Source organism: Pseudoalteromonas marina (assembly GCF_000238335.3).
Lineage (GTDB): Bacteria > Pseudomonadota > Gammaproteobacteria > Enterobacterales > Alteromonadaceae > Pseudoalteromonas > Pseudoalteromonas marina.
Genome location: NZ_AHCB03000005.1, coordinates 173,015 through 634,387 on the forward strand (window position 1 = coordinate 173,015; position 461,373 = coordinate 634,387).

The window sequence follows — 461,373 nt, forward strand, 5'->3', positions numbered from 1 at the left end:
ACACATACCTGGTTATTACTAGCCACATTACTGCCACTGAGTTTATTTAGTTTTGTAAAACTAGGATTATACCGAGCTGTTTTACGTTATTTGAATACACAAGCTATGTGGGCCATAGCAGCTGGTGTAGTGTTATCTACATTATATTTAACTGTTTTATCTTTCTTTTTAAGTGCCGCTGTTCCGCGTACTGTGCCGTTTATATATGCTAGTTTTTGTATTTTATTTGTAGGTGGATCAAGGTTAACGGTGCGCGCCATTGTCGGGCAAATCACTATGCGCCGCAAAGAAGGTGTAATTATATACGGAGCGGGCTCAGCAGGAAGGCAGTTAGCAACTGCACTGGCTAGCGGGCCTGAATATTCACCTGTTGCATTTATAGATGACGACGCTAAAAAACATTTATCTGTAATACAGGGGTTGTGTGTTTACTCGCCTTCACAAATAGCCGAAGTTGCACAGCAAAAATCAGCTAATAAAATTTTACTTGCGTTGCCAAGTACATCAAGAAGCCGCCGAAAAGAAGTACTAAACGCAATTGAAAAGTACAAACTTCAAGTAATGACCATACCAGGAATGGCCGATATTGTATCGGGCACTACAAGCGTTGATGCAATTAAGGATGTAGAAATTGATGACCTACTTGGCAGAGAGTCAGTTAAACCAAGACAAGATTTAATGTCATCAAACATTACCAATAAAGCCGTTATGGTTACTGGTGCAGGTGGTTCAATAGGGTCAGAGCTGTGTAGGCAAATAATAAAAAATAACCCAACAAAAATTGTGTTGTTTGAGCTTTCTGAGTTTGCTTTATACGCTATTGAAAAAGAGCTTTCAGAATATTGCTCTGCAAATAATCTAAATATTGAAGTGTTACCTATACTTGGCTCTATACAAAATAAAAAACTAGTTGAATCTACATTTTCAACTTTTAGTATTCAAACTGTTTACCATGCCGCGGCTTACAAGCATGTTCCACTGGTAGAACATAACGTAGTTGAAGGTGTTCGCAACAATGTTTACGGAACCTATAATGTAGCAACTGCAGCCATTTTTACCAATGTAGAAACATTTGTTTTAGTGTCTACCGATAAGGCTGTTCGCCCAACAAATATAATGGGAACAACTAAGCGTATGGCCGAACTTGTTTTGCAAGGCCTTTCAGAGGTGCAAAGCACTACGCGCTTTACCATGGTTAGATTTGGTAATGTTTTAGGATCATCGGGTTCGGTTGTGCCGCTTTTCAGAAAACAAATAAAAGCGGGTGGCCCAATAACATTAACCCATCAAGACATAACGCGATACTTTATGACCATACCAGAGGCCGCTCAGCTTGTTATCCAAGCCGGTGCAATGGGGGTCGGTGGCGATGTGTTTGTGCTTGATATGGGAGAGCCTGTAAAAATTAAAGACCTTGCAACAAAAATGGTGCACTTGTCAGGGCTTGAAGTTAAACATGAAAAACGACCTAATGGCGATATAGAAATTAAATGTACTGGCTTGCGCCCAGGTGAAAAGTTATACGAAGAGCTGTTGATTGGCGATAACGTTACTGGTACAGATCACCCAAGAATATTAAGTGCTCACGAAATAAAAATGCCATGGGCTGAATTAGATACCTTTTTAGCTAACCTAAAAATTGCATGTGACGAATCTGACCATCCTCAAATTCGTAAGCTACTTTTACAAGCACCCACAGCGTTTTCTCCTACAGATGGTATTTGCGATCTTAACTGGAAAGAAAAACAAACTAGCCAATCAAATGTAACCGTTTTACCTAATGTAAGCAGCTCTTAAGTCGTTTATTTATAATAAACGATTGTTGGTGTTTTAAATTTAACCTTTTGCGTGAGCAAGCTTCACGCCTATATAGGTATCTCAAACCACTAATACTAAGGTTTAACACCATGTAGGCGCCTTGCTTGCTGGCGCGTTAAAGCTAACTTCCTATTTCAATTTTAACCTCTCTTCCCAACACCTCTTTATACTTATTTGCCAATGCAGCTTTTGCATCTTCATCGCCATGCACAATTTTTATATGGCTTGGCTTTTTATGCATACCCGTTACAAACTTAATTAACCCGTTTTGATCGGCATGCGCACTGTAGCCGCTAATGGTGTGTACTTTGGCATTAATGGAAAGGCGTGTATTGTTTATAAATACATAACCATTAAGTGGGCCGTATTGTTGAATATCGCGGCCTAGCGTGCCTCTCCCTTGGTAGCCCACAAATAAAACATCGGTGGTTTCATCACTCAAAAATCGTTCTAGGTAATTAACTATTCGGCCTCCGGTACACATACCGCTGGCGGCTAAAATAATAGCAGGCGTTTGGCGCGTACTTAAGTAATTAATAATGGTCATATGCTCTTTGTGCGAATCAACAGTGGTTAGGTTTTTAAAATCAAGAGGGTGACGGCCTTTGGCTACTTTTTGTTTTGCTTCGTTATCCCACAAGTGTTTAAACTTTCTATATTGAGCAGTAAAGTTTGCTGCCATGGGGGAGTCGAGTATTACGTGAATATCTCGCCATTTAGAATGCTTACCAGAGCTATGTATAAGTTGTTCTAGTTCATAAAGGAGCTCTTGGGTTCGTCCAATACTAAATGCAGGCACTAGCACCACGCCATTATCTGCAACTGCGCGCTCTATTACTGTTTTAAGTGTTTGGGTACGCTGTTTACGCCCTTGATGGTTTTTATCACCATAGGTAGATTCAATCACTAAAGTGTCGGCTTTATAAGGTGCTTTGGGTGAGGGAAGTAAGGGCGTGTAGGGGGCACCTAAATCACCCGAAAACACAACGCGGTGGGTGCTATTTGGTTTAGTACTTTGCTTATGAGTTTTAACATCAATTTCAACATAGGCTGAACCTAAAATGTGCCCTGCTCGCTGAAATCGAGCTTTCGCTTTTTGTTGTCCATTGCATGGCAAGTCAAACCACGTTTTAAAATCTACAGGTACAATACGGCGCTTTAGTAAGTTTAAGCAGGCACTTATAATTTTGGGGTCGCGTGTAACGCCCACTTTTAATGCGTCTTCTATTACTAATGGCAATAAACTGGCTGAGGCTTGCGAGGTAAATATAGGCCCTTTAAAGCCCGCGGCAAATAAATAGGGAATTCGGCCCACATGATCTATATGGCAATGCGTAACAATGAGCGCGGTAACGTGGCTAATATCAAACTCTATTGATAAGTCTTCTTTTGAGTCCTCCCCTTGAAACAACCCGCAATCAATAAGCACACTTGTTTGCTCGTCAATTAAAAGCTCATGGCATGAGCCTGTAACACCGTTTACAGCCCCGTGGTGAAGTATATCCATATACATTTACTCGTAAAAACTTGTTAATTACCAAAGGTAGATAACATTTTTGTAATTTGCAAAATATAAAATCAATACATTGTTCGAATAAAAAGTGAGCGGTGACGATGTGAGAGTTATAAATTTCACTTTGGTTAAGTAATTGTTACGTAAACAATAACAATGAATGTGGGTTATGTAAGTAACCAATAACTTATCAGGCTTATTTACATAGGCATTATACGCTGGCTATAATGGCGCTCGATTTAGTTTAATCTTGTGTTTATTGCAATTTAGTAGGTAGTAAGGTTGCCATGGAAAGTTGGTATTTAGTAACGTGTAAGCCGCGCCAAGAAGAGCGGGCAAAAGCCAACTTGACTAATCAAGGAATTGAAGCTTTTTACCCTATATTAACCACTGAAAAGCTGGTTAAAGGTCGTCGTACCGTCAAACAAGTCGCCTTGTTTCCAAATTACTTATTTGTTTGCCTAAATCCAAAAAATGGGCCTTTTGCGGCTGTAAAAAATACTCGCGGTATAGGTGGCTTTGTAACATATGGCGCTAATTACCAGGTTGTACCACTAGCAATAATTGAGCATTTAAATAATCACAATTCGCATACTGTTGAATCGCAATTACCTAAACAGGGCGATGCAGTAAGTGTAAATAATAATTCGTTTAAAAATATAGACGCAATATACAAAGAGCCCGACGGTGACCTGCGCAGCATTTTGTTAATTAACTTGCTTAATAAGCAGGTAGAAATGAGCGTAGATAACACAGATATTGAATTTGGTTAAAGGTTTTAAGGCACTTAACCCACTGGCTCGGTAATTATTAAAAAATAGTTAAATCATCAGTAAGTAGGAACTGCAACCTAGGGGCGGAAGCGTGCCCGAAGGGCTAGACAAGCAAATAGTTTTGCTTTCAAGCTGGAGCGAGAGGAGCTCTGCGACGAACTGGAACGTGAAGCGTGCCCGAAGGGCTAGACAAGCAAAAAGTTTTGCTTTCAAGTTGTAGCGAGAGGAGCTCAGCGACGAACTGGAACGTGAAGCGTGCCAGAAGGGCTATTCGTAGACGCGCAGCTTGCTGGCGTTTAAAAGCAACGCTTTTACATTGTTAATTGCTTTATAAAATCATAAGAAGCTGTACTCCTAATTGAGTAAGTTTTGTAACGAACTGGAACGTGAAGCGTGCCCGAAGGGCTAAACAGGAAAATCGTTCTGCTTTCAAACTGGAGCTAGAGGACGTAGCGTCTTAGAGTTCTCCAAAATAACGATTTAATTACTTGGCAGTTACTCATGCAGTTCTCATTTACTCCACTATGTGCATTTATTAGTGAGTTATTCACAAAGAGGTTAAGAGAGCGCTGCGCTTTAGAGTCCTCCATAGTAACGATTTAATTTAATAAAAATTGTATTCACCTTATTTAATCGCTTTGCAGTTACTCATTTAGTTCTCATTTGCTCCTCTTTGTGCAATTTACAGGTAAGTTATTTTTTCAAATAACCATGCAGTTGCTAATCAGGTATTACTTAGCTTTTTGCTATTAAATTTTTGGTGTGATTGTTCATATTGGTTAATAAATCGAAAAATATAGTCAGCCCTGTTTGCTACCTTTATTTTATAAAACATTGAGTAAGCTTAAATACTTATTTAAAAGAAAGCAGTAATTCAAAAGCGCGTTTCGGCTTGCGCGAAAAGCCCTCTCATGCTTTAATTACCGCACAAAAATACAAGTACTCACCAAGGTCGGTGAGGAACAAAATATTTAAAATAATTTTGGGATTCTACAATGGCGTTAAGCTGTAAATCACTCATCACCTCACTCGCATTACTATCAGTTACCGGTTGTACCATAATACCAGGCAGCCATTTTGAAGGCATAGAAACTGGCGAGCAAACACAAAACCTTGAGCAAGATCTCGAAAAAGTAAATATTCAAATTATCGACTCGTCGCTAATTAAGCAACAAAAACAAGCACGTGCATCTGCCAAGCCAATATCGAACACCGCGGGCGTAAACGTAAGTAATTACGAATACAAACTAGGTGTAGGTGACGTACTAACCATAGGCGTATGGGATCATCCCGAGCTAACAATACCCGCAGCAGTGCAACGTACCGCAGAATTTGACGGCTTTCGCGTACAAAAAGACGGCACCATTACCTATGCTTACGCTCCAGATATTCCTGCCGCAGGGCGTACCATTAGTGAAGTACGCGAAGACCTAGTTAAACGCCTAAGCCGCGTAATAGAAGACCCACAAGTAGATATAAAAGTCGTGGGTTTTAGAAGCCAAAAAGCCTACGTAACCGGTGAGGTAAACAAACCAGGCGTATACCCAGTTACCGAAATACCACTCACCCTAATTGACGCGTTAAACCAAGCGGGTGGATTAACAGAAGCCGCCGATTGGCGCACAGTAACATTTACCCGTGGTAACAAAACAGAAACCATACAACTCGACAGTTTTTATTCACATGGTGACATTTCGCAAAACCGTTTACTGCAACACGGCGACATAATTCATGTAACGCGTAACGACGCACAAAAAGTATTTGTACTGGGTGACGTAAAGCGTGCAGGGTCTATTGTATTAAACCGATACGGCTTAAACCTAGCCGAAGCACTTAGCGACACCGGCGGCCTAAACGAAACCACAGCCGACGCCAACGGCGTGTTTGTACTGCGTAAAAGCAACGTAGAACAAACAGGTGTTATTGCAAACGTATACCAGCTGCACGCTAAAAATATTACAGCAATGGTATTAGCCGAGCAGTTTGAACTGCAACCGCACGACATTGTATACGTAACATCTGCACCATTGGCCCGTTGGAACCGCGTAATAAGCTTATTACTACCGTCGGTATCAACTGTTGATAACCTAAACGACATAAATAACTAAGGCGCATAACAATGTTCGATTCTGTATTAGTTGTATGTGCCGGTAATATTTGCCGCAGCCCTACTGGTGAATATGTATTAAAGCAAAAGCTTAAAGGTAAAAATATTAAAGTGTCATCGGCAGGGCTAACAGCGCTTGAAGGTAAACCGGCCGATGCAAAAGCAAAACAAATTGCCCAAGCACATGGTGTAAATATGGATGAGCACCAAGGCCGGCAGTTGTCGTCTGCGCTAGTTGCGCAAAATAGCGTAATACTGGTTATGGAAGAGCGCCATTTAAACGATGTACACGCACGCTACCCAGAGGCACGCGGTAAAACCTTTTTGCTAGGTAAATGGATTAACAACGCCGAAATACCCGACCCCTACCGCCAAAGCACCGAAGCATTTGAGCACGTTTACACATTAATCGATAGCGCATGCAGCGCTTGGCAAAAGTATTTATAAGGAATGGCTAATTTAATGAATACCCAGCCTGAAAGTAAAAATAAAAACACCGCACAACCCACGCAAGAAATCGATTTAATGGCACTACTAGGTGCATTACTCGACCGCAAATACTTTATAGCAGGCATAACAGCACTATTTATGTTTATAGGTGTGATTTATGCAGTATTAAGTACGCCAGTTTACCAAGCTACCGCCATGATACAAGTTGAAGACGGCAGTGCATCGGTCCCCGGGTTTGACGACATGGCAGGCATGTTCGAAAGTACATCTGCCGCCGTAACCGAAATAGAATTACTTAAATCACGCAGTGTCATTGGCGAAGCGGTAGATTCACTTAAACTAGACATTGTGGCCGAGCCTAAGCTCTTCCCATTTATTGGTAACCGTGCCTACCGTAAATTTACCCCAATGGAAGAGGGCGACCTAGCCGAACCAAGTTTTGGTGCAAGCAGCTATGCATGGGGCGGCGAAAGTATAAATATATTTAGGTTTGACGTACCACGCACAGCTATTAATAGAGGTTTCACACTTTTGGCGCTGGCTGATAAAAGAGTTGCTTTACTCAATGGTGATGGGGAGCAAATACTGGCGGGTAAAGTAGGCGAGGAGCTTACTAATGGTAAATTTAACCTAACAGTTCGCGGGCTTAATGCGCGCCCAGGTACCGAGTTTATAATTACCCGTAAAGACCGCCTTAATACAATACTTGATTTACAAGCAGCCATTGGCGCAAGCGAAAAAGGTAAAGACTCTGGCATAATTAATTTAAGCCTACAAAGTACCAAACCAAGTTATGCCGAAAAAGTACTTGATAAAGTAGCCGCTATTTATGTACGCCGTAATGTAGAACGCAATAGCGCTGAGGCACAAAAGTCACTTGAATTTTTAGAAGTACAATTACCTGAAATTAAAAAACAGCTTGAATATGCCGAGCAGCGCTTTAACGACTACCAAATAAAACGCCAGTCAATAAACATAACGCTTGAGACCCAAGGCGTGCTTGAGCAAGTAGTAAAGCTTGAAACAAAACTACAAGAGCTAAACCTAAAACGTTTAGAGCTTGGCCGTAAATTCAAAAAAGACCACCCAGCATACCAAGGTATTATTGAGCAAATTCAAGCAGTAGAAAGCCAAAAAAATGAGCTAATTGGCGAGGTAGGTAACCTACCCGAAACCCAACAAGAGTTATTGCGCTTAAAGCGCGATGTTGAGGTAAGCAACCAAATTTATACGTTGCTACTGAGCAAAACCCAAGAGCTAGACATAGTACGCGCCGGTACAGTAGGTAACGTACGCGTAATAGACTACGCTGAGGTAAATACCAGTAAACCGGTAAAACCTAAAAAAGCGCTAATAGTAGTTATGGCAACCATGCTAGGTGGCATGCTTGCAGTGGCTATTGTGCTTATACAAAAAGCCATGCATAAAGGGGTAGAAGACCCAAGCGAAATTGAAGGCCTAGGCATACCGGTATACGCAAGCGTACCCCACTCAGACTATCAAGATAAACTAGCCGGTTTTACAGGGCGCAAAAACAAAGCCGGTAAAGCAAAAAGCTTACTAGCGCTTGATAACCCAGCCGACCTTTCAATTGAGGCGCTACGTAGCTTACGCACCAGCTTACACTTTGCGATGATGGAAGCTAAAAACAACATTATTGCTATATCGGGCCCAAGCCCGGGTGTAGGTAAATCGTTTATATCGGTTAACTTAGCGGCAGTACTAGCACAGAGTGGTAAAAAGGTACTAATTATTGATGCCGATATGCGTAAAGGCTACCTACAAACTCAATTTGGCTTAAAGTGGGACGATGGCCTGAGTGATTACCTTTCAGGCCGTTTAAACCTGGAGCAAGTTACTAAACCGACCAAGGTAGAAGGCTTAAATGTAATTACCCGCGGGCAAATACCACCAAACCCCTCAGAGCTATTAATGCACAGTAACTTTAGCAAACTGGTTGAAGAAGTAAGCAACGCTTACGACATAGTAATTATAGATACCCCACCAATACTGGCAGTAACCGACCCGGCTATAGTGAGTGCACATACCGGCACTACTTTATTAGTAGCGCGTTTTGGCCAAAACCACCTACGTGAAATAGACCTAACCCGTAATCGTTTTGAACAAAATGGCATAGACGTAAAAGGGCTAGTATTTAACGGTGTAGTTAAAAAAGCCAGCAATGCTTATGGCTATTACGGCTACTACAACTACGAATATAAATCAGATAAATAAAAAGAGCAGTACATGAACCTGAAAGTAGGTACACCAGATATGAATGAAGAGCCTATTATTAATAATAAAGAACAGCTAGAATCGATATTCATAACTGAAAGCTTTAAATCAAAATCAGAAGCACTAAAGCAAAGTGTAATTTATGTATTTTGCCCAGAAGAGTGCGCCAGTAATATAGGTGAAATTATTGATGATTATTCATTCGATATAATAATTAACGATTACACTATTACTGACTTTACTAAAAAAGTAGTATGTCATTACCAAAGTGCGCATTTAAGTAAACAACAGCGTAAGTTTTTAGTTAATGCCACAGAGTGTGGTGCATGGGTTGAGCCATTAGTTAGCTATTTAGATGATAGATTAAAATATACTGAGGTGCGTTTACTACATAGCAGTTATTTTTTACACCAAAAAGCATTTTCTATTTTATCAAATAAACGTACTCAAGTAGCAAAGCGCTGTGTAGATATAGTGAGTGCTATTTTACTCCTTATAATCACCATTCCATTTTCAATATTTGCTGCTTTGTTAATTAAATTAGAAAGCCCAGGGCCCATATTATTCAAGCAAAAGCGTACCGGCCAATATAACAAACAGTTTGAAGTGTATAAATTTAGATCTATGAGAAACGATGCTGAAAAAAATGGGGCTCAGTGGGCTTCAAAAAACGATGCACGCGTTACAAAAGTAGGTAAATTTATTCGTAAAACACGTATAGATGAAATACCTCAACTAATAAATGTTATACAAGGAACCATGTCGATAGTTGGTCCAAGGCCTGAGCGTGAAGTATTTATAAAAGATCTCGAAAAAGAAATACCATATTACCGCTTTAGGCATGCAGTTAAACCAGGAGTAACGGGGTTAGCCCAAGTAAGTTACCCGTATGGCGCATCGGTTGAAGACGCTATATGGAAGCACAAGTATGATATTCATTATATAAAGCATCACTCAGCTCTTCTAGACATAAAAATATTAGTTATGACTATAAAAACTGTTTTATTTGGAATGGGTCGATAAGATGAACAGAAAAGAAATGTTTAATAATTTCTTAAAAGATACGGAAGGTAAATTTATACCAGCAGAATTTACAGAATCAAGACTTGATAGTGTAAATAAATTGCTCAATATGAGTAAAAGTAAGGTAAATAGCATAGCTGATATTGATCAATTCATATTATCCAAAATACAAAGACAATTAGATAAAAAAAAATATACGAAGATAAATGTACTTTGCGGTGGTGGAGTTGATAGTAATTACTTACTAATCCTCTTGGCGAAAAATTATCAATCGATTGAAGTTGGGGCTGTTTGTGGATTAACAAAGTCTAATTCTACGGATTTAAAATCAACAAGAGCTATTTGTGATAAATACAATTTAAATTACAAAGAGCATTCCATTTCTAAATTTGAACTAGAACAAAGCCTTATTGATTTCTATGAAGTAAACAAGAGACTCCCTAATGATGTAGCTGCACCTATCATAAACGTACTGATAAAAAAGGCTAAATCTGTAGATGAAGATGTGTTAATAGTTGATGGTCAATACGCAGATACAGTTTTATTTGCAAACCCTCAAAATACTTTCTTTAGACTTACTGAGAAAATCAGTTTAATAGAACTTAATACGCAAAGTAATTATTTTAAAAATAAGTTTCATAAATTAAAATTTTATTTAAAGCTTATGCTTTCAAATAAAGAGTCTAAGATACGTAGTTTATGTAGGTTAAATAACTCTCCTGAGATAAATGAGTATTTATTAAAAAGCTTGAGTCAGTTTAATGCCGAGCTAGTTTTACAAGCTGTATTTTTTAAAATTTTAATTGAATACAGAGAAAAAGATAAATACTTGTTGTCTGATAATGTTTTTTCACCATTTTATAGTGATGAATTACTTTTGCATTCATATAAGGTTAATACCTCTTTGTTCAGTTTGTACAATAAAAAGAAACATCTAAGGGAGTTTGTAAAAACGAACTGTCCTGAGGCATACAAATATATGAAATCAAGGACATTTGAAAGTGAATAAGTTAACTCAAAGAAGTAGTTCTTTGAAGCTAAGCTATATACACTTTTTTTGGTTTTCAATAATATTAGTCCCAATATTAAACCCTTTATCCGAGGGGATAAGTACTTATTTTCCAATCAAACTTTTTTTTCTGATTATTTCGTTGATACTATGCTTGTCTTGTAATAGTAGGGTGAGAATAACGAAGGCTGATATAGCTATTTATGTTTACTTCTTATATTCGTTTTTGAGCTTTTACTGGGGGGATGCATCTTTCGCTACTTCTGTTATGTATTTTGGCTTTTGGCTTAGTTACCTTTTAACATTCGTTATTATAAGAACAGGAGCGATAGTTTACGAAAGTAAGTTGCACTATGTGTTTTTAGCTTTTTTCTTTGAGCTTATTTTGTACTTTACCATTTATAATGCAAATAAATCTGTGAACGGTGGGTATGTAGTTGGCCATTTGACATCAGTTGTATTGTTAATGAATTTCAGATCTAGCTTTTTTCTTAAAAGCTTTTTTCTTGTCTCATTCACATATTTCACAGGGATAAGGTTTGTTGGGGTAATTCTTATTAGTTATTTTAAAAAGCCCGCTTTTATACTTTTATCGGGTGTTGTTGGTATATTTATACTTTATTATCTTACAAATCTATTCATAGGCACCCCAATTTACTCATATTTACTTGGTTATAGAGTAGCGGAACCATCGTTTGTTTTTAATAGCATATCTAACTCAGTTTTAGAGCTGTTTTTTGGGCACGGGTTCGGTAGTGATTCATTTACAGTTAAAATGGGATCTAAAGGTGTCATAGAACATTCCGGTATCTTCCACAACTTTTATTTAACGGTAATATATAATACTGGTTTGGTGGGTATTACTTTATTATTTATATCACTAATAAGCGGCTTGATGTCATCAAGAAACTGTTTTTATGCTATCGGTTTTACTGCTTTTATTTTAATGAGCTCCATAGATTCTCACAGAGACGGTGTATGGGCCATTTTTTTGTTTTTAGCTTTGTTACTAAATGAAAGAGATAGAGAAATTAATAATGGATAAAGAACTTATTTTAGTAGATCCAAATTATCAAAATGGTTTTGAAGGATTCCTAAGAGCCTGTGATGAAGACGGCCTTGTTGTTGTTATAGGCGAAAATAAATTTGATTTTGGTTTAAATATCAGTTCATCAAGCGAGTTTTTGCGTAAATTACTGGGGCGGAGTGCGCTATGGTTGCCATCATATAAAAAGTTAAAGAAAATAATTATTGAAAATGAGATAGATAGAATACATGTTGTTGGTGAACCAACATATTTTTCGGTTTTAATTTGTTGCTTAATTAAATACTTTTCAAGAAAAGAGATGCGTATTACTTGCAGGGCAGCTCAAAACTTAGAGTTTAGGCTCCCTTTCATTTTTAAGTTTGTTCTATGGTTTTCCAGATTAAATAATGTAGAAACTTTTCCAGTTAGTAATTTATCAAAATCATTTTCTGAAAATTTTTATAAGTTGAAAACACTGAATGTGTTACCAAATGGCGTGCCAGAGCTATTTTATAATAAAGAATTTAAAGAAACTAATCGTAATACTGTTTTGTTCATAGGGCACTTTATTGAGAGAAAAGGCTTTTCAGATTTTTTAAAAGCAGCTGAGTATTTGGCAGAAAAACATTCAGGTATAAATTTTCTAGCTGTCGGGGGGAGGGCTGATTTAGTAGATATGTCATCCTTCGAAAGGCAGTATCCTACAATTAAATTTTTGAGTTGGATGGACAGAGAAAGCTTAATTGATCATTTAGACAGCTCGGTTTGTCTAGTTATGCCGTCGAAAAAAAGCGACGGTAAGGATGTGCCTTTGATTAAAAGATTAGTTTCAGTACCTTGGTCGGAGCAATTTGGAAGAGTAATTATTGAAGCTTATTCACGTTCAACCCCTGTGATAGCATATGATTCAGGGGCAATCAGTGAGGTTGTGATATCATCTGAAAACCTTGTTCCTGAAGGTGACATTAAATGTCTTACTGACAAAATTGAGGAGGCAATCAACCTTAATAAGTTCGACCCTAAATTAAGAGAGTACTCAGAGGGGTATCGATGGCAATCAGTCTATCAAAACTACTTCAAGGGCAAGTAGTATTTATAATTAACAGATTTCTTAGGTTAATATATTCCGTTCTTGTAGCTGCATTTTTTTATTCAGACGAGCTTTTTTTATCATTTTTTGTGTTAGAAGGGGCTTTACCAATAATCACTTTGCTTTTTGCGTATGTGTATAATAAGACCAATATATATGTTTCTATAATGTGCTTACTATCGCTTATACCAATGGGTTATGCTTTTTCTTTTTTTATAATCACTTTAATATTTTTAGGCGAAATTATTAGCTCTTTTTATGCTTTTAATTTTGAGAGAAGGGTAAATCAAAAATACGAGCTAGCATTTAACTGTATTTCGTTGTTAGGCTTATCATTAACGTTTGAATTAAGCTTTAAATATTTGTTATATTTTTTGCTTTTCGCAACCTATAGTAGGCTTGTTATTTATATTTATAATTCAAAGTTGGAACTGCCAAAAGTCCCTAGTTACTTTTTTTCAAGCCTTTTTAGGCAGCTAACATCTTTAAATATAAGGTACTTTTTAACCATTTTTAGTGTCGGGCCTCTATTTTTTATTGCTTTTAGGGTTTTAAATCAAATGATTTTATTTGTTTGGTCATACTTAAAAAGCAAAACTGCTTTTGAATGGAGCAAATATTTCAAATGTAGCCCCCCAACTTCTGTAATAGTATCTTCTTTTATTGTTTTTAATGTTGGGTTGCTTGCGCAAGTGTTTGGTTTTATTTTTTTCGATAGCTCAATATTTTTCGGTGTTTATTTGGTTATTGTATTAATTTATTTATCTTATGAGTTAAATAAGGCTAATGAGGTTAATGAAAATGTTTAATAGTTTAAATATGATAATTTCTAGGGTTTGTGGTTTTTTTTTTAAAAACCTATGTTATTTATCAAGTAAGATAAATGTCTCTAGTAGTGCTCAGTTCAGAGGTGTACCTTTGCTGGAGTTGCATAGCGGCGCCAAGTTGTCATTAGGGGGTAATGTATTAATAAATTCTTCTAATTACGGGTATCATATAAATATGCACTCAAGGACAAAAATAGTACTACACAAGGGAGCTAATCTAACAATTGGTGAAAACTCAAGGTTGCACGGTGTTAGTTTTCATTCAAGGAGTGAGATTATTGTGGGTTCTAGAGTTCTGATGGCTGCTGGAACTATAGTGATTGATAATAATGGCCATTCATCAGTTGCTGAAAATAGATTGAGTGAAGTTGATAAGGCAAGGCCTATTTATATTGGTGATGATGTTTGGTTGGCAGCAAACGTTGTTGTCACTCCTGGTAGTTATATAGGTAATAATGTAATTGTTTCGGCTAATTCAGTGGTCAAAGGTCATTTAGAAAGTAACTTCATATATGCAGGAAATCCTGCTGTAGCTGTTAAAAAATTAAGGTGAATTCGTTGTATATTTTAAATGACAAAGAAAAATTTAATTTAAGATATCGTTCTGAGTTATTAAAACTTTTTAAATTAAGGGGTATACACTTTGAGTCGTTAGGTTTTTTTGATGGTACTTTAAATTTTATTAAATTATTATTTATCCTATTTTTTACTAACAGAATGATTATTAGTTCTAATTTAAAATCTAACACTTTAATAATGTTATTTTTTTGGAAGAGAGCTGGTATTATTGTCAATGGTCTCGGGCGTTACAAAAAAAATAAGTTGTTCAGACTTTTCTGGTTGCTTTTATTGAATAAAAATAAAAATAAAATATTTACTTTTCAAAATTATCTAGATTATAGGTATTTCAAGTCTCTTTCTTGTCAGGGTAATATTCATTGGGTTCCAGGTTCTGGTGGGAAGAAAAAAAATATAGGTAATGACAAGAATAAGTTGGTAGTTATATCAAGAGATGAAAAAATAAAAAATATCCAAGGTAGTATCTGTAATTTCCTCTCTAAGTGCTCATTTGATTTAGTCATTGTAGGTTGTTCCCACAGTGCTATTAATGAAACGGCATTAAAATCTTTCAATCCGTTAGTCACGGGTTACGTAAATCAATCTGATATAATGTCCTTTGGCGGCGCTTTCCTTCAGCCTGCGGGTTATGGGGAAGGTATCCCTCACACATTAGTTGATGCTATTTCTTCAGGCGTTACTGTTTATATTACAAAACAGCAACTCTTAGAGTTTGGGTTAAATAAGCTGGGTTTCCGTTATACGTATTACTTAGACTCATGGGTGAAACTAGAGCCCAATAAAGAAAGCATCTATTTACTCAGTACAGAGAAAGTTTCAGCAATTTACTATGATTATTTTATAAATAATAGTATATGAGCCAATTTGAATGATAAAAATTAAGGATGAAATATGAAAATCGCAGTTGTTGGAACTGGCTACGTAGGCCTTTCAAACGCTATGCTGTTATCGCAATATAACGAAGTAGTAGCACTTGATATTGACGAGCAAAAAATAGCACTATTAAATAACAAGCAGTCGCCAATTGTTGACACTGAAATTAGTGAATTTTTATTACGTAGTGACTTAAACTTTACAGCCACTACCGATAAAGTAGCTGCTTATAAAAATGCTGATTATGTAATTATAGCCACGCCAACCGACTACGATGTTGAAAACAATTACTTTAATACCAGCTCGGTTGAAGCCGTGATTAAAGATGCTATGGCGCATAACCCAAATGCGGTAATGGTTATTAAGTCGACCATTCCGGTTGGGTTTACTGCCGATATTAAAAAGCAATTAGGTGCTGAAAACTTAATTTTTTCGCCAGAGTTTTTACGTGAAGGCAAAGCGCTTTACGATAACTTGCACCCTTCACGCATTGTTGTAGGCGAGCAAAGCGAACGCGCCACTATTTTTGCTAACTTACTTAAGCAAGGTGCTATTAAGCAAGATGTTGAAGTATTATTTACTGACTCAACAGAAGCTGAAGCTATTAAGTTATTTTCTAACACTTACTTAGCTATGCGCGTAGCGTACTTTAATGAGCTTGATAGCTACGCAGAGGCACACGGTTTAAACAGCAAGCAAATTATACAAGGTGTGGGGTTAGACCCTCGAATTGGCAGCCATTATAACAACCCATCGTTCGGGTATGGTGGCTACTGTTTACCAAAAGATACCAAGCAACTGCGTGCTAACTACCAAGACGTACCAAATAATATTATTGGCGCAATTGTAGATGCAAACACGACACGTAAAGACTTTATTGCCGATTCAATTATTAAGCGAAACCCTAAAGTGGTAGGCGTTTACCGTTTAGTAATGAAAACAGGCTCAGATAATTTTAGAGCCTCTGCTATTCAAGGTATTATGAAGCGTATTAAAGCTAAGGGTATTGAGGTGGTTGTTTATGAGCCAGTTCTTGAAGAAAACGAATTTTACCATTCACGCGTAATAAAAGACTTAAACGAGTTTAAGCAGATATCTGACGTTGTGGTTTCTAACCGTATGGTTGAAGAGCTAAGCGATATTGCAGATAAAGTATATACACGTGATTTATTTGGTAGTGATTGATTGGATAATAGGTTAAAGGCTTGAGATTAAAGACCGAAGGTTAAAGACTTAAGGTTAATTTATAGTAGGGGGCGTTGTGCAATTTGAAGATTTAAACGTTTAGCAACGCTCTGCTGACTTAGCTTGTGAAGTTTTTATTTATTTTAAGACTAGTAAGCAATTTGGGCTAAAAGATCAAATTACACGATCTGCATTATCAATTTCATCAAATATTGCTGACAAAATTGCAGGAGCAAATTTTGAACGCACTTGTGCTGCCTCGTAGAGGTGAGATGATGGGATTCATCGAATAACGTTATGAAAGGAAAATTGCTAAAGACTATTGTCGTTTTCTCTCTTACTCTAAAGGTAGCTGTGGAGAGCTTCGTTCACAGTTATATATTGCTTTAAAAATTGGTGAGGTTGATACAAAAACAGCAGAAATTTGGATAGAAGCGACTAGGCAGTTATCAAAAATGATATCTTCCTTAATGAAAACGATTGAAACTTAGGGTTAGGCTTTTAGTCTTCAACTTTCAACTTTCAACTTTCAACTTTCAACTTTCAACTTTCAACTTTATCAGTTTAAAGATTAGGAAATTATGAAATATTTAGTTACAGGTGCTGCAGGTTTTATTGGTGCAGCAACGTGTCAAAAATTATTGGCTGCTGGCCATGTTGTTATAGGTATAGACAACCTAAACGATTATTACGATGTAAGTTTAAAGCTTGCACGCTTAGCGCAGTTTGAAAACCACGAAAACTTTACGTTTATTAAGCTTGATATAAGCGAACGTGAAACAATGAGTGAGTTATTTGCAGCTCAGCAGTTTGATAAAGTAATACATTTAGCTGCGCAAGCGGGTGTGCGATATTCAATAGAAAACCCAGACGCCTATGCCGACTCGAACTTAGTAGGGCACTTAAATGTGCTTGAAGGGTGTAGACATAACAAAGTTAAGCACCTTGTTTATGCATCATCTAGCTCTGTTTATGGCCTAAACGAAAAAACACCATTTGAAACAACCGACAGTGTTGACCACCCGGTATCGTTTTATGCGGCAACTAAAAAAGCAAATGAGCTAATGGCACATAGCTATTCGCATTTATATAGTTTACCTACCACAGGCTTACGCTTTTTTACGGTTTATGGACCATGGGGTCGCCCAGATATGGCACCGTATATTTTTACTAAAAAAATACTCGACGGCGATACCATTGATATAAACAACAATGGTGATATGTGGCGTGACTTTACTTATATTGACGACATTGTTGAAGGTGTTGTACGCGCTGCCGATGTTATACCTACAGTTAACCCAAGCTGGCGAGTAGAAAACGGCTCGCCTGCTACAAGCTCAGCTCCTTATGCGGTTTATAATATAGGCCACGGTAGCCCAATAAACCTAATGAAGTTTATTGAAGCCATTGAAGCTGAGCTTGGTACTGAGGCAAATAAAAATTTCCGCGAAATGCAGGCGGGTGATGTTTATAAAACCTACGCTGATACGCAAGACCTGTTTAATGCGACGAACTATAAAGCTCAAGTTGGTGTTGAGCAAGGCGTTAGCGAGTTAATTAAATGGTATAAAGACTTTTATAAATAAGCTTTATTAAAAGCACAGCCTTTAAAAAAACTGTGCTTTAATTACCTGACAACTGACAACTGACAACTGACAACTGACAACTGACAACTGACAACTGACAACTGGCAACTGACAACTGACAACTGACAATGTGTTTTTTATTCATCTTCTATCTACATTTAATCTGTTAGTTTAAAAATAATTAATTTAAAAAATAAAGGACTACCCATGAAAGCTGTAATTCCTGTTGCTGGCCTTGGCACGCGTATGCTACCAATGACTAAAGCAATCCCTAAAGAAATGCTCCCTATAGTTGATAAGCCACTTATTCAGTACATTGTTAACGAGTGTGTTGCTGCAGGCATTAAAGAAATTGTGTTAGTTACCCATAGCTCTAAAAATGCGATAGAAAACCACTTTGATACCAGCTACGAGCTTGAAGCAACGCTTGAAAAACGCGTTAAACGCACACTACTTGAAGAAGTGCGCTCTATTTGCCCAAGTGACGTAACCATTATGCACGTTCGCCAAGGTGAGGCTAAAGGGTTAGGCCACGCTATTTTATGTGCAAAGCCTATTGTAGGGAATGACGATTTTGTAGTTGTATTGCCAGACGTAATACTTGATGCGTACACGGCTAACCAAAAAACAGAAAACCTAGCCGCTATGATCGCACGTTTTAATGAGACGGCAGCAAGCCAAATAATGCTTGAGCCTGTCGCTATGGATGACGTAAGTAAATACGGTATTGCCGATATTAATGGTGTGCAATTAGTTGCTGGTGAGAGCGCTAAAATTAAAACTATGGTTGAAAAGCCAGAGGTTGATGCTGCGCCGTCAAACCTTGCTGTAGTTGGCCGTTATGTATTGAGTAAAAATATTTGGCCATTACTTGCTAAAACTCCAGTAGGGGCGGGTGGCGAAATACAATTAACCGACTCTATTGATGCGTTAATGGCGCAAGAAACGGTTGAGGCATTTCATATGAGTGGCCGCGCACATGATTGTGGTGATAAGCTTGGTTATTTAAAGGCGATTGTTGAATACGGTATGCGCGATGAAAAGCTGGGTAAAGAATTTGCACAGCATTTAAACACATTGGTTAATGGTGAAAATGCACCAACATTAAACAATGTGGTTAATTTGTAATAAACAATTTGGCTAATTTTAAAATTATGAAACCGTGTTTAGTTTAAACACGGTTTTTTGTTTTTTAGGCAAGCTTAGTATTTGGCTGATAAAGTGAATAAGACATTGTTTTCACTGCAGAGAAGACAAAGAGCAGTGCAGGAGAAGATACTAAAAAATAGTATGTTTCCTCAGTGTAGCGCGCAGCGCCGCGGTGCCCTCGGTGGTAATTATTTTAGAGTTATTTCCACGTAGGCGTGAAGCTTGCTCACGCAAAAGGTTGTTAATGTGACTATGTATAAATTAAACGCGCCAGCAAGCAAGGCGCCTACAAAAACTGGTCGTGGTGTTCTAGGTGGTAGAAATTGTCTTGCGGTTAAATTTTTACCTAAATGATAAAGTGAATAAAACATTATTATCACCACAGAGAAGATAAGGAGCAGTGCAGGAGAAGTCATTTAAAAACCAATGCATTGTATTACGCTCTTCTCTATTTAGCGCGTAGCACCACAGTGCGCTCGGTGGTAGAAATTGTTTTATGGTTAAGCTTTGTTCTTGATTTATAAAGTAAATAAAACATTATTATCACCACAGAGAAGACAAGGAGCAGTGCAGGAGAAGGTACTAGAAGATAGTATGTTTCCTCAGTGTAGCGCGAAGCGCCTCAGTGCCCTCGGTGGTAGAAATTGTTTTATGGTTAAGCTTTATACTTGATTTATAAAGTAAATAAAACATTATTATCACCACAGAGAAGACAAGGAGCAGTGCAGGAGAAGATAGTATATTTCTTCTGTGTAGCGCGCAGCGCCTCGGAGCACTCGGTGGTAGAAATTGTTTTATGGTTAAGCTTTGTACTTGATTTATAAAGTAAATAAAACATTATTATCACCACAGAGAAGACAAGGAGCAGTGCAGGAGAAGATAGTATATTTCCTCTGTGTAGCGCGCAGCGCCTCGGTGCCCTCGGTGGTAGAAATTGTTTTTTAGGCAAGCTTTGTATTTGGCTGATAAAGTGAATAAACACTATTATCACCACTGAGAAGTAAAGGAGAAGATACTAAAAAATAGTATATTTCCTCAGTGTAGCGCGCAGTACTTCGGTGTGCTCAGCGGTAATTACATCCTTAAATGTAGGCGTGAAGCTTGCTCACGCGAAAATTGCTAAACGCGTTAGCAAGCAAAGCGCCTACAAAAACAAGCTTGAATACTCTGGTGGTATTTAGTGACGTTTAGTTTTGGATAGGTATTATATCGCCTTTGAAAGCGCGAAATAAATTCGCGCTTTCAAATTTAAAAGCTAGCTGAGAGGGCGATTCTCGAAAATGCTTCGCCATACACATCTTTACCTAGGTAAAGCTCAGCGCCTACGCTTTTAGCACCCCAAACAGGTTTGTTTAATTTACGCGTATAGGCTGTTTGGAGTTCATAACTGGTTTCGTAACCATCACGTTTGTTTGTAAGGCTACGTAACGTTGTATTTAAGCCTTCTTTAACGCTAAGTTGCCAATGCCAGTTAATACTCATCGATTTAGCTGGGGTATAGTCTGTATAGTCGTGCTCATCACCTCCCCAGTGGCCAATAACATTACCGGAATTACGATTTCCATCTGAGTAAAGACTGTTTTTATACCAGCCGCCTTGCCAGTTACTATGTTCAAAACGTAAGCTGTGGTTACTTGCAACAAAAGGTAAATATATTCCAAAACTATATGCGTTATTACGTGAGCCGCCACCAAGTGTATCTTCAAGGGCTATTTCACCATAAAATTCGTAGGGTAAATCAAATAGGCTATTGTTATATTCAAAAGTGATTGAGCCTAACTGATCACCTAATTCATACTGGTCATCTAAGTTTTTTGCCTCAGTACTGGAAACATTATCTTTGGTACCAGGTGTAAAAAAACCTTCGGCAAAGTCTTTAAATGTAACCTTGCGCGGCCCACCACCAAATTGCATTAAACGGCTTAGCCCAATAGTTAAATTATCTGTTGCCGCAAAGCTAATATGCAAGCCGTATAAATAAGGTTTACCAGGTTCAAATACCTTTTCAATTGCTGCATTCTTATTCGTTTTTAAAATTCCACGCTGCTCGGTCATTTTACTAATAAACATATCGTATCGAATATTAAAGCTGGTTATTGGTTCAACATTACTTATGGTAATTGACGGTGTTGTTTTAGCGTGTGTACTTAATAGCATGGCGCTGTCGTTAAAAGGTGAATACCAGTGTTCACGGTAGCCTATATCGAGTTGGGCGTATTTATAACCTAGGTAAATAAAGCTTTGTGTTGGAAGTATTTCGTCTTCGTTTGCAATGCCTGCCACACTTACACCAAAGTAACGGCCAAAGTTAGCGTAAGCGCCACCTTCAACAATTAAGTTGGTTTTAGTAGTTTGCCCACGTTGGTTTGGCAGTGTTTTGTTTTTTGTACCGGCAGCAAGGGTTGCTTTAGCAAATGTGCCTGCATCGCTTTGAATGTACGGGCTTATTTGGTACGACAGGGTTTGGTAAAGCTCTGGGTAACTATGCCTTATGGTTTGTAGTACGTTATATATGTCGTGCGCTTTATAAGGCTTGCTCATAATGTGCGTATTTTTACTTACTGCTAAAAGGCGCGCTACATTATGCTCTAACTCTGGTGCTTGGTTTAAAGGTAAATAGGGCGATACGCCTCCTTTAGCTAAAGCGTTTGTACTTAATGCTAATGCGATAAGTAACGATATTTTTTTGAGCATAATTATTCCGTTAGCCAATTTTTATAGTAAGTAAATACGTTAATGCGAGGTTAGCAATAAATACGTTAGTAAGAAAGAAAAAAGCGTTTATAGGCAGTGGTTTTAAGTTGCTAGTTATAAGGTTGAAGTTTCTAGGTATTAGATGGCAGTTACAGATGTTAGTTTTCCGTTTGAGTTGGCGGCAGTTATCAGAATAGCCATTAAGGTTTGTAATGATGAGCGTTATTTACAAAAGTGACTTATTCACCACAGAGAAGACAAGGAGCAGTGCAGGAGAAGTGATTTTAAAACCAATTCATTGTATTAAGCTCTTCTCTGTGTAGCGAGCAGCGCCTCGGTGCTCTCGGTGGTCAAACTTGTTATGTAACTTGGGCGCCGTACCTAGTTGATAAAGTAAATAAAACATTATTATCACCACAGAGAAGACAAGGAGTAGTACAGGAGAAGTAATTCTAAAACATATATATTGTATTACGCTCTTCTCTGTGAAGTGCGCAGCGCCTCAGTGTTCTCGGTGGTAATTAATTTTTAGAGTTATTTCAACGAAGGTGTGAAGCTTGCTCACGTAAAAGGTTGTTTATTTAACTATCTATAAACAAAGTACGTTAGCAAGCAAAGCGCATACATTAAATTCGCTGTGCTACTGTAAGTTTGCATTAGTAGATGAGCATTCCAACTTGTACCTTAACGTATATTGTGTGAAAAATTTGTATTTATGCTTATTGATAATAAAGCTGCGCCTATTAGCAAAGTCCACTATGCTATGGGCTATTCGTTATTTATATTTTTAAGGATTTATCATGATTGAACAAGGCCAAAACGTACCAGAGGTTACACTTACGCAGTTAACAAGCGAAGGTATGCAAACACTGACTAACAAAGAATTATTTGATGGTAAAAAAGTGGTGTTATTTGCTGTGCCGGGGGCGTTTACGCCAACGTGTTCAAATGCGCATTTACCTGAATTTATTACGCTTGCTGATAAAATTAAAGCAAAAGGTGTTGATGCTATTTATTGTGTTTCGGTAAACGATGCCTTTGTAATGAAAGCATGGGGCGACTCGCAAAACTCTGAAGAAGTATTAATGCTAGCCGATGGTGATGCAAGCTTTACTAAAGCACTCGGGCTTGAAAAAGACACCGCTGGCTTTGGTGGTATTCGTTCATCTCGCTACGCGATGATTGTAAATAACGCGGTCGTTACTGGGTTATTTGTAGAAGAGGGCAAAGAGTTCGCAGTAAGCCGCGCAGAGCATGTCTTAGAAAAGCTTTAAGGCCTCATTTAGTTTGTCAGTGGTTAGTACTTAGTTATCAGATAGAAGCTTTTAGACATTAGTGATTAGACTGAAGATTTTAGTTATTAATGAATATTGTATTTTTTGGCTAGTTTAGTTAGCTAGTTGTTATTTGTATATTTAAAACTAAGCTAGTAAAAATGATATAAATAAAAGTAACACTAATGAATTTTGAAAATTTAGATGTATGGAAACGATCTGCACGTCTTAGCGTAGATATTTACAGGTCTACAGCAGATATAAAAGATTATGGGTTCAGAGATCAGTTAACACGCTCAGGCCTTTCAGTGCCGAGCAACATTGCAGAAGGTGTGTGTAGAGAAAGCTATAAAGAGAAAAGTAGATTTATAGATATAGCTAGGGCTTCTCTTGCAGAAGCTAGAACACAGATATACATAGGCACAGAAATAGGTTACTTAAATAAGTCAACAAGCCAACAATGGATAATAGAAACAAAAGAATTAGCTGCTATGTTAACAAGCCTTAAAAATAAGTTTGATAACAGCTAACTTTAGAGTGTTTAGCTATTCATTCTCCGCGCTGAAAACTGAAAACTGAAAACTGAAAACTGAAAACTGAAAACTGAAAACTGAAAACTGAAAACTGAAAACTTTTTCAAAGCTCAAACGGTGCTACGCCGACTGCTTTCATTTTGTAACCTACCTGCGCTAATTCACCTGACCAGGTTTCTGTTGTAATAATACCTGTGACTACAATTGCATCGTATAGGCTTTCGATTGGTACGCCGCCTTTTATAGTAACGTGTACAAGCTGGTTAGGTGGCGGTGGTGGTACGTGTATGCAGGCGCCAAAATACGGTACTAATAGAAATTCTGTGATTACTTCGCTATCGCCCTCTAGCGGTACAACAAAGCCGGGTAAGCTGACAGATTGCCCGTTTAGTTCTTTTACTACAGGGGCGTCTAAGTCGGGCTGTACCCAGTTTTGATCGCTGCCTTCGTGGTTCGCTTGTGCTTGGGTGTCAATTTGCACATGGCCTTTTGGAATTAAGTCTTCCCAAAAAATTTCTTTAGGTGGATTAGCATTACTTGTAAAGGTGATAATGGCTAAGCTTAATATGCAAAAAGCATTAAAAGCTGTTTTAAAAAGTGTCATAAAATTCCTAAACATTATGTTTTTATACTCATGCCGTCGCTGAGTGAGTAAAAATAAGCACGAGTGGCTGGTATTAAACCAATAATAAAACCCGCCGCCATAATAACGCCTATGAGGGTGAGTTCATAGCGTGAAAGCATAGCTATATTTACACTAATACCCGCATGGCTTTGTAGGTAGTCGGCTCCTAAAAATAATGTGGCGTAAAATAACACACACCCAAACACACAGCCTAAAAATGTTGTAAGCAAGGATTCCATACTTATAAGTGTAAATAGCTGCCATGGCCTTGCACCAACTGAGCGCAATATAGCAAGTTCACGGCGGCGTTGATTAAGATTTGCAAGCAACGTGGTTAGCATACCAAGCAGGCTTACTAGTACAACAACAAAGGAGAAAAGTAGCAGTATTTTTTCAACAATGGCGAGCATTTCCCATAAGTCTTTTAGTGTAACGGTTGGCATAATGGCTAATAGAGCCTCGGGCTTGTACTGATTTATATTGCGCCTAATTTGTAGTGTATACAAAGGCGAATCAAACCCCATTAAAAATGCAGTGATTTGTTTAGGGTGGCCAGTTAGGTTGTTATACTCATCATACTCATCATGCTCATCATGCTCATCATGCTCATCGTTTGTGTTACCGCCATGAATTAAATCAACAGCGGCAAGCGGTATATGCAGTGTTTTATCGACCGGGGTACCCGTCGGGTTTAAAATACCGACTACTTCAAACGGGTTGTCGTTGTGATGATGAAAACTAGTATTACCCATACCATGAGATATTACAATGCTATCGCCCAGCTTGTAGCCTAGTTTTGTAGCTACCTCACTGCCCAATACCACGCCGTGAATAGTGCTAAAAGGATTCCCTGCACTAAAACTCAAATGTTGTTTTTTAGCAAAGCGGTAATGGATAAAGTAATCGGGTGTTGTACCTAACACGGCTTGGCCTTTATGGCTGTCGCCAAGGCTAATGGGAATGCTCCATTTTACGCCGCGTTGGCTTGTTATGTATTTGTAGCTTTGCCAGCTCACGCCATTATTGGTGTGGCCAATTCTAAAGACCGATGAAAGCAGTAATTGAATATCGCCGGTGCGGGCTCCTACAATTAAATCGGTACCTGAAATAGTATTGCTAAAGCTGCTTTTAGCATCAACTCTAACACGCTCAATACTTAGCAATAGCATAACGCTAACGGCAATGGTAAACAGTGTTAAAACAACACTTGCACGTCTATTTAATAGGCTTTTAAAAGCAAGCTTTGTAAGGATCATAATGTCTCCTGCAAACTTACTAAGTCGATTGAGCGATTAAACAGCGGCTTTAAGTTTTCGTCATGGCTTACAAATATCAGTGTGCTGTTTGTATTACTCGCTTGTTCAAACAATAAGTTAATAAAGCTTTCGCGGTTTTGTGTATCAAGGGCTGAGGTTGGCTCGTCGGCAATTATAATTTCTGGGTTACCAATAAATGCGCGTGCGGCGGCCACGCGTTGTTGTTGGCCAATACTTAACTCTGCCACACTCTTATTATGATATTGCTCTGTTAAACCCAGCGCGTTTAATAGCCGTGTAGCCTCATTATTTAACGTGGCAGAGTGGCTTAATGCTTTTTGTTGGCGCTTTTTTGAAAACTGGCAGCCCAGCATAACGTTTTCAATAGGCGATAGATAAGGAAGTAAGTTGAAGTTTTGAAAAATAATACCAATGTGGTCAGCTCTAAATACATCTCGTTGAGTGTTACTTAGGGTATTTAAGGTGCGGTTTAATAACGTGACATTGCCGCTGGTGGCTGTATTTATACCGGCAAGTAAGGCAAGTAACGTTGATTTACCCGAACCACTTGGGCCATGTAAAAAAACATGTTGGCCTTTTTCAATATTTAGTTTGCTAATAGTTAGCGTGGGCGTTTTATCGTTTTTATGCCATTTAAAAATAACGTTATTTAGGCTTATCATTGTTTGGTTTACCACTTCCAATAATTAAGGTCTTTACGCGTTTTAAACTGCCTAATAATATTAAATGGTTTAGGTTTTAGCTTTTCGTCACTAAGTAAAAACTCATTGGTTGCAGCCACTACTCGCTCACTTGATTTACCGTCTGTGTATGGGTGCAGCTGTTGGCAGTAGCTTTCTATATTTTGCATCAATGTTTTAGGGTAGGTGAATGCAAGGTCTATCGCGTCTTCTAGCTTATTTGGTTCTGTTACGTTTAGTAAGTGCTTGTCTGGGGCATTATTACAAAAGGTCACCACAGGCTTGCGTTGCACTATAAACATTAAAAGCACCGACGAGGTATCACACAGCATTACATCGGCCGACTTTAATAAGGGGACTACGTCGTCGGTTTCAATAAACGTTAAGTTTTGATTACTTAACGCCTTGTATTTATTAACAAGCTCAATAGGCATTTTAGGATGAAACTGCATTAATATGCGCCACTTTCCTGTTTCGCTAAAGTGCTTTATTTGCTCGTAAAGTTTAGGTGCAAGTGATAAACGTTTTGAAAAAGTAGAACAAATTAAAAGTGTAGGGCGAGAGTCGCTTTTACTGGTATATGGGGTTTGTAATTCGCCAGTAAACAAGCGGTCGAGCGTTGGCCAACCCGTTTCAGTTACTTTAAAATAACCAAGCTTTTTTTGTAAGGCTTTAAATGGCACTGTGGTATTAGGGCCTTGTGTACAGTAAAGATCAAAGCAGCCCCTTGCTTTTAGGTGGTCGTTGTTCCCTTTTTTATCAAGTTTCCCGGCATCAAAACCATGAAATACACCCACTTTAATACCCGGAAAAAACGTAGGAATTAAATTGGCCGGTGCAAACGTAGCATCGGGTTTCCAGTTGTGAATATCGTTTATTGAATTAAGGCGTATTTCATCGGGTGTTAAAAAGTCAGGGTTTACAGAGCTACCTTGTAAAAACCAGCGTACCTGACCACCATTCGCTAATATGGCCGCCTGAATAGGCCTCAAAATTGCGTATGAATAATTTTGAGATATATACATTAAGTATTTTTTATTTTTGGTGGTGGTTAAGTAGTTCAAGCTAGCTCCTCGACTCAATAGCACAGCCAGTTTACCCGATTGTGACAACCATATAAATATTCTTGCTAAATCTCTTAACCAAAGTTCAGGTTATTTAGTTTTAAGCCCAAGATTGAGCTTTGAAGTTGGCTGGATTATCATACCGCACATAACCCCATACCATACTTTGCTCATAGAGCATCCCTAACCCCGGAGATAGCATGACTAGCTATAAAGTTTTAGACGTAAACGATGATTTACCCATCCGCACCAAAGGTGAAGTACACAGTGGTAAAGTGCGTTCAGTTTATTGGCTAACAGACGAAGACAGTGCACGATTAATTAAAGATAAAGGCTACAAAGTACCCGCAGGTACTGAGCTGGCTATTATGGTGATTTCGGACCGCATTTCAGCGTTTGATTGTATTTGGCAAGGCGAAAATGGCTTAAATGGAGTGCCGGGTAAGGGGATAGCACTTAACACTGTTGCATCCTACTGGTTTAAATTATTTGACGAAGCAGGCTTAGCTGGCAATCATATTGTGGATATTCCGCACCCATATGTATGGATAGTTCGTAAAGCAAGCACAGTTAAGGTAGAGGCGATAGCGCGCCAATATATTACGGGTAGCATGTGGCGTGATTACGCTAAAGGGACACGTAACTTTTGCGGTATAGATTTACCTGAAGGGTTAAACGCGAATCAAAAACTCGATAATGTACTTATTACGCCATCAACCAAGGGGATTATTGAAGGCGTTGCCGACATACCGCCAGTAGACGATGTAAACATTACCCGCGAGAACATAACAAATAACCTAGGTATATTTAATTTTAAGTCGGCAGACGACGTTGCAAAATACGAAAAGCTGTTAGTAGAAGGCTTTGGCTTAATTAGTAAAGAGCTTGCCAAGCTTGACCAAATTTTTGTAGATACCAAATTTGAATTTGGGTACGTAGAAGATCTAAATGGTGCACAACAGCTTATTTACATCGACGAAGTGGGCACACCAGATTCATCGCGTATATGGGATGGCGCTGCGTATCGAGATGGTAAAATTGTTGAAAACTCTAAAGAAGGCTTTCGCCAATTGTTAATTGATAACGTGCCAGAAAGCGACGTATTACTAAACAAAGATCGTATGGCTGAGCGCGAAAAATTAGCAAAAGAGTATATTTTACCCGAATCAGTCATGCTTGAAGTGTCTAATACTTATGTGGGTATTGCCAGCAAAATAGTTGGTGAAGCAATTACCATTCCTGAGGATCCGCGCCAAGAAGTCATTTCTATTTTAGACGCTGATTATGGCTTAATTGTAAAATAGCCATACTAAAGAACTAAAAAACCCAGTGGCTAACTTTTTATTTTTAGTTACTGGGCTATATTCCTTGCAATTAACCCCTGTAATTAATTACCTTAACCTAACGTTAATAGTTAGGTGTTGTTATGTTTGAACGTGGTTTGCAAAAAATAACTAAAAGTTGCCGTTTTTTAACCATGGGTTTGTTTTTTGGTTACTTTTCTGACGCCGCTGCACTGGAGTTGGTAGTAGAAGATCAACACGGTAGTAAGCTAGCAAATGCTGTTATTGAGCTACATTTTAACGCCGAGCAATTAGCCAAGCCAAATCTTCCAGTAGCCACTATGGACCAAGTTCATAAACAGTTTTTGCCAGAGCTATTAGTTGTGCAAAAAGGGCAGCAAGTTGACTTTCCTAACAGCGATAATATTCGCCATCATGTGTATTCTTTTTCGCAAGCTAAGCCTTTTCAGCTAAAGTTATATTCAGGGCAACCAAAAGCCCCTATTACTTTTGATAATCCAGGGGTCGTTGTTTTGGGGTGTAATATTCACGACTCTATGGTTGGCTATATATATGTGGCAGGTAGTAAACATGTTTATAAAACAAATAAGCAAGGCAAAGTAACCTTGCCAAATAACCTATTACCGATTGAATTAAGTGTATGGCACGCTTTGCAAGCAGCACCTTTGGAGAATAAAAAAATTATAACAGTAAGCGCTAAAAGCAAACACACCATCACGGTAAACACATCTACACCAGCACCAAGAAACACCTTCGGTAGCAAATTTAAGGCTGGTAATGACTCATAGTTTAAAAAACCGAATTACCTCACTCTGTGTAGGGCTGGTGTTATTAACAACGCTGGTGAGTGTTGCTAGTTTTTGGTGGTCAACAAGTCAGTTTCAAGAACAAAAAGTAGACCAAGACATAAGTGTTGCGCAAAACGTTTATAAGCAATATTTAAGCTCAAAAGAAAGCTTATTGTTAACTGCGGCTAAAGTATTGACTGCCGATTTTGGCTTTAAACAAGCGGTTGCTACACGCGATGCCGGCACCATAAGCAGTGTTTTGTATAATCACAGCCAACGGATAGACGCGCAATTAATGTTGCTTATAGATTTATCGGGTCAGCTAATTTCGTCAAACATAGAGCAAGATGCCTTTGAAGACGACTTGCGCCCTTTACTCGCAGAGCTATTTAACGCACAAGAGCAATCCACATTTGTAGTATTAAACAATGAGCTTTACCAAGTCATTTTATTACCTGTGAAAGCCCCAAGAACCATAGCTTACAGTTTAGTAGGCTTTAAAATAGACGACAGTGTTGCAAGCGAGCTTAAAAACTTAACAGGCATGGACGTAAGTTTTGTAGGCAGTGCCGACAACTTAGTTATTAGCTCGCTAGATGAGCGCCCAACGCCTTTTGAACCGGTGGGTTATTTTAACTCGGCCACCACCTCACGAATATTTGGCGAGTACCCAGTTTACCGAAACCGAGATATTAATTTAGCCTCTTTGGCAACACACCCAATTATTATTTTATTAAGTGCCGATTTAACACAAAGCTATAGCGATTTTGAAAAGCTATTTTTTACCCTTATCATTCTGTCTATCTTAACGATGTTTGTAGGTGTAATAACAAGTAGCTTATTGGCTAACAACTTAACAACGCCGCTTTCTCAGTTGGTTGTAATTGCTAAGCAGTTTGCACAAGGTAATTATAATTTTGAGTTTAAAGGTAAAAAACAAAGTACAGAAATAACGACCTTAGTGAATGCGTTCGACAACATGGGTAATGACATCAATAAGCGCGAACAACAAATTAGTTTTCAGGCGCGTCACGATACTTTAACCGGCTTTTATAATCGCTCTGCAATGTTAGAAGTGCTAGACAACGAATTAAGCGAATCCACCCAATATACGCTTGTAGCAATAGACATAAAGGGTTTACGACATATAAACGATAAGCTGGGCCCGCGCATTGGCGATGAATGTATAAAAACCGTGGCATGCAGAATTAGTGAGTTTTCGGATGAGTTTGGTGGGATTCATGCGCGTATTGGAGGAGATGAGTTTTTAACGGTATTTCCAAGCAGTGCGGTTAGCGAGAAAAAGTGCGGCATAGAGGGATTAATTGCTAGGCTTCAAGAGTGTTATACCATTCAAAAGCTGAAAATTAATTTACAGTTTAGTACCGGGATATTGCAATACCCATCGCAAGGCACTGCCAGTGACGACTTAGTAAGGCGAGTGCTTATTGCCGTAGAAAATGCGGCCAATAACCAAAACCATATACATTACTACCAAGATGGCGAGGACGAGGCCCACTTAGATCGTTTAATTATGCTTGATGAATTAAAGCAAGCTATTAGCGATGACGATGGTCAGTTGTTTATGACCTACCAGCCCAAGTTGCATATGCAAACTCAAAAAATAGATAAAGTTGAGTCACTTATTCGTTGGCAGCGTAAAGATGGCAGCTGGGTTAACCCCGAGTTATTTATTGATTTAGCTGAGCGCTCAGGGCTAATTGTTGAACTAACTGCATGGGTAATAAATACCGTTGTTGCGCAAGTTGCCGATTGGAAGTCGAAGGGCATTGAGCTGCAAGCCGCCATTAATGTATCGGCACAAGATATTGCGTTTCCGGGTTTTCATGCCGCGTTAGTCGCTACGCTTAAAAAGCATAATGTGGATGCAAGGTTAATCACTATTGAATTGACTGAGCGTGACATGATAGAAAACGAAGAAAAGGGCATAAAAGCCCTCAAAGATTTAAAGCAAATTGGCGTTAAAATATCGCTTGACGATTATGGGGTTGGGCAAACATCGCTGGGGCGTTTAAAAATGTTGCCTATTGATGAGCTTAAGCTCGATAAGTGTTTTATTTTAAAGCTAGATGCGTCGCAAAAAGATCAATTTATAGTGCAATCGTCAATTACGCTTGGGCATCAGTTAGGTTTTTCGGTGGTGGCTGAAGGAGTAGAAACCGAAGAGTCGTTAGCTTTACTCAAAACAATGCAATGCGACCATGCGCAAGGTTACTACTTGAGTCGCCCTTTAAAAGCAGAGTTACTAGAACAATGGCTAGAAGAATACTATGTTAAAAATTAGGTTTTTATTTGCTTGTGTTTTATTGCTGATAAGTTTGCCTATTTTTGCAAGCAGCGGGAAATTATTAGCAACACCTGGCGTATCACAAATTGAAGGTAGTGGCGGCGGCGGCATTGTGCCTTGGGCTCAGCTTGCCGGGTATGCGAGCGAAGATGAATTTTCGGTAAATGGTTTTTGTAGCCGAGCCGATGTAAGCGACTACGCATTAAATGTATGTGGTGCGCAATTAAACTTATTTAATCGGGTAGAGCTAAGTTACGCAATTCAGCAGTTTGACGTGCCTGCGCTTAACACAGAAATAGAGCAATCGATTACCAGTGCAAAAATACGTTTATATGGTGATATTGTTTACAGCCAATGGCCGCAATTAAGTTTAGGTATACAGCATAAATCGCTAGATGACGGCACCGTAGCCAAACTTGTTGGCGCAGAGGATACCAGCGGTACAGATTATTACTTGGCTGCCAGTAAGCTTCACTTAGGTGCATTTGCAGGTTATAACTGGTTTTGGAATGTAACAACACGCTATAGTGCAGCCAATGAATTGGGACTACTCGGTTATGGTGGTCAAAATGCTGACAGCGCGTTTTTATTTGAAGGTAGCACCGCTGTATTTTTAAGTCGTGAATTGGCAATCGGTATTGAGTATCGTCAAAAAGCAAATAATTTAAACCTGGGCGAGCAGGATTGGAAAGACGTTTTTGTTGCCTGGATGCCTAATAAAAATGTGAGTGTAACTGCCGCATATTTAGATTTAGGGCGTATTGCAGGGGCAGACGATCAAACCGGTTGGTACTTATCGGTAACAGGGTATTGGTAATGAAGTTAATTGCAGTTGGTTTTTTATGTGTTGGTATTTTAATGGGCTGTGCGAATAAAGCACCGCCTACTTTATATTACCAAATTGGCGGCAACGCCGGCATAGAAAAACTAATTGATAGCTTTATTAATCAAATTGGCAATGACGAGCAGGTATTTCACTATTTTGAGCACACAAACATAGCGCATTTTCGTCAAGGTTTTATTTTGCATATGTGCATGCTTACCGATGGTCCGTGTAAATACAGCTACGCAGGTGATTCAATGGTAGACATACACACCGGCATGAATATAACAGAAAAAGATTTTAATCATGTTGTTGATTTGTTAGTAAATGCCATGAATGAGCAAAATATACCTCATCCTATTCAAAATAAAATTTTGTCAAAAATGGCGCCATTAAGAGGCGACATTATTAACATATAGTGGATAAACATTATTTTCTGTTTACCTACAATACAAGCCATTAGTTATGTACAATGAACAATATTGTTACTTTATTGTATATTTTTCATGTTTGTATATTTCGACGTCCAGCATATTTATTATTTACCTCAATATATACCTGTAATTGAAAAATTATCACATAGAGGCCATCAGTGCGCATTAGTATTTTATAGATCTCAAGAAAAACAATTTATAGATATTTGCGAGACCTTCGCCGTTGAACATTCAATAAAAGCAATTTGGTTGGAAGATAAATCAAATACATTAGATTTTTATCGGGGTGTTGAATGTGATTGGGTTGTGTTTGGCAATGCGTTTTTAGACGTTGATAAGCTCAATAATAAAAGTGTATTAATGCAGCATGGCATAGGTCCAAAAAGCTGCTATTACGATGTATCAAACACAACGACTACCGTTCGCTTTGTTGAAGGTGAGCATCGTTTAAAACGATTAAAAAACTTATATCCAAACGGTAATTTTGTTGATAGCGGCTATGCGAAATTAGATCCAATTATTAACAACTCAGTCGAAAAAGTTGACTTGGCTAGCTTGGGTTTAGATAAGAATAAGCCAACACTTTTATATGCCCCCACTTTTTATCCTAGCTCTATTGAGTGTATGAGCGATGATTTTCCAGCGTGTTTTCCTGATTATAATATTATTATAAAACCGCATTTTTTTAGTTTGTCTAAACCTCGTTATAAAAAACAAAAAAATAAAATTATGCGTTGGCAAAAATATAATAATGTTTATTTAACAAGCGAAAGTGAATTTAACTTAACGCCTTTTTTAGCCATTGCGGACATAATGTTATCAGACGCGTCGTCTGCTATATTTGAGTTTGCAGCTCTGGATAAGCCTGTTGTATGGTGTGACTTTTACAAGTTACGATGGAATTATAGAGGTATATTTTCTTATCGTTTTAAGGCACGGCTTGATGAGGACATAAATTATTTTCACAAAATTTGTCAAAGGGCTGAACAGTTCAGGGATGTTGTATCTGCAGTTCAGTTGTGTGGCTCGGAGTCTGAAGAATTTAGATTTAACCGTAAAAAAATTATTGAGCAGCTTGCAGGAAAAATAGATGGAAATTGCGCTGACCGTATAGTTAATTACTTAGAGAGTTATGAATGAAACGAGTTATTACATTTGGTACCTTTGATATTGTGCATGTCGGTCATATTAACATTCTAGAACGCGCTAAATCTTTGGGTGATTATTTAATTGTTGGCATATCATCAGATGCACTCAACATGCAAAAAAAGGGTAGAGCTCCTGTCTACAGTGAAAGCGATAGGGTTAAAATAATTAGTTCTCTACGCTGTGTTGATGAAATTTTTATAGAGCACTCTTTAGAACTCAAAGGGGACTATATAAAAGAACATGATGCAGATTTATTAGTAATGGGGGACGATTGGGCTGGTAAATTCGATAACTTTAAAACGTTATGTGACGTACAATACTTAACCAGAACACCTTCCATTTCAACCACTGAAATAATTGAAGTAGTTCGTAATCCTTCATAAAAACTTAGAAGAGCGATAATTCAGTAATATTTTAATTAATGTTAAAACCCCATAAGCCTCATTATTAAAAGGGTATCAAATCAAAAATCTAATAACCTGCCAACAATTACAAAAAAGGCTCAACGACCCTGCTCTAGTTTTGTTTGATGCGGGTATGCTTCGCCCTGGTGTTTTAGGATCTTATAAGCCTGAAGCTATGCTGCCAAACGCAAAGCGGTTTGATATAAAAAATGATCTGGCAGATAAATTAAACCCGCTACCAAGTACAATGTGTAATGCACAGCAGTTTACACAGGTTATGCAGCAGGCGGGCGTAAACCACGATTCGTTTATTGTTGTTTATGAAGATGAAGGCTTATTTAGTGCTGCAAGGGCCTGGTGGATGCTAAAAGCTATGGGCCACCACAATGTAAAAGTATTAAGTGGCGGCTTTAAAAAGTGGTTAGCGTGTGGCTATGCAGTGCAGCAAGGTTATAGTGAGGCTTTAATGTGTGGTAATTTTGAAGCAAGTTATAACCCAAGCTATTTTATTGGCAGCCAGCAGGTATTAGCCGCAATAGATAATACCAATACGGTATTATTAGATGCGCGTGCCTATAAGCGCTTTACTGGCGAAGAGAGTGAACCTCGAAAAGGCATGCGAGGTGGGCATATACCACAAAGCCGTTCATTGCCTTTTTTAGATTTATTAACTGATGGTGAGGCTAAAGCTTTTGAAGAAATAAAGATAAAATTTGAGAACGCTGTAGGCAATGCACAGTATCTTCAATTTAGTTGTGGATCTGGTATTACAGCGTGTATTTTAGCTTTATTTGCTGATGAATGTGGTTATAAAAACTTAAGTGTTTATGACGGTTCTTGGAGTGAGTGGGGCGCAAGTAACTCGTTGCCTATCACCAAAGATGTATAAGTGAAAATACCATAACAAGCAATTTTTGTAGGCGCCTTGCTTGCTGGCACGTTTAATTTATACATAGTCACATTAACAACCTTTGCGTGAGCAAGCTTCACGCCTACGTGTGGGTAACTTTAAATGTTAATTACCACCGAGCGCACCGAGGCGCTGCGCGCTACACTGAGTAGAGCGTAACGGTTGATTGGTTTTAAAATTACTTCTCCTGCACTGCTCCTTGTCTTCTCTGTGGTGAATAAGTCACTTTTTGTTGTATTACTTAATAGCATTTAATTACCACCGAGCGCACCGAGGCGCTGCGCGCTACACTGAGTAGAGCGTAACGGTTGATTGGTTTTAAAATTACTTCTCCTGCACTACTCCTTGTTTTCTCTGTGGTGAATAAGTCACTTTTTGTTGTATTACTTAATAGCATTTAATTACCACCGAGCGCACCGAGGCGCTGCGCGCTACACTGAGTAGAGCGTAACGGTTGATTGGTTTTAAAATTACTTCTCCTGCACTACTCCTTGTTTTCTCTGTGGTGAATAAGTCACTTTTTGTTGTATTACTTAATAGCATTTAATTACCACCGAGCGCACCGAGGCGCTGCGCGCTACACTGAGTAGAGCGTAACGGTTGATTGGTTTTAAAATTACTTCTCCTGCACTACTCCTTGTTTTCTCTGTGGTGAATAAGTCACTTTTTGTTGTATTACTTAATAGCATTTAATTACCACCGAGCGCACCGAGGCGCTGCGCGCTACACTGAGTAGAGCGTAACGTTTGATTGGTTTTAAAATTACTTCTCCTGCACTGCTCCTTGTCTTCTCTGTGGTGATAATAATGTTTTATTCACTTTGAAACTTTTTACAGCTTGTATCCATAAGGGCAGTTTTTACAGCCATTTTTACAGCAGGTTCCTCGCTTTAAAAAAAACCACTTACTAAATACCATGTTGCCATTTTGCATGGTGTAGTCGAGTTCTTCAATTAAGTTATCGTTTCCTTTAAATGCTTTTGCAAACGCAATTTGATCTTTAATTGGTTGGGTATATAGCTCTTCAAGGTAGTGATTAATTTTATTGAGTGTACAGGTTTGGCACAAACAGCTTGTTGCAGCTGCGTCTAGGGGTAAAATAGCAGGTAACTGGTTACACCAACATGCGGTTATATTATTTACATTACAGTTAAGTACTGTATTACATTGGCTGCAGTTTGTTTGAGTCATTTTAGTTCTTATCAACAGAAGAGCGCCAAGAATAACAAATATTATGAATATACAAAAAGCCTTAGCAGAATTTATTACGTTTTCCGCACAAAGAGACGATGCAATATCGGTTATTGTGTCAACGCCTGCATATAGTCAAGCGCCCTTATACACATTAAAAACTGACGTATTAGTTGGTGTAATTAAACGCTGTTTGAGTGGTGAAATAGATTTAGATGACTTAGAGCTTTGGGCTAACGTTATTGAGTCACGAGAAGACGTTGATTGCGCTGAACACGAGGGCGTTATTTATGCGCTTAGTAATAGCGAGCAAATGGGCGAGCTTGATCACCAAAAGCTTGAAAAAATACTGGCATTGTTAAAGGATTAAAGTTTAGGTTAACTTAAAACCGCATTTAAATTAAATGCGGTTTTAGTATTTTTTGACAACTGACAACTGACAACTGACAACTGACAACTGACAACGTGGTTACTTGTGATATCCCAAGCAGGTTTCTACTTCGTTTTTAGATCCTAAAATAACCGCTACACGCTGGTGGATAGCGTCTGGCTGAATATCCATAATACGTTCAGACCCTGTTGAGGCAATACCACCGGCTTGTTCTACTAGCATAGCCATTGGGTTTGCTTCGTAAAGCAGGCGCAATTTATTAGGTTTATTAGGATCTTTAGTATCAGTTGGGTAAGTAAATACACCGCCTCGGCTTAGTACGCGATGAACATCGCCTACCATGGCAGCAATCCAGCGCATATTAAAGTTTTTAGCGCGCGGGCCGGCCTCGCCTTGTAGTAAATCATTTATGTAGTTTTGCATTGCGGGTTGCCAATGACGCTGGTTAGACGCATTAATTGCAAACTCGTTAGTATCAGCAGGTATAGTGGCAAAGTCCTCTGTTAGTAAAAAGCTCCCTTGGGTTTTATCAAGGGTGAACATACGTGTGCCTTTACCTGTACTAAGCGCCAACATCGTTGATGGGCCATAGAGTACATAACCTGCCGCAACTTGCTTGTGGCCAGGTTGCATAAAAATAATTTCGTCTGCTGCATCTGAGCCTTCAGGCGCTTCCATAATTGAAAATATAGTCCCTACCAGCGAGTTAATATCGGTGTTTGACGAACCATCAAGTGGGTCAAATGCCACAATATATTTAGCGTCAGGGTTTCCTGCAACGGTGTAGTCTTCTTCTTCAGAGGCAATGGCTTTAACGGTGCCCGACTCCAGTAAAATATCTTTTAGTAGCTGATTAGATAATACATCGAGCTTTTTTTGAGTTTCACCTTGAATGTTTTCATCAAGTGTTGAGCCCAATACGCCAGAAAGCGCACCTTGGCCAACACGAAACGATATTTCTTTACATGCCGCTAAAATAGTTCGGATTAACGATAAAAGTTCTCTTGGGCAACCATCTTCAAGTAATACTGGAGGGAGTCTACGCATTCTATTTTCCTGATAACGTGTTAAAACCAATCATAATGTGAGAGAGATTAGTTTAGAGCGCTGAATTTCGTCTTAAATACCTGTATTGTTTAAATACCGCCCTATAATGGGGGCACCTAATCGTACCTAAAACGCCAATAACAAAGATAAGATTATGAAAAAAATACCACTACTAAGTTACATATTCTTTACTGTGCTGTGCTCTATCATAACTCAAGCGCACGCAGCAATTAAGTCCATTGATGAATTTACTACACAAATGAACCACTTTCCGGGCTACTACTCGTTTTTTTACGATACCCAAAACGGTAAGGTATATTTAAAAGTAGATAAGTTTGAGCAGCAGTTTTTACTGCAACAAAGCTTGCCATACGGGATTGGCTCAAACGACATTGGACTTGATAGAGGTCAGCTTGGCAACACGCATTTGGTACAGTTTGAGCGCTTTGGCGATAAAGTCATGCTGCGTGCTGTAAATACTTACTACCGTGCTAACACTAATAACAAAGCCGAGCAGCAAAGTATTAAAGAGGCATTTGCGTCAAGTATATTGGCGGGCTTTAAAGTGGTTGCAGAGGATAAAAGTACTGCACTTATTGATTACACGCCTTATTTATTGAGCGATGTACATGGGGTAAGCCGTACATTAGCTGCCAGCAAGCAGGGTAATTTTAACCTTGATGAATCACGAAGTGCGGTTTACATGGCGCGCTCAAAAGCTTTTTTAAAAAACACCGAACTTGAAGCCGTGCTTACATTTAAAGGCGCAAAGCCGGGTGAGTTTGTGCGCCAAGTTAGCGCCGACCCATACACTGTTACCGTGCATATGCACCATTCACTTATTGAATTACCTGATGATAATTACATACCACGTAAATTTAACCCGCAATCGGGATTTTGGAGCATTGAACACAAAGATTACGCAGCGCCTTTAGGCGAGTCGATGTATGTTCGTTATATACCGCGTCACCGTTTAGCAAAAAAAGATCCGAGCTTACCTATTAGCGAGCCGGTTGAACCTATTGTTTATTATTTAGATCCCGGTGTACCCGAGCCAGTTAAAAGCGCCTTACTAGAAGGCGGTAAGTGGTGGAATGATGCATTTAGCGCTGCAGGTTATAAAAACGCGTTTATTGTTAAAGTATTACCAACCAATGTTGACCCGATGGATATTCGTTACAACGTGATTCAGTGGGTGCATAGGGCAACACGTGGCTGGTCATACGGAAGCTCAGTTATTGATCCGCGTACCGGTGAAATATTAAAAGGCCATGTGACGCTGGGATCGCTTCGCGTTCGCCAAGATATTTTAATTGCAGAAGCGCTGGCTGCTCCTTATTTTAAAGGCGATGAAGTTGCTAAAAACTTACACGCTATGGCGCTTGATCGTATTCGCCAGTTAAGTGCCCATGAAATTGGCCATACATTAGGTATTGCCCATAACTTTGCGGCATCAGTAAGTGATAGAGCCTCAGTAATGGATTACCCGCACCCATTATTGAGCTTTAATGAACAAGGCAAGCTTGATGTAACACGAGGCTATGCAACAGGTATGGGCGTGTGGGATACCCAGGTAATTAAATACGGTTATAGCGACTTTACTAATCAAGATGAAAACGCAGAGCTGGCAGCAATTTTAAAAGAGAATAAAGCCAAAGGGCTAGCGTTTATTTCAGACTCTGACGCGCGAGCTAAAGGGGGCGCTCATCCAACTGCTCACTTATGGGATAACGGCGCTAATCCATCAGAAGAGCTTTTACGCGTTTTAGATGTTCGTAAAAAGGCACTCTCGCAGTTTGGTATTAATAATATTAAGTTGGGTGTTGCGCTATCTCAGTTAGAAGAAAAGCTTGTACCACTTTATTTATTTCATCGTTTTCAAGTTGAGTCTGTGGTTAAGTTAATTGCAGGTGTAAATTACGAATATGAAACACGCGGTGATGAGCCAGTCCAAGGCGCTCAGGTTGTTGATAAGCAAGTGCAACAAGATGCAGTTAATGCCATTTTAGCAACGCTTACTGCCAAAAATTTAGTTATACCTGAATCGGTATTATCGTTGATTCCGCCAAAAGCATATGGTGAGTCTAAATCGCGCGAAAGCGTAGTGGGGCGTACAGGGTTAACACTTGATGCAATGGCTTTACCAGAGGTGGCAGTGCAGCATAGTTTATCGTTGTTGCTTAATCCACAGCGCTTAAATCGTTTAGCGCAACAACAAGCCCGTAATAACCAGTTTTACAGTTTAGATGCGTTATTAAAGCAGTTGTATAGCCATGTTTATAATGTATCGTCGCCCGACACAATGAAAGGCAAAATAACCCAGCGTATACAGTTTTTAACAGCAAAAACGTTTGCTGACTTAGTGGCAAATAATAATGTAAGCCCAGAGGTACAAGCGCAACTTCGTTTTTACTTAGTTAAGTTAAGTGATGACTTTAATCAAAACACGATGCTGAGTAATACAAGCACCGGTGAAAGCGCATTTAAGCAATACCTAGCGGTGCAGGTAAAACACTTTTTAGCTAATGGAGAGTGGCCTAATAACTTTAAGGTTCTACCTATACCGCCAGGTTCACCCATTTAATTTTATAAGGGCGCAGGTTAACACGCCCTGAGCTTTAAACGCCTTTATAAGCAGCGCTTCGATAGTATCGATCGCTGTTTTTTCTTGCATAAAATTGGTTTTTTGTTAACCTACTTGCCTTCCATTTTTTGTCTTTTTGAGGTGTATATGGCGTTTTTATCTCGTGCGATTTTATCGCTGCCCATTGCACTTTCAAGTATCGCTGCCTTTGCTCAAAAACCGTGTGATGTTGAACTCAGACATGGTCTAATTATTACCGATGACGTAATACGTATTGTTGATAAAGGCCAAACACGAGTACAAATTAACAACAATAACCAGCTGTTTATTCGTGGGTACTGGGTTGATTTAGGTGAAGATGAAAGCAAAGTGCTCGAGCAATTTAGCCAAGGTATTCGCCAAACAGTACCCGAGCTTGTAAATTTAGCCACCGACGGTGTTAATTTAGGGCTGAGTGCTATTGAGCAGGTGGTTGAAGGCATGTCGGATAAAGAGCCTGAAGTACTTAAAACCCAACTGCAATACGTAGAACGCGCGTTGATGGATAAGTTTAAGCGAGGCGACGACTTTTTTTTTATAGCTCCGCAATCACTTTCTCAAATTGATGACTTTTTTACAAAAGAAATAAGCCAAAAAATCCACTCGGCGGTTCATGGCTCGTTAGGTGCTATTTTAGTGTCTTTAGGGGATGCGTTTAAATCGCGTGAAGGCAATATTGAGGATCGCATTAACGATATGGGTCAACGCATGGATATCATCACGAAAGAGATTGATAAGTCATTGCAAAAAAAAGCAGACCAATTAGAGCTAAAAGCGTCAGAATATTGCGAATACCTTAACACGTTAGATGTCACTGAATCTCGCTTACAAGCGATTGTACCGGGCATGGCAGACTTTGATTTAGTGCAAATTAAATCGTAAGGGAAAGTGGTTCTTTATCAGACCGCCCTATAGTTTTATCTCATCCTCGGTTAACAAGCGGTATTCGCCTGGCGCTAAGTTTTCATCTAACGTAATACCCGCAATTTGCTCACGGTGTAATTCAACCACTTTGTTATCCACGGCATAAAGCATGCGCTTTACCTGATGGTACTTTCCTTCACTAATTGATAAGCGTAAACCGTAATTAGCTAAGCGCTCAGCAATAGCGGGGCGTGTGGCATCTTTTTCATTATGTAGCATAACGCCTTCGCGTAATTGCTCAAGCGCTTCGTCGGTAATTGGTTCTTGGGTTTCAACTAGGTATGTTTTAAATTTATTACTGCGTGGTGAGGTAATTTTATGTGACCAGTCGCCATCGTTAGTGATAATGACTAAGCCTGTTGTGTCAATATCTAATCGGCCAGCCACATGAAAGTCACTCATATTTGGCTCATCAAGCAGATCAAACACGGTTTTGTGTAAGTCGTCACTATTTGCGCACACATAGCCAACAGGCTTATTTAGCATAAAATAACGTTTACCTAAAAATACTAATGGCTCACCGTTATGTAATACGGCATCGTCTTTTGCTAACTGAAAGTTATGTGCTGTGATCAACTCACCATTTACGCTTACTTCTTTACGCTTAATACTGGCGCGAGCTTGCGTGCGCGGTACTTCTGCTAAGTGGCTAATAAATTTATCTAAGCGGCAAGGGAATTTCATTTTGGTTCACATTTTTAGTCGGCTACAATGGCCGCGATTATAGCCGATAGTGAAATACCATGACAGTGCACTATGCGGTAAAACTACGTTCCACCCAATAAAAAAGCACGTTGAGTTAAACGTACTTTTTATAATATTAATGAGCGTTTTACTACTTGGTCGTCGCTTTACTTACTGTAGCCGTTTGGGTTATTTGACTGCCAACGCCACGTGTCTTGCATCATTTCATCGATTCCGCGTTTAGCTTCCCAGCCCAGCTCATTAAGGGCTTTTTCTGGTGCGGCGTAACAGGCAGCAATATCGCCAGGGCGACGAGGCGATACTTGATAAGGCACGGCTTGGTTACTCGCTTTAATAAATGCATTAACCATTTGCAGAACAGAATAGCCATTACCCGTACCAAGGTTATATACAAGTGCACCCGTATTTGTAGCTATTTTATCAAGCGCTTTTAAGTGGCCAATAGCTAAATCTACAACGTGAATGTAGTCGCGCACGCCTGTGCCATCAATGGTGTCGTAATCATCACCAAATACGGCTAACTGCTTGAGTTTACCCACTGCTACTTGAGCAATGAAGGGTAATAAATTATTAGGAATGCCATTAGGATCTTCACCAATTAGGCCCGATTCGTGAGCACCTACTGGATTAAAGTAACGCAAAATAGCAAACGCAAAGCGCTCGTCAGATTTAGCTATATCTTGCAGCATCATTTCAACCATTAACTTTGACGTACCGTATGGGTTAGTTGTGCCACCCACTGGGAAGTCTTCTTTAATCGGTAAACTGGCTGGGTCACCGTAAACGGTGGCAGATGAGCTAAACACTAACTTAAATACGCCCGCATCTCGCATAGCATCAACCAAAGTTAATGTGCCCTGCACATTATTTTGATAATACTCTATTGGTTTAGCAACCGATTCGCCAACTGACTTTAAGCCTGCAAAATGAATAACACTGTTAACGGTATGCTTTGCAAATACTGAATCTAAAAAAGCTTTATCGAGGATGTCACCTTGATAAAAAGTTACTTCTTTACCCGTAATTTGTTTAACGCGAGCCAGAGACTCTTGCGATGAATTTGCTAAATTATCTATAACAACAACATTACTTCCTTGTTGCAAAAGTTCTAAAACAGTATGCGAGCCAATATAGCCTGCGCCACCGGTTACTAAAATAGTCATGAAAGCTCCGTAGGGTTCTTTATTCAATTGTTTTAATTTCAACATAAAATGGCATAGTTTACATGCTTTATATTTAATTTTTAGTTTGCAAAGAAGATGATTTAAAGTAGTTTTAAAAGGTACATCAGATTACATTTTGTTCGTTTATAATTACATTTAACAACTATGATTAAGTTATAGTTAATATATATCTGTTAGAGTTATTTAATTAAGGTAAGCAACAAAGTCAAACCATATACATTGTGTTATGGATTACTGTTTGGAGATAGCTATGAACTCAGTTACTAAAATTTCGATGGCACTGTGTGTTGTATTGCCACTATTCACAAATGCTGGCGAGTCTGCAGTTAAGTGGCATGACTTTAAAGACTATCGCGATGTGCGTGCATCAAACCAAACTAAAGCGTCTTACCATAAGCAAATTACTAAGCAGTTTGAAAAACATTTTTCCAAGCTTGCTGAGCAACTACCAAAAGATTATAAGCTGAATGTCGAAATTACAGATATCGATTTAGCTGGTGATGTACGTTTTAGTGGCACAAGTGAAATTCGCGTTGTTGAACCTATTTTTTTCCCACGTATTAATCTGAACTATTCGTTAGTTAATCAAGAAGGCGATGTAATAAGTGAAGCAAACGATGTTGAACTTAAAGACATGGGCTTTATGGATAGGATAAGAAGAGGCCGAGAGGAGTCATTTGACCACGAAAAAAGATTACTCACAGAGTGGTTTGGCGAACAAGTATTAACAAGTATTGATTGAGTTAACTTGCCGCTTAAGAGCGGCAAGTGATTAACTTTGGTTATTTAAACGTGGCAAGTAAAGTGAGTAACTGTTGTAATTTAATGACGGTCGTTTTTAACTTTTCTTCGTTAAAGCCATCGTTTGATAAACTTTCTACGTCGGCTGCAACGTCTAGTACATAGGGTTTGAAACGCTTTGCTTCAAAGTCGAAACCAGCGTCTTTTCCAAATAAGGCTTTAAATTTACCATGGCCTTGTTGTTGTAATTCGTCTAGTTTTTTGTCGGCATCAAGTGCCTGACGATAAACAATTTTTAAGTTAGCGTTGAGTTGTTCAATTATAGAATCCATGGTTTTCCTAAAGCTTTGTACTGCATGGCCGATATAATACGTGGATTACATTTAAAAGTCAGGTTAGTAATATGAATATATCAGGTTCAAGTTTACCCGTTATGTCAGGGGCTAGCGAAAGCGGTGAAGTTTACAGCGCTTCTTTGGCTAAAAAACAGCAACAGGCTGACGGCGCAGCTGCGCTTGCACTAATTGAAGGTGCTGCGCAATCATCAAGTGCGCAAACACCGGCTAAATCGGTGACTGCTACACTTGGTAATAACATAAACGTATACGTTTAAATGTCGTTCTAAATGAGTTTGAGATCGATAGGGGTTTTACTTTTTTGACCGCCTATTTCTCTTACTAATTTAGGCACTAAAAATCCGGGCAGAGCTTTTAAAAGCTCTGCCATTATTTTTATCGCTTGCTCCTCGTCAATATCAAAGTGACTTGCGCCTTCAACTTTATCTAGCAAATACAAATAATATGGCAGCACGTCGGCATCAAATAACGCTTCACTTAAATTTATTTGTGCGTCAACCGTATCGTTCACGTCTTTTAAAATAACCGCTTGGTTTAATAGCATAACGCCTGCATGCTTAAGCTTTTGCATTGCGGCTTTAAACTCATCATCTATTTCGTTGGCGTGATTTATATGGTTTATAAATACAATTTTTAGCGGTGATTTTTGTAAGCGGGCACATAGCTCGTCGGTAATTCTCGCAGGTATTACGACAGGCAAACGGCTGTGTATTCGCATACGTTTTATTTGTGGTAATTTTTCAAGCTCATCTAAAAACCAGCTAATGGCATCGTCTTTTGCCATTAGCGGGTCGCCACCACTTAAGATCACTTCGTTTATATTGATATCTGACTTTATGTAGCTCAGCGCATCTAGTAGGCTTTTTTTATTAAGTTGGTTTTCTTGATACGGAAAATGACGTCTAAAACAATATCGACAATTTACCGCGCAACCGGTTTTAAACATAACTAAAACACGCGATTTATACTTATGTAAAATCCCAGGTTGATCGTTGTCTTGCTCAAGCAAAGGATCTTTATTAAACCCCGATTTTTTTAAAAACTCTTGATGACGAGGCATAACTTGCAGTAAAAGAGGATCGTTTGCATCACCTTTGCGCATTTTTTTTATAAAGGGCACTGGCACCCGTACTGGAAATAAACTGCGAGCTTTTAGGTCGTTTTCATGGACTTGGCTCGATAAACCAACCATTTCAAGCAAGGTTTTTGGACAGGTAACTACATTTGCTAATTCTTTTTGCCAGTTTTTATGCAAATTTGCTTCATTTCTTTGTATCATTGGCACGTAGATTACTCGAAAAAATTAAAATAGAGGAAACGATGGCGAATTATAGCACCAACGAGTTCAAGGGCGGCCTAAAAATTATGATGGACGGCGAGCCTTGCAGTATCTTAGAAAATGAAATGGTAAAACCTGGTAAAGGCCAAGCGTTTAACCGTGTTCGTATCCGTAAGCTTATTTCTGGCAAGGTACTTGAAAAAACCTTTAAATCAGGTGAATCGGTTGAGGGTGCTGATGTAATGGATACGGACTTAGCGTACCTATACACAGACGGTGAATTTTGGCATTTCATGAATAACGAAACATTTGAGCAAATTGCTGCTGACGAGAAAGCATTAGGCGATGCTGGCAAGTGGTTAGTTGAAAACGATGTATGTACTATCACACTATGGAATGGCAGCCCAATTGCAGTTACTCCACCAAACTTTGTAGAGCTTGAGATCACTGAAACAGATCCTGGCCTAAAAGGTGATACAGCGGGCACGGGTGGTAAACCAGCAACGCTTAGCACGGGTGCGGTAGTACGCGTTCCATTATTCGTTCAAATTGGCGAAGTAATTAAAGTAGACACCCGCAGTGGTGAATACGTAGGCCGTGTTAAGTAATATTTAACGCAGCTTAATAATACCAACCCACTTAAGTAAGGGGGGAGGTATAAATCCCAGCCTAAGCTGGGATTTTTTTTGGAGAAAATATGTCATCAACACTTTGGGCGCCCAGCGCAGATATAAAAACATTAAAACAACGCGCAGATATTTTACGCACGATTCGTGAATTTTTTTACGCGCGAGATGTAATGGAAGTAGAAACACCGAGCTTAAGTGCAGCGAGTGTTACTGACGTTCACTTAGCAAGTTTTAATACTTCATTTATGGGCCCTGGGCATGCTGATGGTTTGCCGCTTTATTTACAAACATCCCCCGAGTTTGCAATGAAGCGCTTGTTAGCGGCGGGCTCAGGTTCTATTTTTCAGCTTTGCAAAGCATTTAGAAATGAAGAGGCGGGCAGCCATCATAATCCTGAGTTCACTATGCTTGAGTGGTATCGTCCTGGGTTTGACGAATTTGCATTGATGGATGAAATGGATGAGCTAATGCAGTGTGTACTTAATGTTGAGCCAGCAACGCGTATTACTTATCAGGATGCATTTAAACAAGTATTAGGCCTAGATCCATTGACAGCATCTTTAGAGCAACTTAAGGCGCGTGCTTGTGAGCATGGCTTTGCTGACATAGCTAAAAACGAAACTCACAAAGATACCTTGCTACAGCTGTTATTTTGTATGAAAGTAGAGCCAAGCATTGGCCAAATTAAACCCTGTTTTGTTTATCACTTTCCAGCATCCCAAGCGGCATTAGCGCAAATCTGTGAGCACGATGAGCGAGTCGCTGGTCGTTTTGAATTCTATTATAAAAATATGGAGCTTGCGAATGGCTTTAATGAGCTAACCAACGCAACAGAACAAGCAAAACGCTTTGATGAAGATAACCAGTATCGTGAAGCGCACGGTTTAAATCAAGTTCCGATGGATACCCGTTTAATTGCAGCATTGGAGCACGGTTTACCGCAATGTTCAGGCGTAGCATTGGGGATTGATAGGCTGGTAATGCTCGCAACTAACAAAGACAGAATTAAAGATGTAATTGCCTTTGATGTAGATAGAGCCTGATACTAGCCCTATAAGCGCACAGCTTGCTGGCGCGTTAAAGCGAAGCTTTGAAAGGTTGTTTGATTATATCGGTCATACTTAGCTTAAATTAATTAGAAGCGTTGTTTCACATGTGAGCAAGCTCGACGTCTTAAATAAAAACACCGCGCTTTAATTAAGCGCGGTGTTTTCTAATCTTTAACTGACAACTGACAACTGACAACTGACAACTGACAACTGAGAACTTACAGCTCTAACGTAAACGTTATACCCGCTACTCTTGGCTCACCTAATTGTGTGTAGGTATGCGTTTCGTAGCCATCAAGTGGGTCGTTACCGAACTCAAAACCACGCGTCGGCACAGCTTCATCAAACACATTGCGTGCCCATGCACGAACTGACCACATGTCAGCGTCGTAACCAAAGCTTAAGTTAACTAAGTTGCTGTTAGGCGCTTTTGAGTTATGGCTGTCTGAGAAGTAGTAATCGTCTTTCCCTTCAATACCAACCATGGCATAGAAAGCATTGGTAAAATTATAGCGTGCAGTAAATGCATATTGGTACTTAGGCGATTGGGCTTGTTCACGGCCATCTTGGTTTAAACCAGATTGCGTTACAAAGTTATCTATTTCTGTGTCTAAGTAACCAGCGCTACCGGTTAATAATAGGTTGTCGGTGAGTCGGTAGTTACCTTCAATTTCAAGGCCGTAGTTACTACCAGAGCTTGCGTTATCAACGTAGCCTGTAAACTGCTGGCCTTCAACTTGCCATGCTTTTAACTGTATGTCGTCGCGGTGCATATAAAATGCCGCAAGGCGAAGTGTTAAAGCATCATCGAGTGATGATCCTTTAACTCCAAACTCACCGCTCCATAAGTATTCAGGGTCGAAGCTGGTGTGCTGTTGAAAAAAGTTAGCGTCTAGGTTTAGGCCTTCATCTTTTGCTTTTGCAAGCGCTTCAGAGTTAATACCACCGGCTTTGTAACCACGCGTAATACTTGCGTAGATCATAGTGCGATCTATTACTTGATACTCAAGCGCAACTTTACCACCGAGCATAACATCGTCGGTTTCTTGTATAAAACCGTTACTGTCGGTGTAATCACCTTGGTATTGCTCAACACGTAGGCCTGTTATTAAGGTGGTTTTTGGGCCAATAGGGGTTGCTACTTGGCCATACAATGCAATATTGCTGGTTTCATAAGTAGAGGCAAATGGGCTTGCAAGCCACGTGTATTGGCGCTCTAAATCAACATCGCGGTTTTGATAATAAAGACCCGCAACCCAGTTACCAGTTTTATCGTTAAACTGTAAGTTAGCTGATTGATCATCGCGATCGCGATTGTAAATATCAGTAGAGCTATAACCCCAAGGGTGTAAGCCTGCAGCACAAAGTTGCGGCTCGTTAATATCATTACAAACCCAGTCTTCATCGTAGCTATAGAGTAACTCGCTATCGATTGCTGAAACATTAAGGCTTACATCAAATTTATCGAAACCCGTGTAAGTGTTAGCAATACCTACCGCGTAACTTTTTTGGTTATCTTGACCTGGTTCATCCGCAACGCTGTCGCGGCTATTGTCGAGCGTAAAGGCATCGTAACCATTGTTTATATCAATATAATGAAAATTTAACTCAGTGTTTAGGTTTTCAGTAAGCTGAGAGTTTAATTTGAAGCGTGCAACTTGCTCGTCTTGATTTTGTGTTGACTCGTTCAGGTATAAGTTGTCTACGTAGCCGTCAGATTTTCTGCGAAAGTAACTAACACGAGCCGTTGTATCGTCGGTCAAACCAGTACTTGCTGCAAGGCCTGCTTCATGGCTGTTGTATGTGCCAGCACCAAAGTGCAGTTTTAAACTCGGATCGCTAGTTGCTTTAGCTGATTGCATTTGGATCATACCGGCCATGCCGTCTGCACCAAAGCGTGTTCCTTGAGGTCCACGGTAAATTTCTACTTGGTTAATATCAAATAATAATGAACTGCCACCAAGGCCAGAGTAGTTAATGCCATCAATAACTAAACCAACCGAAGGGTTAATAGGATCAACAAATTGTGAGCGTAAACCCACGCCACGAATTTGTATAAAACGCCCACGAGACGCACCCGCAGTGAAGTTTACGTTAGCGGCACTGCCTAATATTTCGTCTAAGTAACTTGCACCACGTAGGCTTATTTCTTCTTCACTGAGTAAACTTGCACTGGCACTTAAAGTTTGAATAGTTTCTCGTTGAAAGTCACCGGTGACCACTATTTTTTCTATGTCGCTATCATCAGCATTAGCTGAAAAAGGGGCACTCATTAGCGGCAAAAGTGCGGCAGTGATTAAAGACAAACGTAAGTTCATTTTGTTACTTAACTCCATTTTAGGGGCTTATGCTGGGGTCTGTTGACCTTTTAGTATTAATCTTAAAAGACAAACTGACCCTAGTAATTATTTTTATACCTGTGTTATAACGCAGCGATTATACGTAAAAAAACTAGGATTACTAATATGACTTTTAAAGTTGATTTTAAAGTACGTCATTACGAATGCGATTTACAAGGGATCGTTAATAACAGTGTTTATTTTAATTATTTAGAACATGCTCGCCATGAATTCCTATTTGCAAACGGGGTTGACTTTGCATTACTTGCTAAGCAAAAGGTTAATTTAGTTGTGATTCGTAGTGAAGTTGATTACAAGCACTCATTGGTGCCAGAAGATGAGTTTTATGTGTCTGTAAAGCCCGTTCGTCTAAGTCGTTTAAAGTTTGCGTTTGAGCAAACTATTGTACGTAAACACGACCAGCAAGTGATGCTTAAAGCAAAAGTAATAGGTACTGCCGTTAACGAAAAAGGGCGTCCTTTTTTACCACCCGAAATGCAAACCCTATTCAACAATAATGATTTAAGCTAACTCATATTCTATAAATAACGTTTTATGAACAAAAAATTACATTTAAAACATGCAAATTTAACGGATAAATCGCATAAATATTGTTATTATGACATTAATTAGACAATGAGTTAGTAGCAGTATGAAATTAGCAGCAATACCGATGCTTGTAATCGGTTTATGTGTTGGTTGCGCATCAACAGGGACCGTTACCAGTGAGCAGCTAAAGTACACACAATGGCAATTATCTACAATTGATGATTTAGCCTTAGAGGAGCAATATACGGCCTCCGTTAGCTTTATAGAAGCGCTTCAAGTAAATGGATTTGCAGGATGTAACCGATTTTTTGGTGAGGGTGAACTTAACGAAAGTAGCCTTAGTGTGCAAAAAGTTGGAATGACCCGAAAATCTTGCGGCGAAAAAACAGATAAGTTTGAACAGCAGTTTTTAAAAACGTTAAAGCAAGGTGCAACGCTTAGCATGCAAGGTCAAAAATTAGTTATGCAAGGCGAGCAAAAGTTTGTATTTGTTGCTAAATAAATTTTAGAGTTTTAAAAAATGACCCCTTGCGGGTCTTTTTTAACTGGCGTACACTCAACGCAGATTTAATAAGATTGTTTATTAAATCAACGAACAATTTATATACTTGTCGGAGTGCCTAAGTATGTTGCTTAGGCTGAGATCGCGAAAGCGGGATCCGTGAACCTGATCAGGTTAATACCTGCGTAGGGAACAAGCTGCCTAAAACGGGACGCTTGTGCGTCTTTTTTTATGCGTGCAATAAAGCGATACCCATTTTTATAGGCTGCAAAGTGGCATGAAGCTACTTTACGATCTTTCTCTATTCCTTTTGGAATATCTGACAAGACAACCCTTTAGTTATGAGGTAAGTCATGTCAAACACTACAAATAAATCATCGCGTCGCGAAACGCGCGCAGCTGCATCTGAATATATTTATAATTTAACAGGGCAGCCATTTCCAAATTCTCAAAAAGTGTACGTTGAAGGTAGCCAGCCAGGCGTGCGTGTGGGTATGCGCGAAATAACACTCAGTGATACGTTTATTGGTGGCACCGACGAAAATCCGGTGTATGAATCTAATGAGCCCCTTCGTGTTTACGATACATCGGGCCCTTACACTGACCCAAATTTTGAATTAGATGTACGTAAAGGGTTACCAAAATTTCGTGAGCAATGGATTGCAGGGCGCAACGATACAGAAGTACTCGATTCGGTCACCTCGCAGTTTGCACAGCAGCGTATGGCTGATGATGGACTGGATCATATTCGATTTGATCACCTACCAAAAATTCGCCGTGGTAAAGCGGGCAAAAATGTCACACAAATGCATTACGCCCGCCAAGGTATTGTAACGCCAGAGATGGAATACGTAGCAGTACGAGAAAATATGGGGCGTGCAAAGATTCGCGAAGAGTTATTAGCTGCGCAGCATAAGGGCGAGTCATTTGGCGCGAGTATTCCCGATTTTATAACCCCTGAATTTGTACGTGAGGAAATAGCGCGTGGCCGCGCAATTTTACCTAACAATATCAATCATCCAGAAACCGAACCAATGATTGTTGGCCGTAACTTTTTGGTTAAAGTGAACGCTAATATAGGTAATTCATCGGTCACTTCATCTATTGAAGAAGAAGTAGAAAAAATGGTGTGGTCGACTCGTTGGGGCGCCGATACCGTAATGGATTTATCAACAGGGCGCTATATTCATGAAACACGTGAGTGGGTAGTACGTAACTCGCCTGTCCCCATTGGTACTGTGCCTATTTATCAGGCCCTTGAAAAAGTAAACGGTGTAGCTGAAGACTTAACGTGGGAAATATTCCGCGATACCTTAATTGAACAAGCAGAGCAGGGCGTTGACTACTTTACTATTCATGCCGGTGTGCTTTTGCGCTACGTACCTATGACGGCAAAACGTGTTACAGGTATTGTATCGCGCGGTGGCTCTATTATGGCCAAATGGTGTTTAGCGCACCATAAAGAGAACTTTTTATACACGCACTTTGAAGATATTTGTGAAATTTTAAAACAATACGATGTGTGTTTTTCATTAGGCGATGGCCTTCGCCCAGGCTCTATTGCTGATGCAAACGATGAAGCACAATTTAGTGAGTTACGTACATTAGGCGAGCTAACACAAATAGCATGGAAGCATGACGTACAAGTATTTATTGAAGGGCCAGGGCATGTGCCAATGCACATGATCAAAGCCAACATGGATGAGCAACTAGAACATTGTGGCGAAGCGCCATTTTATACTCTAGGCCCACTAACAACCGATATTGCACCAGGGTACGACCACATTACATCGGGCATTGGAGCGGCGCAAATAGCGTGGTATGGCTGTGCTATGTTGTGTTATGTAACGCCAAAAGAGCATTTAGGCTTACCAAATAAAGAAGACGTCAAAGAAGGTTTAATTACCTACAAAATTGCAGCGCATGCCGCCGATTTAGCTAAAGGACACCCAGGCGCGCAAGAGCGCGATAATGCCTTGTCAAAAGCGCGTTTTGAGTTTAGATGGCATGACCAATTTAATATTGGTTTAGACCCTGAACGTGCCCGCGAATATCACGACGAAACACTGCCACAAGAGTCGGGCAAAGTAGCTCATTTTTGCTCTATGTGTGGCCCTAAATTTTGCTCTATGAAAATCAGCCAAGAAGTACGCGATTACGCTAACGATTTAGAGGAGCGTGGTATTGATCCCAATAACGCGGGTGAGGCTATTGAAATTAAAATGATTGATGTAGAAGCACAAATGAAAGCTAAATCAGAGGAGTTTAAGCAAACGGGCTCTGAAATTTATCATAAAGCGATATAACTCGACCTTAGGCTGCGGATATCTATCTACGTGCAATGAGGTGGCTACCTTAGCACAAGATTGCATGTAGTTTGTGACTCGCGGCCAGCCAATGAAGGATTTTTTATGCAGTACCATATTGCCATTGTTGGATTTGGTTTAGCAGGAAGGCTTGCTGCACTTGAGCTAAGTAAGCAGCACAATGTGAGTGTGTTTGAGGCCGATGATGAACATACTCTCAATAGCGCAGGCAAAGTTGCAGCAGCTATGCTTGCGCCATTGGCTGAGTCGGTATTGTGTGAAGCCGATTTAGCGCAAATGGGGTTGGATTCGATTAATCGCTGGCCACAAATAATAGAAGAGCTTGAACACGATGTGTTTTTTCAGCAGCAAGGCACATTAGTGGTTGCACATCAGCAAGATAAAGGCGACCTGCAAAGCTTTACCCAGCGAATAAAACCACTAGCTGGGCACAATGCTGAGGCTTTAAATGCTCAGAAAATAGCGCAGTTAGAGCCAGAACTTGCGAATCGTTTTAGCCAAGGTGTGTTTTTACCCTGTGAAGGGCAAATAGATAACCAGGCCTTTTATAAGGCAAGCTACAGCATGCTTAACAGGCGAAAAGTAAAGTTTGTGTTTAATCAGCGGGTAACTATTAAAAATGGTGAAATTAATAATCGCCCGTTTGATTTTATTATTGATTGCAGAGGGCTGGGCGCAAAAAAGGAGCAACTGCTTCGTGGTGTAAGAGGTGAAGTTGCGCGACTTTATGCACCAGAAGTTAATTTAACGCGCCCAGTGCGATTAATGCATCCGCGGTATCCTATTTATATTGCACCAAAACCTAATAATGAATATGTCATTGGTGCAACTGAAATTGAATCGCAAGACAGCGGCCCAGCCACTGTACGTTCAACACTAGAGTTATTGTCGGCAGCTTACACTGTGCATAGTGGGTTTGCAGAAGGGCGTTTATTAGGGGTTCAAACAGGGCTTCGCCCTGCGTTTAGTGACAACAGACCGCAAGTAAAAAAATCAGGAAATGTTATTAGCATTAATGGCTTATATCGTCATGGCTATATGTTAGCCCCTGTTCTTGTTGCACAAGCGCTATCGTACATAGGTGAGTATTAAATGAAGATTACGTTAAACGGTGAGCTTTTAGATTTAACCTCTCATGCGTTACTTGAGATATTAAAAGAGTATGGAGCAATTGCCCCTTATGCGGTGGCTGTTAATGGCGTATTTATACCAAAAAGTCAGCATAACGGTTTTATTATAAATGAAGGGGATAGCATTGAATTGTTATCGCCCATTCAAGGTGGGTAGCGCATGCAAGTAAAAGACACGCTAAATATTTATGGTGAAGCAATTAATAGCCGATTATTAATTGGCACCGCTTTGTATCCATCGCCAGATATTATGACGCAATCAATTGAAGCGTCCGGTGCGGGGGTTGTCACGGTATCACTAAGGCGCCAGCAAAGTGCAGAAGCAGGTGATGACTTTTGGCAATTGATAAAAAATACGGGTTTAAAAATATTACCCAATACGGCTGGGTGTCACAGCGTAAAAGAAGCGGTAACCCTTGCTCAAATGTGTCGTGAAGTATTTGCTACCGATTGGATTAAGCTTGAGCTGATAGGTGATGACTATAACTTGCAACCGGATCCATTTGCTTTGCTTGAAGCCACAGAAATACTAATTAACGATGGGTTTAAAGTACTGCCTTATTGCACCGATGATTTAGTGCTTTGTCAGCGTTTAAATGACCTAGGATGCGAAGTGCTTATGCCATGGGGGGCACCAATAGGTACAGGAAAAGGCTTGTTAAATAGTTACAATTTAAAAACGATTCGTGAGCGCTTACCAAATACAACACTTATTGTGGATGCAGGGTTAGGTCTACCGTCGCATGCCTGCCAAGCGCTTGAATTAGGGTATGATGCTGTATTATTAAATTCAGCCATTGCTGGGGCGGGTTGCCCAATAACTATGAGCCGTGCATTTAAGGCGGCGGTTGAGGCAGGGCGTTTTGCGTATAGCGCTAAAGCAATGCCTGAAAAAGACCTCGCAGCACCCTCAACACCTACAATGGGCATGCCGTTTTGGCATCAGCAGTAAGGAAATAAAATATATGAATAACGTAGTGTGGACAATTGCCGGATCTGATTCTGGCGGTGGCGCAGGTATTCAAGCCGATATAAAGGCGATGCAAAGTTTTGGTGTACATGGCTGTACCGCAATTACCGCGCTCACGGCGCAAAATAGTTTAGGTGTAGAAGCTATTAATGCGGTGTCTACCGATATTATTGAATCACAGCTTTTGGCACTTGAAAAAGACATGAAGGCCAAAGTAATTAAAATTGGCATGTTAGCAAATGTGCAGCAAATTCAATTAATCAGTGAACACATAAGCCACTACAAAGCTAAATGGCCAGTTCCACCAGTGATTGTTTACGACCCCGTTGCTATTGCCTCAAGCGGTGATGTATTAACCGAAGAAGATACCGTAAGCGCTATTAAAGAGTGCTTATTGCCGCTGGTGGATGTGATAACACCTAACACGCACGAGACTCAATTATTAACCGGCGTATATTTAATTGGCCCAAGCGCCGTTAAAGACGCTGCAAATAAACTGCTAAGTTGGGGAGCAAAGTCAGTGGTTATTAAAGGTGGGCATTGGGATTTCCCTAGTGGTTACTGTATTGATTACTGCATACAAAATAATGAAGAATATTGGCTAGGTAATAAAAAAATTCAAACCCCACACAACCATGGTACGGGGTGCAGTATGGCGTCGGTTATTGCAGCGTGTTTAGCAAAAGATTACCCACTAAAAGATGCCTTTATTTTAGCCAAAGCTTATATAAACCAAGGTTTAAAGCAGTCGGTTAGATACGGTGAAGGAATAGGGCCTGTAGCGCAAACATCATTTCCTACACATTTAGATGACTATCCTCAAGTTATAGAGCCAGGTAGCTGGCTTGGTGATGAACTTGATTTTGATGTTCCGCTTGAGTTTAATATGGCCGCTGATTTTGCACCCTGTGAAAGTAAACAATTAGGCTTGTACGCGGTTGTTGATAGTATTGACTGGCTAGAAAAGTGCTTACAGCAAGGGATCAAAACAGCGCAATTACGTGTTAAAAATAAAACGGATACTGAGCTTGATGAACTCATAAAACAGGCTGTTGAATTGGGTAATAAGTACCGCGCGCATGTATTTATAAATGACTACTGGCAGTTAGCAATAAAGCACGGTGCTTATGGCGTGCATTTAGGCCAAGAAGACTTAGACATTGCTAATTTAGCCGCCATTAAAGAGGCGGGTTTAAGGCTTGGGCTTTCGACTCATGGCTTTTACGAAATGCTGCGTGCGCATAACTACCGACCAAGTTATATGGCATTTGGCGCTATTTATCCTACCACGACCAAAGATATGATAGGGCAAATACAAGGGCTCGATAAACTTAAAAAGTGTGTGCCATTAATGCAAAGTTACCCAACGGTTGCCATTGGCGGAATTGATTTAACCCGCGCAAATGAAGTTGCTAATACGGGCGTCGGTAGTGTTGCGGTAGTAAGGGCCATTAGTGAAGCGGATGACTATATTGCAGCTATTAGCTCGCTACAAAGCGCTATAAACCAGCCAAATGGATAAGCTCAGCGATAAAGAAACCCTGCGTTATAGCCGCCACTTATTATTAAAAGAAGTGGGGCTAGAAGGGCAGTTAGCACTAAAGTCTGCCACTGTTGCTGTAGTCGGTGCAGGCGGTTTAGGCAGTCCAGCACTTTTGTATTTAGCGGCGGCAGGTATTGGAACGCTTATTTTAATAGACGATGATGCCGTTGAGCTTTCAAACCTACAGCGCCAAGTGCTTTATAAAGTTAATCATTTAGGACAAAGTAAGGTAGCGGCCGCTGGTAAAGTATTAACGAGCCTCAATAATCAAATAAATATAGTAACGCAGAGCAAAAAGCTTGATGACGAGAATTGCGCTGAGCTTTTAAGCAATGCCGATGTAGTACTTGATTGCTCAGATAATTTTACCACGCGCTATGCAGTTAACCGGTATTGCTTAGCGAATAAAACGCGTTTAATAGCTGGCGCTGCTATCGCGACAAGCGGGCAGTTAATGGGCTTTGATTTTACACAGACTCAAAGCCCTTGCTACGGCTGTATTTTTCCAAAAACGAGTGAAGCACCCGCTATTAATTGTAGTAATGCGGGGGTAATAAGCCCTTTATTAGGGATTGTTGGTTCTATGCAGGCACAACTTACGCTTAATTTTTTACTCGGGCATGTTGAGGGGAGTGCATTTATTACCTTTGATGCGCTGAGTTTAAAGCAGCAACATTTTAAAGTAGTTAAAGATTTAAACTGTAAAGAGTGTGGTGGATAAAATAAGAGGTAATTCGCGGGGCTAAACTTGGGATTAAGTCATGAGAAGCTGCGCTTCTAACATGAGCAAGCTCTACGTCTACTAATAAAAAAGCACCGCATTTGTAATAAACGCGGTGCCTTCTAATCTTTAACTAAAAACTAAAAACTAAAAACTAAAAACTAAAAACTAAAAACTAAAAACTTATAGCTCTTCACTTTCTTTAATTTTTGCAAACGCAGTACCTAAGCGAGTAACCACTTCTGGTAGTTGATCGTCTAGTATGTTTGCTTTATTAGCACCCCATGCAAGCACTACCGTTGAGCCTAATTTAAAGCGACCCATTTCCTCGCCTTTCTTAAGTGTGATTGCGTTTTCACCGCTGGTCGGGTAATTCCAACTAAATACATCACTACCTGCTGGTGGAGTAACAGTACCGGCCCAAACAGTTTCTATGCTAGCGACAATAGTTGCGCCTACCAATACCATAGCGAGTGGACCTATTTCCGTTTCAAAAATAGCCACTACACGCTCGTTACGCGCAAATAAGTTGGGAACATTCTGCGCTGTAAGCGGGTTTACCGAAAATAAATCACCCGGTACGTAAATCATTTTGCTTAATGTGCCATCAATAGGCATATGAATACGGTGGTAATCTTTCGGTGCTAAATAAATAGTTGCAAATTTACCACCTAAAAATGGCGTGGTGTCGTCCTCAGAGCCGCCTAATAGCGCTTGTAAACTGTAGTCGTGGCCTTTGGCTTGAATAAGCTGCCCATCAACTATGTCGCCTAGCTGGCTAATTGCACCATCTACTGGATGAATTATTGTATCAGCGTCTTCAACCATTGGACGAACGCCGTCTTTGAGTGGACGAGTAAAAAACTCGTTAAATGTTTTGTAATGAGACGGGTCTGAATATTTAGCCTCACTCATATCTATTTTATATTGCTTGATAAACAGTTTAATAAGCGTTGTTGTTAACGCACCGGCTTTTGCAGCTGCTAATTTACCCACAACGCGCGAAATAAAGTGTTTTGGCATTGCGTACTGCATTGCGATTTTAAATTTGTCTAAGCTCACGGTATTTTTCCTTAATTATACACGCGGCGCACGAGCGCCGGCACGGCCATCGGCCATTGATTCTAAAATTCGGTGGTAGCTGTCAAAGCGTAGTTGCGAAATGTCGCCATTGGCTACGGCTTCTTTAATTATACAGCCCGGGTCATTTAAGTGTTTGCAGTCTCTAAAGCGGCATCCACCTATAAATTCTCTAAATTCTTTAAAGCACCAAGTCACACGTTCGACGTCTAAATGCCACAATCCAAATTCACGAATACCCGGCGAGTCAATTAAGTTACCGCCACTGGGTAAGTGATGAAGGCGAGATACCGTTGTGGTGTGTTGGCCTAAGCCACTGTTTTCGGATACCTCTTTCGTTAATATTTCGGCATTTGGCAGTACAGTATTTACTAGGGTTGATTTACCCACGCCACTTTGACCTACAAAAATATTATTTTTACCAACAAGCATGTCTTTAAGCTCATCAATTCCTTCACCGGTTATATTGCTGACAAGCAGTACGCGATAATTTAATGTGCGATAAATATCGAGCACGTTTTGAATGTTTTTTAGGCCTGCTTCGTCGATTAAATCGATTTTGTTGAGGATTAAAATAGGCTCAATACCCATGTCTTCACAGGCAATTAAATAGCGATCAATAATACTTGGGGTAAACTCAGGTAATACAGCAGAAACCATAAGTATTTGGTCAATATTTGCAGCAATTACTTTTACCCCATCGTAAAAATCGGGGCGAGTAAGTTGCGAGCGACGCTCTTGTGTTGCTTCGATAACTCCGGCTAAATCGCCTTCACTTACTTTAGCGCGACGAAATAACACTTCGTCGCCACATACTAAATTAGATACCGTTCGGCGTATATTACAGCGAAGCACGTCTCCATTTTGCGTTTCAACATCAGCGTGCTGGCCAAATCGACTGATCACAATGGCGCTTTCAACCTGACCTAAATTATCTGCCTGCCACTCTTGGGCACCTTTTTTAGCTGGTTTTGAACCTGCACTATTAATACGCTTTTGATGATTGGCCTTGATCTGACGCGATTGGCCTTTACTTAATTTTTTCTGTTTTGCCACGTTTGGCCTATAACCTTGTTTAAATGTCGGCTTTGAGCATAATACCAATTCGCAATAATACTTAACCGAGTTGGTATAAAAAAAGCTTTAGCTCGACGGTTGATGCTAATATGATATATCGAAATGCGTTGGATCTAAAGAAAAGCACCGTTTAAGGTAATTATGACTATTAATAAATCAAACTTAATTTGGCTCGATCTGGAAATGACCGGACTTGAACCTGCAACCGATAAAATACTTGAAATTGCAACTGTTGTCACTGATGCAGACCTTAATATATTAGCCGAGGGGCCAACTATTGCTATTCATCAAAGCGATGAATTACTTAATGGTATGGATGAGTGGTGTACTACTCAGCACGGTAAATCAGGCTTAACTGCGCGTTGTAAAGCAAGTACGTTTGATGAAGAGTATGCGGTAGCGCAAACATTAGAGTTTTTAAAGCAATGGGTGCCAGCCGGTGCATCCCCAATGTGCGGTAACTCAATTGGGCAAGACAGACGCTTTATGAATAAATATATGCGTGAACTCGAAGATTTTTTCCATTACCGCAACCTTGATGTAAGTACGATTAAAGAACTTGCTAGACGCTGGAAACCAGAAGTGCTCGCTCAAGTAAATAAAAAAGGCTCTCACCTTGCCTTAGACGACATTAAAGATTCGATTATGGAATTGAAGGTATACAGAGAAAAATTCTTTAATTTGTAAAAAACACTTGCAAACACATCGTATTATTGTAGAATCCTGCCCCGCTCAAGACGATAACCCCCGCGGGGTTAGTGTGCTTGAGCAAGCGATTATGCGGCACTAGCTCAGTTGCCGGAATGTTGAACGCGACGTGTCGCGCACCAACGTACAAATTACTGACTAACCATAATGCGGCACTAGCTCAGTTGGTAGAGCGCGACCTTGCCAAGGTCGAGGTCACGAGTTCGAGCCTCGTGTGCCGCTCCAATTTCTCACCAAAGAAATTGGAGTTAAAATTTAGAAATGCGGTACTAGCTCAGTTGGTAGAGCGCGACCTTGCCAAGGTCGAGGTCACGAGTTCGAGCCTCGTGTACCGCTCCAATATTTTTATCCCTTCAAAATATCTACATTAAAAAGCATAATTCAAACCTTTATTACCTAATTTTTCCTATTTGTAATATTCAGCATTCAGGCTTTGATTATTTGACGTTATCACTTTTGCGCAGAGCCAGCTTTTCATTAATAAAGCGATATTTTATCCTGAGGTCGTATAGTTGAAGCAAGAGGGGGGGATACTTTTTGACTGAGAAGTTTTGAAATTTCAGTTAAAGCAGCTCACCTTGAATAGTTGCTATAATGCGCCTTGCGCCACCAACATCTCGGTGTTCGCCTAAATAAATACCCTGCCAAGTTCCTAAAGCTAAGTATCCATTTGAAATTGGAATACTTAACTCACAACCAAGTGTGCTGGTTTTTATGTGGGCAGGCATATCGTCGTCGCCTTCATAATCATGACGATAATAAGGCTGTCGCTCAGGTACAAATTTATTGAAGTGACTTTCCATATCCATACGCACAGTAGGATCGGCATTTTCGTTAATCGTTAGACTTGCTGATGTGTGTTGAATAAATAAATGCAGTAAGCCTACTTTGTAGTGGGCAATTTCGGGGAGTTGGTTTAAAACGTCATCATCAATTAAGTGAAAACCCCGAGAACGAGGTTTTAGTGAAATTGTTTTTTGTTGCCAACTCATAGTGTATCGAAACTAACTTCTATATTGGCTGTGCCAGCGTCGCTACTAAATGGCATTATGATTTTTTTGCCTTGGCTTTTATGTGTTATTGTATGGCCCGCACCTGAAACAACAATAGGTGTAGCCATATCAAAATCAAACCCTTTTTCGCCTAACAGGTTTTTTGCACCACCGGTTACCATATTAGTGATTTCACCCACCATGTCTGTGACTTCTTCATTAATAGTGTCTGGGCGCTCGCCAAGCATACGTTCCATAATTGTAAGAGCTAGACTTTCGTCAAATGTGATTGAGAACGACCCACGCGTTTGCGGGCCAACCATACCAATTAAACCAGATACATCGCCACAGGCGACTTCATCAGTTTTAATGCGCGGTTTACCAGGTTTCAACTGTGTTTGTGCCATGGTGCTTAACACGTTGATTAATGATGATAAAAAAGGATTGATAAACTCTACATTCATACTGAATACTCTTAAATTTGTGCTATTGAATGGCTACAACTTACTAGTATAGCCATAAAGAATTATTTTGTTTTTATAAAGCTCTGCAAGACTCACATTTACCATGAGCTTCAATTGTTTGCCCTGATACTACAAACCCACTTTCTGCCGCTAAGTTGTTTAGCTCATGAGAGATAACGGTAGAGTGAAGTTCTTTAACATATCCGCAGTTATCGCAAATTAGCAATTGTACAGGATGAATATGATCAAAATGATGACACAACATAAATGCGTTGGTGCTTTCAATTTTATGAATAAATCCTAGTTCGGCTAAAAAGTCTAATGCACGATAAATAGTGGCTGGCTTGGCACCAGACTCAGTAATTTTGAGTTGTTCTAGTAGATCATAGGCACCTACACCGCCTTGTGCACTGGCTAATAAGCGAAATACTTTTTCACGGATAGGCGTAAAACGAGCGCCACGGTTGTCACATACTTGCTTAGCTTTACTAACTAGTGATTCTATATTCATCATTCTCTTATCCTTACGCTACCATGATATACTAACATACTGTGTTGTAGTTGCAGTGTTTTTATTAGGCGCTTTTTATTTAGGAAACCCCGAAATGAACGAATTATTAGCCATTTTTATCTTCTTTTTTGCGGTGATAGACCCAATAGGAACTGTACCTGTATTTATTGCAGTGACCCGAGGTGAAGATGATAAATTTAAGCGCAAAGTCATCTTTAAGGCCGTTGGGGTATCGGCTGTTGTGCTGCTATTTTTTGTTGTAGCTGGTGAGCTTTTATTAAATGCGATTGAAATTCCATTGTCGGCTTTCCAGATAGCGGGCGGCATAGTACTACTGCTTTTTGCACTGTCGATGATTTTTGGTGAAAGCAAACCCGAAACAGAAATAAAAAGCGTACGTGACAGCACTGAAACAGCCATCTTTCCATTGGCTATTCCTTCAATCGCGAGCCCAGGCGCTATGTTAGGTGCTGTGCTTATGACGCGTAATGAAGAGTTTACTTGGATTGAGCAACTCATGACGTCTTCGATGATGCTTGCTGTTTTGGCTTTGGTACTCATATTACTTTTACTTGCAACACATGTGCATAAAGTTATTGGCGATAGTGGCGCGAGTATTATTAGTAGAATAATGGGACTTATTTTAAGCTCTGTTGCAGTAACTAATATTTTAAATGGTATAGCGCATTACTTTGGTTTGCAGGTATATAGCTAATATTGCTGCTAGTCGGGGTTTTGTGTAAAATGCGCCTCCTTTAAACGCCTTGCTTTTATACCCACTTGGGTTTTACATTTGGATGAATATATTTTGGATAAACCAACTTTAAACAGACGCTTTTCTGTCGCCCCAATGCTTGATTGGACTGACCGTCATTGTCGTACTTTTCATCGTAAAATGACAAAGCACACCGTGCTATACACAGAAATGATTACCACGGGCGCTATTTTGTTTGGCCGAGGCGACTACTTGCATTTTAACCAGCATGAGGGACCTGTTGCATTGCAATTGGGTGGTTCTGATCCTGAGGCATTGGCAAAATGTGCAAAGCTTGCCGGTGAGCGTGGTTATGATGAAATTAATTTAAACGTAGGTTGCCCGTCAGATCGGGTTCAAAATGGTCGCTTTGGTGCGTGTTTAATGGCCGAACCCGAATTGGTTGCTCAGTGCGTTGCGGCAATGAAAAATGAAGTTAGTATTCCGGTGACTGTCAAAACGCGCATTGGCATAGACGAGCAAGATTCGTATGAGTTTTTATGTGCGTTAATTGAAGCAAGTCATAAAGTAGGCTGTGATGACTTTATTATCCATGCGCGCAAAGCATGGCTAAATGGTTTAAGCCCTAAAGAAAACCGTGAAGTCCCGCCACTTGATTACCCGCGTGTATATCAACTTAAGAAAGATTATCAGCAACTCGATTTAAGTATTAATGGCGGCGTGAAAACGATTGAGCAAAGCCTTGAGCATCTTCAATACATTGACGGGGTTATGGTTGGGCGCGAGGCCTACAGTAATCCGTTTATGCTTAACGAGGTTGATGAAAAAATTTACGGCGATACAGCTAACACGCAAACCCGTCATGATGTTGTACGCTCAATGTATGATTATATTGAAGAAGAAATGCGATTAGGCGCTAATTTTTGGCATGTTGCACGTCATATGCTAGGTATTTTTCAGGGACAACCTGGTGCGCGTGGCTTTAGACGTCACCTTTCAGAGAATGGCCATGGTAAGCAGGCTGATTTATCTGTAATGGATAAAGCACTTAGCTTTGTCCCCGAGTAATTTTTTTCAAACGTAACATATAAAGCCACTTATACAGTGGCTTTTTTTGATCCTAAAAATTAGTCAAAAACATAATTTATTGGCCAATTATACTTAGCGCTATTCAGTGTGTGGTCATTTTAATCTTATCTTTTTTATTTCAACTCTTTGATAATAAGATTCTTTTATTAATATAAAGTGACTTGGCATAACTCTTGGAATCTACTTGTTGTAATCAATTAAAAATCAACAGGAGAATACAATGGGAATAGTTAATCGCGTAAACGATGTTATTCAATCAAATATAGTGGCAATGCTTGATAAAGCTGAAGATCCTCAAAAGCTTGTTAACTTAATGCTTAACGATATGCAGGATGCATTAAACGAATGCCGAAGCACAGCCGCTGCGCTTTTATGTGAAGAAAAAGCAATTAACCGCCACCTTGATACTAAAAAAGCAGAGCTTGCGACATGGCAATCTAAAGCTGAGTTAGCAATTGAAAAAGGTCGCGATGACCTTGCAAAGTCAGCACTCATTTCTAAACAAGCTGTAAGCGAAAGCATTGAAAAGAAGCAAGCTCAACGTGAGACTTTACAAGAGTCTTTATTAAAAACCAGATCTGACTGTGAACGCCTTCAACAAAAAATAGCAGAGGCAAAAACAAAGCAAGCTCAACTAGCGCAGCGCCATGATGTAGCCGTTGCCAGGTCGCATATAAATACTCAGTTAAATAGCGATAAAGTAGCTCATGCACTCTCTCGTTTTGAGCAAATAGAGCAACGTGTTGAGGGTATTGAAGCACAAGTTGAGGCGTATGAGTTAACTGATAAAACTAATTCGACGGCAACTCAAATCGAGTCACTTGTTAAAAACGAAAAAATTGATACAGAGCTGGCTAGTTTAAAAGCACGCTTAAATGTTAGTTCTAAACAAAGCGCCTAGGAGGAATTATGAGTCGATTTAATCATCACCGTGGTTGGTTTAAAGACACGCTAAATAAAAAGATATCTGGCGTATGTAGTGGCTTAGCTTACCGATTAGATTTTCCGGTGTGGGCAACACGTTTGGTTACTATTTTACTGTTTTTAAGTTTTCCGTTTGTAGTTGCGCTTAGTTATTTTATTGCGCATTGCTGTTTAGAAGAAAAGCATATTAAGGAATTTTAAAATGAAAGCTATAGCTGTTTGTATACTCATTTATTTGGTGTTTTTTACTAACTCATTCTCATTTTTAAACTTTGACACGTGGCAGTTTCCATTGTGGATTGCAGATATGAGCTGGGTTGGTGTTGAATTAGTGAGTGTACTTATAGCCATTGTAGCCGTTGCCGCAATTGCTGCGTTAGTGACTTTAGGTTTGATTGGTGCAGCAGCAGTGGCTGTTATTGGTACTGTTTTGGCTTTGCTATTTGGCTCAGTGATGATTGCATGGCCATTATTATTTATTGCCGTATTGTGCTGGTTAGTGGCTGATAACAAAAAAGTGGTTTCTTAATCCTTAATTTAACTCACTATTCCCCGTTAACTATGTTAAATTTAACGTGTGATAATACGTTTTTACAAGGATTAAAATGATGACAAAATTGTGTTTACCTTTTGTGTCTGCATTGGCTTTTAGTTTTTTTTCGTCATCTTTGGCTGCGCACTCTGGCCATAACCATTCAGCCGATACCGCACAACTTGAAGTAAGTAACGCGCAAGTTAGAGAGTTCTTACCTGGCGGTAAGGCAAGTGCCGCCTACTTAACCATTTCTAATCATAGTGGTACAAATGCCATATTAACAAAGGCCAGTATTGACGGACTAGCACGTGTTGAAATACATGAGCATGCACATGTTGATGGTATGATGAAAATGCAAAAGGTCGAATCGGTCATTGTGAAAGCGCATGAAAGTGTCGATTTTCAGCCTGGAGGCTATCATTTAATGGTATTTGAGCCACAAGAGCCTTTAAAAGCAGGGCAAGAACGCAAACTAACGCTATATTTTAGTGATGGTAATCGCTTATTTACAAATATTGAGGTGGTTACGCTAGAGTCGCAAATAAATAAAGCTAAGTCGTCAGCACAACATTCTCATCATTAGGAGTTTACATGTCGCAACACAAAGGAAAAATAGCAGGCATTATAGTTATACTGCTTATTATATTTTACGCCATTGCCGTTTACTGGAGTACTGAGCCTTCACGTTTTGATGTGGTTGAAAGTGCAAAAGAGCAAGCACAACTTCGAAATGAAACGATGGTGACGGGTTACATTACTACATCAACACTTATCACTGTTGCAAATACGCTGCTTGATAAGCCAGGCGGATATTTATCAAACGACGTTATACCACCTAGCATTATTATGGATGATATGCCTGCTTGGGAATATGGCGCACTTGAAATGGTTCGTGATTTATCACTTTCTATGAGAAAAGATTTTAGCCGCTCTCAATCGCAATCAACTGAACACGAAGCGCTTAAAAAAGCACAACCTCAATTTAATATAAGTTCTGAAGCTTGGGCGTGGCCAAGTGCTGAGGGCGAGTACCAAAAAGGGATTGATTACTTAATTGTTTACCGTACGCAAATGGCTCATCAGCATGAGCGCGATAGTCAGTTTTATGCCCGCGCTGATAACTTACGTAGTTGGTTAAAAGAAGCTGAAAAACGTTTAGGCAGTCTAAGTCAGCGTTTAAGTGCAAGTGTTGGGCAAGATAAAGTTAATACTGACTTAGCTGGTAATTCTTCAAATAAGCAAGCAACGCTTGCTCCATTGCAGCAGCAAGTAAGAACACCATGGCTTGATATAGATGATGTGTTTTATGAATCTCGTGGTGCAACGTGGGCGTTACTGCATTTTTTACAAGCTGTAGAGTATGACTTTAACGATGTACTTGAAAAGAAAAACGCACGCGTTAGCTTACAGCAAATCATCCGTGAACTTGAAGCCACGCAAGAAACCGTGTGGAGCCCACTAATTTTAAACGGAAATGGTTTTGGCTATGTTGCTAATCATTCTCTTGTTATGGCAAATTATATTTCTAGAGCCAACGCGGCTTTAATCGAACTTAGCGAACTATTAGCGCAAGGATAAAAAATGAAAAAGTATTGTTTAGCAGCTGCCTTATCTATGGCATGTTTAGCACCTGTAGCTCAGGCTGATACCCTATTAGGTTTGTATTTAGGTGTTGATGGTTGGCAGTCGGATAATGAAGGTCAGCTTTCTTACAAAGCAAATGCACCTCAAGATTTTAACTTTGAAGATGAAACATACATAAGCTATTACGCCGCGCTCGAACATCCGGTGCCATTAGTACCTAATCTCAAATTAAAGTATACAGAACTTGAGCTAAATGGCTCTACAGTGCTAAATGATACATTTAGCTTTAATGGTTCAGACTACGTAGTGGGTACAACCGTTAATTCTGTAAGCGATTTAACGCATGTAGATTACATTTTGTATTACGAAATATTTGATAATGATTTGATTTCTATTGATTTAGGCCTAAACGCGAAGCAGTTTGACGGTGACATCATTGTTAATGGTACTACGCAAGATGGTGGCGCAAACTTTACTGAAACGGTTGAGTTTTCTGGTTTTGTGCCACTTGCATACGCGCGTGCAGAAGCAGGCTTACCACTTACAGGTTTAAGTGTGTTTTTTGAAGGCAGCCTTTTGGCAATTGACGATAGTAAAGTGCAAGATTATCAAGTAGGTGTTGCTTGGGAACTTGTAGATAACTTAGCTGTAGATATTGCTGTTAAAGCGGGTTACCGATCAATGGTATTAGAGCTTGACGATATTGATGATATTACTACTGATATTGACGCATCGGGTCCGTTTGCAGGTATTCAGGTTCATTTTTAATTAGTGCCTTCTAATTGAACAAAGCGTGGCGTCCTATTTTGTAGTATGCCACGCTAAATCAAACTCTCCCTCTAGTGCCGTGTTTACCAGCTGCTTATATACTTTATTTACAGGGAATCGTATGAGTTTAGATAGCTCATCACCGGTTTGTGTGAATTTGTAATAGCTTAACACCAAATCACTATTCTTTGCTTTAAGCGTCACCTTTTGAGATAAAAACGACAACGTGAGTTCTTGGCCAGCTTTAAGCACCGCAGATTCGATTTCTTTTCTGTAAAGCAAATTCAAATCCATTAAAGTTAAAATATCAGGAAAGCCTATTCCTGTTTTACCTAAATTTAATGACACTTTATTTCCCTTACGAAGTAGGTCAAATAAAGACGGTTTTTTATAAAAGCCAAGTAAAATAAAGTGGCTATCGTCTTTTTCATTATAACCTGACAAAGACACGCATTTTTGCAAAGAGTCGGCTTCGCGCTGAGTCATGTGTTTTAGTGTTTGTAAGCTTTTAATTGAAAAAGTCCCCGGGCTTAATGTTTCACCGGTTAAAATTTTTGCCCACAATGCTTGCATAGAGCTATTTGAGGTGTCCTCACATAAAGCAATAAAGTGTTCAACCCAATCTGCATCAGGGTGTTTATTGCTAGCTACATCGGGGCAAAACTCCATTGCTTTGGTTAAGATAGCTTCTATATTTTGTTGGCGCTTAATAGCCAGTAAATCTTGTCTTTGCTTTGCGCGAGTCAGCAAAGGGTGTTCGCTATTTATATTGTACTGCGGTTTTACTTGCCCTTTTGTATTGTAACTTTGTTCTGATGATGGCGAAGTGTCGTTGTTGGGTACCTTAGTCACAGGGTAGCCAAGTAACGATTCTATTATATTAGCTAGATTAATCCGTGCTTGTGCTGTTTTTACTGTCATGGCTATTTGCTACGCTTTGTATATCGCTTAATTGTGCTACGGTTTTTAAATTATTTAACCCAAGCTCTAGAGTGTTATTTAAAATATACTCATATACGAGTGCCATATAGCCTGAAATGAGAAGAGTCGTTGATTGTCCCTCAATATAACAGGTCACGATATTGGCATTCGCCTGCGGTGAAAATGTGAGTGTGCCTTCAATAATATGTTCATTATTTAGCAATATGTTGAACGACATTTCATCATCACTTAGGGAGGTTATAGTCATTTCACCATATCCCCATTTTCCTATCCATGATTGATGAGCGCCTACACCAGCACCAGGTTCATTAACAATAAACTCAATGGTGGGGTCTACTTGCTGCCAAGGTGACCATGTGTGCCATTGGTTAAAGTCTGCAACAAGTGTTTTTATTGTACTGGTATTGGCATTAATTTCTACGTGTTTACTTACACGATAATCTTGAGGCAGCAGTAATCCGACTACGACTACTATAAGTAGTAAAACTAATACGTATTTGAACAGTACTTTTAATAATTTAATAACCATACCTTTGGTAGTTTTTTTAACTATATATATAACAACTTTTTGTTAATCGACTATAGTATGAATTAGATCATAAGCCAAAAACTAAATTTATAGCTTTTTAAACATTACGTTAGAATATTTAAGCATTAAGCATTAAGCATTAAGCATTAAGCATTAAGCATTAAGCATTAAGCAGTACCAGAAAAAGGGTAAATATGTCGTCTGAACAAAATGATTTTCTATTTTTAGACCCACAGCAAGACGACGAAATAGTTGTTGAGCCATCTCGTTATTGGGATATTTTAATTGTAGACGACGACGAAGAAATTCATACGGTTACAAAGCTCGCATTATCTGGGTTAGAATATGGTGGTGCTAGGCTTAGGTTTCATCACGCATATTCTGGCGCTGAGGCCAAAAATATACTTACTCAGCCCAATGATATATCTGTTATTTTTTTAGACGTTATTATGGAAACTGACGATGCCGGCTTTCAGGTGGTTAAACATGTCAGAGACACTCTTAATAACAAACGCGTTCGCATTATTTTACGTACGGGCCAAGCCGCTAATATCCCCGAAGAAAAAGTTATTCGTGAATACGATATAAACGATTACAAAACTAAAACAGAGCTGACACGCTCAAAACTTGTGACAACGCTTATTGCTGCTATTCGTTCTTACGAACAGATATGCCTACTTGAGTATCAAGCGCAAGCGATGAATACTATTTTATCTGCCTCTAAATACATTTTGGGGCAAACAGATATAAAAGTATTGTGCAATAAAGCACTTGAATTTATGGGGGTTATTTTAGGTTGTAAATCTAACGGATTAATTTGTACCAAGCTTGATGGTGAAAATTTTATTCAGGTTCTGGGCGGGTGTGAAAAGTACGAAGAATATTTTGGTGAAAAATTAGTTAATGTTAACCAAACTGCGTTATCTCAGGTTGAGGCCTGTTTTGGACAACTCACTCATCAATATACAGATAACAGCATCACCTTTATTTTAAAAAGTAAGCACCGCAAAGCTGCTTTATATATTGAGAGTGGTGGAGCACCGACAGATATTCAACTGCAGTTTGCTGAAATATTTTTAACTAATATTAGTATTGCGCTCGATAATATACGGTTGTTTGTAAAGCTAAGAGATGCAGCTTATAAAGACCTACTCACTGGTATTTCAAATAGAACTGATTTTATTGAGCGCATAGATGATTTTAAAAACGTCAGTGAAAACAAATATGTGTTTGTTTTGTTAGACGTTATTAACTTCTCAGATATAAATGATGGCTTAGGGCAAGATGTAGGTAATAAGCTACTTATTGCTATTGTTGAGCGTTTGAGAGCAATTGTCCCCACAGCTCAATTACTCTCTCGTGTAGGTGCTGATGTATTTGGTTTTTTAATCCCAAAAAGTGAATTTGTTTTAACTGATTTTAATGAAAAGTTAAGTCCGTCGTTTTCTGCTGCGGAACATGTGTTACCCATCGATTTTAGAATTGGCTTATGCCAACAGCAAGACTTTCAAGGCTCTGGTTTAGAAACATTAAAAGTGGCTTATATTGCTTTAAATCATGCTAAAAAAATAAAGCACAAGGAAGGTGTTTATTACAGTATTGATATGCAAGAAAAAATGGAGTGGCGATTAGGTTTAATTAGACAGCTGCGCCATGATTTCGCCAGAGGGAAGCTCGAAGTATGGTACCAACCGCAGTTATCGTTTGATGATTTGTCATTAATTGGTTGCGAAGCTCTTTTACGCTGGCCGTTGGAAAATGGCACCTACATTTCACCCGCAGTGTTCATACCTTTAGCTGAAGACGCTGGACTCATCGTTGATATAGGGCAGTGGGTGTTAGAGCAAGCGTGCCAACAGCAAAAGCGATTAGAAAACGAAGGAACTGAAATTTGTATTGCTGTTAACGTGTCGGTTCCGCAATTTAAAGTTAAAGGGTATGCGCAAACAGTAAAAAATACCTTACTAAAATACGGTGTGGACCCAAAAAACATTGAGCTTGAAGTCACTGAAAGCGTAGTAATGGATGAATTAGACACGGTTATTAATACTCTGAGGGAGCTTAAGGCGTTGGGTATTGAAGTTGCTATTGATGACTTTGGCACAGGGTTTTCTTCATTAAGTTATATACAAAGCCTTCCTATCGATAGACTAAAGATTGATAGGTCGTTTATTAAAGATCTTAATAATGGTGATACCGGTGCCGTTGCTGGATTAGTAATATCGTTAGGTGCAAAGTTAGGTTTAAAAACAATAGCTGAGGGTGTTGAAACGCAGGAACAAGCTAAGTTTTTAAAAGACTTAGGATGCGATGAAGTACAAGGGTTTATGTATGCTAAACCTATGCCTGAAAACAAGTTATTAGAGTTCATTAGTAAACGAAAAACATAGATAGTTATAGGCTTAGTGTTAAAGGTATTTCATACGTTGTAATGTTGTATATATAAACAAGTCTATGATGTATAATTTGCGCCTTTTGTTATTCTACGGTCACATTTATGAGCACACTCAAAGCTAAGCGCGCCTTATTCTCTTACCCCAAGTATTGGGCTGAGTGTTACGGCACTGCACCATTTTTACCTACATCACGCGAAGAAATGGATGCACTTGGCTGGGATAGCTGCGACATAATAATAATTAGTGGTGATGCGTATGTTGACCACCCAAGCTTTGGGATGGCAGTAATCGGACGTGTGCTCGAAGCGCAAGGTTTTAGAGTAGGTATTATTGCTCAGCCCAAATGGGATACAAAAGACGCATTTATGGAGCTTGGCAGGCCAAACCTATTTTTTGGTGTAACTGCTGGTAACATGGACTCAATGATTAACCGTTACACAGCTGAAAAGCGTATGCGCCACGATGATGCTTATACACCAGACAACGTAGGTGGTAAACGCCCGGATCGAGCGGTGATGATTTACTCTCAGAAGTGTCGTGAAGCATACAAAGGTATTCCTATTGTTATTGGCGGTATTGAGGCCAGCCTTCGCAGGATAGCCCATTATGATTATTGGCAAGAAAAAGTGCGCCGTAGCATTTTGTTTGACTCAAAAGCCGATATATTGATTTACGGAAATGCTGAGCGCCCATTAGTAGAAGTTGCCCACCGTATTGCCGGTGGTGAAACGATGGATACGATTCAAGACATTCGTGGTACTGCTGTTATTCGTAAAGAACCTTTGCCAGGCTGGCGGGGCAGTGATTCAACAGCTATTGATAAAATAGGTAAAATAGACCCCATTCCAAATCCTTACGGAGCCGATGATGTTGGCTGCAGTAAGTCTGAATTTAAACAAGCTGGTATTGATTTAAAAGCAGAAGCTGCAAAGCCTATTACCGTGCAGCCAGCGCGTCCTAAGCCATGGGAGAAAACGTATGTTAAACTTCCAGCGTATGAGCAAGTAAGTGTTAACAAACCTTTATACGCGCATGCCTCAAGAATATTACACCAAGAAACTAACCCTGGTTGTGCAAGAGCTTTGTTCCAGCGTCATGGCGATCGCTCTATTTGGGTGAATCCACCGGCTTATCCTTTAGAAACACATGAAATGGATGCGGTATTTGGATTACCTTATCAACGAATTCCTCATCCACGTTATGGCGACGCTAAAATACCTGCTTACGACATGATAAAAACGTCGGTGAATATTATGCGCGGCTGTTTTGGTGGGTGTTCATTCTGTTCGATTACAGAGCACGAAGGGCGTATTATTCAAAGCCGATCGCAAGAGTCCATTATTGAAGAAATTGAACAGATCAGGGATAAAGTGCCCGGTTTTACTGGCGTTATTTCCGATTTAGGTGGGCCAACGGCCAACATGTACAAATTACGTTGTACAAGCAAAAAAGCAGAAAGTACCTGCCGACGCTTATCGTGCGTATACCCTGATATTTGTAAGCATATGGACACGGATCACACGCCTACAATCGACTTATACAAAAAAGCACGTGATGTAAAAGGCATTAAAAAAGTTCTTATCGCTTCGGGCGTTCGCTATGACCTTGCTGTACGCGATCCTCGCTATGTTAAAGAGCTGGTGACACATCATGTGGGCGGGTATCTAAAAATAGCGCCAGAGCATACTGAAGACGGTCCATTATCAAAAATGATGAAGCCAGGCATGGGTGCTTACGATCAATTTAAAGAATTATTTGATAAGTACTCGAAAGAAGCGGGTAAAAAGCAGTATTTAATTCCGTATTTTATTTCTGCACACCCAGGAACTAAAGACGAAGATATGGTAAACATGGCTTTATGGCTTAAGTCTAACGACTTTAAGTTGGATCAAGTGCAAAACTTTTACCCATCTCCAATGGCCAATGCGACCACTATTTACCATACAGAGATGAACTCACTGCGTAATATCAAGAATAATAGTGAAGTAGTGCCAGTGCCAAAAGGAGCACGCCAGCGCAGATTACACAAAGCTATTTTGCGCTACCATGATGCATCGGGCTGGCCAATGATACGTGAAGCACTTCGCAAAATGGGTAAAGCTAACCTAATTGGCAAAGGGCCAAACTGTTTAGTGCCAGAAGAAGGCCGCGATGAAAAAGCGGGTAAAACCGTTAATAAAGGCCGTAAAGGGGCTCGCCCAGCGCTTACACGTCATACGGGATTTAGCCAATTTAAAAAGGCTAATACAAAACCTAAAGTGGGTGGAAATAGGCAAAAAGCCAGATAGTTATTACCGAGACAATAAAAACGCGCAGCTATAAATTAACTGCGCGTTTTTTTATAACAGCTTTTAAATTTATATTAACAGCCAAGTAGCGGTGCCTAAAAAGGCAAAAATACCCACAATATCTGTCACTGTTGTTAGCACTACACTGCCTGCAAGTGCAGGGTCTATATTCATTTTTTTAAGTAAAATTGGAATACTTGCACCAGCGACCCCTGCCACAACTAAGTTCATAAACATGGCAAAAGCGAGTACGCCGCCGAGCATAAAGTCCCACTGCCAAAGTGCAATAACACCCGCTATCAACAATGACCACAAAATGCCATTGAGTGCTCCAATAGCGAGTTCTTTCATCATTAAAAAGCGTTGGTTGGTTTGATTTATATGACCAACAGCTATACCACGAATAACAAGTGTTAGTGATTGACTGCCAGCAACACCGCCCATAGAAGGAACAATGCCATTAAGCACTGCTAATATGGGTAAAATATCGAGTGTGCTTTCAAAAAAACTGGCTACAAAGGCGGCCGCAAGCGCAGTTAATAAGTTAACTCCTAACCATACTGAGCGTTTTTTAGAGCTTTTTAAGACAGGGGCAAAGGTATCTTCTTCATCATCAAGGCCCGCCAAACTCAGTAAACTATGTTCGGCGTCTTCACGAATTACGTCAACAATATCATCGATCGTGACACGACCAAGTAGCTGATCGTTGTCATCAACAACTGGGGCCGAGATCCAATTATGGCGCTCAAACAGTTGTGCGACTTCACTTTCATCCATTGAAATTGGAATTGACTCACATTCTTCATCCATTAAATCGCGAACAATTTTTTCTGGTGGATTAGTTAGCAATGTACTCAGCGATAAAGCACCAATAAAGCAGTTATGTTTATCAACCACATACAGGTCATCAGTGCCTTCAGGTAACTCTCCGCGAAGTCGAATATAACGTAGGACGACATCAATGGTCACATCTGGGCGAATAGTTACCGTATCGGTGTTCATGAGTGCACCAGCAGAACGCTCTTGATAAGATAGCGCTTGTGTTGCGCGCTCTCTATCTTGGGTGTCCATGGCGCTAACAACGTCTTGGTAAACGGTGTCAGGCAAACTACGTAATACTTCACCTAGGTCATCGTGACCCATGTCTTCAGTGGCAGCAGCAATATGCTCAGGCTCCATTTGGGCAATAATACCCAGGCGCACGTCTTCTGATAATTCTTCGAGTACATCACCTTGAACATCAGGATCAACTAACTGCCATAGCAAGCGACGAATTTTGTGTGGAGATGATTCTAATAATAACGCAGTATCACATGGCGCTGTTTTTGCGAGCATGCGCCTAACTTGAACAAACTGACCACTATTAAGTGACTTGGTCACTTGTTTTAGTTGTTGTAGTGGGTAGTCTTGTTCAAAAGCTTCGGGCATTGGCGTCCTTTATTTATACTGTAACTGTTACCTAATGGGTGGGGGAGTACGACCTAGCAGCCAGTTATTTTGATTATAGTTATTTTATTTAAATGTTAAAAATTAACGTTACTCTTGTTCGTTAAATCGTTGCGAAATAAGTTCTCCAATTGCATTTAAAGCTTGCTCTGCATCAGGCCCTTCACATACCACTTTAACTTCTTTACCTTGGCTACTTTCAAGTAGCATTAGTGCTAATACACTGTCACCAGCAGCTTCTTTATCATCTTGAAATAAGGTGATTGAAGCATCAAATTTTACAGCGAGTTGGGCTAATACAGTTGCGGCTCTGGCATGCAGTCCTAATTTATTTTGTATTAAAAAAGTGTCTTCTATACGCATACATTACTCTATCAAAGCTGAACAGGTTATTAGTTTTGTAAAATTACTTTTCTTGTTCTCTGTGACGTATTTTTACATTGGGATGCGTAACTGCAAAGCTTTCGCCAATTGTTTGCGCTAAATATACAGAGCGATGTTGCCCGCCAGTACAGCCAATCGCAATAGTTAAATAGCTTCTGTTATTTCGCTCTAGGTGTGGTAGCCATGTTTGTACAAAGGTTTGTATTTGCCATGTAAATTTTTGAACTATGCTGTGGCTAGCCAAATAATCTTTTACTGGTTGGTCTAGGCCATTAAGTGGTTTTAGTTCAGGCTCCCAATGCGGGTTAGGTAAAAAACGCGCATCAAATACGTAATCTGCTTCTTTAGGAATGCCATGTTTAAAACCAAAAGATTCAAATGTAACAATCAGCTGCTTATCTTTTTTACCTAATATTTTTTCGCGAATTGATTCAGCAAGTTGATGAACGCTTAGCTCACTGGTATCGATCATGTAATCGGCGCGCGTAATTAGCACATCGAGAAGTTCTTTTTCTTTTTTTATGGCTAAATCAAGCGGAAGTGAATCTATTGATAAAGGGTGTAAGCGTCTGGTTTCAGAAAATCGTTTAATAAGGGTTTGATCTTCACTGTCTAAGTAGAACAGCGTTGGTTTTGTAAAACCCGGTAAGTATTCGATGATGTGATTAAATTCATCTTGCTCTTTTGGTAAATTTCGCACATCTATACTAACGGCAATTTTATCGTAGTTATCAGAAACGCTTCTTACCAAAGAAGGTAATAAATTTACTGGAATGTTATCTACGCAATAATAACCTAGATCTTCAACAACGCGTAAAGCAACCGACTTACCAGAACCAGAACGGCCACTTATGATAATCAACTCCATTAATCACCCTTTAAATTTGTTACGATTGGTCAACAATAATTTGATACAACTCAGCATCCGATTTAGCACAGCGAAGCTGCTTACAAAATTCTTTATTTTTTAGTTTATCAGCTATCGTTGCTAGCGTCTTTAAATGCTGTTGGTTATCGCCTTCAGGTACGATGAGTGCAACAAAAATATCAACAGGGCGGTTGTCTATAGCATCAAAATTAATCGGTGTTTCACTTACTAACACCAATGCTAAAGGTTCTTGTGCGCCGCTCATTCGGCCATGTGGAATAGCAATACCTCTTCCTATCCCTGTGCTGCCTAGCTTTTCGCGGGTTAATAAAGCGCCCAAAATATCCTGTTGAGATAAATACGGTAATTTATCGTGAGCCAGCTCGCTAATAAACTCTAAAATTCTTTTTTTACTATTAAAAAGGACCGCAGCTTTACTGCAGTCCTGGCATATAAGTGAACTTAATTTCATCATATTAGTGTCGAGCAAGCTTCTCTTTGTGTTTAATTACTTGACGGTCAAGCTTGTCAATCAATGAATCAATAGCTGCATACATATCTTGATGTTCAGTGGATGCGAATAATTCAGCACCACTTACATGAATAGTTGCTTCTGCTTTTTGATTTAATTTTTCTATATCAAGAATGACATGAACATTATTAATATGATCAGAGTGCCTTTCTAGCTTCGCAAATTTGGTATTTATATAGTCTCTTAATGAATCAGTTAGTTCTACATGACGACCAGTTAAATTTAGTTGCATAAGCATTACCCTCTTTGTTTAGCGTCTTAAATCAGGCTCTTTCGCTGATTTGACGGTGGAATAGCCAGAGATTCGCGATATTTTGCGATTGTACGTCTCGCTACTTTAATTCCTTGCTCAGCCAATATATCCGCAATTTTGCTATCACTCAATGGTTTTGCTGAGTTTTCTGCTGCGATTAATTTTTTAATAAGTGCACGTATTGCAGTAGATGAACACTCTCCACCATTTTCGGTACTTACGTGGCTTGAGAAAAAGTATTTAAGCTCAAATATTCCACGCGGTGTGTGCATATACTTTTGCGTGGTTACGCGCGAAATTGTTGATTCGTGCATTTCTACCATTTCAGCAACATCATTTAAAACCATCGGTTTCATGGCTTCTGGCCCGTGTTCAAAAAAGCCCTGTTGTTGTTTAACAATACAGTTAGTTACTTTTAAAAGTGTATCATTTCTACTTTCTAAGCTTTTTATAAACCATTTAGCTTCTTGTAAATGTGAGCGAATAAATTGACTGTCGCCGCTTGATTTAACTGTACGCGACATCGCTGCATATTGGCTGTTTACACGAATTTTTGGCATGCTGTCTGGGTTTAACTCTACAATCCAGCGGCCTTTAATTTTTTTAACTGACACATCAGGTATTACATACTCAGACTCTTCTCGTACTATTGTGTCTGCAGGCTTAGGGTTGAGCGTATGAATAAGTGTCATTACTTCTTTAAGCTCATCTTCTTTGAGCTTCGTTTTTTTCATTAATGTACGGTAGTCACGAGCAGCTAACAAATCAATGTGCTCGGTTAAAATCATTTTTGTTTCATCAATAAAAGGCGTGCCTTTATCAAATTGATTTAACTGAATACACAAACACTCTTGTAAGCTACGTGCCGCAATACCCACTGGGTCAAATAGCTGAATGCGCTTTAATACAGCTTCTATTTCGTCAAGTTCAACCTCAACGTCATCGTCATTATCTTGATTAAAGCTCTCTAAAATCTCTTCGCAACTGAGTGTCAGTATGCCTGAATCATCCACCGCTTCTACAATAGCAATAGCAATGGCTTCATCTGTAGGGCTAAATGGCGTTAATTGTAATTGCCACATTAAATATTCGTGAAGCGTTTCAGTTGATGCGCCCTGATATATAGACTCATCTTCAGGCATTGGGCCTGAAGATGATGCAGGGGCTGCACTCATGTACTCATCCCAGCTAACGTCCATTGCCATGTCGTCACTTACGGTATCTTTAGCAAGCGCTTCACCACTGTCTTGTTCATACTCGCTAGGGGCTTCATCTACAGATACGGTTACTGTAACTTCATCGTTATCTGCTTTTTGCTCATTTTTGCCCGCAAGATCATCGGCATAGTCTTGCTCCTCAACCTCAAGTAATGGGTTGCTGTCGAGCGCTTCTTGTATTTCTTGCTGAAGATCCAATGTGCTTAATTGCAGCAAGCGAATAGCTTGTTGCAACTGAGGTGTCATTGTAAGTTGCTGGCCCATGCGCAGCTGTAGTGATTGCCTCATGTATCTCTAACAATCCTTTTAAGTTGTTATAGTTAATACTAGCAGATGCTTATAAATAAGGCGTAAATGTTACAGCCTAAATTGCTCGCCTAAATATACATCGCGTACAGTTTTATCATTTAATACGTGTTCAGGGGTACCAGAAGCAATCAGTTCCCCATGAGAAACAATGTAGGCTTTTTCGCAAACATCAAGGGTTTCTCTTACATTGTGGTCTGTTATTAATACGCCAATCCCACGGTTTTTCAGGTGTTCAATAATTTTTTTAATATCTAATACTGAGATAGGGTCAACACCGGCAAATGGTTCGTCTAGCAAAATAAACTTTGGATCTGCGGCTAAAGCACGTGCAATCTCTACTCGGCGACGTTCTCCGCCCGATAATGCCATACCTTTGCTATCCCGAATGTGTTGAATGCTAAATTCATCTAATAGATTATTCAATGTATCTTCTCTGGCTTGCTTAGTGAGCTCCTTTCGAGTTTCTAAAATAGCCATTAAGTTTTGATACACTGTTAATTTTCTAAATATAGACGACTCTTGTGGTAAGTAGCCAATGCCTAATCTAGCACGACTGTGCATAGGTAAAAGCGTAATATCGTTCTCGTCGATAGATATTTTGCCTTTATCGCTAGGGACTAAACCTACAATCATGTAAAAGGTTGTTGTTTTACCTGCGCCGTTTGGCCCAAGCAAGCCTACAATACTGCCAGCTTGAACTTCTAAGCCCACATTTTTTACAACTTCACGGCCTTTGTAGCTTTTGGCTAGTAGCTCTGCTTTTAATGTGCTCATGGTTGGCCTTTGTCAATTTTTTTAGGCTCCACAGGCACTAAGATAGTGTGTACACGGTCAGTTGAGCTTTCATCTTTTTCGGCGCTAATAAGCTGCTGTTCTATATCGTAGGTAATGCTTTTAGCATTCATTTTTTGCCCAGCTTGAGATATCTCTGCATCTCCAATTAATGTTAAAAAACGCGTTGAAACATCGTATCTAACTTCATTAGCGCTGGCGCTCATTATTGTGCCGTCGGCTTGTTTTTCTTCAAAATATGCAGGCGTACCTGTGGCAATTAACAATTGCTTGTTGTCGCCTAGCTCATCACGCTTGTGAACCTCAAGGCGGTCTGCGGTAATTTTTCTGTCGCCATGAATAATTTCAACATTTTTTTCGAAGATACCTACGTTTTCTTTTAGTTGACCCTCTTGTTTATCCGCACTAATCGAAATTTGATTTGCAGAAATTGGCGCTGTTGGTTCAGCGGCATTAGTACCTAATGCAAGTAAAAATGTTGGAATAATAAAGAGTGTTGATAGTTTATTGGTCATAATAAATAGTTCGCGTATGGTTAATTAATTTTATCACTTCGGTTTTTAAATCGGCTTCTAAGCCTTTACCGGTGATTTTTAAATTGGGCCCTGTAACAATGACAGGCTGCTCTGATTGCATCGTTAGTAATTTTATATCTACCTGAATGTTATCAGCATTAATTTTATCTATCATTGCGTTATCAGTTAAATTACTAGCAACAACGTTACCTTCTAATATTAATTGTCTGCCTTCGTATAATGTTGCTTCATTAGCGTTAATTCGCCATGTTTGCTTGTTGTTGTATAGCGTAAAAATAGGTTTATCAAAAAAGGTAAACCCTAATTCTTGATATAGCTCCATTCGTGCTGCCGTTACTTTATGGCTGATTTTCCCATTTTCGTCATACGCTGTTTGTTTTAGCTCTATGGCTGTGTAATCGGGCTTTGCAATTATGTCTGCTTCGGTTTGTTGTGGTAAATTTACTTGTGTGAAATAAGGGTACCAAAGCCAAACCATACAGCTGATGAATAAAACGCTTAATATTATGCGCGCTGCATTCATGAACTGGTCCCTTTTGTGGTCAAAGGTTTGTTATTTTCAAGCATTAGCAGGTCGGTTAGTTCTCTCACTGCACCAAAGCCACCTAGCATTTGTGTTGTATAATGCGCTAAACGTTTTATTAGCGGATGGGCGTCATTTACTGCAACAGCAAACCCTACTAACTCCATCACTGGCATGTCTGGGCCATCATCGCCAATGTAGGCAATTTGCTCATCATTTAAATTGAGCTTTGTTTTTAGTTCTTCGTAAGCGAGTAATTTATTTTCTTGGCCTTGATATATATGTTGTACTGTTAGGCTTGTCATACGCTGTTGTACTATTTTTGAGTGGCGTCCTGTAATTACCGCAACTTCAAAGCCGCTATTAATTAGCGCTTTAATGCCAAAGCCATCTTTTGTATTAAATGCTTTGAGCTCTTCGCCTTGGTTACCCAAATAAATGCGACCATCAGAAAACACACCATCAATATCACAAATAAGTAGCTTTACTTTTTTTGCACGTGCTTTTGCGTCTTCACTCAATGGTTGATAGAGCTCTTCAAATTGCATTTATAATACTCCTGCTTTTAGTAAGTCTTGCATATTTAATGCACCAATAGGGTGGTTTTGCTCATTAACGATGATTAAACCATTAATACGCTTTTGCTCCATAATATTAAGTGCTTCAGCGGCCAAAATATCTTGTGTTGCCGTTGTGCAGGACTTGGTCATTACAACATCTATTTGTGTTGTATGTATATCAATTCGTTGTTCTAAAATACGACGTAAATCACCGTCGGTAAAGAGCCCTACAAGTTGTTGCTGAGAATCAACTATGGCTGTCATGCCTAAGCCTTTTGCCGACATTTCTATCAGTGCATCTTTTATAGTTTGCGTAACGTTAATAATAGGTGTGTTTTTACCGCTATGCATGACATCTTTTAGGGTCAGCAGTAAACGTTTACCTAAACTGCCGCCGGGGTGAGATAGCGCAAAGTCATCAGCTGTAAAGCCGCGGGCTTCTAAGAGTGCAACTGCCATGGCATCGCCCATTGCAAGTGTTGCTGTTGTGCTTGCTGTAGGGGCTAAGCCTAACGAACAGGCTTCTTTTTGTACTTTTATGCAAATATGTACGTTTGCAAGCGTTGCCATTGTTGAACTAGCGTTGCCTGTCATGGCTATCATTTTTGCGCCGAGGCGTTTCAAAACGGGAATTATATTGAGGACTTCGCTTGTTTCACCAGAATTAGAAATTAGCATAACCACATCATTTTTAGTGATCATACCTAAGTCGCCATGACTTGCCTCACCGGGGTGTACAAAAAATGCAGGGCTGCCAGTACTTGCTAATGTAGCCGCTATTTTATTGCCAATATGACCCGATTTTCCCATGCCTATAACAATAGTTCGGCCTTGGCAGTCGTATATTAACTGACATGCTTGATGAAAATTTTCATCCACATATTGTGCAATATCACTCAATGCTTGGCGCTCTATGTCTAATACACGTAGGCCTTGTTCAATAAAATTTAGCGTTGCCATTACTTACCCTACTTGACTGAAAATATACCCTTGGTAGCCTAAAAAAGCGATTAATAATAAGCCGCCCTCTACTCTATTGATGCGCTGAGCACCTTTAAAGTTCAATGACATGATAATAAGCGCAACCGTGGCACCAATCATAATAAGTATGTCGCGGTTAGCAACAGACGGGTCAATAACAGAAGGGTTAATAATGCCTGCGAAAGGCAGCACGGCAAGAATATTAAAAATATTAGAGCCAACAATATTACCCAGTGCTAAGTCATCTTCATTCTTAAGAACCCCTGCAATTGAAGCTGCAAGCTCGGGCAAGCTTGTACCTATTGCAATAATTGTTAAGCCAATGACTAAATCGCTTAGGCCAAAATATTTTGCAATATCGACCGCTGAATCTATTAAAAAATGTGCACTGACAGGGAGTAATACCATACCAATAACTAACCAAATGACTGCTTTTTTTGTTGGTACGTCATTGGGTACTTCATCACACGCTTCTGATACAAATGGGTCTGTTTGATTTTTAGCACGTAGCGAAACAATAATCAGCCCGCTAATAAAGACGACAAAACCAATTAATAACGCAACGCCTTCAGTAAGCGAAAAGTAGTTATCTGAAAAAATATACCAAGTCGCTAGAGATACGATAAGCACTAACGGGATTTCACGTTTTAAAGTACTTGAAGAAACGCTAAGAGGCCTAAATAAAGCGGTAATACCTAATACCAGTAAAATATTTGTGATATTTGAGCCAATTGCGTTACCTACCGCTGTGTCTGTTTTTCCAGCCAATGCTGCAGAGGCTGATACCATCATTTCAGGTGCTGATGAGCCCATGGCAACAACAGTCAAACCAACAATTAAGGTTGGTACGCCAAAGTTTTTAGCCAGTGCGGCCGCACCATAAACAAACCTGTCAGCACTCCAAACTAGGGCTGCAAAACCAAGAATCAAAATAACAAACGAGGTAACCATTGTATTAAGCCAGTTATTCAAAATAGGAATGGCGCGAATAGTAACAAATGCCACGATGAAAGTATAAATAAAAGAGTAAGGTCAACTACGTAGACTAATTCATTTTACTAAATTAATTAGTCGGGGCTGTTAGGCTTTCAGTATTAAAGTTTTGCTGATGTATGGGAAATAACTTCACCATCAGGTATTGGTTTGCCTAAATTCTAAATAGGTTGCTGAAAATTTAACCTTGATAGGTAACAGACCCTACTTTAAGTGTTGGTTAAGTGAAGATGGGTGAGTCTTAATGTGTGTTTTAAACGTACATTACAAAATCTTACGAATTGTTTTTTCCATATTGGATCAAAAAGATTTAAAATAGGGGCACTAGTGAACATTTTTATGGAGAGCGACTTGTCGCAATCAATAGTAGAAGTCAAGGATGTTAGCTTTTCCAGGGGCGATAGGGTCATATATAAAAATATGAGCTTTAGTGTGCCTAAAGGCAAAATCACTGCGATTATGGGGCCAAGCGGTATCGGTAAAACCACGATGTTGCGTTTAATTGGTGGCCAATTAAAACCTGATTCGGGTGATATTTTATTTGAAGGTGGCAGTATTCCTTCCATGACGCGTTCAGAATTATACGAAGCGCGTACAAAAATGAGCATGCTATTTCAAAGTGGTGCCTTGTTTACCGACATGTCTGTGTTTGACAATATTGCTTTTCCGATTCGTGAGCACACAAAACTAAGTGAAGATCTTATTCGTTTAGTGGTGTTAATGAAGCTGCAGGCTGTGGGTTTACGCGGAGCTAAAGATTTAATGCCCTCAGAGTTATCAGGTGGGATGGCAAGGCGTGCTGCTCTTGCTCGCGCAATAGCGCTCGATCCAGAGCTCATCATGTATGACGAACCGTTTGCTGGCCAAGATCCTATCTCAATGGGCGTGCTTGTAAAGTTAATTAAATCGCTCAATCAAGTATTAGGTTTATCGTCTTTAATTGTGACCCATGATGTAACTGAAGTAATGAGTATTGCCGATCACGTTATTATTATTGCCGATCAGGGCGTAATAGGCTCAGGTACGCCAGATGAAATGCGCAATCATGAATCTGAGCTAGTTCAGCAATTTTTAAAAGGTTTGTCTGATGGTCCTGTGCCATTTCATTTCCCCGCGCAAGCCTATGCAGATGAGTTGCTTGGAGAAAAAGCCTAATGTTGGATTTGTTTCAAAAGTTAGGGCATAAAACTCTGGGTCGCTTTGCTGCCCTTGGTCGCTCAGCTTACATGTTGTTCAGCGCACTCGCGCATGTTCCTAATTTTAAAAAAGGCACTCCGCTGCTTATTCGCCAGCTTTATATGGTGGGTTCGCAGTCGCTGCTTATTATAATGGTATCAGGCTTGTTTATCGGTATGGTACTCGCATTGCAAGGCTACACCGTATTAGTAGGGTATGGTGCTGAAGATAGCTTAGGGCCACTTGTAGCATTGAGTTTACTGCGTGAGCTAGGGCCTGTCGTTACCGCGCTATTATTTGCTGGGCGTGCAGGTAGTGCACTTACCGCAGAAATAGGCCTAATGAAAGCCACCGAACAATTATCATCATTAGAGATGATGGCAATTGATCCACTTAAACGTATTATTGCACCTCGCTTTTGGGCCGGTTTTATTAGCATGCCTTTACTTGCAATTATATTCTCTGCCGTTGCAATTATAGGGGCTCATTTAGTCGGGGTTGATTGGTTAGGTGTAGATACCGGTAGCTTTTGGTCAATTATGCAATCGCAAGTGTCGTTTCAGGCTGATGTACTAAACGGCATAATTAAAAGCTTTGTATTTGCAATAGTGGTTACTTGGATTGCACTTTACAAAGGCTATGACTGTGTTCCAACGTCGGAAGGGATCAGCAAAGCAACTACCGAGACAGTTGTACACTCGTCATTGGCCGTTTTAGGTTTCGACTTTATTTTGACAGCGGTAATGTTTACCAGCTAATTAGGGTATAAATAATGAATTCACGGAAATTAGAAATTTTAGTTGGCTTTTTTGTAGCGCTTGGCATTTTAGCTTTTGCTATGTTAGCGCTTAAAGTAGCGAATGCAGGTATTAGTGGCTCAGGCGAAACCTATTCACTGAATGCAAAGTTTGAAAATATTGGCTCATTAAAAGCACGAGCCCCCATCAAAGTAGGTGGTGTGGTAATTGGTCGCGTTGAGTCAATTTATGTTCATCCAAAAGAGTTTTTACCTGTGGTTGATATGACTATTGATGCGCAATACTTATGTCGTTTTTCAGATACAAGCTCTATATCCATACTTACATCGGGTATTTTAGGCGAGCAATACTTAGGTATAAATCCTGTTATTGCCTCCAGTTCAGCTGAACAGCGCTGTTTAGGTGAAACAGTAACCAACAATGAACAAGATACAGCAATTGATGATTTATTTGGCGTAGAAAGTAAGGCGTTAGGTAATGGGGATTCAATTATTGATACTAAGTCTGCCATTGTGTTAGAAGAATTAATTGGGCAGTTTTTATTCAACCAAGGTAGTGAGTAATTATTATGTTGAAAAAGTATTTAGCTATTATAACGCTTAGCGCATTAAGCCTAATGCAAACGGTGAGTGCTGCAGAAGTAAAGTTAGACGATCCAAATAAAATGGTGCGCAAGGTATCAGAGCATACATTTGACCGAATCAAAAAAGATCAACCATTGATTGTTAAAGATCAAGAGTATCTTCGCGTTATCGTTGAAGAAGAGTTGATGCCCTATATTGATTATAAATACGCAGCACTGCGTGTATTAGGAAGTGAAGTATCTAAAGTGCGCGCAATCACAGATGATGCTGAAAAAGCACAAGCAATTAAAGATATTCAGCGCTTTATTGGCGTGTTTAGAGAGTATTTAGTTGCTACGTATGCAGGTGTATTTACCCAATATACTAACCAACACGTTGAATTTGGTGCACCGCAACCATTTAAAGGTCAGGATGTGGTTGTAGTTAAAACAAAAATTATTGAGGATGGTAAGCCAGATATTCGCATTGATTTTAAAGTTCGTGAAGATCGCAGTGGGCAATGGCGTGCATACGACATGATTGCTGAAGGGATAAGCTTGTTAGATGCTAAGCAAAGTGAACTACAAGGCATTTTACGTCAGCAAGGTATTGATAAAGTAAGTGACCTTTTAGAGCAAAAAAGTAAGCTTCCAGTTCAATTTAGAGGCAGCAGCTCGAATGACTAAATTGGCGATAAGCCAAATTGATGATCAACAGTTTCGAGCGAGCGGCGAGCTCTCTCGAAATTCAATTGGCGATGAACAACTTCTGAACAAGCAGCTACAAACTAAGCATAAAACCATCTATTTTGACCTAAGTGGGGTGTCAAGGGTTGACACAGCCGGCTTAGCTTGGTTAATTCACTCTTTTGCAGAATTAAAGCAGCAAGGTATTCGCCTTGAATTGCAAAATCCACCTGAGCAATTGCAAAATTTAATGCAATTGGGTCAAGTTACAACCCTATTTGAGTGAGAGTTATGGAAACTAGCCAAGTCGAAACATTATTACGCGAAGAACTTCAATTAGCAGAAGTTCATGTAAAAGCCAATGGAAGCCATTATGAAGTTGTTGCCGTGGGTGAGTGCTTCGACGGTTTAAGCCGAGTTAAAAAGCAACAGCTAGTATATGGTCCACTAATGAATACTATTTCAGACGGTACTATTCATGCAGTTTCTATTCGTGCTTTTACACCGACTGAGTGGAAACGCGAACAAAAATTTATTTTACCGCAATAAATAGGGCCTCCTGATGGATCAATTTGTAATTCAAGGTGGCACTTCACTTGCTGGTGAGGTGACTATTTCTGGTGCTAAAAACGCAGCACTGCCTATTTTATTTGCCTCACTTTTGGCCGACGGTAAAAGCACATTTACCAATGTGCCACGCTTACGCGATATTGTAACTACTGAAGCTTTGCTAAAAACATTAGGTGCAGATGTAAATTGGCAGGGTGATACCCTCGTCATAGATGGTGCAACTGTTGATAAAACGTTGGCCCCATACGATTTAGTAAAGCAAATGCGCGCGTCTGTATTAGCATTAGGGCCTTTAGTTGCTCGCTTTGGTGAGGCACAAGTTTCATTGCCAGGCGGCTGTGCTATTGGTGCTCGCCCTGTTGATATTCACATTCAAGGCATGGAACGTTTAGGTGCGCAAATTAGTGTTGAAAATGGCTATATCAATGCAAAAGTGGATGGTCGCCTTAAAGGCGCTGAGATCTTTATGGAGATGGTCAGTGTAGGCGCAACCGAGAACTTGTTGATGGCAGCAGCGCTGGCCGATGGTAAAACAGTACTTGAAAACGCAGCCCGTGAACCTGAAATTACCGATTTAGCAAATTGCTTGATTGCAATGGGTGCTAAAATTACAGGCGCTGGAACGAGCCGTATTGAAATTGAAGGCGTAGAGTGCTTATCCGGTTGTGAACATAAAATTTTACCGGATCGTATTGAAACAGGTACGTTCTTAGTTGCTGCAGCAATGGCTGGTGGTGAAGTATTGTGTAAAAACACAGACTTTCATTCACTTGAACCGGTTATTGAAAAACTGCGCGCGACAAATGCCTTACTTGAAGTGAAAGACGATTCCATTTACCTAGATATGCGTGGTCGTGAGCTTAAAGCCGTGAATGTTAAAACCGCGCCGCATCCTGGGTTCCCAACCGATATGCAAGCTCAGTTTACTGCACTTAATGTAGTGGCTAACGGCAGTGCGACAATTACAGAAACCATTTTTGAGAATCGCTTTATGCATGTGCCTGAGTTACAGCGCATGGGCGCAAACATCCGCTTAGAAGGCAACACAGCAATATGTGGTGAGACTAAAAGTCTTTCTGGCGCTCAAGTTATGGCTACGGATTTACGAGCATCAGCAAGCTTAATCCTTACAGGGATTGTAGCGCAAGGTGAAACAGTTGTTGATCGTATTTATCACGTTGATAGAGGGTATCAGCGTATTGAGGATAAACTCAGCGCGCTAGGCGCTAACATAAAGCGTAAAGCAAGCTAACACGTTTAAATGCTGGTCGGTGTGATTACACCGACCTTTCTTTATTTAGAGTTTGGTTTCAAGCTCAGCCACAGTAACCATTATTTTTTCGATTTTCCCATCTCTATACAACTCAAACTCTATTTCTTTACCCGGTTCAGTATTGCCAATTTTTTCGAGTACCTTTTGTGGATTAGCCACTGAAAGCCCCGCAATTTTTATTACAATATCTTGTTCTTCAATGCCTGCTTGCCACGCAGGCCCTAATGGATCTAAATTTGTAATACGCATGCCGCTCACAGGGGTTAAGTTGTCATTAACCTCTTTGCCTGTACTGTCTACAGCTGTGCCTTCAAACCCTAAGTAACCACGCACTACACGACCATGGCGAATTAGCTTAGCCATGACTTCCTTAGCTAGGGTGTAGGGGACAGCAAAAAAGATGCCTTGAATGTTTAAGTTTTCGCGGGTTTTAAATTGCGCTGAAGTAATACCTACTAAATCACCATTTGAATTAACGAGTGCACCACCGGAATTTCCTACATTAATTGCTGCATCCATTTGCAGTAGGTTATTAAACGGGCTATCGGTGATTTTTTGTTTACCTGTGGCACTAATAATCCCTTGTGTAATGGTTTGCCCTAAGTTGAGTGGGTTACCAATCGCTAATACAACATCTCCCACGCTAGTCGTATAGTCATCGTTTACGGGAATAACAGGAAGGTGTTCTGCATTTATTTTAAGTAGTGCTAGATCTGTAATTGTATCAAAGCCTATAAGCTGCACATCAAAAAAACGTCGGCCGTCAGTTAAAATCACCATAATGACATCAGCATTATTAACAACATGATAATTAGTAAGTATATAGCCATCTGGCGACATAATAACGCCAGAGCCTAACTCCTGAACGGTGTTTTTTCTTTTGTAGCGGGGCTCCTTTGAAATACTTTCAGAAAAAATAGTAACGACAGACGGGGCTGCGCGCTTTACTGCATCAGAAAAGCTTAAGTGGCTTGCACTCATTGCACTGGGGATAGGAACATTAGGCAGCAGTGCTGCTCTCATATTTGGGCTGAAAAAAACCACTAAAAAAGCAATACTGAGACCTGCAAATAGAGGAGGGAGGACAAATTTAATGAATTTCAGCACAAGTTTCTTATTATTAAAGGAGCAATCCCTTTATGATGGCACAAAAAAAATAACAGCGGCAAGTGCCGCTGTTATTTTTATTACACATATACTGCGATTAATTACTGAATTAGGATAAATATAGACTCACGTCCACGTTTAACGCCTAGTACAATATTACCTTTAGTATTTTCGATGATTTTATTCATATCGCGAATAGTCTCAACACGTTGGCGGTTCACTTGAACTATCATGTCACCTTCTTCTAGGCCTACCCGTGCAGAAGGAGAGCGAGGATCGACAGAGGTAATTTCAATCCCCTTTGCGTTATTTTTCTGAACATTTTCTAATTCAGCCCCTTGAAATGCGGGGTGCAGTTCTTCGCCAACCGCTTTGACACCAGATGCACCGTCGAGTGTGACTTTGAGCGTTTTTATTTTTCCATCTCGGTAAATACTGAGCTTTATTTCTCTGCCTTCACCTAATGTAGCAATTTTACTGCGCAGTTCATGGAAGCCGCTTATATCGCTGCCATTAATGCTTACAATAACATCCCCGGCTTTTATGCCTGCTTTACTAGCAGCAGTATCATCCATTACCTGCATTACATAAGCACCTTGTTTAACATCAAGCTGTTGTGCTTTGGCTAAGCCCGCATCAAGTGGACGACCCGATATGCCTAGCGAGCCACGGCGTACTTCACCATGCTCAATAATCTGATCAACCAAGTTTTTCATCATGTTAGAAGGAATAGCAAAACCAATTCCAACGTTACCACCAGATGCACCTAAAATAGCGGTGTTAATGCCAATTAGTTCTCCATTTAAATTCACTAAAGCACCGCCGGAATTACCTTGGTTAATAGCGGCGTCTGTTTGAATGAAATCTTCGTAACCTTCAATGTTTAAACCACTGCGTCCAAGGGCACTAACAATGCCTGAGGTGACGGTGTGGCTTAAGCCAAAAGGGTTGCCTATAGCAACTGCAAAATCACCGACTCGTAATTGGTCTGAGTTAGCAAGTTTGATTTCTGTCAGGTCATCAGCGTCTATTTGTAGTAGTGCAATGTCAGACTCTTTATCTGTACCAATTTTAGTAGCTTCAAATTCACGTCCATCTTCGAGTGTAACGATCATTTTTTCAGCATCTTGGATCACGTGATTATTAGTAACCACATAACCTTCATCTGCATCGATAATCACACCTGAACCCAAACCACTAAATTGGCGCTTTTGGCTGCGAGGTTGTTGCTGGCCAAAAAAGAACTCAAGTGGATCGGCGCGGCGGCGAACCTCTTTAGAGCCCGAAACCTGAATACTCACAACACCAGGAGAGATTTGTTCAAGCATAGGTGCAAGAGTCGGTAGCTGTTGCCCATTAACTGCTATTGGTAACTTTGCATAAGACGCTACCGGGCTCATTAATAAGCTTGTAGATAAAATAGCAGCACTGATAAGTGATAATTTCATTTTCATAGTCAAGGTTTACTCCACTTAGGAAAAACAAAAATTAAAAAAGGCTGCATAAGCAGCCTTTTTTTAGTTTGTTAGTAAGATAAAACAACAAAGCTGTTATATCTAAAGACTATGGGGTCAAAAAAAAGTTCATCAAGATGCTTTAGAGCGGTCCTGTACTTTATTTTCACCAGCAAATAAACCAGACTCACCTGACACAAAGTCTGCCGGTTGCGCCTCTGCTGAAGAGCGATCAGAACGACGCTCTTTTAAAGATGCTTGTAATTGCTCTGTTGTTTCTTTTGAAAAGTAAGGGGCTGCTGGTTCTTTATTTCTATCTTCTAACAGTAATTGATTAGTTTCTTCTACATGACTCAAGAGCTGGTTGTAGTTATCTTTCATTTTATTTACAAGCTTGCTGGTGCTTGCTAAATGGTCAGCTACGTCTTGGCGATATTGCTCAAGTTCGCTTTGCGCTTGTTCCGCTTGCTCTTTTAACTCATCTTGTTTGAACTGTTTTTTAGTAACAAATGCACCAATAAAAAATGCTATAACCGCAACAATAACGATTAAACCTACCCATATAACTGTGCCCATAAACTACCCCTTTGGGAAAATAACGAAAGAATGCTGATTCATTTATAAATCATATTAAGTGTAATATACCCCGAGTTATGATGCGTGTTAATATGCTTTACAAATTAAACTGCGTTTTGACTGAAAATACATATGACTCCTTGGCAAACATATCAACAAGATTTAAAACGAGATGACTTTGTACACGACGCAGCACAAGAAAATGCTGTGCGCCACTTGCAACGTTTATACGATGACCTCACGCAAGCAAAACCAAAATCAACAGGTTTTTTCGCTAATTTATTTGGTAAAAACGAACCAGAACCTATAAAAGGCTTGTATTTTTGGGGCGGAGTTGGGCGTGGAAAAACGTATTTAGTTGATACTTTTTATGAGGCATTACCAAGTGATCGAAAAATGCGCGTGCATTTTCACCGTTTCATGCACCGTGTGCATGATGAATTAAAAAAACTAAATAACACGACCAATCCGTTGGAAAAAGTAGCGGATATATTTAAATCAGAAACAGACATCATTTGTTTTGATGAATTCTTTGTGCAAGACATAACGGATGCCATGTTACTGGGTGGTTTAATGGAAGCGCTTTTTGCTCGTGGAATTGTTTTAGTCGCTACCTCTAATATTGTGCCTGACGATTTATATAGAAATGGCCTACAGCGGGCTCGTTTTATGCCTGCCATTGAACTGGTAAAACTTAATACTGAAATAGTGAATGTAGATTCGGGTATTGACTATCGACTGAGAACCTTAGAACAAGCTGAGATTTTTCACAGCCCGCTTGATGAACAAGCGGATAAAAATCTATTTGAATATTTTGATAAGTTGTCAGCTGAACCGGGTCAACTCGATCAATCTATAGAAATAGAAGGGCGCTTAATAAAAACGCGCAAAGTAGCTCAAAGTGTCGTGCTATTCGAATTTAGTGAATTGTGTGAGACTGCACGTAGCCAAGTTGATTATATGGAAATTAGCCGTTTATATAACACGGTAATTATTTCTAATGTAAAACAGCTTGGCCAAAGTAATGATGATGCAGCAAGGCGCTTCATTGCTCTAGTAGATGAATTTTACGAACGCCACGTGACGCTAATTATTTCAGCAGAAAAACCGATTACCGAACTTTACACCCAAGGTAACTTAAATTTTGAATTTAAACGCTGCATAAGCCGTTTACAAGAAATGCAGTCGTTAGAGTATTTAGCAAGAGAACATTTAGCTTAATAAAAATTAGAATGCCGGTCGTTGCGCGCTTCCAACTCTTATTTGTAAATAGCGATAATTTTCTTGTGGGAAAAACAACCGATCGGTAGCAATGTGATTTAAGTGCTGGTATACTCCCGCGTCTGCCACGTTGCGTTCTATGCCTTCATATAGTTTAGCCACTAATGAGCGGCGCAAAAGTCTAAAACTCGAAGGGGTTATAGCAAACTTAGAGCAGTAGTTAATATTAACTACTTGTGGTTTTAATTGAAAAACATTGGATTTTTATAAATGAAAACGTTTGTTGCTAAACCAGAAACAGTAAAACGTGACTGGTACGTAGTTGACGCTGAAGGTAAAACTTTAGGTCGCATCGCTACTGAAATCGCTCATCGCCTACGCGGTAAGCACAAAGCTGAATACACTCCACACGTAGATACTGGTGATTACATCATCGTTATCAACGCTGAGAAAGTTACTGTAACTGGTAACAAATTCAAAGATAAAGTGTACTACGCTCACTCTGGTTTTCCAGGTGGCCTTAAGTCTACTACTTTTGATAAACTTCAAGCTGCAAAGCCTGAAATGATCATCGAAAAAGCAGTTAAAGGCATGTTGCCACGTGGTCCTTTAGGCCGCGCTATGTACCGTAAACTTAAAGTTTACGCAGGTACTGAGCATAACCATGCTGCACAACAGCCTCAGGTTCTAGACATTTAAGGAGCACTATCATGGCAAATCAATACTACGGTACAGGTCGTCGTAAAAGTTCAAGTGCTCGCGTATTCTTACGCCCAGGCACTGGTAACATCGTAATCAACAAGCGCTCTTTAGAAGAGTACTTTGGTCGCGAAACAGCACGCATGGTTGTTCATCAAGCTCTTGAGCTTGTTGATATGACTGAAAAATTTGACCTTTTCATCACCGTTTCTGGTGGTGGTACAACTGGTCAAGCTGGTGCTATCCGTCACGGTATCACTCGTGCACTTATGGAGTTTGACGAGTCACTACGTCCACAACTTCGTAAAGCAGGTTTCGTTACTCGTGATGCACGTAAAGTTGAACGTAAGAAAGTGGGTCTTAAGAAAGCGCGTAAGCGTCCACAGTTCTCAAAACGTTAATCTATACGTTATCAAGAATTCAAAAACCCAGCTTATGCTGGGTTTTTTGTTATTGGCGATAAATTTCTTCTGATTCATTTGAGCTTTAAAAAATTGTTAGCCTAAGCTGTAATTGCAAATTACTGTTTATGATGATCACACAGTGCAATAACGGCGTATTAATTGAACGAAAGGAAGTAAATAGCCAGATAGGTGCAAAAAAGTTAAATAATTATCGTAATTAGTTTAAATCCATCAGTTAATTGATGGAATTTTTTGCTACAATTGGCGTGGAAGTAAAACGATCAAGTTTTATAACACTATGTGTAGTCTTAAAACTTCCGCTTAGTGGAGTTGATCTTGGTCACTACATCGTTTTTACAGAAGTGATATTATTACTTTTCGGCTCGTGCTCGAACTAGCTTAATCAAACCATTGGTGAAATTAATATTTTTCAAGACCTGAGTTGTTAATAACCTTGTTTTAAACAAGGGTTTTAATTATGATCATTTCTATTTTAAAAATTTCGAATAATTAACCTGCTGTAACTGATGTTCTCAATATAGCAAGTGTTGAGAATCGTAAGTGGAGATAAGTGGATGAGCAATGCGCCTGTAGACAATGGCCGACGTCGCTTTTTAACCATAGCTACCTCTGTTGTTGGTGGTGTTGGTGCGGCTGGGGCTGCTGTTCCTTTTATTGCGTCTTGGAATCCAAGTGAGCGAGCTAAATCTGCGGGTGCGCCTGTAGAAGTAGATATAAGCAAACTTGAGCCAGGACAATTAATACGTGTCGAGTGGCGTGGTAAACCTGTATGGGTTGTATCACGAACCCCAAAAATGCTTGAGCAAATGAAAGAACACGAAGGTCAACTTCGTGATCCGCAATCGCAAGAGCCACAACAATTAGAATCATCAACAAATGACTACCGTTCATTACGTCCAGAGATTTTTGTCGCTGTAGGTATTTGTACGCATTTAGGATGTTCACCTAGCTTTTTACAAGGTGGCTTTGGTGAAAAAGTGGAAGGGACTGATGATGGTTTTTATTGTCCATGTCACGGTTCTAAATTTGATATGGCTGGCCGTGTTTTTCAATCGGTTCCAGCACCATTAAACTTAGAAATTCCACCATATACTTTTCTTGATGAAACCACTATTTTAGTGGGCGAAGAACAAGGGGTGGCCTAATGTTTGGTAAGATTATTGGTTGGATTGACGACAGAATCCCAATGACACGTGTTTGGAACATGCATATTGCACAGTATCCAGCACCTAAAAACTTTAACTTTTGGTACTTCTTTGGCTCATTAGCAATGTTAGTACTAGTTAACCAAATACTGACCGGTATTTGGCTAACAATGAACTACGTACCGTCTGCTGAAGGTGCATTTGCATCAATAGAATATATCATGCGTGATGTAGATTATGGCTGGTTACTGCGCTATCTGCATTCAACCGGTGCATCAGCATTCTTCATTGTTGTATACCTGCATATGTTCCGTGGCATGATCTACGGTTCTTACCAAAAACCACGTGAGTTACTGTGGTTGTTTGGTATGTTTATTTTCTTAGCCCTAATGGCTGAAGCATTCATGGGTTACTTATTACCATGGGGCCAAATGTCGTTCTGGGGTGCACAGGTAATCATTTCATTATTCGGGGCTATTCCTGTTATTGGTGATGACCTTACACTTTGGATCCGTGGTGACTACGTAATTTCTGGTGCAACGCTTAACCGCTTCTTTGCATTACACGTAATTGCACTGCCATTGGTTATTGTTATCTTAGTATTTTTACACATTGTTGCACTACACGAAGTGGGTTCTAATAACCCAGATGGTATTGATAACAAACGTAAAAAAGGCACGGTTCCTGAAGAAGATAAGCCTAAATTTAAGTTCCATGAATACTACACTGATAAAAAAGACATTATTGATGCGATTCCGTTCCACCCTTATTACACAGTAAAAGATATTGTGGGCGTGGTAGGTTTCTTAATCTTGTTCTGCTGGGTTGTGTTCTTTATGCCTGCTATGGGTGGTTTCTTTTTAGAGGCGCCAAACTTTGAAGCGGCAAACCCACTTAAGACACCGGAACATATATTCCCTGTTTGGTACTTCACGCCATTCTACGCAATCTTGCGCGCAATCCCTGATAAATTAATGGGTGTTGCAGCAATGGGTGCGTCAATTGTAGTACTTGCGTTATTACCTTGGATTGACCGTGGTTCAGTTCGCTCTGTTCGTTACCGTTGTGGTTTCCACAAATGGAACATTGCAGGCTTTGTTGTTACTTTTGTTCTTTTAGGTTGGGTTGGTGCTACACCGCAAACTGACTTTAAAACAATTGTTTCGCAAGTTTGTACTGTGACTTACTTTATGTTCTTCGTACTGTTATTTGTTTACAGTAAGAATGAAAAAACTAAGCCATTGCCTGAGAGGTTAACGAAATGATGAAAAAACTAATAATTGGTTTATTCGCTTTATCAGTAAATATGTTACCTGCAATGGCGGCAGGCCCGTCAGTTCCACTAATGGACGCGGGTAACGATATATCTGATCAGCCATCTTTGCAGCGCGGCGCTAAGTTGTTCATGAACTACTGTCTTGGTTGTCACCAAATGCAGTATCAGCGTTATGAACGTACTTTCCGTGATATTGGTATTCCAACGGAAGTTGGCCAAGAGCAGCTTATTTTTGATGGTTCAAAAGTAGGTAGCCATATTAAGAACTCAATGGCTAAAGATGATGCAGCAAAATGGTTTGGTGCGGCTCCGCCGGATTTAACTAATGTTGCACGTGTACGTGGAAGTGACTGGATTTACACGTACTTGAAATCATTTTATAAAGATGAGTCTCGTCCGTTTGGTGTAAATAATACGTTATTTCCATCAGTAGGTATGCCACATGTTCTACAAGAACTTCAGGGTGTTCCTACTCCTATAACTGAAGAAGTAACTGTTGACGGTGTAACAACTGTACATATCACAGGTACTGAAACAGATGGCTCAGGCGAGATGAGTGTAGATGAGTATGACCAAGCTGTTCGTGATTTAACGAATTTCCTAGAGTACGTAGGTGAACCTACTCGACTTGAATCGGAAGCGCTAGGTATTAAGGTAATTGGGTTCTTAGTTATCCTGTTTATCTTGGCATTTATGCTTAAGAAAGAATACTGGAGAGATGTTCATTAATCTTGAACATATTTAAAGGTAATTTTGCAATAGGGGCTTAAGCCCCTATTGCTGTTTTAGTTATTTAATGGAGGTAGGCATGGCCGTAGCTGCCAATAAGCGCCCTGTAATGACCCTTTTCTCTGGGGCTAACTGTATGTATAGCCATCAAGTACGTATTGTACTTGCAGAAAAAGGTGTAAGTGTAGATATTCATTTGGCTGAAAAGGATAATCTGCCAGAAGCACTTCACGAAATTAACCCTTACGGTACAGTGCCAACACTGATTGACCGTGAGCTTGGTTTATATCAGGCAAATATCATCATGGAATACCTTGATGAACGTTTCCCTCATCCTCCACTAATGCCTGTTTACCCGGTAATGCGTGGTCGTAGCCGTTTAATGATGCACCGCATTGATACTGATTGGTACAGCTTAGCTGCTAAAATCAGCAATAACACATCAGATGCAGCACAAGCTCGTAAAGAGTTAACCGAGGCATTACTTGCAGTAGCTCCTATCTTTAGCGAAGCTCCTTACTTTATGAGTGAAGAGTTTAGCTTAGTAGATTGTTACTTAGCACCACTACTATGGCGTTTACCTGAGTTTGGTATTGAGCTTAATGGTGCAGGCTCTAAAGAGATGAAAGAGTACATGATCCGTTTATTCGAACGTGAATCATTCCAAGCCTCTTTAACTGAAGCTGAGCGTGAGATCCGTTTATAATGACGCCTAATCGTCCTTATTTATTACGTGCTTTTTTTGATTGGATAGTCGATAACGAATGTACGCCACATATTGTGGTGGACGCTGGTTTTGCGAATGTGCAAGTGCCTACACAATTTGTGCAAGATGGACAAATAGTGCTTAACATTAGCCCATCAGCAGTAACACAGTTTTCGTTAGACCTAACCCAACTTAGTTTTAACGCGCGTTTTGGCGGTCAGCCAATGCAAGTTTATGTACCTTTAGGTGCTGTGCTTGCAATTTACGCCCGTGAGAATGGCGAAGGTACAGTCTTTACTGCAGACGAGTTTGTAGAGGACGAAGACGAGTTTGATACAGGGCTAGAAAGTGTTGATTCATCTGAGTATATAGATGAAACACCGCCAGAAAAACCTGAAAAGAAAAAAGGCTCACATTTACGTGTTATAAAATAATATGTAGATTACAAAAAAACCGCTTAAAAGCGGTTTTTTTATCGCTGTAATTTAGTGGCTTTTAATTAATATATTCAAATACCTTTACTACTCGCTCAACGCCCGACACATTACGTGCAATATCAACTGCACGATTAGCTTCATCTTGAGACACCAAGCCCATCAAATACACCTCAGCGTTTTCTGTAACCACTTTAATGTTATTGCTACTAATATCTTTAGCTGCTAGTAACTGTGCTTTTACCTTTGAGGTAAGCCACGAATCATGAGTTTGAGTTGTTATACCAATATTTGAACCAATACGAAGTTGGTTATGAATTTTACGAATGCCGGCAATCGCTTCTACGGTTATTTGTGCTTCGTTTTTCATTTCCTGATTAGCAACTTGACCAACAAGCAAAACAATACCATTGACACTTATAGCGTTAACTCGAGCAGACTTTTCTAGGCGTTCAACTTCACTAATAGCAATGCTAGCTTTAATTTCTATATTGTTATCATCGATTTGAGAGCCTATAGTGCGACGATCGTTTGCAGCGGTTACTGCACTGGCAGTGCCGGCTACAACAGCTGCAGCACAGCCTTGTAATAATACAACGGTACCTAAAATAATAAGGGAGCGTTTAAACATAATTTTCATCCTGCGGGAAAAGCGTTAAATCTATAAGTTCACTTAAACAATGTAAGTTAGTTAAATGCGACTCTATAATACGGCTTGGACGTTTAGACGGTGTTCTTATTTCAACATCATTAGGGCCAAGTAAACCTACTAATTCACCGCCATCGTCACCGACCATAACAATGACCTTCATATCGCGTGTAAGTGCAGCTTCAACGGCTGAAATTACCTGCTTTTCATTGCCATTAATTGCTAATACCAATAGTAAGTCACCTTGTTGAGCGAATGCACGGATTTGACGGGCAAATGTATCGTGATCATCACTGTGATTGTTCTGCCCAAGATTTATATTTTCTTGTGACAAAGCAATAGCAGGCAAGCAAGGACGCTCTGTTTCGTAGTGATTGACCAATATACCCGCTATATGTTGCGCAAGCATATGACAGTTAGCTGTCCCGCAACAAATTAACTTATTACCGTTAATAAGGCTTTGTGCAATTGTGAACGCGGCCGATTCAAGCGCACTGGGAAGGACCTCTCCAGCGGCTATTTGAACTTGAATACTTTCTGTGAAAATTTCTTTTATTGTGTCTTGCATAGCCTACCAATTCTTTTTAGTATTTTTAAAATACGTTTTTAAGCCAATTATATGTAGGAGATGATTCTCCGGTTATGGCTACATAGTCAATTCTTAATGCCTGTTTTGTTAAGTTTTTAGCTGCTAAGTAATGATGAATACTACGTTTAAGCCGTGCTTGTTTTTGGGCGCTGAGCGCATAATTAGCACCACCTCGAGCATTGTTTTTGCGAAACTTCACTTCCACAAAAACAAGGGTGTTACCCTCTTTCATAATAATATCGAGCTCACCAAAGGGGCAGTAATAATTACGTTCTATAGGTTTTAAACCTTGCGCTACTAGGTATTTTTGCGCTTGTAGTTCGTAGTACTGACCTTTTTCACGACTATTTTGCCACAGCTCTTTAAACCACGACATGCCGCCCCCTTAATTTATCGTTTTTACACCGCTAGCCGATTGCATAAATAAGGGCACAGGGCGTTGTGTTTTTAACTGCACAGACTTAATTTGGCGATTAGTATATTGTGCCCAATCAAGTACGCGTTGTAGGTGCCCATTACTATTAACCGATAACTTACCGCTCAAACCGCTAAATTGATTGCCAGGCATTAAGCTCAACTGCCTAATATCGTTAATAACGAGTACTGCATCGTATGCCATGGCGAATAAGCGCTGGCTAATATCGGCTTGCTCGGGCCAAAGCAAATTATACTGCTCACGTAAGTTATGTTGTGTGATTTGTGAATTAAGCATCCAAGGTAGTTCTGTGAAATACAGGCCGTCTAAATCGCCTTTGTCGGTTGAGTCAATTTGCTTACTGTGACTTTTTGAGCTCGCATACAGCGGAATTCGCTCTGAGAATGTACTCACATTTACATCAAGGTAGGGCTTAATTAAGCGTGTTTCTATTGCATCACCTAAAATATAAATCACATCAATATCACTACGTGAGCGTGTTTCACTTTCAACTTCTTGCTTAAATAAGGCTTTTATTGTTTTTATACGCTCTTTAGATTGATCAACTTCTAATAAGCTACTAATCGTTTTTGGCATGTCTTGATTGTTTTCATAAAAACCAATTTGAGGCTTAGTCTCGCTGTAGCGCTGCCATTGCTGATTAAAAAAATCAACTAAGCGCTGGCCATTCGTATTTTCTGGAGCGAGTAGCATGGGTTTTTGATACCCCATAGCTAGAAAATGCTCTAAAGCTTGTTCAACTTCATGCTCTGGATTCAGGGCAAAATAGTAGTGTTGGAGCGAAATAGTGTCTCCATCGAATGTATTTAAATGCAACGTAGGAATATTAATAAGCGTTTCAGCTGCCGTAAGCTTATCTATGTTCGCTTTAAGTAGTGGCCCAACTACAAAGTCAGGGTTAATTTGGTCAAGCTTTGCTGCAATGTCTGCAGTACTTAAATTTTCATCAATAAAAATAGCTTCATTAATATTTTGTTTATCTAATGCGGCTAAAGCTCCTGCTTTTAAAGCATCACCTAGGCGTTTGTTAGGACCTGATTGAGGGAATAACAAAACTAAGCGGTCAATGTTCAAAGGTGCTAATTCAACAAAGTTTTCATCTTGTTTAGGTAACACGGCTCCAGCAGGGTGCCCCACGTAACGGCGTCGCCAATTATTTATTGCTTGATCTAACTCTACACCGCTACCTGCATATACTTGATGGTATAAAGCAAGATTTACCCAGCCTTGTTGAATAACAGAGCCACGGTTAAAACGCTCCAGCGCATAAGAAGAAAGCTGTTTTAGGTTATCCCATAATTGTTGGTCGAGTTGTGGTATATCAATATTATTTTTTGCAGATGTTTCTGATGCTCTAAAAAAATAGGGAGCCGCTTTTTTAGGGAAATTTTGTGAGGCGTAAATACTGGCTGTTAAAAACTGATGCCATGCAAAGTGTTCAGGTTGTGTCAGCTGCCCATCTAACGATTGTAAAATAATCAAAGACTGGTCATTTTTATTTTGTTGCTTTTGCGCGTATGCAATATAAAGGCGATTTTGAGTTTGATCGACACTCGCTGTTAACTCTAGGTCGCTACCAATTTGCTCTAATAATGGCCAGTTCTTCTCAGAAATAGCAGCATCACGTGCGCTATACAATAATTGTATTTTATCTGCACCTTCGCGATTTACGGCCAATTGATAGATAGATTGAGCATTAGTCGCTTGATTTTTTAGCGCATTAGCACTGCTGCTGAAGTTATCGCTTTTTTTAATTGGTTTTTCGGTTGTGCTACACGCCGATAACCCTGACAATATAATTAATAGACCAACTAGTTTAAGTCGCACAATGATTTCCCAATACGTTAACGCGATTTGCTTATATTACTGACTGACGCAGGAGACCTCAATGTTAAATGAGGAGAATTCACATAAAATTGGCACTCTTTACATTGTTGCCACCCCAATTGGCAATTATGACGACTTAAGTCAGCGTGCTATCACGACATTATCGCAGGTTGACTTAATCGCTGCTGAAGACACTCGCCATACAGGTAAGCTCCTTAGCCATTTTGGTATTAAGGCAAAAACATTTGCATTACATGATCACAACGAAAAACAAAAAGCACAGCAAATTATCGATCAGCTTAATCAAGGATTAAATATTGCGTTAGTATCGGATGCAGGCACGCCACTCATTAGTGACCCTGGATATGCGGTTGTAAACTTATGTCGTGAGCAAGGGGCAAGCGTAACCCCAGTACCAGGTGCGTGCGCTGCTATAACCGCGGTGTGTTGTTCAGGGCTGCCTACCGATCGTTTTCAGTTTATTGGCTTTACGCCCGCTAAAAGTAAGGCTCGCCAAGATTTTTTTATCGATGCGGTTAACTCAAGTATTACCAGTATAATGTATGAAAGTACGCACCGTATTATGGCAAGTCTAGACGATTTAGAAACTGCACTTGGCAGTGAACAGCAGGTCGTATTTGCCAAAGAGCTAACTAAAACGTTCGAAACTTTTTTTAATGGCTCAGTGAGTGAGCTAAAGCAGTTTTTAACCGATGATCCCACTAAGCAACGCGGCGAAATAGTTCTCATGCTGCCGGGCAAACCTAAGGTGGTAGACGACATTCCACCAGAGGCTCGTAAAATGTTGGCTCTACTTGAAAAAGAAATGCCAATGAAAAAAGCGTGCGGTGTTGTAGCTGAGTACTTTGGCATGAAAAAAAATGCACTATACAAAACAATTATTGAAGAAAAAGAGTAAATATTACTGCGCTTGGCTTTAGCGTCATGTATACTGCGCGCCGAGTCAGCCAAGATAATCGCTGCCTGTGACGAAAATGATCAGGGGGAGGAAAGTCCGGGCTCCACAGGGCAGAGTGCCAGCTAACGGCTGGGGGGCGTGAGCCCACGACAAGTGCAGCAGAGAGAAGACCGCCAACTTCGGTTGGTAAGGGTGAAAGGGTGCGGTAAGAGCGCACCGGGCCGCTAGTAATAGTCGGTTGCAAGGTAAACTCCACTCGGAGCAAGACCAAATAGGGTTCCTTATGGCGTGGCCCACGTTGGAACCGGGTAGGTTGCTTGAGCCATAGAGCGATTTATGGCCTAGACGAATGATTATCACTTTCTTAGGAAAGGACAAAACCCGGCTTATAGGCTGACTCACTCATTCAATAAAAAGCCCGCAGTTAACGCTGCGGGCTTTTTTGCATCTAAATTTTATTAACTTAAATAATATTCTTTCCTTGTTCAGGATCCCTTGACTGCTCTGCCTGTTCGCGTATTTCGTCAGTATCACTGCTTACATCGTTAAGTGTTTCGGTTTGCTCGTGGGTTTCCGGTGGTTTCTTTTCATTTAAACGCTCTTTTACTGCTGAGCTTGAAAATTCCTCTTCAGAGGCATTTAATAAAATCCGTTCTCTAGCATCATCCGGCATACTTATATTTTGCTCAGTAAATTCATTAACTAGTTCACGCATAAGCTGAGAGCTTACTTTAAGTGGGCTATGCTGCTCGCTATTAACCCAAAAATATAAAATAAAGTTTATTGTTGATGAGCCTAAATTTTTTATAAGTACTTGTGCTGGGGGATCGTTTAATACGGCCGTTTGTTTGTTTGCTATATTTAGAGCAAGTGTTTGCGCGCTGCGTATGTCGTTATCGTAACCTATACCTATTTCCACTTTACCGCGCATTTTGGGATTAGCAGTTAAATTTTTGATGGTATTTTTATACACCGTAGCATTTGGAATTTGAATGTGATTACCATCGTAATCAACAAGCGTTGTGGCACGGGCCGTTACTTTTTTTATAACGCCTAAATGTCCATCTACTTCAATTACATCGTCTATTTTAAACGGGCGTTGTACACTTAAAAGTAAGCTTGCTATAAAATTTTCTGCGATGTCTCTAAAAGCAAAGCCTAATATTAAGCCTATTAAACCGGTCCCACTCATTATAGCTACCGCAAATTCAGTAAGCCCTGCTAAACGTAAAAACAGATACAGGCCTAATAAAATGATTAAAGTACTAATACCGCGCCTTACAACCAGCAATACTAGCTTACTATCGGTTACTAAATTGATAGGTTTTATGAGCAAGCGTGAAAGAGGGCCTGCTGTAAAATAGCTAATAGTGAGTAAGAGTAAACCTAACAATAAGGTGGGTAATATTTGCGCTGTAGCGTGAACTAATTGCATGCTTTGGTCATAAAAAAATTGCCACGAAAACACATTTCCTTCCATTACAGGATTTAAGGAGGGTGTACTGACAGCCGATGGTACGTCTGATGCTATTGTAGGCATTGGGTTTCTTCCGTGTTTAGTTACTTTTACTTTAACAGCAAGTTTAATACCAAACACCTTTTTTAAGTTGGCAGTTATTTTGCTTCATTAAAGTACTAACTATAGTGAGATTAAGTATGAAAAAGCCAAAAAGAGGTCAACATGCAGAGCAACCAGCACATATTCCAATTAAGGGCTGGTGGGATATTGCTAAGCGTATTTTTGCGCGCATGAGCAAAGACAATTTATCTTTGGTTTCTGCCGGAGTGGCATTTTATGCGTTACTTGCTATTTTCCCAGCTATTGCTGCTTTGGTTTCTATATACGCTTATTTTGCTTCACCTGCAGAGATCAGTGAGCACCTTAGGCAGTTTACAACCTTAATACCAAATAGTTCACGTGAACTGATTTTATCGCAAATTTCAGAACTCACGCAAAGCTCTCAGGCACGGCTAACTTTAGGGGCGTTAGGTACGCTATTACTCACTATTTGGAGTAGCTCTAAGGGAAGCCAAGCATTAATTACAGCCTGCAACATAAGTTATCATGAATATGAAAAACGTTCTTTCTTGAGGGCGCAGTTTGTTCGTTTTATGTTTTCGGTAGGTGCTATTTTAGTCGCTATTTTTGCGCTGTTGATTATAGGTATTTTGCCTATAGTACTAAATTTAGTAGGTCTCAAAGACAGTATTGATTTGTTAATTAAGGTCGTGTCGTGGCCAATACTAGCCCTTACGTTTAACTTTGCATTGGTGCTTTTATACCGTTACGCACCGCATAGAAAAGCGGCTAAATGGCGTTGGATAACGCTCGGCTCTGCTATTGCAACCGTATTTTGGATTATAGCATCTATTGGCTTTTCATTTTATGTATCGCGCTTTTCAAGTTATAACGAAACTTATGGATCTTTGGGTGGGGTGGTCATCATGCTAATGTGGTTATATATAAGCGCGTACATCGTCACCATGGGAGCCGTTATTAACGCAGAAACAGAGCAGCAAACGGCAAAAGACAGCACAATTGGACCAGAGAAAGAACTAGGTGAACGCGGCGCGTATGTTGCTGATCACCTGGGTATCAAAAACGATTAATCAATCGTTACTCTGCTGCAATTATTGCTGTAAGTTGATCTTTAAATTCTTGTGCTGCAGGGCCTAATCTATCAACATCGTTACACATTAAATATAAGTTAAGAGGACGCGTAATGCCTTGCTCAAGGTTTAGTACCTTGAGTGTATGATCATTAATAAGATGAGTGACTTGATCAAGCGGAAGCCACGCGTAACCTAGATTTTGGCTCACCATATCAATTGAATTACGTAAGTGGCTAACGGTCCAGCGCATATCTGCGCCTAACCAACCTTCGTCTTGGTTAGTGTGTGTTGCAGAATCGCGCACTACAATTTGTCGATGTTGTTTTAAATCTCGAAAGCTTAATTGTTCTTCATATTTGTTAAGTGGGTGATTTTTATGCGCTACGGCAATAAACTCAACATCTGTCAATTTGCTACAACTAATGCCATAAATAGGAACTGATGAAATAGCTAAATCAACCACCGCATTGTTAAGTAATTCATTGGCGCCGGTTAGCACGCTTTCGATCAAATCGATTTTTAGTAATGGATAAAGCTCACTTGTTTTAGCAAGTGCTTGATACAAAATGGGCTGAGGGAATACTTCATCAACTGCTATTTTTAATGTACTTTCCACTCCTTCACTTAGTGTATTTGCAACAGATTCTATTTTATTCGCTTCTTCAATTAAAAACTCTGCACGGCGTAATATAAGTTTTCCACTTTCCGTTAAAAACGCTTTACGGCCTTTCACCTCAAGTAGTTTTATTTGCAAAGCGGCTTCGAGTTTTTGCACTGCATGATGAACCGTTGACTGGCTTTTAAATACCGCGGCACTGGCGCCAGCAAAACCACCATGTTCTACCACGGCTTTAAACATCCGCCATTGATCTAATGTGGGTTTTGCCATTTGAAATCCTGTTAGAAATTTATTTGCTTCTTGGACTTGACCGTATAGACGCATTTTTAATTGCATAACAGAAATAGATTAATTTATGTTTAACCCAGCCCTAACAAAATTCATTAATCACGGTAAGTTTACTTTGAAAGAATTACTTTTTTCTCAGCAATAAGATCCATAAAGTCGCTTTTATTTAAAGGCTTGGAAAATAAGTAACCTTGCCCATAATCACAACCAGCCTCAGTTAGTAGCTGGTATTGTAAAGGTGTTTCAATGCCTTCTGCTATTACTTTTAAACCAAGCTGGTGAGCCATTACAATAATTGCTTCACACAAGGATAGTTCTTGGCTATCAGCTTTAATATTATCAACAAATCGTTTATCAATCTTTAAGTAGTCAGTATCCATTTCCTGTAAGTAGGCAAGCGATGAGTAGCCTGTACCAAAATCGTCAAGCGCCAGTTGCATCCCTGATTTCACAATTTGTTTGAGGCGCTTTTGCGTCAGTTCCTCAGGGTTAACCATTAAGCCTTCTGTTATTTCAGCAACAATAGAAGAGGGGGAAATTTTAGCGGCATCGAGCATGGCATACCAATCATCAATACCACTATTAGCAGTAGATAATTGTACAGGGGAGACGTTTACACTTATTTGAAAATCGTCATCAGTCAATTTTTTTATATCGGTGAGTGTTTCTATTGCTTGGGAAAATACAAATTGGCCAATGGCATTAATTTGCCTTGTTTCTTCAGCAAGTGGAATAAACGCAATAGGGCTTATTAGCCCTTTTTGTGGATGTTGCCAGCGTATTAAGCCTTCAGCCTTGTGTATATGTAAATCGTTTAGCGACACTATAGGCTGATAAAATAATTCGAACTGGTTATATTCTATTGCACAGCGTAAGTCTTTGAGTAATAACATACGAGCTTGTGCTTGCTCTCTCATATCACGAGAGAAAAATTCAAAGCCATTACGGCCATTATTTTTAGCCTTATACATTGCCTGATCGGCTGCTTTTAATAGCTGCTCGGTATTTTCACCATCTTCGGGCGCACAGGCTATACCCATGCTGGCACTTATAAATACTTCTTCATTTTCAACATGTATCGCAGACGATAAGCTTTGTAAAATATTGCTAGCAATCTGGTTTATATGGCGAGTACTTTTAATATGATTAAAAACAATAACAAATTCATCACCACCAATACGCGCAACAAATTCGGCATTTTTAGCTGAATTTACAATACGCTGCGACACCACTTTTAATAGGTTGTCTCCATAGTGGTGGCCTAAAGTATCATTAATATCTTTAAAATGATCAATATCTAAAAGCATCACTACAAAGCTTTCATTATTTGAATTAGAAAACTGTTTATTTAGTCGTATTTTAAGCTCTAATCGATTTGGTAAATCGGTCAAATGATCGAAGTGAGCTTGTCGCCAAATGGTTTTATTTGCTTGTATTTTTTCAGTTAAATCAGTAAAGATAGCTATTCGGCGTGCAGGTTTGTTATTTTCATCGTAAACAGTGTCTATATTTAGCCATTCAGTAAATAGTACCCCATTTTTTTTACGGTTTATAATTTCGCCTTGCCAGCGACCAGTGGCATTTATTGATGCCCAAATTTTTTCATAAAACTCTTTTGAGTGCTCACCTGAAGAAAGTATGCGGGTAGAGTGGCCAATCACTTCGTCTTTAGAATATTGTGTTGTTTCACAAAAGGCAGGGTTTACATCAAAAATAATACCGTTGGCATCTGTAATTGCCATGCTTTCGCTACTGTTACCATAAACAAGAGACGCTAAGTGAAGCGAGTCTTCATTTACTTTGCGTTGGCTGATATCGCGAAGCACAAGTATTAGCTCATCACTTTTTTCAAGATGATTTATGTTCGCCTCAAAATAGTGATCCGCCACACCTGTACTGATTTTAAAATCAAAAGTGATGACGTCTTCGCGGTTGGATGCTTCACTCAAAATTTGTTCAGTGATACCTTCTGGTAATATGTCTAATAAGTTTTCAGGCAGTTTACTGCTTGCGGCGAATAGCGGGATAATGGTGCCGCTAACGTTAAGTATAGTACCCGTATTGTTGAACCTAAGGTACATATCGGGGAGGGCATTTAGTAACCCAGTCAACTCGTTATGTTTGTTTTTTAAATCGGCTTCTGTTTGCAAACGTGTTTCAGCCATGGCTTCAAAGCGGGTATACAAAGCCGATAATTCAGGACTATTAGGTTTAATTTTATTAGCGGGCATATTGCCTTGTGCTAATAGGTCGGTTGCTTGGGAGAGTTTTTCAATAGGGTAAAAAATACTTTTTTTAATTAAACGGTGGCCAATAAAAGCAATAATTAAAATAGCGCTAAAAAATAAAATAATAGTTTCTAAAAAGTGTTTATTTGCTCGAACAATATATTTATCAGTGGGCGATGTGATGTAAATTTCTAAGTTATTGTTATTAATGTCATTATAAATAGTTGCTCGGTGAAAGATTTGATTGACGTTGTTATCGTCTTTAAACATAGCCAATGAGCTATCGCCATGTAAAAAGTGTTTGTTGTTAATTTTTTCCCCCAAAGGTAGCAATGAGTTTGGGTAACTTGCCAGTACAAGGCCATTAGAATCAGCAATAACAGCGTTCGAACCAATTGGGAATTCGGCTTTGTCTAAAGCTGCACTCCACCAGTCAAGTGCTATCACTGTAACAACAACGCCCTTTAATTGCTCTTGCTTATCAATAATAGGGTGAGCAAAGTTAACACTGGGTGCTTGAATGCTTCTGTCGTATTGAAAATACCCAATTGAAAAGCTTTTATTTGCTATGGCATTTTTAAAGTATTGCCTATCACTAATAGACACATTTTTTACTATGCCATTGGTTACACAAATTAAGTTTCCTTTGTCATCAACTACACCAATATTGGCAACGTTTGTGTAGAGCTCTTGTATTTGGTAAAAATAGCTAGGGCACGTGTCCGGAAGGTTAGGTTCTGCAGCAATTGTGTTTGCTAAAAACCGAGTGAGTTGCTCAGTTTCTCCAATCATTGCTGTTTGTTGGTGGGTTAAATGCTTAGCAATATTAACGACTTTTTCTTCGCTTTTTTCAATCGCAGCCTCACGTTCTGCCCATAGGGCTAAAAATGTCACAAGAATGCCCGGGATACTAATAATGATTAGTAACCTATAAAATTGACTTTTGAGCGATGAAGTTAAAATACCCTGTCCCTTTTTTGAGTAAATTTAATGGTGATTGTAGTCAATAAAATATAAAAAAACCATATTTTATAAGTTGTTATGAAAAAATATTTCACTATCAGATCATTCTAAAAAAGCGAATGGTTAGCGCGATATAAAGACATGGTTGTTTGGTTTTATCAATGCTTTAATAAGTATAGATAACATTTTAGATAGTGATTTAAAAAATGAATATAGCAAAAATATTAACATCTTATGCAACTCAAGATGGTGACGGTGTCAATATAAGCCGTATCCCTGGATTCGATGGTAAATACCTTGACCCGTTTTTAATGATCGATGAGCTCAAGTCAGATAACGAAGCTGATTATATGGGCGGTTTTCCTGCGCATCCGCACCGAGGTATGGAAACGTTTACATATATTATTAAAGGAGGATTTGAGCACAAAGATCAAATGGGTAATAAAAAAGCGATCAGAGCAGGCGATGTGCAATGGATGAGTACAGGCAATGGAGTGATCCACAGCGAAATGCCTCTGCCTGATGCCAAAGACGGACTCCATGGTTTTCAAATTTGGATCAATATGCCAAGCAAAGAAAAAATGCGCGATCCCATTTATCAAGATACAACGCAAAGCCCAGCTCCAACTTTTAAAAATGAAAATGGTGTTACATTAACTGCCCTTGCTGGTTCATGGCAATTTGAAGCAGTTGAGTTAACATCAAGTATTCAAAAGCTCTCTGCAAATGCCGCTTTAGCCGATGTAACTTTACCTGCTGGTAAGCAGCTAGAGCTTGCTCCTTTAAAACAAAAAAATGTGATGCTTTACATACATTCGGGATCCCTTATCACGCCAGGTAATCAAACATTCAAGGCGGGTAAGTTACTAATTTTAGAGCCAGGTAGCGATATTGATATAGCAACGCAACATGGTGCAGGTGTATTAATTTTAGCGGGAGATCCGCTCAAGCAACCCATTGCACACATGGGGCCATTTGTTATGACAACACAAGCCGAAATACAGCAGGCCGTTCGTGATTACCAAAATGGTCAATTTGGCACACTTATTTAATTTTTGAGGAGCAAATAATGGGATTACTTGTTAATGGTCAATGGCAAGATAAATGGTATGACACAGATTCAAGCGACGGAAAGTTTGAGCGTGAGGCAGCGCAATTAAGAAATTGGATCACGTCAGACGGTAGCGCAGGTGAAACTGGCGAAGGGGGGTTTAAAGCTGAGGCTGGGCGTTATCATTTATATGTTTCGTTAGCGTGCCCTTGGGCGCACCGCACACTTATTTTTCGTACGTTAAAAAAGCTTGATGAACTTATTTCTGTATCGGTTGTAAGCCCCGACATGTTGGTTAATGGCTGGGAGTTTGATCAAAATAACCACAGCACGGGTGATGCCTTATTTGCTAGTGATTACTTACACCAAGTTTATACTAAAAATAATTCTAATTACTCAGGACGAGTAACTGTTCCTGTCTTGTGGGACAAAAAACAAAACAAGATAGTTAGTAATGAATCTGCCGATATAATACGCATGTTTAATAGTGCGTTTAATGAAATAACAGGTAATAAAGACGATTACTACCCTGAATCACTTCGTAGTGAAATCGATGAACTTAATGCGTTAGTTTATCCAAATATTAATAACGGTGTTTACCGAGCTGGATTTGCAACGACAACGCACGCTTACGAACAAGCATTCGACGATGTGTTTACAGCTCTAGACAAAGTTGAAAAAATACTGAGTAAAAAACGCTACCTTGCGGGTGACAAAATTACGGAAGCAGATTGGCGCTTATTTACAACGTTAATTAGGTTTGATTGTGTGTATGTAGGGCATTTTAAATGCAATTTGCGCACAATTGAGAGTTACCCTTCGTTGAGTGGATACTTAAGGGATTTGTACCAAGTTGAGGGAGTTGCAAATACGGTTGATTTCTATCATATCAAGCGGCATTACTATTTTAGCCACACTATGATTAATCCCACCCAGATTGTACCAAAAGGACCAGAAATAAATTATTTGCAAGCACATGGCAGGGCATAGTTAACCAGCTAACCAATTAACCTAATTAGCCAGCCGTATTTTCTTATAAGGCTGGTTTCACTTTTACCTGATTGAACGGCAACGCCAGCTATAAATGCGCTGCTTAAGCCTACTTTACTGGCTGCAAAACGCTTTAATCGATATACAAACGCGGCTTGGTGTTGTCGCTTAAGCTCGCTTTGTAAATCCATTTGTTTAGTCAGTGCTTTTACGTTTGCATCAGGGTTTTTAATCAATATATCAACTAACATATTAATGTCCTTGTAAGTTTAATAATTGCTTTATGCTTTTAAGGGTTTTGCTAAAACCTATTTTGTTGCTTAAGTACGCAACGCTTTTCCATAGCCAAAACAAACATGCGACCTGTAATAGTGTAACGGTTGCAATACTTACCCACACAGAACCAAATAGGTCGTATATCGCATAACCTGCCGCACCTAATACGCCCGCCCACAACAAAACCAAACCACTGGCAAAACAGCCTAAAAATATAGAGATCAATGCAAGCGATCTTAACGATAAGCGCCATTCAGCCTTTGCAAGCTGGTGGGTGATCTTTCCTTGAGTGTGATAGTCATCCTTGAGCTGCTTTGAATACGTTAAGAGTTTTGCAATATGATCTTGCCAATCATCCTTTTGGTACTGTTGATCAGTCGTTTGGTTTTGCGCTGTACCATCCTTGGTTGTGCTCGAGTGGAAATTTTCCATCAGGTTTTACTTACGACGGAATAATGACGTAATTAACATACCCGCTGCAAATGCAATTCCTGCTGTAGCTAGAGGATTCTCAGATGCGAAGGCACGTGTTTTAGCTGTGCACTCACTCAGCTTTTCGCGAGCAATTAATTGCTTTTCGCTCAGTGCCTCAGCAGAACTAGATGCACCTTTTCTCACGCTACTTTCAGCTGTTGCTGCTTTTGTAGACAGTGCATCAACAGCATCGTGAGCAGCTGATGTTGCTTTTTCTGTCAGTGGGGCATCAGTCGTTTGTGCTTTAGTGTCAGACTTAATATCTGTAGTCGTATTTTGTTTAGTCGTCGTAGCAGTAGCCATAATCAATCCTTAATGAGTAAAAGTATTTAAGTAGTGCATTAACTGAAGCAACAATTAAACCAGACTGTGATATTTATATAACCAATTGATTTTATGGGTTGTAATGTTTTTTTGTTGAGTCGTTTTTAACATATAATAAAAACGAAGCAGTAACTCTTACCACCGATCTAAGTAAATATTACAAAGTGAGTAAAACCCGCTAAAAAATTGTAATTATTCACTGTTTATTCAGTAATCAAACCATGTAAACAAAAAGTTATTAAAATGGATGAAAATATTTTTTTGTTTGTATCTCCACTTTTTCCCACGTAATTCAACTGCTTCGCCTGAACCCTTATTTTTTCTAGCTTAGAGACTCGTTAAAGGAGGTCAGCTTACTTGACAAAAAGGCTTGTCAAGCCCTAAACTGGAGCACTGTGGTAAAAAGTGGTTTTTAGTGGATCAAACTGGATCAGCATAGATTAATAGCTGATTAAAATAATTTAAAGCAGGCTAATTATGTTCCGTGGCGCGAGTTCACTGAGTTTGGATGATAAAGGACGTTTTGCGGTGCCGACCAAGTACCGAGAATCGCTGCTATCTGAAGATCAGGGAACAGTGATTTGTACCATCGCGTTAAATGAGCCCTGCTTGTGGTTGTATCCATTGGCTGAATGGCAAGAAATAGAAAGTCGATTAGCTAAAATTTCCAATATGAATCCACGTGCCCGTAGAATGCAACGCATGTTGTTAGGCAATGCGACAGAGTATCAACTTGATAAAAATGGTCGGATTTTGTTAGCGCCGTCGTTACGTGCGCATGCAGACCTTGGTAAAAAAATAATGCTAGTTGGGTTAATGAATAAATTTGAAATCTGGGATGAAGCGCGTTGGAACGAACAAATGCGCCAAGACACTGAGCTTGAGAGGCTAGGTGATTTTGAGCCTAATTCAGATTTAGATAACTTTACACTTTAACGGCACAAAAAAAGGCAAACAATAGCTAATGACAGCGCAATTTGAACACGTATCTGTTTTGATGGACGAAACCATTGATGCCCTAGCAATTAAGCCAGACGGCATATATATGGATGGCACATTTGGACGAGGCGGTCATTCAGGTCAAATACTTGCTCGTTTAGGCGATGCAGGACGCTTACAGGCAATAGACCAAGATCCACAGGCTATAAAGTCAGCTGAAAAATTTGCCGATGACTCCCGCTTTGCTATAGCACACACTCGATTTTCAAAACTCTACGATGTAGCTGAGCAAAACGATCTCATTGGTAAAGTGGATGGCATTTTATTAGACATTGGTGTGTCATCTCCACAACTTGATGATGCTGAGCGCGGTTTTAGTTTTATGAAAGATGGCCCGCTTGATATGCGCATGGATCCAACAAGCGGCCGAAGTGCTGCTCAGTGGTTGGCAGAAGCTGAGTTAGATGATATCACCCACGTCATTAAAAAGTTGGGTGAAGAAAAGTTCGGTAAGCGTATTGCACATAAAATTTTAGAAACTCGAGAGCACACACCCATTACAACAACTAAGCAGCTTGCTGATTTAGTTGATGAAGCGGTACCAGTGAAAGATAAGTTTAAACACCCCGCAACGCGCACTTTTCAGGCTATTCGTATTTATATAAACAGCGAACTTGAAGAAATACAAACGGCGCTGCAATCGGCCGTAAAAGTATTAAAGCCGGGCGGTCGCTTAGTGGTCATTTCGTTTCATTCACTTGAAGATCGCATAGTAAAACAATTTATTAGAAAACAGAGTAAGGGAGAAGCATTACCCAGAGGTCTGCCTTTAACCGATGCACAAATAAATCAAAACCTGACGTTAAAAGCAGTGGGTAAAGCTATTAAACCAAGCACTGAAGAAGTAGCGCGCAATCCGCGTTCACGAAGCTCTGTACTTAGGATTGCTCAGAGGTTGGGATGAATACAAAAGCAAATCATCGTCAACCTCCCAATTTATTTTTCGAAATAATTAAAGGCCTTGGTGCTAATAAGCTCACCTTGGCCTTGTTGGTTACGATATTTGTTTCTGGCTTTAGCGTAGTGCAAGTTACGCATTTAGCGCGAGGGCAATTAATTGAACAAGATAAATTACTGCAAGAACGAGATGAGCTTGATTTAGAGTGGCGATACTTACTAGTTGAGGAGGAGTTTTACTCTCAGCATGCGCGTATTGAAGAAGTGGCAACCTCGCAATTAAAAATGAAAAGACCGACGAGTCAGGATGAACAGGTAATTATAGTAAAATGAGAAATCGAGGCAAAAAACCAGTTAACAACTTAATCACATGGCGCTTTATGCTGGTGTGTTCGGTTGTGTTTTTGGTGTTTGTGACGCTTGTGTCTCGTGCCGCTTATTTACAAGTAATTGAACCTGATAAAGCACGTTCGGAAAGTGACAAACGTACAGTACGCGTCGAAAAACTTCATGTGCAACGTGGAATGATCTTTGACCGCAATGGCAAAGAGCTCGCGGTCAGTGTACCCGTTGTGAGTGTGTATGCTGACCCTAAAGCTTTACATAAATCACTGGTATCTAAAGTTGTTAGGCAAGCGCGAAAAAATGGTGAAGACAAACAAGCGCTGTTAGATAATGCAGTAGAACTAAACAAACGCACCACACAGTATTACAAAAACGATTTACGTTGGCGCGAATTAGCTGATGTATTACGTATTGATCAGGCAAAAATTAATTCCCGACTTTTAAATGATCCGAGTCGTCGTTTTGTTTATTTAAAACGCCAAGTAACCCCTGCAGTCGCTGATTATATTGGTGGCTTGCGTCTTCCTGGTATTCATTTATTGGATGAGTCTAAGCGTTACTATCCGGCTGGCGAAGTGACCGCGCATATTATTGGTTTTACCAACATCGATGGTAAAGGCATTGAAGGTATTGAAAAGCTCTATGAAAACGCTTTAACCGGTGAAGAAGGTCGTCGAACTATCAGAAAAGACGCCCAAGGCCGTGAAGTGCAAGTGCTAGATGAGCGAGAACGTGTAGAGCCCGAAAGTATTCAACTAAGTATTGATCAACGTATTCAGGCTATTGCTTATAAAGCTGTAAAGTCAGCGGTTTTATCTTATAAGGCTACATCGGGTTCAGCCATGGTGGTTGATGTTAAAACCGGTGAAGTATTAGCAATGGTTAATAGCCCGTCTTTCAATCCAAATAATCTAACCGATGCGGCTCCTCATAAACGCAGAAATCGCGCTATTACTGATTTGTTCGAACCGGGTTCAACCGTTAAGCCACTGGCCATTTTAGCTGGGCTAGACTACGGCGCAATTCAAGCCGATGAACAAATTGACACCTACCCAGGTTGGATGCGTTTAGGGGGAAGTTTAGTCCAAGATACGCGTAACCATGGTGAAATGTCACTACGAGAAATACTAAAATATTCGTCAAATATGGGGGTGACTAAGGTTACTCAGTTGGTTCCAAAAGACTACCTGGTGGGTTTATTCCAAAAGGTCGGATTCGGCTCTGACTCAGGCACGGGTATGGTAGGTGAAAGCAGTGGTTTATTTTACCCCAATCGTCGTTGGTCTGATCACGAAATTGCTGCATTGTCATTTGGTTACAATATTGCTGTTAGTACTGCGCAAATGGCTCGCTTCTATGCCATGTTAGGCGCGGGAGGTGTCAACAGACCGCTCACTGTACTAAAGCAAGATTCTATTCCAGAAGGGGATCGTGTTTTTCAACAGCAAGATGTTGAAGCGGTAGTAAACATGATGGAAAGCGTATTTGAAAGTGGTGGCACTGCACATAACGTTAAAGTTGATGGTTACCGTGCAGCGGGTAAAACGGGTACTTCTAAAAAAGCCGCAGTAGGTGGTTACGGTGATGAATATGTTGGTTATTTTGCAGGTGTTGCACCAGCAAGTAATCCACGTTTAGCTGTGGTAGTAATGATCAATGAACCTGGCGGTGATGTGTACTATGGAGGTGCCACTGCAGGCCCTGCATTTGCAGAAATCGTTTCTAACGCATTAAGAATATTAAACGTCGCACCCGACAAGGAAGAAGTTGCGTACGTAAAAGGTAAAAAGAACGATGCGTGATTTAAAAAGCATTTTAAAATACATAGAAATAGATGCACCATCGCAGCTTGTAAGTCATTTGCGATTAGATAGCCGAGACGTCAACCCAGGCGATGTATTTGTAGCAATAAAAGGCCATGAGCTAGATGGCGGGCAGTTTATAGCTAAAGCAATTGAAAAGGGTGCTGTCGCAGTTATTGCCGACAGACTGTGCGAGTTTGATGTTGCTTTTGAGTCACTTTATTTAGTGTCTGAGCTTGATAAAAAGTTGGCTGAACTGGCTAGTCGTTTTTACGATAAACCGAGCCATAGCCTTGATTTAATTGGTGTAACTGGTACAAACGGTAAATCGACTACCACGGCTATGATTGCTCATTTAGCGCAGTATTGTAATACGCAGTCAGCAATTATTGGTACGCTTGGTTTTGGCCATCCAGATAATTTAACGCCGCTTATAAACACCACGCCTTCAGCAGTCGATTTACAACATATATTGAGCGACTTACATCAAGCAGATAAAAAGCTGGTGGCAATGGAAGTGTCGTCGCACGGACTTGTGCAGCACCGTGTTGCACAATGCCAGTTTAAAGCTGCTGTATTTACTAACCTTTCTCGCGATCACTTAGATTACCACGGTGATATGGCGAGTTATGGTGATGCAAAACTCATGCTATTTCGTGATTTTGACCCACAGCTTGTTGTACTAAACCAAGATGACAACCAAGCAGAGCAGTGGCTTGAAAAATACGATTTTAATAATTTAATTTGCTACGGACGAAAAAATTTAGCGCCTAAAAATGCACAGTATGTGTACTTTTCAGATGTTGATTATTCGGCTGAAGGTATTTCGGCGCAATTATCTACAAGCTGGGGTGATATTAAGGTAAAATCGCCGCTGTTTGGTGAATTTAATCTTTATAACTTAACAGCTGCTTTAGCCACGTTATTGGGTTTAGGTTATCCCCTAGAGCAACTTATTGCAGGTTGCCAACAACTTCAGCCAGTAGCAGGACGAATGCAAGCATTTAATGTTGCTGGTAAACCAACTTGCGTAGTTGATTATGCGCATACGCCAGAAGCATTAGCTTTAGCATTACAAGCATTGCAAAAACATGTGCCAGGTGGCGTGAGCTGTGTATTTGGCTGTGGTGGTGACAGGGACAAGGGGAAGCGCGTATTAATGGCCCAAGCTGCTGAAAAAAATGCTAACAAAGTGATTATTACCAGCGATAACCCACGCTCAGAAGATCCAAATGTGATTATTGCAGAGGTAGCTGCAGGTTTAGCTGCACCTCAAAGCGCACATTTAGAAGCTGATAGAGCGTCAGCAATTAGTTATGCAATTAATAATGCAGCTTCTAATGAAGTAGTGTTAATTGCGGGAAAAGGCCACGAAGACTATCAAATTATAGGCGATGAACGTATCGACTTTTGCGATCGCCAGTTTGTACAAGAACAATTAATAAAAACAGATAGAGGGACTCAAGCATGATCCCGATGGATTTTGATTGGTTAGCCAATGTGTTAACAACCGATTATCAGGGTGATAATCAGCAAGTGCTCAACATAAATACAGATACTCGCACAGTATGCGAAGGTGAAGTGTTTTTAGCACTTAAAGGGCCAAATTTTGATGGCCATAAATTTATAGCTGAGGCAAAACAAAAAGGCGCGATAGGCGTTATTGTCGATCATAAAGTCGATGTTGATATTGCCCAGTTTATAGTAAATGACACGCGTATAGCATTAGGCGCAATTGGTACAGCTGTTATGGCGCAAGTGGCACCTAGAACAATCGCTATTACGGGCAGTGTGGGTAAAACCACCGTAAAAGAAATGTGCGCGGCTATTTTATCTGTGCATGGCGATGTGCTGGCAACCAAAGGTAATTTTAATAACGATATTGGCGTACCGCTAACCTTGTTGCGTTTAGAGCCACAACACCGTTTTGCAGTAATAGAGCTGGGTGCAAATCATTTAGGTGAAATTGCATACACAACGGCAATGGCTAAACCTGATGTAGCGGTAGTGTGTAATGTAGCACCAGCCCACTTAGAAGGTTTTGGTAGCTTGATGGGCGTGGCCAAAGCAAAAGGCGAAATTTTTGATGGCCTTAAAGAAAATGGCGTAGCCATAATTAATTGCGACAGTGAGTTTAGTCAATATTGGCTAGATAAACTTGAAGGGCGCAACATAAAGCGCTTTTCAACCTCTGAAAAACTCGATATTTGGGCTGAAGATATAAGCTTAGATGCTAATGCACGTGCAAGCTTTACGTTATGTACAAAACAAAAAAAGGTACCTGTTACTCTCGCATTACCAGGCAAACATAATATCAGCAATGCGCTTATTGCAGCTGCACTGACAAGCGAGCTTGATGTCACTTTAGATGATATTGCTCATGCATTGGCGACGATGGGCGATGTAAAAGGGCGCGTAAACTTAATAGAAGTGTCTGACATGCTCACCGTGGTTGATGATACTTACAATGCCAATGTTAAATCAGTTAAGGCTGCGATTGACTTACTGAGTGATATGCAAGGGCATCGTATTTTAGCGCTGGGTGATATGGGTGAGCTTGGTGAAGACGCACGTAAATACCATCAAGAAGTTGGCGAATATGCGCTTGAAAAGGGCATCGATGAGTTATTTACGCTAGGTGTGTTGAGTAAGTGTGCAAGCGATGTATTTGCGCTTGCGAATCGTCACTTCTCAAACCGTGACCAGATGCAGCAACAAATTCAAGCCACAATTAATCAAGTAAATAAAAAAACGACCATCGTCGTGAAAGGATCACGCAGTTCTCGCATGGAATTATTAGTAACCGATTTAGTTAATGGCCAGCAACAAGCCATCAATGGAGTATCATAATGTTAGTTTGGCTGGCTGAGTATTTAACACAGTATTTTAGTGGTTTTAATGTTTTTTCGTATTTAACGCTGCGCGCTATTTTGGGGATTTTAACTGCGCTCATTATGTCTCTGTATTTAGGACCAAAGCTAATTCGTGGTTTGCAAAAAATGCAAATTGGGCAAACAGTACGCGATGATGGTCCACAATCACACTTATCAAAATCGGGTACGCCAACTATGGGTGGCCTGCTTATTTTAGCGGCAATTTTTACAAGTACCTTATTGTGGGCCGATCTCTCTAATAAGTATGTGTGGGCAACGTTATTTGTAATTGGCTCACTGGGAATTGTCGGCTTTATCGATGATTACCGAAAAGTTATCCGTAAAGATCCAAAAGGGCTTATAGCGAAATGGAAGTACTTTTGGCAGTCAGTAATTGCACTTGTGGTTGCAACTGCATTGTACTTTACAAGTACGCAAGCTGCAGAAACGTCTTTAGTTGTGCCGTTTTTTAAAGATGTTTTACCGCAGTTAGGCTTGTTTTACATTGTTATTACCTATTTTGCATTGGTTGGAACATCAAATGCTGTAAACCTGACTGATGGTCTAGATGGTCTCGCTATTGTACCGACTATTTTAGTTGCGGCGGCACTTGCCATAATTGCTTACTTAACCGGTAATATTAATTTTTCTGCTTATTTACATATTCCTCATTTGCCATTAGCCAGTGAGCTTGTGGTTGTATGTACTGCCATTGTTGGTGCAGGGCTTGGGTTTTTATGGTTTAACACCTACCCGGCGCAAGTATTCATGGGTGATGTAGGCTCATTAGCATTAGGTGGAGCGCTGGGGATTATTGCAGTGCTGGTTCGTCAAGAACTTCTACTGATTATCATGGGCGGTGTCTTTGTAATGGAGGCGTTGTCGGTGATTTTACAAGTGGGCTCGTATAAGTTACGAGGGCAACGAATTTTTAGAATGGCGCCTATTCACCATCATTACGAATTAAAAGGTTGGCCAGAGCCGCGCGTTATTGTGCGTTTTTGGATTATATCTATTGTGTTGGTTCTCGCAGGCCTTGCGACATTAAAGATAAGATAAATGCAATATTTAAACGAGATAAAGAATAAACAAATAACAGTGCTCGGACTTGGTGTAACCGGTCTGGGCATTGTGCGTTTTTTACTATCTCACGGTTTAACGCCAAAGGTTGTCGACAGCCGAGCAAATCCCCCAGGGATTGAATGGCTGAGCAGTCATGCGCCTAGTTTAAATACACACTTTGGCAGCTTAGATGCTGCTGGGCTTAATAGCAGTGATATGATTATTGTAAGCCCTGGGTTAAGCCTTAAAACGCCTGCCATTGCGAGTGCTATTAATTCGGGTGTTGAAGTCATAGGTGATGTTGAGCTATTTGCGCGCATTAATACTAAACCTGTAGTGGCAGTGACTGGCTCAAATGGTAAATCAACCGTAGTGACTTTAGCCTATGACGTGTTAAAAGCGGCTGGCTTTAATGTGGCACTTGGCGGCAATATTGGTACCGCAGTGCTTGATTTACTCAATGACGACTTTGATGTTTATGTGCTTGAGCTTTCGAGCTTTCAATTAGATACCACAACAAGCTTAAAATCGGTGAGTGCCACGGTGTTAAATGTATCTGAAGATCATTTAGATCGTTACGATAGCTACCAAGCATATATAGACTCAAAGCTATCTATTTACAACGGTACACAATGTCTTGTTGTAAATGAAGATGACAAACAAACGCATCCGTCCAGTAGCAGTGCTACGGCTAAAATTGGTTTTGGTACTAAACAGGGTAAATATTGTTTAGGGCAGCATAACAGCAGTACGTATTTTTTCGCTAACAATGAAGCGTTTTTACCTGTTGATACACTTGCTGTTGTAGGTAAGCACAATTATTTAAATACGCTTGCGGTTATGGCGTTACTAAGCCCCTTTAATATTAGTAAAGAGGCTTATACAAAGGCACTAAATGAGTTTAGCGGATTGGCTCATCGCTGCCAATTTGTTACTCAGCAACATGGCGTTAAATACTTTAACGATTCAAAGGCAACAAACGTAGGCGCTACCATAGCAGCCATAGACAGTTTGGCCACAGAAACTCAAAACTTAATTGTGATAGCGGGAGGCGATGCAAAAGGCGCTGATTTAAACCCGCTTAAACCTTACTTACAAAAGCATGTAAAAGCGCTGATCTGTTTTGGTAAAGATGCCAAACATCTAGTGGCTCTGAGTAACAAAAGTCATTTAACAAATAACATGAGTGAGGCGGTTAATTTAGCAAAGCAGCTTAGTTCGCCGGGTAATGTAGTTTTATTAGCGCCAGCATGTGCAAGCATTGATATGTATAACAACTATATGCAACGTGGTGATGACTTTGTTAAGTGTGTTTTGGCGGATAACATATGATTGCGCTTGCACAAATAAAAGACACATTAACACCAAAACCCTCGCCGCAGCTTTACGATGTGCCTTTGCTTTATTCAATGCTAATGCTAATTGGTGTTGGCTTTATTATGGTGATGAGTGCGTCTATGCCCACGGCAGAACGCCTTTTTGATAACTCACATCATATTGCTATTCGTCACGGGATGTTTTTGGCCGTTGCGTTTGTACTTTTTTGGATCACGGTTTGTGTGCCAATGGATTGGTGGAAACGCTCAAATGCATACTTATTGATACTGGGCATGGTATTGCTCATTGCTGTATTAATTATTGGCCGAGAGGTTAATGGTGCCAAGCGGTGGATCCCAATTGGACCCATTGGTTTTCAGGTGGCTGAAGCCGCTAAATTGTACTTTTTTAGTTACATAGCGGGTTACTTGGTCCGAAAGCGTGAAGAAGTACAAGAGAACATTAAAGGCTTTGCAAAACCTATTGCAGTGTTTGCCGTGTATGCATTGCTTATTTTGTTGCAGCCTGATTTAGGCACCGTAGTTGTTATGTTTGTAACAACAGTTGGCTTATTGTTTTTAGCGGGCGCAAAACTATGGCAGTTTTTTGTCCTTATTTTAACCGGCATTGGCTTGGTTGTTTTGTTGATTATTGTTGAGCCTTATCGTATGGCGCGTGTTGTTGGCTTTTTAGACCCTTGGGATGACCCATTCGGGAAAGGGTACCAGCTCGTTCAATCATTAATGGCATACAGCCAAGGTGGATGGTTTGGCCAAGGGTTAGGTAACAGCGTGCAAAAGTTGCAATACCTTCCTGAAGCACACAATGATTTTATTTTTGCGGTTATTGGCGAAGAGCTTGGTTTAGTTGGCGTGGTAAGCATTTTAATGGTGCTCGCCACTTTAGTATTTAGAGCACTATTAATTGGCCAGCAAGCCTTAAAGTGCGGTAAAGAATACGAAGGCTACTTTGCCTTTGCAATAGGTATTTGGTTTGCGTTTCAAACCATGGTGAATGTAGGGGCAAGTGCGGGGATTTTACCAACTAAAGGTCTTACATTACCGTTTATTTCTTATGGTGGTTCTAGTTTGATGATTATGACCATAGCAACCGGAATATTATTACGCGTTGATTTTGAAACTAAAATGGCAACTAAACAAGCGACCTCAGGCGGAGGTAAACGATGAGTAAAAAGTGTGTTGTAGTCGCTGGTGGAACTGGCGGGCATATATTTCCAGGTATTGCAGTTGCTGATTACTTAAAAGCACAGGGGTGGCAAGTTACTTGGATTGGCACACCCGATAGAATGGAAGCAAGCGTTGTTCCTAAGCACAATATAGAAATTGATTTTATTAATGTAAAAGGCGTGCGTGGCAACGGATTAAAACGCCTTGTTAAAGCGCCATTCATGGTTATTAATGCAATATTGCAAGCGCGTAAGGTATTGAAAAATCAACGTCCAGATGTTGTTCTTGCTATGGGAGGATACGTAACTGGACCAACAGGTATTGCTGCAAAAAGTTTAGGTATTCCGTTAGTTATTCATGAACAGAATGCGGTTGCTGGAATGAGCAACCGATGGCTTTCACGATTTGCTAATCGCGTTTTAGCGGCTTTTCCAAGCGCTTTTGATGCAGGACAAGCTGAACTTGTCGGCAATCCAGTTCGTCAAAGTGTAATAGACATAGCAACGCGTGACGTTTCAACACCGGTTAATATGTTGGTTGTAGGAGGGTCGTTAGGGGCTCAGGTACTAAACCAAACACTTCCAAGTGCATTTAAAGCGCTTAACAAAACTAGTGCAATAAATGTATGGCACCAGACAGGTAAAGGACATTTAAACAGCGTTGAGCAAACATACAAAACGCACATGTTCGAAAGCGATAATGTAAAAGTTGCGGAATTTATTGATGACATGGATGCAGCGTATGCTTGGGCTGATATTGTTATCTGCCGAGCTGGTGCGCTAACGGTAAGTGAAATTGCAGCAGCGGGAAAAATGGCTGTGTTTGTGCCATTTCCTCATGCAGTTGACGACCATCAAACGGCTAACGCCCAATATTTGGTTGAGGCAGATGGAGCGTTACTCATGCAGCAAAGTGTATTTAATGAGCAATCGATTGTTGCGCTATTAACCCCTTACTTAGTAAACCCTAGTTTAATTAATAAAATGGCTAATAACGCAAAAAAACAAGCCATTTTAGATGCCACAGCAAGCGTAGCCGCGCACTGTGAGCAAGTATCAAATAAGAGAGCGTAAGTGAAAGAAGCATCAGTACAAAACAAAAGTATACGACCTGCAATGCGTCGAATAGAAACCATCCACTTTATTGGTATTGGTGGGGCGGGTATGGGCGGTATTGCCGAAGTGCTCGCTTTTGAAGGTTACCGTATTACAGGGTCTGATATTGCGCATAGTGCGATGACAGATCGCTTGATTAAAGCGGGTGCAGAAGTATTCATTGGTCATCACGAAAACAACGTAAAAGATGCCAATGTGGTGGTAGTTTCAAGTGCTATTGACGAAACTAACCCTGAAATAATTGCCGCAAAAGCTGCAAGAATTCCTGTTGTACGTCGTGCTGAAATGCTAGCTGAATTAATGCGTTTTCGCCATGGTATAGCCATTGCAGGTACACACGGTAAAACCACAACAACGAGTTTAATTGCCAGCATTTATGCCCAAGCTGGGCTCGATCCAACCTTTATTATTGGTGGTTTATTAAATAGTGCAGGTAGTAATGCAAAGGTTGGTAAAAGCGATTTTTTAATTGCAGAAGCTGATGAGAGTGATGCGTCGTTTTTACACTTACAACCTATGGTATCGGTGATCACTAATATTGAAGAAGATCACATGGATACATACGGTGGCAGCCTTGAAAAAATGAAAGACACTTATGTCGATTTTATACATAACCTGCCGTTTTATGGTCTGGCTGTTGTATGTATCGACTCTGAGGTAGCCGCCGAACTAATTCCTCGTTTTGGGCGTCCTATTATTACATATGGCGAGTCGCCAACGGCTGATTATCGCATGAGTGATTTTAGCCAGTCAGCTAATACGTGTACGTTTACGGTAACCAATAAACAAGGTGAGTGTTTAACGGCAACGCTAAATATGCCAGGTAAACATAACGCATTAAATGCGACAGCAGCAATTGCAGTAGCAAAAGATCAAAATATTGCTAACCAAGCAATTTTAGAAGCATTACAAAAGTTTGAAGGTATTGGCCGTCGTTTTCAACACTACGGCGAATTTGAAAACGAACGCGGCAATATAATGTTAGTGGATGATTACGGTCATCACCCTTCAGAGGTTGCAGCCACTATTGCAGCAGTACGCGAGGGGTGGCCCGATAAACGCTTAGTAATGATTTATCAGCCGCATCGTTATAGTCGTACTCGTGATTTATATGAAGACTTTGTAAAAGTACTTGCCGATGTAGATCAGCTTTTATTATTAGATGTTTATGGCGCAGGCGAAGAGCCTATAGTGGGCGCTGATAGTAAAAGTTTATGCCGAAGCCTTCGTCAACGTGGCAAAGAGCCATTGCATGTAGCATCAAGTAAAGAGCTTGCGGGTGTATTAGCAGATAATTTGCAAAATAATGACTTAGTATTGACCCAAGGTGCGGGTAATATAGGTCAGTTAGTAAAAACGTTAGCAGCAACAGGCATGTCGATAGAAAAATTAAAACAAGGTGAAGTATGACCCAAGTAAATGCACAATTTGGTAAAGTAGCGGTAATGCTTGGTGGTAACTCAGCAGAGCGTGAAGTGTCATTAAAGTCGGGTCAGGCTGTTTTTAATGCATTACAAAATTGCGGTGTAGATGCGATTGCATTCGATCCTCAAAATCGGTCGTTGTGGGAACTCAAAGAGTTAAATGTAGATCGTGTTTTTATTGCACTACATGGCCGAGGTGGTGAGGACGGAACTGTTCAAGGTGCATTAGAGTTTATGAACTTACCTTACACCGGCAGTAACGTACTGGGTTCAGCGCTTGCAATGGATAAAATTCGTTGTAAGCACTTGTTTAAATCAGCCGGTTTAAGCACCGCACCTTATGCCGTTGTGGATGCTAAAAAAGGTTTTGATGCACACGCTATCATGGCTGAATTTAAAAAAGTGATGGTTAAGCCTTCTCATGAAGGGTCGAGCATTGGTATGGCACAAGCAACTACTGCGCAAGAACTCGAAGATGCATTAATCAATGCATTTAAGTTTGATAGCCAAGTGTTGGTTGAGCAGTGGATAACGGGTCGTGAATTTACAGTGACTGTTTTAGGTGATGAGGTACAGCCCGTAATTGAAATGACAACGCCAAATGGCTTTTACGATTATCAGGCAAAGTATCAATCAAATACTACGCAGTATCATTGCCCAGCCAATTTATCGGCGCACGATACGCAGCAATTACAGGCTATGTCGTTAGAAGCGTTTGACTTAGTTGGCGCAAGCGGTTGGGGCCGCGTAGATGCAATGCAAGATGAGCAAGGCAACTTTTATTTATTAGAGGTTAATACTGTACCCGGAATGACAGAAAAATCATTAGTGCCTATGGCAGCTAAAGCAAATGGGGCAAGTTTTGAGCAATTAGTTGTTCGCATTTTGGAGCAAACGCTTTAATATGCATCCCCTTTTAGAAAAAGCTCATAAAATCAAACAGAACCTAAATTGGTCGCTGATTTTTGGCGTGAGCTTTTTTTTAGTTGTTATTATTGGCTTAGTGCAAATTACAACGGGTGTATCTGATTGGTTAGTAAAAAATAAAGATGCACAAATAAAGCACTTAACGGTGCAAGGGCATCCTAAATACACAGATGAAACCGCAATAATAACAGCAATAAAAAAAGCGGATTTAAGTAGTTTTTTTGAGCTTGATGTAAAACATGTACAACAGCTAGTGCAAAATCTACCTTGGGTGGCCACTGTATCGGTGCGAAAACAATGGCCTGATACGATTCAGGTTTACGTTGTTGAACACGAGGCGGTTGCGCATTGGAATAGTGACTTGTTAATTAATAACAACGGTGAGGCTTTTCAAGCTCGCAGCGATAAGTTAAGTAAAGATTTACCTCAGTTATTTGGCCCAGAAGGGAGCGAACAAGAAGCATGGATTGCCTTTAAGCAGTTTGACGAAATGCTTAAAGTAAACGCGTTAACGCTTAAAAGTTTAGCGTTATCAGAGCGTTTTTCTTGGCAGCTTTGGCTTGATAGCGGGGTGCGCTTAAATTTAGGGCGTAGGGATAAAGCCAAGCGTGTGCAACGTTTTATAGACGTTTACCCACGTATGGAATATCCAGAAAAAGCACAAATAGATGCAGTCGATTTACGGTATGATACCGGCCTTGCAGTGAGCTTTAAGCCAGTGCAAGAAGAACAATTACAAAATAAGAGTAAGGCATGACTAAGTCAGCAGAAAGAAACCTCGTGATTGGATTAGACGTTGGTACCTCGAAAGTGGTAGCCACGGTAGGTGAAATCACCGCAGATAACAAGCTCAGCATTGTTGGTGTGGGCAGCCAAGTATCCCATGGTATGGATAAAGGTGGCGTTAACGATTTAAACTTAGTGTCTGAGTCTATTCGCCGCGCTATAGACGAAGCCGAATTAATGGCAGATTGTCGAATTAGTTCAGTGTACTTGGGGATTTCTGGTAAACATATTCAATGCCAGAACGAAAGCGGTGTTGTTGCTATAAATAATACTGAAGTAACAGACGAAGATATTGAAAATGTGATTCACATTGCGCGTTCTGTGCCTATTTCAGCTGAACGTAAAATGCTGCATGCACTACCGCAAGAGTACAGCATAGACATGCAAGAAGGGATTAAAAACCCACTAGGCATGAGCGGTGTGCGTATGGAGGCACGTGCTCACATTATTACCTGCTCTAACGACATGGCTAAAAACATAGAAAAATGTGTTGAGCGTTGCGGCCTTGAAGTCGACCAATTGATATTTACAGCATTGGCTTCTTGTTATTCAGTTCTCACAGATGATGAAAAAGAGCTTGGAGTCGCTGTACTCGATATTGGTGGTGGTACAATGGACATCACTATTTATATCAACGGTGCGCTGCGCCATTCAGCAGTAATCCCTGTGGCGGGTAATCAGGTAACGGGTGATATTGCAAAAATATTTCGTACACCTATATCGCATGCAGAGTCACTCAAAGTACAATACGCATGTGCAAGCAGCCAATTGGCAAGCAGTGAAGACACTATTGAAGTGCCAAGTGTAGGCGGGCGCCCTGCAAGATTAATGTCACGTCATACATTATCAGAGGTGGTAGAACCTCGTTTCAGAGAATTATTTGAACTTGCGATGGAAGAAATTCGTCGTTCAGGTTTAGAAGACCAAATTGCGGCAGGTCTCGTTATAACAGGCGGAACTGCCAAAATGACTGGTGCAATGGAAGTGGCGGAAGACATTTTTCAAATGCCAGTAAGAATAGGTAAACCAATCGGGATGGTTGGTTTAACAGACTACGTAGATGATCCTTCGTACGCAACCGCTGTTGGTTTGTTACAATACGGGCGCACCATGCAATCGATGAATGCACAAAAGTCGAAAGCAGAGGATAACAATAATTGGTGGAACCGCATTACTAAATGGTTTCAAGGCGAGTTTTAAGACTCAAGTCGGAGAGTGAACATGTTTGATATAATGGAACAACACAGCGAAGAAGCTGTAATAAAAGTAATTGGCGTGGGCGGCGGCGGCGGTAACGCTGTTGAGCACATGGTAAAACAGCAAATCGAAGGCGTGCGCTTTATTGCCGCTAATACTGATGCGCAAGCATTACGAAATTCTGCTGCTGATGTAACAGTTCAATTAGGCACACAAATAACCTCTGGGTTAGGTGCGGGTGCAAATCCTGAAGTAGGCCGCGAATCGGCTGAAGAAGATGCAGAGACTATTCGTGCAAGCCTTGAAGGTGCCGACATGGTATTTATCGCAGCTGGCATGGGCGGCGGTACAGGTACAGGGGCTGCGCCTGTGGTTGCTAAAATTGCTAAAGAGCTGGGTATTTTAACTGTTGCGGTAGTGACGCGTCCTTTCGACTTTGAAGGTAAAAAGCGTGCAGCGGCAGCTGAACAAGGTATCAGCGAGTTGTCAGAAATTGTAGATTCACTTATTACAATTCCGAACAATAAATTACTTAAAGTTTTAGGCAAAGGCACTACACTTCTAGATGCATTTGCTAAAGCTAATGACGTATTATTTGGTGCGGTACAAGGTATTGCAGAACTCATTACGCGATCTGGTTTAATTAACGTGGATTTCGCTGACGTACGAACTGTTATGTCTGCTATGGGTACTGCTATGATGGGAACTGCATCTGCGTCAGGTCCTGATCGTGCACAAGAAGCCGCAGAAGCTGCTATTTCAAGCCCATTATTGGAAGACGTTGATTTAACAGGTGCTAAAGGTATCTTAGTTAATATCACCGCGGGTATGGATATTGCGATTGAAGAATTCGAAATTGTCGGTAACCACGTTAAAGCACTTGCCTCTGAAAACGCAACGGTTGTTGTGGGTGCGGTAATTGATCCTGAAATGAGCGACGAGTTACGTGTAACTGTAGTTGCAACGGGGTTAGGCGGCGATCGTCGTCCACAGTTTGGTATTGTTGATAACGGTTTTAAAAAGGCTTCGGGTTCTGATGTTGCAAACACGTCTAACCAAGCAAGCAGCATGTATGTGCCTAGCTTTGCAAGCCAAGACAGCACCGATGAAAGTGCAGCTAAAGCACAAACTGAAAGCGCAGAAAAAGCGAGTTCAGCAAGTTCTAGCAATACAGCAAGCTCGTCGTCGCAAACGAGTAAAAAAGCGGATAAATCAGAGGGTGGTGATTACTTTGACATCCCTGCATTTTTACGCAAACAAGCAGACTAATAAAAACGTTATTTTGCTGGTAAATTGAGCGAATATTGTAAGGCGCGCGTATATATGATACTATCCGCCGTCTAACTGTAATAAATTTAAGTGAGCGAACCTATGATTAAACAGCGTACGATTGCAGAAGTAGTCAAAGCCATAGGAATTGGACTTCATAAAGGTGAGAAGGTCACAATAACTCTCCGACCTGCGAGCGCAAATACTGGGATTGTATTTCGTCGTGTCGACCTTGATCCGGTTGTTGAATTTGAAACAACACCTGAAGCCGTTGGCGATACGCAGTTGTGTACCTGTTTAATTAACAAAGATGGCGTTCGTTTATCAACTACTGAGCACCTAATTGCTGCGGTTGCAGCAATGGGGATTGATAACCTAATTGTAGAATTAGACAGCTCAGAAGTGCCAATTATGGATGGTAGTGCATTACCATTTATTTATTTATTACAAAAAGGCGGCATTGAAGAACAAAATGCCGCTAAACGCTTTATTCGTATTAAAGAAAAAGTACGTATTGAAGAAGGTGACAAATGGGCCGAAGTAGAACCGTACGACGGTTTTCACATCGACTTTGAAATCGCTTTTGATCACCCGGCTATTAACGAAAGTCGTCAGCGTGTTGGTTTAGACATCACCGCTCAAAGCTTTACTGAAGAAATTAGCCGTGCTCGTACCTTTGGTTTTATGAAAGACATTGAATACATGCATGCTAATAACCTTGCTCTAGGTGGCAGCATGGACAGCGCAGTAGTACTTGACGAGTTTAAAGTACTAAACCCAAATGGTTTACGCTACAGCGATGAGTTCGTTAAGCACAAAATACTAGACTGTGTTGGTGACATGTTTATGACAGGCCATAACATTTTAGGTAAGGTGACTGCGTTTAAGTCGGGTCACGATTTAAACAATAAGTTGCTTCGTAAAGTAATGGCAACCGAGTCAGCGTGGGAGTGGGCAACATTTGAAACGCCTGTAACGATGCCTGCACCCGGTCTTGAGTTAGCAACAGCCTAACCAAGCATTTAAAGTACACACTTAAAACAGTTACAAAAAATGACGCTTATTAGCGTCATTTTTTTTGCTATGTATCTATTCTTTTAAAATAGTAAGTTTTAAAAATTAAATACCTAAAATGGCTTGTAGCTGTTCTAATTTGGTTATTGTGTAAGTGGGGGTTATTCCTTCTGGTAATTGTTCACCAGGGTGTTGCAACCAACATGTATCTATACCTACATTATTACCGCCAAGTATGTCACTTGATGCGGTATCACCCACCATTAATATTTGACTCTTATTTGGGTTACCCATCAGTTCGAAGGTATGTTCAAAAATAGCTTTGTTAGGTTTTGCTAAACCTACAAGCTCAGAAATAACTAACCATTCAAACATATCTTTTAAACCCGTATGCTCTAAACGTACTGTTTGCAGGCGAGCAAAGCCATTAGTAATGATGCCTAACCTAGCATGAGGCTTTAATTTATTAAGCAACTCTATAGCGCCTGGTAATGGCTCACAAATTTGCGCCATTGCATCTAAAAATGCATCGTTCAACTCTTTAGCGGATACATTTAATTTTGCTGACCATTCGTTAAAGCGGGTTACCTGTAAGTAATCAGCGCTAATAACGCCATTTTGATAATCAACCCACAGTTGTTTATTGGTTTTTTGATAGTGAATGTAATCGTCTTTAGTAAAGTTAACGCCGTATTTTTTAAACATACGGGTCATACCGGCTAATATATCAAACCTAAATAAAGTTTCGTCTGCATCAAACAACACGTAGCTGTATTTCATTCAATTTCCTGTATTTTATTTGCGATAAAGGTCGCTATGTAAAAAGGGTGCCATGGCCAAAGTTAGTGCTTGGGTATAGGTACTTTCGCGTGTTGCATGGTTATTTGTAAGCAGGCCAATGGCGCCGCCTTTTTGTTTTATATTTGTGGTGTTAAATGCTTTATCCATTACATCGCCAAGCTCTTCGCCATTAAGTAATGCTTTAAAAAGTATATTGGGTAATGGAAGGTTACTGCTTCGCCCTACAACCTGTTCTGTGGCGTTATCAATAACAACATAGGCAAAGGTCGCTGCACCATAGCTAAATTGCTCTGCACCGCCTTCCATTGCCACGTAGTAATCGGCTTGATGGTGCTTTTTACAATAGTTAACACGGTTTTGCGCGCCAATACGTGTTTCATCTTCACCAATAGGTTGATCTGGCACGTTTGAAGGAGCGTTAACACCTAGGCAATCAATAGTGTTATTTGGAAAGTACATAGTAAAAATATGCTTTGCTGCATTTATTTTTACTGGATTTTTAGATCCAACTATAACTTTTAACAATGATGACATGCTGATCTCGTATTGAGTAAAATCAGCAGTGTACGTGACTTCTGTTAAACAAAAAAGGGCACTAAAGCGATAATACTAAATAGGCAAATCAAGCGGGGCAAGGTTCTCTAGTGCGCGCTTTTTCATAATAATATCTTTTATCAGCGGTGTTAATACAAGCTCCATTGCAAGGCCCATTTTACCGCCCGGCACTACCAGCGTATTAATACGCGACATAAAGCTGCCTTCAATCATTCTCAGATAATAAGGAAAATCAACATCTTCAATGCCTCTGAAGCGGATCACAACAAAACTTTCATCAAGTGAAGGAATGTCTTTTGCGCTGAATGGGTTTGATGTATCTACGGTAGGCACACGCTGAAAGTTAATATGCGTACGTGAAAACTGAGGGGTAATATGATTTATGTAATCGTCCATACTACGCACAATTGACCCCATCACGGCTTCGCGAGAGTGGCCACGCTCTGAAGTGTCGCGGATTAGCTTTTGTATCCACTCAAGATTAATAATAGGCACCATGCCTATGAGTAAATCAACATGCTTGGCTACATCAACGTCCTGGTCAACAACTCCGCCATGCAAACCTTCGTAGAATAAAATATCTGTATTATGCTCAAGCTCTTGCCAAGGGGTAAATGTGCCTGGCAGTTGGTTATAAGGTACAGCTTCATCAAAGGTGTGCAAGTAGCGGCGCAATTTGCCTTGCCCTGTTTCACCATAATTACTAAATAACGATTCAAGGGCGCCAAAGTCGTTAGCTTCACGGCCAAAGTAACTAATATGTTTACTTTCTTGTTGGGCTTCGCGTATTTTTTTGTCCATTTCGGGACGTGTATAACGATGAAAGCTATCACCTTCAATAAATGCTGCCTGAATATTTAGGCTACGAAAAATATGCTTAATGGCATTGGTCGTGGTGGTTGTACCCGCACCCGATGAACCAGTAATTGCAATGATAGGATTTTTAGCTGACATGTTAATTCTCTTTTTTAGGACCAGGCTATATAACCAGACTAAACTTAACACTTTTTTAAGTCGTTTGGGTATCTTACGTGTTGACTGACTAAGCTCAAGTGACGCCATCAGCAAATAACGTTATCATGAGGTGCTTAAAATTAAAACGAGAGAAAGCATGAAACTTTTAAAACCATTACTTAGCTTCTTTTCATTAAGTGCGTTAGCCGCAGGTTGTGCGCACGCTAACATGCCTAAAAGCCAAATATTACTTGCTGATTTAAATACGCCATATGGTGTTCAAGTGACCATAGTAAGCGACAAAACAAGTTACAATAACCAGCCTTACTTAATTAATGACGATTTATACTTTACCCATGAGGTATTAACTAATAACCAAAGCCAAACCGATATTGCACACTACAATTTAACAACACGTGAAATAACTAACTTAACAAATACACCTGTCAGTGAGTATTCGCCAACGTTAATGCCTAATAAAACAAGTTTGTCAGCCATTGTTGTAGAGGCCGACTCAAAACAAAAGTTGTGGCAGTATCCGCTTGATACACAAAGTGCGCCTAGTCGTATTTTTGATTGGATAGAGCCTGTTGGCTACCATGCTTGGGGCATTAAAAACGATTTAGTGATGTTTATTTTAGGTCAGCCGCATACGCTTCAATACACCTCAGTAGACGCTGCTAGAGGTGAAATAGCCGCCAGTGATATTTCTCGTACACTTATTTATAACCACAACGCGGCGATGTTTTTATTTAGTTACACTAAAAATGATGAGCATATTTTAGCGAGCTTTAATCCACAAAATAAACAAGTAGGCGATTTATTAAGGCTACCCACTCAGGTACAAGACTTCATATTAAAAGATGATAAAACAATTGCTTACGCTATTAAAAATCGGGTTTATCAACGTAAGCTCGATGGCAGTAATGAGATATCACAATGGCTTGATTTAAGCACTTACTGCGAAACTAATATCACCCGAATGAGTTACAACAATGATAAGCTTGCATTTGTATGCGACGTAACACAATAAAGTAAGACTTCAAACTGCGTATGCGTTAAGGTGATACGCAAATTAACGAATAGGGATAAACATGGCGTACAGTGCAGATGAGTTAACAGAGCAGCTTATAAAACTACAATGCAGAAGTAATTTTAAAATTAAAAACATTGCTGAATACATGTTAGTTAATTCTAAAGAGGCCTTTTACACTCACAGTGAAAGCGGTAAAGGTAAAATAGTGATTCGCCCTGCGTTTGAAGTGTTTAGCGATGACTTTAATGACATAGATGGTGTAACACGTGCACAAGGGTATTTTCATAGCAGTGAAATGACCCGATTTCCAACTCGTATATATAAAAGCGCTCAACCAATTCATTATGGTGTCGCATTTAAAATAAATTCAGAGCAAGCTGCAAAAGACTTTATTGCTAAGTTGACGATGATCATTGGTAATTAATCTGAACTTTAGTTAAGAAGTTTTTTATCCGTAATTTGAGTTAATTAGTTTCGCCCTAAAATTATAAAGCCGCTGAGTGAATACTCAGCGGCTTTTTTATAGCTTAATCACATAGTGGTTATTTACTGTTTAAGAAGCTATTAACCGAATCAAGCTCGCGTTTTTTTAGTGCAATACAATCAAGCGTACTTTCTTCTAGTTTACTCAATGTACGGCTGTACCCAGGCACTTCTGAAATTTTATCGTTAAAGAAGTTTTGAGTGGTTGCTAAGCTTTTGGCATCACAGCCTACGGTTGTAAAGTACGGTAAATTAGGAATAAAGAACGGCGGCAAACTTGCTGTTACTTTATCGTAATTGTTATAAACCCAATCGATAAATAATGCTTGGCGCTCTTCTGTGTAACTTTGCCCAGATAAAATAGTACGCATATCAGAGGCGGTTACTTCATCAGTTAAGCTGTAAGCTAGCACTGTATTTTGTAACTCAGACTCACCAAAAAAGCCCATAGCAGCTAGCATGTTAGTGCGCACTTGAGGGTCTTTAGTCGTTTTAAATGTTGTCATGAATTGATCAAGCAAGGCTTTATCACCATGAAAAGCCGCGAGTCTTAAATAAACACCTGCTAAGTATGGGTCTACTTTTTGAGGATTAGTCAAATACACTTGCGTTTGTTCTTTGGCTTTATTGATTACGTTTTGGTCTTCGCCATCAAAGCCTAAGCGTGATATGACGGCTGCACGAAGTTGCGATACTGCACCATCTTCGTCAATTTTTGCCTCTAAACCATATTTTTTAGCAGCAGGAGTCACTGCGTCACGTATAAATGCAGGCCATAAGTCTTTATTGCTTTCATCTTTGAACGTACGTTGCTGCGATACTAAGTAGCCCAGTGCAGTATTTGCTACACGAGGGTGGCTGTCACTTACAAATACTTCAAGGGTTTGCATTAACTTGGCGGCAGAGATAACGCCAGCCTTAAGCAGTGCATCGGTGGCCGATAATAGCGCTAAACGTTCGCGGTCAGTCAGCACTGTTGCCGCGTTTTCAATTAATGCGTTAAATTGCGCGTCATCCATTACCCAGCGGTAGTAGCCAAGAGCGCCTTGGTCAGGGTAAATCCACTCTGGTGCAAAATCTAAATCAAGCGTTTGGCTTTGTTTGTTTAGTAAAACACTGGCTGTTTTAACGTTGTCGCCTGCACCGTATTTAATCGTTACTGGCACATTCCAAAGTTGTGCTGGCGCATCAACACCAGCATTTACAAAGCGGCTTTGTGAAATGGTTACTTTTTTGCCTTGCTGTTTAACACTCACAAGAGGGAAAGAAGACTGCTCGATAAATGATTTTAAAACACTGGCTACATCTTTATTTGATGCTTTACCTAGTGCTTGCCATAAATCAGCCGCTTCTGCATTTTTATAAGAGAAGTCTTTTAAGTAACGCTGAATCCCTTTTTGGAACGCCTCTTCGCCAATCCAGTTTTCAACCATTGCAAGTACTGAGCTACCTTTACTGTATGCAAGGCCTAATCCGTCCATAATATCAGCTTCGGTTTTAATTGGCTTACGAATAGGCTTAGTACTTAAGCGGGCGTCTAGTGCCATTACGTTATTTTGTGGTAAGTCTAAATGTGATTCAAACTCAGGGTTTAGCTGCTTGGTCATTTTAGCTGCCATCCAGCTTGCAAACGCTTCGTTTAACCACAGGTCATTCCACCACTTCATGGTTACCAAGTTACCGTACCATTGGTGTGCTAGTTCGTGAGCAATAATAGATACGTTACGTTGTTTCTTACTGCGTGTCGCTGCTGCTAAATCAACGAGTAAAATGTCTTCGCGGTAAGTTACTAAGCCTGAGTTTTCCATTGCGCCAAATGGAAATTCAGGTACGGCAACTGAGTCGAGTTTTTTATACACATAAGGAATACCAAAATACTCTTCTAATGCTGCAAGTACGCGCGGCATATTATCTTTAGCATATTCGGCTAAATGAATTTTACCTTGAGGAGTAATAACGCGCCCAGGAATGGGCATCCCTTCAATGTCTATTTCTTCAAACGGGCCAACAGCCATTGCAACTAAATATGATGGAATAGGCGGTGTTTTATCAAAAAAGTGGGTTGTCATATCACCATTTATTGTTGTTTTTAGTTCTGGTGTATTGGCATATACTTTTTGTGAGCTTGGAGCCGTTATTGTTAACTGAAAAGGAATTTTATAGCTTGGTTCATCAAAAACGGGGAAGGCACGACGTGCATCACTCATTTCAAATTGGGTAAATAAGTAAGGCGTACCTTGATCCAATGTTTTGTATAACCCCACACTTTGGCGGTTGTAGGGAGCAGAAAAATCAATATTAAGCGTGTATTTACCCGGTTGAATTTTTTCATCACAGCTAAATTTAACTTTACCTGTTTTAAGTATTTCATTACTTAAGTCACAGTTTTCTTTACCTAAAAGTTGCGCCATTTTTACAGCATAATCCACGCCGTTTAGCTCAATGTAATGTGTTGGTTTTAATACTTCTAAGGCAATTTCAGTCATCCCTGTGAATGTATCTTTGCTTGGGTCAAGTGTCAGCGATACATTTTGCGAACTTGGTTTTGCGAGTTTTTCGATAACGAATTCGTTAGCGTTTGCTGCATTTATTGCTAGCGCAACACTCACAGTTAAGAGGCTTTTAAGAAACATAGTGATCCCTTGTTTATTGTTAGAAACGCCCAGATTTTATGGGTACAGTTTATCCTACCAGTTTTTGTGAGGCGCGTAATTGATTTAAGAAGTGGCTTTGATGGTAAATAGTAACAAAGTTTGTCAGTGACTTTCGCGTGATAGAAAACGTTGCCAGCTGAGTTGTGTATTTATAATACGTACTTGTTGAATAACCGTATTTAATAAGCTGATTTCATCAAACTGACTGTTTGGGTATTCGTTAAAGCCCATTAAATAATTAAAAGCGTCTTTAGAGTTAGCCTGAAGCGCATAAATACGCACTTGTTGTTCAAAGTTAAGGCGTAAACTACTAATGGCGGTTTTCATACCGAGCTGGTCTACGTTGGGGATATCACATTTTTGCAAATAGCCGGCACGATCACCTTCACCCGAAAACCAAATACGTACTTTTTCACTGTATCTGCCGGTTTTAGCCGGGAGATCAAACATAAGTCGCTGGTGGTTTTTAGATTGTATAAATTCAACATAATCGCTAAATCCTGCATCGATAAGTGCTTTATGTACAGGGACTAAGCGAGGCTTTATTTTACCGTGAGTATGGAAGCTAAAGCATAAAATATCATCAATAATACAAAGATCATCAAGTGTTAAACAGCCAATTTCATCACTGTAAGCACCGCTGTAATAGGCTATTAATGGCAGCCAAAAGTGCCAATGTTTTGCTTGCTCGCGGGGGAGTCGAACATCACCGTATATATATCCATTATAAAGAGTGTGCAGTTCCATAGCTGAAAAAGGGCGGCGACCAAGATGGGTTTTCAACGTAATACCTTGAAAATAGTGAGATGTTTTATTTTATACCCAACTAGCACTAGATGCTAGTCGGGTTATCAGGCTTTAAGGTCCTGTGTGTAAATTATTATTCACTTAATGCACGAGCTAAACCCGTAGGTTCAATCTCAACACATACTTGGTCATCATTCCAATTAATGCCAACTAATGCGTCGTCCTCATTTAAATCTTCAACCCATGCATCTAAAAATTCATCAAGGTTAATTTCTACCGGACTGTAATCTTTCCATTCTTCTTTGCACTGCGCTTTAGCCGCTTCTTCACTTTCCCAAAGCAGTAAAACATCAGTGTCGTCAAATTGGTTTGAGTCGCACACTACAAAGCCATTATCTTCTGCGCCCAGTGCCCAAATGACTTCGCTAACACGTACTTTTTCTACGAAGTTAACTAGCTGTGATTCAATTTCAATATCGCTCATGTGTTTACCTTATTAAGTTAGTGACGAGGATTAGTTTCTATTGCTGATTGACGTTCGCTAAATTGTCCATGAAATGCAACAAGTTCACTGTACTGACTAAAGTCAGTTAATTCACGAAAGCTAATCCAATCAAGCAGGCAGTATAAACTGATGTTGAGGTATTCACAGCTTTTAAATTGTTCATCGTTTAAATGATTGTTTAAAAAGCTTAATGTTTGTTCTATTCGCTCATTTTGCAGATTAAAAAATAATGCATCGCTTCGTGTATCTAAACCTGAGCGCTCGCATAATAGCATTTCAACAAGCGAGTCGTTGCAGGCATTAATAGTGGTAAGTAAGTGCTCTTGCGGCCAGTTTAGCTTTGATTTGCCTATTTTCTCTAATAAGTAGCGTATTATTGAGTTTGAGTCGCTCAGTGTTAAATCACCATCAATTAAAATAGGTATTTTTCGGGCTGGGTTTTTATTGGCCATTTTAGGGCGGTCTTGAGCTGAAAATATGTCTAAGCTTATAAGCTCTATATTACAGTTGTTTTGCAGAGCCCATATTCTAATTCGGCGAACGTAAGGTGAGGGAACAGAACCAATTAATTGCATAATCACTCCAAAAAAAGCCGCTAAAGCGGCTTTTATTAAACGTTAATAGCAGTAAAGCTCAATTTATTCTGAACGGCTAGTAACTTCAAGTAAATGGTAACCAAATTGCGTTTGTACAGGGCCCTGTACCTGGTTTATTGGGGCAGAAAAAACCACTTTATCAAACTCAGGAACCATCATACCTGGGCCAAACTCACCCAGAGCGCCGCCGTCTTGTCCTGATGGGCAATTAGAATGTACTTTTGCTAATTCAGCAAAGTCTTCGCCTTGTTCAATTTTTGTTTTTAAGTCTAAACATTGTGCTTCGCTGTCTACCAAAATGTGTCGTGCGCTTGCCACTGCCATAAAATCTCCTGATTATAAGTGGTGTTTTTTTAACCTAGTGTATTGCCATACTAGTTAGTTTGTACAAATTGTACCAGTATAAATTTAGATTTTAGACAGGGAATTTTCCACTGCCTTAATCATTTTTTCTGAATCTGGTTTTACTTTGCTGTTAAATCGTAAAATTGTTTTACGATCAGCAGATACTAAATATTTATAAAAGTTCCAATTGGGCGAACTTGTTTGCTCGTTTAAATGCTTGAATATAGGATTTGCATCACTTCCTCTCACTTCGCTGGTGGCGAACATAGGAAAGGTGACCCCATAATTAATAAAACAGACTTTGGCCGTTTCTTTTTCGTTATCTTCTTCTTGGAAAAAGTCATCAGAAGGGAAGCCCAATATTACAAGCCCTTCGTCTTTGTATGTTTTGTGTAGTTTTTCTAAGCTTTCAAACTGAGGGGTGAAGCCACAGTTACTCGCAGTATTAACAATTAACAGAGGTTTGTTTTTGTAGTCGCATAAGTTAATGGACTCTTTAGAGCGAAGCTTTCGGATATCAACGTTAGTAAAATCGTCACAGGCTTGGGGATTTACGGCTTCATTATTTGGCTGTGTTTGTGCCATTAAAGTTGAACTAACCAATAACGCAGTAAACCCTATTATCATTTTTTTAAGCATCATATTACCTAACTATCCGATTGTTTGATTGGCTGATCATACGCTAATATGGAGGAAATTGATCAACCACTTAAATTTACTATGACAACTCGCTTAGCAACTATTGACGACCTTAATGATATTGTCGCCATTTATAATGAAACCATAGAAGGGCGAATGGTAACGGCAGATACCGAAGAAGTAACCGTTGAAGAAAAAAAAGATTGGTTTAATAGTCATACACAAAAACGCCCAATTTATGTGTATTGCGAAAACGATACTGTACTTGCCTGGGTGAGTTATAAATCGTTTTACGGACGCCCTGCTTACGACGGAACCGTAGAAATGAGCATTTACATCACTAAAAATGCACAAGGTAAAGGCTTGGGTAAAAAGTTAATGCAGTTTGCGCAATCGGAGGCTAAAAAGCTTGATATTAACGTGTTACTTGGCTTTATTTTTAGCCATAATTTGCCAAGCGTAAAGTTATTTAAGCACTTTGGTTTTGATGTGTGGGGGGAGTTACCAAACGTTGCCGTTATGGATAATAACTTATACAGCCTAACCATATTTGGTAAGCATTTAGAATAAGTTACGCTTATTTATTGGTCATATTTGTTTACAAATAACGCACAGGAATGTGTGTTATTTTCGTGTTTTTATACTACGCTGGTAACATATTAATTTTATTGGTTGTAAGTGTAGTTTAATGGCTAGAAAAATATTGATCATAGACAGCAGCACCATCATAGCAATGAGAGTAAAAGTACTCTTAGAGCTCATTGGATGTAATGTTGAGCTGATTCATTTCTCTATGCTTGAGATGTTTACTCACGCCGAAAATTACGATTTAGTTGTTATAGCTCACGGTGTGCCGGTTGCACCTATTAAACCGCTAATTGATAAATTATCTCATGGGCGTTTATTATTACTTGCCCCTAAAACCGAAAACACAGAGCAGTTAACCGCATTTGCTGGCCTAAATAAAATAGTACCTGATGCTACGGTTGTTTATCCTTTCTTCTCTAATAAAGAGATCACCTCTCTTTTAGAAAGCTTATTAGAGCTAGACTCTAACCATATGATGCAACTGCCCACTATATTGTTGGTCGATCATATCCAAAATCGCCTTGATAATATGAAGAGCAATTTAATTGGCGCACATATTAAAACCCTTACGGCAAGCAGCTTAAATGACGCACTCACTATTGCAAAAAGTAATAAAATCGATATTTTAATTAGCGATTTTAGCCTTGGTGAAGCGACTGGCCTTCAAATATTTTCAAAATTAAAAGTGTCGCAACCAAATGCACGGTGCTTGCTTTTCACTTCCCGCCCTGACCAAGTTTCAATGATTGAAGCTATTCGCCAAGGTGTTGAAGACGTACTGATTAAACCGCTCAATGAAAATATTTTACTGCAATCAGTGCATAAGCTTTGGCAAACTGAATTATTAAAACGCCGCAATGCCGAGTTAGTTGAGCGCCTTCAAGAAACTGTCGATGCACTAATAGAAAAAGACAGCTTGCTACAAGTTATTTATAAACACACCCCTGACGCTATCATGCTATTTAAACGCAACGGTCAAATTATTGAAGCAAATGACGCTTGCTTAAGACTGTTAGATCTACCGTTTAGCGGGCTTTCTGGTAAATCTTTATTTGATTTTTTAGATAACGATTCGATTGCTGGAATCAAAGAAAAAATTTCAACATTAAACAGCAATCGTCAGTTCAGTTACGATTTACGTTTACCCATTAAAAGCGGTGGAACAGTGCCTTTGTTTGGCTCTTTTAACGAAATAGATCACCATGGTGAGATTGCACTGGCTGTAATTTTCAAAAATGTAACTCACTTAAAACAAAAAGAAGAGCTACTTCAAGAAGCTAAAGGGTTACTAGAAGAAGAGGTCAAAGCCCGTACATCGCAGTTAGAGCATGCTAAAAATGTAGCCGAAGCGGCAAATTTAAGTAAATCAGACTTCTTAGCAAATATGTCACATGAGCTGCGAACCCCCATGCACTCAATTTTAAGTTTTGCACGCTTTGGACTCGATAAGCTAGAAGCTGGCGACTTTGCTAGAGAAAAGTTACTAAAATACTTATCTCGTATCGAGTGTAGTGGCGATAGGCTGCTATCTTTATTAAATAACCTTCTTGATTTATCAAAGCTTGATGTAGGTAAATTTCCGTTTAACCCGCGCCCTCATAATTTAGAAAGCATTATTAAAACGAGCATTGACGATGTGTCGGGCACGGCGATGGAAAAACAAATTAATATTATTTTTCCTGCGCCAGATTCACCGGTCATTGTGCAATGCGATGAAGAGCAAATTAATCAGTTGTTGCGCAACGTATTGGGCAATGCATTAAAGTTTAGTGAGCCCAAAAGTAACATCACGCTTAAATTAGCATCGGATGGCCAATTTGCTGATATTGAAGTCATTGATAGTGGTATAGGTATTCCTGAAGATGAGCTTGATCATATTTTCACAAAGTTTGTGCAAAGCAGTAAAACAAACAGTGGTGCAGGTGGCACGGGGCTAGGCTTAGCACTTTGCCGAGAATTTGTATCGTTGCATCAAGGTCAAATTAGCGCGTGTAATAATACCAATGGTGGTGCCACAGTACATATAAAATTACCACTTGAAATAAATTTAGACGAACACCTAGTCGATGAATAAAAGTACGCTAAAACAGTAAGTTGTTTATGTTTATACAATTTATTTTTGAATTTAAAAGGATGATTTAGTTATGGCTTTAACAAAAATACTAGCAGTAGATGACGAGCCCTTTAACCTTGAAATAATTGAAGAAATTTTAGAAGACTTAGATTTTGAGTTAAGGCTAGCCAACAGTGGCCCTGAGTGCTTGGATATGGTTGAAGACTATATGCCTCAAGTTATTTTACTTGACGTAAGCATGCCGAAGATGAGTGGTTACGAAGTGTGTAAAACACTTAAATTAAACCCAAATACCGCACATATTATTGTTATGTTTGTATCTGCAAGAGGAACTGTGGAGGAGCGCATGGAAGGCTACTCAGCCGGCGCTGAAGATTACATAGTAAAACCATTTGGGCATGATGAGCTTAGATCTAAATTAAAAAATCTAAACCAAGTATTAGTAGAGAAACAAAGTCTAGAAAAACAAGTAGAAGCGGCAACTTCAACCGCGTTCAATGCTATGGCTAACAGCAGCGAAATGGGACAAATAGTCAATTACGTAGAAAACATAGCGCTCATAACTAACCCAGACGATTTAGCAAAAGCACTTATTGATTGCCTACAATCTTTTGATTTACAAAGTAATGTAGAATTTAGATACGACTCTATTGTTAAACATTATGCTTTACATGGTGTTTGCTCGCCTATTGTGATCGAGCTATTTGAAATGCTTAAAAACAAAGGCCGTTTGCATGAGTTTTCGCAGCGCTTATTAGTTAACTACGAGCTAATTAGTTTACTCATCTTAAACATGCCAGGACACGATCCTGATAAACACGGCAGAATACGCGATCACGTGTGCTTTATTGTTAGTGTTACAGAACAGCAGTTACGCGCCATAATAACTAAGAACTTATTAGATGCGCAGCAGGTAAAACTAAACGCAGTAGCAAGTACAGTACACAGTAAATTTCATGGTTTGATAGATTTACTTAATGAAAATCGCCTAAACAACGAACAAGTATTTAAAAAACTTCAGGAAGAGCTTGAGGTTAGAATTCCAACAATGGGTTTAGACGAAGACCAAGAAATTTTTATCTATAAAAAAGTAGATGAAACAATTCAAAATTCTGTAGCCCGCGAGGAGTCTGTTATTCAAGTAAAAGAGGCGTTCGCAGACATTGAAACAGAGCTTTCGATACTGCTAAACCATAGCCAATAATAAACACATGGACTTACCTTTAGGGCTTGTTTGCCATTAATATCAGGTTTATCGCCCTATAATGGCGAACAATCACACTCCAATAGCTCTGGTTTGCTTTAGTACTAAATAGGCTTCTATGAATTTATGCATCTCGTGGTAAGCCTTTTTCCACTATCCTGATCAGCCTTTGCGTTTTTCTAAGTGAGGGTTGTTTATTGTTTTGCTGCTCCAGTGCCCACTGAATATGCTCTTTTACTAGATCACTACAACCATCAATTTTTTGTTCTAACGCGCTAACAATGCCAGGGTCAAAGTTTGCATTACCTAAACCAACAGCTAAATTACGTAACCAACGTTCATGACCAATTCGGCGAATTGGGCTGCCTTCGGTATTTTTTAAAAATGTGGTTTCATCCCAACTAAACAGCTCAAGCAAGTCTTTGTCTTTTAACTGCGTACGCGGATGAAAGTCTCGTTCGTCGGTTATTTGTCCGTAGCGGTTCCAAGGGCAAACTAATTGACAGTCGTCGCAGCCATAAACTCGGTTACCTAATAAGGCTCTGTATTGCTCAGGGATAGGGCCTTGGTGTTCTATTGTTAAGTATGAAATACACTTACGCGCATCAACCACATAAGGCTCTACAATTGCACCTGTAGGACATAAGGTTATGCAGGCTACACACTTACCGCAGCCTTCAAAGGTATTTTCATTATCAATAGGTAAAGGTAAATCAATAAACAATTCACCTAAAAAAAACCACGATCCAGCTTCTTTGTTTATTAGTAATGAATGTTTACCACGCCAGCCCAGTCCCGCTTTTTCAGCCAATTGGCGCTCTAATACAGGGGCTGAATCAACAAAGGGTCTAAAACCATATTCACCTACTTCTTGTTCTATTTTTTGGCCGAGCTTTTTTAATCGATTACGAATTAATTTATGGTAGTCTCGGCCAAGTGCGTAACGGCTAATATAGGCTTTTTGTTTGTTTTTTAATGTTTTAGCAAAGCCAGCATCGGGGGGCAGGTAGTTCATTTTTACCGATATAACACGTTGTGTGCCAGGAATAAGCTCGTCAGGGCGAGCGCGTTTCATTCCATGTGCCGCCATATAATCCATTGAGCCATGAAACCCGGCGTCAAGCCAACGTTGAAGCTGTTGTTCATGCTTACTCAAATCTATATCAGTGATCCCTACTTCGCTAAAGCCGAGTTCTTTTCCCCATGCTTTTATTTGCTGGGCTAATTTAGGGTAGTCAGGAGTTAGGTTGCTCACACATATTCACGCATATTAAATAATCGCCCTGTAATTTAGCATAATTACAGGGGGGTGTTGAGGTTTACGCATCAATAGGTGTTTAATCGTAAACCGCGTTTATGATAAAAATTAAAGTACAAAGCGTTTTAATTGCTGCTGTGTTTGTAAGCTTAACTCTTGCGATAATTGGCTGTCGGCAAGAGCGGTGTCTATTTGCTGTTTAGCCTGCTCGCCTAATTCAACAATTTGCTCTACTGATTGATGGGTTAAATTTTGCGTATCTTCTAGTAGATGCACGGCGCTGGCAATTTGCTGTAATTGCTGTTGATTACTCTCAAATTCATTAAGCATTTTACTAAACCCTTCAGAGGTTGAACAAATTGAACTTTGTGCATTTTTAGAATGGTTAATAAGTTGCTCTGACTCTTTATTTGTTTCACTTACTAGGTCGTTCATTTGGGTTATAAAATCACTGATTTGGCGAGTAGCTCCACTTACTTTAACCGAGAGGGTACGTACTTCATCAGCAACAACAGCAAAACCACGCCCAGCTTCTCCTGCTCGCGCAGCTTCTATCGCGGCGTTAAGCGCGAGTAAGTTAGTTTGATCAGAAAACTCCTCAACCATTTTTAAAATACTGCGAATATTTTCACTGTTTTCCTTCAAGCCATCAACGGTGCTCGCAAAACTGCCTAACATATCAGTTATTAACTGCACTTTCTCAACCAGAGAACTCAGCTCTTGAGCTGAGAGTTTTACAAAGGCTAAGTGCTCATTATTTACAGTATGAACACTGTCGGTATTGCCCACAATATTTTGCAAGCTTTGTGTTATTTGGTTACTGGCATCAATAATTGTATGACTTAAGGTAATTTGCTGTTCGCTCGAATTTTCCGTACTTTGCATTGACTCAGTTGCGGCTTTATTGCTTTGTGCGCTGGCTTCAGCGCTTGTGTAAGTCGTGTTAAGTAATTGGCTTAAGTGGCTTGTAAAATCGTTATATTGCGTACTTAACGTTTTAAATTCGTCGTATGAAAAATGCGGAAGTTTGGCGTTTAAATTGGCATCTTGTTGATTAATTTTAATAAGTGTATCGCACATAGCTTTTACAGGGCGAACAATCAAAAAGCGCATATAAAAAAGCGTAAACGCAAAGCCTGAAATAATAACTAAGGTTAGTAGCCAAAAAAGGCCAAGATTTTGTTGCTCACTTAAGCTGTCATAAAGCCAAAATAAAGTAATAGCTTGAAACAAAAAAACAAAACTCAAGTTACCAACAATTTTACGCGTTAGAGTAAAAAAGAATGTTTGTTCGATGTAATTATAAATTTTCATTAAGCCACTCATCTTGCTTAAACCTATGTTTGAACGCTTTTACGCAGGCATTTGCAAGGTATAAGCGACTCTATTTATCAGCTAACGATAGCAAATATGCCTTGGATTGCATGGGAAAGTTAGTAAAAATCCCGTCTAAACCGAAGTCATGCATAAGTGCAATATCTTGTTGTTTATCCACTGTATAAGCGTAAACTTCAAGCCCGCGTTTTTTAGCATCATCTACAAACGCTTTGCTAATAAAATTTTTATCTACATGCACACTAAATGCATTTAAGTCTTGTGCAAACTTTGCATAATTAATTGGAATAGAAGACGTTAAAGCGCCTATTTTTAACCAGGGTAAACGCTTTTTAAGCCATTGTAATTGATGATGATCAAACGATGATACTAAAATATTAGCACATGAAATGGTTCCCGCACTGATATTACGTTCAAGCTGGTCAGCAAACTTTTCAAGTTCAAAGGTATGCTTAAGTTCTAAATTAAGTAAGGTTTTATTGTTATTCCAATCAAATAACTGTTGTAGCCTTGGTATACATTCGCCATTACCCGCATCAAGCTTTGTAAGGGTTGCTGCATCAAACTCACTAACTTTGCCTTTTCCGTTGGTGGTTCTGTCTAGCCACGAGTCATGTATTAGCATGTAATCATCGGTAGCGCTTTGAATATCTACTTCAATGCCGTCTACACCCATATTTAAGGCTTCTAAAATGGCGCTTTTCGTATTTTCGGGAAAGTGCCCGCTAGCGCCCCTATGTGCAAAAATTTTCATTGTCGAGCCTTCTTGGTTATTGACCATGTTTCAAAGCATGCAGCGCTTACAATAAGTGCGCCGCCAATCAGGGTCATTAATGTTGGGCGTTCGTGAACAATAATAATAGCCAAAATAGTACCGTACAACGGTTGTAAGCACGAAATTAGCCCTGCCGTTGCGGCTGATAAATGTTTTAGGCTTGCTGCAAATAGCGAGTGGGGTGTAGCGGTAAATATAATGCCAGCGACAGCAATTAATATAAGATCTTGATTACTCACCTCGTACACAGGCACTTCAATAAATGCGCACAGCATTATGCTCGCTACCAAGGTTTGGTAAAACATCGTCTGTGGGCCGCCGTATTGGCTAAAATAGCGTTTGTGAGTAATGTTTCTGACAGAGAAAAACAACGCAGATACCACGCCAGTAATAACACCAAGTGTTACATCGTCACCTAAATCAGCACTTGGTACTAATAAATAAATACCCAAAACAACTACAGCAGCGCTTATTATATCTTTTGCTTGAGGTTTACTTTTATTAAATAAAGGCTCTAAAAACACGGTCATTACTGGATAGCTAAAAAATGCAAGCATACCAATGGTTATGCCAGCCATTTGCATTCCTGCAAAATAAGTCACCCAATGTAGCCCTACTGTAATACCTAAAAATAAAGCAATAAGGTAGTCTTTGGGATTGTTTAACTTAATTTGTTTTTTCCCGAATGAAAGCATTGCCAATATTGCCATACCAGCAATAGCTGTTCGGTAAACTGTAATATCCAGGGCATTTAAACCAATGAGTTTGGCAAAAAGGGCAGTTCCCCCAAAAAGTAACACGGCAATATGTAGGTAAATTAAGCTTTGCTGTTGTGGCTGCATTTAAACATCATCTCCTTTTTTTAATATGTTATCACCGAGGGGGCGTCAACAAGATGAATTTTTTGAAACATGACAAATGTCAGCAAAGTTAATGACACTTCACACTCTTATTATTTTTACGTACTGGCATAGTTATCCTACTTAACAGGAGAGTGCTATGAATAGTTTAGTTTTAATGAGTCTTGATATTAGCGAGTTTTTTGATTCGCTTAATTTTACTATTAATTACATTGATTATTTTATGCTGATAAGCATTTTTGTGGTATCTATATTTATTAATAAAAAGAGTGCTTTAAATAAAAATAATACACCAGAGGTGCTAGCATGAGTTCGCAAAGTAGCTTTTCTCAACAAACGGATAAAACGTTTTGGAAATACGGCCATTTAATTTTTACAGGCTTTTACTTACTGCCATTAATTATTAATTTTGACCAATTCACAAAAAGCCAAATGGGCCTATGTTTAGCTTTTTATATTGCCTTTATTATCTTGTATGTAAAAGCAATTAACTGCGATAACACAAAAATAACCACCTTATTTTTAGCCTTGCTCGCTATTTGTTTTAGCGCCACTTTTTTTACCTCTGGTACACCTACCTTATATGGCTTTGTTGCCTATGTAGCTGGGTATAGTTATAACTTAAAACAGCGGTTTTATGCCGCATTAGCCATTGTGGTGGCGCTTTTTACAAGTTCGTATTTAAGCGATATGGGAAAGCTTCAATACTTTTTGGCTGTGGCCTTAATATTATGTGCCGCCTTATTTAGTTATGGAATTGCAGCAAAAAGAGAACGCGACCATAAAAAGCGCGAGCAAGAAAGTGCAAACCAATTAGAGCAATTAGCTGCTATTGCTGAGCGTGAACGTATAGCGCGTGACCTACACGATATTTTAGGCCACTCACTCTCATCTATTGCATTAAAGGCCGAGCTGGCTAATAAGCTAAACCAAGGTGAGCGCTACGAGCAAGCAAACAACGAAATAGCTCAAGTAGCAGACCTTGCAAGGCAGCTACTTAGCGATGTACGCAGTGCCGTAAGCGACTTAAAAGAGCTTAATTTGGTAAGCCAAGTTGCTCAGTTAAAACAACGGTTATTAGAGCAAGATTTTAATATTACGTTTAACGTTGAATTATCTGTGCTACCTGCCAAGGTAGAGAGCATTGCTAGTTTAATAATTAAAGAGTCAGTCACTAACTTACTACGCCATAGTTCAACTAAAAACAGCGCAATAACAATTAAGCAAACACCCCAGCAATTACTCATTGAAGTAATAGATAATGCACCCTGTGGCAGGCTCGAGGCAGGCAACGGTTTAAACGGTATAAAAGAACGAGCAGAGCAAATACAAGGTAGTGCAACTTTTACCTGTGGTGAACAATTTACATTAAACGTAGTACTGCCAATTTCATCTGAGGATTTACAATGATCAAAATATTTTTAGTGGAAGATCAGGCGCTAGTGCGTGACGCTGTTAGTGCACTACTTAGCCTAGATTTTAATATTGATGTAATTGGTCAAGCAAGCAACGGGCTAGATGCTCTAAATGCAATTAATGGGCTTGATGAAGATGCAATGCCAGATATTATTTTAACCGATATTGAAATGCCTAAAATGAACGGCATAGAACTTAGTGAAAAAATAGCAATGCAATTTCCGGCTATAAAAATGGTGATCATGACCACATTTTCACGCGCTGGGTATATTAGGCGCTCGTTAAGTGCTGGTGTTAAAGGATTTATATTAAAAGAAGCCCCGAGTGACGAGCTAATCAACGCACTCAAAAAGGTAATGCAAGGGCAAAAAGTGATTGACCCAGAGCTTGCAATCAACGCTCTAGACGATGCCGATCCACTTACCGATAAAGAGCGAAAAGCATTAAAGCTTGCAAGCGATGGACTTAAAACGAGCGAAATAGCCACACAGTTATTTATAAGTGAAGGTACAACGCGTAACTACCTCTCAGACGCAATTGCCAAACTTAATGCAACAAACCGAATCGACGCAGCACGTATAGCTAAACAAAAAGGGTGGTTATAAACACATGTGATTAAGGTTTATAAATTTAACACAAACCCTTACTATGTTAGTCATAACAACAAAAGTAACGAACAACGCTTAAAGTAAGCTTAAAATTCGCAAAAAGAGGGTTAAATGGCAAATTTAATAGATTTAACAGTAAAAAACAGTGTCGCAGTTTTAACAATGAACACCGCAGAAAATCGACACAATCCAGCGTTTTTGGCTGAATTTAATTTACACCTTGATCATATAGAGGCTGATAAAAGCATTCACTCGGTGGTACTTACCTCAGCAAGCGACAAAAGCTGGTCGCTGGGTATTGACCTTGAGTGGATGGCAAACCCAAGCATTTTACCAGCGGCTATTTCTGACTTTATGTTGCAAATAACACAGTTGCTACAACGTATTGTTACGTTTCCTATGCCTATTATTGCAGCCCTCAATGGTCATACTTATGGTAATGGAGCCGTGCTTGCCTGTGCCTGTGATTTTAGATTTATGAAATCAGACAAAGGCTTTTTTTGCTTTCCTGAAGTTGATGTACTGGTGCCTTTTGTACCGTCTATGTTTCCTATTATTAATAAAGCGATACCGCAAACCTTCTTTAATAGGCTAGCAATGACGGGCGAACGGGTGGGGGCACAACAACTGTTTGAAAACAACGTTATAGAAGCTGTATTTTCTAACAGTGACGAACTGCAAGCCGGTGTAATTGAATTTGCAGCGCAGTTTAATAAAAACCGTTGGATTTACGCTCAAAACAAATCGCAAATGAACAAACACATCTTACAAACTATTAGAGAAGAAGACCCCGCTTTTATCGATAACGTCAGTAAAATGTTATACAAAAATCTTCATAAAACTAAGTAATGGCTTAGTCACTGATGCAGCTTAATCACAATGACACAATTAAGCTGCATAATTAAGGACATATTAAGGCCCTGTACGCTAAGTTTAAAAAGCTAAATAACCGATAGGTGAGCTTTGTTTAAATATTAAGTGCTTTTACCTGTCTCATTTTACGTATATGGGTTAAAATAACCTTCATAACCAACTAACAAGATAGTGAATGTCAAACCAAGATCCAAATCTCAGTCGAGAACAAGAAAAGTACGAAAACCCCGTCCCTAGCCGTGAGTTTATACTTACTCATCTTCAAGAGCGTTCAAAACCAGCTAACTACGCACAATTATGTGAAGAACTAGCCGTTAATGATGAAGAGCGTCAAATTGCATTTAAACGTCGCCTTCGTGCCATGGAGCGTGATGGTCAGTTATATTTTAATAAATTTAAATGCTATGCACTTATTGACGAAGCCGGTTTAACCAAAGGTAAAGTAATAGGCCACAGAGACGGTTTTGGCTTTTTAGAAGTTGAAGGCGAGAGCAAAGATTGGTTTATTGCCAAACATCAAATGAACATGGTGTTACATGGCGACATTGTACTAGCTAAAGGTACAAAACGTGGCTCTGGCTCAAAATGCGATGCCCGTATTATTAAAGTGCTTACCAACGAGCGCGCCCCTATTGTAGGGCGTTACTTTGTTGAGCATGGTGTTGCAGTTGTAGTCGCTGAAGATCCGCGTATTACGCAAGACATTATGATTTTACCAGGCAACGAAAACGGTGCCCGCCACAACCAAATGGTGCAGGTTAAAATCACTCAAAATCCTAGCCGCAATATGAACGCAGTAGGTAAAGTGGTTGATGTACTAGGTGAGCATTTAGCGCCAGGTATGGAGATTGAAGTTGCCCTTCGTAATCACGACATTCCGCATGTTTGGCCAGAAGAGGTTGACGCACTAGTCGCCCACTTAGGCGAATTTGTAGAAGATGCAGACAAACAAGGCCGCGTAGATTTACGCGACTTACCGCTTGTTACGATAGATGGCGAAGACGCCCGCGACTTTGACGACGCCGTGTACTGCGAGCCTAAAAAATCGGGTGGTTGGCGTTTATGGGTTGCTATTGCCGATGTGTCGCATTATGTAGGCATGAATACACCACTTAACAAAGAAGCCATTGCACGTGGTAACTCAGTGTATTTTCCTGAGCAAGTTATCCCAATGCTACCAAAAGTACTGTCTAACGGGTTGTGTTCGCTTAACCCTAAAGTAGACCGCCTTTGTATGGTTGCTGAAATGACCGTATCAGCGGCAGGTAAATTGTCGGGTTATAAGTTTTACGAAGCGGTGATGAATTCTCACGCCCGTTTAACTTACACTAAAGTAAACGCCATTTTACAAAATGACGAAAAGCTTCGCGACGAATACGCCGCCGTAGTGCCACATTTAACTGATTTACAGCAAATGTACATGGCGCTTAAATCAGCACGCCAAGAGCGTGGTGCTATTGAATTTGAAACACTCGAAACACGCTTTGTATTTAATGCACATCGTAAAATAGAGTCTATTGTGCCTGTTATCCGCAACGACGCGCACAAACTCATTGAAGAATGTATGATTTTAGCCAACGTGTCAGCGGCTAAATTACTCGAAAAGCACGAGGCCAGTGCACTTTACCGTGTGCATGATGAACCCGACAGTGAAAAGCTAGGTAACTTTACACAGTTTTTAACTGAGTTAGGGATTCAGAGCACATTAGGTGACGAACCAACGCCTAAAGAAATTACGCAAATATTAGCTAAATTAGGCGAGCGCCCAGAGGCCGAGCTTATTCAAACTATGCTGCTGCGCTCAATGAAACAAGCGGTTTATCAGCCAGATAACATAGGTCACTTTGGTTTAGCGTTATCGGCTTATGCACACTTTACATCGCCTATTCGTCGTTACCCAGACTTAGTTGTACACCGTGCAATTAAAGCGGTACTAAAAGCACAGGGTCAACAAACGTCAGGCGCATACGCGTACACTGACGATGAAGTAGATCAATTAGGCGAGCAGTGTTCAACTACTGAGCGCCGTGCAGACGACGCGACTCGCGAAGTAGCCGACTGGCTTAAATGTGAGTTTATGCAAGACCACGTTGGCGATGAGTTTAACGGGGTTATTTCGTCGGTTACAAACTTTGGTTTATTTATACGATTAGACGATTTACAAATTGATGGTTTAATTCACGTTACTAATTTAGGCGACGAGTTTTTTGCACATGATGCTGCAAAACACTGCCTAATTGGCGAACACAGCCACACCGTTTACCGCCTTGGCGATAAAGTAACGGTGCAAGTTGCCTCAGTCAGTTTAGACGACCGCCGTATAAACTTAGTACTTAAAGGCGATGTAGCACAAGATAGGTATTCACGCCGTCGTGCACCTAAAGGTAAAGGCCCTGCGAGTGTACGCTCACAATTAAAAGCAGGCAAAGTACCGGGTAAAAAATCAGACGACAAGCCAAAAGGTAAAAAAAAGCCAGCCGGTAAAGGTAAAGCTGGTGGTAAGTCGGCGGTTAAAGCCAGCGATGGCACCGCAAAGAAAAAACCGAAAAAGAAATCGGCTAAAAAGCCTAAAAGACCAGGCAAAAATGCCCGTAAACGTACAAGCCCAGGAGCATAAAATACGTGAGTAATGAATTAATTTTTGGCTTTCACTCTGTTGAAGCAATTTTAGCAAAAGAGCCTGAGCGATTTTTAGAAATTTACGCCCTTAAAGGCCGTGATGATAAACGCTTAACACCGATTATTGATGAAGCACGTAAATTTGGTATTTCAGTACAATTTATGCAGCGTAAAGCACTTGATAACAAGTCGAAAGACGAGCAGCATCAGGGGATTATTGCTAACGTAAAAGCGGCGCCAACGTACAACGAAAAAGATTTAGATGTGATCATTGCGCGTGAAGAAACTCCATTTTTACTCGTACTTGATGGCATAACCGACCCGCATAACTTAGGTGCATGCCTGCGAAGTGCAGATGCCGCTGGCGTACATGCGATCATTGTTCCTAAAGACAAGTCGGCAAAGCTTAACGGTACAGCACGAAAAGTAGCGTGTGGCGCAGCAGAAACAGTGCCCCTTATTCAAGTAACTAACCTTGCACGTACGCTTCGTGAAATTAAAGATGCTGGCGTATGGGTAGTTGGCACTGCTGGCGAAACCGACACGCATGTATTTGATGCAAGCTTAACAGGCCCAATGGCCATAGTTATGGGCGCAGAAGGTGAGGGGATGCGCCGTTTAACGCGTGAGCATTGCGATGTATTGGTTAAAATTCCAATGGCAGGGTCGGTGTCTAGCTTAAACGTATCGGTTGCAACCGGTATTTGTTTATTTGAAGTATTACGCCAACGTAACGCAAATAATTAAATTACGTTAGTTTAAAGCTAAGCATTAAAAAAGCCGAGATTAAATAATCTCGGCTTTTTTGTATCTACTATTTGCTTAGTATGGTGTGAGTAAAACGGTTTAGTTAACGAGTCGTTTTACTCAGCAACTACTTAAAAGCTGTATGTGTAGCCCATTTGAATACTACGAGGCTTACCTGGCTGAATACCACCATTAGCACGGTTAGCTATGTACGTTTTATCAAACAGGTTATCAACCGTTAAGTATACTTTTTGGTTGTCGTCGATTAAGTATTTAGCAGCTAAATCCCATACTACACGGCTATCTATTGCGTTTAAGCCTGAGTCAGATAGGTCGGCATGAGAATCAGATACGTAACGTATTTGGCTGTTAACAACAAACGATGCAAACTCAGCGCCTAAAGATAAAGCAACTTGATTTTCAGGTACGTAAGGCATTGCATCGCCTTTTTCTACCGAGCCCCAAATTTCTGAATCAAACGTGTTTTTAAACTCAGAGTCAGTGTATGTGTACGTTAATTTAACTGGAAATTGCGCAGCGTCTGTTGCAAAAGTACGACCCGCACTAAATTCAAAGCCCGATACTTCTACTTCACCGTAGTTGTATTGGTCGCCAATATTTTCGTCGCTACAACCCACAGCAGCAGTACAGTTACCGTGCATGTTGTCGTAATCAGAGAAAAACGCAATCACTTCACCGTTAAAGCCATCCATATTAAAGCGAGAGCCAAACTCAAGGTTTACACTTTCTTCTTCTTCTTGGTCAGCATTACCCGGTGCCGCTGGAGCGTAACCTTTTTGAATACCCGCAAGTAACGTAACGTTATCGTTAAGTGTGTAAGTGGCACCTAACGATGGCACTAAAATTTCAGTATCGTTAGAAATATCTTTAGTTAAGCCATTGCTACGAGTTGGATCTGATTTAGACCATTCTTCACGCGTAATGGTAATGTCTTCGTAACGAAGACCGGCATTAATAACTAACGCGTCTAGTGTCCATTCGTCTTGAACAAATAACGTGCTTGCTTTTGCGCTATCTACACGGTTGCTATCTGAGCCAGGTACACCTTGTGATGTAAGTGTCATGCTTAGGTCTTGATTAAGCGTGTATGTGTCTTGCCATTGGAAACGATCCATTTCGTCTTCGTGGTAACGCACACCGACAGTAATGTAGTGATCGCCTGCAGGAATATGTAATTCAGACTGAATGCCTTTTGCTTGGTAATCACGGTTGTTAGCTTTAACACCAATGCCTTCAATACCTTCGCTTGTTGGATTTGCTTCAAAGTCGCTGTATTGCTCAAGCGTGCTTGTTCCTACACTGCTTGCTTTATACCAGTTACGATGAAAATCGTTTAGGTAAGCGGTTGCAAGTAATTCGTAGCCTTCACCAAAACGGTACGCATAGTTTAGTTGGTAAGCGTTGTGGCGAGTGTTCATTTCATCGTTTTGCGATGCAGCGTAACGGCGATTAGGGTTTGCTTTGTAATCTTCGTCAGTTAAGCCCATGTAAGTTTCGTCTGATGTTTCGTCAGAATATTTTACTTTTAGCTCAATGTTGTGAGCATCGTTTTTACCAAACGTATGACCAAACTTTAATAGTAAATCAGTTTTTTCAAAGCCCGTATTATCGCTGCCAACAGGAAGCTCTTTAAAGCCGTCTGCGCCGTAGGTGAATACTTCAACCAAGCCAGACGTGTTGTTTTTTTCTTTACCAAAGTATGCGTGACCTTTGTAGTAGCCATCGCTACCAAGGGCTGCATCTACCATACCTTTTGAACTATTAGGCTCGGTTGGTAAGCTACGAGAAAGTAAGTTTAAAACGCCACCTGTAGTACGAGGACCGTACTTAACTGAGGCAGCACCTTTTAATACTTCAATTGTTTCCATACGACCCATAGTAGGGAAGTAGTAAGCAGAAGGCGCAGAATAAGGCGCAGGTGCGACTAATACACCGTCTTCCATTACAGAAATTTTATCGTTACGGCCGGTACCAGTACCGCGCATACCAATGTTAGGGCGAAGGCCATAGCCATCTTCTTCTTGAACGTAAACACCCGGAACAGACGCTAAAACACGCGAAATATCGGTAAACTCAAATTTTTGAAGTTCTTCGTCAGAGATAAAAGTAGCCGAACCTGGAATGTCGTTAATAGCTTGCTGTGAGCCAATAACTGTAATTTGTTCAAAGCGCTGTTCTTTATCGCTGGTGTCTTTAGCCATTGCAGTAGCTGTAAAAGACAAAGCAACCGCAGTTGCAAGAGTAGATACTAAAAACTTAGTGTTCATTTTTGTCCTAATCACATTGATTTTCTGAATTGGCGTAATTTGAACACGTTAACGAATGCGAATCAATATTATTTAGTATAAAACTATTCATTTTTTTAGAACTAAAAACACAGGGATATGCAACGTGGTTAACTTTTTTGTTTCTTTTGTATTATTTTGTAATCATGAGGCTAGGTACAAAGTGGGTGTTTTAATTTATTAGCCTAAACGCAGGGCAATAAACTCAGCAAGCTTATCTACCGCATTTTCAGACTCCCCCGAACTTTTAACCAAGCTAATACCAATGTCGCCCAGTGCAGGTAGGTATTTAGTTTGTACTTGGTAATTAAGCTCGCTAGGTACGGTGCTCTTTGCCAGTACCGTAATGCCAAGCCCTTCTTTTAATGCCGCAATAAGCCCCGTTAAGTCGGCGTTGCTATATACAATACGGTATTTTATGCCGGCATTTTTAAGCGCATCGGTAGCGCGGCGCCGATAAATACATCCCTCTGGCGCGGTTACTAAAGTAACCACTTGGTTTTGTGCTTGGTTTAAATCACCCACCCACACCAATTGGTCTTGCATAAAAATAGGAAATTTACTTGAGGTAAGTTGCTCGTTTAGCGCAAGCACTAGATCAAATTGGTCTTGCCTAGAAGCCGATAGCAAATGCTTACTTAATCGCGATTTAACTTCAAGCGATACTTCTGGGTACAGCGCCACAAAGTCGCCAATAATAGAAGGGAGTATACGCGCAGCAAACTCGCTCGGTATGCCTAAACGTACTTTTCCGGTAATGCTCTCTGACGTAAATTGCTGCAAAATGGCATCGTTGTATTGCATCATTTGTTTTGCCATGGGTAATAATAGTTCGCCGTACTGGTTTAGTACTTGGCGCTGGCCTTGCTTTTTAAATAATTTATAGCCTAATACATCTTCTAAACGCTTTATTTGTAAGCTTACCGCAGGTTGCGAAAGCCCCAAAAAGTCGCCGGCTTTGGCAAATCCGCCTACATCTACAATCATAACAAAGGTACGTAAACTGTCGGTTGATATATTTTTCATATTTAAAATTACAATTTATGTGGCTACATATATAAGTATTATTTATCAATTGATAAATAATTACAATTTGTTGTTACAGACCCCGCGCAATATAATTTTAAGATTAAAAATACACAGGTGTTTGTTATGACTTTTAACCCAATAATGTTTGCCCGCCACAGCAACGCTAACAGCGCGGTTATAAACGCTTTGCAAGCAAATAACAGCACAGTTGTAATGGATTTTAGCGGCAGCGAAGCTTCTGTATTTTTAAGCAGTATTTTAGGCCACGATTTAACAAAATTAACGGCCAGCGGTTTAGGTTTAAAAGGCACATTAGATGGCGACTTTTATTCTGACTTTAGTTACGCCGTGTATTATTTTAGCGAAACCGCTTTTCGATTTGTATTATCTCACAGCGCAAGCCTGCAATTACAGTCACTTATAAACGAACAACAGCTTCGTTTTGATATTGACTACGTTATTCGTACCGACCTAACTAGCTTTACCTTAAGCGGCGAAAACGCCTTTGATACGCTAGTTGATGCCTTTAAATTAACACCCGGTTTGCGATTATCTGACACGCAACTATGCTACGGTGCGCAAAGCGGCGAGGTATTTATTACCGCGATTGATAACAAAGATGAGCAGCATTTTGTACTCATAGCTAAAGCGCCAGAGCTACAAAAATGGCAAAGCTATATGCAAACGCAGGGTTTTGCAGTAATGCAAAATCAGGCCGCATAACAAAAACAACCAACAGGTAAACATAATAATGTTTGCCTGTTTTTAATTTAAGCCACGCCCATTAAGGGTTAATTTAAAACGTGAAGGAATGTTATGACTTCTAAAACTGTACTCCATGCTAAGCACCTAGAAGCGGGCGCAAAAATGGTTGATTTTCATGGCTGGGAAATGCCAATCAACTACGGCTCACAAATAGAAGAACATAATGCAGTGCGTAACGATGCAGGCATGTTTGACGTATCACACATGACCATTGTTGATATTGAAGGCGACCAAGCTAAAGCATTTTTACGTAAGCTTGTAGCAAACGACGTGGCTAAATTAACCGTACCAGGTAAAGCACTTTACACCGGCATGCTTAACGAGCAAGGCGGCGTAATTGACGACCTTATTATTTACTTTTTCAGCGAAACGTTTTACCGCTTAGTGGTTAACTCGGCTACGCGCGAAAAAGACTTAGCGCATTTAGCTAATGTATCGAGCGATTTTGCCGTTACAGTGACTGAGCGCCCAGAGTTTGCAATGATTGCAGTGCAAGGCCCTAACGCACGCGAAAAAACAGGCACGCTTTTAAATGCAGAGCAACAAGCTGCAGTTGAAGGCATGAAGCCATTTTTTGGTGTTCAAGTGGGTGATTTATTTATTGCTACAACGGGTTATACTGGCGAAGACGGTTACGAAATTGTAGTACCAAACGACCAAGCAGCCGATTTATGGCAACAACTGCTAGACGCAGGTGTAGCGCCAGCTGGTTTAGGTGCACGTGACACGCTACGTTTAGAAGCAGGTATGAACCTTTACGGCCTAGATATGGACGAAAGCGTATCGCCACTTGCAGCTAACATGGCATGGACCATTGCATGGGAACCAGAAGATCGTGACTTTATTGGCCGTGACGTACTGGTTAAACAACGCGCTGAAAAAAGCACCGACAAGCTTGTTGGTTTAGTACTTGAAGAAAAAGGCGTATTGCGTAGCGGTTCAAAAGTAATTGTTGACGGTGGAGAAGGGGTTATTACCTCAGGTACTTTTTCACCTACACTTGGTTTTAGTGTAGCCCTTGCACGTGTACCACGTTCAACAGGCGACACTGCTCAAGTAGAAATGCGCAAAAAATTAGTTAACGTTAAAGTAGTGAAGCCTAGCTTTGTACGTAACGGTAAATCAATAATTTAAAATTTGGTGTTATCACCCAATAATACCAATCATGTTGAGTTATTAATCACTTATAGCGACGGATAAATAGAGTGATAACAAGGCATTAATTTTGATATGTAGTTGTTCTACCTGAGAAATTAATAACGATGTTAGCGCTTTGTTTAGACCGCTAGAGTGGTTAAATATTTAAGTTGATTGGTATCATAACCAAAGGAACAAGATAATGAGCAATATCCCTACTGAATTAAAATACGCTTCTTCACACGAGTGGGTTCGCGACGAAGGTGACGGTACCTTTACAGTTGGTATTACAGAACACGCGCAAGAACTACTTGGCGACATGGTGTTTGTTGAATTACCAGAAGTAGGCGACGAAGTAGACGCAGGCGAAGACTGTGCAGTAGCGGAGTCGGTTAAAGCTGCTTCAGACATTTACGCACCAATTGGTGGTGAAGTTATTGCTATTAATGAAGAGCTAGAAGACGCACCTGAAACAGTAAACAACGACGCGTACGGCGAAGGTTGGTTATTCCGTCTTAAAGCATCTGATGTGTCTGAGCTAGACAACCTATTAGACGCTGAAGGCTACTCGCACACTATCGACGAAGAGTAATCACTTTTTGTCTAAAGCCCCGCATGTTGAGTAAACAATCGGGGCTTTTATGATTTTACAGCTTATTGCCCATACCCAGTAAGTTGCCAAATCATCATATATTTTAATCAATACTAGTTACCCATTAGTATTTAGGATCATAGGAATCTGGACACATGTCAAACGCCAAATCTCTTGAACAGTTAGAGCAAAAGCAAGATTTTATTCGCCGCCATATTGGGCCAAGCCCAGCGCAAGTAAGCGATATGCTAAGCGCTCTTGAAGTATCGAGTGTACAAGAGCTGATCGATCAAACTGTACCGGCTAACATTCGCCTAGAGCAACCGCTAAGCATTGGCGAAAGCCGTACTGAAGTTGAAACACTAAACTACTTAAAATCAGTAGCAAGCAAAAATAAAGTTTTCAAATCGTACATTGGCCAAGGCTACCACCCAACACATGTACCGCACGTAATTTTACGTAACGTACTTGAAAACCCGGGTTGGTATACAGCGTACACGCCGTATCAGCCAGAGATTGCACAAGGGCGTTTAGAATCATTACTAAACTTCCAGACTATGACCCTAGATTTAACCGGCCTTGATTTAGCAAGCGCGTCGTTACTTGACGAATCAACCGCTGCAGCCGAGGCGATGGGCCTTGCAAAGCGTGTATCTAAAGCTAAAAAAGCCAATGCCTTTTTTATTGCCGACGACGTACACACACAAACTATCGACGTAGTAAGCACCCGTGCTGAGCAGTTTGGTTTTGAAATAATTGTAGGCAAAGCGGCCGATGCCGTTAACCACGACATTTTTGGTGCATTATTCCAATACCCATCTACATCGGGTGAAATAGTTGACGTAACCGACCTAATTGCTGGTGTTCAAAGCAAAAAAGCCATTGCCTGTGTTGCTGCCGACATTATGAGTTTATTACTATTAAAAGCACCGGGTAAACTAGGCGCAGACGTAGTACTGGGTTCGGCTCAGCGTTTTGGTGTACCTATGGGTTACGGTGGTCCACATGCTGCATTTTTTGCAACACGTGACGCATACAAACGTTCATTACCAGGGCGTATTATTGGTGTATCTAAAGACCGTTTAGGTAACGACGCACTGCGTATGGCAATGCAAACGCGCGAACAACACATTCGCCGCGACAAAGCCAACTCAAACATTTGTACAGCGCAGGTATTACTTGCCAACATGGCGGCGTTTTATGCGGTGTACCATGGCCCACAAGGCTTAAAAACGATCGCGCAACGTATACATCGCTTTGCTGATATTTTAGCTGCAGGCCTAAAAACCAAAGGCATCACCCTTAAGCACAGCACGTGGTTTGATACGTTAACAATTGTTGGCGACAACAAAGACGACGTAATAGCACGTGCACTTGCAAAAGGCGTTAACTTTGCTACAAACCACGACGGCGAGTACTCAATTTCGGTTTCAGAAACCACCACACGCACCGATGTAGCTGAGCTATTTGATATTGTACTAGGTGAAGGCCACGGTCTAAGCGTAGACAGTATTGCAGCCGATATTGAAGCAAACGGTAGCGACTCTATTCCAGCGAGTTTAGTACGTGATGACGAAGTATTAACGCATCCAAACTTTAACAGCTACCACAGCGAAACAGACATGCTTCGCTACATTAAGCGCCTTGAAAACAAAGATTTAGCGCTTAACCACTCAATGATCTCGTTAGGTTCATGCACCATGAAACTAAACGCGACCGCTGAGATGATCCCAGTTACATGGCCTGAGTTTGCAAACCTTCACCCATTCTGCCCGCTAGACCAAGCAGAAGGTTACCAAATAATGATTAACGAGCTACACGACTGGCTAGTTAACATTACGGGTTACGATGCGGTTTCACTTCAGCCAAACTCGGGTGCACAAGGTGAATACGCAGGCTTAATTGCCATTCGTAAATACCACGAGTCACGAGGGGATGCACATCGTAATGTATGTTTAATTCCAAGCTCAGCGCATGGTACTAACCCTGCGTCGGCACAAATGGCGAGCATGAAAATTGTTGTGGTTAACTGTGATAAAAACGGCAACATCGACATGGAAGACTTAAAAGCGAAAGCTGAAGACGTGTCTGAAAACCTGTCGTGTGCAATGATCACATACCCATCTACCCACGGTGTTTACGAAGAAACCATTCGTGAACTATGTGACATTATTCATGAGCACGGCGGCCAAGTTTACATGGACGGCGCAAACATGAACGCGCAAGTGGGTGTAACAAGCCCGGGCTTTATTGGCTCAGATGTATCGCACTTGAACTTGCACAAAACGTTTTGTATTCCACACGGTGGCGGCGGCCCAGGTGTAGGCCCAATTGGTGTTAAATCGCACCTTGCGCCATTTATGCCAAACCACAGCGTAATTAACGTACCAGGTACAAACATTGATAACGGTGCCGTATCGGCAGCGCCTTACGGCTCAGCGGCTATTTTACCTATTTCATGGGCGTACATTGCCATGATGGGCTCAGAGGGCTTAAAACAAGCCACAGAAATGGCGATTGTGAACGCTAACTACTTAACGCAAGAGTTAAGCCAGCACTTCCCAATTTTATACCGTGGACGCAACAACCGCGTTGCGCACGAATGTATTGTTGACCTGCGCCCATTAAAAGAAGCGTCAGGCATTACTGAAATGGACGTCGCTAAACGCCTACAAGATTACGGCTTCCATTCACCCACTATGTCGTTCCCAGTTGCGGGCACATTAATGATTGAGCCGACAGAGTCTGAGTCAAAAGGCGAGATAGACCGTTTTATCGAAGCGATGGTATCTATCAAAGGCGAAATCGACAAAGTAATCTCTGGGGAATGGTCAATCGAAAACAACCCACTTGTGTTTGCACCGCACACACAAGCTGACGTACTTGGTAACGAATGGGACCGCGCGTACGACCGTTTTTACGCTGCATTCCCAGTGCCAAGCGTTGCTAAAGACAAGTTCTGGCCAACCGTTACACGTATAGATGACGTATACGGCGACCGTAACTTAGTATGTTCATGTCCAGCGGTAGAGACTTATCGCGACTAAGAGTTGAGACTAACTTTTGAACTTTAATGGGTAGTAAGTTCCATTATAGTTTGAAAATTTATCAAAATTATAAAAGCCGTTGCATTAATGTAGCGGCTTTTTTGTGTGTTTAAACATTGTAGACGCACAGCTTGCTGGCGTGTTGGGCGCAGCCCAAAAGTTGTTTAATTATTGTTGGCGAACAGCTTGCTGACGCGCAGGCGGCAGCCCGAATAAGTATTTGAATAGGTGTTTGAGGTTACTGTTACAGATAACGCGAATACGTTTGGCACTTTCTAATGATTAGAAACCTTATTCAAGGTTTTTTGCCAGATTGCTGGCGGCAACCAAGGGGCGGCTACCGCCGACCGCCCCTTGGAACCCCACGGCGCCCCGAGCATCACGCTTAATCCTTCAATGCACAATTGATGTGAACGTAAACGCCATGAAAGCACATCCATGTGCAAGCATGGCTTTCATTTCATCCATGAAATGCATTACTCATCAATTGCTTATTTTCAGGGCATGATGACGGGGGAGGGTGTTAAACGTGTGGTTGGTGTTTAGTCTTGTCATAATTCAAGATCTGACCCCAATGGTACAGATGTTGGTCCAATGGCTGTTTTTTTGTTTTTTTTTGGGGGGGGTCACTTATTTGAAATACCACTAAATACACATTAAAGAGAAATTCTCTCTTTAATGTGTATTACATATGCTGTATAAGTACTATAAAACAGTTTTTGAACTACTCATATGCTTATTTATTTCAGTGCAAATAACTTTCGTTCAATTGATGAACCAATCGAGTTAAACATGAAAGCCGCTCCTAGGCTTCGTCGTCATAAAAACCATGCTAGAACCCCTACGAAGGATAAGAAAAAGAAAGTTCTTAAAGGTGCGTTACTTTATGGTGCAAATGCTAGCGGTAAATCAAATGTGATTAAAGCAATGTCTTATGCAAAAGAGGTAATAACAGGTGAGTCTAATTTAGACTATTGCCCTTTTTTGAGAAGTTCACATTTCTCACTAGTTAAAGATGGAAGTAAAAAAAGAGATTTTACTTTCGAGTTTTGTATTAGAGGTGAGTATTATGCCTACTTCTTCTCTGTTGAAAACAATATTATTGCAGAGGAGGAGTTAGTACACATAACTCCAAACTCAGAGACAAAGATCTACCATAGAGAAATAGATAAGAGTAAATCTGCTAATACAGTAGTATATTCATATACAAGCGATGTTGAAAATATTTCGAATGATTCTGAGTTTTTAGTTTTTTCTAAATATACATCTCCTAAAAAGCTTTTTCTGACAGATTCCTCAGAAAAAATAAGAGACTTTTTTAGGGAGCTAGAACTATCTGAAAAGAAATTTAATAGTGAAGTAGATATTAGCTTTTTAGAGTTTCTTTTGCCTGCATTTTTGTTTTTTAACTTCCACCTTATCATTATTTTTCCCGAATCTAAATACAGCTCAACTTTGTCAGATCTTTCTAGTGGAAATGGAAATTGTTTTGATGTGATAAAGAGTTTTGATACAGGTATAGAAAAACTAAATTCTACAGAAGTACCATTAAATAAATTTACGACAGAACAGCTTGAAGAAATTAAAAGTAAAATTTCTTCAAAAAATAAACCCTATTCATTTGATTTAAATGAAGTTGATTATTTAGCTGAGTTCATAGATGAAACTTCATCCCTTAAGATAACTAAGTTAACTTCTATACATAAGTCAAAATCAGGTGAAGAAATTATCTTTGATTTTGAAGATGAATCTGATGGAACAAAAAGAATTGTCGATTTACTACCAACATTAAGTAATGATAAGAAATTTCCTTTAACATTTGTTATTGATGAATTTGATAGAAGCCTGCACCCTTTACTTTCAATCAAATTACTAAGGCTATTTTTAGAGACTGATAGTGATGATCAGTTGATTACAACGACTCATGAGGCCGAACTCTTAGACAATGAAATTTTGAGAAGAGATGAAATATGGTTTGTTCAAAAAGAAAGAGATGGTTCAACACAATTGTATAGTCTAAGTGATTATTCGCCTCGTTATGATAAAGATATCCACTCTGCTTATTTGAAAGGAGTCTTCGGTGGGGTTCCAAACTTGAGTGGGCAGTAATTATGGGGCGTAAGACAAGCGGAAGTCGTTACGGACAAAAAATAGATGCAATAACCTATATCATTGCATTCGAAGGTGATGTTGATGAAAAAGAATATTTTGACAGTGTAGCTATAAAAATTCAAAAACGATTTGAAAAACTAATTAAAGTAATTCCTGTAGAAAAAAGCTCAACTAATAACTCTGATCCGGCAAGCGTTTTAAGAGATTTGAGTCATTATTGCAGCAAAAACGCTTATGATTTAAATAACTCTTCAGTTACTGGCTTTATTGTCATAGATCGTGATAGGTATTTTACGGGGACACACTTAACTTCTACAACAACAGCACTTACCGAAGCTCGTCAAAAGAAAGTAAAAGTGGTTGTTAGTAATCCAAGTTTTGACTTATGGGGGTTACTGCATTTTGAAGATTTGTCATTACTTTCTCTAAATGACTCACAGGCGCTTTTGGAGAATAAAAAAACTTCTGGTAATACATTTGCTAAAAGAAGACTACGAGCTTGTAAAGGGCAGCTCCGATTCTCTGATTTGCCAGATAGAATTGAAACCGCTTTGGAAAATGCTGCTAAATTGGACTTTGATAAACAAAACCCTGTAGCGAATTTGGGTACTAATATGCCTGACCTGATTAATGAATTAAAGGCTTATTTTTGAAATAAATAATCCGAAATATCCAAATCAAACCAAAGGGGTTACCCATTAAACCAAAGGGGTCAAACCTTGACTTCGGACATTAGGAAACCAAAGGGGTCAAATCTTAACTTCAAACCAAAGGGGTCAAATCTTGACTTCGGACATCAAAGGTCTAGATTTATAGTTTACTGCTTATGGAGTGAATTGCTATGTCTAGGCCGCTGCGAATAGAGTATGAGAATGCGTTTTATCATGTGATGAATCGTGGAAGAGGGCACGAAAATACCTTTTTGAGCGATGACGACTTTAAGTATTTTTTATACTGCATTGAGCAAGCAAGCCTTCGGTTTAATATTGAAGTGCATTCGTATTGTTTGATGACCAATCATTACCATCTGCTAATAAAAACTCCTGATGCTAATTTAGGCAGGGCCATGAAGCATATTAATGGCCTTTACACTCAATACTTTAATAGAACACATAACACAGATGGTGCACTGTTCAGGGGCCGATACAAAGCCGTGTTGGTTGATGCTGATAACTACTTATTGCATGTTAGCCGGTATATTCATCGTAACCCAATTGAAACGAGCACCCCATTGGTAGATGACCTTGCTAAGTACAAATGGTCTAGCTATTCAGCTTTTATTAAAAGTGGTGCGACACCTACATGGTTAGTTCGAGATTTTATATTTTCGCTGCAAGGTAAAAAGCGTAAGTATGCTGCGTACAAACAGTTTGTTGAATATGAGTGTAATGAAGAAGTAAGCGCTTTTTATGGTGCTAAAAAGTTATTGTCGGTGCTAGGCAGTGATGACTTTGTTGAAAGCATTAAAGGCTATATTGCAACATCAAACAATGAAAGTAAGCTTGTTAGTAAAAGGCATTCAGCGAATGATGTAATTACCTACTTGGCTAACCACTTTAATGTTGAGGTAGATGATATAGTAATGGTTAAAAAGGGGCGAAAAGAAAAAAACTTACCCCGATGGTATGCTATTAAATTGTGCCAAGATTTAACGGGATTAGATTTGCAGGCATTAGCAGATGTTTTTAATGTTAAACACTATTCGGCCATATCAAAAGCTGTTGGTAGATTAAATGCATTAATTATTGAGAATAAGCAGGTTAAATTACAGTGGGAAGCGCTTCGAGGTTGTTTGATGTCTGAAGTCAAGATTTGACCCCTTAATGAGATCTTTAATAAGAGGTTACTATGATTTGTAGGGTGTTTATTTTACTTTGCATTTGTTGCTTTAGCATTGGCTCGTTAAATGCCAGTGAAAAGGGAAAAACCATTACGTTTGCGGTTGGTCACGATCATGACAAAATGCTGATGGAGAATTACCCAATTTATCGTGCTAGTTGGCAATTTTTAAATCAAAGTTTAGCTAAATTAGGGTATGAAGTAGACGCCATTATTTTACCATGGGCGAGAGCTAACTATTATACTCAATTAGGAAAAGCTGACGGTCTATTTTTAGCTGCTAACCTGCCAGGACGAGATCAATGGGCGGTTTTATCAAACCCAATTGGAATGGGGGTGTTTGGTGCTTTTTATCATAAGGATAGAAAAGACGAACATACTATTATTGCGGGTGTGCGTTTAGGTGTGCATGACAAAATATTAACTGGCTATAATACTTATGAGTTGTTAGAAGTTGCCACAGCTCAGCAAGGGTTTAAACTGCTTTTTAACCAAAAAGTAGACCGCTTAATTATGTCAGAAAGTTATGGCAAGTATTTGTTGAGCACTGAGCTAATTGAATTTAAAAACGACATATTATTTGACTCCGATGTAATTGAAAAACGTTCAATTCATGTTGCATTTGCAAAAGATATTGCGAAAAGTTTGAAGGCTATGGCGGTAGTGAATAAAGCGATTGATTTAGGTATGAGCGACGGTACATACCGTGACGTTATGATTAAAAATAAAGTACCTGAAAGTATGTTTTTGCCTAGCCTTAATAAATAGTAATTATATTTTATGTGTTTTTAAGAACGCCCCGTTGGGTCAGTTTTCTGCTGTTTAATGAGTGAAAATGTAATACTTGCCCTTAGTAACTCTATTTAACCGTCCTGTTGAAGTAAGAGTTGATTAAGAATCTCATAAAAAATATTTTTCTATTTAATGACCCATAAGCAATTTTTAACTAGTTATAAAAAAGGGCAATAATATTGCCCTTTTTTACGCGCTTAAACTTATTTTGATAACTTATAGCGCGACTAGGCTTTGCTCTAGCATTGCCTTTATTTGGTTTACTATTTTAGCTTCTGTTTCGGGTTCGAATTGTTGTATACGTGGGGTGTGAATATGCCCTGTAGGTATACTTGAATTAAGCGCATCACGAAGGCGAATACTTCGGTACGATATTTCGTTAGACAAGTAACCACCGCCGCCGCCATTAACCGCAATACTGTTTTTTAGCTCGCCATTCGAACCCGCTTTATAGGTTTTTTCAAGCGTGGTGACTTCACGATTGTCGATAACTTTATAGGGGCCTTTGGCTTGTTGCATGTAATTTACAGGCAAGCTAAATTTTACAAACTCGTTGCCTGGGAGTGGTCGGCCATTAAGTTTTGGTATTACTGGGCTTGTTTGCGTTCCGCCATACACAATATTAGCGTTATCGGGGGCGGTTACACTGCGGCGTTTACCCGGAAAGTGCTCTAAATCAAATTGTGTTCTGCCCATACTTACGGTTACAACCATGTCTACATTATTAAGTGCGTAGTTGGGGGCAAGCAGTGATTCTATTATGCCTTGATCGAAGTCTTCGTAGCGCACAGGCACCATAACGGTATTAATTTCTGCGGTTATGCCGTTGTAATTAATAACTTGGCCGTCGAGTAATAACGCTGCAACACCTGAGGGGTTACTTTGGTTTATGTTTCTATCGAGTAAAAATGGGTCAAAGCCTGTAAGTAATATTTTTTTAGTGCTGCCTGATGAAAAAGCCAGATCGGTACGACCTCTGCTGCCTTCCTCAAGTAGGGTTAGTAACGTATTGAGTTGAGCCTGCGTAATTGAAAATTTAGGCGATGTTGTGCGTATTACTTTGCTTGAAAGCAGGCGTGCCCAGTAAAGTGCTCGGTCGTCGTAGTTATTGGTATTTATTATGCGTTGCTTGGCGTTTTCCCACAGTTCAAAACTAAAGCGTTGTACTAATATTTTTGCACTTTTAAAGTTGTTAAGCTCTTTAAATTGTTGCTCAAAACTTGATAGTTGTGGGGTAAATGCTTTTAAAACATTGGGCATTGCTAATTGGGCTTTGTTGATACGCTGTTCTTCAACAGTTAAAGGATTACTTAAAGCAGCGAATGAAGAGGCGATTAAGCTGGTCGCTAATAATACTTTGATCATAATATTCCTAATATAAGGCTATTGTTTTATATGTAATTTACTATCCTACGATTGCTAATTTAGAGCAACCCATTAACGTTGAATCGACAGATATTTGCTTTTGCGATTAACTCACTTTGGTTATTGGATTTATAAAGCTAGCATTGAGTCTTTTTTATAAGAAAGTAATTGTGATGGTTACCTTTTACTCAGGTTATATAAATTATGTGACTAATAGTACACGGTCTATTACAAGAATATAGAGAACGTTCATATCTATATTGTTTGGGACAATTATGGCTGGTGGAGTGACAGGGAGGTTAAACCTCTTGTAAACACTAATATTACAAGAGGCATTAATTTAAATCTTATTTGGATTGACGTTTGTCGAGAATATATCGAACTGCCATTCTTGCTACGCCGGCTCCAATGCCTGAAACGACCGCCCAAGTTACTGCTTCTTTAATATCTGTATTTTCACTTGGCTTATCTTTTGGGGCTGGTTCGTTGGTAACCTTTTCCCACGATTTTTGTAAAGTTTTCCTTGTTAGCATACCTGCAGAAGCTGCTGCCAAACCTATACCTATAGTCGTAATTAGTTGTTTGTTACTCATAATGTTCTCCTTTTGCTAAATATAGATAGCCATATTTATGTTTAATTTTTAAAGCAAGAACATGAGTAACAGCAATTTATATACCGAAAAGAAAGCAGCCTAACTTAAGCCGTAATTTGAATGTAAAAGCACTTGGCACTGTAATCCACTGATTTGTAATTTGGCGTATAAAAACGTTTGTAAAACTATTTATAGCTAGTCTTTCATTGAACGCCATGCAAATGTTGAGGCGGCTATAACAATTGCAATGGCTATTCCTAAGTACAGGGTTTCTATTGTGCCGCCAAATTCCACTGCATGTTCTAAAAATAGTATGACAAGAACAACTGAGGTTACTTGTACTAGGGTTATTTTTAAATCATGAAAGTCTTTAATATTAAAAGCGGCTAAAAACTTACTTTCTTTTGATTTAGCAGGCGATATGAATAAGCGGTATAAGCTAATGGCAATTACTTGTAGGGTAATACCGATTAATAGTAAATCGAGAATTTTAAGTAGTTCAACTATGAGGGCTTTACCTGCTTTTGCAGAATCTGGTAGGTCGAGAATGGTTGAAACCACTATATTAAAAACAATATTAATACACGAAACATAAACAAGAAGCGATGATAATGCTGCGGTAATAACCGCGATGACAACTAAAAAACGACTGGTTTGGAATATATTTTCCATGCTGCTCAACTTTATAATTAGACGTAACTTATACGAAGCATAGTATATGTTAGATCCCTAAGTTACTATTTAAACAGAGTAACTAATGCGAGAAAATATTGAATTATTTAGCCCACCTTTATTTTGCAAAGCCAACGGCTGATTCTCACTTTGGAAACTTATTGGGCGATTTTGGTGGCCACAGGCATGTGGCGCAACTGAGTGAACCTGTAAAAAATGCGCTTAGTAATCACTATTTAGTTGATAAATTTACCGACGCGCACCCAATTGTTAAAGAAGCTAAACAGTATTTTTCACCAATGCGCAGGCGCTTTGCTGGTGTGGCAGTAGATGTTGTGTTTGACCACTTTTTAATTATGCATTGGCAACGGTTTAGTGATCAGCCCTTGAGTGATTTTAAACGTAACAGTTTTGGGCTTTTAAATCAGCGGTTAGCGCACATGCCGCCGCGTATGCAGCGGGTTGTTACTAGCATAACTAAACACGATTGGTTTAAAGATTACGAAACCATTAATGGTGTGGGGGATGCGTTGGATAATATTGCTGATCGTATTCGTTTTGCCAACCAATTTACTGGCGCTGCTGAAGATATAAAGCGCCATTACAACCAATTAGATGCCGCTTTTTTAGCGTTTTTTCCAGAATTAATAGCGCATGTAAAAGAGTTTAATACTGAACGCACTTGAGCCTAGAGTGCTTTATTTGTAATTACAGGCAAAGGTTTTTGTTAATGCAGTTTAGTCGTCTGGGCCGTTTAAGGTAAATTTTAGGTGCTTTCGCATATCTTTTAAAATAACGCCTTTTTTAAGCATTGCGCCGCTTAATCGTTTTTGCCATTTTAATATGTCAGGCTCGGCAGCATCGAGGGTTTGCTGGTTTTCAAATTGAAAGCACATAAGCAACGAGCCCGGGAATAAGTGATACTCCACGTCAAACCAACATTGCAGCATACCGGGTAGTTCGGCTAGGCCTTGCTCTTCTATTTTATCGGCAACGTTAAGCACAAGTGCTTGTTGTTTTTCTTGCACTTTAGATAGTTTTTTCATTGTTGTGTTCCACTTGAGGACATAATAATAGCCAGAGTGAGTCATTATACATAAGCTTTTAATGGCCAACACCTTAAAGCTAAGTTAATAATAATTTAGGTATAAATATAAGCTTAAACGCAGTAACTTTACTCGCTGCTTTTAGCATGGTTAACTTGGCGCTGCTTTTGTAAAGTGGGGTAAATACGCAAACAATGGTCATTAATTACGCCTGTTTTGTGTATAACAATAATAATTGCAGCCACTAAAGTGTTATTAATTAATGATTAAGTGACGTGATAACACAAGTTAAACGTAACGCTATGGTAGCAGTTTTAATATGTATAAAGGCGTTGTTTTTAAAATTTAAAAAGGAAGTTGTGTTGTGAAAAATATGGTTGTTTTACTTTTAGGCATGTGGTTTTTAAGCGGGTGTACGACTACCAACAACGTTGAGTTTCCTGATGTTGAAAACAATGTTGCTTACTCTAAAGTAGCGTCGCTTAGTTTTGTAAATGCTAATGAAAAAGTACCTTATGGGAGTGATGAATCACAATTTGCATTACTGTGGCGCGCCACGCAAGCTGAGCAAAGTACATCAAAGCCGTTAGTAGTCTTGCTACATGGTGGCTGTTGGCTAAGTGCATACGATATAAAACACACCTATGCATTAAGCACAAGCTTAGCGCAAGCAGGATTTAATGTGTGGTCTGTGGAATATCGCCGCAGTGGTGAAAGCGGTGGCGGCTGGCCTGTAACTTTTGACGATATTAAAGCCGGTATTTTAGCATCCAATACCTACAACAGTGGCGAATTTAAATTGAATAATACAGTGGTTATTGGGCACTCGGCTGGTGGTCATTTAGCGTTACTAGCGGGTGGACAAATGAGTGAATTAAAAGGCGTAATTGGCCTTGCCCCCATTACCGATATTAAAGCCTATGCGGCAGGTACAAATAGCTGCCAAAAAGTCACTAAAGATTTTATGCAAGGTATGCCAAGCGATAAACCTAACGAATACACTCAGGCCAACCCAAGTGAGCAACCATTGCATCAACAAAGCATTATTTTACAAGGTGCGAATGACAGCATTGTTCCTGCGTATAATTTAGAACAGCTTAATCGACCAGTAGATTTACTTGAAGGGGTGGGGCATTTTGATTGGATACACCCAGGTTCTGCTGCTTTTAGCACCTTAGTTAAACATTTAAACGGAATCGATAAATGAATTTTGATGATATTGTAGCGCTTGATAAAGCTGATGTGCTGGCAGGCAAGCGTGATGAATTTGATTTACCCGCAAACACTATTTATTTAGATGGTAACTCGCTAGGTGCTTTACCTAAAGCGGTTAAAACCAGAGTGGCGCAAGTAGTGAGCGAGCAGTGGGGAAGCCATTTAATTAGGAGCTGGAATGATCACCAATGGATTGATTTACCTACTCAGGTTGGCGAAAAAATAGCGCCCATAATTGGTGCTGAAAAAGGCCAAGTCATTTGTTGTGATTCGATTTCAATAAACTTATTTAAGCTTTTAAGCAGCGCGCTTATGTTAAACACTGGCCGTAGTAAAGTGTTGTCGACAAAAGATAATTTTCCGACCGATTTATACATGGTGCAAGGTTTAAGCGATTTATTAGGTACTGACTTATGTCAATTAAAACTAGTTGAAGAGCAATATATTGAACAAAACTTGACTGACGATATAGCGGTATTGTTACTTACCCAAGTTAACTTTAGAACGGGTAAGCTTTTGAATATGCAAAAACTTACTGAACTTGCCCATAAAAAAGGCATTTTGGTAATATGGGATTTAGCACACAGTGCAGGTGCATTGCCGGTTGAGCTGGATAAATGCAACGTTGATTTTGCAGTAGGCTGTGGCTACAAATATTTAAATGGTGGCCCTGGCTCACCTGCCTTTTTATACGTTGCCAAGCGCCACCAAAGTGCCGTTAAACAGCCATTGAGTGGTTGGATGGGGCATGCAAAGCCATTCGCGTTTGATGCTCAATACGAGTGTGCAGCAAGTATTAATCAGTATTTATGTGGTACGCCAAGTGTGATTGCTATGAGTGCGTTAGACGCTGCACTTGATGTGTGGGAAAGCGTAAAAATAAGCGATGTGAGGGCTAAGTCGATTGCTTTAGCCGATGTGTTTATTGCTTTAGTGCATTCGCATGCTAGCTTGGCTGATTTGCGCTTAAGCTCTACTGAAGATTCAATCCAACGCGGAAGCCAATTGGCTTTTTCGCATAATCACGCATTTGCTATTTGCCAAGCATTAATAGAAAAAGGCGTTATTGCTGATTTTAGAGCGCCTAATATTTTACGGTTTGGTTTTACGCCTTTGTACACCTCGTTTGAAGATGTGTGGAACGCGGTAAATACGTTAGTTGATGTAGTTACAACAAAGTTATACGCCGAGCCACGGTTTAACTTGGCGGGTAAAGTAACTTAATAAAGCGGGCTAATTGCTTTGGTTTATTTTGCTTAAGCAATTAGCCTCTAGCAGTATTAAAAGGTTGCTAGTAACTATTGAAACTTAAAGTTTTTCATTGTGTGTTGCAGGGTTTCAGTGTTGAGTCGCATTTCATTAAATATTTCTTCTTGCTTACGTGCTGCTTCAACTTCGTGGTTGGCGTATTCAAATACGCTTGCAGCATCCACAGCTATATTTGACGCAACTGCCGACTGTTGTTCTGCGGCTGATGACACGTTCATGGCTAAATTTTCGAGTACTTTACTTTGTGTATGCACTTGCTCGGATACCGCTCTTGCTTGATCAAATCGTTCTAAAGTGGCTTTTGATAATTTAGTACTTGCTACAATAGAGCTAACTACTTGGTCGCTGATAGATTGTAACTCGCCGAGCAAAGACGAAATTTTTTCTGATGATTCTTTACTGTTTCCGGCAAGGCTTCTTACTTCGTCGGCAACAACAGCAAACCCTCTACCATGCTCACCTGCTCTTGCTGCTTCAATAGCGGCATTGAGCGCTAGTAAATTAGTTTGCTCGGCAATGCTACTAATTGAATCTAAAATGGACGATATGCTCGCTACCTGCTGATCCATTTTACTTACCACTTCTTCTACGTCAGACATCCCCGTTGCAAGCTCAGTAATTGAGCTTTGGCTAAGTTTGTTATCTTCTATCAATAGATTGGCTTGTTTGTTTAACTCGTCACTAGAGCTGAGAGTTTCAGAAGCTGAGCCTGCTATTTCGCGGCTTGTTGCGGCCATTTCTTCTATTGCGGTGGCTATATTACTCGCCATAGCCAATGTTTTGTTTGAATCATCAAGGACTGTTTTTGTTGCATTACTCATATCGTCACTGAGTTTTGAGCCCGAATTTATTGAGTGGTCGAGCCCTAATAGCAGGTCTTTAAAAGCGTAAATAGTATTGTGGATAGCATTTGATATTTCGCCGAGTTCATCTTTACTTTTGAGCCTTATATCTATTGTTAGGTCGCCTTTTTCGGCTTTAAGTAAGAGTGACGTTAGTTGGCTTAATTCCTTTTTGAGAGTACTTAATAAATGAAAGTTTAAGTATGCGATGATCACAAGTGTAACCAAAAAGTAGATAATAGTGAGTGTAAGCGTTGTATCGGCCGCTTCTTTTAGTTCAAGGCCATCTTTGTCAACAGTATTCCATTGGCTGTCTAGTACTTTTTTAATTTGAGTTATTTGTTGTGTTGCCATTGGAAACCACACAGAGGCTGCCGGCAAAGCTGTAAAGTTGGGCGATTCTGTGTTGAGCAATGTGTTTGTTATTGCATTAATTTTACGTGAGTCAGCGCTTTGTATAATGTTGTTAAAGCTTTGTAATTGTTGGCCTTGCAAATTAGCTATTAAATATTGGTTGAGTAAATCTATTTCTGAATTGTATAAGGCAATATTTTGCTGTGTAACACTCGTTAACTGCTTTTTAGCTAAAGTGCCATTTATTTTTCCCCTATTTTGGCCCAAACGTTCTTTGTATTGCGCGAGCAAAAAAGCAATGTTTAGATCTTTAGATAATACCGGGTGCTTTATTTGGCTACTCAGGTTAGCCGCTACATCGAGTGCAATTTGATTTAATTTACTGTAAAACGCGAAAGCACCGGGGGCTGCTTTATTATCAACCTGGGTACGTAATGCCGCTTTTTTTGCATTGTGATCAAAAAGAATACTTAAATTTTTAGAGACCTTTGTAGAATTTTTAGTAAGTTGATCACTTACCGACTCTAAATGCTGTATTGAAGCATCTGCTTTTTGGCGTTGCGCGAGCACTTTGTTTTTAGCCTCGGCTGAACCACTTCCTAAAAATCCTGCAGTTAACCCTCGCTCTACAGCATGGTTATGTGCCACTTTTTCCAGTGCATCTAACAAGCTAATTAATGCAATATCTTGCTGCAGTGTCTGCGACTCCTGCCATTTATTCGCTATGTTTTGTATCAGCAATATAAAAATAAAAACCATTAATATGATTGATGTTAACAAAGAGAGTTGAATGATAGATAGTCGGCCAAGTAAGCGATTCATAAGTTCAGTCCTATTGTGTATTTATCTCGGTATTTTGGCTAAACAAGGGTTAAGCAAATAAATAGCCATTAACTATTTAATACATAAAGCTTAGTGTAGTTTTTAATAAATTCACTTGAACAAGTGAGTTAATTTAGTAAATGATGCTATGTGTGAGGTACTTAATCGCGGCTTGTTTACAAATCATTGCATTTTTGTAACCGTTTTGGTGGTGGTTACCTTGTTATTGTTTTGCTTAAGTTGAGATAATGCTAGGTGAACCAATTTAACGGACTAATTAAAATGAATAAATTTATACTTACCCCGCTTGCTATTACACTTTCTTTAACGCTTAGCGCATGTGGTGGCTCTTCATCAGAAAGTAGCTCTGGCGGCTCGTCAAGCGGTGGCAACACAGCCCAACTTCAAACTATTGCTTTACAAACATTAACTCGCGAATGCGGGGCTGATTCTGCGTATCAAGCAGATGTTGTTTTTCATAATGATGATGGCGGTGCTATCGGCTCAGTTAAAACCGATGCAGAAGGTAAATTTTCAGGTGAGTTACCCTCAGGCACCAAGCATGTATCAGTATTAGGTGATGTGTTTGATGAAGAAGACGGTGGTTATAAGCAAATTATCACTGAGCTTGATATTGAAAATAGAACTAATTTAGGCACCTTTTATTTTAATGATTTTACAGGTGATTGTGGATGTACTGAATATAGTGTTGATACAACAGCGCTAAGTACGATTGCGTCTGATTACACAATATATCAATCACAAGGTAACGAAGTTTCAGGGTCTGTAAATGTTTGCCCGAATGATAATAAGCTTTATTTAACGGCGCTTTCTAGTTACTCAGTTGATGCAAAAGCTGCCGTTATTGATATACCGGTAAACTCATCAGTTATTACCCTAACAGATGAAGATTTTATTCATGACGGTGTTGAAGTTCCTGTTCAATTAGATATTGATGCTGATTATGCTAGTACTCGAGGTTATATAGAAGCTGATAATGCGTATAGGTTTGTTCAATATAGTGGTTCTGAAATATCAAACACGCTTTTTGTATTCCCAACAGTAACTGAGCATAATTTTTATGTGCAACTTGATTTTATGTCAGACCTTATAAATGTAGATGGTGTTGATGTTGAGTTTCAAAGCTATGCCCGAAGCGCAGTAGATACTACTGGTGATTATCAGCTGACCACACTTCCGATCGTTACTGACGATTTAGGATTTAGTTTACTTCAATTTGCTGAAAACAATGATTCAAGTTTTGACTTTGGTAATGTTGATAATCGGTTTGCTCGCACAATATGGGGTTACAGCTTTTTAGTTGATGATTCTGCTGAAAGTCGATTTGATTGGACAATAAAATCGGGCATAAGTGGTCAAATTCCAGATTTGTCTTTTGGTAGTGTGTTCCCTGAACCCACTGATGAGGTTATTTTAGAAGAGTTAACGGTATTGCTTTATGGCTATGCTGGTAATGCAACCGATGCAAACAGTTATGCAAAACTTTTAGATACTATGTCTGAAGGTGGGCATTTAACTAAGCCAGAGTTTAGTAATTATGTATATACATTTGTAAGTGCTGAAATATATTAGTCATTGCGTTTGGTTTTGTATTAAAAAGGCCACACTTGTGGCCTTTTAAAAATAATGTTTTAGCTTTCGGTCGACGTAAAAAGTTTATTGGGTAAAATCAATATTCTCAATTAGGTGTACCGTAACATCAGCACTACACGTTACTGTTAAGTTACTTGCTTTAGTTGGTAGTGTTTGGCATTGCAAGTTTTTTACTTGTGCAATTCCAGCTGTTTGTGCGACGGCCTTTTCAGAAAAATCCTGTCTTGAATAGCGTGTGTTACTTTTGTTTGCGTCAACATTAATAACAGTCGTATTAGTCTTCGATGTTGAAGCAATAACAACACCGTTTACTTCCTCTGTAGCTAGTTGAACTATTTCTTTTTTGGCGCGTTCTCTTAAGCTTTTTACAGTTTCCTCATCATTACCCATCACAGTGGTAGATCTGTTTAATGTTTTAACAATGGGGTTATTATTAATATCTTTTTTGTAATGTATTTTAAAGCTACCACTCGATTTTTCGGTTTGCTGAGGTTTTATTTTATTGCTTTCAGCTAAAGGAATAACGATGTCGTATTCATTATTTTTACTGGAAGCACACCCCGCTAAAAAAGTAATTAGGATTAGCGGTAATATTTTCATTTTAGGCCTCTTTGTTTTTTATGCGCATCACTTAATACTTTGTAGTCTTCCACCTCTTTTATTGAATCAAGAATATCAAAGTTTCTAGGATCAATAAGATTCGCTTTTGTCATTAAGTCATAAGCTTCTGTATGTTTGCCCTGCATTAATTTTATTAAACCTTGGTTGTGAAGGGCTATGGCTTGATCTTCAATTGAATTACTATTTTGAGCAACTTGTTCAAAAATACTAAAAGCTTGGCTTAAACGGTCTTTTTTTACGTACTCTATACCTAAATCAATATTTTCATCTTCCCCATTTAGGTAATTAAGTTTTACTAAAGAACGATATGGGGAAATTTGTTTAACAACAAAGTCAGCCGCCTTTTCTATTAAAAAGTCAGCAACTTCAGAGTCGGTCCGGAGCTTATCTTTTGCTTTACTTCTATTTTCGCTTGAGCTTTTTTCTTTACTGTAAGTAAATGTTTCAGAAGCACTATTTAGTGTTTGCTGGCCATAAATGACGTAATAAGTTAGGGTTAAAGTTTGTTTAACCGATGCATGATAGCTGTACCACGTTTCTTTTTTTCCTTCATGCTTTTCACTCCATGAATTACGCTCTACTCGAGATGGTAAAATTTCACCAACCAGCTTATAGGGGGAATTGGCATGTACCTTTACATATCCATGACTCATTAATTTAGATTTTATTTTTGCCGAAAGCGCATTTCCCTTAATGTTATATTTATCCCCGTTAAAACCAACTACAGCAATATGATCAAGAGCAAGTCCTGACTTACTAGGCATATTCATTGTTGAATCAACTTCAACTTTTGAAGCGCAGCCAGTAAGTACAGCCAATAAACTAAAAAAGTATAATGAATGTGTGAATGTTTTTTTAATATTTAGCATCGCTTTTTCCATTTCCATGTTGAATGTGAAACTAACGCCTTTTTTGCTGGAAAGGCAATTAATCACCCGATAAGTAGTTTTAAATTTGGTCTATAGATTTATAAATAGGTTGACGCTCTAGCACCTTTTGTAAATACTTTTTTGTTTCTTCGTATGGAAGGTCTCTAATAAGCTTGTTATAGACCTCTTCAGGCGTCATTTTATTTATTATGTTAGAAGCTTTATTGATATTTCTTGAGTTATCGGTGTTAAAGGCTTTAGCTACGTTCCCTGCACCGGTGTTGTAAGCTGCAATCATGCAATAAAACCGACTTTGCTGATTACTTATTTTAGCCAAATAGCGTGTGTTTAAAAGGTGCATATATGCAACACCTGTTTCAATATTATTCTTTGGGTTGAATAAATACTCCTTGCTCATGATGTTCTTTTTCTTATGTAAAAAAAGATTAACATCAGCTCCTGCACTTATAGGCACAATCTGCATTAAACCAAAGGCGGGGATTGGAGATTCTGCTTGAGTATTAAAGTGACTTTCAGTATGGATAATCGAAAAAAGCAAACTCTCGGGCAACCGCCAACGCTTACTATGCTTACTAACGATATTTTTATAGGGGGCTGCTTTTTTTATAAAACTGCTATGGGCAAGCGGTATGGTGTAGGTGGTAACTCGTTTATTTTTTAGCTTTTCTCTTTGTTGCATCGCGTTAGCTTCTTCTTGCGACGCTTTTAAGCTTTTTATACGCTGTGTTTTTTCTGATTCTATTTTTGCTATTTCTGCAGTCAATTTCTTTTTAGCGAGTAAATTTTCGCTATCTAGCTGAACAGGTGATGATACTTGTAAAGACATATCAAACACTTTTTCAACTTGTTGGCGAGCTTCAATAGCTTGCTTATTTATTTTATTAATTTCTTTTTCTATCAATGCTTCAGGCTGTGCAATCACTTCAACCGGCGTTTCAACGGGAGAGATATTTTCTATATTTTTTTTAAGTATCTTAAATGAAGTGCTATTTATTTTGCTCGCTACCACTTCATTAGCATTTAACGCACTTTTTAGAGCGTTACTGATATCTTTTGTAGAAACATGTTCTTGCTCGTTGTGCAAAATGCTAATACTTATCTGGTCATTCTCATAGTCAATAGTGGTTTTTGCTTTGTTATCAGGGCTATAGTAGGTCGTTTGACTAGAAAGCTGAGGATCTGTTTCACCCCACGTATTAATGAGCTTGTCGCGTATATCATCAAGTTTTTTAAAATGTTTGCGTCTAAAATCTTGATATTCAGATAAGTAGCTTTCTTTCCAGTCGTTAAACTCTTTTAGTTCTTCTGCACTGCCTTCTTTTTCTAAAGCGGCCATTTCTTGCTCTAGCTGCTCAAATGGATCATTTGTTTGTTGAGCAGAAACTTCCGTTACATTTAGCATTAAGGTGGTAAATAGTGGTACATATAAATTAAGTTTGAATAAACTCATAAAAAAACCTTTATCAACTTTTTGTTAATGTTTGGTACTCAAATCGGGTGAGTAAAGACTCTGCAACAATTTTGCTCTCTAATTCACTGACTGCATAATAGTTGGGCTTTATCATCGCTCGTAATGATTCAACTTCCTTTTTCAACTCATTAAGGTTATCTGAATAGGTAGCCAAAGAATCCATCGTGTTAATACTTGTTTTTATTGTTGCTAAATACTTCTCTGGTACTTTTACGGAGCCAGGAACTGCGGCGTAGCCAATAAACCCTTTGGATAAAGAAAGAAACATTTTTTCTTTACCAAGATTTTGAGATTCTAGATAATAAGTCAAGTTACGATTGTCAAAGCTGTATTCAAATTCACTTGAATTTTTCTCTAAAATTGTTGATTCGCCCAGTGGGCCCGAGAAAGGTATCTCAGGAGAAAAATCTGAAATACGTGACACTACGGAGTAACCATTAATACGCTTGTCAGAGGTGATGACTGTAAAGATAAACTTTTTTCTAATGTAATAGTAAAACTCAACATCAACAACTATTCGTGACCTTTTTACTGCGTTAGGTTCCCCTAAAAATGTTTTGATGTAAGCGATGCTATTACCTATGTTAACTTTATCTATCTGCTTATACTGAACTTTATGTGTAAAGTTCTCTACGAACGCAGAGTAAGCACTTTTAAGAACATCTTTTGTATCACCCCACTGTCCAATAGAAATCAATATAGCAGCTATCATTAAGATAGAGCTTTGTACTTTTTTCCAGGTTGATGTTTGATTATTATTTTCTGTCATATTTTTACTTATAATAGAAACTTCACGCATAGTAATTTGGTGAAGTTTTTTGACCGACAACTATGCAATTAATTGGTTAGTTTTTTTATTTCTTGATCTAGGTCGTTTTCGGCTTTTTTGGCTTTGAATTCTTGATACAAAAACTTTTCGTCAGCGGGGTTTATGGTTCGTTGACTTTGTTTAAGAATGTCATTGAATAAGGATTTTGTTTGATTTGGTTCAAGGGCTGTAAGTACACAAAAATGATCTTTTCCAGATATATTAACAATATCCGATTTTATTAGCCTAGAGCCCTGCAATTTTTGCTTGGTTAGTTGCTTTGAAACAGAACTAAAGCTTGTACCAACAGTAGTATCGTCGTTTGCGTCTGTACGATTGCTATATGTTTTTTCAAGCCCTTCAATACGTGTTTCTATTTGTTGTGCTAGCGCTAGACGACTGTTTGCTGTTGCGAGTTTTTTATCAATAGATAAGTTGCCTGAGAACTTCACACAATCTGTCGCGGCAATGCCTTCACTTACATGAGGGTTTAAAACCCAGTCAGGCAGATTGGAAACAGGTGTACTTGCGCTTTTTTCTGCAACTGTATTACAGCCAGCAATAACAACAACGGCAACAGATGTTAATAATGTGCGGGATATTTTCATATAGTCACTAACCTTGTAGTTAATTTAGGTGAAAATTTAAGCAGACACTAATTGTATGTTTGTAGAATAGTTTTATTTGTGTAAAGGAGGGAATGAAAAACTGCATTATTTGATTGCCTCCATGCTTAAATAACTAGTTTTAAGAATAAACCAAATTATTAATAATTAATATAGATTAGTGTTTTTAAATAATTTTTAATACGCACTGGTATTTAAATTCTTTAACAGAAACAACTTTACGTTTTTAAGTACTATACCTAGTTGAAAGTTTAAAAGCGTGCCACTTACGCCGTCTCCCAATATGGGATTTCGCCATAATACTTTATAAAAAAGTCGATAAATGCACGTACTTTTGGCGCGAGCAACCGGGAGCTTGGGTATACAGCCCAAATAGCGGCATTTGAATCCATTGGGTAATCTTTTAGTATTTGAACTAGGGTGCCTTCTTTTAATGCGTTGTGGGCGCACCAAATAGACGAAATAGTAATACCTGCATCATTAATACACGCATCCCTTATCGACTCTCCATTATCAATACGAATACTGCCTTTTACCTTAACTTTTTCAATGCCATTTGGCGTTTTAAAGCTCCAGTAGTCAATCCCAATTAATTTAATACAATTATGGTTGAGAAGATCCTGTGGTGTTTTTGGTTCTCCGTGTTCTGCTATGTAGCCTGGTGAGGCGCATATAATTCTATGGTCGCGGGCTAACTTTCTGGCTACGAGGGTTGAATCGTTAAGCTCGGCATTTCTGATAGCGATATCAAAACCACCTTCGACCATGTCTACAATACTATCGCTTTGTCTTAAATCCACTTTAAGCTCAGGGTGCTGATCAATAAAAGCTTTAAGTGCGGGCACTATATGCATACGACCAAATGAGGAAGGAGCTGCAACACGAATCGTGCCTTGGGGGGTAAAAGAGCCTGCGCCTACAGCTGCTTTTGCACTATTTATAGCATTTAATATTTCTTCAGCGTGAGGTAAAAACTCTCGGCCTTCTTCAGTTAAAGATACTCGCCTTGTTGTACGGTGAATTAGTTTTACACCAAGCGATTCCTCAAGCTTAATAATATGCATGCTAGCTACCGGCGGCGAAAGGCCAAGTTCCGCGCCAGCTGAACTAATATTGTGTGTAGAGGCGACTCGAACGAATAACTTTAGGTGTTCATTGTTCATTATTAAAGCCTATTATTAATTAAATTTTAAAACTAGCTGTTAATTTGAGTGTATTATCATGGGTATCTCTTGTAAATATACTGGCTGTTTAAACTAAACAAGCGGGTACCATAAATGCCAGCAGCATGGCGAAATACTAGCTAACCCTGCAACAATTATTGATGAAGGGCGCCTATTGCCTGTGTTAGACAACATTGAATTTAATCTTGAGGATGCAGGTAAAACGCATGATGGCCTTGCTAGTGGTGAAGGTATGGGGAAAGTGGTTATTTCACTATAAATTGTCGTGTCGGCTTAAGCCAAGCACTTATTAAATGTGCCCGGCTTTTTTATTATTTATAGGCAAAATTACTCTACAAAGGTTTACGGTTTAATAGTCATAAGTTCAATTGAGATCTATTTGTTTTGATAAAAATAAGGTAGTTAAGTCTGTTATTTTTATCAGGGCTTCTTTATCTGCGTGGGTCCATGATATTTTCGATCCAATACTTTCACAGCAAATCACGCCTAGTGCCTTATTATCTTTAAAATAAATGTAGTCAAGTAGTGAGTAAATATCGTATGGCTCAAAATAGCTTTTGGTAAAGCCTTTTGTAACTTCGTGATTTCTTGCATCGGGGGCATCAAGTATTTGGTGGCTTAGTATGTAGTTAAAGTAATCTGGGTAGTCTTTTGCTGTTAATACTGAGTCAAGAATGACTTCATCGTTCTCATCAAGGCACATTAAGCAATTTATCTCAGAGTATTCTTCATTAAACAGCCATAAGCTGACTCTGTTGGCCGCAGGTATTAATCTTTTTAGTTCACGGCATGTTTGTTTAAGTTTATGTTCTCTTTTAATGCTCGGGTCACTAATTTTTATTGCTAAGTCTTTGAGGTTTTCGTTGTTTGGATTGTAAACATTAAGCAAGCTGTTCAAGCTATCTTTATTAAATGGCTTAGTTAAATAACCGTCCATGCCAATATTTAGGTAATGCTCAATATCTTGTTTCATTGTGTTGGCAGTCATGGCAATGATAGGTATTGATTTACCGTTTTTCAGTGCTCTTATGGCCTTGGTTGCTTCAACTCCATCCATTACTGGCATTTGAATATCCATAAAGATTAAATCAACGTGGTTGTTAACAAAGTAATCAACACACTCTTTACCGTTTTCAGTAAAAATCACTTGAGTGTTGTGCGCTTTTAACATTTTATTGACGACGATTTGATTTATTTTATTATCTTCCGCAACTAAAATAGCACAGCCTTGTAAATCAGTTACTTCTTTGTTTTTCTTTAGCAAACTATCTAAAATCGATGCTTCAAAGCTTTGCTGATAAATAAATGTAGAGCCTTCATTTTCTTGGCTGGTAAAACTGATTTTCCCACCCATTAAATGACTTAACTTATTACAAATAGAAAGGCCTAACCCTGTACCACCAAATTTACGAGAGGTAGATGAGTCAGCTTGATGAAATTCTTTAAATAAGTTTGCTTGTGCTGCTTTGTTTATTCCTATACCTGTATCTATGACCTTAAATGTTATGTTCTGTGTATTTAAAGAGTGACCTTTTAAGTTAATTATTAAATCAACGTGCCCAGCTTGAGTAAATTTAATTGCATTTGAGCATAGGTTATTTAATATTTGCGATATTCTTAGTGGGTCACCTTTTAATGTTTCAGCCACTTTTTTATCTATTGATACATTAAACTTTATACCTTTATCAGAGGCTTGTTTTTTTAGTGGCTCAATTACACCATTAACAACGTCTTTAAGGTTAAAGTCGATATGTTCAATATCTAATTTTCCAGCTTCTATTTTTGAAAAATCTAAAATATCATTCACTATATTGGATAAAATATTGGCTGAGTTTAGAATACTTTTTAGCGCAATATCTTTTTCACTATTACTGCTGTCAGATAAGCCAAATTCGGCCAAGTTTAAGATACCGTGAAGTGGTGTTCTTAGCTCATGCGACATATTAGCTAAAAATTTACCTTTTAAATTATTGGATGTATCTGCTTCAGCTTTTAGTTTTTCAAGCTCTTGAATATGAGTTTTTTGCTGTTCTAATGCTTTACTTAGTTCTCTGTTTTTTAGCCTTAACTCTAATTGGGCTATTACCTCTTTACTTAAAATAGTTAACGCACTAATTTGTTTTTTAGTTAATTTTTTAGGTTTATCACTAATTACACATAAAGTACCAATTGTACTGCCTTGCGGTGTGATAAGGGGGGCACCTGCATAAAAGCGAATGTTTGGATCGTTGGTTACTAAAGGGTTGTCGTGAAAGCGCTCATCAAGTAAAGCATTTTGTATTTCAAATACTTGGTCTTGCAAAATAGCATGCGAACAAAACGCAATATCACGCTCTGTTTCAGTCGCTTCAATACCGTATTTTGATTTAAACCATTGTCTTTGCGGATCGACTAAACTTATAAGTGATATGGGGGTATCACATATATCTGAGGCAAGTTGAGTTAAGTCATCAAATACTTTTTCAGCTTCTGTATCTAATATTTCGTACTCATACAATGCTTTTAATCGAGATTGTTCATCCGCTGGAATTCGCGCTTTTTGCATAGTAATACCTAATGTTTATGTAGCGTTACTATAGAAGTAAAGTGAACTGAATGACAGCTTTTAGCATTAAAATATAAAAACAATAAAGAGTTTTTTATGTTGATAATGGGTAAAGGTCTGAGTTGTTTAAAAAGCGATATTGACAGCGTTCGGCGTGTATTTTGAAGAAGAAAGGCCAAGTAAGAAGTTACTTGGCCTTTAATGTGTATATTTTTCTAATCGCTAATTATTTCTTTTTTTCACTTGGTACAGGTTGTCCGTAACTAGGAGAGCGTGGACCATATAGCAGGCCATTGTATGTATCAGATGATAATAAACGGCTTGATGTAATTGCTGCTATCTCGAACCCTTTGTCGGTAATGGTTTCTGCAATTTGGTTTATTGCAGCCACAACTAACATGCCGACTAATCCGCCACCGCTGTTATTTTGTTGTTCAGCGGATGAAGCGCGCGCTTTCCCTTGCCATAATTGAACCCCAGTTCGTAAATCAACAAGTGATGCAGAAACAGTAACAGCCGTCTCACTAGAAATTACAACATAGCTTGTACCGTACTCTTCAACGGTAATATAAAGTGCAGAATCGGCACCAAAAATACTATGAAGTTTATCTACAGGAACTTGGTGCACGTCGCTTGCAACAGTAAGGCCGTTTCCTTTAAATGTTTGTTCAACTACAGCCACTGGAAAAACATAAAATCCAGACTCTGCAATTGGAGCAACCATTTGGGTCATTACGCTATAGGGTGCGATTACTTCAGGTGTGTTATTAAGTGGCGGTAAGATAATAATTGAATGCGGGTCAGCTTCTTTGAATGCAGTATAGTCATGGGCTGGTGGAGGAGAAACACAGCCAGCGAGTAATGCAACAAGTGCAGCAGCAGTAAGTGATTTTAAGTTGAACATATTAGGCACCTTTCGCAGATTTTAATAGAAAATCGATATATGAAGTTGATTCTGGAAATAGTGACTTTTCAGTTTCAAAGTGAGTTGTACCTAATGCAGCATTACCTGTTTCAAAGTAAAGCATACCTAAATGAGCGTGAAGCCCTGGTGCAATAGCTTTGCTTTTGTTTGCTGCGTCAGCAATAACTTGTTCTAGCATAGTAATTTGTTCTTCAAGGGTAACATCTTCTGCTTTTAAGTAAGCATAAACTGCGGTGTTATATTCACCGTAGTAGTAAATAGGTTCTTTGGTTGAGTTACATCCTGTAAGCGCTGCACAGACTAATGCTAGGGTTATTAATTTTTTCATTATTTATCACCCCATTGACCAGATTCAAGTCCGGTAACTAGTTTATTTACTACTTCGCGAATTGCTAAGTCGAGAACTTTTCCATTAAGAGTTGCATCGTATGAAGCTGTGCTACCAAACCCAACAACTTCACGTTCAGATAAGCTGTATTCACCAGCTCCTTGAACTGAATAAACCACTTCTGAGGTGGTAACATCAACAATGTTGAGTGTTACTTTAGCATAAGCAATTTGTGATTTACCCTTACCAAGTAAGCCAAAAAGCTGACGGTCGCCGATTGCTTTACGACCAAATTCAGTCACATCGCCAGTAACCACAAATTTAGCACCGCTAATTACTTGTTTTGTTCCTGTTAATTTAGCTTCGTCAGCAAGCGCTGCCATATTATCGCGATCAAGCACACTAAAGCGGTTAGTTTGCTGTAAGTGACTCATTAAAGTTGTTTTGGCTTGGTTACCTAAACGGTCTTGGCCTGACGAAAAAATACCATTTTGAAAACTTGAGCGATTAACAAATTGACCTACAACAAGTTTACTTTTAGTACCTGTATAGGTTGTGTTGTAACTTGCCACTGTAGGGGTCTCAACAACTTTTGATGATGTTGTTGCACATCCAGCTAATGTAGATGCCACTATTGCAGAGATTAGAATTGTTTTAATGTTGCTTTTTGCTGTGCGCATAAGGTGTTTATGTCCGTTTAAATAATCACAAAAATATTTTAGAAACAGACTATTAATATTTAGTTCAACTAAATAAATATTTGTAGAGTCCATTCCGTGTGTATTTATAAACAAAAAACAATGTAAAGGCAATGTTATTTTATAATTATTAGGTACATAAATTCACATACTTCAAGGCTAAAATATTAGCAAAAACTAAAATAATAATATTGGTTTTCGATTTGCAACACCTTGGCTATTGATGCTTGAAAGTAAATAAACATGTAAAATTGTATGTCAGCATGCCGTGCAATATTTCAGTTGTTTATTGTTGCATTTACATAATTAAAGTTCCTAAAAACAATTACAGACAATACAGCGCTATTAAATATGGCGTTATTTACATTATTCACGAGGTTTTGTATTCACATTAATTGCTAGTTTAAAATATAGTATTTAAAGCAAGGCCCTAGCCTGCTTAGCACTTATTAATAGATATAAGCTGGACTTTTTAGTACTTGGTTAATAACAGTGTTAATGATCTACATTTTGCTACTTTAAACTTTCAATTAGCTTTAGCTTACTTTTAAAATTTAACTTTACATGAATGTAGCGAGCTAGTGTGGCAATTAGTACCAAAGTGCCAATACCTACTTGTGTGAGCCATATTGTTGTGTGGTTGTACATTAAAATGCTCACGACCGCAGTGATGCAAAGCGCAGCCCACAAAATGGAACAGCCTATAAGGTTTAAACGCCAGTAGTTTATTTGATTAATGAGCTGCTGCTTTTTAAAAAGTAGTAAACCATTAACATCTAGGGTGTGTGTATTTATTAGCTTTTTGCGCTGAATAAATGCCCATACTGAAAACCCAATTGGTAACGGAGTTAAAATTGCATATAACACTTGCTCAAGAGTGCTAGTTGCTTCAAAAACTAATGCATAGATACAAAATAAGCTAACAAATGCGCCAGCAACAAAGTCTAACCATGCTTTAATTGATTGTTTTTTTCTAGCCGATGTAATTTGGCTCAGTAGTGCGGCAGTATCCAGTTTTGGAGTCGCATTTTTATAGTCTTTTTGCCATTGTTCTAATAGTGGATCCATAATTATTATTGCTCCATTAGCTTTTGAAGTTGCACACGTGCGCGGCTAGCGCGCTTGGCAACGTTCGCTTCGTTTAGACCTAACGTATGTGCTATTTCGGCTTGGTTAAAACCTTCTAATTGAAGAGAAATAACTTGCCTAAATTTTAATGGTAGCCGTCTCATCGCTGTCATTAAATCATACGTGTTATCGCTGTGTTGGTGAGAATCAGTACTAACCAAGTCAAGTAAAGGGTCGCTTAAATTATGACGATCTTGGCGACGTGTTTCTTTTAAAACATGATCGACAGCACGGTTGTGTGCGACCCTAGCAATAAAGGTCTTCATACTTGAATCGCCTCTAAAGTTTTCTACTGCATGCCAAACAGCTAACGATATATCTTGCAGTAGGTCTTCTCTAAGTGCTTGGTCTGCTTCATGTGTTGTAGCAATACGCGCCATTAAAGGTGCGTATTGCAATAGTATCTCATGAATATGATCCCTTTTTTCCACTAGTCTTCCTTGTTTTTGATAAATACACTTCTGTAAGCAATATAGCTTATACACGTGAGTATAGGACCCGTAATAATCGCACTTAATAAAAAAGTATAAGGAGCTAACAATAGACTTAAGAAAGAAATTAGCGCGATTAAACACATTGGTTTAAACGCATAGAAAAAAGCATTTAGGCTACTTTTTAATGCTTGCAGTACATTTTTATCACCAAGTAAAACACAATAGCCTGCAAAACTGACAGGCAGTGTAACAGGAATAACCGAGGCAAAAATAATACCTAGTTGCCATTGGGTAACTTCAGTAGGCTGCGAAAATAAAAGTAAATTTATGCCATCATTTCCTAGTAAAAGCTTTGCTACAAATAACTGAATAAAAAAAGCAGATGCTAAAATTGCTGAAAGCGGAATCATGCTTAGCCAGTTTTTAGCTTTAAAAATCGACTTCAATGAAAATACTTTTTGAGTGGCCAAATGGTGAATGACGATAATAGCGCTGCTGCCTACAAAAGTGGCAGCCCATTTGGAGGCTAGCATGCCATAAGGGGCGGGTAGTATTTGAAAAATACCTTCAATAATTAAAGGAAGCAGTAAAAATAAAAAAAGTTTTACAGGTGCTTGCTTAAAAAGTGAAAAACCGTCTTGAAGCCATTGATTAGCTTTACTAGCGGGTAAACTATGTAGTGGGGTTACTGTTAATGTATTCATAATTACTCTCCTTTTGATTGTTATGTTATTAGTCGATAACAATGAGAATAATCTGACATTTTATTTTTAATTAAAGTAAAAAATTTAAAACACAAAAATAGATTTATAATTAGATTAGCTTACATCACAAGCAGGATGTAAATTAAGCACTTCGGTAACTACTTGACCAAATAGAGCTTGTTCTTGCTTTGACAAATTAATAGTTGGGTCAAATTTCATGATATCCGCGGGTCGTGAAGTAATTATTTCTGAAAAAGTCATTGCTGTTAATACATTGCCAGCATAAGAGGCATGGTTGCCATCATCCATATGTAGTTTTGCATTTGGCATTAACTCTAAAAGCCTGTTCCAAACAAGGCCAATAGGAGCTACGCAGCTAGGTTGTTTAGCGCTTATTGATAAATGTAAGTCGTATACACGCTGGCCTTCTTCAGGGTTGCCTCTTTGTGGATGTTCAGGAAATAAAATAGGTGTGATATTTTGTGCCTTGGCTGATGAAATTAAATGCTCAGCGGCATCAGTAGGGTAAGTTGTTAAACCAGACTGAGAGTATTTTTGGCCATTGAAAAATGGCATGGCTTAGATTTTTGTTTTTAAGTTTGTCTACGTTTGCCCTAATACTCACAATATTATCTAAAAAAGGTCCCGACACTGTGGTTGTTTGAACTGACTTATCTGGGTATTGGTTTTCGATTATATGCTCAATGATCCGCCCTAACTGACTGCTGTGACTATTGCCATAAATAATAATGTTGTAATTACCTTCAATATTGTTTTGTGTAATTGGAGTATGACTGGCACTTGTATTTGATTGCTGAACTTTGGTATTACTGCTGCCTGAACCGCAGGCTGATAAAAAGATTAAAGAAAAAAGCCAAAATTGTTTAGGGGTATTAAAACTTATCATACTAATTTGTACCAATATTGAAAACTACTTACTGATACTAGTAGGTTAATTCTTATGCCACAAGTTCTTGCACGGCTCAAATACCTTAGTGATATTTTGTTTTATGATTTAAACAAAAAGCCCAGCAAAAATGCTGGGCTAAGGTACTTAGGTAATAAAGGTATTATTGCGCTAATTCACCAGTAGCTGACTCTATGTGTGCTCTTACAAACCACTGAAATTGCTCAAGATCGGCAAGTTGGCTTATTAACATATCTTCAGATACTGGGTCTAAATCTGATACCGTTTCGATGGCTTTACGGTGATCGGCATTAATGCCGTTGTACACTTTATCTAACGCGCCTAAATGCTCGGTAACAAGTCCTTTACCTAATGAATATTCGTTCCATGTACGGCGGTCAACAATTGACTTAGGTGTCCCTACTGGTATGCCGCCTAAAGTGGCAATACGCTCGGCTATTGTATCTGTCATTTCGCGCACAGCTTCAACCTGAGGGTCTAGCATTTCATGCACACCTATAAAATTAGGACCAACAACATTCCAATGAATATGTTTTAGTGTTAATTGAAGATCTATAAGTGCAACCATGCGGTTATCTAAGGCTGCGATAGTTTTTTCAGCTGATTCGTTGCTCATACCTGGTGCAGTAAATTTAGCTTGCTTATTTGTATTGCTCATAACTTCTCCTACTTAACTATTTAATATTTTCACGTAGTCCTTTAATGTAATAAATACGTGATAATTGTATGAAGCAATCAATATGCCGAAAGTTAAACTAAATATAATTGTTTTAAATCAGTCGCTTGTGTTTTTGCTTTTGTTTGGTTTTTTATTAATATGAGGTGGTTATGAAAAGTCTGCATCTTTTTGTAAAATTTGCAGACCAAACAGATTTGCTGAAACTAAACTAGAATATTTTTAACGGGTGTATTCATGTGCCTTTAGTAATTCAAGCGGTATTACTTCAAGCGATTTTTTATTAGTGGCCTGCAAGATTACTGGCGGCGCAACGTTTGCTTGTTGCGCATGAAGCCATCTTATTGCGCATAAACACCATTTGTCGCCAGCTTTTAAGCCTTCAAAATCGTAAAGTGGATTGGGCGTTATGAGATCATTACCTTGTGACTTCGAAAACTGTAAAAATTCTTCGGTCATAATTGCACACACACTATGATTACCGCGATCAGAGTCTGGTACATAGCAAAAACCCTCGCGAGTATACCCGCCATTCCCACAGCATAATTGTAACCGGGTATCCAGAACGTTAAATTGATTTGCCATAAGGTGCCTTAAGTCATTATGTTTAATACAGTAAAAATTACTTTATCAGGCGCTAAAAAGTATAGCTACTAAAGTGAGGATGTTTGATTATGACTTTTTAAAAAAAATTGGGGCATTTAAATGAAGGGAGGAGGGGAAAAGTATTATTTGTGCCACAAACTAGTTTCACTAGATCGTGGCACAAGTTGAGTTAAAGTTTGTTAACTATTCGTATTTTCTGGCTTTTTTAGTTTTGATTACTGCAATGTATGCGTGCCAGCTTGCATAGCTAAGTAGTGGCATAATCACAATAAACCCAACAGCCCCAGTTACAAAACCAAGCGCAACCATTAGGAAAATGCATATTGACCAAACAACCATTGGCGCAAAGTTATTTTTAACGGCGTTAATAGATGAGACGATAGCTGTCATTATGTCTACGCGTCTTTCCATCATAATTTGTGGTGTAAATGCAGACACTGAAAAAACAGACACGAGTAAAACGCCACCTGCAATTGTACCAAGCGTTAAAAATGCTGACAGTTCTTCAAATGTTGGGTTAGCGTAGTTAGGGTATAAAGCATGAACAAGGGCGGCAATGCGCATCCACGCAATCATTATTACGAGTAATAATATTGCAAATCCCCACTCTCCAACTGGGTTTCTAAACATCGACTTTAGCGAATGCCTAAAAGTGGGTTTGTGGCCTTTTTCGAGTTCCCATGCTACGTCGTATAGGCCGGCTGCGAAAGCGGGTCCAATTAAAACAAACGCAACAGTGGCGGGTAAAATTACAAATACGCTTTGTGCAAAAAATGCAGAGTAGATAATAGCTGCAGGAATAATACTAAACACTAGGCCATAAATTACAGTAAGTAACGGGGCTCGGGTCATGTCTTTAAACGCAAGTGCTAACCAGTGAAAAGCAGCGAACGTATCTACTTTGTTACACTCTATACAGCGAGCAAATTCGGTGTTTTTTTCAATTGTTTTTGTTGTAGGCATAAGTGGAGCTCCTCTATAAAGCCTCTATTTAGGTTTAGGTCATAAACGCTTTATTTACAAATATTAAACATACATACGGAGCTAAAATTAAAATTGTTCACTAAATAAACGTTTTATGTTTTTTAGTAGGGGTATTACAAAAGGAAATTTTATAAGAGGATTGCTGAAATCTATATTAATAAAGTACTACTTAACCTGTAGGCAGGTTAAGTAGTTAAATAATGCTCAGCCTAAGCTGATTGCTAGGTATTGTATCTCGTCACCATTTATTTGTGGCAAAAAGTAAATATCGTTGTATTTAAAATATTGCTGAGAGTTTATGGTAACTGGCTCAGCTGACGATGGTAGTTCATCGTAAACTTGCCCTAAGCTATAGTCGAAGACGTTGCCAATTTTAATAGCTTTGTTGCGCTGAATTATTGGCGCATCTACCACTTTATAGCCGCCGTTATCGGCAATATAAAAAACGTTTTGATAAGCATAATATGTGGTGTTGCGATGTTTCATACGCGAATAATGTCTAGGAAGTTTTTTAATGCGCAGTCCGCGAGGTGGCATCACAGCGTGATAGCCTTTTTTAGCTTTTCGGTAGTAAATGCCGTCATTAAAGCTAAATGAAATTCCATTAAACCAAATAGAGGTACTTCTTCTTGGCAAGTGCCTTATGTATCTATTTTCTTTGTAATAACGCGGCTTATACCTATTAGTTAGGTAGTTATATTTATGATTGTCGAAACGTAGTTGTTTACGCTTTTCTTGCTGCTTTTTTTGCTTGTTCTTTTCTTTTTTACGGTCTTGGCGCTTTTCTTTTTTATGCTCTATGCGTAGTTTTTTTTCATGGCGACGTTCATCGCGCTTATACTCAATGCGTTTAGGGTTTTCGTGCTTATAATTTTTATGAACTTCTCGCTCGTTGGGTGCTGCAATTGCGGTGCTTGAAAGCGCGCTAATGGCAATTATACCCGATAGTAAAAATGTAAGTTTCATAGTGTGCCTCGTTTATGTTGTTACATAACTAGGCTTAATATTAACCTCTGAAACTGAACATTAACTGACCTATTTAATGTTTGGGCGTACCTTTACATTGCTTTACGTAAGCCAAACAGTTTCTTACTTTTTATTACAGTTTTAAACAGGGCGCTTTAAACAATCATATGCATGTGGTGAAAAAAGAGTGCAGGTTAAAATTAAAGACTAATTTTAAGACAAGCTATTAAAATTTAAATCATTTTAATAGCTTGTTCATTAGTGCTTAGCTGGGGTTAACAAATCTCATCGAGTAAATGCATCACACGTTCGCTGGCTGCTTCCATTTTATGAATATGCTTAATTGCAGATTCTTTATCGCCATTTTGAATTGAGTGCAGAGCCGCAACACCATTTTTATGTACTTCACTATGCGGGTTTTCTAATTGTTTAAATGCATTGGTGTGTTTAAATTCAGCAGACTGCTCTGAACTATACCACTGGCCTAATCGGCACATTGTATGGTCGCTAAAGTCATTAACTGACTTGTTGCTTTGGCCATTTGCTACTGCATAAATGTCACCTTTCCATACAACATGATCTAGTTTAACGGTTTGAATAAACGACAACGTAGCAGCCTGAGAAATCGTATTTTTCATGTTGTTACAAAAATCGATAATTGAAGTGTAATCGGTATTCAGTGCATCAAAATTATCACTTAGGTGCGAACTATTTTCTTTAATACCTTCTACTGATACCACTGTTTCATCTGTTTTGTTAATAATTTCTTTTACTAGGTCGGCCACTTCTTGCGCTGACTTATTCGTGTTTGTTGCTAGCACCCTTACTTCATCTGCTACAACACTAAAGCCTCGACCAGCTTCACCCGCACGGGCAGCTTCAATAGCAGCGTTAAGTGCTAATAAATTTGTTTGATCTGATATTTTACTAATTGTTGAAACAAACGTACTGATTTTACCGGCCATACTGGCTAGGCCTGAAATGTTTTCAGTCATGCTTCCCATTTTACTGGTCATTAAATCCATTTCTTTGACAATATGATTTAGCGAGCTATTTGATTTTTCGAGCAGGGTGTTTATTTTATCGCTTACTTTGTTTTCTTCATCAATTTTAGAGTAAGAGCCCAATACGGTTTGTCTTATATCTTCGATTTGAGCAACACCATTGATAGAGCTGGAAAGTAATGAGTGAGTGAAACTATGATCTTCATTATTATTTGGGTTATTTAACTCTTCAATTAGAGAAGTATTTTCATTGATAAGCGTTGTATTTTTATTACGTAAACTCTCAATTTCTTTTTTTAGTTGGTCATTTTCGTTTTTCAATATCGAGTAGGTTGAACTTAAAACAAACATATTTAGACCTTGATTTTTAAAAATAATTTACATTTAGTTATCATTATAGAGGTAAAATTTTATTGAGCCTATATTTATAATCACTGTTTTCTTTTATTGAACTCATATGGTGATAAATTTTTGTTAATTCTCACCATACATTATTAAGTTCAAAGTCCTTGGTTAAAGGTTGTTTTTATAAAATCCGTAAAAATGCCACTAGGTCTGTTTGTTCTTGCTTGGTTAAATTAAGCTTTATAAGCAGGTCGGTGGTTTTAGGGAAGTGTGGGTCGTTTAGTTGGTTTTTTCGTGGTCTTGGTCTAGCTCCGCCATGGTTATACATACTTACGATGCCGGCTAAATCGTCAAATAAGCCGTTATGCATCCACGGAAATGTTTGCATTAACCCTAATAGCGATGGGGTTCTAAATTGGCCAATATGCTCAGGGTTGTGGGTGGCATCGTATCGGCCTTTATCTTCAAAACGGCGGCCGTAATAATGCAGCCCTGTGCCATGGAATTGGTTGTCGCTGAGTAGTGCGCCGTTATGGCAAGTCATGCATTTAGCTTTAGTTCTAAATATATGCAGGCCATTTAACTCACTATCACTTAGACTACTAACTGCTTGTTGTGGATTTTTATTAAGCTGCGTTAAAAAAGTTTTATAGCGGCTATTTGGCGGTGCTAATGTGCGCTCAAACGCAACTAAGGCTTTTGCCATTTGCTCTGAAGTGAGGGTATTACTATTAAAAGCACTTTGATTAAATACACTGTAGCTTTTATCTTTATTTACCCGCGCTAAAGCTATCTCAGGGTCTAAGTCCATTTCAATTGGGTTTGCTATGGGCATTAGCGCTTGTTGCTCTGCCGTGCTTGCACGACCATCCCAAAAAAAGCTTTGCCACTGATCAATACCAAAAATAGCAGGGGTGTTACGTGTGCCTATTTGCTCGTCAATGCCTATGGCAGTTGTACGGCCATCATGAAAGCCTTTGTCGCGATCATGGCAGGTTGCGCAGCTAACGGTATTATTACGCGAGAGCTGCACATCATGAAAAAGCTTGTCACCTAAAGCAACATGCTCAGGTTTTGGCGAGGCTACAGTCAAAAGCGACATGGGCTCAACGCTTCTTCCGTCACTGGTTTGAATAGCAGGCCAATGAGCTTGGCCTTTGCTATAATGTGAGCGTAAATCGTTATTGTTTAAAGCTTTAGAATCAGCCGTAAATAAGAATACAGCAAGGGCTACAAAAATAACTTTAATCATACTTGTAGCTCAGCTCTAACCAAAACACTCGACCAGGCTCAATACCTGATGCGCCCTCTGCAACTGTATACGTTCTATCATTTAATAAATTAGAAATATCAGCACGTAACTCTAAGCTTTGGTTGCTGGTCAGTTTATGTTTGTATTTTAAACTTAGGTTTAGCATTGTCCTGGCACGTATAGTCTGTTCTTGGTAAACATCAAATAGAGTGGAAACAACTGGGCAGCTAGCACAGACATCCTCTATATCAATACTTTCGCTTCCTCCTGTACTTACAGCTGTATCGTAGCTACCTGAATATGAGATATTTAATCCAGTGCTAAATGAATCGACCCAATCTACGTTCCAGCCTAAGGCTGCTGTGATAGGTGCTCCAAAATTAGTTCGTATCTGAGATAGTTGACTTAATGTGACCAGTGATCCTTCATCTTTTGCATTAACATAATAAACGAGCTCATCAAGTGGGGTGTTATCTACGGTTGCATTATAATTGTCATTTGATATTTCGTTCTCGGCATACGATGTATTTGCCCATACTGAATGGGCACCAAATTGTGCGCTCCATGCTAGTGAAATACGTTCTGAACTTCCCGTTCCTTCATTACTAATATCAATATAAGTGTACCCATCAAGATCTGTTTCGTCTGAAGTAGTGCGAGAGAACTGCTGATGTTTTTTACGTTTTATGTATTTTAAAGACACATTACCCATTGTCTCAAATGCGTGAGCGATACCCAGTGCAAGTTCATCATCGTAAGGGGTATCGACGTCATTAAATCGATATTTAAAGCTACCAGTGTAATTTGAATCTAACCAGTTTTGTAAATATCCACTTTCGATAGGTCTGTATTGCAGGTACGAAAACTGCTGTTGCTCTTTTATTTTATAACTGATAATTGCAGAGTCGTAATAGCGGTTAAGGCCGGCACTAATAATGGTTTTTTTATTATCAAATACGTCGTAACCTAATGAAATTCGCGGTGCTACATCATGGTTTTGTAAAAAGTCATCATAGCTGTAGCGCATACCTAAATTCACATCCAGTTTGCCATAGTTAATATGGTCGGTAACGTAGAGTGCGTTGCGATTTAAATTTACATCTATGTATTCAGCAGGGGTAACAGTTCGGCCATTAAAAAATTGCGCTGTAGTAGTTATATTATTACTGTATGCGGTGACGTGCTCCGAGTTGTTAAAGTTAATCTCACCACCTAATTGCTCAGCTAATTCTTCTATAGGGATGAGAGTTTCGAGTGCTTGACAATCAAGTGAATAACCACTGCAATTAAGGGGTGTAGTAGCACTAGACCATATAACAGGCGAGCTGTAGTTATAGCCATCTTGAAAACGCTCACGTTCTATTTGCTGATATTTAATTTCTGCACCAGCCACAACTGAGTGGGTTAATCCTAAAAATTTAAAAGTTTCTAGATTAAATGTATTTTTCCAATTGGTAGTAAATTGGCGGTTATCTAACACGCCATAATCACCTTGGCGTGAAAAGCGTTCGTCTGCATCACCTTGGTTAGCGTATTGTCCCCAGTCTTTTCCTTTTGTTTGCAGCCAATTATAAAAATGCGCTGGGCCATCTCGGCTACTATCACTTATGTTATAGCTTAAATTACTTGCCCATGTTACATATTTAAAATCTTGCTTTAATTGTATTGCGCTACCATAAGCGCCACCTTCTAACTGATAGTCACTATCAAGTGCATCAGTAATAAAACCATTCACCTCGTAGGGAGAATAGATCATACTTATCGTAAAATTATCAACCCAGCCGTTCTTATAACCATATTTAAATATAGCGTTAATGTTACGGCGGCTTTGGGTTTTTGTTTGCCCCAGTGATAAGTCACTTATATCACTGTTAAGGTAATTTAAACTAAACATCACACCGTGGCGTTTATTAAGTTGCTTTTTACCGCTCAATGAATAGCTTATTTTTTCGTATACTGGAGCCTCTAATTCAGCTTCATCTGTACTGCTTTGCTCAGTTTGATCGTCGGCTTGAATATAATGATAATCAGACCAATCACTGTGATTCCCGCGTACAGTAAAGCTAAAACTATCTTTGCCAAATGTTTCTTTTGTTTTGGTATCAACAACACCGCCAGAAAAACCACCAAATTCAGCCGGAATATTATGGTCGTACACAGTGATTGACTCAACTACATCAGAGTTTACATTCATGCTTTGCACACCGCCTGACACGTCATTACTTGATGATGTTAAGCGGCTACTACTGGCGGGATCAATACGATTATTGTAGTTCATACCATCAAGTGAAAAACCTGTTTGCCAAGGTTGGGCACCTGAGATGGATATTTCTGGCGCACTTATCTCTGCTAAGCTTTCAATGCTGAATGCCTCATTGCTTAATTGTACGCCAGGTAAAAGGGCAATTAGCTCATTTATGTCGCCATTCCCTTTGGCTGTTGCATCAATAAAACTGCGGTCTAAATACGAACGACCAATAACTTCAGGAACTTCTATTCCTATAAATTGGCCTTTGACTTCAATGTGTTCGATAGCTTCACATAAACTTTTTTTTTCATCAGTGAGTGTGCTGCAATCTTCAGGTGGGGGAGGAGTCTGTTTTTGCTCGGTCGCACCATATGAATTATGGGCAAGCAAAAACAGACACGCATAAATATAACGTGTCTGCATTGTTTTCTCTTATTTAGTTGCCAATTGGAGTGCTGTCTTCGCTATCAGCAATACCATCGTTGTCAGCATCTTCATCGGCTGTTAAACCCGAAGCGGTAATATCTTCATCAGTTACATTTGCTAAGAAGAAGTTAGGAAGCCCGTCGTTATCAGTATCAACACTGGCAACACGGTTATCTCTAAAGTCATCTTTGCTTGCAATTAATTCAGCCATTGTGGTGTAAAGGTCAAGTTGGTCGGCTTCACCGTTCACATCGTTAGTGACAAGCGCTATCGCTTGCTCGTATTCGCCAAGTAAGGTATGTGCTTCGACTAAATCTTCCATGGCATCAATAATGACAGTATCGGCTTGCGCTAAAATAAGCGTTTCAATATCAGCGAGAAGTGCTGAGGTTTGTGTTTTCACACTACTGTAAGTGCTGGCAAAGTCAGTAATACTGCCGGCATTAGCCCCCATGCTAGAAAGCATGCTGTAACGCTCCCAAAAGCCAGTTGCAGACGGTCTAAGTAGTATTGTTTCATTTTTTAGTGATTCGAGTACTTCAAGTAGTTGGTCACTTGTTAACGTGCTTAAATTTTCGTTTACTTCAACTATTGCACTATTAAATGTAGTTAAGGCTAAGTCGGTAAACCCTGCGTTTACTAAATAACCTAATGTTTCTAATCGGTATTCAAAGCGGCCTTCAATGTCATCTAATACACTAATTTTACTAAGTAATTGCGTGTTTATTGCGGGGATTTCGTCAGTTAAGCCTGCGCGGTCAAGTGATACCATTACATTGCTGTGAACAACAATTGCAGAAGTGTCGGTTAAAGTTCGTAATGTGCCTGTATTTAGTTTATTTAACATGGTTAAACAGCGATTTGCGGCAGCAGCAGTATCTGCGCCGACTTCTCTACTAATGGTGACTAGTAAACCACAGCCTTTATAGCCAGCTAAGAAAGAAGTAGATGACTCTGCACTTATGTATTCGTCAGATGAAATAAACTCACCCGCATACGTTAATACGTCTTTCGCTTTTTCGGTATACCCGTACTGATATAAAATTTGCGCTGTGCCTGCGTTGTTGTCTGTTTCAACTAAACTTCTAAAAAATTCATTATAATCACCTTCCCCGGTAAAAAAGGTAAAGGCCTCAGCGGCTGCATCGTCCACTGAAGAGCCCGACATAATGCTTTTAGCTACGCTGAAGCTATACATAATTTGATTAGCACCACTGATATCAAAATCAGATGAAAGTAAGGCAAACGCAGGGTTCTCCTCAAGATCGTACAGGCCTTCTAGTAATCCGGCCAGAGTTTGTAGTGGATAAGTATAAGTACCTAAATTGGCTTCAGTGTATTCTGAAACAGCAAAGTCATAGTTGCTATCTATGCCCGTTATACCATAAAACGACAGCGCTAGATTTACGTATTCTCGAGCTAACTCAAGCGAGTTTGCACGAAATAAAATCTCTGCTGCCCATGCGGTATAAAGCGCTTTTAGTCTTTGTGTTTTTTTACCTTTAAATTCACCGCTTTTGTGAATTTGGTAACCTGTGTTACTCGAAATGTTTACCAGTGCAGCAGCGAATGTTTGTGCTGTAAGCTGATTGGTATCAGTTGGGTCAGCTGCATATACGTCTAATGCACCTTCGGCTGCATTTTTAAACGCTGTTTGAAAGTAACCATACGTTTTTGTGTACTCTTCTTCACGTACAATCTCTGCGTAGCTGTTAATGGTATTTAGTAGGGTTTCTGCTTCTTCAGTTTGCCCTACATCCATATAATCATTTAATAGACCAAGTAACCAAGACGCATCACTACTGTTTATATTTTCAAAGCCCTTTTCAGCTAAGTACTGGTTGTAAGCGGCTAAAGCGCGTGAGCGATATTGTGCACCTTGCTCTATTTCATTGATGCTATCTAACGCAACACCTACATCTCTTAGGCCACTAGCCAGTGCTGTTTGCTCGTTAATGAGTAATAAATAGTCTTCGGCTGTATCTAAAAACCCAGCACGTGCATACGCCGCTGCTTGAACTTGGTATACGGTATAACGTGAAATTTCATCGTTAATGCTTTCGTTTACAATATCGGCTTGTTTTAAGTGTGATTTACTAGAGCTGTAATAAAAATTACGTTTGTCTTCATTTGTTACATAGGAAGGGCTTAGTGTAATACTGGCCGTAATTGGTTCATCAATTACGCCATCCGTATAGCTTATTTCGAATGCTTCATTAACTGAACTTAATGTTTGCGCTTCAAAGATAAACTCGCCCGTGCTTTCGTTTATTGTAATTACACCATTTTCAGGGGAGGTTACCAGCGTAAATGTTATTTCATCTCCATCGGCATCAACTACATTAATAGTCCCCTCTGTTGTTGATGATGAGGTAACAAATACGTTTGTTGTTTGTAATACCGGCGTATCATTAACATTTTCAACCGTAAAGTTTAGCGTTACATTTGAACTAAGAGAACCATCGCTAACTGAAATTGAAGCACTATCGCTACCAAAAAAATCGACGTTCGGGGTATAGGCAAACTTACCATTTGCTTCTACCTGTATAGTCCCGTTACCTGGTGCTTTGGCAAGCGTATAGCTTAAGGCGTCATCGTCGGTGGCTGTTACTTGGCTTGAAAAAGTGGTGTCTTCGTTTACAGTAAAACTTAAATTAGGTTGAGAAAACTGTGGAGCAGTATTACTAGAGCCACCGCCACAACCTGCCAACGCAAGAGCGCATAATATTGGGGTAAATTTAATTAGCTTGTTCATTATTGTTAATATCAAAAGTTAATGATGTTGCGAATGATAATACATATCAATTAGATTTTAAGGTGCGAAGTGTTTGTCATACTAATAGTGAGTATCCATAAAGTACTTATAAGGCAGCTAAAACACAAAACCCTGCTATTAACAGGGCTTTATTGTGAGTAAAAATGAGATTAGTAAAGAGAGTGTGGTTATTAGTTTAAGTCGCTAATAATAAGCAGCGGAAAATTTTTAACTGAACGAGGTTGCCAATTATTATAGCTAATATTGCTAATTCCAAAATAGTTAAGCACCTTAGGTGAGTACGTCCAGCCACGCGCATGTTGCTTTATGGCGGCGCTGCGTAAACTGGGTTTTAACCCTGCAGTGAGCAGGTCGTGATTTACATTTAGCTTTGTGTAAAAGGCTTTTTCGCGCAAGCTTGCTTTAGCAATTACCTCATCGTAATGGGCGCGTAATGCCTGCCACTTTTGGCTTTTTTGCGGCTCTTTTAAATGCTTTACCATGGCATCAATATCGCTATCTAACCACTTAGCTGAGGCTGCATCACCATGCCAACCAATAATTGTATTGGGCTCAATTGTAGTAGGGTGCCCAGCAAGCAACACATAATTAGCACACGACGAAAAGCAAAACTGCTTTATGTTTACCGTTAGCTTATGCGCCAAAATTAATTCGGCTAAGTCCATCCCTAAATCTATGTTTCCGCCGCCGCTGGTAATCGTAAATGTATTAATTGTAGGGTCAGTTTTTAAAAGCTCAGCTGCCGTATTGTTATTTTGTTTGTTGATTTGGCCACTGTATATAATTGTTTTATCACTTAAGGTTACTTGGGCCTGCAATAACGTGGGGAGTATTAAAAAAAGGGTAAAAATTAATTTATACATATGAGTTTTAAGTGAGTATTTTTGCCAAAGGCTACGTAATTTGGCTAAAAGTGGCAAATACTAATTTGGCTAAAGTAAGTTAACCCCTTTTGACCACTCTTAACTTTGCCCTAATAAACTATCTGTAATGATTTAAATTAGGCACAGTTAAATGGTTTATTTTAAAAAGCGGCTTTACGTAGTGAACGTTAAGCCGCTTTTTATGATTATTAGTATGGCGTATTCCTTATAATACCAATCTGCAATAATACTTAATCATTTTGAGGGGCTAAACGTGTCGCTATCTGCGTTAAAAAACTCTCATTTACGACTGTATGGATGCAGAAGGTAGAGCAATGCATGAGCAATTGCCGAGAACAACTAAATAGCGAGTTTTTTGCCTAGCTATCAACACGTTTCTCCATCCTTAAAATAGATCACTTAATTAAGCATATTGTTAATTCAATGTGAATACGTATGCACTTATATTTAGACAAAAAATACACTCGCATACAGTTTATAAATCGCGGTGCTATTGCCTAACGCCGCGTTTAGATTATTTCTAAGTTAAATTTTTTTTAATACTGTAAAACTAATAGGCCTTAGTTTATTTAAAAGAATAAATAAAAAGCCATTATAAAATGGCTTTAGATAATTAATAGGTTGGTTGGGTTTAACGCAGGGTGAGTTGTTGGTTTATTTCATCAAAAATACCGGCGTCGTCTATGGTTGAAGGGATTTGTAGTTCGTCGCCATCAATAAGTTGGCGTAAATTTTTACGTAGTATTTTTCCGGAACGAGTTTTAGGTAAGCGCTCTACGCTAACTATATTTTTTAAACACGCTATGGCGCCAATTTGATTGCGCACTGAGGCAATAAGTGCTTTTTCGACTTCTTTGCTTGACCCTGTAAAGTCATTTTTAAGTACAATCATGCCCATTGGGAGCTGGCCTTTTAGTGGGTCGTTAACACCAAATACAGCGCATTCGGCAACCGCAGGATGAGCCGCTACAATTTCTTCCATTTCGCCGGTAGAAAGTCTGTGGCCTGCAACATTTATAACGTCATCAGTGCGGCCCATTATGAATAAGTAGCCGTCTTCATCTATATATCCGCCATCGCCAGAGAGGTAGTAGCCCTCGTATTCGCTTAAATAACTGGCTTTAAATCGGGCTGTGTCTTGCCAAATAGAGGGTAAGCATCCGGGTGGTAAAGGTAGTTTTATAACTACGGCCCCTTGTTCGTTAGCTGCGCATTCATTACCGTCCATGTCGAGTATACGAACATCAAACCCCGGTGTAGGTACGGTTGAACTGCCAGGTTTGGTTGTTAATGTTTCTATTCCTACTGGATTACACGCAATGGCCCAGCCTGTTTCGGTTTGCCACCAATGATCGAGTACCGGAAGCTGAGTTTTCTCTTTTAGCCAATTGTATGTGGGCGGATCGAGGCGTTCGCCTGCTAAAAATAATCGTTTTAAACTAGAGGTATTATATTTTTTAAAGCCTTCAGCAGTAGGATCTTCTTTTTTGATTGCTCTAAATGCTGTGGGGGCACTAAATAAGGCGCTTACTTTATATTCTTCCACTACTCGCCAAAAAGCAGTGGCGTCGGGAGTGCGCACAGGTTTGCCCTCATATAATACGGTTGCACATCGGTACATTAATGGTGCATACACAATATAAGAGTGCCCAACTACCCAGCCAATATCTGAGGCGGCCCAAAATACCTCGCCCGGTTCCATACCGTAAACAGTTTTCATACTGTAGTTCATAGCTACGGCGTGCCCGCCATTTTCACGTACAACCCCCTTTGGGGCGCCTGTTGTACCTGAAGTATATAAAATATAAAGTGGATCGTTGCCATTTAAAGGTGTTGGATCTGCCGCCTGTGCGGTTTGCATTGCGTGTGTCCAATCTATATCGCGTTTGTTGACCATATTGGCAGTAACTTGGTCGCGCTGATAAATAATACAGTGATCTATTTTATGATTGGCAAGCTCTATGGCGTCATCAATAAGTGGCTTGTATTCAATGATGCTATCGACCTCTACACCGCAAGAAGCGCTCAGTATGAGTTTAGGTTTTGCATCGTCTATACGAACGGCAAGTTCATGCGCTGCAAACCCACCAAATACTACGGAGTGTATAGCGCCTAAGCGAGCACAAGCTAACATACCAATAACAGCTTGTGGGATCATGGGCATGTAAATCACTACACGATCGCCTTTTTGTACACCAAGTGCTTTTATTACGCCTGCAAATTTAGCGACTTCTTGTTGTAGTTGATTGTAAGTATAAGTTTGCTTTGTATTGGTAACAGGCGAGTCGTAAATCAGCGCAGTTTGGTCACCAAAGCCTGCAATTACGTGTTGGTCGAGCGCTAGAAAGCTGGTATTTAATTGTCCATCACTAAACCAATGATAAAGGCCGTCTTTATCCTGCGTATATGCTTGGTTTGGTGTTTTGTACCAGGGGATGTTTTTACTTTGTTCTAGCCAAAACTGGGCTGGGTTTTGTTTAAAGCTCGTGTATTGCTGTTTATACAGGCCTGACATAATAGGCTCCTAAAACTAAATATGTATGAGAGACCTTACAAAAGGTAGGCTTTTTTATGTGCCTAGGCTATTCGACCTTGGTCGGCTAAAAGTTAATCACATGGTTAATATGCAGCAGCAGTGAGTTTGACAAATTAAGGCGCGCGGCTCAGCATAGCCTCATATTTGTAAGGAATTAATTGTATGAGTAACGACGTTAGAGTGGGTGTTGCCGTTATTATTATGCGACAAAACACTATCTTATTAGGTGAGCGAATTGGTGCGCATGGTGCAAATACATGGGCAACGCCGGGTGGACATTTAGAATTTGGCGAAAGCGTTGAGCTGTGTGCAATACGCGAGGTATTTGAGGAAACAGGGCTAAATGTTAGTCAAATAACTAAGCTTGATTTTACTAACGATATTTTTAGAGCAGAGAATAAACACTACATTACTTTGTACGTAAAAGCTGATTACGAAGGTGGTGAGCCTGTGCTAAACGAGCCAAATAAATGTATACAGTGGCGCTGGTGCGATATTAATAACCTACCTTCACCACTGTTTACATCACTTAAAAACTATTTAACTACAGCAACACTTACGGCTTAGTTGATGGGCTTAATATTAACTTTTTAAAGCTCACTTGGGCGTAGTCACCGTTTTGTTTGTCGAGTGCCCACTCGCCTGTGCCCAAACAGCCAGGGTACCAAATACCTTTAGACGATTTAGTACTACATTGGTTATAAGCACCGGCCTTGAAATAATGCCAATCGGCAGCATAACCATGCGGGTGATCTTTGTCGTCCACTTTGCCGTAGGCATCAACATTGTTTCCTAAGTTAATAGAGTAGTTAACATCCTCTTTGCCTTTTGCGCTAAAGGTAAGGTGCATTACATTACCATGTACGTTTACGGTATAGCTAAAATCTTCACCAAGCGCTATACCTTCAACACCCGGATCATTAGGGTTTTCCCACGTGTTTCCCCATACTGGGTATGTAATATCAGTTCGGTTAGGATCTGTTTTTGGTAAGTTACGTTCATAGTTCCAAAAAACGGAGCCCATTTTATGATCGGGCCATTTTTTGTAATAAATTTTAAGAGGCTCATTGCCCCAACCATAACCCAGTTTTGTATCTATTAGGGCTTGGTCTTTCCCCGCATGAATTTGTCCTACCACCACAGAATATGCGGCTTTTTTACTTGAGTCTGTTGCGCGTAATGCCACATGATCAACCTTCAACGTGGCTTCCATTTTTCCACCTACAGAGCCAAAGCGCTCAGAGAGTGGGTGAACAGCTAATGCAAAGTTATTTTTTGAACTCTTTGTTTTTATTTTTGTGTTAGTACCGCGGATCATTTGCCTTAACTCACTGCGGGTGTTGGTAGAGTTAGCGCTGGTTAATGCTTTATTTGGCGAGGTGAATACCATGTAACCTTGATCGTCAAGATAGAAAAAATCAGGGTGCGCGTAGGTTTGAATTTCTTCAACATCAATTGTGTCTATTTTACCGTCGTTGTTTAAATCAACAGGTACGTTTATTTTCCATTGTGATAAATCAAACTTTGATGCAGGAACAGGTGTATTGCTATCAATAGGTGTGCTTGTATTTGCGCAGCCCATAAACAGCAATGGAGTAACAGCAGCCAGTGCTGTGAGTTTAAAAGTAGATGTTAGATTTTTCATTGTTGTCTCTGTGTGATGATGTTAATGAAGGACAATATCGACCTTGATTAACGTTAATCTAACATACCAATTTAAAATATCAATATTACCAATTACTATGATTTTTATTTTTTACTTTTTACATTTGGTTATACCAATGTGGTTTTTGAGCTTTTTTTTAATGTATTTACGTTGTGCCTTTTTAATATGCTTTGTGAGCCATTTTGTCATTTTTGGCATGAGTTCTGGTGCAAAGTTATGGCCCATACCAGGCACAATTTTTAGTTTTGCCTTTTTTATTAGCATGGCCGTTTTTTTACCTTCACCCACACTAATGACTACATCATGACTACCATGAATGACCAATGTAGGTGTTTTAATTTTTCGAATTAAATGTTGCCTATCTTTACTGGCAGCCATTGCAATGAGCTGGCGTTTGTAGCCATTAGGGTTGTTTGAACGCTCAACTATTTGTGTTGCATGAAGCCGAAGGGCGGCTTCTGTTTGTGGGTAAGCTGGGCTGCCAATTAGTTGGTTTAGTTTAATGTTGTAATTAATTGCTTCATCACGGCTTGGTGTTTTTGGTTTTAATTTGGCAAGCTTAATAAATACGCCAATGCTTTTAGCGCTCAGCCTTGGCAAGCTAGAGCTTGACATAATAGCGGTTAAGCTCAGTACCTTTTTTTTATGTTGCGCTGCTATTAGCTGGGCAATCATTCCACCCATGGATGCGCCAACAAAGTGGGCTTTTTTAATTTTAAGGGCGCTCATAAGCGACAATACATCGTTTGCCATATCATCGAGCAAGTAAGGGGCTTTAGCGTGTATTGGTAAGCGTTTACTTAACCACGATTTAAATAAGCTGGGGTTTGTGTGGTGATCTAAATGAGTAGAAAGACCTGTATCACGATTATCAAAACGGATAACTCTAAAGCCATTGTTAACCAAACCATAGTATAGTGAATCTGGCCATACGGTCATCTGAGCACCCAAACCCATTATTAGAATAACTGCAGGAGAGTGTTTATTGCCTTCATCTTGATAGTTAAGCGTTATACCGTGCGGTGTTTTAATTGTTCGCATAGCCAAGTTAGGTTATCAGCTTTACTAAAATTGTAGTGCGTATTTATTACAGTTTATTGGCAGTGGTAGGAAGCGGAAGTTTCCATTTGTTTAAAATTGCTTCGTACTCACCGCTTTTCTTAATTATTACAAGTGCTTGCGATAAGGCGTTGGCTGTACTTTCTTCAAGCATTTTATTACTGGCAAAATAAAGCGTTGAAGGAAAGTCATCTAAGTGAATGCGCTTGGTGATAAGGTTTGGATCTAAGCCCGACATTTTTAACTCGTTTTCTAATGTGAGTGTATTCATTAAGGCAAAGTCGATACGTTTTTTGTAAAGCATTTGCCAAAGTTGCTGGTAGTAGCTCACCAATACTAAATTTTTGTCTTCTTTAAAGCCCATTTGCTTTAAATACTTAGCACTTGAGTACCCGCGAATAGTGCCTATTTTATAAAACTTAGTGTGGTTTAAGTGTGTGGCTTGTGCTTTATTGCTTTTTAAGCTAACTACGTAGGCATCGGTAAAATAAACACTGCCTAACCATTTAAAGTTATTTGTGCGCGTAGGAGTTTTTAATAAAGAAAGTAAAATAGTGTTTGGATTACTTTCAAGCTCGTGAAATGCGCGCGCCATGGGCATTATTTCAAATTTAGCGTTTAATGATGTGATTTTTAAAACGGCTTTGGCTATATCAACAAGCGCGCCATCAGCTTGGCCATTCTCGTTTTTAAAGTGATAAGGGTGCAAATCTTCGGCAATAAAGTTTACTGTACTCATTGCATTTACCGCAGTACAAAACATAAATACAAAGGCGCTAATTACAACACGCAGGTACATAAAAAAGTCTTTTTTAGCCAACATTGGTTGAGTTTAAATAATATTGCCTGAAATATAAACTTAAATGTTTAATAAAAGTAAATCAAAGTTAAATTACCCCTTATTTGTTTTAAAGTATTCTAGTGGACTGCACGAATACCAACGTTTAAAAGCACGATTAAAAGAGCTTTGATCTTTAAATCCGAGCAGTAATGCTAGTTGTGCTAAATTAGGTTTATTAGGCAGTTCGTTAATACGTCGCTTGCGCTCGTTTTCAAGCATGAGGGCAAACGTTGTACCGTGCAATTTTAAGTGCCGTTGCAAGGTGCGTGGTGTCATGCTGAGGGCATTTGCAGTGCGTATTAACGTACAATTTTGTAAATCGAGCTTTGCCATTAAAATTTGGCTGACATTTTCAGTTATATTTTGCTGGTTAGTAAAATGACTTAATTGCTGATCAGATACTTGCTTTAGTGCTAAATAAATAGCAGCGTTATCAGTTTTAAAGTTCAGGTTTAAATAGCTGCTCGGAAAACAAATTTCGTTGTGTTTTGCATTAGTTAAAATTGGGCAATTAAACCATGTTGCTAGCGTATTTATTTGCGCTTGAGTAAAGTGATATTGAAAGCTAACTTGTGTCGGTGATAATTCGTTATTGAGTAATTGGCGTACAACACTCACCCAAGCTGTCATATTTCTTAATACTACTTGTTCATTACATTGAGCATGGGGAAACCAGCGGATAGTTGCTTGGCTTTTGTGTTGCTCAAATTGTGCTTGACCTATATTTGCCACTAGGCGGTCGTAATTTAAAAGCGCTTGTATAGCGTTGCCTAATCCGTTACTTGACTCGACTAAATATCCCAAAACGCCATAGTCCGCCGTACGAATATGCTGACCTAGTCTAAAGCCAAATAAAGGATCTTTAAGTGTATTTTGAGCATAATTAAGCAATGCATTATAGCTTTTTAGGCTTATGCGTGGTGATAGTTGTTGTTTTGTACGATTACTAAATTCAGTAAAGTTAATTGCCTTTAGAGCATCTTCATTATTTAAATCTTGGCTTTGTAAATAATCAAGAATACTAGAAAAGTAATGATCGGCAATGGTTTGCATTTGTCGCCTAAAGCTAAAAAATGATCGCGTATGAACAAGTTTGCCACGTTAAATTTTATTATGCTAGAGGCCTTATTTTAAGTATTGGTCACTTATGGTTTCTATAAATTTAAAATGTACTTTATTCGCTCCGCCTGAAAAGGTGGCGGCTATATTGCTGGAACATGCCTATTTAGAGCGCTTTTTTAATGCTCAATTTTCACAATTAAAACCCCACAATAAAGGTGAAATGAAAGGTGGGGCAGGTGCCATAAGGCAAGTTAAAACGCCGCTTGTTGCTTTTAATGAACAAATTATACATGCCAGCAGTAATCATATTTGTTACCGCATAATAGGTGATAAGCCGGTGGAGAATCATCAAGGAGACATATATTTAACTCCCATTGAGTATGAAGGTAATACAGCTACAGCGCTTAGGTATTGTATCGCCTTTAGGCCACCATGGTGGATGCCGGATAGCTTAATAAAGTTACTTGTTAAACATGATATATCGCAAGCACTTAAAAAATTACAGCATTATTTTAAGAGGGCACAACATGACCATTGAAGTAATTTTACTTGCACTTAGTCCCATTTTTTTAGTATTTGTTAGTGTTGAATTTATTAAATACAGGCGTTTTTACGATATAAAAGACAGCATGGCGAATACGGCCTTGGCGTTATTGCACCAAGGTGCTGATGCGGTTTCTTTAATATTACTGATGCCATTATTTAATTGGTTATATGAATACCGCGTGTTCGATATAGAGCTCTCGGTATTTACCGTTTTGTTTGCCTTTATATTTCAAGACTTTTTGTATTATTGGTTTCATAGGGCGTCGCATAATATTCATTGGTTATGGGCTGCACATGTTGTGCATCATAGCTCTACAAAAATGAATTTTACAACGGCATTCAGGCAAAGCTTAATGTATCCCTTAGCAGGTATGTGGGTATTTTGGTTACCCATGATTTTAATCGGCTTTGATCCTATAACGGTACTTACAGTTGTTGCGTTAAACTTGGCATATCAGTTTTTTGTGCATACACAAATAGTTAAAAAACTTGGGTGGTTTGAAAGCGTATTCAATACACCGTCGCATCATCGTGTTCATCACGCTATAAACCGAGAATACTTAGATAAAAATTTTGCAGGCGTACTTATAATCTGGGATAAGTTGTTTGGTACATTTGTTGAAGAAGACTCTAATAAGCCATGTAAGTATGGCATTGTGGGGCAGTTAAATAGCAATAATCCAGTCATAATTACATTTCATCAATGGTGGCATTTAATTAAACAAACTTATACAGCAAAAGGGTTTAAAGCTAAGCTAAGTATTTTATTAGGTTACCCAACTAGTTCGCAGAAAAACAATGATAATGACGTGAGTTATAAAAGTTAAGAGTGGTTATCCACTCTTAACTTTGTTGTCTAAGGAAAGAAACTATTGTGCAGTAGTAATGACTGTATCAATCAAATGAACCACGCCATTGCTAGTGTATATGTCGGTCGTTGTTACGTTACTACCAGCAACTTGCAATGAAGTTGCAGGTAAGCTTACTTGCCACCAAACATTGCCTACACCTTGGCCATTTTCATCGCCAGGAGCAGTATCGCCTGAGTAGGTGTATAATGGACGACCTAGATATGCAACCTGCATAGTGCTATCTGCACGAGCAATAAGTGATAAACCCGGTATGTTTTCAATAGAGTCCGCTGTGCCCAGCACTGGTGGCCACGTTGTAGCACATGTATCTTCACATACGCTCATTGACTCACCTAAGTCGTTGTCAAAAACGTAAAGCGTTTTACCTGCAGTGCTATCAGCCATGCCTGTTACTAAGCGTGCGTTGTCTGCATCGTATGCAACACTGTCTGTTGCAGCATTGGTGGTACTAGTAAAGTCGACAATGTTTACACTTATCATGTTTTCAGCAAGCGTAGTGACCATTTTACCGTTTGTTGCAAACGCATCTGTACTACCTACTTGAGCACCTAAAACGTGCTGCGTTAATACGCCGGTTAATGCATCTGTATCAGCGAGTAGCGCGTTTAAGGTATCCGTTGGGATTTTACTAAATGCGGCGTTTGTTGGAGCAAATACGGTGAACGATTTTGTCGTATCATTAAACGTATCAACTAAGTCAGCAGCTTGTAAGGCTGTCACTAATGTTGAAAGTGCGTCTGTTTCTGTTGCAACAGTAGCAATTGTTTTGGTAGGTGTGCCTACTTCGGCTGGTGGCATAATGACCTTATTGAGTACATGAATTACACCATTATCGGCTGTTACATTTGCCGCAGTGACGGCAGAGTCGTTGATAAACAGTGCGCTGTCTACGTATGATAGGGCGGCCATATCGCCATTTGCCATTTCCACTTTATTATTTTCGCTATTTGCAATGGTGACTGCTGCGTCAGACAAAACGCTTGCATCAGCAACTACATGGTAAAGTAAAATGTCGCGAAGGGTATCAGTGTCTGCAAGTAGTGCATCAATGGTGTCTTGCCCAAGCGCTGCAAAAGCGTCATCGGTAGGAGCAAATACTGTAAATGTATTGGTAGGATCAGCAACTAAAGTGTCTAATCCTGTAGCAGCTAGTGCAGCAATCAGTGTTGTAAAGTTACCATTATCGCTGGCAACATCTGCAATTGTACCAAAGCTTTCAGGTAGTGTTACATCAGCCACAATAACTGAATCGATTACATGAATCACCCCGTTAGTTGTAGCAATGTCTTTAACCACAATATTGGCACCGCCAAACATTAGCATGTCTGTTTCGGCATTAATTGTAATTGGAAGAGAGTTGCCTAGCAGCGTTTCTGCAGATTGACCATTTAATGACATAGCAGTTACCGAATCAACCGCGCCAGTCAAAACATGTTGCTTTAAAATGTCGCCAAGTACATCTGGGTTTGCTAAAAGCGTATTGATCATTTTGCTACCAACGGCTTCAAAGGCCGCGTCGGTGGGTGCAAAAACAGTGAACTGTGCTGATTCGTCGCTTAATGCTGCTGTTAAACCCGCAGCGTCTAATGCAGCAAGTAACGTGGTGAATCCACCCGCCTGTTGTGCTGTTTCGACGATATTGGTAGTTGGCGCTGCCTCAGCAGTGGCGATAGGTATAAGCACTGCATCAATTACATGGATGATGCCGTTGTCAGTTGCAATGTCAGTCATGGTTACTGTGCTTGTGTTTATTAACAAGCTATCGCCATTTAACGATAAAGCGACTTTGCCGCCGTTTACAGTGTCAACCGTTGTACCAGCAAGACCAATTGCTGCTTCAGCGTTAACACTACCTGAAACTACGTGATAAGTAAGTATTGAACTAAGTGTATCTGTATCTGCTAGCAATCCGTTTATTGTGTCTTCGCCAAGTAGCGCAAAGGCATCATCGGTAGGAGCGAAAACAGTAAATTCTTGACTTGTGTCGGCAAGAGTATCGTCTAAACCTGTTGCCTCTAATGCTGCAACTAAAGTGGTAAAGTTACCCGCGTCTCTTGCTACATCAACAATGGTTGAAGATGATTCGGGCTCAACTTGTACAGTGGTGTTATCGTCATCATCGTCATTACACCCTTGTGCTAGCAACAAGGGAAATGTAATGAGGCATACCTTCAGTAATTTGTTCATGACCTGATCCTTCTGTGTGAGATGTAATTAACAATCTCGTAACGTTACGGGCGTTTTTTTACAATGGATCAGGTTTTTTGGGTGTTTTTTGAACGTTTGCATCTGTGGAGTTTGTTAGGGATTAAACGATTTATCGCTTTTTACTACGTGGCGCCCCAAATAAAATAAATATATGACAAGCACATACAGATAAAAAAGCACTAATACCCAGTGCTCCGCCATAATTATTAATTTTAGGAACTAAATATTCAAATAAGATCGCAAAAATCATTGCTGCACTGGTTATTGTATACACACCAAAACGCTTTGGCGCACTCATACCAATAAACGTACCACCAAAAAAAATGGCACTATAAAGCTCGGGTTGTAAGTTAAAAGAATAAAAAAAATAGTAAGCAAATATAGATAAGCTGGAAGAGGCGCTAACAGGGCTAAAAGGCTTATGTTTAGCAAGTAAAAATGTAAGTAAAGCGCCGCAAAATGCAATGGCAGGGTATTCTATTGTCATAAAAAAAAACCTTTAGCTAGAGCAAATACAGTAACGCTTACAAATGCAATACTTCCTAATTTCCCCCCAAAGCCAGAAAATAAATTTAAAGTAAGTACATACAAACATGCGCCTATGAGTGAAATAAACCCCAGTTCCCAGTAGCTGCTAATTAAACTCGACGAGCACATGCCAGCAAAACTCCCTGCATAGATAGCAGCGCTCGGGTGTTTTTTAAATAACTGAGAAAAAGGAATAAATGAGCCCGCAAGCCCTACTGAAGATGCAGCAATAACTGCAGGTATATTAAATACAGAGTGCAATACAAAGCACAGTAAGCAGCCAATAAAAAAAGCGATGAATTTTACGAGGAAGAATTTAAGCATAGGGCGCTTAGTTTAAAGTAACTCGGGAATGTTTAAAAGCAGTGCTTATTATTGCGAGTCAATAGTTAAAAAGATCAAATAAAGCTACCGTAAGGTTTAAATATGCTCAAAAAAAGTGTTTTGTGTAATGTAAATTACAATTTATGTATAATATAGAAAACTTATTAAAGATTAAGAAATAACCAAAGGTAATTTATGTCTAATTGTTTGCATTTGGCAATTCCGGCCGGCGACTTAGAAGTAGCTAAAACATTTTATTGTGACGTACTCGGTTGTAAAACCGGTAATAGTGAAGAGGGTCGTTGGGTCGACATCGACTTTTGGGGTAACGAACTTACATTACACCAAAGCGTTGAACGATTACCTACTGTTCGCCATGATGTAGATATGGGGGCAGTTGCGGTTCCTCATTTTGGCATTCACTTATCTGAAGATGAATTTAACAATTTAAAAAAACGTATAGAAGATGCTGGCTTAGAATACCTAGATAAGCCATATCGTCGATTCATTGGTGACGAATTTGAGCAAGAAACATTTTTTATCGAAGATACTAATGGCAACGTGCTCGAAATGAAGACCATGGTTAACCCCGAGGTTTTATTTAAAAAGGTATAACTTTTATAAAAGCCACTTTTTAGTGGTTTTTTTATGTGTAAAATTTGACGATTTTATAAATCGACTAACGTAAGCGGTGTTGCTTTTCTTTTTAGCTTTTCATGGTACATAGCAGTATCGCCAGCTTTTAAAAGTTCATCAATATTTCTAGGTGGGTCACTAAATACAGCACTACCAACACTCGCTTTTATGGCTAATTGTTCAGTATTATGATCAATAAAGAGTTTGGCTAATTCAGTTTTTAAAAAGTGAACTTTTGGGCTTACCTGAGCCTTAGTATAAAAGTGCGCTAGCACTACAAATTCATCACCTCCTAAACGCCCTATGGCATCGTTACTGCGCACAATAGCTTTTAAGTGGTGAGCAACTTTACACAGTGCTTGGTCTCCAACGGCGTGGCCGTGAGTGTCATTTATTTGTTTAAAGTCATCTAAATCTATATAAATTAAACAGAGCACACCGCCACTTTTTATATGATGCTCTATTAAATCTGCCGATTTTTTGCACCACCCTCTGCGGTTTAAAATACCGCAAAGGTGATCATAATCGGCTTCGGTTTCGGCGCGTTTTTTTGCAATCCTCATCCGACTAATACGCCTTGAAACCGCTACGGCGAGTAAAAATGACTCTACAGCAAAAGCTATAATTAACCCGTAGCGACGCATAAATGGACTTTCGTCTATTAATAATATTCTAAAAATCATACTGACAAATACAAAGCTTAGAGCAATAAACACCAGTGTTGCTTCACGAATGCCTTTGCGTGCTTGCAAAGCGGAAAGCACAAAGACACACCCTACAATACAAAGCGTTACATAGCCTGTAGCTTTACTTAAAAGAGCCCATACTTGAGGGGTTTTAAAGAGTATTTGTAAAACGCTAAATAACATGACAACTGCAGCTAAACACTTTAAGGCAGTATCTACTTTTGGCCAACTTGTTTTGATTTGTAAAAGAGCGCAAATAAACCATGTCGCGCTTAGAACACATAGGCCAATAAATAAAAGGTATATGTTAAATAAACTGCTACTGTGCTGCGAGGTTAAAAATAAATACAGCTGCCCTTCTTGCATAAGAATAAAGCCACCAATACAAAAAATGTATAAGCTGTAGAGCTTAAAGGTATCGTCGTTAAGGCGGCTCCCCATAATTAATACATACAATATAAGCGTGATACACAAGCCGTAAAACAGCCCTAATATTAGGTTTTGTTGTTGGCTTTTTTGTATAAATACAGGCATTGGTTGCCACTTAAATACCGGGCGAAACTCGACTGGAGAATACAAAGTTAATAGGGCGGTTGTTGCACCTGAGTCGATAAAATAAGCTGGTTTGTTGTATCTAATTGGGTTGTGTATTTCATCGTTTTGACGCCACTCAAAGCGCTCAAGGGTAGAGCGGTTAAAGCTAAGAACACCAGCTTGCTGTAACTGGCAATTTACAGAGTATTGAACTCTGCCAGATTGAATTTTTAGTCTTAAAGGCGTTTGTTTATTTAATGTGTTTACTGAAGTGATTTGTGGACTAATTTGGTTAATTTCACAATGTTGATTTGCAAATGCAGACTTATTAAATAAAAGATTAGAAAAAACAAAAATAACACCTAACAGCAAATACCTTTTTAGTTGCGTTTTAAGAGTGTTAGGTAGGAAAAGTGCATTAAACTTTTTGTAAGCCATAGGCGCAAGATAAAAATACTACATAATTTTATATTAGCAGAGCCCATTCATTTAGCTATTTAATTGAGGTACGACCTCGCTTGGCGTTTTATTAAAGTGGCGTTTAAACTCGCGGCTAAACTGCGAAGGGCTGGTGTAACCTACCTTTAATGCGGCCTCATTTGCTTTACTACCGTTATTTGTAATGAGTTCTTTTGCTTTTGCTAAGCGTACCTTTTTTAAGTATTGCAACGGCGATTCAAAGGTCACTTGTTTAAAGGCACGATGAAACGACGACACACTCATATTTACCTCTTCAGCCAAGCCTTCAACCGTAATTTGATCTGCATAGCTTTTATGCATAGTGGAAAGCGTTCGTGCTATTCGGGCGTAGTGCCCATCGTGCATAGCAAGGCCAATTAAGGTATGACCCTGAGGGCCACAAAGTACACGGTATACCAGCTCTTTTATTATGTCTTGCCCAAAAATTTCGGCCTCTAAAGGGTTATTAAGTGCGCTTAATAAACGGTGAGTTACTTGCTCCATAGCACCATCTATTTTTGCTGATTGTACACCGCTCATTTGCCCAGAAGTAAACGGGGTATATTCGCCCATTTGGTTTACTAACTTATGCAATGTTACTGGGTTTATATCAATTACTACGCCCATTACCGGTAGGCCATTATCAGTAAAGGCTTCGCACTCAAGGGGGACGGGGACACCCAAAACAAGGTAGTCGCCTGCACCATATTTTATTTGATGATCAGGAAAATGAATAATTTTATGCCCTTGACCAACTAAAATAATACCAGAGTTATAAATGAGTGGCTGACGAGGTGAGCTTTTACTCGCACGATGAAAATAAACACCGGGAATAATCGTTTTCGTTACGCCTTCAAAGTTGAGCAAATCATTTTGTTCGGCGTATTGCTGCAACATGCTGGCTATAGTGGGCATTAAAAAACCTTGTGTCGTACAAATTTTGCGTAAAATAACAATGTTGGCAGTATTAGGCAAGCTTTAGGCATTTATTAGGCTTTTTTAATGTTTGTTTTGCCACTAATATGCACTCATTGAAATTTAGTTTAGTGAGTAACTAAGTACTCTATTTAGGGCGTGTTGATCTTTGATGGTTGAATTTGCAACAGTGTGTTTGGTTTTTAGGCAAGGCAGAGCCTATGAAGTGTGGTTACTCCCCATAAATAGGCGATAACGCAGCATAAATGCCAAACATGCGCTGCCCTTCGGGTTCTGCCTAGGGGCGATAAATTCTTTGTTACTCGGTTTTTACTTAGCCCACTAGGTTACAAACCTCGTGCCGCGATTTAATCGCCCCTAGATTGAACAAATTTCAATCCGCAAAGATCAACACGCCCTAGTATTTAACCGTCACATAGGAGCAAAATAATGAAATTTAGCTACGTAAATCCAACACTTATTCAGTTCGGCCAACAGCAAATTGCATCACTAACTGATTTGATCGCAAAAGATCAAAAAGTATTAGTCGTTTACGGCGGTGGTTCTATCAAAAAGAATGGCGTGTACGACCAAGTTGTTGCCGCACTTGAAGGTTTTGATTGGGTCGAGTTTTCGGGCGTTGGTGCAAATCCAACTGTTGAGGTACTAGATCAAGCCGTAAACATTTGTAAAGAACAAGATATCGACTTTGTATTAGGTGTAGGCGGAGGCTCTGTAATTGATGGCGTTAAATATGTTGCAGCGGCTGCATTATACGACGGTGAAGGCTGGGATATATTAACGGGTAAATACAAAATCACAAAAGCTTTACCTCTGGGGGCTGTGCTTACGTTACCTGCAACGGGCTCTGAATCAAATCAGAACTCAGTTGTTAGTAAAGAAGCAACACAACAAAAACTACCGTTTGCATCACCTGAAGTACTGCCTAAATTTGCGATTATGGACCCAGATGTAATGAAAACATTACCGCAGCGCCAACTTGTAAACGGGTTAGTTGATGCGTGGGTACATACCTGTGAACAATACTTAACTTTCCCACAAAATGCGTTAGTACAAGAAGGTTATGCAGAGGCACTTTTAAGAACGCTTAAAACGCTGGGCGATAACTTTGAAAACCAAGACGATGCATGGCGTGCAAACTTAATGTGGGCTGCAAACCAAGCACTTAATGGTTTAATTGGTTCAGGCGTTTCACAAGATTGGGCAACACACATGATTGGGCACGAGCTTACAGCCGCTTACGGTGTTGACCATGCACGTTCACTTGCTATTGTTCAGCCTTCTTTGCTACGTAACCAGTTTGACGTTAAGAAAGCGAAGCTAGAGCAAATGGGTAAAAACGTATTTGGCTTAGCGCAATCTGATGATTTAGCAGAGCAAACAATTCAAGCAATTGAGGCGTTTTACCACAGCTTAGATGTAGCCACTGTGCTTACTGAACATGGCGATGACAAAGCCGCCGCTATTGACAATATTATTGGTAAACTTGAAGCGCATGGCATGCTAGCACTTGGTGAAAACCAAGCAATTACGCTAAAAGAAAGCCGCGAAATTTTAGAGCAAGCAGTTGCTTAAGCACTTATAAGTATTATAAAACTAAAAGCCGCTAACTTTTATGTTAGCGGCTTTTTTTATACTAAAAATCTTTAGTCTTTAGCAGAAAAGGTAAGTGAATAACTGTACTGTTTTTGCTCTAGTAAATACTCTTTATGGGTACTTGGGCTCCACGAGTCATCGCCGCCAACCCCCATATGTTGATGGTCAATATGTACATGTAAGCAATCATCAGCTACTAGCTCATTGGTGTGCTTTGCTTGCGTTAACATGCTTTTTGAGTACTCACTGGCTGCAAATAAAAACGCACCAGTAACGGTTAAGTTATTAATGCTAAGTAATTGGCAATCACTACGCACGCCGTTATCGGTTGGAAATATATACGGTGTATGCAGCTCATTATGTTGCGCGCTGTAATACCCTAAACGCGCAGCCGCTTTGCGGTCTGGGTAGTTTTCAAATGGGCCTAAACCAAGCCAGTTTACTTGTGTATCGCTTTGTTTATTAAGCGTTGTACTTAGTCCTATGCGTGGTATGGGTGGCAAAGTATCGTTTAGTTGTACATCAACATTTAAGCTAATTTCACCTGTATTATTAAGTGTATAAAGCCAAGTTGTTTTTGCTTGTACTGCGCCATTAAATTCATAACTAAATACACATTTAATACGTATATCTTTGTTTGATTGAACTACTTCAAACAAGCGACATGTACGCTGCCACTGCCCAATACCCGCTCTTAGCCAGCGCGCTTCCCATGCATTAGGATCTAGGTTATCTACTTCGCTTACGCCTATGTCGTTATCAAGCGGGGCGCGGTAAAAATTATCAACTAATGGGCTTTTAATAACTTGGGTTTGATTGTGTAGCCATTGCTCAATAAGGCCTGATTGGCTATTAAACACAAGTTTAAAGGTATCGCCTTCAATACTTATCTTCGTATCGGTTTCACTAATATTTACAGTGCCATGTGCTGAAGCAGCTACTAAAGCGGGCTTAAATGTATCAGCGCTTAAACTTTGGCTATTTATAAGCTTAAATTGCTCGGTGTTTAATACATGCTCGGCACTTGCAAAGCTGCAGTCGTTAATAAGTACTACATCTAAATTAAGGTGATATTCCGCACCTGCTTTAAACACCGTTTTTGTATTAACAGTTAGCGTTTGCGTGCTTTGCGGAGCAATACTAATAATTTGCTCGCCTTGCTCTATACATTGGCCATTTTCTATTAACTGCCAAACCAGTTTTTCGTTATCGGTTACTCTAAATACATAATCGCTAAATACATCAACGACGTATTGATTTTGAGTTTGCTCTCGCAGCGTAAATTGTAAATGTTGCTGGCTGTATTTAGCTTCAAACAGGCTTGGGTGCGGTGTACGGTCTGGAAATAGTAAGCCGTTTATACAAAATTGGCGGTCGTTTAGTTCATCACCAAAGTCGCCACCGTAAGCCCAATAATGCTTACCGTTTTCATCAGTTTTAGATAAACCTTGATCTACCCAGTCCCAAATAAAGCCGCCTTGTAAACGCGGGTATTCTCTAAATGCTTGCCAGTAATCGTCAAAGCTACCTAGGCTGTTACCCATTGCATGGGCGTACTCACATAAAATAAGCGGACGCGTTTCGCCCGGTAGGCTTAACCATTTTTTAATAGAATATTTAGGTACAGCATCGTCTTTCAAGTCGCTATCTACACGGGCGTACATAGGGCAAATAATGTCGGTAGCGGTAGTATTTGCGCCGCCACCTTCGTATTGCACTGGGCGCGATGGATCAAAGCTTTTTGACCAGCCGTACATCGCATCGTGGTTGGCACCGTGCCCGCATTCGTTACCCAATGACCAAATAATAATAGAGGCGTGGTTTTTATCGCGCTCAACCATTTGCGTATAGCGCGACATAAATGCGCCAGCCCACTGCGGATCGCTTGCAAGCCTACCCATTGGGAACATGCCGTGAGTTTCTATATTGGCTTCGTCTACTACGTATAAACCTAACTCGTCACACAGCTCGTAAAAACGAGGGTGGTTAGGGTAGTGAGCGGTACGTACTGCATTAAAGTTATTTTGCTTCATCAGCTTAATATCTTCAATCATGTCGGCAGTGCTCACCGTGTGGCCGTTTTCTGGGTGATGCTCGTGGCGATTAACACCGCGAATAAGCAGCGGTTTGCCGTTTAAGCAAAGCTGCCCGTTGAGCATTTCTACTTTTCTAAAGCCAATGTTGTAGGCTTCTGCGTCTATAGTATTGCCTTGCTCATCTAGTAAGCTTACAACACAGCGGTATAAGGTTGGGGTTTCGGCGGTCCATTTTTTAGGGTTTTGTATATCAATTGTTTGAAATACGACATCGCTCCAACCGCCTTTTTCATCAACGCGTTTATTGTTAGTGCTTTGTATGTGTGGCTCACACAGTGCTTGTTCACCATCAAAAACCTGTACGGCTACTTGGTAGTTATTTGGCGCATCTATTGCGGTTTTTATATGCAAAGTGGCATCGCGGTAGCAGGCGTCTAAATCTGGGGTTATAAATACATCGCGTATTTGGTGTTGCGGTTTGGTAAGTAAATTAACATCGCGAAATATGCCGCTTAACCACCACATGTCTTGATCTTCTAGGTAACTACCATCGCTCCAGCGGATAACCATAACCGCAATGCGGTTGGTGCCAGCCACTAACAGCGCGCTTAAATCAAATTCGCTGGGTAAGCGGCTATCTTGCGAGTAGCCCACCCATTGTCCGTTACACCAAAGGTGAAACGCCGAGTTTACGCCTTCAAAAATAATATGGTTTCGCTGAGCTAATTGCTCCGCCGTAATAGTAAACTCTGTGCGGTAGCAACCTGTTGGGTTATCGCTTGGTACAAATGGCGGGTTTACGGCAAATGGGTATTTAACGTTGCAGTAAATAGGTTTATCAAAGCCATGAAGTTGCCAGTTCGAAGGCACAGGAATACTTTGCCAGTCGCTGGCGAGTGCCTCACTTAGTAATGACTCATCAACCGCTTCGGGTTTATCAAATAATTTAAAATCCCATTGGCCGTTTAAACTTTGTTTTTGTGATTGTGTGTTGCTACGGGCATGGTCAACGCTTTTAAAACCATTAAGTGGGCTGTGTGTTTTTACTTGATTAACTTGCACCGAAATAGGGTTTTCCCAATCGCGACGGTTAATTATGTGCTGTAGTGAGTTCATTAGTGTCCTATTGCATGTGTGGCAATTAAAGTGGCTTAAATATAGCTAAAATAATGTGTTGCGGTTATGCTTAAAGCTCTCTTTTATTTATCCAAAACTATCATTTTAAATTATGCGCAACACCATTGTAGATGTACTTGATATTGGCCCTACTTGTATAGAGCGGTTTATTGACGTAGCGGCTTTAGCACAAGCCTCAGATTTGGAACTTACGCTAGCTGGGTGCTCTAACTTATCTGGGCGATATTGTGTTGCGCGCTCATCGCCTTTGGAGCACACACTGTTTTATACGTTATCAGGTCAAGGAAAGTTGGTTACAGAACATAACCAATATACATTGACAGCGAATACGCTCATTGTGTTACCCGCCAAGCAAGGCTTTGAAGTTAAAATTGATGCTGCGCATTGGGATGTTATTTGGTTAAACCTTGCAAATACTAATCGTTGGAAACACTTAAACTTAGTTGAGGCGCTGGTACTTTATGATCAAAAATTACAGCCGCTGCACTTTGCAATGGAGTTTTTATACAGCGAAAGTAACTCTACTTTACGTGAAGGCGTTATGCCTATTTTAAGTCACTACTTAAACACTACGTTGCAAAGCGAGCCGCAAATAGGCGGGCACAACCGGTTAACTAGTTTGTTTTTAGAGGTAGAAGAGCGCCTGCAGTTTGATTGGACAATAGACGCCATGTGCGAACAAGTACATTACTCAGCACCGCATTTACATAGGTTATGCCAAGCGCAATTTGGTAAAAGTCCTATGCAGCAGCTGATTTATTTACGAATTAAGCGGGCCAAAAACTTGTTACTAAATACTCGCTGGCCTGTTGCCCATATTGCCGCTTATGTGGGATACCCTAATATATTTAATTTTTCAAAACGGTTTAAAAAATCAGTGGGCGTGTCACCAAGTGAATTTAGAAAATAACGTGGGCGGCTCTCTACATTTGAATAAATTTAAGGTATTGTGCGGTTTCTTAAATTGCATTTTATAGTTTTAGGTAATGGATGCGCTCAAACTACTTTTTAGTCGTGATACTTCTTGTGCTTGTACACAGCTTTATTAGCTGTGATGCTGCCGCGTATCATTTACAAGAAGAAGTCGATTATGCTTCGCACGTTCAGTCTGTGGCCGATACAAACGATGAAGACGCGCAACCACCTACCGAAATTCATGCCCATCAGCATTGCCACTGTGGTTACTACAGTACGATAAATCATTCAATAAGCCCTGAACAAAGCCAAGCCACAAACAATGCTTGTTACAATGGTTTAAATTACCCACCAGATGTTCCGCCACCCAATTTTTATAGCTAGTTTTTAATTTTAAACACTTTGTATATAACTGCCTGCGCCTGTGCGCTACAAGGCTAATTATGTACATATTTAGGTTGCTTAATCGCGCTTGTTTTTAAAATAGGCATAGTGATTAAGCCAACTCTGTTTGTTAAAACGGATATGCTATATGAACAAAAAACTACTTATGCTGGTGGCGCTAATGTGTGCATTACCAACACTGAGCGCTTTGGCAAAAAGCGAGCCTCAAAACGTATTAACGCTAAAGCAAGCGCTTAAAAATACTGAGCAGCAAAACTTACAGCTTAAACGCTACCCGTACCATCAAAAAATATTAACCGCGCTTAAAAGCCAAGCCGCGCTTTCACCTAACCCTGAGCTGAGCTTTGAAGCTGAAAACTTTTTAGGAACTCATGGCTCTCATGCGTTTTCGGGGGCGCAGTACACGCTGGCTTTAAGCCAGTTAATTGAGCTGGGCGATAAACGCCAAAATCGTATTAATTACGCTACTGCAAATATAAAAGCGCAAACAATTGAGTATAAAAATACTCGGTTAGCACTTTTAGCAACCACCGCTGAGCGTTATTACCAAGTACTAAAATTTCAGGCGTTAATTGCGTTAAACTGTGAGCGTAAAAACACTGTTAAGCAGGCACTCAACGCAATTGAAAAACGCGCTAAAGCCGGTGCGGTCTCAAGTGCTGATGTAACCCGCATGCGTTATGCATTAAGCCAAGTCGATTTAAATACGGCCATGCTACAAAGTGAATTTGAGCGCTCTCGCTTAGCACTCAATGAGCTTTGGCAAGAGGTGAAAGTGAGTGATTACTATGCGGGCGATTTATCACAAATAGCTGCTATTAAAAGTGAGGCGGCGTTACTTGAGGCGGTAAATACAGCGCCTGAATTTGCACTGCTACAGCAGCAATATATGCAAAAAACGGCTAATTTAGCGCTGCAACGCTCCAGCGGTCAAAGCGATTTAACCTTGGGTGGTGGTGTGCGATATAACCAGCAAACTGATGCCAGCTCGTTGGTTTTTTCGTTTTCAATGCCGCTGCAATTAAGTAACGCTAATGGCGGGAATATTGAGGCTGCGCAGCATCAGCTTACGCTACTTAATGAGCAACAAGGGCAATTACGTATACAGTTACGTAAGCAAATACGCACGCTCTATGCGTATTACCAAGGCAAAGCGGCGCAAGCACAGCTTTTAACACAGCAGGTTATTCCACAAGCGCAAACGCTCATAAAACAAAGTTTAAAAAGCTATCAACAAGGGCAAATATCGGTATTGCAATTACTCGACGCACAGCAAGCTTTATTTGATTCTAAACGCGCACTTATCACAACGCATAGCGAGCTATACCAAGTGCTCCTTACCCTTGAGCGTTTAACTGGCCAACCTTTAATTGAGGCTCATCAATCATGAATAAAACTCTTATCGCATTATTAATTACGCAATTACTTACACTCCCATTTTTGAGTAGCATGGCTATGGCATCTGACGACAATCACGAAGAAAGTCATGGTGACAGCCACGAACAAGGCCATAAAGACGAACACACACAAAAAGGCCCGCATGGCGGATTTTTACTAACCAATAACGCCCTTGATTTAGAGCTTAAATTAACCCAGTTTGCCGGTAATACTGAGCTGCGAATATATGGGTTTAATAACGGTAAAGCTGTTGATATAAACCAGTTAGCGGTAACCATAAACGTGCAGCGTTTAGGTGAAGAGCCACAGCTTATTCGCTTTAAAGCTGAAGATGACTATTTAGTAAGTACCGTGAGCGTAAACGAGCCGCATTCTTTTAAGCTTGATGTAATGGCTCGCTATAAAGGCGCTGAAATAAATTATCATTATGAGCAAGAAGAAGGGCGTACAACGCTAAGCGAGAAAGCAGTTGAACGCGCGGGGATTAAAACTGACATTGCAAAAGCAGGTAGCGTTGAGCTAACCGATACTTTATTTGGTGTTATAGCACCCACTGCGCAGAGCACCGTTGAAGTAATGGCGCCTTATACCGGCTTAGTTAACGATATTTTTGTAAGCATTGGTCAAAACGTTAAAAAAGGCGAGAAGCTTGCCAGTATAACTAACCGCGAAACCCTACAAAATTACACCATAAAAAGCCCAATTACAGGCGTTATTACCGAGCAATATTTAAAGCGCGGCGAGCTTGCCAGTAGCTCGCTAATGCAAATAGTAAACCTTGAAACCGTATGGGTTGAGCTGTCGGCCTTTCCCGATAACATTGAAAAGCTTGCCATAGGGCAAAGCGCTACAGTGTATGACTTACATCATCATTTAAATGCCCAAGGTGAGGTGTTTTACATAGCCCCAATGATGAGTGGCGGGCATATTGCACGTGCGCGAATCGAGCTTAAAAACCCTGATGGCCATTGGCGACCTGGTATGCATGTTAATAGTGATATTAGCATTGCAAAAATAGATGCGGCTGTTCGCGTTAAAGCGATTGCTGTTCAGGAATTTAACGGCAAACCTAGCGTGTTTATAAAAAGTGGCAATGTGTTTGAAGTACGCCCAGTAAAACTCGGTGCTAAAAACAGCGAATGGGTAGAAGTGCTCGAAGGACTTTCGCCAAACAGTGAGTACGTAACTGAGAATAGTTATGTAATTAAAGCCGATATTTTAAAAAGCGGCGCAAGTCACTCTCACTAGGAGGCAACATGATTAACTGGATAGTTTCGTTTGCGGTTAAGCGCCGCATGATGGTGCTTGCGCTCACACTTTTATTTGCTGGGTTTGGTGTATACAACACACAAAATTTAGCCGTTGATGCCGTACCCGATATAACTAATGTGCAAGTGCAAATAAATACCAAAGCGCCGGGCTTTACCCCGCTTGAAGCCGAGCAGCGCATTACGTATTTAATTGAAACCGCAATGGCGGGTATTCCTAGGCTTGATTACACCCGCTCAATTTCGCGTTATGGGCTTTCGCAAGTTACCGTTATTTTTAATGAAGGCACCGATATTTACTGGGCGCGCCAGCAAATATCAGAGCGCATTCAAAGTATTAGATCAGATTTACCAGCCAATATTGAACCAAACTTAGGGCCAATTGCCAGCGGGCTAGGGGAGATTTTTACTTACTCTGTGCATGCAAATAACGGTGCATTAAAAGACGATGGTACACCATTTAACGCAGAAGATTTACGCACCCTGCAAGATTGGGTTATTCGCCCGCAGCTGTTAAAAGTAAAAGGCGTAACCGAAATAAACAGCCAAGGAGGCTTTGAGCGCCAGTACCAAGTAGCGCCCATGCCTGAAAAACTATTGGCTTATAAGCTCACGCTAAGCGATGTAATTACGGCACTTAAATTAAATAACAGTAACCAAGGCGCAGGATTTATAGAGCGTTTTGACGGGCAATATTTAGTGCGCTCGCCAGGGCAATTAAAAACCATTGATGATATAGCCAATACCGTAGTTGCTAAGCGCGATGATGCACCCGTTCGCATAAAAGATGTGGCGAACGTGCGTTTAGGCAAAGAGCTCAGAACCGGCGCTGCTACTTATAATGGTAAAGAAACCGTGCTTGGCACCGCCATGATGCTCATTGGTGAAAACAGCCGCGTAGTGGCAAAAGCCATGGCTGAAAAACTTAAAGATGTACAGCTAAGCTTGCCTGAAGGTGTTGTGGTTGAGGCGGTTTATGACCGTACAACCCTAGTTGATAAAACCATAGAGACTGTAAAAACGAACCTGTTCGAAGGGGCTGTGCTAGTTATTGTTATTTTACTGCTGTTATTAGGTAATGTAACTGGCGCATTAATTACGGCCATGGTTATTCCGCTTAGTATGTTATTTGCCATTACCGGTATGGTAGGTAATAGGGTGTCGGGTAACTTAATGAGCCTAGGCGCAATCGACTTTGGTTTAATTGTTGATGGCGCTGTAATTGTAGTTGAAAACTGCTTAAGGCAACTTGGCCTTGCGCAACATAAGCATGGCAGGCTACTTACACTAAACGAGCGTTTAAGTGTGGTAACCGCCGCCACTAAAGAAGTGTTCAGCCCAGCAGTATTTGGGATTTTAATTATTATGCTGGTGTATTTACCGCTGTTTGCATTAAGTGGTGTTGAGGGCAAAATGTTTCAGCCAATGGCGTTTACAGTGGTTGCTGCATTAGTTGGCGCACTTATTTTTGCCGTTACCTTTGTACCTGCCGCTATTGCGGTATTCGTACGTGGCAAGGTGAGTGAAAGCGAAAATGCAGTTATGCGCGGTATTAAAAAAGGCTATAAACCGCTACTTGGTCTATCGCTTAAGTTACCGTGGGTGATGGTATGTATTGCGGGTATTTTAGTGATTGCACTTGGCTTTAAAGTTAAAAATATGGGCGCTGAGTTTTTACCGCAGCTTGATGAGGGCGATATAGCCATGCATGCACTGCGTATTACCGGTACCGGTATTGAGCAATCGGTAAAAATGCAAAAAGAGCTAGAGCAAGCCATTTTAGACATACCTGAAGTTGAAAAAGTATTTTCAAAAATTGGCACCCCAGATGTAGCAAACGATCCTATGCCACCTAACGTTGCCGATACCTTTTTAATGTTAAAGCCGCGCGAACAATGGCCTAATCCCGCTTTAAGTAAAGAAGAGCTGGTTAAGCAAATTCGCCATTTAGTAAATGAAGTACCAGGTAACAACTATGAGTTTACACAACCTATAGAAATGCGTTTTAACGAGTTAATAGCAGGCGTGCGCGCCGACGTTGCGGTGCGTATTTATGGCGATGATTTATCAACATTAAAACAGTATGGCGAAAAAGCCACAGCCTTGGTGCAAAACATTACTGGCGCAACTGATGTACGCCTTGAGCAAATACAAGGTTTGCCTACACTTTCGGTAACGCCGCTTCGCGATCATATGGCGCTGTTAGGTTTAACAGTAACTGATATACAGCAAAGTGTAAGTGCTGCGGTAGGCGGTGTACAAACCGGGCTTATTTATGAAGGCGATAAACGCTTTTCGTTATTAGTGCGTTTAGATGAGCGCTGGTCAAGCGATGTATCACAGCTTGCGCGTTTGCCTGTAGCGGTGCCCAAAAGCGCTAACCCCGACCTTGCATTTGTACCGCTTGGCGAAGTAGCAAAAATTAGTATTGATAAAGGGCCTAATCAAATAAACCGCGAAAGCGGTAAGCGTAATGTTGTAGTAACTGCAAACGTAGAAGGGCGCGATTTAGCAAACTTTGTAAGCGATGCGCAAACTGCTTTGAATTCAGAGCTTAATTTACCTAGTGGTTATTGGATTGAATATGGCGGCACGTTTGAGCAGCTAGAATCGGCAAGTAAGCGGCTATCGCTGGTGGTGCCGGTTACTCTATTGCTTATATTTGGCTTGCTTTATAGCGCGTTTAACTCGCTGCGTGATTCGTTAATAATATTTAGCGGCGTACCACTTGCTCTGACAGGTGGCGTGCTTGCGTTGCTTTTACGTGATATGCCGTTATCAATATCGGCAGGTGTGGGGTTTATCGCGCTAAGTGGTGTAGCGGTATTAAATGGCGTGGTTATGCTGTCGTTTATTAAGCAGTTAAGAGCCGATGGGCTTTGTTTGATAGATGCAATACAAACCGGTGCGCTTTCGCGTCTGCGACCAGTACTTATGACGGCTTTAGTGGCGAGTTTAGGGTTTATTCCTATGGCGCTAAATACAGGCACCGGCGCTGAGCTACAAAGGCCGCTGGCAACGGTTGTGGTTGGTGGGATTATTTCATCAACTCTACTAACGCTATTAATATTGCCTGCGCTTTATAAATTAGTGCATGCAAAATTTACTAGGCATCAAGCTGCTTAGCTAATTACATCTTGTTAAGTAATGTAAAAAGCAGCTGTAATTACAGCTGCTTTTTTGTTGTTAGGTAAACATTGCAGATTAATTATATTGAAACAGGTTATCCCAGCGCTCATCCAAAATAGTTTTTGCATGATTTAAATTTATTGCACTATACAAATTGTTAGTGCAGGTTACTAAACGCATTCGAGTGAGCTTTTCAAGCGCATCGCTAATTTCAAAGTCGAGTTCGCATTTATACTTTGATTTAAACCATGCCTCTATTTGCTCATCAAGGATTTGTGCGCTCAGGCCACTTTCTGATTTTAGTAAAAATGTATAGGCCAGCAGGGCTTCTTTTATGTCTTCTTCTTCGGCGGCGTCAATAAGAGTGTGAAAAACACCGGCGTTGTTATCGAGGTTTTTAAAGTAGAGGTTATCGCTTAGCGCTTTCATAAATTTAATTTTACGGTTTTTAAATTTACTCCATTCTTTAAAAATAAAGCTGCCAAAAACCCCCATGCCAATAGCAAAGGTAATAAAGTGTTGTTGGGTCATTTCTACGGCCTCACTTCTAAAGCCACCCCAAAAAGCAATCAAAGCAAACAATAATAAAATTGATGCGCCTAGCTTTGTAATTAATACTACAGCACCACCCACTAAAGCAGACGAGCCAATAATTACTTTATCTATAGGGCGCATGCGTACTTCGCTATTAGGAAATAGCATTTCAAGATCGGCTTTGGGTACATTTTGAAATAGCTTAACTATGGTCGAGCTTGGCTCAAACCCTAAAGGCGTTTTATTTTTAGCCTCAAAGTAGGCTTTATCTTTAAAACGAATAAACACCGCAACGCGGTCGTAATTGGTAAAGTGCAGCGGCTTTTTACGTAGGCCCCAAAAGCTGGTTATTGTTTCAGTAAGTTGTGATTCGCCACGGCGATAAAAAACAACTTCTTCAAAGTCGTCAAACTCTACCTCAAGACGTACTTTAAATAATGACTCCTCATTTAAAGCATCTTGTAAATCTTCGTTGGTAATGACTTCAAAATTAGCGGCATTTAAAACCTTAGCAAAGTCTTTGGCAAATTCGCGTTGGCACTGCGCTTTTTGGTCGCTTGATACAGGCGCTAAAGAGCGTGTATCGCTATTAGGATCAAAGGGCGCATAGTTATTTTTTAGCGACTCAAGCGTTTCGTGATAATCATAATGAATAAGGCTAGCAAGTAGGTCACAAAACTGTTTAAACGAGGTTTTTTGTGTATTACTCTCAAGTTCATTGCTACACATTTCAATAATATCTTGCTTACGAAAGGGGATAAAACGCGCATTTTGCATAAATTTTTAACTGCTTTGGTAGGTATTTAACTGCATTGGCACATAATAAAATATTCTTATAAATATTGCTATTTTGTTAACGCTATTGCTAAGTGATTGTTTATTGCTTTTTAAAGCGTGTTTCAGGTTGTATTAACTTAGCTGTGTCAATATAAGTACGTAAACACAGGGCAATGGGCAATTAGCAGGAGCGACTTATGGCTTTACAAAAAAAGCTAAAACAAAAAACACGTAATTTTATAGAGTCAAAGCATATGCTCAGCGGCATTACGATTGCGTCGTTTTTAGAGTCGACAATTGTTCCGATTCCACTTGAGGCTGTAATGGTGCCACTTATGCAGGCACAGCGAGAAAAGCTGTGGCTGATTTCACTAATGGCAACGCTGGGTTGTGTTGTGGGGGCATTATTTGGCTATGCCCTTGGTTATTATTTATTTGATGCTATTGGCGATTGGGTGATTAGCGCTTTTTCAAGCCCAGAACAGTTCGAAAATGTTAAGCAAAAAATGCACAACCAAGGTTTTTGGTTTGTTATTACTTTAGGGATAGTACCCATCCCATTTCAAATAGCGATGCTTGCTGCGGGCGCTACCAAGTACTCTCTTGGGTTATTTTTATTAGCCAGCGCAATTGCGCGTTCAATTCGTTACTTTGGGCTTGCTATTGTTGTGTATTACGCAGGAAACCAAGCTGAACGTATAATTAGTAAACATAAAGTTAAAGCCATGATTAGTTTAACTATTTTAGTTTTACTGGGGTGGGGTATTAGTACCTTACTTTAAGGCTAAATTTCTATCTTGTGTTATAATTCTTAAAAATGATTTATTAGCTCAAGTATAATCTATTTATATGATGAATGTTGAAACTGTCAGCCTTAAGTTGACCCGCTTTACTCGTATAACGCGGTTGAACAAATTACTTATGTTTGCGCTGCTAGTGTTTATAGTGGTTTTCACTATTTACAACTTCACCTATTTCCCACTGGTAGGTGCTAAAAAAAGCATGTCTGGTTTTGCTAGCGAGTTCATAAATCTTATTGTCATAATGACGGTTTTTTGGGTTGTGCAGTGTTCTAAATTAGCTAAAAAAGCATACCAGTATGTCACCATTGGATTAATGCTATGGATAGTTGGAATGACCGCCGATGTGCTTGACGAGCTTGTTATTCAACCACAATGGGTCACGTTGTACATAAAAGACTTATGTATTTCTGTAGGGGTTGTTATTACTGCTTATGGCTTATTTAAAACTATGTTATTTATGCAAAAAATGCACAATAGACTAGCCCAAGAATTTATAGTTGACGATCTTACCCAAGTTTACAATCGCAGATGTTTTTACGAATACGTTGAAAACGAGACAGACGAATCGTATGCAGTAATCATTATCGATATTGATCATTTTAAATCTATTAACGATACCTTCGGCCACGACAAGGGCGACAAGGTGCTTAAAGCTTTTGCTAGTAAAATAGACGCTCTATTTGAAGACGGCAATATTTTTGCGCGTATTGGTGGTGAGGAGTTTGCAGGCTACCTACCAAATTGCACTTTAGAACAAATGCAGGCGTTTGCTGAGTTGGTGTTAGTGAGTGCTCGCACTATTGAGGTTACCGACGAGCTTTATACTAGTGCCAGTATTGGGGTAGCTAAACGTTTTAAAAACGAATCATTTGACAGCGTAATGAAACGCGCAGACCAAGCTTTATACAAAGCTAAAAATAGTGGTCGCAACCGATTCGTAATCGCAACAAAGCCGTAAATAGCGGGTCCTTATTGTTTGCACATTTGCTACACTTTTTTACGTTTTCGTAAGTAAATGTCAGCTTAGGTAATACTTTGTAAAGCGTGAAATTAAATTAAAATGTAAAGGTCGTAGAGGGGATATTAATAATAAGGAATCCCCTTGATGACCAACCCTCTTTTAAAAGTTGCTTTACCTCTTACTTTACTTGGTGTTTTATCTGGCTGTGGCTCTGATGATAGCGCAAGCTCTACAGGTTATATTCAAATGTATAATGGCTCATACAACAGCCCTTATACGCGCTTGTTTGTTGAAGAAACAGAGCGCTCAGGCGCCGACTTTGCACAAGTCACCACCCGCCATAATTACAGCACTGGCACATTTGATGTTAGCTTTGAATATTTAGACGCTAACGATAGCTACATTACTATTAGCGACCAAGAAATTTCAATTAAAGGTGATAAAACGCAATTAGTTGTCATGAGTGGTGATTTTGCTGAACCCACCTTTACAGAGTTAACGGTGCCTATTAGTAGCGATACGGGTGAGTTTAATCTTGGCTTTTTTAATATTACGGGTGAAGACACCAGCTACGATATTTATCTTGCAACAGACGATGGCGTATTTGAAAGCGCGACATTGTTTGCATCTGCGCAGTACTTAAGTGAATTAGACTTACAAAGTGTAGATGAAGGATATTACACTATTTTTATTACCCCCGCGGGCAGTAGTGATGTAGTTTACGAGTCGTCATCGGTTTATTTGTATGATGAGGCAAGCTACGTAGCGATTATCCGGCCAAGTTATGCCACTGAGCTAAGTGGCATTACGCTTGATGTAGTAACCGACAATAACTATGTTACTGAACTTAAACACCAATCGGCATTAGGGCAATTACGTTTTATTAATACCCTTGATGACTATTCACCAGTTAGCTTCAGTGTAACGCGTGGTACTACAGAAACCCCAACAAATACGGTATCAAGCGATGCGTATACAGATTACATAGAGCTTTCGCCAAACAGTTACAGTGTGGCGATGTTTGATGAGCAAAGTAATAAACTAGCCGATAACTTTTTAATGACGCTTGAACGTGAACAAAGCGCGGTTGGCATTTTTTATAACGATATTGATAATGGCCTACGAATGATGAGTGTAGAAGAACATTTAACACCAAGCAGTTATAGCCATACCGTATCGGTTGTTAACCTTATTGAGAGTTATGCAGGGCAGTCGGTGACCGACATTGATGTGTACTTTACCCTTGATGGAGAAACGGTCGACGACACCAGTAATGTAGTTGATGGCATAGACCGCTACGATCAAGAAGAGCAAGTAGTTGATAACGAAATTTATACAGTTTACGCAGTTTACGAAGATAACGGACAGCAAATTGTACTTATTCAACAAAGTGATATGGATTTTACTCAAGAGGGAAATTACATATTAATTTTAGAGCATGACGAAACCACAGCAACGGGTTATAAAATGTCTTTAGAGCGCACAATTACAGACAGTGTTGAATAATAAAATGAGAGTTAAAAGCCTAAATACAGAGTGTATTTAGGCTTTTTATTGAACAAAATTTAACGACGTAGTAATAATTAGGTACACTCATGACATAATAAATAATAAGAGTGTGCCATGGATGATTTTATTGGGTTAATAGTAATAGTCATGCTGATTATTGCAACCGGTGCTTTGTGTGGATTAATTGCATTAATACAAGTAAACGGCCTAAAGCAAGAAATCGCGATTTTAAGGGCTAAAGTAGTCAAGCTGCAGGCAAGCCCAAGTGCGGATCATTCTGAGACAAAAATTTTTTCATCCTCAAAACACGTTGCGCCTTTAAGTTCACAATCTACTGCTTATGAAGTAGAGCCCAGCTCAGTACCAAAAAGTAATTCAGCGCAAAATGAGCCAGTAAATACGGTTGTAACGCCTAACGTTAAATCAATAAAAGCGAACCCCGCTATCCCTTTATTTATTGCCTCCGTGTTTGAAAAACTACGCACCGGGTTTGAACAAAATTGGATGACCTGGATTGGCGCAATAGCGCTTGCTTTTGGCGGCATATTTTTAGCTAAATACAGCTTAGAAGCAGGGCTTTTATCACCCGTAATGAGGCTCAGCTTAGGTGGTTTATTTGGGGGAGGCTTGATCATAGCTGCAAGCTATTTGCATTATAAACGTATTATTTTTGAAGGCTTTAATAACTACATACCTGCAGCACTTGCCAGTGGCGGGTTTATAACTTGTTTTGCATTAACGCTTTTAGCTTACAGTAGCTATGAAATGCTTAGCCCTACAACTGCTTTTATTGTGCTAGCTATTATTGCCATAAGTGCGAGCATAATGGCAATAACACTTGGGCCATTGCTAGCGGTGTTAGGAATTATTGGTGCTTACAGCGTGCCTATTTGGGTTAATACCGGTAGTAGCAACGTATTTGCATTATTTATGTATGTTGGCTTTGTTAGTTTATCGGCATCCTTGGTTGCACACAAAGTGCAGCGAGCTTGGCTTTGGTATTTAATGTGGGCAGGGCATATTGGTTGGTATTTAGTTGGTTTTATAATAATGCAGCTAAAAAGTAATACACCTTGGTTACTTGCAACCTTTGCATTACTGAGTATTGTTGGCCTGATTGCTTTGCCGCGTTTGGGTTTTAAATTAAAAAATATTGAACATCGTCCGCACTCTTTAAAGCGCCTTATAAAAGTATTCCCCGATCACCTTTTACTCCTTGCCTTTATAGTTCCGCTAATTTTTACCATGTCGATAAGCTATTACAATTTAGAATGGCAAACTATCGGTGTATTAAGTATTGGATTGTTATTATTTTTAGTACTTAAAAATAGTCGCTGGGATTTATGGCAAGGGCTATCACTCGTTATTGCTACGCTAATGATTATAAGCGCAGAGCAAATGAATTCTTTATCCGCTTTTTTTGATGATGGATTATTTATATTTAAAAGCGAATACGGCTTAGGGTTACTGCTTGGCTTTGGCTTTATGGCGTACGGACTTTATTTTGGTAAAAAACAGGTAAAACGATTAGCGTTTCATATTACTGCGGCATTTAGCGTTTTTGTAATGATAAGTACCTTGTATGTACTCATTCCAAACAATGCGTTAAGCACCGCTTATCCACTTTGGGCTTTTGTATTATGTGTGGTTGCGGCTATTTTAATTAAGTGTGCGCAGCATAATACAACGTTGTTTCAGCGTTTTACTTACTGGGTAGGCGCAAATGCGAATATTACTTTAGCTATAACTATGCTTCTAAGCGACAGCGGTTTAACCATTGCATTAGCTATTCAAGTACTGTTAATTAGTATGCTTATAAAGCGTTATAATGTGCCTATGCCGCATTGGCCTATTAAAGCGCTAGTGGCTGCTTTATTACTTCGGTTAACGCTTGCGCCATGGACACCAAGTTACGACGCTCTTACATTACTTGGCTTGCACTGGAGTATTATTGTGTATCCGCTGTGTACCGCATTATTTTTTGCCACAGCTAAATGCTATAAAACATCGCAATTAAAAGTGTGGTTAGAAGGGGCCGCGCTTCATTGCTTTGCGCTGTTCATTACAACCGAAACCAGTTACCAGTTAGTGGGGCACTCCCCACAATTTGACGCGCTTAGTTTTTATGAGCAAGTTTTGCTTACCTGTAATTGGCTTGCGCTGGGCTGCGTTTATTTGCATCGTGCACGTATTGCGGGGAGCTTAGCTAAGCTTTATCAAATTGCAGGGAGTGTATTAGCAGGCGGCGCTGGCTTTATGTCACTTAAAACACTACTCGACGATAACCCGTTATTAACCTCTATTTATATTGGTGAGCTCCCAGTACTTAACTGGCTGTTTTTACTTTGGTTAGTACCAGCAGGCTTAACGGTTTGGTTATACTCACTTATTAAACCTATAAACGCTAAGATAGCGCCGTTTGTACTTGGTGTTGCAGGTTTACTTGGCTTAATTGCCATTAACAGTTTTATTCGTCAATACTGGCAAGGGGCTTATATTTATCTATCTAAAGGGGCCAGTAACGAAGAGTTGTATAGCTACTCTGTTATTTGGCTAATACTAGGCGCTGGTACGGTTATATTCGGACACCTTAAAAACCAGTTATTTATTCAAAAAATAGGCTTAGGATTACTTGCGGCTGTTATTGTAAAAGTGTTTTTAATTGATATGGCTAATTTAACGGGGCTGTTAAAAGCCCTGTCGTTTATTGGTTTAGGGCTTTCGTTAGTTGGGCTAAGTTGGTTATTTCAAAAGCTTAGAAGCCGCTCAAAAACACTATAAAATATTTGGATACTTTATTATGCAAAGCCCAGTAAACGTACTGGGCTTTTTATTTGCGATTAACTAAGTTACAAATTAAGTGCTGTGATTAAGCAGGGCTTTTAATTTACCCGGCTTAATAGGCTTACTTAAGTAGTGAATATTAGCTGCTTTTGTTTCCTGTTTAAGTTCGGTGTCGCGTACTGCGGTAATTAAAATAGCTGGGATGTCGCTTTGCCATGTTTCTCTGAGTGTTTTAATTAAAGTGATGCCATCGCACTCATTACCTAACTGGTAATCCATTAATATAACATCCGGTGCGCTATGCGCTTTAGCATGCGACATGACGTTTTCGACATTATCAAACAGGGTATAATTTGCTTGCCACTTTTTAAGTAAGCTTGCCATAGCTGCGAGGTTTTCTGGATCGTCATCTACAGCAATAATGTTTATTGCAGTGCGGTTTTCTATTAGGTTACTCGCTGCGCTTTTTTGCTGAACAAATTGGGCGTCACCATAGGGTACGTCAATACTAAAGCGGCTGCCTTTACCGGGTTCTGAGTGCACATCAAGCTCTAAACTTAATAAATCTGCCATACGTTTCACCACACCAAGACCCAGCCCTACGCCTTTGTTGTCGCCAGACTCGACGCGATAAAAATCGTTAAATATTTTGGCTTGTTCAACGTCGCTAATACCAGGGCCTGTGTCCCATACTTCAATGCGCAGGCTATGTTTTCGGTTTCTACATGCCACTAACACGCGTCCTTTATCAGTATATTTAACAGCATTAGACACTAAATTTTGAATAATTCGGCGCAGGTAGGTGATATCGCTATGCACAACTTGGCCACCAGAACGCACGGTGAGCTTTAGCCCTTTATCACTTGATAAAATAGCGTACTCACTTTTTAGCGGCGCTAAAATATCTTCAATGTAAAAGTGGCGCGGTGTGGGGGTCATTGCGCCTTGCTCTAGTTTAGCTATTTCAAGTAGGGCTGACATTAAGTGAACAGTCGAATCTAGGCTGTCACCAAGCTTATTAAAGTTATTTGCATTAGTGGCATCAAGTTGTTTTTCATCAATGGCAGCTAGGTATAAACGCGCTGCATTGAGGGGTTGTAAAATATCGTGGCTAGCGAGTGCTAAAAAGCGCGTTTTACTGTCGTTTGCTTGTTCGGCCTCTCGTTTTGCTAAAGTAAGTGCTTCCTCCGTTTGTACTCGGCTGTCTATTTGCGCTTGTAAGTCTTTATTAATTGTTTGTACTTCTTGGGTTCGCGCCTCAATACGGTTTTCTAGATCCATGTTCACTTCTTCAAGCGCATTTTGGGTGCTTATGTGAGTTGTGATATCAGAAAAGCTCGTTACAAAGCCGCCATCAGGCAGTGGATTACCAATCATCTCAAACACTTGGCCATTACGACGGTGGCGTATAAAGTGATGAGAGCTACCATTTTTTAAATGTTGCACACGTTTTTCTATTTGGCGTTCTATTTCGCCAGGCCCACATTCACCGCGTTTAGCGTTGTATCTAATAATATCCTCTATGGGTTGGCCAACTTCTAAAAAACCTTCAGGGTAGTTAAACATGGCACTGTAGCGCTTGTTCCATGCCACTAGCTTTAAGTTTTTATCAACAACCGAAATACCATGGCTTAAGTTTTCTAAAGAGGTAAATAATAGGTTTTGGTTAAATTGTAGGGCTTGTGTGGTTTCATCAAAAAAGTTAACCACTTCTTCAAATGCCATGCGTTTCCCCGATGACACCGTATGAATAAGCGCCTGTGCAGATGACGCGCCTAAAACACCAGTTAATGCGCGTTCGCAATAGGCTATAAATTCGGGCTCTGGGTGAGCGTTATTGTCGTTTAAATGGTGGGCAAGTGCGTAATGAGCCAGTACTTGTTGACTGCGTTGTATGCCTAAAAAGGTTTGCAGCAATATTTTAAAGTCGTAAACCGTGGCTTTAACATCTTTATTTAAACGGCGAGACAAAATAGCCTGATCTTTTGGATTTACAAACGCAGCGGCCTGAATTTTATCAATAAGGCGCTCTTCAGCCCCTAAAGAAAAACTAATATAACAACCAACATTTGCAAAGAGTGCGATGAGTGTTCCACGAGTGATGAGTGTTTGTTGTAACTCGCTATTTAAGGTATTACCTGCATCTAAAATGGGTAACATTAAAAACAGCACCCAGCAGGTTATACCAGCTAAAAGACCAGCATAAACCCCATAGGCATGACCTTTTCGCCAATATAAGCCACCAACAATTGAGGGCAATAACTGAGTCACTAACGAAAAGGCAACTAAGCCCATACTAGCCAGTGCGCTGCTATGGCCAAACCATTGTTGATAAAAATAAGCCAATATTAAAATACCGGCAATGGTAAAGCGCCTTACTAATAAAATTTGTGCCTTATAGCTGGTGGTAATTAGGTTACGTTTAAACTTACGACGCAGTATTAATGGCAGCACTACATCGTTTGAGATCATGGTACTTAGAGTCAGTGTTGCAACCACAATCATGGCAGTTGCAGCCGATAGGCCACCAATAAACACAAAGGTTGTTAAAAAGGCGTTGTTGTTAATTAGCGGCAGTGCCAGTACAAAGCTGTCTGGCGAATAACCAATACCAATATTTGGGTGAATAGCGGCAGTCGCTATAGGTAAAATCATTGCTGCGGTTAGTAATAAATATAATGGGAACGCCCAACGAGCGGTATTTAAATGGCGCTTATTTTGGTTGTCGACCACGGTTACATGAAACTGGCGGGGTAAACAAATAATCGCCGCGGCCGCCATAAGGGATTGACCAATAAAATTAAAACTAAAAAAATTAAAGTGACTCCAGTGTGACCAAGCAGATTCGGTTAACTGAGCTGATGAGGTTTCTGGTAGGTTGAATAATGTATAAATAGCGAGGCCTGCCACAGCCATTAATGCAAAAAGCTTGATTAAAGATTCGAATGCTACAGCTAGCATTAACCCAGAGCGATACTCGGTGACATCGACTTTGCGGGTACCAAAAAATATTGCAAATAATGCCATGATAAGTGTGGCAGAAAGTGCCAGCATATCACCCGATATTTTATTGCTATTTTGCAATAGCAAAAAGCTAGTGCTTAGGGCTTTAAGTTGCAACGCAATGTAAGGAATAGTGGCTAGCAGCGCAATAAGAGTCACCATAATGGCGGTGGTTTGGCGTTTGCCATAACGGGCGGAAATAAAGTCGGCAATGGTAGTGATGTTTTGTTTTTTACTAACCAAAACTAGTTTGCGTAAAAAACCCTGCCCGAAAAAAAACAATAAGGCCGGACCCAATAAAATAGGTAAATAGCTCCAGCTGCTGGTGGCTGCGGTTCCTACCGAGCCGTAATAGGTCCAAGAGGTACAGTAAATACCAATTGCAAACGAATACACAAAAGGATGATGACTAATACGCTTTGCCAAAGGCGTTGTTTTATCGCCCCAGTTTGCTAGCCAAAACAGTACCCCTATATACCCTAATGCAACAATAATCAGAACGGCAGTCATGGTGTTATTAACCCTTATTATTTTTAAATGACCCTCAACCCAAGAGGTTATTACACAATACCAGAACTGAGCTTAGGTGTGGGGGCTGATTTTAAATAGTAAATTAAAGTGAAAATATATCTTACTGAATAATAACAATAAAAAGTAAATAGCCCCCGTATTAGACTAATGTCGCATTTGTGAGCTGAGTGGTAAATCAGCAATAAGTATAGCAAGCATAAAAAGCGTAACATGCTGATATTAAATAAAAATAACGTTTTCTATTAAATAGGTTAAATGCAGTTTACGTAAACGTTAACTAGGTGTTACGACTATGGTCTCAATTCAATATGTGAGCTGCGTTGCTAAATTGATTAGCGAAGATAAAAAACCACCCATCGCGATACTGCGGTGCTTAAAGGGGAAAATAAAAATGGCTTTTAAAGACGAAGAACAAGCAAAAGCTTATTGGGCTGAAAACATTTCACTACTGTTTAAATTACTAGCAGTGTGGTTTGTGGTCTCATTTGGCTTTGGCATATTACTGGTAGATGTACTGAATGAAGTACGTTTTTTTGGGTTTAAACTTGGCTTCTGGTTCTCCCAGCAAGGCGCGATTTACACCTTTGTGGCTTTGATTTTTGTGTACGTTTTCAAAATGAATACGTTAGATAAAAAATACGGCGTAGACGAATAGGAGCTAAGCAATGGATGTTCAAACACTCACATTTATAATTGTTGGTTTAAGCTTTGCGCTTTATATCGGCATTGCAATTTGGGCCCGTGCGGGTTCAACAAACGAATTTTACGTAGCGGGCGGCGGCGTACCTCCACTAGCTAATGGTATGGCAACTGCAGCTGACTGGATGAGCGCCGCGTCGTTTATTTCAATGGCGGGTATTATTTCGTTCGCAGGGTATGATGGCGGCGTTTACTTAATGGGGTGGACTGGCGGTTACGTATTGCTCGCTATGTGTTTAGCGCCTTACTTACGTAAATTCGGCAAGTTCACAGTACCTGACTTTATTGGCGACCGTTACTACTCGCGCACAGCGCGCTTAGTGGCCATTTTATGTGCCATATTTATTTGTTTTACTTATATTGCAGGGCAAATGCGCGGCGTAGGCGTTGTGTTTTCTCGCTTTTTAGAAGTAGAAATTGAAACCGGTGTTTACATTGGTATGGTGATTGTATTTTTCTATGCGGTTCTTGGCGGCATGAAAGGCATTACCTACACACAAGTAGCGCAGTATTGTGTACTTGTATTTGCATACTTAGTTCCGGCTATTTTTATCTCAATGATGATGACGGGTCACTTCTTTCCACAAACAGGCTTTGGTGCCACTTTAAGTGACGGCTCAGGTATGTATGTACTTGATAAACTTGACGGATTAAGCGCAGAGCTGGGCTTTGCACAATACACCGAAGGCTCTAAAAGCATGATTGATGTATTTGCCATTACAGGTGCATTAATGGTCGGTACTGCAGGTTTACCACATGTAATTGTTCGCTTCTTCACTGTACCGCGTGTAAAAGATACGCGTATTTCAGCAGCATGGACGTTAGTATTTATTGCTATTGTTTATACTACTGCACCAGCAGTTGCTTCGTTTGCACGTGTAAACATGATCGATACAATCAATGGTAAAGACGGCAGCGGCACAGCGTACGCAGAAGCACCAGCGTGGATCAAAAACTGGGAACGTACAGGCCTAATCACTTTTAATGATAAAAATGGTGATGGCAAAATGTTCTACACAGCAGGTAAAATAGAAGATCCAAATAGCGCAAATGAAGTAAAAGTAGACCGCGATATTATGGTATTGGCTAACCCTGAGATAGCTAATTTACCTGCATGGGTTGTTGCACTTGTAGCCGCAGGGGGGATTGCTGCAGCACTGTCGACAACAGCGGGTTTACTACTGGTTATTTCGACATCTGTTTCGCATGATTTACTCAAACGTACTCTGAAACCCGATATTAGTGATAAACAAGAGCTACTGGCCGCTCGATTAGCCGCGATGATTGCCATTGTTATATCTGCTTACTTTGGTATTAATCCGCCTGGCTTTGTAGCGTCGGTGGTGGCATTTGCCTTTGGTTTAGCAGCGGCGAGTTTCTTCCCTGCAATTATCATGGGAATATTCTCTAAAACAATGAACAGAGAAGGCGCTATTGCAGGCATGATTACCGGTATTGGCTTTACTGCAGCGTAAATCATCTTCTTTAAATTTGTGAGCCCAGAGCTTAACAGCCCAGAGAACTGGTTCTTAGGTATTTCGCCTGAAGGTATAGGTTTAGTCGGTATGGTAATTAACTTTGTTGTTGCTGCCGCAGTACTGAAATTTACTCAACCAACACCTGTTGAAATACAAGAAATGGTAGAAGGTATTCGTAACCCTAAAGGGTCGGCAGAAGCGCACGCGCATTAAGCCAACTTATATGTAAAGTACCAAAAGCCCGACCTTAGTCGGGCTTTTTATTTGTATAAATAATGAGTACATTGGTGCTGTGTATACTTTTTAGTGAGTGTAACAATGAGTGTAGAACAACAAGAAGTAGCCCAATATGTTTACCTTCAAGCGCCGTTCAGCATGCTCGATAACAGTGCTTGCGACTACTTTGTAAACCATCTTGATGTTATTTATTTAACGCGAGAAAACCAAGCGCAGTGGCTACAGAGCGAACATCCAAAGCTTTTTTTAATTCGCTCAGGTCTTTACGATCTAGTTGATGCTAAAGGTGATGTAGTAACTCGTTTGGCACAAGGTGATTATTTTGGTTTTCCCTCGCTTTTAACTGGCGAAGCAATTCAAAATAAATTGGCGGTTCAAAAAGAGGGCATAGTGTATATGCTCAACCAAGAACACTTTGATTTTTTACGCCGAGAGTACAAACCGTTTGAGCAATATTTTGTTAGAGCTCACGCCAATAGATTACTATCATCACATTATAAAAGTAAAAACGACAGTTGGTCAGAGCGCAGAATATCTGAACTCATGACCCGCACAGCCATAACGCTTTCACCCGATGCCAGCATTCGACAAAGCGCTAAAAAAATGAAAGAGCACGGTGTGTCGTCTATTATGGTTATTCAACATGCCCATTTAGTTGGCGTGGTAACAGACCGCGATCTGCGAAATAGGGTGCTTGCCGACGAAGTAGACCCGCAAGAAGCGGTTAGCAGCATAATGACCACAAACCCTAAATTTATATTTGAAAATAACCGCGTGTTTTCTGCGTTGCATTTAATGCTCAAATATAATATCCACCATTTGCCAGTGCTTGATGAAAGCCATAACCCGATAGGTATGCTCACCAGTACTGATTTACTGCGCCAACAAAAAAGTGATCCTGTGCAGCTCATTGGCCGCATTTATAAAGCGCATAACGTGACCGACTTAAAACGTTACGCCAAAGAAGTGCCCGATTTACTAAAGAGCTTCTCTCATAATATTGACGATATTTCACTTATTGGTAAATTACTAAGCGGGTTAACCGATGCATTAACATCGCGCTTGATCAGACTATTTCAAGAAGATCACGGCGCAGCCCCAACCAGTTTTAGTTTTATATGCTTTGGCTCACAAGCGCGCGAAGAGCAAACATTGCATTCAGATCAAGATAACGGCCTACTGCTCCCCAACGATTTAACTCAAGAGCAGCATACTTACTTTAAAAAAATGGGAGAGTTTGTTTGCGAACAACTCGTTGAATGCGGCATTAGGCGATGCCCTGGTAACATAATGGCAAGCAGTGACTTATGCCGCATGAGCGTGAACGATTGGTCTGAACGCTTTTTTAAATGGATAAAAAGCCCAACCCCCGAAGCCATGCTTAATTGTAAAATATTTTTTGATTTACGCTTTATAGAAGGTTCAAATTCGTTATATACCGCATTTTGTGAACAATTAGTGCGCATATCGCGAAACGATTTATTTTATGCAGCCATGGCTACCGACATAAATAATAACAGCGTACCCATAGGTTTATTTAACAAGTTTAAAACGCAAAAAGATGACAACAACCACAAATACATAGATTTGAAAAAACGCGGTGTGGTGATCATTAACGACATAGTGCGCTTATACGCATTAAAAGCGGGAATTAAACGGGCTAACACACAAGAGCGCCTAGAAGCATTATTAAAGTATAACCTCATCAACAAAGACGATATTTACAACTTAAAAGACTGTTGGCGGTTTTTAACTCAGCTGCGCTTAAGCACACAAATTAATGAAGAGGGGTTACCAAGCAACTGTATTAACCCTAATAAATTAAATTCACTAGAGCGCCATCAGTTAAAAGAAGCGTTTTATTTAGTAAAACAAGCGCAGCAAGGCGCCGCGTTTAAATTTGCACGGGGCAGTTTGTGAGGCTCTCATGGTAAAAATGTTACTTACGCGGTATATAAAGCGCCGTCAATTACTAGCAAAAAATGCATTCTCGCAGCGCTATTTGGTGATTGATTTAGAGCTCACTGGGCTTGACTCAAAACAGCACGAAATAGTGTCGGTTGCATGGGTTGTAATTGATAACCAATGTATAAAAATGAGCGATTCGCAGCATTTTATTAATAAAGACGTAAAAAGCCTTGAACAAAGCCCGGTTTTTCATGGTATTAGTACTGACTCGGTGGCACAAGGGCAAAGCCTACAGAGTATTTTAATGTCTTTAAGCGCTCACTTTAGTGACTGCATTTTAGTATTTCATAATGCTATGCTTGACTGGGGCTTTTTAAAGTTAGCACTAAAAAATGCAGGGGTCACCCAGCGGCCTAAGCTGATCATCGATACCCTACAAATAGAAAAAAAGCGCTTACTGCAACACACAAGCGATATAAAATTAGATGATTTAACCTTAAATGAATGCCGTAATCGCTACGATTTACCAAGCTATCATTGCCATCATGCGCTTACCGATGCACAAGCCACTGCTGAGCTGTTATTGGCCCAATGCCACCAAATAGGCGCCGGTAAAGAGTTAACGTTAAGAGCACTAGTTTAACAAAGCTATTTCACTTACGTATAATTTTGTTAAACTCAATTTTTTTAAAAGGATTTATTATGGTAATTGAAGCCGCCAGTAAGTATTACAACCAGTTAAACAATGACCTCAAAGCAGTCAAAAAGTACATTCACAATAATTTTGGTGTGTTTCTTACTATTCTTTACTTACTGGGTAGTTTATCAGGTGTTGTGTATCTTTACGTTTTACTTAATAACTTTTCGGTTGATGTATTCAACTTTATTGAAATAAGTGACTTTTTACTGGCACTGATTTCAAATCCTTTACTTATTACTATTTATACTACGCTCATCGTTATAACAGCTATTTATTTTAATTGGCGCTCAGGACACATGCCAGATCCTAGTAAAACAACCGTGTTAAAAAAACTTTATTATGGCTTTGGTTACCCGTACTATTTATTAAAACCTAGTTACTCAGTAATGTTATTTTTAGCACTTATAATATCTACATACCCTACTATGTTGGCGTATTTACACAGTAAAGACATAGTAAATGAAAGAACAATGAGTTATCACTTATCATTAAATTATCCAATTGCTCAGAGTAAAGTAACTCAACTTCAAAATGTTCAAATAGTAGCCTCAACAATGGGGAATTTATTTGTTTATGATAATAAACAAGATAAGTTACTTATTATTTCACAAGAAAATATTTCAGCATTGATACCTAACGAAAATAAAGAAAAAACGGTTAGCTCAGAGTCAAAATAATAGCCTCTACATCACCCAAAAATTAGCTGATTTAATGGGGATACTCAGGCACGTAAGCATAAAATATTTAGCTGAAATATTATTAAATGTTACTTATAGGTGTAGGCATATAAGTCATAATTTCACTTTTACAAGGAACGAATATGAAACTTATCATCGCTATTTTTATTGCCTTATTTCCACTTGTTACGTTTGCAAATTCAAGTTTGCCGCCGAATAGACATATTGCTGTCCAGGGGAAGGGTGAGGTATTAGCTAAACCAGATCTAGCCAAAATTTCATTTGAGGTGGTTAGTATGAAAAAAGAATCACTTGATGCAAAACGTGATGTGGATGCTAGGGTTAATTTATTTTTAAACGGTTTAGATAAATATGGGGTCGCAGAGTCGGCAGTATCAGCCTCAAATTTATTAACTACTGCTGATATGCAATATTTAGAAAGTGGTGAAGAAAAACGGGTAGGTTACATTGCTTCGCGTTCACTCAAAGTTACTATTGATGATATTAACAAGATGAATGAAATTGTTGATTTTGCATTGAGTGTAAAAATAAATGAAGTAACTAATATAGAGTTACTGTCTTCAAAAGCCAAAGAGTTGGAAGCTCAGGCTACGCAGAATGCAGTAGAAAATGCGAAAGTTAAAGGTAAAGTACTAGCGAGTTCATTTGGTGCATCTCTTGGAAATATTTATAGTATTAATTCTAATAACAATCGCTCAAATTATGGCTATCATTCAATGTATGTTGAGCGCATTGATGTGACTGGTTCGAGAATGAGTAAGTCTCCCTTTGCAGCTGGGCGTTATTTAGAAATTTCTATAACATTTAAATCATCTATAAACGTGGTGTTTGATTTAGAGATAAAATAACAATTAGGGTATGAGGCATTAGAGAAATGGAATTAAATTATTTTTATATTGGGTTTGGTGTCATTGTATTACTGAATCTCATTGTTAGCGTTCTTTTGATAAAGCGCGATGATTTAGAGGTTTTTCAAAAAGTAGTGCAAGTCATATTAGTCTGGTTAATTCCGTTGTTTGCTGCGGTTGGTTTGTGGTTGTTTTATCGCTCACAGGATAAGCCCAAAAGCATACCTAAAAGCTTTGGTGGAGGAACTTCCTCTGGTACGAACACACACAATGGAAGCGGGTTATAAGCAAATTTTAACGTGTATACTTTAATGCTATGTGGGGATTTTCAACGTTAATTTAAAGTTTCTAATCGTCCCCTCTTATAATCAGGCGCAAGGTCGATTACAATACAACCATCTAAAAGGCACATAGCCTTTATCTGCACGCTAAAAGAGTGGATTTTATATTTCATGGCAATCAAACTTGCAATTAATGGTTTTGGTCGTATTGGTCGAAATATTGTCCGCGCGTTGTACGAGTCAGGTTTGAGCGACGAAATTAAAATTGTTGCCATTAACGAACTGGCTGACCCTGAAGCTATTGCTCATTTATTAAAATACGACACGTCCCACGGTCGTTTTTCTTTTCCTGTAAAACTTGGTGAAGACACCATTAGTGTTGCAGGCGATACTATTGCACTTTTTTGTGAAGAAAACCCAGTAGAATTACCTTGGCAAACCCTTGATGTAGATGTGGTACTTGAATGTACTGGTGTTTATCATTCGCGTGAGCATGCACAGTTACACATTACAGCGGGCGCCAAAAAGGTGTTGTTTTCACATCCGGCTGATAACGACGTAGATGCCACAATTGTTTATGGCATAAACGACGATGAGCTTAAAAGCGAGCATACTATTGTATCTAACGGCTCGTGTACCACAAACTGTGTAGTGCCAGTAATAAAAGTATTAGACGATGCCTTTGGTATTGAGTCGGGTGCTATTACCACTATTCATGCATCGATGAACGATCAACAAGTGATTGACGCGTACCATCATGATTTACGCCGTACCCGCGCTGCGAGTCAGTCTATTATTCCGGTAGATACAAAACTTGCCCGCGGTATAGACCGCATATTACCTAAATTTGAAGGTCGCTTTGAGGCCATAGCTGTTCGCGTTCCAACAATTAATGTAACGGCTATGGATTTAAGTGTAACGGTTAATGCCGATGTAGATTTAAAGGCCGTTAATAATGCACTTAAAGCTCAAGCAAAAGATAGACTCGAAGGTATTTTAAGCTACACCGAAGAGCCGCTTGTATCAGTTGATTTTAATCACGATCCACATTCTTGTATTATTGATGGCACACAGACACGAGTTAGTCACAAACGGCTGATAAAGTTACTTGTTTGGTGTGATAATGAGTGGGGATTTGCAAATCGTATGCTCGATACAGCGCGTGCGATGGTTGCAGTAACTCAGTAACTTTTTATATTACTATAATAATTTAAACGTATTTTTCAGGTTCAGTATCGTTAACTAAGGAGATATTCATGTCGGTCATAAAAATGGCAGATTTAGATTTAAACGGCAAACGCGTATTAATTCGTGAAGATTTAAATGTACCAGTTAAAGCAGGTAAAGTGACGTCAGATGCGCGTATTCGTGCTGCACTACCTACTATTAAATTAGCCCTTGAGAAAGGCGCTAAAGTAATGGTTATGTCACACCTTGGCCGTCCTACGGAAGGGGAATACAACGAAGAATATTCGCTCGCCCCTGTAGCTGATTACCTAAACGATGCGCTAGCGCAAACAGTACGTCTTGAAAAAGACTACTTAAATGGCGTAGATGTAGCTGATAACGAAGTGGTTGTATTTGAAAACGTGCGCTTTAATAAAGGCGAGAAGAAAAACGACGAAGCGTTATCAAAACAACTTGCAGCATTATGTGACGTATACGTAATGGATGCCTTTGGTACAGCTCACCGCGCACAAGCGTCTACTCATGGTGTTGGTTTATTTGCTGATGTTGCCTGTGCAGGCCCATTACTATCGGCTGAACTTGAAGCATTAGGAAAAGCACTTGATAATCCAGCTCGCCCATTAGTGGCTATTGTGGGTGGTTCAAAAGTTTCGACTAAACTAACTGTACTAGATTCACTGTCTAAAATTGTTGACCAGCTAGTAACTGGCGGCGGTATTGCTAATACGTTTATTGCAGCTGCAGGCAATCCGGTAGGTAAATCACTTTTTGAAGCTGATTTAATGGATGAAGCAAATCGTTTATGTGCAGCAGCGAAGGCAAACGATGGTGAAATTCCAGTTCCTACGGATGTAGTGGTAGGTAATGAGTTTTCAGAGTCAGCAGTTGCTACGCTTAAAGATGTAAGCGAAGTGACTAGCGACGATATGATTTTTGATATTGGCCCAGATACCGCCAGCCAACTTGCTAAAATTATTGCAAATGCAGGCACGGTAGTATGGAATGGTCCTGTAGGTGTATTTGAGTTTGATCAGTTTGGCAACGGCACACGTGCTATTGCTCAAGCAATTGCTAATTCAAACGCATTTTCAATTGCGGGTGGCGGTGATACTTTAGCCGCAATTGATAAATACGGCATAGCCGATAAAGTTTCTTACATTTCTACCGGTGGTGGTGCGTTCTTAGAGTTTTTAGAAGGCAAAAAACTTCCAGCAGTAGAAATGCTAGAGTCGCGCGCTAAATAAATTTATTTAGCCGTGTAAGGTGAGGGGAAACCCTCGCCGACAATTAGTTATTAAATACCTCTCACCCTAATTTAATAACTGATTTTGACGTAATTTTACTGCTGAGCAGTGATTTTTCGTGGTGTTATTTAAACGCCAAACTAACATATCCGTTCAAACTAGATGGCAGTGAAATGCTATCGATAAATTGGAGAATACCCAATGGCTTTAATCAGTATGCGACAACTTTTAGATCATGCAGCTGAGCATGGTTACGGCGTCCCCGCTTTTAACGTGAATAACCAAGAGCAAATGCGCGCAATAATGGAAGCGGCTGACAAAACAAACAGCCCAGTAATCGTTCAAGGATCAGCGGGCGCACGTGCTTACGCCGGTGCACCATTTATTCGCCATATGATTTTAGCAGCCGTTGAAGAGTGGCCACATATCCCTGTCGTAATGCATCAAGATCACGGCACCTCACCGGGTGTTTGTCAGCGTTCAATCCAACTTGGTTTTTCATCAGTAATGATGGATGGCTCGTTAATGAGCGATGGTAAAACGCCTTCAAGCTATGAATACAACGTTGAAGTTACTCGCGAAACCGTTGCTATGGCACATGCCTGTGGCGTATCGGTTGAGGGCGAGTTAGGTGTATTAGGTTCACTTGAAACGGGTGAAGCGGGCGAAGAAGATGGTGTAGGCGCAGAAGGTAAATTAACAACTGATCAAATGCTAACTGATCCTGAAGAGGCCGCTGACTTTGTAAATAAAACCCATGTTGATGCGCTTGCGATTGCATGTGGTACATCTCACGGGGCTTACAAATTTACGCGCCCACCAACAGATGATATTTTAGCAATTGATCGCATTAAAGCCATTCACGCACGTATTCCTAACACGCATTTAGTAATGCATGGATCGTCGTCGGTACCACAAGAATGGTTAGAGATCATAAACCAGTACGGTGGCGAAATTCCTGAAACCTACGGTGTACCAGTTGAGCAAATTGTTGAAGGTATTAAGCATGGTGTTCGTAAAGTAAATATTGATACCGATTTACGTTTAGCGTCTACCGGTGCTATTCGTCGTCATATGGCGCTTAACCCATCTAACTTTGATCCACGTAAATACCTAGCAGAAGCTACAAAAGCGATGACAGAGATTTGTGTTGCGCGTTACAACTCGTTTGGAACGGCAGGACAGGCTGGTAAAATTAAACCAATTTCTCTTGATGACATGCACCTTAAGTACTTAAGCGGCGAGTTAGCACCACAGGTTAAATAATCGATCGATTAAACAGATCAATGTGTAAAGGCCAGTAATATTATTACTGGCTTTTTTATTGCCTGCCAATAGCAGATCATGCAATTACCAACGGTATTAATTGGGATCACTCATTTACTAACACAGGTTGTTTTGGATCATTGCTTTACTAAGTAAACGTAATTTTTAGCTTTATTTAGCATTAAAAATAATCTGATCTTTTTTTATTTGTACAAACAATCAACAGCTTAACTTTTTGAGTAGGTAGAGTATTGATCTCAACATTGATCGCCTTAGTAAAAATCTGATCTTTAAAGTGAAGCTTAGTAAAATCCAGATCTATTAAAAGCTAAGTAAATACAAACAAAGTCAGACTTAGTAAAGCAATGATCTGAGTATTCGATCATATTTAAAGTTTAGTTTTTGTAAGTACTAAAAATGTCTTTATTCAATTTTTAAAATATATAAATTTGTGACAGGAGTGAGATTTTTATTATTAATTTGGCTTTTTTTTACCCCGATTTTAATTTACACGTTACACTTTCATAAAAATGTAATACTTAGTCATAATAATGAAAACTTATTCGATAGCTTAAGAGATAAATTGGAATGTCACGTAAAGTACTAGTCGTAGACGACGAAGCGCCTATCAGAGAGATGCTTGTTTTTGTATTAGAGCAAAATGGATTTCAGGCAATTGAAGCTGAAGATTATGATTCTGCTATTGCTGCAATGGTTGAGCCTTACCCTGATATGGTATTGCTTGATTGGATGTTGCCTGGCGGAAGCGGTATTCAAATTGCTAAAAAGTTTAAGCAAAACGAACACACGCGCCAAATACCTATTATTATGCTTACAGCTCGCGGTGAAGAAGAAGACAAAGTACGCGGCTTAGAAGTAGGCGCTGACGACTACGTAACTAAACCGTTTTCGCCAAAAGAATTAATGGCGCGTATTAAAGCGGTTATTCGTCGCGTGTCGCCAACCTCTTTAGAAGAAGCAATTGAAGTGCATGGCTTACGCTTAGATCCTATTTCTCATCGTGTTACTTCTGAAGGAAATGAGCTTGATATGGGCCCTACAGAGTTTAGGCTCCTTCACTTTTTCATGACTCACCCTGAACGGGTTTACAGCCGTGAACAATTGTTAGATCATGTGTGGGGAACCAATGTGTATGTGGAAGACCGTACTGTTGATGTTCATATTCGCCGTTTACGCAAAGCAATTGGCCCGTTAGGACACGATCGTTTGGTTCAGACCGTGCGTGGTGCAGGGTACCGTTTTTCAAGTAAACTATAACCTACTTAAACACCAGCTTAGTTTTATACGTGTATAACTACTCTAAGGTAAAGTGAGTGTATGTATCGAGTTGTTAATAAGCAGGCGTTAATAAAACGTCTGTTTATCTATTTTTTACCCTTACTATTAATTGGTGTGCTAGTTGGCGCACCTTTTTTGCTTTTATTTTTAGGCTCTTTTTCACTTCTTGTTTGGCATTATCATCAATTATACCGTTTAAGCGATTGGCTTTTAAATCAGCGCAGTTTTAACCCCCCTGAAGGCGAAGGTGCATGGGAGCAAGTGTTTGAAGGCATTTACCACCTACAACACCGTAACCGAAAAAAACGAAATGAATTGGCCGATTTAATTAGGCGATTTCGTGATGGGGCCGAAGCGGTACCCGATGCTGTTATTGTGCTTCAAACCGATTTAAGCATTGTGTGGTGCAATCAGCTAGCGCTTAAGGTACTAGGGCTGCAGTGGCCTACCGATCATGGGCAGCGCTTAGATAACTTAATACGCGAACCTAAGTTTGCAAAATATATGCACAAAGGTAATTTTGACGAAGCACTAGAACTTGATAATGGCCATGCTATTGAACAAGTGCTTGAGTTTAGGGTAATGCCCTATGCAACTACGCAGTTAATGGTTGTGGTGCGTGACGTAACCCGTTTAAAGCAGCTTGAACAAATGCGTAAAGATTTTGTTGCCAATGTATCGCATGAGCTGCGTACGCCGCTTACGGTGGTTACAGGCTACCTTGAAATGATGGACAGCGACAACTTACCGCCTCCTGCAATGTGGAATAAAGCACAATCTACCATGCTTGAGCAGTGTAAACGTATGGACAGTTTGGTCAGCCAGTTATTATCCCTTTCCCGAATAGAAGGTTCGCGCCGACAAGATAACGATAAAGCGATTAATGTACCTCAGTTACTTGGTTATATTCAAACAGAAGCCCAGTCTATTAATCAAGACAAAGGCCACGAATTACTCTTTGATATAGATAACACACTCGACATAAAAGGCTCTGAAGATGAGCTGCGTAGTGCGTTTTCTAATTTAGTCTTTAACGCTATTTATTACACTAAACCTGGCGGAAAAATACAGGTTAGCTGGCTTCGTAAAAATAATACCGCTTGTTTTACTGTTGTTGATAACGGTGATGGCATTGCTGCAGAACATATTAATCGGCTGACTGAGCGGTTTTATCGTGTGGATAAAGCACGAAGCAGAACCACAGGAGGGTCTGGTTTAGGCTTGGCAATTACAAAACATGTGTTAACACGCCACGATAGTAAATTAAATATCACCAGTGAAGTTGGAAAGGGGTCTTGTTTTTCTTTTTGTTTTTCAATAGATAAGATCGTTGAACCCCAAAATAAACAACAAGTTTTGGTAAAGTCATAAAAGTGTCATTTAAGAGTCATATCATTGTCATGTACTCACTTTAGAGTGGGCAGCAGTTAGAAAATGGGACGAACAAATCGGAGAACCCACATGAAATTTAAAAATTTAGTTGCCGCAATGGGTGTGGCTGTTACAACTTTCGTATCTGCTCAAGCAGTGGCTTTAGATCAAGACATTCCTGAGTATCAAAAAATCAGCGGCGTATCAGGCAACTTTTCATCAGTAGGTTCTGACACTTTAGCTAACATGATGACGTTTTGGGCTGAAGAGTACAAACGTATTTACCCAAATGTAAACATTCAAATTCAAGCGGCAGGTTCTTCTACAGCGCCTCCAGCATTAACCGAAGGTACTGCTAACCTAGGTCCAATGAGTCGCGCAATGAAATCAAAAGAAATCGAAGCGTTTGAAAAACGTTACGGTTACAAGCCAACAGCAGTTCGCGTGGCTATTGATGCACTTGCTGTTTATGTACACAAAGATAACCCAATTGAAGGTCTTCGTATTGACCAAGTTGACGCTATTTTCTCATCAACTCGTAAGTGTGGTGCGTCAGAGCAAGTTAACCGTTGGAGCGATGTTGGCCTTGAAGGTAGCTGGGCAGCACGCGACATTCAATTATACGGACGTAACTCTGTATCAGGTACTTACGGTTACTTTAAGAAAAAAGCACTGTGTAAAGGTGACTTCCGTAATAACGTAAATGAACAGCCGGGTTCTGCATCTGTAGTACAATCAATTTCGTCTTCACTGAACGCAATTGGCTACTCAGGTATTGGTTACAAAACGTCAGGCGTACGTACTGTTCCATTATCTAAAAAAGGCACTAACTTTGTAGATGCAACACTTGATAACGTTGCGCAAGGTAAATACCCACTTTCTCGCTTTTTATACGTGTACGTTAACAAGCACCCAAATAAAGCATTGTCTCCGATGGAAGCTGAATTCTTAAAAATGATTCTTTCAAAAGACGGCCAACAAATTGTAGAAAAAGATGGTTATGTTCCTCTTTCTGCAAAGCTAGTTGAAGTAGAGCTTAAAAAGCTAGGTTTAAAATAATAAACCTAAGCAATAAAAAACCGCTCATTGAGCGGTTTTTTTGTGCTTAAAATTAAACATTTTAGGGAATTAAATACCACCTAACTTTTCAGCACGTGCTTTACATTGGTTGTATGTTTCTACACATTTAGCAGAACACACCTGTTGCTTAAGCCCTTCAGCTGTTGTTTGTTGCTCGCAGGTGCTTTCGCAACGAAAGTTTTGTTGAGCACATTGGTTCATCTCGGCATTTTCAACATGGTTTTGACAACCGGCTAAAACAGCTAAAGTGAGCGCAACTACGCTTGTTTTTATTAATATATGCATTTTTAATCCTTAAAGTAAGCTCAATAAATTAAATGTCGACCTGCATGTTGTCAATTAATCTCACAGAGCCTAAAAAGGCGGCGGCTAAAATAACAAAATGGTTATCATCGAGTGTAGCAGTTTTTAAGGTATCTCGTTGAGCTATCTCAAAATAGTCTGGCTTTAAGCCTGCTTGCTCTAGGCTTTGTTTAGCATGTGCTTTAAGCGAAGTGAAATCTTTATTACCTTGCTTAAGCTGCTCGGCACACTGGCCTAGCGCTTTAAATAAAGCAGTTGCTGTTGTTTTTTGCTCTGCTGATAGGTAGCCATTACGTGAGCTCATAGCAAGCCCTGATACTTCACGCATGGTGGGTACACCAATAATTTCAACAGGCATAGATAGGTCGCGAGCCATCGTTTTAATCACTTGCAGTTGCTGAAAGTCTTTTTCACCAAAGCAAGCGTAGTCAGGTTGCACTAGGTTAAATAGCTTAGTCACAACAGTTGCAACGCCTTTAAAGTGCCCAGGGCGCGAACCACCACAGTAACCAAGCGACACGCCTGGTACGTCAACAAAACTTTGCTCACCAAGCCCATTTGGATAAATTGTGCTTACACTTGGTGTAAATACAATATCAGTACCTAATTCTGCAAGGCCTTGTTTGTCCTCTGATAATGTACGTGGGTAGTTATCTAAATCTTCGTTAGCGCCAAATTGCATTGGGTTTACAAAAATACTAACAACCACTTTATCAGCTAAAGTTTTTGCTTTTTCAACGAGTGAAAAGTGTCCTCGGTGTAAATTGCCCATTGTTGGTACAAACGCCACACTCAAGCCCGCTTGTCGCCATGCTTTAATTTGACTACGTAATGATTTAATTTCAGTAATTGACTGCATTATTTAAACTCATGTTCAGCACTTGGAAAAGTGCCACTTTTTACATCGGTACAATATTTTTGAACGGCCGCTGGCATGTTGCCAGTTTCTAGTAAAAAGTTTTTTGAAAATTTTGGAATATAACCTGCCGAAATACCCACTAGGTCGTGCATTACTAGTATTTGACCGTCGGTCACATTACCAGCACCAATGCCAATGGTTGGAATACTAAGCGCATCAGTAATACGTTTTGCCAATGCACTCGGGATACACTCAAGTACTAATAATTGTGCGCCAGCGGCTTCCAGTGCTTTTGCATCATTAATCATTTTTTGTGCTTTGTCTTCTTCGCGGCCTTGGATTTTAAAGCCGCCAAATACGTGCACAGATTGAGGGGTAAGGCCTAAGTGCCCACACACAGGAATACCTTGTTGAGTAAGCGCTTTAATACTGTCGTAAAGCCATTCGCCACCTTCAAGTTTAACCATGTTTGCACCAGCGCGCATAAGTTCTGCGGCATTTTTACAGGTGTCGTTAACGCTTGAATATGTCATAAATGGCATGTCAGCAATAACAAATAATTCACGGCTTCCTGCACGCACACAGCGCGTATGGTAAGCAATATCTTGGTTGGTTACGCCAAGCGTATCATCACCGCCTTGCAGCACCATACCTAATGAATCACCGACTAAAATAACGTTAACGCCATTATCATGAAATAACTTTGCAAAGCTTGCATCGTAAGCAGTTAATGCTGTGATTTTGTTATTTTCTGCTTTCATTTTATTTAAAGTAGAAACGGTTATTTTAGACATAATATTCCTCGCAGGCATAAGCCTTGGTTAATTACAGAGGTAATTGTTGTAAGTCGTTGAGCGGTAAATTAGTTGCAATGGTTTTTAGTGCAATGCCGCTGGGTAAAATAAGTTCTGGCGCAAGTTCAAGCAACGGGTACACCACAAACTCGCGTTCGTTCAAGCCATAATGGGGCACAGTTAAGCGTGCAGTATTAATAATTTTATTACCAAACAAAAGGGTATCTATGTCTAGCGTTCGAGGACCCCAACGTTCGGCTTTTCTAACACGGCCGTGCTCTAGTTCAATTTTTTGTGTTAAATCAAGTAGCTGTTCTGGTTCAAGATGGGTATTAATACATGCAACTGCGTTAATGTAGTCGGGTTGGTCTTGCGGTCCCATAGGTTTACTTGCGTAATAGTGAGACACGCTTACAAACTCGCTATGCGGCAGTTTTTTAAGTGCCGCAATCGCGTTATCAAGCTGTTGTTTAGGCGAGTTTAAGTTAGCACCTAACCCTAAATAAACACGGTTCATGTTATTACTCAGCTGGCTTTCTTGGTGCGCGGCGACGAGAGCGTTTACGCGGCTTTGGACCACCTTGATGACCTAAGTTTTTAACCATGTCTTTTTGACCGTTAATATCTTGGCTAAGGTATTGAGTCCACCACTGTGCAAGTTCTTTATGCTCAGTTTCACCCGCATCAACGCGCAATAATAAAAAGTCGTAAGCGGCTTTAAAGCGCGGTTGTTGCGTTAACCTGTACGCACGTTGGCCTGCACGTTTATCTAAACGGTGCTGAATATGCCAAATATCGCGCGCACCCAACGTAAAGCGTTTTGGAACTGCAATATGTTGTGCGCTTTCGCTAAGTACTTTATTCATTGCTTGTGCAAAGGCATCGTACTCGCTAAGTTGTTCTTCGGCCTGAAGCTTTTTGGTTATTGCTAAAAGTGGGAACCATAATAGCGCGGCAAAAATAAATGCAGGCGTTACTTTTTTATCAGCATTTATGCGTTTATCGGTATTTTGAAACATTTGCTGAACAAAGGCTTGTTCTAAACCATTTGGGTTGGCTTCTAAAATTTTATCTAGCGCAGGAAATAATGCACGGAAAAGCCCGTATTGGCGAAGCATTAAAAAGTTAGCTTCAGCTTTACCGTTTAAAAACAGTTTAAGTACTTCTTCAAACAAACGCGCCGGTGGAATGTTATCAAGTAAGCTGGCAAGCTCGCTGATCGGCTTTTCGCTATTAGGCGCAATGCTCATATCAAGCTTTGTTGCAAATCGTACTGCGCGTAACATACGCACGGGATCTTCACGGTAGCGTGTTTCAGGATCGCCAATAAGCTCAATTTGTTTTGCTTTAATAGCGGCTAAACCATTGGCGTAATCATGAATGCTAAAATCGTTAATTGAGTAATACAGCGCGTTAATTGAAAAATCACGGCGCTCGGCATCTTCTTCAATGCTACCAAATACGTTGTCACGTAATAATTGCCCTTCAGTACTTGATTGGCTTATTTGGTTTTTAGACTCAGGCGCTTCGTGATGACCGCGCATGGTTGCCACTTCAATAATTTCACGGCCAAATACAATGTGCGCTAAACGAAAACGGCGACCAATTAATCTACAGTTTCTAAAAAGCTTTTTAACTTGGTCGGGCGTTGCGTTAGTGACTACATCAAAGTCTTTAGGTTGTTGACCTAACAATATATCGCGAATACAACCACCAACGAGGTAGGCATCAAAGCCACCGTCCTTTAATCGGTATAAAACTTTGATTGCATTTGGGCTAAATTGTTTACGAGAAATACCATGCTCACCGCGCGTGATTACTAATGGTTCGCTGCTTACAGAGGCAGAGGCATTTTCAGCACTCGTATTTGGGCCGATTATCTGTCGGCAAAATTGAAAAAGCTTGGAAATAATAATCCGTCTCCTAGAAGGTGTTGATTGGCCTGTCATCGCAATCAAAAATAACCGCAAATAGTGGTGTTAAACCCCAATACTCACCGTCTTACTCAAATAGCACATATTTAGGCGGCTATCATATACCAGCAGGGTTTAAAAATTAAGTTGATGTGTTGAAATTAAGCTGTTTTTAACGATTTTATTTACACAGTTTAGTAAATTGCTTGGCTTAACTTGTTTGCTTCTGAGAAATTTGTATTTCAGCGACTCGCGGCACTTGTTTTAACTCAAAGGTATTTATGCCCCATTCAATGAGTTGCTCAGTAGTTAAATCCATTAAATTGGCATGAGTTGGCAAGCCTAAAAATTCAAAGGCACTTATCAATGCGGGTTTTGGTTCTGCTTTACTAATTGCAGGAGCGTAGTTTTGTTTAGATAGTTTAAAACCGGGCTTGGCAACGGCTAAAGGTAAGTGAGCAAACTCAGGAATAGGGTGATTAAGTTGTTTAAATAAACTGATTTGCCGTGCTGTTGGCTCAATTAAATCGGCGCCTCTAACAATCCTATTTATCCCTTGATCAATATCGTCTACAACAACCACTAATTGGTAGGCGAATAAGCCATCACTGCGCTTTATTATATAATCTTCGTGTGCCAGCTCGCTACTAACACTAATATCACCTTGAATCAGATCGTTAAAGTGTGTGGTTGCATGGCATTGTGTTAATCGTAGTGCGCCTGTATCGGTTGGGTGGCCAAGGTTTTTACACTGGCCTTGGTAAATTCCACCCAAAGCTTTTATTTGTTTTCGGCTACAGTGACAAGCATAAACACATTGTTGATTTTCAAGGGAGCTGACTACGTCTTGGTATAAATCGAGCCGCTTAGTTTGATAAACAACTGATTCATCCCAGTGGAGGCAATAGGCTTGTAAGGTATTTAGAATATCGGTGTCGGCATTTTTCACCACTCGAGTGGTGTCTATATCCTCGATACGGACGAGCCAAGATCCTTTATTTACTTTTGCATCAAGGTAACTGCCCACAGCCGCAACAAGTGAGCCAAAATGAAGTGGCCCAGAAGGAGACGGTGCAAAACGACCGCGATAGTTGCGCATAGGCGCAGTAACGGCTGCAGGTGGCATGCTAATTAATAAGGTTAATTAGCCGCGTCCAGCTTGTTTTTCTTTAATTTCTGCAAGTGTTTTACAGTCTACGCATAAATCGGCAGTTGGTCGCGCTTCTAGGCGGCGAATACCAATTTCGATGCCACAAGACTCACAAAAGCCAAAATCATCTTCTTTAATTAAAATAATTGTTTTTTCAATTTTTTTAATTAATTTACGTTCGCGGTCACGAGTTCGAAGTTCTAAAGAAAACTCTTCTTCTTGTGCAGCGCGGTCAACTGGGTCAGGAAAGTTAGCAGCTTCGTCTTGCATATGCGATTTTGTACGATCAACTTCGTTGCGTAAATCGTTACGCCAAGTTTCTAAAATCGTTTTGAAATGAGCACGTTGTGCTTCATTCATATACTCTTCGCCTGGTTTTTCTTGGTATGGTTCTAAACCGGCTTGAGCCAATAAACCATGTTTCTTTTGGTCTGGCATAACTCTCTCCTAAATCCTTAATTTAATGCCTCAGCATTAGCCGGCGGTATAAATAACAGAAACTTATACCCTAGGCAAATTTATTTTTAATTATTCGAATTAGCTTCAACCATGCTTTGCGAGTAAAAAGTGCGTTAAATGAGGGTGCTTATTTAACTAACTTACTGGTTTGTAAAACTTGCCTTTATATGGGGGCAAAACTTTAAAAAACAAGTTTAACTCTGGAATTGATTTTTATTGCTTCAATCTTTTCATCGCGTTGTTTGTTCTAATTACAATTACTGAGCTTAATGGTTGGGTTATACATTAAGCTACAAATGCTATTTTTTTATGAAGAACGACTTCGTTTGCGCAAATAAGTGCTTTATAAGCGATAACTTCAACACCGCCATCGATGGCTTGTTGTAAAAGCGCTGCGTATTTTTCATCAATATGCGCCGCCGCGCTAACAATATTAATACCCTCATGCAAAACAGCGAACAGTAGTACGGCGCGATGGCCTAATTCGACCACTTCAATAAGCTCGCGAAGGTGCTTTTGTCCACGCAGTGTTTGTGCATCCGGAAAATAACCTTGGCCGCTGTGTGGATCATCTTGGCTTATTAAAGTGACCGATTTAACTTCAACGTAGCAGCTTGGTTTGTTTGGGGTTGTGAGTAAAAAGTCGATTCGGCTATTTTCACTGCCGTATTTAACTTCACTTTGAAGTTGCTCATAGCCTGTTAATTCATCAATCACTTTATGATTAATCGCTTCTTCTACTACTTTATTGGCTACCGCTGTATTAACACATATTAATTGCCCTAAATTGTTTTTGGTCAGCTCTAATGAATGTGGATATTTTCGTTTTGCGTTATTGCTGGTTGAATAAAAAGCAGTAAAACCTGGTTCGGCGCAGCCGGTCATTTTTCCGGTGTTGGCACAATGGGCGGTAAACTCAGCGCCATTGTTTAGTTTTAAATCAGCTAAAAAGCGCTTGTAGCGTTTTAATAGTGTGGCTGATCGCAGTGCAGGTGTGTACTTCATGGTTGTGTCCAATGCGGTTAAATAGCGTGATAGGGGTTATTTATCTCAAGCTGTTGGGAACTTAGGCGCACTATAGTAAACTCAACAGCACATTTAAGTGCAAGGATATTCTAACATGAGTGAAAAATTTGTTGTTCAACTAAGCGAACACGCAGCACCGAGTCATTGGGGCGAAAGCGCAACGTTGTCTTTTAACGAGCGTGGCGCAACCGTTCATTTATCTGAGCAAGAAACATTAAAAAATGTTCAAAAAGCAGCGCGTACAATTGCTAATCAAGGTGTTAAGCATGTTGAGCTTGCGGGCGACACGTGGTGCACAGAAAGCCAATGGGCTTTTTACCAAGGCTTTGTAACACCAAAATTGTTAAACGGTGTTGAATTTGTTGATAACGCACAATCAGATCTTAAAGAACTTGCGCATTTAAAAAGCTCAGCAACATGGGCGCGTGAAATGGTTAATGGCACCGCAGACGATATATACCCTGAAAGCCTTGCTGAAAAAGCAGCTGAGTTTATTCAATCGCTTGCGCCAGAGCACGTAAGCTACCAAATAATTAAAGGCGATGCGTTATTAGAGCAGCAATGGATTGGTATTCATGCTGTTGGTCGCGGAAGTGTTCGCCCTCCGGTATTGTTAGAGCTTGATTACAACCCAACAGGCGACGATAACGCACCCGTTAGTGCAGCCCTTGTGGGTAAAGGTATTACGTTTGATTCGGGCGGTTATTCAATTAAATCGAGCGAAGGCATGCTAGGGATGAAGTGCGATATGGGCGGTGCTGCAACAGTAACGGCTGGTTTAGCACTTGCTATTAATCGTGGTATTGAAAAACGCATTAAATTATTCTTATGTTGTGCTGAGAACTTAATTTCTGGCCACGCTTACAAATTAGGCGACATTCTTACTTACAAAAATGGCACAACCGTTGAAATTGTAAATACTGATGCAGAAGGGCGTTTAGTGCTTGCCGATGGCTTAATGGCTGCGGGTGAAACAGGCGCGCCTTTAATTATTGACGCTGCAACATTAACGGGGGCAGCGTTGGTTGCTGTTGGTCAAGAATACAATGCGTTGTTTGCACTAGATAAAGAGCTAGCGCGTGAGGTTGAAGGCTTTGCATCTCAAGAAATGGAAGCAGCTTGGCCATTACCACTTGAAAAGTGGCACCAACAAAACTGCCCATCACCTTATGCTGATACGGCTAACAGCCGAGCGCAAAAAGGGGGCGGCTATGGTGGTGCGTCAAATGCTGCAGGCTTTTTATCACGCTTTGTGCCAAACGATGGCAAAGGTTGGGTACACATTGATTTAGCTGCTGCATTTAACATGGGTAGCACGAACCAATGGGCTGCAGGCGCAACAACACAAGGTATGCGCACGGTTGCTCGTACGTTGCTAGAAAAAGCATAATATTAACTAAGTTAGGCTTTTTATATTAAAATTAGGCACCGTTTGGTGCCTTTTTTGATCTACAAGCAAGCAATTTTATTTAATTTACGGTAAAATCCATCGCCAATACCTGTTTGAGTGGCTAAGTTGGTTTTACTCTAAACTACGCTCAAATATAATATCCACCACTGGGGTTTCTAACTATGTCAGATAAGTGCTATATCACAGCTCAACAGTTACTTGAAGATTCATTCCGCGTAGCGGCACAAGTATACAAAGACGGCTTTCGTCCTGATTTTATTATAGGTATTTGGCGAGGTGGTGCACCAATTGGTATTGCTGTGCAAGAATATTACGATTACAAAGGTATTGAAACTGACCACATTGCAGTGCGCACATCGTCTTATTATGGTATTGGCCAGCAATCAAAAGAAATTAAAGTACACGGCTTACATTACATTGTAGAAAACGCTAATGCGGGTGATTCTCTGCTTATTGTTGATGATGTATTTGACTCAGGGCGCAGTATTGTTGCACTAAAAGAAAAGCTTTCAGAACTAATGCGCTTAAATTTACCGCGCGATATTCGAATTGCTTGCCCATACTACAAACCAAAAAATTCAAAAGTAGATACCGTGCCTGATTACTACATTCATGAGTCTGAAGAATGGTTAGTATTCCCGCATGAATTGTCGGGTTTAACACCAGATGAAATTATTGAAGGTAAATCTGACTTAGTGAAAATTCACGATATTTTGTTAGAAGACTAATACAACGAGTGCATCGATTGCATATTTAGCCTTACGAACGTGTTATTTGTTTTTAGGGCAATAAAAAAAGGCCTTAATTGGCCTTTTTTTGTGTGCCTAGAGTTGTGCAAAGCTATCTACATATTCACTAAGCATTGGAATATCGACCGCTTGTAAACCATTAGTGCTTCTTTGCACTAGGCCTTTTTCTACTAACTCTGTTACAACACGCCTGTAAGCTCGCTCAGTGGTTGCAAAACGTTCAGCCTCTGCGTTTACCGTTGGGTAGGCTCTAAGTAGTGTAGGGTTGCTATTCTCGGCTCTAAGCAGGCAATCTTTAGCTATATTGTAGCTAAGTGGCAGTAATAACTTATCTAAATTGATTTTTTGATTTTCTTGAAACTTAGCCGCAATAGTTTGTGCTGTGTATAAACTTAGCTCTGGTTTTTCGAGCAATAATGCACGCCAATGCCTTAACTCAATCAGGTTGTAAGTCACATCACTAAAACACGTTACCGTATAAATACACGGATTGTTGTTAAGTGCTTCTATTTCACCTATCAGGGTATTATTACAATCCAGTTGTCCTAGCAGCAGGCGTCGTCCGTTTCCTACGTCATAACTAAATGACACAGTGCCGCTGCGCACAAGCACAAGCTTGCTTAAAGGCTGATCTTGATGGATCAGCACTTCTTTTTTTGATTGTTGATAACTACTACCTGCAAAGGTTAATAGCTGTTCAACAAGATAACTAGAAAAATGGTATTGAAACATCAATATGCTCTTCGGACATTTGTCCTATTTATTATGTTTTAATGACGGTAGCATTAACACATTAAGAATTTACGCTAACTTGCTACTAATACTTTTAGCTTTGCTATGGGTATTATTTTACCTTCATTTCCCGTGTAATGATTTAAGAATTTGTTGGTTTTTTTGCCGGCAAACTTTTTCAGGTTTTTAAGCAAGTTAGCTTTTTATTTACGTATGTCACTTCGCTTAATTATTAATATAAGAGAGCTACTCTCTTACTAGCCAATTATTTTTCAAAATCTAAATAACGCTCATAATTAAGCAAAGCGCTATTACTTTGCAATACTTACAACTGTAATAAGTTAGCATTAGTGTAATGCTAACCCAAAGGTTAGGAGAGAACAATTGAGTTGGGAATATTTAGGCTATATTGCGTCAGCTTTATTGGTTGCATCACTCACTATGACCGATGTAGTAAAGCTTCGTTGGTACAACATGTTAGGATGTATTGTGTTTACGGCTTACGGTGTAGCCATTGGTGCTGTTCCCGTTGTTTTTACCAACGCGTTACTGGCATTGGTTAACTTGTATCACATTATAAAATTATACCGTCAGCCAAAAGCTGTTCAGCCAGAGGCACAGCAGCCAAAAAGCTAAATGACATGGTTTGTAATAAAAAGGGTTAACTTGCGTTAACCCTTTTTTGTTTTTATTGAATGGCGTCTAACATTATTCCATCTGTTTTGCGTGTCGGATATAAAGATTCAACAATAAAGCTAGGTATAAACCCTTTAGCAGAAGAGACTACAACCTTAGATTTTGCACCTATGATGCGAGCATTAACAATCACGCCTCTGTTCGTATATGTAAGGGTTCCAGATAGTGTATATTCAATATGCGGGTAGCCTTTAATTTCTTGCCCATTACGACTAAATGAAAAATCACCCATAGGTGTAACATGAACGGCACCAGTATGTTTATAGTCTACAACTGATAGCCCAAACTCTTGCAACTCAGAAATAAAACTTTCAGCTAAGTGATTGCCAAAAATATTTGTGGTTTGCAAGTTGTCGTCAAGGTTAACAAAAGATGTAATTGCTATAGGCGTACTACTATTAATGTAGTTCATGTTTTCAATTAGCTTCATGGCTAATTGCTCAGTGTAATTACTTAATAACTTACTGCTGTTAACTGGCCGATAGTTATTCTCAGGGAATTGCCAATTGCTTACTCTTGGGTAATTGTTTTCTTCGTATTTAACATATGATTTGTGGTGATGCTTGTTATTGTGTGGCGCATGGCCGTTATAAATAGGGTGGGTAGAACAAGCTGATAGTGAAAGAGTAAATAGTGCCGATAAACTCAAAGTTACTTTTTTTGATAACATGCTTTCATCCTGAAACATAATAAGAAATTATAAGTACTTATGATTATCGACACGCTTTTTAATTACTTTAGTGATATTTATTAATTTATTTATCTATTTAAAACTAATGCTTTATTGTTATTGTTTTTCATAGCGCTTCATACCTGCAATCCATGTTTGTAGCACCTGGGTTTTGTATATATCTTCAACGGGTACTTTAAAGTAATCTTTATCCACCAAAATAAAGTCGGCCCATTTACCTTGCTCTAAGCTCCCTATTTTAAACTCTTGATGCGCAGCATAAGCACCGCCTAGTGTAAATGCACGTAGTGCATCTTCGCGGCTTAGTACTTCGCTTGGACGCCAGCCGTTTTCAGGCAGTTTGTTATGATCCATTCGCGTTATTGCTGAATATAAACCATCAAACGGGTTTGCAAGCTCTACAGGGTAGTCAGAACCCGCAGCAACCACTGAACCTTGTTGTAAAAATGTTTGCCATGCGTATGCAAAGCTAAGTTGCTTTTCAGTTAGGCGTTGCTCTGCCATATGCATGTCAGACGTAGCGTGAACAGGTTGCATTGATGGAATAATTTTTAGTGCTTTAAATCGAGGAATATCGTCTGGTGTTACTATTTGCGCGTGTTCTATGCGGTTGCGCAGTAAAATACCGCCTGTTTTTTTAAATACATTTTCGTAGGCGTCTAAAACCACACGATTAGCCTTGTCACCAATGGCATGGGTGTTGGCGGTAAAACCGTTTTTAAAGCTTTGCGTAAATAAAGCTTCGAGTTTTTCTTGGGTTTCAAGCATCAAACCATGATGGCCAGCACGGTCGGCATAATCTTCAATAAGCGCTGCGCCACGCGAGCCTAATGCACCATCGGCATACACTTTAACACTGCGAATTTCCATAAAATCGTAGTTATCGTGATATGGCCCCGCTTTTAACATCGCTGGTAAATCTGGGCTAGCACCACTTAGCATTGCCACAATGCGCAGAGGTAAATTACCTTGATCGCCGCGCTCTTTGTACACTTCCCATGTGGCTTTATCTATGCCAGCGTCGTGAGTAGAAGTAATACCTAAGCTTAATAAGTGCTTTCCTGCGGCATCTAGCGAGTTGCTAATATCTTGCTTTGAAGGGGCTGGCATGTGCTGCACAATTAACGACTCAGCTTTATCAACAAAAATACCGGTAGGGTGACCAAATTCATCTTTTATCACTTCACCGCCTTTTGGCGATTTTGTATCGGCGTTAATGCCCGCAAGCTCAAGCGCTTTTGAGTTAACCCAAATTGCATGGCTATCAACACGAGATAAAACAACCGGACGATCGCTTACTACTTTGTCTAAATCTTTAGCGGTAGGAAAGCGTGTATCTGGCCATAACTCTTGGTTCCAGCCTCGGCCGATGATCCAACCTTGTTTGCCTTGCGCAAATTGCTTTAGTTTATTTGTAACGTCATCAACCGACTTAGCGCCGCGTACATCAAGTTGCGATAAGTTATCTCCTAGCCCAATAACGTGGCCGTGAGCATCTATTAAGCCGGGCAGTAATGTGTTGCCTTCTGCATTTATTAATTTGGCATCTGGAAAGCTTTCTTTTAGTGTGTCGCCGCCTACTTTTACAACTTTGCCATCTTTTATAACTAAAGTGCTAAATTGCTGAAGTTCACCTTTTTGCATTTTGCCTTTATAAAGCGGGGTGTAGCCATTAGCATTATAAATAACTTTGGTTTGTGCAATGGCAAAGCTAGAGCCCGCACAAAGGCTGGCAAGTACAAGTGGTTTAAGTAATTTTTTGAGTAACATAGGGCACTGTTTTGTTATTTTTAGTGCAATAACACTAGCAAACCCTTTTTTAGAATACCAACAGGATGCGATAAGCTCGTAAAATAGACAGTTAAAGCTAAGCTGGTTACTTAGCTGTTAAATTAATTACCTAAAACCTAAAGTTAGAAAGGTTACTTATGTAAGGGCTACTTACTGGCATATAAATGGTATTCGCTAAGTGTTAGCCGGCCGTCTTTATCTTGGTCGTAACTAATAAACTTAGACCACAAGGCGGGGTCTATTGAGGCTTCAGAACGCGTTAAAAATCCGTCTTTGTTTCGGTCTATTTTTTTAAACTGGTTGTTAATAGTGTCACTTGCGGCAAAGCTTGATGCATTAAATACGGTTAGAGTGCACACAATAAATAAGTGTATGGGGTTCATTAAAATACTCAGTAAAGATTGTTAGTAAGGTAGTTTTTAAATTCAATTAATGAAATTTGTTTATCTTGATTTTTATCCCACATTATAAACGTGCTAAGTAACTGTGGCTGGCGCTCTAATTCGTTATGGGTAAGGTAACCGCTTTTATCTGTATCAAGGTGATCAAAGCGTTGTTTTACATCAAGTGCAAAGGCATTAAAACTAAATAGCAATGCCGTGGTAGTTACAAAGCAACGTATCTTCATGGTAGTCCTTCCAAAAGGGTAATTAGGTTGTATTTAATAACGAGGTATAAAGCTTGAAAAGATAAAGCACTTGCCATAATTTAACTCCCAACATTAAATCCTTTTACACACTCCCTCAGGGATTATGGCAAATGCTTTAGTACACTTTACATGCTAAAAACTTAAGCAAAACTTAACCTGTTACGGCTTAAAGTTTTCAAACTCTGCTTTAGAGATCATCTCGTCGTTGTCTTCGTCTAAATCGGTAAACTGTCTAAGTAGCTCCTTGTCCTGCTTAGCTTCAACAAACGAGATACTGCCGTCCATGTTTGTATCTAAGTGTGCAAATCGCACAGCCGAAGGGGAGGCCAATACTGTTGCACTAATAGCTAAAAATAATAATAAAAATGCGGCAATAAGTTGTTTCATAGTTTCATTCCTTTTGAAGTTGAATTATTGAATAAATTTACTAAATTCATTTAGCGACAGTTGCCCACTTTGGTCTGTGTCTATTTGTGCAAAGTTTTCCTTAAGCACAGCATCCATTTGGGCCTCGGCTTCGCTTAACAAGCCGTTATTATCCTTATCTAGCGCATCAAACGTAGCCTCAACGTCCATAGCATGTGCGTCTGTATTAACTAAACCTAATGCAAGTAATGTTGAAAAAACCAACGCTTTTGCTGTCATGAGTATTTCCTTATTAAATTCATTTGTCGTACCTACTAACAAAAAGGGTGCCATGTTTTGTTTTTGTTTATTTTCAATGGTTTATGTTTTGTTACTTAAAAGGGAAGGTAAAAATTACACATTATGTGTGTAATTTTGTATGAGTACAGCAACAGAGTGTGAGGTATTTTGTATGATGTTAACTAAATCAATAGGTTGTAATGTTGCTATTTAGCAACACTATAGAAAATGAATATTAATATGGTTCAGCATGTGTATAGGCGGTATTGATAATAATAGACGAGTTATTTACTGATAGAGTTTTCTGCAATGGCTGCAACGTTTACTAAACATTACAATGCAATGCTTAATTGGCGCCCTAATTTAATAGGGCAGTTTGCGTTAAGTATGCTGCTGTCGTTATTGCCACTGTCTATAGTGGTCATTGTGTTTTTAAATGCGTTAAATAAGCAGCTAGCAACCACTCAACAAATTGTGAGTAATAATTATCAGCTTACTAAATCGTTCGCTAGTTTAAAGCAAGACCTTAACAGCCTAGAGCGCGCAACAAGACAAAACTGGGTATTAAAAAGTGAAGCGCTCGACACCCTCATAGTTGATAAATGGCAATCTTCAGTACAAAGCATAAACGACCTTAAACACATTAATACAAACCCAGATTACACACGCCAATGGGCACAGCTTTTAAATGTTTTACAAACAGCAAACCAGCAACTTGTTGAACAAAAAAAACAAGATGCAGTGCTATTTATACCTGTAAGCGAGTTAATGACAGAGCTAACAATATGGCTTAAAAATAAAAACGAAGCGCAAATAACCCTTAACCAAAACGAGCTAGCTAGCCTACAAACGTCGTTTATAAATTGGCTGGTGGCACTTATTCCACTTACTTTATTGGTTGGTGGTGGCTTTTTATGGCGTATAAGTGGGCGCTTAAAGGGATTAACTAGGGTTATTGATAAGCTAGGGCAAGGGGATTGGCAGCAAAAAATAGCGGTAAAAGGCTCGTCAGAGTTAGTCGAACTTGGAGAAAAACTACAGTGGGTACAAACTCAGCTGCATATGCTTGAGCAACAAAAAGATACGTTTTTACGCCACGTAACACACGAGCTTAAAACACCGCTTGCTTCTATGGTTGAAGGAACCGATTTACTAACAGATGAAATTGTTGGCCCCATTAATGACGAACAAAAAGCAGTGCTTTCCCTTATAACTCAATCTATGGTGCGCCTTCGCATGATGATAGACAGCCTACTGAGTTATAACGCTATTAGATCAACAATAAACAGCTCAAGCGAGGTTAATATTGATCATTTAATTAAAAAAATTAATGGCCATTTTGAGCATCGTCTAACAGCTCGAAAGCAACGTATTCAGTGGCAAAACTCTGTTTCAAGCACTGTTATTGCGCTTCCTAATGAACTAATAGAAATGATGTTAATTCAGTTAATTTCAAATAGCTTAAAATTTTCTGATGATAACCAAGGTGTGACTGTAAATTTAAAATGCGAGCAACATCAGCTGTGTTTGGTTGTGGCCGATAATGGCTGTGGCATTAAAGAGCACGAAATAAACCATATTTTTAGTGCGTTTTATCAAGGTAAACATGACCAAAGCATTACCTTACAAGGCAGTGGTTTGGGCCTAACAATAGTAAAAGAGACGGTTGAGCAGCTACAAGGCACATTAAGTGTTGAGAAAAATAAACCACACGGTTGCCGTTTTTTAATAAAAATACCAATCAGTAAAAGTTTAGGAGTTAATTAACAATGCGCATACTCACTATTTTATGTGTGCTTGCAGGTAGCCTAATTGTATCGGGTTGTGAGCTTAATAATGGCACGCAAGCGCAGGGCGGTAATAAAACATCAAATACTAAAAACGTATCTCCTAGCCCCAAGCCAATGCCTAAATTAGCCCCTGTTTATCCCTCTACTGAGCGGGTTATAGCGCTTCATGCAAATCAATGTGGTGGGTTTACATTGCCACCAACAAAGCGGTCATTTAAAGGTGAAAATGAGCTAAAAGCATTTTTTAAATTTATGTGCTTAAAAGTAAGTACCGACCCAAATACAGTAATGACCAAGTTACTCAAACTCGACCTAGCCTATTTTTGGCCTGATGATATAAAGCAGTATTTATGGCTGCAAAAACAGCAGATTACCTTACAAATAAATGCTCAAAAAGAGCAACAAGCACTTAATAACCAAATGCAGAAAACCCTGTCGTCGCTGGCAGATATAGAGCAGCAGCTATTACTTCGCGAAGACACTAAGGAGCAGTAACCATGGCCACAAATAGTCCGCACAAAGCAAAAGTGTTATTAGTTGATGACGATGCAAGTTTATTAAAGTTGCTTGCTATTCGTATTGAATCAAAAGGCTATCAAGTAACAACTTGTGAAAGTGGCTTAGCAGCGCTACAAATTTTAAAAAGTCACGTGTTTGATGCCGTAATTACCGACTTACGAATGGATGAAATGGACGGCATGGCGCTGCATCGTCAACTGCAAAGCCGATACCCTGCATTACCAGTAATTATGATGACAGCGCATGGCTCTATTCCCGATGCGGTTGAAGCCACTAAACAAGGCATTTTTGCCTTCATTACTAAACCGGTCGATAAAGACGAGCTATTTGATAGCCTTGCAAATGCAATAGACATTCACGGTGTAAATACCGATGAAGCCCCATCAAAAAGTAATATAGTAACGCGCAGTGGTGCCATGTTGCACTTGCTTGAACAAGTTAAGTTACTTGGGCCTACTCACGTTAATGTGCTTATTTCGGGTGCTAGTGGAACGGGTAAGGAGTTATTAGCGCAGGCTATTCATCAGCATAGCCAAGTAAGTAACGGGCCCTTTGTGGCTATAAATTGTGGTGCTGTACCAGGGGAGCTTTTAGAATCTGAATTATTTGGCCATAAAAAAGGAGCGTTTACTGGTGCTGTAAAAGACCACCAAGGTTTATTTCAGCAAGCGCAGGGCGGTACATTATTTTTAGATGAAATTGGCGATATGCCCCTTAATCTGCAAGTAAAGTTACTGCGTGTACTGCAAGAAAAAACCATTCGCCCAGTGGGTTTTCAAGAGGAGATCTCAATTGATGTGCGTATTGTATCGGCAACTCACAAAAACTTACCCGAAGCCATCAAAAACCAACAGTTTAGAGAAGATTTATACTACCGCCTAAATGTGGTTAATTTAAAATTACCACCACTGTGTGAACGCCGTGAGGACATAAGCCTACTAGCCCAATACTTTAGCGCAAGTATCGCTAAACGAATGAACCAAAATGAAAAACATTTTGCCAATGATGCTATGCACGCATTGGTACGTTATGATTGGCCGGGAAATATTCGTCAGTTACAAAATGTTGTTGAACAAGTGGTAGCCTTAACACCCGGTGAGGTTATTTCAGCGCATTTAGTCTTAGCAGCACTCGATAGCAACGAAAAAAGTGTAGAGCCGCTCTCATTAAACGACGCTAAAAAAGAGTTTGAACGTGATTACGTTATTAATACGCTAAAAATGGCAGGCGGCAACGTAGCAGAAGGCGCCAAGCTTGCTAAGCGTAATCGTTCAGACTTTTATAAACTCATTAAAAAACACAATATTGATGTTGATAGTTTGGCGTAAAAAATTAAAGGAATCCTCATGCAGTTATTTATGGTGTATTTAGGCGGGCGAATTCAAGGCTGCCACATAGAAATGCACGACATTCGCTTTGTAGTTGGGCAAAACATAGAGCAAACCTACACCAAATTAAAAAGCCAATGGGTTGGCGACAAAAACAGCGTACACATGGATAGTTTTATGGCTGTTAACAATATTGATGGCTACAAAGTAGAAGTGGTAGAGGGTTATGTTGAACAAAATAAACAGCTTTATTTTGTAAACTTAGGCGCTTACAGAAGCGACTCAATGGCAGAGCAACACGACTTTGCATTATATGTAGCAAGCAGTAGTGAAGAGGCAAAGCAGCGAGCTAAACATGATTTATTAGCAGGCCTAAGCCATATTCATAAAGACGACTTACACGACGTAGACGATTGCTTTGCAATTGATTTACTCGACAGCCAATTAACAATAAAACTTAGCCCAAGCGGGCTTTCACAACCCATAAAACCGGATTGGTTTGGTTACCATGTTTTATAAGTTAAGTAACCTGCACACTGAATAATAAAGCTATTTTAAGCCGCTATTTTTCTTGCTCGTTTTGCTCATTTTTTTCACTGTTTGATGCCAGCTTAAAAGCCACAATAACTAAGCCAAACATAGCAAACGGCAAGGCTGCTAACATATACTCAACCATGTTGCTCTCTTGAAAGTTAGCTTGCAATAAAAAGTGCCCCGCCACACACATAACAATAACAACGAGTAAAATTGGCAGCAGCATGAGCTCTTTTTTTGATGAATGATTTTTCATTGAATAACAGCTTAAACAAAAAATGATGCGCTATTGTAATGAGCTTGCATATGCTTGGCAAACCACAACGCTTTTAATGATATGATTGCCATAAATGAAGTTTGTAATTAGTGTGGAAACAACGTGAAAAGTAGCTTAAAAAACGTTTACCTAGTCGGTGGAGCAGTACGCGATAAACTGCTAAACATTGCATCAAAAGATAACGATTATGTGGTTATTGGCGAAACGCCCAGTTCCATGGAGTCGCTTGGCTTTTTACCAATAGGTAGCGACTTTCCTGTTTATTTGCACCCAAAAACAAAAGAAGAATACGCACTAGGGCGTACCGAACGAAAAAGCGGTAAGGGTTATACAGGCTTTGTAGTAGACGCCAGCCCTAGCGTAACACTTGAAGAAGACCTCGCAAGGCGCGACTTAACCATAAACTCTATGGCGCTTGACGAAAACGGTAAAATTATTGACCCTTTTAATGGCCAACACGATTTACAAAACAAAATACTGCGCCACACTACACACGCTTTTGTAGAAGACCCTGTGCGAGTGCTGCGTATTGCACGGTTTTTAGCGCGTTACGGCAGCGATTGGCAAATCCATCCCAGCACTTATGCATTAATGCGAGAGCTTAAAAACAAAGGCGAGCTTAACCACTTAGTGCCTGAACGTGTATGGTTAGAAACCGAAAAAGCGCTTGGCGAAAAACACCCCGAGCTTTACTTTCAAGCATTAGATGGGCTGGGCATTTTTCCTGAAATAGAACAAATGAAAAACGTACCACAACCTGCCAATCATCACCCTGAAGGCGATGTATTTGTGCATACAATGTTGGTGCTTAGGCGTGCGGCCGACTTAAATTTTAATTCAGAAACCCGCTTTGCTGCGCTTACCCACGATTTTGGCAAAGCCCTTAGCTATAAAATACGCGGCAATTTACGCGGTCACGAACGCGAAGGTGTAGCGGTGGTAGAGTCATTTTGTAATCGTTTAAAAGTGCCTAATCGTTTTCGTGATATTGGCGTATTGACGAGCGATAATCACACTTTATGCCATACGATTGATCAGCTTAGGCCGCAAACTATTCATAAATTAATTGTCACTAATTTAAATGGTTTGGTGCACCCTGAGCGCTTTTTAGCATTTACTCAGGCCTGCCAATGTGACGCGCAAGGCCGCGGAGAAACACTGGTTAATAAGCCTTACCCGCAGGCAATTAAGTTGCGCGCCATTCATAGTAAATTACAGCAAATGGATAAAAAGCACATAGTGCAAGAGGCGCTTAAAAGTGGCAAAAAAGGCCCAGAAATAGGCGAGGCAGTAAAGCTAGCAGAAATAAACTGTATCAAAGCGTTTTTAAGTGATGAGCCAAGTACAACAAGCTAACTAGTGTAAATTAAGTCAAGTATTGAGATACGCCTTGCACCTCAAGGCGCGGTACTTTTTGAAGGTCGTTTATTTGCGTATGCTGTGGTTTGTTTGCCTCTGGCTCAGCGTTTTTGTCTGATTTATATAAACTAAAAATAAAGTCGAGCTCTTCTCGTTCAAGTGATGGGGTCACGGCAAATCCTACTGCTTAATGCGTTAATATAGTCCCAGAGTATGTGAACGCGACTGAATTAAAGGTGAATAGTTACAAAGGAAGGTGACTGTTTATTTCCTCACTGTTTATTAGTACATTACTTTTCTGTCTAATATTACTGATCTCTACCATTTTGGGGTATTTCTACATTTAGAATATTTTGAATGCTATATAACTATTTGTTTACATGCGCTTATTAGCTGGCTACATTGGATTGATTGTAATATTTGGACATATGCCGGTTTATAAAGCGACACATGTCGGATACAAAGTTGTTAAATGCACATGGAGCTTCGGTGAAATTTTCAATATTAATACTACTAACTTTATCTTTTTCTTTATTCGCAGAAGAAAAGTTAGATTGTGAGAAAGCTTGGACAACTATTGATGTTAATAGGTGTATGTCTATTGATTTAGCTGAGGTTGAAAAGGTAATGGAAAAATACCTTGCTAAAAGCCTTGAGCGATATAAAGAAGATAAGGTATCACTTAAATCAATAGAAGAGTCACAGGATTTATGGTTAGCATATCGTAATTCTCATTGTGGCGCTGTATATGATACATGGCGAGATGGCACTATCAGGACATCAATGGGGCTAGGTTGTAAAATTGACATTACTCAGCAACGTACTAAAAAGCTTTGGTTATACTTTTTAACTTATATGGACTCAACTCCAGCAATTTTACCAGAGCCAAAACCATATAAACCAAAAAGCTATTAGGCATAAGTGCACTTAACAAGGCCGTTAAACCAAGGACACAAAACAGCAGGCTTGTGCTCCTTCGTCGCCAATTTTAGCCTGCTATTTTGTGCCGTTTACGACAAGCGTTATGTGGCATGGAAGGTTAAGTGAAAATATTTATCGGAATTGTAGTTTTAACGTCAGCTTTGATTGCGATTATTGCCTTTAGCAACCAGGCTCAAGTGTTCTTACTCCACAAGATGTACTCTCTAGGTTCTGGTATAGACGATGGGGCAACAGAGTTATTTATTCGTAATAAACACCGCTACAAATCTGTTGTTTTGGAATTACTTAATGCTGAAACTCCCAACACTTACAAAGCTCAAGCTTCTTTTTTGTTTGGCGAGCTACTATTAGATGACCCTGAAATTCATGAAAAGATAGAAGATATTTCGGTTAATCACCCAAACAAACAAATTAGATGCTTTTGGTTTGATGTACTGGATGGTCGGTTCGAGCATGAGCTTATAGCAGGTAGTGAATCTAGTAAGTTTGCTACTTATGTGGTTAAAGACAAAGGAAGTAGGTGCGAGTAAATGCCACATAACAAAAAAATTAAGTCACTCACTGCGTTCGCTGGGACGCAAACATGTGGGCTGCTTCGCATTATAGCCCACATGTTTGCGCCCCTTATTTAGAAGTTATGTTTTCATGGAGCCCGTAGTGAGTTCAAGTAACTGGGATAGTGCTGTAATAAAAAGTATTGGCTATGTTGGTATAGGAATCGCCGTTTGGTTTTTATTCAATGGACTGGCACCTTCATCACTTGATGATATTTATGGACTTGCCGTTACTTTTTTACTTTATATTAGTGTTTACCTACTAATTTCTATCGTTGGTTGGTTAGTTGTTGGCTTTCCTGTTCACTGGTTTGTAAAAAAGTACACTAACGGCTCTTATGCTTTTTATATCGCAATACCACTAATAGTTGTTGTTGGTGGCTTGTTTAACAACACTCCTCAAATATTAGGTTTGGCGGCATTATTTCAAGCCTTTTTGTTTAGGTATTATCTGAACAAAAAAACATAACAAGGGTTTTCAAGTCGGACAAATTACAGTTGGCTTTTGTTCGTACCTCACTTATTTTAGCCAACAACAATTTGCCGCTTAAAGCGGCGTTAGGTATTCAGGGAAGGTTCGAGTTTGTTTAATCTATTAAAATTTATAAGCATCGTTTTACAATGCTTTTTACTCTTATCATTATTTAACTTCTTTTCAGGTTTATATTCCGCATTCCTAGAATTATCTACAAACGATCCTAAATTGTTAGCAGGTCATATATCGACAGGCATAGTGCTTTCTCTTATCCAAATAATTCCTGCTTTAATCGGTCTAATTATCAGTGTTTGGTTATTGAACAAAAACCATAGCTCCAAGTTGTTTGTTATTTATTGCAAATACTTCGCGTATATATGGCTTTTATTTATTCCTATTGGTACATTCTTAGGTGTTAAGCAACTAAAAAGGTTAAAGAATACCTAACAAGGCATTAAAGCAGGAAAATTTACAGTTGGCTGTTTTCACTGCGTTCAACATTTTAGCCAACTACAAATTTCCTCTTAATGAAGCGTTAGGAGTACCAATGAGACCGTGTATATTTCTAGCTTTGTGCATTGCTTCGTTGAATGTATTCGCAATAGATAAGAGTCAATATACACCTGAACAATTGTTTGTGATTGGCACTGAATTATTTAAAGAAGAAAGAAAAGAATTTAACCCTAAATTGGGGCTAGAATTCATACTTGAATCGGCGAAATTCAAATATGAACATGCTCCTTTCGGGTTGTGTGTTTCCCTATCAACTACAAAAGAAATTTTGGATTTAAAAGAAGCTTATTCGTGGTGCTACGTCGCTGAAAAAATTGGCAACAAATATTCGAAAATGGCAGCGGAAAGAAGTAAGGAAATATTAGGTAAAATACTTTTGGATGATGGTGTTGAAGCGGTTACTGAAGCAAAAGAGTTAGGAAAATTAAAGTACAGTCAATAAGGTACACCTAACAAACGCATTAAAAATGGACGTCTAACAGTTGGCTGGCGCTCATTCTTTGCTAAGTTTAGCCAACTGTTATCCGCCACTTATGCGGGCTGTTATGTACAAAGGATAGCTGTGAGAATAATTCTAGTTTTATTAACTCTTTTATTAAGTTCTTGTTCGTTAACCCGTTACACTGAGTTCGCATAATTAAGAGCTAGGAGCGATTTTTTCGATTCTCGAAAAGGAGTTTTTAAACGCTCACTTTGCTTCGTAAACCAAGAGAATGTAGAAGTTGCTTTACTCTTTACAAAAAGTGAAAAGCAGAAACTTTTTCGCTTTGCCAAACAAGACATACGCGATGGCAATGCTGGTTTAATCGATCTAGAAAAAATATGTGTTAGCAGTTATCCATATGAAATTAAGTATGGTGGCAGTAAGGGTGAAATCAAAACAACTTGTTTTTCATCTTTACAAGATGATGAAGCTCAATTATTAAATTTTGTGTACGCCATTGAAGCAAACAACCACGCCAACACATTGCGTGTTAGGCAAGCGTTATGTAACTAAGTAAGAGGTAGCAAATGAGCAAAGAGGTTATAGGGAAGTACATTGCAATTTTAGGCTTATTGCTTTTTTGGGCATTTCCATTGGGAGTGGCAGATGCGTTTTACCCTATGTACTCATCATTCCAAGATATAAGTCTTTTTGGAACAAATGAACCTAAAATAAATCCAGAAGAAATATCAATGTTGAAATCTATTGTGGTCGGTTTTGGTATATTTATGTTGGGGCTTATGTTTTTATTAGTTTCCGCTATAGGCCTAAATTACCGAACTAATTGGCTGTTTTGGACTCTGTTAATTTATTCAATTTTATTACTTTTTTTAATTCCTATTGGTACATTTTTGGGATTAACAGGGTTGATAATGTTAAGTTTAAATAGGAAAAAGTTCGGGTCAGATGTCCACGTTACATAGCAAATGGATTAAGACGGACGTAATACAAGAGCGGTATTTAGCCCATTATCAAGGTATTACAGTAAGAGGAGTACTTACAATGGTTCGTCAATCACGTAAATTTAAAATATTTGCTGCAATAATTACCATCCCATTATTTGCGGTATTTTTATTTGGGTACAGCTTTATTATCTTTATGTATGCTGATGGGTTAAGCAACATTAAGCACTACTTCTTATTTGGTTTAGGTTTTATTGGTATTCTTTTGTGGGCAAAAATGTCCGTGAATATGATTAAAGACATAAGATTGATTAAGGTGTAATAACAAGAAAGATATGCGTTCAATTCAATTTTTAGGTTTATTGACATCAATAGTGTCATTTTTGTGTTTGTTTTGGGCTTTAGCTCCGCTTTCGCCTGACAGTAGCGCTTCAGTAGAAGGTGCTATTGGCTTGTTTTTAATGTTTGGTGTAGCACCACTTTTTGGTTTTTCAGCCTTGTTGTTAATTCCTTCATCTATCGCACTATTTAATGCTAAGTTAAGAGCGAACACTTATTTTTATGGTAAGTTTTGGTACGGTGTATGGGGCATTAATAGTTTGATATCTGTAGGGTATGTGTTTGTCATTTTATACATTGGTTATATTTACTTAACTTTAAAAGTTAGCAACTAGCACTAGTATTAAATCTCAGTAAAATAACGTTTACGTTTTGATGCCCGTTTACCCACTACTTTATACTTTAATCGCCGTTTTTCTAATGGTTTGTAATCAGCAGGTATTAAGCTCCTTGGTTTAATTAAGTCTTACAAGTTTCCCCGCTAGGCTAGGCTAAAACTAATCAATATTAAAAGCTCATTCAACTAATTTGCTAATGGCAAACTCACTGTAAAAGTGACTCCATTATTTTGTGTATTATTTTGCGCAGTTACACTGCCTTTATGGTAATCGCACACCAGCCTTACAATATAAAGCCCTAAGCCTAAATGCGGTTGTTGCTGCATGTGCTGGCTGCGCACAGACACCATAGAATCAAATATGTGCTCGCTTAGCCCTTCGGGTAATAATGGGCCTGTATTACTTACGCTAAGAACTGCTTGTGTATCTTTGCTTTGTAACGTTACGTTAATCGCGGTATTAGCTTGGCTAAACTCTAATGCGTTATTAATGAGCTTATCAAGCAGCTGCGCTATAAACTCAGGTGCGCCTTGCATAGGTAATGAATTTGGGCATATATCAAGCGTAAATAATTGCTTAGGGTAAGTGAGTAAATACCCTTGCATGCAGCCGTTAATAACAGAGCGTAGGTCAAATGGCTCGGGGTCATTACTTTGAATACTTTGCTCAAGGCGAGTAGCCTCACTCATGGTGGTAATTATTTTACCTAGGCGCTCTACGCCTTCACTGGCGCGATCGAGGTATTTTTGGCTAAGTTCGGTTTGTTCCAAACTTTGTAAGTTTTCAAGGGATGATCGCACCACGGCAACAGGCGTGCGTAGTTCGTGAGATAAACGCGACGACATGTTTTCTAAATAGTCGGTATAGCCGCCCAATCGGCTCACAATATTTGCAAAGCTACGCGACAGGTCGCCAATTTCATCATTAGAATCACTGTAACTAATACTGCCGGTAACACGCCCTTGTGCATCTATTGCTTGCTCTGCGGTATCGCGAAGGCGCCTAATACGGCTCGATATTCGTGATGCAAAAAAGAATAAAGTCACGGTACCAATCAGCATAACGGCTAAAATAACGTTAAATAACTTTTCTAGCGATTTATTACGAAGCGTACGTACACCATTTGTAGTTTCTTCTGCTATTACTGCACCAATGACTTTGTCTTCAATCCAAATAGGGTAGGCGGCAGATAAAATAACGGCTTTGCTATCGGGGGTAAGCCGCCAAGACGATGCAGGTTGGCCTTTTAATGCATTAGCTAAATGACTGCCTTGCATAGATGCTACATCGTGTAGGGTATCTATAAATTCGTTTTCAGGTCGGGTTAAAATTTTATAATAAAGTGGGTGCAAATAGGTTTGCTCAAAGCGTTGCCAGGCATTTTTGGGTGGCTGATTTTTAAGACCATCGGCCCATACTCCATCAGCGTTTTGAATCGTGCCCGATTGCGCAAGTACGCGGTGGTGATTGTCTACCACCCATATGCGGCTGCCACTGTGGCCCATTCCTTTTAAAATGCGGCTAATTTCTGGTGAAGGCACAAGCACTGAGCCTAAATCGCTTGGGTTATTTAAATTAGAGGTCGACATAACGTTAGCGTTAGGTAATTCGCTTAGGCTATCGGTATCTACAATAGCAAAACCCAGTTTATTTCCTAGCATGGTTAATGGAAAGCGCAGTTCAACGGTGTAGCCTGTTTGGGTGCGTTTAAAATAACCCTGAATTTTTGTAAAAGGTGCTTTGGTGTCTGCATTAAATGCATTAACCCAGCCGTCTTGCCTTGGGGCGATAATATAGGTATTAAATTGGCCATCAGGGGCTTTTAAACCTATTTTTAAATGGTCGTTATTAGTAATGCTTAAGCTGTTTTTAGCACGATAAATAAGTGTGTTGTCGGTAACATTAAAAACGGCATATAAGTAGTTATCAAATTTGCCTACCATGTGGTCGAACGATAAATCGCTGGCTTGGTGATCTTTATTAGTTTTTTGTAAATAGCGTTTATCGTAATGCCAAAATAACGGTTTGTAGGGTTCCCAGTCGGTTAGTTTGCCATCGAGCTGAATAGGGTTTTTTAAGTTGTAGGCGTATAAATCGCGGCCTTTTATTACTTGGTCTAAAAAGTTGGTTTGCTCGTCAAATAAGGCAGGGCGTTCGTGCAGAGCAGTGGCAAGTGCACGCGTTGTGCCTACGAGTGTTTTTTCTTGGCCTTGGCGTAAAAACTTTTCCATTTCCCATACGTACTCGTAGCCTAGCCACGGCAGTAAAAATAAAAAACAAGAAAGCAAAATAAACTTACTACGTAGGCCAAATCTAAGCATTAATGCTGCTCCCACCTATAACCCATACCATACACGGTATCGATACAATCAAATTGTGAGTCGAGGGCTATAAACTTTTTACGAATGCGTTTTACATGAGAGGTGATGGTGCTGTCGTCCACATATATTTTTGCATCGCTCATTAAATCGTTACGGCTTTTTACATGGCCTGGGCGCTGTGCCAGTGAATGCAGCATCCAAAATTCGGTCACGGTTAAATCCACTAATTGCTGTTGCCAAAAAACCTGCATGCGTTGTGTGTCGAGCGTTAACTGCCCGCGTGTTATAAGTGCATTGGCATCGGCGGGGTGCTCAAGGGCTTCCACTCTACGAAATAATGCACCTATTCGTGCTGCTAAGTGTGCCAAGCTAATGTCTTTTGTTAAGTAGTCGTCAGCGCCCATACGTAGGCCGCAAACTGTGTCTATTTCGCTATCGCGTGCGGTTAAAAAAATAATAGGGAGCGTTTTAGATAAGCTACGCAGGGTTTGGCATAGTAAAAAGCCGCCATCAATTTCGTGGCCAAGGCCTATATCAACGATGGCTAAATCGGGGAGTGCGTCTTTAAATGCACTTTCTGCCGTTATGCGGTCGCTGTAACCACTCACTTGGTAGCCTTGTGCGCCTAACATTTCCATGTAGTTTTCGCGAATGGCGGTTTCATCTTCAATGATGGCTATTTTTTTCATTCTACACACCCTTATTTATTTTAAAACGCACTATATCGAAGTTTTTCAGCTATGTACGGTTAAAAAGGCAATTGCCATTTTTTTGCCACAATTGCTCAGCGGTTTGCCATTTTTGCTCCCCTTTGTTGCCACTTGATGTTGTTTTAATGCACCTATCGAAACAAAACATCACTAAGTTAAATCAATTTTAAGGATCATATTATGAAGAAGACATTAATCGCGCTAACGCTTGTTGCTAGTTTTTCTGCGCCGACATTTTCATCGGCTGCTGAACATTCGCCCTCAAAAGAAGCAACTCAAGAAACCGCAATAGGTTTAGGTACAGGCGCTATTATTGGTGGTGTGGTTGGTGGACCCATTGGTGCGTTTTTAGGCGCATTTGCTGGTGGCTTAATTGGTGATGCAAAAGTCGCCGACAACAAAATTGACGAACAACAACGCGCCTTGGCCGTAATGAAACAAAAAACCAACGACTATCAACACGTACTTAATCATAACAATCTGTTAGAACAGCAATTAGAGGTGCTAGCACAGCAAAACGAGCAGTTAACACAATCTCAAATTAATAACCTACTTGCAATGACCGTTCAATTTAAAACGGGTTCAAGCACCATAGCGCCTCACTTTGCTAAACAGCTCGACCAGTTAGTTGTACTTTTAAACAACCAACCTCAATTAGCGCTTGATTTAAGTGGCTTTGCCGACCAACGAGGAGATGAACAGGCTAATTTTTTACTGTCTAAAAAACGTGTAAATGCAGTGCAAAGTTATTTAATAAAACACGGCGTTAGCCACAAACGTTTAAGTACGCAAGCCTTTGGTGAACAACACACATTGGCAAATAGCAATACAATAGAAGATAACTTTTTTGACCGTCGAGTAACGCTGACTACCCGTTCACTAGCGCCTGTAAATGGCCAAACGGCTAGTAACTAATTTTAGCATTCGATGGAGTGATTTTATGTTGAGTAACCCAACCAAAATGCTTGTTAAGGCAAGCATTTTTATATTCATGGCAATAGCGCTATTAGCAAGTAATAGCAGCTATGCGCAATCGCCAAAGCTTGAACTAACCGATACCTTAGGTAAGCCCGTTAGCCCTGCCATAATATTAAAAAGCGACGCTCATATGACAGTAACAGGGTTAATTAACCATGTTGTAGTTAAGCAAACTTATCAAAACGAAAACCCATTTGCGGTGAATGCACTTTATGTGTTTCCACTACCCGACGAAAGTGCAGTGCACGCCATGACAATGCGTATTGGTGAGCGCGTTATTAAAGGGCACATTGATAAAAAAATTGAGGCCGAAAAAAAATACGCACAAGCTCAAAAGGCAGGAAAGCAGGCTGCATTGGTGCGTCAACAACGGGCAAATATGTTTGTCACTAATGTGGCAAATATTGGTCCTGGTGAACAGGTGGCCATTGAGCTTGAGTATCAAGAAATTATTAATTACCGCAATGGCACTTTTACCATTCGTTTCCCTACCACAATTACGCCGCGCTACCATGCAATAAATGGCACATTAGAGCAGCCTAGTTCAAGCCTTATGGATCAAAACGTAGCGCCCAATGGTTGGCTAAGCCCGGTTTATAACGTTCAAAAAAATAATGATGCACCTATCAGTGAGTTTACTTTAAATATAGATATAGATGTGGGGTTAGAGCTTGTTGATATAACCTCTAAACATCACCGTATTAATGTTAATAATCCCGCGTTTGGGCAATATAAAATAGCACTGAACGATACAAATGGGGCTAATCGTGACTTTGTTTTAGCGTTTAAGCCGCTTCAAAAAGAAAACGCGCAAGCTGCCTTTTTTACCCAGCAGTTTGAAAACGCAGACCGCTATGGCCTTGCTATGTTAATGCCGCCTGGAGATCATTTTACGCAAACTCAGCGCTTACCCCGAGAAATGGTATTTGTAGTAGATACATCTGGCTCAATGCATGGGCAGTCTATTGAGCAGGCCAAAAAGGCATTATTTTATGCGCTGTCGTTACTTGAAAGCGACGACAGTTTTAACATTATTGGTTTTGATAATAATGTCACCGCCATGAGTGATAGGCCTCTTATAGCCAGTGATTTTAACTTACGCCGAGCAGAGCGTTTTATTTACAGCCTTGAAGCCGATGGTGGCACCGAAATACAAGGCGCGCTTGACGCGGTACTTGATGGCAGTACGTTTGATGGTTTTGTACGCCAAGTAGTGTTTTTAACAGACGGCAGTGTAAGTAACGAAGCTACTTTATTTAAAAATATTCAGGCTAAATTAGGTGATAGCCGTTTATTTACGGTAGGAATTGGTAGTGCTCCTAATAGCTTTTTTATGCGCCGTGCAGCCGATATAGGAAAAGGCACATTTACTTTTATCGGCAGCACACAAGAAGTACAGCCTAAAATGGAGCAGTTATTTGATAAGCTCGCCCACCCAGCCATTACAGACCTCGCTTTAAGCGATGAAAACGGTAACAGCTTAGATTTTTGGCCGTCACCACTGCCTGATTTATATTTTGGTGAGCCAGTTATGGTTGCTATAAAACTTAATGATGCTAAAAGTGTGATACTGACAGGGCAAACAGCACAAGGGCCTTTAAGTATTAAATTAAGCACACAAAATAGCTCTCAAGCCAAAGGCATAGCAAAATTGTGGGCGCGTCAAAAAATTAAGTCACTACTTTTATATAACGAGCAAAGTAGTGTTAAAGACGAGGTGCAAAAATTAGCTTTAACGCATCAGCTTTTAAGTCCATTTACTGCGTTTATTGCCATTGAACACACTCAAATTAAAGACGTTGCAGATCAAACTGCGCAAGCCGCTAACCAAGTGCCGCAAGGAATGGAAATGCGTTTGCCGCAAACCGATGGTCAAAGTAGGCTGCATATAATGTTGGGTAGTATGTTACTTATAACATTTGGTGCTATTAAATTAAAAAGACGCGTTAAAACATGAAAAAGTGGTTAACTGCAGGGCTATTAATTGTTGGGCTCAGCTTGTTTAGCCACGGTTTGTATATGCAAGCAAAGGCATGGCTTGCACAAGTGCTGATTGAGCAAGCGTGGCAGCAAGCTCTTGCAGAGCCGGGTAAAAAAGTAAAACCGTGGTTTTATGCTGACAGTTTTGTAACCGCGCAGCTTTTTTTTCGATCGCATAACAAAACGTTAAGTGTGCTCGGTGGTGCGAGTGGTCGAAATTTAGCATTTGCACCAAGCCATTTTTTGCCCGCGGGGGAATTGGGCAATCGCCAAAAGGGAGCGTTAATAGCCGGCCATAACGACACCCACTTTGCGTTTTTACAACACGCCAAAGTGGGGGATCAGTTTACTATGCAGTTACAAAGCGGGGAGTTACAGCAGTATAAAGTCACGGCGGTTGATATAATTCATCAATCGCAGCATGGCTTTTTACGCACACCGGGGCTTTATTTACTTACCTGTTATCCCTTTGATGCATTAGCATCGGGCACCGATTTGAGGTTATTGGTATCGGCAGAAATATCTTCACCAGATTCACTAAGTGGTATATCAACAACAAGCTCTTGATGGCGCTGGCTAACCATAACGCCAATAAATACCACAAAAATACTAAGCCACTGCCAAAGTGTAAGTACTTCTCCCAAAATAATGGCCGATAAGATAAGTGTAAAAATAGGAATTAAATTTGAATACGCCGCCGCAGTAAGCACCGATACCTTGCTAATTGCATAGTTGTACATACCGTAGCCGCCTAAAGTAACGCAAGAGCCTAAATATAAAATACTCATAAGTGCCGTTAGGTCGTGTTGATTTTCGCTGGGTAGGTCAATAAAAAATAAAAAGGGGGCAAAAAACAAACTCCCGCTAATGCCTTGTAATGCAATTAAAGTCAGTGGTGAATACCGGTTTGCTAAGTGCTTAATACTAACAGTATAAAATGCAGCGCACACCATAGCCATTAACTCTAAAAAGTTACCCAAAATAGGATTAGGCGCTTGTTCTGAACTTGGTGAGAGCAGCGTAAGTAAAATACTGCCGCCAATACATAGCGTAAAGCCCACTACAATAGCTTTACTTATATATTCTTTGAGCATAAAAAATGCTAAAAACGCCACTATTATTGGCAAGCACGACACAATAACACCCGCCTGAGATGCCGATGTATATTCCATTGCGTGCCCTTCAAATAAAAAGTACAAGCACGGCTCAGCAAGTGACATGCCCACTAAATACTTCCAATCACCTTTTTGATATTCAAAGCGAATAACATAACGCCATAAACACAATGAAATAACGAGCGTAGTAAGCATACGTAAAAATATCACTAATGCTGGATCGTAAATGGCAATGGCGTATTTAAGCGCTATAAACGAACTGCCCCATAAAAAAGTGGCAATAATTAAACATAAACTGGCAGGCATAAGACGTAATTTAAACAATAAAATATAGCGCGATCCTAGCATGAATATTTTTAACTTGTTCAAAAATACCGAGCTGGTATAAGTTAAATCATAATAAAATTTTAATAGCTAAAAACAATGCAAAGGGAACAGATAATAGTTGTAAAGTTAGGTACAAGCGTACTAACTGGTGGCACCGATAAACTAGATAAAGCCCATATGGTTGAGTTAGTTCGCCAATGCTGCGAGCTTAAAAAGCAGGGGCATCAGGTTGTTATGGTATCGAGCGGCGCCGTAGCCGCAGGCCGTGAGCAACTATTAAAATCCTGTGGTACGAGCTTAGTGGATAAACAAATGTTAGCCGCCATTGGGCAGGGCCAACTTATTCATATATGGCAAAGTTTATTTGCCTTGTATGGTGTAAACGTAGGGCAAATGCTGCTAACACGCGCTGATGTTGATGACAGAGAGCGCTACTTAAACGCACGCGATACATTAACGGCCTTACTTAGTTACAACGTGGTGCCTATTATAAATGAAAACGATGCGGTGGCGACGAGCGAAATAAAAGTGGGTGATAACGATAACCTATCTGCCTTGGTGGCTATATTAGCTAATGCAGACAAATTACTATTACTTACCGATCAAGACGGCTTGTTTACCAGCGATCCGCGCACCAATGCCGATGCAAAGCTTATTGACGAAGTAACTCACATAAACGATGAACTGCGTCAACTTGCTGGTGGCAGCGGTACAAGCTTAGGCACTGGCGGTATGGCAACAAAGCTTCAAGCGGCTGATATAGCAAGGCGTGCAGGCGTTGAAGTTATTATTGCCAAAGGCGCTGGCAGCAACGTTATTTTAAAATGCATGAGCGAGCAATTACCGGGTACTCGCTTTTTAAAGTTAACTGCGCCTAAAGATGGTCGCAAAAAATGGTTATTAGCCGGGCCTAAAAGTAATGGGCAAATAGCAATAGACACAGGCGCTATTAGTGCGCTGCAAAATAATGGGGCAAGTTTATTGGCCAAAGGAGTCACTTGTGCCTTTGGGGATTTTGAGCGTGGTGATTTAATAGATTTGATTGATACAAATAACCAAGTAATTGCGCGTGGTTTAACCCGCTTTAGTCGCTCGGAGGTTAATAAAATTAAAGGCGCACATTCAAAAAATATTGCACAGTTACTTAGTTATGACGCAGGGGCAGAAGTATTGCATAGGGATGATTTGGTACTACTTTAATGCTTAGCTAAAAAGCATGTATTTTAATTAACTGTCTAATTATTTAGTAAAGTTATAGATTATGTCTATACTGGTTAAAAATTATTCAAATTGGGTGTGGCAATGCAAGCCAATTCATGTGGCCACGAGTGGGTAGTCGAACTCACTTGTCAGGAAGACGAAAGCCATTTAGATTCGGCTTTAATAGACGTGCTAGGTGACTTACTAAGCGTAAATAATTTTGCGATTTACATAAACAAGCACGTTACCTTGCAAGCCCCACCTATACTGATAAACACACACAGCAACTTAACATACTTAGAGCCCAATCAAGCCCAATTAATACTTAATAAAGCAACACCTAGTAAAACAAGAGTTATTCATACGACTGATGATGTAACAACATACATCCCGGTTAATCATAGCGATACTATTTTGGGTGTTTTAATTATTAAAACCAAGCAGTTAATAACCGATAGAATAAGTGCATTAGCGATGTACATTTTAAATGTGTATGCGAATCAATTATGGATTTTGCATAAGTCGCGGCTTGATCCTTTAACGGGGCTTTTAAATCGCCAAACCTTTGACAAAAAGGTAATGGAAATAGTCACCGGTAATGGTTTTTTATTACCCCGAGAGCAAGCAGATACAAAACGCTGTTGGTATTTAGCCATTGTTGACATTGATTTATTTAAAAATGTTAACGATACATTTGGCCATGTAGTTGGCGACGGTGTGATTGCACAAGTTGCTAAACTCATTAAAAATAATTTTAGAATTGAAGATTATGCTTTTAGATACGGAGGGGAAGAGTTTGCAATAGTGTTTCAGTCGCAAACAAATACAGATGCATTTAATGCACTCACTCGTTTACGACAGCGAGTAGCCAGTCATTATTTTGAGCACATACAGCAGTTAACAATTAGCATTGGCTTTTTAGAGCTGCAGAGCGCTGACACCGTTTCAAGCATAGTAAACCAAGCCGACATGGCGTTATATCACTCAAAAAAAACAGGACGGAATAAGGTGACATCATGTCACGAACTTACGCTCAGCAAAGAAGTCAGGATTTCTCAATAGTATTGAGCTTTTTTGATTGTAAAATTGTGCTAAAATCTGGCTCCTTAAATTGTTGTAGTCAGAGTATTAAGCATGAAATTCGTTCGTTGGTTTTTAGGTTGTATAATTTTATTCTTTAATTTTATATTTACTCCTCGTAGTAAAAAGCGTGCAAGCGAAGAGCAAGCCAAGCTTGATCTGCAAACCTCTCATTTCAAACTTTACCAATTTAAAGCATGCCCGTTTTGTGTGAAAGTACGCCGTGCTATTAAGCGCGAAGGCTTAAACATAGAAACACGCGATGCAAAAGACAATGAGCAATATCGTCAAGAGCTACTAGAACAAGGTGGCAAAATTAAAGTGCCTTGTTTACGTATAGAGCAAAATGGCCAAACTCAATGGCTTTACGAATCTAACGATATTATTGCGTACTTAAATAAAGTAGCTGCTTAAACGATTCATTTAATTTTTATCTCACTTATTTAAAGAGACATTATCATGACAATCCGTACTCGTGTTGCCCCGTCACCTACTGGTGACCCGCATCTTGGCACCGCTTATATTGCATTATTTAACTACTGTTTTGCTAAGCAGCAAGGCGGGGAATTTGTTCTTCGTATCGAAGATACAGACCAAGTACGAAGCACACCTGAGTCGGAACAAGCGATAATGGATAGCCTACGTTGGTTAGGTCTTGAGTGGGATCATGGCCCTGATGTAGGCGGTGAATTTGGCCCTTATCGTCAGTCTGAACGTAGCGATTTATATAAAAAATACGCACACCAACTTGTTGAGCAAGGCAAAGCATTTTACTGTTTTGCAACAAGCGAAGAGCTTGACCAAATGCGCGAAGAGCAAATGGCTGAAGGTCTGCGTCCTAAATACGACGGTCGTGGTTTAAACCACACAGAAGATGAAATTAAAGCTAACCTAGCTGCAGGTAAGCCTTACGTTATCCGTATGAAAATTCCAAGCGAAGGGACCTTTAAGTTCAACGACTACCTACGCGACGAAATTGAGATCCCGTGGGAAAACGTAGACATGCAAGTGCTATTAAAAGCCGATGGCTTCCCAACGTATTTCTTAGCAAATGTGGTAGACGATCACCACATGCAAATTAGCCATATTTTCCGTGGTGAAGAGTGGATTAACTCAGCACCTAAACTATTAAAGCTTTACGAAGATTTTGGTTGGGAAGCGCCAGTACTTGGGCACCTGCCATTATTACGTAACCCAGATAAGTCAAAGCTTTCTAAGCGTAAAAACCCTACAAGTATCAATTACTACAAAGAAATGGGTTACCTACCAGAAGCGGTACTTAACTACTTAGGCCGCATGGGCTGGTCAATGCCAGACGAGCGTGAAAAGTTCACACTTGATGAAATGATTGAACACTTTGACATGAAGCGTGTATCGCTTGGTGGCCCAGTATTTGACGTAGATAAGTTAAGTTGGTTAAACGGGACGTGGATCCGCGAAAACTTGACTGACGAAGAGCTTGTGCAGCGCTTTGTTGATTGGAAGTTTAATGGCGAAATGCTAGCTAAAGTATTACCAGAAGCTAAAACGCGTATTAATACGCTGTCGGATATGGTTGATTTAGCAGGTCATTTTGTAGGTGGTATTCCAACTTACGACCCAGCACTGTTAACGGCGGGCAAAGCCGACGAAAATGTAATACGCCAAGCGCTACAATTTTTTGTATGGCAATTAGAAGGCTTACGTAGTTTTGATAAGCCAGCTATTTTTGCCATTGCAAAAGAGGTTGCCACATTCCACGAGCTTAAAATTAAAGACTTTTTAGAACCAATATTTGTAGCAATCACGGGTAAAACGTCATCGACGTCGGTACTTGATGCAATGGAAATTTTAGGCTCTGACCTATCACGTGCGCGTTTACGTGTAGCACTTGCTCATTTAGGTATTTCTAAAAAGCAGGCTAAAAATATTGAGCGTGCTTACCGCACATACCCAAGCGCATAATCTTTAGTCATACTTTATAAAAAGCCGAGCTTATTAAGTAAGCTCGGCTTTTTTGTTTTAGGGAGCCAGTGTTAATTAGTTCTGGTATTACTGCATTTATTTCAAGTCGTAAGCTTGACCCGTACAAGTAACCGAAATGTCGCAATAAGATTGAGGAGTTTCTCTACAAGAATTAATAGTAAAGGCATTACCGCCTCTGCGCATTGCATCCGCTTTAAGTGAATCAATGGCACTTGATTTGGCGCGATTGTAACTAACGTTACTGTTTGCACCTCGGCCATCTCCATGACAGCTCTCGCCTACAATTCGGCCTAATAATGAAGCACCGCTTTCATGGGCTTGTTGGTCACTATAAAATTGATGCAGATCTCTTTTATTTACATAAGTACCAATTTCATCACCTAAAACATCGTTGTTTATATTGGTATGGTAAGTAACGCCAGAACACCCAGTTAGTGCAGTTAGCACACAGGTTACAGCAAAAATACGCAGCATAATGATTAATCCCTTAGTTATTGTTGGCTTAAGAACAAATTATCAATAAAAACAAAAGCAAGCAAAACAAAAACAAAAGTAAGTTGTATCATTTTGTAAGTGATTCGACCTCTCTTTAAATTTTTTCTGGTAGTATGGGTAAGTTATAAGCAGTTTAAGCAGTGAACAAACTATGTTAAGTCCTTACTTTCAGCAGCACGCTGATTATGTTTCTATCTCTCGTGAGCAAGGGTGTCGTTTCGCAAAGTGCGTTGCCGATGATTACAATCCACTTCATGATAAAGATGCCAAAAAGTTTTGCGCGCCAGGAGACTTACTTTTTTCTTTAGTGTTAGACCGCTACGGTATAAGTGAGCGAATGGAATTTACCTTTGCTGGCATGGTTGACGAAAATACCAAACTTAACTTTCCACAAGGGGAGGATGAGTTTGATGTAACCAACGGCGATAAAGTAATTTTAAAGGTAAAACGCGAAGGTAAAACCAGCAAATGCCCAACACTTACTAATAGCTTAATAAAAAACTATGTTGAGTTTTCTGGTGCAGCTTTCCCGCATGTCATTATTCCGTTAATGGGCAAGCAAGATGTAATGATTAACCCAGCGCGCCCTATGGTTATTTACGAATCGATGATTATTAATCTTGATGACATTAATATTCAAGCACCAACGCTTGAGTTTGCTGAGCCGAGCTTTGAATATACAGGTAAACGCGGCAAAATTACCCTGCGCTTTAACCTATTAGAAAACGGCGAAAAAGTTGGTTTTGGTGAAAAGCACATGGTGGTGTCGGGTATTCGTGAATACTGCCAAGCAACGGTTGATGACTTAATCGCATTTTATAATGAGCGAAAAGCGACCCTAAAACCAGTTTAAAATCAGCATTTAAATGAGGCGCTATTGATAGCGCCTTTTTTATTGCTAAAGCTCAGGTATAATGGCGCTCTTTGTTATTTTAAAGCTAAGCCTATGTCCGCTACATCATTTTCATCACTTAATCTCGACCCGTTATTATTAACAGCGATTGAGCAAAATAATTACACTACGCCAACCGCAATTCAGATTAAAACTATTCCGCCAATTCTCGCGGGCAACGATGTAATGGGCAGCGCACAAACTGGCACAGGTAAAACAGCAGCCTTTGTATTGCCACTACTACATAAGCTTTTAAATACACCAAAAAAAGATGAGCCAGGCATTGCCCGAGTGGTCATTTTAACGCCTACGCGAGAGCTTGCTCAGCAAGTGTTTGCAAGCTTTGAAAAATACGCTCAAGGCAGTAATGTTCATGGCGCTTTAGCGTATGGCGGCGCAAGTATTGGCCCGCAAATTAAAGCACTTAAAACGGCGCAAGTGATAGTGGCAACACCAGGTCGTTTGCTCGATCATATAGTTAAAGGCAGTGTGGTGCTTTCTAGTGTTGATTCATTAGTATTTGATGAAGCCGATCGCATGCTCGACATGGGCTTTATTGATGAAATAAAACGTATTTTGCGCCACATTCCAGGCGATCGCCAAACCTTATTGTTCTCAGCCACATTCGATGACAGCGTGTTTGAGCTAAGTAAAAAACTACTTAAAAACCCCGAGCTGATTGAAGTTGATAAGCGTAACTCAGCCGCCGTTGAAGTAGAGCAAATTATTTACGCAGTTGATGAAGACCGTAAGCGCGAACTTGTATCGCATATGATCGGCATGAAAAATTGGCGCCAAGTACTTATATTTACGCGTACTAAACAAATGGCCGATAAGCTTGCCAAAGAAATGTGTAAGGACGGTTTAAAAACAGAATCCATTCATGGCGATAAATCGCAAGGTGCGCGAGACCGTGCACTACAAAACTTTAAAGAAGGCACTACACGCGTATTAGTTGCCACTGATGTAGCTGCCCGTGGTTTAGATATTCCGGCGCTTAAATACGTAATTAACTTTGAATTGCCATACATAGCCGAAGATTATGTCCACCGCATAGGCCGTACGGGTCGCGCAGGCGAGCAAGGCCTTGCAATGTCGCTTGTAAGTATTGACGAGCAATGGTTACTTGAAGAAATTGAAGTACTGCTTGATACGCGTTTAGCACCACAATGGTTAGAAGGTTACGAGCCTGACTTAAACAAAGCCCCTAAAGATAACCGAAAAAACACCAATAAAGCGCGTAAAGATCGTGACAAAAAGCGTATTACAGGTAAAAGGGCACCAAGCAGACGACGAAAATAATAGCCAATAGCATGGGGCAGTTAATGCCCCATTTAGTGATAAAAAATTAGTTTTTAAATAGTATTTAGCAATTTTATACACATCCGCTGCGCTTATTTTAATGGTCTCTTTTACATAAAGCGGCTAAATAAATACCCCCCCCATTAAATAGCAATACTTTGTAAGTGTTTTTTCTTCTTACAAATGTGCATTATTACAGTTTAAATCTATACTTAATCTACGACTAATAGGTTGGTAGAGCGATGAAAGGTATTATTTTTACTGAATTTTTAGAAATGGTCGAAAGCACATTTTCACCTGCCGTTGCCGATCAAATTATTGTACAAAACGAACTGGATTCCAATGGGATTTACACCAGCGTTGGTAACTATAACAAGCAAGAGCTTTTAAAATTAGTGACTTCGTTGAGCAACATCGTCGATGTTCCAGTAGATGTACTGGTTAAAGAGTACGGAAAATATCTGTTAACACGCTTCTTGGTTTACTATCCACAGTTTTTTGAAAACCTCACTACCACGTTTGATTTTTTAGATACCATAGATAGGCACGTACATGTAGAAGTTGAAAAATTGTATACCGACGTTGAGTTACCTAGCTTTCAAACCAAGCGATTAAGTGATACCCAAATGCAGATGGTTTACCATTCGAGTAATCCCTTTGCAGTGCTCGCTGAGGGGTTAATAGAAGGTGCAGCCGAGCATTTTAAGGAAAATATCAGCATACGCAGCGATATCAGTGACGATCATCAAGTTGCTACATTTAACTTAACTCTGGTCGGTTAAATATGGATGTAGCTCTTTTACAGCGCAGATTAGAACGAGAGCGTTTGGCACGAAAAGAAGCTGAAAAACTACTTGAAGCCAAGTCGTTACAGCTTTACGAAGCCAATAAGGTACTCAAAGGTGCGGCTGAAAATTTGGAGAAGGAGGTTGCTAACAGAACTCACGACCTTGAACTGGCTAAACAAGATGCAGAAGCTGCGAATGAGGCTAAATCAGACTTTTTAGCAAACATGAGCCATGAGATTCGCACCCCGATGAACGCCATAATAGGCATGGCTTATTTGGCTTTAGATACTGAGCTTTCGGAAAAACAGCGCGACTATGTTGAAAAAATTCATTATTCGGCAGAGTCTTTATTAGGAATAATTAATGATATTTTAGACTTTTCAAAGGTTGAAGCGGGTAAAATAGAGCTAGAACAAAAAGAATTCAATTTTAATACCTTCCTAGAAAATCTTGTAAATATTATTAGCACGCTAGCATCACAAAGAAAAATTGAAGTGGTGTTTGATATTGACCCCTTACTGCCTGACTTTTTTATTGGTGATGCATTAAGACTCAACCAAGTACTATTAAATCTGTTAAATAATGCACTTAAATTTTCAACACGGGGTAAGGTTATATTAGCTGTAAAACTAGTTCAGAAAGTAGATAGTTATTGCAGTGTTGCTTTCTCTATTTCAGATAACGGCATTGGGATGACCCAAGCACAAGTTGACTCACTATTTAAACCTTTTACTCAGGCTGACGTATCGACAACCCGAAAGTTTGGTGGAACGGGGCTTGGTTTGGTAATAAGCAAAACATTGGTCGAACTAATGCAGGGCGATATTACAGTAAACAGCAAATTAAATAAGGGGAGCTGCTTTAGTTTTACTATTCCACTCAATTATTCGACTAAGCAAAATGAGTTTGACATATCACATATTAGAGCCAAGCGAGCACTTGTTATTGAGAGTTCAGATAGTCAGTTAACATCATTACAAACGCTGCTTTTAGGTTTTGAAGTAAAATTTGACACTGTAAATAACATCAACCAAGTATTAGACCGGCTAGGTATGCTTCATGATTACGATTTTATATTTATAGATTGGCGAACTTTAACTTTAAATCATGATAGTGCTGCGCAGTCTTTGCGCAATAAGCTTAAATTAAATGCAAAAAAGCTAATTGTAATAGCGCCTTGTGAAAATAAAGCGCTAAACGAAAGCCTACTAGGGTTTGGTAATAACACTTATAAAGTACTCATAAAACCAATAATTAAAAGTACTTTGCATAACGTACTTTTACAAATTATGCATATAAAAACACTAAAAAAACCAGAATCACAAGAGAGCTTAAATACACAAAACACACAACAAAAACTGCAAGGCATTCATATTTTATTGGTTGAAGATAACCCGCTCAATCAACAAGTAGCAACACAAATACTGCGTAAAAATGGCTTAATTGTTGATATTGCTAACGATGGCCTTGAGGCATTAGATGCGCTAAAACATAAAACTTACGATGGTGTGTTAATGGACTGCCAAATGCCTAGAATGGATGGTTATACGGCAGCCACAGAAATAAAAAAACAAGCAAAGTTTAAAAATTTACCCATTATTGCAATGACTGCTAATACAAGAGAAACGGATTTATTAAAGGCGCAAGATTGCGGTATGGATGGCTATATTTCAAAGCCCATTAAGGTTGAAAGTATGTTTGAAGTAATAGCAAAGTGGGTGTGTATTTAATTTTTGTTTTTGAGTTGTTTACTAAATAAGTTAGTGAGACAAAAAAGGCAAGCATTAGCTTGCCAAGAAGGGTGTAAATTAGTTTAACTTTATGCTATTTGTTTCTCAGCTAGGTTGAGCTCCATAGTTGCTTTTAATAAACGGTATAGGTTAATTGATGCGTCAATTTCTTCTTTACGGTTTGTTAAGCTTTCAATGTTTAAACCCAGTGGCACGTCTAGGTGTGCACAGCTTTTTAAAATTGAATCGAGATTTTCGCGGCAAATACGCACCGATTCACTCAAGGTGTTGTCTGCGTCAAGCATGCGCCATTTGGTCGCCTCTGGTACTGAAATACCCAACCACTGCATAAACTCTAGGGTTTTTTCACCGCCACATGGTGTAAACGTGAGTATAATACGTTTTGGTGTAACGCCTTGTGCCTTGCAGGTACGCGCGTAACTTGTTATTAAATCAATAGTAGCTTGAGCATTATAAACCGCTTGCGATATAAAAAACTGGCAACCTTGTGTTGTTTTTTCTATTAAGCGTTCGTGTTCATTGCGCTTGCTTGCATGTCGCTCTGCAATGGTTACGCCTCCTAAAAAGAAGTCATCACTTTGCTCAGCTAATGTTTTATAAGCGTCAGGCAGGCTTAGTTTAATATCACCTTCCGACGATGGGCTACCCACTAAAACGACATTTTTTAAATCAAACTCGTTTTTAGTTTCATCTAGCCACTCTTTAAATTCTGCTACACCGCGTTGCGCTACGCTTTTGTAGGTAATTACATCTAGGCGTGATAAGTCTTTTAGCAACTTACTGTACTCACGCGGATCAACCGTTTGTTTAAATGGAAACGGACGAGCCTGATTAGTACGGCTGCTCTCATCTTGAATATCGTAAATTACAACACCGTCGTATTCGATTTCGTGTAAGCGGCCTAATAGTTTTTCTGCAATGGTTTTTAACTGCGCTTTATCAGTGCCTATTTTGGGTGGCGTTGTGCCAATAAGATAAACACCTTGATTAGTGTCCTCAATTTTCTCTTGAAGTGATAAAGCCATAATCCTCATTCCAGCTCAATGGTTGATGGATTAAATATAGCAGCCATTTAGACGTCTAGATAGATTTTTTAAGTGAAAGTTTTTCAAGCAACGTGAGGGTTATTCATACAAAGGAGTTCCTAAATTAAGTGCATGACACAGTTGTTTACATAATAAAGCGACTGAGGGCTCTTATATTCATTGGCTTTGGGGCATAATTAGTAGTGAAATTGTAAATATTTTGACAACAACTTTGCTCAATTTACTAAAGGACAATTATGAAATTTAAATTATTAGCAACAAGCCTTGCGGTATCACTCGCTTTAACTGGCTGTGCAATGCAAAAAAATGAAACGACGCAAACAGCAAAACAAGAACAAATAAAAAAAGCTGATGACCGTGTTTTTTCACAAGATTACCTAATTGAAGAGCTTGAGAATGGCTTACGTGTAATGGTTGTAAAAACGGATTACCCTGATGTCGTTTCGCTGCAAATACCGGTTTCTGTTGGCTCGCGCAATGAAGTGGAAGCGGGTAAAACTGGTTTTGCTCATTTTTTTGAACATATGGTATTTAAAGGCTCTAAAAAATTTCCGCAAGACGAATACACCGCCATATTCAAAAATGCAGGGGTTGATAACCGTGCATACACTACCAACGATTACACTAACTACCATTTAAACTTTTCAAAGCAGCACCTTGATAAAGTACTTGAGATTGAAGCTGATATTTTCCAAAACTTAACCTATACCGAAGAGCAATTTAGAACCGAAGCATTGACGGTAAAAGGTGAGTACTTAAAAAATAACGCCAGTCCAATTCGTAAGTTGTTAAGTGCTGTGCGTGCAGAGGCTTTTGAAAAGCACACTTATAAACACACCACAATGGGCTTTTTTGAAGACATAGAAGCCATGCCAGACCAAATGGCTTACGGTAAAGAATTTTTTGATAAGTTTTATAAGCCAGAATATGTATCGCTAGTTATTGTGGGTGATGTTGACCCAAAAGCCACAATGGCAATGGTTAAAAAACACTGGGGTGGTTGGGAAAAAGGCAATTACGTTGCCGATATTAAAGCTGAGCCAAAACAGCAAGCTCCTAAATATTTGCATGAACAAAATAAAGCCTTGCCGGGGCATTGGCTATTGGTATCGTATAAGGGTGCTGCGTGGGAACCCGCTAAAAAAGACAGAGCTGCACTTGATTTAATCTCGCAGCTTTATTTTTCAAGTAACTCAGATTTATATCAAGAGCTCGTTGTTGATAAACAAATAGCGAGTCAAATGTTTACTTATAATCCAGAAACCAAAGATCCAGGCTTACTGCATGTATTTGTAAAAGTAGAAAACGCTGATGATTTAGCAAAAGCGCGTGATGCCATTAACCGCACTTATGCAAAAGCCAGAACAGAATTGGTCGATGCACAAAAATTAAGTGACTTAAAGTCTAACCTTAAATATGGCTTTATTAATGGTTTAGATTCTTCGCAAGCAATTGCATCAACGCTTGCAAGTTACATGCATTTTGAACGCGATCCTGAAGTAATTAACCAGCTTTATAAGTCGGCCGACAACATCACAGCAGAAGATATTAAAGCGGTTGCTAATAAATACTTTGTAGATAACACGCGTACTACTGTAACCATGTCGGCACTTGATAAAGCACCGGGGTTTGCAGAAGAGGCGAGTTTAAGTGCAGTAGTTGCAAAACTTGAACAAGCCCCAGAGGCACCTGTATTTAAAGTGCTTGATAAAACCAATAGCTCGCCGCTGATTGATGTAAACTTTTTATTTAATACAGGGGCTGCTGCTGATCCTCAAGGTAAAAAAGGTGTAGCTGCGCTTACCGCCGCAATGCTTGCTCAAGGTGGGTCGCAAAGTACCAGCTACAAAGAAATTCAAAAAGCGCTTTATCCGCTTGCAGGTAGTTTTGGTTACCAGATTGACAAAGAAATGCTGTCGTTCCAAGGGCGTATTCATAAAGATAACGCTGAAACTTGGTATGCACTTGTAAGCGAACAATTACTTAACCCAGGCTTTAGAGACGATGACTTTAAACGCCTTAAAAAAGAAATGATCGACGGTATTAAGTCAGGATTAAAAGCATCTAACGATGAAGAGCTAGGTAAAGAAGTACTCTACAGCACGCTTTACAAAGGCCACCCATACGAAAGCTACAACTACGGTGATATTTCTGATTTAGAAGCATTAACGCTTGATGATGTAAAAGCATTTTACAATTCAGAGCTTACTCAATCTAAACTAACACTGGGTTTAATTGGCGCCGTGCCAAAAGCGCTTAAAGCAAATATTATGAGCGATTTAGCAACCTTACCTAAAGGTGAAAAGAGCCGTTTAAGTATTCCTGATGCACCAGTACTTAAAGGTCATCATGCAACGATTGTAGAAAAATCAGCGCAATCGACGGCAGTGTCGTTTGGCTTCCCAATTGATACTATTCGCAGCAGCGAAGATTGGACTGCCCTTTGGCTTGTGCGTTCGTACTTTGGTGAGCATCGTAGTTCTAACTCATACTTATATGAACGAATTCGCCAAACGCGCGGTATGAACTACGGCGATTACGCATATATTGAATACTTCCCACGTGGTATGTTTCAAACTAAGCCTGATGCAAATTTAGGGCGTTCTGAGCAAATATTCCAAGTATGGTTGCGCCCACTTCGCTCTAACAACGACGCGCACTTTGCAACGCGTACCGCATTATTTGAGCTGGATAAGCTTATTAAAAACGGCTTAACCGAAAAAGACTTTGAGGCAACACGTAACTTTTTAATTAACTACGTGCCGCAGCTTGTAGCAAGTCAAAACCGCCAGTTAGGTTATGCACTTGATAGCGAATTTTATAACACAGAATCGTTTGTAAAATATGTAACAAGTAAACTTGAAAAGCTAACGCTTGCTGATGTGAATCGCGTGATTAAAGATAATCTACAAACCGATAACGTGCAGTACGTGTTTATTACCGGTGACGGTGAAGATATGAAAAAACGTTTAGTGTCAGAGCAAACATCGCCAATGGTTTACAACACAGAAAAACCAGCGGCGCTTGTTGCAGAGGATAAAGTTATTGCCGATTACGCATTAGCTATTCCGGCTAACAATATTGAAGTAGTGAAAGTTGACAGTGTTTTTAAATAAACCTTAAAAAAAGACTTGTAGATAATTAAAAGCCCCACGTTTGGGGCTTTTTTATAGCATTGAGCCAACCTTTATCCCTAACCCTAAAATTATTACTGCGCTTATTATGGCTATTAATGTGATATGGCCTCGTCGTTCTTTTTCTTTACGTTCTGACATTTTTTAGCGCCTCAACTCATTATAAAAAATACAGTGATCATCCCCAATATAAAGCTGACTACTGACGATAGTGCTAAAATTGAGGTTATATTACGCGTGTTTAAAGCTGGACTAACATCGCAAGAGTTAGTGTTATCTTCAAGTTTAATTAATTCACCTTGGCGTACTTCCAATACAGCACATAAAGCCATTGTTGTTTCTTTTGATGCTGCACCTTCTTTCTCTACCCGTTGAATTGTTCGTAAACTAACATCGCAGGCGTCAGCAAGTTGCTGCTGAGTCCAATTTAACTGGCCTCTGAGTGATTTAACAGTTGTAGGATTTAATTGCACGTTAAAGCTTCCCTACAAATAGTTCAACAATGGTTGCAGTTGCATAGCCAAACATTGCACCGCCTAATGCGCAACCAGCAATAAAAAAGAAAGCCTTTTTAGGATCGTCAGGAAGACTGCATTGAATTTGTTTGGCAACGACTTTTGCATCTTTATAAAGTGTGCACTCCATTCGCCCTGTTAGTATGTTGAGCATGTCAAACTTTACTTGGTACTGCGAGTTCTCAAAATCAAAAGAGTGGGTGCTTGTGCAATTTACATTGCGCTTTTTACTAAATAAATCATCGTTTATGTACACCTCTTCTTTACCAGTAAAGTAACTTCCAAAACAGGCTATTTGATTGTCGCCATCTTGAAAATAAAATTTATAGCCGAGTTTTTTAGTATTTAATATGTCGTTTTTCATCATCGTTATCCTTGTTGAGTTGATGATGCTAATTTAGCGTTTATTATTATTTTTTACGCCGTCATGAATATGCCAGTGAGCAGTTTGTCATATGACACTGTGTATGTCATGTGTGTTTAACTACTGATTTTAATGTGTTTTATTTGATTTTCGTTCAGGTTTAAAATGAGTGTTGCTGTCGTATCATTTTTATTCTTTGATTGAGTAAATAATAAATTTAAAGAAAAGTACGCATTTATTTTTGTCATAAAAACGCTAAGTACATATACTTTCAGACAATTATTCTTATAAGTCTGAAGGTAAGCGTGCTAGATGATAAATTATTTTTAAAGTTAGTTTTGGACACTATGCCAGAGCAGGTTGTTGTAATTAATAAAGAAGGAGAAATGGTTTTTATAAATAAAGGATGGCAAAACTTTGGTGAAGAAAATGACTGCTCATGCGGTGCTTGGGAAAAAGAAAATTATTTATTTACCTGTAAAAAGGCCGCAGACAACGGTGACGAAATAGGCGAAAGGGCATTGAAGGGAATTAATGCTGTTATTAATGCAGAGCAAGAAGCGTTTTATTTAGAATACCCATGCCATAGTGATGATGAAAAACGCTGGTTTATGATGCGCGTAGTACCATTTAAGTACAGTACTGATTTTTATTATGTAATTACGCATCAAAATATTACAGAGCGAAAGCTCGCTGAAGAAGAAGTCCAGAAACTGGCCAATATTGATGGGCTAACTGATATATTTAATCGTGGTTATTTTGATAGCTTTTTAGAGCAAGAATGGAATAGGTGCAAGCGTTTAAACATGCCTCTTTCATTGGCATTAATTGATTTAGATGACTTTAAGCTACTTAACGACACTTATGGCCATCAACAAGGTGATGAGTGTTTAAAACAAGTTGCGGCAGTCCTTAAGCAATATACAAAAAGACCCAGTGATATTTGCGCACGTTTTGGCGGAGAGGAGTTTGTACTTGTTTATGGCAACACAAACTCTGAGCAAGCAACAATAATTATTAATGCTATTGTAGAGCAGCTAAAGCAGCTTAATATTTGTAATGAGCTGTCATTACCAAGTAAAACACTTACTGTTAGTGTTGGGCTGGCAAGTGTTATTCCTTGTAACAGTTATAAAATACAAAATATGGTCAAAGAAGCCGATGACTTATTATACAAAGCAAAAACTGCGGGTAAAAATTTAGTATGTGCAGCCGATTTAACCGTGGTTGACTAAATTTTAAATACTTAGTTGTTAAATGTGCTTTGTTATACCTAATAACCAGAACAAATAACTAAGGCGTTAACACCTTGAGCTTTAAATCCGTTAGACTTAGCAAAAGGCTCTTTTTTATATCAATTTAAGGCAGTTCAGTATTATGCGTCATGAAATTTGGCAACAGCTTCGAAGTGAAGCAAATGAAGTCGTCACTCGCGAACCACTTTTAGCAAGTCATGTGTATTCATGTATTTTGAACCATGAGTGTTTAGGTTCGGCGTTAAGCTTTATTGTTGCTAATAAATTGGCGGATGCTGTTGTATCTGCATTTACTATTCGTGAATTATTCGATCAATCATTTGTAAAATGCGATCGCATGCTGTCTTTTGTCGCAGAAGACATTAAAGCTGTAAAAGATAGAGACCCTGCCGCAGAAACCTACCTGACTGTTATTTTAAATTTAAAGGGGTTTCATGCTATTCAGGCTCACCGTTTAGCTAACTGCTTGTGGCAGCAAAACCGTAAAGAACTGGCGCGTTTTATTCAAAGCCGTACCTCTGAGGTGTTTGGCGTAGATATTCACCCTGCGTGTCAGGTTGGTAAAGGCATAATGTTTGACCACGCAACGGGTATTGTTATTGGTGAAACGGCAGTCATTGAAGATAACGTATCAATACTGCAATCGGTTACGCTTGGTGGTACAGGTAATGAGCAGGGCGATCGTCATCCTAAGATTAGAGCGGGTGTGTTAATTGGCGCAGGTGCAAAAGTGCTGGGTAATATTGAAGTGGGTGAGGGCGCACGTATTGGTGCAGGGTCGGTGGTATTAACTGCTGTGCCACCTCATACAACGGCCGTTGGCGTACCTGCCAAAATTATTGGCAGACCTGAATGCCCGTGTCCTGCGCAAAGTATGAACCAAAACTTTTTAGCTACACCAGAGCCTGAAAACGAATCGCATACCAGCGCTATGCTGTGACATAGAATAAAAAATAAAATTTAAAGGGAATTAATATGAACAAAGAAAACGTTTTAATCCTTGGAATTGGGTTTATTGCTGGTGTGGGTTTAACTTGGGGATATTTTAGTTTGGCTTCAAGTGACTCAACTCCCGCAAAGGTACAGCATGCTGATACAAAGCAGCAGATCCCTCTTGTTCAGCCAGCTAAAATAAGTGAAGCAACAGCAAAGCGTGTTGTACCAGCTGCGCCTGAGCAAAGTGCTCGCTTAGAGCAAAAAGATATTTCCCCTAAACCAGATCCACAACCCCTTGATGAGCTTCCCCTAGAAGAGCAAGTTACACAGCTTAAGCTTCAATTAGCTCAGCAAAAGTCGGTAATGGAAAGTGTGGTCAAGCAGTTGCGAGCTCCAAATGATGTGCAAGCCGCTTTACAGGCACAGTTTGATGAACAACAACGTGATGAAGAGTGGGCTTATCAAACTGAAACCGCATTACAGGATTTTTTACTTACCGCAGATTTAGCATCGATACCTGATATTGTCAGCGCAGAATGTAAAACATCGGTTTGTAAATTTAAACTTGCAGCGCCAACGGATAACGATTCATTCGATCATACCCAATGGCGAGAGCTAAACGATAAGTTAATGAAGCAAAAGCTTTGGTTGCAATTTAAAAGAACAACCTCGACTTCAAGCGACACCGAACTAACGTTACTAATGGCAACAGAGCTTTAAAGCGCTGTTGACTTTACAGAGCCATCGACCAGCTCTGTAACTAAAACATCACCGGCTTTAATTTGACCCACAGATTTAACCACCTTCCCTTGTTGTGTTTTAGTGATGCTATAACCGCGTGATAAAACATTAAGCGGGCTTACCGAATCTAGCTTACTTGCTTGTAATGCCAGGCTATTATTGGCTTGTTGTAATTGTTGTTGTATAGCTTGGTTTAATCTTGCTTGTAACTGCGACAGCTGATGAGAAGCTTGCGCTAGCTTTTTGTCGGGAGATTGACGCATTAAACGTGGCGTTAAATTATTAAGCGTGCGCTCTTGTTGGTACAACCGGCTTTGCATAGCTTGTTGTAAGGCAATACTTAACTCATCTAATCGCTGCGCTTTTTGATTTAGCTGATTGCGCGGGTGGCATAGATTTAAACGATGTTGCAATTGGGTTGCGAGTGCACGCTTATCTGCAATGCTATGTTTAAATGCATTATTTAAGCGGTTAATAAGCTGGGTTACTTTGCTATGCAACTCTTGCGTGTTAGGACTGACAAGCTCAGCCGCCGCAGAGGGGGTAGGGGCCCGCATATCGGCAACATAATCACTGATTGTGGTGTCTATTTCATGGCCTACGGCACTTATAATAGGTAAATCACTGTTATGAATAGCGCGGGCGAGTTGTTCGTGATTAAAACACCACAGATCTTCAAGTGAACCACCGCCGCGCCCTAAAATAAGTATGTCTACTTCGTTGCGTGCATTGGCTAACTCTATTTGGTTAATCAAATGTATGTGGGCTTCTTTACCTTGCACCATGGCTGGGTAAATAATGACTTCTAATTGCGGTGCGCGGCGTTTAAGTACGGTTAATATATCTTTTATAGCTGCGCCCGTTGCAGAGGTGATTACACCAATACGGTTTATATTTTGCGGCAGTGGTTTTTTGTATGCAGAGCTAAACAGTCCTTCAGCAGCAAGACGCATTTTTAGCGCATCAAACTCTTGCTTGAGTTGGCCTTCGCCTGCCGGTTCCATATGTTCAACAATAAGCTGGTAATCGCCGCGGGGCTCATAAAGTGATACGCGTGCTTTTACTGTTACTTGTGCGCCGTTTTCTGGGCGGTAACTTTGGCTTCGGTTATTACCTCGCCACATAGCCGCTTTAATTTGTGCTTTGTCATCTTTTAACGAAAAATACCAATGCCCAGAAGCTGGCGCAATAAAATTAGAAATTTCACCAGTAAGCACTAATGAAGCAAAGCCTTGCTCAAGTACTGTTCTGATCTCTCTATTAAGGCGCGAGACGGTATAAACCGTTTGCGAAGGCTTTGAAAACATAAAAAACAACCTAAAACTATTTATGAGGCAAGTTATAAGGGAAGTTTATCATAAATATTTGCGAAATATTTGCGAAATATTATTTACGAATGCTTATAACGCTGTTAAAATTTGGCCGCAATTCCTTATCTTAGATCCACATGTGAGAAGTTGCCAAAATGCTTAGAATTGCTAAAGAAGCTCTTACCTTTGATGACGTACTTTTAGTACCAGGTCATTCTACTGTTTTGCCACACACGGCAAATATTTCAACTCGCTTAACGCGTGGTATCAAACTTAACTTGCCGCTTATTTCAGCATCTATGGATACTGTTACAGAAGCTCGTTTAGCTATTGCCCTTGCGCAAGAAGGTGGTCTTGGTTTTATTCATAAAAACATGACTATTGAAGAACAAGCGAAAAACGTACGAAAAGTTAAAACCTACGAAGCGGGTATTGTGTCTTACCCTGTAACAGTGACTGCTGATTTAACAATTGCAGATGCTATGGACCTTGCTGAAGAAAAAGGGTTCTCAGGCTTTCCTGTTACCGACCCAGAAAACACTTTAGTAGGTATTGTTACAAGCCGCGATATGCGTTTTGAGACAAAACTTGAACAGCCAATTTCGACTGTTATGACTAAAAAAGAAAAGCTAGTTACCGTTAAGGAAGGCGCAGCTCGCGAAGAAATTTTAGGTTTAATGCACGAACACCGCATTGAGAAGATTTTAGTTGTTGATGATGCGTTTAAACTTAAAGGCATGATCACCGTAAAAGATTACCAAAAAGCGCAAGATAAACCACATGCATGTAAAGACGAGTTAGGTCGTTTACGTGTAGGTGCTGCGGTAGGCGTTGGTGCGGGTACTGATGAGCGTATTGCTGCACTAGTTGAAGCGGGTGTTGATGTTCTACTTATCGATACTTCTCATGGCCACTCTCAAGGTGTTATTGACCGTGTATCTGCAACTCGTCAGGCTTATCCAGATCTTCAAATTGTAGCGGGTAACGTCGCAACTGCCGAGGGAGCAATAGCGCTAGCTGATGCAGGTGTTGATGCAGTAAAAGTAGGGATCGGCCCTGGTTCTATTTGTACAACCCGTATTGTTACCGGTTGTGGTGTTCCACAAATCACGGCTATTTCAGATGCAGTTGATGGTTTAAAAGGTCGCGACATTCCAGTAATTGCCGATGGTGGTATTCGTTTTTCAGGCGACATTGTGAAAGCGCTTGTTGCGGGTGCATCGTGTGTAATGGTGGGCTCAATGCTCGCAGGTACCGAAGAAGCGCCAGGCGAAGTAGAACTATATCAAGGCCGTTACTACAAATCATACCGTGGTATGGGCAGCTTAGGCGCGATGGATCAAAAAGAAGGTTCATCAGATCGCTACTTCCAAAAATCAAACGAAGCTGACAAGTTAGTCCCTGAAGGTATTGAAGGTCGCGTAGCGTATAAAGGGCCAATAGCGACTATTATTCACCAGCAGGTAGGTGGCCTTCGCAGCGCAATGGGCTTAACGGGTTGTGCAACAATTGAAGAGCTAAACACTAAGCCTCAGTTTGTGCGTGTTACATCTGCAGGTATGGGTGAGTCGCATGTTCATGATGTGCAAATTACCAAAGAAGCACCAAATTACCGCTTAGGTTAAACAACGACTTGAAATTACGGGGCTGGCTTTTACCAGCCCTCTTTAATAGCCACTAAGCAAATTAGTGGAATTTAGCATCTACTTTACGAGATACTCCATGAGCAAAGATATTCACGATTCACGAATTCTCATTTTAGACTTTGGTTCACAATACACTCAGCTAATCGCTCGCCGTATACGCGAAATTGGTGTTTACTGTGAGCTGTGGGCATGGGATGTGACTGAAGAGCAAATTCGCGAGTTTAACCCACAAGGTATTATTCTTTCTGGTGGCCCAGAGTCAACCACACTTGAAAACAGCCCGCGCGCTCCTGAGTATGTGTTTAATGCAGGCGTTCCTGTATTAGGCATTTGTTATGGCATGCAAACAATGGCTACTCAACTTGGTGGTAGTGTTCACAGCTCTGATAAAAAAGAGTTTGGTTATGCGCAAGTTGAAAAGGTAGGCAACTGTGCATTGTTTGATGCAATTGAAGATCATATTACCGATGGTGGCAACGGCGTTTTAGACGTATGGATGAGCCACGGCGATAAAGTAATGGAAGTACCAGCAAGCTTTAGCACAACAGCTAAAACACCAACGTGTCCGCATGCTGCTATGTCTAACGAAGAAAAACGTTTTTACGGCGTACAGTTTCACCCAGAAGTAACGCACACTCATCAAGGGCAACGTTTATTAGAGCGCTTTGCTATTGATATTTGTGATTGTGAAAAACTGTGGACTCCAGCAAAAATTATTGATGATGCCATTGAGCGCATTAAAGAAACCGTTGGCGACGACGAAGTTATTTTAGGCCTATCAGGCGGTGTTGATTCATCGGTTGTTGCTATGCTTATTCATCGTGCCATTGGTGATAGATTAACATGTGTATTTGTTGATAACGGTTTACTTCGTTTAAACGAAGGTCAGCAAGTAATGGACATGTTTGGCAACAAGTTTGGTTTAAACATTGTTAAGGTTGATGCTGAAGATCAATTTTTAGCTGACCTTGCCGGTAAGTCAGATCCAGAAGATAAGCGTAAAGCTATTGGCCACACGTTCATTAATGTATTTGACGAGCAAGCTAAAAAACTTAAGAACGCTAAATGGTTAGGTCAAGGTACCATTTACCCAGACGTTATTGAGTCAGCAGCATCTGCTACAGGTAAAGCACACGTTATTAAATCTCACCACAATGTGGGCGGATTACCAGATGACATGAAAATGGGCCTAGTTGAGCCACTGCGTGAGTTATTTAAAGATGAAGTACGTAAAATTGGTTTAGAGCTAGGTTTACCGTACGACATGCTTTACCGCCACCCATTCCCGGGCCCTGGTTTAGGTGTACGTGTACTTGGTGAAATTAAAAAAGAGTACTGTGATTTACTTCGCCGTGCAGATGCTATTTTCATTGAAGAGCTGCACAAAGCCGAGCTTTACCATAAAGTAAGCCAAGCGTTTACCGTGTTCTTACCAGTTAAATCGGTAGGTGTTATGGGCGATGCCCGTAAGTACGATTGGGTTGTGTCACTGCGCTGTGTTGAAACTATCGACTTTATGACTGCGCGTTGGTCACATTTACCGTATGAGTTTTTGGGTGTGGTTTCTAACCGTATCATTAACGAAATTGATGGTATTTCACGCGTTGTTTACGATATTTCTGGTAAGCCACCGGCAACTATTGAGTGGGAATAATTTACCCTGCATTTAGTTATGTAAATTAAAGTGATAAAAAACGGCGAATTAGCATGCTAATTCGCCGTTTTGTTTATTTAAAAAGCAGTTAAACTAAATGTGTGATTTTTCTCTTTACCTTTAGCGAAACTTCTCTATAATTCGTCGTCATTGCAGGGGCGTAGTTCCAATTGGTAGAACAGCGGTCTCCAAAACCGACGGTTGGGAGTTCGAATCTCTCCGCCCCTGCCATTTCTTCTTTACATCGTATTTATTAATTCTTATATTATCTTACTTCCTCATTTCATCGAGTCGTTATGCATTCACGGTACGCAGCTGTTTTTGATATTGAAAATCTCGAATTAAATACTCATTTTCGACCAGGAAATACTGACCCCCTTAGAAATAATGTTGAAAAAGAATTAACGCCTGCTTCATTTGAATCCCTTGAGCTTTCTAGCCAATTACTTGCAGATATTAATCGTGCAGCAGTGCCTTTAGCTATAAATAGCGTGGTGAAAAGCAAGCACATGCAATTAACGGGTGATCAGCTTGAATTGCCATCCCCACAACTAAGTGCAACCGATAAACGTGCTTTGTGGGCTTTAATAAGTGAACACCTTGATAAACTTTAAACCTGTAAATAACGATGCCTTAGAAGCGCTTATGGCTATTGAAAACGCGTGTCATAGTCATCCTTGGACTTTAAAAACGATGAGTTCATGTATTGGTGGGCGTTATTTTAATTTAGCGGCTTTTGATAGTGACCTACTCGTTGGTTTTTACATTGGTGAAAAAGCAGGGCCAGATTTTACGCTTATGGATATATGCGTGACGCCTGAGCACCAAGGTAAGGGGATTGCTAAGCGGCTATTGAGTAAATTTATAGAGCACGGTGAACAGCAAAATGCCGAAAATTTATTTTTAGAAGTTCGAGAGTCAAATACGCGTGCAATTAAACTTTATGAGCAAGCTGGGTTTATAGAGATGTCGGTACGAAAGAATTATTACCCAAGTGATGATGCAACTAAAAACGGTTTTGAAGATGCTATTTTAATGGGTATGGCATTAAGCTTAGGGTTTATGTAATTCTTTTTAGTTGCAGGCAGCTAACTGTTTTATTTTGAGTTAATAGCCTGCTGTATTGCCACCATTACTGAGTTTATAATTTCATCTCTTTGTGATTTATTGCTACTTTTTAGGTTTTCTTCAAGCTCGCCTGCGCTTTTGTAAACAGCATCAAAGTTAAAACATCCTGCACTGCCTTTAACACTATGCGCAACTGCTTTTAGGCTTTCCCAATCTTGTGCATGGTGAAATGTTTTTATTTGTTCCAAATAACTGGGTAAGTTTGCTAAGTAATTATCAGATATCTGCTGAAATTTTTCACTTTTTAACAAGTCATCCCACTTATTTTGATTATCCTTTTCAAGGTGCAAGTAGCTAACAAGTACGTTTTCGAGGGCATCTTTATCTATTGGTTTTCCAAGCGCTTTGTCGCAGCCAGCTTCTATATAGGTGCCGATATCGTGATTCATTACGTTTGCGGTGAGTGCAATAATGGGACCGTCGTAAGCAGCATGTCGTAGCATTTTGGTGGCTTCAAGCCCACCCATGACGGGCATTTGCATATCCATAATAATGAGTTGATAGTCGTTTACTAGCGCCATTTCTACGGCTTGTGCACCATTATTAGCTATGTCAGGCTCAAGCCCCCAAGTTTGCAACAGTAACTTAATCAGTAGCTGATTATCTGGGTTATCTTCAGCAACCAAAATATTTGCGTCAAAGCTGTTAGTCGCAAATGATAATAGAGGGTCTTTTTCAGGGGTTAATTGTGCATGATCGACAAGCAGCTCAAGCTCGGGTGTTTTGCCTTTTAAGTGGCAAGCAGCACTAATTGAAAATTCACTTCCTTCGCCCACTTCGCTTTCTAGTTTTATGTCGCCACCCAATAAATTTGCCAGATTTTTGGATATACATAATCCTAAACCAGTACCACCAAAGCGACGTGTAGTTGTCGCATCTGCTTGTTCAAACGGTTTAAATACACGAGAAATTTGATGCTCAGACATACCAATACCGGTGTCGGTTATTACAAACTCAATGAGGTTGCTTTTAGCATGATAATGCACACAAATAGAGACATGCCCTTGCTCTGTAAATTTAACGGCGTTGTTGGCCACATTAATTAAAATTTGTTTTAAGCGTGTTACATCCGTGTATATAGTTTGCGGTATTGGTAAGTCAAAAATAATATTAAGTTCTAAACGCTTTTCTTGCGCCAGTGGCGTTATGATTGACTCAATATCATGGACTAACTGCACAACGTTTACAGAGGCTTGCTCCACAGCTAGTTTTTCAGCTTCAATTTTAGATAAATCCAAAATATTGTTAATGAGTTCAAGTAAGTGCTTCGAATTTCGTAAAATAGTACTTAAATGTTGTTTGTCGTTTACTATTTTATCGTTATGTAGCAACTGCTCTGTAAAGCCCATAATAGCGGTGAGAGGGGTTCGTATTTCATGGCTCATGTTTGCTAAAAAACGACTTTTAAGTTGGTTAGCTTGCTCTGCTTGAGTAATTGCGAGTTCAAGTTGGCTATTCATAGACTCAAGCGCTTGAGTTCGGCTTTCCACCTTGTCTTCTAGGTGATGTTTGTATTCTTCGAGTTGTTGTTGATAGTGCCTAATTTGATTAACCATGTGGTTAAAGTCGTTAAACAGTATGCCTACTTCATCATCGGTATGAGCGGGTAAGCTTACTGCTAAGTCACCGTCACCTACTCGGTGACTGGCTGCACCTAATAGCTCTATTGGATTTAACAATAGGTTACGTACAACAACAAATATCAAGATAGGTAACGAGATCACTGAAATAATAACAATCAGACCCGTAATTAGGCTAATGGCTTTGCCCGACTGATGAAGTACCGCTTTGGGAATTGTTGATACGTAATAATAGCCGCCGCTCATTTGTACGGCAAAAATCATACGTTCGATTTTATCAATGCTCGATAACTCAATGGTAGAAAGTGAGCCTATGTCGGCCAAATCGCGAACCTTATTAAGTTCATATTCGCTAATGTACTGGCCTCGTAAATTATAATTAGAGCTAAATAGTATTTTACCGTCTTTGGTCAACAATAAATTGAGCGTATTGTTATAAGGCGCTTCTAAAATACTGGTATTTAAAATTGAAGGCTCAACATTTACAACAATAAACCCCAGTTGTTGTGGACGTTTTAGGTAATAACCCACGCTGTCTATTCGTTGCACAAAATACAGGCTGGTTGTGCCGTCGGGTTTTTGAACCATAAACTGCTGTTGGCTCAAATTGCTTTGTATAACCTGATTAAAAAAGGGGTAGTTTTTAGGCGCTATGGTTAAATTATTTGAATGATAGGCGTCACTTTTACCACTAGCCGACACTAGATTTATACTAATAATGTCAGGGTAGGCTTCGCTGTAACTGGCAAATACATCCATTAGAGCGCCAAGCCTGCGCGTATAATTTCCGTCTAAAAGTGCGTCATTGGCCAAAAAGTCGTTAAGTACCGGAGAGCGAGAAAGTAGCTTAGTGGTAGAGTGGAATGAGTCTATGTAGTTAAACGCTTTTTGTTGTTGCTGCTCAACAAAGCGGCTCATGATTAGATCGGCTTGTTTTTGCGTAGAGTTAGTTACATTAGTTAACGTAAACCCACCTAAAAATAGCAGGGGCAATATAACAAGCGGGGTTATATACCATAATAATCTAATGCTTAACTTACTGGTTTTCATTAACTAACTAATATCCTTGACGCAATCTTTTTATAGTATGCGTTACAAGTTTATTAAACAAGCCTGCGCTTAACTCATCGCTAAAATATAAACTTTAGTTAGAGGTAACTTCCCCTTTATGCGTAGGTTTTAATTACTTAATTAGGTAAAAGTTTTTATTTAGCTTGAGTCAAATTACAAACTAAACGGCCTGAGCTTAAATATTAATAAAAAAGATCAGTTAATAACTAACCATTGATTGTTTAAAAGGCCAAGATCAGCGAAAATAGTCTTTAATTACGATTAACATAACGGATCGCAAACTAGGGGCTAATTTACTCTTGGTTTTGGTGTGTTGAGGTTTCGAGGTTTAGCAGTTTTAGCCTTTAAACGTCTGCACACTTTATGGTGATATTATCCGTATACAAACTATAAGAATTTTTTAATGGCAGACCAAAATCTCCTTAGCGAAATAAATAAACGACGTACTTTTGCAATTATATCTCACCCGGATGCAGGTAAAACCACCATCACCGAAAAAGTACTTTTGTTCGGACAAGCGATTCAAAAAGCCGGTACAGTAAAAGGCCGTGGCTCTAATCAGCATGCAAAGTCTGACTGGATGGAAATGGAAAAAGAGCGTGGTATATCGGTTACTACCTCTGTAATGCAGTTTCCGTATAACAATGCGCTGGTTAATTTACTTGATACCCCTGGACACGAAGACTTCTCAGAAGATACGTACCGTACATTGACCGCGGTAGATTCGTGTTTAATGGTTATTGATGCCGCAAAAGGTGTAGAAGAACGTACCCGTAAGCTAATGGAAGTTACGCGCCTACGTACCACGCCAATTGTAACCTTTATGAATAAGTGTGACCGTGATATTCGTGACCCAATGGAACTACTTGATGAAGTAGAAACAGAGCTCAATATTGCCTGTGCGCCTATCACTTGGCCAATTGGTTGTGGTAAAGAGTTTAAAGGTGTTTATCACATTCATAATGACGAAGCGGTTTTATACAAAACAGGCCAAGGTCATACAATTCAGGAAGTTCGCACTGTTAAAGGCCTTGATAACCCAGAGCTAGATATCGCCATTGGTGAAGAACTCGCTGAACAACTGCGTGAAGAACTAGAGCTTGTTATAGGGGCTTCAAACGAGTTTGACCTTGAACTATTTTTAGCAGGTGAGCTTTCGCCAGTATACTTTGGTACCGCCCTTGGTAACTTTGGTGTAGACCATGTACTTGATGGTTTAACACAGTGGGCGCCAACGCCACTACCGCGTGAAACAGAAGACCGCCAAGTAATCGCAACGGAAGAGAACTTTACTGGTTTTGTATTTAAAATACAGGCTAACATGGATCCAAAACACCGTGACCGTATTGCCTTTATGCGTATTGTGTCGGGTAAATACAGTCAAGGCATGAAGATGAATCATGTACGCCTTGGTAAACAGGTGAGTATTTCAGATGCAGTAACCTTTATGGCAGGCGATCGTGAGCGTGCAGCAGATGCATTCGCAGGCGATATTATAGGCCTACATAACCACGGTACAATCCAAATTGGTGATACCTTTACGCAAGGCGAAAAGCTTAAGTTTAGCGGTATTCCTAACTTTGCGCCTGAGCTATTTCGTCGTATTCGTTTGCGTGATCCGCTTAAACAAAAGCAGCTATTAAAAGGCTTAGTACAGCTTTCTGAAGAAGGTGCGGTACAAGTATTTAGACCGCTCATTAATAACGACTTAATTGTAGGCGCGGTAGGTGTACTACAGTTTGACGTAGTTGTAGCGCGCTTAAAAGCTGAGTACAACGTAGATGCAATTTACGAAGGTGTAAACGTAAATACAGCGCGCTGGGTAAGCTCAACTGACGTTAAAAAGTTTGAAGAGTTTAAACGTAAGTGCGAAAGCAACTTAGCACTTGATGGTGGCGATAACTTAACTTACATAGCACCGAGCCGTGTAAACCTTAATTTATCGATAGAGCGTTACCCAGAAGTAACCTTTAACCACACGCGCGAAAACTAGAATTGACTGACTAAAGTTAACTGAAAGCCTGCTATGGCGGGCTTACAAAGGTAAATAATATAATGAACATTCGTACTATTTTAGTAGAAAAAGCCATTGCCGCCATGACCGCAGCAGGCCTACCAGAAGACACAAACCCAGCGGTTACACAAAGCACACGCCCACAATTTGGTGACTACCAAATTAATGGTGCAATGGGCGCCGCTAAAAAAATGAAAAGCAACCCACGTGAGCTTGCGCAAAAAATTATTGATAACCTAGATGTAACCGACATTGCAGAAAAAACTGAAATTGCCGGCCCGGGTTTTATTAATATTCATTTAAAGCCGGAGTTTTTAGCCAACAGTGTTAAAGCAGCAAACAGCGATGCAAAACTGGCTGTAAACGAGCACGCTAATCCGCAAACTGTTGTTGTAGATTACTCATCACCTAACCTTGCAAAAGAAATGCACGTAGGTCATTTACGTTCAACCATTATTGGTGATGCCATTGTGCGTGCGCTTGAATTTAGAGGCGACAAAGTCATTCGTCAAAACCACATGGGCGATTGGGGCACACAATTTGGTATGCTAATTGCGCATTTAGAAGATCAAATTAGCCAAGGCGTAGACTTAGAGTCGGTAGCGCTTGCTGATTTAGAAACGTTTTACCGCGATGCTAAAAAACGTTTTGACGATGAAGAAGGCTTTGCCGATAAAGCCCGTGATTACGTAGTTAAACTACAAGGCGGCGACGCGCACTGTGAAAAGCTATGGAAGCTATTTATAGCGACCTCAGTTAAACACTCTGAAGAAGTTTACAAACGCTTAAACGTAACGCTTACTCAAGCTGATATTATGGCTGAAAGTGCTTATAATAGTGAGCTTAACGACATTATTAGCTTATTAAAAGATAAAAACATAGCGGTAGAGTCGCAAGGCGCACAGGTTGTGTTTTTAGATGAACTTGCAAATAAAGATGGCGAGCCATCGGCGTTTATCGTGCAAAAATCAGGTGGTGGCTTTTTATATGCAACCACCGATTTAGCCGCGTGTGATTACCGCTCAAATAAATTGGGTGCTGAACGTATTTTAATATTTGTTGATGCACGCCAAAGCCTTCACTTTAATCAAGTAGAGCTTACAGCACGAAAAGCTGGCCTTTTACGCGATGAAACAAGCTACGAGTTTTGCCCGTTTGGCACCATGATGGGCGCCGATGGTAAACCATTTAAAACCCGTACAGGTGGCACTGTTAAGCTTGCCGACTTACTTGAAGAGTCGATTAGTCGTGCAGCAACAAAACTTGCTGAGCGTGAATCTGATTTATCGGATCATGAACGTAGCGAAATTGCCCGTAAAGTAGGTATTGGCGCCGTTAAATATGCTGATCTTTCTAAACATCGTACCAGCGATTACATATTCAACTGGGACAGCATGTTAAGCTTTGAAGGCGCGACAGCACCTTACTTACAATATGCTTATACCCGTGTACGCAGTATTTTCCGTAAATCAGGTGTCGATGCCGCTACGCTAAATGCTGATGTAGCCATAGCCGAGCCGCAAGAAAAAGCACTCGCGCTTAAACTACTGCAGCTTGAAGAAGTGCTTGATTTAATGATCTCAGAGGCTACTCCTCACGTATTATGTGGGTACTTGTACGAGCTTGCTAGCCTATACATGACGTTCTACGAAGCCTGCCCAGTACTCAAAGAAGGGGTAGAGCCAAGCGTACGTGACAGCCGTTTAGTGTTGTGTAATTTAGTGGCAGATACGCTAAAAACAGGATTGGATTTGTTAGGCATTGAAGTCATGGAGCAAATGTAATCACCGTCGTATTTTAACCTAATACTGCGTTATCCACCCCGACTTACCCTAATCACATACAAATCGTATGCTCATAGGGATAAGTAGGGGTGAATGCCTTGTCTTAGGCTAAACTACTTAGGTGAACCTTCTGTTTCGTGTAGTTCGCTTTGACTACGTTGTCGTGCTTTTTTAGCCTAAGTCATATACTAATTGTATGCTCCTTGGCATAAAAAAGCACTTCGCCTTGTCAGCACTCCTACACTTGCAGATGATTTTAGGCTTTACTTGATTAACTCTTGTAAGTTAATCAATTTTGTAGCTGATAGCACCGTAGGTTGAGTAGAGTGAAACGAAACCCAACACTAAACTAACATTAAACAAAACATTTTTATTTTTGCTCTTAAAACGATTAACAGCCTGACCTTAACTTACCCACATACGCTTTAATAAACAGAGAAGGATTTGTTTATGAAACTCGAAGACATCCGCCGTGAATACCTGCAAGACGCGCTAAGCGAAGATAACTTGCAAGATGATCCATTCAAACAATTTGAAACGTGGCTTGAGCATGCTGTGGGCAGTAATATCCCAGACCCAACGGCCATGGTGGTCGCTACGGTTGATGAAACCGGGCAACCTTCACAGCGTATTGTATTGTTAAAACATTTAGACGATAACGGGTTTGTATTTTTTACTAATACCGGCTCACGTAAAGCACAAGAGCTAAAAGGCAATAACAAAATATCGCTGCACTTTCCGTGGCACCATATGGAGCGCCAAGTGATTGTATACGGCGAGGCAAACCCATTACCTACATCAGCCGTGGCAAAATACTTTTTATCGCGTCCTAAAGAAAGCCAATTAGCAGCATGGGCGTCGCAACAAAGCAGGCCAGTGTCGTCGCGAAAAGTACTTATGGAAACCTTTGCTAATATGAAGAGCAAGTTTGCTAAAGGTGAAATCCCATTGCCTGATTTTTGGGGCGGTTACTGTGTAGTGCCTACTAAAATTGAGTTTTGGCAGGGTGGTGCACACCGTTTACATGACCGTTTTATGTACCAGCGCCAAGCAGATAACAGCTGGCAAGTTACACGCTTAAACCCTTAATAAAGTGATGATTAAGTAACCGTGCAATTTATTGACTCTCATTGCCATCTCGACTTTAGCGAGTTTGATTCAATTCGTGAATCGCTCATAAACGAGTGTATAGCAAAGGGAGTCAATCAGTTTGTTGTACCGGGTATTACGCTCGCCCAATCGCATACTCTTATCAAACTCAAAGCTACTTTTCCAAGTATAAAAATAGCTGCGGGGTTACATCCTTACTTTTTAGATCAACATAAAGAATCGCACATAGAAGCACTTTTTGAGTTCGGGGTTGCAAATAAGCATCATTTAATAGCTATAGGTGAGTGTGGGCTTGATAGAAGTATCGAAGACCTTGCAAAACAAACGAGTTTGTTTGAGCAGCAAATAAAAATTGCTAATGAGCTAAATTTGCCGCTTATTGTGCATCATCGGCAAAGTCATGATTTAATTGCGCAATCGTTTAAACGCTGTAAGCCAAAATATGGTGGAGTGATACATGCGTTTTCTGGCTCACTACAGCAAGCACAGTATTATATTAAACAGGGTTTTAAATTAGGCGTGGGTGGGGTTATAACTTACGAGCGCGCAGCTAAAACCCGTAATGTAATTACTCAAATTGAACCTCAGCACTTAGTGCTCGAAACCGATTCGCCCTCAATGCCACTAAATGGTCATCAAGGTGAGATTAATACGCCGCTTCATATCCCTAATGTGTTCAACGCTCTGTGTAGTTTAAAACAAAGTAGCGATAAAGAGGTGTTAGCTAAAATGCTCTACGACTCTTGCTCTGAGGTTTTTCGTATATAGCGGTTTACTTGCCAACGCTTTAAGCCACGGCCCAATTGCCATGTAAAAATACATGCAATAACTAGCATTAATAAAACCTGACGACCCAAATCATGAAAATGGCTGTGGCTATCTGAAATAGCAGCTCGTGTTAAATAGGTTACCGAAACAAACCCTAGAGGGCGATCATCATCGCTTATAACGGGTTCAACAAATGGTGTTTTAAGTTTACTTATTCCTGGAGTCGATTCTGGAAGTTGACCTAAAATATGGTGTGACTGCCAATTATCACTGCTGGCGACTAAAATCCCCTGATGATCATAAATGGTAGCCGACAGTACAAATTCGTCTTTAGCTATGTCGTTACAAATAGTGTTTAACTGAGGTTTGTTTTTTTCTATCAGTGGTGTTTTAACATTTAAAGCCATAAATTGAGTTAAGCTTTGTGCTGTGTTGTCGGCGCTATCATATAATAACTGATGGCTTTGAAAGCTACTATTTACACCTACCCAACTAAGCAATACAAAACAGCCAGCAGCTAATAATAACCGTAAAAGTCGTTTTTTCTGTGATGCTGATATTGGATTTTTAAGATGGTTATTTTTCATAGTCACCGTATATGCTACTGACAGAATTTTGATTTGATGTTACAACTACTACTATAACCTTAAATTAACCCCGATGGCGAATTTAGCATTCATATTACCGCTTCAATTCGTTTTATATCAGTGGAATAAAAATAAACACGGAGATCCCATGTCGCAAATCAGCATGGCACAGCTTACTTCTCAGCAATCATTGTCAATGTTAACGCTCAATCAATGGTTTGCTCATAACAACGGGATTTTTACACTATTTGATGGTGTTCCAAATACACAAGAAGGGTTGTTTAGTATTGCATTTGCAGGTGATTTTAATGCGACAAGTATAGATACGTTTATTCAGTTTTTAGCTCACCACGGGCAAACGGTCACAGCATTATGCCAATACCAGCCTGATTTGGGCTTATCTCCAGCACTGTGTTTTTATACTCAAAATACAACGCAATCTATTAATCCATTAACGCTTAAAGCGTTTTCAGAAACACTAGAGTGCCAATTAGTACAAATTAATACACCGCCTAACCTTTACGAGCCGGGTTTGTTAGTGATGGATATGGATTCAACAGCGATTACTATTGAATGTATTGATGAAATAGCACGCTTAGCAAATGTGTACGATGATGTGGCATCTGTAACAGCCCTCGCAATGGCAGGTAAACTCGATTTTAGTGAAAGCTTAAATCAACGCGTAGGTAAGCTTAAAGGCATTGAAAAAAAACTTATTGAAGAATTAAAAAATACCTTGCCACTAATGCCGGGCATAAAAGCCTTGTGCCAAGTACTAAAACATCACAATTGGTATTTAGCAATTGCATCGGGCGGTTTTGTGCCATTTGCAGAGCGTGTTCAGGAGCTAATTAATTTAGATGAAGTACATGCAAATGTGCTTGAATTTAAAGATGATAAATTAACTGGTAAGGTACTTGGTACGATTGTGGATGCACAGCAAAAAGCGGTTATTTTAGAGTCTTTGCAAGCTAAGCTCGGACTTGAAAAAATACAAACAGTGGCGATTGGCGATGGTGCAAATGATCTCGTTATGATGGCAAAGGCTGGGCTTGGGGTTGCTGTTCATGGTAAACCAAAAGTAGTTGAGCAAGCGCAAGCAGCTATTTGTAAAGGCTCATTATTACAGTTACTTTATATGCTTGCTATTCCGTTAAACAAAAAATAACGATGGCATATTAGCGTTAAACCGCTTAGCGAGAGCGGTTTAACCAAAGCAGTTTACGACGGCCCATTTGGTCAACCTTTTGTTGATCTAACTCAAAATGACTTAAAGCTTCTTCAGTAATATCAACCACATCACCCACACCTGTTACCGACCATAAAGCTTCTTCCAACTCTTTAGCTTTATGTAACGCGTATTGACTCACATAGCTAAGCTCGTTGGATAGGTAATCTGTATCTGGGCGACCAGTACGTGAAATATATAGTCGCATAACAAATATAATTTGAGACTTAATTCCCTTGCTAATTTGTTCATTAAAGCTGCTGTAATCTTCACCTAATATACACTGGCTTTGAATAGCTTCGGTGACTTTATCTTGTCGAGGATCAAAATTGATTGCCAGTGTAAACGCAAGTGGCGGATCTTGTCTGCTGCGATCTTTTATATTTGGGGTGATCACATTTAAAATTTGCTCGTTAGTTATTATACTCGACACGTCTGTTTTATTGCTCAGTAAACCAAAGTTTTGTAAAAGTACATGCAGCGGGCTTGAATATAAACCATAACCAATTGCACCCACTTTAAAATGTGCCGCTTCTTTGTGTAAATACAGCGGAAATTGGCAAACGCTTTTTGTTACCATGTTTCTAAGTGCTGTAGAAAGCCCTTCAATTTTAGGAGCCTCTTCACTTACCTTTAATTTGTCTTTGTTATTTTCAATCAATTGTGTAAAAAAACTAACGCCAGCATGGGGTAAGTCAGCCACTCTATTGGCTTTTAAGTTAACAGTGGTCAGTGACTTACTGATAGCCATAACCTCGTACTTGAGTTCGTTTAATGCATGCTTTTTAGTTATTTTTTGTAAATCAGGGAATGTTAAAAAGACAATGTCGCCTTTTTTAAAGCTAACAGGCTGATCGCACTCTAGTTGTAGTCCCATGACTGAAAAATCGCGTGTATGTCCACTCAATACCGTATCATTTATATGTAATTTAACGTCGGTTTTATATAAATAGCGTTTATGCGAGCGTAAATTTACATACTCAAGCGCAACAATGTCTAAATAGGGAGCCGTTTTATGTTTGGCATGCCCAAAAAGTTTAAGCTGATTGACCAAAGCTTTATCGTAAGTTACTTGTTTATAACGCGATTGCTCAACGCTATTACCTATACTAGTTAGTACAACAATATATTTTACGTCTTTAACTAATCCTTCAACGCGAGGCGAAGGAGGTTTGTTAAGTTTTTCAATCTTACTACCAGCAGAATTTGGCAGTGAAAGTGGTATGTAAGCATCATCAGGATGACTCGGCATTATTTGAATTTTAAAGCATTGCCAGCTTTCTTTTTGACTACCAAACCCTAAAAATAAATCACGTAGTTTGGCATTATTGTTTAATTCAGTGCGGGTTGCTGAATAGTAATAAATCTTTCCAGAGGACACATGTGTAAAGGTGTACAGGTAATCTTCTTTAACTGCTGTTGGTTGTGTTAATAACCCACTGACCCGTTTATGGTTAAGCACGTTGTATAAGCAAGGTACACTTCTTTCATCGGTAAAGTAGCGCTGAATAAAAATATTATTTTCGGTTGTTAGGCTTAAACTAGGATAATACTGATCGTCTTTTTTACTTAAAAACACATACAATGAAGTAACACGAGGTATGTAATATTGCTCATAACCTTTTGATACAACCGCATCGAGTGTGTTATCTAAATTAACTTTGTAGCGGCGTTTATTTCCGTGAATAAAGCTTTCTAAAAAGTTATCAAAGGCTTCATTATTTTCAACGTAAGTTCGCTTTAAACGAATATGATTAAATTCACGTGAGATATTCTCAACGGCAACTACTTCATATTGAATGCCATTTTTTAAACCCAGTTCAAAGTCTTGCTCTAGACCCACCAAACGCATTGCTATTAGTTGGCCTTTTCTGATTATGTTTCGCTTTGCCAGCTTTATTTTACAGCCGCTCAAGGAAATATCAGAGGTACTTGCTTTAATATTTTTCTTATCGTTATATTCAATAGTAACTTTTATTGAATAATTCATTCTTTCTTCTGCACGGCTTTCGTAAGATGCAAATTTAATAACACTGGTATTTAGTAAATCTTCTTGCTCTTGCTTATTCCCTTTTTCGGCGGCTTCTTTTTGCATTACGCGGTGATTATTTTCCGTATTCATAACCGCTTCGTAAACAGCAAGTGTGTATTTACCATGCTGTTTTAATGCGCTTTCAAACACTTCAATGGCCGTTTCATCCATAAAGTGCTGTTTACCATTATGTTCGTAAGGTTTTACTTGTCCTGTAACTAAACCGCGTAGATCAATAAAGCGCTCGACAGGCTGAGAAAGGCGCGACATTTCCATTTTAATTAAAAACTGTTCAGGCTTCGTAAGCTCTGCTGTTTTTGATTTAAAAATTAGGTCAAACTTGGCGTTGCCTAAATATTGTTTTAGCTCATTAACGAGGGACTCGTGTTTGAGCATGATGTCATCAGCCATTTATAAAACCATCACCGTCTCTTTGAAAAAGTAGGTATACTATTAAATCCATTTATTAGAAATTCAATAAACGTGAACCGTGCTATGTTGTTAATATAGGTACGGTTTTGGAGCAACTACCATTTAGTTTTTGTTATTATGTGTTATGTGCCATTTTATTGGCAAGTTACTTTTATTCAATTTTAAAGCAAAAACTATGCCCTAAGATATATAAAGGTAAAACAGTTAATTAGGTAATGATTGTGGCTTAAGAAATTTGCACAGGCAAGCTATGTTGCTATGTAAATAGATGAAATGGCAAAATAACAACAAAACAGTACGCATTTTTAAATTCAATGATTAATAAATAAGGTTATTAATGGCTAAAGCGGCAAAAGTAGAGTTTGTTTGTACAGAGTGTGGCATGAACTATCAACGTTGGCAGGGGCAATGTCGTTGCGGTGCGTGGAATACATTAGCTGAATTTAAACCTTCAGCAGGGCAAAGTAAAAAAGCTACTGCACGCTCAAGTGTTGGCGGGTATGCCGGAGGTATTGGTGGTGGTTCTAAAAAAATTAATGACATAGCGACCGTTGAAGCCGAAAAACAACTCACAGAAATAGGCGAGCTTGACCGTGTTTTAAGTGGTGGTGTTACTACGGGTTCTGTAAATATTATTTCGGGCGATCCGGGGGCGGGTAAAACAACGCTTTTATCTGACTTGGTGGCAAGAATGTCAAAGCGTATGCCATCTCTTTACTGTACCGCTGAGGAATCTTTGTCGCAGTTTAAAAATCGTGTTAACCGCTTAAAGTTAGACTATAACGCCGATGAGCTTTATTTGCTTTCAGAAACCAGCGTTGAGACCATTATTGAAGAGCTTGATAAAAATAAAATAAAGTTTGCAGTCATCGACTCCATTCAAGCCGTTGTTACAGACACTGCAAATGGCAGTCCAGGCTCTCCTTCGCAAGTTAAAAGTGCTGCTCAAGCATTAACTCAATATTGTAAGCAGAATGATGTGACCATGTTTATTATTGCTCACGTGAATAAAAATAACGAAATTGCAGGCCCGCAAACCTTGGTGCATATTGTTGATGCGCTATTACACATAGACACCAATGATGGACAAATACGTACCCTACGTGCCAATAAAAACCGCTTTGGTGACATTGATACTGTGGGTATTTTTAAAATGTGTGAACGTGGAATGTTAAGCGTAGACAACCCGAGTGAGATATTTTTATCGGGCTCGACGACTGAATCCCCGGGGTCGTCTATTACCTGTATCCGTAAAGGTAATCGGAATCTATTGCTTGAAATACAATGTTTAACAACAGAAACCGAGGCTGAATTTCCACAGCGTGTTTGTGTAGGTTTAAATATGAACCGAATAAAAATGCTCACAGGTATTTTACGTAAACATACAAAAACAAAAATATTTCACGACACCTTTTTTAATATTGTGGGTGGTTTAAAAATTGATGAATCAGAAACCTGTATAGATTTAGCCCTTGTTACTGCGTTACTAAGTAGTTTGAACGAATTTGTTGTGCCTCGAACCACTTGTATTATGGGGGAGTTGAGTTTAAACGGTGATGTGCGCCCAATAGACAGCGGCGTACCACGAGTTAAAGAAGCTGCGCAGCATGGTTTTACAGAAATATTTATCCCGTTTCGTAACTACCATAAATCAATGGAAGGCCTAGGCGCTAAAATAATTCCAGTAAAAACGGTACATGAGTTATTGAGCCTGATTAATTAACGCTTACAGCGACTGGTATGCAATGTTACTCTTGGGTTAATACAATTTTTATAAAAAATAGAATAAGGAAATAACATGAAAAAGTTAATTATAGCTGCAGCGATTATTGCCGCAGGTGTTGGCGGCGTTAGCTATGCTAACTATGTTGCAACCCAAGAGGTTCGTGTTGAAGTAGACAAGCAGCTGGCCATGGTGAGTGAGCAAACGGGTGCAACATTTAAATATGCTGGCTTATCTGCAAGTGTTATTTCAAAAAGTGTTGAAATTACAAGTATGGAAGTAATAAGCCCTGAGGGCGAGAGTGTAGCCAACGTTCAAAGTATTGAAGTTAAAGGCTACGAAACCGATAAAATTTCGCCGCATACATCGCTTGATGTAAAAAATCTGACACTCAGTAAAGACTTTATTGCCACACTGCCTGCTGACACAAATGCCATATTAGCATCAGCAAGTTACAATCTGCATTCATCTTTAGATTATAATGAAGAGTCTGGTGAAAGCGATATGGTTGTAAAGCTCAATGCTAAAGATGTGATCAGTTTTAATATGGACATAGGGCTAGCTAATTCTAAACCGCTTATGGATACGTCGCTTGCGATGAGCAAAGAACAAAAGCAAGCGGGTGATACCCCTCTAACTTATGAGCAGCAACTGCAACAGCAAACACGTATGATGCAAGCAATGAGCAAGCTAGAACCCCGTAACGCAAGCTTTGTTATAAATAACCAAGGTAAACTTAAAGAGTTATTAGAAAGTGAGCTTTCAAAGCAAGGTATGACTATTGAGCAAATGCAAGCAATGCTAGCCCAGCAGTTAGAGCAAGCGCCTGTAACTGAAGAAATAGCGAATGCGTTAACCAGCTTTGCCAGCGGTTTAAATTCGTTAACTGTTTCAGCAAAATTGCCTGAAGGCCAAACTATGATGGAAGTTAACCAGCAATTAATGATGCTAGCTGGTAAGCCAGAGGAACTGGTTAAGTTTATAAATTTAGAAGTTAAAGGCGACTAATCACGATAAGTCGTTAAATCATAATTTAAAAAGCCGCACTTGTTTAATCAAATGCGGCTTTTATTATAGATAATGTTTAGTGAAGAATACGCGCTCTAATTGTTCCTTCAACTGCACTTAGCTCTTTAAGCGCTACTTCAGAGTGGTCGGTATCAACGTCAATAACCACATAACCAATTGCTTCATCAGTTTGTAAGTACTGAGCCGCTATATTGATACCGTGCTGCGCAAACGCTTGGTTAATTTGCGTTAACACACCTGGGCGGTTGTGGTGAACATGCAATAAGCGACTACGGTTAGCAAGCTCTGGCAGTGATACCTCAGGGAAGTTAACGGCGGTAATTGTAGAGCCGTTATCTGAATATTTAGCCAATTTACCTGCCACTTCAATACCAATATTTTCTTGAGCTTCTTGAGTTGAACCACCAATATGCGGCGTTAAAATAACGTTATCGAAGTCGCGTAGTGGCGATACAAACTCTTCATCGTTAGATTTAGGTTCAACAGGGAACACATCAATTGCTGCACCACTTAGCTTTTTCTCGCTAAGTGATTCTGCAAGGGCATCAATATCAACAACGGTGCCGCGAGAGGCGTTAATTAAAATAGCGCCTTGTTTCATTACCGCAAGCTCTGCCGAACCGATTAAGTTTTTGGTCTGTGGTGTTTCTGGCACATGCAAACTAATTACATCAGAGCGCTGAAGTAGCTGAGTCAAGTTATGCACTTGTTTTGCATTACCCAGTGTTAGCTTATCTTCAATGTCGTAAAACTCGACGTTCATACCAATGTTTTCAGCCATAATACCTAGCTGAGTACCAATATGGCCATAACCAATAATACCGAGCGTTTTACCACGGGCTTCAAATGAACCCGTTGCTGTTTTTAGCCACTCACCACGGTGAGCCGCAGCATTTCGCTCAGGTATACCGCGAAGTAAAAGCAGTATTTCACCAAGTACTAGCTCTGCAACAGAGCGTGTATTTGAAAATGGCGCATTAAATACAGCAATACCACGCTGGCGAGCGTTACTTAAGTCAACTTGGTTTGTACCAATACAAAAACAACCGATGGCAATCAGCTTCTCTGCAGCATCTAAAACAGCTTCGTTAATATGAGTACGAGAACGCAGACCTACAAAGTGAGCGTCTTTAATACGTTCTTTAAGCTCGTCTTCAGGTAGCGATGTTTTAACGTAGTCTATATTGCTGTAACCATTTCGTTTTAGCGTTTCAACTGCGCTTTGGTGCACACCTTCAAGCAAGAGAATTTTAATTTTGTCTTTTGCTAACGATACCTTACTCATAACCTCATCCTATTTAATTTGAGGCCCATTTTTAGTGCCGATAATTACTTTATCAGCACCACGCATCGCAAATAGGCCATTGGTAACTACGCCAACAATTTGATTTATATCTGTCTCAAGTTGCTTAGCATTGGTAATATTTAAATTATATACGTCTAAAATAACGTTACCGTTATCGGTAACCACACCTTGGCGGTAGACTGGGTCGCCGCCTAACTTTAATAACTCACGTGCTACGTAGCTGCGCGCCATTGGAATAACTTCAACTGGAAGCGGAAATTCCCCCAATGTGTCCACTAGTTTGGTGTCATCAACAATACACACAAACTGCTTAGCAACTGCAGCCACAATTTTTTCACGGGTAAGTGCAGCACCACCGCCTTTAATCATTTCATTTTGAGCGTTAATTTCATCAGCGCCGTCGATGTAAACATCGAGTACATCGATATCGTTTAGCTCAAATACTTCAATACCGAGCTCTTTTAAACGCGCTGTAGAAGCTTCAGAGCTTGATACAGCACCTACTAAAGTGTCTTTAACTGTGCCAAGGGCATCAATAAAGTGATTAACGGTTGAGCCTGTGCCTACACCTACTATCGTGTTTTCTTTTACAAACTCGAGTGCAGCCCATGCTGCTGCTTTTTTTAATTCGTCTTGTGTCATTATTTTGTGCTCATGTATGTCAAACGTGTGCTGTAAGTATGCGAATAATCACATCACCAGCAGTAATTATTGTTCGGTGTTATTATGGTTTTAAGCGGTACATCCCAAGACTCTATTGGCAATACATCAACTTTTTGGCACTCATGTGCAAGGCCTATAAGTCGTGGTTTTTGCCAGTTTTCATCGTGTAAACGAGCCAGTGTTCTATCGTAAAACCCACCTCCCATTCCTAAGCGATTACCTTGATTATCAAATGCAACTAATGGCATAAGTAAGTAGTCCAGCTCGGGTAAAGGGCATATTTGACTGCAATTTAGCTTAGGTTCAAAGATACCATAGCGATTTGCCTTCATGGGTGAGTTTTTCTCATAGCGCTGAAACAGCAAAGTGGCGCCATTAAATGGGTGTATTGCTGGTAGGTAAATAACGTGATTTAAGTTCCATAATTCTTTAATTAACAATGAGGTATCAAGCTCTCCGTCGTTACTTAAATAAATGGCGATATGTTGGTTTTTAGCTGTTTTTTTTGTTTTTAAGTATTGAATAAAATTCATACTTAAAGATTGAGATGCTAAATTTTGCTGTTCATTAGACAAATTATTACGTAATTCGCGAATAGATTTTCTTATTTGGGCGCGTGAATCGCTCATTTTTCAAACTTACCAACTAATTAAAAAGCAAATAAAGCAGGAAACGCCAAGTACACCGCAAGTATAATAAGCAACGTAACAACCGTAGCTATTAACGAATAAAGCAATGCATTACTGCGTTTTTTAGGCTGAGTTATTAGCTCCTCGTCCAGCAATAGCTCTTCGTCTTGCCATTCGTCTTCATCTACTTCAGGGTTTTTTGTTTGGTTTTCAGGTAGGCGCTGCTCAAGGTCTTCGAGTTTTTCTTCTAGCCTGATTAAACTGCTGGTTATGTAGTCTAATGCGTCAAAAATACGCTCATCTCGCTGGCTATCACTTACCGTTTGAGTAGTTTTTTCAGTATTTGTCGATACAGCTTGAAGCTTACTTTTAATACCCATTCCAACAAGTAGCTTAGCTTGTTTTAATGCTTTGTTTTTATCGCTAGGCGCAAATAAAGGCTTACCTTTAAAAAATAAGGCTACTTTTTCTTCTGAGATTTTTAGTTTTGCCGCCAGTGTTGTACACGCTGTTTTTGAGTCAACGTTATCAGCGAGTCCAGCAAACATAACGCGAAAGTTATCGGTCATTTAAATATCCCTAAAGCTTTATAATTAAATGAGTATATACCTAAAGTATAAAAAAGTTCGAGGACCAATTAATAGTTATTTTTTTAACTATGAATTAGCGTTGCGTTACATAATTGCTAGCTATAAAAAAGGCCCTTAAAAGGGCCGTTTTTTTGCTTTAGTCTTAAAGACCCGCTGCTGCGCGAAGTGCGTCAGCTTTATCTGTGCGTTCCCATGGGAATTCGTCACGGCCAAAGTGGCCGTAAGCTGCAGTAGGAAGATAGATAGGGCGCTCTAAATCAAGCATTTGAATTAAGCCGTAAGGGCGTAGGTCAAAATGTTCACGAATTAATTCGATTAAACGTGCTTCTTCTAATTTACCAGTACCAAACGTTTCAACACTAATAGAGGTTGGCTCTGCAACACCAATTGCGTAAGATACTTGTAATTCACACTTATCAGCAAGGCCAGCAGCCACTACGTTTTTAGCCACGTAACGTGCAGCGTATGCAGCTGAGCGGTCAACTTTTGATGGATCTTTACCAGAGAAAGCACCACCACCGTGACGTGCCATACCACCGTATGTATCAACAATGATTTTACGTCCTGTTAAACCACAGTCACCCATTGGACCACCAATTACAAAGCGGCCTGTTGGGTTAATAAAAAACTTAGTTGCGCTTGTGATTAGTTCAGCAGGAAGTACTGGCTTGATGATGGTTTCCATCACAGCTTCTACTAAATCGTTTTGAGAGATGTCTTCGCTGTGCTGAGTTGACAGAACAACCGCATCAATACCTACTGGCTTACCGTTTTCGTATGCAAAAGTAACTTGAGATTTTGCATCTGGACGTAACCAGTTAAGCTCGCCGCTTTTACGTACTTGTGCTTGACGCTGAACTAAACGGTGAGAATACGTGATAGGTGCAGGCATTAACACTTCAGTTTCGTTACATGCGTAACCAAACATTAAACCTTGGTCGCCAGCGCCTTGTTCTTCTGGGCTAGTACGGTCAACACCTTGGTTAATGTCTGGAGACTGTTTACCAATGGTGTTCAAAATTGCACACGAGTCAGCATCAAAACCCATATCTGAGTGAGTGTAGCCAATTTCACGTACTGTTTTACGCGTAATCTCTTCTATATCAACCCATGCGCTAGTAGTGATTTCACCACCAACCATAACCATACCTGTTTTCACGTATGTTTCGCACGCAACGCGGGCATGAGAGTCTTGCTCTAGGATAGCATCAAGAACCGCATCAGAGATTTGGTCGGCGATTTTATCCGGATGACCTTCAGAAACAGATTCAGAAGTAAATAAATGTTTTGCCATTGTAATTATGCTCACAAATATTGCGCTTCACAAACGTCGGTATTAGCGCTAAAAAATTAAGGGGCGTATTTTATCTAAAACGAAACACCTTGCATAGTGTTTTTACGCCTAGACGTCTAAATTAAATTAGTTATGACATTATGGTCTTAAAAAATATTCATAATACCTCATTTTTATAGGGTTTTTAATTGCACACAGCCCCCACAATAAGTAAGAATGGTCGCAATAAAAGTGCTCTTGTAACTTGAGTACATAAACGAACACATAAATACCCGCGCAAATACATATATAAGGTAGGAGAATTCATGCCATCTCGCAAAGAACTTGCAAATGCTATTCGCGTCTTGTCAATGGACGCAGTACAAAAGGCCAAATCTGGTCACCCTGGAGCCCCTATGGGCATGGCTGATATCGCAGAAGTATTATGGCGCGATTATCTAAAACATAATCCATCAAATCCAGAGTGGGCAGACCGAGATCGATTTATACTGTCAAACGGCCACGGTTCAATGCTTATCTATTCTTTATTGCACTTAAGTGGTTATGATTTACCGTTGGACGAAATTAAAAACTTCCGTCAAATGCACTCTAAAACACCAGGCCACCCAGAATACGGTTATGCGCCAGGTATCGAGACCACTACGGGCCCACTAGGCCAAGGGATCACAAATGCGGTAGGCATGGCAATTGCTGAAAAAGCGCTTGCGGCACAATTTAACCGTGAAGGTCACGACATTGTTGATCACCACACTTACGCATTTATGGGTGATGGCTGTTTAATGGAAGGCATTTCGCATGAAGCCTGTTCGCTTGCCGGCACATTAGGCCTAGGCAAGCTGGTTGCTTTTTGGGATGACAACGGCATTTCTATTGATGGTGAAGTTGAAGGCTGGTTTAGCGATGACACACCTGCACGTTTTAAAGCGTACGGCTGGCACGTAATTAGTGACGTTGATGGCCACGATAGCGATGCAGTAAGTGCTGCAATTAGCGAAGCAAAAAGCGTGACTGATAAACCAACACTAATTTGTTGTAAAACAATTATTGGTTACGGGTCACCGAATAAATCGGGTAGTCACGACTGTCACGGTGCACCACTTGGCGATGACGAAATTAAAGCATCGCGTGAGTTTTTAGGTTGGACGGGTGATGCATTTGAAATCCCTGAAGACATTTACGCACAGTGGGATGGAAAAGCTAAAGGCCAAGAGCTTGAATCAAGCTGGGACGAAAAGTTTGCAGCCTATGCAAAAGCATTCCCAGAGCTTGCAGCTGAGTACAAACGCCGTACAAATTCAGATTTACCTGCCGATTGGGCTGAAAAGTCACAAGCGTATATTGAGCAATTACAAGCAAACCCGGCAAATCCAGCATCTCGTAAAGCGTCACAAAATGCATTAAATGCATTTGGTCCATTATTACCAGAATTTATGGGTGGCTCTGCCGATTTAGCAGGTTCAAACTTAACAATTTGGGAAGGCTCTAAAGGCCTAACAGCGGACGATGCAAGTGGTAACTACGTTTACTACGGTGTGCGTGAGTTTGGTATGTCGGCAATTATGAACGGTATTGCACTTCATAAAGGCTTTATTCCTTACGGTGCAACGTTCTTAATGTTTATGGAATACGCACGCAACGCGGTTCGTATGGCTGCATTAATGAAGCAACCAAGCATTTTTGTATACACGCACGATTCAATTGGTTTAGGTGAAGATGGTCCAACTCACCAACCAGTAGAGCAAATTGCCAGCATGCGTTTAACGCCTAACCTTTATAACTGGCGCCCGTGTGACCAAGTTGAGTCAGCAATTGCATGGCAACAAGCTATTGAACGTAAAGACGGCCCTACATCGTTAATATTCACACGTCAAGGTCTTGAGCAACAGGCGCGTGGCGCACAACAGCTAAGCGACGTCAAAAAGGGTGGTTACATCCTTAGCTGTGACGGCAACCCAGAGCTAATTATTATTGCAACCGGTTCTGAGGTGCAATTAGCACAAGATTCAGCTACTGAATTACGCAGCCAAGGTAAAAAGGTACGTGTTGTATCTATGCCATGTACTGATGCATTTGAAGATCAATCGCCTGAGTACAAAGAAAGCGTATTACCAGCAAGCGTTTCTCGTCGCGTAGCGGTAGAGGCAGGTATTGCTGATTACTGGTACAAGTATGTAGGCCTAAATGGCGCCGTAGTCGGTATGACCACCTTTGGTGAGTCTGCACCAGCTAACGAGTTGTTTGAGCACTTTGGCTTTACGGTTGAAAACATTGTAAGTAAAGCAAACGCACTTTTTTAATCGTTTTTGATTAAATAAGTTAAGTAACTTAAAACCCGCCAACGTGCGGGTTTTTTTATGCCCATATATGAAACAACTTCATCTTGTTCTAAATGAGGATTTTTTAACGCAGATAGCGACACTTTTAGCCCCTAAAAATGACTAAGTATTATTGCGAATTGGTATTAAGCGTTACTGCTTTTCTTGCAAGAAAGTAAGCTATCAGGCAAGGTAGTGCGATAAAATTTATAAATAAAGATCTTTAAATTAATAGCAGGAGCTAAAATGTCTCAGTTTGAAAATGTAAGCGTAGTTAAAAAGGCCAACGTGTATTTTGACGGTAAAGTGTCAAGCCGTACGGTTGTATTTAGCGATGGAACTACAAAAACATTAGGCTTTATGCAGCCGGGTGAGTTTGTATTCGATACCAGTAAAAAAGAACTCATGGAGCTTTTAGGTGGCCAGTGGGATATTTTATTACCAGGGGCAAGCGAGTGGAAAACGTTTTCTGCGGGCGAGTCATTTAATGTAGACGCTAACGTAAGCTTTAAAGTAAAAGTAAGTGATTTTGCCGACTACTGTTGCTCGTACACAGATTAATAGCTAGCACAGCTAGACGTCTGAAAGCCCATGGTTTATGGGCTTTGCATAAACTTTGCGCAACACATGATTTAAATCACCAAAAACCGCAAATAAACCTCAAATATCTCTCTTTTTTCCTTGTGTTAATCTAAATAGCCCCCAATACTACTTATGAGGTAACAAATAAAAGGATACCCTATGAAAATTAATCTTTCTGGTCACCATGTTGAAGTTACTGACTCTATTAGAGAGCACATCAACGAAAAATTTTCTAAAATTGAGAGCCACTTTCCATCACTTATTTCTCTCGATATGATCTTGTCTAAAGAGCATCATAAAATCCAAGCCGAAATTAGCACAAATTACGAAGGTGCGCGAATATCAGTAAAAGGGGAAAACGAAGTAATGTACCCAGCTATTGCAAGCGCAGCTAAAAAACTCGATGCAGCACTAAAACATCGAAAAGGGCAAATAAAAGCAAATTTACACGAAAAGCCTGTAAGTACAACGCCAGAAATAGCGCACGAAATCATCCAAGAGATGGAACTAAAATAATTTTTAGTCCCAAAGTACTATAAAAAAGAGCCTTACGGCTCTTTTTTATTGCCTTTAATTTAGGTAAGTTATGCAGCCTTCGGTGTTATTAATTGTGAAAATTAATAACCAGAGTGAATAACACACATAATTTGAGAAATTAATGCAGCAAACACACACTTCTTGGAAATCTCACGTAGGCGCACTAGGCCCTGGTATTTTAATGGCAACCGCAGCAATTGGCGGGTCTCACTTAGTTGCATCTACTCAGGCTGGCGCGCTATTTGGCTGGCAACTATTTTGGTTAATACTGGCTGTTAACGTATTAAAATATCCGTTTTTTCGCTTTGGTATGGAATATACCTTAGCCACTAAAAACAGTTTAGTAGAAGGCTATAAAAACAAAGGCCCGGTGTATTTTTATAGTTTTATAGGCCTAAACATACTGGCAGCAGTTGTTAATACCGCAGGCGTATTACTACTTACCGCCAGCTTGCTGCATTACGCACTGCCTGTAGTGATAGAGGTAACCCTGCTATGTTGGATATTGCTCGGTGTTTGCTTAGCCATATTGTTGTTAGGGCACTTTAAAGCGCTCGACAGCGTTGCTAAAGGCATTATGGGGTTATTAACACTGGCTACTGTTATTGCGCTGGTTATTGCGTTTAGCAATGGCCCAATGGCGCCAGCTGACTATGTTGGCCCGTCACCGTACGAGCTGGCTATGCTCAGCTTTATGGTCGCGTTAATGGGCTGGATGCCAGCACCCATAGAAATATCGGCCCTCAGCTCGCTATGGCTCAAAGAAAAACAAACTCAGCAAGTGGTTACTAAAAGCCAAGGCTTGTTTGATTTTAACGTAGGCTATTGGCTAACAGCCTGCTTAGCATTGGTATTTTTTAGCTTAGGTGTGCTGGTGCAATACGGGCAAAGCAGCAGTATTGAGCTTGGCGGTGTTGCCTTTGCTAAACAGCTTATTGATATGTACGCACTGACTATTGGCGAGTGGGCAAGGCCGCTGGTATCAGCTATTGCTTTTTTATGTATGTTTGGCACTACACTTACCGTGCTTGACGGCTACGCACGTACACTTAACGAGTCACATAAATTGCTTGGTTTTGGGCAATCAAAACACAGCCTAAATATTTGGTTAATACTACAAGCACTAGCTGGCATGGCCGTTATTTTATTTTTTAAATCAGCTCTTGGCCCCATGCTTACCTTTGCCATGACACTTGCTTTTGTAACCACCCCCGTTTTTGCATGGCTTAACTTTAGCCTAGTTCGCTCAGAGCCAGCTATTAAGCACAGCGTATTACTGCGTAGCTTAACGTGGCTAGGCTTAGTGTATTTAGTTGGTTTTGCTGTTGCGTTTGTGGCGTGGAAACTAGCAGCCTAAATATAGCCACTTACTTTAGGGTTTTAATTTAAGCCCTAAAATATAAAATTTTAGGATTAAACGAGGCATAAATGGATATTAGAACAGGCGAGCTTTCAAACCCTCACGTTATAAAGCTACTACAAGCGCATCATAACGATATGCTAAAACACTCACCCGTTGAGAGCGTACATGCACTTAATGTAACTAAACTCACTCAGCCCGATATAACTTTTTATAGTTTATGGATTGATAATAATTTAGCGGGTGTTGGCGCATTAAAAGTGCTCAATGCCACGCATGGCGAAATTAAATCAATGCGCACCTCAAGCAACTATTTACGCCAAGGCATAGCCGCTAAGTTACTCACGCATATTATTGAGCAAGCAACACTGCGAGGCTATAAAAAACTTAGCTTAGAAACCGGCACTGCTAAGGCATTTTTACCCGCACAAAAGCTTTACGTCCAATTTGGTTTTAAAGAGTGCGAACCGTTTGGGAATTATGAACTAGATCCGTATAGCCTGTTTATGAGTAAATCGGTTTAAACTAAAATGACCGAGAAGTAACGTTTGTAGTTGTATGATTTAAATATTATCCGCATGGCTGTTCAGAGCGAGAAGCAGCCACTGAAAAAGATAAATTTATTCCTGTGTTTTCAGTAGAAATCTAATTTTGTCCGATAACATTATTAAACGCTGTTTTGGGGTAAAATAACATGCTAATTCCTAGCTTTTTTAATTACTTGTTTACAAAGGTAATTGTTGGTGAAATTATTAGGGTATGTAATATACACCGTTTTGGTGTGTTATAAACCACCAAAGTGGTGTTCAATAAGCTGTTAGAGCACTCAAGGAAGAATATGAGTAGTCAAAATCTTTTGAGCTTTCATAAAGAAATATATTTTTTTGAAATACAAAGAAGTGGGATATTTGATAGTCGGCTGCAGATTCCGATAGCAGCTGTCGTGCTTTTAATTGGCTTTCAAGCGTATATGATAAAAGAGGTTAACTTTGGTAATTCACCTACTGGAGTTGCCATCTTCAGTGTTCTTTTTTTGCTGTCAGTAACGCTTACTCTGATCTCTTTAATTTTCATGAAAAAAGCGTGGGGCGGCTCAAAATATAAACTCATACCCTTGGCTTCAACTATGGAACAGTACAGACAAGATTTAATGGAACATTACGGTGACTCAAATTTTAAGGAAGGCAGTAAAGCTACTAACTTATACGATGAAACTGTACTTAATTATTTTATTGAATGCAGTTCATTTAACTCTGAAATTAATGAAAAAAGGGCCAGAAGTTTGTATTTGGGTGTAGGCATACTTGCAACAGCTGCAGCCTTATCAATCCTGAGCTTTTTCCCATATTTCATTTATGAATTAGACTCGAAGGACAGCATAGATGAAATTAAAATTGTTGCACCAATTAAAGTAATCCAAAAGGTATTAAATATGACAGATTCCAAAAAGGGGCCACCGCCACCTCCGCCACCTCCGCGGATGATTATAAATCATAAAAAGCAGCCTCCTCCGCCTCCAAAAAAGAGAGGGTGAGAGTGCTCTAACAAACGCATTAACACTCGCTACGCTCGCTAAGGACAAAAACACGTAGGCTTCCTTCGCTTCGCTCTGTGTTATAGCCTACGTATTTTGCCCGTTATGCGGACGTAGGTGTCTAAGTGCCAAATCATAGCAAGAAGATCAATCTAGCTAAGGAGCAGTTAGAAGACGCAATCGAACTGCTTGTTGTTAAAAGGTATATATCTGCTTTAACTCTAGCAGGTGCCGCTGAAGAAATTTTTACAGCTTTAGCGCATGAGAAAACAGGAAATAATCCATTTGAATCTTTGCATAAGTTATTCAACATATCTTTGAGCGAGGCTGGAGGACAAAATATTTCCAAGGCTAATTATCGCAGGTTAAGGAATGGAGCTAAAAATCATGCAAAACATCACGATTTGGGTGACTCAAGTACGGTTCAATTTAATAGTCTTAACCAAGCATACGCAAAAATACTGCAAGCAACGTTATCAGCTGATATCCTTGAAGTTAAATATAAAAATAAAAGAAAATTTAGTAATTGGCGTAAGGAAAATGACAACACGTAACAAGGGTTTTCAAGTCGGACAAAAAACAGCGTTGAGGCTCTAGTATTACGTTTTTTAAAGAAAATCAGTCTTTTTTCCGGGTTCCAAATGTATTACCTCATTCAGTAAAAGAGCTTAGGAACGATTACAGGAGCTTGTTTTTCAAACCGTTGGGCTATTGGAGTTATTCTACAGCCTCGTTATATGCATTAAAGAATTACGGATTTTAATCAACCTTGGCGAAAGTGCTCTGTCAGGCGGTATCTGACATCACCGAAGTAATTTGAAATCACTTTGCCATGGTTAAAGTCGGGCAACCGAATTTGATCGTTACTTTAGACTTAGGCTGAGTGTAGTGGCATAGTTAATTTGGCCACCCATTAAGAAAGAAATGCTATGCTAATAAGCATACAAATTTGGGTAAAAAAATGACGAAATTAAAACGCGCAACATATTCTGCGGCAATCAAATTAGAAACAGCTCAGCTTTGTAGTTGACCACTACAGATAAGGATTTCAAATGAAACCACAAACATTAGCTATGTTTATTATTGCCGTAATATCTATTTCAGTATCTATTTATCTTGGTTTAACATATGAGAAATCTACTTTTATGAAATCATGTAAAATAGAAATGGCTAAACAATTTGCCAATAGTAAAGTTAAGGCTAACAAACAAGATGTTGAATGGACATGTGAAACTATGTATATAAATAACGGGAAGCTTTATTAAAAGCAACTAAGTCGTTTAAAAGGACAAAAACAGTTGGTTTTTGCTCCTTCGTCGCCTATTTTATTGACTCTTAACGAGGCGTTACCAATGTCTGCTTATGGCACTGAGCTGTCATTGATATTAACTATCAACTCAGCTCTTTTATCGCTCTACTTATCCCGTCTAAACTCAGCGCGTACATGCGATTGTTCATTAGCTCTTTTATAAAGCCAATTGATTGATAGTACGGCCAGTGTTCAATTGGTTGTGGGTTGAGCCACGCGACTTTATCAAAGTGATTTGTTATACGTGCCAACCATGCACTGCCGGGCTCTTCGTTGTAATGTTCTACTGAGCCGCCAGGGTAGGCTATTTCGTATGGGCCCATAGTGGCATCACCCACAAATATGACTTTGTAGTCGCTAGTAAATTTATTAATCAGCGTCATGGTGTCTATTACGTTTGAATGGCGGCGTTGGTTATCCTGCCAAACGTGTTCGTATAAACAGTTATGAAAGTAGTAAAACTCTAAATGCTTAAATTCACTGTGGGCGGCGCTAAATAGTTCTTCGCAGGTATGAATGTAGTCATCCATTGAGCCGCCAATATCAAACAGCATTAATACTTTTACCGCATTGTGGCGCTCGGGTGCCATTTTTACATCCAGCATGCCGCCTTGCTTGGCGGTTGCGCGAATGGTCTCGTTTAAATCAAGGGTGTCACTTGCGCCGGTGCGGGCAAATTTGCGCAGCTTTTTAAGGGCGAGTTTTATAGTGCGAGAGCCAATTTCGCGGTCTGAATCTAAATTGCGGTATTCGCGCTTATCCCACACTTTTACCGCTTGGCGATTGCGGTTGCCGTCTTGTCCTATACGCACGCCCTCAGGGTTATAACCATATGCGCCAAAAGGAGATGTACCACCGGTGCCTACCCATTTATTACCGCCTGCGTGGCGTTTTTGTTGCTCTTCTAAACGCTCTTTCAGGGTCTTCATAAGCTCGTCGAGCCCGCCCATCGCTTTTAGTTGGGCTTTTTCTTCATCGCTTAGGTTTTTTTCAAACTCTTTGCGTAGCCAATCTTCAGGTAAGTTGTGCTGTTGCTTTAAACTCTCGAGTAGGTCTAAGTCGGCAATACCGCTAAAGTAGTCGCTAAAGGCTTTATCAAACCTATCAAAATGGGTTTCGTCTTTTACCATTATGGTGCGGGCCAAATGGTAAAAGGCATCTACGTCGGCAAATATAACGCCTTTTTTTAAGGCGTTAATTAAATCGAGTAGTTCGCGCAGGCTTACCGGTAAACGGTATTCACGTAATTTGAAGAAAAACGCAATCAACATATTAACGGCGGCTCATAAACGCAAGTTTTTCGATGAGGCTTATGTCTTGCTCATTTTTAAGCAGTGCGCCAAACATCGGCATTAAGCCGCCTTTTTGGCTTTTGTCGTGTAATGTTTTAGCGTCTATATCCTCTGCCATTAAAAGTTTTAACCAATCTAGCAATTCGCTGGTGGAGGGCTTCTTTTTAAGGCCGTTGGCTTCACGTAAGTTAAAAAATACTTCTAATGCTTGGCGTACTAAATCTTGTTTAACGTTAGGGTAATGTACATCAACAATTTGCTGCATTTCTTCGCTGCTTGGAAAGTCAATATAATGAAAAAAACAGCGGCGTAAAAAGGCATCAGGCAGCTCTTTTTCGTTATTTGAAGTGATGATCACAATAGGGCGCTCTTTTGCGATAATGCGCTCACCTGTTTCGTAAACGTGAAACTCCATTTTATCAAGTTCGAGCAGCAAATCGTTTGGAAACTCAATGTCGGCTTTGTCTATTTCGTCAATGAGTAAAACTGGGCGTTTGCCGTTAAGCTCGGCATAGGTAAATGCTTGCCACAGCTTACCTTTAACAATGTAGTTGCCAATATCATGCACGCGCTCATCACCTAGCTGGCTGTCACGCAAACGCGATACGGCATCGTATTCGTATAAACCTTGCTGTGCTTTGGTGGTCGATTTAATGTGCCACTGAATAAGCTCGGTGTTTAAACTTTTCGCAAGCTCTTCGGCCAGCATCGTTTTGCCTGTACCAGGTTCACCTTTAATAAGTAATGGTTTTTCAAGCATAATAGCAGCATTTACAGCCTGTTTTAGCGAGCTGCTTGCGATGTAATTGTCAGTAGAATTAAATTGCACGGTGTACCCTTGTCTGGTCTGAGCAGTATTGAATGGGGTTATAATGCCACAGTTAATCTGCAGGTCCAAGGTAGGCAAAACGAGGTATAGTTTTGCCCTCTTTTTCAACGGTTTCTAAAAACATACTAAGTGGTCGTGCCCAAATACCGAACTCACCATATAAGGCTTGGTATATCACCAATTGTTCGTCTGTTTCGCTATGTGTTGCCTGATATAAAACTTTGTACTGCGGGCCTTTGTAGTGTTGATATAAACCCAGTTTTAGTGCTGTAGTCATGCTTCAATCTCTTGTATAATTTGTGTTTGCACTTTTAATGCTAACTAATTTGCCAATATTATGAACTATATTTCGTTAGATGATTACAGAAAAGCGTGGGTTTTTCGCCATAAAGACATTCCGGTATCAAGTGATGACGCAGCTAAAATAAAACCAATGAGCGACGAGCGCGCTGCTGTGCTTTGGAGCACAATGGTAAGCCGGGAGTTTGACCACCCCGACTTTTTTGATGACAGTATGTGGTGCGGTCAAGATAAAAGTTTTAGTGATGAAGTTAACTGGGAAGCAGCTTGGGAAAATGGCGATGCTTTACCACCTCAAGAAATTTTAGAGTTTTTAGGGTGGGAAGCAAATACCACGGTATATTTTTGTATGGCGCGCGATAATGTTATTGAAACAACGTTTGACGTATTTAAACGTAATTGGCAAAACTTTATGTTTTTAGCCGATGGCAGTTTACTAGTTGGTAAAAAGCGCAACAGTGTTGTGCAATTTTTAGAGTCGGGTAAAGCTAAGTTAGGTGAAAAACCAAGCGCTTAATTTATTATGTGTGCTTAAAAACTATTCAGCACTATGTTATAAAACAGTTATCTGAATGTTTTTGAGTAAAGCAATTGGTCGCGAAAAATCAGTCACTTGGTGAACAGCAGCAAGTTGAAATTTGGCAAACTGATGCGCAAAAGGCGCTATATGCGCAGTTGTGCAATGCATTTTATCAGCGAGAAGTTCAGCGTTTAGTCGCCGAACCTAATGCCGATAAGCTGCGTAGGCAGTTAAAAAGTTTGCCTTATTACATTGAACGAGCTGCATCGCTTGTAGTAAACGGGCATTCGCCTTTTACGCTTGATGCACAAAATGGCTCGTGGCTCGAAAAACAAAAAGCAACGCCGCCCGATGTAAATAAACAAGCCAATGAACTTTTTTTTCAAGCGCATGCCAAAGTGGGACTAATTGTTCCGGTGATAGTAAACCAGTACGACAAATTACATCTTAGGATAGACAGTATTGATCAGGTGTCTGAAAACAAGTTGCATTGCAACGAGCTAGGGTGGTTTGATTTTTTAGGTAACGGCCTAGAGCAGCAATATGCACAACTTTTAAAGCCAAGTAAGTTGAGTTTAGCTGCAGCGTGCTGTGGGCATCAGTGGCAGTTTTCAAAGCGTTGCACACCACGTGTATTATCATTACGTGAAATGCTACTGGCAGGGAATATTAATTGGCGCAATATAAAACGCCCGTTAGCTTAGTTAAGTTAAAACTTTTAAATTATTAAATAAGGAGTGTTAAATGCGTGTTTTTCAAGTGTGCTTACTGTGCTTAGCACTGTTTGTTCAATACAGGTTATGGTTTGGTCAAAATGGTGTGCAAGATTACTCGCGCTTAAAAGGAGCGGTGGCAACCCACCAAGACACTAACGAAAAGTTGATAAAACGTAATAAAGTGCTCAAAGCCGACATAGAAGATTTAAAGCTTGGTCTTGAGGGCATTGAAGAACGTGCCCGAAACGAATTAGGAATGATTAAGCCGGACGAAACATTTATTCGTGTTTTACCGGGCAACCAATATGAGAAATAAACAAACTATCGTTGCGATTGTACCCGCAGCAGGTGTAGGCAGCAGAATGCAGCACAATGCACCTAAACAATATATACAGTTAGCGGGTAAAACAATTTTAGAACACACCCTAACTAAACTATCTCAATTACCACAACTACAAACTATTGTTGTTGCCCTTAGCGATACAGACCCATACTTTGATGAACTACCATTAACCGATGCGCGCATTGTTCGTTCAAGTGGTGGCAAAGAACGTGCTGATTCAGTACTTAATAGTTTGTTATTTTTAGCACCCAATCCCCCTGATTGGGTATTAGTGCACGATGCAGCGCGCCCATTGGTTGACCTAGCAGACATAGAGCGCCTTATTAGTGAGTGCCTTAGTGAAAATGAAGGCGGGATTTTAGCCAGTAAAGTAAAAGATACCATCAAACGCGGCGATACACACTCAAAGCAAACCGTCCCCCGAGACGACCTATGGCAAGCGCTTACCCCTCAATTTTTTAAGTACAGTGACCTTAAAAATGCGCTGCAAAATGCGCTACAAAGTGGGGTGCCTATTACCGACGAAGCCAGTGCAATTGAGTGGGTAAACAAACCAGTAAAACTTATAGCGGGTCGTAGCGATAATATTAAAATAACCACGCCAGAAGATTTAGCTTTGGCAGGGTTTTTATTAAATAAACAACAAAACGAGAGTGCAGTATGATACGAATTGGCCATGGTTTTGACGTACATAAATTTGGCGGCGAAGGCCCGTTAACTATTTGTGGCGAAAAAATTGATTACCCACAAGGCTTTTTAGCACACTCAGATGGCGATGTAGCTATTCATGCATTATGTGATGCTATTTTAGGTGCACTCGCTATGGGCGATATTGGCAAGCACTTTCCTGATACAGCCAGCGAATATGAAAATATAGACAGCCGTATTTTGCTTCGTCATGTTGTTAAGTTAGCTAAAGAGCAAGGCTATGTATTAGGAAACGGCGATGTCACCATTGTGGCACAAGCACCAAAAATGCTGCCGCACATACAGGCTATGCGTGTAAATCTAGCTAATGATTTAAACTGCGATCTTAGCCAAATAAATGTTAAGGCTACGACAACTGAAAAGTTGGGTTTTGAAGGACGTAAAGAAGGTATTTCTAGTCATGCCGTGGTTATTATGAGTAAAGAGCTTGCGAGTACAAAAAACGCATGAGCGACTTAAATTATTTATACGGCGCACCGCTTTCAAAAGCTGACTTTAAAACCACAGCAGAAGACTTTATGGTAGATGAAGATCTAGGTATAGAGTTTACAGGTAACGGTGAGCATGTATGCTTGCAGGTGGTTAAAAAAGGCGAAAACACACAATACGTGGCTAAAATTATCGCGCAAAAAGCCGGTGTATCCCCTCGCGATGTAAGCTACGCGGGCATGAAAGATCGTCATGGTGTATGTAGCCAATGGTTTAGTGTAAAAGTGCCCATTAAAAAGCATATAGATTTTACAGAGTTAAATAGCGAAAGCATTTTTATAGTGTCGCAACAGCGCCACGAGCGTAAATTACGCACCGGTTGCCACAAGGGCAATAAATTTACCATTACCCTTCGTAATGTTACCGAGCCGCTTGATATATTATGCCGCATAAATGCTGTGCGTGCTGGTGTGCCAAATTACTTTGGCGAGCAGCGTTTTGGCCGCGATGGGCATAATTTAGTTATGGCCGAAAAAATGTTTGCCGGCGAGCGTATTCGCGATAAGAAGCTACGCGGTATTATAATTTCAGCTGCGCGTTCACATATTTTTAATCAACTTGTAAGTTTACGTGTAAAAGAACACGGTTTAGCTAAAACTATGCACCGCGAAGTATTTATGCTCAGCGGCAGTAATGCATTTTTTGAAGATGCAATTAACGACGAAAACATAGCACGTTTAGCCTCTGGCGATATTGTAATGTCGGCACCAATGGCAGGCAAAAGTGATAAAGGGTTAACTGAGCAAGAAAAAATATGGCTTAAACCCTATCAGGCATGGTGTGAAGGCCTGGGTGAATTAGGGCTTAAAAACGAGCGTAGAATGTTGCGTTTGATTCCTGATAACTTGGCAGTAGAAACACTTGATAACACCACACTTAAGCTGAGCTTTGGTTTACCTAAAGGATGTTTTGCAACCGCATTACTACGTGAACTGGTGGACTATACAGATGCAAGTCCAAAAGAGCGAAAAGAAAAGGATAATGGCATAAATGAAGATACTATTAAGTAACGATGATGGCGTTAATGCTAAAGGCATAGCGGTCTTATATAACGCGCTTACAAAAATTGCAGACGTCACTTTGGTGGCACCCGATCGCAATTGCAGTGGTGCAAGTAACTCGCTCACATTAATGAATCCATTGCGTGCAACAACTCTTGAAAATGGGTTTATGTCAGTTAATGGTACGCCAACCGATTGCGTTCATTTAGGTGTTAATCAGCTTGTTGATCAAAAACCAGATTTAGTTGTGGCAGGCATTAATCATGGCGCCAATTTAGGTGATGATACGCTTTATTCAGGCACTGTTGCTGCAGCGACCGAAGGTCGTCATTTGGGGTTGCCTGCTATTGCAGTTTCACTTTGCTCACACAATGGCGAGCACTTTGAAACAGCGGCTGCGGTAACAGTTAATATAATTAAAGAACTTGCATCGCACCCATTACCAAAAGACCAAATTATTAATGTTAATGTGCCAGATGTTCCACTAAGTGAATTAAAAGGTGTGCAGGTTACGCGTTTAGGCGCTCGGCATAAAGCTGAAACTATGACCAAGCAAACAGACCCTTGGGGTCGAAGTATTTACTGGTATGGCTCGCTTGGCACAGAGAGTGATGCAGGTGAAGGAACTGATTTTTACGCCATTAATAATGGTTTTGCATCGGTTACACCACTCAGTGTTGATATGACCGCACACAATAGCATTAAGGCAGTTGGGGACTGGTTATCTAATTTGGAGATAAATCGTGCTCGCTAATTACACGCGAAGTGCGAAAGCGTTATCAGATTTACTTAAACGTGAAGGTGTTGAGGATCAAGGCGTACTTGATGCCATTGCAGGTATACCTCGTCATTTATTTATTGACGACGTGTTGCAGCATAAAGCTTATGAAAATACAGCGCTACCTATTGGGCAAGGGCAAACTATTTCGCAGCCTTATATTGTAGCCCGTATGACGGAGCTTTTGAGGTTGGCCGGTGTGTGCGATAAAGTATTAGAAATCGGCACGGGCTCTGGCTATCAAACAGCGGTATTGGCTAAAACGTTTACTAACGTTTATTCTGTTGAGCGGATCAAAGCTTTGCAATGGCAGGCTAAACGGCGTCTGCAGCAGCTTGATTTATACAATGTAACAATGAAACATGGAGATGGCTGGCAAGGTTGGCAATCTCAAGCACCATTTGACGGCATTATTGTTACGGCTGCGGCTGCCACCTTACCTCAAGGTTTGTTAAGTCAACTTGCTGATGGCGGTGTATTATTAGCGCCGGTTGGCGAAGCTGATCAAAAATTAATAATGGTTATTCGAAAGGGCGAAAGCTTTACAGAGCATGTTATTGCACCAGTAAGATTTGTACCTTTGGTACCTGGTGATATTGAATAGGAATTCACTTTGAAGTTGTTTACTAAGTTGTACGATATGGCCCTAGTATGGGCAAAGCACCGCCATGCGGAGCGTTATTTAGCAGGAATGAGTTTTGCCGAGTCTGTTTTTTTCCCTATCCCACCCGATGTAATGTTAGCGCCAATGTCGCTGGCTCAACCTAGTAAGGCGTGGCGTTTTGCTAGCTTCGCAACGATTGCATCTGTACTGGGCGGGGTAATTGGCTATTTACTTGGTTTTTGGCTTTTTGAACCTGTTGTAGAGCCGCTAATTGCACAGATGCATTGGCAAGAAAAGTTTGATGTAGCATTAAATTGGTTTAAAGAGTATGGCGTTTGGGTGGTGTTCTTAGCTGGTTTTTCACCCATACCCTATAAAGTATTTACAATTGGTGCGGGCGTTTTACAGATGGCGTTTTTACCATTTTTAATTGCTTCTGCAATCGGGCGCGGTGCTCGGTTTTTTCTAGTTGCTGCGCTTATGAAATGGGGCGGAGCGCAAATGGAGAAAAAATTACGTCAGTATATTGAAGTGCTTGGCTGGGGATTAGTAATATTAATAGCCGTTGCGTACTTTTTGTTGCGTTAAGCTATATAAAATAATGTTACTTAAACATGGAGAAAAGCACGATGAATAGACAATTTATGCTTTATGTTGCTTTGTTCATTAGTGTTTTTCTCTTTGGTTGTTCATCTCGCCATGTTCCAGCGCCCGTTAGTAGCTTAAATAATAATGTTAATGACTCAAACCATTTGATTAACATTGTAGATGGCAAATATACAGTACAAAAAGGAGATACACTTTATTCAATCGCATTTAGCGCAGGAAAAGACTTTAGAGAACTTGCTAAAAACAACTTAATTTCAAGTCCTTATGTTATATATCCAGGCCAGTCAATCTCTCTCTCTCCCACTATAAAAAAAATTAAAAGCTCAGAAAAGTATACGAATTCGAGTAAAAAGTCTAGAAAAAACATACAAAATAATAACAAAAAATTAAAGAAAGGACTTGATCAGCCAAAAAAACGAGAGTATGTTCAAAAACAAGCCAAATATAAAGTTAGTAACCAAAAGCAATTGTCGAGCGGTAAATTAAAGTGGTTTTGGCCAGCAAAGGGCAAAATCACCAAACGCTTTTCTAATAAGGAAAACGGCTATAAAGGCTTACAAATTACTAATAAAATGGGGGCTACAGTTTTAGCCGCTGCACAAGGAACGGTGGTGTATGCGGGTAACGCGCTTCGAGGTTATGGTAATTTAATCATTTTGAAACATAACGATGATTACCTAAGTGCTTATGCACATAACTCGAAATTACTTGTAAAAGAAAAGCAAAAAGTTAAGGCAGGACAAAAAATAGCAGAAATTGGCAATTCAGAGTCTTCGGTTACCGCGCTTCGCTTTGAAATTCGTTACCGTGGGAAAGCTGTCAATCCTGCTAAATACCTTCCTTAGATTTTAGGTATTGATAATTGCTCTGGAGAAGGCTTATGGCTAGCGCAGCAAAGATTGAAAAAAATATCAGCAATGACGACAAGTTTGATGAAAACACCGTTGAAGAAGCAACACCGCTACTTGAAAAAGTAGATGACGAAGACATATTTGCCAAAGAAGAAGTGACTAAAAACCTAGATGCCACCCAACTTTACTTAGGTGAAATAGGCTTCTCTCCATTATTAAGCGCTGAAGAAGAAGTATTTTTCGCGCGTAAATCCCTCAAAGGCTGTGAAGCCTCTCGTAAACGTATGATTGAGAGCAACTTACGTTTAGTTGTTAAAATTGCACGTAGATACAATAACCGTGGACTTGCACTACTCGATTTAATTGAAGAAGGTAATTTAGGGTTAATTCGTGCTGTTGAAAAGTTTGATCCTGAACGCGGGTTTAGATTCTCGACCTATGCAACATGGTGGATACGTCAAACAATTGAACGCGCCATTATGAACCAAACACGTACTATTCGTTTGCCCATCCACGTAGTGAAAGAGCTAAACGTTTACTTACGTACAGCGCGAGAGCTAACCCAAAAGCTCGACCATGAGCCAACAGCTGAAGAAATAGCTGAATGCCTAGATAAGCCAGTTGAAGACGTAACCAAAATGTTACGTTTGAATGAAAAAATAGCGTCGGTTGATATGCCAATTGGTGGCGAAAACGACAGCGTGCTGCTTGATATTTTACCTGACGAAAAAGGCAACGGCCCTGAAGGTGAAGTGCAAGACACCGAAATTAATAAACACATTGTTGATTGGTTAGGAGAATTAAACCTTAAGCAACGTGAAGTGCTGGCGCGTAGGTTTGGATTACTCGGCTATGAGCCATCTACACTTGAAGATGTAGGTAGAGAAATAGGGCTAACACGAGAGCGAGTAAGACAAATACAAGTTGAAGCACTACGTCGTTTAAAAGATATTTTGCAACAAGAAGGGTTAAGCACAGATAGTTTATTTAACCAATTTTCTTAATAATAAATTTAAGGCCTAACAAGGCTTGAATAAAAAATGCCGAAGAAATTATTCTTCGGCATTTTTTGTTAAAGCAACGCTTTTAATTTATAGAGCAATTCGTGTGCTTGACGAGGCGATAAGTTATCTGGGTCAATTGCACTTAATTGTTCTTCCACTAATGAAGGCTCAATAACAGCGCCATTATTAAATGAAAATGCGTGTTGCTCAGCATTAGGTGCAGTAACACTTTGGTGATTTTCAAGTAACTTAAGCTTTTGTTTAGCTTGTGTAATTACCGCTTTAGGCACACCAGCCAGCGCGGCCACTTGTAAACCAAAGCTTTTGCTTGCCGCACCGTCTAGCACAGTATGCATAAATGCAATGGTATCATTATGCTCTATTGCATCAAGGTGAACGTTTACAAGGCCCTGCGTTTGCTCTGCAAGCTCAGTTAATTCAAAGTAGTGAGTTGCAAACAGGGTTTTAGCGGATATTTTTGATGCTAAATGATTCGCTGTGGCATATGCAAGCGAAAGCCCGTCATAGGTACTTGTACCACGTCCAATTTCATCCATTAATACCAACGACTGCGCTGTCGCATTATTTAAAATTGTGGCGGTTTCGGTCATTTCAACCATAAAGGTTGAGCGGCCAGACGCTAAATCATCACTTGCACCAATACGCGTAAATATACGATCGATATTACCTATTTTTGCGCTATCGGCAGGGACATAACAGCCGATGTGCGCCATTAATACAATAAGCGCTGTTTGGCGCATATAGGTTGATTTACCACCCATATTTGGGCCTGTAATAATTAACATTTTGCGCTGACTATTAAGCTCTACAGGGTTTGCAATGAATGGGTCTTTCATTACCTGTTCAACAACCGGATGGCGGCCTTGTTGAATGCTAATGTTGTCGTTGTCGCAAAGCTCTGGTTTAGCATAATTAAGTGCAAAGGCACGCTCTGCTAAGTTATTTAATACATCTAAGTCAGCAAGCGCTGCAGCCATTATTTGCAGCTGCTCAATGTGTGGGGCGATAAATTCAAACAACTCTTCGTATAGTTGTTTTTCAAGCGCGAGTGCTTTTGATTGGCTACCAAGTACTTTGTCTTCATGCTCTTTAAGCTCTGGAATAATATAGCGTTCATTATTTTTAAGCGTTTGGCGGCGAATATAATCAGCAGGGACTAAATGTGAATTAGCGCGGCTCACTTCTATAAAAAAGCCGTGCACTCGGTTATAGCCAATTTTTAACGTACTAATCCCAGTACGTTCACGCTCGCGTTGTTCAAGCTGCTCAAGTACATCTGTGGCACCTTTACTTAGGTTACGCCATTCATCAAGTTCACTGTTATAACCCGGCGCAATTACGCCCCCATCACGAATAAGTACTGGCGGATTATCAATAACAGCTCGCTCTAGCAATGCTTGTAGCTCAGGTAATTCAGGTGAGTGATTGATAATACTTGTAATGCGTGGGTCGCTCGCATCACTTAATAAATTATGCAGGGGTGCAAGTGCTTGTAGAGCACTGCGCAAACGTGTTAAATCCCTTGGGCGTGCAGTGCATAATGCTAAACGAGCTATTACACGTTCTATATCACCAATCTCTTTTAATGATTCGTGCAATTCGCCGCACAGTTGTACGTCTAAAATTGCGCTAATAGCATTTAGACGAGAGTTCAACTCGTCTTTATTTCGAACAGGTGTATGAATGCGGCGTTTTAATAAGCGTGAGCCCATTGCTGTGGCTGTTTTATCAAGTACTTGTGCAAGCGTGTTTTCAAATCCGCCCGATAGATTAACCGTTAGTTCTAAATTTTTACGGGTAGCGGCATCTAATATAACAGCGTGTTCGTTATGCTCAAGTGTAATGGCGCGAATATGAGGCAAAGCAATGCGCTGTGTATCTTTCACGTATTGCATTAAACAGCCTGCAGCTACGAGCGCTGAGTGAGCTTTTTCTACACCAAATCCAACTAAATCTTTTGTTCCAAATTGATCGCATAATAAGTGCTGAGCCGTATCTAAGTCGAACTCCCATTCAGGGCGACGACGAGCGCCTTTAATATGCTCGATTAGATGGGTGTTTTCAAAATTTTCGCTATAAAGCAATTCTGCTGGCGATAAACGTTGTAGCGTTGAGCTTAACGCTTCGTCAGTATTGACTTCTACAACGTTAAAACGCCCAGAATTTATATCAAGATACGCAACACCGTATTGGCCTTTTTTATTTTGCCAAACAGCGGTCAGTAAGTTGTCTTGTCGTTCCTGAAGAAGCGCCTCATCTGAAATAGTGCCCGGTGTTACAATGCGCACTACTTTTCGTTCAACAGGGCCTTTACTGGTTGCGGGGTCGCCAACTTGTTCACAAATAGCAACTGATTCGCCCATTTGTACCAAACGCGCTAGGTAGTTTTCTACGGCATGATAAGGCACACCTGCCATAGGAATTGGGTCGCCACCGGCTTTGCCGCGCTGAGTTTGCGAAATATCGAGCAATTGAGCTGCACGTTTCGCGTCGTCAAAGAAAAGCTCATAAAAATCACCCATACGATAAAACAATAAAATATCGCGATGCTCTGATTTTATTTTTAGATACTGCTGCATCATAGGGGTTTGTTGTTTTATAGTGTGTGGTGCAAAAAGATCAAACGACATGTATTTACCCAAAGGCTGAATATGGAATTACATCAAGAGATTAAAACACTTGCTGCGAAATTAGGTGTTATTTTAACGGATAAATGCTTATGGATCACTACTGCTGAATCATGCACAGGTGGTGGAGTGAGTTATGCACTAACAGACACACCTGGCAGCTCGCGCTATTTAGGGCGTGCATTTGTTACTTATAGCAATGAGGCAAAGCACGAACTACTCAATGTAGCGACGAGTACGTTAGAGCAGTATGGTGCTGTGAGCGAGCAAACCGTAAAAGAAATGGCGTTGGGGGCAAAAAATCTTGCCAATGTTGACGTTGCTATTGCTATATCGGGGATAGCAGGGCCGGGTGGAGCAACACAAGATAAGCCAGTGGGTTTTGTATGGTTTTGCCTACAAATTGCAGATAAACAATTTACATTTAAGCAAATATTTAGTGGTGATAGAGCCCAAGTTAGAATGCAGGCTATTGAATTTGCTTTGAAAAATACAATTGAAAAGATAAATTTATAAATTTCGCTTGATACTGTGGTTTCATACAGTATACTTGTTCGCATTAGCCGGATTTGGAGAACAAAATGAACGATAACAAACAAAAAGCGTTAGACGCTGCACTATCACAAATTGAGCGTCAATTTGGTAAAGGTTCAATCATGAAGCTGGGCGACAATAAAGCCCTGAACATTGATGCAGTATCTACAGGTTCATTAGGGATCGACATTGCTTTAGGCATAGGCGGTTTACCAATGGGTCGTATTGTTGAAGTATATGGTCCTGAATCTTCAGGTAAAACAACACTGACTTTGCAAGTTATCGCACAAGCTCAAAAAGAAGGTAAAACATGTGCCTTTGTTGATGCTGAGCATGCTCTAGATCCTGTATACGCTCAAAAGCTAGGTGTTAACATTGATGAGCTGTTAGTTTCTCAACCAGATACGGGTGAGCAAGCGTTAGAAATTTGTGACATGTTAGTGCGTTCAAGTGCTGTAGATGTTGTGATTGTCGATTCAGTAGCAGCCCTAACACCTAAAGCTGAAATTGAAGGCGACATGGGCGACTCGCACATGGGCTTACAAGCACGTTTAATGTCGCAAGCATTACGTAAGCTTACGGGTAATATTAAACGTTCAAATACATTATGTATTTTCATTAACCAAATTCGTATGAAAATTGGTGTAATGTTTGGTAACCCAGAAACAACAACCGGTGGTAACGCGCTTAAGTTTTACGCATCAGTTCGTATTGATATTCGTCGTATTGGTTCGGTGAAAGAAGGTGATGAAGTTGTTGGTAACGAAACGCGCGTTAAAATCGTTAAAAACAAAGTAGCGCCTCCGTTTAAACAAGCCGAATTTATTATAATGTATGGTGAAGGTATTTCTAAGCAAGGCGAGTTAATTGATTTAGGTGTTAAGCACAAAATTGTTGAAAAAGCAGGTGCTTGGTACAGCTACAATGGTAACAAGGTAGGCCAAGGTAAAAATAATTCAATTAAATTCTTAAAAGAAAACGTAGAAATTGCAAACGAAATTGAAGGCAAACTACGCGATATGTTATTGCTTAAAGCAACAATTGAACCAGAAGATGGTGAAGATGTACTAGGTGATGACGCTGACCTTTAAGGTTTAAAACGTTCTTCAAGCTTGATTTGACCCGAGCTTTACAAAAACGCTAGCCAGTAATGGTTAGCGTTTTTTTGTGTGAAAGCATTTATTAAGTCGTTATTAATTCGCCTAACTAAACGTGCTGTTTTTAGGTTATAAAGCCTTAATAGCATCGGGTTTACTGTATTAACACTATGGCGGTTTTGTAACTACAGTTTTAAAAATGAAAAACGACACAGAAACTGTGTCGTTTAAATTGTGTGATTAAAATATACTTATAATTAACTTTACAGTTGCCAGTTAACAGATAAGGCATAGTTACGCGGCGCGCCGTAGTAACCTTGCGCCCAAAATAAGCTATGCAAATACTTTTCGTCGGTGGTGTTATTTACGTTAAAAGTAACACCTACGTTTTGAGTAATCTTGTAGTTGGCCATCAAATCAAGAATACCATAAGCACCTTGGTTTGTTGTTACAAGTGCTGTACCCGTTGCGTCAAAGACTTGTACACGACTCACCGAATCTTGCCAACGATAGTTTGCACCAAATGTTAAGCCTTCAACAAACGGTACCTGATAAGTAGCGGCAAGTTTTAATTGATTTTCTGGTGTATAGTCTTTTACTAAATCGTCACCATTAATGCTTAGATTACTATAGCTTACGCTAGTGCTTAAACTCTCAGTAAGTTTACCGCTTAGTTCTACCTCAAAACCGTCACTACTAATGCCATCAGCAGCATAGTAGCGCGTATCACTCGGTAATGAATCAGGTAGTGCAACTGCAAGGCCTTCCTGTTTAGCATCAAAATACGCCAACGTTAAAAACACTTGGTCTTCTAAAAGCTGTGCCTTTAAACCAATTTCGCTACTTTTGCCAGTAATGGGGGCAAGTTGCTCAGCGTTTATATCCAGCTCTTTTTGTGGCACGAATGTTTCGGTATAGCTTGCGTAGGCTGAGAGTGAATCTGTAAAGTCGTAAACCGCACCAATATAAGGAATAACTTCACTGTCATCTCGTGTTTGCACTACTCCATACGCAGTGCCTTTTGTTTCCCAGTCGGTGTAACGAACACCTGCAAGCACACTTAGTGGGTCACTAAGTTTTATGCGAGTAGATATATAAGCAGATTGCTGCTTGTTTTCAATATCACTGCCGTTTAAACCATCTGCAAGTGTTGCTTCTGGCGCTACGCCATTCCATGTATCAAGCGATGGCATGGCAGGAAACCCATTACCCGTTGTGTAATCGTATAGTGACTGCTCGTTATAATCCATGTTTGCTTGGCTTACACCAAATGATAGGTCGTGCTCTTGACCAAATAAATCAAACTTACCACTAGCGTATAAATCAAACAGGTCGTGTTTATCCTCGTAATCATAACGGCTTGCGTAACCAGTAAGACCTAGGCCTGTTTCTCTATCGGGTGTGCCATAAACATAAAAAAGCTCTGAATCTTGCTCGTTTTCAATATGTGCATAACGGGCGGTTGCTACCCAAGTTGCTGATAAGTTTTGCTCAAGTGTTACATAAACCTGTTCAGCACTGTTGTCCCAATATGACCAATCTGATGCAGTACTAGTAGATGCATCGTAATCAGTGGCTGAGCCATCAGTGTAGTAAAGGGGTAATGCTCCCCAAAGCGGGCTATCGGCATCTTTTTGTTGATTAACGTAGTTGAGACTTAGTGTTGTATCATCTGTTAATTTACCTTCATAGGCTAAGTAACCTATTGTTTTGTCAGTTTCGTAACGGTCCAAGTAAGATTCTGCTTTATGCTTAGTAAATACCGCGCGTACAGCGTGCTCATCGTTTATTGGAGTCGAAACATCAACCTCTAGTCGTTTGTTATTCCAGGAGCCATAAGATGCAGATGCATGCGCTTGTGTTATGTAGGTCGGTTTTTTAAGTACCATGTTCACTGTTGCAGAAGGGTTTCCTGCACCGGTCATTAAACCGTTAGCCCCACGAACAATTTCAACACGGTCGTAAATAGAGGTATCTAATGAGCCTTGAATTGATCCCGAACTTTGTGGAATACCCAAGCCATCTACTTGAAAGTTTGTGATTTCAAATCCACGGGCTTTAAAGTAAGTCCGATCTGTTTCTATTTGCTCCACCGTTACACCGGGTGTGCTTTCAAGAACGGAGTTAATATCATCTAACGAAAAATCGTCCATTAATGCGCGCGAAACAACCGAAATACTTTGCGGGGTTTCTTTTATTGAAAGGCCTAATTTAGTTGCAGACTGCGCATCTTCGGTAATGTAGTTTTTATGATGCTGGCCATATACGGCTATTTTCTCTAATGACTCGTTGTTAGTTTTTAACTCCTGCGCAAACGTATTTCCAGATAAAATTAAAGAAGTAACAATGCTTAGTTTAGACAAACGCAAAATAGTAGGGGACGACATATCGGTTCCAGTTCGTTAAAAAATTGGAACTTATGCTAATCTAAATGATATTGATTTGCAATTGCGTTGTTGCGGTTTGTTTATCTTTTAACTAATTTGGGCCAGCTTAATTAATACCCTTAGGTTTATTTTAAAATTATGTAGGGTTTAATTAAGAGGTTTATTAACCAAATTTAAAGTTATACGCATAAAAAAAAAGCGGCCTAAGCCGCTTAATTTATGGAGTAGACTTTAAATTAAAAAGCGTATTTAACAGAGAATTGTAAGCGGTCTAAATCACCATCAATACCGCTCTGAGTTTCTCTCTCAGCATGTTTTAACTCTGCACCAAATGTTAGGCGTTTAACCGGAGAGTATAAAATATTTGCGCTATAGCTTTGCGTTGATTCAGTTGGATCACCTGAAATGCTCAACAAATCAGTGTTGTTGTCAGCTGAAAAGAATGAGTAAAGGAATGTTGAACGCCATTGGCTGCTCCATTTATGCTGATAAGCAACAAAGCCAGACGTTGAGTCGATTGCATCTAACTCATCACCATTGAGTACGGCACCATGAGCAACATTTAAACCTACATATCGGCCTAAACCTTTACCTTGTGTCAGCATAAATTTAATGTTGTCGTCGCCTACTTTAAACATACCCGATGCGCTTACGCCAAATGACGTTTCATCAGCATCAATACCACCTACTTTATACGTTAATTGGCGAGCAAGTGCGGTTACAACAAGGTTACCCCAGTCTGCTTTGTGTGTGTATCGTGCGGTAAAATCAGGAAGCGAAGCATCATCAGTTGCAACGCGTGCTCCGCCTGTTGTTGTGATTGTGCTTTCAGGGTTTTCTAATGAGAAAGACCACGCACCTGTTGTGTATTTAATTTGAGCTTGGCGAACAAACACTGTGCCTTCAGCAGGGCCTACAAAATCTAACGTTTCAGGGAGAGCTCCTACGTTTTGAAAGTTTGACCATGTTTGGCCAAATAACCATCCGTCGTAGGTTATAAAAGCGTGGCGGATGCGTGGAGCGAAAGAGTTTGATACGCGTTCATTACCACCTGCGGCTGAGGCAAGAAAATCAATTTCAATCTTGCTGTTAATTTTTTTACCGTTATCTAGCAAGGTCGACGTACCAAAATTAAAACGCGATTGACGCGCATGCATATCAAACACTGCGTCTGAGCTGTCATCATCACCTACAGTTAAAGTACTGGGTACATAAAAGTCACGACCAACACTTGTACCAGCAGAGGCACCCGCTGAATAATCACTCCACATCGTGTCGAGTTTAATATATCCGCCGTAAGTGAACTCTGTGTCACCAATCTTTGCAGCTGTAGCTGCATAAGTAGTGCTTGATAGTGCACATAAAACAGCGCTTGCTGCGAGTGTTTTTAATGGAGTTATTTTCATACTGGTATCCCTTGTTTAGGCTACTTGTTGTTTATAATTTTTTACTCGTTTTTGCCAATACTTGCTACAGGTATAAATTACGAATAAAAATAAATAGTGTAAGTGTGTTCAGTGTTAATAAATATTTTTTTAATTTTTAAACAATGCATGCAATAGTTTTTAGATTTGCTTAATTGTTCAACACAAATACTTTAGATATGTGCAGTGTTTACTCAATTATCTATTGGTCTATAAGACTAAGGTTTAACAGTGAAGTAATCTTTTGCTACTTTTATTTAACATCATGTATTGTTTAGGTAAAAATATTTAAGCTTATTAATTATATAGTACAAATTAGTAATATGGAGGCGAGTACAACTAAGGTCTAATACTTAATAAAGCACTGCTGAGTAATCCTTGTTAAGAGCCTAAGGCAAGTAATTTAAACGGAGACTAAGATGTCACAAAGTATCTATCCTGTTCCTAATCATATAAAAGACACAACACTCGTTGATAAAAATAAATATAATTCGATGTACCAGCAGTCAATTAATGACCCCGAAAGCTTCTGGCGAGAGCATGGGCAACGCCTCGATTGGTCTACTCCTTATACTAAAGTTAAAAACACCTCTTTTGATAAAGGGCACATCAGTATCAAATGGTATGAAGATGGATTCTTAAATGCCTCTTATAATTGTATTGATCGTCATTTAAAAACCAAAGCCGATAAAATTGCACTTATTTGGGAAGGTGATGACCCGTCACAAAGCGAAAACATAACGTATCAGCAATTACACGATGAAGTGGCCAAATTTGCTAATGGTTTAAAAAAGCTAGGTGTGCAAAAAGGTGACCGAGTTGCTATTTACATGCCAATGACCCCGCAAGCTATTTACGCTATGCAGGCGTGTGCTCGCATTGGTGCAATTCACTCAGTTGTATTTGGTGGCTTTTCACCTTCGGCAATCGCTGACCGTATTAAAGACTCAGGTGCGAAAGTGGTCATTACATCAGATGAAGGTCGACGTGCAGGTAACTGCGTGCCATTAAAAGCGAATGTTGATGAAGCCGTATTACAAGATTCTGTAACCACTATTGAGCACGTGATTGTACATCAGTTAACAGGTGGTGAAGTTGATTGGCACGATCACGATATTTGGTGGCACGACTTAGTCGCTGACTTACCAGCACAGTGTGAACCAGAGCCAATGAACGCAGAAGATCCGCTATTTATTTTGTATACATCAGGTTCAACAGGCCAACCTAAAGGGGTTGTACACACAACTGGCGGTTACTTAGTTTATGCGTCAATGACTCACGAGTACGTATTTGATTTACAAGATGATGATGTGTATTGGTGTAGTGCCGATGTAGGTTGGATCACTGGGCACAGTTATATTGCATACGGACCGCTGGTGAATGGGTGTACACAAGTTGTATTTGAAGGCGTACCTACATACCCAAGCGCAGGAAGAATGGGTGAGGTGGTTGATAAGCATGGTGTCACTATTTTATATACTGCGCCTACAGCGATTCGAGCATTAATGGCCAAAGGTGATGAGCCTACCGCAACTTCACATCGCGATAGTTTACGTATTTTGGGTTCAGTAGGTGAGCCAATTAACCCAGAGGCATGGAACTGGTACTACGAGAGTATAGGTAAATCTAATTGTCCAATTGTGGATACCTGGTGGCAAACAGAAACAGGTGGCATTATGATCACGCCACTACCTGGTGCTACAGACACGAAGCCGGGTTCTGCAACCCATCCATTTTTTGGTATTGCTCCGGCACTTTATGATGCAGAGGGAAATACACTAGAGGGCGCGGTTGACGGTAATTTAGTTATTTTAGATAGCTGGCCATCACAAGCGCGTACTGTTTATGGCGATCATGAGCGTTTTGAACAAACTTACTTTAGTGCATACCCTGGCGTTTACTTTACTGGTGATGGTTGTCGTCGTGATGAAGATAGCTACTACTGGATAACAGGGCGTGTTGATGATGTACTCAATGTATCGGGGCATCGTTTAGGCACTGCTGAAATAGAAAGCGCATTAGTTGCCCATGAAGCTGTTGCAGAGGCTGCAGTAGTAGGTTACCCGCATAATATCAAAGGCCAAGGCATTTATGTTTATATTACGCCTAACGAAGGGGTGACGGTGAGTGATGAGCTTACAACAGCGGTTCGTAATTGGGTTCGTAAAGAGCTCAGCCCAATAGCTTCTCCAGATATGATTCAATGGTCTCCGGGTTTACCTAAAACACGCTCAGGTAAAATAATGCGTCGTATTTTGCGTAAAATTGCTGCCAATGAGCACGAGCAATTGGGTGATACGTCAACCCTTGCTGATCCGTCGGTAGTGGATGAACTTATCGATAATCGATTAAATCGATAAATACGCGTTAAAAGCTTGATTACAAGTTAATTCTAAACGTAGTATATCGGCTGTTACTTAGTAATAAGTATCAGCCGAATTTTTAGGAGTGAACCATGAGTCAGTTTTTAATAGCGGACGATCATCCGTTATTTCGTGAAGCACTAAAGGGCGCACTGAGCGCAAAATTTGAAGGGCTAGAAGTATTCGAGTCGTCAGATTTTGATAGCACATTGCAAGTGCTAAGCGAGCAAGAAGATCTTGATATATTACTGCTAGACCTTCATATGCCAGGTAATGGTGATTTGTATGGTCTTATTCGTATCCGAGAAGAGTACCCAAGTTTACCTATCGCTGTGGTTTCAGGCAGTGAAGATGTTAATATTGTCTCTAAAGTCATGGGTTATGGTGCTATGGGGTTCATTCCCAAATCATCGTCATCGGACGATATTGCCAATGCAATTAACCAAATACTTGAAGGTGATACATGGCTGCCAAAAGAGCTTAAAAACAAAGTAGCCGAAATCGAAGGTGAAGACAGAGAAATTGCAGCGCAAGTCGCTTCTCTTACACCTCAGCAATACCGCGTTTTACAATATTTGCATGAAGGATTACTCAATAAGCAAATTGCTTATGAGTTGCATATTTCAGAAGCAACAGTAAAAGCACACATTACCGCAATTTTTAGAAAGCTCGGTGTCTATAACCGAACGCAAGCCGTACTGATCGCTGCTAAATTACAACTAGAGCCTATTGAGCCAGCTCAATAATGGTTTAACGGCTTTGAAGCGATTTATTACCGTTATATTTTACCCGCTATTTTGAATTGGCATTTTAGCGCATGGGCATATTGACGGCTATGATTTGAAACGCATTTAATTTAGGGCAGGCGTAGGTTAACCCCTTTAGGCAGCGTCTGCTTAGCACTTATGCTTTTTTATCTTTTCACTTATGAAAAACACGCCTAATACCTATACCTACAGCTTTGTCTAACATTAAACGGCGTAATTAATTACAAAAGGTCAACATATTCCTGCTTTTGTGTTATTTAGCTTTACTCACAAACCATTCACCTTTTATACATGATCTAAATTACAAATAATGCTAGGTTACGGCAATTTTATAACTTTAAGAGCAGGGTATGACAGACTCCACACACTCACCTAGCACCAACCCAAATAAGGGGTTGTTTAATCGGTTTTTAGCCACCGTCGAATTTTTAGGCAATATGCTGCCTCATCCAATTACACTATTTGCAATTTTTGCAGTGGCAATTGTTGTGTTTAGCGGTATTGCAGATTGGTTTGGATTAAGTGCGATAGACCCTCGACCGGTAGGTGCGCCAGGGCGCGACGCTGATGGCGTTATTGAAGTCGTAAGTTTATTAAGCGCTGAAGGTTTACAGCGCATTATGGCTGGGCTTGTCACTAATTTTACGGGGTTTGCACCTTTAGGTACCGTGTTGGTTGCACTACTTGGTGTAAGCGTTGCTGAGCACTCGGGTTTGCTCTCTGCAGCCATGCGAGGCATGGTAATGGGCGCTTCTAAACGTTTAGTTACGTTTATGGTGGTGTTTGCCGCTATTATGTCTAATACCGCCTCAGAGCTAGGTTATGTGGTTTTAATACCACTCGCAGCGATGATTTTTCACAGTTTAGGACGTCATCCTTTAGCTGGCCTTGCCGCTGCATTTGCAGGCGTGTCGGGTGGCTATAGTGCTAACTTATTATTGGGAACTATTGACCCACTTCTTGCTGGTATTACAACTCCTGCGGCTCAAATGATCGATCCAACCTATGTTGTTGGCGCAGAAGCAAACTGGTATTTCATGATGATATCAGTGCTATTAATTTCAGTACTAGGTACTTTGGTGACTGAGAAAATAGTTGAGCCACGTTTAGGTAAATATAACCCAGACGAAGCCGGTATTGATCTGTCTCAAAACAGCATAGACACCCTTACTCAACAAGAAAAATCAGGTCTAAAATGGGCTGGCGTTTCTTTATTAGCAGTTTCTTTATTACTTGCTTGGACCATCGTTCCTGACGATGGCATTTTACGAAACCCTGCAACCGGTGAAGTTGCGGGTTCTCCTTTTTTAAAAGGGATTGTGGTTATTATTTTTGTGACATTTAGTATCCCTGGTTTTGTGTATGGCCGTGTTGTTGGCACCATGAAAAACGATAAAGATGTTATTAATGCCATGAGTAAAAGCATGAGCTCAATGGGGTTATATATTGTGCTAGTCTTTTTTGCGGCGCAGTTTGTCGCATTTTTCAAGTGGACTAATTTAGGCACTATTTTAGCTATAAACGGTGCGGCGCTTTTGCAAGCCCTAAACCTGACAGGCCCTGAAGTATTTGTTCTGTTTATTTTAATGTGTGCGTTAGTAAACCTAAGCTTAGGTTCATCGTCAGCACAATGGGCAATTACAGCGCCTATTTTTGTACCTATGCTTATGTTAATTGGTTACGCGCCAGAAACAATTCAAGCGGCTTACCGTATTGGTGATTCGGTAACAAACTTGATAACCCCGATGATGAGTTATTTTGGTTTAATACTTGCGGTGGCTGTTAAGTATAAAAAAGACATGGGTATAGGTACGCTGGTTGCGACCATGCTGCCATACAGTATTGTATTTTTTATTGGCTGGGTTATTTTGTTTTATGTTTGGGTATTTTTACTGGGTATGCCTGTAGGGCCTGAGTCTCCTACGTATTACACACCGTAATCACTTACTTTACGCGAACAATAAAAAAGCCAGCTAAGCTGGCTTTTTTTAGCAAATGAGCGTGGTATAACCACAAAGGTTAACGCGTCCTAGCTAAATACAACGGTTTTATTGCCATTTATAAATAGCTTGTGCTCTGAAGCGAGTTGCAACGCTTTGCAAAAAACCGTTTTTTCAACGTCTTTACCCATTTTTGCCATCATTTCAGCTGTGTTAGCGTGAGTCACACTTGTCACGTCTTGTAAAATAATTGGGCCTTCATCTAATTCATTATTTACAAAGTGAGCCGTTGCACCAATAATTTTTACGCCGCGCTCAAATGCCTGATGATACGGTTTTGCACCAATAAATGCGGGTAAAAAAGAGTGATGAATATTAATAATTTTACCGTCAAAGCGGCCTACAAATTCAGGGCTTAAAATACGCATATACTTGGCTAAACCAATTATATCTGGGTTATAACTAGCAATTAAGTCACCTACTTGTTGGTCATGTTCACTTCGGCTTAGCCCAACATGCGATACCACATGAAATGGCACACCAAAGCCTTTAGCAAGTGGTTCTAAATCAGGGTAGTTAGCAATAACAGCTAGCACTTCAATATTAAGTGTTTGCTCAAACTGTTTTAATAGCATACCACCTAAGCAGTGTGCTTCTTTGGTGGCAAGCAGCACCACTTTAGTTTTTGCATCGTCGTGCAATGCAAGTTTGGCGCCTTCAGGTAATAAAGCGCGTAGCTGCTCTAAAAAGTCACTTTGTGGTTGCCCCGTCAGCTCAGTGCGCATAAAGAAACGTTTGGCGTCTTTGTCTACAAATTCGTTATTACGAGTAATGTTCAAGTTATTTTGATGACAAAGGCCGGTGATTTTAGCAATTAAGCCCACATCGTCGGCACATTGGGTGGTTAGTATGTAACTCATTTTCCTCATTCTTACCCTGTGATTAATGTTTCATTATTTGTGTTTTAAAACATAAAGCAAGGGCTTTGTGGGCTAATCAAATATTAATCATGTTATTGCACGCTTTTAGTTTAATTTGACATTACATAGCGGTGGGGCATATTTAGGTAAATAAAAAATGCCACCCAATTATACAGGTGGCATTTATCTGAAAATGCTATTTTTTTGGCTCAGACGCCAAGTCGTCTTCTTGACGTAAAAAGCCAGCGGCTTCTTCATCGTCTTTAGTTAGAGTAGGTTGCATAGGCATTGCGCGAGTTTGTTGATTCAACTGATGTAGTTGAGATGCATTACCTAAATCGCGTTCACTCGTAATAGAAGCTATGGATTCGCGGTCTTTCAAAAAGGCGATTACATCTTTTTTGATTGCTTGTAATTGACCTTCATCTTTGTGCATTTCCATAATATGGCGAGGATGCTCAAGGTTTTTCATACCTGTTGCGGCAAAGGTTGTCGAAACGACACGTGAAACAATCACCCAAGGTGTTATGCTGCTGCGCACTAAGGTGTTTTCTGAACGAGTGCTATCGTGAATACCTGTACCTGTTGATATTTTTGACTCGGTAAATGTGCCTTCGCATTTAAAATATACCAGTAAAGATTCAAATTGCATTTCGGCAAAAAACAAGTGTGCACTGTTGCTTAGCAGCTGGGCAAAGGCTTTAATTAATACACCAATCAGTAATAAGTGAACACTTGCCATTAGCAGTTCACTAAATTCAATAATATTTTGATTATTAAACGCTTGCTCAATGCTATTTATATTTGCTGCATCAATATAGTGGTAAATATTAATAAACGAGTAGGCAAGCAATACGGTAAAAGTAAGCGCTACAATATAAAGCAAGTTACCGCTAATTAACGCAATTAAACGCGAAAGACTAAAATGCTTACCTAAATCCATTGTGTGCAGTTTAGGTTGAATTTCTTGAATCATTTCACCTTTAAAGCCGCCTTTACCTTCAATTTGCTCTTGTAATTTAGGGTCTAGCTCACGGTAAACCCTATTTGGTACTTCTTTGTAACGACGGTTTGCCATCACTAAATTATCAAGGTTTATAAAAATTTCATCGGGATGAACAGACTCTTGCCAGTTCTCTCTCAGTTCTGATACCTCGGCAGTGGGGGTCACAATATTTAAACGAGCTTTAATCATTACAAACACAAGGGCGCAACTTAGTGTAGCGAGTATAATAATGGCTGTTAAATACAGTCCAGCATTGAGGCTAGGTAATTGTTCTAGCCAGTTGTCTATTTGTTGTTTACTAATGCGTTGCTCTTGCATTAGCCACGACATAGAAAGCCCTATAGCAATGGGTAATATAAACGACAAGGAAATGATTTTAGCAAGCGCACCCGTACCCAAGGCTTCAATGTTTTTTTCGGCATTTCGTGAAATGGGTTTGCCAGACGAACGCCAAGAAAACAGCACGTAAAACATTAAAATTGCGCTATATATCGGAAAAGCAAGTTTTCCCGCTTCGCCTGTAAAGCCTGACAGTGATACAAATGCAACCAACGCATAAGCAATAAGTGCAACCAGCGTGCTAACCCATGAGCCAAATAGACGTTGGGCAACATTACGTATTGGATAGGGTAGAAATAATAGTTTTGGTATTAAGCTGTGTAGTAAGCGAGATAAAAAGCCGTTTGGTTCTTTGAACGTACTGTTTTTGCGCCCAACAAGCATTTCCTCTAATGTTTGTGCTGTGTAGGCTACTTCGTTTTTTTCTTCTTGTGCAGTTGAGGTTTGCGATTTACTAAAGTTAAACGCCAGCGATGTAGGGTGATTTCTACCTACAAAGTACTTAAGTGTGGCATATATACCGCCAGATAAGGTACGAATACCTAGTGCGAGTATTAACATGCCAAATATCATCAAAATCCAACCTGCGGTAGCATCGTCTTTTACAGAGCTAGATGCGGTAACTAACAGGCTAACACCCACAACAGCCTCAATCAGCCCTCTTACAGCCTTTACTTTACCTTCTAGTTTAAAAGGGTTTTTTAGTCCAAGATCGATTGATCCGTAATCAAAAGCCATTAAATGCTCCTTATAAATAGCACATCCAAAAAAGGGAATATCAGTAGAGTTACAATAACGTATGCACTTTAAACATTATTGCTTAATTTTTGATTGTATATCAATAATAGTGTTCAGTTTAAGGTTATTTGAATATGTTAGTTTAAATGTTTTATAGGCTGTCATTGATCAAAACGGAGTGCAGTGATTATGAAGTTAATTTATGTGGATGATAATTTACCTGGTATCACTCGAAAGCTTAAAAGCAAGCAATGGCAGTATTTCGATCCTATTGGCAAAGTAATAAAAGATGAAGCGGTTATTGAGCGTTTGAATGCCTTAGCATTTCCGCCTGCGTATAAAAGCGCATGGTTTTGCCCCGAAGAAAACGGACATATTTTAGCGACAGGATTTGACAGTAAAGGGAGAAAACAATACCGATACCACCCAGAGTTTAGAGCCCAGCAAGAAGCCAAAAAATACCAAGCCTGTGGTGTATTTGGCCATAAACTTCCTTTATTGAGAGCTCGCTTGGAGTCAGACTTACAAGGCAGTGAGTTAAATGTAGAACGTACATTAGCAGCGGTTGTTAGGCTTATGGACTTAGGGGCACTTAGAGTCGGTAACGAGCGAAACGTAAAACAAAACAAAACAAAAGCTTTGGCGCTACAACCTTACGCACCCGACACGCAAAGCTGACTGGGAAAAATATTCAGTTAAAATACCGGGCTAAATCTGGAAAAGAGCGTGAGGTCAACATTACTGACAGAGTACTAAGCCATGTAATTAAAGACTTACAAGATTTACCTGGGCAACATCTATTTCAGTATATAAGTGAAGGTGAGCGCACTAACGTAACATCGAGCGAAATAAACCAATATATACAGCACATAATGGGGGAGGAGTTTAGTGCAAAACATTTTAGAACCTGGCGAGCAAGCGTTATTGCTTTTAAGCAGCTAGCTAAAGCCAAAGGCGCACTTACCTTAAAAAGCATGCTCGATTGTGTATCTCAGCAATTAGGTAATACCCCAGCAATAGCACGCAAATCTTATGTTCACCCTGATTTAATTACACTGTGTAAAGAAGATGAAGCAGCTCAAAATGCGTGGCGTGAGTCACTTACGTTACCTCGCAAGACTAAGTATTTAAGCAGATACGAACGTGGTTTTTTAGCGTTTTTAAGCGATTAATCGACATAGCAACTTTACACACTTGAGTATATTTATTACACAAGTAGTTTGTATTGTAACTTAAATGAAATGATTTTATTTTAATAAACCTAATCTTTTCAGTGCCTTAGTGTTGAGTTTGTTTTTGGCACTGACGTTGCACCTCTCGTTGATAATTAAACGGCAAGTACACATGCATTTATCAACACTATTTAGCGAGGGGCGCACTGTGAAGGGATTATTTACAAAAAAAGGTTTTACCAAAACAAACAAAGCTACTTTGAAAGGGGCTTTGTTTGTGAGCTTAGCAAGCATGTTTGCTTCACCTATACTCGCGAATGATGATCTTGATGGTGTTTTACTTGCCAGCTCTTCACTGACCACTTACAGCTCGCAGGGCTACACGCAAACTAAAGATAGCTATTACTTTGATCAATACTCAGCCCAATTAATAAAGCGTACTGAAAAAGCGATTAATTGGTACCAAGAAATAGTGAATCGCGGTGGGTTTATTTCTTTACCCGCCAGCGAGTTGCTTGAACTAGGTAGTAACAGTAAAGCGGTAAGTTTACTCGCTATGCGTTTATTTCAAGAACAAGATTTACTCACTAACGTATGCACTAAAGCGCCGTGCATTTTTGATAAACATATTGAGCGCGCTGTAAAGCAGTTTCAACATCGCCATGGCTTAAACGTTGATGGACGAGTTGGCAAAAACACGTTTGCTAAACTTAATATTCCAGCTGAGCAAAAACTCAATAAGTTAAAGTTAAACTTTTATCGCATTACCAACTTTGCCGGTTCGAGCGATGAACAGTACGTGTATGTAAATATTCCTGAGTATCAGTTGCGCTATGTGAAGGTAGGTGATGTTAAACTTCAAAACAACGTGATTGTAGGTAAACCTAGCTGGGAAACACCGGCATTTAGTGATGAAATAGAAAAATTTGTTGTTAACCCTGAGTGGCGCATACCTATTTCAATTGCTACTAGGGAAATAGCCCCTAAAGTAGCAGAAGATCCTGATTACCTTGTTAAAAACAATATTGAAATCAGAAAAAACAGCTACATAGATTCACAAACAGTTAACCCAAATAATATTGATTGGGGTTCAATTAAGCCTTATCAGTTTGACCATTTTTTAGTGAAGCGTGCGGGTGAAAAAAATCCCCTTGGTGAAGTGAAATATTTGTTCCCTAACCCCGAGGCTATATATGTTCATGATACACCTGCAAAGCAGCGATTTAGCCAAACAAGACGTGCGTTATCGCATGGCTGCATAAGAATTGAAGACCCTTTTTCACTTGCTCAAGAAATAATTAAACATCAAGGTGAAGAGCATGCATTGGCACAAGTTAACGATGCACGCAGTGAAAACAGCACACAAACATTTTATTTGGACGAGCCATTACCTATTCATTTAGTTTATTGGACTGCGTGGGTGGATGAAAACAAGCTCGTTAATTTTAGAGATGATATTTACAAACGCGATCAAAAAGCACTCCTAAAAAATGATAACCAGTCGGTTATTGCAGCATTATTAGAAAGTAAATAATGAGAGGTAATATGAAATTAATCGGTATTTTATTAATTAGTATGCTGACTACTCTGCTTAGTACGCATTTATTTGCTTCTCAGCCTGCTAAAACGGCTCATCAGGTTGTTGATATACAAAACAGGCCTGCTTTTGAGGACGCAGAATTTAGTTTAAAAATTAACGATATTGTCATGCCATACTCACTTTTTTCGGTGTTTGTAATGCCCAATGAGCAGGTTGAATTTGAAGTGCTATATGCGCAATCACCCGATGCTTACACATTAATTAGCGATGAAAAGTTCATGCTAACTGATACTAATCGTTGGCAATGGCAGGCACCGGATACTCCCGGCTTAACATCAGTAATAATTGAATCGCCAAATAAAAAACAGCGTATGAAAATTAACGTGTTTGTAAAAGTACCTGCCGATAAAGTAGAGGGCGGAAAGCTAAAATATTACCAAATAGGGCATTACCCAAAGCAATCGCAAATTAAAGATTCAAAGCACTATATTGTTCCTGACGGGTTTGTTGAGGTGACTCCTGAGAATGAAAGTACCAAATTATCGCCTCACTTTTCTTTAAAAGAATTTGTGAGTAAGCAAAAAAGCAATCATCCCAAGTATCTTTTTTTACAAAATAAACTGCTGCTAAAGTTAGAAATGATTCGTAAGGAACTAATTTTAGAAGGCATTCCAGTTAGTAACATGGTGGTGATGAGTGGTTACCGAACACCTTATTACAATAAAGCCATTGGGAATGTGAAACTGAGCCGTCATGTGTTTGGGGACGCAGCAGATATTTTTATCGATAACGATGGAAATTACCGTATGGATGATATCAATAAAGATGCAAAATATACTATTGAAGACGCAAAAGTGATGGCAAATATTGTAGAGTCGTTAGCCAAACGCGAATCATTTAAAGGCTTATTAGGTGGGTTGGGCGTTTATGGCCCTAAACCGCACCGAGGGGCATTTATACATGTAGATACACGTGGTTTTAAAGCCCGCTGGGTAAGTAAATAAAGTTTACACCTAATAAATATATTAGCTACTTTTTATTAGGTGTAAGTGTTTTTATTGCAACATAAACGTTTCGTATTCTAGGTCTTCAAACTGCCTAGATAACCAAAACAAGCCAACTACAGAAGTAATTATTGTAGAAAGGGCAAATCCGTAGCCATAAAATTGTGGCCCAAGTGCAATAGATAAATACGTAAGCACAATGTTTAATGCTAAAAATAGGCCCGAAAGAACCAACACAGTAAAGCGTTTATCAAGATAGAACAAAATATTGAGAATAGATAAAAATATTACCTGCACGCCTACGCCTACTACATCAATAAAAAGTAGTGTTTTATAGTTAGGATCAATCCCAATATAGGTAAGAATTTGCTCGCCCCACAATAGTAAACATGCAACAGTAATGCCTTGAATTTTAAATATGTCGTACAAGCCACCTCGGGCTGTTGTGATCATGTTGTCTTTTAAAAAGTAAATTTCTTCGAGCGAGGAGCCACCCCTTATCGCAGAATAAAACCTGTCATATTGTTCTACAAAGTCAGTTTCCATTCTTACTAAAAATACCGCCATGCCGGGAATAATTGATAAATAGGCCAAAAATATGGGGAGATCGTAAATTGGGCTAGCTCTAAGGGGGCCTATAATATGTATGGATGTACTTGGTGAAAACCAAAACAAAATTTTATCTGCCCAAACGCCAATATTGTAAAATAGCCCGCAAAAGAACAGCATGTAATAGACTTTTTTTCGACTCATAAAGTCGAAGCTTATTAGTTTATTACCTGGGTAGCGACGAATAATCATGAATAAAAAACTAAAAAATAACAGTGCCTCACCTGCAAAAAAAGCAAAAAAGAGTCCATCTAATTGCCAGTCACGTAGTAATAATGCAAGTAGCACCATAAACGCGTATCCGCTGAGCATAGTGATTAAAATAAGCCGATACTCTTTCATACCCGATAAAAATATAGCACCAAGCCATTGATTACAAAGGCTAACAAAGCCACCTAAAATAATAATTTTGGTTACAACGGGTAAAGGTAAAAATGGCCAAACAGCAAATCCAACCAGTAATGCACCAATCGTTGTAATAAGTTGTGCACCCAGTAAATTGGGGAGTACTGAGTCATCGTCTTTTGTAAAAAATAAATCTGCCACAAATCGCGTTAGCATAAGCTGTAAGCCGCCAGTTAATATTAACGAGGCCGCCATCATGTAAGTTATCAGGGTTAGAAACTGAATAATTAACAGCTTAGGTAATACTATTCCAAGGCTTAAAATACCAATAAGCATTAGAGCGATGATCGACAATAACCAAGGGCCTGAACCGATGAGACCAGCGTAGCTATAGGCTTCAAAAACAGAGAGGAGGGTATTTTTTTTGAGAATTTTCCGTATCTCAAAACCTATTCCGGCCATGACATTGTATCCTTATAAAGCTTGTCGTATCGGGCAAACATGTGGCTTTCGTCATAAAATGCTTTTACACGTTTTAAGCCGCTTGATTGATACTCATGCCATTTATCGTCGTTATTAAGTATGTTTGTAATTTGTACGGCTGTATCGCTTGGCGATGCAATAGAAACAACTTCACCTGCTTTACCTAAAGCCTTGTCTTGTTCTGTGGCACCTTCAATAATTTCTCGACACGAGCCAACATCACTGGCTAGAACAGGTACGCCTGCTGCCATTGCTTCTAGTAACACTAAGGGTTGGGCTTCAGAAATAGATGTTAATGCAACAAGGCCTAACTTAGGGAGTATTTCAGCTATATTTTGCATACCCAAAAACTTCACGCTGTTCTGTAACTCAAGGCTGCCCACCAGTAACTGGCACTCTTTGTAGTACTTTGGGTCTTCTTCAAAAGGACCTATGATCCATCCCTCTATTGCGGGCATGCTTGATTGCACTTCTTTAATGGCACGAATAAAGGTTTTAATGTCTTTGATTGGTACTACACGCCCAATTAAGCCTACTGTTAATGGAATAGTTTTAGAGCGTGCAGCCAGTGCTTTAGCGTAGTGAGCGGTTTTAATGCCGTTTGGTACGACTAAAGAGCGCTTCTCACAGGCTCCATCTTTAATTTGGCGCTGCCTATTACCTTCGTATAGTGAAATTATTCTATCGGCTTGGTGGTAACTCGTGCGGCCAATTTGCTCGAAAAAAGTGATCCACATTCGGCGAATAAAGCCCATTTCGGTATTTAAGTTTTTACCTAAAATAGCTTCAGACTCTTTTATCCAATCAGCTTGAATTAAGTCTATTTTTCGCTCTTTCGTATAAATACCGTGCTCTGTTAATAAGTAAGGCGTGTTATTAATTACGCTTGCACCTGCACCTAAAAAACCAGCATAGCCTGTAGAAATAGAGTGTATAAGTTTAACATTCGGTAATTGGCGGGCAATATCTGCAATTTTAAACAAAGGCTTATACAAATTACGGTACGACCAAAAGAAATCAATAAAAGATGATTCGTCGCAAAATGTTAAATAGTAGTCAGCCAATACCTGCCAAGATGACTCGCTATATAAAAAGTCAGCTTCGTTTATACCGTTTTTTTGCCCAAGTTGTTCAAATGTAAATTCAAGTAACTCGGTGGGAATAGGCTCTTTTGAGTCTCTAAAATAACGTTGCAGTTGCTGCCAAAACTCAAACAACTCTTTTTTATATTTAACGCCGTGCTTTGCTTTTATATCAGTATTATTTTGCTCTACTAGATAATGAACATGCAATTTTGTAACATTTTTTGGAAGTGTGTACTTAATATCGCCATAGTGCTCAGAAGCACCGCCTAAAAAAATAAGCTCAAAGTTATAATGAGGTAGCCCTTCAATAATTTGATGAACCCAACTTGATACCCCCCCCCGAACATAAGGATAAGTACCTTCTAATAATAATAATATATCGGCATTGGGTTTAGGCATTCCAATACTCCTGTAATTGGCGAAGTTCGCTCCCTTTAGGTTGTTCAGGTAACTCTTTTAAGTAGCGTTTACAGTCATCATACTTATTCATGCAAAAGGCAACTTCGGCTTTGTAGGGTAAAACATGGCGACGCGCCATACCTAATTCAGTTGCTTGTACAAGAAAATCAAGCGCACGTTCGTAATAACCAAGTGCTAAATAAACACGCCCTAAAAATACATAATTGGCTGGTTTTTTTGCGTACTCGATACTTTGTAAACTGAGTGCTTCAGCTTTTTCTAATACGTATGTTTTTAAAGCGCCTTGTGCAAGCCCTAAATAACTAAGCTCCCAATATACGTGTGCTAACTGTTCTTGTAAGTTACTTAGCTCAGGCTGTTTTGTGGTGTTAGCAATTTGGTGTTGATAAACGCTAATTTTTTCGTTTAATTTTGTTTCTTTAGCATCAAGTGTTGAGTAGGCCAGTAAGCGTATATCGTCTTCTAAATCTTTGAGTGCGAGTTTTAATATTGGGATTGCTTGGCTGTCGCGCATGTGGCGAGCAGCCATTACTGCAGTTAAGCGTTTGTTAGGTTCGCTTGCGTATTTTAAAATGGCTTTTACACCACCAATTGAATAAGTAGGGTTCGCCGAAATATCAGGAACTTCAAAGGGGAGTTCTGGAATTTCATGCTCTATTATTTCGGTATCATCACTTTTAAGTGGCTTACATAGCGCAAACGTAAGCGCCATCACAACACCTAAAATACCAAATACAGGTAAGCTAAACAGTAATAAGAATAATAATAGCGTGCCATTTATAAGCGTTGTTTTATATTTTTTAGGAATTAAAACGTAGCTCACAAAGGTAAAAAGGATGCTTGCAATGGCATGCAGTAAAATTACACTAAACCAGTTTGGTGTACTAAGAATTTCTTGCAGTGCAAAATACTCGCATAAACATGCAACTAAGGCGGCTATCACAACTTTAATCATGTAGGGCTACCAGTTTAGATAATTCATCCTTATTGACTGGAAACGCTACTTCTTGCTCAATAATAATATCGAGTTCTTGTAATGTTTTACCGGTACGTTCTTTACACCAGCTATTCATTCGCATTACAAAACCATCTTTTTCAAGCTCATCGGCAAGCGGCATCAGTATTAACAGAACTTGTTTTTCATTATCGTATAAATAGATGTCTAACCCTCGGCGAGCCTCGGTTAAATACTCCATTAACCTTCGAGATTCATCATTAATACTTAGCGCGTTCACCTTTAAAAAGTGTGAAGGAATTTTATAACGCTTTGCTTCTTTGTTTGCGTGTTTAACTTGGCGCTTAAAGTATGGCGACTCTTCACGGGTCATTATTGGATTAGTGATTTCGTGACGCAATAAATCACCAATGTGTCCGGCCATAACGGCAAGTAAAGTAAGGGTGTTTTCTTTGAGAGCAAAAAACTTCACTTTTTCAACTAAAATAGCCCCATAAATTGTGTCGTTCACATCAATCAATGGAATAGCAATATGATACTTGCTATCACTCGATGAAGCCTTTGGATTTTTAAGTGACACCAGTTCTTTTTCGTCAAACATGGCAGCTATTAATGGGTCTGAATTAGATGGCTCACTCATTTTTCCTACACTAGCTAGTGCAGGCTCTTGTATTTTATCGTTTTCAACTTTATATAAGCCTGCTTTTTCTATCGAGCCATATTCTATAAATAGATTTAAAATAACCTCAGCGGCACTGTCTAAGCGTCTTTCTTTTAATTTACCAATTGATTCTCGTACGGCTTGTAATGACTCACGTAAACTAAGTGTATGTCCAGCAAGCATTTGTTCGATTCGGTCATGTGATGAGCTAATTAAATGATACTGGCGCGTAAATTTTTCAAGTCGGTCTGATACATAGGCTAGTTGAATGCTTTGCTGTTGATTAGTTCGCTCCCATACATCTCTAAATTCACCTGCCACCATAACTACAATAATGTAGCCAATCATTGCGTTAATATTAAACTCACTTTTAGGGTCTAATATATTGCTTTGTATTAGCAATAATTGCCCTACTAGTAAGGTTAAAATACTAATAAAACCTTTTGAAAAGCCATAGCGTAGAGCAACAAGCAACGGCCCTAATACTGGCCAAGAAAACCCTCCTTGCGTCCAATAGGGGTCCTCAGCATTAAATAGAACAGGCAGCCCTAAAGCTAAAGCGGTAAAAAAACATACCTCAGCCCATATCTGTAGCTCAGGAACGTCTCTTGGGCGTAAGAAATGTGTTTTCACTCACTAACCTCAATATAAGACACTAAATCGGCAATTACATCTTGCGCAGTTGCTGCAATGCTATCGCGTCCCCAACCGCTTTTTGCAATGGTGCCGGTCCAAATTGGCGTTGTTTCACCGTTTTTTGTAAGCAATAAAGTAAGTGCAACCACTGGCTCTCCATCAAGACCTGCTTTGTAACGCCATTCTTCAATACTGCCACTAAGTACATAGTCAGCTTGTTGAGTATTGAGCCATTGCATTGCGTTGTTTAAACGGTATTGATCGTCTAAAGGTGGCAGGTCTTTACTGCTATTTCTTGGTGCACGAAGTAACTTAGGTAGCTTATTTTGTTGCCAAATACTTGCTAAAATATCTTCAGCGCGCTCACCTGCCAGTGGTGTTTGTGCATGATTAACAAGCGGTAATAAAGCTACGGTAGTTGCTGGGCTAATTTCGATATCATCAGCAATTCGACTTGTAGTACACGCCGACAAGAGCAAAACCAAACTAAGTATAACTAAGCGAAACATATTCTCTCCTAACATTAAAAATGTATGTAATATCCTAATTGTAACTGTGTATCTGAGTTACCGACCTTATTACTACTTTGGTAACCGAGCTGTAATTTAAATAAATCATCACCAAGTACTGACCATCCAGCACCACTGGAAACAGACACATCAATTGTATCGTTCAGTGTTTGGTAGCCTGTACTTATGTCAAATAACCAAGACGGACTGGCACCCAAGTATGGGGGCGTTAATGAGCCTGTTGAGGCAAACGAAGTACCTAGGGCAAAACGCCTAAAAGGTTCAATAACTATGCGTCTGGGTCTTCTATTTGTATTAATAGCAGTATTTACTGGGTCAAAGTCTTGCCATTGCGCACTAAAGTAGGCGTTCCAAATGGGGCGATCTTTTAAAATACTGTATTGGTAGCGTGCGTTATATTCTTGTCCATTAACGAGTGTGCTGTCGTTGTCTCTACGCGTGAACGACATAGCAGCTGCTGATAGCTGCACGCTTTGCCTGTTATCAATATTATAATTTATATAAGCCGTGGCTTTATTAAGTTGCGCATAACTTAGTAACACTTCAGATTGGCGGTTTTCGGCGTTGTATTGTAAGTTTACGCCAACCTGAGTACGCGCATCCCACTGATAACGAGAGTCTAAACTTAAGCCTTGTCGGCTAACAATATCGCCCTGATGCGTATCAACTTTTGCATTAAAAGCCCACCGGCCAAACGTCATTGTATTTTCTATTGCGAACAGCAGTCCGTTATTACCAAGGTTTTGCTGATCGCTAAGGCTCAGTTTCCACTGGCCTTTTGCATAAGGAAAATACACATTTATGTCGTATTGCGTACTATTTAGCCCGGCTTGCGGTGATAGATTTACTTCAAATGCGCGAAAGTAAGCTGTGCGCGCGTTTCTTAAAAAGCCTAGCTGAGCTTCACTTGGCTCGTTAATTAGCTCTTCATACCAACGTTGCATAGTTGCATAAGGTTGGTTCAAGTATAAAAGCGCACTTAACTGATCGTTTTTGCCAAGTGTATTTGTATCAAATAATTGTTTTACTTTACTAAATTCACCTTGAGTCATGTACAGCTGAAGTGCTTGCCAGGGCTCAAGTTTTTGCGCAGCACGGCGTGATAACCACCAGTTTGCTTGTGCTGTGCCTATGGTTTCAGGGGCTAACTCATCGAGTGTGTTTAGCTGCATTAAATGTGGCATAGCCATAGCGCCAGCCCATCTAAACATAAGTCCTCGATATGCATATTTATCTTTAGGTAAATGCTGAAGAAGATAATGATTAAGCTCTGTGGCGTTGGCGTAATAGCCAAGTTGTTTCATTACATCGGCTAAGTTTACTAATGTGGTTAAGTCGCTAGGCTCAGCTATCGCTAGTTTACGTAAGTAAAAATAAGCACTGTTATATGACTTTTCATAAATAGATAAGCTCGCTAAAAGTTGACCCCACGCATATGTTGGGTTGTTGTCAGCATAGTTATTTAAAATACGTTTAATCATGATGCTGTCGTGCATTTGCAGTGCTAACCAACCTTGCACAAGTACTACGTCAGGATTGTATTCGCTCAGTTTTGCGGCGCGGTTGAGCGTTGTATACGCTGAATTTAAATCGCTCTGATTTTGATACCAGCTAGCAAGCGTTAACCAAGCAGGGTATAGCGCCTTGTTGTAGCGTTGCTTGTTCAGTTCGTTATAGACTCGTTCAACGGCGTTTGAATCGTTTATTTGCGTACTTAAATTAGCAATGTCAATTAGCTGACTTTCGCTCAGCGAAGATTGCTGCCATAAATGCGCAAGTAACGCTTTGGGGTTGCCTTCAAAGCGTATTTGCTGGTACTGCAATAAATCGCTTTCGCCTAATTTACCCAGTGATTTAAGTTGTTCAAGGGCATAAAGCTGTTCTTTTTTATCATTTACCCTGAGCGCCATGTCAACGCGAGCACTCCAAAACTCGTCGTCGGTACTTTGCTGTTTTTGCTTTAAAATGGTTAGTGCCGTGTTAAAGTCGTTATTTAACCAAAACGCACGGGCTAGCCACATTAAATCTTCTTCGTTTTTGGGGCCCTGATAAATAGGCCATAAATTACGTAAACCGCTTAAGTTACCTGTGTCATGTAATACTTTTGCTTTCCAATATTGTGATAATACACTTTTACCGTTTATGCTTTCAAAACGCTCTATGTGCTTGAGCTCTTGTTTGGCATCGCCAATAAACTCGTTGGTTTGCATCCATTTAGTAAAGCCATTGCCTTTTAGTTGCCTATTTTTAGCTTTGTAAGCGTAAATGTCGTTAGCGTCTTGGTACAAGTATAAAGCCGTTGCATCGTTAATACTGTCTGTAAGCATAGCTGCGGTAACGGCTTTATTTATCATTAACCATTTAAATTCTTTGAGTGCAGCTTTTGGCTTATTAAGCCAGCGCTTTACTTTCCAGTTAAGTAAATGAAGATCTTTATCGTTAGGTTTTTGTTTTAGTAGTTTAGAAAGCAATAATTCAGCGCCGTTAGCATCGCCATTGGCTAAGTGAAGCTGCATTGCCTGTGTTAAATACTTAATATTGTTAGGCTCTTCTTGCAGCAGTTTTGTAGCTGCAATAATTGCATCTTCTTTATTGCCTGCTAAGTCAGCAAGATAAAGTGTGCGCTTTATATTTGATTGATCTCCATATTGCTTCCACCACGCATAAGCCTGCATCGCTTCGTTTGCACCCAGTGCGGTTTCAATGGCTTTTTCGGCTATTGTTTCGCTCATGTTATTTTTGTAAAGCAGCAACGCTTTTGCAGGTTGGCCTGCGGTTAACCAATAATCAGCGGCAATTAACGGCTTTTTGTGTGTTTCATAATATTGTGCAAGCTTTACATTCAAGCCGAGTGCTTTAGCTATGGTAAGAATGTCTTCGTTCCATGGTTTATAGGCACTAACCTTTAATGAAAGTTCTTCAAATCGGTCATCTACATTGGCACCACTTGCAAGCCATAATGAGTAAAGTAACTTTATTTCAAGTTCTGTTTTACGCTTACTTTTTGGCAGTTTTTCAAGCTCATTAGTTGCGTTTGAATATTCACTCAATGCTATATGAAGTTCAGCCAATTTAGCGCGCAGCTTTTCATTGTTAGGGTCAGTATTAAGTGCAGCATGCAAGTATGACTTTTCAAACGTGTAGTCTTGTGAAAGTGCGTCGTCTTCAAAAAATAAGGTGTGCGGAAATAGTGCATATAATGAAAAACAGCTAACAGCGAGTATTGTTAAAATTGTTTTTATAGAAACTAAATGAGGGCGCTTTTTGGTATTCATTACTTAGCAACCCCTGTGCAGTTTAAATAACCAAAAAAATCACCTGCAGGCAGTTTAAAGTGGGTTATTTTCCCACGAGTGATACCTTTATACCTTTTTCCCATGTGAGATATAAATTGGCATGAGCGGGCATTCACTAAATCAAGTGTTGCAGGTATCCACGCTTTAAAAGTAACAGCGCCATTTACTTGCCATGTATCTATTACTACATTGGCAGAGGCTAAATAAGGGGCATTATCTTTTTGGCTATGGTCAAAACTAATACGCGAGATACCCTCATTAGTGTGTATGTAGTTGCCTTGTTGCGTTACTCCTAGCAGCCCATCGCTTTGTGATATGTTTGCAATATCAAAGTCGCTTGGTATACGAAGGGTGCGAATATTTTTTGAGCTAAACAACCAATCTCCTTTACTATTTTTAGCTAAGGCAGAAAAGTAAAAATCTTTCGCAATTTTTGCATAGTGGCTTAAGTACACCGGTGTATTAGGTCTTTGTAATACATAGTCAATATTATGCTTTAGGGCATCAAGCCCTGCAGGAACTTCGCCAGAATAAAAATGATAGTAAATAGTATAGGGCTTTAACCTGTATGGCTTTTCGGTTATTTCAAAGGTTTCTGTTAGTCGCTTAAATCCGTAATACGGGCCATGCCATAAATTAGTGTATACGTTTTCGTTCAGTATTGGCGCGTAAATTTGATACAGTAAATCACCCTCAGGGCGCGCAATCGGCGATATATGTGAAAGGCTTGGGTTATCACCATTTACCTTAGTATTACCACCATTTACGTTTAGTACGCCAGCATTGCGCGCTATTTTTAATGCGTCTGGCCCAGGTGTAGCATCGCCAGACCATAGCATAAGCACTGTTTTTTTTCCTTTAGGTACTAGCCTTTCATTAATATAATTAATGGTGCCGGTAATTTCTTTTTCTAAGCTAATTGTGTCATAGCCAGGTACATCTAAGTGAAACCCATAGTCAGTATTTTCTTCATCAATCTCTTTTCTGCCAGAAAGCGCGGTCCAAAAGTAAGGGTGACTATAAGTATGCGAAGCGACCTCTACATAGGGAAGTTCAAAAATACTGCGCGCAATTTTTTCTAGTTTTTTACTGTGCTTAGCATGAATTCCTCCAGGCTCTATATCAGCCTGAATAATAGAAGATGTAATGGGAAGTTTATAAGGTTTAATAATGTCATCGCGAATGACCTCTGCGGCATACGGGCTGCCGTCAAAGTGTGCAATGCTGGTAAAGCCATCCCCATCTATATGCATAGTAAGCATACGCCTGCCACTTTCGGTCGTTGTATCGGGTGCTAATATAGCGGGTAACCCCATGGCTTTAGTAAGCAGTGTCAGTGGGTCAATAACCCAATTACTACCTTCCATTGGGAGCGTATCAATCAGCCATGGGGCAACAATAACTGCGCCATATTTGGTTTTGGCGCTTTGTACAACTGTGCTGCCATCAGCCGCTTTTATATCAATAAGAGTGGTAGCTTCTGGCGCTAATTTTAATAAATAAGGTTTGGTAATGGCAGGCGAAGAGCTTGACTCACCTTTTAACCATGGTGCTAAATAGTTAAGTTCATAAGGCCCTGGAGGGGAGCTGTTAAGTGTTTCCACGCCTAATGCGGCTAATAATTTAGCTGATTGTGGTAGCTCACCTACCACTAACTGAGGCACGGTACCTAGGCTAGCTTCGAGCCAATTTATTACACTTGGGGAGTAAAAGCCCCCCATGTTTGTCCATGAAACAATTCCAGCATGTAAACTTGGATCAACTAATGGCAACTCTCGTTTTGCTATATCAATGTAGTCAGGAATATAACCTAAATACTCAATAAGAGTGGCTAGCTTTAAATGAACTGTAGAATAAATAAGGGGTTTTAAGTCACTATTGTACGGAATAAGTACGCGCCTAGGCACGGGGCTAATAGTTGATGTTCCCCAGGTTTGTAAATGCCCATCGGTCACCCAAGCACTAAACCCAGAAGCGATAATTTTTTCAGCCATTACAAGGCGTTTGTCAGGTTTTGCATAGTCAATTACTTGAACATTAAAACCTAAGCTTTGCGCTTTTTTAAGTTGAGTTGTTAACCATGCTTGATCGTTCTTAGAGGTTAACTTGTAGCTATTATCAAGTGGATTAAAGTGGCTAAATAATCCCTCAGCAACTAAGTCGGTTGCAAGGTTTTGTAGGCTTGGCAGTAATTCAAAGCCACGATTGAGCACTAATTGCTTTTTAAATACTAAAGACAGATCTTTTATTATTGAAACTAATCCAGCTTGCTGCGCTAATTTATCGTAACGTTCGTTATCTAATAATTGATAGCTATCAAGGGTGTCTAAAAACAACCCACTAAAGCCACGTTCTTTTAATATAACAGCCGAGCTATTTAATTGTTGTTGCCATTGCTTTGAAGTTAAATCGGAAATGTAGCTATTCCAATTTGGGTTTGTAGTAAGTGAATAGTCACTTTTATTATATGATTCGCCAATGCTCAAATAAGCATAAACAGCAATGTTACGTTCTTTAAACCAATTTAATTCATGCTCAGTCACTAACTCAGGTTGCACAACAACGCGTGAGTAAAAAGTCATTTCAGCTAAAGGCATTGGGGCTGAATAGTAAAAAGCGATGCTGTTATTAACGGGCTTTGCTAGTAACTGCGCTGATACTAAAAGCAAAAGCCATAAAATATATTTCATTAATGATTCGTTATGTTAATTTTAAACTATTGCTCAAAGGAAAGCATTTCGAGGCTTTTCTAGTTATTTTGTATTAGTTATTAAGTATTATTATATGTTAACAAAAATAAAAGGTCTATCATGTTGTTTTAAATTTATACTAAATTAATCTATTATTTAGGTGGTGTTATTATTGCAAGTTAATGAATTTAAATAAATAAAACCTTTAAGAAAGGCTTGGATTTTAAACGAGATTTGTAAAGAAATGTAAGTTTTTATTGTCAGTTCTGGATAAATTTAAAAGCCATTTCGCTTATAAAATGGCCTTTAAAAAGTTTATTGTTTTAAATATTAATCATTACCTAATACAAATCATGTTTCTTCCTTGCGATTTAGCTCTGTACAAAGCGCTGTCGGCGGCACACATTAATGCTTCAGATGTTCTATATTGGTTATTGTATTCACACGCTAAGCCTTGGCTAACACTAATTTTAACGTTGTCAGGTAGGCCTATTTCTCTAAAGTTTAAATTTAAAATTCTATCTTGAATACGCTTGGCTATCATCTCAGCGTTTGAAATATGAGATCGCGGTAATACCACGGCAAACTCTTCTCCACCATATCGGGCAACTAAGCTGTCTTTTGACGGCAGGCATTCTTCAATTGTTTTTGCTACTTTTTGCAAGCATTTGTCACCTTTTACATGCCCAAAGTTATCGTTAAATAATTTAAAATAATCAATATCAATCAATATAAAACTTAATGGTTGCTTGTTCATTAGACATGTTTGCCAATCTTTGTGGATTGTTTTTTCTAACGTTCCACGATTTGCAATACCAGTTAGGTGATCGAGCTTTGAAAGTGTTTCGAGTACTTTATACTTTTTTATGTGTTTAGAAATGTCATGCATGATGCAAATAAATAAAGGAGTATTATTAGTTGTTGCTGGTGGAATGCATGAAACCGAAAGTTCTACATCTAAAAAGTTACCATTAGCTTTAATTATTTTTACTTCTTTGGGGCCATGATTTAGCGGCGTTTGATAATTGTTTTTCCAACTTTCAAACATGTATTCGTAATCGTCACGGTATTGCTCTTGTAAAAAATGCTGCCACTTTTTACCAATTAATATATCTGAAGGAACATTAAAAAATCGTGCAGCTACCGGGTTTACCGATTCAAAAACACCTTGTGCATTCACAATAAATATAGCATCGGCCATCACGTTAGTGACATTAATAATCGCGCTTATTTTTTCATTGTTAACACGTTCAGAAAGGCTGTTTACTAATGTTGATACAGCGATATTTTCGTTATTTAGTTTGCTGTGTTGATTATTGTTAGACATGGCAGTTGCTCATTTTTATTGTTAATGAAACTTGATGTCTAGCAGTGTATTCAATTTATGGGTTTTAAACCTTTCGGTAATCTTCTTTTTTAAGTTGTTGTTTTATTAGTTATTATTGGTTGATAGCTAAGAGGGGGGGGGTATAAATTAATTACACAGGCATAAATTAGTCCTGTGCAATTTAGAAATTAATTGTTGTTAATTAAAGTTCTTTTTCATTTTCAACTTGCGGATCAGCGCTTTTATAGGCTCTGCCATTGCACTCAACGTTAAATACTAAACAGGCAGTGCCTGGGTTTTCATCGGTATCGATAATGGTAATTGTACGGCCGCTATCGCTTACTTTACAGCTGAAGTTCTGGGCGCAAGGCGTTTCTTTATCGACATCAGTAATAGTAGCGCCGGTGAATAAAAAACCTTTAGCAAGCGTGGCTTCATCTAAACTGTAAATGCCTGCGGTTTCGGTTCTAACAACTCCGCCGCCAGTCACTTCATTGCCATTTATAGAGTATGTAAAGTTAGCTTCGCCGTCATTGCCTAGCACAATGTTGACTGTAAAGTGAATTTGCTCTTGAGTGTTATTCATATTATTTCCTTTTGTATTTATGGTTATAGTTGAAAGTTGTTGATGCCTAGTTTAACTAGGCGTGCTTTTGTTTTGGATATTTCGTTTGCACGATTTAAGCAGGTATAAGCTTGCACAATCGGGTAACTTATCTGAATGCTTAAACTTGTTTTTGTTGTTGCGGCAATAGCATTAACAGCGCTTAAGCAAAACTCACTTATTTTTTCATTATTAAAAGCTAATTTTGCTTTTAGTAAATTGACTCTTGTATGGATTATATTGTTTCCAGTTTGCATTTGATTAGCTATTTGTTGTTTATAGTCTTCACTATCTTCAAGTTCTGCTAATAATTTTTCTGCCTTAGATCTTAACTCCCTATCACTAAAATAGTGAATAAGACTTATTTGTGTATTAATTGCAAAGCTATTTTTAAAGCCTTGAGCTTTCAAGAATTTGATAATATTTATAATTCGCTTATCAACGTTTTTATTATTTGAAAGTACTAACTGGTGGGCCAGAAAACGATAGTAAGCACGCTGAAAATATTTACTTTTTGGATCTTGAAGTCGAGCTTTGTCTATTGTTTTCGTCGCTAGCTGCGCTTTTTCGTAAGCATCTCGTTTATTAGGAAGATAACTCAAAAGATAACTCTGCTGAATATAAATATTTGCAATGCTTTTAAATAGACCTGCGTCTATTGGGTAGCTAATAAGCATATTATTTAATTCGTCTGATGCATCTTTATAAATGCTTAGTGCTGCATTAAAGTTACCTAAACTCTCTTCTGTTTTTGCTAGCCAGCTGATTGTGTCAGCCTTATCACGTAATAAGTTTTTATTATTGGGTTTAAGCTCAAGGGCTTTGTTTTTAAGGGCAAGCGATTTTGTAAAGCGTTGTTTCGCGGCTGTGTAGTCAAATTTCTCTGTGTATAATGACCCCAACGAATTATGTGAATACGACAACTCCATAATGGCATTAAAATCATTGGGTGCTAACGAATACATTTTCTCACTGTAGACATGATATTTCTTAAATAATGGCTCAGTAGCAGCGTAATCACTTTTATCATAATGGAGCTGGCCGAGCCAAAAAGCATTGGCACCGGCAAGCGTGAGTAGTTCTAAATTGTTAGGCTGTATTTTTAAGAGTGCTTCAAGGCGAGTGCGGGCGTTTTCAAAGGCGGTGAAGGCCTCAATGGTTTTCCCGCGGGAATAGGCCACTTCCCCCATGGCTTCGAGAGTTTGCGCGTACTGAAAGCGACTTTTAAATTCGGCTTGTTGACTGCTAAAGTTAAATAGCGAGCTTGGTTCCTCAACTTGATTAGTAAAATACTCAAGTGCTTTATTACTAATGCCATCCAGTAAATCCATACGCTTTACGCTGCGTAACTTGTCGGCAAAATCACCTACCATAAACCCGAGTAAGCTTTCGGCTTCTTGGCGTTTTTGCTGTGCAAGTTGCTGTGCTTGAAAGCTGGTAAAACTCATAAACAGGGCTACGCAGGTAAGTAAACAAAGCAAAGCGACCGTGCCACGTTTTATGGTTGTTTTTGTTTTACTATGCTTAAGAGAGCTGGCTATAAGGGCGTGTTCGTCATCGTCTAATTTAAATAGCTTATCATTAAGTAATAGCTGCGCTTCTTGTAGCGGTTTACCTGACGCAAGGAGGTAAGCACTACTTTTATCCTCATCTATCCAATTTTGTGCTTGGTGTTGTAAGCGGCTTTTTATTGCTAATGCATCTTTGTGATCGCTTATCCACTGCTTTGCTCGTGGCCACTGGCGTAATAAGGCTTCGTGCGCAAGGCTAAAACAGGCTTCGCCATTTTGTAAGTGCGATACAAATAAGCGGCTGTCTACCATGGCTTGTACAAGCTCTTTTTGGCTGATGTTGGTTAATGCTTGCCAGCGGGCTGCGCGGCTAGTGACGGTTTTACCGTCAGGGTTTAGCGTTACTAATTGCGATAACACGCTTTTTAGTTGCTGCTGTTGCTCGTTACTAAGGGCAATAAATACATCTTCTGCCTTCTTACCTATGGCGCCCTCAATACCACCGAGCTTTGTGTAAATACTGTGCAGTAGCTCGTTGTTATCACTGCGCTGTAAGTACAGCTCTTGCAGAGTGTATTGCAGCATGGGTAATGCATCGGGGTTATTGGCGGTGTCGGCGCAGAGTATTTCATCCAGTGGTGTTTTAGTGTGTGGGTCTTGTGAAAACGTTAAATTAGCGGTTATTGCTGGCATGCGAATAATTTGTTGTAGTTCGTGCCGGTTTGGTGGTGTTAAGTCGTAATGTGCGCCATGAGCTTTACCTGCCATAAGGCTTGGTTGCTCAACAACTAAAGGGTAAAAGTCGTTTCTACATGCACTGAATACAATGACTGCTTTAGACGTTGCTAAGCGTTCAATAACCGATAAAAATTGGCTACGTGTTTCGTTATCAAATAAAGGTGATGAAAGTAGGACCTCTAAACGATCTATGAACAAAAATAATTTCGGGTTTTTGAGTGTTGTTACCGTTTTAGTTAGGGCATTTGTTAAAGTATGAATAACGTTATTGGTGTTTTGCGTTAATTGCTGGGCGAGTGTTTCGGCACTTAAACCATCAAATACAGGAAGGTTATTTATATCCCAATCAAGCATGGCAGACGCTAAGTCTAAATAAAGTCGACTGTGGTCAATATCTGCAAAATCTAGTTGAGTATACGAAACAACACCAATCCCGTTGTAGCCGCGCTCATCAAGCAGTTTAGGTAAAATGCCTGCGTTCACTAAGGATGATTTTCCAGTACCACTTGGACCTAAAATTAAGCAAAAAGCGCGACCAAAATTCACTTGGCTAGCCACTCTTTCCAATAAAGTGGTAATAGCCTGATTTCGGCCAAAAAACAGGTGATTATCGGTTGTATTATAAGCGCTTAATCCTAAGAAGGGAGAGCCACCTTGCCAGCTTGTTACTTTGGGGGCTTCTTCACTTAAAGGAAAGTCTAACTTTGCAATAATACGGTAGCCACGTTTTCTTATTGTTTCTATGTATTGTGGTGCACTTGCTTTATCGCCAAGAGCTTTACGTAACTGTGTGATTGTTTTATGTAACGGATTATCACCTACTTCAATATTTTTCCAACAGTGGTTAAGTAGTTCGTCACTGCTAACAAGCTCCCCTTTTTTTGAGCATAAATAGATCAAAACATCCATGGCTTTTGGTTCTAGCTGCTTGTTTTTACCAGCATGTTGAATGCTGTTTGATAGGGGGCTTACCTGCCAATCGCCTAAATAAAATGGGCTGAGGTTCATAGTGACTCATTGTTGTTTTTGCTGATCTAAATATGTATCGGCTTGTTAAGCTGTAACTTTATAGTACAGAAAAAATGGCAAACCAGTATGGCTTTTAGTCAGTGGTGTTGAGTTATTTTAACGCCAGCCCTTGGCTAGACCAGCGTTGTATTTACAGTTATAGGTCGTTTTTATTTATGGTAACAACACGTTGCGGGAAAGGAATTTCGATATTGGCGTCGTTAATGGCTTTGTACACTCCACCGTTTATAGCTAACTTTGTTTCTATAATTTTCGTGGTGGGTACCCAGTATCGGTAGCTAAGGGTCACACCGCTATCGGCAAAGCGCTCAATGCCTATTTGCGAGTGCGGGTTTTGAGCAACTAACTCGTGTGCGTTGAGTACCTCTTCAATAAGATTAATTGCGGTATCGGCACATGCGCTATAGGCAATATCTATTTCACCCTTAACTAACGAGTAACTAAATGAGTTATGAATTATTTCGCCCATTATATGTTTGTTAGGGATGGTGATTTCTACTTTTTCTTCATCTATTAAAATGGTGTAGCCAAGCTCTATTGTTTTAACTTGACCGCTTACATTTTTAACTTCAATAGTATCGCCAACTACAAAAGGGCGTGTAGCGATAATGGCAAGGCCAGCACCATAATTAGACAGCATGCCCTGTAGTGCTAAACCTGCACCCAAAGAAGCTGCACCTATTGCCGCCACAAAGGGAGTAACACTTATCCCTATCTTGCCAAGCGCTATAATAATAACCATAACAATAAGCAGTACTTTTACAACACTACTAACAAAGTTTGTAAGCGTAATATCCACATTATGGCGAGTCATTAAATTGGCGACTATTTTAGATAGTTTTTGTGCTATCCAAAGGCCAATCAACAATATAAAAACAGCCCCTACAATTTGCATGCTGTAGGTAACTAAATACTCAGTGAGCATATTGTAATACTTTTCAAACTGTTCGATTTCAGAACTGATCATTATGGGCTTTTAACTCGTGTAATTAAATTTTTGTAAACTATAGCAAACTGTTTACTAAAAAAGGATAGAGGAGTGGGACTATTATGGCCGTTAGCAATGCACTGAGCGCCATAGCTACTGATGAAAATGCACCTATTTTAGGGTGTTCAGCAAGTGCCGCTGCTGTCCCAATAGCGTGGCAGGCCGTCCCCATAGCAACCCCTTGGGATTCATGACTGCCTATTTTTACTAATTTAAACAGCATGAAACCAAATAATGCCCCTAATAAGCCAATAAAAATAACCATAGCGGCGGCCAAAGAGCTGATCCCCCCCAACGAATCTGTAACAATTAACGAAATAGGCGTAGTGACGCTAAGTGCCGCCACAGAGGCACTTAACTCAGAAGGAACCTTAAAAAATACACTTAATAAAAAAGCCACAAAAGTTGCATTTACAATACCTAGACCGCAAGTACCTAGTATGAGTAATAGATTTTTACGTACATGAATAAACTGCTGATACAAAGGTAGCGCTAATGCGACAATGGCGGGCTCTAAAAGCCAGCTTAGTAGCTGGCTATGATGGGCAAACTTGGAGTAAGGCAGGTTTAAGTTAATCAATAACAAAGCAATAACGGCAATACTTAAAAAAACAGGGTTTGTAATTGACTTTAAAGCACTGCTTTTCATGCGTACGTTAAACGCCCTAAGCAGTAAAAACAAAGCAATAATTATAGGAACACACAACCACCAAATGTCAGGCTTTAATTCAGTCATTGTTTTTTCTGCTTTTGAAAAAAACCATCACTGAGCTAACTAGTAATAATGTACTTGCTGGCACAATAAAAATAACAGACATTAAAAAAGGCCAATTAGATTTTATAAGGTTTAGGTGTTCAATAAAGCCAACGCCAGCGGGAATAAAAAAAATAGGCATAACATTTAAAATTGGGGAGGCACAAGGCTTTAGGTGTTGCTCTTTTACTATGCCTGCTAGCAGCAACACCAATAAAATAACCATAGCGAGTAAAGGTGCAGGAAAGCTGCCTCCTGTATAATACATAATAAGTTTAGCGCAGGCTAAACACAGCAAAATGATTGCGCTACTTAATAGGTATTTCATCATTATTACTCAATTTAATAGGGTGCATTTAGTTTAACAATCAAAAACAGTGTGTACATTGTGCCTTAGTATTACCGATATTAATGCATTACCACCGTTTGGCGTTTTTGTATTTTATATCGGATTTACCTTTTGCTTTTGCAATGGCTTTTTTTGTATTTGGGTTTGCTAGTAAACGAATTTGACTCCAGGTTTCTTTTGCGAGTATTTTTCGTTGCCGTGACTTGTAGCTTAATTGAGTAATACGTTTTATGGCAGCTAGGGTATCGGGTGAGCGTTCAAGCAATGTACTCAGCAGTGTTTGGGTTGCAAGTTCGGTGTTGTTTGTCAGTTGTGTGACCAGTCCAAGCTCGTTTGCTTGCTCTGCAGTTATAGGGTTCGCATGGCTTGCAAGTAAAAGTGCTTGGTCGCGTTTAACTAGTCCGCCCATCATTACATTTGCTCCCATGTCAGGACAAAGCCCCCAGCGGGCTTCCATAATAGCTAGCTTGGCGTCATTGTGAACAATTCTGTAATCAGCTCCTAACGCTATTTGTAAACCCCCACCTAAACAATTGCCATTAATTTGTGCAATAACAGGTACGCTTAACGACTGCCAACCCAGTACAACTTTTTGGGCTAAGTTTTGGTTGCCGGGTAACCACTTAAACAGTAATTTTATGATATTTAAAGGTGAGGCCATAACTGCGGCAATATCAAGCCCTGAACAAAAATGATCGCCATCCCCCTTTATAATTACCGCACGAATAGTACGATCCTTTTTTATATTTTTAATCGTGTTATTTAACGACATAAACATGGCAAAGTTTAATGCGTTTTGTTTATCAGCTCGACTCAAGGTAACCGTTGCAATACCTTCTTGCTTTTCTAGTTTTATCATTATTAACTCCTCTGACCTGTTGCTTGAGCTTATGCGGTTAGAAAGGTGAAGTAAAGTGATGTAGTTTTTAAAATAGATTGAATTTATTTGTAAATGAGCAGTCTGAATGACTTGGTTTTATTTTGATAATTAACAAAGTGTGGTTTGAGGTTAAAAAAGTCAGGTTTTTAAACGCTTTTTTATCAAATAGCTAATCAGATTTGATAACATACCGCCAATTATTAAGGTTAAGGTTACGCAACTATGTCGGGTCCACGTTTATTTACAATCGAAGAAGCAACACATCAAGCTTATGATATTTTTTTAGAGTTAGCACCGAGTAACTTAAGTGATGACGACGTTGAAAACTTTAATGAATATCGAGAAGACCTTGGCTTTATTGAAGAAGATGAACCTGACGACCAGTGGCAAGATTTTGTAGCGCTTGAAATTGAGCCAGAACACTTTATTCAAGTGTTAGTGGGTTTAGAGTTTGATAATGAAGATGTGCTATTTGCAAAAATTTTAATTAGCCGTGATAAAGACGCTCCGTTTTGCCATATATTATGGAAAGAAAGTGAATAAGCTCCACTGCTTGTTTATTTTTTATTAAGTGGCGAGAGAGAATGTTGCGTAAGTATTTATTTATAATTTTTATTTTAATTAGTAGCTCTTGCTGGGCTGTTGATCCATTTGAAGATTTTCATGAGTATGGGCAGCTTTCTGACGAAGAGATCCATGATTTGCACAAAGGTGAAATGCTTTACGGCGATACTGAGTTTGGGTTTATTTTGTCTCGGGGAAATATTAATTCAACCAGCTTTAAGCTCAAAGGTAACCTGTACCAAGATTTTGAAAAGTGGCGAAACCAATTTAAAATTGACACCCTCTATAAGCGCGACGAAAATGACGACACTGGAGACAGCGACGTAACTGCAAACCGTGTATTTGTATCTGCACAAGGTAACTATAAAGTAGGCGTTAAAAACTCATCGTTCTTTATCTATGGCGATTACGAGGAAGATCAGTTTAGTGGCCTTAAATTCAAAAGTACCATTGCAACGGGGTATGGCGCACGTGTTTATCAGGGCACTAAGAACAAAGTCGATATTGATATAGGGCCTGGTCTGTATCGTTCGGTGGCTGATGAAGACTCAACGGTAAGTGATAGCGAAGAAAATAAAACCGGTTACTTACTTCGTGTTGCTATGCAATGGGAGCGACTGGTTTCAAAGCGCACTCGTTTTAATCAAGATGTGAGTATAGAGCAGTCATTGTCAGGGTTAAATTCACGATTAAAATCTGAAACTGCGCTGATTAGTCAGGTTATAGGGGCGGTGTCTCTTAAGTTTGCTTATATGTATCGTTATAATTCAAAACCCGAAGATGATAAACTTAAGTTTGATTCTGAGCTCAGTGCTACATTAGTGTATAGCTTTTAAGTATTTATTTAATTAGAGAATTATATGTATCAGCATAAACAGTATGCAGTGTTTATCTTTTTTGTTTTGACCTGGATTGGTGGCTTTGTAGCACTTGCGTGGAACTTAATAGGGGCAGATTGGCCGTTAATTATTTTTGCAGGTGTGTTGGTGCTGGTGGGCTTTTTGTTTCATGGCTTAACAGTTAAAGTTGACGATAAAACAATTAGCTGGGGATTTGGCCCGGGCGTGGCTGGCCAGCAAATTATGCTCAGCGATATTTCAGAGGCAAAAGCGGTTCAAAACTCATACAGACATGGTATTGGTATTCGAATAACGCACGATGGGTGGGTTTATTCCGTGTCTGGATTTAGTGCTGTTCAGCTAACGCTTAAAGATGACACCTTGTATAGAGTGGGTACAAACGATCAGCAAGGGTTATTAGACGCACTAAAAAAACAAAACGTACCAATGGCGCAGCCTCAAAAGCAACAAAGCGAACCCAAAGTGGTCAAACGCAATAACATGATATAAAAAAAAGCGCCTTAGGCGCTTTTTTTTGTATGTTTGAGTTAGTGGTCGTGACCACAACCCCCTTCGCCATGAACATGGCCATGAGTGAGTTCGTCTTCTGTTGCGTCACGCACTTCAAGTATTTCTACATCAAAGTTAAGTGTAATACCTGCAAGCGGATTATTGCCATCAACAATGACTTCTTCATCTTGAATATCAATAATCATTACTGATTGGTCGCCATCATCTGTTGATGCGCGAAATTGCATACCTACTTCAATTTCCATACCCTCGAACATCGATTTTGGCACAGCTTGCATTAGGTTGTCGTGGCGTTCACCGTAACCATCTTCAGGCTCAACTTTTACGCTAAGCGTATCACCAGGTTGTTTGCCTAGTAGCGCATTTTCAAGGCCTGAAATGAGGTAACCAGTACCCACAATAAAATGTAGCGGCTCACCACCGAACGAGTTATCAATGCTATTGTTATCATTATCCATTACTGAATAATGCATTTTTACCACTTTGTTTGCCGCAACGATCATAGTCATTCCTATTTATTCATCATCTAAAGAGTAAGGTAAAGGCAGAATGCTTAGCTCTACCTCAGGCGCGTGTTTTGCACGAAGTACTTGCGTTGTTTCAGTATCGTTTGGCAACACAACAAGGCCAGTTAATATATTAGTTTTTTCATCAAAGCTTTGCGCAATAAGTTTACCAGCACGGCGCCAGTTTTCACCCAGTTGTACTTCAAGTTCGGGTTCATCCAACATGCTTTCGCTTTGCCCTGATACGATATACATTGCACGCTTATTTTTACCCAGGTACTTCATGCGCGCTACAGTTTCTTGTCCTGTGTAACAGCCTTTTTTAAAGCTGATGCCACCAATAGCTTGTAAGTTAACCATTTGCGGTACATATTCGCCAATTGCATCACTGCTAAGCTGTGGCTCGCCAGCTAAAATTGCTGCTTGCTGCCATGGGGCATCGTTATCAAGCGTTAAAACGCTATCAGGGATTGCAAACTGACTATTAACCATAAGCAACACTCGGTTATCAGCCAGCTTTAATGCTTTACCGTTATCAAAGTCACACGCTATTATATTGTCGTCAAAAGCAATACCCAGCTCTGTTAAAATCGTAGATAAGTCATCACCAATAAGACCAATTAACCTGTTTGAAGACGCACTTATGTCTACTTTTGCAAATACTGCGTATTTTTTTAGCTCAACTAACGATTGTTCTACCTCAGCACTACTGCCAGATAAGTAGTAACTGTCTTGGTGAGAAAATAGCTTAAATACGCCCCAAAGTTTTCCTTTGGCGCTACAGTGGCCGGTCCATAAAAAATTGCTGTTGGTTAGTTTATTTAGATCTTGAGTAATTTGCCCGTGCAGATAAGATAATTTATCAGCACCTGTAAGGCTAATAAGTTGGTGAGATAACGGACATGCGTAAACGCTAGACATAAAAACCTTCTTTGCAATACAAATGAAGTGACATAATAACGTAGTTGCTACGTATGGTACAGACAAGCACCCGCAGGGGTGTATTTATTTTATAGTTGATTAATAGCTGCTAAACCGGCTTGTGTTTGTTAAACTCGAGTCAATTCAGTATGAGGTTTAAAATGGTTGAAATTCATAGTAAAGCACGTATTCGTTGGGCTTGTCGTCGTGGTATGTTAGAGCTAGATGTTTTGTTTATGCCGTTTGTAGAAGAAGCATACGATTCTTTAAATGCAGAGCAACAAGCTATATTTCAGCGCTTGCTAACACAAGAAGATCCTGATCTATTTGCATGGTTTATGGGCCATGAAAAATGTAAAGACGAGCAGCTAAATAGTATGGTACAACTCATATTAAACAGAGTTCGTGTATAGGTTCACTGTAAAAAATAATAAAGCCGACCACAAACCCATTGTGGTCTTTTTTTGTGTGCTTACTTTAATAATGTGTTTATTTTTAAGCTCTTTTTTGGCAATCCTCATATGTATTTTTGCCAACCTGATAACCGGGGTTTTAGTCTGGCGTAAAGTAAAAGCCTGCCAACCGCAAATGGGCGTGATTATTTTAGAGCCTAGTTTGTTTAGATTCGAAAATGACGTACATAAAATAGAAGGACAAATAAGTCCTAAAAGCAAAGTGTTTTTGGGCAGTGTTTGGCTATTCATAAAAGGATTTAATAACAACCATTGGCTTATTATTTCAGCCAATGGTGTTGATAAGCAAAACTATGCCCGATTAAAACGAGCTGTTTTGAGTGCGGTTAATGGCGCTCAGGGGTCAAAATAGTGGGGGTTGGGTTTTCGTTTTGCTCAGGGTAATCAATTGTGTAATGAAGCCCTCTACTTTCTTTTCTTTGCATTGCACTTCTAATTATTAACTCTGCTACTTGCACTAAATTACGTAGCTCGAGTAAGTTGTTACTTACTCTAAAGTTAGCATAATAGTCGTGTATTTCTTGTTGCAGCAACTCAACCCGATGTAGTGCGCGCTCTAAACGCTTAGTTGAACGAACAATACCGACATAATCCCACATAAATAGGCGTAACTCATGCCAATTATGCGTAATGACTATTTCTTCGTCCGAGTTAGTTACACGGCTTTCATCCCATTGCGGCAAGGTCATGGGTTCTGGTGCATGTTCAATTTTGCTTAAAATATCTTTCGCTGCAGCATGGGCAAACACAATGCACTCTAATAATGAGTTACTTGCCATTCTGTTTGCACCGTGCAGGCCGGTGTAAGCTACTTCACCAACTGCATATAGATTATCTAAATCTGTTTTACCGTTAAAGTCAGTCATTACACCACCGCAAGTGTAGTGTGCGGCAGGGACAACCGGAATCGCTTCTTTTGTAATATCTAACCCAACACTCAAGCATTTTGCATAAATGGTAGGGAAGTGCTCAATAATAAATTCTTTATCTTTATGGCTAATATCTAAGTAAACGCAATTAGCACCTAAGCGCTTCATTTCAAAATCGATTGCGCGAGCGACTATATCACGAGGGGCTAGCTCTTCACGTTCATCAAAATCTTTCATAAAGCGAGTGCCATCGGGGCGTTTTAAATACGCACCCTCACCGCGCATTGCCTCGGTAATTAGAAAGTTTTGTAATTCAGGGTGGTATAAGCTGGTGGGATGGAATTGATTAAATTCCATATTAGCCACTTTACAGCCAGCTCGCCAAGCCATAGCAATACCGTCACCGCTTGATACATCAGGATTAGATGTATATAAGTACACCTTGCTTGCTCCACCGGTCGCAAGTGCTACAAATTTAGCTGATATAGTTTCGACTTTTTTAGCTTTTTTGTTCCACACATACATACCCTCAACGTGTGTTCCTGCTTTGCCAGTATTTTTATCAGTAATTAAATCAATAGCATTGTATTGCTCAAGTAGAGTGATGTTTTTATGTAATTTTACTTGGCTTATTAATGTTGTTTGAACTGCTTTACCAGTCGCATCGGCGGCATGCAAAATTCGACGATGGCTATGACCGCCTTCTCGCGTTAAGTGAAAACGCTCTTTGCCTTTGCTATCAAATTCCATGTCAAAAGGCACACCTTGGTCAATTAGCCATTGAAGGCAATCGTGTGCATTACTTGCTGTATAGTGAACAGCTTCACGGTCACATAGGCCGCCGCCAGCATCCAGAGTATCTTCAACATGCGATTCAATACTGTCATTTTTTTTATCAAATACTGCGGCTATACCACCTTGTGCATAAAGTGTAGAGCCTTCGGTAAGCGCGCCTTTACTAATAACGGTAACGTTACAATAGTTAGCTAATGATAAGGCAAGAGATAAGCCAGCCGCGCCGCTTCCTATAATAGCGACATCTGCGATGTGATGTTTATTTTGGTTCATGTCAGGGGTACTTTGCGGTTACAATGCTTAAATAAAGCAGTATTTGTTTTTAATATTTGTAGTTGTATCATATTTGTCATACCACTATGTAGTGATTTTAATGGCTTAGCGCCGTTATTTATGAACTATTTTATATAAAAATAATATTAAGCAGAACTTTTTATTCATGTCGCGGTCAGAGTATTTGTGAACAATGGCGATAATATGAATAACAAGCAAAAACCAGACATAGGAGTACCGGCTCGAATGAGCGAGCAGGAATTGGATTTAGTGCTAGTAAGAAGAGTGCAGCAGGGCGATAAAAATGCCTTCAATCTATTAGTAAAGAAGTATCAAAACAAAATTGCAGGTTTGATCTCTCGTTATGTATCAAATCAAGGCGATATTGCTGATGTAGCACAAGAAGCTTTTATAAAAGCTTACCGTGCACTTCCCAACTTTAGAGGCGACAGTGCTTTCTATACTTGGTTATACCGTATTGCCGTTAATTGTGCTAAAAATTATTTAGTTGCTCAGGGACGTAAGCCGCCAGCTAATGATATTGACGCTGAAGAAGCTGAATTTTATGATTGTGGTGACTCGATGCGTTCAAACGCATCACCTGAAAATCTTTTATTAAGTGAAGAGGTTCGCGCTGTAATTTTTAATACAATTGATAGTTTGCCTGAAGACCTTAAAACCGCAATAACTCTCAGAGAAATTGAGGGTATGAGCTATGAAGAAATAGCTGTGGTAATGGATTGCCCTGTAGGCACAGTACGTTCGCGTATATTTCGTGCCCGTGAAGCAATTGATAACAAATTAAACCCATTAATAGGCGAGTCTTAGTATGACAAAAGCACACCTTAACAAGTTAGATAACGAATCGATATCTGCATTACTTGATGGCGAGCAGCACCTAGCTGATGCAAAAATTGCAGAGCAAGATGTTTCTACGTTTGGTCGTTATGCGTTAATTGGTGATGCAATGCGTGCTCAAAAAAATAACCACGACATCCATATTGATATTAGCGAACGCGTTGCTCTAGCACTTGAAAACGAGCCTGTATATGCTGACTTTACCCAGTCGAAAAAGCAGTCTGAAGTGGCCGATAAGCCAGACCAAAATAACGTAGTGGCATTTAATTGGCGTAAGCCTGTTGCTCAGCTTGCAATCGCTGCAAGTGTGGCAATGTTTGCGATTGTGGGAGTAAGCACGTTACCGCAAAGTGATCCACAGCAAAATGAAATCCCATTACTGCAAACAACACCGTTAACAGGTATGGCGTCACCAGTAAGCTACTCATCAGCGCCCGCTCTTGAAAACGCAGAGCAAGGCTTACGTGAATTGCAACAACAGCGTATTGGCGCGTTAGTATTAGAGCATCAACGTCAAGCACGTGTTGCTAACTCTCTTCAAACAGCGCAAAATGAAACAAAAGCGCAAGAGGAAAAAAACTAATTAAATGAAAGTAATCACTTTTGTTCTGTCGTTGGTATTGAGCTTTACTGCAGTTGCCAACGACTCAAATCCTGCCAAAATGCTATTATTAGAAATGGCTAATGCTGTTCATAATCGTAACTTTGATGCCTCGTTTGTGGTTGTTAAAGGTAAATCAATGGAACCCTATCGATGGGTGCACGCCAAACAGGGTGAAATTGAACTCGAACACTTGAGTTTGCTCAATGGCGCAGGCCTTGAAATGATTAGAGTCAACGACCAGGTAACTTATTTTGAACCTCAGTCTGAACCTTATTCACTAAAAACAGACTCTATTGCAGGGCCTATCCCAGAAGTACTTTTTAAAGACATACAGCGCTTAAGTGAGCACTACGATTTTGTACTTGGCGGAAAAGGGCGTATTGCCGGGCGTGCTGCACAGCTTGTACGTATAGAATCAAAAGATGAGCACAAATATAACTACTGGATTTGGCTTGATATGGAATCGGCGCTGCTATTAAAAGCTGCTTATGTTAACCATCAAGGAGAAGCTCTTGAGCAGCTTCAGTTAACCCATATTAGTGTGACTGAACAACCAGCACCTATGCTATTAGAAGTGTTAAATCGAAATTTTCCTACACCGTTACCTGAAAACGAATTGGAAGGAGTTGATAGTTCGTCAACTAACTGGAAAATAAGCTGGTTACCTGCCGGTTTTGAGCTACTCAAATCGGATAGACACAAGCTAGATTTGAATAACGAGCTTACGGATTACTATCTATATTCAGATGGGTTTGTTGAAGTGTCGGTATTTATTCAGCGACCACTACCTGGTAAACGTTTAAGTGGTGCACTCACCTCTGGCGCTACAACGGTTTATGTGCATAATGGCGGTAATTTTGATGTATCGGTTGTTGGTAATGTGCCAAGCCTAACTGCAAAGGCAATAGCCGAATCTGTTACGCGCGCTTTATAAACGATTCGTAAGGATTGTTATGATTGAACAAACCCTCACTGTAGTCGCCCTTAGTGGCCACACGGCTCATTTAGAAGCCGAGCAAAAGCAAGCTTGCGCTGGCTGCAACGGTCGTTGCGGCTCCCAAGTATTTAGTAAATTATTTGGCACTGCAAAAAAAACACTCCCTTATAAATTTGAGTCCCCTGTCGAAATAGGCCAGAAAATCACTTTATCCCTTGATGATAGCCATATGGTAAAACACGCATTTGCTGTGTATATGCTGCCGCTTTTTTTAAGTCTTGTTTTTGCACTTGCTACGTCTGAGTTATTACTAATGGGCGAAGGGTGGCAAATATTTGCAGCTGCGGTGGGCGGTGTTTTGGGGTTTTATATTGCAAAAACACGTGTTAAATCGCTCAGGCACGATATAAAAGTAGTAAAAATTCACCCAATTAGTATCCCTTTAACTCAAATAGATGGTGATTGACGCCAATTAAATGTAAAATTGGCGTTTTATACCCAAGTAACTTGGAAATACAGGAAGCTGTGATTTAAAACAATTTAATAAAAGTTAATCAGCATGGTTGCTGTGTGAGCCTTTATTGATTGTTTATATCATTTTTCGTCATTATGTATGTTTTAAATTAATTAACAAAAGCATGCTAAAACAAGTATTTGCAAGTCACTTAGGTATCCATATTTAGTCCTTTAAATAAGAAGTATTGAACTCAGTTTATGAAGCATATCCGTAATTTTTCGATAATCGCCCATATTGACCACGGTAAATCGACCCTTTCAGATCGTTTGATTCAAGTTTGTGGCGGTTTAACCGACCGTGAAATGCAAAAACAAGTTTTAGATTCAATGGATATTGAGCGCGAACGTGGTATTACCATCAAAGCGCAAAGTGTAACGTTGAACTACAAAGCAAATGACGGCGAAACATATCAACTTAACTTTATCGATACCCCAGGGCACGTTGACTTCACCTATGAAGTATCGCGTTCTTTGGCTGCATGTGAAGGCGCATTATTAGTTGTTGATGCAGGACAAGGCGTTGAAGCGCAAACTTTAGCAAACTGTTACACCGCAATTGAAATGGACTTAGAAGTAATTCCTGTATTGAACAAAATCGATTTGCCACAAGCAGATCCATTGCGTGTTGCTGAAGAAATCGAAGAAATTATTGGTATTGATGCTTTAGACGCTGTGCAGTGTAGTGCTAAAACAGGTGTTGGTATTGCCGAAGTACTTGAGATGATCGTCAAAGACATCCCGCCGCCAGTTGGTGAAAAAGATGAGCCTCTACAAGCGCTAATTATTGATTCATGGTTTGACCCATATCAAGGTGTTGTATCGCTTGTGCGCATTAAGCACGGTGAGCTACGCACGGGTGACAAAATTAAAATCATGTCTAACGAGCACATTCATACAGCCGATCAAGTGGGTATATTCACACCTAAGCAGACCAATACAGGTATCTTACGTACCGGTGAAGTAGGTTTTGTTATCGCAGGGATTAAAGAGATTCACGGTGCACCCGTTGGTGATACGATCACGCATCAAAGAAACGCAGCACCAGAGCGTTTACCTGGCTTTCAAAAAATTAAACCGCAAGTATATGCAGGTATGTTCCCAATTGCGTCTGACGAGTATGAGTCATTCCGTGATGCGCTTAACAAACTAAGCTTAAACGATGCGTCGTTATTCTTCGAACCAGAAAACTCAACGGCACTTGGTTTTGGTTTTCGTTGTGGTTTCTTGGGTATGCTCCACATGGAAATTATTCAGGAACGTTTAGAGCGCGAATACGATATTGATTTGATTACAACCGCACCAACGGTAATTTACGAAATCGTAACGAAGGACGAGCGCACTTTCCAAATCGATAACCCGTCTGACTTACCCGCAGTAAATGACATTGTAGAAATTCGTGAGCCGATTGTTGAGGCAAATATATTAGTGCCGCAAGAGTACTTAGGTAATGTAATTACCCTATGTATAGAAAAGCGCGGTAGCCAAACCAAAATGACTTATCACGGTAAGCAAGTTGCAGTAACGTATGAGTTACCAATGGCTGAAGTGGTAATGGATTTCTTCGATAAGCTTAAATCTACAAGTCGTGGTTTTGCATCGCTAGATTATAATTTTAAGCACTTTCAAACCTCAGACATGGTTCGCGTTGATATTTTAATTAATGGTGAACGTGTTGACGCGCTTGCAATTATTGCTCACAGAGACAGTGCGCAATCGCGTGGACGTCAACTTGCTGATGCACTTAAAGAGCTTATTCCGCGCCAAATGTTTGATATTGCAATTCAAGCCGCGATTGGCCAGCATGTTATTGCGCGTACAACTGTAAAACAGCTACGTAAAAACGTAATTGCTAAATGTTACGGTGGTGATGTGAGTCGTAAGAAAAAGCTACTCAAAAAACAAAAAGATGGTAAAAAACGCATGAAACAAGTAGGTAATGTAGAAGTACCTCAAGAGGCGTTTTTAGCTATTTTGAAAGTTGGCAAATAACAACAAAGGATTATAAATGGCTGGTTACTTTTCAATTTTATTGGTGCTGTTAACCTTAGGCTCAGGCTTAATATGGTTAATAGACCACTTAATGTATGCACCAAAAAGGCAAGAGCGTTTAGCGTTAGCACAAACCTCCGCTGGCGTAAAGTTAGATGATGAAACAGCAGCATTAATTGCACCAGAGCCAGTATTAACTGAAACTGCAAAATCGATTTTTCCGATGATTGCTGCTATTACTATTTTCAGATCGTTTATCTTTGAACCTTTTCAAATTCCGTCAGGTTCAATGATGCCAACACTACTCGTGGGCGATTTTATTTTAGTACAAAAGTATTCATACGGTATAAAAGACCCTGTTTGGCGCACTCAATTAGTTGAGATGGACGAGCCTGAACGTGGTGATATTGTTGTTTTTAAGTTTCCTGGTAATGAAACAATTGACTACATCAAAAGAACAATAGGACTACCTGGCGATAAGGTTGTATACCGCGATAAGCACCTATACATTCAGCCAAAGTGTGCTGAGGGTGAAGTAAACCGCAGTAACTTACAATGTGGTGAGTACAACAAAATTGACATGGAAGTGAAAGATAGAGGCGAGTTTATGCTTAAAGGCATGGAATCGGTTCGAATAAATGAATCGCTAACAGAAGATGGTCACGATATTTTAATTTACCCTGAGGTTCCAGAGAAAAAAGGTCGCTACTTTAGACAAGCTGGTACTCGCACCGATGAGTGGGTTGTACCCGCAGATCACTATTTTATGATGGGTGACAACCGAGATAATAGTGAAGATGGTCGATTTTGGGGATTTGTACCAAAAGAAAACTTGGTGGGGAAAGCTGTCTTTATATGGATGAGTTTTGAATTTGAGAATGGCCCTGATGATGTTTTACCAGGATGGGTTCCAACTGGTGTTCGCTTTGAACGCCTAGGTAATATTCAGTAACAATGAAAAAAAATGTAACAGAGTTATACAACAAAATCGGCTACGAGTTTTCTGATCAAGGTTTACTTGAACAGGCAATGACGCACCGCAGTCACAAAGGTCAGCATAACGAGCGCTTGGAGTTTTTAGGCGACTCAATTTTGAGTTTTGTTATTGCTAATGCACTTTATGCCAAATTCCCAAAAGCACGTGAAGGCGACTTAAGCCGCATGCGTTCAACACTGGTACGTGGTCAAACACTTGCTGAGTTTGGCGTTGAATTTGGTTTAGGTGATTACTTACGTTTAGGCCCAGGTGAGCTTAAAAGTGGTGGATTCCGCCGCGAATCAACACTTGCCGATGCAGTAGAAGCCATTATTGGTGCCGCGTTTTTAGATTCAGGTATCGAGCGTTGCAGCGAGCTTATTTTATCGTGGTACGAATCACGGTTAGATGCTATTTCACCAGGGCTTAACCAAAAAGATCCGAAGACCCTGCTGCAAGAGCATCTACAAGGTCGCAAACTTCCTTTACCAGGTTACACTGTGGTTGATACAAAGGGCCAAGCGCACAATCAAACATTCACGGTTGAATGTATTGTTGATGGAATGGATAGCATAATTTCTGTTGGTAGCTCACGCCGTAAGGCCGAACAAAAAGCTGCTGAAAAAGCATTGAAGATAATTAAAAATGAATCTTGATACCCTAATACAACCTCATGAAGGCGATATTGATACATTTTGTGGCATGATTGCCATTGTAGGACGTCCTAACGTAGGTAAATCGACTTTACTCAATGAGATTATTGAGCAAAAAGTGAGTATTACTTCACGTAAGCCGCAAACAACGCGCCACCGTATTATGGGTATTCATACAGAAGGTAAGCATCAAGCCGTTTATGTTGATACGCCGGGACTTCACATAGAAGAAAAGCGCGCAATTAACCGTTTAATGAATCGAGCTGCGTCTAGTTCAATTGGTGACGTAGAGCTGATTATTTTTGTGGTTGAAGGAACACACTGGACTGCTGATGATGAAATGGTACTAAATAAAGTATCGCAAAGCGGTAAGCCAGTGATGTTGGTTATTAATAAAATTGACCAAGTGAAAGACCGTGATTTAGTGCTTCCGCACATGAAGTTATTAGGCGATAAGTTTGACTTTGTGAGCATTATGCCCGTTTCGGCTAAGCAAGGTAAAAATGTTGACCTTATAAAAGACGAAGTAACCAAACGTCTTCCGCCATGTGAGTTTTACTTTCCTGATGACTACGTAACCGATCGTTCGATGCGCTTTATGGCTGCAGAGGTTATCCGTGAAAAGCTAATGCGCTTTATGGGCGAAGAATTACCTTACTCGGTTACTGTTGAAATAGAGCAGTTTAAATGGCAAGAAAATGGTGTTTGGCATATCAATGGGTTAATTTTAGTTGAACGTGAAACACAAAAGCGCATGGTTATTGGTAATAAAGGCGAAAAGCTAAAAGTAATTGGCCGTGAAGCCCGTAAAGACCTTGAAGAAATGCTCGATAACAAAGTATTTTTAGAGCTTTGGGTAAAAGTTAAGTCTGGTTGGGCTGATGACGAACGCGCACTTAGAAGCCTAGGCTATGGTGAAGACTAAAATAGTAAGTAACCTACTTTATGGATAGTGACTTCTATACCGCATATTTATTACATCGACGTCCTTATAGTGACTCACAAGTAATGCTCGATATGCTAGTAGAAGGCGTTGGCCAGCTTAGAATGATCGCACGAATTAGTGGCCGCCAGGCCACTAAACACAAAGCGCAATTACAACCTTTTCAACCTCTACTTGTTCACTATAGTGGTAAGTACGATTTAAAATACATTAATAAATTTGAGCTGCACGGCGCACCGCTTTTTCTATCTGGTGACGAGCTTTATTGTGGGTTTTATTTAAACGAGTTAACAAACAGAATAGTGCCTGTTAATGAGCCTATTGAACAAGCTTATGAGCTTTATAAATCTCATTTAGAAAACTTAAACCGTGGCGCCAATTTGCAATCTGTTTTGCGTTCGTACGAATTTCAATTACTTGAATTATTGGGTTACGGTGTTGATTTCAGTTTTGATACCAACGGTGAGCCAATAGATAAAGCGCTTACGTATAGTTATTTCTCTGAACTTGGTTTTGTTATCCAAGAAGATACTCGCTCAGGTTTTAGCGGTGAACAGCTTCAAGCAATAGCAAATCATGACTTTAGCCGAAAAGATGTGTTATATATGGCAAAACAGTTAAGTCGCTATTTACTAAAACCTTTGTTAGGTAATAAGCCATTAAAAAGTCGTGAGTTATTTACGGCCTCTCAATAAACGTAATTTTACAGGTAAAACAATGAAAGATATTCTTTTGGGTGTAAATGTTGATCACATTGCAACGCTTCGCCAAGCACGAGGAACAACTTATCCTGACCCAGCGCATGCAGCAAGCGTTGCAGAGCACGCTGGTGCAGACGGCATTACCATTCATTTACGTGAAGACCGCCGCCACATTCAAGACCGTGACGTGTACGTAATGGCAAAAACAATTCAAACGCGTATGAACCTCGAAACAGCAGTAACCGATGAAATGATTGCTATTGCTTTAGAGGTGAAGCCTGAATATGTTTGTTTAGTGCCAGAAAAACGAGAGGAATTGACCACTGAGGGCGGTTTAGATGTTGCAGGTAATATAAACAAAATAAAAGCGGCAACTAAAACCCTTACCGATGCAGGGATTAAAGTCTCATTATTTATTGACGCGGATACTGCACAATTAGATGCTGCAAAAGTCTGTGGCGCACCTTATGTAGAAATACACACCGGTGCATACGCAGATGCAACAAACGATAGTGACTTAAGCAAAGAACTTGAACACATTCGTCAAGGTGTACAATACGCAGCAAGTTTAGGCTTAATTGTAAATGCAGGGCATGGTTTAAATTACCATAATGTAAAACCAATAGCGGCTATGCCAGAAATTTATGAGTTAAATATAGGCCACGCTATTATTGCGCGTGCCGCCATTGATGGCCTAGATAAAGCGGTGCGTGATATGAAGCGCCTAATGATTGAAGCGCGGATTTAACTTTAATTATAACTAGCTGTTTTACTTAACTATCAAGTATGAGTGTTAAGGCATAATTGAAAGACGCGCTTAAAGCACGTCTTTTTTGTTTTTACTGTCCATTTTTGCGTCAACCAATAGGTTTTCAAGCTCATCTTGTAGCTCAAAAAGTTCAGGTTCTATATTTTCGAGCACGCACTCATTTTTAAGTGAAGTCTCAATAGTTTCAGCTAACGATTTTAATTTCGGTACACCGGTGTAGCAACACGCACCATGAAATTTATGAACAATGCTGAGTACTTGTTCGCAATCTTCATTATCAATAGCTTTAGTTAGTAAATTAAGCGTTTCTGGTACGCTTAAAAGCAGCATATTAAGCATTTCAAGCGCCAATTCGTTTTTTCCACCAGCCCGTTGTAATGCAAGGGGCCAATCTATTCGGCTACTCTCAAAAGGCGCTGGACTTTGTGGTATTTCATTTTTGCTTTTTTCACGGTTTATTGGCGTTTGTGGGCTGTGGTCGCTAATAATTTGTTTAAGTGTATCTTCATCAATAGGCTTGGTTAAATATCCTTTAAAGCCATCTTTCAGTAGTTGTTCTTTTTCACTATGCAGGGCATGTGCAGTTACTGCTATTATAGGTGTGTCTTCATTAAGCGATGACTCTTGGATAAGTTTACACGCGGTTATGCCATCCATTATCGGCATTTGAATGTCCATAAAAATAACATCGTACTTATGGCTTTTACTTAAACTATAAGCTTGTGAACCATTATGAGCGGTATCAATTACTTCAACCTGTTCATCGAGCAATGTACATATAAGTTTTAAGTTAGCATCGTTATCATCAACAACCAGCACTTTAAGCGGTAATAATTTTTGCTCGCTCTGCTCTATATTATGAACAGGATGGTCGAGTCTATATGGTGCGGCAAGCACTTCACATAACTTACGATGATTAAGCGGCTTACTTAAGCAAGCATCTGCACCGCTGCCAATAAACGCCTCACGCATATTATGTGAAACGGTATTAAGCATTAAATATAAATAGTCGGTCGAGTCTCTTACTGTTTTTACATAGCCTTTTAATAGTTGCATGTGATCAACCGATGCCATGTGACCAATTAAACAAATATCAAATTTAGTTTGGGTATTTTCTACGGCCGATAAAAAGCTGGCTTCGTTAAAGCATGGCGTTACATTTGCTTGCCACTCAGTCAATAAAGACAGTACAGCATGATGCGTATGCTCGTGCGGCTCAAGGTATAAAATACGCTTACCAATGAGTGACTTACTTGGTAGATCGTTTGTAAATACGTGATTAGGCAGTCTAAAAACACTATTAAATGTAAAACACGTTCCGTTACCAGGTGCTGAGTTTAACGATATTCGACCATTCATCGCTTCAACAATATGTTTGGTGATAATCAGGCCGAGGCCGGTCCCCCCAAATTTGCGCGTTATGCTTGAATCTGCTTGGCCAAAAGGAGTAAACAATGAATCTTGCTTATCCATTGGTATACCCACACCGGTATCTGTTACCGACACTAAAACAGAGGCACTTTCTTCATCAAGTAAGCGGTAGCTAATATCTACTTTTATAGAACCTTGCTCGGTAAATTTAATTGCGTTACTTAATAAATTAATAAGTACTTGTTTAAAGCGAGTAGGATCGCCAGTCAAATCGTCAGGGACTTGTGGGTTTATATAAATAGAGAGCTCAAGCTGTTTTTCATGGGCGCTTGGGGCAAGCAATGTCATTACTTCATTTACCGCATCGCGCAATTGAAATTGAATCGATTCAAGTTCCATTGCCCCAGCTTCTAGTTTAGAAAAATCTAAAATATCGCTGATAATAGTCATTAAACTATTAGCCGATAACATGATTGTATCGAGGTAATCTTTTTGGTGCTTGTTCAGTGGTGTTTTATAAAGCTGGCGGGTAAATCCCATTACACCATTAAGTGGCGTACGTAATTCGTGACTCATTTTTGCTAAAAAGTCAGACTTAACACGGTTGGCATCTTGTGCTTCTTTTTTTGCCATTGTGAGCTGAATATTTTGCGTTTCATATTGTTCAAGCGTTTCACGATAATCACTGGTTGCTTGGTCAATATTTTTTTGCATTTCGTCTTTTTGCATCACCATAGTATCGGCTATGGTATTTAATCCTTCACGAAGAATATCAAATTCACCCAACATGGTATCGGTAAGGCCAGTACTTCTTTTTCCCTCAACGAGTTTGTCGGTTGCAAGTACTAACTTATTTAAAGGGGTCATGAACATGCGGCTAAGTTTAAATGCCATAATTGCCGCTAATACCAAAGATAAAATAATAACAATGCCACTAATAAGTAAGGCGCGTTGTTGGCCTATAACGGCTTTATCTTTGTTTAGCTGTAAAATGACCGTACCTAACGATGTTTGAAAGGCTGAAGCGTCCCATTGAGTATTAGGTGAAGAATGACCAACAATTGGCGTATAGAAAGTGATTATATCTTTTGAGGATTCTATTTTTGTGGCTTTAAGTGATGCAAGAGACGCTTGATTGATTAATTCATCGAATGATCGGTGGTAATTACTCGTCATCAACAGCTCGTTGTTAGTGTCAAATATAGCAATTGACTTAATAGACGGGGAGTGCCGATTATGTGTAAAACTAATTAAACGATTTAGTAATACTTTATTTTTATCAAGAAGCGGTTGTTCTAAGGCAATTGCTAAAGGCTCTGAAATAGTTGCACCTTGCTGATATAAAATTTCATCAAGCTCAATGTAACGATTTACTGTAAAATAACCACCAAGCAGCAATCCAATGATCACAGTGGGGATCAGGGTCAAAGTTAAAACAGAATCACGTAAGCCTAATTTGGTCATAGTGGGAGCATTATTATCATTATTAGTATGTTTTGAGTATATACGTTTCGATGCCTATTCTCAAAGCTTCACCTACACGTGATTAGTTACGAGTTTTAACCTAAATAAATGTAAGGTAATGCCACATGGCGCAAATTTTTAAAGCGAAAAAAAAACCTCTTCAGCAAAAGTCAGTGGTGCTCGATATAACAAATATGGATCACCAAGGCCGTGGCATAGCAAAATATAACAATAAAGTATGCTTTGTCGCAGGCGCATTACCGGGCGAGAAAGTAAAAGCGACCCTTGTTGATGATAAGGCGCGTTACAGTAGTGCAATTACACACAAAGTGATTAACGCAAGTGAAGCCAGAGTAGCGCCTTTTTGTGAGCATTATAACCATTGTGGAGGCTGTCAATTACAGCATTTAGATGTAAACCAGCAAGTAGTTGAAAAGCAAGCCGCAGTTGAACAGCTTTTCGAAAAATTTGCCAAGCAAACAAATTTAAACTGGCAAGCTCCATTATTAAGTAGTTCAACGCATTATAGGCGAAGTGCACGGATATCGGTTATGTTTGATAAGGCCGCTAAAAAAATACGTATAGGGTACAGAGCGAGTGGTTCAAAAAATATTGTAAGTATTAATAAGTGTGCAGTTTTGACTGACGCCTATGAAACTGTTTTTACACTCTTTGATGAATTAATTAATCACAATAAGTCATTACACAGTATAAGCCACCTGCAATTATGCCAAAGTGAAACGCATAACTTTGTAGTTATTCGTCACACTAAAGCAATTAGTGATGAAGCAAAGGCTGTGGTCATAAAAGCCTGTACGCCTTACAAATACTCAGTTATTTGGCAAAGCGAAAGTGATGTAATTGACCATACTAATATTACTATGCCTTACTATTACCTAGATGAATTTAAACTAAAATTTGAGTTTGGTTTGGATAATTTTATTCAAGTTAATGCTCAAGTTAATCAAGCTATGTTAAAACAATCGGTAGATTGGCTTGGTTTAAGTGGTAATGAAAATATATTAGATTTATTTTGTGGTATTGGTAACTTTTCACTTGTGCTGGCAAAACAAGCAAAAACGGTGATTGGTATAGAAGGTGTTGCTTCTGCGGTTGCAATGGCCGCGCAAAATGCGCAAACTAACTCTATCAGTAACGCGCAGTTTCATTGTTTTGATTTAACGCAAAAAATACAAAATGCGCAGTGGTTTAATAAAAACCTAGATGTGTTGGTATTAGACCCTTCACGTACTGGTGCAATGGCTATATTAGAGCAGTTACCTTTAAAGCAATTTAAAACAATTTTATACGTCTCTTGCGACCCTGTTACCCTAGCCCGTGACAGCGCTATTATTTCGCAAGCAGGCTTTGAGCTCAACAAAATTGGGCTAATGAATATGTTTCCTCATACTGGGCATATTGAAACTATGGCGTTATTTCAACGGAGGTAAAGCGCATTATGGTAGCGACACGTCAATCACATCAACAAGATGAAACGGGTGATCTTTTTACACGGTTAAAAGCACTCGACCTATCTACAGAAAAGACTCAGTTGCTTAATAAGGCGCAAGCGCTTTGTGTTAAAAGTGATAACCAAGACTGGCAAAATACAGCCATAGAAATGGTGGAAATTTTAGTTGAGTTAAACCTCGATGCTGAGTCGTTAGCTACAGCGTATCTAACACCCTATTTTTTAAATGATGTGGTCTCCCTTGAAACCGTTCAAGAGCAGCTTGGAAGCAATATATCTTTGTTGTTAACGGGGGTTTCTCAAATGGCTACTATTAGTACTTTGTCGCACCAAGGTAAAGGCACTGTTCAAGTCGATAATATTCGTAAAATGTTATTAACCATGGTTGAGGATGTGCGCGCTGTGGTGATTAAACTTGCTGAGCAGGTATGTCATTTACGTAACGTTAAAAATGCAGGTGAAGAAGAGCGTGTTATTGCCGCTAAAGAAACAGCCGACATTTTTGCTCCTTTAGCAAACCGACTTGGTATTGGCCAATTAAAGTGGGAACTTGAAGATTTATCGTTCAGGTATTTACGCCCAGATACGTACAAAAAAATAGCAAAACAGCTTGATGATAAACGTCTTGCCCGTGAAGCCTATATGGAAGACATGGTAGAACAGGTTAAAAGCCGTTTAAGTGAAGCAGGTATAGAGGCTGAGGTATATGGTCGGCCTAAGCATATCTACAGTATTTACAAAAAAATGGCGCAAAAAAACTACGAGTTTGATCAACTTTTTGACATACGTGCTATGCGTATTGTGGTTGACCGCTTGCAAGATTGCTACGGTGCGCTCGGTATAGTGCATACCAACTGGCGCCATTTGAACAAAGAGTTTGATGACTATGTTGCAACGCCTAAGCAAAATGGCTATCAGTCAATTCATACCGTTGTTTTTGGCCCTGAGGGCAAAACCGTAGAAATACAAATCCGCACGCAAGATATGCATCAAGATGCAGAACTCGGTGTAGCCGCTCATTGGATGTACAAAGAAGGGGCTTTACCTGGGCGAGGCTCGGGTTACGAGCAAAAAATTAGCTGGTTACGTAAATTACTGCAATGGCAGGAAGAAGTGGTGGATGGCGGCGATTTAGCTGAAGAGCTAAAAAACCAAGTTGTTGAAGACCGTGTATATGTATTTACCCCGCGCGGCGATATTTTTGATCTACCATTAGGGGCCACGCCGCTCGATTTTGCTTACTACATTCATTCTAATGTGGGACATCGTTGTATTGGCGCAAAAGTATTTGGCAAAATAGTGCCGTTTACGCATCAATTAACGACGGGCGATCAGGTCGAAATCCTCACACAAAAACAGCCAAATCCCAGTAGAGATTGGTTAAATCCGTCACTGGGTTATATTAAATCGTCTCGTGCACGTGCCAAAATACACCATTGGTTTAAGCAACTTGACCGCGATAAAAACTTAAGTGCGGGTAAAGAAATTCTTGATAATGAGCTGCAAAAGCTTGATTTAACATACAAAGATTTAGCCCCAGCAATCAAGCGATTTAACTTTAAAGAGCTTGATGACTTAATGGTCGCAATTGGAGCAGGCGATGTGCGTCTTAACCAAATGCTTAATTTTGTTACTGACCGTACAGAAGACGAACCTGTTATTCGTTTTAAAGCACCAAGCAAAGTAACGGGCGATAAAAACGGCATAGTGGTTGATGGTGTGGGTAGTTTAATGAGCCACGTTGCTAAATGTTGCCGCCCCGTTCCAGGTGATCAGATCATCGGTTATATCACGCAAGGCCGTGGTATTGGTGTACATCGTGATGATTGTGATTCATTTAATAATTTGAAAACGCAGCACCCAGAGCGTGTTGTTGAAGTTAGTTGGTCTGAAGATATAAATGGATCATACGCGCTCAGTATAAAAATTGAAGCAAGCGACAGATCTGGACTAATTCGCGATATCAGTTCTGTACTGGCTAACGAAAAAGTAAACGTACTTAACATGAATGTAAATACCGTGGGCGCTGACCAGTTAGCAGTATTTACCATGCAAATAGAAGTACATGATTTATCGGGCACTAATCGTGTACTGTCTAAATTGCACCAAATTGAAGGTGTTCACCATGCTAAGCGAGGGCAGTAGCTTTGGCTAACCATTCAGCATTAACAGAATTACTGAATATCATGCAAACACTAAGAGATCCCAATGGTGGTTGCCCTTGGGATCTCAAACAAGACTTTAAATCAATTGTGCCGCATACACTCGAAGAAGCCTACGAAGTTGCCGACTGTATAGAATCGGGTAACTTAAATGAGCTTAAAAATGAGCTTGGAGACTTACTGTTTCAAATAGTGTTTTATGCCCAATTAGCTCAAGAGCAAAGCTTGTTTGACTTTAACGACGTAATAGAACAACTAAATGCAAAATTAACACGTCGCCACCCTCATGTTTTTGGCGATAAAAAAGCCCTCAATGATGAGCAGTTGTCAGCTCAGTGGCAAGCTATTAAAGCCCAAGAGCGAAGCGAAAAAGCAATGTCTGAAGAATCACTGTTATGGCAAGATATTCCTGCAAATATGCCAAGCCTTAGCAAGGCTAAAAAAATTCAACAGCGAGTGGCTTCAATGGGATTTGACTGGCCCACCTATCATGGCGCACTTGATAAAGTAAGCGAAGAAGTACTTGAGGTTAAAGAAGCAATAACACAAAACCCCTTGTCAGATCACACAGCAGAAGAGCTTGGCGATTTACTGTTTGCCACTGTTAATGTAGCGCGTCACGTTAAACGCGACCCAGAGCAGCTCCTCAGAAATGCAAATGATAAGTTTTCTGCCCGATTTGAAAAGGTACAGGCGTACTTGCAAGCACAAGGTAAAAGCTTAGACACGGCAAGCCTTGAAGAAATGGATAATGCATGGGAAGCAATCAAAAAACATAAATAAAATAGCGCACGTTTTTTAATCGCTCATTCGCTAATTTTAGCTGGATTGCTAAAGCGTGTTTTGGTACAATTTCGCCCCGTCTTGATGATATGCCCATAGCCATTTTTTTGGGTGTTATATTCCTTTTAATTCCTGATATTCTAGGGTTCGCATGAGTACAAAATTTATCTTCGTTACTGGCGGGGTTGTTTCTTCGTTGGGTAAAGGTATTGCAGCAGCATCGTTGGCGGCTATTTTAGAAGCCCGTGGCTTAAATGTTACTATTTTAAAGCTGGATCCTTACATCAACGTTGACCCAGGCACAATGAGCCCAATTCAACACGGTGAAGTATACGTTACAGAAGACGGCGCAGAGACTGATCTTGATTTAGGTCACTACGAACGTTTTATTCGCACCAAAATGACTAGCCGAAATAACTTCACACAAGGCCGCGTATATGAAGACGTATTACGTCGCGAGCGTCGTGGTGAATACTTAGGCGCAACTATTCAGGTTATCCCTCATATCACTAACGATATTAAACAGCGTGTTTACGAAGGCGCTGAAGGTCATGATATAGCAATTGTTGAAATTGGTGGCACAGTAGGTGATATAGAATCACAACCGTTCATCGAAGCAATTCGTCAAATGGGCACAGAGATAGGTCGCGAACGCGCACTCTTTATTCACTTAACGTTAGTGCCTTTCTTAGGCCCTGCAGGCGAAGTGAAAACAAAACCAACACAGCACTCAGTTAAAGAACTTCGCTCTGTTGGTATTCAGCCAGATATTCTAATTTGTCGTTCAGACCGTAAGCTACCTAACAATGAGCGTGCAAAAATTGCATTGTTTACCAATGTAGAAGAAAAAGCGGTAATTTCACTACCCGATGTAGACAGTATTTATAAAATTCCAGCACTGTTAAAATCACAAGAACTAGACAACTTTGTATGTCGTCGTTTTCACTTAGACGCACCTGAAGCTGATTTAGTTGAGTGGGAACAAGTATTGTACCAAGAGTCTAACCCTACGGGTGAAGTAACCATTGGCATGGTTGGTAAATACATTGAACTACCCGATGCATACAAGTCTGTTAACGAAGCTTTAAAACATGCGGGCCTTAAAAACCGTTTAACTATCAACATTGAATATGTTGATTCACAAGATCTAGAAAGCAAAGGTGTAGAGCTGCTTTCTCACCTTGATGCTATTTTAGTACCAGGCGGTTTTGGTGGTCGTGGCGTTGAAGGTAAAATTTTAGCGGCTAAATACGCACGTGAAAATAAAGTGCCTTACTTAGGTATTTGTTTAGGTATGCAAGTGGCGCTTATTGAATATGCACGTAATGTTGCAGGCTTAACCGATGCAAACTCAACAGAATTTAATGCTAAATCAGCAGCGCCTGTTGTAGGTTTAATTACTGAGTGGTTAGACGCCGAAGGTAAAGTAGAAGTTCGTGACGAGAAATCAGATCTTGGTGGCACAATGCGCTTAGGCGCTCAAAAATGTCACTTAGCACCAGGTTCTAAGGTACACGAAGTTTACGGTAGCGACGAAATTGTAGAACGTCATCGTCACCGTTATGAAGTTAATAACAACTTTGTAGACCAACTTGAAAAAGCAGGTTTAACATTCTCTGGTTTATCTGAAGATAAAAAGCTAGTAGAAATTATTGAAAATAAAGATCACCCTTGGTTTATTGCCGCGCAGTTCCACCCGGAATTCACGTCAACACCACGTGATGGTCACCCGCTATTTGAAGGGTTTGTAGCAGCAGCGCATATCCACCAAAAAGCGTCGTCGTAATTTATAAAAAGCCGTGCATATATTGCACGGCTTTTTTGTTTTAAGACTGACTAAACTATGCAAAACATAGTAAAGTAAACAAAACTCACCATTTTGGGAATATAGAGGAAACAAGATGTCAAATATCGTAAAAGTAATTGGTCGCGAAATCATGGACTCGCGTGGTAACCCAACTGTTGAAGCGGATGTACATTTAGCTGATGGCTCATGGGGTCGTGCGGCAGCACCTTCTGGCGCATCTACTGGTACTCGCGAAGCATTAGAGTTACGTGATGGTGACAAAGCGCGTTACTTAGGTAAAGGCGTATTAAACGCGGTTGGTTACATCAATAAAGAAATTGCTGATGCGCTAGCTGGCCAAGATGCACTTAACCAAAGTGCAGTTGATAAAGTAATGCTAGATTTAGACGGCACTGAAAACAAAGAAAAATTAGGTGCAAATGCAATCTTAGCAGTATCACTAGCAACAGCTAAAGCCGCAGCTCAGTCTAAAAAAGTAGAGCTATACGAGCACATTGCTGATTTAAACGGCACACCGGGTGTTTATTCAATGCCACTTCCAATGATGAACATCATCAATGGTGGTGAACACGCAGATAACTCTGTGGATATTCAAGAATTTATGATCCAACCTGTTGGCGCTTCAAACTTCCGCGAAGGCCTACGTATGGGCGCAGAAGTTTTCCACAGCCTAGCAAAAGTACTTAAAGCAGATGGTCACTCAACAGCTGTAGGTGATGAAGGTGGCTTTGCGCCAAACCTTGAGTCTAACGAAGCAGCACTTGCAGCAATTAAAGTTGCGGTAGCAAACGCAGGTTACGAGCTAGGTAAAGATATTACGCTTGCAATGGATTGTGCTGCCTCTGAGTTTTACGACAAAGAAGCAAACATCTACGATCTTAAAGGTGAAGGCAAAAAATTCACGTCTGAAGAATTTAACTTCTTCTTGCAAGAGCTTACTCAGCAATACCCAATCGTTTCTATTGAAGATGGCTTAGATGAGTCTGATTGGGATGGCTTTGCTCACCAAACTAAATTAATGGGCGATAAAATCCAGTTAGTAGGTGATGATTTATTCGTAACTAACACTAAGATTTTAAAACGTGGTATCGACAACGGTATTGCTAACTCAATCTTAATTAAGTTTAATCAAATCGGCTCATTAACTGAAACGTTAGCAGCTATTAAAATGGCGAAAGACGCTGGCTTTACTGTTGTTATCTCTCACCGTTCTGGTGAAACAGAAGATGCAACAATTGCTGATTTAGCAGTAGGTACTGCGGCAGGTCAAATCAAAACGGGTTCATTAAGTCGTTCTGACCGCGTAGCTAAGTACAACCAATTGCTTCGTATTGAAGAGCAATTAGGCGCTAAAGCACCGTACAACGGTTTAAAAGAAGTTAAAGGTCAGTAATTCTTTTTAGAAGCTGGTTTTAAATTTTAAGCTATAAAATCCTCGCCATTGCGGGGATTTTTTGTTTAAGCTTTTTGAGTAACTACAACACTAATTAACAAGAGTCTTCAATTAATTTGAGATACTAATATGGCGTTAATGATGTTAAAACTTCCTAAAAAGTTTCATAGAAAATTTAAGCCTTGTTGTCGACGAGGATTAATCAAAGCAGAAATTGCTGCTTTAAAATTTCACTCGTAAAGCTGGTTTTTAAATAAAAGCCACGGGGCAGGGTTTTTATTATTTGCCCGTTTGGGCCAATGGCATCTGTCACAATTTTGCTATTAGCGGCTTTTGGACGAATTTGCATTGCATCGCCTAAATGGCCTGATATTTCATCAACTCTACCAAGCGCAATAAGCTCCATTTGCTCTTCCCAGTCTCGTTGTAGTTTAGCGTCCTGCTCAGGCGTTGGTTGCCATAAAAAGCCACTGCCAATGGTTCTATTAAACGGTGCTATATCACGCTCGCTTAAAACCGGAAGCCATAAAACGTGGTTAAGCTTTTTACGAACCGCACTAGTGTGCCATGTCATGCCCGTTACGTTTATTAGTGGTGTTACCGATACAAAGGTGGTTTCAAGAGGTTTGCCCTTATAGGAAATAGGCAGCGTTTTGAGTTCAATACCTAAATCCTCAAAGTCTGGAAGGGGTTTAGAACCTGCTGTTGCACCTAAAACGTACTCAATTAATTGACCCGTCCAGCCTTTTTCTCTTAATAAGTCATCAGGGGTTTTAAAGTTATATTGCTCGGCAAGTTGCCCAAGCGTAAGGCCTGCAATACTGTTAACACGTTGGATAAGGTCATTAATTGAATGTGGTTTAGTTGGACGCATAGCACTAATTTGAGTTGAATAAATACCATGCTCATGATAGCAAATCAGCTAAGCCGTGGATATCTTTAGGGTTGTGTGTTTTTTGTTCGGCGGTTGGGTGTGTTAATTTTATACATTGTGAAAGTTGCGTGGAACTCGTTAAGTTGCTGACTAACTTGGTTTTTTTCTGTTGGCGAGTATTGATTGTATTGGGCGTAATAAAAGTTACAGGGATAAATACAACTATATGAACATGTTTATCCACAGAATCTGTGGAGAACAACACGTTTTCGATCTTGTATTGTGGATTTGTTTGCAAAATGAACGTGTTTTTTAAAAGTTATGCACAAACTGTGAGTAACTAGAGTAAAATAATAACTGCAATAGCTTTTATACATTTTTTTAAATCTTTTTACTCGTATCTCAGTATTTTCATCTTCGAGCTGAGAGTAAATTACACTTACCCAGCGGCTCGCTTATAATAGTGTTTGCCGTATTGCGGCTAATGTGGAACAATCATTAAAAATCGACTTACAAATGAGGCACTAAGGTGATTGATGCCGAAGGTTTTCGTGCCAATGTCGGAATTGTAATTTGCAATAATCAGGGACAAGTATTTTGGGCCAGGCGCTATGGTCAGCACTCTTGGCAATTTCCCCAAGGCGGTGTTGATGATGGTGAAACACCAGAACAAACTATGTACCGTGAATTACACGAAGAGGTCGGACTGCGACCAGAAGATGTAGAAATTGTCGCAAGTTCAAAACATTGGTTACGCTATAAATTACCCAAACGATTAATTCGTCGCGACTCAAGTCCGGTGTGTATTGGGCAAAAACAAAAATGGTTTTTACTGAAACTTCGTTGTAAAGACGAAGATGTAAACTTACTTAAAACTCATCACCCAGAATTTGATGACTGGCGTTGGGTGAGCTATTGGTATCCTGTAAGGCAGGTTGTGTCGTTTAAACGGGACGTTTACCGACGTGTAATGAAGGAGTTTGCTCCTTTCGCTATGCCTTTTAATAAAAGAGAACAACATAAAGACCACTGGCGAAGTAAAAGGTAATAACATTATAGTAAAATAAAGGAGCAGGACATGCTGGCAACATTGAGGTCTATTGCTGAGTCTGTATCGCAACAAGCGAATTTAGACACTGCATTAGTGTGCTTTGTGCAAATGGTTAAAGACGCCATGAAAACCCAGTGCTGCTCTATTTATTTTGCTGATTATAGCCAAGACAACTTTGTGCTTATGGCTACCGAAGGGTTAAATCCTGATGCGGTTGGTAAGTTTAGAATTGGCTTTACAGAAGGCTTAGTAGGCTTAGTTGCTCAACGCGAAGAGCCCATAAATATTGCCTTTGCTAAATCTCACCCGCGCTTTAAGCTCTCTCCTGAGGTAAACGAAGAAGGCTATAATGCTTTTTTGTCGGTGCCTGTGGTACATCAAAAAAAAGTGTTAGGCGTTATTGTTGTTCAACAAAAAATGGCCCGTGTTTTCAGCCAAGATGAAGAATCATTTTTAATAACGCTTTCTGCTCAGCTTGCTTCACAATTGGCACATGCCGAAATTAAAGAAGTACTTCGCCAAGACGAGTCATCTCATCAAACATCCGTTTTAAAAGGTGTATCCAGTGCGCCGGGTATAGGTATAGGTACTGCATTTGTTCTTTTACCAAAGCTTGACTTTAAATCAATTGAGCTTCAAAAAAATAGTGATGTAACTGAGCAGCGGCGGCTATTTACTCAAGCGGTGGCCGCCACACGAAAAGAATTTAACACGCTTTCGATGACGTTGAGTGACTCTATTCCTCAAGAGGCGTTAGCCGTATTTGATGTTTACCAACAGTTATTGGATGCTAAAAGTTTAGGTCACAATGTAGAGGTTCAGTTACTCGAGGGATGGTGTGCAAAAAGCGCACTTAAAATTGTGATTGAGCGTTTAATTTCGCAATTTAATGCGATGCAAGACCCATACATAAAAGAGCGTGCTGTTGATGTTAAAGACATAGGCTTACGCGTATTGCATCACTTAGTTAATACCGAACACGCAATAAAAGATTACCCCCCAAATACTATTTTGATTGCTAATACATTAACTCCCGCCATGCTTGCTGAAGTACCAAAGGGGCATTTAGCAGGGGTTGTTAGTGTTAATGGCTCTGCCAATAGTCATGCTTCTATTTTGACTCGCGCAATGGGGATCCCTGCTATTTGGGGGATAGAAGACTTACCATTACTTCAATTTGATGGTAAACCAATGATTTTAGATGCATTTGCAGGGCGCTTGTATATCTCACCCTCGCAGATGTTATTAGATGAGTACGCAGACTTACAACATCAAGATAACCTGTTAAATAATCGCTTTTTAGCAGAGCAAGAGTATGAGTCTATTACTTTAGATGGCGAACACGTCAGTTTATTGTTAAATGCCGGACTAGAGTTAAAAACAGATCAAAACAACGCACATGTGTGCGACGGCGTAGGTTTATACCGCACTGAAGCGTGGTTTATGCAAAAAGGCCAGTTTCCTTCTCAGTTAGAGCAAGAGAATTGGTATCGAGAAGTGCTCACTAGTTATTACCCAAACCCCGTTGTAATGCGTACGCTCGACATTGGCGGCGATAAAGTGCTCGACTATTTTAATATAACCGAAGAAAACCCATTTTTGGGTTGGCGCGGTATACGTATTAGCCTTGATCATCCCGAGTTATTTTTAGATCAGCTCAAAGCAATGCTTAAGGCAAATATTGGTTTAGGCAATTTAAAAATAATGCTACCGATGATAAGCGGCACTGAAGAAGTAGATGAAGCATTGGGTTTATTTGAACAAGCTTACTTTGAACTCAACGAACACTTTCCTGAGCAGCAAATAGATCGCCCCGATATTGGTATTATGCTTGAGGTGCCTTCCAGTGTGTTTATGTTGCCTGAATGGTCTAAAAAAGTAGATTTTTGTTCAGTAGGCAGTAACGATTTAACACAATATTTATTGGCAGTAGATAGAACCAACGCGCGTGTTGCTGAGCTTTTTAATCCTTATCATCCCGGGGTGCTCAGAGTTTTAAGTAAAATAGCCAGTGAGTGTGAAAATTACGAGTTACCTTTTAGTTTATGTGGTGAATTTGGTGGTGACCCAGAAGGGGCCATATTGCTAATAGCTATGGGCTACAGACGATTGAGTATGAACTTATCGTCTTTAAATAAGGTAAAATGGGTGCTTAGGCGTTTGAGCGTTGCCGACATGGAGCAGTTGTTGAGCGAGTGTTTAGCACAATCAACAGCTAAACAGGTCCTGCGTTTAACGCGCAATTTTATGTTAGAACATAATTTAGGTGACCTATTTTATACCCCAAAGTAAAAAGTACTGACTTAATTAATTTTAATACGCAGATGCTATTCGTTTTATAATCCTTTAACATATAAGCCTTCAAAAGGCATTTGAGATAACTATGTATGACTTAGGTTTGTTGGTCGCATGTTGCGCACTACTAGGCTGTATTGTTGGTTTTTTAGCAGGATTATTAGGTATTGGCGGCGGGTTAATAATTGTGCCTGCACTGAGCACATTGCTTATTTTATTTAATGTTACATCTGCAGAACATGTTGTAGTTATTTCGATTGCGACCTCTTTGGCCTCTATTTTATTTACTTCTACGTCTTCAGCATTGGCTCATCATAAGAATGATAATGTGCCTTGGCATGTTGCACCTTGGGTTATGGCTGGTGTAGCAGTAGGGGCTTTAATTAGTGGCTTTGCCGCAAGCTTAATACCGGAGCAGTTACTTCGTAGTGTATTTGCAGTAAGTGTTGTATTTATTGCAGCTAGAATGGCGCTATCGTCACGTAATAAACCCTCATCAACTAAGCCGCTCCCACCGGGTCCTATTTTAGGGTGTATTTCCGCTATTATGGGCGGTTTATCGGGCTTGATTGGTATTGGTGGCGGAGCGTTAATTGTGCCTATGCTCAATTACTTCTCCATTGATATAAGAAAAGCCATTGGGTGCGCTGCCGTTTCGGGCATTGTAATTGCCTTATTTGGCTCTATTGGCTACATTAGCGCGGGTTGGAAGGTGACCGACTTAGCACATGGTTTTGCAGGGTTTGTATATTTACCTGCGTTATTTGGTATTGTTATTACGTCGTGGTTTGTGGCGCCTTACGGGGCTAAAGCAACTCATTATTTACCTGTTAATACAATAAAGAAAGTTTTCGCGGTACTGCTTGTTGTTATCGCAATTAAAATGGTTTTTAGCTAAAGGTTTATTTTTATGGCACTTGAGTTTCCTCAAATCGATCCAATTATTTTTTCGATTGGACCACTGAGCGTACGTTGGTACGGATTGATGTATTTAATTGGTTTTGCATTTGCGATGTGGTTTGCAAATCGTCAAGCGGCAAAGCCTAATTCTGGCTGGACCAAAGAGCAGGTAAGTGATCTATTATTTTATGGCATGTTAGGGGTCATACTTGGTGGTCGTATTGGCTATGTATTGTTTTACCAATTTAGCTATTTTTTAGAAAACCCACTTTACTTATTCCGCATCGATCAGGGCGGTATGTCGTTTCATGGTGGTACGCTGGGCGTAATTACAGCCGTTGCTATTTTTTCGTGGACACGTAAAAAATCACTGCTACAAGTTGGCGATTTTGTAGCGCCACTAGTGCCAGTGGGGTTATTAGCAGGGCGTATAGGTAACTTTATAAATGGTGAGTTATGGGGGCGTGTATCAGACGTACCTTGGGCTATGGTATTTCCAACCGGCGGGCCGCTTGCTCGCCACCCTTCGCAGTTATACGAAGCCTTTTTTGAAGGGCTCGTTTTATTCTTAATTATGCTATGGTTTATTAAAAAGCCACGCCCTGCGGGCAGTGTTGGCGGTGTATTTTTATTAGGTTACGGTGTGTTTAGGTTTGGTATTGAATACTTCCGCCAACCAGACGCACAACTAGGCTTATTTGCCGACTTTATCTCTATGGGACAAATACTGTCACTGCCTATGATTATAGGTGGTTTAGGTTTATTAATTTGGGCTTATAAAAACCCGCAGCAAGTAACAGCAGCAAAGGCATAATAAAAGCATGAAACAATATTTAAAATTATGTCAGCGTATCGTTGACGAAGGTCAATGGGTAGAAAACAAACGCACAGGCACACGTTGCTTAACCGTTATAAACGCCGATTTAGAATATGATGTAGCAAACAATCAGTTCCCGATGATCACAACGCGTAAAAGTTACTATAAAGCGGCCATTGCAGAGTTACTTGGCTATTTACGAGGCTACGATAGCGCAGAACAATTTCGTGAAATTGGCTGTAAAACATGGGATGCTAATGCCAACGATAACCAAGCATGGCTTAACAACCCAAATCGTAAAGGCGAAGACGATATGGGGCGGGTTTACGGCGTCCAAGGGCGCGGCTGGCAACGCCCTGATGGCTCAACACTCGATCAGCTAGCTAAAGTAATTAACAATTTAAAAAATGGCATTGATGATCGTGGTGAAATAATCACGTTTTATAACCCAGGTGAATTTGAACTAGGTTGTTTAAGACCTTGCATGCACACGCATACGTTTTCACTACTAGGTGACACGCTTTACTTAACATCTTATCAGCGCAGCTGCGATGTGCCGTTGGGGCTAAATTTCAATCAAATTCAATGTTTTGTATTGCTTGCATTGGTCGCCCAGATTACCGGCCATAAACCGGGCAAGGCGTACCATAAAATAGCTAACGCTCATATTTACGAAAATCAGCTCGAATTAATGCGCGACGTTCAGCTCAAGCGCGAACCATTTGAATCGCCTACACTTACAATTAATCCAAATATAAAGTCACTTGAAGACATAGAAACATGGGTTACCCGAGATGATTTTGAAGTAACAGGCTATCAATGCCATGACGCAATTCAATATCCATTTTCAGTATAACAACCGATTAAGGAAAACAACATGAAAGCAGTGATCCCAGTAGCGGGACTTGGTACGCGCATGCTACCAGCCACAAAAGCAATCCCTAAAGAGATGCTTCCTGTCGTAGACCGACCTTTAATACAATACGTAGTAAACGAAGCGGTTGCTGCAGGTATAAAAGAAATAGTACTTGTCACCCACTCAAGTAAAAACTCTATCGAAAACCATTTTGATACCAGCTTTGAGTTAGAAGCAACGCTTGAAAAGCGTGTTAAGCGGCAATTGCTTGCCGAAGTGCAAGCTATATGTCCTAAAGACGTAACAATAATTCACGTTCGCCAAGGCGAAGCAAAAGGGCTAGGCCACGCTATTAATTGCGCCGCGCCAATTATTGGTAACGAACCGTTTGTCGTTATTTTACCCGATGTGATTATAGACGACGTTGAGAGCGATCTTAAAAAAGACAACCTTGCAGAGATGATCGCTCACTTTGAACAAACTAAGCACAGCCAAATTATGGTAGAGCCTGTACCAATGCAGGAAGTCGATAAGTTTGGTGTGGTGGACTTAGGTGGCACCGAAATAGCACAGGGTGAAAGCTCACCAATTGTTAGCATGGTAGAAAAACCACCGGTTGACGAGGCACCTTCAAACCTAGCCGTAGTTGGGCGCTACGTGTTAAGTGAAAACATTTGGCCACTACTTGCAAAAACGCCGCAAGGTGCTGGCGATGAAATTCAGCTGACCGATGCTATCGCTATGCTGATGCAAAGCGAAAAAGTAGATGCTTACGCAATGAAAGGCCGAAGCCACGATTGTGGTAGTAAAATTGGTTATTTAAAAGCAACTATTGAGTTTGCACTTCGTCGTGACGAATTTGCAGGTGAGTTAAAAACGTTTATTAAAACACTGATATAACCGTTTACATTTAATCAGCAAAAAGCGCCTAATTAGGCGCTTTTTTTATTGTTTTTTGCATAACTTGTTTTTTTAATGTAAAAATTAGAATAGTTTTGATTACTTTACAGACATAATGTAATTTATGTTGTAATGTTTATTTTAAGTGGCATTAAAATTGTATTGAAAAGTGTCCTCATGGAGGAGTCAAAAAAACATAAGCCTATTGAATTAAATACGTTTATGTACATAAAGGGCTAGGGTATGGCTCGAAAACTTAAAGTAAGGTTAAACGCTTTCTAAAGAGGATGTTTAACTGAAATGTAAGTGTGATTACACTGCTTTCAGGACAGCGAATAAATGTTAATAAATAATAAAAACATAACAGGATTACTTTTAAGCCTGCTGATACTGCTATTTGGTACAGCATGCTCCATTACGCCTGAAGCTAAATTAGTGCAAGCACCTGAAACACAAACTAATTCGCCTGAGTATGTACCTATTACAGCATTAGAGCTGGCTCAGTTAAAAGATGCAGCATTGCAATGGCAGCAAGCCAGAGCGGGTATAGAGCGTATTTTAAAGTTAGAAAAAGAAATAACATACCTTGTTAATCACATAGATATTATTAACAGTAAGGCAATAGCCCAATCTAATCAGCCTACAAATAGCTCGTACAGCACGCGCACAATTCACAATCAGCAAGCTGCTCGTTCGCGTAGCCAAAGCGTTAATCAATACAGAAATAAAAAGCAGACAGTTAAACTTAATACACCTAGACATATTTTTGCTCTACAAGTGGCATCGGTTGACTCAGAAAAAGACATCGCAAAAGCGTGGAAAGAGCTAAACACCAAAGCAGCCCCCTTATTCAGAAAAAAAATACTTACCAATGTTGAAACCGCAAAAATTAACAAAAAAACGTTTTACAGGCTTAAGTTAGGTTCGTACCAAAATCTAAAAAATGCCAAAGCAGACTGCGAAGTATTTAAAGTGTATAAGCTTGACTGCATAGTGAGTAACTACACAGATAAACCCGTAAAGCTGTAGTTAAAATAGAAACTTGCTAAAATTTTTTTTATCCATAAAATACCTGACCATAATCAAAAGGGTGGTAGGTAAAAAGTATGGTTATTAAAAAGGAATTTATAAACACTTTATTTTGTATTGGGGTTTTGCTCGTTATAGCAGGGTGTACTTCATCTAAAAAAGCGCCACCGAGTTCAACAACACCAAACACTGTCCTTATTTCAAGCGAGGATTTGAAAGCGCTCAAACAGTCTGCAAATGAGTGGAAAACAGTTGAGCCTAAAGTTAACGATCTGCTTGAGCTAGAAGGGCAGCTATCAAAGCTGACTACTCGTTTAAAAGCCATTGACGAAACCAATACGGCTGGAACAAAAAACGCTCAAACAACCACTCCAACAGAAAGTATTTTAAAAAGCGACCAAGCATTTTTCGCTATTCAAGTAGCAGCATTTAACAGTAAAACTAAATTAAACACGGCACTGGCTAATTTAAAACGTAAAGTACCGACGTTTTTTGATACTAATTTAGCTGTTAATGTTGAAACTAAAGTAATAAAAACCAATACGTTTTATCGTTTAAAGTTAGGCGCATATAAAACAAATAAACAAGCAACAACCGCTTGCGAAGCTTTAAAACAGCAAAAAATTAATTGTTTTGTTACCTATTATACGCAGGAAAAACCACAACCAACCCTCTAGGCATAATAATTGCTTAGTCTCTTGTATGATCACAAGAGGATGGCAACTATGCGCCTTTTACTACCCTTATTATTAATTAACTTGGCCGCGTGCAGTTTAATTCCTGAACCCGAGCCAAGTATAAGCACATATGCCCCAAAAGCAGCGATGGCACCTTATACAGTAAGTGACTATGTACACAACTTAACTGTGCAATTAAGTCATTTAAAAGGTCCATTAAGCAACAATACTCGCATAGGTGTGAGTAGTTTTTACTTTGCAGATGCGCTCGACACTAAGCTAATGACGCAGCAAGCGTCGGGCTTAAGCCAACAAATACAAGAAAGTATATTAACCAAAATGACGCAAATGGGTTATCACACGGTCGAATATCGCTTAGCAAATAACCTACACTTATCTCATAATGCCGACAGCGCGCTGACCCGTAATTTAGAACAGTTACGAGAGCGCCAAAATATTGACCTTATAATCACCGGCACCGTGACACGTCAACAGCATGCATACATTGTAAATGCGCGGATGGTAAACATTAGCAATAAGCAAGTTTTATCTGCTGGCAGTACCGAGATCCCAATCAATGTAATGTGGGGAAATGAAAAAATTCAGCAGCGCGATGGCTCACTCTATCGCAGTGAATATTAACGAGGAGTACACAATGAGAAACTTATTAATCACGCTATGTTTGCCACTAGGTTTTGGTTGTTCACAGATTATGAACACCCCTAGCGCCGACCCAGCTGTTGAGCAAAGTAACCAAGGAGCGCAACTGGCAACAAGCCAACGCAAAGTGAGTGCTCCAGTTAATCACGATAACATGTTTCAGTCGGGATTAGCTCAGCAAACTAACTACACAAAATCGACGCCGCCAATGCATAAAAACATAAACCACTATGTGCGCGGAATAATGCAAGACATGGTCGAAAACTTACAATACGTAAATGATAAAACACCACTAGCGGTATCAAGTTTTGTATTTTTAGACGACGATTACAGTAATGGTAGCTTATTAGGAAATCAAATTGCTGAAAGCTTTATGCATGAGCTCCACAATTTTGGTGTACCGGTCATTGATTTTAAAACCACCGATTATGTGCGTGTAACACAAACCGGCGACTTTGTTTTTAGCCGAGACTATCTTGAATTAGACCCAGAGCAAAACTTTCAATACGTACTGGCAGGCACGCTAGTAAGTCACCAAGGCGGAGTTTTAGTCAATGCACGAATTGTTGGCTTAACAAGTAAAGCGGTTGTTGGCTCGGCGCAAGGGTTTTTACCGCAATCAGTTATTGATGCGTTAAATGGTAACTACCGTACCGATGGTATTATGCTAAAACAAGCGAGTGAGTGAGGTGAGTATGCGCTTTACACTAAACACCAATTTACGGACATTATCACTAGCTGGGTTAGTCGTTGCTCTATCTGGTTGCTCGCTAATGCATCACCATGAGCATGATTCAAATTCGCACACAGCAACGCAAGCAAGTACCAGCTATGTATTAAATGGCAGTTACGATACTCAAACACACAACCAAACTGTGCAACCAAACAATGATTACGATGCGTCAAAACCCTTTAAGCCAGTAAAGCATCATAAAACGCTCGTTAATTACGTAGAACAAATGGCTTTAGACTTAGTTGACACGCTAGAGTACGACACAGAAGCCGATACACAGGTTAATATTGCTGTTAGTACATTGGTAAACTTTGACTCGTCACTCAATAAAAGTAATCAGTTAGGTAACCAAATATCTGAAACACTAATCCATCAATTACAAAAGTTTGGTTACAGTGTGGTTGATTTTAAAACCACCAGCACAATAGACGTAAACAGACGCGGTGATTTTGTGTTTTCACGAAATATCAAAAAGCTGAGTGAAGATCATATGGCAAGTCATATACTCGCGGGCACCTTAATCTACAGGCAAAACGGTATTGTAATTAATACACGCATTATAAATGTTAACACCAAGCAAATAGTGGCTAGCAGCCGAGAGTTTATACCGCAATACGTACTAAGCAAAGAAGATATATATTTATCAAGTAATTAACTAAAATTCCACTTGATTTAAAACTTGATATTAAAAATCAGATGCCGTTATAATTTAGCTCTAGCACATCGCTGTGGCCTCTTAGTTAAATGGATATAACGGCCCCCTCCTAAGGGGCAGTTGCAGGTTCGATTCCTGCAGGGGCTACCAATAAAATCAATGAGTTACGTTTTTCCACTTCTTCTCTTTAATTTCTGTGTAGTACATATGTAGCATCGTAAATTGAAATATAAAGAATTTAGCGCTGTCCTTTTATTAAAATAGCCAAATTACATTCAGGCTGCTTTGTGCCATTAGCAGACATCGACTTTAATGTCTTAAGTCAAGATTTGAACCCATTCACTTATAACCTGTGTTGGCCGCTCTTGCCAACATCCGGTTGATAGATTTGTTATGAGCTGATTTCAAACCTTAGTCCTTTCCATTTGATTCTTTCAGTTGCTCTTTAGCACTGGAAAAACCATCGTTAAAACCTTTAGAGAATGGCTCTACCGCGGTCGCAATTACCAAACACATAGCGCCTAGAAGCATAGTGTTTCGTTTGTTTTTTACATACCCATAGATAGTTAGAAAAACAAACAATATTGAAAATACTAGCTGCAAATAAAACACTTAAAATTCCTTTTATTTAAAATTAACACGACGACTAAAGCTCATAACAATTTAATAGTGCGCTCGTCGCGCATATTTCTGCCGACGCTACGCTCATTTTTCTACATTATATAGTTTTAACAAATTACCTAAGGTATTACTATCGCAAAGTTTTCTAAAGTTTTTAGGTAAAGTTAAATTAACCAATATGCGCGCAGCGCTTACTTTCATGAATATATGCGCAGAGCAGTTTAACAAATCAATTAACTACAATATTTAGCCAATCTCAATGACTGGTTATCGCTCCAAGCCGAACTTCCTCAAAGTGCCATGAGCAGACATTAAAACTTTTGACTGATTACTTCTCTCTCAAACTTGCCCTTAAAAACCTAAGATATCAACAACTATTGAGTTGAAGCATTAGCAAAACAGTTTTTTATAGCTAAAAGTTTATAACTACACATAAAAAAGCGAGTAAATGAAAATTTACTCGCTTTTTTATTTTGATATTTAATCGTTAGTAATTAACCATCATTAGTGATTTTATCGATCAGCTCAGTGAGTACTGTGTCGGCTTGGCTAGTCTCTACTTGGCAGGTGCCTGCATTTAAATGGCCGCCGCCGCCGTATTTAAGGCATAACTCACCTACGTTTGTGTTTGAGCTGCGGTTAGTAATTGACTTACCAATTGCATATACTACGTTTTGCTTTTTAAGCCCCCACATTTTGTGAATTGAAATATTGCAGTCGGGGTACATGGCGTAAATTACAAAACGGTTGGTGGCGTAAATGGTTTCTTCTTGAGTTAGATCTAGTACCACTAGGTTTTTATGCACTGTTGCACACTGTGTTATTTGTGCTTTTGCTTTTTCGTTGTGCTCATTATAAAGCGCAACTCGCTCTGCAACATCTTCCATTTGCAAAATGTCGTCGATGCTTTGATCTTTACATGCATCAATGAGCTTCATCATTAACTGGTAGTTTGAAATTTTGAATTCGCGAAAGCGGCCTAGGCCTGTGCGGGCATCCATTATAAAGTTCATTAACACCCAGTCGGTTGGATTGAGTATTTCATCTTTAGAAAACTGAGCTGCGTCGCCTTTATCTACAGCGTCCATCATATCTACTGAAATATTAGGAAATTTTTCGGCGCCGCCGTAGTAGTCGTAAACGACTCGCGCAGCTGAAGGCGCTTTGGGGTCAATTATGTGATTTTTAATGTCGCTTGCGTTTCGAACGGTTTCACTTAAGTGGTGGTCAAATGCTATGTGACAACCCGCTACGTAGGGAAGGTTAGTGGTAATATCGTTAGCGGTAATGTCTATTTTTCCATCTTGCATGTCTTTTGGGTGTACAAACAAAATGTCATCAATTAGATCTAAATCTTTTAGTAGTACAGCACATACAAGGCCATCAAAATCGCTACGAGTGACTAGTCTAAATTTATTATTGGGCATAGCTATTCCATCTTTTTAATTAAGTTACGTATTAAGTGTAACAGTTAAACTATTTTTTGAGATACCAGTGCTTAAAAATTATATAAATAAAAAAGCCAAAACAGACGTTTTGGCTTTTTGATAGCAAGTGTTTATTTTTTGTAAGTTATGCGCCTGGGCCACATTCCATACAGTGGTTAATGATATCTGGGCCAAACTTAAGTTTAGCGTTTAAGTCGCGCAGTGCGGTGCGTAAGCCTTCTTCAATAACCGGGTGGTAATACGGCATATTAAGCATTTGTGGTACGGTCATTTTATTTTGTACTGCCCATGCAAGCAGATGCGCTATGTGCTCGGCTTGTGGGCCAATAAATTCGGCGCCTAAAAATAAGCCGGTGCCTTGCTCTGCGTATACACGCATATGGCCCTTATTTTTAAGCATTACGCGGCTTCTGCCTTGGTTTTCAAAGCTGACTTCGCCCACTTCAAAACAGCCACATGAGCCTAAACGGTCTGTTATTTGGGTAAAGCTTTCGCCTACCATGGCAATTTGTGGGTCGCTGAATACAGCGGCAATTTTAGCTCTGCGCAGGCCAATACGTACATCTGGGAAACGCCCTGCATTTTGCCCTGCGATGGTTCCCTGATCAGACGCTTCATGAAGTAGCGGGATCATGTTGCTAGCATCGCCGGCTATAAATATGTTTGATTCGCCACATTGCATTGTGTGCGGATCGGCATGCGGTACGCCGCGTTCGTCAAGTTCTATACCTGTGTTTTCGAGGCCTAGCTTGTCTACATTAGGAACTCGGCCTGTTGCGGCTAGTACATAGTCAAACTGTTCGGTGTGTTTTTCACCTTGTTTGTCGGTGTAAGTAAGCTGCGCTTTGTCGCCTATTTGCATCATGTCTGATACGTTTGAGTCGGTATCAACAAAAAACTCTTTTGCAAAAACTGTATTTGCATAGTCTTTTACTACGGGGTCTGTGAGTGGACCAATTGCACCACCTACACCAAATAATTTTACATTAACACCTAAACGGCTAAGTGCTTGACCTATTTCAAGGCCTATTACGCCTGGGCCAAATACAGCAACAGATTCTGGTAGGTCGTCCCACTCAAATACGTCGTCGTTAATGATTAATTTGTCACCAAAGTTATTAAATACGCCAGGGTAAGAAGGGCGAGAGCCTGTAGCAATAACAAATCGCTTGGCTGTAATAATGGTGTGGTCATCTATTTGTACGCGGTTTGAATCTAAAAATTTAGCGTAACCTTTAATTTTGTCTTCGTCTGGTAGTTCATCAACGGCTTCTACTACAAAACCAGCAAAACGATCGCGTTCACTTTTAACGCGTGCCATAACTGCTTTGCCGTCTATTACCGGCTTTGAGCTATGCACACCAAATGCAGGTGCCATTTCTATAGCGTGCGCAGCTTCTGCAGCAGCTATTAATAATTTGCTTGGCATACACCCTACGCGTGCGCAGGTTGTGCCATAGGGACCTGATTCGATCATAAGTACGTTAGGGGTAAACTGTTTAGCGTTTCGGTATGCACTGAGTCCTGCGGTACCTGCGCCTATAACTACTACGTCGGTTTGCAATTGTTTCATTGTATTTTCCTTTAATAAATAGGGGCACTTGGCCCCTATTTAATATTACTTATTAAGCAAAGTATTTTTCTAGGTCGTCTGAGCCACCAATGTGTTTCCCACCAATAAATACTTGTGGAACGGTGTCGCGGCCAGAGATTGCTTTTAGGCTTGTTAATGATGCACCTGCACCCATAACAATTTCTTCATAGGCAAAGCCTTTTTCTGTAAGAAGCTCTTTTGCTTTTTTACAGAATGGACAACCGGGCTTAGTGAAAACGCTCACTGGCTCAGGCTTAGCTTGTTTAGGGTTGATGTAATCAAGCATGGTGTCTGCATCAGACACTTCAAACGGGTCGCCTGGAAGGTCTGGTTCGATGAACATTTTTTCAATTACGCCATCTTTTACCAGCATAGAGTATCTCCAGCTGCGCTTACCAAAGCCTAAATCGTTTTTGTCTACTAACATACCCATGCCGTCTGTAAACTCGCCATTGCCGTCTGGTAGTAAAGTAATGTTTTGCGCTTCTTGGTGCTCAGCCCATGCATTCATTACAAATGTATCGTTAACTGACAAACATACAATTTCATCTACGCCATTTTGCTTAAACACACCAGCTAGCTCGTTGTAGCGAGGAAGGTGAGTAGATGAACATGTTGGGGTGAATGCACCCGGTAGTGAAAACACAGCAACGGTTCTGCCTTTAAAAATCTCGTCTGTTGTTACCGATTTCCATTCGTCGTTTTGACGTGTTGCAAATGTAACGTTTGGGATTGTTTGACCTTCAATATTCTTTAACATGGTTTAGTTCCTCTTGATTTGTTAAAGCCATTATGGCGAAAATTTAAATATAGTTCTAATCGTTTGTTTGTATTAAACTGATAGTCAAAAGCTATCAGGGTGGAGCTGAACATGAACTTAAAAGACTTTGAATACGTTAAAGCCATAGCACAACATAAACATTTTCGTAAAGCAGCCGATGCGTGCTTTGTTAGCCAACCTACACTGAGTGGGCAGGTTAAAAAACTTGAACAAACATTAGGTGTTACTTTATTTGACCGCTCAACCAAACAAGTAACCCTAACTGCTAAAGGTGAGCGTTTATTAGCGCAAATAGAGGTTATTTTAGAGCAAACTCAAATACTCAAAGAGCTGGCTTCTGCCTCTAATGAACCATTACAAGGTAAGATAACAATTGGTATTATTCCAACTATTGCGCCGTATTTATTGCCAACTTTGTTAACCTCAATGAAAGAAGCATTTGTAGATAGCCAATTTGCGTTTATTGAAATGCAAACAGCCACCATATTAGATGCGCTTAACAATGGTGAGCTTGATTTTGCAATTTTGGCCGATGTAGCTGAGCTTAATCATTACCACACTATTCCACTTTATAAAGAAGACTTTTTAGTCGCTGTTTCAAAAGATAACGCGCTGGCTAAGCATAAAAAAGTCGCGCTTAGCAATCTTCAGGGTTGCAGCCTATTAATGTTAAGTGATGGCCATTGCTTTAAAGATCAAGCCCAAAAGTTTTGTTTTTCAGCAGGGGTTGATGTGTCTAATCAATATAAAGGCAATAGTTTAGAAACGTTACTTGCGCTGGTGGCAATGGATGATGGCGTTACTTTTGTGCCAAAGTTAGCTTGCACACAGCGAACGGGTATTGATTATATGCCTATATTTCCAAATCAGCAGCGTAATGTGGTGTTTGCATGCAGAAAGCATTATCCGCATTTGGCAGGGGTTGAGCAGTTGGGTGAGTGGTTGTCGGCTCACCCTAATTTAAAAACACAGCTTGCTAAAGCGCTTTAAAGATCTTGGCTTATTACTTCAACTACATCGTTGATTTGTACGCCGGGTAAGGGTTGGTCGTCAATGCTTACTGCAACCGCAGTTTGTTGATATAACTGCTCTACACGTATTTTGTTGAGTGTTGTAGTGGTGTGAGGCATTACATTACCTGCTGCATCAGTTAGGTAGTTATGGTGTGCAATGCTCAGCATTTGCCCTTTTTTTAGGCCATGTGCTTTACCTAAATTAATTACTATTTTGCTGTTTTCCATATGCATTATTTTACCTTGCGTTGGAAAGCAGGCTAATACAGCTTGTAAGTCATAACTTAGGGTTTGATTTATATCTTGTATACTTTGACCGTAGGGTGATTGCCAAAATCTATCACTGTTTACATCAATGATGGCGGTTTTTTCGAATGGCCAAGTGCCTTGGCCCTGATAACTATTGCTCCAAAGCTGCTCATAGGTTGTGCCATTAAAAAGGCTAAACTCTATTTTGTAGTTGCGTTGGTAGCTATCGTCTTGCCAAAAAGCATAATCACTATTGAGTTTATCGCTTGTTGATAGGTCTGTAATTTGGCTCAGTAATACGTACTGAGCGTTGGTGCGAGATGATATTTCTTCTAACTGAACTTTCGAGTAGTCGTACTGCTGCGAAAAGTAACTATCTACATTTAAAGGTATATTGTAATAAGCAACGGGTAGCGCGCTCATTTTTGATTTTTGTAAGGTGGTGAATATTCGTTTACTGATTGCTTTGTTTACGTCAAATATTTGACCCATTCTAGCTTGCTCTCGATGAGCTAGCTGACTTTGTGTTACGGCAACAAACTTGTTAAAGCTGCTTTGCGGGCATTGCTCTGTTTGCGCAAATATATCTAAACGCAGGGTAATCGCAAATTTATCGTCGTATTTATTTTCACTTACAAGTTCAATTTTTTGAATTTCGCCGTGGCTACTAATTTTTAACTGATCTTGCATTAATACGCCGTCTACCAAGGTTTGTACTGAGCTGACACGCGCCCCAGAAAAAACCAACGCTTGAGTTATGGCATCTTTTATAGCTGCAGATTTGGCCGCGCTTATGTCGTCGTTTTGAATAAGTGCGTGCCCTGTAGATTCATACCACTGCGCATTTGAAAAAGTCGAAAACGTAAATAACGCAGTTGCGCTTAATCCTGCAAATGCCTTTAATAAAAACGATTTCATACTTTTTGCTCCAAATAAACGTTAGCTTTATCTTGAGGCAGCAAGGACTGTACCAATGTTATTAATCAATAAAAATAACGTTATAAATGGCATTAAACATGCATATACCACCGTAATTAATTTACTAGGGCACAAAATTATGCGAGCAATTTCATTAGTTATTACACTTGGGTGTTTAACCTTGAGTGGGTGCAGCAGCGTGTTTGATAAGCATGTTGAGTACAAATATGTTGAGCCTAATAATTACCCGGTATTAAAAGCGGTAGGTTATGCACCTATTAGTTTACAAAAAGGGGCTAGCGCTTCACAAAAGCAGCTTATGGCTATTAAAGCCTCTAAACTTGAAGCATACAGAGAGCTTACAGAGCAAGTATATGGGCAAAAGGTAACTGCGGGTATGAGCGTTGAAAACGCAGTCGCTAAGGATGATTATTTAGAAAGCAAAGTGCAGGGCGTTATTAAAGGTGCACAAATTATAAAAACGTATGCAGTAGACGACACATACGTCACTGAGCTTGAACTCAATATGAAGCGCGTGCATGATTTATATATTGGCGAAATAAAACCACGTGAAGTAAAAAAAGTAACGTACTACTGATAAATTGACGTTCGCAATAAATTTTACAGCTGTACGTTTAGTATTTAGGCAAGTTAGAGTTTTAAGTATACAGCAGTTTAAATATTACAATGCGTCAACTAAACAGTCTCACCAGAGTACAAAAACCTCAGTAAAAAAGGTTGACGCAGCTTGGCTCAATTTTTGGGTTTTCAAGTTTGAGATACCGGTAACTAGCAGGTTTAAATATTATAGAAGTAGGTAATTTGGCTGAAGCGTTTTGAGTTTATGCTTTTAAATTTCTGACAAGCTGACCGTTGGTGTTAACTTCACCGCCAGACTGATTATATGTGGTGGACGATGGGGCACCAATTAAAATGTTTTTTAGTTGTTTTACACTAAGCTGCGCCTGATGTGCTGCATGCGCGTTTACTTCGTTTTGTTTTTGGCATTTCTCTAACTTACTGCGAACTTGGGCTATAAGCTCGGGAAGCTCTTCAGACTGTTCGTCATTTTTAGCAAGTAACTTGTTCAGCTCTTGATCTAGGCTATTTAGCTTGGTTAAAAAAGTCATTTTTTGTTGGGTAATTTCTTTTAAACCTTCACCTCTTCTTGAGGCAATAGCTGTTAGCTCGTCGTTTAATAAAACAGAGAGAGAATCTAAACACTTATCTTGCTCGTTTAGCTTAACAATAATTAAGCTATTATGATCAGCCATAGACATCAAACTCGAAGTCAGCTAAATTTTTGGCAAGCTTTTCACTGTCTATTTGGTACTTGCCTTCAGTGATTGCTTTTTTTAGCTCAGCAACTTTATTACTGTCAAAACCAGAAGATTGCTGTGCTTTTTCTTGCAGTGTTTTTAATTGCTGTGCTTGTGGTGTTAAGCTTACAGAATCGCTAGCAGCTTTAGGCGTAGCCGATTGAGCCGCTTGTGTATTTGCATTATCTCTTTGCAAATCAACCTTTTGTTGTTTAGCATTAGCTAAAGCGCTTGGTTGTTGATTACCTGAATTGACTTGATTAACCATAATAAAAATCCATAATTTACCCAACTAATACCAGTATATCGGCATATCTTTAGTAAACTTTAATATTATTTTTAATTAAATATTTACTTGTACAGACTCTACACCATCTACACGCGCATTTAAAACTTTACCTGTTTTTTTGTTCTCTACAAGTATTTGTTCGCCCAGAGTGCCATCTTCAAGCGCAACACCGGTCGTTTTTATCTGTAAGCCTTTTGTGCTTGCATAAATATTAATAGCATCACCTTTGCATACCATACATATTTGATTGAGCAATATTGGCATACCTTCGCGAATGTTGCGTTTACTTCGACTGCCAATAAGTGCTTTAGGATCGTCTTGATATTGCACTCTTACAAAGTGTGTCGGTTTCATCTCAATGGTTAGGTGAGCGCTGGTTATTACTTCACCGCGCGCAATATTATCAGTTGTTACAACAACAGGTGCCATTTTTAGCACCTTTATATGTACGTATTGTGCCCAGCTTTGTGGATCGTCGCATTTTACTTGTATTGTAATTTGTCTGTTAAACGGTGGTTCACTTGATGAAATAATATCAGGTGTCGTTGAACAAGCACGATCAGGTATACGGCTGTCTAATGGCAATGCACTGAGGTGTATTTGCTCACTATCGTGTTCGCCAATTTGCTCAGCAATGTATTTTACAGCCATTTCTTGTAGTGAGGCTTTAGTAAATACTTGTGCAGATACAGGGAATGCCATTCCTAGGCTAGTAACAAAATAAAAAACACTGTATCTTTTGATTTTTTTTAACAAACTCATAATGTTTCGACTATGCTTATGGTTTCAAACAGGGTATAAATATTTTGCGTCAAAATTAAGACGCTCCCACGATGTTGTGTAGCTTTGTATATGTAGGAAGCAATTATCGTTCCGTATTATTTGTTTTCTAAAGGAGATTTTAATGGCAGGCATTTTAGACTCAGTAAACCAGCGTACTCAGTTGGTTGGCCAGAACCGCCTAGAATTACTATTATTTAAACTCAGAGGGCGCCAGCGTTTTGGGATCAATGTATTTAAGGTAAGAGAAGTCCTTCAATGTCCTCCGCTTACTAGTATGCCAAAATCGAATTCTTATATTCGTGGTGTAGCTCATATTCGTGGACAAACTATTTCTGTCATAGATTTATCTATGGCGGTAGGTGGACGTCCAATCGATAACATCAAAGACAGCTTTATCATAATTGCTGAATATAATCGCTCAGTGCAAGGTTTTTTGGTCGGTGGTGTTGAACGTATAGTCAATATGAACTGGGAAAAAATAATGCCACCACCTTCTGGTGCCGGACGTTATTCATATTTAACCGCCGTTACTGAAATAGAAAACGAGCTAGTAGAAATTTTAGATGTTGAAAAAATATTAAATGAAATTTGCCCTGTTAACACAGAAGTAAGTTCTGAAGTTGCTGAAAGTGGTGACATTCAAAAAGATTTAGGTGAACGAATTGTATTTATAGCTGATGACAGTGCGGTTGCGCGAAATCAGGTAAAACGAGCACTTGAGCCGCTGGGTGTACAAACTGAGTTGGCTAAAAATGGCAAAGAAGCACTCGTAAGATTAAAAGAAATTGCCAAGCTTGATTGTCAAACAGATATTACAGAACGTGTTGCTTTGCTTATATCTGATGTTGAAATGCCAGAGATGGACGGCTATACATTAACAGCAGAGATCAAAGCAGACCCTAAACTTGCCCCTTTGCATGTTATTTTGCATACATCACTGAGTGGTGTATTTAACCAAGCAATGATTGAAAAGGTTGGGGCTGACGATTTTATTGCCAAATTTAACCCGGATGAATTAGCCACGGCGGTTAAAAAGTGGGTTCATTGTGAATAATCAAAACAGGTGCTACTAATTTGAATAATAAAGACTTGCAGCAAAATGAATACGATCAGTTCCGTTCGTTTTTAGAACAGCAATGCGGTATTGTTCTTGGTGAAAACAAGCAATACTTGGTAAAAAGTAGACTTGCGCCCCTTATGGCTCGTTTTGATGTAGGGTCGTTATCTGAACTTGTTAGCAAAACACTCGGGCCGCATGAGAGGCAATTGCGCGCGGCTGTTGTTGATGCGATGACTACAAACGAGACCTTGTGGTTCAGAGACCAATACCCCTTTGAGCTACTTCAAAACAGATTGTTTCCTGAGTTTAAAGATTTGAGGCGGCCTGTAAAAATTTGGTCTGCAGCTAGTTCGTCTGGTCAAGAGCCTTATTCTATTGCTATGTCGGTTGCTGAGTTTCAATCTAAGCAGCCTAACGTGTTAAAAATGGGTGCTCAGATCATTGGTACTGATATTTCTAACACTATGCTAGACATGTGTAAAAATGGCGAGTATGACGCGTTAGCTTTGGCGCGCGGGTTGTCTGCAGAACGTCGAAAAAAGTTTTTTACAGACAGCGGCAATGGTATGGCAAAAGTTAACGACACTTTGAAAAGACAAGTGAGCTTTAGGCATTTAAATTTACTAGATTCGTATGCATTAATGGGTAAATTCGATATTATTTTTTGCCGCAATGTACTTATTTACTTCTCTCCAGAGGTAAAAGCAAAAATTATTAAACAATTTGCACAAGCGCTTAATCCTAAAGGTTATTTATTTTTAGGGGCTTCGGAGTCAATGGCCGGGTTGAGTGACGAATTTGATATGGTTAGATGCAACCCTGGCATAATTTACCAAAAGAAATAAACCTTTTTTCTTTCCTTCAAAACGACACATCATGTGTCGTTTTTCATTTTAAATCATTCGATTACAAAAAATATAATCACTCAATTATAAATGGCTTATTTATTGCTTTATTCAAGTTAAGTCAATTTTTTGGAGATGGTTATGGCTATCAGTTTTGATAAAGCTTTAGGTGTGCATCAGCATACTATGTTGATCCGTTCACAACGAGCAGAAGTGCTAGCAAGTAATATTGCTAATGCTGATACGCCGGGCTACAAAGCAAAAGATATTAACTTTGCCTCAGCATTAAAAGCGGCAAAATCACACCAGCAAAGCGGCAATACAATGGTAACTACTAATGAAAAACACATTGGTGGTGGTACCCGTAGTGTGGGTGGTGATGAATTATTTCGTACGCCAAATCAAACAGATACAGGTGATGGTAACTCAGTGGATGTACAGGTGGAACGGAACTTGTATACACAGAATGCTATGGAGTATCAGGCTAGCTTACAATTTTTAAGCGGCAAATTTAAAGGCCTGAATAAAGCCCTCGGTAGTCAAGGATAATAATTATGAGTTTATATAACGTTTTTGATATTGCTGGTTCTGGTATGAGCGCACAGAATGTTCGTTTAAATACCACTGCGAGTAATATTTCGAATGCTAATACAATTAGCTCTTCTCAAGACAAAACGTACCGAGCGCGACAACCTGTATTTGCTGCAGAGCTTACCAAAGCTTCTGAGTCGGTAAGTAATAATCAGGGCTCTTCTGTTGGTGTTAAAGTGCTGGGCATTGTTGAAAGCAGTGCACCACTGCAGATTGAATACAACCCTAATCACCCGAGTGCGGATGAAAATGGTTATATCTACAAACCCAACGTTAATGTTGTAGAGGAGATGGCGAACATGATTTCTGCCTCTCGCTCTTATGAAACAAACGTGCAAGTTGCTGATGCAGCTAAGCAAATGTTAAGTAAAACTCTGCTGCTAGGTCAGCGTTAACCGAGGGTAGGTTATGAGTAACGATATTAGTACATCTTCATCCTATTTAGATTCTTTGCGTTGGCAGGATACAACACCAACGACAACCGAAGAGCAAAGCGATGCGTTAACTCAAGAAGATTTCTTCTCGTTGTTAACTCAGCAATTATCGTTTCAGGATCCGAGTAAACCTGCTGATAACGATCAAATGATTGCACAAATGACCAATTTCACGATGGCTGAAGGTATCTCAAATCTTAATAGTAATTTTGAGTCGCTAGCAGCTTCGATGACATCTAACTCTGCTTTGCAAGCATCAACATTGGTTGGTAAGCAAGCATTACTTGAGTCGGATTCCTTAGATTTAAATGCAACGGGTGAAGCAAAAGGTTCAGTCGTTGCAGAAAGCCCAGTAGATAGCTTAACGCTTCGTATTACTGATGAGTCAGGTCAATTAGTTCGCAGTATTGATTTAGGTTCACAGTCTGCTGGTGCAATACGCTTTGCTTGGGATGGTAAAAACGAAGCCGGTGAGCGGTTGCCTGAGGGTGAATACAATATTGTAGCTGAAGGCAGTACAAATGGTGAGTTTTCAAGCTTACCCATTGCTACGTTCAAGAATATTGAAAGTGTAAATATAAACGGTGCCAATGGCATCATTATTAACACTAAAGAAGGTGCGGTTAGGCTGACTGATGTCGCAGAGATCGCGTAATAGAGTTTGATAATATTTCGCCTGTTTGCAGGCTGTATTTAATAGGTTAGAGGTCAATTATGAGCTTCAATATTGCATTAACAGGCATAGCTGCCGCACAAAAAGATTTAGACGTTACCGCAAATAATATTGCGAACGTTAATACAACCGGCTTTAAAGAGTCTCGCGCTGAGTTTGCAGATGTATATGCTTCTTCAGTGTTTAGTTCAGGCAGAACTAAAAATGGTGACGGTGTTCAAACCACTATGGTTGCTCAGCAATTTCACCAAGGTTCGCTGCAATTTACTAATAACTCATTGGATTTAGCGATTACAGGCGAGGGTTATTTTGCAATGAGCCAAGACTTGGGCGCGCAAGACTTTACTTATACGCGAGCAGGCGCTTTTAAATTAGATAAAGATAACTTTGTAGTTGATGCAAAGGGTAATTACTTACAAGGTTTCCCTGTTGATGAAGCAACAGGTGATACAACGTCTGTAAGTTTGAGCACATCGTCTGCATTGCAGATCCCAGATTCATCGGGTTCACCACGTGCAACGACTAATGTTTACAGCTCATTTAACTTAGACTCTCGTGCAGATGCGCCTTCGATTGCTTTTGACCCAGAAACGAGTGCTTCATATAACAGCTCTACATCAACAACGGTTTATGACTCTCTGGGTGAACCCCATGTATTACAGTTTTTCTTTGTTAAAACTGATTCTGCAGTAACGGGTAATGATAACGAATGGGAAACTTACGCTACATTAGATGGCAAGTCATTCAGCCCTGCAGGTCTAGAAGAAACGGCAGCACCATTTACACCACTATCAACCTTTCAATTTGACTCAAGTGGCTTACCAAGTAGCACTGATGGTGTTGCTAATACGGGTACAACCTTTAACCCGCTTACTGTACCTGGTGGTGCGGGTGCGGCGGCTGGTTTATCTGATGTTTTAACTAATGGCGCAAGCTTTCCAGATGATATTGATATTAACTGGCGTGATGAAGCGGGCACTACAAATAAAGTGCCTACTCAATACGCAAGCCGATTTGAAGTTAAAGCGTTAGACCAAGATGGTGCTACGGTAGGTCGTTTGGCTGGCATAGATATTGGTACAGACGGCAAGGTTGTTGCATCATACAGTAATGGCGACTCAACATTTCTTGGTCAAGTTGCTATGGTGCGTTTTTCAAACTCGCAAGGCCTTCAACAAGTTGGTGATACTGCTTGGAAAAAAAGCTTAACGTCAGGTGAGCCAATTGCGGGTGAACCTGGTTCAGGTACTTTAGGTTCAATAAATTCATCAGCACTAGAGCAATCAAATGTGAATTTAACTAATGAGCTGGTTGACCTAATTAGTGCCCAGCGTAACTTCCAGGCTAACTCTCGTGCGCTTGAGGTTAACTCAACACTACAACAGGCAATCTTACAGATTCGTTAATTTAATACTTAACATAATTTTAAGGGCTGCTTTTTAAAGTGGCCCTTTTTATTTTCACTTCATTTAGTTTGTTTTATAACCATTTCACATCATTTCCTATTGTGGCATCTATTTTGCATTTCTTGTGTATAGAGATTTTTAATATGAGTCGATGCTATGGACAAAATGGTCTACATTGCGGCCTCAGGCGCTAAACAAAGCCTACAGGGGCTGGCCCTTAAAGCCAATAATTTGGCGAATGCGAATACTACTGGATTTAAGTCAGACTTTGCACAAGCTCGCTCTATGCAGGCTTTTGGTGAAGGGTTGCCATCACGTGTGTTTTCTATGCAAGAGCGCCCAGGTTCTAATATGACCTCTGGTGGCATAGTTGAAACAGGTAGAGACCTCGACATTGCAATGAGTGATAACGCATGGTTAAGCGTCCAAGATGCCTCAGGCAATGAAGCTTACACCAAGGTGGGTACATTAAATATTACCGCTGAAGGTATGTTAATGACCAGCCATGGTCGTCAAGTAATTGGCGAAGGCGGGCCTGTCATTTTACCAGTACCGATTGAAAAAATTGAATTTAGTGAAGACGGTGCAATTCAAGTTCGCCCGCAGGGGGCGCCTGCTACGTTTTTAGAAGAAGTTGACCGCTTAAAGGTGGTTGAAGCTAATAGCTTTCAACTAGAAAAAGGGAATGATGGTTTATTTAGGCCTAAGGCAGGAGAGGTTGTTGATACCTCTGCCAATGTCAAAGTATTAAGCGGAACCTTAGAAATGTCTAATGTGAACCCAGTTCACGAAATGGTCGATATGATCAGCCATCAACGTCAATTTGAGTTACAAGTAAAACTGATGAAAACAGCTGAAGATCTGGATAGATCACAAGATCAGCTGATGCGCATAGTTTAACTTTAAATGAGGACACGATTATGAATCCAGCATTGTGGATCAGTAAAACGGGGCTAGACGCTCAGCAAACCGATATTTCGGTTATATCAAACAATTTAGCGAATGCCAGTACGGTAGGTTATAAAAAAAGCCGCGCTATTTTTGAAGATTTACTTTATCAAAATATTAACCAGCCAGGTGGGCGCTCGTCGCAAGACACTGAAATGCCCTCTGGTTTAATGCTAGGTGCCGGTGCAAAAGTAGTGGCTAACCAAAAGAATTTTTCTCAGGGTAATATGCTAACCACTGAGAATTCATTGGATTGGATGATCTCAGGGCCTGGCTTTTTTGAAGTATTACAACCCGATGGCAATATTGCTTATTCGCGTAATGGGCAGTTTACTACCGATGGCGATGGTCGAATTGTAACGTCTGGTTCTGGTTATGTAGTGCAACCAGAAATGAATGTTCCCGATGATGCGCAATCAATCACTATTTCACAAGATGGTGAGGTATCTGTTCGTATTTCAGGTCAAGCCGATAATGTTGTGATTGGCCAGCTTACAATTAGCGATTTTATTAATCCATCGGGCCTTGAGCCTGTAGGGCAAAATCTTTATACCGAAACGGCAGTAAGTGGCGCGCCTGTGCAAGGTAATCCGGGTGTAGAAGGCTTAGGCACAATTATTCAGGGCTCACTTGAAACATCAAACGTAAATGTAACTGAAGAGCTGGTTAACCTAATTGAAACGCAGCGTATTTACGAAATGAACTCTAAAGTCATCTCGGCTGTTGACGAGATGATGAGTTACATCAATCAGCAATTATAAGGTGTAGGGGGAATTATGCGTCATTATATGTTATTTGCGGTAGGTACATTATTTTTAAGTGGCTGTGTTTCAACACAAAATAGTGATGTTGTTCAAGATGACCCCTATTATGCGCCAATGTATCCTGAACCAAGTATGGAACCCGTAGTTGCAACAGGTTCGTTATTTAATACTAATGTGTCAAACGACTTATACGCAGATAGAAAAGCACTGCGTACTGGCGACATTATTACTGTAAATTTACAAGAGTCTACTCAAGCTACTAAAGCAGCTAAAACCGAAACCGATAAGCAATCTGATGCAAGCCTAGACCCTGTCATAGGGCTTGGTGGCCTCCCTGTGAATATAGGTGGCGACAGTATTCAGTTTGGTATTGGTAGTGACGCCTCTTTTACGGGGGATTCTAAATCAAATCAATCAAACAGCTTATTTGGCAATATTTCGGTTAATGTTATGCGTGTTTTACCTAATGGTAACTTAGTTATTCGTGGCGAAAAGTGGTTAACATTAAACACTGGCGAAGAATTTATTCGTTTGGAAGGTTTAGTACGCCCGCAAGATGTGAGTTCTGATAATACGGTTGAGTCAAACCGAATAGCCAATGCGCGTATTCAGTACTCTGGTAAAGGGCAAACACAAGAAGCGCAAAGTGCAGGTTGGTTAACACGCTTTTTCAGTAGCTCGATTTTTCCTTTTTAGAGGGCATTCATTATGAATGTATTAAAGTTATTTTGTTTAATCACGCTAATAGGTTGCCAATTTTCGGCACATGCTGAGCGTATTAAAGATATTTCTATGGTTGAAGGGGTTAGATCGAACCAGTTGGTAGGTTATGGCTTAGTAGTGGGTTTACCCGGCACGGGTGAGCAGAGCCGCTTCACTCAGCAAAGTTTTAAAGGCATGTTAAGCAATTTTGGTATTTCGCTACCTGCAAATTTAAGCCCTAAAATTAAAAACGTTGCTGCTGTTGCTGTACATGCTGAATTACCCGCATTTAGAAAGCCCGGACAAACAATTGATATAACCGTTTCATCTATCGGTAGCGCGGGTAGCTTGCGCGGCGGTACATTATTACAAACATTTTTAAAAGGGGCTGATGGCAATGTATATGCCGTAGCTCAAGGTAGTTTAATAGTGGGGGGGTTAGGTGCCCAAGGTGCTGACGGCAGCCGTGTTGTTATTAATACCCCAACAGTTGGCCGTATTCCAAATGGCGCAACAGTAGAGCGTGAAGTTAAAAGTCCGTTTATGCAAGGCGATTTTATTACGTTTAACTTAAACCGCCCTGATTTTACAACGGCAAAGCGCCTTGAAAAAACAATTAACGATTTAGTCGGGCCTAACAGCGCAAAAGCAATTGATTCTGTGTCTGTTCGTGTGATTGCCCCTAGAGATGCTTCTCAACGTGTGTCTTATTTATCAACGCTTGAAAATCTTGAATTTAAACCTGCAGATATGTCTGCAAAAATTATCGTTAACTCGCGTACGGGCACCATTGTGATTGGTAAAAATGTTAAGTTACAGCCTGCAGCAATAACACATGGCGGGTTAACCGTCACCATTTCAGAGCAACAAAATGTGGCTCAACCTAATGCATTAGCTGAGGGCGAAACCGTTGTAACGCAGCAATCAATTATAGATGTAAATGAAGACGACTCGCGTGCGTTTGTGTTTAACCCGGGTGTTAGTTTAGACGATTTAGTTCGTGCTATAAACGAGGTAGGCGCAGCGCCTGGCGATTTAATGGCTATTTTAGAGGCCCTGAAAGAAGCCGGGGCAATAAACGGCCAACTTGTTGTTATTTAATATTTATTAAGCTTTAGCAAAGCCTTTGCTAAAGCTTCCCGTTTACTCCCTCATTTATATTTCCAATCTGGCTTAATTTTTGCATTTTAAATTGTATTATTCATTATTGTGTCAAAAAGCTGATGGAAACTAATCATCTAGACAAACAAAACTTTTTTGATTTAGGCAATTTAGATTCACTTCGTAAAGAAGCCTTAAGCGGTGGTGATGCATCAACCGATGCATCTAAAGCCGCTCTTAAAAAAGCAGCTGCGCAATTTGAAGCTATTTTTACCCAAATGCTACTTAAAAGTATGCGTAAAGCTAACGAAGCGTTTGAAGACAAAGAAAGTCCACTTAACTCAAGTAGCGTTAAGTTTTTTGAAGACATGCATGATCAACAGTTATCTACTGAGCTTTCATCAAATGGGTCTTTAGGCCTTGCTGATTTAATTGTTCAGCAGTTATCGCCAGACGGCAAAACTTTTATGCCGGGTTCTGTTTTGAGAACCACCAATGACTTTTTAAGTGATATGCGCGCGGGCTCTTCGCTTCCTCATACCCAAAATGAAGAAAAAGCTGCTGTTAATGTTCAAAACGATAAAACCGATTCTAAAGTGCCTGAAGCTCCTTCAGCGCCATTCGAAAGTACTGAAGAATTTGTAACTACAGTATGGGAACACGCTAAAACAGCAGCACAAAAAATTGGCTTAAACCCTGCTGTTATGGTTGCACAAGCCGCACTTGAAACAGGTTGGGGTAAGCACATTATTAATAAAAGCGACGGTAACAGTTCAAATAACTTATTCAATATCAAATCAGATAAAAGCTGGGATGGAGAAAAAGCGAGTAAAGTAACCCTAGAGTTTGAACAAGGAACGCCTGTTAAAAAACAAGCAAGCTTTAGAGCTTATGACTCAATAAAAGAGAGCGTAAACGACTTTGTTGATTTTTTAACCCAAAACCCACGCTACCAAGAAGCATTACAAAATACAGCTAAGCCAAGCGAGTTTTTAGATTCATTACAAAAAGCCGGCTACGCAACGGATCCTAATTACGCTAGTAAAATAAAAAAAGTGCTTAACAGTGCTCAATTAAAAGATGTTGCAGCCAGTGTTATTCGCCAAGGAGTAAAGTAAATGTCGTTTAACTTATTAAACATTGCCAGTTCTGGGGTTAGAGCAAATTCGGAGCTACTGCAAACGACAAGTAAAAATATAGCGAATGTAAATACCGAAGGCTATGTGCGAGAGCGCACAGAGCATACAACTATGGTCGATAACCAGGTAGGAAAAGGAGAAACCTATCGCTTGTTAAACCAATTTGCCCAAGAGCAACTCAACAGAGATACCTCTAATAAAACGTTTTTTGATCAATTTGTTACAGAGTCAAACCGCGTTGATAGTTTGTTTTCAGAAGATTCTAATAGTTTATCTACTAGTATAAATTCATTGTTTAATAATGTTCAGGAGTCGTTAAATCAGCCTTCATCTACCGTTGCCCGCTCGCTGGTAATGACGGATGCTGAAAACTTAGTGAATCAAATGGACAGACTCTCAGGCATTGTTTTCGATCAGAAAAATATTGTAAATGAACAGCTAGACGTATTTACAGAAGAGGCAAATGGCTTAATTCAAAAAATTGGTACATTAAATCAAGATATTGCTGCTGTTAACGGCACTAATAACCAAGCCGATGCAAGTTCTACTTATAATGAACGCGATAAGGCAATTCGTGATTTATCAGAACTTATTGATATAGAAACACTGGATGGCCCAAATGGTGAAAAACTTGTATTTATGGGCACCGGTGAAGCGGTTGTAATGCAAAATGGCTCGTTTAATTTGTTTTCTATGCGTGGCGATCCTGATCCAAACTTTAAAGAACTTAGGTTAGATGTAAATGGGGGCAAGGCAGTGCCGCTTGAAGTTGATGTATCTAAATTAAAGGGAAAAATTGGTGGATTACTGGCATTTAGAGACGATGTGCTAGTCCCTGCTCAAAATCAAATTGGCCAAATGGGTTTAGCAATAGCCGATTCTTTTAATGAACAAAACAAGCTGGGTATGGACGCTAACGGAGAGCTCGGGGGTAATATTTTTAATATTCCTACGGTTGGTGGCTATGCTTATACCGCTAATACGGGTAGTTCAAGTATGACTGCAACCCTTGAAGCTGGTAAGGGCAGTGAATTGCCTGCAAGTGACTTTATAATTACTTATACCAGTGCTTCAACGGTCGAAATTCAGCCAGTAGATAATAAAGGTGAACCGCTAGGCACAGCATCGACAGCAAATATAACCGCTGGCGTCATTGATTCATCTACAATCACGAGTGGCGAATCGTTTGGTTTAGAAATTAATGTAGCTGGCGCAGCTAATGCAGGTGATCAGTTTCAAATAAAGCTTAACTCTGAGTCGGCGGCAAATATGTCTTTAGCAAACACTCGTGGTGAAGATTTAGCGCTTGCAGCACCTATAAGAACAGCAAACGACATTAACAACATAGGAAATGCCACGATTACGGTTGGTGAGGTAAATGATGTTACTACTGGTAGCTTTACAACGTCACCGGCAGGTCTTACAAATGGCCCTATTAGTGTTGTTAAAACCGCTAATCTAAATGAATACACAATAAGTGATGGTGTAAATACCAGTACTTTTACAGCAACTTTGCCAGCAAAAGACATGCTACAACAGGCAGGTAATGGCTTTGAACTATATGGTTTTGACTTTGATATTGAAGGCAGCCCTGAAACTGGCGATACATTCACACTTGAGTTTAACCAAGGTGGCTTTGATGATAACCGTAATGGTCAAAAGTTAGCGGGGTTACAGCAAGGTGAATTAGTGCGTCAAAATGTTGTTAGCGGTACAAATTCAGACAACCACAAAACATTTAACCAAGCTTATGCAGGATTGGTAAGCGATATAGGCGTGGTAACTAACCAAGCAAAAACGAATGGGGAAGCATTTGAAGCGCTTGCTCAGCAATCTGAAGCCTGGTATGAATCGCTTTCTGGCGTAAACCTTGATGAAGAGGCTGCTAATTTATTACGTTTTCAACAGTCTTATGCGGCTTCTGCACAGGTACTTGCAACTGCTCGTACTGTTTTTGACACTATATTAAGTGCTGCGAGGTAATTATGCGCTTATCAAACAATTTGATGTACCAAAGTAGTTTAAATTCAATTTTGAACAATCAACAAAATGTTAGTAAGGCTCAAGAGCAAGTTAATACTCAAAAGCGTGTGTTAACGGCGTCGGATGATCCTGCAGCGGCTTCCCGCGCACTTCAATATACCGATAGAATACAGAGTAATGAGCAGTACAGTAAAAATATAACCATGCTTAATAGCCGCTTGAATATAGAAGAAGGTGCACTTGAAAACATCAAAAGCGCATTAGAGAGAGCGCATACTTTGACCATTCAATCAGGAAATGGTGTTTATAGTGCAGCTGACAGAGAGGGGCTTGCCGAAGAAATTAAGGCGCTTCAAAGTACAGTACTTGATTTAATGAACTCTAAAACTGAAGACGGGAAATACATTTTTTCTGGTTATCAGGATAATACACAGACTTACTCGCTCGATTCATCCACCGGTTTATATGTTTACGGCGGCGACCAAGGTCAGCATATGATTAAGATAGCTGAAGGGGTTGATATTAAATCAAGTGATAATGGGTTTGATGCCTTTGAAAAAGTGGATGCGCGTTTAGATGTTGTTTCTAACGATGGAGTTGTATCGGGCGGTATTACAAGTTCTAAGGTGTATGTAACGGAACAAGGTCAATTTGATACGTTCCATAAACAGAACTATAACCCAGATCCATCGGCTGCCGCAGGTGTTAATACACTAAATGTGATCACTACGGCGGGATCACCTAATACTTATCAAATAGAGCAAGCAGGGACAATACTAGCAACCGGTAACATCAACGACTCTGTTATTAAGTTTGCAGGTATGGAGATAAGTGTTACGCCAGTTGCGACAGGCCAAATTGATATTACGCTTGAAGCGCCTAAAAAAGAAAATGTGCTTAACTCTATGAGTGAGCTAATAGCGGGCCTGACTAACCCTGCTTTAACTGAAGAAGAATTTGAGCAAGTCATTGCTGACTCGCTTGTTCAAATCTCGAACGCAAAAAATAATGTGTCTCTAACCCAAGCTGGACTGGGTGGACGAATCAATACAGCCGAAAAAGTACTGCAATCAAATACAGATTTAGATATTAATAACAAATCAGCACGATCTGACTTGGTTGATATAGATATAACAGAAGCAATAACTGAGTTAACCAAACAAGAAACAGCACTTCAGGCATCACAGGCAACCTTTGGCCGTTTAGCAAACCTTTCGTTGTTTGATTACTTATAATTAAACTCAGAGTAAGGCAATACTTTGCCTTACTCTGTAAAACTCTTCGCTTTGAATAAATACTTCTTTTAAATAAATTACTTACCTCACTAATAAAAGCACTTTTAAAACATTTATAATGGTGTTTTTATTTAGCGATGACTTTAAATTATTTTTATTTTAATTAAATAAATTCAATAGATTAAAAAATAAATTTGATTTTTTAAAAAAAAAGCTAAAGGATTTTTTTTCTAGACCGATAACTTAATTAACCAAGCACAGCGTTGAAATTACAACCACTGCTTAATCTAGTAAGTTTGAGAGTAAATGATAAGTTTACTTTAGGAGAGACATCATGGCTTTATATGTAAATACAAATGTTAGTGCGTTAAACGCACAAAGACAGTTAAACAACTCAGGTAATGCACTTGATACATCATTCCAACGTTTATCATCAGGTATGCGTATCAATAGCGCAAAAGATGATGCGGCTGGTCTACAAATTTCTGACCGTCTTACATCACAAGTAAATGGTCTAAACCAAGGTAATCGTAACGCGAATGACGGTATCTCTCTAGCTCAAACGGCTGAGGGTGCACTTGATGAAGTAACATCAATGTTCCAACGTATTCGTACACTTGCACAACAAGCATCTAATGGTTCAAACACTGATGAAGATCGTCTTGCAATTCAAGAAGAGATTCGTTCATTATCATCAGAAGTTAACCGTGTTGCTGAAGATACAACTTTCGGCGGTCAAAACCTTCTTGATGGTTCTTATAAAGCAAGTTTTCAAGTTGGTGCTGATGCGGTACAAACTATCGGCTTTAGCATGAAAGATGTAGGCACTACGGCTAGTGGTCCAAACACAATTTCTGCAAACGGTGGTTTTACATTATCAGGTATTGCAGGTGTTGCTAGTAACTTAACGGGTAAAGGTTTAACAACTTTAGCCGCAGGTGTTTCTGATATTTCTGGTGCAGCCGTGGCAGGCACGGATGACTTTGATACTAAATTTAGAGCTGAAACAATCAGTGTCTCTACTCAAGGTAATGCACAATTTGTTTTAGCAGGTATGGATTCGTTAATTGCTGTTGTTGATAAAAAACGTGCAGAGCTTGGTGCGGTTCAAAACCGTTTCCAATCAACAATTCGTAACCAATCAAATATTTCTGAAAACTTATCAGCTGCGCGTTCACGTATTAAAGATACAGACTTCGCAGCAGAAACGGCAAACTTAACTAAGATGCAGATTTTACAACAAGCAAGCCAAACAATTTTGGGACAAGCTAACCAGCGTCCACAGGCTGCACTTAGCCTACTAGGTTAATAAAGCTTTACAATTAGATTAGTCAATTTATTGGCGAAGAAGAAATGAAAGCGCCTCTGCTTAATGGGGTATTAACAAAGGCGCTATAGGATTTTGCCAGCGGAGGCCTTAATCCAAATTGTTCTAACATTTGTAGAACACATATGTACTAGCATAAACTATGCCATTAGTTTATGTCAGTCACCCACTCTCAAACTTATCAAATCATAAGGCCCTAAACGGGCCTTATTCCTTTATTATACTATTACAGCCTTTAAACTGCCCAATTTTAAATAAGAGCTAAGTACAACAGGTTTTCAGTCTTTAATATAAAGTTGGCCTAATGTTTGCTTTTGTCTTTGTAAGTTTATTTTAACTTACAAAGTGGCAGATAGTTGCCCCTAGGCAGAGTATACCGCCTACATATCTAGTCACTTTGTCAAATTCCCACTTTCTTTGAATGAGAGAGTGACCTAACTTTGACAGATAATAAGAGAGTTTATTATGGCTTTATATGTAAATACCAATGTAAGTGCGATTAATGCGCAAAGGCAGCTTGAGAGAAGCGGTGGTGACTTAGATACGTCATTTAAGCGCTTATCGTCAGGTCTTCGTATAAATAGCGCAGCAGATGATGCTGCGGGTTTGCAAATTTCAGATCGTTTACAGTCGCAAATATTAGGCCTTAACCAAGGTAACCGAAATGCGAACGATGGTATTTCTTTAGCGCAAACTGCTGAAGGTGCAATGGATGAAATTACCTCTACTTTTCAACGTATTCGAACGCTTGCTCAACAGGCGTCAAACGGCTCTAATACAGATGAAGATAGACTGGCTATCCAAGAAGAAATCCGTCAATTATCTGATGAAGTAAATCGTATTGCTACCGATACTACTTTTGGTGGTCAAAATCTACTTGACGGTACCTATTCAGCAAGCTTTCAAATTGGTGCTGATGCGGTTCAAACAATCGGGTTTAGCATGCAGGATGTAGGTGGTAGTGCTAATACAATTTCTGCAAATGGTGGTTTTACAATGTCAGGTATTGCAGGGATTGCATCTGCAGTCGCAGGAAAAAGTATGTCTACTTTTGCGGCTGGAATAAGCGAAATTGGTAGCGGTAGTATTACAGCTGCAACTGCTAGTTTCACAAGTATGGTTGCTGCAGAAATTAGTGTATCTACTCAGGCTAATGCACAGCAAGTATTTGCAGGTATGGATGCAATGATTGCTGTAGTTGATAAAAAGCGTGCAGAATTAGGTGCGGTACAAAACCGCTTCCAATCAACAATCCGTAACCAAGCGAATATTTCTGAAAATTTATCTGCTGCTAAATCGCGTATTAAAGATGCTGATTTTGCAATGGAAACGGCTAATCTAACTAAAAATCAGATTTTACAGCAAGCAAGTCAAACTATTTTAGGGCAAGCTAATCAGCGTCCACAGGCCGCACTTAGCCTACTTCAGGGTTAATAAGATCACAGCTAGTAGAAATTAAATACAAATAAAGCTAAAGCTTTCGCTTCAACAGACGATATATGATTTAGAGGACTAAAAATCCAGGACTCTAAATCACGGATAATAACAGGGTAGGGGTATCCCGTTATTGTCTATCGAACTTTGAAGCGGAGGCTATCATGGCTTTATACGTAAATAGTAATGTGAGTTCTTTGAACGCACAAAGACAATTAAGCAAATCAAGTAACGCATTGGATACTTCATTCCAACGTCTATCGTCAGGTATGCGTATCAACAGTGCAAAAGACGATGCTGCAGGTATGCAGATTTCAAACCGTTTATCATCACAAGTGAATGGTTTAAATCAAGGTAACCGAAATGCAAACGATGGCATTTCACTTGCACAAACAGCTGAAGGTGCGCTTGATGAAGTAACATCAATGTTCCAACGTATTCGTACATTGGCTCAACAAGCATCTAACGGTTCAAATACAGACGAAGACCGTTTAGCGATTCAAGAAGAAATTCGTTCATTATCGTCAGAAGTTAACCGTGTTGCAGAAGACACAACATTTGGTGGTCAAAATTTACTAGATGGTAGCTATGATGCTAAATTCCAAGTTGGTGCCGACGCTGTGCAAACTATAGGTTTTAGTATGCAAGATGTGGGTACTACGGCAAGTGGCCCTAATTCTATTTCTGCAAATGGTGGATTCACATTATCAGGAATCGCAGGTGTTGCAAGTAACTTAACTGGTAAAGGCCTTACTACATTAGCTGCTGGTGTTTCTGATGTTTCTGGTGCGGCAGTTGGCGCTACAGATGACTTTGATACAAAGTTCAGAGCAGAAACAATTAGCGTATCAACACAGGGTAATGCACAGTTTGTTTTAGCAGGTATGGACTCAATGATTGCTGTAGTTGATAAAAAACGTGCGGAGTTAGGTGCTGTTCAAAACCGTTTCCAATCAACTATCCGAAATCAGTCAAATATCTCAGAAAACTTATCGGCTGCAAAATCACGTATCCAAGATACGGATTTCGCACAAGAAACAGCTAACTTAACTAAGATGCAGATCTTACAACAGGCTAGCCAAACAATCTTAAGCCAAGCAAATCAGCGTCCACAAGCAGCGTTATCGCTTTTAGGCTAATTGATTTGAACTATGAGCCACTTTAGACTAAGCAAATAGTCCAAATGTGGCTTATAGTCTTAATATATGTTTCGAGGGTAGCCGAGATGATTGATTTAAATTCTACACAAAAAACGATAGATGGACTCAGTGTTGTAAATACATCTATTACTAAAGACGCGGTAAAAGAAGAAAAGCTTGAAAAGGGGACAGCTTTAACAGCAAGAGAAGCTGTTGATTTGAAGAATGCTCAAAATCTTAAAGATCAAGAAGAGCAAGAAGGTAAAGAAGATAAAGAATTGTTTGTCGCAGTAAAAGACAATCTAGAGAAGCTAAATGAGTATATCCCAGTAACATCAACTAACTTAAAATTTGAGTTTGATGATGGTGGAGATCTTCCTATCATTAAAGTGCTTGATAAAAGCAACGATGAAGTAATTAGAGAAATTCCTACCGAAGAGTTCAGGGAAATAGCTAAAGCTTTAGACGAATTTGCCGATAAATTAACTAATAAAGGTTTACTGTTTAATAAAACAGTTTAGCCATTTCAGCTATTTAGGATTATATTATGCCTCTTATTACATCTGCGGGTATTGGTTCAGGTCTCGATTTGGAAAGTATAATTTCGGCGTCAGTTGATGCTGAAAATGTACCTAAAATGAATGCCTTTGCAGCGAAGGATGAGGCGCTTCAAGTCGAGTTATCAGCGATAGGTGAAGTTAAATCTGCTTTATCGCAGTTACAAGATACAATTGAAAAATTAGCAGACCCAGATAACTTCAATAAACGAGTTGCTAATATAACCCAGCCAACAAGTGATGACGGAGACTTGATCTCTGTTACACCTACCTCAGATATCACACCAGGTGATTTTAAAATAGAAGTAGTTGCAATAGCTCAAGGTAGCCGAGCACTATCTGAGGATGGATTGTTTGCTACTAATGAAGATGTTGTGAGTGCTTCAGGAGGTACACTATCATTTTCAGCAGGCCCGGATAAGACTTTCGATTTAACCTTAGACGCCGGTGCTACTCTTTCAGATTTACGCGATGCGATAAATGACTCTGATAGTAATTTTGGTGTTACGGCTAATATTATTAATACGGGTTCGGAAGCGAAGCTTGTTTTGACTTCAACTGTGACAGGCACTGGAAACGATCTTGTTATTACAAACGACAATGCTGAACTTGATAACGTATCCACTGTAGCAAATGCTGGTGGTGCAGGCGGCATTGGAATAGCAGCAGAAAACACCGCAAAAGATGCAATTATTAAAGTTGATGGTATTACCATAACAAACGACACAAACACCTTTAAAGATGCTGTACAAGATATGACGATAACAGCAAAACGTGAAAGTGTTGACAATGAGACTGCCAAACTTTCAGTCGATTTTGACCGAGAAAGCGCAACAACGTTAGTTGATGAATTAATTACAAATTATAATAATGTTATAGGTCAACTAGGGTTTCAGTCACGCATAGGTAAGCCTTTAAATAGCGACTCGACTATTCGCTCTCTTAGCTCGCAATTAGTGAATGCTTTATCAACAAGCTTAACAGATGCGGGTCCCTTTGAGAGTATTTTTGATATTGGGCTAGGTGTTGATAAAGAAGGCTACTTAGAAAAGTCGACTTTAGTCAGAAGCTTGAATGACGCGTTAGATAATAATTTTGATGACATTGGCAAGGCTTTTGCAGGTGAAAATGGTATAGCCTCAAAGTTTGAGGAGCTGCTAAATAATTATGTCGACACAAATGGCATAATGAAGCAGCGAGAGGACAGTTTAAATGGACAAATTTCTGAGTTAGAAGATGATGTTGAAAATCATCAATTCAGAATGGAGTCTTTGGAAGCTAGGCTACGAGAACAATATGCAGGGTTAGATGTACTGCTTGCGCAAATGCAGTCAACGCAAACTTACTTGAGTGCACAACTGGCAAGCCTTCCAGGGTTTACCCGTTCAGATAGTTAACCATAAAGAATTGATTTAGCAATAAAATATACAGGTGAATTATGTACAACGCTAAAGTAAAGAATTATCAAAAAGAAGCCTTAAAAACGCGAGTTGCAGGGGCTGACAGGTATGAAATTATTCAAATGCTAATGGCTGGTGCAGTTGAGAAAATGGTTTTAGCGAAAGTGGCGATTGAAAAAAAGCACTTTGAGGCAAAAAGTGAGCATATCTCAAAAGCATCAGCAATAATAAATGCATTACGCGGTTGTTTAGATTTTGACGCTGGTGGTGATGTGTCAACAAATCTTTATTCACTTTATACATATATGGATGAGCGTTTACTGGATGCGAGTATAAAAAACGACCCAGAAATAATTACTGAAGTATCGAACCTATTAAAAGAAATAAAATCAGCGTGGGATGCAATTCCACATGATGTAAGAGAGCAGACGTTATCTGAAAACGGTATCGATGCAAATGTTGGATAAAATGGAATCTTTGATATCGCAGCTTGAAGCTGCGATTGATGAGCCAAACCTAGAAAATGCCCTCAATTTAGACCGCAAGCTACTTGACGAAATAAAAGCGACCGATCAATTATCCCTACATGAAAATGCTACTTATTTTCTATCAGTCGCCGCAAGGCATCAAAGTGTATTGAATAAAGTCGACGATTTAAAAAAACAGTCCTTTAAAAATATTACTCAGTTTAATAAAAATCAAAAGAATATTAAGAAATATCAAAATGTCTAAAAATAATCTGCAAAGTGCTCAAGAGTCAATAAATGAGATTGAAGAGGCTCTCAATTCAATTTCTCAAAAACAACAAAACGAAGATGCTTTTGTAGATAAAGCCAATATTACTTTTGACAATAATATTCTAGCGTTTAAAAAGTATTTTCCTGATATTGCCGAGAAATTTAGTTCACATCAGCCAAGTAGCAAATTTAACTTATTTCTGAATTCAAATGGCTCAGCCAACTTTATTGACTACGACACTGGGGTGCCTATTTATAGCGAGGATCCTCATAAGCAGTCTAGCGAACAAATAAAAAGTATGCTTGAAAACCCGATTATGGGTAAAGTTGACCATAGCCAATTAGAGTTTTTAAAAAATGAGACGGGTTTTATCCATATTGATTTAATGGCTGAAATTGGCGCTATATACAATGAAACTCAACAAGCCCTTACTCCAACAAAATCCGTTGCTGAATTTATACCTAGTGCAATAATATTTGGTGTTGGCTTAGGTTATCATTTAGATAATATGTTCGGTTCTTTTAATGCAGCTTATATAAGTATTTTTGAACCCAATGAAGATTATTTTTTTGCAAGTTTGTTTACATTTGATTGGGCTAGCTTCCTTAATAAAGTAGATGAAGCTGGAAGTTATTTATACTTTTCGATCGGTGTTCCTGAGCAAGAAATGTATGAAGCTTTGCATTTAAGAGCTGGAGAAATTGGTGCGTTTAGTGTTGCAAGTGCACTTTTTTTTCAACATTACCCCTCTGAAGCTGTAAATAAATTAATTAATGAGTTTAAAGGTAATTATCATCAATTTTTTATGGGGTGGGGCTTTTTTGATGATGCACTATTAAGTGTTGCTCATTCAGTGGATAACTCTTTAAAACCTATAAATTTACTACAACCAGCAAAAAAGATTTCAGAAACTTACAATCATTTCCCTATTTTTATCGTCGCTAATGGCCCGTCATTAGATAATGACATCGATACGATTAAAAAGTTACAAGATAAAGTCATTATTGTTGCTTGTAACTCTGCGACGACAGCATTGCTCAAGCAAGGCATAACACCAGATTTTCATGTCGCACTGGAAAGGACAAAAGCAACTGAAGACTTTTTAACTGCATTCATTCCTGAGCATACACGCCAGAAAATAAACTTGCTCGTTCTCAATGTAATGTACCCCAAAGTTTTAGATTTATTCGGCTGGTGCGGAGTAGCATTGAAAAGTAACGAAGCGGGCACCTCTTTATTTCATATATCTGAGTTTTTAAATAATGGCAGGATCACATCAACAATAGGGTTTAGTAACCCCTTGGTTGGTAATACCGCGCTGAGCTTTTTTGGTAGTATGGAGTTTAAAAATATCTACCTTTTCGGAGCCGATAACGGTTATAAAGATCCCAATCACCATCATTCAAAAGGCAGCTATTATTACTCGGGTGAGGGGGAAACGATACATGCGCCCTTAAAGATGGGTGGCGAACTCATTGTGCCTGGTAATTTTGGCGAAAGCATCATAACAGATCATTTTATGCATACTGGTAAAGTGCAAATGGAACGTTTTTTAGAGTCTAAACTCGATGCAGGGATAAATTGTTTTAATTGCAGTGATGGCGCTGCCGTTAAGGGCAGTATGCCCTTGAGATCGGATGATATTTTACTAGAAGAATTTAGTTTTTCTAAAAATGAAGTTATTGAACATATAAAAACTCAGCCATTTTCTGCAGTAGATAAAAACGTCTGTTTAACAGACTATTTAGATTTTGATGAGTTTGAGCAGCTATGTAACACTATGGTTGAGATACTTGATGGTCCAATTTTAAATCGAACCGAAGCTTTAGAGCAGTTACTTGAGAGCTTAAGGTATTTGTTCTCATTTAAAAACCATCCAAGATACACACATCTTTATCTGCTACTTGAAGGTGAGTCGCTTTACGTTACCTCAGTACTTATTTCGCTACTTTATAACTTTGGTGATGAGACAACGATAGTCCCTTACTATGAAAAAGCTAAAACACTTTGGCGAGATTTTATTGCTGATGCTCCACAGCAATACAGAGACCGTTGGAATGAGTTAAGTGATTACAGCTTCGATTACTCAAAGCCTTCGGTGAGCTAGTCAATATGCAGATTAAGAGTAAACGATTTGTTCTTTCACTCTTAACAGAGGCTGATGCAACATATCGCTACCTAAGCTGGTTTGACGATAGTAAAGCTAAAGAGTTTATTAGTTATAAATCGTCATCTTTAGACGAGTTGAAGAACTATATTAAAGCTAAAAATAATGACCCAGCAGCTATTTTGTTGGGCATTTTTACTGATGGTGAACACATCGGCAATATAAAGTATGAACCTATAGATTTAGTTAATAAAACCGCAACAATGGGGATTTTGTTAGGTGAGGCTCAGTGGCGTGGTAAAGGTGTTGCAGCTGAGGTTATTTCTATAAGTGCAGATTACTTGGCAAAACACTTTCATACCGAAACAATTATACTTGGTGTTGATAAAGGTAATACACCTGCAATTTCTGCTTATAAAAAATTGGGCTTTGAAATTAGCGAACAAACTGACCATGGTTTGTTTATGAAAAAATCACTTCTATAAAAAATATCTATTCTTCCTAAGTCTTTTTTTTAAATTGCCGATAAGTTATTAGAGCGTAAGCGAAATTTCATTATAATAGTTAATAAATAATTTAAACTTATTATTCCTAAGGAAAAAACATGTCATCAAAAAGCAATTCGGGTGCAGAGCTTTGGCAAAAGGCCAAAAAAATTATTCCTGGTGGGAATCAATTACTTTCAAAGCGTGCCGAAATGTTTTTACCCGACCAATGGCCTGCCTATTATAAAAAGTCTAAAGGCTGTGAAGTTTGGGATTTAGATGATAATCATTACTATGATTTCTCTATTATGGGAATTGGTACTAGTTCTTTAGGTTATGCTAATGATGAAATTAACGATGCGGTAATAAGTTCGATTTCTAACGGAAGCATGAGTAGTTTGAACTGTCATGAAGAGGTGGAGTTAGCCGAAAAGCTTATTGAGATACATCCTTGGGCGGGAGCTGTCCGCTTTACTCGTACTGGTGGCGAATCGTGTGCGTTAGCAGTGCGAATTGCTCGTGCCTATAGTAAAAAAGATGTTGTTGCTTTTTGCGGCTACCATGGTTGGCATGATTGGTACTTAGCAACAAATATAACTGACGCTGAAAATTTAGATGAGCAGTTATTACCTGGTTTAAGGCCTGCTGGTGTTCCTAAGCAATTACAAAATACCGTGGTGCCATTTAAGGAAGGTGATATTGATGGCTTTAAGGCAATCATAGATGCTCACGGTGATAACCTTGGCGTTGTTATGATGGAAGTTTTTCGTCATGGTTTGCCGGATGTTGCCTTTTTACAAGCTGTGAAAGATTTAGCTGTTGAACATAACATCGTTGTAATTTTTGATGAAATATCCTCTGGTTTTAGACTTAACACAGGGGCGTCTCATCTTTTAACATCGATAGAGCCTGATATTTGTGTGTTAGGAAAGGCGTTGGGTAACGGTCATCCAATAGGCGCTATAATAGGTCGTTCTGAAGTGATGGATGCAGCGCAGCAATCCTTCATCAGTAGTTCTTATTGGACCGAACGTGTTGGCTTTACAGCAGCGTTAAAAACATTAGAAATATTTCAACGAGATGATATCCCTAAACGTTTAAATGAAACTGGCGCAAGACTAAAATCTCGCATTGAAGAAGTGGTCACTCAAACAGGTTTTAACCTAAAAATTATAGGTATTGATAGTGTTCCTATATTTATATTTCCAGGTGATCACGCATTGGCGTTAAAAACACTATTTACTCAAGAAATGCTTAGAAGAGGGTTTTTAGCGAGTAATGTGATTTACCTTTCGATAGCCCATACTGATGAGCTTTGCGATAAATATATTGATGCAATGAGAGAAGTTTTTTATTTTCTTCAGGAGTCATTAGACAGCAATGTCGATATAGAAAGCCTAATTAACGGTCCGGTATGCCACAGTGGCTTTCAAAGGTTAAATTAATGAAGTCCGTTACTGCCTTTATTCAAGCAAGAGTGGGATCGTCAAGATTACCAGGAAAGGTGTTAAAAGAAATAAACGGGATCCCCGTTATCCTGCACATTGTTATGCGTTTAAAGCAATCAAGATACATTGATAATATTGTTCTTCTGACTTCTTTTAACAAAGAAAATGATGAGTTGGTTGAGTTAGCCAAACGCCATAAAATCGACGTGTTTAGAGGTTCAGAAGAAAATGTTTTAGAGCGCTTTCAACAAGCAAGCCAGAAGTATCCCTCTGAGCATATTGTAAGAATAACAGGCGATTCACCTTTTGTTGATGCTGGCGTTTGTGATTTATTATTGCAGACATACTTTGAAAAACAGGTTGATTATGCTTATTTGAGTGAGCATTTTGCTGAGGGCGTTGATTGTGAGGTTTTCACAAAGAGCTCGCTATCATCATTAAACACGGCCGAACTCAGGGAGTCTGAACGTGAACACGTGACGTTACATTTTTACGAAAATAAACTAAATCAATTTTCTACCTATGAAATGCAAAGCACGACAGATGACAGCAGCTATCGGTTTACATTAGATACACCTGAAGATTGGCAGGTTATTAAAGAATTAGCACGTTTTACTAACGATACTGTTAACATTAACTATCAAAATATAAAAAACATACTCGATGCTCATCCACTCATTAAACAGATTAATAGCCAAGTTATTCGTAACGAAGGGTTAGCTATTTCATTACAAAATGAGCAACATTAATTGGCTTTGGACTTACTATGAAAATTAACAATAAAACAATCGATGAAAATAGTCCGTGCTACATCATAGCTGAAATGTCTGCTAATCATGGTGGAGACATTAATAAAGCGAAAAAATTAATCGCTGAAGCTAAGTTGGCTGGGGTAGATGCCGTAAAGCTACAAACGTACACGGCAGATACAATTACACTAAATTGTTCAAAGCCAGATTTTTGTTTGCCTAGCGACAATCCTTGGCAAGAACACGTGTCTTTGCACTCACTTTATCAAAAAGCGTTTACACCTTGGGAATGGCATCAGGCGTTGTTTGAAGAGGCCAAACGTTGCGAAATTGATATATTCTCTTCTCCATTTGATGAATCTTCCGTTGATTTACTCGAATCTTTAAATACGCCGGTATATAAAATAGCTTCGCCGGAAATAACAGATATTCCTCTTTTGAAGTATGTTGCGGCAACAGGCAAACCTGTAATTCTCTCTACAGGAATTGCTGAGTTAGCTGATATTGAACTAGCGGTTTCTACATTGCGTAATAATGGTTGTGACAGCATAGCAATATTAAAATGTACGACAGCCTATCCAACCCCACTAGAAGAGTGCAACTTAGCAACTATTACAGATATAGCTAAACGATTTAATTGCATTGCTGGTTTGTCGGATCATACTCAAGGGATTATTTCACCCATTGTGAGTGTGACGCTGGGTGCCAAAATAATTGAAAAGCATTTTATTATTGATAAATCTGACGACTCGGTTGATGCCTTTTTCTCATTAGATAAAGACGAATTTTCGTTACTCGTTAAGTCAGTAAGAGATGCAGAAAAGGCAGTAGGCGGTGTGACCTATGACATAACTGATTCAGCTAAAAAGAATATGTTAGCGAGGCGCTCACTTTATTTTGCTAAAGACTTAAAAAAAGGCCACGTTATTACAAAACACGATATTAAATCTGTTAGGCCAGGCTTTGGCTTACATACTAAGCATTTTGACGATGTACTAGGGTTAAGTTTAACAAGTGATGTAGAGTTAGGTGATAGGGTTAGCTTTGCATTAACAAACGAGCCAAGAGGCTAGTTATGAGAACATGTGCAGTGGTCGGTGGTGGAATTTGCGGCATAACGGCAAGTATTTTATTGCGCAAACATTACGATCGCGTTGTATTAATTGAACAGTCTGAATCATTAGGTGGCTTGCTTAATTCGGTCGCTGACGATGCTGGTAATTATTACGATCAAGGCACACATATTCCAGCTAGCACGGGTGTTGCTGAAATAGACGAGATATTATTCAATCTTCCTCAGTTTTCTAAAAATTGGCATACATTTACACAGCTCAAAACAGGTAATTATTTTGCAGGTGAGTGGGATTTAGAAACGCAAACTATAGATGCAAGAAAGTTAGATTCAGCACTTTACAAACAAGGCATCGGTGAGTTTATGTCGCTCACATCGGAGTCTGAGGCCGATAACATTGAGCAATATTTGTGCGAAACTTTAGGTGTAGTGTTTTATCAATATCTTGCAAAACCAGTTATAAATAAGCTTTATGGCAGCGATGTATCATTTACTGATTTAGCTAAAAATACCAGCATAAATTATTTTGGTGCTACAAGAATAAAAGCATTTAATGCATCTTTGTCACGCGTGTTAAAACAACATCCTGAGTTTGATAAAAAGCTGGGTTATCATAGCGCCGCTGAATTTGAAGCGTTACTTGTAGCGCAAGGTACTAACCTTCCAAATTATTACTACCCAAACAACCCCAAAGGCGCGCAAGTTTGGATTGATCAATTGCAGGCAAAAGCAGAGTCTTTGGGAGTTGAAATTCGCTGTAATAGCCAAGTTTTAGACATTGAATATCAAGATGATTTAGTTACCGCGTTTAGCCTTAGCGATGGCTCACGTATTAAATGTGATTTATTATTTTGGAGCGCGCCGCCTGTATTTGCACTAAAGGCCGCTAATTTATCGATCGCAAATTATAAACCTATATTTAGGACTGCAAATATCTTACATTTTACCTTTGATAAGCAGCCTTTAAATCGAGAATCGCATTATCTTTGGAATTGGGACCCATGTTCGGATATTTTCAGGGTTACGCTGTACAATAATTTAAGACAAAGTGACAAGTATCAAGTATCGGCAGAGGTTTTAAGGTATAAAGCAGACCCTACATACACATTAGAGCAGGGTATTATTGATCTTAAAAATATGGGGGTGATATCGCCTGATACAAAAATGAAAAGTGGGTGCGTACAAAAAATAGATAATACTTTTCCTGTACCTACGCATGAGTTTTGTAATACAACGCAGCTAAATTATGAAACATTAACGAACTCATTTAAAAATATTATTGTGTCGGGTAGGTTTAGCGGTCGTTGTTGGTTGTTATCTGACGTACTTACTCTTGCTCATAAAGAATTAAAAGAGTATTGCACTGTTGGCTGATTTTATTTTTTATTGTAGTGGGACTGTGAAAACAGGCTTTGGGCATCTATCAAGGTGTCTGAATGTTGCTAGAGCGACCTTTGCATTGCAGCCTTGTAGTAATATTATTTTTTTTGGCGATTTTGATCAGTTTTCTACCCAGCGTATAAAGAATTTTGGTTTTACTGTAGCGGATAGTGGCTTTATTTTTGAACCACATATGACGGTACTTGCTGATAGCTATCAGTTTACTTTTGAGCAATTATTTGAATTAAAAAAAATAGGATTGAAGTTATGTATCATTGACGACTTTGATCAATACAATTACGACTTTATAGATCTTATTGTGAATTTTAGATTTAACGCTGAAGCGTTTTGTCGCGCAACTGCCAAACATAGGTTAGGAGTACGTTACTTTTCATTTGCTCAAGAGTTATTATCATTAAGGCAAAGTCGCTCTCAAGTTCATTTTAAAAATAGTATTGAGAGTATTTTGGTTTTTATTGGCGGTAATGATCGATTTGATGTGGCTACCCATGTTGTTTACGCCTTAGATAAGTTGTTTGTAAATAAAGAAATTATTCTACTAGATCAAAAAATGCCTTCTATTAGTTTAAAAAATAATACTTACCAAGCTTTAGGATTTGTTGATGATATGTCTGCTGTTTACAGGCAAACTGATTTGATTATTAATGGCGGGGGACTTACAAAATATGAAGCCGGTTTTTGCCTTATACCTAATTGTGCTATCTCGCAAACGAATGCACAACATAAAGACACTTTGGAACTTGCCAGCGCACATTTAACCTTTGACTTAGGTCTTGCTGAAGATGCAACGGTTGAAAGCTTAACATTAAACATTGAGCGATTTTTACATTCAGATATTAAATTGCAAAGAGCTGCAATGCTCAAATCATATTTTCTCGATTCAACCGAGCAATTCGCACAAGAAATTATAAAGGTATCAAATGAGTGAGTTTAATTCTAAACAAGCAGAGTGGGATGAAATTGCTCGTATAAACAGTGATTTTAAAGCACAGGTCGGGCGCCCCTTTGACGATACACTTTGGCAGGCTCTTTGCGATGATGTTGAGCAAAAACTGATGCTCTCAGCGCAAGAAAATAGTATTTTAGATGTAGGCTGTGGCAACGGATTACTACTATCAAAATTACAAAAATGCTCACAATATGCAGGTGTTGACTATTCTCAAGCAATGATCGATGAAGCAAAAAAATTGCTTCCTCAAGGCGTCTTTTATCAATCACAAGCCAGTGATCTTCAGTTTGCAGACAATGAGTTTGAAAGAGTGCTGAGTTACAGTATTTTTCACTATTTCCCAAGCTATCAATATGCACTTGATGTTATTAAAGAAATGATACGAGTATGCAGGCCCGGTGGCGTAATTTTGATTGGCGATATACTAGAT

434 protein-coding genes, 4 tRNA genes, 1 other RNA gene, 3 pseudogenes and 1 riboswitch (2 of these 443 only partly in view) are annotated in these 461,373 nt (G+C 39.7%); of the genes and pseudogenes, 273 read left to right on the forward strand and 169 right to left on the reverse strand.

The genetic code is table 11. The features are described from left to right. Positions 1 to 1,797 carry the 3' portion of a polysaccharide biosynthesis protein gene (locus PMAN_RS00790; RefSeq protein ID WP_010555596.1) on the forward strand. Its footprint begins 138 nt before the window's first position, so only the last 1,797 of its 1,935 coding nucleotides appear in the window; the start codon falls outside the window, past its left edge; the stop codon is at positions 1,795 to 1,797. A gap of 142 nt (positions 1,798 to 1,939) precedes the next feature. Here PMAN_RS00790 and PMAN_RS00795 read toward each other — a convergent pair whose 3' ends face one another. Then, positions 1,940 to 3,325: an MBL fold metallo-hydrolase RNA specificity domain-containing protein gene (locus PMAN_RS00795; protein WP_010555597.1), complete on the reverse strand. Its 1,386-nt coding sequence runs from the start codon at positions 3,323 to 3,325 to the stop codon at positions 1,940 to 1,942. Positions 3,326 to 3,618: 293 nt separating this feature from the next. On the opposite strand from PMAN_RS00795, the gene rfaH reads away from it, so the two are divergent. The 16 genes and pseudogenes from rfaH (at position 3,619) to galU (PMAN_RS00870) (ending at position 19,223) form a co-directional block, all read left to right on the forward strand. Then, a complete protein-coding gene (gene rfaH / locus PMAN_RS00800) occupies positions 3,619 to 4,104 on the forward strand; it encodes a transcription/translation regulatory transformer protein RfaH (RefSeq protein ID WP_010555598.1) in 486 nt (161 codons plus the stop codon). Positions 4,105 to 5,099: 995 nt separating this feature from the next. Then, entirely contained in the window at positions 5,100 to 6,212 is a 1,113-nt protein-coding gene (locus PMAN_RS00805) for a polysaccharide export protein (RefSeq protein ID WP_010555599.1), read from the forward strand. Between the two features lie 11 nt (positions 6,213 to 6,223). After that, positions 6,224 to 6,658, forward strand: a complete 435-nt coding sequence (locus tag PMAN_RS00810) for a low molecular weight protein-tyrosine-phosphatase (protein WP_010555600.1) — start codon at positions 6,224 to 6,226, stop codon at positions 6,656 to 6,658. 15 nt (positions 6,659 to 6,673) lie between these two features. Beyond that, positions 6,674 to 8,896 (forward strand): polysaccharide biosynthesis tyrosine autokinase, encoded by a 2,223-nt coding sequence (locus PMAN_RS00815; RefSeq protein WP_010555601.1) that lies wholly within the window; start codon positions 6,674 to 6,676, stop codon positions 8,894 to 8,896. Positions 8,897 to 8,935: 39 nt separating this feature from the next. Continuing rightward, positions 8,936 to 9,919: a sugar transferase gene (locus PMAN_RS00820; RefSeq protein WP_422613655.1), complete on the forward strand. Its 984-nt coding sequence runs from the start codon at positions 8,936 to 8,938 to the stop codon at positions 9,917 to 9,919. A gap of 1 nt (position 9,920) precedes the next feature. After that, complete coding sequence (locus tag PMAN_RS00825; protein ID WP_010555603.1) at positions 9,921 to 10,928, forward strand: hypothetical protein; 1,008 nt, start codon at positions 9,921 to 9,923, stop codon at positions 10,926 to 10,928. Next, a complete protein-coding gene (locus PMAN_RS00830; protein WP_010555604.1) occupies positions 10,921 to 11,973 on the forward strand; it encodes a hypothetical protein in 1,053 nt (350 codons plus the stop codon). Before PMAN_RS00825 ends, PMAN_RS00830 begins: the two co-directional genes overlap by 8 nt. Next, positions 11,966 to 13,045: a glycosyltransferase family 4 protein gene (locus PMAN_RS00835; RefSeq protein ID WP_198434400.1), complete on the forward strand. Its 1,080-nt coding sequence runs from the start codon at positions 11,966 to 11,968 to the stop codon at positions 13,043 to 13,045. The genes PMAN_RS00830 and PMAN_RS00835 overlap by 8 nt, the downstream gene beginning before the upstream one ends. Beyond that, a complete protein-coding gene (locus PMAN_RS00840) occupies positions 13,006 to 13,854 on the forward strand; it encodes a hypothetical protein (RefSeq protein ID WP_010555606.1) in 849 nt (282 codons plus the stop codon). Before PMAN_RS00835 ends, PMAN_RS00840 begins: the two co-directional genes overlap by 40 nt. Next, positions 13,841 to 14,425 carry an acyltransferase gene (locus PMAN_RS00845; protein ID WP_010555607.1) on the forward strand — a complete coding sequence of 195 codons (585 nt, stop codon included), beginning with the start codon at positions 13,841 to 13,843 and terminating at the stop codon, positions 14,423 to 14,425. Before PMAN_RS00840 ends, PMAN_RS00845 begins: the two co-directional genes overlap by 14 nt. 5 nt (positions 14,426 to 14,430) lie before the next feature. Continuing rightward, positions 14,431 to 15,309: a hypothetical protein gene (locus PMAN_RS00850; protein WP_010555608.1), complete on the forward strand. Its 879-nt coding sequence runs from the start codon at positions 14,431 to 14,433 to the stop codon at positions 15,307 to 15,309. 33 nt (positions 15,310 to 15,342) lie between these two features. After that, positions 15,343 to 16,509, forward strand: a complete 1,167-nt coding sequence (locus tag PMAN_RS00855; RefSeq protein ID WP_010555609.1) for a nucleotide sugar dehydrogenase — start codon at positions 15,343 to 15,345, stop codon at positions 16,507 to 16,509. 115 nt (positions 16,510 to 16,624) lie between these two features. After that, positions 16,625 to 16,774 (forward strand): annotated as a pseudogene (locus tag PMAN_RS19190) (four helix bundle protein); the annotation flags it as partial. Between the two features lie 43 nt (positions 16,775 to 16,817). Next, positions 16,818 to 17,000 carry a four helix bundle protein gene (locus PMAN_RS19195; RefSeq protein ID WP_277927390.1) on the forward strand — a complete coding sequence of 61 codons (183 nt, stop codon included), beginning with the start codon at positions 16,818 to 16,820 and terminating at the stop codon, positions 16,998 to 17,000. Positions 17,001 to 17,090: 90 nt separating this feature from the next. Continuing rightward, positions 17,091 to 18,095, forward strand: a complete 1,005-nt coding sequence (locus PMAN_RS00865) for an NAD-dependent epimerase (protein ID WP_010555610.1) — start codon at positions 17,091 to 17,093, stop codon at positions 18,093 to 18,095. A 207-nt stretch (positions 18,096 to 18,302) separates the two neighbouring features. Further along, complete coding sequence (gene galU / locus PMAN_RS00870) at positions 18,303 to 19,223, forward strand: UTP--glucose-1-phosphate uridylyltransferase GalU (protein ID WP_010555611.1); 921 nt, start codon at positions 18,303 to 18,305, stop codon at positions 19,221 to 19,223. Positions 19,224 to 20,492: 1,269 nt separating this feature from the next. On the opposite strand, the gene PMAN_RS00875 is transcribed toward galU (PMAN_RS00870), so the two are convergent. Further along, positions 20,493 to 21,938, reverse strand: coding sequence for a capsule assembly Wzi family protein (locus PMAN_RS00875; RefSeq protein ID WP_010555612.1), 1,446 nt, complete (start codon positions 21,936 to 21,938; stop codon positions 20,493 to 20,495). A gap of 800 nt (positions 21,939 to 22,738) precedes the next feature. Here PMAN_RS00875 and PMAN_RS00880 point away from each other — a divergent pair. Further along, on the forward strand, positions 22,739 to 23,212 hold the full coding sequence (locus PMAN_RS00880; RefSeq protein ID WP_010555613.1) for a peroxiredoxin: 474 nt from the start codon (positions 22,739 to 22,741) through the stop codon (positions 23,210 to 23,212). 185 nt (positions 23,213 to 23,397) lie between these two features. Continuing rightward, complete coding sequence (locus tag PMAN_RS00885; RefSeq protein WP_008130187.1) at positions 23,398 to 23,742, forward strand: four helix bundle protein; 345 nt, start codon at positions 23,398 to 23,400, stop codon at positions 23,740 to 23,742. Between the two features lie 106 nt (positions 23,743 to 23,848). On the opposite strand, the gene PMAN_RS00890 is transcribed toward PMAN_RS00885, so the two are convergent. Genes PMAN_RS00890 through PMAN_RS00905 form a run of 4 tightly spaced genes read right to left on the reverse strand, consistent with a single transcriptional unit; the run spans position 23,849 to position 27,391 of the window. Further along, the gene (locus tag PMAN_RS00890; RefSeq protein WP_010555614.1) at positions 23,849 to 24,349 is read right to left on the reverse strand and encodes a DUF3299 domain-containing protein; all 501 of its coding nucleotides are present in this window, start codon (positions 24,347 to 24,349) and stop codon (positions 23,849 to 23,851) included. A 14-nt stretch (positions 24,350 to 24,363) separates the two neighbouring features. After that, a complete protein-coding gene (locus tag PMAN_RS00895) occupies positions 24,364 to 25,626 on the reverse strand; it encodes an ABC transporter permease (RefSeq protein WP_010555615.1) in 1,263 nt (420 codons plus the stop codon). Continuing rightward, positions 25,623 to 26,309, reverse strand: a complete 687-nt coding sequence (locus tag PMAN_RS00900; RefSeq protein WP_033035109.1) for an ABC transporter ATP-binding protein — start codon at positions 26,307 to 26,309, stop codon at positions 25,623 to 25,625. The genes PMAN_RS00895 and PMAN_RS00900 overlap by 4 nt, the downstream gene beginning before the upstream one ends. 8 nt (positions 26,310 to 26,317) lie before the next feature. Further along, positions 26,318 to 27,391, reverse strand: a complete 1,074-nt coding sequence (locus PMAN_RS00905) for a CDP-glycerol glycerophosphotransferase family protein (RefSeq protein ID WP_010555617.1) — start codon at positions 27,389 to 27,391, stop codon at positions 26,318 to 26,320. Between the two features lie 200 nt (positions 27,392 to 27,591). On the opposite strand from PMAN_RS00905, the gene PMAN_RS00910 reads away from it, so the two are divergent. The 8 genes from PMAN_RS00910 to PMAN_RS00945 all read left to right on the forward strand — a co-directional run bounded on the left by PMAN_RS00910 (position 27,592) and on the right by PMAN_RS00945 (position 35,490). Further along, entirely contained in the window at positions 27,592 to 28,695 is a 1,104-nt protein-coding gene (locus PMAN_RS00910) for a phosphoribosylaminoimidazolesuccinocarboxamide synthase (protein ID WP_010555618.1), read from the forward strand. A gap of 122 nt (positions 28,696 to 28,817) precedes the next feature. Further along, a complete protein-coding gene (locus tag PMAN_RS00915) occupies positions 28,818 to 29,483 on the forward strand; it encodes a methylamine utilization protein (RefSeq protein WP_010555619.1) in 666 nt (221 codons plus the stop codon). Continuing rightward, the gene (locus tag PMAN_RS00920) at positions 29,473 to 31,788 is read left to right on the forward strand and encodes a bifunctional diguanylate cyclase/phosphodiesterase (protein WP_010555620.1); all 2,316 of its coding nucleotides are present in this window, start codon (positions 29,473 to 29,475) and stop codon (positions 31,786 to 31,788) included. Before PMAN_RS00915 ends, PMAN_RS00920 begins: the two co-directional genes overlap by 11 nt. After that, positions 31,775 to 32,608, forward strand: a complete 834-nt coding sequence (locus PMAN_RS00925; RefSeq protein WP_033035114.1) for a DUF3034 family protein — start codon at positions 31,775 to 31,777, stop codon at positions 32,606 to 32,608. The genes PMAN_RS00920 and PMAN_RS00925 overlap by 14 nt, the downstream gene beginning before the upstream one ends. After that, the gene (locus PMAN_RS00930; protein WP_010555622.1) at positions 32,608 to 33,033 is read left to right on the forward strand and encodes a group I truncated hemoglobin; all 426 of its coding nucleotides are present in this window, start codon (positions 32,608 to 32,610) and stop codon (positions 33,031 to 33,033) included. The genes PMAN_RS00925 and PMAN_RS00930 overlap by 1 nt, the downstream gene beginning before the upstream one ends. 87 nt (positions 33,034 to 33,120) lie before the next feature. Further along, positions 33,121 to 34,188, forward strand: coding sequence for a CDP-glycerol glycerophosphotransferase family protein (locus PMAN_RS00935; RefSeq protein WP_010555623.1), 1,068 nt, complete (start codon positions 33,121 to 33,123; stop codon positions 34,186 to 34,188). After that, positions 34,185 to 34,580: an FAD synthase family protein gene (locus PMAN_RS00940; RefSeq protein WP_010555624.1), complete on the forward strand. Its 396-nt coding sequence runs from the start codon at positions 34,185 to 34,187 to the stop codon at positions 34,578 to 34,580. The genes PMAN_RS00935 and PMAN_RS00940 overlap by 4 nt, the downstream gene beginning before the upstream one ends. Positions 34,581 to 34,659: 79 nt before the next feature. Beyond that, positions 34,660 to 35,490 carry a sulfurtransferase gene (locus PMAN_RS00945; protein ID WP_033035106.1) on the forward strand — a complete coding sequence of 277 codons (831 nt, stop codon included), beginning with the start codon at positions 34,660 to 34,662 and terminating at the stop codon, positions 35,488 to 35,490. An 851-nt stretch (positions 35,491 to 36,341) separates the two neighbouring features. Here the strand turns inward: PMAN_RS00945 and PMAN_RS00950 are convergent. Then, positions 36,342 to 36,701, reverse strand: a complete 360-nt coding sequence (locus PMAN_RS00950; RefSeq protein WP_010555626.1) for a DUF5522 domain-containing protein — start codon at positions 36,699 to 36,701, stop codon at positions 36,342 to 36,344. Between the two features lie 43 nt (positions 36,702 to 36,744). Between PMAN_RS00950 and PMAN_RS00955 the strand changes: the two genes are divergently transcribed. Further along, positions 36,745 to 37,071, forward strand: a complete 327-nt coding sequence (locus tag PMAN_RS00955) for a hypothetical protein (RefSeq protein WP_010555627.1) — start codon at positions 36,745 to 36,747, stop codon at positions 37,069 to 37,071. A gap of 99 nt (positions 37,072 to 37,170) precedes the next feature. Here the strand turns inward: PMAN_RS00955 and PMAN_RS00960 are convergent, their stop codons facing one another. Beyond that, positions 37,171 to 38,139 carry a class 1 fructose-bisphosphatase gene (locus PMAN_RS00960; protein ID WP_010555628.1) on the reverse strand — a complete coding sequence of 323 codons (969 nt, stop codon included), beginning with the start codon at positions 38,137 to 38,139 and terminating at the stop codon, positions 37,171 to 37,173. Between the two features lie 154 nt (positions 38,140 to 38,293). On the opposite strand from PMAN_RS00960, the gene PMAN_RS00965 reads away from it, so the two are divergent. Both PMAN_RS00965 and PMAN_RS00970 read left to right on the forward strand, forming a co-directional pair. After that, entirely contained in the window at positions 38,294 to 40,723 is a 2,430-nt protein-coding gene (locus PMAN_RS00965; RefSeq protein WP_010555629.1) for a zinc-dependent metalloprotease, read from the forward strand. A 147-nt stretch (positions 40,724 to 40,870) separates the two neighbouring features. Beyond that, a complete protein-coding gene (locus PMAN_RS00970; RefSeq protein WP_010555630.1) occupies positions 40,871 to 41,644 on the forward strand; it encodes a YggN family protein in 774 nt (257 codons plus the stop codon). Positions 41,645 to 41,671: 27 nt separating this feature from the next. On the opposite strand, the gene rsuA is transcribed toward PMAN_RS00970, so the two are convergent. Both rsuA and galE read right to left on the reverse strand, forming a co-directional pair. Next, positions 41,672 to 42,370, reverse strand: a complete 699-nt coding sequence (gene rsuA / locus PMAN_RS00975; RefSeq protein ID WP_010555631.1) for a 16S rRNA pseudouridine(516) synthase RsuA — start codon at positions 42,368 to 42,370, stop codon at positions 41,672 to 41,674. A 167-nt stretch (positions 42,371 to 42,537) separates the two neighbouring features. Then, positions 42,538 to 43,554, reverse strand: a complete 1,017-nt coding sequence (gene galE / locus PMAN_RS00980; RefSeq protein WP_010555632.1) for a UDP-glucose 4-epimerase GalE — start codon at positions 43,552 to 43,554, stop codon at positions 42,538 to 42,540. A gap of 271 nt (positions 43,555 to 43,825) precedes the next feature. Between galE and PMAN_RS00985 the strand changes: the two genes are divergently transcribed. Next, positions 43,826 to 44,317, forward strand: coding sequence for a DUF3016 domain-containing protein (locus PMAN_RS00985; RefSeq protein ID WP_010555633.1), 492 nt, complete (start codon positions 43,826 to 43,828; stop codon positions 44,315 to 44,317). Positions 44,318 to 44,357: 40 nt separating this feature from the next. On the opposite strand, the gene PMAN_RS00990 is transcribed toward PMAN_RS00985, so the two are convergent. Beyond that, a complete protein-coding gene (locus PMAN_RS00990) occupies positions 44,358 to 44,648 on the reverse strand; it encodes a hypothetical protein (RefSeq protein ID WP_010555634.1) in 291 nt (96 codons plus the stop codon). 71 nt (positions 44,649 to 44,719) lie between these two features. Between PMAN_RS00990 and PMAN_RS00995 the strand changes: the two genes are divergently transcribed. After that, on the forward strand, positions 44,720 to 44,929 hold the full coding sequence (locus tag PMAN_RS00995; RefSeq protein WP_006792059.1) for a hypothetical protein: 210 nt from the start codon (positions 44,720 to 44,722) through the stop codon (positions 44,927 to 44,929). 8 nt (positions 44,930 to 44,937) lie between these two features. Here the strand turns inward: PMAN_RS00995 and epmB are convergent, their stop codons facing one another. Next, entirely contained in the window at positions 44,938 to 45,951 is a 1,014-nt protein-coding gene (epmB, locus tag PMAN_RS01000; RefSeq protein ID WP_010555635.1) for an EF-P beta-lysylation protein EpmB, read from the reverse strand. Positions 45,952 to 45,992: 41 nt separating this feature from the next. On the opposite strand from epmB, the gene efp reads away from it, so the two are divergent. Together efp and epmA are read left to right on the forward strand one after the other, a co-directional pair. Further along, positions 45,993 to 46,559, forward strand: coding sequence for an elongation factor P (efp, locus tag PMAN_RS01005; RefSeq protein ID WP_006792061.1), 567 nt, complete (start codon positions 45,993 to 45,995; stop codon positions 46,557 to 46,559). Positions 46,560 to 46,648: 89 nt separating this feature from the next. Next, positions 46,649 to 47,623 carry an elongation factor P--(R)-beta-lysine ligase gene (gene epmA, locus PMAN_RS01010; RefSeq protein ID WP_010555636.1) on the forward strand — a complete coding sequence of 325 codons (975 nt, stop codon included), beginning with the start codon at positions 46,649 to 46,651 and terminating at the stop codon, positions 47,621 to 47,623. Positions 47,624 to 47,847: 224 nt separating this feature from the next. Here the strand turns inward: epmA and PMAN_RS01015 are convergent, their stop codons facing one another. After that, positions 47,848 to 49,965 (reverse strand): TonB-dependent receptor, encoded by a 2,118-nt coding sequence (locus PMAN_RS01015; RefSeq protein ID WP_242032448.1) that lies wholly within the window; start codon positions 49,963 to 49,965, stop codon positions 47,848 to 47,850. Between the two features lie 129 nt (positions 49,966 to 50,094). Between PMAN_RS01015 and PMAN_RS01020 the strand changes: the two genes are divergently transcribed. The 8 genes from PMAN_RS01020 to PMAN_RS01055 all read left to right on the forward strand — a co-directional run bounded on the left by PMAN_RS01020 (position 50,095) and on the right by PMAN_RS01055 (position 57,710). Next, the gene (locus tag PMAN_RS01020; RefSeq protein ID WP_010555638.1) at positions 50,095 to 50,499 is read left to right on the forward strand and encodes an acyl-CoA thioesterase; all 405 of its coding nucleotides are present in this window, start codon (positions 50,095 to 50,097) and stop codon (positions 50,497 to 50,499) included. A 121-nt stretch (positions 50,500 to 50,620) separates the two neighbouring features. Further along, positions 50,621 to 51,019, forward strand: coding sequence for an META domain-containing protein (locus PMAN_RS01025; protein WP_010555639.1), 399 nt, complete (start codon positions 50,621 to 50,623; stop codon positions 51,017 to 51,019). Between the two features lie 100 nt (positions 51,020 to 51,119). Further along, positions 51,120 to 51,228: riboswitch (TPP riboswitch) on the forward strand. Positions 51,229 to 51,372: 144 nt separating this feature from the next. After that, positions 51,373 to 53,325 (forward strand): phosphomethylpyrimidine synthase ThiC, encoded by a 1,953-nt coding sequence (gene thiC, locus PMAN_RS01030; protein WP_010555640.1) that lies wholly within the window; start codon positions 51,373 to 51,375, stop codon positions 53,323 to 53,325. 105 nt (positions 53,326 to 53,430) lie between these two features. Further along, on the forward strand, positions 53,431 to 54,438 hold the full coding sequence (locus PMAN_RS01035) for an FAD-dependent oxidoreductase (RefSeq protein WP_010555641.1): 1,008 nt from the start codon (positions 53,431 to 53,433) through the stop codon (positions 54,436 to 54,438). After that, a complete protein-coding gene (gene thiS, locus PMAN_RS01040) occupies positions 54,439 to 54,633 on the forward strand; it encodes a sulfur carrier protein ThiS (RefSeq protein WP_010555642.1) in 195 nt (64 codons plus the stop codon). 3 nt (positions 54,634 to 54,636) lie between these two features. Continuing rightward, a complete protein-coding gene (locus PMAN_RS01045) occupies positions 54,637 to 55,428 on the forward strand; it encodes a thiazole synthase (protein ID WP_010555643.1) in 792 nt (263 codons plus the stop codon). Between the two features lie 13 nt (positions 55,429 to 55,441). After that, positions 55,442 to 56,968 (forward strand): thiamine phosphate synthase, encoded by a 1,527-nt coding sequence (thiE, locus tag PMAN_RS01050; RefSeq protein WP_010555644.1) that lies wholly within the window; start codon positions 55,442 to 55,444, stop codon positions 56,966 to 56,968. Then, positions 56,961 to 57,710, forward strand: a complete 750-nt coding sequence (locus PMAN_RS01055) for a HesA/MoeB/ThiF family protein (RefSeq protein ID WP_010555645.1) — start codon at positions 56,961 to 56,963, stop codon at positions 57,708 to 57,710. Before thiE ends, PMAN_RS01055 begins: the two co-directional genes overlap by 8 nt. 183 nt (positions 57,711 to 57,893) lie before the next feature. Here the strand turns inward: PMAN_RS01055 and asd are convergent, their stop codons facing one another. Next, complete coding sequence (gene asd, locus PMAN_RS01060) at positions 57,894 to 58,772, reverse strand: archaetidylserine decarboxylase (protein ID WP_010555646.1); 879 nt, start codon at positions 58,770 to 58,772, stop codon at positions 57,894 to 57,896. A 15-nt stretch (positions 58,773 to 58,787) separates the two neighbouring features. Continuing rightward, positions 58,788 to 59,846, reverse strand: coding sequence for a small ribosomal subunit biogenesis GTPase RsgA (rsgA, locus tag PMAN_RS01065; protein ID WP_010555647.1), 1,059 nt, complete (start codon positions 59,844 to 59,846; stop codon positions 58,788 to 58,790). Positions 59,847 to 60,008: 162 nt separating this feature from the next. On the opposite strand from rsgA, the gene orn reads away from it, so the two are divergent. From orn to PMAN_RS01080, 3 genes are all read left to right on the forward strand, one after another. Beyond that, the gene (gene orn, locus PMAN_RS01070) at positions 60,009 to 60,554 is read left to right on the forward strand and encodes an oligoribonuclease (protein ID WP_008130263.1); all 546 of its coding nucleotides are present in this window, start codon (positions 60,009 to 60,011) and stop codon (positions 60,552 to 60,554) included. Between the two features lie 170 nt (positions 60,555 to 60,724). After that, positions 60,725 to 60,800: transfer RNA gene (locus tag PMAN_RS01075), tRNA-Gly, on the forward strand. Positions 60,801 to 60,838: 38 nt separating this feature from the next. Then, a tRNA-Gly gene (locus tag PMAN_RS01080) sits at positions 60,839 to 60,914 on the forward strand. Positions 60,915 to 61,138: 224 nt separating this feature from the next. Here the strand turns inward: PMAN_RS01080 and PMAN_RS01085 are convergent. The 3 genes from PMAN_RS01085 to PMAN_RS01095 all read right to left on the reverse strand — a co-directional run bounded on the left by PMAN_RS01085 (position 61,139) and on the right by PMAN_RS01095 (position 62,542). Continuing rightward, positions 61,139 to 61,567: a secondary thiamine-phosphate synthase enzyme YjbQ gene (locus tag PMAN_RS01085; protein WP_006792076.1), complete on the reverse strand. Its 429-nt coding sequence runs from the start codon at positions 61,565 to 61,567 to the stop codon at positions 61,139 to 61,141. Beyond that, positions 61,564 to 62,031, reverse strand: coding sequence for a chemotaxis protein CheX (locus PMAN_RS01090; protein ID WP_006792077.1), 468 nt, complete (start codon positions 62,029 to 62,031; stop codon positions 61,564 to 61,566). Before PMAN_RS01090 ends, PMAN_RS01085 begins: the two co-directional genes overlap by 4 nt. A gap of 73 nt (positions 62,032 to 62,104) precedes the next feature. Next, the gene (locus PMAN_RS01095) at positions 62,105 to 62,542 is read right to left on the reverse strand and encodes a transcriptional repressor (RefSeq protein ID WP_033019044.1); all 438 of its coding nucleotides are present in this window, start codon (positions 62,540 to 62,542) and stop codon (positions 62,105 to 62,107) included. A 94-nt stretch (positions 62,543 to 62,636) separates the two neighbouring features. Between PMAN_RS01095 and PMAN_RS01100 the strand changes: the two genes are divergently transcribed. The 8 genes from PMAN_RS01100 (at position 62,637) to PMAN_RS01135 (ending at position 68,157) form a co-directional block, all read left to right on the forward strand. Then, entirely contained in the window at positions 62,637 to 63,257 is a 621-nt protein-coding gene (locus PMAN_RS01100) for a MarC family protein (protein WP_006792079.1), read from the forward strand. A gap of 93 nt (positions 63,258 to 63,350) precedes the next feature. Next, positions 63,351 to 64,325 (forward strand): tRNA dihydrouridine(20/20a) synthase DusA, encoded by a 975-nt coding sequence (gene dusA / locus PMAN_RS01105; RefSeq protein WP_010555648.1) that lies wholly within the window; start codon positions 63,351 to 63,353, stop codon positions 64,323 to 64,325. A 241-nt stretch (positions 64,326 to 64,566) separates the two neighbouring features. Next, positions 64,567 to 65,247 carry a PspA/IM30 family protein gene (locus PMAN_RS01110; RefSeq protein ID WP_010555649.1) on the forward strand — a complete coding sequence of 227 codons (681 nt, stop codon included), beginning with the start codon at positions 64,567 to 64,569 and terminating at the stop codon, positions 65,245 to 65,247. A gap of 8 nt (positions 65,248 to 65,255) precedes the next feature. Continuing rightward, on the forward strand, positions 65,256 to 65,471 hold the full coding sequence (locus PMAN_RS01115) for a PspC domain-containing protein (protein WP_010555650.1): 216 nt from the start codon (positions 65,256 to 65,258) through the stop codon (positions 65,469 to 65,471). A 1-nt stretch (position 65,472) separates the two neighbouring features. Continuing rightward, positions 65,473 to 65,799, forward strand: coding sequence for a hypothetical protein (locus PMAN_RS01120; RefSeq protein ID WP_008130274.1), 327 nt, complete (start codon positions 65,473 to 65,475; stop codon positions 65,797 to 65,799). A gap of 79 nt (positions 65,800 to 65,878) precedes the next feature. Then, complete coding sequence (locus PMAN_RS01125) at positions 65,879 to 66,388, forward strand: copper chaperone PCu(A)C (RefSeq protein ID WP_010555651.1); 510 nt, start codon at positions 65,879 to 65,881, stop codon at positions 66,386 to 66,388. 8 nt (positions 66,389 to 66,396) lie between these two features. After that, positions 66,397 to 67,383 carry a DUF2333 family protein gene (locus tag PMAN_RS01130; RefSeq protein ID WP_010555652.1) on the forward strand — a complete coding sequence of 329 codons (987 nt, stop codon included), beginning with the start codon at positions 66,397 to 66,399 and terminating at the stop codon, positions 67,381 to 67,383. Between the two features lie 3 nt (positions 67,384 to 67,386). After that, positions 67,387 to 68,157 carry a TIGR04219 family outer membrane beta-barrel protein gene (locus PMAN_RS01135; protein WP_010555653.1) on the forward strand — a complete coding sequence of 257 codons (771 nt, stop codon included), beginning with the start codon at positions 67,387 to 67,389 and terminating at the stop codon, positions 68,155 to 68,157. 33 nt (positions 68,158 to 68,190) lie between these two features. Here the strand turns inward: PMAN_RS01135 and PMAN_RS01140 are convergent, their stop codons facing one another. Together PMAN_RS01140 and PMAN_RS01145 are read right to left on the reverse strand one after the other, a co-directional pair. Further along, positions 68,191 to 69,078: a TIGR03899 family protein gene (locus PMAN_RS01140; RefSeq protein ID WP_010555654.1), complete on the reverse strand. Its 888-nt coding sequence runs from the start codon at positions 69,076 to 69,078 to the stop codon at positions 68,191 to 68,193. Next, the gene (locus tag PMAN_RS01145; RefSeq protein WP_010555655.1) at positions 69,047 to 69,628 is read right to left on the reverse strand and encodes an SRPBCC family protein; all 582 of its coding nucleotides are present in this window, start codon (positions 69,626 to 69,628) and stop codon (positions 69,047 to 69,049) included. The genes PMAN_RS01140 and PMAN_RS01145 overlap by 32 nt, the downstream gene beginning before the upstream one ends. 194 nt (positions 69,629 to 69,822) lie before the next feature. Between PMAN_RS01145 and PMAN_RS01150 the strand changes: the two genes are divergently transcribed. Both PMAN_RS01150 and PMAN_RS01155 read left to right on the forward strand, forming a co-directional pair. After that, a complete protein-coding gene (locus PMAN_RS01150; protein ID WP_010555656.1) occupies positions 69,823 to 72,018 on the forward strand; it encodes a bifunctional diguanylate cyclase/phosphodiesterase in 2,196 nt (731 codons plus the stop codon). Positions 72,019 to 72,125: 107 nt separating this feature from the next. Then, complete coding sequence (locus tag PMAN_RS01155; RefSeq protein WP_006792091.1) at positions 72,126 to 74,312, forward strand: YgiQ family radical SAM protein; 2,187 nt, start codon at positions 72,126 to 72,128, stop codon at positions 74,310 to 74,312. A 69-nt stretch (positions 74,313 to 74,381) separates the two neighbouring features. Here the strand turns inward: PMAN_RS01155 and mgtE are convergent, their stop codons facing one another. The 12 genes from mgtE to PMAN_RS01215 all read right to left on the reverse strand — a co-directional run bounded on the left by mgtE (position 74,382) and on the right by PMAN_RS01215 (position 83,664). Beyond that, entirely contained in the window at positions 74,382 to 75,740 is a 1,359-nt protein-coding gene (gene mgtE / locus PMAN_RS01160; RefSeq protein WP_006792092.1) for a magnesium transporter, read from the reverse strand. 108 nt (positions 75,741 to 75,848) lie between these two features. Beyond that, positions 75,849 to 76,121, reverse strand: coding sequence for an HPr family phosphocarrier protein (locus PMAN_RS01165; protein WP_006792093.1), 273 nt, complete (start codon positions 76,119 to 76,121; stop codon positions 75,849 to 75,851). A 43-nt stretch (positions 76,122 to 76,164) separates the two neighbouring features. Continuing rightward, complete coding sequence (gene rapZ / locus PMAN_RS01170; RefSeq protein WP_006792094.1) at positions 76,165 to 77,010, reverse strand: RNase adapter RapZ; 846 nt, start codon at positions 77,008 to 77,010, stop codon at positions 76,165 to 76,167. A gap of 19 nt (positions 77,011 to 77,029) precedes the next feature. Next, complete coding sequence (gene ptsN / locus PMAN_RS01175) at positions 77,030 to 77,482, reverse strand: PTS IIA-like nitrogen regulatory protein PtsN (RefSeq protein WP_006792095.1); 453 nt, start codon at positions 77,480 to 77,482, stop codon at positions 77,030 to 77,032. Between the two features lie 4 nt (positions 77,483 to 77,486). Continuing rightward, the gene (hpf, locus tag PMAN_RS01180; RefSeq protein ID WP_006792096.1) at positions 77,487 to 77,774 is read right to left on the reverse strand and encodes a ribosome hibernation promoting factor; all 288 of its coding nucleotides are present in this window, start codon (positions 77,772 to 77,774) and stop codon (positions 77,487 to 77,489) included. A 26-nt stretch (positions 77,775 to 77,800) separates the two neighbouring features. Continuing rightward, complete coding sequence (locus PMAN_RS01185) at positions 77,801 to 79,300, reverse strand: RNA polymerase factor sigma-54 (protein ID WP_010555658.1); 1,500 nt, start codon at positions 79,298 to 79,300, stop codon at positions 77,801 to 77,803. Between the two features lie 69 nt (positions 79,301 to 79,369). Then, on the reverse strand, positions 79,370 to 80,095 hold the full coding sequence (gene lptB / locus PMAN_RS01190) for an LPS export ABC transporter ATP-binding protein (RefSeq protein ID WP_010555659.1): 726 nt from the start codon (positions 80,093 to 80,095) through the stop codon (positions 79,370 to 79,372). Next, the gene (gene lptA, locus PMAN_RS01195; RefSeq protein ID WP_010555660.1) at positions 80,092 to 80,628 is read right to left on the reverse strand and encodes a lipopolysaccharide transport periplasmic protein LptA; all 537 of its coding nucleotides are present in this window, start codon (positions 80,626 to 80,628) and stop codon (positions 80,092 to 80,094) included. Before lptA ends, lptB begins: the two co-directional genes overlap by 4 nt. After that, on the reverse strand, positions 80,618 to 81,172 hold the full coding sequence (gene lptC, locus PMAN_RS01200; RefSeq protein ID WP_006792100.1) for an LPS export ABC transporter periplasmic protein LptC: 555 nt from the start codon (positions 81,170 to 81,172) through the stop codon (positions 80,618 to 80,620). The genes lptA and lptC overlap by 11 nt, the downstream gene beginning before the upstream one ends. Beyond that, positions 81,169 to 81,720: a 3-deoxy-manno-octulosonate-8-phosphatase KdsC gene (gene kdsC / locus PMAN_RS01205; RefSeq protein ID WP_006792101.1), complete on the reverse strand. Its 552-nt coding sequence runs from the start codon at positions 81,718 to 81,720 to the stop codon at positions 81,169 to 81,171. Before kdsC ends, lptC begins: the two co-directional genes overlap by 4 nt. After that, positions 81,721 to 82,692 (reverse strand): KpsF/GutQ family sugar-phosphate isomerase, encoded by a 972-nt coding sequence (locus tag PMAN_RS01210; RefSeq protein WP_006792102.1) that lies wholly within the window; start codon positions 82,690 to 82,692, stop codon positions 81,721 to 81,723. A 3-nt stretch (positions 82,693 to 82,695) separates the two neighbouring features. Next, positions 82,696 to 83,664, reverse strand: coding sequence for a calcium/sodium antiporter (locus PMAN_RS01215; protein ID WP_010555661.1), 969 nt, complete (start codon positions 83,662 to 83,664; stop codon positions 82,696 to 82,698). A 381-nt stretch (positions 83,665 to 84,045) separates the two neighbouring features. Between PMAN_RS01215 and PMAN_RS01220 the strand changes: the two genes are divergently transcribed. Genes PMAN_RS01220 through murA form a run of 7 tightly spaced genes read left to right on the forward strand, consistent with a single transcriptional unit; the run spans position 84,046 to position 88,711 of the window. Then, positions 84,046 to 84,861: an ATP-binding cassette domain-containing protein gene (locus PMAN_RS01220; RefSeq protein ID WP_074210176.1), complete on the forward strand. Its 816-nt coding sequence runs from the start codon at positions 84,046 to 84,048 to the stop codon at positions 84,859 to 84,861. Then, positions 84,861 to 85,640, forward strand: a complete 780-nt coding sequence (mlaE, locus tag PMAN_RS01225; protein WP_010555663.1) for a lipid asymmetry maintenance ABC transporter permease subunit MlaE — start codon at positions 84,861 to 84,863, stop codon at positions 85,638 to 85,640. The genes PMAN_RS01220 and mlaE overlap by 1 nt, the downstream gene beginning before the upstream one ends. A 14-nt stretch (positions 85,641 to 85,654) precedes the next feature. Continuing rightward, positions 85,655 to 86,203 (forward strand): outer membrane lipid asymmetry maintenance protein MlaD, encoded by a 549-nt coding sequence (gene mlaD / locus PMAN_RS01230; protein ID WP_006792106.1) that lies wholly within the window; start codon positions 85,655 to 85,657, stop codon positions 86,201 to 86,203. A 5-nt stretch (positions 86,204 to 86,208) separates the two neighbouring features. Beyond that, a complete protein-coding gene (locus PMAN_RS01235; RefSeq protein WP_010555664.1) occupies positions 86,209 to 86,889 on the forward strand; it encodes an MlaC/ttg2D family ABC transporter substrate-binding protein in 681 nt (226 codons plus the stop codon). Then, complete coding sequence (locus PMAN_RS01240; RefSeq protein WP_006792108.1) at positions 86,882 to 87,175, forward strand: STAS domain-containing protein; 294 nt, start codon at positions 86,882 to 86,884, stop codon at positions 87,173 to 87,175. The genes PMAN_RS01235 and PMAN_RS01240 overlap by 8 nt, the downstream gene beginning before the upstream one ends. A gap of 5 nt (positions 87,176 to 87,180) precedes the next feature. After that, complete coding sequence (locus PMAN_RS01245; protein ID WP_006792109.1) at positions 87,181 to 87,438, forward strand: BolA family protein; 258 nt, start codon at positions 87,181 to 87,183, stop codon at positions 87,436 to 87,438. 13 nt (positions 87,439 to 87,451) lie between these two features. Further along, entirely contained in the window at positions 87,452 to 88,711 is a 1,260-nt protein-coding gene (murA, locus tag PMAN_RS01250; protein ID WP_010555665.1) for a UDP-N-acetylglucosamine 1-carboxyvinyltransferase, read from the forward strand. Between the two features lie 45 nt (positions 88,712 to 88,756). On the opposite strand, the gene PMAN_RS01255 is transcribed toward murA, so the two are convergent. From PMAN_RS01255 to PMAN_RS01265, 3 genes are all read right to left on the reverse strand, one after another. Then, positions 88,757 to 89,839 (reverse strand): trypsin-like peptidase domain-containing protein, encoded by a 1,083-nt coding sequence (locus PMAN_RS01255; RefSeq protein WP_010555666.1) that lies wholly within the window; start codon positions 89,837 to 89,839, stop codon positions 88,757 to 88,759. A 101-nt stretch (positions 89,840 to 89,940) separates the two neighbouring features. Beyond that, entirely contained in the window at positions 89,941 to 91,293 is a 1,353-nt protein-coding gene (locus PMAN_RS01260; protein ID WP_008130320.1) for a Do family serine endopeptidase, read from the reverse strand. A 132-nt stretch (positions 91,294 to 91,425) separates the two neighbouring features. Next, the gene (locus PMAN_RS01265; RefSeq protein WP_008130322.1) at positions 91,426 to 91,869 is read right to left on the reverse strand and encodes a Z-ring associated ZapG family protein; all 444 of its coding nucleotides are present in this window, start codon (positions 91,867 to 91,869) and stop codon (positions 91,426 to 91,428) included. Between the two features lie 132 nt (positions 91,870 to 92,001). Here PMAN_RS01265 and zapE point away from each other — a divergent pair, with 132 nt between their 5' ends. The 8 genes from zapE to PMAN_RS01305 all read left to right on the forward strand — a co-directional run bounded on the left by zapE (position 92,002) and on the right by PMAN_RS01305 (position 98,504). Continuing rightward, positions 92,002 to 93,090 carry a cell division protein ZapE gene (gene zapE / locus PMAN_RS01270; RefSeq protein WP_010555667.1) on the forward strand — a complete coding sequence of 363 codons (1,089 nt, stop codon included), beginning with the start codon at positions 92,002 to 92,004 and terminating at the stop codon, positions 93,088 to 93,090. Between the two features lie 270 nt (positions 93,091 to 93,360). Beyond that, the gene (gene rplM, locus PMAN_RS01275) at positions 93,361 to 93,789 is read left to right on the forward strand and encodes a 50S ribosomal protein L13 (protein WP_002957960.1); all 429 of its coding nucleotides are present in this window, start codon (positions 93,361 to 93,363) and stop codon (positions 93,787 to 93,789) included. Positions 93,790 to 93,797: 8 nt separating this feature from the next. Beyond that, positions 93,798 to 94,190 carry a 30S ribosomal protein S9 gene (gene rpsI, locus PMAN_RS01280; RefSeq protein ID WP_086007041.1) on the forward strand — a complete coding sequence of 131 codons (393 nt, stop codon included), beginning with the start codon at positions 93,798 to 93,800 and terminating at the stop codon, positions 94,188 to 94,190. A gap of 578 nt (positions 94,191 to 94,768) precedes the next feature. Then, the gene (petA, locus tag PMAN_RS01285) at positions 94,769 to 95,359 is read left to right on the forward strand and encodes a ubiquinol-cytochrome c reductase iron-sulfur subunit (protein ID WP_006792117.1); all 591 of its coding nucleotides are present in this window, start codon (positions 94,769 to 94,771) and stop codon (positions 95,357 to 95,359) included. Further along, entirely contained in the window at positions 95,359 to 96,624 is a 1,266-nt protein-coding gene (locus PMAN_RS01290; RefSeq protein WP_006792118.1) for a cytochrome b, read from the forward strand. Before petA ends, PMAN_RS01290 begins: the two co-directional genes overlap by 1 nt. After that, positions 96,621 to 97,364, forward strand: coding sequence for a cytochrome c1 (locus PMAN_RS01295; RefSeq protein ID WP_006792119.1), 744 nt, complete (start codon positions 96,621 to 96,623; stop codon positions 97,362 to 97,364). The genes PMAN_RS01290 and PMAN_RS01295 overlap by 4 nt, the downstream gene beginning before the upstream one ends. Before the next feature lie 79 nt (positions 97,365 to 97,443). Then, positions 97,444 to 98,070, forward strand: coding sequence for a stringent starvation protein SspA (gene sspA / locus PMAN_RS01300; protein ID WP_006792120.1), 627 nt, complete (start codon positions 97,444 to 97,446; stop codon positions 98,068 to 98,070). Continuing rightward, positions 98,070 to 98,504, forward strand: a complete 435-nt coding sequence (locus PMAN_RS01305; RefSeq protein WP_006792121.1) for a ClpXP protease specificity-enhancing factor — start codon at positions 98,070 to 98,072, stop codon at positions 98,502 to 98,504. Before sspA ends, PMAN_RS01305 begins: the two co-directional genes overlap by 1 nt. Positions 98,505 to 98,565: 61 nt before the next feature. Here the strand turns inward: PMAN_RS01305 and dolP are convergent, their stop codons facing one another. From dolP to PMAN_RS01325, 4 genes are read right to left on the reverse strand one after another with little or no spacing between them, the layout of a single operon-like run. Further along, complete coding sequence (gene dolP, locus PMAN_RS01310; protein WP_008130334.1) at positions 98,566 to 99,135, reverse strand: division/outer membrane stress-associated lipid-binding lipoprotein; 570 nt, start codon at positions 99,133 to 99,135, stop codon at positions 98,566 to 98,568. Then, positions 99,128 to 99,721, reverse strand: coding sequence for an SIS domain-containing protein (locus PMAN_RS01315; RefSeq protein ID WP_006792123.1), 594 nt, complete (start codon positions 99,719 to 99,721; stop codon positions 99,128 to 99,130). Before PMAN_RS01315 ends, dolP begins: the two co-directional genes overlap by 8 nt. Before the next feature lie 25 nt (positions 99,722 to 99,746). Then, complete coding sequence (locus PMAN_RS01320) at positions 99,747 to 100,118, reverse strand: YraN family protein (RefSeq protein ID WP_010555669.1); 372 nt, start codon at positions 100,116 to 100,118, stop codon at positions 99,747 to 99,749. A gap of 9 nt (positions 100,119 to 100,127) precedes the next feature. Continuing rightward, a complete protein-coding gene (locus tag PMAN_RS01325; RefSeq protein WP_010555670.1) occupies positions 100,128 to 102,005 on the reverse strand; it encodes a penicillin-binding protein activator in 1,878 nt (625 codons plus the stop codon). Between the two features lie 61 nt (positions 102,006 to 102,066). On the opposite strand from PMAN_RS01325, the gene rsmI reads away from it, so the two are divergent. Together rsmI and rnpB are read left to right on the forward strand one after the other, a co-directional pair. Further along, positions 102,067 to 102,924 (forward strand): 16S rRNA (cytidine(1402)-2'-O)-methyltransferase, encoded by an 858-nt coding sequence (gene rsmI / locus PMAN_RS01330; protein ID WP_010555671.1) that lies wholly within the window; start codon positions 102,067 to 102,069, stop codon positions 102,922 to 102,924. Between the two features lie 41 nt (positions 102,925 to 102,965). After that, positions 102,966 to 103,329, forward strand: an RNA gene (gene rnpB, locus PMAN_RS01335) — RNase P RNA component class A. Positions 103,330 to 103,387: 58 nt separating this feature from the next. Here rnpB and PMAN_RS01340 read toward each other — a convergent pair. Further along, complete coding sequence (locus PMAN_RS01340; RefSeq protein ID WP_422613656.1) at positions 103,388 to 104,404, reverse strand: mechanosensitive ion channel family protein; 1,017 nt, start codon at positions 104,402 to 104,404, stop codon at positions 103,388 to 103,390. 176 nt (positions 104,405 to 104,580) lie between these two features. On the opposite strand from PMAN_RS01340, the gene PMAN_RS01345 reads away from it, so the two are divergent. Further along, the gene (locus tag PMAN_RS01345) at positions 104,581 to 105,534 is read left to right on the forward strand and encodes a YihY/virulence factor BrkB family protein (protein ID WP_008130339.1); all 954 of its coding nucleotides are present in this window, start codon (positions 104,581 to 104,583) and stop codon (positions 105,532 to 105,534) included. Positions 105,535 to 105,541: 7 nt separating this feature from the next. Here the strand turns inward: PMAN_RS01345 and PMAN_RS01350 are convergent, their stop codons facing one another. Then, a complete protein-coding gene (locus PMAN_RS01350) occupies positions 105,542 to 106,426 on the reverse strand; it encodes a LysR family transcriptional regulator (protein ID WP_010555674.1) in 885 nt (294 codons plus the stop codon). 128 nt (positions 106,427 to 106,554) lie between these two features. After that, the gene (locus tag PMAN_RS01355) at positions 106,555 to 109,566 is read right to left on the reverse strand and encodes a bifunctional diguanylate cyclase/phosphodiesterase (protein ID WP_010555675.1); all 3,012 of its coding nucleotides are present in this window, start codon (positions 109,564 to 109,566) and stop codon (positions 106,555 to 106,557) included. A gap of 275 nt (positions 109,567 to 109,841) precedes the next feature. Here PMAN_RS01355 and PMAN_RS01360 point away from each other — a divergent pair, with 275 nt between their 5' ends. Next, complete coding sequence (locus PMAN_RS01360) at positions 109,842 to 110,687, forward strand: pirin family protein (protein ID WP_010555676.1); 846 nt, start codon at positions 109,842 to 109,844, stop codon at positions 110,685 to 110,687. Positions 110,688 to 110,704: 17 nt separating this feature from the next. After that, a complete protein-coding gene (locus tag PMAN_RS01365; RefSeq protein WP_010555677.1) occupies positions 110,705 to 111,676 on the forward strand; it encodes a glutathione S-transferase family protein in 972 nt (323 codons plus the stop codon). 8 nt (positions 111,677 to 111,684) lie between these two features. Here PMAN_RS01365 and PMAN_RS01370 read toward each other — a convergent pair whose 3' ends face one another. Genes PMAN_RS01370 through PMAN_RS01380 form a run of 3 tightly spaced genes read right to left on the reverse strand, consistent with a single transcriptional unit; the run spans position 111,685 to position 112,729 of the window. Continuing rightward, entirely contained in the window at positions 111,685 to 111,927 is a 243-nt protein-coding gene (locus PMAN_RS01370) for a hypothetical protein (RefSeq protein WP_010555678.1), read from the reverse strand. A gap of 1 nt (position 111,928) precedes the next feature. Then, a complete protein-coding gene (locus PMAN_RS01375) occupies positions 111,929 to 112,384 on the reverse strand; it encodes a hypothetical protein (protein WP_006792134.1) in 456 nt (151 codons plus the stop codon). A 6-nt stretch (positions 112,385 to 112,390) separates the two neighbouring features. Further along, on the reverse strand, positions 112,391 to 112,729 hold the full coding sequence (locus tag PMAN_RS01380) for a hypothetical protein (RefSeq protein WP_010555679.1): 339 nt from the start codon (positions 112,727 to 112,729) through the stop codon (positions 112,391 to 112,393). A gap of 498 nt (positions 112,730 to 113,227) precedes the next feature. Here PMAN_RS01380 and mraZ point away from each other — a divergent pair, with 498 nt between their 5' ends. The 16 genes from mraZ to lpxC all read left to right on the forward strand — a co-directional run bounded on the left by mraZ (position 113,228) and on the right by lpxC (position 130,964). Then, on the forward strand, positions 113,228 to 113,686 hold the full coding sequence (gene mraZ, locus PMAN_RS01385; protein WP_010555680.1) for a division/cell wall cluster transcriptional repressor MraZ: 459 nt from the start codon (positions 113,228 to 113,230) through the stop codon (positions 113,684 to 113,686). 28 nt (positions 113,687 to 113,714) lie between these two features. Further along, positions 113,715 to 114,653 (forward strand): 16S rRNA (cytosine(1402)-N(4))-methyltransferase RsmH, encoded by a 939-nt coding sequence (gene rsmH, locus PMAN_RS01390; RefSeq protein WP_010555681.1) that lies wholly within the window; start codon positions 113,715 to 113,717, stop codon positions 114,651 to 114,653. Next, on the forward strand, positions 114,650 to 114,979 hold the full coding sequence (gene ftsL / locus PMAN_RS01395; protein ID WP_006792138.1) for a cell division protein FtsL: 330 nt from the start codon (positions 114,650 to 114,652) through the stop codon (positions 114,977 to 114,979). The genes rsmH and ftsL overlap by 4 nt, the downstream gene beginning before the upstream one ends. Further along, the gene (locus tag PMAN_RS01400) at positions 114,976 to 116,793 is read left to right on the forward strand and encodes a peptidoglycan glycosyltransferase FtsI (protein WP_008126791.1); all 1,818 of its coding nucleotides are present in this window, start codon (positions 114,976 to 114,978) and stop codon (positions 116,791 to 116,793) included. Before ftsL ends, PMAN_RS01400 begins: the two co-directional genes overlap by 4 nt. Next, positions 116,786 to 118,264, forward strand: a complete 1,479-nt coding sequence (murE, locus tag PMAN_RS01405; protein WP_010555682.1) for a UDP-N-acetylmuramoyl-L-alanyl-D-glutamate--2,6-diaminopimelate ligase — start codon at positions 116,786 to 116,788, stop codon at positions 118,262 to 118,264. The genes PMAN_RS01400 and murE overlap by 8 nt, the downstream gene beginning before the upstream one ends. Then, positions 118,261 to 119,643 (forward strand): UDP-N-acetylmuramoyl-tripeptide--D-alanyl-D-alanine ligase, encoded by a 1,383-nt coding sequence (locus PMAN_RS01410; RefSeq protein ID WP_010555683.1) that lies wholly within the window; start codon positions 118,261 to 118,263, stop codon positions 119,641 to 119,643. The genes murE and PMAN_RS01410 overlap by 4 nt, the downstream gene beginning before the upstream one ends. After that, the gene (gene mraY, locus PMAN_RS01415; RefSeq protein WP_006792142.1) at positions 119,643 to 120,725 is read left to right on the forward strand and encodes a phospho-N-acetylmuramoyl-pentapeptide-transferase; all 1,083 of its coding nucleotides are present in this window, start codon (positions 119,643 to 119,645) and stop codon (positions 120,723 to 120,725) included. Before PMAN_RS01410 ends, mraY begins: the two co-directional genes overlap by 1 nt. Beyond that, positions 120,726 to 122,060 (forward strand): UDP-N-acetylmuramoyl-L-alanine--D-glutamate ligase, encoded by a 1,335-nt coding sequence (gene murD / locus PMAN_RS01420; RefSeq protein ID WP_010555684.1) that lies wholly within the window; start codon positions 120,726 to 120,728, stop codon positions 122,058 to 122,060. Further along, on the forward strand, positions 122,057 to 123,232 hold the full coding sequence (gene ftsW / locus PMAN_RS01425) for a cell division protein FtsW (RefSeq protein ID WP_006792144.1): 1,176 nt from the start codon (positions 122,057 to 122,059) through the stop codon (positions 123,230 to 123,232). The genes murD and ftsW overlap by 4 nt, the downstream gene beginning before the upstream one ends. Then, positions 123,229 to 124,305 carry an undecaprenyldiphospho-muramoylpentapeptide beta-N-acetylglucosaminyltransferase gene (murG, locus tag PMAN_RS01430; protein WP_010555685.1) on the forward strand — a complete coding sequence of 359 codons (1,077 nt, stop codon included), beginning with the start codon at positions 123,229 to 123,231 and terminating at the stop codon, positions 124,303 to 124,305. Before ftsW ends, murG begins: the two co-directional genes overlap by 4 nt. Next, a complete protein-coding gene (gene murC, locus PMAN_RS01435) occupies positions 124,306 to 125,757 on the forward strand; it encodes a UDP-N-acetylmuramate--L-alanine ligase (protein ID WP_008126805.1) in 1,452 nt (483 codons plus the stop codon). Next, on the forward strand, positions 125,754 to 126,674 hold the full coding sequence (locus PMAN_RS01440) for a D-alanine--D-alanine ligase (RefSeq protein ID WP_010555686.1): 921 nt from the start codon (positions 125,754 to 125,756) through the stop codon (positions 126,672 to 126,674). Before murC ends, PMAN_RS01440 begins: the two co-directional genes overlap by 4 nt. Before the next feature lies 1 nt (position 126,675). Continuing rightward, positions 126,676 to 127,455 carry a cell division protein FtsQ/DivIB gene (locus PMAN_RS01445; protein ID WP_006792148.1) on the forward strand — a complete coding sequence of 260 codons (780 nt, stop codon included), beginning with the start codon at positions 126,676 to 126,678 and terminating at the stop codon, positions 127,453 to 127,455. Next, positions 127,452 to 128,684 carry a cell division protein FtsA gene (ftsA, locus tag PMAN_RS01450; RefSeq protein WP_010555687.1) on the forward strand — a complete coding sequence of 411 codons (1,233 nt, stop codon included), beginning with the start codon at positions 127,452 to 127,454 and terminating at the stop codon, positions 128,682 to 128,684. The genes PMAN_RS01445 and ftsA overlap by 4 nt, the downstream gene beginning before the upstream one ends. 21 nt (positions 128,685 to 128,705) lie before the next feature. Then, a complete protein-coding gene (gene ftsZ / locus PMAN_RS01455; RefSeq protein WP_010555688.1) occupies positions 128,706 to 129,950 on the forward strand; it encodes a cell division protein FtsZ in 1,245 nt (414 codons plus the stop codon). Between the two features lie 102 nt (positions 129,951 to 130,052). Beyond that, positions 130,053 to 130,964 (forward strand): UDP-3-O-acyl-N-acetylglucosamine deacetylase, encoded by a 912-nt coding sequence (gene lpxC, locus PMAN_RS01460; protein WP_008126813.1) that lies wholly within the window; start codon positions 130,053 to 130,055, stop codon positions 130,962 to 130,964. Between the two features lie 105 nt (positions 130,965 to 131,069). Here lpxC and yjjG read toward each other — a convergent pair whose 3' ends face one another. From yjjG to PMAN_RS01475, 3 genes are all read right to left on the reverse strand, one after another. After that, positions 131,070 to 131,744, reverse strand: a complete 675-nt coding sequence (yjjG, locus tag PMAN_RS01465; RefSeq protein WP_010555689.1) for a pyrimidine 5'-nucleotidase — start codon at positions 131,742 to 131,744, stop codon at positions 131,070 to 131,072. A gap of 15 nt (positions 131,745 to 131,759) precedes the next feature. Further along, on the reverse strand, positions 131,760 to 132,299 hold the full coding sequence (gene yjjX, locus PMAN_RS01470) for an inosine/xanthosine triphosphatase (protein ID WP_006794075.1): 540 nt from the start codon (positions 132,297 to 132,299) through the stop codon (positions 131,760 to 131,762). Between the two features lie 75 nt (positions 132,300 to 132,374). Further along, on the reverse strand, positions 132,375 to 133,274 hold the full coding sequence (locus PMAN_RS01475) for a phosphoribulokinase (RefSeq protein WP_008126819.1): 900 nt from the start codon (positions 133,272 to 133,274) through the stop codon (positions 132,375 to 132,377). A gap of 157 nt (positions 133,275 to 133,431) precedes the next feature. Here PMAN_RS01475 and PMAN_RS01480 point away from each other — a divergent pair, with 157 nt between their 5' ends. Then, positions 133,432 to 134,307, forward strand: coding sequence for a TolB-like translocation protein (locus tag PMAN_RS01480; RefSeq protein WP_010555690.1), 876 nt, complete (start codon positions 133,432 to 133,434; stop codon positions 134,305 to 134,307). A 61-nt stretch (positions 134,308 to 134,368) separates the two neighbouring features. Next, a complete protein-coding gene (locus tag PMAN_RS01485) occupies positions 134,369 to 134,734 on the forward strand; it encodes a hypothetical protein (RefSeq protein WP_006794078.1) in 366 nt (121 codons plus the stop codon). A gap of 118 nt (positions 134,735 to 134,852) precedes the next feature. On the opposite strand, the gene PMAN_RS01490 is transcribed toward PMAN_RS01485, so the two are convergent. From PMAN_RS01490 to PMAN_RS01515, 6 genes are all read right to left on the reverse strand, one after another. Next, complete coding sequence (locus PMAN_RS01490) at positions 134,853 to 137,426, reverse strand: M1 family metallopeptidase (protein ID WP_010555691.1); 2,574 nt, start codon at positions 137,424 to 137,426, stop codon at positions 134,853 to 134,855. Between the two features lie 123 nt (positions 137,427 to 137,549). Next, entirely contained in the window at positions 137,550 to 138,230 is a 681-nt protein-coding gene (locus PMAN_RS01495) for a site-specific integrase (protein WP_010555692.1), read from the reverse strand. 97 nt (positions 138,231 to 138,327) lie between these two features. Then, positions 138,328 to 138,678 carry a DUF2750 domain-containing protein gene (locus tag PMAN_RS01500; RefSeq protein ID WP_006794081.1) on the reverse strand — a complete coding sequence of 117 codons (351 nt, stop codon included), beginning with the start codon at positions 138,676 to 138,678 and terminating at the stop codon, positions 138,328 to 138,330. Positions 138,679 to 138,695: 17 nt separating this feature from the next. Then, the gene (locus tag PMAN_RS01505) at positions 138,696 to 139,274 is read right to left on the reverse strand and encodes a glutathione S-transferase family protein (protein ID WP_010555693.1); all 579 of its coding nucleotides are present in this window, start codon (positions 139,272 to 139,274) and stop codon (positions 138,696 to 138,698) included. Between the two features lie 63 nt (positions 139,275 to 139,337). Continuing rightward, positions 139,338 to 139,619, reverse strand: coding sequence for a peptidylprolyl isomerase (locus tag PMAN_RS01510; RefSeq protein WP_006794083.1), 282 nt, complete (start codon positions 139,617 to 139,619; stop codon positions 139,338 to 139,340). A gap of 84 nt (positions 139,620 to 139,703) precedes the next feature. Continuing rightward, on the reverse strand, positions 139,704 to 140,279 hold the full coding sequence (locus PMAN_RS01515) for a glutathione peroxidase (RefSeq protein WP_006794084.1): 576 nt from the start codon (positions 140,277 to 140,279) through the stop codon (positions 139,704 to 139,706). An 81-nt stretch (positions 140,280 to 140,360) separates the two neighbouring features. Between PMAN_RS01515 and PMAN_RS01520 the strand changes: the two genes are divergently transcribed. The 3 genes from PMAN_RS01520 (at position 140,361) to PMAN_RS01530 (ending at position 144,145) form a co-directional block, all read left to right on the forward strand. Further along, positions 140,361 to 140,849 carry a GNAT family N-acetyltransferase gene (locus PMAN_RS01520; RefSeq protein ID WP_033024928.1) on the forward strand — a complete coding sequence of 163 codons (489 nt, stop codon included), beginning with the start codon at positions 140,361 to 140,363 and terminating at the stop codon, positions 140,847 to 140,849. A gap of 118 nt (positions 140,850 to 140,967) precedes the next feature. After that, positions 140,968 to 142,941: an ATP-binding protein gene (locus tag PMAN_RS01525; protein ID WP_010555694.1), complete on the forward strand. Its 1,974-nt coding sequence runs from the start codon at positions 140,968 to 140,970 to the stop codon at positions 142,939 to 142,941. 70 nt (positions 142,942 to 143,011) lie between these two features. Further along, positions 143,012 to 144,145, forward strand: a complete 1,134-nt coding sequence (locus PMAN_RS01530) for a response regulator (RefSeq protein ID WP_010555695.1) — start codon at positions 143,012 to 143,014, stop codon at positions 144,143 to 144,145. 124 nt (positions 144,146 to 144,269) lie between these two features. On the opposite strand, the gene queG is transcribed toward PMAN_RS01530, so the two are convergent. The 4 genes from queG to PMAN_RS01550 form a co-directional block, all read right to left on the reverse strand. Further along, positions 144,270 to 145,400 (reverse strand): tRNA epoxyqueuosine(34) reductase QueG, encoded by a 1,131-nt coding sequence (gene queG, locus PMAN_RS01535; RefSeq protein WP_010555696.1) that lies wholly within the window; start codon positions 145,398 to 145,400, stop codon positions 144,270 to 144,272. A 111-nt stretch (positions 145,401 to 145,511) separates the two neighbouring features. Then, positions 145,512 to 146,729, reverse strand: a complete 1,218-nt coding sequence (locus tag PMAN_RS01540) for a methyl-accepting chemotaxis protein (protein WP_008126841.1) — start codon at positions 146,727 to 146,729, stop codon at positions 145,512 to 145,514. Between the two features lie 58 nt (positions 146,730 to 146,787). After that, a complete protein-coding gene (locus PMAN_RS01545; protein ID WP_010555697.1) occupies positions 146,788 to 147,492 on the reverse strand; it encodes a glycerophosphodiester phosphodiesterase in 705 nt (234 codons plus the stop codon). Further along, positions 147,489 to 148,355, reverse strand: coding sequence for a DMT family transporter (locus PMAN_RS01550; protein ID WP_010555698.1), 867 nt, complete (start codon positions 148,353 to 148,355; stop codon positions 147,489 to 147,491). Before PMAN_RS01550 ends, PMAN_RS01545 begins: the two co-directional genes overlap by 4 nt. A 157-nt stretch (positions 148,356 to 148,512) precedes the next feature. Here PMAN_RS01550 and PMAN_RS01555 point away from each other — a divergent pair, with 157 nt between their 5' ends. The 6 genes from PMAN_RS01555 (at position 148,513) to rlmB (ending at position 154,636) form a co-directional block, all read left to right on the forward strand. After that, a complete protein-coding gene (locus PMAN_RS01555) occupies positions 148,513 to 148,683 on the forward strand; it encodes a hypothetical protein (RefSeq protein ID WP_006794092.1) in 171 nt (56 codons plus the stop codon). After that, positions 148,680 to 149,783 carry a sensor histidine kinase gene (locus PMAN_RS01560; protein ID WP_010555699.1) on the forward strand — a complete coding sequence of 368 codons (1,104 nt, stop codon included), beginning with the start codon at positions 148,680 to 148,682 and terminating at the stop codon, positions 149,781 to 149,783. Before PMAN_RS01555 ends, PMAN_RS01560 begins: the two co-directional genes overlap by 4 nt. Beyond that, complete coding sequence (locus tag PMAN_RS01565; protein ID WP_010555700.1) at positions 149,780 to 150,394, forward strand: response regulator transcription factor; 615 nt, start codon at positions 149,780 to 149,782, stop codon at positions 150,392 to 150,394. The genes PMAN_RS01560 and PMAN_RS01565 overlap by 4 nt, the downstream gene beginning before the upstream one ends. A gap of 114 nt (positions 150,395 to 150,508) precedes the next feature. Continuing rightward, positions 150,509 to 151,246 (forward strand): enoyl-CoA hydratase/isomerase family protein, encoded by a 738-nt coding sequence (locus PMAN_RS01570; RefSeq protein WP_010555701.1) that lies wholly within the window; start codon positions 150,509 to 150,511, stop codon positions 151,244 to 151,246. Positions 151,247 to 151,445: 199 nt separating this feature from the next. Beyond that, the gene (gene rnr / locus PMAN_RS01575; RefSeq protein WP_010555702.1) at positions 151,446 to 153,887 is read left to right on the forward strand and encodes a ribonuclease R; all 2,442 of its coding nucleotides are present in this window, start codon (positions 151,446 to 151,448) and stop codon (positions 153,885 to 153,887) included. A 5-nt stretch (positions 153,888 to 153,892) separates the two neighbouring features. After that, positions 153,893 to 154,636: a 23S rRNA (guanosine(2251)-2'-O)-methyltransferase RlmB gene (gene rlmB, locus PMAN_RS01580; RefSeq protein ID WP_006794097.1), complete on the forward strand. Its 744-nt coding sequence runs from the start codon at positions 153,893 to 153,895 to the stop codon at positions 154,634 to 154,636. A gap of 131 nt (positions 154,637 to 154,767) precedes the next feature. On the opposite strand, the gene PMAN_RS01585 is transcribed toward rlmB, so the two are convergent. Both PMAN_RS01585 and PMAN_RS01590 read right to left on the reverse strand, forming a co-directional pair. Continuing rightward, a complete protein-coding gene (locus PMAN_RS01585; RefSeq protein WP_010555703.1) occupies positions 154,768 to 156,924 on the reverse strand; it encodes a TonB-dependent receptor family protein in 2,157 nt (718 codons plus the stop codon). 198 nt (positions 156,925 to 157,122) lie between these two features. After that, entirely contained in the window at positions 157,123 to 157,968 is an 846-nt protein-coding gene (locus PMAN_RS01590) for a LysR family transcriptional regulator (RefSeq protein WP_010555704.1), read from the reverse strand. Positions 157,969 to 158,094: 126 nt separating this feature from the next. Between PMAN_RS01590 and PMAN_RS01595 the strand changes: the two genes are divergently transcribed. The 8 genes from PMAN_RS01595 to PMAN_RS01630 all read left to right on the forward strand — a co-directional run bounded on the left by PMAN_RS01595 (position 158,095) and on the right by PMAN_RS01630 (position 168,231). Then, positions 158,095 to 158,694, forward strand: a complete 600-nt coding sequence (locus PMAN_RS01595) for a hypothetical protein (protein WP_010555705.1) — start codon at positions 158,095 to 158,097, stop codon at positions 158,692 to 158,694. Between the two features lie 93 nt (positions 158,695 to 158,787). Beyond that, positions 158,788 to 159,870, forward strand: coding sequence for a glycine cleavage system aminomethyltransferase GcvT (gene gcvT, locus PMAN_RS01600; protein ID WP_006794101.1), 1,083 nt, complete (start codon positions 158,788 to 158,790; stop codon positions 159,868 to 159,870). A gap of 205 nt (positions 159,871 to 160,075) precedes the next feature. Then, positions 160,076 to 160,465, forward strand: coding sequence for a glycine cleavage system protein GcvH (gene gcvH / locus PMAN_RS01605; RefSeq protein WP_008127672.1), 390 nt, complete (start codon positions 160,076 to 160,078; stop codon positions 160,463 to 160,465). 155 nt (positions 160,466 to 160,620) lie between these two features. Further along, positions 160,621 to 163,512, forward strand: a complete 2,892-nt coding sequence (gene gcvP, locus PMAN_RS01610; protein WP_010555706.1) for an aminomethyl-transferring glycine dehydrogenase — start codon at positions 160,621 to 160,623, stop codon at positions 163,510 to 163,512. Positions 163,513 to 164,304: 792 nt separating this feature from the next. Continuing rightward, complete coding sequence (locus PMAN_RS01615) at positions 164,305 to 165,621, forward strand: AAA family ATPase (RefSeq protein ID WP_010555707.1); 1,317 nt, start codon at positions 164,305 to 164,307, stop codon at positions 165,619 to 165,621. Between the two features lie 2 nt (positions 165,622 to 165,623). Next, complete coding sequence (locus tag PMAN_RS01620) at positions 165,624 to 166,277, forward strand: RloB family protein (protein WP_010555708.1); 654 nt, start codon at positions 165,624 to 165,626, stop codon at positions 166,275 to 166,277. Positions 166,278 to 166,465: 188 nt separating this feature from the next. After that, on the forward strand, positions 166,466 to 167,440 hold the full coding sequence (locus PMAN_RS01625) for a transposase (RefSeq protein ID WP_010555709.1): 975 nt from the start codon (positions 166,466 to 166,468) through the stop codon (positions 167,438 to 167,440). A 32-nt stretch (positions 167,441 to 167,472) separates the two neighbouring features. Continuing rightward, entirely contained in the window at positions 167,473 to 168,231 is a 759-nt protein-coding gene (locus PMAN_RS01630; RefSeq protein WP_010555710.1) for a substrate-binding periplasmic protein, read from the forward strand. 240 nt (positions 168,232 to 168,471) lie between these two features. On the opposite strand, the gene PMAN_RS01635 is transcribed toward PMAN_RS01630, so the two are convergent. From PMAN_RS01635 to PMAN_RS01645, 3 genes are all read right to left on the reverse strand, one after another. Then, the gene (locus tag PMAN_RS01635; RefSeq protein ID WP_010555711.1) at positions 168,472 to 169,620 is read right to left on the reverse strand and encodes a hypothetical protein; all 1,149 of its coding nucleotides are present in this window, start codon (positions 169,618 to 169,620) and stop codon (positions 168,472 to 168,474) included. Between the two features lie 347 nt (positions 169,621 to 169,967). Further along, positions 169,968 to 170,213, reverse strand: a complete 246-nt coding sequence (locus tag PMAN_RS01640; protein WP_008128807.1) for a DUF4235 domain-containing protein — start codon at positions 170,211 to 170,213, stop codon at positions 169,968 to 169,970. Positions 170,214 to 170,408: 195 nt separating this feature from the next. Then, positions 170,409 to 170,885, reverse strand: a complete 477-nt coding sequence (locus tag PMAN_RS01645; protein ID WP_006794802.1) for a YqhA family protein — start codon at positions 170,883 to 170,885, stop codon at positions 170,409 to 170,411. 98 nt (positions 170,886 to 170,983) lie between these two features. Here PMAN_RS01645 and PMAN_RS01650 point away from each other — a divergent pair, with 98 nt between their 5' ends. Beyond that, complete coding sequence (locus PMAN_RS01650) at positions 170,984 to 171,571, forward strand: acyl carrier protein phosphodiesterase (protein ID WP_010555712.1); 588 nt, start codon at positions 170,984 to 170,986, stop codon at positions 171,569 to 171,571. Between the two features lie 51 nt (positions 171,572 to 171,622). Here PMAN_RS01650 and PMAN_RS01655 read toward each other — a convergent pair whose 3' ends face one another. Continuing rightward, positions 171,623 to 171,931, reverse strand: coding sequence for a hypothetical protein (locus PMAN_RS01655; RefSeq protein ID WP_010555713.1), 309 nt, complete (start codon positions 171,929 to 171,931; stop codon positions 171,623 to 171,625). A 364-nt stretch (positions 171,932 to 172,295) separates the two neighbouring features. Between PMAN_RS01655 and PMAN_RS01660 the strand changes: the two genes are divergently transcribed. Both PMAN_RS01660 and kynU read left to right on the forward strand, forming a co-directional pair. Next, a complete protein-coding gene (locus tag PMAN_RS01660; protein ID WP_010555714.1) occupies positions 172,296 to 173,138 on the forward strand; it encodes an alpha/beta hydrolase family protein in 843 nt (280 codons plus the stop codon). Further along, positions 173,135 to 174,370 carry a kynureninase gene (kynU, locus tag PMAN_RS01665; protein WP_010555715.1) on the forward strand — a complete coding sequence of 412 codons (1,236 nt, stop codon included), beginning with the start codon at positions 173,135 to 173,137 and terminating at the stop codon, positions 174,368 to 174,370. The genes PMAN_RS01660 and kynU overlap by 4 nt, the downstream gene beginning before the upstream one ends. Positions 174,371 to 174,444: 74 nt before the next feature. On the opposite strand, the gene PMAN_RS01670 is transcribed toward kynU, so the two are convergent. Then, complete coding sequence (locus PMAN_RS01670) at positions 174,445 to 176,433, reverse strand: methyl-accepting chemotaxis protein (RefSeq protein WP_010555716.1); 1,989 nt, start codon at positions 176,431 to 176,433, stop codon at positions 174,445 to 174,447. Between the two features lie 282 nt (positions 176,434 to 176,715). Here PMAN_RS01670 and PMAN_RS01675 point away from each other — a divergent pair, with 282 nt between their 5' ends. After that, the gene (locus PMAN_RS01675) at positions 176,716 to 178,026 is read left to right on the forward strand and encodes a hypothetical protein (protein ID WP_010555717.1); all 1,311 of its coding nucleotides are present in this window, start codon (positions 176,716 to 176,718) and stop codon (positions 178,024 to 178,026) included. 84 nt (positions 178,027 to 178,110) lie between these two features. Here PMAN_RS01675 and PMAN_RS01680 read toward each other — a convergent pair whose 3' ends face one another. The 6 genes from PMAN_RS01680 to PMAN_RS01705 all read right to left on the reverse strand — a co-directional run bounded on the left by PMAN_RS01680 (position 178,111) and on the right by PMAN_RS01705 (position 183,626). After that, complete coding sequence (locus tag PMAN_RS01680; RefSeq protein WP_010555718.1) at positions 178,111 to 178,647, reverse strand: hypothetical protein; 537 nt, start codon at positions 178,645 to 178,647, stop codon at positions 178,111 to 178,113. Further along, the gene (locus tag PMAN_RS01685; protein WP_242032449.1) at positions 178,644 to 179,537 is read right to left on the reverse strand and encodes a hypothetical protein; all 894 of its coding nucleotides are present in this window, start codon (positions 179,535 to 179,537) and stop codon (positions 178,644 to 178,646) included. The genes PMAN_RS01680 and PMAN_RS01685 overlap by 4 nt, the downstream gene beginning before the upstream one ends. Before the next feature lie 79 nt (positions 179,538 to 179,616). After that, complete coding sequence (locus tag PMAN_RS01690; protein ID WP_010555720.1) at positions 179,617 to 181,008, reverse strand: transglycosylase SLT domain-containing protein; 1,392 nt, start codon at positions 181,006 to 181,008, stop codon at positions 179,617 to 179,619. Positions 181,009 to 181,021: 13 nt separating this feature from the next. Continuing rightward, positions 181,022 to 181,798: an ETEC_3214 domain-containing protein gene (locus tag PMAN_RS01695; protein WP_021032387.1), complete on the reverse strand. Its 777-nt coding sequence runs from the start codon at positions 181,796 to 181,798 to the stop codon at positions 181,022 to 181,024. A 68-nt stretch (positions 181,799 to 181,866) separates the two neighbouring features. Then, positions 181,867 to 182,445 (reverse strand): hypothetical protein, encoded by a 579-nt coding sequence (locus tag PMAN_RS01700; RefSeq protein WP_010555722.1) that lies wholly within the window; start codon positions 182,443 to 182,445, stop codon positions 181,867 to 181,869. 284 nt (positions 182,446 to 182,729) lie between these two features. Further along, a complete protein-coding gene (locus PMAN_RS01705) occupies positions 182,730 to 183,626 on the reverse strand; it encodes a LysR family transcriptional regulator (protein WP_010555723.1) in 897 nt (298 codons plus the stop codon). A 133-nt stretch (positions 183,627 to 183,759) separates the two neighbouring features. Between PMAN_RS01705 and PMAN_RS19080 the strand changes: the two genes are divergently transcribed. Beyond that, positions 183,760 to 183,906 carry a zinc-binding dehydrogenase gene (locus PMAN_RS19080; RefSeq protein ID WP_257790775.1) on the forward strand — a complete coding sequence of 49 codons (147 nt, stop codon included), beginning with the start codon at positions 183,760 to 183,762 and terminating at the stop codon, positions 183,904 to 183,906. A 105-nt stretch (positions 183,907 to 184,011) separates the two neighbouring features. Here PMAN_RS19080 and PMAN_RS01715 read toward each other — a convergent pair whose 3' ends face one another. The 19 genes from PMAN_RS01715 to PMAN_RS01800 all read right to left on the reverse strand — a co-directional run bounded on the left by PMAN_RS01715 (position 184,012) and on the right by PMAN_RS01800 (position 206,019). Then, the gene (locus PMAN_RS01715; protein WP_010555725.1) at positions 184,012 to 186,192 is read right to left on the reverse strand and encodes a GAF domain-containing hybrid sensor histidine kinase/response regulator; all 2,181 of its coding nucleotides are present in this window, start codon (positions 186,190 to 186,192) and stop codon (positions 184,012 to 184,014) included. 226 nt (positions 186,193 to 186,418) lie between these two features. Continuing rightward, complete coding sequence (locus PMAN_RS01720; RefSeq protein WP_006791803.1) at positions 186,419 to 187,096, reverse strand: DUF799 domain-containing protein; 678 nt, start codon at positions 187,094 to 187,096, stop codon at positions 186,419 to 186,421. 1 nt (position 187,097) lies between these two features. Beyond that, positions 187,098 to 187,445, reverse strand: coding sequence for a DUF4810 domain-containing protein (locus tag PMAN_RS01725; protein ID WP_006791804.1), 348 nt, complete (start codon positions 187,443 to 187,445; stop codon positions 187,098 to 187,100). Continuing rightward, the gene (locus tag PMAN_RS01730; RefSeq protein WP_010555726.1) at positions 187,445 to 188,125 is read right to left on the reverse strand and encodes a CsgG/HfaB family protein; all 681 of its coding nucleotides are present in this window, start codon (positions 188,123 to 188,125) and stop codon (positions 187,445 to 187,447) included. Before PMAN_RS01730 ends, PMAN_RS01725 begins: the two co-directional genes overlap by 1 nt. Positions 188,126 to 188,656: 531 nt before the next feature. Continuing rightward, the gene (locus PMAN_RS01735; RefSeq protein WP_010555727.1) at positions 188,657 to 189,211 is read right to left on the reverse strand and encodes a hypothetical protein; all 555 of its coding nucleotides are present in this window, start codon (positions 189,209 to 189,211) and stop codon (positions 188,657 to 188,659) included. A 5-nt stretch (positions 189,212 to 189,216) separates the two neighbouring features. Then, positions 189,217 to 189,702 (reverse strand): RNA polymerase sigma factor, encoded by a 486-nt coding sequence (locus PMAN_RS01740; protein ID WP_010555728.1) that lies wholly within the window; start codon positions 189,700 to 189,702, stop codon positions 189,217 to 189,219. Further along, a complete protein-coding gene (locus PMAN_RS01745) occupies positions 189,702 to 190,409 on the reverse strand; it encodes a hypothetical protein (RefSeq protein WP_010555729.1) in 708 nt (235 codons plus the stop codon). Before PMAN_RS01745 ends, PMAN_RS01740 begins: the two co-directional genes overlap by 1 nt. 114 nt (positions 190,410 to 190,523) lie before the next feature. Beyond that, entirely contained in the window at positions 190,524 to 190,985 is a 462-nt protein-coding gene (locus tag PMAN_RS19085; RefSeq protein WP_010555730.1) for a hypothetical protein, read from the reverse strand. Beyond that, positions 190,927 to 191,316, reverse strand: coding sequence for a hypothetical protein (locus tag PMAN_RS19090; protein ID WP_010555731.1), 390 nt, complete (start codon positions 191,314 to 191,316; stop codon positions 190,927 to 190,929). Before PMAN_RS19090 ends, PMAN_RS19085 begins: the two co-directional genes overlap by 59 nt. Before the next feature lie 163 nt (positions 191,317 to 191,479). Beyond that, positions 191,480 to 191,995 (reverse strand): DNA starvation/stationary phase protection protein Dps, encoded by a 516-nt coding sequence (dps, locus tag PMAN_RS01755; RefSeq protein WP_010555732.1) that lies wholly within the window; start codon positions 191,993 to 191,995, stop codon positions 191,480 to 191,482. Positions 191,996 to 192,235: 240 nt separating this feature from the next. Continuing rightward, a complete protein-coding gene (locus PMAN_RS01760) occupies positions 192,236 to 192,598 on the reverse strand; it encodes a DUF2237 family protein (RefSeq protein WP_006791812.1) in 363 nt (120 codons plus the stop codon). Positions 192,599 to 192,802: 204 nt separating this feature from the next. Then, on the reverse strand, positions 192,803 to 193,582 hold the full coding sequence (locus PMAN_RS01765) for a DUF2189 domain-containing protein (protein WP_006791813.1): 780 nt from the start codon (positions 193,580 to 193,582) through the stop codon (positions 192,803 to 192,805). Between the two features lie 225 nt (positions 193,583 to 193,807). After that, a complete protein-coding gene (locus PMAN_RS01770; RefSeq protein WP_010555733.1) occupies positions 193,808 to 194,569 on the reverse strand; it encodes a DUF6515 family protein in 762 nt (253 codons plus the stop codon). A gap of 275 nt (positions 194,570 to 194,844) precedes the next feature. Further along, positions 194,845 to 195,924: a methyl-accepting chemotaxis protein gene (locus PMAN_RS01775; protein WP_008128866.1), complete on the reverse strand. Its 1,080-nt coding sequence runs from the start codon at positions 195,922 to 195,924 to the stop codon at positions 194,845 to 194,847. A 175-nt stretch (positions 195,925 to 196,099) separates the two neighbouring features. Continuing rightward, the gene (locus tag PMAN_RS01780; RefSeq protein WP_010555734.1) at positions 196,100 to 197,170 is read right to left on the reverse strand and encodes a cytochrome-c peroxidase; all 1,071 of its coding nucleotides are present in this window, start codon (positions 197,168 to 197,170) and stop codon (positions 196,100 to 196,102) included. Next, on the reverse strand, positions 197,163 to 199,841 hold the full coding sequence (locus tag PMAN_RS01785) for a TonB-dependent receptor (protein ID WP_010555735.1): 2,679 nt from the start codon (positions 199,839 to 199,841) through the stop codon (positions 197,163 to 197,165). The genes PMAN_RS01780 and PMAN_RS01785 overlap by 8 nt, the downstream gene beginning before the upstream one ends. A gap of 13 nt (positions 199,842 to 199,854) precedes the next feature. After that, the gene (locus tag PMAN_RS01790) at positions 199,855 to 202,599 is read right to left on the reverse strand and encodes a cadherin-like domain-containing protein (protein ID WP_010555736.1); all 2,745 of its coding nucleotides are present in this window, start codon (positions 202,597 to 202,599) and stop codon (positions 199,855 to 199,857) included. Between the two features lie 191 nt (positions 202,600 to 202,790). Beyond that, entirely contained in the window at positions 202,791 to 203,483 is a 693-nt protein-coding gene (locus tag PMAN_RS01795; RefSeq protein WP_242032450.1) for a hypothetical protein, read from the reverse strand. Positions 203,484 to 204,135: 652 nt separating this feature from the next. Beyond that, a complete protein-coding gene (locus tag PMAN_RS01800) occupies positions 204,136 to 206,019 on the reverse strand; it encodes a propionyl-CoA synthetase (RefSeq protein WP_010555738.1) in 1,884 nt (627 codons plus the stop codon). 183 nt (positions 206,020 to 206,202) lie between these two features. Here PMAN_RS01800 and PMAN_RS01805 point away from each other — a divergent pair, with 183 nt between their 5' ends. Continuing rightward, positions 206,203 to 206,607 carry a nucleotide triphosphate diphosphatase NUDT15 gene (locus PMAN_RS01805; protein ID WP_010555739.1) on the forward strand — a complete coding sequence of 135 codons (405 nt, stop codon included), beginning with the start codon at positions 206,203 to 206,205 and terminating at the stop codon, positions 206,605 to 206,607. On the opposite strand, the gene PMAN_RS01810 is transcribed toward PMAN_RS01805, so the two are convergent. The 4 genes from PMAN_RS01810 to PMAN_RS01825 form a co-directional block, all read right to left on the reverse strand. Beyond that, complete coding sequence (locus PMAN_RS01810) at positions 206,597 to 207,685, reverse strand: polysaccharide lyase family 7 protein (protein ID WP_010555740.1); 1,089 nt, start codon at positions 207,683 to 207,685, stop codon at positions 206,597 to 206,599. The two genes, PMAN_RS01805 and PMAN_RS01810, sit on opposite strands and share 11 nt — an antisense overlap. 111 nt (positions 207,686 to 207,796) lie before the next feature. Continuing rightward, the gene (locus PMAN_RS01815; RefSeq protein ID WP_010555741.1) at positions 207,797 to 208,747 is read right to left on the reverse strand and encodes an alpha/beta fold hydrolase; all 951 of its coding nucleotides are present in this window, start codon (positions 208,745 to 208,747) and stop codon (positions 207,797 to 207,799) included. Between the two features lie 46 nt (positions 208,748 to 208,793). Then, the gene (locus PMAN_RS01820) at positions 208,794 to 209,564 is read right to left on the reverse strand and encodes a substrate-binding periplasmic protein (protein WP_033034961.1); all 771 of its coding nucleotides are present in this window, start codon (positions 209,562 to 209,564) and stop codon (positions 208,794 to 208,796) included. A gap of 93 nt (positions 209,565 to 209,657) precedes the next feature. Then, a complete protein-coding gene (locus tag PMAN_RS01825; RefSeq protein ID WP_010555743.1) occupies positions 209,658 to 210,659 on the reverse strand; it encodes an AraC family transcriptional regulator in 1,002 nt (333 codons plus the stop codon). 94 nt (positions 210,660 to 210,753) lie between these two features. Between PMAN_RS01825 and PMAN_RS01830 the strand changes: the two genes are divergently transcribed. Together PMAN_RS01830 and PMAN_RS01835 are read left to right on the forward strand one after the other, a co-directional pair. Then, positions 210,754 to 211,206, forward strand: coding sequence for an SRPBCC family protein (locus tag PMAN_RS01830; RefSeq protein ID WP_010555744.1), 453 nt, complete (start codon positions 210,754 to 210,756; stop codon positions 211,204 to 211,206). After that, on the forward strand, positions 211,196 to 212,041 hold the full coding sequence (locus tag PMAN_RS01835) for a sterol desaturase family protein (protein WP_010555745.1): 846 nt from the start codon (positions 211,196 to 211,198) through the stop codon (positions 212,039 to 212,041). Before PMAN_RS01830 ends, PMAN_RS01835 begins: the two co-directional genes overlap by 11 nt. Positions 212,042 to 212,083: 42 nt before the next feature. On the opposite strand, the gene PMAN_RS01840 is transcribed toward PMAN_RS01835, so the two are convergent. The 3 genes from PMAN_RS01840 to PMAN_RS01850 form a co-directional block, all read right to left on the reverse strand. Beyond that, a complete protein-coding gene (locus tag PMAN_RS01840) occupies positions 212,084 to 214,273 on the reverse strand; it encodes a fasciclin domain-containing protein (protein ID WP_010555746.1) in 2,190 nt (729 codons plus the stop codon). A 130-nt stretch (positions 214,274 to 214,403) separates the two neighbouring features. Beyond that, positions 214,404 to 214,781 (reverse strand): hypothetical protein, encoded by a 378-nt coding sequence (locus PMAN_RS01845; protein WP_010555747.1) that lies wholly within the window; start codon positions 214,779 to 214,781, stop codon positions 214,404 to 214,406. Next, positions 214,778 to 215,146 carry a hypothetical protein gene (locus tag PMAN_RS01850; protein ID WP_010555748.1) on the reverse strand — a complete coding sequence of 123 codons (369 nt, stop codon included), beginning with the start codon at positions 215,144 to 215,146 and terminating at the stop codon, positions 214,778 to 214,780. Before PMAN_RS01850 ends, PMAN_RS01845 begins: the two co-directional genes overlap by 4 nt. Positions 215,147 to 215,341: 195 nt before the next feature. Here PMAN_RS01850 and PMAN_RS01855 point away from each other — a divergent pair, with 195 nt between their 5' ends. Beyond that, a complete protein-coding gene (locus PMAN_RS01855; RefSeq protein ID WP_006791832.1) occupies positions 215,342 to 215,761 on the forward strand; it encodes a VOC family protein in 420 nt (139 codons plus the stop codon). A 53-nt stretch (positions 215,762 to 215,814) separates the two neighbouring features. On the opposite strand, the gene PMAN_RS01860 is transcribed toward PMAN_RS01855, so the two are convergent. Together PMAN_RS01860 and PMAN_RS01865 are read right to left on the reverse strand one after the other, a co-directional pair. Then, positions 215,815 to 217,440 carry a sensor domain-containing diguanylate cyclase gene (locus tag PMAN_RS01860; RefSeq protein WP_010555749.1) on the reverse strand — a complete coding sequence of 542 codons (1,626 nt, stop codon included), beginning with the start codon at positions 217,438 to 217,440 and terminating at the stop codon, positions 215,815 to 215,817. 51 nt (positions 217,441 to 217,491) lie between these two features. Then, positions 217,492 to 218,376, reverse strand: a complete 885-nt coding sequence (locus tag PMAN_RS01865) for an AraC family transcriptional regulator (RefSeq protein ID WP_008128897.1) — start codon at positions 218,374 to 218,376, stop codon at positions 217,492 to 217,494. Between the two features lie 450 nt (positions 218,377 to 218,826). Between PMAN_RS01865 and PMAN_RS01870 the strand changes: the two genes are divergently transcribed. After that, positions 218,827 to 219,972, forward strand: a complete 1,146-nt coding sequence (locus tag PMAN_RS01870; protein ID WP_008128900.1) for an iron-containing alcohol dehydrogenase — start codon at positions 218,827 to 218,829, stop codon at positions 219,970 to 219,972. 71 nt (positions 219,973 to 220,043) lie between these two features. On the opposite strand, the gene PMAN_RS01875 is transcribed toward PMAN_RS01870, so the two are convergent. Next, positions 220,044 to 223,145 carry a beta-galactosidase gene (locus tag PMAN_RS01875; RefSeq protein ID WP_010555750.1) on the reverse strand — a complete coding sequence of 1,034 codons (3,102 nt, stop codon included), beginning with the start codon at positions 223,143 to 223,145 and terminating at the stop codon, positions 220,044 to 220,046. Between the two features lie 112 nt (positions 223,146 to 223,257). Here PMAN_RS01875 and PMAN_RS01880 point away from each other — a divergent pair, with 112 nt between their 5' ends. The 5 genes from PMAN_RS01880 to PMAN_RS01900 all read left to right on the forward strand — a co-directional run bounded on the left by PMAN_RS01880 (position 223,258) and on the right by PMAN_RS01900 (position 230,278). Further along, positions 223,258 to 224,076, forward strand: a complete 819-nt coding sequence (locus PMAN_RS01880) for a helix-turn-helix transcriptional regulator (protein ID WP_010555751.1) — start codon at positions 223,258 to 223,260, stop codon at positions 224,074 to 224,076. Positions 224,077 to 224,156: 80 nt separating this feature from the next. After that, complete coding sequence (locus PMAN_RS01885) at positions 224,157 to 224,465, forward strand: hypothetical protein (RefSeq protein ID WP_010555752.1); 309 nt, start codon at positions 224,157 to 224,159, stop codon at positions 224,463 to 224,465. 148 nt (positions 224,466 to 224,613) lie between these two features. Beyond that, on the forward strand, positions 224,614 to 225,876 hold the full coding sequence (locus PMAN_RS01890; RefSeq protein ID WP_010555753.1) for a TolC family protein: 1,263 nt from the start codon (positions 224,614 to 224,616) through the stop codon (positions 225,874 to 225,876). Beyond that, positions 225,873 to 227,132 (forward strand): efflux RND transporter periplasmic adaptor subunit, encoded by a 1,260-nt coding sequence (locus tag PMAN_RS01895; protein ID WP_010555754.1) that lies wholly within the window; start codon positions 225,873 to 225,875, stop codon positions 227,130 to 227,132. Before PMAN_RS01890 ends, PMAN_RS01895 begins: the two co-directional genes overlap by 4 nt. Positions 227,133 to 227,140: 8 nt before the next feature. Next, complete coding sequence (locus tag PMAN_RS01900) at positions 227,141 to 230,278, forward strand: efflux RND transporter permease subunit (protein WP_010555755.1); 3,138 nt, start codon at positions 227,141 to 227,143, stop codon at positions 230,276 to 230,278. Between the two features lie 78 nt (positions 230,279 to 230,356). On the opposite strand, the gene PMAN_RS01905 is transcribed toward PMAN_RS01900, so the two are convergent. After that, a complete protein-coding gene (locus PMAN_RS01905; protein WP_010555756.1) occupies positions 230,357 to 231,592 on the reverse strand; it encodes a TMEM143 family protein in 1,236 nt (411 codons plus the stop codon). Between the two features lie 197 nt (positions 231,593 to 231,789). Here PMAN_RS01905 and PMAN_RS01910 point away from each other — a divergent pair, with 197 nt between their 5' ends. The 4 genes from PMAN_RS01910 (at position 231,790) to PMAN_RS01925 (ending at position 237,646) form a co-directional block, all read left to right on the forward strand. Next, positions 231,790 to 232,374 (forward strand): YqaA family protein, encoded by a 585-nt coding sequence (locus PMAN_RS01910; protein ID WP_010555757.1) that lies wholly within the window; start codon positions 231,790 to 231,792, stop codon positions 232,372 to 232,374. Positions 232,375 to 232,444: 70 nt separating this feature from the next. Then, positions 232,445 to 233,353 (forward strand): GGDEF domain-containing protein, encoded by a 909-nt coding sequence (locus PMAN_RS01915; RefSeq protein ID WP_033034901.1) that lies wholly within the window; start codon positions 232,445 to 232,447, stop codon positions 233,351 to 233,353. 147 nt (positions 233,354 to 233,500) lie between these two features. After that, positions 233,501 to 234,862 carry a hypothetical protein gene (locus tag PMAN_RS01920; RefSeq protein WP_010555759.1) on the forward strand — a complete coding sequence of 454 codons (1,362 nt, stop codon included), beginning with the start codon at positions 233,501 to 233,503 and terminating at the stop codon, positions 234,860 to 234,862. A 117-nt stretch (positions 234,863 to 234,979) separates the two neighbouring features. Further along, entirely contained in the window at positions 234,980 to 237,646 is a 2,667-nt protein-coding gene (locus tag PMAN_RS01925; RefSeq protein ID WP_010555760.1) for a DUF2339 domain-containing protein, read from the forward strand. Positions 237,647 to 237,721: 75 nt separating this feature from the next. Here the strand turns inward: PMAN_RS01925 and PMAN_RS01930 are convergent, their stop codons facing one another. Beyond that, positions 237,722 to 241,162 carry a PAS domain-containing hybrid sensor histidine kinase/response regulator gene (locus tag PMAN_RS01930; RefSeq protein ID WP_010555761.1) on the reverse strand — a complete coding sequence of 1,147 codons (3,441 nt, stop codon included), beginning with the start codon at positions 241,160 to 241,162 and terminating at the stop codon, positions 237,722 to 237,724. 412 nt (positions 241,163 to 241,574) lie between these two features. On the opposite strand from PMAN_RS01930, the gene PMAN_RS01935 reads away from it, so the two are divergent. The 13 genes and pseudogenes from PMAN_RS01935 to PMAN_RS01995 all read left to right on the forward strand — a co-directional run bounded on the left by PMAN_RS01935 (position 241,575) and on the right by PMAN_RS01995 (position 255,459). Further along, positions 241,575 to 241,838: a DUF4212 domain-containing protein gene (locus PMAN_RS01935; protein ID WP_004586074.1), complete on the forward strand. Its 264-nt coding sequence runs from the start codon at positions 241,575 to 241,577 to the stop codon at positions 241,836 to 241,838. A gap of 10 nt (positions 241,839 to 241,848) precedes the next feature. Continuing rightward, positions 241,849 to 243,573: pseudogene (locus PMAN_RS01940) on the forward strand (sodium:solute symporter family protein). Between the two features lie 105 nt (positions 243,574 to 243,678). Continuing rightward, entirely contained in the window at positions 243,679 to 245,517 is a 1,839-nt protein-coding gene (locus PMAN_RS01945; RefSeq protein WP_010555762.1) for a DUF294 nucleotidyltransferase-like domain-containing protein, read from the forward strand. A 7-nt stretch (positions 245,518 to 245,524) separates the two neighbouring features. Next, on the forward strand, positions 245,525 to 246,148 hold the full coding sequence (locus PMAN_RS01950; RefSeq protein WP_010555763.1) for a 3'-5' exonuclease: 624 nt from the start codon (positions 245,525 to 245,527) through the stop codon (positions 246,146 to 246,148). Between the two features lie 59 nt (positions 246,149 to 246,207). Further along, complete coding sequence (locus PMAN_RS01955) at positions 246,208 to 246,882, forward strand: hypothetical protein (RefSeq protein ID WP_010555764.1); 675 nt, start codon at positions 246,208 to 246,210, stop codon at positions 246,880 to 246,882. Between the two features lie 143 nt (positions 246,883 to 247,025). Beyond that, the gene (locus PMAN_RS01960) at positions 247,026 to 247,751 is read left to right on the forward strand and encodes an SIMPL domain-containing protein (RefSeq protein WP_010555765.1); all 726 of its coding nucleotides are present in this window, start codon (positions 247,026 to 247,028) and stop codon (positions 247,749 to 247,751) included. A 26-nt stretch (positions 247,752 to 247,777) separates the two neighbouring features. Then, positions 247,778 to 248,038, forward strand: coding sequence for a hypothetical protein (locus PMAN_RS01965; protein WP_010555766.1), 261 nt, complete (start codon positions 247,778 to 247,780; stop codon positions 248,036 to 248,038). A 165-nt stretch (positions 248,039 to 248,203) separates the two neighbouring features. Continuing rightward, entirely contained in the window at positions 248,204 to 249,220 is a 1,017-nt protein-coding gene (epd, locus tag PMAN_RS01970; protein WP_006791866.1) for an erythrose-4-phosphate dehydrogenase, read from the forward strand. A 68-nt stretch (positions 249,221 to 249,288) separates the two neighbouring features. After that, entirely contained in the window at positions 249,289 to 250,464 is a 1,176-nt protein-coding gene (locus tag PMAN_RS01975; RefSeq protein ID WP_006791867.1) for a phosphoglycerate kinase, read from the forward strand. Positions 250,465 to 250,665: 201 nt separating this feature from the next. Then, the gene (gene fba / locus PMAN_RS01980; RefSeq protein WP_010555767.1) at positions 250,666 to 251,730 is read left to right on the forward strand and encodes a class II fructose-bisphosphate aldolase; all 1,065 of its coding nucleotides are present in this window, start codon (positions 250,666 to 250,668) and stop codon (positions 251,728 to 251,730) included. Between the two features lie 588 nt (positions 251,731 to 252,318). Beyond that, complete coding sequence (phoB, locus tag PMAN_RS01985) at positions 252,319 to 253,008, forward strand: phosphate regulon transcriptional regulator PhoB (protein WP_006791869.1); 690 nt, start codon at positions 252,319 to 252,321, stop codon at positions 253,006 to 253,008. Positions 253,009 to 253,068: 60 nt separating this feature from the next. Then, positions 253,069 to 254,400, forward strand: coding sequence for a phosphate regulon sensor histidine kinase PhoR (phoR, locus tag PMAN_RS01990; protein ID WP_010555768.1), 1,332 nt, complete (start codon positions 253,069 to 253,071; stop codon positions 254,398 to 254,400). A gap of 90 nt (positions 254,401 to 254,490) precedes the next feature. After that, positions 254,491 to 255,459 (forward strand): PstS family phosphate ABC transporter substrate-binding protein, encoded by a 969-nt coding sequence (locus PMAN_RS01995; protein ID WP_006791871.1) that lies wholly within the window; start codon positions 254,491 to 254,493, stop codon positions 255,457 to 255,459. 69 nt (positions 255,460 to 255,528) lie between these two features. Here PMAN_RS01995 and PMAN_RS02000 read toward each other — a convergent pair whose 3' ends face one another. The 8 genes from PMAN_RS02000 to sfsA form a co-directional block, all read right to left on the reverse strand. Next, positions 255,529 to 255,765, reverse strand: a complete 237-nt coding sequence (locus PMAN_RS02000) for a hypothetical protein (protein WP_006791872.1) — start codon at positions 255,763 to 255,765, stop codon at positions 255,529 to 255,531. Between the two features lie 28 nt (positions 255,766 to 255,793). After that, positions 255,794 to 256,642 carry a pantoate--beta-alanine ligase gene (gene panC, locus PMAN_RS02005; protein WP_010555769.1) on the reverse strand — a complete coding sequence of 283 codons (849 nt, stop codon included), beginning with the start codon at positions 256,640 to 256,642 and terminating at the stop codon, positions 255,794 to 255,796. Beyond that, a complete protein-coding gene (gene panB, locus PMAN_RS02010; RefSeq protein ID WP_010555770.1) occupies positions 256,642 to 257,436 on the reverse strand; it encodes a 3-methyl-2-oxobutanoate hydroxymethyltransferase in 795 nt (264 codons plus the stop codon). The genes panC and panB overlap by 1 nt, the downstream gene beginning before the upstream one ends. Before the next feature lie 31 nt (positions 257,437 to 257,467). Continuing rightward, positions 257,468 to 257,953: a 2-amino-4-hydroxy-6-hydroxymethyldihydropteridine diphosphokinase gene (gene folK, locus PMAN_RS02015; protein WP_010555771.1), complete on the reverse strand. Its 486-nt coding sequence runs from the start codon at positions 257,951 to 257,953 to the stop codon at positions 257,468 to 257,470. Between the two features lie 4 nt (positions 257,954 to 257,957). Next, positions 257,958 to 259,385: a polynucleotide adenylyltransferase PcnB gene (pcnB, locus tag PMAN_RS02020; protein ID WP_010555772.1), complete on the reverse strand. Its 1,428-nt coding sequence runs from the start codon at positions 259,383 to 259,385 to the stop codon at positions 257,958 to 257,960. 175 nt (positions 259,386 to 259,560) lie between these two features. Then, the gene (gene gluQRS / locus PMAN_RS02025) at positions 259,561 to 260,475 is read right to left on the reverse strand and encodes a tRNA glutamyl-Q(34) synthetase GluQRS (protein ID WP_010555773.1); all 915 of its coding nucleotides are present in this window, start codon (positions 260,473 to 260,475) and stop codon (positions 259,561 to 259,563) included. Positions 260,476 to 260,493: 18 nt separating this feature from the next. Next, positions 260,494 to 260,937 (reverse strand): RNA polymerase-binding protein DksA, encoded by a 444-nt coding sequence (gene dksA, locus PMAN_RS02030; RefSeq protein ID WP_006791878.1) that lies wholly within the window; start codon positions 260,935 to 260,937, stop codon positions 260,494 to 260,496. A 306-nt stretch (positions 260,938 to 261,243) separates the two neighbouring features. Continuing rightward, entirely contained in the window at positions 261,244 to 261,963 is a 720-nt protein-coding gene (sfsA, locus tag PMAN_RS02035; RefSeq protein WP_010555774.1) for a DNA/RNA nuclease SfsA, read from the reverse strand. Between the two features lie 115 nt (positions 261,964 to 262,078). On the opposite strand from sfsA, the gene pepB reads away from it, so the two are divergent. Together pepB and PMAN_RS02045 are read left to right on the forward strand one after the other, a co-directional pair. Continuing rightward, on the forward strand, positions 262,079 to 263,374 hold the full coding sequence (gene pepB / locus PMAN_RS02040) for an aminopeptidase PepB (protein WP_010555775.1): 1,296 nt from the start codon (positions 262,079 to 262,081) through the stop codon (positions 263,372 to 263,374). Positions 263,375 to 263,556: 182 nt separating this feature from the next. Next, positions 263,557 to 264,123, forward strand: a complete 567-nt coding sequence (locus PMAN_RS02045) for a phosphoribosyltransferase (RefSeq protein ID WP_006791881.1) — start codon at positions 263,557 to 263,559, stop codon at positions 264,121 to 264,123. Between the two features lie 96 nt (positions 264,124 to 264,219). Here the strand turns inward: PMAN_RS02045 and PMAN_RS02050 are convergent, their stop codons facing one another. Next, the gene (locus PMAN_RS02050; protein ID WP_010555776.1) at positions 264,220 to 264,876 is read right to left on the reverse strand and encodes a Crp/Fnr family transcriptional regulator; all 657 of its coding nucleotides are present in this window, start codon (positions 264,874 to 264,876) and stop codon (positions 264,220 to 264,222) included. A gap of 384 nt (positions 264,877 to 265,260) precedes the next feature. Here PMAN_RS02050 and PMAN_RS02055 point away from each other — a divergent pair, with 384 nt between their 5' ends. Then, positions 265,261 to 265,512, forward strand: coding sequence for a YgjV family protein (locus PMAN_RS02055; protein WP_008130966.1), 252 nt, complete (start codon positions 265,261 to 265,263; stop codon positions 265,510 to 265,512). 52 nt (positions 265,513 to 265,564) lie between these two features. On the opposite strand, the gene PMAN_RS02060 is transcribed toward PMAN_RS02055, so the two are convergent. The 6 genes from PMAN_RS02060 to PMAN_RS02085 form a co-directional block, all read right to left on the reverse strand. Beyond that, the gene (locus PMAN_RS02060) at positions 265,565 to 266,242 is read right to left on the reverse strand and encodes a FlgO family outer membrane protein (protein WP_010555777.1); all 678 of its coding nucleotides are present in this window, start codon (positions 266,240 to 266,242) and stop codon (positions 265,565 to 265,567) included. A gap of 117 nt (positions 266,243 to 266,359) precedes the next feature. After that, a complete protein-coding gene (locus PMAN_RS02065; protein ID WP_010555778.1) occupies positions 266,360 to 268,033 on the reverse strand; it encodes an amidohydrolase in 1,674 nt (557 codons plus the stop codon). Between the two features lie 167 nt (positions 268,034 to 268,200). Further along, complete coding sequence (locus tag PMAN_RS02070; RefSeq protein WP_010555779.1) at positions 268,201 to 268,437, reverse strand: calcium-binding protein; 237 nt, start codon at positions 268,435 to 268,437, stop codon at positions 268,201 to 268,203. An 8-nt stretch (positions 268,438 to 268,445) separates the two neighbouring features. Beyond that, entirely contained in the window at positions 268,446 to 268,682 is a 237-nt protein-coding gene (locus tag PMAN_RS02075; protein ID WP_010555780.1) for an EF-hand domain-containing protein, read from the reverse strand. A gap of 180 nt (positions 268,683 to 268,862) precedes the next feature. After that, on the reverse strand, positions 268,863 to 269,090 hold the full coding sequence (locus tag PMAN_RS02080; protein ID WP_008130972.1) for an EF-hand domain-containing protein: 228 nt from the start codon (positions 269,088 to 269,090) through the stop codon (positions 268,863 to 268,865). Positions 269,091 to 269,114: 24 nt separating this feature from the next. Beyond that, entirely contained in the window at positions 269,115 to 269,348 is a 234-nt protein-coding gene (locus tag PMAN_RS02085; protein ID WP_010555781.1) for an EF-hand domain-containing protein, read from the reverse strand. Positions 269,349 to 269,657: 309 nt separating this feature from the next. Between PMAN_RS02085 and PMAN_RS02090 the strand changes: the two genes are divergently transcribed. From PMAN_RS02090 to PMAN_RS02105, 4 genes are read left to right on the forward strand one after another with little or no spacing between them, the layout of a single operon-like run. Then, positions 269,658 to 271,115, forward strand: a complete 1,458-nt coding sequence (locus PMAN_RS02090) for a HAMP domain-containing sensor histidine kinase (RefSeq protein WP_010555782.1) — start codon at positions 269,658 to 269,660, stop codon at positions 271,113 to 271,115. A gap of 2 nt (positions 271,116 to 271,117) precedes the next feature. After that, on the forward strand, positions 271,118 to 271,633 hold the full coding sequence (locus PMAN_RS02095) for a hypothetical protein (protein ID WP_010555783.1): 516 nt from the start codon (positions 271,118 to 271,120) through the stop codon (positions 271,631 to 271,633). 2 nt (positions 271,634 to 271,635) lie between these two features. Then, positions 271,636 to 272,985, forward strand: coding sequence for a sigma 54-interacting transcriptional regulator (locus PMAN_RS02100; protein WP_008130979.1), 1,350 nt, complete (start codon positions 271,636 to 271,638; stop codon positions 272,983 to 272,985). Between the two features lie 18 nt (positions 272,986 to 273,003). Beyond that, positions 273,004 to 273,504, forward strand: coding sequence for a DUF1543 domain-containing protein (locus tag PMAN_RS02105; RefSeq protein ID WP_006791892.1), 501 nt, complete (start codon positions 273,004 to 273,006; stop codon positions 273,502 to 273,504). A 43-nt stretch (positions 273,505 to 273,547) separates the two neighbouring features. On the opposite strand, the gene PMAN_RS02110 is transcribed toward PMAN_RS02105, so the two are convergent. After that, positions 273,548 to 273,775, reverse strand: a complete 228-nt coding sequence (locus PMAN_RS02110; protein WP_010555784.1) for a hypothetical protein — start codon at positions 273,773 to 273,775, stop codon at positions 273,548 to 273,550. A 123-nt stretch (positions 273,776 to 273,898) separates the two neighbouring features. Between PMAN_RS02110 and PMAN_RS02115 the strand changes: the two genes are divergently transcribed. Next, on the forward strand, positions 273,899 to 275,152 hold the full coding sequence (locus PMAN_RS02115; RefSeq protein WP_010555785.1) for a multifunctional CCA addition/repair protein: 1,254 nt from the start codon (positions 273,899 to 273,901) through the stop codon (positions 275,150 to 275,152). Positions 275,153 to 275,162: 10 nt separating this feature from the next. On the opposite strand, the gene PMAN_RS02120 is transcribed toward PMAN_RS02115, so the two are convergent. Next, positions 275,163 to 275,327: a hypothetical protein gene (locus tag PMAN_RS02120; RefSeq protein ID WP_168371043.1), complete on the reverse strand. Its 165-nt coding sequence runs from the start codon at positions 275,325 to 275,327 to the stop codon at positions 275,163 to 275,165. 278 nt (positions 275,328 to 275,605) lie between these two features. Here PMAN_RS02120 and PMAN_RS02125 point away from each other — a divergent pair, with 278 nt between their 5' ends. The 7 genes from PMAN_RS02125 (at position 275,606) to PMAN_RS02155 (ending at position 279,699) form a co-directional block, all read left to right on the forward strand. Continuing rightward, positions 275,606 to 276,070 carry a lysozyme inhibitor LprI family protein gene (locus PMAN_RS02125; RefSeq protein ID WP_168371044.1) on the forward strand — a complete coding sequence of 155 codons (465 nt, stop codon included), beginning with the start codon at positions 275,606 to 275,608 and terminating at the stop codon, positions 276,068 to 276,070. Between the two features lie 128 nt (positions 276,071 to 276,198). Continuing rightward, on the forward strand, positions 276,199 to 276,627 hold the full coding sequence (locus PMAN_RS02130) for a hypothetical protein (RefSeq protein WP_010555787.1): 429 nt from the start codon (positions 276,199 to 276,201) through the stop codon (positions 276,625 to 276,627). A 127-nt stretch (positions 276,628 to 276,754) separates the two neighbouring features. Further along, positions 276,755 to 277,120, forward strand: coding sequence for a hypothetical protein (locus PMAN_RS02135; protein WP_021032388.1), 366 nt, complete (start codon positions 276,755 to 276,757; stop codon positions 277,118 to 277,120). Positions 277,121 to 277,673: 553 nt separating this feature from the next. Further along, the gene (locus tag PMAN_RS02140) at positions 277,674 to 278,081 is read left to right on the forward strand and encodes a hypothetical protein (RefSeq protein ID WP_021032389.1); all 408 of its coding nucleotides are present in this window, start codon (positions 277,674 to 277,676) and stop codon (positions 278,079 to 278,081) included. A 569-nt stretch (positions 278,082 to 278,650) separates the two neighbouring features. After that, complete coding sequence (locus PMAN_RS02145) at positions 278,651 to 279,046, forward strand: hypothetical protein (protein WP_010555791.1); 396 nt, start codon at positions 278,651 to 278,653, stop codon at positions 279,044 to 279,046. Between the two features lie 79 nt (positions 279,047 to 279,125). Continuing rightward, positions 279,126 to 279,347, forward strand: a complete 222-nt coding sequence (locus PMAN_RS02150) for a hypothetical protein (protein WP_010555792.1) — start codon at positions 279,126 to 279,128, stop codon at positions 279,345 to 279,347. 13 nt (positions 279,348 to 279,360) lie between these two features. Then, a complete protein-coding gene (locus tag PMAN_RS02155; protein WP_010555793.1) occupies positions 279,361 to 279,699 on the forward strand; it encodes a hypothetical protein in 339 nt (112 codons plus the stop codon). A gap of 188 nt (positions 279,700 to 279,887) precedes the next feature. Here the strand turns inward: PMAN_RS02155 and pdsS are convergent, their stop codons facing one another. Both pdsS and pdsR read right to left on the reverse strand, forming a co-directional pair. After that, positions 279,888 to 282,023 (reverse strand): proteobacterial dedicated sortase system histidine kinase, encoded by a 2,136-nt coding sequence (gene pdsS / locus PMAN_RS02160; RefSeq protein ID WP_010555794.1) that lies wholly within the window; start codon positions 282,021 to 282,023, stop codon positions 279,888 to 279,890. After that, positions 282,023 to 282,712: a proteobacterial dedicated sortase system response regulator gene (gene pdsR / locus PMAN_RS02165; RefSeq protein ID WP_010555795.1), complete on the reverse strand. Its 690-nt coding sequence runs from the start codon at positions 282,710 to 282,712 to the stop codon at positions 282,023 to 282,025. Before pdsR ends, pdsS begins: the two co-directional genes overlap by 1 nt. 201 nt (positions 282,713 to 282,913) lie before the next feature. On the opposite strand from pdsR, the gene pdsO reads away from it, so the two are divergent. Genes pdsO through PMAN_RS02180 form a run of 3 tightly spaced genes read left to right on the forward strand, consistent with a single transcriptional unit; the run spans position 282,914 to position 286,258 of the window. After that, entirely contained in the window at positions 282,914 to 283,648 is a 735-nt protein-coding gene (gene pdsO / locus PMAN_RS02170; RefSeq protein WP_010555796.1) for a sortase-associated OmpA-like protein PdsO, read from the forward strand. A gap of 25 nt (positions 283,649 to 283,673) precedes the next feature. Next, on the forward strand, positions 283,674 to 285,668 hold the full coding sequence (locus tag PMAN_RS02175; protein WP_010555797.1) for a marine proteobacterial sortase target protein: 1,995 nt from the start codon (positions 283,674 to 283,676) through the stop codon (positions 285,666 to 285,668). After that, positions 285,665 to 286,258, forward strand: a complete 594-nt coding sequence (locus PMAN_RS02180; RefSeq protein ID WP_033034909.1) for a class GN sortase — start codon at positions 285,665 to 285,667, stop codon at positions 286,256 to 286,258. The genes PMAN_RS02175 and PMAN_RS02180 overlap by 4 nt, the downstream gene beginning before the upstream one ends. Here the strand turns inward: PMAN_RS02180 and PMAN_RS02185 are convergent. Further along, positions 286,153 to 287,112, reverse strand: coding sequence for a DMT family transporter (locus PMAN_RS02185; RefSeq protein WP_008130411.1), 960 nt, complete (start codon positions 287,110 to 287,112; stop codon positions 286,153 to 286,155). The two genes, PMAN_RS02180 and PMAN_RS02185, sit on opposite strands and share 106 nt — an antisense overlap. Before the next feature lie 117 nt (positions 287,113 to 287,229). Between PMAN_RS02185 and proB the strand changes: the two genes are divergently transcribed. The 4 genes from proB (at position 287,230) to gltX (ending at position 291,357) form a co-directional block, all read left to right on the forward strand. Continuing rightward, a complete protein-coding gene (proB, locus tag PMAN_RS02190; protein WP_010555800.1) occupies positions 287,230 to 288,333 on the forward strand; it encodes a glutamate 5-kinase in 1,104 nt (367 codons plus the stop codon). A 102-nt stretch (positions 288,334 to 288,435) separates the two neighbouring features. Further along, positions 288,436 to 289,395 (forward strand): GGDEF domain-containing protein, encoded by a 960-nt coding sequence (locus PMAN_RS02195; protein ID WP_010555801.1) that lies wholly within the window; start codon positions 288,436 to 288,438, stop codon positions 289,393 to 289,395. Between the two features lie 72 nt (positions 289,396 to 289,467). Beyond that, complete coding sequence (locus PMAN_RS02200) at positions 289,468 to 289,827, forward strand: glutaredoxin family protein (protein WP_006791909.1); 360 nt, start codon at positions 289,468 to 289,470, stop codon at positions 289,825 to 289,827. 45 nt (positions 289,828 to 289,872) lie between these two features. Then, positions 289,873 to 291,357: a glutamate--tRNA ligase gene (gltX, locus tag PMAN_RS02205; RefSeq protein WP_008130406.1), complete on the forward strand. Its 1,485-nt coding sequence runs from the start codon at positions 289,873 to 289,875 to the stop codon at positions 291,355 to 291,357. Between the two features lie 96 nt (positions 291,358 to 291,453). Here the strand turns inward: gltX and PMAN_RS02210 are convergent, their stop codons facing one another. After that, positions 291,454 to 291,852: a hypothetical protein gene (locus tag PMAN_RS02210; RefSeq protein WP_010555802.1), complete on the reverse strand. Its 399-nt coding sequence runs from the start codon at positions 291,850 to 291,852 to the stop codon at positions 291,454 to 291,456. A gap of 172 nt (positions 291,853 to 292,024) precedes the next feature. On the opposite strand from PMAN_RS02210, the gene PMAN_RS02215 reads away from it, so the two are divergent. The 4 genes from PMAN_RS02215 to PMAN_RS02230 all read left to right on the forward strand — a co-directional run bounded on the left by PMAN_RS02215 (position 292,025) and on the right by PMAN_RS02230 (position 296,585). After that, entirely contained in the window at positions 292,025 to 292,726 is a 702-nt protein-coding gene (locus tag PMAN_RS02215) for a DUF3581 domain-containing protein (RefSeq protein ID WP_010555803.1), read from the forward strand. A 93-nt stretch (positions 292,727 to 292,819) separates the two neighbouring features. Then, positions 292,820 to 294,067, forward strand: coding sequence for a DEAD/DEAH box helicase (locus PMAN_RS02220; protein ID WP_033034913.1), 1,248 nt, complete (start codon positions 292,820 to 292,822; stop codon positions 294,065 to 294,067). A 242-nt stretch (positions 294,068 to 294,309) separates the two neighbouring features. Continuing rightward, complete coding sequence (locus PMAN_RS02225) at positions 294,310 to 294,849, forward strand: heme NO-binding domain-containing protein (protein WP_010555805.1); 540 nt, start codon at positions 294,310 to 294,312, stop codon at positions 294,847 to 294,849. 2 nt (positions 294,850 to 294,851) lie between these two features. Beyond that, on the forward strand, positions 294,852 to 296,585 hold the full coding sequence (locus PMAN_RS02230) for a response regulator (RefSeq protein ID WP_010555806.1): 1,734 nt from the start codon (positions 294,852 to 294,854) through the stop codon (positions 296,583 to 296,585). An 89-nt stretch (positions 296,586 to 296,674) separates the two neighbouring features. Here PMAN_RS02230 and PMAN_RS02235 read toward each other — a convergent pair whose 3' ends face one another. Continuing rightward, complete coding sequence (locus PMAN_RS02235; RefSeq protein ID WP_010555807.1) at positions 296,675 to 297,631, reverse strand: methylenetetrahydrofolate reductase; 957 nt, start codon at positions 297,629 to 297,631, stop codon at positions 296,675 to 296,677. A 257-nt stretch (positions 297,632 to 297,888) separates the two neighbouring features. On the opposite strand from PMAN_RS02235, the gene PMAN_RS02240 reads away from it, so the two are divergent. After that, positions 297,889 to 300,768 carry a M16 family metallopeptidase gene (locus PMAN_RS02240; protein ID WP_010555808.1) on the forward strand — a complete coding sequence of 960 codons (2,880 nt, stop codon included), beginning with the start codon at positions 297,889 to 297,891 and terminating at the stop codon, positions 300,766 to 300,768. Between the two features lie 170 nt (positions 300,769 to 300,938). Here PMAN_RS02240 and PMAN_RS02245 read toward each other — a convergent pair whose 3' ends face one another. Then, positions 300,939 to 301,259 carry a helix-turn-helix transcriptional regulator gene (locus PMAN_RS02245; protein WP_010555809.1) on the reverse strand — a complete coding sequence of 107 codons (321 nt, stop codon included), beginning with the start codon at positions 301,257 to 301,259 and terminating at the stop codon, positions 300,939 to 300,941. A gap of 1 nt (position 301,260) precedes the next feature. Beyond that, positions 301,261 to 301,668: a hypothetical protein gene (locus PMAN_RS02250; RefSeq protein ID WP_033034915.1), complete on the reverse strand. Its 408-nt coding sequence runs from the start codon at positions 301,666 to 301,668 to the stop codon at positions 301,261 to 301,263. A gap of 302 nt (positions 301,669 to 301,970) precedes the next feature. Here PMAN_RS02250 and PMAN_RS02255 point away from each other — a divergent pair, with 302 nt between their 5' ends. The 3 genes from PMAN_RS02255 (at position 301,971) to PMAN_RS02265 (ending at position 304,577) form a co-directional block, all read left to right on the forward strand. Next, complete coding sequence (locus PMAN_RS02255; protein WP_010555811.1) at positions 301,971 to 302,900, forward strand: sensor domain-containing diguanylate cyclase; 930 nt, start codon at positions 301,971 to 301,973, stop codon at positions 302,898 to 302,900. A gap of 142 nt (positions 302,901 to 303,042) precedes the next feature. Next, a complete protein-coding gene (gene cysE / locus PMAN_RS02260; protein ID WP_006791922.1) occupies positions 303,043 to 303,861 on the forward strand; it encodes a serine O-acetyltransferase in 819 nt (272 codons plus the stop codon). 35 nt (positions 303,862 to 303,896) lie between these two features. Beyond that, the gene (locus PMAN_RS02265; protein ID WP_010555812.1) at positions 303,897 to 304,577 is read left to right on the forward strand and encodes a hypothetical protein; all 681 of its coding nucleotides are present in this window, start codon (positions 303,897 to 303,899) and stop codon (positions 304,575 to 304,577) included. On the opposite strand, the gene xseA is transcribed toward PMAN_RS02265, so the two are convergent. Next, positions 304,574 to 305,905 (reverse strand): exodeoxyribonuclease VII large subunit, encoded by a 1,332-nt coding sequence (xseA, locus tag PMAN_RS02270; protein WP_010555813.1) that lies wholly within the window; start codon positions 305,903 to 305,905, stop codon positions 304,574 to 304,576. The two genes, PMAN_RS02265 and xseA, sit on opposite strands and share 4 nt — an antisense overlap. A 158-nt stretch (positions 305,906 to 306,063) precedes the next feature. On the opposite strand from xseA, the gene guaB reads away from it, so the two are divergent. The 5 genes from guaB (at position 306,064) to rimI (ending at position 310,276) form a co-directional block, all read left to right on the forward strand. Next, a complete protein-coding gene (guaB, locus tag PMAN_RS02275; protein ID WP_008130378.1) occupies positions 306,064 to 307,533 on the forward strand; it encodes an IMP dehydrogenase in 1,470 nt (489 codons plus the stop codon). 97 nt (positions 307,534 to 307,630) lie between these two features. After that, entirely contained in the window at positions 307,631 to 309,208 is a 1,578-nt protein-coding gene (gene guaA, locus PMAN_RS02280; RefSeq protein ID WP_010555814.1) for a glutamine-hydrolyzing GMP synthase, read from the forward strand. A 154-nt stretch (positions 309,209 to 309,362) separates the two neighbouring features. Further along, positions 309,363 to 309,439 (forward strand) — tRNA-Trp (locus PMAN_RS02285). A gap of 65 nt (positions 309,440 to 309,504) precedes the next feature. Continuing rightward, positions 309,505 to 309,822: a hypothetical protein gene (locus tag PMAN_RS02290; RefSeq protein ID WP_010555815.1), complete on the forward strand. Its 318-nt coding sequence runs from the start codon at positions 309,505 to 309,507 to the stop codon at positions 309,820 to 309,822. After that, positions 309,809 to 310,276 carry a ribosomal protein S18-alanine N-acetyltransferase gene (gene rimI, locus PMAN_RS02295; protein WP_010555816.1) on the forward strand — a complete coding sequence of 156 codons (468 nt, stop codon included), beginning with the start codon at positions 309,809 to 309,811 and terminating at the stop codon, positions 310,274 to 310,276. Before PMAN_RS02290 ends, rimI begins: the two co-directional genes overlap by 14 nt. Before the next feature lie 29 nt (positions 310,277 to 310,305). Here the strand turns inward: rimI and PMAN_RS02300 are convergent, their stop codons facing one another. After that, positions 310,306 to 312,966, reverse strand: coding sequence for a hybrid sensor histidine kinase/response regulator (locus tag PMAN_RS02300; protein ID WP_010555817.1), 2,661 nt, complete (start codon positions 312,964 to 312,966; stop codon positions 310,306 to 310,308). A gap of 424 nt (positions 312,967 to 313,390) precedes the next feature. On the opposite strand from PMAN_RS02300, the gene prfC reads away from it, so the two are divergent. The 4 genes from prfC (at position 313,391) to PMAN_RS02320 (ending at position 318,663) form a co-directional block, all read left to right on the forward strand. After that, entirely contained in the window at positions 313,391 to 314,980 is a 1,590-nt protein-coding gene (prfC, locus tag PMAN_RS02305) for a peptide chain release factor 3 (protein WP_010555818.1), read from the forward strand. Between the two features lie 62 nt (positions 314,981 to 315,042). After that, on the forward strand, positions 315,043 to 316,785 hold the full coding sequence (gene argS, locus PMAN_RS02310; protein ID WP_010555819.1) for an arginine--tRNA ligase: 1,743 nt from the start codon (positions 315,043 to 315,045) through the stop codon (positions 316,783 to 316,785). A gap of 450 nt (positions 316,786 to 317,235) precedes the next feature. Next, positions 317,236 to 317,874: a pyridoxamine 5'-phosphate oxidase gene (pdxH, locus tag PMAN_RS02315; protein ID WP_010555820.1), complete on the forward strand. Its 639-nt coding sequence runs from the start codon at positions 317,236 to 317,238 to the stop codon at positions 317,872 to 317,874. 21 nt (positions 317,875 to 317,895) lie between these two features. Beyond that, positions 317,896 to 318,663, forward strand: coding sequence for a TatD family hydrolase (locus PMAN_RS02320; protein ID WP_010555821.1), 768 nt, complete (start codon positions 317,896 to 317,898; stop codon positions 318,661 to 318,663). Here the strand turns inward: PMAN_RS02320 and PMAN_RS02325 are convergent. Beyond that, positions 318,630 to 319,250, reverse strand: coding sequence for an AhpA/YtjB family protein (locus tag PMAN_RS02325; protein ID WP_006791934.1), 621 nt, complete (start codon positions 319,248 to 319,250; stop codon positions 318,630 to 318,632). The two genes, PMAN_RS02320 and PMAN_RS02325, sit on opposite strands and share 34 nt — an antisense overlap. 148 nt (positions 319,251 to 319,398) lie before the next feature. Between PMAN_RS02325 and serB the strand changes: the two genes are divergently transcribed. Next, positions 319,399 to 320,418, forward strand: a complete 1,020-nt coding sequence (gene serB, locus PMAN_RS02330; RefSeq protein ID WP_010555822.1) for a phosphoserine phosphatase SerB — start codon at positions 319,399 to 319,401, stop codon at positions 320,416 to 320,418. A gap of 25 nt (positions 320,419 to 320,443) precedes the next feature. On the opposite strand, the gene PMAN_RS02335 is transcribed toward serB, so the two are convergent. Beyond that, positions 320,444 to 322,921 carry a PilZ domain-containing protein gene (locus PMAN_RS02335; protein ID WP_010555823.1) on the reverse strand — a complete coding sequence of 826 codons (2,478 nt, stop codon included), beginning with the start codon at positions 322,919 to 322,921 and terminating at the stop codon, positions 320,444 to 320,446. Positions 322,922 to 323,279: 358 nt separating this feature from the next. Here PMAN_RS02335 and radA point away from each other — a divergent pair, with 358 nt between their 5' ends. Together radA and PMAN_RS02345 are read left to right on the forward strand one after the other, a co-directional pair. Continuing rightward, complete coding sequence (gene radA, locus PMAN_RS02340) at positions 323,280 to 324,665, forward strand: DNA repair protein RadA (RefSeq protein ID WP_010555824.1); 1,386 nt, start codon at positions 323,280 to 323,282, stop codon at positions 324,663 to 324,665. Between the two features lie 75 nt (positions 324,666 to 324,740). Further along, a complete protein-coding gene (locus PMAN_RS02345; RefSeq protein WP_010555825.1) occupies positions 324,741 to 325,673 on the forward strand; it encodes a hypothetical protein in 933 nt (310 codons plus the stop codon). Positions 325,674 to 325,749: 76 nt separating this feature from the next. Here the strand turns inward: PMAN_RS02345 and serA are convergent, their stop codons facing one another. From serA to metK, 5 genes are all read right to left on the reverse strand, one after another. Next, positions 325,750 to 326,979 carry a phosphoglycerate dehydrogenase gene (gene serA / locus PMAN_RS02350; protein WP_006791939.1) on the reverse strand — a complete coding sequence of 410 codons (1,230 nt, stop codon included), beginning with the start codon at positions 326,977 to 326,979 and terminating at the stop codon, positions 325,750 to 325,752. Between the two features lie 9 nt (positions 326,980 to 326,988). After that, a complete protein-coding gene (rpiA, locus tag PMAN_RS02355) occupies positions 326,989 to 327,642 on the reverse strand; it encodes a ribose-5-phosphate isomerase RpiA (protein WP_006791940.1) in 654 nt (217 codons plus the stop codon). Positions 327,643 to 327,695: 53 nt separating this feature from the next. After that, entirely contained in the window at positions 327,696 to 328,292 is a 597-nt protein-coding gene (locus PMAN_RS02360; protein ID WP_010555826.1) for a 5-formyltetrahydrofolate cyclo-ligase, read from the reverse strand. A gap of 20 nt (positions 328,293 to 328,312) precedes the next feature. After that, a complete protein-coding gene (locus PMAN_RS02365; RefSeq protein ID WP_010555827.1) occupies positions 328,313 to 328,861 on the reverse strand; it encodes a hypothetical protein in 549 nt (182 codons plus the stop codon). 163 nt (positions 328,862 to 329,024) lie between these two features. Beyond that, positions 329,025 to 330,176 (reverse strand): methionine adenosyltransferase, encoded by a 1,152-nt coding sequence (gene metK, locus PMAN_RS02370; RefSeq protein WP_006791943.1) that lies wholly within the window; start codon positions 330,174 to 330,176, stop codon positions 329,025 to 329,027. Positions 330,177 to 330,481: 305 nt separating this feature from the next. Here metK and tkt point away from each other — a divergent pair, with 305 nt between their 5' ends. The 8 genes from tkt (at position 330,482) to PMAN_RS02410 (ending at position 337,769) form a co-directional block, all read left to right on the forward strand. Beyond that, complete coding sequence (gene tkt / locus PMAN_RS02375) at positions 330,482 to 332,473, forward strand: transketolase (RefSeq protein WP_010555828.1); 1,992 nt, start codon at positions 330,482 to 330,484, stop codon at positions 332,471 to 332,473. Positions 332,474 to 332,737: 264 nt separating this feature from the next. Continuing rightward, complete coding sequence (gene ppnP / locus PMAN_RS02380) at positions 332,738 to 333,052, forward strand: pyrimidine/purine nucleoside phosphorylase (RefSeq protein ID WP_010555829.1); 315 nt, start codon at positions 332,738 to 332,740, stop codon at positions 333,050 to 333,052. 180 nt (positions 333,053 to 333,232) lie between these two features. After that, on the forward strand, positions 333,233 to 333,589 hold the full coding sequence (gene hpf, locus PMAN_RS02385; RefSeq protein WP_006791946.1) for a ribosome hibernation-promoting factor, HPF/YfiA family: 357 nt from the start codon (positions 333,233 to 333,235) through the stop codon (positions 333,587 to 333,589). 142 nt (positions 333,590 to 333,731) lie between these two features. Beyond that, the gene (locus PMAN_RS02390) at positions 333,732 to 334,967 is read left to right on the forward strand and encodes an NRAMP family divalent metal transporter (protein ID WP_010555830.1); all 1,236 of its coding nucleotides are present in this window, start codon (positions 333,732 to 333,734) and stop codon (positions 334,965 to 334,967) included. Between the two features lie 71 nt (positions 334,968 to 335,038). Beyond that, a complete protein-coding gene (locus PMAN_RS02395) occupies positions 335,039 to 335,494 on the forward strand; it encodes a GNAT family N-acetyltransferase (RefSeq protein WP_010555831.1) in 456 nt (151 codons plus the stop codon). A gap of 314 nt (positions 335,495 to 335,808) precedes the next feature. Next, the gene (locus tag PMAN_RS02400) at positions 335,809 to 336,504 is read left to right on the forward strand and encodes a hypothetical protein (protein WP_010555832.1); all 696 of its coding nucleotides are present in this window, start codon (positions 335,809 to 335,811) and stop codon (positions 336,502 to 336,504) included. A gap of 125 nt (positions 336,505 to 336,629) precedes the next feature. Then, positions 336,630 to 337,058 (forward strand): hypothetical protein, encoded by a 429-nt coding sequence (locus tag PMAN_RS02405; RefSeq protein WP_010555833.1) that lies wholly within the window; start codon positions 336,630 to 336,632, stop codon positions 337,056 to 337,058. A 498-nt stretch (positions 337,059 to 337,556) separates the two neighbouring features. Then, a complete protein-coding gene (locus PMAN_RS02410; protein ID WP_010555834.1) occupies positions 337,557 to 337,769 on the forward strand; it encodes a hypothetical protein in 213 nt (70 codons plus the stop codon). Positions 337,770 to 337,896: 127 nt separating this feature from the next. Here PMAN_RS02410 and PMAN_RS02415 read toward each other — a convergent pair whose 3' ends face one another. The 3 genes from PMAN_RS02415 to PMAN_RS02425 are packed head-to-tail and all read right to left on the reverse strand — an operon-like array spanning position 337,897 to position 340,211. Then, positions 337,897 to 339,084 (reverse strand): vWA domain-containing protein, encoded by a 1,188-nt coding sequence (locus PMAN_RS02415; RefSeq protein WP_010555835.1) that lies wholly within the window; start codon positions 339,082 to 339,084, stop codon positions 337,897 to 337,899. A 1-nt stretch (position 339,085) separates the two neighbouring features. Further along, the gene (locus PMAN_RS02420) at positions 339,086 to 339,934 is read right to left on the reverse strand and encodes an AAA family ATPase (RefSeq protein WP_006791951.1); all 849 of its coding nucleotides are present in this window, start codon (positions 339,932 to 339,934) and stop codon (positions 339,086 to 339,088) included. A 52-nt stretch (positions 339,935 to 339,986) separates the two neighbouring features. Next, positions 339,987 to 340,211 (reverse strand): DUF1653 domain-containing protein, encoded by a 225-nt coding sequence (locus tag PMAN_RS02425; protein ID WP_006791952.1) that lies wholly within the window; start codon positions 340,209 to 340,211, stop codon positions 339,987 to 339,989. Between the two features lie 60 nt (positions 340,212 to 340,271). On the opposite strand from PMAN_RS02425, the gene PMAN_RS02430 reads away from it, so the two are divergent. From PMAN_RS02430 to rpoS, 11 genes are all read left to right on the forward strand, one after another. Beyond that, the gene (locus PMAN_RS02430) at positions 340,272 to 340,751 is read left to right on the forward strand and encodes a DUF2947 domain-containing protein (RefSeq protein ID WP_006791953.1); all 480 of its coding nucleotides are present in this window, start codon (positions 340,272 to 340,274) and stop codon (positions 340,749 to 340,751) included. A 74-nt stretch (positions 340,752 to 340,825) separates the two neighbouring features. Continuing rightward, the gene (locus PMAN_RS02435) at positions 340,826 to 341,458 is read left to right on the forward strand and encodes a hypothetical protein (protein WP_006791954.1); all 633 of its coding nucleotides are present in this window, start codon (positions 340,826 to 340,828) and stop codon (positions 341,456 to 341,458) included. Positions 341,459 to 341,498: 40 nt separating this feature from the next. Then, positions 341,499 to 341,786, forward strand: coding sequence for a cell division protein FtsB (ftsB, locus tag PMAN_RS02440; protein ID WP_006791955.1), 288 nt, complete (start codon positions 341,499 to 341,501; stop codon positions 341,784 to 341,786). Next, positions 341,776 to 342,477 carry a 2-C-methyl-D-erythritol 4-phosphate cytidylyltransferase gene (ispD, locus tag PMAN_RS02445; protein WP_010555836.1) on the forward strand — a complete coding sequence of 234 codons (702 nt, stop codon included), beginning with the start codon at positions 341,776 to 341,778 and terminating at the stop codon, positions 342,475 to 342,477. Before ftsB ends, ispD begins: the two co-directional genes overlap by 11 nt. After that, complete coding sequence (ispF, locus tag PMAN_RS02450) at positions 342,474 to 342,971, forward strand: 2-C-methyl-D-erythritol 2,4-cyclodiphosphate synthase (protein WP_008126885.1); 498 nt, start codon at positions 342,474 to 342,476, stop codon at positions 342,969 to 342,971. Before ispD ends, ispF begins: the two co-directional genes overlap by 4 nt. Beyond that, positions 342,968 to 344,020: a tRNA pseudouridine(13) synthase TruD gene (gene truD / locus PMAN_RS02455; protein ID WP_010555837.1), complete on the forward strand. Its 1,053-nt coding sequence runs from the start codon at positions 342,968 to 342,970 to the stop codon at positions 344,018 to 344,020. The genes ispF and truD overlap by 4 nt, the downstream gene beginning before the upstream one ends. Then, positions 344,001 to 344,765, forward strand: a complete 765-nt coding sequence (gene surE / locus PMAN_RS02460) for a 5'/3'-nucleotidase SurE (RefSeq protein ID WP_006791959.1) — start codon at positions 344,001 to 344,003, stop codon at positions 344,763 to 344,765. Before truD ends, surE begins: the two co-directional genes overlap by 20 nt. Further along, the gene (locus PMAN_RS02465) at positions 344,755 to 345,393 is read left to right on the forward strand and encodes a protein-L-isoaspartate(D-aspartate) O-methyltransferase (protein WP_010555838.1); all 639 of its coding nucleotides are present in this window, start codon (positions 344,755 to 344,757) and stop codon (positions 345,391 to 345,393) included. Before surE ends, PMAN_RS02465 begins: the two co-directional genes overlap by 11 nt. 9 nt (positions 345,394 to 345,402) lie before the next feature. Next, the gene (locus PMAN_RS02470) at positions 345,403 to 345,981 is read left to right on the forward strand and encodes a YqaA family protein (RefSeq protein WP_008126892.1); all 579 of its coding nucleotides are present in this window, start codon (positions 345,403 to 345,405) and stop codon (positions 345,979 to 345,981) included. 41 nt (positions 345,982 to 346,022) lie between these two features. Then, entirely contained in the window at positions 346,023 to 346,847 is an 825-nt protein-coding gene (locus tag PMAN_RS02475; RefSeq protein ID WP_010555839.1) for a peptidoglycan DD-metalloendopeptidase family protein, read from the forward strand. Between the two features lie 35 nt (positions 346,848 to 346,882). Continuing rightward, positions 346,883 to 347,857 carry an RNA polymerase sigma factor RpoS gene (gene rpoS / locus PMAN_RS02480; protein WP_006791963.1) on the forward strand — a complete coding sequence of 325 codons (975 nt, stop codon included), beginning with the start codon at positions 346,883 to 346,885 and terminating at the stop codon, positions 347,855 to 347,857. Positions 347,858 to 347,925: 68 nt separating this feature from the next. On the opposite strand, the gene mutS is transcribed toward rpoS, so the two are convergent. Then, positions 347,926 to 350,508, reverse strand: coding sequence for a DNA mismatch repair protein MutS (mutS, locus tag PMAN_RS02485; RefSeq protein ID WP_010555840.1), 2,583 nt, complete (start codon positions 350,506 to 350,508; stop codon positions 347,926 to 347,928). A gap of 21 nt (positions 350,509 to 350,529) precedes the next feature. Between mutS and PMAN_RS02490 the strand changes: the two genes are divergently transcribed. Together PMAN_RS02490 and recA are read left to right on the forward strand one after the other, a co-directional pair. Further along, positions 350,530 to 351,021: a CinA family protein gene (locus PMAN_RS02490; RefSeq protein WP_006791965.1), complete on the forward strand. Its 492-nt coding sequence runs from the start codon at positions 350,530 to 350,532 to the stop codon at positions 351,019 to 351,021. A 65-nt stretch (positions 351,022 to 351,086) separates the two neighbouring features. Continuing rightward, positions 351,087 to 352,130, forward strand: coding sequence for a recombinase RecA (recA, locus tag PMAN_RS02495; protein WP_006791966.1), 1,044 nt, complete (start codon positions 351,087 to 351,089; stop codon positions 352,128 to 352,130). 269 nt (positions 352,131 to 352,399) lie between these two features. On the opposite strand, the gene PMAN_RS02500 is transcribed toward recA, so the two are convergent. Continuing rightward, positions 352,400 to 354,523, reverse strand: a complete 2,124-nt coding sequence (locus tag PMAN_RS02500; RefSeq protein WP_010555841.1) for a TonB-dependent siderophore receptor — start codon at positions 354,521 to 354,523, stop codon at positions 352,400 to 352,402. 236 nt (positions 354,524 to 354,759) lie between these two features. Next, complete coding sequence (locus PMAN_RS02505; RefSeq protein ID WP_006791968.1) at positions 354,760 to 355,929, reverse strand: DcaP family trimeric outer membrane transporter; 1,170 nt, start codon at positions 355,927 to 355,929, stop codon at positions 354,760 to 354,762. A 437-nt stretch (positions 355,930 to 356,366) separates the two neighbouring features. Here PMAN_RS02505 and acs point away from each other — a divergent pair, with 437 nt between their 5' ends. From acs to PMAN_RS02520, 3 genes are all read left to right on the forward strand, one after another. Next, entirely contained in the window at positions 356,367 to 358,307 is a 1,941-nt protein-coding gene (gene acs, locus PMAN_RS02510; protein ID WP_006791969.1) for an acetate--CoA ligase, read from the forward strand. A gap of 95 nt (positions 358,308 to 358,402) precedes the next feature. Beyond that, entirely contained in the window at positions 358,403 to 359,056 is a 654-nt protein-coding gene (locus tag PMAN_RS02515; RefSeq protein WP_006791970.1) for a response regulator transcription factor, read from the forward strand. A 371-nt stretch (positions 359,057 to 359,427) separates the two neighbouring features. Next, positions 359,428 to 361,017 carry an AbgT family transporter gene (locus PMAN_RS02520; RefSeq protein WP_010555842.1) on the forward strand — a complete coding sequence of 530 codons (1,590 nt, stop codon included), beginning with the start codon at positions 359,428 to 359,430 and terminating at the stop codon, positions 361,015 to 361,017. An 89-nt stretch (positions 361,018 to 361,106) separates the two neighbouring features. On the opposite strand, the gene purU is transcribed toward PMAN_RS02520, so the two are convergent. Then, complete coding sequence (gene purU, locus PMAN_RS02525) at positions 361,107 to 361,937, reverse strand: formyltetrahydrofolate deformylase (protein WP_010555843.1); 831 nt, start codon at positions 361,935 to 361,937, stop codon at positions 361,107 to 361,109. Between the two features lie 196 nt (positions 361,938 to 362,133). Next, on the reverse strand, positions 362,134 to 364,020 hold the full coding sequence (locus PMAN_RS02530) for a hypothetical protein (protein ID WP_010555844.1): 1,887 nt from the start codon (positions 364,018 to 364,020) through the stop codon (positions 362,134 to 362,136). A gap of 189 nt (positions 364,021 to 364,209) precedes the next feature. On the opposite strand from PMAN_RS02530, the pseudogene PMAN_RS19225 reads away from it, so the two are divergent. The 3 genes and pseudogenes from PMAN_RS19225 (at position 364,210) to PMAN_RS02545 (ending at position 367,736) form a co-directional block, all read left to right on the forward strand. Further along, positions 364,210 to 365,192 (forward strand): annotated as a pseudogene (locus PMAN_RS19225) (DNA topoisomerase IB). 172 nt (positions 365,193 to 365,364) lie between these two features. Then, complete coding sequence (locus PMAN_RS02540) at positions 365,365 to 366,726, forward strand: L,D-transpeptidase family protein (protein WP_010555845.1); 1,362 nt, start codon at positions 365,365 to 365,367, stop codon at positions 366,724 to 366,726. Positions 366,727 to 366,737: 11 nt separating this feature from the next. Continuing rightward, the gene (locus tag PMAN_RS02545; protein ID WP_010555846.1) at positions 366,738 to 367,736 is read left to right on the forward strand and encodes a D-Ala-D-Ala carboxypeptidase family metallohydrolase; all 999 of its coding nucleotides are present in this window, start codon (positions 366,738 to 366,740) and stop codon (positions 367,734 to 367,736) included. Positions 367,737 to 367,787: 51 nt separating this feature from the next. Here the strand turns inward: PMAN_RS02545 and pelG are convergent, their stop codons facing one another. The 14 genes from pelG to PMAN_RS02615 all read right to left on the reverse strand — a co-directional run bounded on the left by pelG (position 367,788) and on the right by PMAN_RS02615 (position 387,605). Further along, a complete protein-coding gene (gene pelG / locus PMAN_RS02550; RefSeq protein WP_010555847.1) occupies positions 367,788 to 369,152 on the reverse strand; it encodes an exopolysaccharide Pel transporter PelG in 1,365 nt (454 codons plus the stop codon). Continuing rightward, positions 369,140 to 370,657 (reverse strand): GT4 family glycosyltransferase PelF, encoded by a 1,518-nt coding sequence (gene pelF, locus PMAN_RS02555; protein ID WP_010555848.1) that lies wholly within the window; start codon positions 370,655 to 370,657, stop codon positions 369,140 to 369,142. The genes pelG and pelF overlap by 13 nt, the downstream gene beginning before the upstream one ends. After that, positions 370,650 to 371,633, reverse strand: a complete 984-nt coding sequence (locus tag PMAN_RS02560; RefSeq protein ID WP_010555849.1) for a tetratricopeptide repeat protein — start codon at positions 371,631 to 371,633, stop codon at positions 370,650 to 370,652. Before PMAN_RS02560 ends, pelF begins: the two co-directional genes overlap by 8 nt. Next, positions 371,626 to 372,927, reverse strand: coding sequence for a PelD GGDEF domain-containing protein (locus tag PMAN_RS02565; protein WP_010555850.1), 1,302 nt, complete (start codon positions 372,925 to 372,927; stop codon positions 371,626 to 371,628). Before PMAN_RS02565 ends, PMAN_RS02560 begins: the two co-directional genes overlap by 8 nt. Further along, positions 372,924 to 373,439 (reverse strand): hypothetical protein, encoded by a 516-nt coding sequence (locus PMAN_RS02570; protein ID WP_008132805.1) that lies wholly within the window; start codon positions 373,437 to 373,439, stop codon positions 372,924 to 372,926. Before PMAN_RS02570 ends, PMAN_RS02565 begins: the two co-directional genes overlap by 4 nt. Before the next feature lie 14 nt (positions 373,440 to 373,453). Further along, on the reverse strand, positions 373,454 to 376,735 hold the full coding sequence (locus PMAN_RS02575; protein ID WP_010555851.1) for a tetratricopeptide repeat protein: 3,282 nt from the start codon (positions 376,733 to 376,735) through the stop codon (positions 373,454 to 373,456). Beyond that, positions 376,735 to 379,446 carry an endo alpha-1,4 polygalactosaminidase gene (locus tag PMAN_RS02580; RefSeq protein WP_010555852.1) on the reverse strand — a complete coding sequence of 904 codons (2,712 nt, stop codon included), beginning with the start codon at positions 379,444 to 379,446 and terminating at the stop codon, positions 376,735 to 376,737. The genes PMAN_RS02575 and PMAN_RS02580 overlap by 1 nt, the downstream gene beginning before the upstream one ends. A 337-nt stretch (positions 379,447 to 379,783) precedes the next feature. Continuing rightward, positions 379,784 to 380,773, reverse strand: coding sequence for a sensor domain-containing diguanylate cyclase (locus PMAN_RS02585; protein ID WP_010555853.1), 990 nt, complete (start codon positions 380,771 to 380,773; stop codon positions 379,784 to 379,786). 202 nt (positions 380,774 to 380,975) lie between these two features. Further along, the gene (locus tag PMAN_RS02590; RefSeq protein ID WP_010555854.1) at positions 380,976 to 381,359 is read right to left on the reverse strand and encodes a DP-EP family protein; all 384 of its coding nucleotides are present in this window, start codon (positions 381,357 to 381,359) and stop codon (positions 380,976 to 380,978) included. A gap of 23 nt (positions 381,360 to 381,382) precedes the next feature. Further along, the gene (locus PMAN_RS02595; protein WP_010555855.1) at positions 381,383 to 384,634 is read right to left on the reverse strand and encodes an nSTAND1 domain-containing NTPase; all 3,252 of its coding nucleotides are present in this window, start codon (positions 384,632 to 384,634) and stop codon (positions 381,383 to 381,385) included. Positions 384,635 to 384,791: 157 nt separating this feature from the next. Next, positions 384,792 to 385,622 carry a mechanosensitive ion channel family protein gene (locus tag PMAN_RS02600; RefSeq protein WP_008132787.1) on the reverse strand — a complete coding sequence of 277 codons (831 nt, stop codon included), beginning with the start codon at positions 385,620 to 385,622 and terminating at the stop codon, positions 384,792 to 384,794. A 37-nt stretch (positions 385,623 to 385,659) separates the two neighbouring features. After that, positions 385,660 to 386,379: an LrgB family protein gene (locus tag PMAN_RS02605; protein ID WP_010555857.1), complete on the reverse strand. Its 720-nt coding sequence runs from the start codon at positions 386,377 to 386,379 to the stop codon at positions 385,660 to 385,662. Further along, the gene (locus PMAN_RS02610; RefSeq protein ID WP_010555858.1) at positions 386,372 to 386,725 is read right to left on the reverse strand and encodes a CidA/LrgA family protein; all 354 of its coding nucleotides are present in this window, start codon (positions 386,723 to 386,725) and stop codon (positions 386,372 to 386,374) included. The genes PMAN_RS02605 and PMAN_RS02610 overlap by 8 nt, the downstream gene beginning before the upstream one ends. A gap of 88 nt (positions 386,726 to 386,813) precedes the next feature. Then, entirely contained in the window at positions 386,814 to 387,605 is a 792-nt protein-coding gene (locus PMAN_RS02615; RefSeq protein WP_010555859.1) for a crotonase/enoyl-CoA hydratase family protein, read from the reverse strand. 243 nt (positions 387,606 to 387,848) lie between these two features. Between PMAN_RS02615 and PMAN_RS02620 the strand changes: the two genes are divergently transcribed. The 3 genes from PMAN_RS02620 to PMAN_RS02630 are packed head-to-tail and all read left to right on the forward strand — an operon-like array spanning position 387,849 to position 389,539. Continuing rightward, positions 387,849 to 388,169, forward strand: a complete 321-nt coding sequence (locus PMAN_RS02620; protein WP_006794135.1) for an HI1450 family dsDNA-mimic protein — start codon at positions 387,849 to 387,851, stop codon at positions 388,167 to 388,169. Between the two features lie 41 nt (positions 388,170 to 388,210). Continuing rightward, a complete protein-coding gene (locus tag PMAN_RS02625; RefSeq protein ID WP_006794136.1) occupies positions 388,211 to 389,026 on the forward strand; it encodes a DUF481 domain-containing protein in 816 nt (271 codons plus the stop codon). Positions 389,027 to 389,050: 24 nt separating this feature from the next. Further along, a complete protein-coding gene (locus PMAN_RS02630) occupies positions 389,051 to 389,539 on the forward strand; it encodes a hypothetical protein (RefSeq protein WP_010555860.1) in 489 nt (162 codons plus the stop codon). A 38-nt stretch (positions 389,540 to 389,577) separates the two neighbouring features. On the opposite strand, the gene PMAN_RS02635 is transcribed toward PMAN_RS02630, so the two are convergent. Next, positions 389,578 to 390,063, reverse strand: coding sequence for an FKBP-type peptidyl-prolyl cis-trans isomerase (locus tag PMAN_RS02635; RefSeq protein WP_006794138.1), 486 nt, complete (start codon positions 390,061 to 390,063; stop codon positions 389,578 to 389,580). Between the two features lie 12 nt (positions 390,064 to 390,075). Then, positions 390,076 to 390,987: a tRNA-modifying protein YgfZ gene (ygfZ, locus tag PMAN_RS02640; RefSeq protein ID WP_010555861.1), complete on the reverse strand. Its 912-nt coding sequence runs from the start codon at positions 390,985 to 390,987 to the stop codon at positions 390,076 to 390,078. A gap of 161 nt (positions 390,988 to 391,148) precedes the next feature. Here ygfZ and PMAN_RS02645 point away from each other — a divergent pair, with 161 nt between their 5' ends. Together PMAN_RS02645 and PMAN_RS02650 are read left to right on the forward strand one after the other, a co-directional pair. Beyond that, positions 391,149 to 391,400 carry an FAD assembly factor SdhE gene (locus PMAN_RS02645; RefSeq protein WP_006794140.1) on the forward strand — a complete coding sequence of 84 codons (252 nt, stop codon included), beginning with the start codon at positions 391,149 to 391,151 and terminating at the stop codon, positions 391,398 to 391,400. A gap of 94 nt (positions 391,401 to 391,494) precedes the next feature. Continuing rightward, complete coding sequence (locus PMAN_RS02650; protein ID WP_422613652.1) at positions 391,495 to 391,812, forward strand: hypothetical protein; 318 nt, start codon at positions 391,495 to 391,497, stop codon at positions 391,810 to 391,812. Here the strand turns inward: PMAN_RS02650 and nadB are convergent. After that, the gene (gene nadB, locus PMAN_RS02655) at positions 391,787 to 393,397 is read right to left on the reverse strand and encodes an L-aspartate oxidase (protein WP_006794142.1); all 1,611 of its coding nucleotides are present in this window, start codon (positions 393,395 to 393,397) and stop codon (positions 391,787 to 391,789) included. The two genes, PMAN_RS02650 and nadB, sit on opposite strands and share 26 nt — an antisense overlap. A gap of 246 nt (positions 393,398 to 393,643) precedes the next feature. Between nadB and rpoE the strand changes: the two genes are divergently transcribed. The 10 genes from rpoE (at position 393,644) to pdxJ (ending at position 402,322) form a co-directional block, all read left to right on the forward strand. Beyond that, complete coding sequence (gene rpoE, locus PMAN_RS02660; RefSeq protein WP_006794143.1) at positions 393,644 to 394,225, forward strand: RNA polymerase sigma factor RpoE; 582 nt, start codon at positions 393,644 to 393,646, stop codon at positions 394,223 to 394,225. A 1-nt stretch (position 394,226) separates the two neighbouring features. Continuing rightward, positions 394,227 to 394,838 (forward strand): sigma-E factor negative regulatory protein, encoded by a 612-nt coding sequence (locus tag PMAN_RS02665; RefSeq protein WP_010555863.1) that lies wholly within the window; start codon positions 394,227 to 394,229, stop codon positions 394,836 to 394,838. Between the two features lie 4 nt (positions 394,839 to 394,842). Continuing rightward, positions 394,843 to 395,793 carry a MucB/RseB C-terminal domain-containing protein gene (locus tag PMAN_RS02670; protein ID WP_010555864.1) on the forward strand — a complete coding sequence of 317 codons (951 nt, stop codon included), beginning with the start codon at positions 394,843 to 394,845 and terminating at the stop codon, positions 395,791 to 395,793. A 19-nt stretch (positions 395,794 to 395,812) separates the two neighbouring features. Next, entirely contained in the window at positions 395,813 to 396,262 is a 450-nt protein-coding gene (locus PMAN_RS02675; RefSeq protein WP_006794146.1) for a SoxR reducing system RseC family protein, read from the forward strand. Positions 396,263 to 396,510: 248 nt separating this feature from the next. Then, positions 396,511 to 398,301 (forward strand): translation elongation factor 4, encoded by a 1,791-nt coding sequence (lepA, locus tag PMAN_RS02680; RefSeq protein WP_006794147.1) that lies wholly within the window; start codon positions 396,511 to 396,513, stop codon positions 398,299 to 398,301. A gap of 16 nt (positions 398,302 to 398,317) precedes the next feature. Beyond that, positions 398,318 to 399,253 (forward strand): signal peptidase I, encoded by a 936-nt coding sequence (gene lepB / locus PMAN_RS02685; protein ID WP_010555865.1) that lies wholly within the window; start codon positions 398,318 to 398,320, stop codon positions 399,251 to 399,253. A 2-nt stretch (positions 399,254 to 399,255) separates the two neighbouring features. Further along, the gene (gene rnc, locus PMAN_RS02690) at positions 399,256 to 399,933 is read left to right on the forward strand and encodes a ribonuclease III (protein ID WP_006794149.1); all 678 of its coding nucleotides are present in this window, start codon (positions 399,256 to 399,258) and stop codon (positions 399,931 to 399,933) included. Continuing rightward, complete coding sequence (era, locus tag PMAN_RS02695; protein ID WP_010555866.1) at positions 399,923 to 400,855, forward strand: GTPase Era; 933 nt, start codon at positions 399,923 to 399,925, stop codon at positions 400,853 to 400,855. The genes rnc and era overlap by 11 nt, the downstream gene beginning before the upstream one ends. A gap of 20 nt (positions 400,856 to 400,875) precedes the next feature. Further along, positions 400,876 to 401,568, forward strand: a complete 693-nt coding sequence (recO, locus tag PMAN_RS02700) for a DNA repair protein RecO (protein ID WP_010555867.1) — start codon at positions 400,876 to 400,878, stop codon at positions 401,566 to 401,568. Between the two features lie 22 nt (positions 401,569 to 401,590). Beyond that, positions 401,591 to 402,322: a pyridoxine 5'-phosphate synthase gene (pdxJ, locus tag PMAN_RS02705; RefSeq protein WP_010555868.1), complete on the forward strand. Its 732-nt coding sequence runs from the start codon at positions 401,591 to 401,593 to the stop codon at positions 402,320 to 402,322. Positions 402,323 to 402,391: 69 nt separating this feature from the next. Here the strand turns inward: pdxJ and barA are convergent, their stop codons facing one another. After that, positions 402,392 to 405,178 carry a two-component sensor histidine kinase BarA gene (barA, locus tag PMAN_RS02710; protein ID WP_010555869.1) on the reverse strand — a complete coding sequence of 929 codons (2,787 nt, stop codon included), beginning with the start codon at positions 405,176 to 405,178 and terminating at the stop codon, positions 402,392 to 402,394. 125 nt (positions 405,179 to 405,303) lie between these two features. Between barA and rlmD the strand changes: the two genes are divergently transcribed. From rlmD to eno, 5 genes are all read left to right on the forward strand, one after another. Beyond that, positions 405,304 to 406,629, forward strand: a complete 1,326-nt coding sequence (gene rlmD / locus PMAN_RS02715; RefSeq protein WP_010555870.1) for a 23S rRNA (uracil(1939)-C(5))-methyltransferase RlmD — start codon at positions 405,304 to 405,306, stop codon at positions 406,627 to 406,629. An 8-nt stretch (positions 406,630 to 406,637) separates the two neighbouring features. Then, complete coding sequence (gene relA / locus PMAN_RS02720) at positions 406,638 to 408,794, forward strand: GTP diphosphokinase (protein WP_006794155.1); 2,157 nt, start codon at positions 406,638 to 406,640, stop codon at positions 408,792 to 408,794. Between the two features lie 2 nt (positions 408,795 to 408,796). Next, positions 408,797 to 409,594, forward strand: a complete 798-nt coding sequence (gene mazG, locus PMAN_RS02725; protein ID WP_010555871.1) for a nucleoside triphosphate pyrophosphohydrolase — start codon at positions 408,797 to 408,799, stop codon at positions 409,592 to 409,594. Positions 409,595 to 409,745: 151 nt separating this feature from the next. Then, the gene (locus tag PMAN_RS02730; RefSeq protein ID WP_006794157.1) at positions 409,746 to 411,380 is read left to right on the forward strand and encodes a CTP synthase; all 1,635 of its coding nucleotides are present in this window, start codon (positions 409,746 to 409,748) and stop codon (positions 411,378 to 411,380) included. 115 nt (positions 411,381 to 411,495) lie between these two features. Next, positions 411,496 to 412,794, forward strand: coding sequence for a phosphopyruvate hydratase (gene eno, locus PMAN_RS02735; RefSeq protein ID WP_006794158.1), 1,299 nt, complete (start codon positions 411,496 to 411,498; stop codon positions 412,792 to 412,794). Positions 412,795 to 412,996: 202 nt separating this feature from the next. On the opposite strand, the gene mutH is transcribed toward eno, so the two are convergent. Then, entirely contained in the window at positions 412,997 to 413,668 is a 672-nt protein-coding gene (gene mutH / locus PMAN_RS02740) for a DNA mismatch repair endonuclease MutH (RefSeq protein ID WP_010555872.1), read from the reverse strand. 529 nt (positions 413,669 to 414,197) lie between these two features. Between mutH and rppH the strand changes: the two genes are divergently transcribed. The 12 genes from rppH to PMAN_RS02800 all read left to right on the forward strand — a co-directional run bounded on the left by rppH (position 414,198) and on the right by PMAN_RS02800 (position 424,391). Next, a complete protein-coding gene (gene rppH, locus PMAN_RS02745) occupies positions 414,198 to 414,716 on the forward strand; it encodes an RNA pyrophosphohydrolase (protein WP_006792674.1) in 519 nt (172 codons plus the stop codon). Between the two features lie 30 nt (positions 414,717 to 414,746). Further along, complete coding sequence (gene ptsP / locus PMAN_RS02750) at positions 414,747 to 417,011, forward strand: phosphoenolpyruvate--protein phosphotransferase (RefSeq protein WP_010555873.1); 2,265 nt, start codon at positions 414,747 to 414,749, stop codon at positions 417,009 to 417,011. A 91-nt stretch (positions 417,012 to 417,102) separates the two neighbouring features. Then, on the forward strand, positions 417,103 to 417,912 hold the full coding sequence (locus PMAN_RS02755; protein WP_006792676.1) for a sulfite exporter TauE/SafE family protein: 810 nt from the start codon (positions 417,103 to 417,105) through the stop codon (positions 417,910 to 417,912). A 12-nt stretch (positions 417,913 to 417,924) separates the two neighbouring features. Beyond that, on the forward strand, positions 417,925 to 418,728 hold the full coding sequence (lgt, locus tag PMAN_RS02760; RefSeq protein ID WP_008132732.1) for a prolipoprotein diacylglyceryl transferase: 804 nt from the start codon (positions 417,925 to 417,927) through the stop codon (positions 418,726 to 418,728). Positions 418,729 to 418,735: 7 nt separating this feature from the next. Further along, positions 418,736 to 419,587: a thymidylate synthase gene (locus PMAN_RS02765; RefSeq protein WP_006792678.1), complete on the forward strand. Its 852-nt coding sequence runs from the start codon at positions 418,736 to 418,738 to the stop codon at positions 419,585 to 419,587. 21 nt (positions 419,588 to 419,608) lie between these two features. Beyond that, on the forward strand, positions 419,609 to 420,487 hold the full coding sequence (gene galU, locus PMAN_RS02770; protein ID WP_010555874.1) for a UTP--glucose-1-phosphate uridylyltransferase GalU: 879 nt from the start codon (positions 419,609 to 419,611) through the stop codon (positions 420,485 to 420,487). A 339-nt stretch (positions 420,488 to 420,826) separates the two neighbouring features. Continuing rightward, positions 420,827 to 421,516: an SPOR domain-containing protein gene (locus PMAN_RS02775; RefSeq protein ID WP_010555875.1), complete on the forward strand. Its 690-nt coding sequence runs from the start codon at positions 420,827 to 420,829 to the stop codon at positions 421,514 to 421,516. 77 nt (positions 421,517 to 421,593) lie between these two features. Then, positions 421,594 to 422,193 carry an SPOR domain-containing protein gene (locus tag PMAN_RS02780; RefSeq protein WP_010555876.1) on the forward strand — a complete coding sequence of 200 codons (600 nt, stop codon included), beginning with the start codon at positions 421,594 to 421,596 and terminating at the stop codon, positions 422,191 to 422,193. Positions 422,194 to 422,241: 48 nt separating this feature from the next. Further along, positions 422,242 to 422,835: a FlgO family outer membrane protein gene (locus PMAN_RS02785; protein WP_010555877.1), complete on the forward strand. Its 594-nt coding sequence runs from the start codon at positions 422,242 to 422,244 to the stop codon at positions 422,833 to 422,835. A 13-nt stretch (positions 422,836 to 422,848) separates the two neighbouring features. Further along, on the forward strand, positions 422,849 to 423,541 hold the full coding sequence (locus PMAN_RS02790; RefSeq protein WP_006792683.1) for a FlgO family outer membrane protein: 693 nt from the start codon (positions 422,849 to 422,851) through the stop codon (positions 423,539 to 423,541). Between the two features lie 7 nt (positions 423,542 to 423,548). After that, complete coding sequence (locus tag PMAN_RS02795) at positions 423,549 to 424,241, forward strand: FlgO family outer membrane protein (protein ID WP_010555878.1); 693 nt, start codon at positions 423,549 to 423,551, stop codon at positions 424,239 to 424,241. A 75-nt stretch (positions 424,242 to 424,316) separates the two neighbouring features. Further along, positions 424,317 to 424,391 (forward strand) — tRNA-Arg (locus PMAN_RS02800). A gap of 965 nt (positions 424,392 to 425,356) precedes the next feature. Here PMAN_RS02800 and PMAN_RS02805 read toward each other — a convergent pair. From PMAN_RS02805 to PMAN_RS02815, 3 genes are all read right to left on the reverse strand, one after another. Then, positions 425,357 to 426,289 (reverse strand): DHH family phosphoesterase, encoded by a 933-nt coding sequence (locus tag PMAN_RS02805; protein ID WP_010555880.1) that lies wholly within the window; start codon positions 426,287 to 426,289, stop codon positions 425,357 to 425,359. Positions 426,290 to 426,434: 145 nt separating this feature from the next. Next, a complete protein-coding gene (locus tag PMAN_RS02810) occupies positions 426,435 to 427,883 on the reverse strand; it encodes a dihydrolipoyl dehydrogenase (RefSeq protein ID WP_010555881.1) in 1,449 nt (482 codons plus the stop codon). A gap of 52 nt (positions 427,884 to 427,935) precedes the next feature. Further along, positions 427,936 to 428,664 (reverse strand): glutathione peroxidase, encoded by a 729-nt coding sequence (locus PMAN_RS02815; RefSeq protein WP_010555882.1) that lies wholly within the window; start codon positions 428,662 to 428,664, stop codon positions 427,936 to 427,938. Between the two features lie 111 nt (positions 428,665 to 428,775). Between PMAN_RS02815 and PMAN_RS02820 the strand changes: the two genes are divergently transcribed. After that, entirely contained in the window at positions 428,776 to 429,675 is a 900-nt protein-coding gene (locus PMAN_RS02820; RefSeq protein ID WP_010555883.1) for a LysR substrate-binding domain-containing protein, read from the forward strand. Here the strand turns inward: PMAN_RS02820 and PMAN_RS02825 are convergent. Next, complete coding sequence (locus tag PMAN_RS02825; RefSeq protein WP_008132688.1) at positions 429,672 to 430,865, reverse strand: flagellar assembly protein FlgT; 1,194 nt, start codon at positions 430,863 to 430,865, stop codon at positions 429,672 to 429,674. The genes PMAN_RS02820 and PMAN_RS02825 overlap by 4 nt on opposite strands. Positions 430,866 to 431,004: 139 nt before the next feature. On the opposite strand from PMAN_RS02825, the gene PMAN_RS02830 reads away from it, so the two are divergent. Beyond that, positions 431,005 to 431,463 carry an LPP20 family lipoprotein gene (locus tag PMAN_RS02830; RefSeq protein WP_033019180.1) on the forward strand — a complete coding sequence of 153 codons (459 nt, stop codon included), beginning with the start codon at positions 431,005 to 431,007 and terminating at the stop codon, positions 431,461 to 431,463. Positions 431,464 to 431,707: 244 nt separating this feature from the next. Here the strand turns inward: PMAN_RS02830 and flgN are convergent, their stop codons facing one another. The 3 genes from flgN to flgA all read right to left on the reverse strand — a co-directional run bounded on the left by flgN (position 431,708) and on the right by flgA (position 433,235). Then, positions 431,708 to 432,139, reverse strand: coding sequence for a flagellar protein FlgN (flgN, locus tag PMAN_RS02835; RefSeq protein ID WP_010555884.1), 432 nt, complete (start codon positions 432,137 to 432,139; stop codon positions 431,708 to 431,710). Continuing rightward, complete coding sequence (gene flgM, locus PMAN_RS02840; RefSeq protein ID WP_006792694.1) at positions 432,132 to 432,452, reverse strand: flagellar biosynthesis anti-sigma factor FlgM; 321 nt, start codon at positions 432,450 to 432,452, stop codon at positions 432,132 to 432,134. The genes flgN and flgM overlap by 8 nt, the downstream gene beginning before the upstream one ends. Before the next feature lie 75 nt (positions 432,453 to 432,527). Continuing rightward, positions 432,528 to 433,235, reverse strand: coding sequence for a flagellar basal body P-ring formation chaperone FlgA (gene flgA / locus PMAN_RS02845; protein WP_010555885.1), 708 nt, complete (start codon positions 433,233 to 433,235; stop codon positions 432,528 to 432,530). Positions 433,236 to 433,377: 142 nt separating this feature from the next. On the opposite strand from flgA, the gene PMAN_RS02850 reads away from it, so the two are divergent. The 28 genes from PMAN_RS02850 to PMAN_RS02985 form a co-directional block, all read left to right on the forward strand. Next, complete coding sequence (locus PMAN_RS02850; protein WP_006792696.1) at positions 433,378 to 434,310, forward strand: chemotaxis protein CheV; 933 nt, start codon at positions 433,378 to 433,380, stop codon at positions 434,308 to 434,310. A 20-nt stretch (positions 434,311 to 434,330) separates the two neighbouring features. After that, a complete protein-coding gene (locus tag PMAN_RS02855; RefSeq protein WP_006792697.1) occupies positions 434,331 to 435,161 on the forward strand; it encodes a CheR family methyltransferase in 831 nt (276 codons plus the stop codon). A 141-nt stretch (positions 435,162 to 435,302) separates the two neighbouring features. Continuing rightward, positions 435,303 to 435,710: a flagellar basal body rod protein FlgB gene (flgB, locus tag PMAN_RS02860; protein WP_006792698.1), complete on the forward strand. Its 408-nt coding sequence runs from the start codon at positions 435,303 to 435,305 to the stop codon at positions 435,708 to 435,710. Between the two features lie 5 nt (positions 435,711 to 435,715). Next, positions 435,716 to 436,147 carry a flagellar basal body rod protein FlgC gene (flgC, locus tag PMAN_RS02865; protein ID WP_006792699.1) on the forward strand — a complete coding sequence of 144 codons (432 nt, stop codon included), beginning with the start codon at positions 435,716 to 435,718 and terminating at the stop codon, positions 436,145 to 436,147. A 13-nt stretch (positions 436,148 to 436,160) separates the two neighbouring features. Continuing rightward, positions 436,161 to 436,841: a flagellar hook assembly protein FlgD gene (locus PMAN_RS02870; protein ID WP_006792700.1), complete on the forward strand. Its 681-nt coding sequence runs from the start codon at positions 436,161 to 436,163 to the stop codon at positions 436,839 to 436,841. A gap of 59 nt (positions 436,842 to 436,900) precedes the next feature. Continuing rightward, positions 436,901 to 438,265, forward strand: a complete 1,365-nt coding sequence (flgE, locus tag PMAN_RS02875) for a flagellar hook protein FlgE (RefSeq protein WP_006792701.1) — start codon at positions 436,901 to 436,903, stop codon at positions 438,263 to 438,265. Between the two features lie 156 nt (positions 438,266 to 438,421). After that, the gene (locus PMAN_RS02880; protein ID WP_006792702.1) at positions 438,422 to 439,165 is read left to right on the forward strand and encodes a flagellar basal body rod protein FlgF; all 744 of its coding nucleotides are present in this window, start codon (positions 438,422 to 438,424) and stop codon (positions 439,163 to 439,165) included. 20 nt (positions 439,166 to 439,185) lie between these two features. Next, positions 439,186 to 439,974 carry a flagellar basal-body rod protein FlgG gene (gene flgG, locus PMAN_RS02885; protein ID WP_006792703.1) on the forward strand — a complete coding sequence of 263 codons (789 nt, stop codon included), beginning with the start codon at positions 439,186 to 439,188 and terminating at the stop codon, positions 439,972 to 439,974. 15 nt (positions 439,975 to 439,989) lie between these two features. After that, the gene (flgH, locus tag PMAN_RS02890) at positions 439,990 to 440,673 is read left to right on the forward strand and encodes a flagellar basal body L-ring protein FlgH (protein ID WP_006792704.1); all 684 of its coding nucleotides are present in this window, start codon (positions 439,990 to 439,992) and stop codon (positions 440,671 to 440,673) included. A 12-nt stretch (positions 440,674 to 440,685) separates the two neighbouring features. Then, positions 440,686 to 441,780, forward strand: coding sequence for a flagellar basal body P-ring protein FlgI (locus tag PMAN_RS02895; RefSeq protein WP_010555886.1), 1,095 nt, complete (start codon positions 440,686 to 440,688; stop codon positions 441,778 to 441,780). Positions 441,781 to 441,902: 122 nt separating this feature from the next. Then, positions 441,903 to 442,898, forward strand: a complete 996-nt coding sequence (gene flgJ, locus PMAN_RS02900; RefSeq protein WP_010555887.1) for a flagellar assembly peptidoglycan hydrolase FlgJ — start codon at positions 441,903 to 441,905, stop codon at positions 442,896 to 442,898. Continuing rightward, the gene (gene flgK / locus PMAN_RS02905) at positions 442,899 to 444,902 is read left to right on the forward strand and encodes a flagellar hook-associated protein FlgK (protein ID WP_010555888.1); all 2,004 of its coding nucleotides are present in this window, start codon (positions 442,899 to 442,901) and stop codon (positions 444,900 to 444,902) included. A 2-nt stretch (positions 444,903 to 444,904) separates the two neighbouring features. Beyond that, entirely contained in the window at positions 444,905 to 446,137 is a 1,233-nt protein-coding gene (flgL, locus tag PMAN_RS02910) for a flagellar hook-associated protein FlgL (protein ID WP_010555889.1), read from the forward strand. Positions 446,138 to 446,471: 334 nt separating this feature from the next. After that, complete coding sequence (locus PMAN_RS02915; protein WP_006792709.1) at positions 446,472 to 447,446, forward strand: flagellin N-terminal helical domain-containing protein; 975 nt, start codon at positions 446,472 to 446,474, stop codon at positions 447,444 to 447,446. 483 nt (positions 447,447 to 447,929) lie between these two features. Next, complete coding sequence (locus tag PMAN_RS02920; protein ID WP_010555890.1) at positions 447,930 to 448,898, forward strand: flagellin N-terminal helical domain-containing protein; 969 nt, start codon at positions 447,930 to 447,932, stop codon at positions 448,896 to 448,898. 164 nt (positions 448,899 to 449,062) lie between these two features. Further along, a complete protein-coding gene (locus PMAN_RS02925) occupies positions 449,063 to 450,037 on the forward strand; it encodes a flagellin N-terminal helical domain-containing protein (RefSeq protein WP_006792711.1) in 975 nt (324 codons plus the stop codon). Between the two features lie 86 nt (positions 450,038 to 450,123). Next, positions 450,124 to 450,558 (forward strand): flagellar protein FlaG, encoded by a 435-nt coding sequence (locus PMAN_RS02930; RefSeq protein WP_010555891.1) that lies wholly within the window; start codon positions 450,124 to 450,126, stop codon positions 450,556 to 450,558. A 26-nt stretch (positions 450,559 to 450,584) separates the two neighbouring features. After that, positions 450,585 to 451,991 (forward strand): flagellar filament capping protein FliD, encoded by a 1,407-nt coding sequence (gene fliD, locus PMAN_RS02935; protein WP_006792713.1) that lies wholly within the window; start codon positions 450,585 to 450,587, stop codon positions 451,989 to 451,991. 41 nt (positions 451,992 to 452,032) lie between these two features. After that, on the forward strand, positions 452,033 to 452,461 hold the full coding sequence (gene fliS, locus PMAN_RS02940) for a flagellar export chaperone FliS (RefSeq protein WP_006792714.1): 429 nt from the start codon (positions 452,033 to 452,035) through the stop codon (positions 452,459 to 452,461). A gap of 1 nt (position 452,462) precedes the next feature. Continuing rightward, positions 452,463 to 452,726: a hypothetical protein gene (locus PMAN_RS02945; protein WP_242032452.1), complete on the forward strand. Its 264-nt coding sequence runs from the start codon at positions 452,463 to 452,465 to the stop codon at positions 452,724 to 452,726. Continuing rightward, positions 452,719 to 454,839, forward strand: coding sequence for a motility associated factor glycosyltransferase family protein (locus tag PMAN_RS02950; protein WP_010555893.1), 2,121 nt, complete (start codon positions 452,719 to 452,721; stop codon positions 454,837 to 454,839). Before PMAN_RS02945 ends, PMAN_RS02950 begins: the two co-directional genes overlap by 8 nt. Positions 454,840 to 454,844: 5 nt before the next feature. Then, positions 454,845 to 455,324, forward strand: coding sequence for a GNAT family N-acetyltransferase (locus PMAN_RS02955; protein WP_006792717.1), 480 nt, complete (start codon positions 454,845 to 454,847; stop codon positions 455,322 to 455,324). 119 nt (positions 455,325 to 455,443) lie between these two features. Beyond that, a complete protein-coding gene (locus PMAN_RS02960) occupies positions 455,444 to 456,769 on the forward strand; it encodes an aminotransferase class III-fold pyridoxal phosphate-dependent enzyme (RefSeq protein WP_010555894.1) in 1,326 nt (441 codons plus the stop codon). Then, entirely contained in the window at positions 456,769 to 457,521 is a 753-nt protein-coding gene (locus PMAN_RS02965; RefSeq protein WP_010555895.1) for a cytidylyltransferase domain-containing protein, read from the forward strand. Before PMAN_RS02960 ends, PMAN_RS02965 begins: the two co-directional genes overlap by 1 nt. Positions 457,522 to 457,538: 17 nt before the next feature. Further along, on the forward strand, positions 457,539 to 458,594 hold the full coding sequence (gene pseI / locus PMAN_RS02970) for a pseudaminic acid synthase (protein ID WP_010555896.1): 1,056 nt from the start codon (positions 457,539 to 457,541) through the stop codon (positions 458,592 to 458,594). Between the two features lie 2 nt (positions 458,595 to 458,596). After that, entirely contained in the window at positions 458,597 to 459,967 is a 1,371-nt protein-coding gene (locus PMAN_RS02975; protein ID WP_010555897.1) for an FAD-dependent oxidoreductase, read from the forward strand. Next, positions 459,960 to 460,922, forward strand: a complete 963-nt coding sequence (locus tag PMAN_RS02980) for a glycosyl transferase (RefSeq protein WP_010555898.1) — start codon at positions 459,960 to 459,962, stop codon at positions 460,920 to 460,922. Before PMAN_RS02975 ends, PMAN_RS02980 begins: the two co-directional genes overlap by 8 nt. After that, on the forward strand, positions 460,915 to 461,373 hold the 5' portion of the coding sequence (locus tag PMAN_RS02985) for a class I SAM-dependent methyltransferase (protein WP_010555899.1). Its footprint extends 210 nt past the window's final position; the window shows 459 of its 669 coding nt (coding positions 1-459); it begins with the start codon at positions 460,915 to 460,917; the stop codon falls past the right edge of the window. Before PMAN_RS02980 ends, PMAN_RS02985 begins: the two co-directional genes overlap by 8 nt.

Bases quoted from the DNA above. Each gene is read 5' to 3' on its own strand.
- lgt (WP_008132732.1), top strand. From the start codon at position 417,925: ATGGCACTTGAGTTTCCTCAAATCGATCCAATTATTTTTTCGATTGGA.
- PMAN_RS02780 (WP_010555876.1), top strand. From the start codon at position 421,594: ATGGTTATTAAAAAGGAATTTATAAACACTTTATTTTGTATTGGGGTT.
- PMAN_RS00955 (WP_010555627.1), top strand. From the start codon at position 36,745: ATGAATATACAAAAAGCCTTAGCAGAATTTATTACGTTTTCCGCACAA.
- PMAN_RS02060 (WP_010555777.1), bottom strand. From the start codon at position 266,242: ATGTTATCAAAAAAAGTAACTTTGAGTTTATCGGCACTATTTACTCTT.
- PMAN_RS02610 (WP_010555858.1), bottom strand. From the start codon at position 386,725: ATGAAATACCTATTAAGTAGCGCAATCATTTTGCTGTGTTTAGCCTGC.
- epd (WP_006791866.1), top strand. From the start codon at position 248,204: ATGGCAATCAAACTTGCAATTAATGGTTTTGGTCGTATTGGTCGAAAT.
- kdsC (WP_006792101.1), bottom strand. From the start codon at position 81,720: ATGCAATTTGAAGAGCTCTATCAACCATTGAGTGAAGACGCAAAAGCA.
- ftsL (WP_006792138.1), top strand. From the start codon at position 114,650: ATGAATACAAAAGCAAATCATCGTCAACCTCCCAATTTATTTTTCGAA.
- PMAN_RS01800 (WP_010555738.1), bottom strand. From the start codon at position 206,019: ATGTCAGGCCTGTATAAACAGCAATACACGAGCTTTAAACAAAACCCA.
- PMAN_RS02065 (WP_010555778.1), bottom strand. From the start codon at position 268,033: ATGTTACTCAAAAAATTACTTAAACCACTTGTACTTGCCAGCCTTTGT.
- nadB (WP_006794142.1), bottom strand. From the start codon at position 393,397: ATGAACCAAAATAAACATCACATCGCAGATGTCGCTATTATAGGAAGC.
- PMAN_RS01730 (WP_010555726.1), bottom strand. From the start codon at position 188,125: ATGCGCACAGCAAAAAGCAACATTAAAACAATTCTAATCTCTGCAATA.
- PMAN_RS19090 (WP_010555731.1), bottom strand. From the start codon at position 191,316: ATGATAAGTTTTAATACCCCTAAACAATTTTGGCTTTTTTCTTTAATC.
- PMAN_RS01595 (WP_010555705.1), top strand. From the start codon at position 158,095: ATGACTTTTAACCCAATAATGTTTGCCCGCCACAGCAACGCTAACAGC.
- PMAN_RS02755 (WP_006792676.1), top strand. From the start codon at position 417,103: ATGTATGACTTAGGTTTGTTGGTCGCATGTTGCGCACTACTAGGCTGT.
- PMAN_RS01590 (WP_010555704.1), bottom strand. From the start codon at position 157,968: ATGAAAAATATATCAACCGACAGTTTACGTACCTTTGTTATGATTGTA.
- PMAN_RS01785 (WP_010555735.1), bottom strand. From the start codon at position 199,841: ATGCAGACACGTTATATTTATGCGTGTCTGTTTTTGCTTGCCCATAAT.
- PMAN_RS02630 (WP_010555860.1), top strand. From the start codon at position 389,051: ATGTATCAGCATAAACAGTATGCAGTGTTTATCTTTTTTGTTTTGACC.
- PMAN_RS02975 (WP_010555897.1), top strand. From the start codon at position 458,597: ATGAGAACATGTGCAGTGGTCGGTGGTGGAATTTGCGGCATAACGGCA.
- PMAN_RS01805 (WP_010555739.1), top strand. From the start codon at position 206,203: ATGAGTAACGACGTTAGAGTGGGTGTTGCCGTTATTATTATGCGACAA.
- PMAN_RS02820 (WP_010555883.1), top strand. From the start codon at position 428,776: ATGAACTTAAAAGACTTTGAATACGTTAAAGCCATAGCACAACATAAA.
- acs (WP_006791969.1), top strand. From the start codon at position 356,367: ATGTCACAAAGTATCTATCCTGTTCCTAATCATATAAAAGACACAACA.
- flgK (WP_010555888.1), top strand. From the start codon at position 442,899: ATGTCGTTTAACTTATTAAACATTGCCAGTTCTGGGGTTAGAGCAAAT.
- PMAN_RS01975 (WP_006791867.1), top strand. From the start codon at position 249,289: ATGTCGGTCATAAAAATGGCAGATTTAGATTTAAACGGCAAACGCGTA.
- PMAN_RS02335 (WP_010555823.1), bottom strand. From the start codon at position 322,921: ATGGCTGATGACATCATGCTCAAACACGAGTCCCTCGTTAATGAGCTA.
- PMAN_RS02400 (WP_010555832.1), top strand. From the start codon at position 335,809: ATGAGTAGTCAAAATCTTTTGAGCTTTCATAAAGAAATATATTTTTTT.
- PMAN_RS01680 (WP_010555718.1), bottom strand. From the start codon at position 178,647: ATGAAAATATTACCGCTAATCCTAATTACTTTTTTAGCGGGGTGTGCT.
- PMAN_RS01770 (WP_010555733.1), bottom strand. From the start codon at position 194,569: ATGAAACTTACATTTTTACTATCGGGTATAATTGCCATTAGCGCGCTT.
- PMAN_RS01765 (WP_006791813.1), bottom strand. From the start codon at position 193,582: ATGCCTACAACAAAAACAATTGAAAAAAACACCGAATTTGCTCGCTGT.
- PMAN_RS02175 (WP_010555797.1), top strand. From the start codon at position 283,674: ATGTTGAGTAACCCAACCAAAATGCTTGTTAAGGCAAGCATTTTTATA.
- PMAN_RS01525 (WP_010555694.1), top strand. From the start codon at position 140,968: ATGGCTAGAAAAATATTGATCATAGACAGCAGCACCATCATAGCAATG.
- PMAN_RS01085 (WP_006792076.1), bottom strand. From the start codon at position 61,567: ATGAGTTGGCAACAAAAAACAATTTCACTAAAACCTCGTTCTCGGGGT.
- PMAN_RS01630 (WP_010555710.1), top strand. From the start codon at position 167,473: ATGATTTGTAGGGTGTTTATTTTACTTTGCATTTGTTGCTTTAGCATT.
- PMAN_RS02360 (WP_010555826.1), bottom strand. From the start codon at position 328,292: ATGAGCGATTCACGCGCCCAAATAAGAAAATCTATTCGCGAATTACGT.
- PMAN_RS01905 (WP_010555756.1), bottom strand. From the start codon at position 231,592: ATGCAAAATGCGCGTTTTATCCCCTTTCGTAAGCAAGATATTATTGAA.
- PMAN_RS02150 (WP_010555792.1), top strand. From the start codon at position 279,126: ATGGTTCGTCAATCACGTAAATTTAAAATATTTGCTGCAATAATTACC.
- tkt (WP_010555828.1), top strand. From the start codon at position 330,482: ATGCCATCTCGCAAAGAACTTGCAAATGCTATTCGCGTCTTGTCAATG.
- lepA (WP_006794147.1), top strand. From the start codon at position 396,511: ATGAAGCATATCCGTAATTTTTCGATAATCGCCCATATTGACCACGGT.
- PMAN_RS01305 (WP_006792121.1), top strand. From the start codon at position 98,070: ATGACGCCTAATCGTCCTTATTTATTACGTGCTTTTTTTGATTGGATA.
- mlaE (WP_010555663.1), top strand. From the start codon at position 84,861: ATGTTGGATTTGTTTCAAAAGTTAGGGCATAAAACTCTGGGTCGCTTT.
- PMAN_RS01440 (WP_010555686.1), top strand. From the start codon at position 125,754: ATGACCCAAGTAAATGCACAATTTGGTAAAGTAGCGGTAATGCTTGGT.
- thiE (WP_010555644.1), top strand. From the start codon at position 55,442: ATGAATAACGTAGTGTGGACAATTGCCGGATCTGATTCTGGCGGTGGC.
- PMAN_RS01290 (WP_006792118.1), top strand. From the start codon at position 95,359: ATGTTTGGTAAGATTATTGGTTGGATTGACGACAGAATCCCAATGACA.
- pepB (WP_010555775.1), top strand. From the start codon at position 262,079: ATGAGTGAAAAATTTGTTGTTCAACTAAGCGAACACGCAGCACCGAGT.
- yjjG (WP_010555689.1), bottom strand. From the start codon at position 131,744: ATGAAATACAGCTACGTGTTGTTTGATGCAGACGAAACTTTATTTAGG.
- PMAN_RS00995 (WP_006792059.1), top strand. From the start codon at position 44,720: ATGAATATATCAGGTTCAAGTTTACCCGTTATGTCAGGGGCTAGCGAA.
- PMAN_RS02730 (WP_006794157.1), top strand. From the start codon at position 409,746: ATGAGTACAAAATTTATCTTCGTTACTGGCGGGGTTGTTTCTTCGTTG.
- PMAN_RS02930 (WP_010555891.1), top strand. From the start codon at position 450,124: ATGATTGATTTAAATTCTACACAAAAAACGATAGATGGACTCAGTGTT.
- gcvP (WP_010555706.1), top strand. From the start codon at position 160,621: ATGTCAAACGCCAAATCTCTTGAACAGTTAGAGCAAAAGCAAGATTTT.
- PMAN_RS01215 (WP_010555661.1), bottom strand. From the start codon at position 83,664: ATGGTTACCTCGTTTGTTATTTTGATTCTTGGTTTTGCAGCCCTAGTT.
- PMAN_RS00910 (WP_010555618.1), top strand. From the start codon at position 27,592: ATGACTAGCTATAAAGTTTTAGACGTAAACGATGATTTACCCATCCGC.
- PMAN_RS01265 (WP_008130322.1), bottom strand. From the start codon at position 91,869: ATGGGCACAGTTATATGGGTAGGTTTAATCGTTATTGTTGCGGTTATA.
- PMAN_RS01995 (WP_006791871.1), top strand. From the start codon at position 254,491: ATGAAATTTAAAAATTTAGTTGCCGCAATGGGTGTGGCTGTTACAACT.
- PMAN_RS01570 (WP_010555701.1), top strand. From the start codon at position 150,509: ATGGCAAATTTAATAGATTTAACAGTAAAAAACAGTGTCGCAGTTTTA.
- PMAN_RS00930 (WP_010555622.1), top strand. From the start codon at position 32,608: ATGAAGTTAATTGCAGTTGGTTTTTTATGTGTTGGTATTTTAATGGGC.
- PMAN_RS01240 (WP_006792108.1), top strand. From the start codon at position 86,882: ATGACTAAATTGGCGATAAGCCAAATTGATGATCAACAGTTTCGAGCG.
- PMAN_RS01925 (WP_010555760.1), top strand. From the start codon at position 234,980: ATGGATGATTTTATTGGGTTAATAGTAATAGTCATGCTGATTATTGCA.
- dolP (WP_008130334.1), bottom strand. From the start codon at position 99,135: ATGTTTAAACGCTCCCTTATTATTTTAGGTACCGTTGTATTATTACAA.
- pdxH (WP_010555820.1), top strand. From the start codon at position 317,236: ATGAAACTCGAAGACATCCGCCGTGAATACCTGCAAGACGCGCTAAGC.
- PMAN_RS01705 (WP_010555723.1), bottom strand. From the start codon at position 183,626: ATGAACAATGAACACCTAAAGTTATTCGTTCGAGTCGCCTCTACACAC.
- rlmD (WP_010555870.1), top strand. From the start codon at position 405,304: ATGGCGCAAATTTTTAAAGCGAAAAAAAAACCTCTTCAGCAAAAGTCA.
- PMAN_RS01095 (WP_033019044.1), bottom strand. From the start codon at position 62,542: ATGAATATAGAATCACTAGTTAGTAAAGCTAAGCAAGTATGTGACAAC.
- PMAN_RS00935 (WP_010555623.1), top strand. From the start codon at position 33,121: ATGTTTGTATATTTCGACGTCCAGCATATTTATTATTTACCTCAATAT.
- PMAN_RS01035 (WP_010555641.1), top strand. From the start codon at position 53,431: ATGCAGTACCATATTGCCATTGTTGGATTTGGTTTAGCAGGAAGGCTT.
- PMAN_RS01500 (WP_006794081.1), bottom strand. From the start codon at position 138,678: ATGAGCGATATTGAAATTGAATCACAGCTAGTTAACTTCGTAGAAAAA.
- PMAN_RS02665 (WP_010555863.1), top strand. From the start codon at position 394,227: ATGACAAAAGCACACCTTAACAAGTTAGATAACGAATCGATATCTGCA.
- PMAN_RS02920 (WP_010555890.1), top strand. From the start codon at position 447,930: ATGGCTTTATATGTAAATACCAATGTAAGTGCGATTAATGCGCAAAGG.
- mutH (WP_010555872.1), bottom strand. From the start codon at position 413,668: ATGCGTCCAACTAAACCACATTCAATTAATGACCTTATCCAACGTGTT.
- PMAN_RS01815 (WP_010555741.1), bottom strand. From the start codon at position 208,747: ATGCGAACAATTAAAACACCGCACGGTATAACGCTTAACTATCAAGAT.
- PMAN_RS01210 (WP_006792102.1), bottom strand. From the start codon at position 82,692: ATGGCAACGCTAAATTTTATTGAACAAGGCCTACGTGTATTAGACATA.
- flgL (WP_010555889.1), top strand. From the start codon at position 444,905: ATGCGCTTATCAAACAATTTGATGTACCAAAGTAGTTTAAATTCAATT.
- zapE (WP_010555667.1), top strand. From the start codon at position 92,002: ATGACTCCTTGGCAAACATATCAACAAGATTTAAAACGAGATGACTTT.
- PMAN_RS02085 (WP_010555781.1), bottom strand. From the start codon at position 269,348: ATGACAGCAAAAGCGTTGGTTTTTTCAACATTACTTGCATTAGGTTTA.
- PMAN_RS02520 (WP_010555842.1), top strand. From the start codon at position 359,428: ATGACAGACTCCACACACTCACCTAGCACCAACCCAAATAAGGGGTTG.
- PMAN_RS02805 (WP_010555880.1), bottom strand. From the start codon at position 426,289: ATGCCCAATAATAAATTTAGACTAGTCACTCGTAGCGATTTTGATGGC.
- flgB (WP_006792698.1), top strand. From the start codon at position 435,303: ATGGCTATCAGTTTTGATAAAGCTTTAGGTGTGCATCAGCATACTATG.
- PMAN_RS02965 (WP_010555895.1), top strand. From the start codon at position 456,769: ATGAAGTCCGTTACTGCCTTTATTCAAGCAAGAGTGGGATCGTCAAGA.
- serB (WP_010555822.1), top strand. From the start codon at position 319,399: ATGTCGCAAATCAGCATGGCACAGCTTACTTCTCAGCAATCATTGTCA.
- PMAN_RS01725 (WP_006791804.1), bottom strand. From the start codon at position 187,445: ATGAAAAAATTAATAACCCTAGCATTAGTCTGTGCAGCGCTTACAGGA.
- PMAN_RS01235 (WP_010555664.1), top strand. From the start codon at position 86,209: ATGTTGAAAAAGTATTTAGCTATTATAACGCTTAGCGCATTAAGCCTA.
- PMAN_RS01760 (WP_006791812.1), bottom strand. From the start codon at position 192,598: ATGGCAAATCAATTTAACGTTCTGGATACCCGGTTACAATTATGCTGT.
- PMAN_RS01445 (WP_006792148.1), top strand. From the start codon at position 126,676: ATGCATCCCCTTTTAGAAAAAGCTCATAAAATCAAACAGAACCTAAAT.
- PMAN_RS02670 (WP_010555864.1), top strand. From the start codon at position 394,843: ATGAAAGTAATCACTTTTGTTCTGTCGTTGGTATTGAGCTTTACTGCA.
- PMAN_RS02785 (WP_010555877.1), top strand. From the start codon at position 422,242: ATGCGCCTTTTACTACCCTTATTATTAATTAACTTGGCCGCGTGCAGT.
- PMAN_RS02945 (WP_242032452.1), top strand. From the start codon at position 452,463: ATGGAATCTTTGATATCGCAGCTTGAAGCTGCGATTGATGAGCCAAAC.
- PMAN_RS02325 (WP_006791934.1), bottom strand. From the start codon at position 319,250: ATGAAAAATAACCATCTTAAAAATCCAATATCAGCATCACAGAAAAAA.
- PMAN_RS02125 (WP_168371044.1), top strand. From the start codon at position 275,606: ATGTCGGATACAAAGTTGTTAAATGCACATGGAGCTTCGGTGAAATTT.
- PMAN_RS01960 (WP_010555765.1), top strand. From the start codon at position 247,026: ATGAAACTTATCATCGCTATTTTTATTGCCTTATTTCCACTTGTTACG.
- PMAN_RS01835 (WP_010555745.1), top strand. From the start codon at position 211,196: ATGACCATTGAAGTAATTTTACTTGCACTTAGTCCCATTTTTTTAGTA.
- prfC (WP_010555818.1), top strand. From the start codon at position 313,391: ATGGCAGACCAAAATCTCCTTAGCGAAATAAATAAACGACGTACTTTT.
- PMAN_RS02895 (WP_010555886.1), top strand. From the start codon at position 440,686: ATGAATGTATTAAAGTTATTTTGTTTAATCACGCTAATAGGTTGCCAA.
- dksA (WP_006791878.1), bottom strand. From the start codon at position 260,937: ATGCCAGACCAAAAGAAACATGGTTTATTGGCTCAAGCCGGTTTAGAA.
- PMAN_RS01945 (WP_010555762.1), top strand. From the start codon at position 243,679: ATGAGTGTAGAACAACAAGAAGTAGCCCAATATGTTTACCTTCAAGCG.
- PMAN_RS01025 (WP_010555639.1), top strand. From the start codon at position 50,621: ATGAAATTAGCAGCAATACCGATGCTTGTAATCGGTTTATGTGTTGGT.
- PMAN_RS02395 (WP_010555831.1), top strand. From the start codon at position 335,039: ATGGATATTAGAACAGGCGAGCTTTCAAACCCTCACGTTATAAAGCTA.
- pdsR (WP_010555795.1), bottom strand. From the start codon at position 282,712: ATGAAAAAAATAGCCATCATTGAAGATGAAACCGCCATTCGCGAAAAC.
- PMAN_RS02590 (WP_010555854.1), bottom strand. From the start codon at position 381,359: ATGAATAACACTCAAGAGCAAATTCACTTTACAGTCAACATTGTGCTA.
- PMAN_RS01485 (WP_006794078.1), top strand. From the start codon at position 134,369: ATGGCGTACAGTGCAGATGAGTTAACAGAGCAGCTTATAAAACTACAA.
- PMAN_RS00990 (WP_010555634.1), bottom strand. From the start codon at position 44,648: ATGGATTCTATAATTGAACAACTCAACGCTAACTTAAAAATTGTTTAT.
- PMAN_RS01810 (WP_010555740.1), bottom strand. From the start codon at position 207,685: ATGAAAAATCTAACATCTACTTTTAAACTCACAGCACTGGCTGCTGTT.
- PMAN_RS02300 (WP_010555817.1), bottom strand. From the start codon at position 312,966: ATGAAAACCAGTAAGTTAAGCATTAGATTATTATGGTATATAACCCCG.
- PMAN_RS01505 (WP_010555693.1), bottom strand. From the start codon at position 139,274: ATGCAATTAATTGGTTCTGTTCCCTCACCTTACGTTCGCCGAATTAGA.
- PMAN_RS01920 (WP_010555759.1), top strand. From the start codon at position 233,501: ATGACCAACCCTCTTTTAAAAGTTGCTTTACCTCTTACTTTACTTGGT.
- ispD (WP_010555836.1), top strand. From the start codon at position 341,776: ATGAGAAATAAACAAACTATCGTTGCGATTGTACCCGCAGCAGGTGTA.
- PMAN_RS01360 (WP_010555676.1), top strand. From the start codon at position 109,842: ATGAATATAGCAAAAATATTAACATCTTATGCAACTCAAGATGGTGAC.
- phoR (WP_010555768.1), top strand. From the start codon at position 253,069: ATGTATCGAGTTGTTAATAAGCAGGCGTTAATAAAACGTCTGTTTATC.
- ftsZ (WP_010555688.1), top strand. From the start codon at position 128,706: ATGTTTGATATAATGGAACAACACAGCGAAGAAGCTGTAATAAAAGTA.
- flgG (WP_006792703.1), top strand. From the start codon at position 439,186: ATGAATCCAGCATTGTGGATCAGTAAAACGGGGCTAGACGCTCAGCAA.
- epmB (WP_010555635.1), bottom strand. From the start codon at position 45,951: ATGATACAAAGAAATGAAGCAAATTTGCATAAAAACTGGCAAAAAGAA.
- hpf (WP_006791946.1), top strand. From the start codon at position 333,233: ATGAAAATTAATCTTTCTGGTCACCATGTTGAAGTTACTGACTCTATT.
- rsuA (WP_010555631.1), bottom strand. From the start codon at position 42,370: ATGAAATTCCCTTGCCGCTTAGATAAATTTATTAGCCACTTAGCAGAA.
- PMAN_RS00840 (WP_010555606.1), top strand. From the start codon at position 13,006: ATGGCAATCAGTCTATCAAAACTACTTCAAGGGCAAGTAGTATTTATA.
- PMAN_RS02575 (WP_010555851.1), bottom strand. From the start codon at position 376,735: ATGAATACCAAAAAGCGCCCTCATTTAGTTTCTATAAAAACAATTTTA.
- PMAN_RS02635 (WP_006794138.1), bottom strand. From the start codon at position 390,063: ATGATCGTTGCGGCAAACAAAGTGGTAAAAATGCATTATTCAGTAATG.
- PMAN_RS02950 (WP_010555893.1), top strand. From the start codon at position 452,719: ATGTCTAAAAATAATCTGCAAAGTGCTCAAGAGTCAATAAATGAGATT.
- PMAN_RS02090 (WP_010555782.1), top strand. From the start codon at position 269,658: ATGGCTGCAACGTTTACTAAACATTACAATGCAATGCTTAATTGGCGC.
- ptsN (WP_006792095.1), bottom strand. From the start codon at position 77,482: ATGAAATTAAGTTCACTTATATGCCAGGACTGCAGTAAAGCTGCGGTC.
- PMAN_RS01860 (WP_010555749.1), bottom strand. From the start codon at position 217,440: ATGGCTTACAAAAAGTTTAATGCACTTTTCCTACCTAACACTCTTAAA.
- PMAN_RS02070 (WP_010555779.1), bottom strand. From the start codon at position 268,437: ATGAACCCCATACACTTATTTATTGTGTGCACTCTAACCGTATTTAAT.
- PMAN_RS01550 (WP_010555698.1), bottom strand. From the start codon at position 148,355: ATGCAGCCACAACAGCAAAGCTTAATTTACCTACATATTGCCGTGTTA.
- PMAN_RS02625 (WP_006794136.1), top strand. From the start codon at position 388,211: ATGTTGCGTAAGTATTTATTTATAATTTTTATTTTAATTAGTAGCTCT.
- rsmH (WP_010555681.1), top strand. From the start codon at position 113,715: ATGACAGCGCAATTTGAACACGTATCTGTTTTGATGGACGAAACCATT.
- guaA (WP_010555814.1), top strand. From the start codon at position 307,631: ATGAGCAAAGATATTCACGATTCACGAATTCTCATTTTAGACTTTGGT.
- argS (WP_010555819.1), top strand. From the start codon at position 315,043: ATGAACATTCGTACTATTTTAGTAGAAAAAGCCATTGCCGCCATGACC.
- PMAN_RS02225 (WP_010555805.1), top strand. From the start codon at position 294,310: ATGAAAGGTATTATTTTTACTGAATTTTTAGAAATGGTCGAAAGCACA.
- eno (WP_006794158.1), top strand. From the start codon at position 411,496: ATGTCAAATATCGTAAAAGTAATTGGTCGCGAAATCATGGACTCGCGT.
- PMAN_RS02110 (WP_010555784.1), bottom strand. From the start codon at position 273,775: ATGAAAAATCATTCATCAAAAAAAGAGCTCATGCTGCTGCCAATTTTA.
- PMAN_RS01260 (WP_008130320.1), bottom strand. From the start codon at position 91,293: ATGAAAATGAAATTATCACTTATCAGTGCTGCTATTTTATCTACAAGC.
- flgM (WP_006792694.1), bottom strand. From the start codon at position 432,452: ATGGTTAATCAAGTCAATTCAGGTAATCAACAACCAAGCGCTTTAGCT.
- serA (WP_006791939.1), bottom strand. From the start codon at position 326,979: ATGAGTAAGGTATCGTTAGCAAAAGACAAAATTAAAATTCTCTTGCTT.
- PMAN_RS01870 (WP_008128900.1), top strand. From the start codon at position 218,827: ATGAAATTTAGCTACGTAAATCCAACACTTATTCAGTTCGGCCAACAG.
- sfsA (WP_010555774.1), bottom strand. From the start codon at position 261,963: ATGAAGTACACACCTGCACTGCGATCAGCCACACTATTAAAACGCTAC.
- murG (WP_010555685.1), top strand. From the start codon at position 123,229: ATGAGTAAAAAGTGTGTTGTAGTCGCTGGTGGAACTGGCGGGCATATA.
- PMAN_RS01150 (WP_010555656.1), top strand. From the start codon at position 69,823: ATGTCGTCTGAACAAAATGATTTTCTATTTTTAGACCCACAGCAAGAC.
- pcnB (WP_010555772.1), bottom strand. From the start codon at position 259,385: ATGACAGGCCAATCAACACCTTCTAGGAGACGGATTATTATTTCCAAG.
- PMAN_RS02600 (WP_008132787.1), bottom strand. From the start codon at position 385,622: ATGATCAGTTCTGAAATCGAACAGTTTGAAAAGTATTACAATATGCTC.
- PMAN_RS02620 (WP_006794135.1), top strand. From the start codon at position 387,849: ATGTCGGGTCCACGTTTATTTACAATCGAAGAAGCAACACATCAAGCT.
- PMAN_RS02960 (WP_010555894.1), top strand. From the start codon at position 455,444: ATGTCATCAAAAAGCAATTCGGGTGCAGAGCTTTGGCAAAAGGCCAAA.
- PMAN_RS01565 (WP_010555700.1), top strand. From the start codon at position 149,780: ATGATCAAAATATTTTTAGTGGAAGATCAGGCGCTAGTGCGTGACGCT.
- PMAN_RS01340 (WP_422613656.1), bottom strand. From the start codon at position 104,404: ATGGAAGGAAATGTGTTTTCGTGGCAATTTTTTTATGACCAAAGCATG.
- PMAN_RS00895 (WP_010555615.1), bottom strand. From the start codon at position 25,626: ATGATCCTTACAAAGCTTGCTTTTAAAAGCCTATTAAATAGACGTGCA.
- PMAN_RS02095 (WP_010555783.1), top strand. From the start codon at position 271,118: ATGCGCATACTCACTATTTTATGTGTGCTTGCAGGTAGCCTAATTGTA.
- PMAN_RS02200 (WP_006791909.1), top strand. From the start codon at position 289,468: ATGAAATTCGTTCGTTGGTTTTTAGGTTGTATAATTTTATTCTTTAAT.
- PMAN_RS01115 (WP_010555650.1), top strand. From the start codon at position 65,256: ATGAGTCGATTTAATCATCACCGTGGTTGGTTTAAAGACACGCTAAAT.
- PMAN_RS02870 (WP_006792700.1), top strand. From the start codon at position 436,161: ATGAGTAACGATATTAGTACATCTTCATCCTATTTAGATTCTTTGCGT.
- PMAN_RS01185 (WP_010555658.1), bottom strand. From the start codon at position 79,300: ATGAGGCAATCACTACAGCTGCGCATGGGCCAGCAACTTACAATGACA.
- gcvT (WP_006794101.1), top strand. From the start codon at position 158,788: ATGACTTCTAAAACTGTACTCCATGCTAAGCACCTAGAAGCGGGCGCA.
- rpiA (WP_006791940.1), bottom strand. From the start codon at position 327,642: ATGACACAAGACGAATTAAAAAAAGCAGCAGCATGGGCTGCACTCGAG.
- PMAN_RS01320 (WP_010555669.1), bottom strand. From the start codon at position 100,118: ATGTCGTGGTTTAAAGAGCTGTGGCAAAATAGTCGTGAAAAAGGTCAG.
- purU (WP_010555843.1), bottom strand. From the start codon at position 361,937: ATGAGTTACATACTAACCACCCAATGTGCCGACGATGTGGGCTTAATT.
- orn (WP_008130263.1), top strand. From the start codon at position 60,009: ATGACTATTAATAAATCAAACTTAATTTGGCTCGATCTGGAAATGACC.
- PMAN_RS01865 (WP_008128897.1), bottom strand. From the start codon at position 218,376: ATGCCCACTATAGCCAGCATGTTGCAGCAATACGCCGAACAAAATGAT.
- PMAN_RS00885 (WP_008130187.1), top strand. From the start codon at position 23,398: ATGAATTTTGAAAATTTAGATGTATGGAAACGATCTGCACGTCTTAGC.
- PMAN_RS02220 (WP_033034913.1), top strand. From the start codon at position 292,820: ATGTCCGCTACATCATTTTCATCACTTAATCTCGACCCGTTATTATTA.
- PMAN_RS01140 (WP_010555654.1), bottom strand. From the start codon at position 69,078: ATGACAGTAAAAACAGCACAAGCACGGATTAATCTAGCTAATATAATA.
- PMAN_RS01365 (WP_010555677.1), top strand. From the start codon at position 110,705: ATGGGATTACTTGTTAATGGTCAATGGCAAGATAAATGGTATGACACA.
- PMAN_RS01315 (WP_006792123.1), bottom strand. From the start codon at position 99,721: ATGCAAGACACAATAAAAGAAATTTTCACAGAAAGTATTCAAGTTCAA.
- PMAN_RS02155 (WP_010555793.1), top strand. From the start codon at position 279,361: ATGCGTTCAATTCAATTTTTAGGTTTATTGACATCAATAGTGTCATTT.
- yjjX (WP_006794075.1), bottom strand. From the start codon at position 132,299: ATGTCATCATTGTTAAAAGTTATAGTTGGATCTAAAAATCCAGTAAAA.
- PMAN_RS01780 (WP_010555734.1), bottom strand. From the start codon at position 197,170: ATGATTAAAGTTATTTTTGTAGCCCTTGCTGTATTCTTATTTACGGCT.
- PMAN_RS01370 (WP_010555678.1), bottom strand. From the start codon at position 111,927: ATGTTAGTTGATATATTGATTAAAAACCCTGATGCAAACGTAAAAGCA.
- murA (WP_010555665.1), top strand. From the start codon at position 87,452: ATGGATCAATTTGTAATTCAAGGTGGCACTTCACTTGCTGGTGAGGTG.
- PMAN_RS02605 (WP_010555857.1), bottom strand. From the start codon at position 386,379: ATGACTGAATTAAAGCCTGACATTTGGTGGTTGTGTGTTCCTATAATT.
- PMAN_RS00940 (WP_010555624.1), top strand. From the start codon at position 34,185: ATGAAACGAGTTATTACATTTGGTACCTTTGATATTGTGCATGTCGGT.
- PMAN_RS02790 (WP_006792683.1), top strand. From the start codon at position 422,849: ATGAGAAACTTATTAATCACGCTATGTTTGCCACTAGGTTTTGGTTGT.
- PMAN_RS02560 (WP_010555849.1), bottom strand. From the start codon at position 371,633: ATGATTAAAGTTGTGATAGCCGCCTTAGTTGCATGTTTATGCGAGTAT.
- PMAN_RS02105 (WP_006791892.1), top strand. From the start codon at position 273,004: ATGCAGTTATTTATGGTGTATTTAGGCGGGCGAATTCAAGGCTGCCAC.
- ygfZ (WP_010555861.1), bottom strand. From the start codon at position 390,987: ATGTCTAGCGTTTACGCATGTCCGTTATCTCACCAACTTATTAGCCTT.
- PMAN_RS02145 (WP_010555791.1), top strand. From the start codon at position 278,651: ATGAGCAAAGAGGTTATAGGGAAGTACATTGCAATTTTAGGCTTATTG.
- PMAN_RS01045 (WP_010555643.1), top strand. From the start codon at position 54,637: ATGCAAGTAAAAGACACGCTAAATATTTATGGTGAAGCAATTAATAGC.
- rfaH (WP_010555598.1), top strand. From the start codon at position 3,619: ATGGAAAGTTGGTATTTAGTAACGTGTAAGCCGCGCCAAGAAGAGCGG.
- PMAN_RS01015 (WP_242032448.1), bottom strand. From the start codon at position 49,965: ATGGAGTTAAGTAACAAAATGAACTTACGTTTGTCTTTAATCACTGCC.
- PMAN_RS01935 (WP_004586074.1), top strand. From the start codon at position 241,575: ATGGCTTTTAAAGACGAAGAACAAGCAAAAGCTTATTGGGCTGAAAAC.
- PMAN_RS01055 (WP_010555645.1), top strand. From the start codon at position 56,961: ATGGATAAGCTCAGCGATAAAGAAACCCTGCGTTATAGCCGCCACTTA.
- PMAN_RS01490 (WP_010555691.1), bottom strand. From the start codon at position 137,426: ATGTTTCTTAAAAGCCTCTTAACTGTGAGTGTTGCGCTAGCAATAAAT.
- PMAN_RS01350 (WP_010555674.1), bottom strand. From the start codon at position 106,426: ATGGCAAAACCCACATTAGATCAATGGCGGATGTTTAAAGCCGTGGTA.
- mgtE (WP_006792092.1), bottom strand. From the start codon at position 75,740: ATGCCCGAAGCTTTTGAACAAGACTACCCACTACAACAACTAAAACAA.
- ppnP (WP_010555829.1), top strand. From the start codon at position 332,738: ATGTCTCAGTTTGAAAATGTAAGCGTAGTTAAAAAGGCCAACGTGTAT.
- PMAN_RS01220 (WP_074210176.1), top strand. From the start codon at position 84,046: ATGGAGAGCGACTTGTCGCAATCAATAGTAGAAGTCAAGGATGTTAGC.
- mraY (WP_006792142.1), top strand. From the start codon at position 119,643: ATGTTAGTTTGGCTGGCTGAGTATTTAACACAGTATTTTAGTGGTTTT.
- pdsS (WP_010555794.1), bottom strand. From the start codon at position 282,023: ATGCTTAGATTTGGCCTACGTAGTAAGTTTATTTTGCTTTCTTGTTTT.
- PMAN_RS01165 (WP_006792093.1), bottom strand. From the start codon at position 76,121: ATGCGTATAGAAGACACTTTTTTAATACAAAATAAATTAGGACTGCAT.
- fba (WP_010555767.1), top strand. From the start codon at position 250,666: ATGGCTTTAATCAGTATGCGACAACTTTTAGATCATGCAGCTGAGCAT.
- PMAN_RS01400 (WP_008126791.1), top strand. From the start codon at position 114,976: ATGAGAAATCGAGGCAAAAAACCAGTTAACAACTTAATCACATGGCGC.
- PMAN_RS02230 (WP_010555806.1), top strand. From the start codon at position 294,852: ATGGATGTAGCTCTTTTACAGCGCAGATTAGAACGAGAGCGTTTGGCA.
- PMAN_RS00915 (WP_010555619.1), top strand. From the start codon at position 28,818: ATGTTTGAACGTGGTTTGCAAAAAATAACTAAAAGTTGCCGTTTTTTA.
- PMAN_RS01120 (WP_008130274.1), top strand. From the start codon at position 65,473: ATGAAAGCTATAGCTGTTTGTATACTCATTTATTTGGTGTTTTTTACT.
- guaB (WP_008130378.1), top strand. From the start codon at position 306,064: ATGCTTAGAATTGCTAAAGAAGCTCTTACCTTTGATGACGTACTTTTA.
- PMAN_RS01585 (WP_010555703.1), bottom strand. From the start codon at position 156,924: ATGAACACTAAGTTTTTAGTATCTACTCTTGCAACTGCGGTTGCTTTG.
- metK (WP_006791943.1), bottom strand. From the start codon at position 330,176: ATGGCAAAACATTTATTTACTTCTGAATCTGTTTCTGAAGGTCATCCG.
- PMAN_RS02595 (WP_010555855.1), bottom strand. From the start codon at position 384,634: ATGAACCTCAGCCCATTTTATTTAGGCGATTGGCAGGTAAGCCCCCTA.
- PMAN_RS01510 (WP_006794083.1), bottom strand. From the start codon at position 139,619: ATGGCAGTGGCAAGCGCACGACACATTTTGGTAGACAGCGAAGCACAA.
- PMAN_RS01900 (WP_010555755.1), top strand. From the start codon at position 227,141: ATGATTAACTGGATAGTTTCGTTTGCGGTTAAGCGCCGCATGATGGTG.
- proB (WP_010555800.1), top strand. From the start codon at position 287,230: ATGCAAAGGGAACAGATAATAGTTGTAAAGTTAGGTACAAGCGTACTA.
- PMAN_RS02955 (WP_006792717.1), top strand. From the start codon at position 454,845: ATGCAGATTAAGAGTAAACGATTTGTTCTTTCACTCTTAACAGAGGCT.
- murE (WP_010555682.1), top strand. From the start codon at position 116,786: ATGCGTGATTTAAAAAGCATTTTAAAATACATAGAAATAGATGCACCA.
- PMAN_RS00925 (WP_033035114.1), top strand. From the start codon at position 31,775: ATGTTAAAAATTAGGTTTTTATTTGCTTGTGTTTTATTGCTGATAAGT.
- PMAN_RS01295 (WP_006792119.1), top strand. From the start codon at position 96,621: ATGATGAAAAAACTAATAATTGGTTTATTCGCTTTATCAGTAAATATG.
- PMAN_RS02775 (WP_010555875.1), top strand. From the start codon at position 420,827: ATGTTAATAAATAATAAAAACATAACAGGATTACTTTTAAGCCTGCTG.
- PMAN_RS02410 (WP_010555834.1), top strand. From the start codon at position 337,557: ATGAAACCACAAACATTAGCTATGTTTATTATTGCCGTAATATCTATT.
- pdsO (WP_010555796.1), top strand. From the start codon at position 282,914: ATGAAGAAGACATTAATCGCGCTAACGCTTGTTGCTAGTTTTTCTGCG.
- PMAN_RS02045 (WP_006791881.1), top strand. From the start codon at position 263,557: ATGTCAGATAAGTGCTATATCACAGCTCAACAGTTACTTGAAGATTCA.
- PMAN_RS01090 (WP_006792077.1), bottom strand. From the start codon at position 62,031: ATGAATGTAGAGTTTATCAATCCTTTTTTATCATCATTAATCAACGTG.
- PMAN_RS01545 (WP_010555697.1), bottom strand. From the start codon at position 147,492: ATGAAAATTTTTGCACATAGGGGCGCTAGCGGGCACTTTCCCGAAAAT.
- PMAN_RS01715 (WP_010555725.1), bottom strand. From the start codon at position 186,192: ATGCAAAAAGCGCGAATTCCAGCGGATGAACAATCTCGATTAAAAGCA.
- pelG (WP_010555847.1), bottom strand. From the start codon at position 369,152: ATGGCCGGAATAGGTTTTGAGATACGGAAAATTCTCAAAAAAAATACC.
- PMAN_RS01640 (WP_008128807.1), bottom strand. From the start codon at position 170,213: ATGAGTAACAAACAACTAATTACGACTATAGGTATAGGTTTGGCAGCA.
- PMAN_RS00815 (WP_010555601.1), top strand. From the start codon at position 6,674: ATGAATACCCAGCCTGAAAGTAAAAATAAAAACACCGCACAACCCACG.
- panC (WP_010555769.1), bottom strand. From the start codon at position 256,642: ATGCAGTCAATTACTGAAATTAAATCATTACGTAGTCAAATTAAAGCA.
- PMAN_RS01790 (WP_010555736.1), bottom strand. From the start codon at position 202,599: ATGAACAAGCTAATTAAATTTACCCCAATATTATGCGCTCTTGCGTTG.
- PMAN_RS00960 (WP_010555628.1), bottom strand. From the start codon at position 38,139: ATGCGTAGACTCCCTCCAGTATTACTTGAAGATGGTTGCCCAAGAGAA.
- kynU (WP_010555715.1), top strand. From the start codon at position 173,135: ATGAATTTTGATGATATTGTAGCGCTTGATAAAGCTGATGTGCTGGCA.
- folK (WP_010555771.1), bottom strand. From the start codon at position 257,953: ATGAACCGTGTTTATTTAGGGTTAGGTGCTAACTTAAACTCGCCTAAA.
- mlaD (WP_006792106.1), top strand. From the start codon at position 85,655: ATGAATTCACGGAAATTAGAAATTTTAGTTGGCTTTTTTGTAGCGCTT.
- galU (WP_010555611.1), top strand. From the start codon at position 18,303: ATGAAAGCTGTAATTCCTGTTGCTGGCCTTGGCACGCGTATGCTACCA.
- gcvH (WP_008127672.1), top strand. From the start codon at position 160,076: ATGAGCAATATCCCTACTGAATTAAAATACGCTTCTTCACACGAGTGG.
- PMAN_RS02265 (WP_010555812.1), top strand. From the start codon at position 303,897: ATGAACAAAGAAAACGTTTTAATCCTTGGAATTGGGTTTATTGCTGGT.
- PMAN_RS02080 (WP_008130972.1), bottom strand. From the start codon at position 269,090: ATGAAACAACTTATTGCCGCATTTTTATTATTATTTTTAGCTATTAGT.
- PMAN_RS00855 (WP_010555609.1), top strand. From the start codon at position 15,343: ATGAAAATCGCAGTTGTTGGAACTGGCTACGTAGGCCTTTCAAACGCT.
- PMAN_RS00835 (WP_198434400.1), top strand. From the start codon at position 11,966: ATGGATAAAGAACTTATTTTAGTAGATCCAAATTATCAAAATGGTTTT.
- PMAN_RS02530 (WP_010555844.1), bottom strand. From the start codon at position 364,020: ATGGCTTTTGATTACGGATCAATCGATCTTGGACTAAAAAACCCTTTT.
- PMAN_RS01515 (WP_006794084.1), bottom strand. From the start codon at position 140,279: ATGCTTAAAAAAATGATAATAGGGTTTACTGCGTTATTGGTTAGTTCA.
- PMAN_RS02195 (WP_010555801.1), top strand. From the start codon at position 288,436: ATGCAAGCCAATTCATGTGGCCACGAGTGGGTAGTCGAACTCACTTGT.
- petA (WP_006792117.1), top strand. From the start codon at position 94,769: ATGAGCAATGCGCCTGTAGACAATGGCCGACGTCGCTTTTTAACCATA.
- PMAN_RS02100 (WP_008130979.1), top strand. From the start codon at position 271,636: ATGGCCACAAATAGTCCGCACAAAGCAAAAGTGTTATTAGTTGATGAC.
- pelF (WP_010555848.1), bottom strand. From the start codon at position 370,657: ATGCCTAAACCCAATGCCGATATATTATTATTATTAGAAGGTACTTAT.
- PMAN_RS01820 (WP_033034961.1), bottom strand. From the start codon at position 209,564: ATGTACCTGCGTGTTGTAATTAGCGCCTTTGTATTTATGTTTTGTACT.
- PMAN_RS01895 (WP_010555754.1), top strand. From the start codon at position 225,873: ATGAATAAAACTCTTATCGCATTATTAATTACGCAATTACTTACACTC.
- PMAN_RS01670 (WP_010555716.1), bottom strand. From the start codon at position 176,433: ATGAATCGCTTACTTGGCCGACTATCTATCATTCAACTCTCTTTGTTA.
- PMAN_RS01520 (WP_033024928.1), top strand. From the start codon at position 140,361: ATGACAACTCGCTTAGCAACTATTGACGACCTTAATGATATTGTCGCC.
- PMAN_RS02290 (WP_010555815.1), top strand. From the start codon at position 309,505: ATGCATTCACGGTACGCAGCTGTTTTTGATATTGAAAATCTCGAATTA.
- PMAN_RS01625 (WP_010555709.1), top strand. From the start codon at position 166,466: ATGTCTAGGCCGCTGCGAATAGAGTATGAGAATGCGTTTTATCATGTG.
- PMAN_RS02235 (WP_010555807.1), bottom strand. From the start codon at position 297,631: ATGGCTTTATCACTTCAAGAGAAAATTGAGGACACTAATCAAGGTGTT.
- thiC (WP_010555640.1), top strand. From the start codon at position 51,373: ATGTCAAACACTACAAATAAATCATCGCGTCGCGAAACGCGCGCAGCT.
- PMAN_RS01130 (WP_010555652.1), top strand. From the start codon at position 66,397: ATGTCGCAACACAAAGGAAAAATAGCAGGCATTATAGTTATACTGCTT.
- PMAN_RS01845 (WP_010555747.1), bottom strand. From the start codon at position 214,781: ATGACAATAGAATACCCTGCCATTGCATTTTGCGGCGCTTTACTTACA.
- panB (WP_010555770.1), bottom strand. From the start codon at position 257,436: ATGTCTAAAATAACCGTTTCTACTTTAAATAAAATGAAAGCAGAAAAT.
- pdxJ (WP_010555868.1), top strand. From the start codon at position 401,591: ATGAAAGATATTCTTTTGGGTGTAAATGTTGATCACATTGCAACGCTT.
- rplM (WP_002957960.1), top strand. From the start codon at position 93,361: ATGAAAACGTTTGTTGCTAAACCAGAAACAGTAAAACGTGACTGGTAC.
- PMAN_RS01125 (WP_010555651.1), top strand. From the start codon at position 65,879: ATGACAAAATTGTGTTTACCTTTTGTGTCTGCATTGGCTTTTAGTTTT.
- PMAN_RS02880 (WP_006792702.1), top strand. From the start codon at position 438,422: ATGGACAAAATGGTCTACATTGCGGCCTCAGGCGCTAAACAAAGCCTA.
- PMAN_RS01645 (WP_006794802.1), bottom strand. From the start codon at position 170,885: ATGGAAAATATATTCCAAACCAGTCGTTTTTTAGTTGTCATCGCGGTT.
- PMAN_RS01850 (WP_010555748.1), bottom strand. From the start codon at position 215,146: ATGCTTAAATTCTTCCTCGTAAAATTCATCGCTTTTTTTATTGGCTGC.
- PMAN_RS00810 (WP_010555600.1), top strand. From the start codon at position 6,224: ATGTTCGATTCTGTATTAGTTGTATGTGCCGGTAATATTTGCCGCAGC.
- murD (WP_010555684.1), top strand. From the start codon at position 120,726: ATGCAATATTTAAACGAGATAAAGAATAAACAAATAACAGTGCTCGGA.
- lptC (WP_006792100.1), bottom strand. From the start codon at position 81,172: ATGAATGCAGCGCGCATAATATTAAGCGTTTTATTCATCAGCTGTATG.
- PMAN_RS02240 (WP_010555808.1), top strand. From the start codon at position 297,889: ATGAAATTTAAATTATTAGCAACAAGCCTTGCGGTATCACTCGCTTTA.
- PMAN_RS01530 (WP_010555695.1), top strand. From the start codon at position 143,012: ATGGCTTTAACAAAAATACTAGCAGTAGATGACGAGCCCTTTAACCTT.
- gltX (WP_008130406.1), top strand. From the start codon at position 289,873: ATGACAATCCGTACTCGTGTTGCCCCGTCACCTACTGGTGACCCGCAT.
- PMAN_RS01930 (WP_010555761.1), bottom strand. From the start codon at position 241,162: ATGACTGCCGTTCTGATTATTGTTGCATTAGGGTATATAGGGGTACTG.
- xseA (WP_010555813.1), bottom strand. From the start codon at position 305,905: ATGTTTTCAAAGCCTTCGCAAACGGTTTATACCGTCTCGCGCCTTAAT.
- flgE (WP_006792701.1), top strand. From the start codon at position 436,901: ATGAGCTTCAATATTGCATTAACAGGCATAGCTGCCGCACAAAAAGAT.
- ftsW (WP_006792144.1), top strand. From the start codon at position 122,057: ATGATTGCGCTTGCACAAATAAAAGACACATTAACACCAAAACCCTCG.
- recA (WP_006791966.1), top strand. From the start codon at position 351,087: ATGAACGATAACAAACAAAAAGCGTTAGACGCTGCACTATCACAAATT.
- PMAN_RS01620 (WP_010555708.1), top strand. From the start codon at position 165,624: ATGGGGCGTAAGACAAGCGGAAGTCGTTACGGACAAAAAATAGATGCA.
- PMAN_RS01840 (WP_010555746.1), bottom strand. From the start codon at position 214,273: ATGAACAAATTACTGAAGGTATGCCTCATTACATTTCCCTTGTTGCTA.
- gluQRS (WP_010555773.1), bottom strand. From the start codon at position 260,475: ATGCCACCTGCAGCCGTTACTGCGCCTATGCGCAACTATCGCGGTCGT.
- barA (WP_010555869.1), bottom strand. From the start codon at position 405,178: ATGACCAAATTAGGCTTACGTGATTCTGTTTTAACTTTGACCCTGATC.
- truD (WP_010555837.1), top strand. From the start codon at position 342,968: ATGAGCGACTTAAATTATTTATACGGCGCACCGCTTTCAAAAGCTGAC.
- PMAN_RS02075 (WP_010555780.1), bottom strand. From the start codon at position 268,682: ATGAAGATACGTTGCTTTGTAACTACCACGGCATTGCTATTTAGTTTT.
- PMAN_RS01700 (WP_010555722.1), bottom strand. From the start codon at position 182,445: ATGAAAATATCCCGCACATTATTAACATCTGTTGCCGTTGTTGTTATT.
- PMAN_RS01775 (WP_008128866.1), bottom strand. From the start codon at position 195,924: ATGTTTGTTTTAAGTTCAACCTACTCGATATTGAAAAACGAAAATGAC.
- PMAN_RS02675 (WP_006794146.1), top strand. From the start codon at position 395,813: ATGATTGAACAAACCCTCACTGTAGTCGCCCTTAGTGGCCACACGGCT.
- hpf (WP_006792096.1), bottom strand. From the start codon at position 77,774: ATGCAACTAAATTTAACTGGTCGTCATGTAGAACTAACTGATTCATTA.
- PMAN_RS01410 (WP_010555683.1), top strand. From the start codon at position 118,261: ATGATCCCGATGGATTTTGATTGGTTAGCCAATGTGTTAACAACCGAT.
- PMAN_RS00865 (WP_010555610.1), top strand. From the start codon at position 17,091: ATGAAATATTTAGTTACAGGTGCTGCAGGTTTTATTGGTGCAGCAACG.
- PMAN_RS02645 (WP_006794140.1), top strand. From the start codon at position 391,149: ATGGTTGAAATTCATAGTAAAGCACGTATTCGTTGGGCTTGTCGTCGT.
- PMAN_RS00965 (WP_010555629.1), top strand. From the start codon at position 38,294: ATGAAAAAAATACCACTACTAAGTTACATATTCTTTACTGTGCTGTGC.
- ftsB (WP_006791955.1), top strand. From the start codon at position 341,499: ATGCGTGTTTTTCAAGTGTGCTTACTGTGCTTAGCACTGTTTGTTCAA.
- lptB (WP_010555659.1), bottom strand. From the start codon at position 80,095: ATGAGCACATTAAAAGCAGAGCTACTAGCCAAAAGCTACAAAGGCCGT.
- ispF (WP_008126885.1), top strand. From the start codon at position 342,474: ATGATACGAATTGGCCATGGTTTTGACGTACATAAATTTGGCGGCGAA.
- fliS (WP_006792714.1), top strand. From the start codon at position 452,033: ATGTACAACGCTAAAGTAAAGAATTATCAAAAAGAAGCCTTAAAAACG.
- PMAN_RS01950 (WP_010555763.1), top strand. From the start codon at position 245,525: ATGGTAAAAATGTTACTTACGCGGTATATAAAGCGCCGTCAATTACTA.
- PMAN_RS02425 (WP_006791952.1), bottom strand. From the start codon at position 340,211: ATGACTACAGCACTAAAACTGGGTTTATATCAACACTACAAAGGCCCG.
- PMAN_RS02850 (WP_006792696.1), top strand. From the start codon at position 433,378: ATGGCAGGCATTTTAGACTCAGTAAACCAGCGTACTCAGTTGGTTGGC.
- PMAN_RS01875 (WP_010555750.1), bottom strand. From the start codon at position 223,145: ATGAACTCACTACAGCACATAATTAACCGTCGCGATTGGGAAAACCCT.
- PMAN_RS02500 (WP_010555841.1), bottom strand. From the start codon at position 354,523: ATGTCGTCCCCTACTATTTTGCGTTTGTCTAAACTAAGCATTGTTACT.
- fliD (WP_006792713.1), top strand. From the start codon at position 450,585: ATGCCTCTTATTACATCTGCGGGTATTGGTTCAGGTCTCGATTTGGAA.
- lpxC (WP_008126813.1), top strand. From the start codon at position 130,053: ATGATTAAACAGCGTACGATTGCAGAAGTAGTCAAAGCCATAGGAATT.
- PMAN_RS01885 (WP_010555752.1), top strand. From the start codon at position 224,157: ATGCGCTCAAACTACTTTTTAGTCGTGATACTTCTTGTGCTTGTACAC.
- PMAN_RS01795 (WP_242032450.1), bottom strand. From the start codon at position 203,483: ATGTATAAATTAATTTTTACCCTTTTTTTAATACTCCCCACGTTATTG.
- PMAN_RS00970 (WP_010555630.1), top strand. From the start codon at position 40,871: ATGGCGTTTTTATCTCGTGCGATTTTATCGCTGCCCATTGCACTTTCA.
- ptsP (WP_010555873.1), top strand. From the start codon at position 414,747: ATGCTGGCAACATTGAGGTCTATTGCTGAGTCTGTATCGCAACAAGCG.
- PMAN_RS02345 (WP_010555825.1), top strand. From the start codon at position 324,741: ATGAAAAAGTTAATTATAGCTGCAGCGATTATTGCCGCAGGTGTTGGC.
- rnr (WP_010555702.1), top strand. From the start codon at position 151,446: ATGTCAAACCAAGATCCAAATCTCAGTCGAGAACAAGAAAAGTACGAA.
- PMAN_RS01380 (WP_010555679.1), bottom strand. From the start codon at position 112,729: ATGGCTACTGCTACGACGACTAAACAAAATACGACTACAGATATTAAG.
- PMAN_RS01475 (WP_008126819.1), bottom strand. From the start codon at position 133,274: ATGTCAGCTAAAAATCCTATCATTGCAATTACTGGTTCATCGGGTGCG.
- PMAN_RS01655 (WP_010555713.1), bottom strand. From the start codon at position 171,931: ATGAAAAAACTATCTAAAGTGCAAGAAAAACAACAAGCACTTGTGCTT.
- PMAN_RS01560 (WP_010555699.1), top strand. From the start codon at position 148,680: ATGAGTTCGCAAAGTAGCTTTTCTCAACAAACGGATAAAACGTTTTGG.
- PMAN_RS01890 (WP_010555753.1), top strand. From the start codon at position 224,614: ATGAACAAAAAACTACTTATGCTGGTGGCGCTAATGTGTGCATTACCA.
- PMAN_RS02475 (WP_010555839.1), top strand. From the start codon at position 346,023: ATGAATAGACAATTTATGCTTTATGTTGCTTTGTTCATTAGTGTTTTT.
- PMAN_RS01675 (WP_010555717.1), top strand. From the start codon at position 176,716: ATGAATAAATTTATACTTACCCCGCTTGCTATTACACTTTCTTTAACG.
- PMAN_RS01745 (WP_010555729.1), bottom strand. From the start codon at position 190,409: ATGAATACATTAACAGTAACCCCACTACATAGTTTACCCGCTAGTAAA.
- flgJ (WP_010555887.1), top strand. From the start codon at position 441,903: ATGGAAACTAATCATCTAGACAAACAAAACTTTTTTGATTTAGGCAAT.
- PMAN_RS00805 (WP_010555599.1), top strand. From the start codon at position 5,100: ATGGCGTTAAGCTGTAAATCACTCATCACCTCACTCGCATTACTATCA.
- PMAN_RS00890 (WP_010555614.1), bottom strand. From the start codon at position 24,349: ATGACACTTTTTAAAACAGCTTTTAATGCTTTTTGCATATTAAGCTTA.
- galU (WP_010555874.1), top strand. From the start codon at position 419,609: ATGAAAGCAGTGATCCCAGTAGCGGGACTTGGTACGCGCATGCTACCA.
- PMAN_RS02810 (WP_010555881.1), bottom strand. From the start codon at position 427,883: ATGAAACAATTGCAAACCGACGTAGTAGTTATAGGCGCAGGTACCGCA.
- PMAN_RS00820 (WP_422613655.1), top strand. From the start codon at position 8,936: ATGAATGAAGAGCCTATTATTAATAATAAAGAACAGCTAGAATCGATA.
- rnc (WP_006794149.1), top strand. From the start codon at position 399,256: ATGAAAAAAAATGTAACAGAGTTATACAACAAAATCGGCTACGAGTTT.
- PMAN_RS02915 (WP_006792709.1), top strand. From the start codon at position 446,472: ATGGCTTTATATGTAAATACAAATGTTAGTGCGTTAAACGCACAAAGA.
- radA (WP_010555824.1), top strand. From the start codon at position 323,280: ATGGCTAAAGCGGCAAAAGTAGAGTTTGTTTGTACAGAGTGTGGCATG.
- flgN (WP_010555884.1), bottom strand. From the start codon at position 432,139: ATGGCTGATCATAATAGCTTAATTATTGTTAAGCTAAACGAGCAAGAT.
- PMAN_RS01685 (WP_242032449.1), bottom strand. From the start codon at position 179,537: ATGCTAAATATTAAAAAAACATTCACACATTCATTATACTTTTTTAGT.
- PMAN_RS00875 (WP_010555612.1), bottom strand. From the start codon at position 21,938: ATGCTCAAAAAAATATCGTTACTTATCGCATTAGCATTAAGTACAAAC.
- rapZ (WP_006792094.1), bottom strand. From the start codon at position 77,010: ATGGAGTTGATTATCATAAGTGGCCGTTCTGGTTCTGGTAAGTCGGTT.
- thiS (WP_010555642.1), top strand. From the start codon at position 54,439: ATGAAGATTACGTTAAACGGTGAGCTTTTAGATTTAACCTCTCATGCG.
- PMAN_RS01910 (WP_010555757.1), top strand. From the start codon at position 231,790: ATGGCTTTACAAAAAAAGCTAAAACAAAAAACACGTAATTTTATAGAG.
- PMAN_RS00985 (WP_010555633.1), top strand. From the start codon at position 43,826: ATGAACTCAGTTACTAAAATTTCGATGGCACTGTGTGTTGTATTGCCA.
- PMAN_RS01695 (WP_021032387.1), bottom strand. From the start codon at position 181,798: ATGACAGAAAATAATAATCAAACATCAACCTGGAAAAAAGTACAAAGC.
- PMAN_RS02180 (WP_033034909.1), top strand. From the start codon at position 285,665: ATGAAAAAGTGGTTAACTGCAGGGCTATTAATTGTTGGGCTCAGCTTG.
- PMAN_RS01555 (WP_006794092.1), top strand. From the start codon at position 148,513: ATGAATAGTTTAGTTTTAATGAGTCTTGATATTAGCGAGTTTTTTGAT.
- PMAN_RS00900 (WP_033035109.1), bottom strand. From the start codon at position 26,309: ATGATAAGCCTAAATAACGTTATTTTTAAATGGCATAAAAACGATAAA.
- PMAN_RS01480 (WP_010555690.1), top strand. From the start codon at position 133,432: ATGAAACTTTTAAAACCATTACTTAGCTTCTTTTCATTAAGTGCGTTA.
- PMAN_RS01110 (WP_010555649.1), top strand. From the start codon at position 64,567: ATGGGAATAGTTAATCGCGTAAACGATGTTATTCAATCAAATATAGTG.
- PMAN_RS02815 (WP_010555882.1), bottom strand. From the start codon at position 428,664: ATGTTAAAGAATATTGAAGGTCAAACAATCCCAAACGTTACATTTGCA.
- phoB (WP_006791869.1), top strand. From the start codon at position 252,319: ATGTCACGTAAAGTACTAGTCGTAGACGACGAAGCGCCTATCAGAGAG.
- PMAN_RS02250 (WP_033034915.1), bottom strand. From the start codon at position 301,668: ATGATGAAAAACGACATATTAAATACTAAAAAACTCGGCTATAAATTT.
- galE (WP_010555632.1), bottom strand. From the start codon at position 43,554: ATGACTATTTTAGTAACCGGTGGCGCAGGCTATATTGGCTCGCATACT.
- lptA (WP_010555660.1), bottom strand. From the start codon at position 80,628: ATGACCAATAAACTATCAACACTCTTTATTATTCCAACATTTTTACTT.
- rsmI (WP_010555671.1), top strand. From the start codon at position 102,067: ATGTTAAATGAGGAGAATTCACATAAAATTGGCACTCTTTACATTGTT.
- PMAN_RS01135 (WP_010555653.1), top strand. From the start codon at position 67,387: ATGAAAAAGTATTGTTTAGCAGCTGCCTTATCTATGGCATGTTTAGCA.
- PMAN_RS02570 (WP_008132805.1), bottom strand. From the start codon at position 373,439: ATGTTTCGCTTAGTTATACTTAGTTTGGTTTTGCTCTTGTCGGCGTGT.
- PMAN_RS02390 (WP_010555830.1), top strand. From the start codon at position 333,732: ATGCAGCAAACACACACTTCTTGGAAATCTCACGTAGGCGCACTAGGC.
- surE (WP_006791959.1), top strand. From the start codon at position 344,001: ATGAAGATACTATTAAGTAACGATGATGGCGTTAATGCTAAAGGCATA.
- PMAN_RS02505 (WP_006791968.1), bottom strand. From the start codon at position 355,929: ATGAAAATAACTCCATTAAAAACACTCGCAGCAAGCGCTGTTTTATGT.
- PMAN_RS00920 (WP_010555620.1), top strand. From the start codon at position 29,473: ATGACTCATAGTTTAAAAAACCGAATTACCTCACTCTGTGTAGGGCTG.
- PMAN_RS02050 (WP_010555776.1), bottom strand. From the start codon at position 264,876: ATGTTTCAATACCATTTTTCTAGTTATCTTGTTGAACAGCTATTAACC.
- PMAN_RS01345 (WP_008130339.1), top strand. From the start codon at position 104,581: ATGAAAAAGCCAAAAAGAGGTCAACATGCAGAGCAACCAGCACATATT.
- PMAN_RS01375 (WP_006792134.1), bottom strand. From the start codon at position 112,384: ATGGAAAATTTCCACTCGAGCACAACCAAGGATGGTACAGCGCAAAAC.
- PMAN_RS02515 (WP_006791970.1), top strand. From the start codon at position 358,403: ATGAGTCAGTTTTTAATAGCGGACGATCATCCGTTATTTCGTGAAGCA.
- PMAN_RS02615 (WP_010555859.1), bottom strand. From the start codon at position 387,605: ATGATAAAACTAGAAAAGCAAGAAGGTATTGCAACGGTTACCTTGAGT.
- PMAN_RS02540 (WP_010555845.1), top strand. From the start codon at position 365,365: ATGCATTTATCAACACTATTTAGCGAGGGGCGCACTGTGAAGGGATTA.
- PMAN_RS02830 (WP_033019180.1), top strand. From the start codon at position 431,005: ATGCGAGCAATTTCATTAGTTATTACACTTGGGTGTTTAACCTTGAGT.
- rpoE (WP_006794143.1), top strand. From the start codon at position 393,644: ATGAGCGAGCAGGAATTGGATTTAGTGCTAGTAAGAAGAGTGCAGCAG.
- mraZ (WP_010555680.1), top strand. From the start codon at position 113,228: ATGTTCCGTGGCGCGAGTTCACTGAGTTTGGATGATAAAGGACGTTTT.
- PMAN_RS01635 (WP_010555711.1), bottom strand. From the start codon at position 169,620: ATGATCAAAGTATTATTAGCGACCAGCTTAATCGCCTCTTCATTCGCT.
- PMAN_RS02365 (WP_010555827.1), bottom strand. From the start codon at position 328,861: ATGACCGATAACTTTCGCGTTATGTTTGCTGGACTCGCTGATAACGTT.
- pseI (WP_010555896.1), top strand. From the start codon at position 457,539: ATGAAAATTAACAATAAAACAATCGATGAAAATAGTCCGTGCTACATC.
- efp (WP_006792061.1), top strand. From the start codon at position 45,993: ATGGCGAATTATAGCACCAACGAGTTCAAGGGCGGCCTAAAAATTATG.
- PMAN_RS01955 (WP_010555764.1), top strand. From the start codon at position 246,208: ATGGTAATTGAAGCCGCCAGTAAGTATTACAACCAGTTAAACAATGAC.
- relA (WP_006794155.1), top strand. From the start codon at position 406,638: ATGGTAGCGACACGTCAATCACATCAACAAGATGAAACGGGTGATCTT.
- PMAN_RS02825 (WP_008132688.1), bottom strand. From the start codon at position 430,865: ATGAAATCGTTTTTATTAAAGGCATTTGCAGGATTAAGCGCAACTGCG.
- flgC (WP_006792699.1), top strand. From the start codon at position 435,716: ATGAGTTTATATAACGTTTTTGATATTGCTGGTTCTGGTATGAGCGCA.
- PMAN_RS00950 (WP_010555626.1), bottom strand. From the start codon at position 36,701: ATGACTCAAACAAACTGCAGCCAATGTAATACAGTACTTAACTGTAAT.
- PMAN_RS01720 (WP_006791803.1), bottom strand. From the start codon at position 187,096: ATGTTCAACTTAAAATCACTTACTGCTGCTGCACTTGTTGCATTACTC.
- PMAN_RS01825 (WP_010555743.1), bottom strand. From the start codon at position 210,659: ATGCAAACCATTGCCGATCATTACTTTTCTAGTATTCTTGATTATTTA.
- PMAN_RS02545 (WP_010555846.1), top strand. From the start codon at position 366,738: ATGAAATTAATCGGTATTTTATTAATTAGTATGCTGACTACTCTGCTT.
- PMAN_RS01615 (WP_010555707.1), top strand. From the start codon at position 164,305: ATGAAAGCCGCTCCTAGGCTTCGTCGTCATAAAAACCATGCTAGAACC.
- PMAN_RS01965 (WP_010555766.1), top strand. From the start codon at position 247,778: ATGGAATTAAATTATTTTTATATTGGGTTTGGTGTCATTGTATTACTG.
- PMAN_RS01540 (WP_008126841.1), bottom strand. From the start codon at position 146,729: ATGAGTGGCTTAATGAAAATTTATAATTACATCGAACAAACATTCTTT.
- sspA (WP_006792120.1), top strand. From the start codon at position 97,444: ATGGCCGTAGCTGCCAATAAGCGCCCTGTAATGACCCTTTTCTCTGGG.
- mutS (WP_010555840.1), bottom strand. From the start codon at position 350,508: ATGTCGTTTGATCTTTTTGCACCACACACTATAAAACAACAAACCCCT.
- PMAN_RS01155 (WP_006792091.1), top strand. From the start codon at position 72,126: ATGAGCACACTCAAAGCTAAGCGCGCCTTATTCTCTTACCCCAAGTAT.
- lepB (WP_010555865.1), top strand. From the start codon at position 398,318: ATGGCTGGTTACTTTTCAATTTTATTGGTGCTGTTAACCTTAGGCTCA.
- PMAN_RS01880 (WP_010555751.1), top strand. From the start codon at position 223,258: ATGCGCAACACCATTGTAGATGTACTTGATATTGGCCCTACTTGTATA.
- PMAN_RS19085 (WP_010555730.1), bottom strand. From the start codon at position 190,985: ATGCCATTTTTCAATGGCCAAAAATACTCTCAGTCTGGTTTAACAACT.
- PMAN_RS02140 (WP_021032389.1), top strand. From the start codon at position 277,674: ATGAGACCGTGTATATTTCTAGCTTTGTGCATTGCTTCGTTGAATGTA.
- PMAN_RS02795 (WP_010555878.1), top strand. From the start codon at position 423,549: ATGCGCTTTACACTAAACACCAATTTACGGACATTATCACTAGCTGGG.
- PMAN_RS02580 (WP_010555852.1), bottom strand. From the start codon at position 379,446: ATGAAATATATTTTATGGCTTTTGCTTTTAGTATCAGCGCAGTTACTA.
- PMAN_RS02215 (WP_010555803.1), top strand. From the start codon at position 292,025: ATGTTAAGTCCTTACTTTCAGCAGCACGCTGATTATGTTTCTATCTCT.
- flgA (WP_010555885.1), bottom strand. From the start codon at position 433,235: ATGAGTTTGTTAAAAAAAATCAAAAGATACAGTGTTTTTTATTTTGTT.
- PMAN_RS02925 (WP_006792711.1), top strand. From the start codon at position 449,063: ATGGCTTTATACGTAAATAGTAATGTGAGTTCTTTGAACGCACAAAGA.
- PMAN_RS01915 (WP_033034901.1), top strand. From the start codon at position 232,445: ATGAATGTTGAAACTGTCAGCCTTAAGTTGACCCGCTTTACTCGTATA.
- epmA (WP_010555636.1), top strand. From the start codon at position 46,649: ATGTCATCAACACTTTGGGCGCCCAGCGCAGATATAAAAACATTAAAA.
- PMAN_RS00825 (WP_010555603.1), top strand. From the start codon at position 9,921: ATGAACAGAAAAGAAATGTTTAATAATTTCTTAAAAGATACGGAAGGT.
- ftsA (WP_010555687.1), top strand. From the start codon at position 127,452: ATGACTAAGTCAGCAGAAAGAAACCTCGTGATTGGATTAGACGTTGGT.
- PMAN_RS02430 (WP_006791953.1), top strand. From the start codon at position 340,272: ATGAACTATATTTCGTTAGATGATTACAGAAAAGCGTGGGTTTTTCGC.
- PMAN_RS02415 (WP_010555835.1), bottom strand. From the start codon at position 339,084: ATGTTGATTGCGTTTTTCTTCAAATTACGTGAATACCGTTTACCGGTA.
- PMAN_RS02490 (WP_006791965.1), top strand. From the start codon at position 350,530: ATGGAATTACATCAAGAGATTAAAACACTTGCTGCGAAATTAGGTGTT.
- recO (WP_010555867.1), top strand. From the start codon at position 400,876: ATGGATAGTGACTTCTATACCGCATATTTATTACATCGACGTCCTTAT.
- PMAN_RS02585 (WP_010555853.1), bottom strand. From the start codon at position 380,773: ATGTCTAACAATAATCAACACAGCAAACTAAATAACGAAAATATCGCT.
- PMAN_RS01690 (WP_010555720.1), bottom strand. From the start codon at position 181,008: ATGAGTTTATTCAAACTTAATTTATATGTACCACTATTTACCACCTTA.
- flgH (WP_006792704.1), top strand. From the start codon at position 439,990: ATGCGTCATTATATGTTATTTGCGGTAGGTACATTATTTTTAAGTGGC.
- PMAN_RS01830 (WP_010555744.1), top strand. From the start codon at position 210,754: ATGGTTTCTATAAATTTAAAATGTACTTTATTCGCTCCGCCTGAAAAG.
- PMAN_RS02210 (WP_010555802.1), bottom strand. From the start codon at position 291,852: ATGCTGCGTATTTTTGCTGTAACCTGTGTGCTAACTGCACTAACTGGG.
- PMAN_RS00880 (WP_010555613.1), top strand. From the start codon at position 22,739: ATGATTGAACAAGGCCAAAACGTACCAGAGGTTACACTTACGCAGTTA.
- dps (WP_010555732.1), bottom strand. From the start codon at position 191,995: ATGAGCAATACAAATAAGCAAGCTAAATTTACTGCACCAGGTATGAGC.
- PMAN_RS01020 (WP_010555638.1), top strand. From the start codon at position 50,095: ATGACTTTTAAAGTTGATTTTAAAGTACGTCATTACGAATGCGATTTA.
- PMAN_RS01245 (WP_006792109.1), top strand. From the start codon at position 87,181: ATGGAAACTAGCCAAGTCGAAACATTATTACGCGAAGAACTTCAATTA.
- PMAN_RS01735 (WP_010555727.1), bottom strand. From the start codon at position 189,211: ATGGATCCACTATTAGAACAATGGCAAAAAGACTATAAAAATGCGACT.
- PMAN_RS00845 (WP_010555607.1), top strand. From the start codon at position 13,841: ATGAAAATGTTTAATAGTTTAAATATGATAATTTCTAGGGTTTGTGGT.
- cysE (WP_006791922.1), top strand. From the start codon at position 303,043: ATGCGTCATGAAATTTGGCAACAGCTTCGAAGTGAAGCAAATGAAGTC.
- PMAN_RS02185 (WP_008130411.1), bottom strand. From the start codon at position 287,112: ATGCCTGCCAGTTTATGTTTAATTATTGCCACTTTTTTATGGGGCAGT.
- PMAN_RS01855 (WP_006791832.1), top strand. From the start codon at position 215,342: ATGTCTAATTGTTTGCATTTGGCAATTCCGGCCGGCGACTTAGAAGTA.
- era (WP_010555866.1), top strand. From the start codon at position 399,923: ATGAATCTTGATACCCTAATACAACCTCATGAAGGCGATATTGATACA.
- PMAN_RS01145 (WP_010555655.1), bottom strand. From the start codon at position 69,628: ATGGTTATTAAATTATTAAAAGTACTGTTCAAATACGTATTAGTTTTA.
- PMAN_RS00795 (WP_010555597.1), bottom strand. From the start codon at position 3,325: ATGGATATACTTCACCACGGGGCTGTAAACGGTGTTACAGGCTCATGC.
- PMAN_RS02000 (WP_006791872.1), bottom strand. From the start codon at position 255,765: ATGCATATATTAATAAAAACAAGCGTAGTTGCGCTCACTTTAGCTGTT.
- PMAN_RS02765 (WP_006792678.1), top strand. From the start codon at position 418,736: ATGAAACAATATTTAAAATTATGTCAGCGTATCGTTGACGAAGGTCAA.
- rpoS (WP_006791963.1), top strand. From the start codon at position 346,883: ATGGCTAGCGCAGCAAAGATTGAAAAAAATATCAGCAATGACGACAAG.
- PMAN_RS01100 (WP_006792079.1), top strand. From the start codon at position 62,637: ATGAACGAATTATTAGCCATTTTTATCTTCTTTTTTGCGGTGATAGAC.